The sequence below is a fragment of the Pokkaliibacter sp. MBI-7 genome, assembly GCF_029846635.1.
Classification (GTDB): Bacteria; Pseudomonadota; Gammaproteobacteria; order Pseudomonadales; family Balneatricaceae; genus Pokkaliibacter.
This window is the reverse complement of sequence record NZ_JARVTG010000001.1, coordinates 3015172-3340000: the sequence shown is the minus strand read 5'-3', so window position 1 is coordinate 3340000 and position 324829 is coordinate 3015172. Positions and strand designations below refer to the sequence as shown.

The window sequence follows — 324829 nt, the reverse complement described above, 5'->3', positions numbered from 1 at the left end:
CCAAGCGCCATCGACATGCATCTGTCTTACTGAGGGCTGATAGGGCAATGGGTCCACTATTGGTGTTCGCTCACAAAGAATATCTGCCAGCAATCGGCACGAAGCAGGCGCCAAAACCAGGCCATTGCGGAAATGACCTGCATTTATGTACAAACCTTTGACATTCTCAAGAGCGCCAATCCAGGGAATTCCTGCGGGTGAGCCGGGACGCAAGCCCGCCCAGTGATGTTCTGGCTCTAGCGTCTGTAGTGCTGGCAGCAGCTTATTCGCAAAATGACGCAAGGCGATCGCTGCATCTGCTGTAGTTTCTTTAATGAAGTCACTGTATTCCAGTGTTGAACCCACCAGGATACGCCCGTCCGCTCGTGGGATAAGGTATTTACCACCATTCAGCACGGTTCTGTTTAGCAGCCCTGGGTTGGCTTTAAATACCATCATCTGACCTCTGACAGGCTGGATAGGTACGTTAACACCTAACTCACTCAAAACGCGCTGACTCCAAGCCCCCGCACTGACCACTACTTTATAGGTATGTACCCATCCACGATCCGTCCGGCACCCCACAATACAGTCGTTCTGTATCTGAACCTCTTCGACCAGGGTATTTTCCAGCAGCGTGATATTCGGATGCTGAATAGCATACTGGCGTAAAGCCTGCCCCAGACGCGGGTTGCGTATACTCGCCACTTCCGGCATCCACAAGCCCCGCTCCACCTCTATATTGATAGCAGGCTCATAGCGCAGAATTTCATCGCGCAAGATCGTCTGCACCGGGCGATAGTGCCGCCGCGCCCAGGCAAGAGCATCTTCCTCGTCCTCCACGCCCAGCATCAGAAGTCCTTTCTGGCGCAACTCAGGATCAATGTCCGTCATCTCTCGCAACTCTTGCGCCAAGTGAACATAAGCACTTTGAGACCAGCTCGCGAGGGCAGTGACCGGGTCACTGTAGCGCCAGGGATAAAGTGGGGAGACAATACCGCCTCCTGCCCAGGAAGCTTCCCGGGCAGCCATTCCCCGCTCAAGCAGCACTACTCGCAAGCCCGCCTCTGCCAATTCCTTGGCGCTGAGCAAACCAATCACACCTGCACCAATCAGAGCGACATCCGCCTGCACCTTTGGGGTACCTCCTCAACCTGAACTGACACTGGTAATAAAGCCGTATCAGACTACAATCCGGCAAAGGACTAAATCACGGATGATTCAGGAGAACAAGCATGTTCTGTAAGCCTACAACCTCACAGGGATTTACCCTGACAGAGGCGATGGTAACATTGGCAATCTTTGCAACTATTGCCACCTTCGCAGCCCCTTCCTTCTCTGACTTGATGATCAAGTACCGTATCAATGCCCAGACGGATCAGCTATACAGCGCCCTCTACACTGCCAGAATTCACGCTGTAGACAGTCGTCATCAGACGGTACTGTGCCCCAGCACCGATGGTTTCAGCTGTAACACCAGCTGGGAGCATGACTGGATTCTGTTTGAGGATCGCAATGAAAATAAACAGCGAGATACCGATGAGCCGCTAATCAGCACGCTGTCAGGCTCTCATCCATCAATCTCCACAAGCTACCATGTTCGCCATGTAGCTTTCTCCCGTGCAGGCTCCACCAGCAACTTCGGCACATTTACCATATGCCCACCGGATCACAGTGCTGACAAAGCCAACGCTGTGATTCTCAGTATCAGCGGACGCCCCCGCTACGCGGTTGATAGCAATAACGATGGTATTAAGGAAAGCGGAAAAAACAGCAACATCAGTTGCGCTCAGGCTTCAGCAACCCAATCCAGTTAAGCAACACGACCAGCAGCAGTCCTATGCCGGCGCCAAGACTATTGGCCACCGCATCCAGCACATCCGGGGTGCGAGTGGTCAGGTTCTGCGCCAGCTCAATCAGTACACCGTAACAGGCAGCCGCAATAGCCCAGCGCCACGGGGCAATATTCCGCCAGCCCAACGAATACAGCAGAGTGATACTAGCGTAAGCAATAAAGTGCTCCTGCTTATCTGACAACGATGTCGCAGGCAGATCTTCTCCGGGCAGCAAGCTCAGCACGGTGACACTTACCCAGCACAGTAATGCAGCGGCCTGCCATGCGCTGACCGACAAGCCCGATTGCGGCATCTTGATTTCCATTCCAGTGATCCTTTAGATTGATGGGCGTTCAGTACGCCTGCGTACCGTTAGACTTATCTGCAAAGCGGGTATCGTATAGTGGTTATTACCCGAGCTTCCCAAGCTCGTGAGGCGGGTTCGATTCCCGCTACCCGCTCCACTTCTCTTGGCCTGTACAGTCTCTGCAACATATCAATTTAGTGAATGCGTCTGGTACCTCTTTGAACCTAGGCACAGCGCTCAGCCGCAATACGTCAAGATATGGCTATTTTTGTCAACCAAACTGCAGTTTATTGTCATTGCCACTACTGCCAGCATTGCTGACCATCAGTCCAGTCCAGGACGAAACTCTCCGCACTCTGGACGTCATTGCGCTTATCAACAATAACAACATCCAGAGGCTGCTATGCGTTTGTTTAAACTGTCGATGCTTTGCGCATCTCTGCTATCGGTGCCTGTGGCCGAAGCAGCAAACTACTCCAACACTATTTTCTTTGGCGACAGCCTGACCGACTCCGGCTACTACGATGCCATTATTCAGGCCATCAATCCCGATGCAGGAAAATTCACCAGCAACCCCGGCAATGTATGGAGCGAGGACTTTGCCAGCCGTTTCGGCTACAGCGCAACACCCTCCAACCAGGGTGGAACGAACTACGCAGCCGGTGGGGCACGTGTCAGCGGCACCCCCGGAGTGGGTTCCTATCCGGCGACCACTGCCCCTCCTGTTACCACCCAGATCACCACTTACCTGAGCAGTACAGGAGGAAAAGCAGATCCCAATGCGCTTTATACCGTGTGGGCAGGCGCCAATGATCTGTTTGTTGCGGCAACAATGGATCTGGCCAGTGCTACCAGTTATCTGCAGACGACTATCGCAGAACAGGTCACCGCGATTGCCACACTGAAAGCAGCAGGTGCCCGCTACATTATCGTTCCTACCATTCCCGATATAGGCAAGACGCCATTCGGTCTCAGCAGCGGCACCACGGCGTCAGCGCAGTTGTCATTGCTATCCAGCACCTACACCAGCACCCTGCTGTCAGGCCTTAAATCCGCAGGCATCGCGGTCATCCCGGTTGATGTCACCACGCTGGTCGCTGAAGTCACCGCCAATCCGGGCCTGTATGGTTTTACTAATGTCACCGATCCACTCTGCGGTAGCACGTCCTCGCTGATCTGCTCGGCGGGCGTCAACTACACCGCCGGTGATGAACTGAACTATCTCTATGCCGATAGCGTTCATCCCACTTCTGCAGCTCATCAGATCCTCAGTGATTACGCTTACAGTATTATCGTCGCTCCCGAGTTTGTCGCCGAAGTCGGTAAGCAGAGCATCGAACAAAACCGGCAGTGGCAACAGACGCTGCTGAGTCAGGCGCGTACAGCATCACTGGGCACCATCGGCAGCAGCCAGTGGTGGCTGAATGCCACTGGCGGACATAGCAACGATGAGGGGGAGTTTGCCGGAGATCAGTCGCCTTACAGCATCAGCACAGGCGTCGATAAACGGCTTGATGATCAGCGCACACTCGGTTTTGCCCTGCACTATGCCCTCGCCGACAGCGATCTTGCACAAGGTGATGCCCAGCGCGACACACTTGGCTTTGCCCTGTATGGCGGCTATCAACGTGGAAACTGGTATCTGAATGGACAAGTTGCGGTGAGTCACAGTGACTACGATCTGTCACGCAAAATTGATCTGGGCATTGCCAAACGGACCATGGACGCCAATACCAAAAGCATTTCCTTTATGGCGGGTGCCGAAACGGGGTATGACTTCCATTACGGTCGTCTGCATTATGGCCCTGTCGCCAGTCTGACCTTACAACGCATCAATCTCGACGGTTATCAGGAACACTCTGCGGACGGTGAAGCCGCCTCGCTCAAGTTTGATGAGCAGCAGTTTGACTCCGGTCTTGGCAGTGTTGGCTTGCAGTTCAACTGGCAGGGTGATCGCTGGCAACCCTATGCAAGAGTCAGCTGGTTCAAGGAGTTTGCTCAGGGCGATGATGATGTGACCGCCGCACTGGTGACCTTGCCTGCCTATAAATTCACTCTTCCCATCAGTGAGCGAGATGACAGCTTTGGTCAGGTCATGGCAGGCACTCAGGCCAGACTGGGTGACAAACTCAATCTGGACCTGCAGGCCAGCCGCCTTGTTTCCTACACCAACACCTCGGCCACTTCCATCAGTGCAACCCTGCGTTACGCTTTCTGAGCACCTGACAGCACATTGAAACAAACCCTGCTCACCGTTGCGGTGAGCAGCGGTCCCCTTCCCCGACAAAGCGCGTTAAACTGCCAGCTCTGTTCCATTTCAGGATGCACCGCCATGGCGCTGGCCCGTCTCTACTATATCCATGATCCGATGTGCAGCTGGTGCTGGGCATTTGCTCCTACCTGGGCGGCACTACGTGCAGCACTTCCCGAGGGAGTAAGCAGCGAGAGATTACTGGGAGGGCTGGCTCCCGACAGCACAACCCCTATGCCACCTCAACAGCGCCAGCAGATTCAGCAGACCTGGCGCCACATCGAACATAATCTGGGCACGCCTTTCAATCATGCCTTCTGGACCGAATGTACACCGGTCCGCAGTACCTATCCGGCCTGCCGTGCCGTGATTGCTGCACGCTTCTGGGACGCCGAAGACGCCATGATCCGTGCCATTCAGGAAGCCTATTACCTCAACGCGCAAAATCCTGCTGAGCCCTCCACCCTGGTCAGCTGCGCTCATGCCCTGGGCTTGCCGGTAGAGGCGTTTGCCGAACGACTATACAGTGAACAGACCGAAATCCGCTTGCAGGAAGAGATTCAGCGATGCGTGGAGTGGGGCGTGCGGGGTTTCCCCAGTTTGGTTCTGACCTTTCGTGACAAGCGCTATAACCTGACAGTGGACTATAATCATCCGCAACATATGGCTGACGAAATTTACACATTGCTAGGAATGCACTGACACATGGCAGCAAGCAGCGCTGCCGGATGAGTAACAGGCAGGTACAGCAGTGTTTCTCAGCTACAGGAACCACTGGATAGAAACGGAGTATCTATAGCCCATGTTACGTAGTGCTTTCACCCTCTGCCTGCTGGCCACTCTGGCAGGTTGCAGCACCTCTCCTTTAGGCCGGCAGCAGCTCAAACTGATGCCCGATGCCGAAGTTCAACAGATGGGACTGCAGTCCTTCAATCAGATGAAAAAGGACACTCCCATCAGCAATGACAAAAAGCAGAATACCTATGTCAGCTGCGTGGCACAGAAAGTCGTCGCCGAGATTCCCTCCCAATATGGCAAGCAGGCCTGGGAAATCGTCGTATTCAAATCAGACGATGCCAACGCCTTTGCCCTGCCCGGCGGCAAGATAGGCGTCTACACGGGTCTGCTGAAGGTAGCCAAGAATCAGGACCAGCTGGCCGCCGTCATCGGACACGAGGTCGGCCACGTCCTGGCTGGTCACTCCAACGAGCGCCTTTCCACCCAGTACGTCACACAGGCCGGACTGTCGATTGCCAGTGCCGCTGCGGGCACTAACCAGAACAGCCAGCAGATGCTGCAACTACTGGGCGTCGGTGCCCAGTACGGAGTCATTCTGCCGTTCAGTCGCACACAGGAAAGTGAAGCGGATCTGATTGGCCTGGATCTCATGGCCAGTGCCGGTTTCAACCCGGAGCAGAGCATCAATCTGTGGCAGAACATGAGTAAAGAAGGCGGTGCGACACCACCGGAGCTGCTGTCGACTCACCCAGCGCCTGCACACCGTATTGATAACCTGCGAGCACGCCTTGGAGTGGCCACACCGCTCTATCAACAGGCCCGTGCTCAGGGCAAACAACCCAACTGTAAAATCTAAATCCAGTAGCGCTGTTGACGGACTGAACAGCGCTACTTGTGCGCCTTGCCGGCCCATCCACGCTGGCCGGGTCAGGGGTATCATCCCCTGGCAAAGGGAGTTACCATTGCCCGACATTCATAAACTGTAAAAAGGCCGTTCCATGCAAATCAGCAAACACTCAGTGGTTTCCATCCACTACACCCTGCGCAATGACGCTGGCGAGGAGCTGGACTCATCGGTTGGCGGACAACCACTGAATTACATTCAGGGCATGGGCAACCTGATCTCCGGTCTGGAAGAAGCACTGGAAGGTCGTCAGGCCGGTGAGAAACTGAATGTGACTGTTCCTGCCGAGAAGGCTTACGGCGAGCGTGAAGATCAGCTGGTACAGCAAGTTCCACTGACTGCTTTTGGCGGCGTTGAGAATATCGAGCCTGGCATGCGTTTCCATGCCGAAACCGATCACGGCCCCCATGTTGTAGTGGTACTGGAAGTGGATGACGAGCACGTTGTGGTCGACGGCAACCATCCACTGGCAGGCGAAACCCTGCACTTTGAAGTGGAAATCACCGAAGTGCGTGAAGCCAGCCAGGACGAGCTGTCACATGGCCATGTACACGGCCCGGATTGCGATCACTAAGAACACATTGACGTTCCTGACGTACACACCTGACGCTGCGTCCAAATGCAGCAACAACAAAAAACCGCGGTTGATCCGCGGTTTTTTGCTTTTTATCCCACCTTCTGGTCGCTATTAACCGGGGTCATCACAATGGCTATCTGAGGAGGCCCAGAGCTGATAAGGCGTGTTCCGATCCGCCCCATCACGTGGCAGCCAGCTGGCCAGTGGTGCACACTGACCACCACTGCACAGCTGCAATGCATTGGTAAAACCGGAGTCGGGCAGCGTCAGCTCAGGCACCGCCATATGACGCCGGCTCACCCACCAGCCCTGCCTGAGCACCGCATCGGCATCAGGCTCCATACCCGCTCCGCTGCCTTGCACCCGGTTTTCCGTCAGCACCAGCTTTGGCGGTTCTACTCGGTAACGCTCATGCCACTGTACGCGCTCTACCGAGTGCATCCAGTGCAGTTCAAACTCCTGCGTCTGCACCGCCATGGCAGCGTACCCGGCCACGGCCAGACATAACCAGCTCATCACTACCCCCGTATTGCCAGTGCGGCATGCTGACGTCGGCGCCACCAATGCCATGCAATAAAGGATGCCGACAGGGCGAAGCCTGCTTCATCGGTCGCGGGTAACGCCACCACCAGACTCAGGGCCGCCACCGCTGCCCAACAGCGCTCCCACCAGCCCAGCCGCTCAAACAGGAAACCAATGCTTGCCGCACCACCCAGGCCGATGGCTATCAGCGCTTTCACCACGACATAAGCCGTCGCCATGTAGGAATCCCCCTGCAGCATCAGCGCCGGGGAATACACCGCCATGTAGGGCACAACAAAACCTGCCATGGCAATACGCAGGCAGTTCAAACTGATCTTCAGCCCCGATGCGGATGCGATTGGTGCAGCAGCAAAGGCCGCCAGCGCCACCGGAGGAGTCAGGTCAGCCATGATGCCGAAGTAGAACACAAACATATGGGAGACAATCAGCGGCACTCCCAGTTCAAGCAGTACCGGCGCCACCAGCGACGAGGTAATGATGTAGTTGGGAATGGTAGGAATCCCCATGCCCAGCACCAGACTGGTCAGCATGGTCAGCACCAGACTGAGAAACAGACTCCCCGCCCCCAGCGACAGAATGGCCTGAGTCAGATTCCCGGCCAGCCCGGTCAGGGTCATGATGGCAATGATGGAGCCAACCAGTGCGCAGGCAATACCTACGGGCAAGGCATGCAGGGCACCCTGCACCATACCCTGCACGGTCAGATGCAATGCTTCGGCGCGGCCTTTACGCAGCAGATTGAACAGTACCAGCAGCGCAATCACCAGCAGAACCGGCACCATGCCGTATTTGAAGAACGTCGAGGCCAGTAGCCCCAGAGCGACCCAGAACAGTATCCGCTGCCACAACGCACTCATGCGCAGCGCCAAAGGCGAACCGAGGATCACCAGTACCGTCATGGCCAGCCCGACGCTGCCGGAAAACAGCGGGGTATAGCCAGAGAACAGCAGAAACACCAGCACTGCCAGCGGAATAATCAGATACCAGTCGCGTTTGAATGCCAGCCAGGCATTGGGACACTCTTCCTTGCTGAGGCCAAACAATCCCAGCCGCCCCGCCTCCAGATGCACCATCCACAGCACCGTCACGAAGTAGAGGATGGCCGGTACCAACGCTGCCTTGACGATATCGATGTAAGGCACATTGAGGGTTTCAGCCATTATAAAGGCCACCGCCCCCATCACTGGCGGCATGATCTGCCCCCCCATGGAGGACGTCGCCTCCACTGCACCGGCAAAAGCCGGCTGATAGCCGAAGCGCTTCATCAGGGGAATGGTGAACTGGCCCGTAGTGACCACATTGGCGACCCCGGAACCGTTGATGGTGCCCATCATCGCTGATGAAATCACCGACACCTTGGCAGGCCCACCCTGACTGGAGCCAACCAGCCCAAGAGCCACATCATTGAACAGGCGGATCATCCCTGCCTGCTCAAGAAAGCTGCCAAACAGGATGAACAGAAAGATATACGACGACGAGACGTAGGTCGGAATGCCAAAAATGCCTTCCGTACCCAGAAACAGCTGGTTGATAACCTGATCAACACCATAGCCCCGGCTCTCAAACAGCCCGGGCATATATTCACCAAACAGACCGTAGAGCACAAACAGCAGACAGATCAGCGGTAACGCCGGTCCCATTAGCCGATAGGCACCGACAAACACCAGACTGACCATCAGGGTGCCCACCACCATGTCGGTCATGGAAGGATCACCCGAACGCAGCACCAGATCAGCTTCAAATACCCAGTGGTATAACCCCAGTACAAAACTACCCACCGCCAGCAGCATGAACAGCGCCTTAAGCAGTGCCGGACGATACTGATCAGCGGCCATCCAGAAAATCAGCGCCAGCAGAAAACCGACATGGACCGAGCGCACCACCTGACTGGAAAGAGGACTGAAAATGGCGGTGATCAATTGAAAGGTGACAAAGGCCAGGGCAATCCAGAACACCCCGCGCGAGACAGATTCCGAGCCAGTGGCTCCGGACGTTTCTTTATCGACAGCTGACACTGCAGACCCTCTACTACCGACCCTGAGGTCTTACCAACAGGCAATCCCTGCTCACTACCGCAGCAGGGATAACAGATGGAGCGGCCCCCTAATAGAAGAGCCGCCTGGATCAGTAAACAGCGTTTGCTTACTTGATCAGACCTTTTTCCCGGAAGTAACGCTCAGCACCCGGATGCAGCGGCACAGGCATGCCCTGCAGCGCGTGCTCCAGTGAGATACCTTTGGCAGCAGAGTGTGAGGCGACCAGTTTGTCGAGGTTTTCAAAAATGCCCTTGGTCATGGCATAGGCCACGTCATCGGACACATCTGCACGAGTCACCAGATAGTTGTAGATGCTTGCCGTCTGCACGGGCTCAGTTTGGCCACTGTAGGTATCGGCAGGAATTTCGGCGACGTTGTACGCAGGATCATCGGTTTTCTTGATCACATCAGCAGGAATGGATACCACCACAATGTCGTGAGTGGAGGCAAGGTCACGAATGGAAGCAACCCCCAGCCCTGCTGACTGCAGGGTGGCGTCCAGCTGACGGTTTTTCATCAGTTCCACCGACTCGCCGAACGGCAGATACTGCACATCCATATCGTCATAGCTCAGACCTGCCGCAGCAAACAATGTCCGCGCATTCAGCTCGGTACCGGACTTGGGTGCGCCCACGGACACCCGCTTACCCTTGAGGTCTGCCAGGGTTTTGATACCCGACTCTTTACTGGCAACGATCTGTACAAAGTTGGGGTAGATAGCGGCAATGCCGCGCAGTTTGTTCAGCGGCGCCTTGAAACCGGCATCCGCATTGCCTTTCCAGGCGTTGCTGAGGGAATCACCGAGGGTGAAGGCCAGTTCACCACGGCCCTGTTGCAGCAGGTTGAGGTTTTCCACCGATGCCTTGGTGGACTGCACCGTCACCTTACTGTCGGGGATACTCTCGGCATAGATGGAAGACAGGGTATTGCCCAGAGGGTAATAGACCCCGCTGGTACCGCCGGTCAGCACATTCACAAATTCCTTGGCCTGTACTACCGGAGCAGCCAGACCAGACAACGTCAGGGTTAAAGCCAGGGTCTTGATTATTTTTTTCATGCCTTTCGCTCTATCAACGTAGGGGAGTGTAGAAATGGATCGGTGTGGCAGAAGTACAGCACGCTCTTCTGCCCACACACCCGAAATAACGTGCCAGTTGAATGTAGACGATAAATTCCGTCGACTCCAACCATCACGACATTTAATCGAACGCTCCCGCTCGCTGGTCGCGGGCTATGGCAGGACCATCAGTGCAACCGCAGGGAATCCTGAACGCCCTTGGTAGTTTCCGGAATCAGGTCAACAGGACGGAACACTTCCACCTGCCCCTGATGGCCGCGCAGCTGGACTCGCCCGACAGACTCCCAGTTGAGATCGGGCGCCAGCTTGTAGGTGGACTCCGCCACCAGCAGACGGCTGCCGTATTCCTTGTTGAGGTGCTCAAGCCGCGCCGCCATGTTCACTGCATCGCCATGCACCGTATAGTTGCGCCGGTCCGGCGCACCGACTGATCCGGCCACCACATCGCCGGTATTGATACCAATCCGGCACTGCAGCGCCTCGCCTTCAAAACGCATGTGCGACAACGCCGTCAGAATCGACCTGGCCGCCCGTAGCGCGCGCTGGGCGTGGTCAGGCTGCTCGTTGGGAACATTGAAGGTGGCCAGAATGGCATCCCCCTGGAACTGGGTGATGATGCCGCCTTCCTGTTCGATAATTTCCACCAGCAGAGAGAAATAGGCATTCAGCACGCTGACCAGACGGGTGGCCGGCATCCGCTGAGTGAGGCCGGTGAAGCCCTCCAGGTCACAGAACAGGATCGTTGCAGTGCACTGGCGAGGGGAGATTTCTCCGCCCTCTTTTACCAGCTGCATGGCAATGGCCTCCGGCACGTACTGACCCAACAGACGCTGTGCCAGCTGGTGCTGACGCATATCATCCAGCATCACGTTGTAAGCACGCGCGACCTGATTGACCTCACGGATGTAGCTGGAAGGCAGGTACTGGGCCTTTTCCAGCCGTGCACCGTGGATACCGTCCATACGTCGAGCCACCTGACGAATCTTGCCGCCGATACGGCGCCCCACCAGCCCTGTAATCATGAGTGCCAGCAGCATCGAACCTGCACCGAAGGCAGCATAGCGCTGCAGGCGGCTGATTACCGGTGGCAGCTGGCTTTCGGTGACATACATGCCCAGTGTCCAGGCACCCGGTCCGTAGCCACTGATGTCCTGATAGACATACAGCACACCCTGACCATCCCGCTGCAGATAATGGCTGTGTAACCCCGGCACCTGCATCCAGCCACGCTTGCCTTCATCGGCCTGATAAATGCCGCCGAGCAGGGGGTCTTTCAGCTGATCAATGGTGGGCAACGGATGATCGATGGTGGAACGGTAACCACCGATATCAAACAGCGCCGGATGAGCCAGCACCCGGTGCTGATCATCCAGAATAAAAATGGTGCGATTGATCTGCTCGGAAAGGGCAGCCAAGAACAACGAAATTTCACGGATGTCGACAGCGGCCAGCAAGGTGCCCAGATAACGGCGACCATCGTGCAGCGGCACCGCCACCGGGATGACCGTTCGCCCCAGACGCGGCTCCATCCAGGTGACGCCATACATCATCGGTGCCCGGTTCAGCCACTGGGTAACCCAGCCGCTGTGGCGCCAGTCTTCACTGACCACCAGATTGTCTTCACGCTGAGCAGAGATCAGGCTCTTGTCCGGACGAATCAGCACCATCCCTACCACCTGCGGGGTCGTGGCCATGGCGCCGTTGATCAGCGTGCCGATTTCAGTGTCGTTAGTCGCATCGACCTTGCCATCCTGAATGATGTCGGTCAGATAGGTCAGCTGGGTATTCACCGGGCTCAGATGGCCGTAGACCTGATTGACCACCGTGGTCATGGTCATCTGGGTCAGCTCACCGAGCATTTCCCGGCTGTTGTGGCTGGCGTTAGTGAGGCCGAGATACAACACGCTACCGATACCCACAACGACCACCAGACTGAAGCTGGAGATCAACAGGGTGGTGATGGAAATACAGCGCGTACGCAGTCGGCTCATATCAGGGTGAAACCTTGGTCAGAGTGGCATCCAGTTCGCGACGCAGCACATTGTCGCTCATGCTGACGTAGTGCAGCTGCATGCCCTGCGCCGTCAGGGTGCGCTCATAGGTCTGCAGTTCGTAGGTACCTTCTTCATCAATAATCAGTGCATAGACGCACAGCGTCTTGTCTTTAATCCGTGCCCACAGATAAGGCTCACCCTGCAGGGGATCATGAGGAATCTTGCGGCCAAAGACGTTGGTCTTCATGGCCGAGGCAAAGACATTGGGCTTATGAGTGGCGGTGAAGCTGGCCTCATTCTGGAAGTGACTGACGGCCCGGCCATTGCGGTATACCACAGTAGTCCAGCTCAGATTGAACGCCTGTGGGTTATCCGCCAGAGGATGGATGCTGACCCGCAGGTCACGAGTATTCTCTCCTGACTCCTCCACATGGCCCAGATAGTCACCATAAAAGCTGCTGATGGAATCGGCCCGCGCCCACCCTGCCAGTAAACACAGCACCCAGACCATACTCCAGCGTACCGCCTTGCTCATCAATCCTCCTTATGCGGCTCAACCGCTTATTGTCTGTCTCACAGGCCTGATTATGGGTTATCCCGCCCATCTGTAGCCAAAGTCGGCCATGTCGATGATAACCTTCGTTTTTGTGCTTGCATTTTAGCCTCAAGCTGACAAAGCTGTATTCACCTTGTTGCCAGATGAAGTCAATCACTTTGCACGCCCAGCCTTCCACTGCCCAGCCGCTTTCCCCTATGAGTGCGCGCCAGCCGCTGCTGGAAGTGCGTGATCTGGCGGTCAGCTTTCGTATCCATACCGCCGAGGTACCTGCTGTCAAACAGGTATCGTTCACACTGCTGCCGGGTAAGACACTGGCCCTGGTGGGGGAATCAGGTTCCGGCAAGTCGGTGACCGCTCAGGCCATCATGGGCATTCTGCCCAGCAATGCGCGGATTCAGACCGGGCAGATTCTGTATCGCCCGACCGCCGAAAGCCAGGCCATCGATCTGGCCCAGCTGCCCCGCGACTCCCGTGCGTTTCAGGCGATCCGCAGCAATCAGATCAGCATGATTTTTCAGGAGCCCATGGTTTCCCTGTCCAACATGCATACGCTGGCCAATCAGATTGGCGAAGCGCTGCGCCTGCATCGCAAGATTTCCCGCAAGGAAACCCGCCAGCGTGTACTGGATATGCTGGCGCTGGTGGGATTCCCCAATCCCGCCCAGGCACTGGATCGCTACCCGTTTGAGCTGTCGGGCGGTCTGCGCCAGCGGGCGATGATCGCCATGGCACTGATCTGTGGCCCCAGTCTGCTGATTGCCGACGAGCCCACCACCGCGCTGGATGTCACCATCCAGACGCAGATTCTCGGCCTGATCAAGCGCCTGCAGAAAGAACTGGGCATGGCCGTCCTGCTGATCACCCACGATCTCGGCGTAGTGGCCAACATGGCCGATGAGGTAGTGGTGATGTATCACGGCGAAGTCATGGAAAGTGGCGACATCAAGACCCTGTTCGACCACCCTGAGCACCCTTATCTGCATGCCTTGTTTAAGGCCATCCCGCACTTTGACATGCATCAGGGTGAGCGGCTGATCAGCCTGCGTGATATCCAGCCCGACCTTTCCACCTTTCAGACCCTGCGCCAGCCATGGCCAGCGGAAGCCCGTCAGGTGGCGCCGCACCTGCAGATTCGCGGCGTGAGCAAGCGTTACCAGATTCGACAGCGTCAGGGCTGGTTCCGTTCCCAGCAGCATGATCTGGTGGCCGTCAACAATCTCGATCTTGATATTCGCTGCGGTGAATCCTTCGGTCTGGTCGGTGAGTCTGGCTGTGGCAAGACCACGCTCAGTAAAATGATCATGGGTGCCCTGACCCCGGACAGCGGTGAAGTGCTGTATAACGACCGCGGCACCCAGCGCAATCTGCTGACCATGAGCGCGGAAGAGAAACGCTACTTCCGTCCGAAGATGCAGTTCATCTTTCAGGATCCTTACAGTGCCCTGAATCCACGCATGACCGTGCTGGACATACTGCGAGAGCCACTGCATATCCACCGTCTCGGCGATGCCAGGATGCAGCGTCAGCGGGCCAAAGCGTTAATGAAGCTGGTCGGCCTCGATCCACGCTTCCTCAATCGGTATCCCCACAGCTTCTCCGGCGGCCAGCGTCAGCGCATTGCCATTGCCCGTGCCCTGGCACTGGAGCCCGACTTGCTGATCTGTGATGAGCCCGTATCTGCGCTGGACGTCTCGGTGCAGGCGCAGATTCTCAACCTGCTCAAGGATCTGCATCAGGAACTGGGGATGACCTTTATCTTTATCTCCCACAATCTGGCGGTAGTGGATTACATCTGCGAGCGTATCGGCGTGATGTGTCACGGCCAGCTGGTCGAAGTGGCGCCACGTGAAGTGCTGTTCAGCAATCCGCGTCACCCCTATACCCGAGCCTTGCTGGCAGCAGTGCCCTACGCTGACCTCGACCGTCCGCTGGATTTCGCCTTGCTGGAAAAACGTTATCAGGATGCCAGTGCCTGGCCTGCCCCCTACACCCTGCGGGACGTGAACGCATCGGCACTGGTAGAAGAAGCACCGGAACACTGGGTGCGGCTGCCCACCGGAGGTAGCCTGTGAGCCACTCCCCATTAGCAAGCATTTCCCCGACCATGAGCGCACTGCCCTCTGCAGGCAGTCATCGCCTCCTCTGCGCTGCCCGGCCTGTGCGCCTGCGGCGGTTGCTGAGTGCACTGTTTGCTGTGCTGATCACGACGCTGCTGATGCTCAGTGCTCAGACCAGCCTTGCCGCCACCGGCCACTTTCAGGAAACACCTTCGCTGCAGGAGGCAGTCAGCAAAGGTGAACTGCCACCCGTCGCCCAGCGCCTGCCAGACCAGCCCCTGGTAGTGGATACCGAAGGGACACCCGGTGGACGCCTGACCACCCTGATGGCCAAGGCCAAAGATACCCGCATCATGACCGTGTTCGGCTACGCCCGTCTGGTCGGCTACAACAGGGATCTGGAACTGGTGCCTGATATTCTGCAGAAGGTAGATGTAGAGGAAGGCCGGATTTTCACCCTGCATCTGCGCCCGGGCATGCGCTGGTCAGATGGTGAACCCTTCACCACTGAAGACTTCCGCTTCTGGTGGGAAGATGTGGCCAACAATCAGGATCTCAGCCCCTTCGGCCTGCCTTCGGTACTGCTGGTCAACGGTAAAGGCCCGCAGTTCGAGGTACTCGATCAGTACACTGTGCGCTACAGCTGGGATGAGCCTAATCCCGACTTTCTGCCGGCACTGGCCGCTCCCAGCCCCACCTACATCTATTTGCCGTTTCACTATCTGAAGAAATTCCACCCGCGCTATCTGTCGGCGGAAAAGATGGAAGCGCTGATCAAGAAGAAAAAGAAACGCAACTGGATGGGGGTCTTCCTCAAGTATGGCCACCCCTACAAGCAGGACAACCCCGACCTGCCCAGTCTGCAGCCATGGGTACTGAGAACCGAAGCACCGGCCGAACGCTTCCTGTTTGTGCGTAACCCTTACTATCACCGGGTCGACAGCCAGGGTCATCAGCTGCCCTATATTGATGAAGTGATGCTTGATCTCGCCTCCAGCAGCCTGATCCCCGCCAAGACCGGGGCGGGTGAAAGTGATCTGCAGGCTCGCTATCTGCAAATGGACAACTACACCTTCCTCAAGGAAGCCGAGCACCGCAATAACAACCGCGTGCTGCTGTGGCACAGCGGTACCGGCTCGCAGGTCACGCTGTATCCGAACATGAACTGTCAGGATGAGGAATGGCGCAAGCTGCTGCAGAACCGCGACTTCCGCCGCGCCCTGTCGCTGGGCGTCAACCGCCACGAGATCAATCAGGCCATCTACTTTGGCCTCGGTATCGAGGGCGGCGACAGCCTGCTGCCTGACTCGCCGCTGTACCGGGCACGTTATCGCAACGCCTGGGCAGAGTACGACCCGGCACAGGCCAATCGTCTACTGGATGGCCTTGGGCTGACACACCGTGACAGTCGCAATCTGCGTTTGCTGCCTGATGGCCGGCCGATGGAGCTGATCGTCCACACCACCGGCGAGTTCACCGAAGAAACAGACGTGCTGGCACTGATCAAGGACACCTGGCAGCAGCTCGGCATCCTGATCCACGCCCGCCCCTCCGAGCGCGAGGTGTTCCGTAACCGGGTGTTTTCCGGCGAGGCCTGCATGTCCGTGTTCACCGGCCTGCCCAACGCCCTCGCTCATGCCGACATGAGCCCGGCGCAGTTTGCTCCGACAGCACAGGACCAGCTGCAGTGGCCCAACTGGGGCAAGTTCTACGAAACCAGTGGCGGCGGCGAGCCGCCCCGTCTGACCAGTGCCCAGCAACTGCTTGATCTGTTCCGCCAGTGGCGCCACACCGACGACGCCAGCGAGCAGATGCAGATCTGGCAGGAGATGCAGCAGATCTATTCCAACGAAGTGTTCAGCATCGGAACGGTGGCTGGCATCCTGCAACCCGTGGTGGTCAACCGTCACCTGCATAATGTGCCGGAGCACGGCTACTTCAACTGGGACCCTCAGGCCTTCTTTGGCGTCTACCGCATGGATCAGTTCTGGCTCGATCCGGACACTCCTGCCGTCGTCCCCGCCAGCACCGATCAGAACAGCAGCGCCGACAACAGTGACAGTAAGGCTGGAAAACCTGCCAGCAGCGAAGGAGAGCCATGATGTTGCAGTACATTCTCCGTCGCCTGCTGATCATGATCCCCACACTGGTGGTGATCAGCATGCTGGTATTCACCATTATCAAACTGCCGCCGGGCGACTATCTGGACAGCTATATCGCCGAACTGCAGAGCCAGGGTGAAACTGTCGATCCGAAGAAGATTGAATTCATGCGCCAGCAGTACGGCCTCGATCAACCGGCCTGGCAGCAGTATTTCACCTGGGCCAGCGGCATGCTGCAGGGTGATTTTGGCTACTCGTTCGAGTACGACCTGCCGGTCACCGAAGTCATGGGCGATCGCGTCACCCTGACCATCATGGTGTCGCTGTTCACCGTCATTTTTACCTGGCTACTGGCCTTCCCCATCGCCCTCTATTCGGCCACCCATCAGTACTCATGGGGGGATTATGGCCTGACTTTTGTCGGCTTTATCGGTCTGGCCACGCCCAACTTCCTGCTGGCGCTGGTCATGCTGTATATGGCCAATGTCCACTTTGGCACCAGCATTGGTGGCCTGATGGACCCCCGCTATCTGGATCAGCCGTGGAGCTGGGACAAATTTGTCTCGGTGCTGGAACACCTGTGGATACCGGTGGTGGTGATCGGCACCTCCGGCACCGCCGGAATGATCCGCCGTCTGCGCGCCAACCTGCTGGATGAGCTGCACAAACCCTATGTGGTGACCGCTCAGGCCAAGGGCGTGCCACCGCTGAAGCGGCTGCTCAAGTATCCGCTGCGGGTGGCCCTGAACTTCTTTATTGCAGACATCGGCAGCCTGCTGCCCAGCCTGATCTCCGGTGCGGAAATCGTTGCGGTCGTGTTATCGCTGCCGACCACCGGCCCGATTCTGATCAGCGCCCTGCAAAGCCAGGACATGTATCTGGCTGGCTCTTTCCTGATGTTTCTGGCCATGCTGACCATCGTTGGTGTACTGATCAGCGATCTGCTGCTGGCCTGGCTTGATCCCCGAATCCGTCTGACCGGAGGCGCACAGAAATGAGTAACGGTCAGCCCAACAGTGCGGCAGCCCCCCATTACGTCAACCCGGCACCGTTCAACCCTCACAGCATCGAGCAGCTGAGCGAGGAACAGGAGCGCTACTTCCTTGCCTCACAGTGGCAGCTGATGTACTGGAAATTCCGGCGCCATCGTCTGGCCGTCATCTCCGGCCTGTTTCTGGTGCTGCTGTACGCCTCTACACTGATTGCCGAGTTCCTTGCACCTTATGGCCTCGACAGTCGTGATTCAGACCATATCTATTCACCGCCACAGAGTGTGCACTTCTTCCATGAAGGCCAGTGGCAGGGGCCGTTCGTCTATGGCTGGGGCTACACCCTCAATATGGACAAGCTGCTGCGCGAATATAAAGAAGACCGCAGTCAGCGTTATCCCATTGAGTTTTTCTGTGACGGTGACCCCTATTACCTGCTGGGCATGGTCTACAGCCGCACCCACCTGTTCTGTGCCGCTGACAACAAGCCGCTGTATCTGCTGGGTACCGATCGACTTGGCCGCGACATGCTGTCACGCATCATCTACGGCGCGCGCATCTCCCTCACTATCGGCCTGATCGGTATCGCCCTGAGCTTCACTCTCGGCCTGCTGCTGGGCGGTCTGGCGGGATATTACGGCGGCTGGATCGATGCCACGGTACAACGCCTGATCGAAGTTATCCGCTCCTTCCCTGAGCTGCCGCTGTGGATGGCTCTGTCGGCGATACTGCCGGTGACCTGGAGCCCGCTGTGGGTGTTCTTCGGCATCACCCTGATCCTGGCGCTGCTGGACTGGACGGGCCTGGCCCGGGCGGTACGCTCGAAGATCATGGCGCTACGCGAGGAAGACTATTGCAGTGCGGCCATCCTGATGGGGGCCAAACCCACGCGCATTGTGCGTCGTCACCTGCTGCCCGGTTTCGCCAGCCACCTGATTGCCTCCGCCAGCCTGTCGATTCCGTCGATGATTCTGGGGGAAACCGCCCTCAGCTTCCTTGGCCTTGGCCTGCGCCCTCCCATTACCAGCTGGGGAGTGCTGCTGAATGAAGCCCAGAACATCAACGTGGTGGCCATCTATCCCTGGCTGATGCTGCCGGTACTGCCGGTGATTCTGGTGATCCTTGCCTTCAACTTCCTCGGTGATGGTCTGCGCGATGCCGCTGACCCCTACAAACACTGACCCTTCACGGCTGGCGCAGTACCCGCGGCACTGCGCCAGTGCGGCTTTGGCTATAACCATATTCAGCAGGATTGTTTCCCAGCCGGGCTGCTAACCGGCTAAAATCCGCCCCGCCGCGCCAGGCGCAATATCCTGAAACTGTCAGGCATTGACCGGCATGCGGCAGAAACCGCCCGACAGAAGGCGGTTACCTTCTATCGTCAACCTGCTCTGAATTCTGGAATACCTGCATGAAGAAGTTATTTTTGCTTGCCAGCCTGCTGTTCAGCACGCTGCTGTCCCAGGCTTATGCGGCCTCCACCCTTGATGACATCGTTCAGCGCGGCGAGCTGCGTATCGGTGTTGATGCGGGCTATGTGCCCTTCGCCATGCAGAACAAGAATGGCGACATCGTTGGTTTTGACATTGATCTGGCCCGCACCATGGCCAAAGCCATGGGCGTCAAGCTGACCGTCGTCAACACTGCCTGGGATGGCATCATCCCTGCCCTGCTGACCAACAAGATCGACCTGATCATGGATGGCATGACCATCACCAGCGAGCGCAACCTGCAGGTCAACTTCACCCAACCCTATATGGTGATCGGCCAGAGCCTGCTGCTGCGTCCTGATCTGGCAGACAAGATCCACTCCTACAAGGATCTCAATGACGGCAAATACAAGATTGCGACCAAGCTGGGTGCCACCTCGGAATATGCTGCCAAGCGTTACCTGCCCAACGCAGAGCTGCGTCTGTTCGATACCGAAGCCGAAGCGGTGCTGGAAGTGATCAATGGCAACGCCGATGCCTTTGTCTACGACCTGCCTTACAACGCCATCTATGTTCAGCAGAACAAGGGCAAGCTGGTGCATCTGGATCAGCCCTTCACCTACGAACCACTGGGTATTGCCCTGCGTCGTGGTGATGTGGATACCCTCAACTTCCTCGACAACTTCCTGTCGCAGATCAAGGGTGACGGCAGCTTTGACCGTCTGTACCAGAAGTGGTTTGAAAGCGATTCCTGGCTGAAACAGGTGCAGTAACCGGCTCATCCCGGGCGGAGAGCACCACGTGCTCTCCGCTCAGTTTCCCTTCCCCACACACAGTCACACCTACAACACAGCGACCCGTTCGCTGGACATTTCGCCCGCCCACGCCACACTGACTCCTCCCCTCTGCTGGCAGGAGCCCATGGTGAGCAAGATCAGTTTTTCCAAAGAAGAGCAGGATGTACTGGTACGGAAGATCAAGCTGTACTTTCGCGAGGAACTGCAACAGGACATCGGTCAGTTCGATGCCCAGTTTTTACTGACCTTCTTTGCCGAAGAGATTGGCCCGTTCTTTTACAACCGCGGCCTCTATGATGCGCAGGCACTGATCGCCGAGCGTATGGAAAATATTACCGATGCCCTGTACGAGCTGGAGAAACCTACCCGGAGCTGAGGCTTACAGCCTCTGTCCCGACTCAGCGCAGTGCACTGATCATCAGACTGACACCGGTCAGCATCAGCAGGATAAACGCCATCCGCCGCAGCGCCAGTTCAGGGACAGGCAGGCGGTAACGCCGCCCGAGCAGGGTAGCGACAAACACCACCGGCATCCCGAGCAGACTCAGGAGCAGCGTCTGGCTGTCCAGCTGCTGCACCCCTGAGGCCATGGCAATACGGGCAATGGCCGTGCTGATAAACAGCGCCTGCAGCGTGGCACGGATGGCCTCCAGCGGTTGCGGCTGGCGATACATGATATAGGCCACCGGCGGGCCGAAGGTGGCAAACAGCCCCCCCATCACCCCGGCCAGCATCCCCGACAGGGAAAACGCCCAGCCTGCCGACGGCGTCTGCCGGGGCTCCGGTTTCAGCATCATCAGTGCGCTGCACAGGATGATGATCAGCCCCAGCAGCCCCTCCAGCAGCCGTGCCTGAGCCTGTCCCAGATGGGACAAACCCCAGATGCCCAGCGCCATGGTCGGCACTGCAGCGAGGAACATGCGCGCCAGCCAGCCGCGCTGGATCTTCGCCCCGTGCCCCCATAGCGCTATGACACTGTTGAACAGACTGAGAAAGCTGACGACAAAGGCCGCCATGGCAATAGGTGCCAGACCCAACAGCGTCATCCCGCCGATCACGATGAGGCCGAAGGCAAACCCGGTCAGGGTTTGCATATAGCTGCCCAGGGCAATGATCAGCAGGGTCAGAAGACTGTCGGTCAGGCCCATGCTCAGCCCTCTGCCAGCTGGCGCAGCACAATGTCGGCCTGCTGCTGACTGTGCAGCTGGCCATCCTGCAGACGCAGCGCCTGCTGCCAGATACAGATCGGCGCAGTCACCTCACCAAAGCACACCAGCTCATTGATCAGCGCATCGGCTGAGATCTGTCCGGTATGAGACACTTCTGGCCCCAGTGGCAGGGCATGACCGCCACGACCGAACACCGGAATCTGCTCCAGATCAGCGCTCAGCTCCAGCAGCTGATTGCCCTGATAATGCTGACCACTCCACAGGTGATACCAGTCACCTTCCGGCAGCCAGACCTTCACCTTGCCACCAGCCTGCAGCACTGGAGCCACCAGCAGTGACGGGCCGCACATGAATTGCGTCTCGAACTGACGGGCGATCACATCGGCGGGGAACGCCATGGCCATGGCGCGCATCACCGGCTGAGACGTACGCACAGCCTCCTCCACCGCGCCCATCAGATAGGGAATCAGACGGTAGCGGAACTTGAACTGGGCACGCGCCAGTTGCTCGATCTCTGGCCCGAAGCACCAGGGCTCACGCATGCCGATGCCGTGAATACGGAAGTGGGAAGAGAAGATGCTGGCCTGCACCCAGCGCAGATACAGCTCACCACTGGGCTGCTCCTTGCCGTAGAAACCACCCACATCGGTGGAGTGATAAGGCGCACCGCTCATACCCCACGACAGCCCGCCGCGGATGCTACCCGCCAGACCTTCCCAGTCGCTCTGCGGATCACCGCCCCACTGCAGTGGATAGCGATGGCTGCCCGTCCAGCCCGCGCGGCCCCAGACACAGGCCTGATCACCATGGAAGCCGGCGCTGGCTTCATAGACGCACTGGTTGTAGAGCATCGGATAGACGTTATGCAGCAGACGGCCCGACTCGCCGTTGTAAGCAACAGCCTCAGCGGGCACCTGCTCGCCGAAGTCTACCTTCATCACATCGACACCCACGGCAAACAGCTCGTTGTGCTTGTCACGCCAGTAGGCGTAAGCATCCGGATGGGTAAAGTCGAGAATGCCCGACACCGGCAGCGGCGTCAGTACATTGCCAAAGGGGCTGGTCTTGGCCGAGGTATCCCAGGCATAACGCAGGGTGTCGCCGTGCTGATCCTTGAGGAACCAGCCTTTGGCAGACATCGCCTCGAAGTCCTTGTTGTTGACCGAAACCAGCGGGTATTCCCAGCAGCAGACCTTGAAGTCCAGTTCTTTCAGCTGACTGACCACACGCGCGGGGTCAGGATAGCGGCTAGGGTCCCACTCGAAGTTGTAACGGGTTGGTGTGTCCTGCCAGGCACGACCGTCGAAAGTGATGACGTCAGCCGGGAAATCCTTGTCGCGCAGCTCGTTGGCGGCGGCCATGATTTCCTCTTCGGTGCGGTAATAGGCACGGCTGACCCAGACGCCCAGTGACCACAGTGGCACCGCTGGAGCCTTACCGGTCAGATCGGTGTAGGCCCGCAGCAGTTCCGCCGGACTGTCTTCGGCAAACAGAAAGACATCCAGCACCTGCTCTTCCACCACCAGCCCGTAGCTGCGATGGCTCCACTGGCCATAGCCGACGCCGTGCTGCACGTTGGCCGTGGTATGCACATACAGGCCCCAGCCTTCAGGGCTCCAGGCAAAGGGGGTATTTTTGTAGGCCAGCTCGGTATTGACCCCCAGCGCGTCCTCCACATAGCTGGTGACCAGCTGACCGCGCTTGTTAAGGGCTGTAAATTTCTCACCCAGACCATAAACGGCGGTATCCGACTGCAGTGCCAGACTCAGCATCCAGTGGCCGCTGGTCTCATGACGGGCCAGATTAGGTATCCGCGCCCAGCCGCGGAAATGTTCATCAGTGACCGATTGCAGACGCAGCTGACCATGGCGATGCAGCTCCAGCCGGAACGTATCGGCATCCAGCTTCAGTACGCAGGCACCGGTATCCAGCTCGAAGCCGCCCTGTACTTCACGTACCGCCTGAAAGCGACCACTGGCCTGACTGGCCAGCAGACCGTAACCCGCCAGCCGCTGATCACGTCCCGCCACATCGCCACCGCTCAGGCAACGAAGACGCAGAGTGGTCGGCGTCCAGGCCGTCACTTCCAGCACATGTTCACCGCAGCTGAAGTACACCTGCTGGTGGTCCTGTCGGCTCAGGGTCAGACCCTGCAGGCGTTGAAACTCGGTAAAGTCCATCGTCATCGTCTCGAATCAGTCTTTCTCAGGGCAGCAGCTCCCCGTCACCTGCACCGGAGCGCAGATGAGACAGGGTAACTACTCATATCGGTACTACTGAATAGCGGCGGTAAGCGATGGCTTACCGCCTGCCGCGCACGCGGCTATGAAGGTGTTATCAGCCAGCAGGTTTCAGGCTGGCTTCACAGCTGTTGACCGCATTTTGTACGGTATCCAGCCACTTGCTGCCGTACTGGTCGGAAAACCACTTGTGAATCGGCTCGGCGGCTTTGACAAACTCGGCCTTCTCCTGCTCGGACGGGGTATAGACCGTGCCGCCGCCTTTCTTGAACGCCTCGTAAGCTTCAATCTGGCGACGCTTGGGCATCACGATGGTGGTCCAGCGCAGCGCGTCGAAGCCATCATCAACGACCTGCTTAAGATCATCCGGCAGCTCGGCAAAGGCCTCCTGATTCATCCACCACATGGAGCCCATGTAGCCGTGACCGTCCAGGGTGATGTACTTGATGTGCTCGTTCAGCTTGGCACTCATGATGTCGGTGATGCCGTTCTTGGTGCCTTCGATCACGCCGGTGGCCAGTGAGGTGTAGACCTCAGACCAGCCGATCGGTGTCGGGGTGCCACCCATGTTCTTCACCAGCTCCATCTGAATCGGGGAGTTGATGGTACGGATCTTCATGCCTTTGACGTCAGCCGGGCTCTTGATCTGTTTGCTGACGGTGGCGAAGTTGCGCCAGCCGCCGGTATTGCCGATGGTCATCAGACGCATGGAGCCGGTGCGCTTCAGCACTTCTTCACGCAGCTCGCCGACCAGTGGGCCACCCAGAGCACACTCGGCCACCCGGTCAGAGGGGAACATATAGGGCACGTCCAGCGCCTGAATTTCGGGGAATACGTTGGAAACGCCGCCGGTGGTGGCCTGGAAAATCTGAATCAGATTGGACTGCAGCGACTCGATACACTCCACCGGCGCACCACACAGCTGACCACCGGGATAGAGCTGCACCGCAATACGTCCGTTGGAGTGTGATTCCACGTAGTCTTTGAATACCAGCGCACCGTCGTAGTCTTCATCATCGGTGTTGGACAGATGAACCAGATTGAAGGTGAAATCGGCGGCACTGGCGGCCAGCGGATTCAGTGCGGCGCCACCCAGCAGGCCAGCCAGAGCCAGTGTTTTGACGGCTGCAGCAACAGGTTTGAGTGTGGAATGCTTCGGCATAACGGGTACTCCATAGTTGTTTTTATGCATCGTTACAGTAGCAGCAGGCCCGACCACGCCGGGCACGGCTGTTATCCGGCAAAACCGAACAGTCTTGGCAGCGTCAGGGTCAACGCCGGGATATAGGTGATCAGTGCAATCACCGCGATATGCACCGCCAGATAAGGCAACATCTCGCGGGCAATGGTTTCCACCCGGGTGTTGCTGATACTGGAGGCGACAAACAGCACCAGCCCCATCGGCGGCGTCGCCAGACCAATGGTCAGGTTCACGCACATAACGATGGCGAAGTGCAGTGGATCAATGCCGTTCTGCATCAGTACCGGCCCAAGAATCGGACCCAGAATCAGAATCGCCGGGCCGGCATCAAGGAACATGCCGACAATCAGCAGCACGATATTGATGATCAGTAACAGCAGCAGTGGGTTGTGAGTGACTTCCAGCACCAGCTGGGCGATCTTCTGCGGCGTGCCGGACAGGCTGACGACCGAGGAAAACGCCACCGCAGACCCCACCAGGAACAGGATGACCGCAGAGCTTTTGGCCGTGTCATAGAGCACCCCCGGCAGATCCTTCCAGGTCATCTCCCGGCTGAGCAGGCTGATCACCAGCGCATAGGCTGCCGATACCGCTGCCGCTTCCGTAGGGGTGAAAATGCCCGAAAGAATACCGCCGAGCAGAATCACCGGTGTCATCAGCGGCCAGAACGCTTCCTTGGTGGCTTTGCCGCGCTGTTTCCAGCTGGCCTTCTCGGCCGCGACCGGATAGTTACGGCGTTTGGCCAGCAGCCAGGTCATGGCCATCATGCCGCCACCGATCATTGCGCCGGGCACAATGCCTGCGGCGAATAAACCGCCGACCGACACGTTCATCACATAGGCATAGAGAATCATGATGCCGCTGGGCGGAATGATCGGCCCGATGATGGAGGACGCTGCCGTGACGGCCGCAGCAAACTTGCGGCTGTAGCCGTTCTGCTCCATGGCCGGAATCAGCATCTTGCCAAGGGTCGAACAGTCAGCCACGGCGGAGCCACTGAGGCCAGCAAACAGCATGGAAGAGAGAATATTGATCTGTGCCAGCCCGCCGCGCAGATGGCCGATAAACGCCTGACTGAAGTTCACCAGCCCCAGGGTGATACCGCTGCGGTTCATAATCTCGCCGGCCAGCATAAAGAACGGCACCGCCATCAGTGGGAAGCTGTCGATCCCGTTATACAGTCGCTGCGTCAGCATCAGGAAGAAGGCTTCCTTGCCTTCCAGCACCAGACTGATGCCCGGTGCCAGTAACATCGCAAACGCCACCGGCAGGCCAATCGCCATGGACGCCAGCAGTACCCAGAAAAATGCCAGAGACATGCTTAGGCCCTCCTTACAGCTGCTTCCACAGCGCCTGACCCGGCTGGGCCTGCAGCTGTGCCTGACGCCGCTCCGGTAACAATCCGGTGATGGCGTCAAGAATGAGTTCCACATACACCAGCATCGACAGGCCAAAACCGATAGGCATCGACAGGTAGACCCAGTACTTGGTGATAGGCAGCGAGGTGGCGAAAATGCGCGCGCCCTTGCTGGCAAACAGCCAGCTCTTCTCCAGTGCAAAGAACAGCACCACCATGATCAGCACATACAGCACGATCTCCAGTAAATAGCGGGTACGCCGCCAGAGCAGGTGGGAGAAGAAGTCCAGTGCGGCGTGCTGGCCCTTGTAGCAGACGATGGGCAGGGCGATGAAGGTCATCCACACCATCATGTAGCGCCCGGCTTCTTCGGTCCATGCCAGCGCATCATTGAACACATAGCGGCACACCACCTGCAGCAGGATCACCAGCGTCATCACCGCCACCAGTGTCAGTGACAGGTATTTGGCGATACTGAGCAGGCCGAGATTGAGCCGTCTCAGTCCGTTGCGCAGCAGATTGAGGCCGGTCATAGCGCCTCCCCGAGCCCCTGGCGGGCGTCGGCCAGATGTTCGCGACACTTGGTCAGCAGACTGGCCACATCATTAGCAATGGAGACGTAGCTGAAACCCACCCCGAACGCCCATACCGCATCAGCAGGTGCCGGCACGACGGTGCCCACAGCAATGCCGGCCTCGCGGCAGCGCGCTACGGTGTCAGCAGCCAGCTGACGCACTTCCGGGTGATTGACCTGACCGTGCAGGCCCAGCGCAGCCGACAGATCACCGGGGCCGATAAACACAGCACTGATGCCGGGCACCTTCCCAATCTCAACCGCCTGAGCCAGCGCTTCGGGCGTTTCCAGCTGCGCCATCAGGCAGATGGCATCGTTAGCGTCTTCGACATAGGTGGTACGGGTGCCGTAGCGACTGGCGCGGTGCATTTTGGCAAAACCACGACGCCCGGCGGGAGGATAGAAAGCCGCCTGCACGATGGCTTCGGCTTCGGCGACGTTTTCGACAAAGGGGAAGTACAGGTTCATGGCGCCCAGATCCAGTGCCTGCTTGATGGCAATAGGGTCATGGCTGGCCATACGCACTACCGGCTGGGTGGTCGTCTGCTCCACGGCGCGCAGTAACTGCAGTAAATCCTGAGTACTGCTGGGACCATGTTCCAGGTCCAGTACCAGATAGTCGTAATCCAGATGAGCCATGGCCTCGGCAATGGTTGCGCTGCCCGACAGGCTCCACCCACCCAATTGACGCTGACCAGCCAGGAGTTTGTTTTTAAAGGTATTGTTCAGGCTCATCAGAAAATCTCCGGTTCGGAAACGGGCGCATTGCCCTGCAGAAAATCAAAGTCACAGCCCTGATCAGCCTGCGTCACATGACGGCTGAACATGGCACCATAGCCGCGCTCGTAATGGGCTTGCGGCGGCTGCCAGGCCGCCTTGCGGCGCGCCAGCTCCTCATCATCGACGCACAGATGCAGACGACGGGCATCCACATCCAGCTCAATCCAGTCACCGGTCTGCACCAGTGCCAGCGGGCCACCGATATAGGATTCCGGGGTCACATGCAGTACACAGGTACCGAAGTGGGTGCCGCTCATGCGCGCATCGCTGATGCGCACCATGTCACGCACGCCCTGCTGCAGCAGCTTCTTCGGAATCGGCAGGCCCCCCCACTCCGGCATGCCCGGCCCGCCCTGCGGCCCGGCGTTTTTCAGCACCAGTACCGTAGAGGCATCCACCGCCAGCGCCGGATCATCAATACGGGCATTCATTTCGGCGTGGTTTTCAAACACCAGCGCCTGTCCACGATGTTTCAGCAGGGCCGGGGTTGCTGCGGAGGGTTTGAGCACGGCGCCGGTCGGGCTGAGGTTGCCTTTCAGCACAGCCAGCGTGCCCTGACTGGTAATCGGATTATCGAGCGTGCAGATCACGTCATCGTTATAGATCTCGGCGTCTTCCAGATTGCTACCGAGGGTACGGCCGTTGACGGTGCGCTGCTCCAGATTGAGATAGCCCGCCAGACGGCTCATCAGTGCTGGCAGACCACCGGCGTAGAACAGGTCTTCCATCAGATAACTGCCGGAAGGCATCAAGTTGGCAATCACCGGAATCCGCTGTGACCAGTAATCCAGCCGTTCCAGAGGCAGTCTGATCCCCAGCCTACCGGCCATCGCGGGCAGATGCACCGCGGCATTGGTCGAGCCGCCCATGGCCATATAGGTAATCAGGGCATTGTCGAAGGCCGCTTCATTGACGATATCGCTGGGTTTGAGGTCGTCCCACACCATCTGCACGATGCGCTCACCGGCCAGCGAGCACATCCGCGGGTGGGCAGAATCGGCCGCCGGAATAGTACAGGCGCCGGGCAGTGTCATGCCCAGTGCTTCGGCAATCGCGGTCATGGTCGAGGCGGTACCCATGGTGTTGCAGGTGCCGTGGGAACGGGTCATGGATGACTCCAGCCTGAGCCAGTCCTGCTCGCTCAGATTGCCGGCACGCTTCTCGTCCCAGAACTTACGGGTATGGGTGCCGGTGCCAATCTTCTGCCCTTTGAACCAGCCGCTCAGGGTCGCACCGGCAGGAATGTAGATAGCCGGCAGATTCATACTGAAAGCGCCCATCAACAGGCCGGGGGTGGTCTTGTCACAGCCGCCCATCAGAATCGCCCCGTCAATGGGGTGGCTGCGTAGCAGCTCTTCCACTTCCATGGCGAGGAAGTTGCGATACAGCATGGTGGTCGGTTTGACCATCACCTCGCCCAGCGACATGGCAGGCAGCTCCAGCGGAAAACCACCCGCCCGAATAATACCTTCGCGCACATTTTGCGCCCGCTCACGCAGGTGCTTGTGACAGGTACTGATATCGCTCCAGGTGTTGATGATGCCGATCACCGGCTTGCCCATGAACTCTTCACGGCGATAGCCCGTCTGCTGGGTACGCTGACGGTGGGCAAAGGCACGCATGTTGTCCGCGGCAAACCAGCGCTGGCTGCGCAGGTTCTCAAGTGTCTTGGTCATAGGCCCGTTCTTTATTCTTGTCCGGTGTCGGCCAAACAGGTTGAGGCTGATTTTGGCCTTACTTCAGCAAAGCCCTTGACGGGTGCTCTGCTATCATGTGTTATATGTCTTATATAAGACATGAAATTAAAACGACTGGCAACCCCCGAGCAAAAACTTCTCACTCAGAGGGTGCAAAAAAGGTGAAGCGACTGCGCAGCCTTGCAGCGAAATACCGCCAGTGATGCGCTTCCGGTAGCGAAAATTCGCTATCTGTGGAATAAAGCAGCATGTCCAAATCGAATTCAGACGCTGTTGAAGCGCCTCTTCAGCAGGGCGAAAAACACAGCGGTCTACAGGTGATAGAGCAGCATGATGGAAAGTTCAGCAGCCAGTCCTACACAATCTGCGTCGGGTAGCCCCAGCGGCGGCCCGCAGTATCAGCCCCTGTATAAACAGGTACAGCAGCTGATTACCCAGTACATTATTGAAGGCCGCTGGAAGGCCGGCGAGATGCTGCCCAGTGAGTTTCAGCTGGCTGATCTGTTTGGCGTCAGCCAGGGCACGGTACGCAAGGCCCTGAACGCCATGACCGATGAACATATCCTGTTCCGTCGTCAGGGAGTGGGCACCTTCGTGTCCGAGCACACCCTGCAGCAGACCCTGTTCCATTTCTTCCATATCGTCGCCGATGGCGGCACCCCCGAGCTGCCTAATGCCCAGCTGCGCGGTATGAGCAGAATCGCTGCCGACCAGCGCATCGCCGAAGCACTGAACCTGGCTGAAGGCAGCCCGGTGATCCGTATTGACCGCCTGCGTGCGATGCACGGCAAACCCTGTATCCGCGAAGAGATCCTGCTGCCGCACGCCCTGTTTGGTGATCTGCATCTGCTGCCTGAGCTGCCCCATTCGCTCTATCACTTTTATCAGCAGCAGTATCAGGTCAACGTGCACAAGGCCTGCGACCGTATCAAAGCCGATCTGGCCAACACTGACGATGCGGCTGCCTTGGATATCCCACCCGGGGCCCCAGTATTAGTAGTGGAGCGTATTGCCAAAGCGCTGGATGGCAAACCGGTGGAGTACCGTACCAGCCGGGTGCGCAGTGATGATTTCCACTATCTGGTGGAGCTGAACTGACTGCACCAGCGGACTGAGCTACCTGAAAGCCATCCCACCGGCCACCTGTGGTGATGTACTGATAACGATAAACTGTGCGATGAGGACCATTATGCTGACCCTGAACAACCCTGCCCTGCTGCTGTCCCAGTGTTACATCAACGGCGAGTGGTGCGATGCCGACAGTGGCGCCACCATCGACGTAACCAATCCTGCCAGCAATGCGCTGGTCGGCCGCGTACCGAAGATGGGCAGCACAGAAACTCAGGCCGCCATCGCTGCCGCCGACAAGGCGCTGCCTGCCTGGCGGGCGAAAACGGCGAAGGAGCGTTCAGCGTTACTGCGTAAATGGAATGACCTGCTGCTGGCCAATGCCGATGACCTGGCCCTGATCATGACCAGTGAGCAGGGCAAGTCTCTGACCGAAGCCCGCGGTGAAGTGGTCTACGCGGCGTCCTTTCTGGAATGGTTCGCGGAAGAAGCCAAACGTATCTACGGCGATGTGATTCCGACCATCGGCAACGATCGCCGTCTGCTGGTAATGAAAGAGCCTGTGGGTGTCTGCGCCGCCATTACCCCGTGGAACTTCCCCGCAGCAATGATTACCCGCAAGGTCGGCCCGGCACTGGCTGCTGGCTGTACAATGGTGATCAAGCCCGCGTCCCAGACTCCGCTGACGGCGCTGGCCATGGCCAGACTGGCGGAAATGGCCGGCATTCCTGCCGGTGTCGTCAACGTGGTTACCGGCTCTGCGGCCGATATCGCCAAGACCCTGACGGACTCCCCAGTCGTGCGCAAAATGACCTTCACTGGTTCCACCGAAATCGGCAAGAAGCTGATGCGTGACTGCGCCGAAACAGTGAAGAAGGTCTCCATGGAACTGGGCGGCAATGCGCCCTTTATCGTCTTTGATGACGCCGATCTTGATGCCGCCGTCGAAGGCGCCATGGTGTCCAAGTACCGCAACAGCGGCCAGACCTGTGTCTGCGCCAACCGCATGTATGTACAGGCCGGGGTGTACGACAGCTTCCTCGCCAAACTGAAAGAGCGGGTAGAAGCCCTGAAAGTCGGCAATGGCACCGAAGCAGGCGTGCAGCAAGGCCCGCTGATCGATATGAAAGCGGTAGAGAAAGTCGAAGAGCACATCAGCGATGCGCTGCAGAAAGGCGGCCGGGTAGTCACCGGCGGTAAACGCCACAGCCTCGGTTACAGCTTCTTCGAGCCCACCATCGTGGCCGATGCCACCACCGAGATGAAGTTTGCCCGCGAAGAAACCTTCGGCCCGCTGGCGCCGGTGTTCAGGTTCAATGATGAAGCCGAAGTGATTGCCATGGCCAACGACACCGAGTTTGGTCTGGCCGCTTACTTCTATTCCCGCGATATCGGCCGCGTCTGGCGCGTTGCCGAAGCCCTGCAGAGCGGACTGGTGGGCGTCAACAGCGGCCTGATTTCCACTGAAGTTGCTCCTTTTGGCGGCTATAAGGAGTCGGGTGTCGGACGTGAAGGCTCCAAGTACGGTATCGATGACTATCTCAACATCAAATACGTCTGCATGGGCGGGGTGGATAAATGAGCGAAGTCCAGGTCGCGCTGGATGTGCGCGCCCGGCTGGGTGAATGCCCGCGCTGGGATGAGAAGAGCCAGTGCCTGTACTGGATCGATATCGACAGCTTCCGGCTGCATCGTTTCGATCCGCGTACCCACACTGACGACATTCGTCAGTTCGATCAGGAAATCGGCTGCTTCAGCCTGCGCGACGATGGCGGTTTCGTGCTGGCCATGCGCAGTGGCTTCTACTTTATCGACAGCTGGGACGCACCCCTGCGCCCCATCTGCGATCCGGAAGCCGATCTGCCTGACAACCGCTTTAATGATGGCCGCTGCGATGCAGCCGGGCGTCTGCTGGCAGGCACCATGGATAAAAGCAAGACCGGGGGCGCCAGCCTCTACAGCCTGGATCCGGCACTGACGGTCAGGCGGCTGGAAGATGGCGTCAATACCGCTAACGGTCTGGCCTTCAGCCCCGATAATACGCGGATGTACTTCTCCGACACCCCGCGCCACGTGATCTATGTCTACGATTACGACATCAGCACGGGTGCCGCCAGCAACCGGCGGGTGTTCCATCAGTTCCCCCACGGCCATGGTCGCCCCGATGGCGCGGCCGTAGACAGCGAGGGTTACTACTGGAGCGCACTGTATGAGGGCGGGCGGGTAGTACGGCTTAATCCTGCGGGCGAGATCGTGCAGGAAATTGCCGTCCCCGCGCGCTGCCCGACCATGGTGGCATTCGGTGGTGCCGATCTGAAGACGCTGTATATCACCAGCGTTGGCCAGCGCCCGGAGGCAGAACTGGCCGACTATCCACTGAGCGGCGCGCTGTTCAGTGTCGCTGTCGAGGTGGCCGGGCAAGTGGAGCCACGCTTCCGCATCACCCCGCAATAACCGTCGACTTTCACATTCATCGCTATCTCCCCGGTGCAGCAGACGCTGCACCGGCAGGCAGCGTGCTGCCCGCATTCAGCGGCAGCGACGCAACAGCATTCTGTTTTTGGTATCACAGGGCGGACTTACAACGATGACAACCCTTACCAACCGTTACCCCAGCCTCAGCGGCCAGCAGGTCTTTATCAGTGGCGGTGCCTCTGGCATCGGCGAACATCTGGTGCTGGCATTCTGCGCTCAGGGCGCCCGCGTGGCCTTTATCGATATCGATGAGCTGAGCGCCGAGGCACTGGTCACCCGCGCAGCACAGCAAACCGGCATCACGCCCTGGTTTGCTCCCTGTGATGTACGTGATATTGCCCGTCTGCAGCAGTGCATCAGCGAGGCGTCCACCGCCATGGGCGGTCTCACCGTGCTGATCAACAATGCCGCCAAGGATGACCGCCACGAAGTGGATGAGGTCACCCCGGAATACTGGGACAACTGCCAGAACATCAACCTGCGTCACCACTTCTTCGCCATGCAGCAGGCGGCCCGACTGATGAAGGGCAAGGGCTCCATCATCAATATGGGCTCCATCGGCTGGCTGCGCGGCCGTCCCGGCATTGTCGGCTACACCACCGCCAAAGGCGCCATTCATGCCATGACCCGGACCATGGCCCGTGAACTGGGGCCGCAGGGGATTCGGGTGAATTCGGTTCTGCCCGGCGCGGTGGTGACCGAGCGGCAGAAGGCACTGTGGCTCAATCCGGATATCGACCAGCAGTTCCTTGATCTGCAGGCGCTGAAATTCCGCATTCAGCCAGACGACATCGCTGCCATGGTGCTGTTCCTCGCCTCAGACGACAGCCGGGCCTGTGCGGGTCAGAGCTTTGTGGTGGATTGCGGTATCGTCTGAGGAAAGCCGGAAGGTGGTCGGCATGTAGGCGGTACAGGGTCTGCAGAGCTTGCAGGCAGGCACTGGCAGCCACACATGCTAGGCTGACTGTCTGATAAACCTGCCAAGGACTCTGCGATGAACCATAACGACCTGCTGGACGCCCTGAAGATTGCCTTCTGCTATATGCCCAAGGCGATTGAAGTGACCCGTTACGAATACGGTGACCGCACTGACAAGGTACTGGAGCACATCAATACAGTGCGTGAAGCACTGCTGGAAGGCGGGATTGACCCGGAAGAGGTGTACGGCGACGTCAACCCGGAACTGACGCCCAACTCAACCTACTGACATGGACAGCTCAGAAACAAACAACGGCAGGGAGAGGCTGCCGTTGTTTGTATATGGGGTAACTATTGCCAGCGATTAACGTGGAGGCATCAGCAGATTGGTGACGATCAGGATGCTGTTCACGAAATCGTTACCCTGAATGATGATCTCATCATTGGGGCGCAGGCGGTGGCTGGCCATCACCCTGGTGGGAATGCGCACCTGCATCAGGCGGCCGTCGGCCCGCACTTCATAGATATCATCACGAATGTGACGCACTACCCGGCCCTGGGCCTTGGTGGGCTTGTGCTCTACCCTGGCGGTAACGGGCTTGGGTTTATGCTGTTCCTTGCTGGTCTCGTGACCTTGTTTGTTGTACGAAGGCGCGTTATTGGCTGCCTTGTTGTGATCGTTCTTGTGCTCATCACGGGACTGTTTGTGGTCCTGATGATCACGGTCCTGCTGTTGTTGCTGCTCCTGTGGCACCACTTTGGCCGTGATGGGAGGAGGATTGTCGGCCAGTGCAACACCCGCCATGCCGCCTGCCAGCAGCAGGACGCCGATTTTCAATGCTGTTTTCATAACGCGCTACTCTTCTGATCTTTCTGGTCTGAAAGAGCCGGTCATCAGGCTGACGACGGGCTCTTGCTCTGCGGGCAGGTTCAGTACTGCGAATGCGGTCGAATTATGGCGATTCAACCCTGCCGGACGATGGGATCAGCCTTCTGGCGTGACTTCAGGGGTAGTCTTGGCTGGCTGAACCTTTTTGACTACGGGTTTGGCTTCAGTCTTCTTGGTTTCTTTCTTGCTGGCTACTTTCTTGCTGTCCACTTTTTTGACAGCCGTCTTGTGCTCTTCGGTTTTCTTGGTAGCGGCCTGCTTATGCTGTTCGGTCGCTTTCTTCTCAGCGGTTTTCTTGCTTTCTACTTTCTTGGTCGCAGTGCTCTCAGCCTGATGCTGCTTGACCTGAGTCTGCACAGGAACCACCGGGTTGGTGTCCGGAGTTTGAGTCTGAGCGGCGGAAGCCACGCCCGCGAGGCTTCCTGCCACCAGCAACACGCCAACTTTCAACAGGTTTTTCATCATTTGCCACTCGACAGTTTGGGGGTTAAGACAGAGCTGATACTAGCACTGGGTATGGTGGCCTGCTGTTTCGGTCAGATTCCGTACTCATGCTGGATTTACACAGATCAAAACCAGTCCTTACATCATCTTTGCAAACGGCCTCCACAAAGCTAAACGTGTCTCCTTTAACAGGTCGTTGAAAATCTATCTGCGTTGCCGAATACCGCGTCAAAAACAGGCTCAAAATGCTCATTTAGTTCACTAAACTCCGCTTTTTCGCCTGTTTTTTCCTTGTCTCGGCTGCCTCGATGACGTTTTTCAACAGCCTGTTGAGTCAAATGTAACCTAACGCAACAGAAAGCCCTGACCGATCCGATCGCCTTCTTCCAGCCAGAAACTGGCCTTACCTGCGTAGTGGGCGCGCCCGGCAACCCGTACCTGCACGGCCTGACCGGTACCAATGCCGGTGCCTTCGCCGTATTCAAACTGACGGATTGCTTCAGCGCTGAAACGCGCCCCGGTGATGCTTTCAAACTCGGCAGTCTCTCCCAGCATGATCTGCCCCCTGGCTACCCGCGCAGCCGTGCGCGCCGTGACCCCGGACCCCGTCGGGCTGCGGTCTACCTCAGCATCGGCAAATACACAGATATTGTGCGACACCCCGTCTTCAGGGTGATTACGACCATCGGTCAGAATACTGCCATAGAGGAAAGCCAGATCGGCATGCTCAGGATGGGCAAGCGTTACCGCATTGCGCACGGCACCGGTGAGGGCTGTAGCCGCATCCACCAGATGGCGCACCGGGCTGTTATAAATGTCCACCCCCAGCGACATGGCATCGGCCAGCGCATAAAAAGCGCCACCGTAGGCCACATCCACGGTGATGGCACCGTATCCCGGCACCTGCACTTCCACATCGGCCGCCAGCAGAAAGGCCGGCACGCTGTCGAAGTACACCTTACCGGACTGGCCACCCTTCACTTCCACATAGGCACTGACCAGACCGCAGGGGCATTCAATATTGACCCGGGTCAGGGGCTCCACCTTCTCCACCAGACCGTAATCCACGGCATAGCGCCCAAGTGCAATCACCGCATGACCACACATGGTGCTGTAACCTTCGTTGTGGATAAACAGCACCGCCAGATCGGCCTCGGGCAAACTGGGTTGCACCGGCAGTACGCCGTACATGTCGTAATGACCGCGCGGCTCAAACATCAGAAACCGGCGCAGATGGTCCAGATGCTGCTGAGCATAGCGTCGCTTAGCCAGAATGCTGTCACCGGGAATGGGGGGATAGCCGCTCAGCACGATCCGGACAGCTTCACCGCCCGTATGCATCTCAAGAACATCAATCTGTGGGTAAGTAGAATTCAAGGCCAACACTCCCTGGCAGGCTATACCAGACGCCGGCACTGACATGGAAGAAGCTCTCGATCTGCGGCAGAGTGAGCATGGGTGGCCAGATCGGGAATGCCTTCGCGGCAGTGCAGCGCCTGCAAATCAACTTGGGTTCACTACGGAGATCAGGGTGTTCACTGCGATGTAAAAACAACAGGCTCAAGCATTAGCAGAAGATTGCATGCAATTTCCAGCCTTTTTACATTTATGCGAACGCGGGCAGTTCATTTTAATCACCGGGCTGGGACCGCAGATTAGCAGCCCCATCCGTCAGCGTACACACTGAACAGCGCTGTCTGATGCAGTGGCGATACCAGAAGGGAAGTACACTATGAACACACTTACCATTTATTACGATGGCCAGTGCGCCATCTGCAGCCGGGAGATGCGCTGGCTGAGCGGGCTTAACCGACACCAGCTGTTGCAGTTTGTCGATATCCAGCAGCCCGGTTTTGACCCTGCCCACCTCGGTGTGAGCTTTGCCGATCTGGACCGGGAAATACATGTCAGCCAGAGCGACGGGCCGCTGCTGCGCGGTGTCGATGCGTTTATCGCCATCTACCGTGCGGTGGATAAGAAGCTGCTGGCCGGGGTGCTGGCACTGCCGCTGATCAAACCGTTATGGCAGTGGCTGTATCTGCGCTTTGCCCGCAACCGTTATGGCATCAGCCGCCTGCTGGGCATGAGAGTGGGCGCAAAGTGCGATCTGCAGGGCAAGTGCCGCTAAGCCACACTTGCCCGCCGATGCACAGCAGGGGGCACTGCGCCCCCTGCGGGTAAGGCAGGTATGAAGGTATGAACGTACTCAGGCTTACTGCACAGACGCAGCGCCCTCTGCCCTCGTCATGACTGGCTCCACCTGTGCGGGAGCAATGTCGGCTTCCAGTGCCATTTCCCGCAGCTGTCCGTCTTCCATCTTCAACAGACGATCGGCCAGATGGAAATAACGGTCATCATGGCTGATCACCACCACGGTCTTGCCCTGTGCCTTCAGCTCGGGCAGCAACTCGCGATAGAACACATCCTTGAAGGCCGGATCCTGATCCGCCGCCCATTCATCAAACAGCAGGAACGGACGATCCTCCAGATAGGCCACCACCAGCGCCAGACGTTTGCGCTGCCCCTGTGACAGGGCACGGGTAGTAAAGGCGCCGTCCTTGATCTGCACCTTGTGCTGCAGATGCAGCTTGGTCAGCAGGCGGTTACCGGCTTCATCCAGATCACTGCGCGGGCTTTCCAGCAGGCGTTCAAACAGGTGGAAGTCAGAGAAGATAGCGGAGAACAGCTGGCGGTACTCATCCCGACTGGCGTGGCTGACAACCTTGTCATCCAGCTCGATCTGCCCGTCTTCCGGCACATACAGGCCAATCAACAACTTGGCCAGCGTGGTCTTGCCACTGCCGTTACCGCCGACCAGAAACACCAGCTCACCGGGGCGGAAACTGACGTTGACCGGCCCAAGGGTGAAGAACTCATCGCTCTGCTCATGGAAATAGCGGTGAATCACGCCGTGCATGGCGATCTTGTGAAAACCGGCCGGCGTGACACTGGCGCTGGCCTCTTCCATCTTCAGCTCATCGCAGATCGCTTCGATCTTGCCTGCAGCAATCTTGGCCATATTGGCGCGCGGAATGCTCAGCAGCAGCACTTCCAGCGGATTGATCATGAACAGAAACAGCAGGGCAATACCGGTCATCACCCGTTCCTGATCGTTATTGGCCGCCAGCAGGAACAGCACCAGACCGATAAAGGCGAAGATCAGGAAACGGCCCCAGCCCGAGGCCAGCGCAAACACCGACATACCGGTGGTTTTACCGCGGCGCACGGTCTCGATACTGTTGCCCAGCACCTGCTGGCTGAACAGCTCGCGTTTGTGACGATGCAGACGCAGCTCCTTGGCGCCGGCGGTGAGCGAGTCGAAGTGACCGAACAGCCGCTCCTGCTCCGTGGCAGCAACGTGCAGATGCTTGATGGCGCGCATGTGCACCAGATGATAGCCCGCCGACCCCAGCAGCAGGGTCAGGCAGGCCAGCAGAAAGATCGGCCACGACAGCGACAGCATGTACAGCATGCAGCCCACCACCACGATGCCGTTGGTAAGCATCACCGGCAGGCTGACAAAAAACTCGGCCACATCATGGCAGTAGTCGGTCAGCGCCGTGCGGATGCGCGCCTCACCGACCTTTTCCAGATGCTGATAACGGGCGTTGCTGGCATGCTCTGCTACCCGGGAACGAATGCTGGCCTGACTACCGTGGGTCAGGCGCTCGGACAGAATCCGCGTCCCCACCTGCAGCCCCAGCGCCACGACAGCAATGGCCGCAAATCCCCATAACCAGGGATAGCGCGCCGCGCCGTCAGCATTGAGAATCTCATTGATCAGGGACACCAGGCCCACATTGGCAACACCATTGAGGACGCTGAGCACCATGGCAGCGTAGAAGACCGGGCGGGTCTGTTGGATCAGACGGGCAAGCATGACGTGTGGCTCTCGCTTCGCGGGACAGTTTCCACTAGACGATTTATCCCACTGCCGATTTAGCCCGTTACCATCTATGCAAGCGGGGAGAAGTGGTTAGACTGAACGCCAACGCCACCCGGCAGTAAGGACTCACGATGCAACGATGGACAGCCCCGATCCACAATCAGAACCACCGCAAACTGATGGGCTTTCATATTCTGCTGGGCATGCTCTACTTCATCACTAACGGCATCTGTCTGCTGCTGGTTGGCCCCGATGCCAGCCCCTATCTGCCCGCCATGGCGCTGACCAGTTTCTGCCTGTTCCTGCTGCACGGTCTGCTGGCCGTTGGCTGCGGCTACCGTTTTGAGGCGGCCCGCAAGGCCTCGGAAGTGCTCGGTGCCTTTATGATGATTGGTTTTCCCATCGGCACCCTGCTGGGCTATTTCCTGCTACAGCGGACGTACTGGCTGGCGCCCCGCCCCTGAAACCGGTTCATGCTCTGCGTCACTGTCACCACAGCCACCCAGAAATAAATAAAAATCACTCTCATCCGTCACTTAGGGCAGCCAGTTTTTATACAGGGTGATCAGGACGACGGATGTATCTGCGCTCCGCTCCGTCACCCAAGGACGGATGCCCATGCCAACCACTACTCCCTCCACCGCCTTTATCAGCTACAGCAATCTGCACCTGGGCCCTCAGGCCGGTCAGTCTGAACAGTTGCAAGCCATCCATGTGCAGCGGGACGGCGCTGTCCTGCTGGTGCAGTTGCCCGCTGCGGCTGATCTGCAACGTTTTCGCTGGCGGGCAGAGCAGCTGCATGCCCCGGCCGACGCCAGCCTTGCCGCCACACTGGCCGCGCTCGACTATGTGTTTGCTCAGCCTGCGGCCCCCGGCGAGGTATTACTGCAGACCGCTCCTGAACTGGCAGCACAACTGCTGCGACAGGGGCTGGGCTGGCAGCAGCAGTCATCAGCGGAACAGGTACTGCTGATAGTGGAGGCGGAACGCTTCTGGCAGTCGCCGCTGCTATGGCTCAACCAGCCGCTGACACCGGCCTTCCCTCAGCGCTACGTCATGGATGCCAATGGCCGTCGCCATCCGCTGCGTCCGCTCAAACGCAGCGGCACCCTGTACCGCCGCTATATTCCCTGGCTCGGCCAGACCCTGAGCCTGCGTACACTGGAGCTGGATGCCGACCTGCCCTGTTTCAACCGCTGGATGAACGATCCGCGGGTTGCGCATTTCTGGCAGGAACAGGGGGATATGCAGCAGCACCGCGAGTATCTGCAAAAGCAGGCAGCCGATCCGCACAGCCAGACCCTGATCGCCTGTTTCGATGAACAGCCCTTTGCCTATTTCGAGGTCTACTGGGCGCGGGAAGACCGCATCGCCCCCTTCTATCAGGTAGAAGATTACGACCGTGGCTGGCATCTGCTGGTCGGAGAAGACGCCTATCGTGGTCGCCCCTGGTTCAGCGCCTGGTTCCCGTCCCTGCAGCATTTCCTGCTGCTGGATGACCCACGCACCCAGCGTATCGTCGCCGAACCCCGGCACGACAACGCCCGGCTGATCGGCCATGCCCAGCAGCTGGGTTTTGCCAACCTCAAGGGTTTTGACTTCCCGCACAAGCGCGCCCGGCTGCTGATGCTGTCGCGGGAAACCTTCTTCAGTGAACAGCGCTGGCAGCCTTTGCCACCCCGTTGATGCCGCCCCACCCATGACGCACAGGACTACCACAATGCATATCCATGATCTGATCGGCGTGGGCTTCGGCCCTTCCAACCTGTCACTGGCGATTGCGCTGGCCGAGCAGCCGGGCACCGGCAAAGCACTGGACAGCTGCTTTATCGAACGTCAGGACGATTTCGTCTGGCACGGCAATATGCTGCTGGATGGCACCACCATGCAGGTGTCGTTCCTCAAGGATCTGGCCACCCTGCGCAACCCCGCCAGTGCCTTTACCTTTATCAACTACCTGCACCAGCACCAGCGGCTGGAAGACTTTATCAACCTCAAGACCTTTTTCCCCAGCCGTCAGGAATTCAATCAGTACCTGACCTGGGCCGCCGACCATTTCGATCAGGATGTGCACTATGGCGAAGAGGTAGTGGAAGTCCTGCCGCAGCAGGAAGGTCGGGAAGTGGTCTGCCTGCGGGTACGCAGTCGCAGCAGTGATGGCCGCACACACGAGCGCCTGACCCGCAATCTGGCGCTGGGCATTGGCGGCAGCCCGCGTATTCCCGAAGCGTTCAAAGGGCTGGCTGGCCATCCGCAGGTGTTCCACTCTTCCCGCTACCTGCAGCAGGCGGCTGCCCTGCCATCACAACCGCTGCGTATTGCCGTAGTAGGTGCCGGCCAGAGCGCGGCAGAAATTTTTATGGATCTGCACAGTCGCCATCCGGGGTATCAGGTCGATCTGATCAGCCGTTCGCGTGCCCTCAAGCCCGCCGATGACAGCCCTTTCGTCAATGAAGTGTTCAACCCCAGCTACACCGACTTTATCTACGCCAGCGCCGAGGAGGATCGCAGCCAGCTGCTGACCGAGTTCAGCAACACCAACTATGCGGTGGTCGATCTGCCACTGATCGAGCAGATCTATCAGACCCTGTATCTGCAGAAGGTCAGCGGCCAGCAGCGTCATCGTTACCTGCGCTGCCATGGCATTGCACAGGCAGAAGCCAATGGCGATCAGCTGGCCCTGACCCTGCATGATCAGGACAGCGGCACCTTCTTCCGTCAGGACTACGATGCAGTGATTCTCGCCACCGGCTTCCAGCGTCAGGCCCATCATCAGCTGCTGGCACCACTGGCCGACTGGCTCGACAGCAACCAGACCGATCGTTACTACCGTGTGGCCACCCGCCCGCACTTCCTGCCGCAGATCTTCCTGCAGGGCTGCAGCGAAAACACCCACGGCCTGAGTGACACCCTGCTGTCGGTGCTGGCCATTCGCTCAGCGGAAATCCGCGATGCGTTACTGCCCGAGCTGCAGCGCCCCAGCCGCAAGGCGTATGCCTGACCCCCTTACTATCCGCCGTTCGCACGTGCTCACCCCCTCGTGAGCGCGTTCGCAGAGACAGGAGCATCGTGGCCCATGGCCCTTCACCCTGAAATAGAAGCCTTTCTCGAACTGATTGAGCTTGGCACCCTCAACGGTATGCGCAAGCCACTGGAACAGCAGACACCAGAGCGTGCGCGGCAGGAGTTCGACAACGCCTCGGCGCTGCTTGACCAGCCGCCCAAAACCATGGCCAGCGTCGACAATCTGAATATTCGCAGCCGTGATGGCGCCCCGTTACCCCTGCGTCTTTACCGGCCTGTGGCCACCACTAGCAGCAGCCCAGTGCTGCTGTATCTGCACGGTGGCGGCTACTGCGTCGGCAGCCTCGACTCCCACGATATTCTCTGCCGTGCACTGGCCAGCTATTCCGGTTTTGTCGTGCTGGCGGTGGGCTATCGCCTGGCACCGGAGCAGCGCTTCCCGACGGCATTCAATGATGCGGTGGATGTGTACGACTGGCTGCAACAGCAAGGCCACGAGCTTGGCCTTAACCCGGCACAGGTCGCGGTAGCCGGTGACAGCGCCGGTGGCACCCTGGCCACCGCACTGTGCCTTGAGGCCCGTCAGCACAGTGACTGGCAGGCTCCCGTCACCCAGGTACTGATCTATCCGGTGACTGCCGCCGAGATGCACAGCGCCTCGCACCAGCGCTATGCCGAGGGCCACCTGCTGGAGGCCAGCACCCTGCGCTGGTTCTACAGCAACTATCTGAACGACCCTGCCGAGCGCTACGACTGGCGCTTTGCACCGTCACAGGCCCGCGACCACAGCCTGCTGCCACCGGCACTGGTGATCGTCGCTGAATGTGATCCGCTGGCCGACGAAGCACAGGACTACGCCCGCCAGCTGCAGCAGGCAGGTAACAAGGTCGAGTGTCGGGTCTATGCGGGCATGACCCATGACTTTATTCGCATGGGCAATATGGTCGAGGAGGCCGAGCAGGTGCAGCGTTTGATTGGCGAGTGGGTAAGGCAATCAATGCAATAATCAGCCACCCGCACTACCGGTAGGGTGGAGGGCATCTGTGGGATGCCCTTCTAGCAGGCTGTTGAAAAACGTTATCGAGGCAGCCGAGACAAGGAAATACCCCGAGGGCACAAGAAACAGGCGAAAAAGCGGAGTTTAGTGGACTAAATGAGCATTTTGAGCCTGTTTTTGACGCGGTATTCGGCAACGCAGATAGATTTTCAACAGCCTGCTAGGATGAGAACGTTTTCACTTCTTCAATAGTGCAAGGACCGCAGAGAAATCCACATCGGGGCGGTTACGCTGACTGATCTCTACCAGCATCAGTGCAGTGCGCCCCTGCGCATCCGTCAGCAGCGGATCGGCCCCCAGTGCCAGCAGCTGCTTTACCCCCTCTGCATCATTACCAATAGCGACCGCCTGCAACGCCGTCAGTCCCGTTCCCGTTTGCTGATCCTGTGCATTGAGGTCCAACCCCTTCTGCTGGTACTCACGCAACAGCATGCTGGCCTCAGCCTGATCGGCTAACGTGGCCAGATAACGGGCACCTGCCTGCTGATTGAGGTCGGCTATTTCTTCTGCCGAGGGATGGAGATAGCGCAGCGACGTGATCGCCAGCCATTTCATCGGTGATGGTGTCTGCTCAAGGGATGCCTCTGCGACCAACGCTAATGGAGGAGTCTCAGCATACCGGTACACCACCATCGCGGTGGATAAGACGAGTAACGCCAGTAAGGCGATCAGAACTTTTGTGATGGGTTTCATCGGCCTGCTCACACCCATGCAGCAGTGCAGGAGGACTTGTTCAGCACCACAAGATTTCTCGTGCGGTCAGACACCTGAGCCAGTCCGTTTAGGTACATATCCAGCTGGGTTTTCTGTTTGAGGGCAATGGTGGCGCGCACCGTCTCATAGATTTTTGCATCCAGCAGGTCTTTCTGTTGTGCATGTTTCCACCAGTGTTTGACGTTTTTCTTCACCAGTTTGGTCACCAGACTTTTGATGCTGCTCCCCGGCTTACGCTTAATCAGTACATTGACCAGAATGTCGATATAGCCCATCGCATAGGAGGCATCAACGGCCACAATAAGCAGCCCCTGAGCAAACTCTCTTACGGAATCGGTAATGGCAAGACTGGCGATGGTGGTCTGGTGAGGCCAGAAGAAGGCGAGAATTTCCCGTGTTTCGGCTGCGTCGAAGACAAGATCAGCAGCCGCAATTTTTGGCAGAACAAAGGTAACAGAACCCATTTCATCACTCCCTTGCATCATTGAGACAACTTGCGACCACATCCCTGCAAGCAGGCCGTAGGGTAATCAACGTTATGGATGAGTTCAACCGGGCAGGCAGTCAGTGTGCAAACAGGTAATGGCAGGGAAGTCTGAACGATGTGAACCAGTGAGCGTAACGCCAGGGGATGCCGCACACCTTCACACACTGTGCATCACCAGATAGTGCTGGCGAATATAGTCCAGGGCCACGGTCACCGGGTCCTGGTCGTGCCAGTCGCCAATCTCGGTATGACTCTGCGTGTCCCAGATGCAGATCAGCTCAACATCGCCATCGAGCTGGATGGCGAACTCCGTCTGCAGGCCTTTACAGATGGCAAAAGCATCCAGCGTGTAGGGGCTGTTGGTGCGGTAATAGAAACGTAAACCGGCAAAGACACCCGGCATGCGCAGCCGTAACTGCTCAAACAGCCCGACGCCAAAGCCCGCATAGCGCCGGCGCATGGCATCGTAACTTTCCTGCTCGTACTCACCCTGCACATCACCCTGCAATAAAGAGGTCATGGATCACTCCTCTCTCCTACTTCACCCGGCAACGCTAAACCAGCTTGATTTCTTCCGCTCTGGTAACCCGGGCAATTCGGGGGAACACATGCTCAATCACCATGGTATGCAGCTCCACATTGCTGCTGGTGCAGCCATCCTCGACAATCACCACGTTGTAACCCAGCTCCCACCCATGCCGCGCGGTGGACTCCACCCCGAAGTTAGTGGCAATCCCCGCCAGCACAATGGTTTTGATCCCCCGGCGGCGCAGCTGCAGGTCCAGCTCAGTGCCGGTAAAGGCGCCCCACTGATGCTTGGTGATGAGCAGGTCACCCGGCTCTGCCAGCCCGTCGGCCAGCTCACTCCACTCCGGCGGCAACCCGCCCTCAGGCCGCGGCGCCGGCCGATCTGTCAGGCCGGTGGGCATATCGGCAAAGTCTTCTGCCCAGGCCACATTCACCAGCACCACCGACGACCCGGCACCCCGAAACTGGGTAGCCAGATCGCGGCCGGTAACGAACACATCCATGGCCTCGTGAGGCTCCGTCTGCATGGCCAGAATGCCTTTCTGCAGATCAATCAGTACCAGTGCCGTCGAAGGGGCGTCGAGATAAGTCATGGCGTACTCCTGCCAGTCAGCAACATAAACCGCTGGAAAAGGTTTTAGCGGTATCTGTTAGCGCAAACAAGAGGTAAATCGGCGGCTCAGCCACGACAGAACCGCTTCTGTCTGCCTGCAGCGGCAAAATATGCTCTAATACCGCCCGCCCTGGCTGCCCCGCTGCAGCAGGCATTGAGAAATGACTCTCACCATCACAGCAAAAGGATATCGCTATGCGTCGCCATCTACTGGCTATGACCGCTGCCGCTGCACTGCTGGCCGGTTGCTCCGAACATGATCTCCCCTACTATCAGTCTCATCTGGATGAAGCCCAGACCAAGGTCAGCGAGTGTAAGGATGCGCTCAAGTCGGCCTTTGTTACCAGAGACAAGGATGCCCTGCAAAACGTCGCCGAGGATGCCGAATGCAGGGCAGCCGAACAGGCTCAGCACGACTACCAGCGCCAGCTGGCCGAGCAGGAACGTGCCCTGCGCGAAGAGGAAGCGAAAAAGCAGAAAGCGGAGCAGGAACGGCAGTACACGGCTGATTACGAGCAGGCCAAAACCGATCTGCCCAAACTCAGCGACGACGACTTCTTTGCCTATCGCAAGCAATGCGGCAACGTCATCTTTGCTCAGCCCAGTGCGCAGTGCAAAGCCTTCGCAGAACTGGAGCCCGCTCGCACCGAGGCGGCGGTGGTGGCGCTGATCACCCGGTTCCCCAAAGATCAACTGATCACCTACAAGAAAGACCACTGTCAGGGCATCAACTTCAGCGAAAGCCAGTGCCAGCTGTCAGAAAAGGCGGTGGATAAACAGCATGACGATCAGATTGCGCTCTATCTGAATAACCGCGACCAGCTCAAAACAGACTTCAACAGCTGTAACGAGCAGATCACCCAGCTCAAAAAAGAGCGCAAATACGATGAGTCTTCCGAGCTCGCCCACACCTACCAGTGCAGGCTGGCCATGGAAGCGGCACAGCATCTGAAGGTATATGGCTACGGCAAGCCGCTGTAAGGACTGCACTTCCTCACTGCAGGAACAGCCTGAAGTGAGGACAAGAATCACATCAGGGAACAGATGTCAGGAACACAACATGAAGACTCGCTTACTTTCACTGATCACCACGCTTGCAATGACAATGCTGCTGTCAGGCTGCTGGATACCTGAAGATTTCGACGCCAACATTACCGTCAACAAAGATGGAAGCTACACCTTTGCCTACGAAGGCACCTTAACCTATGCCCTGGCACTGATGGCTGCCAAAGATGGCGTTTTCTCCGAGAAAGATGAGGCCAATCTGAAAAAGGAAGCTGGAAAGATCAGCAAACAGCCAGGCGTTAAGGAAGTCGAATATAAGGGCGAAGGGCGTTATCGAGTGGTGGTCGAGAAATCCGGCAAGGCTGGCGAGAAATACATCTTTCTGTCGGGCAATTCAAAAATATTCGCCATCACCCCTAAACAGGACGGTGCCATCGAAATCAAAGCTGTGCACATAAGCGACAAAGACCTTAACAAGCTCAAATCCATGGGTGCCAAAATTAATGGCGCTCTGACGGTATCAGTGGCGCAGGGTGTCACGGTGCTTAAGCACAATGCGCAAAGTGAACCCAAAATGTTTGGGATGCTGGGTGGGTACCAGTGGAATATTGAGTCGTTTGAGAATCCGCCGCTCATCGAGGTACAGCCTTCTAAATAACCTGACCGCCCTGCTGCATCACCAGCAGGGCAGCATGCCGACTAAATCCTCTTCCATCTCGTTCGTCATAGCTCTCTGTAGACTACCTCCCCCTATCGTCAAAGCTGGCTATGTCTGACAAAACCACTTCCTTTACGGCGCGCCTGATCAGCCGCCGACGGCTGCTGTGCGCGCTGGCGACCGCCCCCGGCTGGCCGCTGCTGGCGCATGCAGCCACTTCCACGCCAGCCATGCAGCGCATTGCCGCGCTTGACTGGGCCAGCGCCGAAAATCTGCTGGCACTGGGCATTACTCCCCTGACCCTGCCGGAAATCGACCGTTACCGGCAACTGGTGATGGCACCGCCGGTGCCCGACAGTGTGCATGAGCTGGGCCTGCGCTCTGAGCCCAATATGGAGCTGCTGCAGGCGCTGCGGCCTGAGGTGATGGTGATGAACCCGGAGCTGGCGTCATTGCAGCCGCAACTGGAGCAGATTGCCCCTGTGCTGCAGTTTGAAGCACAGGGCTTTGCCGGCGATCTGCGGCTGGCCGGGCAGCAGTCTATTGATCAGGTAGCCCACGGTACGCAGGCACTGCAGCAGCTGGCCGGCCAGCTCGGCTACAGCGAGCAGGCCGCAGCCTATGTCACCGCGGCAGACCGCCAGTTTGCCGACGCCAGAACCGCACTGGCTGACTACACAGGGCGTCCGCTGTATCTGATCAGCCTGATCGATGCGCGACGCACGCTGGTGTTCTGCAGCAATAGCCTGTTTCAGGACGTATTCAACCGGCTGGGGTTACAGAACGCCTGGCGTACCCCCGGCTCAGCCTTTGGTCACCTGACCGTCACGCTGGATCAGCTGGCCGCCGACAAGGATGCCGTGCTGGTCAATATCGGTAATGAGCGTCTGGTGCAGGGTGCGCTGGCGATGAAGATCCCGGTACTCAACAGCCTGCCCGCCGTACAGCAAAAACGCGTGGTGCTGCTGCCGCAAACCCTGTTCTACGGTGGCCTGCCTTCTGCCCTGCGTCTGACTGAATTACTGGCAACCCGTTTACCGCTGGCTGAAGGAGCTCTCCATGGTTGATCACGCTGTTGCCAGCCCGGCTCCGCAGCGCGCAGCACCTGTGCGCCTGTTGCCTGTTGTGCTGGGTGTCGGTGCCCTGTTGCTCTGCGTGCTGCTGATCTGGGCCAACGTTCAGCGCCAGCTGCCGGGCACGCTCTGGTGGCAGGCCATCACCGAGCCGGACATCACCCGGACTGATCAGGTCATGCTGCACTTTACCTATCTGCCAAGGCTGGTGGTGGCCCTGCTGGCCGGTGCGGCACTGGCGCTGGCCGGCGCCATCTTTCAGCATCTGCTGCGTAACCCGCTGGCGGAGCCCGCTACCCTCGGCATCTCTGCCGGAGCGCAGCTGGCCCTGAGCATCGCCACGGTGTGGTTCCCCGCTGCGCTGTATATCGGCAAGCTCTGGATCGCCATGGCCGGAGCGGGCGTGGCGCTGTTTGCGGTGATGGGACTGGCCTGGCGGCAGGGGCTGTCGCCGGTCACGGTGACGCTGACCGGGCTGATCGTCAGCCTCTACTGCAGCACCCTCAGTGCAGTGATTGCGCTGTTCAACCATGACATGCTGATCGGGCTGTTTCTGTGGGGCGCGGGTTATCTGGATCAGAACGACTGGAGCAACGCGCTCTACCTGCTGCCGCGTCTGAGCCTGCTGGCCGTGCTGGCACTGGTGCTGCTGCGACCGCTAACCATTCTCGGGCTGGATGACAGCAGCGCCCGCTCACTGGGTGTCCCTGTCAGTGGTTTCCGCTTTGCCGCCCTTGCCCTGTCGGTGGTGCTCACCGCCATGACGGTTTCTGTCGTCGGGGTGATCAGCTTTATCGGGCTGGCCGCGCCCGCTGTCGCCCGTCTGCTGGGTGCCCGCCGGCTCGGTCAGCAGCTGCTGTGGTCGCCCGTCTGTGGCGCACTGTTGCTGCTGACCACTGATCAGCTGGTGCAACTGCTGCCCACCACCTACCGCGCCTTCCCGACCGGTGCCATGACCGCCCTGCTCGGCGCGCCGCTGCTGCTGGTGCTGTTACCGCGGCTGAAAGAAGCCCAGCCGCTGCTGCACAGCGCCGGTCAGGCGGTGCGCCGGGCTCAGCGCCCGCTGCTGATTATCCTCAGCCTGTTGCTGCTCATCCCCATCCTGCTATGGGTCGCCCTCTGCGCAGGTCATGACGCCAGCGGCTGGCACTGGTTAAGCCAACTGGATGAGCACCGTCAGGGGCTGCTGGAGCTGCGTTATCCCCGCGCTGTCGCGGCCTTCTGTGGCGGCGCCATGCTGGCACTGGCTGGTGGCATCCTGCAGCGCATGACCGGCAACCCGATGGCGGCACCGGAAGTGCTGGGGATTGCCTCCGGCGCCATGCTGGGGGTGATTGTGCTGATGTTTACCGTAGTAGCGCCAACGCGCGCCATGCAGATCGGCGCCGGTGCCGCTGGTGCTCTGCTGGTGCTGGCCGGCATGTTGCTGCTGTCACGCCGCGAGCATTTCTCTGGCTCACGCCTGCTGCTGGCCGGGGTCGCCATCAGCTCGGTGTCCGGCCTGATCATGGCGGTACTGAAATCCGCGCAGGACCCGCGCCTCGGCCAGTTACTGTCATGGCTGGCAGGCTCGACCTATCACGTTGTAGCGGGTGAAGCCCTGTGGTCAGCGCTGGTGCTGCTGGCAGGGCTGGCACTGATCCCGCTGACAGCCCGCTGGCTGACCCTGCTGCCGCTGGGCGTACAGACCGCCGCCAGCCTTGGCCTCAACCGCCGGGTGGCCAGTCTCAGCCTGCTGTTGCTGACGGCCATCCTGACGGCAGCCGCCACCATCAGCGTCGGACCGCTCAGTTTTGTTGGCCTGATGGGGCCCCATTTTGCCCGTATGGCGGGCTTTCAGCGGGCCGGTAGCCAGCTGCTGGTCGCCACCCTGTTCGGGGGGCTGGTGCTGCTGGTGTCTGACTGGCTGGGCCGCACCCTGATCTTCCCTTTCCAGATTCCTGCCGGGTTGCTGGCGGCCATTATCGGTGGCCCCTTCCTGCTGCATCTGATCGCCCGCCGCACCTGACGCCCGAGGATGTGCCATGACTAGCCAAACCGCTGTTTCCCAGACTGCTGCCGTGCAGGCCGATACCCCGGCCAGCGCTGATGTGCCACAAAATCTCTACCGCCCACTGACCGTACTGCGCAGTGAAGTGCTGTCACCGGAGATGCTGCGTCTGACCCTGCAGGGAGAAGACCTGTCGCCCTTCGATACCCTCGATAACCTGCACGTTCGCTTTTATGTGCCGGTGGATCTGTCACTCCCCTGCCAGTGGCCCGGCACCGATGCAGAAGGCCGCCCGCAGATGGGCTCTCCCTCTGTCAAAAACGTCACCATGCGCTACTACACCATCCGCCGTATCGATGTGGCCCGCGGTGAAGTGGATATCGATTTTGTGACCCATGGCCACGCCGGCCCGGCCTCCAACTTTGCCCGCGCCGCCCGGCCCGGCGACCGTTGCGCCATGTCCGGCCCCTGTGGTTTCAGCGTCAAAGCGGCCGACTGGTACCTGCTGGCCGGTGATGAAACCGCCCTGCCTGCCATCGCCCGCCTGCTCGACAGCCTGCCGCACCACTGCCACGGCAGTGTGCATATCGAAGTCTCACGGCCCGGTTGTGAAGTGGTGATGCCCAGCCATCCCGGCCTGCCGGTGCACTGGTATTACCGCATGGAGCAGGGCCAGTCTGACCTGCCGCAGGCGCTGGCCGGCGTCCCCTTTGCCGCGATACCGGAGCAGGGCTTTATCTGGGTGGCCGGCGAATACGAACTGCTGCGCCGCTGTCAGGCAGCCGCACTGGCTGATCGCCTCTGGCCCAAAGAGCGCCTGCTCGGCGTGCCTTACTGGCGCCGCAAGGCCGATAACTAGTCGCCACTCTGTTCCCCTTTGCCGCTTCCCATACGGATGATGCTATGAACTCAGCCGAGACTTCTTCCGGTAGCAGCCGCCCGCTGCACCTTTTTACCCTCGACAAGGTCAGCTTCGAGGTCCCCGGCCGTCAGCTGCTGGCGCCGCTGACGCTGGCACTGCCCGCCCGCAGGATCATCGGCCTGATCGGCCACAACGGCTCAGGGAAATCCACCCTGCTGAAAATTCTGGCCCGTCAGCAACAGGCCAGCAGCGGCACCGCACGTTTTGAAGAAAAACCCCTGCAACGCTGGAGCGAGCGCGATTTTGCCCGCAAGGTCGCCTATCTGCCGCAGTACACCCCGGCGGCTACCGGCCTGTCGGTGCGCGAGCTGATCGCCCTGGGGCGCTACCCCTGGCACGGTGCACTCGGCCGTTTTGGCCAGCAGGATGCTGACAAGGTGGACGAGGCCATGGCGCTGACGGATGTCACCGCACTGGCCGATCAGCTGGTCGATACCCTGTCCGGTGGTGAGCGTCAGCGGGTGTGGCTGGCCATGCTGGTGGCGCAGGATACCGAATGCCTGCTGCTGGATGAGCCAATCTCGGCGCTGGACATCGCCCATCAGATCGACGTGCTGTCACTGGTACAGCGGCTGTCGCAGGAAAAGGGGCTGGGGGTGATCGTGGTGCTGCATGACGTCAATCTCGCCGCCCGCTACTGCGATGAAATCATCGCCCTGCATTCCGGCCAGATGATCGCGCGCGGCAGCGCAGACAAGATCATGACGCCGGAGCAGTTACAGGCCATCTACGGCCTGAAAATGGAAGTGATTCGCCAGCCCGGCAACGGCCATACCGTGGCACTGGCCTGTTAGCAGGTCGTTGAAAATCTATCTGCGTTGCCGAATACCGCGTCAAAAACAGGCTCAAAATGCTCATTTAGTTCACTAAACTCCGCTTTTTCGCCTGTTTCTTGTGCCCTCGGGGTATTTCCTTGTCTCGGCTGCCTCGATGACGTTTTTCAACAGCCTGCTAGACAGCAGCGACGATTCAGGCTGATGACCCTTCTCCCGTCAGGGGAGGGTCAGCTCTCTCAACAATGCGTCATCAAAATCCTAAATAATAACGATTTGTATTCGTCTCCTAATCTGTGGCGCCTTAACCGCTTTGCCGAACCCAGGCAGCAAGGGTTCAATTTCCCCAAAAATACAGTAACGACAGACCTGTTTTGGCGCCCCCCGACATGTTGAGCAACGTGATAACGCCTTATAGGACCTGACTCCATGAAATCAGCTGTACCCTTCACCGCCCTGAGGAAGACCCCTCTCAGTCTGGCCGTCACCCAAGCCCTGCTATTAAGCCTCGGCGTTACTGGCCATGCACTGGCTGCCAGCACTGGCGAAACCACGCTGGAGCTGCCGACGCTGGATGTCAGCTCGGAGGCACTGAAAGCACAGGGCGCTGCAGAGGACGGTTATAAAGTCGAGACAGCTACAGATATTGGCTTTTTAAAGAGTCGCGATATTAAAGACACGCCATACGCTGTTCATGTGATTTCAAAGGAAGTTATACAAAATACACAAGCATCTTCCACTGACGAGATTCTAGCCAAACAACCATCGGTCAATACTGTTGCACCAGATACCTCAAACTTTATCCAAAACTACAATGTCCGCGGTTTTGCACTGAACCCAGTATCTGGATCTTTTGCAATTGATGGATTAAGAACCATATTTTTCAAACGCGTCCCTACGCAAGACCTTGAAAGCATTGAATTGCTGAATGGCCTTTCTGGCTTTCTTTATGGCGCAGCTTTACCGGGCGGCTTTATTAATTTCCAGACAAAAAAACCCGTATACGATCCCATTGCCAATGTCACCGTAGGTAATTATGGCGGCAGTAATTACTATGCTCATACAGATCTTGGAGGGTCATTAAATCAATCAGATACGCTTGCCTATCGATTGAATATACTCACCCGAGATGGTGAGACGGCTATCGATGACAACAAGATTTCTGAAACTGATGTGAGTGGTGCACTTGAATGGAAAGTGACCGACAAAGTTAAACTGGAATTAGATGCCAGCCACTACAATAACCGTACTCAGGCAGGCACCGTCTTCTGGACGTATTATCCCGGGCTGGGCGCTACTGCACCCAATGCACCTGATACCAGTAAAAATTACGCACAGAAATGGATGACAGATAAAGTGGTCACAGATCGTGTTGCCAGTAAGGTAACCTGGGATTTGAATGACCACTTCACTATTCGTGGAGCAGTGTCTCATAAAGAAAGTGACCGTGATGAAGTATTAAATGTATATAACTACATCACCAGCAGCTCCGGCAGTTACTATCCTGTTCTTTCTTATGCTGGCCCTAGCACTGTTAAAGAAGATGCCTATTACCTCTATTTAGATTCAAAGTTTAATACTGGGGATATTGCACACACTATTACAACGGGTGTGTCAGGTGTAGAAAGTAAATGGTATCGCTCAAACAGTGGCAGTGTCATTCTCGGCACCTCCAGCACATCAAACCCAAGCTACTATTCGCTGCCATCTCTAAGCTACGACAATTCTCAGTATTTAGGGAACAAGTACAAATACGACAATATCTCGATTGGTGATCAGATTGAAATTAATGACCAATGGGAAGTACTCGCTGGCCTGACTCATACAACCATTGATACACAAACCTTTACCAGAACAGCCTCTAACCCTGGTTATGACAAAGAAGAAACCACACCCAGCATATCTGTGCTGTACAAGCCTGTTCCATGGTTAACAACCTATGCTAGCTACATGGAAGGTGTAGAAGCAGGCACAACCGTATCTGCTGCATACACTAACTATGGTGAAATCACGCCACCGATTGTCAGCGAACAATACGAAGTTGGAGTGAAAGCTGAACTAGGTGGCAGCTTAGTGTCATTGGCACTATTCAATATTGATAAACCCTATGAATATGGTCAGGCCGATACCGACAGCAGTGGCAACGCGACGGGCACCAGCACCTATAAACAGGATGGCCGTGAAGTACACAGAGGGATAGAGTTGACCACCGAGGGTAAAGTCACAGACAAACTGACCCTGATGGGTGGAATTACCTTACTGGATGCGAAAGTCAAAGAAGGCAGCGAGTCTCTCGAAGGTAAGAAACCTATAGCCGTGCCCGAAGTGATGGCCAAGCTTTACGGTGAATACGCTATCAGCGCCGTGCCCGGCCTGACAGCTACCGCCGGGGTCTACTACACCGGCACTCAATATGTCGATACCGCCAACAGCAATAAGCTGCCGTCTTACACCATCGGCGATATCGGTGCCCGTTATGAACTGACGCAGTTCAAAACGCCGGTCACCCTTCGTGTGAATGTGAAGAATGTCACCGACAAAGATTACTGGCTGAGCCCCTACTATCTGGGATCACCCCGTACTGTCGCCTTCTCCGCAGAAACCAAATTCTGATCGCGGTGATCTGATACAGACATCACGCTCAGTGGAAATAAAGAAAGGGCCGAACTGGCCCTTTCTTTTTATCGCGCGAATTGTAATACCTGTTGGTGTTTTTCAATTCTGATTCACGCTGAGAACCCATTCCCTAACGCTATATTTGATGGCAAATATATAGCGTCTTAACCTTCCGCTACCTGTAATTTTCGGGCAAGACATCAACAGCAAAGTTGGTATAGGTCTTTCTCAAAATCAGGGAATTCGCTCTTAGCTCTATTGATAATTTCACTTACACTCGCTTTATTTTCTGGAGCGTAACACTGCGCAAATTCAAGAAACTCTGGATTTTGCGGGCGCGCAATATCAGGGTAGCCTACCGCTTCACATGGACCGACGCCATTGGCAAAGAGCCAGACATAATCTTTGAAGCTCTGAGCTATAATGCCAAGCTCACCTTCAGACCCCATAAATACAATGGGCTGCTGAAGGATGTCACTGGTATTTCTCACACACCAAAATGCAGCGTAGCCACCCGTACCATCTTGTCCAAAGATGAGATATTCACGACCATCCAATGACTCATTTGCAGTCCAGGCTTTAATCCAATGGGCAGTTTCTTCTTCTGAGAAAAATGTGTCGAAAGGCTCAAAATCAATTCCTTCACCATTCGCATAATCTATCTCAATAGCGTGCATTTTCGCTAAAATATCAGGAAAAACTCTATCCATTTTTGACTCTCCGGCGATTTCAGGGACTTGGTTCAGACTATAAGATATTACTGTAAATCCATTCTTTTTTTAGGTTAGCGAACAATTCATCAGACGAGCAAATAATATCGATACCCCATGCTTCATCCAGGTTTATCTCTACGACGCCATGTTTCAGCCGGTAAGTAATATTCACATCAGCCAATGTGGCAGGCGAAGAAAGCCTTTCCTTACTTTCAATTAACCCATCAAACACCTATTCAATGATCTCACAGCACTTTGAAAAGGTACTCCAGTCATTTTCATGGAGTCTCAGACTCTTCTCAGATTTGTTTTCTATCAGCCTAATTTTGATTGTCCCCTGATTAGAATGGGTAGATGCCATGGGTACAAACACTGCTATTCCACCGAGGCAATCAGATCAATCTCAACAGTGGCATTTTTCGGCAGCTGAAACACACCAACCGAAGTGCGAGTATGCGCACCGGCCTGTCCCAGAATGGAAAACAGCAGTTCTGATGCGGCATCCGCTACCTCACTCTGCTGGGTAAAGTGCTCAGACGACTGGACATAGACATTGATTCGAAGAACAGACTTCACTTTCTCCAAAGAACCAAGCGAGTTCTTCAGAAGAGCGAGTGCTCGCATTGCACAAACTCTCGCCGCCAATTGTGCCTGAGCAAGCGAGACATCACCTCCAGCACGGCCTACAACCATCACGTGGTCACCAACACGGGGAATCTGGCCACTGACATATATCTGGTGCCCGTCGCGCACAACTGGCACGTAGTTACCCCCGATCTTGATCTCTCCATCAAACGAATAGCCAAGAGATGCTGCAGCATTCAAGAAATTAGCGTCACGTGTCATTTGTGCATTCCATACAAATCGAACGGCCCCCCAACGTTCAGCTAAAGGGGTACTAAAGCAGTAGCGCTGTTTTGGGGTAACACAGTGAAACTACCCCAAAATGGACCAGAGTAAATCTGAGCAACGTGTTATTTTTTCTTATCGCTTTGATTTTTCTTTAATTCCTGAATTTTCGGGCCCAAAAACTTTCTTTTGTTTCCGCATAAAAAACAAAAACATACACACGGTGTTTTTACACAAACACCTAACCTATTTGCAGAATCGCTGGCTGAGCCTGCCCAATATTTCTTACGTTTTTAAGCAATATTTCTCTATGATGGCGACGAACATCTCTTGCATACTTTTTCATTGAAATTGTCCCGAACAGACAGTGTTATTCGGGCGATCCCTCCTTCGAAGGGCCGCCTGAGCCTGTATCGGGAAACTTTTCTATAGCCCATAAAACTTATCCTTTTCCAACATAACGTCCACTCACCTGTGCATGCTGCCGAGACCATTTTTGTATAAACACGAAGTGCAGCAGTGTGTCAGAGTACTGTGACTTGTCATGTATTTAATAGTTTCTCGCCGTACCACACACCTTTGTATTCACTAACATCTATAAGAAAGCGATCGCCAGGAGGCAGCATTAAATATGCTTGAACTTTAGACAAATATTCAACTATGTGCTCGACATGTAATGGAGAAAAGAAATCGTCTTCTTTTCCAATTTCCTCTCCACACCAGATATACCAACCGCATGTACCTTTTTCTGGTTTGTGCCTGAGCCCATTTATCGGCCGTTTGCCAATGGTGCCAAGAACAATACCGGTCTTTGATCCACATTCGGGTTTATCCAGCGCTACACCCGCCCACTCACAGATGGTTTGTTCACGTTCAATTTTCATAGTGTATTAGTACATAACGTTCGTATTTGGGGCCATAGTGAAAATGAACAGAGGTGGATCGACAAGTATGTCGAGCTGTGAATATTGGCTGACACAGCACTATGGACAGCCTCACCAACGGAAGCGATTGCTGCGTCTCGTCAAACGATTGGCTCAGGCGCACCGCAGTATCTTGCTGAGTCATAGCCGTCACGTATTTGGTTTATTACGTTTTGTACTTGCCACTCAAGTTTATCTTGATTGCAACGATACTCATTTATTTTCCCAAACTCCGAAAATGTAGATCGATTGAAACCGTCTTCAATATCATTAAACCAGATGACTGTATTTCCTATTAATGCAACAACCCAGAAGCCATCACCTTCATTCCCGTAGGGTTCTTGACTCCATTTTTGAGGGCAAAGCTTTATCACTTCCCAAACTCTGCGTTGCTCTAAAGTCATTTGATCATATGACTCATTAATAGCATCCCAGATTTCGCCTTCGCTTGTTGGTTTCCAGTCCATATTTCTTCCACCTAACACCGCGATTAAAGGGCCGAAAAAGCGTAGCTTTTGCAGGCTCAGTGAGAAAAACGAGTATCTTTCAATACGTTGTTATGCATGCTCGTACTCCGACATTAATAACTCACGTTTAATATTCATGGTGCTCCTGATGTATAAAGTCTACAGCAGGGTTGGCACCGCGCAACGTGTGGTGATCCTGTGGCTTGTGATTGTTAACGATATATCTCGGACCATGCTATGGCCTCGTTTAATTGTTCTTCGATTTCTGTTTCGTCACTGTAGCTGATTAAGGCACCTAGCTTCAGAGCGCCTTTTGCAATTGCCAGTGCCCCGAGAATGGCGTGGACAGAGAGTTGATCTCTCGCTTCTCGAACGTCTTTTAAGGCTAAATCCAAAATAATGCACCAAGCGGAAAAATATGAAGGCTCCAGCCATTCAGGAAGTAACGGATTACTTTTCCGGTGCCTTTCTATTTCTATGGTTGAGGCAAGGGAATAAAAGTTCGATGCGGGAAACTGAACTTCCTGGTGAATGCGGACCAATTCTGGAATGGCTGCGTAAGATGCGCTGCCGACGTCGCCCTGATGGTGAAGCTCATTCCAAAGCTCATCCCAAGCTTTCTTTGAAGCAGGGTCTCGTTCGAGCATTTTTAATGCCGATACCGGGTTGTACAGCGTCTTATACCCACCGATAAGCTCATTCCATTTTTTATCTTCGTAACTGAGCATGGCTTTACCGTTAATACCTCAACAGACAGCGGAGAGTGAAGCGAACCCACTGCTTGGCCATTTAAAATGTGGACTGCGTGACCAAACAGGAACCCAGCTTGATGAATAGCAATACCGCACAGCGAATACAACTCCATAGCTTTGAGGCTTGGCTCATGCGCCGCTTTGGTCATTTTTGGGGAAGAAAAATGAATACGAATAGCGGAACAATAAGTACGCAAAGTCGCCCCCAAAGCCCAGCGTAACTAGTTCGACTGCACAATACTGTTAGAACATTAACCACTTTGTTAACCATGACCTTTTCTTATCTTTTTTTTCTTCAGTCCCTCGGAATAGTCGTGGAGGTTGTTCTAACCAGTCTATATACCAGTCTGAAAACGTCATTTTTTGATCATTTTTTACTAAGAACAAACTAGATACCCATTTCTTTTTAGCCTCCGGGTGTTCCTCCTGTGGCAGATTATTGAGAGAGGAGAGCTTAGGCATATTCTTTGATAAGGGGATATGATGCCCAACCCAATCAATATACTCCCAGACAAAACCACGCTCAGTCCCATTAAGTATTAGAAAGTCATCATTGGCACACCCATGCTGACATAATATCAACATCCCACATTCTTTTAGATGATCATCCTGTTCTTCATTTATTTCATCAGGACGGATAAATAACTCTTTAATCTCATCACCATTCCTCGCTAAGGCCTCTTCGATGGAATACAATCCATAGCCCGGTCCGGCTCCACCATTACTGATATTAAGAATAAAGTTTCGATAATCTTCGGGAAGAGTTATTCCATATTCCTCTTCAAGCTTTTCGAGTCTTGATTCGTTAATGGGAAGCCGTAGCTCATAGCGATGCCGTTGAACTCCGAAACCGATCAGTCCCGGGTCAAGCTTCTGCTTTTTTTGCAGTTTTTCTAGTACGAAGTTCTTATCCATATTCTGTACTAACGCTCCAGGTACAGGCGGGCAGAGCAGCGCGTAGCGAGTTCTGCCAGCAGCATTCTCCCCACAACCTACTCAGGGAATCTCAAACCGCTGCCGGTGACGATAAATTTTCACCAGACGATCATCAGCAAAGTCGAGTTTTATTGAATTACTAAAGGCAGCATTGCCTTCCAGCAGTACATCCCAATCATCATAGGATTGTATTTGTGGGAGGTTATCGGCACGGGCCTCAACGGCAAAGTGATCACCGGCCTTGCTGCCGGTGGTGACATAGACATAAGCGCTTTCATAGTCATGAGTAAGCGCCGTAAAGCGTTCCGCCGTCTGCTGTTTGCTTTCACCAATAACAAACCCATAGCCGGAGCCAGAAGTAATCTCTTTGTCGAGATAGGTCACCCAGAAGTACCCGAGTATCGCGGCCACACCTAACGCCATGGCCAATAACGCCCCACCAATCCATTTAAATCCTGCACGCATTGAATGTTCCTTTCCAAATCAGCGGCATGGCGCCGCCATTATCCGTTGTGATGCTGCGACTGGCGCAGGCGGATCGCAGGCTCTAGAGAAAGCCACAGGGCTGAGTAGGTCACTCACCCCGTTGTGGCCGATAAAAGTAGCCAATCTGCGGCTGCAAATAAATAGGGCACGGGAACGCCTCAACGCAAAGAGAGGCAGTGCGCCTCCCTTCGCCGTCACAGGCGTACAACGGTTATGCCAGCATTTCCTCCTCAGCCGACTCAGCCAGCAGCCCGGCAACGGTGGGCTTCTGCATCAGGTCACGCAGCTTGATGCTGACACTGATCGCCTCATTGCTGCGAATCTTGCTGATGACCTTCAGGCTCAGCAGCGAATCGCCCCCCAGCTCATAAAAGTTGTCGTGGCGGCCAACCCGCTCCACCCCCAGCACCTCGGCCCAGATCGCGGCCAGTGCCTGCTCGGCTGCACTGCGCGGCGCTTCGTAGGCTGTGCTGGCCGTCACCGTTGACGCCAGCACTGGCAGGGCATTGCGATCTACCTTGCCATTGGGCGTCAGGGGCAATGCTGCCAGCGCGATGATAGCCGCAGGCAGCATGTAATCCGGCAGGGTGCGCGCCAGCTGGGTTTTCAACCCGGCTTCACTGAACGCATGTTCTTCCCGCAGGACCACATAGGCCAGCAGACGCGGGCCACTGGTGGCCTGCTCGACGGTGACTACGGCATTGGCGATCTGTGGTTGTGCCAGCAGACAGGCTTCTATTTCACCCAGCTCGATACGGAAACCGCGGATTTTCACCTGATGATCCAGACGACCGAGATAATCCACCGCGCCATCCTCACGCCAGCGCACCAGATCACCGGTGCGGTACAGCCGCCCACCCTGTGCAGAGAACGGATCAGGCACAAAGCGCTCGGCGCTCAGGCCGGGGCGCTGGAAGTAGCCACGGGCCAGCTCACCGCCCAGATACAACTCCCCCGCCACGCCGATGGGCACTGGTTGCAGCTGCCCGTCCAGCACATAGGCCTGACGGTCCCCCACCGGCGAACCGATGGGCGCATAGGCGGTATCCATTTCCGTGCTGACATCGACCTTCCACAGTAATGGCGTGACCACGGTTTCGGTTGGCCCGTAACCGTTGATCAGGGTGCGTGGCCGGAGCGCCCGGCGCACCAGATCATAGCTGTCACGGGGTACCGCCTCACCGCCAAAGCAGTAGGTGGCTACCCCCGGCGCCTCACCCGTCGCCTCAGCCACTTCCGCCAGCTGGCGTAAATAAGCGGGCGGGAAGGCCACCGAGGTGACCCGCTGCTGTTTGAGCACAGCCAGCGTCTGCTCCGCAGTCCACAGCTGAGCATCACGAATCACCAGCTTGCCACCGCAGCTCAGGGTGGTCAGCCAGCGCTCATGGGCACCATCAAAGGCGAAAGACATAAAGTGCAGCTCGCAGGAGTGGGTATCCATACCATACAGGTCAGCAATGGCGGCACAGTGCCGGGCAATGCCGCCCTGCGTCACCGCCACGCCCTTGGGCTGGCCGGTAGAGCCGGAGGTATAGATCAGATACGCCAGCTGCTCGGGGTGAATCCTCAGCACGGGTTCTGTTTCCGCGGCGTTTCGCCAGTGTGGCTCATCCAGCCACAGCACCGCCTGTTGCCGGGACGGCTCCTCAGGCAGCAGGTGCGCCAGCGACGACTGACTGATCAGCAGACGGCAGCCACTGTCAGCCAGCATATAGGCCAGTCGCTCCGGCGGATGCGACGGGTCCAGCGGCACGTAGGCAGCGCCTGTTTTCATCACCGCCAGCAGCGCCACTGGTACTTGCAAACCGCGCTCCAGCAGCACCGCTACCCGCTGTTCTGCACCGATACCACGGGCCAGCAGGGTGTTAGCCAGCTGATTGGCCTGCCGGTTCAGCTCGGCATAACTGAGGCTGTCACGACCATCAGCGCTGCTTAAGGCAATAGCCTGCGGCTGGCGCTCTGCCCATGCCGCCAGTGTGTGCTGCAGCAACGGCGTCTGCCCATAGCGTGGCGGATTGATGCCGTAACGCTGCAACTGCCCGGCTTCCTGCTCCGGCAACAGTGTCACGTCTGCCACACAGGCCTCTGGACGGCTCAGCAGACCGTCGGCGATCTGCTCAATCAGGTGCCGCAGCTGCGCCTGCAGGCGGCGGACCACCGGCTCGGCAAAACACTCACGCTGCCAGATCATCTTGATGGTCAGCTGCTCGGCCAGATGCACCTCGATATCCATCGGATAGTGGGTGACGTCCACCGTGCTATGCAGGCTGAAACGCAGATCACCGGCGCTGCCCTGACGCAGGGCGGCATCCACCGGGTAGTTTTCAAATACCACGATGGAGTCGAACAGCGCCTGACCCGACTGCCCTGCCCAGCGCTGCACGTCGGCCAGCGGCGTGGTTTCATGCTCACGCAGGGCCAGATTGGTTGACTGCAACTGCTGCAGCCAGACCTGCAGCGGCTGCTGTGGCGCGCTGCCCGCCACCACCGGCAGGGTATTGATATACAGCCCCAGTGCCTGCTCGGCACCCGGCACCGCTGCCGGGCGCCCGGCTACTACCGAGCCAAATACCACCTGTGCCTTGCCGCTGTAGCTTTGCAGCAGGCGCACCCAGGCTGCCTGAATCAGGGTGTTGAGGGTGACACGACCGGCCCGCGCCGCCTGGCTGAACCTCTCCGTCTGCGCCCGGCTCCAGCTGTGCAGCAGCACACCATGGCCTGTCGCTGCGCTGTCAGGTGCAATGCTCTTCAGGGTGCTGGCCAGCAGGGTCGGGCCATCGAGCCGGGCCAGCTGAGCGCGCCACCATTGTTCACGCTGTGCCCGCACCGCAGGCTGATCGGCTTCTGCCAGCCAGCCCAGATAGTCGCCATACTGCGCCGCGACCGGGGCCAGCGGCTGACCACGGTAATGACGCAGCACTTCGCCGATCAGCAGGGCATTACTCCAGCCATCGGTAATCAGATGGTGCTGAGTCAGGATCATCTGATAGCGGCCCTGCCCCATCCCCACCAGCATCACTTTCACCAGCGGCGGGCAGCGCAGATCAAAGCCACGCTGCAGTTCCGCGGCAGCCAGATGCTCCAGCGCTTCGGCACTGGCATGCTCCTGCTCCACCACCGTCAGCGGCATGGTGACCTGCCGGGCAATCCATTGCAGCGGCTGGCCGTCCACCTCGATAAAGCCTGCACGCAGTGCCTCGTGGCGGTCCAGCACCGCCTGCCACGCCGCACGGAAACGCTCCACCTCCAGCCCGTCGATATTTACCCGGGTCTGAATCAGATAGGCCTGTTGCCCGGCATCACCGCTGTGCAGGCTGTGATAGCGCATGCCCTGCTGCATCGGTGACAGGGGGTACAGCTGCGTCAGCTGTACTGGCGTCAGTGGCAACTGATCCAGCTGCGCCTGACTGAGCCCGGCCAGCGGCACATCGCAGGGGGTCAGGCCGCGATGCGGCTCACGGCAATGTTCGATCAGCGTCAGTAACTCGCTACGGTAGGCCTCCATCACTGCTTCCATGGTGGCGCGCTGATGGCAGTCGGCGCTGAAGCTCCAGCTGCAGCGCAACTCGCCCTGATACACCTGTGCATTGATGGTCAGGCCGTGCAGCAGCGGCGAGTCAGCGGCCACTACCGCGCCGCTGGATTCGGCAGCCACCTGCCACAGGCTGTCATCTCCGAAGCTGTTGTCGAACTGGCCCAGATAGTTGAACACCACCTCGGCCCGTACAGCAGGCAGCAGCGGATTGAGCCGGGTCAGCAGCCCATAGCCGATACCGTTATGGGGAATACCGCGCAGCTGCTCCTTGGTCTGTTTGATGCGCTGGCTCAGCTCACCCTTCTGCAGCACCAGCGGATAGAGGCTGGTGAACCAGCCGACGGTACGGCTAAGATCCAGCGCCTCCAGGCCGGGCAGGGCTTCACGGCCATGGCCTTCCAGCTCGATACGCAGCTGGGGCTGACCGCTCCAGTCGCACAGCACCTGTGCCAGTGCGGCCAGCAGTAACTCATGGATGCGGGTGCGGTAAGCAGCACCGGCTTCCTTCAGCAGGCGCTGAGTCTGGGTCTGCTCCAGCGTAAAGCTGAGGCTCAGGCGCTGTGCCTCGGTGCGCTGCCCTGCGGGGTTATCCAGCGGGATAGCTGCACTGACCGCCTGCACCTGCTGCCAGTACGGCAGCTCGTTCATCACCCACGGGGAGCGGGCCAGCTCATGCAGTACACTCGCCCAGTGCTGCACACTGCAGGTCTTGTCTGGCAGTGACGGCTGCGTCGCCTGCTGCAGTGCCAGATAGCTGCGCTGCAGGTCTTCCAGCAGTACCCGCCACGACACGCCATCCACCACCAGATGGTGAATCACCAGCAGCAGCCGGCAGGGCTGTTCAGCCACGTCAAACAGTACCGCCCGCAGCAACGGCCCCTGCTGCAGGCTGAGGCTTTGCTGCGCCTCGGCACAGCGTTGCTCGATCTGCTGTTTGACCTCGGCCTCGCTGCCGTTGATCGCCACCCGCTGCAGCACGGGTTGCGCACTGACTGGCGCGTAATGCTGCTGCCAGCGGCCCTGCTCATCCTGCAGATACACCATGCGCAGCGCATCGTGATGACGCAGCAGTTGCTGCAACGCCAGCTCCAGCAGCGCCGCATCACAGGGCATCCGGCTTTGTAGCAGCAGCGCCTGATTCCAGTGCTGGCGCTGTGCCATCGGCAGACTGAAGAACAGCTGCTGGAACGGCAACAGCGGCACCTCATCAGCACTGATCACCGACGGGGCGGACGGCACAGCCGTCACCGCATGCAGTCGTTGTGTCACGGCGGCCACCGCCTGCAGGGTTTGCCGCTCGAACAGATCACGGGCACTCAGCTGCCAGCCTGCGCGCGCCGCCCGGGAGACAATCTGCAGACTGAGAATGGAATCGCCGCCCAGCTCGAAGAAGTTATCCAGCTGACCGACCCGCTCCACTTTCAGCACCTCACACCAGATCGCTGCCAGCTGCTGCCCGGCCTCGCTGTCTGCCGCCCGGAATTCTGCCTGTTGCAGGGTCGGGGCAGGCAACGCCTTGCGGTCGACCTTGCCGTTAGCACTCAGGGGCAGTTGCGCCAGCGCTACCCAGGCGGCCGGCAACATGTAGTCGGGCAGCTGCGCCGCCAGTGCCTGTTGCAGCTGTGCCTGTTCAGCCGTACCGGCCCAGTAGGCCACCAGCTGATCACCGGCAGGGCCGCGCAGGGCGACCACCACCGCATCACGGACGCCCGGCTGCGCCCGCAGCAGGCTGTCGATCTCGCCCAGTTCAATACGCAAACCACGCATTTTCACCTGATGATCAAGGCGGCCGAGGTATTCCAGCACCCCGTCCTCGCGCCAGCGCACCAGATCGCCGGTACGATACAGCCGCTCACCACGGGCCAGCGGATGCGGCACAAAGCGTTCGGCACTGAGATCAGGGCGCTGCACATACCCCCGGGCCAGCCCCGCGCCGCCCAGATACAGCTCACCGGCAATACCAACCGGCAGCGGGTTGAGGTCCGTATCCAGCACCCAGCAGCTGACGTTGGCAATGGGCGCACCGATGGGCACGCTGCCACGCCCGCTTTCCGCCCGGCACTGCCAGAAGGTGACATCAATGGCCGCTTCGGTCGGGCCATAGAGGTTATGCAGTTCGGCCTGCGGCAGGCGGCTCAGCACCTGCTGCTGGGTTTCCAGCGCCAGTGCCTCACCACTGCAGATAATGCGCTGCAGCGACGAGCACTGGCTGGCCGCCTCAAAGCCGATAAAGGCATTCAGCATGGACGGCACAAAATGCAGGGTGGTGATGTGCGCGGCGTTGATCACCGCCACCAGCTGCGCCGGATCACGATGGGCACCGGGTGCCGCCATCACCAGCCGGGCCCCGCTCAGCAGCGGCCAGAAGAATTCCCACACCGACACGTCAAAGCTGAACGGGGTCTTTTGCAGCACCGCATCCTCTGCACCCAGCTGATAGGCCTGCTGCATCCACCACAGGCGGTTGAACAGCGCCGCGTGGCTGTTACCCACGCCCTTGGGCCGTCCGGTGGAGCCGGAGGTATAGATCACATAGGCCAGCTGCTCAGGATGCACCGGCAGCGCCAGATTGCTGTCAGGCTCATCGCTAAGGCTCAGCTGATCCAGCGCCAGCAGTTCACAGCCCTGCAACGGCTCAGTCAGTGCCGCCAGCAGTTGCGACTGGCATAGCACCAGCTGCACACCGCTCTGCGTCGCCATATAACTCAGGCGCTCGGCGGGATAATCCGGGTCCAGTGGCACATAGGCCGCCCCGGCTTTTTGGATGGCCAGCAGGGCCACCACCAGCTCGATGGAACGCTCTGCCGCTACCCCCACCAGCGTATCGGCGGTGACGCCACGGCGGCGCAGATAATGAGCCAGCCGGTTGGCCTGCTGGTTCAGCCCGGCATAGCTCAGGCTGATCTCACCGGCCTGCAGGGCGATGCGCTGTGGCTGGGCAGCGGCCTGCTGTTCAAACAGCTGAAATACCGGCTGTGCGGCGGGGTAAGGTTGCGGATTCGTGCTCCACTGCTGCAGCTGGCTCTGCTCACCGGCGGCCAGCAGTGACAGACAACCCAGTGGCTGCCCTGCGGCCTGCTGTTGTGGCAACTGCTGCAGAATGGTCAGCAGATGGTCTGCCAGACGGGCTATCTGCACCTCGCTGAACTGGCTGCGCTGGTAACTGAAGGCCAGTTGCAGACAGTCGCTGCCCTGCACGATCAGCGTCAGTGGATAGTTGGTCTGTTCATGGATGGCGACCCGCTGCAGTTGCAGGCCATCCTGCCGGATCTGCCCCAGCGCCTGATCCACCGGGTAGTTCTCGAACACCACCAGGGTATCGAACAACGCCTGTCGCGCCGCACTGAACAACCGCTGCAACTGATACAGCGGCAGGTACTCATGCTCACGGGCGTCAAGGTTGTGCTGCTGCAGCTGGCGCAGCCAGTCACCGGCCTGCTGCTGCGGCTCAATGCGGCTGATCAGGGGCAGGGTATTGATGAACAGCCCCACCTGCTGCTCGATGCCGGGCAGCTGCGCCGGGCGTCCGGCCACGGTGGCACCGGCGCAGACACTGTGCTGACCACTGTAGCCCCTGAGCAAAAGCAGCCACGCACCCTGCACCAGCGTATTCAGGGTAATTTTCTGCTGCCGGGCAAACTGTTGCAGCGCCTCGGTTTGCCCGCTGTCGAGCTGCAGTTCATGCAGGCCATAGCCGCTCTCAGGCGTCACCGGACGGGCCAGAGCGGAGGCCAGCAGCGTCGGTTCTTGCAGCTGTGCCAGTTGCTGCTGCCACCACTGCAGGCTGCGCTGCGGATCCTGTTGCTGCAGCCAGCCGATATAGTCACGGTACTGTCCCTGCAGCACCGGCAGCTCGGCGCCCTCATAGGCCCGCAGCACTTCGGCCAGCAGCTGGCTGGTGCTCCAGCCGTCCAGCAGCAGGTGATGTACGGTCCAGATAAAGTGGTAATGCCCCTCGCCCAGTTGCAGCAGCGTCAGGCGCATCAGCGGCGGCGCAGTCAGATCAAAGCCCTGCTGCAGGATGGCAGCAGCTAACCCTTCTACCTCAGCAGCAGCGCACGGACGCACCTCAAACGGCAGCTCAACCGCACCAGCCACCCACTGCAACGCCTGCTCGCCCTCGGCACTGTCGAGACTGATAAAGCCGGTACGCAGTATGGCATGGCGCTCCATCACCTGCTGCCAGGCGGCACGGAAGGCATCCACATCGAGACCGCGCATCGCTACCTGCAGCTGATTGATATAAGCCGACGAGGCCGGGTCGTAGAGGCTGTGGAACAGCATGCCCTGCTGCATCGGCGACAGCGGATAGACATCCGTCAGCGCCGGGTAGCGTTGCCGCGCCTGCTCGTGCAAGGCAGCACTGACCAGCAGCCCCTGCTCACTGACGCGACTGTCTGCCACCTCCTGATCCGCAGGCCGGGCGACAGCCGCCAGTGCCATCAGGGTCTGGCTGGCAAACAGCTGTTTCGGGGTCAGCAGCCAGCCTGCCTGCCGGGCACGGGCGACAATCTGCAGACTGAGAATGGAGTCGCCGCCCAGCTCGAAGAAGTTATCGTCACGGCTGACCTGCTCCACCTTGAGCACCCCGGCCCAGATAGCCGCCAGTGCCTGCTCGGCATCGCCCTGCGGCGCGGCGAAATCGGCCCGCTGCAGTTCGGGGGCGGGCAGTGCCTTGCGGTCCACCTTACCGTTGGCGTTCAGCGGCAGCTGCGGCAGACACACCCAGGCGGCAGGCAGCATGTATTCCGGCAGCAACTCTGCCAGTGCATGCTGCAGCTGCGCCGCCGTTGCCTGCCCTGCCCAATAAGCCACCAGCTGATAACCTGCCGGGCCCCGGTGGGCTACCACCACGGCATCCTCCACGCCGGGCTGGGCACGCAGCTGGCTGTCGATCTCGCCCAGCTCAATGCGCAGACCGCGGATTTTCACCTGATGGTCGATACGGCCGAGGTATTCAATCACGCCATCATCGCGCCAGCGCACCAGATCACCGGTGCGGTACAGCCGCCCGCCGTCCACCGCAAAGGGATGCGGCACAAAGCGTTCAGCGGTCAGCCCCGGCTGCGCGGTATAGCCTTCCGCCAGACAGACGCCACCCAGATACAGCTCACCGGCGATACCCTGAGGCACTGCCCGCAGTTGCGGGTCAAGAATCCAGGTGTGGACGTTGGCGATGGGTGCACCGATGGGCACGCTGTGCTGGCCCGCCTCCTCCCGGCACTGCCACCAGCTCACTTCGATGGCGGCTTCGGTGGGCCCGTACAGGTTGAGCAGCTGCACCTGCGGCAAGCGGTTCAGCACCTGCTGCTGGGTTTCCAGTGCCAGCGCCTCGCCACTGCAGATAATTTTTTGCAGCGTGGCGCATTCACTCGCCTCGCGGTAGGCCATAAAGGCATTCAGCATGGAGGGCACAAAATGCACATGGCTGATCTGCTCGCGGCGGATCACATCGGCAATCTGTGCCGGGTCGCGATGAGCACCGGGCGCCGCCATCACCAGACGGGCGCCGGTCATCAGCGGCCAGAAGAACTCCCACACCGACACGTCAAAACTGTAGGGCGTTTTCTGCAGCAGGCTGTCGCCCGCCTGCAGTGGCCACTGCTGCTGAATCCAGTACAACCGGTTGTACAGCGAACGATGGCGGTTGCCCACGCCCTTGGGCCGCCCGGTGGAGCCGGAGGTGTAAATCACATAGGCCAGCTGATCGCCATGTAGCGGCAGGTCCGGGTTATGCTCGGGTGCACCATCGACCGCGGCCAGTGCTTCGGGCAGCAGACTGATCACTTCACCCTCAAAATCCGGCAGCTGCTGGCACAGGTGTGGCTGGCATAACACCAGCTGCACTCCGCTCTGGCCGATCATGTAGGCCAGTCGTTCGGCGGGGAAATCCGGGTCAAGCGGCACGTAGGCGGCACCGGCTTTCTGAATCGCCAGCAGACTGACCACCAGCTCCACGGAACGTTCGGCGGTAATCCCCACCACCCCGTGCTGACGGGCACCACGCTGCAACAGCTGATGGGCCAGCCGGTTAGCCTGCCGGTTCAGCTCGCCGTAACTGAGGTGCTGATCACCCACGGTCAGGGCAATGTGCTGTGGCTGGCGTGCCGCCTGCTGCTCGAACAGCCGGAATACCGGCACCGCCTCCGGGTAAGGCTGAGGGTCAGTGCTCCATTGCTGCAGACGGCTGAACTCTTCAGTCGCCAGCAGGCTGATCCGGGCCAGCGGCTGCTCTGCCTGCTGCAGTTGTTGCAGCAAGGTCAGCAGATGCGCGCCGATACGCTCAATCTGCACCTGACTGAAATGCTGGCACTGGTAGCCCAGCTCCAGACTCAGGCTCTCCTGCTGTGCATCCCCCACCAGCTGCACGATCAGGCTGAGGGCGTAGTGGGTACGTTCATGGCTGACCAGTCGCTGCAGTTGCAGGCCGTCTGGCTGCTGTGACAGCGCCTGCTCTGCCGGATAGTTCTCAAACACCACCAGGGTATCGAACAGCGCCTGCCCGGACTGACTGAACAGCCGCTGCAACCGCGACAGCGGCAGGTATTCATGCTCGCGCGCCTGCAGCTGCTGGTCTTGCAGACTGCGCAGCCAGTCGGCAGCACGCTGTTGCGGCAGCGGCACACTGACCAGCGGCAGGGTATTAATAAACAGACCAATCTGCTGTTCGATGCCGGTCAGTTCTGGGGGGCGACCGGCCACTGTTACGCCGGTACAGACACAGGACTGACCACAGTAACCCTGCAGCAACAGCAGCCAGGCGCCCTGCACCAGGGTATTGAGGGTAACTTTCTGCTGCCGGGCATAGTCCTGCAGCAGGCGGGTATCAGCAGCACTCAGCGCCAGCCGGTGCAGCCCATGGGACTCGCCCTGCGCCTCCGGCTGTGGCCGGGCCACGGCGCTGGCCAGATAGGTCGGCTCCTGCAGCTGCGCCAGCTGCTGGCGCCACCAGTCGAGGCTGCGCTGTTCGTCCTGCTGTTGCAGCCAGCGGATATAGTCGCGGAACTGCCCCTGCACCGGCGCCAGCGGCTGGCCCTGATAGCAGCGCAGCACTTCGGCCAGCAGCAGGCTGGTGCTCCAGCCATCCAGCAGCAGATGGTGCACGGTCCAGATCATGCGCCAGCGCTGCCCGTCACCCGCCGCAGGCTCTTCCACCAGCGACACCCGCATCAGTGGCGGGCAGGCCAGATCAAAGCCCTGCTGCAAATCTTCCGCGGCGACCTGTTCGGCATCACCACGTACCGAGCGGAACGGTACGTCCACCTGTTGAGCCAGCCATTGCAGCGGCTGCCCGGCCACCGTGATAAAACCGGCGCGCAGCCCGCCATGACGGGCCGCAACCTGATTCCAGGCCGCCTGAAAACGCGCCATATCGAGTGGCTGCTGCGTGCTGCTGCCGATCAGAATCTGCAGCTGGTTGATATAGGCCTGCCCGGCCTGCTGCTGATCACTCTGCTCAAAGCGGCTGTGGAACAGCAGCCCCTGCTGCATCGGTGACAACGGATACAGATCCGCCACCGCCGCCAGCGGCTGGCCGGTCAGCGCCGGTAGCTGCTGCAACTGGGCGGTGCTCAGCCCGGCCAGCGGTACATCGCTGGGGGTCAGCCCGGCAGCGCCGCTGCAGCAGTGATCGATCAGCTGGCGCAGCTCACCGGCGAAACCTTCAATCAGCCTGCTGATAGTGGCATCGTGATAGCGCTCGCGGCTGTAGCTCCAGTTCAGGGTCAGACAGCCCTGATAAATCTGGCCGTTGATGCTCAGCTCATGGGCCAGTGGCGAGTCAGGTGCCACACTGCGCCCGGCCCCTTCACGGGCCTGAGTCCACTGGCTCTGCACACTGACCTGATCTGCATCGCTGAACTGGCCTGAGTCACTGAACTGGCCTGAGTCACTGAACTGGCCTGAGTCACTGAACTGGCCTAAATAGTTGAACAGCACGCCGGCCTGCGGCAGGGCCGCCAGCACCTGCTGCTGTTCGGTGCTGCCGAGGTAACGCAATACGCCATAACCCAGCCCCTGCTGCGGTACCGCCCGCAGCTGCTCTTTAACCCGGCACAGCGCCTCACCCGGCTCACCCAGCGGCTGCAGCGCCTGTGGATAAAGACTGGTAAACCAGCCCAGACTGCGGCTCAGGTCCAGCTCCGCCGTGCCGGTCAGTTCGGCAACGGTAGCTGCTTCCCGGCCATGACCTTCCAGATCAATCAGCACGGTGTCGCTGCCCTGCCACTGACAGAGGGCACGGCCCAGCGCGGTCAGCAGCAGATCATTGATGCGGGTACGGTAGGCGGCTGGCGCCTCACTGAGCAGGCGCCGGGTATCGGACTCACCCAGCACAAAGCGTTGCTGCTGTTGCTGGGCCTGAGTAGCACGGCCATCGGCATGATCACAGGGCAGCGGCATGGCCGCAGCCGCCTGCTGCTGCCAGTAAGGCAGTTCGGCAGCCAGTGCGGACGACTGCACCAGCGTCTGCAGTGCCCGTCCCCATGCCTGCACACTGCTGCTGCGAGCCGGCAGCGACGGCGTGCGCTGCGGCTGTGCTTGCAGGGCCAGATAGAGTGACTGCAGGTCTTCCAGCAGCACCCGCCACGACACCCCGTCCACCAGCAGGTGATGAGCCACCAGCAACAGCCGCCAGCTGCAGTCTTCCACCGCAATCAGCACGGCCCGCCACAGCGGCCCCTGCTCAATATGCAGGCTGCGCTGGGCTTCATCGCAGATAGCGGCAATTTCCGCCTCGCTGCCCGCCCGGCACTGCCACAACGCGTCGCGGTCGGGCACGTCTTCCACTGCCTGATAGCGCTGCTGCCAGCCGCTGCCCTGCCGCTGATACCGCAGGCGCAGGGTGTCGTGATGCTGTTGCAGCAGGTCCAGCGCGCGGTTCAGCGTCCCGGCATCTATCGGCTCATCGCTGTGCAGCAGTACCGCCTGGTTCCAGTGATTAAAATGCGCCATCGGCAGGCTGAAGAACCACTGCTGTAACGGCAGAAGCGGTGTCTCGCCGGCATCCGGCATGCCGGCCTCCGCGGCCTGCTGTTCGCGGCGCCGGGCCACCTGTGCCAGCTCAGCCAGCGTCTGATGTTCGAACAGTTGACGCGGCGTCAGCTGCCAGCCCGCGCGGGCGGCACGGGAGACAATCTGCAAACTGAGGATGGAATCGCCCCCCAGCTCAAAAAAGTTCTGCTGGCGGCCAATGTCAGGCCGCTGCAATACCTGCTGCCAGATCAGTGCCAGCGTCTGCTCCGCCTCGCCCTGTGGCTGCTGCGCCTGCAGCAGCGGCTCTGCAGCAGGCAGCGTGATGACCGGCAGGGCATTGCGATCGACCTTGCCGTTGGCATTCAGTGGCAGTTGTGGCAGCGGCTGCCACAGGCTCGGCACCATATAATCCGGCAGCTGCGCGGCCAGCCGCGCTTTCAGCAGGGCCTGCGTGGTCTCATCACCCTGCTCGCCTCTGGCCACCCAGTACACGGCCAGACGCTTACCCTGAGTGCCCTGCTCTACCGCCACGACAACGGCCTGTTCGACTTCCGGCTGGGCGCGCAGCAGGGTTTCGATTTCCCCCAGCTCGATGCGGAAGCCGCGAATCTTCACCTGATGATCGACCCGGCCGAGGTAGTCGATATGGCCGTCACGACGCCAGCGCACCAGATCGCCACTGCGATACAGGCGCTCACCGCGGGTACTGAACGGGTTAGGGATGAAACGCTCGGCACTGATATCAGGACGGTGCAGATAACCGCGTGCCAGCCCGTGCTCGCCACCCAGATACAGTTCACCGGCCATGCCGACCGGCAGCGGATTCAGCTCGGCATCCAGCACATAGGCCTGACGCTCGCCCACCACCGATCCGATCGGCACATAGCTGGCATCGCATGGCTGCTGCGGCGTTACCCGCCACAACAGGGGGGTGACCACGGTTTCGGTGGGGCCATAGCCGTTGACCAGAAACTGCGGACGCAGTGCCCGTCGCACCTTATCAAAACTCTCCCGTGGCATGGCATCGCCACCGAAGCAGTAGGTGCGCACCGGCGGCGGGTTGCCGTCACGCTCGGCCCAGTCAGCCAGCTCACGGATAAACACCGGCGGGAAGGTGGCCTCGGTAATGCCGTACTGCCACAGCGCCTGATAGGTCTGCTCCACTGACCACAGCTCATCACCGCGCAGCACCACCTGACCGCCGTGGGTCAGGGCAGTCAGCCAGCGCTCATGGGCGCCGTCAAAGGAGAACGACATAAAGATCAGCTCGCGGCTGCTGTCGCTCATGCCATAGCGCTCACCGATGGCAGCACAGTGCATGGCAATACCGCCATGACTGACCAGCACGCCCTTGGGCTGACCGGTGGAGCCGGAGGTATAGATCACATAGGCCGCCTGCTCAGGGTGCCATGCCAGTGCGGGTGCCTGTTGCAGGCCATTGAGCCGGGCTTCGCTTTCCAGCTGGTGCAGATCCAGCCGCTGTACACCCGCCACCTCCGGCAGTGCGGCCTGCCGCTCACTCAGCACCCAGCCCATAGCGCTGTCGCTGATCATGTAACGCAGGCGCTCGGCGGGATAATGCAGATCCAGCGGCACATAGGCCGCCCCCGCACGCAGGATACCGAGGAAGGCCACCAGCAGATCGACACTGCGCGGCAGCGCCACGCCCACCCGTGTTTCCGGCCCGACGCCCTGAGTGGCCAGCACGGCGGCCAGGGCATCGGCACGGCGGTTCAGTTCACTGAAACTCAGCTGCCGCTGCCCGTCACGCACGGCAATAGCCTCGCCATTACGCTCGCCCCAGCGGGCAATGCGCTGCGGCACCAGCTCATCGTCGGGCTGCTGCAGCTGACCTGTACCCCACTTTTGCAACTGTTGCCACTGCGCATCCGTCAGCAGCGGCACCGTGGCCAGACGGCGGCGACCGTCACCCACCAGCGCCTGCAACAACTGCAGATAGTGGCCGGCCATATCGGCGATGGTCTCGGCGGCAAACAGCTCGCGGGCGTAGATCAGCGCCACCCGCAGGCTGCCGTCAGCACCTTCTTCACTGCTGCAGACCAGCTCGAACTGCGCCGCCCCGCGTTCTCCCTGCTCTGGCTGCAACTGCAGACCGGGCAGCTGCCAGCTGTGCTGGTTGCTCACGTCATGGCTGCGCAGATGGTTGAACATCACCTGAAACAGCGGGTTATGGCTTAGGCTGCGCGGCAGTTGCAGGCCATCCACCAGCGCCTCGAAGGGCAATTCCTGATGGGCCTGCGCCGCCAGTACAAACTGACGGCACTGACTGAGCAGATCATCGACCTTCATACCACTGTGAAACTGTGCAGGCATTACCTGCGAATTGACGAAGAAGCCGATCAGCTGCTGGGTTTCCGGGCGCTGGCGATTGGCTACCGGCACCCCGACCCGTACCTGCGACTGGCCGCTGTAGCGCTGCAGCAACCACTGGAAACCGGCCAGCAACAGCATAAAGGGCGTCATCCCCCGTTGCCGGGCGGTCTCCTGCAGCTGCTGCGCCAGGGCATCCGGCACCGCCACGCTCAGGGTATCCGCCTGATACTGCCCCTGCGGATGACGCGGATAGTCAGTGGGCAGTGCCAGCAGCGGATGCTCCTGCCCCAGCTGCTCGCGCCACCACTGCAGATGGCGCTCAGCCTCACCGGCCTCCAGCCAGAGCCGCTGCCAGCGGCTGTAATCGGCGTAGTCCACCTCAGGCGGTGTCAGCTCGTGATCCCGCCCTGTCGCCGGACCACAGCGACGGCGGTAACTGTCGCTGAAAGCAGCAATCAGCAGCGGCATGGAGGCATCGTCAGCGATGATATGGTGCATCACCAGCTGCAACAGATGGCGCTGCTCGCCGGTGCGATACAGACCGATGCGCAGCAAAGGCCCCTGCTGCAGGTCAAACGGTTCGGCCACCAGCGCGGCAGCCCGCTGTCTGGCCTGCTGCACAGCCTGCTCGGCATCTGCGGCGGCAGACAGGCAATCCACCTCTTCGTAGCGCGGGGCCAGCTCCGGCAGTACATACTGCAGCACCTGCCCCTCGTCATCGGCGCGAAACAGGGTGCGCAGCGACGGCTGCTGCTGGATCAGCTCGGCAAAGCTGTCCTGCAGCGCGGCCACATCCAGCTGCCCTTCCAGCGTAATACCTGCCTGCAGGTGATAGGCGTTGCTGTCTGGCTGCAACTGCCAGAGAAACCATTGCTGCTGCTGGGCAAACGACAGCGGCGTGCTGTCTTCCCCTTCCTCCTGCCGCGGGCGGGCCGGAATCGGCAACTGCTCAGGGCGAATCCCCTGCTCGGCCATCTTCTGCAGAAATACCCGACGCTGCTCCGGATTCAGTTCGGCAAAACGCTCAGCCAGACGACGCAGTTTGTTCAAATCCATGGATCACAGCCTCGGTATTTCTCGTCAGAAAAGGGGAAAAAGCCGCACAAAACGTACGGACAGCGCCGGCCCGCATACAGCAGACGCACCCAGAGAGGACGATGGATCAGGAGGGAAATTTAATGTTGGGCGGGGGTATGAAAGGGGCTGAACAGACGGTTCACCGCAGGCAGCAGATACATTTCTCGCCTTGCCGCGACAGGATTTACCACTAGAATCGGGCGGCGGTTTGAGCGGCGGGAAGCCGTGGAGATGTATCTTGCCTCACACCTGAGACATCCATGCAGCCAAAAGGAGATAAGGATAGATGGCACGCATTCTCGAATACTTTGTCGGCGGAGGCGCGGATAAAGGGGATTTACTTTCAAAGGTGGTTGGATCGACCAATAACATAAGAGATGGAGCCCTTTATCATCGCAGTGTTGAGCTATCAACACCTGTGCAAACGGAATACGCTGGCCACGAAGATGAAGCACAGATATTGGTCAGCATCCAGAGCGCATTGAAGCGTGGAGATACGGTCAATCTGACGGGTCATAGCTGGGGTGGCGGTGCCGCTATTCGCATCGCCCAGAAACTTAAACAGCAGGGGCAAAGCGTCAATATTCTGATCACCCTTGACCCAGTTTCCCTGCTGCCCCTGACCAGCCCGGTGGGTGCCCGTATCTGGGTCAATGTGTACCAGCAACAAACATTGGTCGATGCTATCGCTACCGTACCCGTGGTGGGCAACGCCGTGGCTGGTATTGCCTCTGCCTTTAGCGCGCCTTTTGCCGACGATGCTTCTGATACCGTTGCAACACTTGGCGGTCAGCTGGGATACCAGAACAAAGCCAATATCAACAAGGAAACCTCACTGGGCCATTCCGACAGTCGTTCGATGTACAAGTTAGCCCTTGCTGCGCTACAAGCAAAAGGGGAGCGAAGCTATTGAAAACCTTATCAGCCCTTTTCTTAGGAATAACGTTAGGCGGTTGCGCAGAAAGTGTAAAAGTCACACCACTATCACTCACCCCTACAACGTTGGTCAGATATTCTGACTGTGGTGAGTATCGCGATGACTATTTAAGGCTCCACTTCCGCTTTGATTCACCCATGAGAACTTCAGATGGCTCATTCGCCGCTAAAGTACTCGTTGACGTGGATAAAACGAAACCTGAAGAGAATGCATATCCTATAGCCCAGATGCTCTATAAGAGCGGTGGTCAATACTTAAGCGACTTTAACGGCAAAACCTTTCAGGCAGGCGATGAAGCCGATGTACTTATGTTTGCCGACTATATTGCTGAGACATCGTATCAATACCTCCCACACGGAGAACCAAGGACAGGAATTAAATTGCTCAATGATCAATTTGATCAGATACGGGTACAAATACGACTAGCCAATATTATTGGCGGTGCCGACAGCAATACCATGACCTTTAGCCGTGATGAGGTCATAACAGCGTTAACCCATCAGCCTAAAACAGAAATCAGGGTGCCGCTTAGTCCTCTGGCAGAGTGTCCCAAAAGCTCGAATTAAAGCGCTACGGAGATAAAACACTGCTTCGGCCGTGTTTTATCTTTCTATTCTTTGCGAACTAAAAACAGCCATAGGATTACTGGCGCATGAACAGGGAAGTCACTTATTCCATGAAAGCTTTGCTTATGGCCTTCTTCGGAATAGCCCTAAACGGTTGTGCAGGAAGTGTAAAAGTCACACCACTATCAATCACCCCCGTCACTCTGGTTCGCTATGCAGACTGCGGTGAGTATCGGGAGGACTATCTGAGAGTCCATTTTCGTTTTGATTCAACGGTCAGACCTGTTGATGGATCTTTTGCCTCCTGGGCCTATCTGGATACTGACAAAAGTCAGCCCACCTCGTCTGAAGATTCAGGCAGCAGGCTGCTATATGAGCAGCAAGGGCAATTTGTTAGCCGCTATAACGGAAAAACATTCCAGCCCGGCGAAGAAGCGGATGCGCTGGTGTTTCAGGGACTGACTGCCAAAGTGCCTGATGAACATGACACCTTTGATCCCGAACATCCGAGGGAAGGTATTAACCTGCTCAGCGATAATTATGATCAGGTGCGTATTCAGATTCGCCTGACTAATATCGCCGAGAGAGCCGACAGCAATACCATGACCTTTAGCCGTGATGAGGTCATAACAGCGTTAACCCATCAGCCAAAAACAGAAATCAGGGGGCCCCTTAGCCCTCATGCTGAGTGTCCTGATGGTAAAAAATAGGGTAGTGCTTGCCGCCTCAATGGGTTTCAGCGGCAGTGCACTGGGCGGGCTGTTGCGCAAAGCAGGGAATATCGCGGTGGGCGTCTATGAAGAAATTGAATAGGCCCCCCGTGCCAGCCAGTGACCTGCCACTGGCGCCGCCCCATGGCTGGATCATCGCCCTGACGCCAGTGCTGATGGCCATCAGCCTGACCTTCCTGTTTGGCTCGATCTGGACAGCGTTGCAGCCACAGCTGGCAGATCATCTGCTGCTGCCTTCGCTGGGTATCGCAGCACTGCTCTGCTTCATCCTTCTGGTCCATTCCACTTTCATGCTGACTCGTGCCAGAAGCTGGTGTATTCCCACACTGACAGGCCTGGCCAGCCTCACTGTTGTGTTGTATCCCGTGACCATTATTTATCTCTTTCTGCACGATGCCCTGAATGCAGGAGGGATTGAGATAACGGGTTTGAGCGCTGCACTACTGGCGCTGGTGATCTACCGCTCACGCCGTATGCAGGCGTTTTACCAGTATTATCAGCGCGCATGGGAAATTCTCCGTCAGACCGGGAAAACAATAAGCGGGCCCGGTCATTAGGCTGATTTAAAAATCGTTGCAATAAAACACCACTGCTGTGGTGTTTTATTTTTTATATGCCAGCAAACAGCCAAAAGGATCCTTGGCTATGCGTAATTTCAGCCATATCAGTCGGGCTAAACGGGAATTACTGCTCAAACGCAGGATGCATCGCAGACGGCTGGCCAAACCTGTTTTTCAGTCTCCCATTACTGTGCTGACATCACTGGCAATGCTGAGCGTCTTTGCCAATACCTTTGTGCCGCATCACTTTAAACCCGGTGACATGGTCAACGACTACGCCCTGCCCGTCGTCATTACGGCACTGCTGGCCATATATATGCTGGGTTCCTGGATACTGGAGAAAGGCAACCGCGTGCTGTTTATCAGCAGCTCAGTAAAAATGCTGCTCGGGAGCTACCTGTTCCTGAAGCCGCTGGTGACCTATTCCATTCCGTCACTGATCAATATGCGGACAGGAATAACGCTAACCGTCGGTGACAGCGCGCAAAAGCACAAGGTGAGTTCGAAGTATTGCCACTATGAGCTGAACCCCGAATCACTGAAATCCGTCCATTTTCAGAACTGTATAGAATGGAAAACCTATGCGGCCCTGCCAGAGGGCGAGCTGGCGATTGATATGGAAATTGTATCGTCGGTGTGGGGTACAACACTGTCAGGCATAACACGCATAAACCATCAGCCATTCCCCCCTTAATGCCCGCTCAGCAGGCTGTTTCCGTCTGCCCCGGAGCCCGACACTATCCTGTATTACCTGCCTTGCGATCTGCTCCAATACGACTACGCTTCCTGTAATCATGCCAGTGGCATCTCCTGCCACCCTCCCGAATGTCAGGGCAGGCTGACGTCAGCTTTGTAGCGGAGCCATTTACCATGCTCAGTTTGTTTAGCAGTAAGGCAGGCAACCCGGCCATTCCGGCCGGCGTGTATCAGGCCGCCAGGGAAAACGCACACAAGTTTGCTGCTATCTGGCGCCATGTCGGCATGATCGAGTTCAGCCCTGACGGAACCATCCTCGATGCCAATGATCACTTCCTGAACGTCGTGAAATACCAGAAGCAGGATATTGTCGGCCGCCACCACAAACTGTTCTGTGACGAGGCCTTTGCCCGTTCTGAGACATACCGTCAGTTCTGGCAGACACTGGCCAGCGGTCAAAGCCAGCAGGGCACCTTCAGGCGACTGGATAAACACGGCCACAGCGTTTTTCTGGAAGCCACCTATTTCCCCGTTGCCGATGATGACGGCAAGATCTGCAAGGTGCTGAAGATTGCCAGCGATATCACCGCACAGCGGCGCCGGCTGGATGACAATGAGGCGATCCTTCAGGCACTGCACCGCTCGCTGGCGGTGATCGAATTTACCCCGGATGGCCAGATCACCAATATCAACGACAACTTCAGTGAGGTGATGGGCTGCCGCCGTGAGCAGGTGGTCAGCAAACATCACTCCATGTTCTGCTATCCCGACTTCTACAAGCAAAACCCCCACTTCTGGCAGCAGCTGGCGGCCGGTCAGGTATTCTCCGGGCGTTTTGAGCGTGTCAGCGCCAGCGGTCAGCGTGTCTGGCTGGAAGCCACCTATAACCCCATCCGCAATGAGCGGGGGGAGGTTTACAAGGTGATCAAGTTCGCCTCGGACATCACCGAACGGGTGAATAAGGCCGCCGAAGCGGTAGCGGCCGCCAGCCACACGGTGGAAGAAACCTCCTCTATCGCCCATACCGCCACCACCACCCTGAACGGTGCGGTCAGCACCTCGGCGCAGATCAGCACCATGGTCAGAGAAGCAGGCAGCATCGGCAAAGACCTGCAGCAACAGGCGGGGAATATTATTGCCATTGTCAGCACAATCCGCGGCATTGCTGATCAGACCAATCTGCTGGCCCTCAATGCCGCTATCGAAGCCGCACGCGCAGGAGATACCGGTCGCGGCTTTGCTGTCGTCGCCGACGAAGTGCGTAAACTGGCCAGCCGCACCGCGGAAGCGACCACCGAGATTGATCAGGTCGTCAGAACCAACGCCTCCCTGATCAATAACATCGACAGTGCGCTGCACAGCGTGTCAACCATGGCCAGTGAAGGCGAAGCGCGAATGCAGGACATCTTCGGCAGCATCAACGAGCTGCTGCAGGGCATCAATGCGCTGAACAACGTGGTGCAGCGCCTCAAACCCTGATCACGGTAACAGCCGGCACAGTATGCAAAAGGGCCGTGCGCAGTGATGCAGCACGGCCCCTGAACAACAACGGGGGATAACGCCGGAGCAGCCCGAGTTTATTTGGACTCGATCCGAATACCTTTGGGCTCGGTCTTGTCGATATACAGCTCGTAGCCCTTGTCCTTGTTCAGCACCACGGTGCCGTTGTCTTCGACCCGCTCCACCTTGTAGCCGGCCTTTTCCATCTGCTGCCGGGCAAAGTCCAGTGCGCTGTCCGGGGTGCCTTCCTTAAAGATCAGCTTTTCTGTCACGCTGTCCTCATGGAAGCCGTATTCATAGCCGGAGAAACGGTCTTTGCCGACCATGGCTTCGATATTGACCACATCGGGGCCAGACAGAATCCAGTAAGCCAGGGTATCCGGCGTGGTTTCATAGTGCTCGCGGGAGCTGAGGCTGACAGCGTAAGCGCCAAACAAACCTAGCACCATGATCAGAATAATGTTGCCTAGTACAAAGGCCTTCATTGGGTTTTTCATTGATCTTTAAGACTCTGAACCTTGTAAGCAGGGCTGGATTTTATCGGCCCTCCCCCACGGATGAAACCTTGATGCACGGTTTCCACACGACAAAAGGCCGCACAACGGCGGCCATTTAAAAAAACATCTTTATAAACAACGCATTAAAACGGCTCCGTAGAGATGACTGTTCAATCCATAAAACTGTCCATCAAGGCCTCCAGCTCATCCAGCTTACCTGCAGTGAGGCCCTGCCCCTGCTGGTGGTCGATCGCCGCCGCCAGCTCTGCCAGCCGTGGCTGTTCGTACACCAGCCGTACCGGCAGCGACAGCTGATGCGCCTCGTTGATGCGGCTGATCAGGCTGACGGCCAGCAGTGAATGGCCACCGAGATCGAAGAAGTGATCCTGCCGCCCGACCTGTTCCCGCTGCAGCAAACTGCCCCACCACTGCGCCAGCTGCTGCTCCGTGACGGTGGCAGGCGGCTCATAGTGGCACTGCGCCTGCTCAGGCTGCGGCAGGGCTTTGCGGTCTACCTTGCCATTGGGAGTCAGCGGCAGTACGGGCAATAACGTCAGGGTGGCAGGCAGCATATAGTCAGGCAGCTGACTGGCCAGATACTGACGCAGCTCAGCCAGAGTCAGCACCGCCTCCACACTTGCGGCGTGAGGCTGGATATAGGCGGCGAGGAATGCCCCCTGCGCACCGTCACGCACGCTGACCACCGCCTGATGCACGGCGGGATGGCGCTCCAGCCGGCTTTCGATTTCCCCCAGCTCGATGCGGAACCCCCGTACCTTGACCTGATGATCGATACGGCCCAGATACTCAAGCTCACCGTCGGCCCAGCGCACCAGATCGCCAGTACGATACAGTCGCTCACCGCACTCACTGAACGGGCTGGCGACAAAGCGCTCAGCGGTCAGTGCCGGATGGCGGAAGTAGCCCCGTGCCAGCCCCTCGCCGCCGATCAGCAGCTCTCCGGCCACACCGTCCGGCACCAGCTGCCACTGCCGGTCGACCACATACAGCGATGTCGCCGCCAGCGGCTGACCCAGCGTGATGGAACCGGGCTGCACGGCAGACAGACTGGACCAGATAGTGGTCTCCGTCGGCCCGTACATATTCCATAGCTGCACACCCTGCGCCAGCAGGCTGTCGGCCAGCTCCTGCGGCAGTGCCTCACCGCCACAGAGGGCACGGAAGCCCGTGGGTGCCTGCCAGCCGCTGTCCAGCAGCAGGCGCCAGCTGGCCGGTGTAGCCTGCATCAGCGTGATCTGCTGCTGATCAATCAGCCGCGCCAGCTGACGGCCATCGCGTCGCTGTTCGGCATCGGCCAGCACCAGCGTGGCACCACAGATCAACGGCAGATACAGCTCCAGCGCCGCAATATCAAACGACAGCGAGGTGACCGCCAGCAGCCGGTCGCGAGCATTCAGCCCCGGCTGAGCCGCCATGCTGTGGAGGAAGTTACCGAGCGCGCCGTGGCGCACCATCACCCCCTTGGGTAAGCCGGTGGAGCCGGAGGTGTAGATCACATAGGCCAGCTGACCGGGGTGAATAGCCACGGCCGGATCCGTGCCGGGCTGGTCGGCCAGCGGCAGCTGATCCAGCGCCAGCGCCTGTACCCCGGCAGGCAGAAAATCGACCTGCGCCAGTAACGCCGACTGGCTCAGCAGCCAGCGCATACCGCTGTGCTCTGCCATATAGCGCAGGCGCTCGGCGGGGTATTCCGGGTCGAGCGGCACATAGGTGGCTCCGGCCTTCAGCACCGCCAGCACGCTGATCAGCATCTCCGGGCCGCGCGCGCAGGCCACACCAATGGCCTGCTCCGGTCCAACACCGGCATGCAGCAGAGCGTGTGCCAGCTGACTGGCGCGGCGATTCAGTTCGGCATAGCTCAGCGACTGCTGGCCAGAGACCAGCGCGATTCGCTCCGGCTGCTGCCGTGCCTGCGCCTCAAACAGTCGGTGGATCAGCCCCTGCTCAGCACAGTCCGCCAGTGGCTGCTGGTCATTACGGCCACGCTGCTGCCATGCCTGCTGCTGCGCCGGTGTCAGTAACTGCAGGGTAGCCAGCGGCAGACGGGCCTGCTGCGGCCGGGTCATCTGCACCAGCAGGCTCTGCCAGTGCTGGCCCAGCTGCTCAATCTGTGCCGCAGTGAAGCAGTCCAGACGGTAACGCCAGTCAAAGGTCAGCCCCTCACCGGTATAGACCGTCAGGGTCAGCGGATAGTGGGTCTGCTCGTGGCTGGCCACCTTCTGCATGCGTAAGGCACCGCTGGCTGAGGGCAGCACAATATCCCGCAGTGCGTGGTCAACCGGGTAGTTCTCCACCACCAGCAGGGTATCGAACAGGGCCTGATTGCCGCTGCTGGCCGCCAGCCGCTGCAGCTGGGCCAGCGGGATATGCTGATGTTCACGCAGCCGCAGTTGTTGTTGCTGCAGCTCCTGCAACCAGTCGCCCAGCAGCTGCGCCGGTGCCGGGGTCGCCACTACCGGCAGGGTATTGATAAACAGGCCGAGCACCTGATCGATGCCGTTCACTTCCACCGGCCGCCCTGCCACGGTCGCCCCCATACACACCGTCGCCTGTCCGCTGTAGCGCTGCAACAGCAACAGCCATGCGCCCTGCAACAGGGTGTTGAGGGTCATGTGCTGAGCACGGGCATACTGCTGCCAGTGCGCGGTCTGGGCCGGAGTCAGTTGCCACTGGTGCTGACCATAACCGTCTGCTGCCACCGGTCGCGGCAGGCAGTTGGCCAGATAGGTCGGCTCGCTCAGCGGCTGCAGCGCCTGCTGCCACTGATCGAGGCTGGCATCGTTATCCTGCCGCTGCAGCCAGCCGATATAGTCGCGGAAACGGGCGGGCGGCAGTGGCAACGCCTCACCGTGATACAGACGCAGCACCTCAGCCAGCAGCTGCGCCGTGCTCCAGCCATCCAGCAGCAGGTGGTGGACCGTCCAGATCAGCTCATAGCGGTGCGCTGCCGTCGCCACCAGACACAGGCGCATCAGCGGTGGCTGCTGCAAGTCGAAGGGCCGGGCCAGTTCGTCACCGGCAATGACATCTGCATCGCCTTCGCTCAGGCGCAACGGCAGCTCCACCGCCGCCGCCAGCCATTGCAGTGGCTGCTGTTCATGCTCGATAAAGCCGCTGCGCAGTGCGCCATGACGGGCCACCACCTGTTGCCAGGCAAAGCGGAAACGGTCCAGATCGAAGCCTTCCCCCGTGATCGCCACCCGCAGCTGGTTGACGTAGGCCCCACTGTCATCAAAGCGGCTGTGGAACAGCATGCCCTGCTGCATGGGTGACAGCGGATAGACATCTTCCAGCGGATAGCGTGCGGCCACCGCCGTGCGCACTTCCTCACTCAGCAGTTCCTGCATCGTCAGCGGCTGTGCCGTCGGCTGCAGCGGTTCCACTACGCTGGCCAGCGCCTGCAGGGTCTGGTGTTCAAACAGCTGCCGTGGCACCAGTTTCCAGCCCTGCTGGCGGGCACGGGAGACAATTTGCAGGCTGAGAATGGAGTCGCCGCCGAGGGCGAAGAAGTTATCCTGCCGCCCGACCTGATCACGCTGCAGCACCTGCTGCCAGATAGTCGCCAGCTGCTGCTCCATATCCCCCTGCGGCGGCTGATAGCCCTGCGCTGCGGCAGGGTCAACCTCGGCCCTCGCCGCCAGTGCCTTACGATCCACCTTGCCATTGGGCGTCAGCGGCAGCTGCGACAACAGCGTCAGGGTGGCAGGCAACATGTAATCGGGCAGATGCTGGCTGAGATAGTGACGCAGCTCCGCCAGCTCCAGCGTGTGCTGCGCTTCCACACAGGCCGCCAGATAGCCGCCACGCGGGTTGTCGCGCACCAGCACCACGCCCTGACGTACCGCCGGATGACGGTTGAGGTGCGCTTCGATCTCGCCCAGCTCAATGCGGAAACCGCGCACCTTGACCTGACTGTCGATGCGCCCCAGATATTCCAGCCGCCCGTCATGGCACCAGCGCACCAGATCACCGGTGCGGTACAGGCGCTGGCCCTGCCCACGGAAAGGGTCCGGCAGGAAACGTTCTGCGGTCAGTGCCGCGCGGCCAAAATAGCCACGCGCCAGCGCATCGCCGCCAATCAGCAGCTCTCCGGCAATACCGGCAGGCAGCAGGTTCAGTTCAGCATCCACCACCCGCAGATCCGTCGCCGCCAGTGGCTGGCCAAGATGGATGCTGTCCAGCCCGACACGGGCGCAGGCTGACCAGATGGTGGTTTCGGTCGGCCCGTACATATTCCAAAGCTCAATGCCCTGCTGCAGCAGGCTGTCGGCCAGATCGCGGGGCAGTGCCTCGCCGCCGCAAAGCGCACGAAAACCGCGTGGCGCACGCCAGTGCTGGTCCAGCAACAATCTCCAGCTGGCCGGGGTAGCCTGCATCACGCTGATACCTTCCTGCTGCAGTAATGCCACCAGCGCGGTGCCATCCTGTCGCTGTGCCTGACTGGCCAGCACCACGGTGCCGCCGCAGATCAGCGGCAGATACAGCTCCAGCGCGGCAATATCGAATGACAGCGACGTCACCGCCAGCAGTCGTTCGCCCGCCTCAAAACCGGGCTGCTGCGCCATGCTCAGCAGGAAGTTGCTCAGCGCCTGCTGGCGTACCATCACCCCTTTGGGCAGGCCGGTGGAGCCGGAGGTATAGATCATATAGGCCAGCTGTTCTGCATGGACCGGCAGCGCCAGCCGCTGTGCGCTGTAGCAGTGCAGGTCGAGCTGATCCAGCAGCAGTGCCTGTTCTGGCTGCAGCGGCAGCTGATCCAGCAGCGAGGACTGGCTCAGTACCGTCGCCACCCCGCTCTGCTCCACCATGTACGCCAGCCGCTCACGGGGATAGTCCGGGTCCAGCGGAATATAGGCGGCACCGCACTTGAGCACGGCCAGCACGGCGGTCAGCAGATCGACCTGCCGGTCGAGAGCGACACCGACCCGGCTTTCGCTGCCGATACCCCGGGCCTGCAGGGCATGGGCAAGCTGATTGGCACGCTGATCCAGCTGACGATAGCTCAGCCGCTGCCAATGCGCGGAGCCGTCACCTGACATCGCCGCTCCACTCAGCGCCGCTCCACTCAGCGCCAACGGTGTTTCAGTGCTGAGCGCCACCAGTGCTTCAGCGTCAGGAGTGCGATCTGCCTGTGCCTCAAACAGTTCGATCAGGGTCAGCAACGCCTGCACCTCAGGGTCACGGCAACCCTGTTGCTGCCACGCCGCCGGGGTCGCCAGCGCCAGCTGTTGCAGCGGCAACGCCTGCTGCTGTTCATCCACCAGCGTATGCAGCAACTGCAGATAGTGCTCCGCCAGCCGGACAATGGTGGCCTCTTCAAACAGCTCGGCGGCATAGCTGAACGTCAGCTGCATCTCGCCGTGGTTATCCTGCAAAGCGCTGCGGCTGTCCTGACAGGTCAGGCTCAGCTCGAACTGGGCCGCATTCTTGTGGCTGGCCAGCGGCGTGATGGTCACACCGGGCAGGCTCAGGGCAGCAGCCGCCGGTTGATGCAGATAGTTGAACAGACTCTGGAACAGCGGCGGATGGCTAAGGCTGCGCTCCACTTCCAGACCATCGACCAGCATGTCGAAGGGAATATCCTGATAGTTCTGTGCCTGCTGCACCTGCTGTCGCAGCTGCTCAGTCAGCTCCGCCACCGTCATCCCCTCACTGAAATGCAGTGGCAGCACCTGCGTATTGACGAAGAAGCCCACCAGCCCCTGAGTTTCACCGCGCTGGCGGTTGGCCACCGGCACCCCGACCCGAATCTGCGTCTGCCCGCTGTAACGCTGGAGCAGCCAGTGCCAGGCCGCCAGCAGCGGCACAAACAGGGTCATGCCCTGCTGCTGCCGGGCCTGCTGCCAGTGCTGCAGTGCCTGGCGCAGCGGTGCAGGAATGCTGAGCACATAGTCGGCGCCCTGATATTCGGCCTCGCTGCGCCGGGGATGATCCACCGGCAAGGCCAGCAGCGGATGCGGTGCTGGCAGCTGCTGACGCCAGTACGCCAGCTGCCGGGTCTGCTCACCGGCTTCCAGCCAGTTGCGCTGCCACAGGGCGTAGTCGGCATAGTCGATGGGCAAGGGCGGCAACGGGCTGTCGGGTTGCGCATACAACCGGGTGAATTCTTCCATCAGAATCTGCAGCGACCAGCCATCGGCGATGCTGTGATGTAACACCAGCAGCAGCTGATGTTCCGTTGCACTCAGGCGCAGCAGAGCGACACGCAGCAACGGGCCGTGCTGCAGATCGAAAGGTGTACTGATCAGCTGTTGTTGCAGGCGCTGGCGCTGTGACGTTCTTTGCTCCGCGGCCAGCAGGCTCAAGTCCTCATAGCGCCACCACTGCTGGCGCGGCCAGTCGGGCTGCTGGTACTGCCGCAGCTGACCGTCGTCGTCTTCAGCAAACACCGTACGCAGGGCGCCGTGACGCAGGATCAGGCTATGGAATACCGCCGCAATGCGCTCGGCCTGCACCCCGTCAGGCCCCTCGGCCTGCAACTGTACCCCGCCATGAATATGGTAAGCGGCGCTGTCGGGCTGCCACTGCCACAGGAACCACTGCCGCTGCTGGGCGTAGGAAGGCAACACCCCCTGCGTCCAGTCATGGGGCTGGGCAATGATGGGCAGACGGGCAAAATCCAGCCCCTGTTTAGCCAGCGCCTGCAGAAACTGGGCGCGCTTGTCCGCAGGCAGAGCCGCAAAGCGACGGGCGATCAGCTGGCTGTCAGGCAGTGCGGCTGCAGCGGCATGTTGGGCATTCATCAGTCGTTCTCCAGGGCATCCAGCAGGGCACTCATGGCGTCCAGCTCGTCATGCTGTTGTTGCGGCTGCTGCTCAGCCAGACGGTCAAGCTCGGCGGCCAGTGCGGCCAGTTCGCCGAGCTGATACAGCGACTGCAGGCTGATCTCCAGCCCCAGCTGCTGACGGATACGGCTTTGCACCTGAATCAGCGCCAGCGAATGGCCACCCAGCGCAAAAAACTGGTCATGACGGCCAATCTGCGGTTGCTGCAGCACCTCGCGCCAGATCTGCGCCAGTGCTATTTCACTGGCACTCTGTGGCGGTTCGGCACGGGCCGTGCTGAGCTGAGGTGCAGGCAGGGCACGGCGGTCCACCTTGCCGTTGGCATTGAGCGGCAGGCGCGGCAGCGTTACCCAGGCGGTGGGCAGCATATAGTCCGGCAGCTGAGCGGCCAGGGCGCTGCGCAGCTGTTCGCTGTCGAGCTGGCTGCCACTCCAGTACGCCACCAGCTGCACACCGGCGCCGCTGTCACGGGCACAGACCACCGCTTCGCGTACACCGGCCACGGCACGCAGGCGGGCTTCGATCTCACCCAGCTCGATCCGCTGACCACGCAGCTTGAGCTGATGATCCAGCCGCCCGAGGTAGTCGAGTACGCCATCTTCACGCCAGCGCACCAGATCACCCGTGCGGTACAGCCGCCCACCTACAGAGAAAGGATCGGGGATAAAACGCTCGGCACTAAGATCGGCCCGGCCGATATAGCCACGGGCCAGCCCCACGCCGCCGAGATACAGCTCACCGGGCACGCCCGGCGGCAGCGGATTGAGATCGGCATCCAGCACCCAGCAACTGACGTTGGCGATAGGCGCACCGATGGGCACCTGAGTGCGGCCCGGCTCGTCGCGGCACTGCCAGGCAGTGACATCAATGGCGGCCTCGGTCGGGCCATAGAGGTTATGCAGCTCCAGCTGCGGCAGCAGGTTCAGCAGCTGCTGCTGGGTCGACAGCGCCAGTGCCTCGCCACTGCAGATCAGCCGTCGCAGGCGGCTGCAGTCGGCGGCCAGCTCAGCAGGCTGGTCGTGCTGCTGAGCAAGGAAGGCATCCAGCATCGAGGGGACGAAATGCAGGGTAGTCACGCCCTGCTCACGGATCAGCTGGCGTAACCGCGCCGGATCAGCCTGCACCCCGGGTTCAGCCAGCAACAGCCGGGCTCCGCTCAGCAGCGGCCAGAAGAATTCCCACACTGACACATCGAAGCTGTACGGGGTTTTCTGCAGCACCACATCATCGGCCTGCAGGGCGTAACGCTGCTGCATCCAGAACAGCCGGTTGAACAGCGCACCGTGCTGGTTGCCCACTCCCTTGGGCGTGCCGGTGGAACCGGAGGTGAAAATCACATAGGCCAGCTGTTGCGGCTGTACCGGCAGGTCGGGGTTAAAGACCGGCATGGCACTGACATCGGCCTGCTGCAGATCAAGACACATTACCGCAGCGCCTGAGTGCTGCTGCAGTGCCTGCGCCTGTGGCACAAAGGCCGTCAGGCTGAGGACCAGCCGCACGCCGCTCTGCGCCACCATCGACTGCAACCGTTCCGCCGGATAGGCCGGGTCCAGCGGCACGTAAGCGGCCCCGGCCTTCTGCACGGCCAGCAGAGCCAGCACCATTTCCAGCGAACGCTCAGCCATCACCCCGACACAGTCATCAGGCTGCACCCCCGCCGCCAGCAGGGCATGGGCCAGACGGTTGGCGCGCTGGTTCAGCTCGGCATAACTGAGCGACCGATAGCCGCTCTCCGCCTCGCCGCAGACCAGTGTCAGCGCCTCGCGCTGCGGATGCTGCGCCGCCTGCTGCTCAAACAGCTGGAATACCGGCCGCGCAGCGGGATAGTCCGCTGGCGCCAGTGCCAGCCTGTCGCGCGGCTGGGTGCTGATGTGCTGCACCTGCTGTCGCTCTGCGGCGGGCAGCAGTTCGATCTGCGCCAGTGGCCGCGCTGGCTGCTGCAACTCATCCAGCAGTTGCAGCAGATGCTGGCCGATACGCTCCACCACATCAGGCCGGAACACGCCGGGCTGATAACTCAGCTCGCACAGCAATCCCTCCGGCTGCTGATGCACCACCAGCAGCAATGGATAGTTGGTCTGCTCGCGACGGCTGAGGTTGCTGATGGCCAGCTCACCGGCCAGCCGCTGCAATGCCTTGTCGACCGGGTAGTTTTCAAACACCAGCAGGGTATCGAACAGCCCCTGACGGTTGTGCTCATGCTGCTGCCCCCATGCCGCCTGCAGATCAAACAGCGGCGTATGCTCATGTTCACGGGCGGCCAGATTGTGCTGTTGCAGCTGGCGCAGCCAGTCGCCGACCGGCTGCTCAGGGCGAATCTCAGCCAGCAGCGGCAGGGTATTGATAAACAGCCCGGGCATGGCTTCCACCCCGGCCAGTTCCGCCGGGCGCCCCGCCACCGTCACGCCGGTACACACCTGACGCTGGCCACAGTAACGCTGCAACAGCAGCAGCCATGCGCCTTGCAGCAGCGTATTCAGCGTCACCTGCTGGCTGCGGGCAAACTGCACCAGCGCCTCGGAGCGCGTCGCCGTGACCGGCACCGTCAGGGTGACAGGCGCCTGTTCATTGCCCGCGGCCGGGTTGCCGACCGCGCTGGCCAGATAGGCAGGCTGCTCCAGCACACTCAGCTGCTGCTGCCACCAGTCGAGGCTGAGGGTGCGATCCTGTGCCTGCAGCCAGCCGATATAGTCGCGGTAGCTGGCGGTTTCGGCAGGCTGATAGTCAGCGCCCTGCTGATAACGGCGCAGCACTTCGGCAAATAACAGCGAGGTGCTCCAGCCATCGGTGATCAGGTGATGCAGGGTGACGATCAGGTGATAGTCTCCGCTTACCTCGCGAGCCACCAGCGCCAGCTTAAGCAGCGGTGGCCGGGGTATATCGATACCCTGCTGCAGCTCCTCGGCAGCCAGCTGTGTCAGTGCCTGCTTACCCCAGCGCTGCTGTAATACGTTTAGCTGCTCGTAACGCAGCGGCAGCGGTAGCTGCTTTGCCACCCACTGCAGCGGCGTACCGTCCGGGCCCTGTACCACCGCCGAACGCAGCACCGGGTGCTGATCCACCGTGGCCTGCCAGGCGGCAATAAAGCGCTCAGCGTCCAGCCCCTGCAGATCAAAGCGAATCTGATTGAGATAGGCACTGCCGTCCGGCTGATACAGGCTGTGGAAGACCATGCCCTGCTGCATCGGCGACAGCGGATAGATATCCGCCAGATTGCCCAGCGGCTTGCCCTCCCGATGCACCGCCGCGGGCCAGTCGAGCTGCTGCAGTTGCGCGGTGGTCAGCCCGGCCAGGGTCAGATCCAGCGGGCCAGGCTGCTGAGCCTCCGCCACCAGTGCCAGCAGCGCCTGCTGCAGGACGGCGGCAAAGCCAGCCATCTGGTCTGCCGGATAGAGATCGGGCTGGTAGCGCAGGCTGAAACTGAACTGCCCGTCCACCACCTGAGCGTCAATGATCAGCCCATGGCTGGCTCGTGCCGCCGGATCACGGCTGTCACCGCTGCCTTCGCAGGCCAGCTGCCAGCCCGGCTCACCCTGCTCTGCGCCGGACTGGCCAAAATGGAACTGACCTAAATAGTTAAACAGCAGCGCTGCCTGTGGCAGTGCGGCGAGCGCCTGCTGCTGCTCTGCCGTTCCCAGCCAGCGCAGCAGGCCAAAGCCCAGCCCCTGTGCCGGGACGGCCTGTCGCTGCTGCTGCACTGTCCGAATACGCTGATGCCAGCTGGCATCGGCCCGCCCGTCATCACCAAGCAGCAACGGATAAATGGCGGTAAACCAGCCGACGCTGCGCGACAGATCAGGCACTGTCACTGCGGGCAGCGGCCAGTCGGCGGGCCACTCGCGGCCATGACTTTCCACTTCCACCAGCAGTGCCTGCCCCTGCCACTGCTGCCACGCACGGGCTACGGCAGCCAGCAGCAGATCATTGATCTGCGCGGCGAAATGACTGACGCAGCGGGTCAGCAGCTGACGGCTGCTGTGCTGATCAAGCGTCAGCTGCAAATGCCGCTGCCCGGCCAGCGTGGAGGCCACGGCGGCCGGCCTGAGCTGCTGGCTTGCAACACTGTCTGCCAGCTGCTGCCAGTAACGCAGCTCAGCCTGCAATGCTTCACCCGTCAGCTGTTGGTGCAGCAGGTCGGCGTACTGCCAGGGTGTGCTGGCCGCAGGCAAGGCAACGGTCTGGCCCTGTGCCAGCACTTGATAAGCTTGCTGTAAATCCTCCAGCAGGATGCGCCATGACACCCCGTCCACCAGCAGATGATGAATCACCAGCAACAGCCGCTGCTCACCCTCGGGCAGGTCAATCAACACCGCGCGCCATAGCGGCCCGTGCTGCAGATCGAGGCTGCGCTGGGCTTGATCACAGAGCGGGGTCAGCTCCTCACTGCTGCAGGCTTCGCGCTGCCACAGCAGACCCTGACTGGCACTGGCCAGCGGTGCCAGATGCTGCTGCCACTGACCGGCACGGTCCCGTTTGAAGCGCGTGGCCAGCACCGGGTGAAGGGTCACCAGCGCCACCAGTGCCTGTTGCAGCAGCTCGGCATCCAGCCCCTGCGCCGTGACGGGCCGCAGCAACAGCGCCTGATTCCAGTGCTGACGCTGACTGACAGGCAGGGTGAAAAAGCGTGCCTGTAACGGCAGCAATGGCAGGCTGTCCACCACAGGCTGACTGGCCACAGACTGACTGACTGCAGTGGCTGCCACCGCCGGTGCGCTCGCCTTACGGGCAAAGGGGCTGCCCCTGCCTGTCTTGCCGGCAAAGGGTGAAGCGGTGCGGGCAGGTGCAGCACCGGCCTCCGTCAGAGGCGCGAGCAGGGGCGCCAGCGTGGCAATATCACCACTGTCGAATAACTGTTTGGGTGTCAGTTTCCAGCCCGCCTTACGGCAGCGGGCAACAATCTGCAGACTGAGAATGGAGTCGCCACCGAGGGCAAAGAAATTATCCCGACGCCCGACGCGAGGCTGGTTCAGCACCTCGCCCCAGATCATCGCCAGCAGGCATTCCACCTCGCCCTGTGGCTGCTCAGCAGCGTCAGCGCTGGCGGCCGGGGCCACCGACGGTGCAGGTAACTGGCGGAAATAATTCAGCAGCCCCTGCCGGTCGACCTTGCCATTGGCGGTTAGCGGCAAGGCGGGTAACAACAGCAACTGCGACGGCAGCATATAGTCGGGCAGTATGGCGGCCAGTTGCGACAACAGCGCCGCAGGCTGCAGGGTACGGCCACGGTCTGCGACCACAAAGGCCAGCAGCTGGGTACGGCCTTCGTCCTGCAGGGCCAGTACTTCGGCCTGCCGGACACCGTCCAGGCTCATCAGCTGAGCCGCCACTTCAGCCAGCTCCAGCCGGTAACCACGCACCTTGACCTGATCATCCGCACGACCGAGGTAGTGCAGGCTGCCATCCTCCGTCAGCCGGGCACGATCACCACTGCGATAAAGGCGCTGGCCTGCATGCCAGGGGTCGGGAATAAAACGCTCGGCAGTCAGCGCCGGGCGCTGCAGATAACCGCGGGCGACGCCGGCACCGCCCAGATAGAGCTCTCCGGCACAGCCCAGCGGCAGGGGCTGCAGGTCGGCATCGAGGATACAGGCAAAGCAGCCTTGCAACGGGCTGCCGATGGCCGGCTCACTGCCGGGCGTCATGCCGGCAGGCAGAATGTGGGTCAGCACACCGACGGTGGTTTCGGTCGGGCCATAGTGATTCACCAGCTGACACTGTGGCGCCAGCGCGCGGACCTGCGCTGCCAGTGCCGCACTCAGGCTTTCGCCACCACTGATCAGGCTGTGGCGCGGCAGTAACTGTGCCGCGTCCTGCTCGGCAGCATGCAGCAAAGCCGCCAGATGACTGGGGACAATTTTCAGTACATCCGCCGGGTGACGCTGCAGGTACGCCAGCAGCGCATGGGTATCCGTCACCACCGGCTGTGGCGGCAGACTCAGCGTACGACCACTGCACAGGGCGCCAAACAGCACGGTGTGGCCCAGGTCGGCTGCCGGGGTGGACACCATCATCATGGTAGTGGCGTCATTCGGCAGTGCCAGCCGTGCCAGCACCGCCTGCACATAGTTGGCCAGCGCACCGTGGGTAATCACCACCCCCTTGGGCTGGCCGGTGGAGCCGGAGGTATAGATCACATAGGCCGCCTGCTGCGGGTGCAGTGTACCCCTGGTCAGCGCGGGCACATTGCCGGTGTCACCGCTCACCGTCAGGGCTAAACGCGGCACCGCAGCGGCCCAGTCAGCCTGCCCTGTATCTTCTTCTGTCTCTGCCACCAGTAGCAGCACCGCACCGCAGTCCTGCAGTTGATAAGCCAGACGCGCCGCCGGCAGCGCCGGATCAAGCGGCACCCACACCGCGCCCACCTGCAGGATCGCCAGCATGGCCATCACCGCCTGCGGTGAGCGCCCGGCCAGCACCGCAACCCGTTGCTCCGGCTGCACACCGTGCTGTAATAGTCGCTGACTGAGCACCGCCACCTGTTGCTGTACCCCGGCCAGCGACCAGCAGCATTCGCCATCAAGCAATACCGGGCGCCCGTCGTCTATCTGCGCCCAGGCCTGCTGCCAGCGCTCCGTCACGGGCACAAAGCCGCCCTCCTGCGGGGGTAATTCGCTGCCGGGCCCGGACTGCAGGCTCAGTGGTTCAGCCAGTTGCAGCTGCGCCAGTGGCTGGTCCTGACGGAGGGCAAGCTGTTCCAGCAGCGCCTCAAGCTGACGCCCCAGCAGGGCGATGGTCGCCGGGCGGAACAGGTCACTGGCATAGGTAAACGTCAGCTCAATACCATTGCGCTGCTGACAGATATCCAGACTGAGATCAAAGTGCACCAGCCCGGTGAAATGCTCCTGCAGGGCAAACTGGACACCGCCGAAGCCAGCGCGGGGCAGCGGCTGCTGTTCAGTCATTTTGATCTGGAATAACGGGTTGACCCCGGCCTGACGCTCCGGCGCCACCGCCTCGACCATCTGCTCAAAGCTGAGATCAAGATGCTGCTGCGCCTGTCGCAGCTCATCACTCACCTGTTGCAGCCAGCTGGCCACACACTGTCCGGGACGCGGCTGCTGCCGTACCACCGCCACATGGGTGAGATAGCCCACCAGTTCGGTACTGTGGGGGTAATGGCGCAAAGCACTGGGCACGCCAAGACGAATATCACACTGACCACTGAGACGACTGAGCAGCAAGGTAAAAGCGGCCTGCAGCAGCACAAATACCGAGCTCTGCTGCTGTCTGGCCAGCGCCTGCAGCGTCGCTGACAGCCCGGCAGGCAGCAGATGGTGATAGCGCAGCCCCTGTTCACTGCGCTGTGACGGAACGGAAAAGTCAGCGGCCAGTGGCCGTGCCGGTTGCGGTCCGGCCAGCCGCTGCTGCCAGTAAGCCGCCTGCCGCTGCGCCAGACTGCGGCCCTCGCTATCACACCCGGCCAGCTGTTGCTGCTGCCACTGCACCAGATCGGCGAACTGCACCGTCAGTGCGGGCTGGGCAGGCGTCTGGCCCTGTGCATAACACTGATAGGCCAGACCGAGATCGTTGAACAGCGCCTGCACCGAGGCGCCATCGGCAAGAATATGATGGATCACCAGCACCAGCTGATGGTGATCCTCGGCCAGCTGCAGCAGACCGGTACGCACCGCAGGCGCCTGATCCAGCGCCAGTGGCTGACGGCCCCATTGCTGCACCTGTGCGGCAGCGGCTGCGGTAACATCCGCCTGCCCCAGCAGCGACAGCCGTTGTGGCTGCCACAATGCTCTGACCTGTTCGTCTTCGAGGCTCAGCAGCTGTTGACGCAGCGGCCCCTGTTCTTCCCTAAACACCGAGCGCAACGGCTCATGGCGGCTGCACAGGTAACGCAGCGCCTGCTGCAGAGCAAAGCCATCCAGCACGCCCTGCAGGTCAATCACCCCGACCATGTTGTAGGCGGCACTGTCCGGGTCAAGTTTCCAGGTCAGCCACAGGCTCTGTTGCGCCGCCGAGGTGGGCAGTGGCTGCTGACGGTCGACCAGCGCTACGGGCTGCAGCGCCGGTTCGGCCTGCTGGCGCTGTTCGATCTGCGCCGCCATCTGATCCAGCCGGTGGAACTCGAAGACTTCACGGGCACTCAGCGATACCTGCCAGCGCTCGGCAATCTGGCTGCACAGGGCGACGGCTTTGAGGGAGTTGCCGCCGAGGGCGAAGAAGGAAGCATCGCGAGTCAGCAGCAAGGGACGGTGCTCATCGTCCTGCAGCACGTTTTCCCACAGCTGGGCCAGCGCCATCTCCACCTCTCCACGGGGGCTGATGCCGCCCTGCGTCTGCCCTTCACTGCGGCTCGGGCTGTCCGTGGTGACGCTATGGTTCAGGTGGCGCAGCTGCCCCTGCTGATAAATGGCGTAAGCATCAAGGCTGCTTTCCTGCCAGCCGTGACGACAGGCGGAACGCTGCAGTTTGCCGCTGGAGGTTTTCGGCAGCGCACCGGGCTGCAGCAACACGACCACGGCCAGCGGCTCCATCCAGATGCGACTGACCACTTCATCCAGCGCCTGTACCAGCGCACCGGGCGCGGTGAGCTTCTGCACGCTGCGGGAGACTTCCAGCGCCAGACCAATGCCTTCACGGCGCTGGCCGTGTTCATCAAGGGTGACGGCAAAGGCCGCCACCCGGCCCTTGCGTACCCAGTCCAGTTCGGCCTCAATGGCGGCTTCGATGTCCTGTGGATAAAGGTTCTGACCACGGACGATGATCAGATCCTTGCAGCGGCCAGAGATATACAGCTGCTGGTTGTGGATAAACCCCAGATCGCCGGTACGCAACCAGCGGCGCCCCTGCCAGTCGACAAAACTGGCGGCGGTCGCCTCGGCATTGCGCCAGTAGCCCTCGGCAACACTGGGGCCGCTGAACCAGATTTCGCCTACCTGATCCGGCTCGCGCTCAGCGAGGGTGGACGGGTCAACAATGGCCAGCTGGTGATCGGCCACCACGGTGCCGCAACTGACCTGCACACTGGCATTGACCTGCGTGGGCACTGCCTGCGCCTGCCCGCGGGCCAGCGCCTCTGTGGCAAAGGGCAACGTCAGCAGCCCCTGCCGGGCGGCCCGGGTGCTGACCATCAGGGTGGCTTCCGCCAGCCCGTAGCTGGGCATCAGGGACTGTGGGTTAAAACCGGTGCCGTCCAGATGGCTGACAAAATCCTGCAGTGTCGCCGCCCGCACCGGCTCAGCACCGGAGAACGCCACCCGCCAGTGGCTGAGGTCCAGCCCCTGCAGCTGGCTACGGCGCACCCGATCCACGCAAAGGCGATAGGCAAAATCCGGCCCGCCCGATACCGTACCGCGGTGTCTGGCCACGGCTTCCAGCCAGCGACTGGGGCGCTCAAGAAAGAATTTAGGTGACATCAGTACCAGCGGCCGGCCACTGAACACCGGCAGCAGCAACCCGCCAATCAGGCCCATGTCGTGATAGAGCGGCAGCCAGCTGACGAAGACGTCATCGTCCTGCACCTGCAGCTGGCGATACATCGCCACTTCATTGGCCAGCAGGTTGTCGTGGCTGACCATCACCCCTTTGGGCGCCGAGGTGGAGCCGGAGGTGTACTGCAAAAACGCCAGATCGCCCTGTTGTGGCTGCCAGTGCTGATAGCGCCCGGCCTGCTGCACATCGGCCTGATCGACCGCCACCACCTTGGCGGCGGACAGACGGACTCCTGCCTGCTGCAGCGTCGTTGCCACCTCGCTGCTGGTGAGAATCCATTTCGCTTCGGCGTCTTCGGCGATACCGCGCAAACGCTGCAGATGCTGCTCGCGTACCGACTCCGGCGGAAATACCGGCACCGCTACCACGCCGCTGTAAAGGCAGGCGAAAAAGGCGGTAACGTAATCCACCCCGGAATCCATCAGCAGCAAGGCCCGCTCGCCCACACCGCCACTGCGCTGTAACCGTGCCGCCAGCGCCTGCGCCCGCTGCTGCAGATCAAGATAGCTGTAGGTGGTATCACCGCGGGCATCCACGGTAATCAGCGCCGTGGCCTGAGGACGAATGTGGGCAAAATGACTCAGGCTCTCGGCCAGAGAAGCAGCAACAAAGGGGGTGGCAGACATGGTGGACTCTCGTTCAGGCAGGGCAGAAATGCCGGTCACAGGCACTCGGTCACAGGCAATGCAGTAGCAGGCGCCCGGTATCAGCAGGGGCAGCAGAACGGCGCTGGGAGAGAAATAGCAGCAGACAGCATGACGACTCCTTGGCAATCGTGAGGCGCTCACAGTGGTGAGAACGTTTCTTATTTGTGATTGACGATGGAGTGACGGGGGAATTTAGCGGGGGGTGATGGTAGCAAATAAAGAGAACGCCCCCTTCGCTGCCGAGCAATCCCTTGAGTAATAGAGAGATTTGTAGCGATAGAGCGTTTCTAGTAGTAGCGAGTCTTTGGGAATAGTAGTAGCGCCTGTCACTCACCGCTGACAGCTTGCAATGGATCGCCAGCACGCAGGCCAGCAAAAAAATCATCGATATGCTGCTCTATCTGGATACAGTCATCGGGTTCCGGAGGGATGACATGCTGGCGCCGCTGTGATCGAATCAGCGCGTCGCTTAACAGCATCTTTTCCTGTTGTTTCATTACCTCCAGTGCTTCTCTGGTCATCGGTGATAACAAAGCCGATACATCGTATCCCAGCAGAAAGGCACCAAGGCGACTATCCTTATATTCCAACTGTTCCAGTGGCAGAAAGGACTCCCACAGCCGATCCTTTTGCAGATGCGGGTATTGATCAAGCAGGGTCAGAAAGTCACTGGCGTCTTTGTTGCTTTGTTGCCGTCGCTCCCGCCAGGCCACCAGCTTCAGTAATGCCAGCCCTGCCATTGAACATACTTTCAGTTCCGTCGAAGCATCCAGTTTAACGGTGATGGCGGCAGCGAATGCTTCCTCAAATCCAGCAACCGACATAACGGTTTCAAACTCTGGAGGCCAGGCTATTTCCCCTTCAGCAGAAGCAATGCCACCAAAGGGGATGATGTCTACCGGCAAACCACTGGATTGATGATGCAGACGGTGTGTCTCTCGGGTCTCTGTCAGCCCTGCCGCCACCAGTGCAGAGCGGATCGACTGATATTCTGACCAGTCTGCAACCATAATCGCGGTATCAATATCTTTGGTCTGTCGGCCCGGGTCACGGCCAAATACGTGGAACAGTACAATATCCCGCGCCGTCGCCCCTGCCACAAAATAAGCACACCCCACCGTCCCGCAGACATCAATGAGCAGCCGTAATACCGGCTCAAACCCAGGGCGTAGGGAGTGTTTTAAGGTGTAGGAAGTGCTCATTAATCTTCTCCGCAGCCTCAATATTGCGACTATCGCCAGAAGCCAGTAATTCAGCGATGGCTAACAGCGCCTGACCTCGTTTACCTACAGTGAGGCGTTGGCCCCAGAAAGCAGGCACCAACCATAACCGTCCGGCAGCATCCGGCTTACAGCGCAGTTGCCTGATTCGCTCAGCGAGCGGTACTTCGGTAAACAGCATCAACTGTTCAGCCTGCAAGTACTCCGTCAGTAACTCTGCGGCTACTTCGCCACCCCAGAGGTCTCCCGCTACCAGTACGATGTCATGCCAGTTCAGGGGAGCACTGAGGCGTACTCCGCCCAGTTTGGCTCGCAACTGACTGCGATAATGGCTAAGCCATTCATGAATCAGAGGCTGCTGGCGCACGAAACTCTGCCCTTCGCATTGCCAGGACAATCCTTCTGCCTTGAGTAAAGCCAGAGTATTGCTGACCACGCCCACAGAGACGCCTGCACAGTCCGCCATCGTACGAATGGAGGCATTCTGCAGGGCAGGATCAACTAACAAGGCAAACACGCAGCGTACTGTCGCCGCCGTCCAGCCTGCTCGCGCAGGTTGCTTAACCGCCGCAGCCGTGCGACCACTTATCCACAGATATAAACCTTCTGACTGAACACGGGCATTCCCCGCAGCGTCAATAAAGTTGATCCCTTGTGCACTGCACTGTTCAGCCAGAAAATCCGACAACGGGTTGCAGATCAGCACTCTATCAGGCCGCTTTTCCAATTGTTGCAGACTTTCCTTACGATGAATCTGCCTGATGACTATGGCTAACCGCGCCTGCTGGTTGCCTGCAGTAATAATCAGCTCATCCCCCTCAGCATAAGCACTGACGGAGGGGGGCAGATGAGCAAGTGTCTGAACCAGAAGTTCGTGACCGTTCATATTTTATTCCCGTTCATGATTCATGAACAAAAAAGAATTATGAACAGGCTCAATGAAAAATCAAGGACGGACGAGGGCTAATTAAAGCTGCTGAGAGGCAGCAGCTTCAGCAAAGGAAAACCAGCGGATTACTCCGCTGGTACGTCAATATCAAAACCGGAAATAGCCGGGCGCACGATGATCTTCTCTACCTGCCACTTGCCAGCCTGCTGCGACATATTGGCGTAGACGTCAGCATCCTGTCTGGGGCCGACCACGGTGAAATGCAGACTGGCCTGTCCGCTACTGGTATCGGTGGAGATCTGGCCGGAGGTCTGCCCCTCTGCCCTGACCGGTTCCCCCAGCTCCGCGATAACGGCCTGACTGCTCTGCACTTTGCTCAGTGCCAGTTGATAGGCATCGCCTTCCAGCAGCCGGGGAATACCGAGGAAGGCACCTGCCAGTACCAGCACCAGAACAATCGGCCCAATAATCGCCCAGCGGCGCTGCACCGTGCGAAAGTGCTCTATATCGCGCCACTGGCGGTTTTGCCAGGCCCATTCATTACCTCTGGCTCCCAGCACAAAGGGCATGATGATGTTGACCACAGGGACAAACATCAGCAGAGCAATAAAGGTGTTGTTGCACACGCCCCACAGCCAGTTAAGACAGAAGGCACCCCAGCTCCAGCCACGAATTTCTGGTGGTATCGGTGTGCCTTTGCCCATCCCTGACGGGTATTTCTGTTCGGATGATTCCATGATGATCTCCTTGTCCTCAGCATCCTGGCAGACTATGCATACCGCCGATCAGTGACAAAGCCCAGCGCCAATCCGTTACCGGATTATTCACTGTGACAGGAGATCCTTCCGCAGGAATGAGCATGGCCATCCGGTGAAGGCATCAGGGTTGCCAGCCATACCCTTCCGCCATCGCCACCACCACCTTGCGTGGCCCCTGAAAGGGCGTGCGGGCATGGGCAGCGAGCATATTATCCAGCATCAGCACATCGCCGGACTGCCAGGGGAATATCACGGTTTCTGCCGCCAGCACCTGCCGGATCAGAGCAAAGGTGTCATCGCCAATTTCACTGCCGTCGGCGTACAGCACATTGCGCGGCAGATTTTCCACACCGACGCTGTCGATCAGGGTGTCCCGCACATCCGCTGCCAGATTGGAGGCATGAAACAGATGAGCCTGATTCATCCAGACCCAGTCGCCGCTGCGTGGATGCTGGGCCACGCCCTGACAGTATTGCCAGGTACGCAGCTCACCATCGTCTTTCCATTCCCATTCGATCCCCAGACGCTGGCAGGCAGCCTCTACCTCGGCTTCCTCTTCGGTGTTGAACACCGCCTGCCAGGGCAGATCAAGGCCATTGCCATAGTTGCGCACATAGACCAGCCCGTCGCTGAAGCGCTGGCGAATCTCCGCAGGCATACGCCGGTAGATCGCCCGGCTGTCGGCAATGGGCGTCTCGCCCCCCTGCCCGGCGGCCAGCACACAGTGGAACCAGATCTTCATCGGCCACTGGGTGGTGTAAGCCTGTTCGTTATGTAGGGGGATATGCTGGTGCGCGGGATATTCGGTGGAGGTATAGACACCACCCGAGACCGCACTGCGCGGGGTCGAGCCAAACTCGTAATTCAGCAGCGGATGGCCAAACGAGGCCGCATAGGCGCGAAAGTCGCTGACGTCCGGCACGTTGAAGCCGCGCAGCAGCACTCCGCCGACCCGTTCGACCACGGTTTCGATCTCCCGCTGCATCGGCAGCAGGCTACTCAGCGGCGTGTCAGCTTCAGGGGCGGTGATCAGTGCCGGCAGCTCTGACCCGTAGGGGCGCTGGCTGGTGGCAAGACGGGATGAGGAAGTGTGATTTGTGCCCACAGGCACCTCCTGTTGGCGCCCGCACCGGTTCAGCCAGTGGCGGAACAGGTACAGGCGCTGATTAACAGCACGTTGTGGCAGGTGGTTGAAATCGGTCTGGCTTGACCCTGTCAGGCACTGAGCCGATGCAGTGCATCCGGTAGCAGCTGCTGCCGGATCAGCGCCAGCACGGCCTGTTCTTCGCCTTTGAGATAGAAATGGCCACCGTCAAACCAGTTCAGCTGCATGGGCCCGCTCGACTCCGCCGCCCAGGCCTGCAGCTCGGCTTCGGTGATCTCATCCTCCCGCCCGGCCAGCACATGCAGCGGGCAGTTCAGACCGGCACTGCCGGCATAGGCAAAGCTGCCACAGACCTGATAGTCGGCCGCCAGGGTATCCACCGCCATCTGCAGCAGTTCCGGCTCGTCAAACAGAGCCGCCGGTGTGCCGCCCTGACGCTGCAGATCAGCGATTAATTCGGCATCACTCTGCAGGTGCAGGAAGCGGTCAGTATCGCGCTTACGTGGCGCCTTACCGGCCGACATCAGTAATGCCTGAGGGGCGGGCAGACCGCGTTGCTGCAGCTCACGACAGAGGCCGTAAGCCAGAAGCGTGCCCATGCTGTGGCCGAAAAAGGCGTAGCGGGCAGGCAGCCCGGCTGCCAGCTCATCCGCCAGCTGACTGACCAGCGTCTCGAAGTGACGCACGAAATCTTCACCGATGCGGCTCCCTCGCCCCGGCAGCTCCACCGGCACCAGTTCAATGTGCGGCGCCAGCGCCCGCCGCCAGCGGAAATACATGGCAGCACTGCCACCCGCACAGGGCAGGCAGTAGAGCGTCAGGGGGACAGAGGTGGGGATGACGGCAGGCTGCTGCATCAGCTGGCAGCCTGTTCAGCCATAAACTGGCGCAGGCTGAGGGGACGCATATCGGTCCAGACCTGTTCGATATGAGCCAGACATTCGGCTTTTTTACCGGACACGCCGGTATCACGCCAGCCACCGGGAATGGCTTTGTAGTCTGGCCAGATGGAGTACTGTTCCTCGTGGTTGACCACCACACGGAATACGGTGTCTTCGCTGTCAAAACTCATGGCAGTTCCTCAATCAGCAGCGGCTGCCAGTGGGTGACAACCGCCAGAAGCACAAAGGTATGCGCCTCTTTCCTATCGGATTGACGAAACAGTACGGGGGGAATTTAGGTGTCGGGTTTGCCCTTACGTCATCATCGGGTGTATAAAAAATGCCCTCTGGGTTTCTGTTCAGAGTTCGTTGGCCCCGTCACACTCCTCCCGGGACTTTTCACAGGTTGACTCGTCAGCTACGCCATAACGCAAGGAATGCGCTATGTTCAGACCTCGCTTTACCTCATCGCTTATTGCCAGCTGCCTGCTGGCCAGTATCAGTGCCTGCTCTACGGCGGCTACTTCTTCAGCCTGCCAGCCCGCTGCTGACTTTGCCCACATTGATGTGGTGCTGGCAACGGATGTAACCCCGTTGTCTTCTTTCCCACCCGCTAGCGCCGGCTCCCAGAATCAATATTCCAATGAGCTGGGAGGCGCAACGATCGCCATCACCCTGTCTGCTGATCATCACAGCCTGAAGCGCAGCTGGACAGAGCCAGGGCAGCCTCCTGCAGAACAAACCTACGCCATTGACTGCGCAGACCCGCACTACCTGCTCGGTCAGGGAGTTACCGCAAAGTTTGTCAAAGATGGGCTGATTGTTCAGGAAACACATCCCAACACCGAGGGCATCCCTGCCGATATGGGGATGTTCTACGCCATCCAGCACTAACTGCCCAACAAGGACGTTTCAGATGATTAACAAAAGTTCTCTGCGCCCCGGAATGAAAGGCGCTCAGGTCAAAGAAATACAGCAGCTGCTTAATGCACTGCTATCCCCCTCGCCTGCCCTTACCGTTGACGGGGACTTTGGCCAGAAAACAAAAGACGCCGTCGTGAGGTTTCAGCAGCAAGCCGAATTGAAGGCAGATGGCGTGGTAGGTCCTGCCACGTGGAAGGCACTGACTCAGTCGACAGCAAGCCAGAGCGCGCGGCCCCTGCCGCAATACAGACTGGCGGACATTGCCCGTGACTATCTTGGAGTCAAAGAAACCGGCAACAACCGTGCGGGAAACAGCATCAAGTTACAGGAAATTTTTGCAGCAGATGATCTGCTGGTGGGTGGCAAAACCGATGGTTATCCTTGGTGCGCTGCTTTTGTATCTTTGTGCGTGCAGAAACTTTGTCAGCAGTCAGGCTATTTCGGCACACTCAATCCTCCCCGAGAGGCATCCGTCAGCAACTTCCTCAACGTCTGGGCCAAGAATCAGGGCTGTATGATCTTCTCACCGACGAGCACGGTAGATCAGCCGATCAAAGGCGATATAGCTGTCTTCACCTTCTCTCACATCGGTATTGTTGAATCCAATGCAGGCAACTCACTGACGACTATCGAAGGCAATACGAATGCCGCTGGCAGCCGTGAAGGCCAGTATGTGGCCAGAAAGCATCGCTCCTTTGGCGCTGTCAGAAAGTTCATCAGGCTGCCAATGACAACCTCTGCGCTGGGGCAGCAACTGAGCGAGTTTCTGCGTTATTGCTAATGGAGATTTACGTTCGGTGACCGATAGTTTCTAGTCATCGGCCGCCCTCAGGCCACCTGAATCGGTTTCTCCAGCCACTGCTCGAAGTCGGCGGCACGGATCGGCCGGCTGAAGTAATAGCCCTGCACCACATCGCAGCCCAGTTGTTTTAGGGTGGCGACACCGTCGGCAGTTTCCACCCCTTCGGCGGTGATCTTCATATTCATCGCATGGCCAAGCTGAATGGCCGCCGAGACGATCATGGCATCCTTGGCATCGTTGTTGACGTTCTGTACGAAGGCCTTGTCGATCTTCAGTTCATCCACCGGCAGGCGCTTCAGGTAGGCCAGACTGGAATGACCGGTGCCGAAGTCATCAATGGCAAGGGAGAAGCCCATGTCGCGTAGCTGCTGCAACGCCCTGATCACCTGCTCGGCATCGCTCATCACCATGCTTTCGGTGACCTCAAAGGACAGATACTGTGCCGCCTCAGGGTGCTCGCGCAGGGTATCTGCCAGCTCACGCATAAAAGCAGGCTCACTGAGATCGTGAATCGACAGGTTGACCGCGACCCGCATCTGGATGCCCTGCTGCCACCACACTCCGGCCTGCGCCAGCGCGGTACGCACCACCCAGCGCGAGATCAGGCTGATGTTGCCGGAGTGCTCCGCCAGACGGATAAACTCATCCGGCGGCACAAAGCCCAGCTCGGCATGCTGCCAGCGGATCAGCGCTTCGGCGTGCTGGCAGTTACCCGCCGCCAGACTGACCTTGGGCTGATACACCAGGAAGATGTCACCGTTCTCCAGTGCCGGACGCAGATCCTGAATCAGCTGCAGCTCACGGCGGTGAGACTCATCCAGCCCCTGATGGTAGATAAACAGCGGCAGGTTATCGTGCTTGGCAAGGTTGAGAGCAATATCACTGCGTCGCCCCAGTACATTGACGTTGGTGCCCTGGGTGGGGAAATACACCACCCCCGCCGCCGTGCGCAGACTGATGCGGGTGCCGTCGATATCCAGTGACTGGCTGAGCGGCGCCAGCAGCTGGCAGATCTGTTCCTCACCCTGCTCGCCTTCGGCAATCAGCATGAACTCATCACCACCGATACGGGCCACGGTGTGCAGGGGCAGTGAACTGAGGCGTTCAGCAAAGCACTGCAGTACACGGTCGCCATTGTGGTACCCGAGTACGTTGTTGATCTGTTTGAAATCGCGGATGCACAGCTGCAGCAGGGTGCCGCTGGCAATGCTGGGTTGCTGCAGCAGCGTTCCCAGTTCGCGCACCATGGCGGCACGGTTGAGCAGACCGGTCAGGTCGTCATGACTGCTCTGGAAGGTCAGCTGCTGCTCACGGCTACGGATGTTGTCCTGCATCTGTTGCAGGGTACGGTTGAGCATGGCCAGTTCACCCTTGCCCTCCGCAGGCGGCAGGGCCGAGTCGCCACGGCCGATGGCTTCGGCATAGGCAGCCAGCTCCTGCACCGGCCCGGATACCGAGCGCGACACCGGCCAGGCCACCCCGATACCCACCAGCACGGTGAGGAAAAACACCAGCAGCAGCTTGTTGCGCAGCTGGTCGTATTCAGCCTGCAGTGGCTTACCATCCATATGCAGCAGGGCAAACACCGGCTCATTGCCTGCGGTGGCCAGGGGCAGCATCAGCGAGGAATAACGCCCGTTGGCGACAGCAAAAATCTTGTTGATGGGCGGACGCTGCGCATCAATCTCCTGCTCCACCTCCCTGACCATGTCGCCGGGCAGGGTGGAGGCCATCAGCAGCTGCTTGCCGTCGTCATAACCAACAAAACTGATATCGACGTTGGCGATACCACTGATCTGATCAGCCAGCAGGTTATTGAGGGGGAAGCCCATGCCTACCCAGGCGATCCGCTGGGGGGCCTGCAGCGGGACCACCACCACTTCATAGACCTTGCTGTTGACCACCAGTACATCGATGGTCTGGCCCTTGTCACGGGCGTGTTCAATCACATCACTGATGGGAAAGGGCTGACCCACTTCGAGCTGCTGGTCATTGGAGGCGGTGACCTTGCCGTCGAGGTCCATCAGGAACACCAGATCAGCGCCGATGCGGCCTGCATGATTACGCAGCACCGACTCGGTGGTCTCGCGCTCATGCATCATCACGGTCTGTTTGAAGGCAAAGTCAGCGGTGAGAATCCGCATCGCCTTGAGCAGCTGTTCGCCGTTGGAGCGAATGGCATTGTCGAACACCCGGTTGCCGACCAGCAGGTGCTGCTGACCTTCATCCTGAATACGATGACTCATGGCACTGAGGGTGTAGGCCGCGGTCAGCACCTGAGTCAGGGTCAGAATAAGCAGGATCAGAATGATCAGGCGGCTACGAAAACTGGCAAACATCCGCACTCCTCAGGGCGTCAGGCAGGAATGGATAAACGCAGTGGCTGCACTGCTTGGCATCACCCACTGTGATGCGGTTGCTGGCCCTCATGGTCAGCATGATCTTTCATCCCTGCTGGCAAACGCCGTGCGCTTTGCTCAGTAACTGTAATCCATCGTGGTCACCGGTTTGGCTGCGGTCACCGGCAGGCTGATGGTCTGCACGGTGGCATCACGGCTGACCTCAATGCTCTGTTCCGGCAACGGCTTTTGCTGGCGCGGGTGCCAGAGCTTCAGCCGGTACTGACCTGCGGGCAGGTCAAACTTCACCACACCGCTGGCATCGGTGACCGCCTGCCAGGGTGCATCACTGACCACAATGTAGGCCAGCATACTGTCATGAATGTTACAACCCAATACCACAACTCCTTGTTTGTCAAAGACAACAGGAATGGAGTCACCGTGATAGAGCGGAATTTCAAAGGTTTTGGCTGCCGAAAAGGAATAGACGTGATGACGTACCGTGTCCTCATTGGGGAACATCACCGTACTGCCTGTCGGCACTACGGTGACAAAGGGGACGAAGGTTTTGTTACGCTGCACAACCGCGGTTTGACGCGGGGTTCCTGTCGCCTCACCGGGCTGGGTCAACTCGACCACCACATCACTCAGAGCCAGACCCGTTCCGTCCTGCACCCTGAGTTGCCAGCTGACCGTCGCCGCCGGCACCGGTAAGCTCGCGCTGCCCAGCAGCACCAGCACGGCCAGCGCCCTGATCTTCCCCCCAAGCTGTTTCATTCATACCTCGACTTTGCATGCCTGCTTCCGCGCTAAGTGTAGAAGTCTGGCCGCCGGCTGTCATGAGCCATGGGCATGAGGCAGGGGTTTGGGCAGACGCTCCTGCCCCAGTCGTACACGCATGGCCTCGGCCTCCAGCGGCCGGGCATAGTGATAGCCCTGGCCTTCATCACAGCCGAGCTTGTGGGCCATCCGCTCCTCTGCTTCCGTTTCGATCCCTTCGGCCACTACGCGGACGTCGAGATAGTGCGACAGCCGCACAATATGACGAACGAACATGCGCTGTTTACTGTCGGCATGCAGCTGGCGGATAAAACTCTTGTCGATCTTCAGCTTGTCGACCTGTAATTCACGCAGGTAGGACAGCGATGAGTAACCGGTACCGAAGTCATCCAGCGCCACAGTGATGCCCAGTTTATGCAGCTCGTTGATGATGAACTGGCTGCGCTTGAACTCCACCATGGCGATGGTTTCGGTGATTTCCACCAGCAGCTGCGCGGCAGGCAGGCCGATCTGCGTCAGCCGGCTGTCGAGCCATTGCGGCAGTTGAGTGGTGAAAATCGAGGGCGAGAGGTTAATGGCAATGCGCAGATGCGATGGCCAGGGCAGTTCATCCAGCTGCAGATCGTGGCGAATGCGCTCCAGCAGCCAGTTGGCATAGGTCTGGCCAAGGCCGCTGTTTTCCACCAGCTCGATGATTTCCAGCGGCGCGATGGCACCGAACTCAGGATGCTGCCAGCGCACCAGCACTTCCATACCCGTCATTTCCCGGCAGTCCAGTGCGTACAGCGGCTGATACACCAGCCGCAAAGGGTTGCTGATGGAGACATCCATCAAGCCCATACTGATGGACTCCAGCAAGGCACGCCGTCGGCTGGCGGCCACCGCCATGGCATCGGCAAACAGTACCGGAGTGCTGCTGTGGCTGCGCTTGGCCTGATCCAGCGCCATGCTGGCCTGAGCCAGCAGGGTGTCAGCATCAAAGCCCCCCTTACTCAGCGCCAGGCCGATACTGGCACGCACCTGAAACACCCGGTCCGGCAGGAAGTACTCAAACACCAGTGCCTGCTGTAACTGCTGCAGCTGGCAGAGCACCACACTCTGGTCAGCCATATCGGTCAGCAGCACGGCAAAGTCATCACTTTCCAGCCGGGCGATCACCGCCGTGGCTGGCAGATTGCTGCGCAGACGGCGCCCGGTACGCTGCAGCATGGCATCTCCCTGAGCCTGACCGAGGGTCAGGTTGACCTCCCTGAACTGATTGAGATCGATCAGGCACAGCAGGGCATCGCCCGGCTGATGTGCAGCCTGTTGCAACTGCATCTGAAAGGCACTGCGATTGGCCAGCGAGGTCAGCGGATCATGCAGGGCCAGCAGGGTATAGCGGCGGTACTGACGCAGCAGGTACAGCGCCAGCAACAGGCCGCTGATCACCAGACCGATCAGGCTGAAGGCCAGCTGCTGCTGCGCCCGCTCCACTGTGCGTAATGACTGCAGTGATTCTGAACTGGTGAGGGTATCCACCATGATGGTGTTGATCACCTCCTGAAAGGGGTTAAACACACCGCCCAGCACCATGCTGCCGGTACTTTCTCCGTCTGGCAGGGCGCTGATGGTATCGGCGTTGGCGCGCAGCAGAGCCGCCAGCTGGGAGATCTGCTCGGTCACTCCCGGCTGCCGCCGCAAGGCCTCGCTGTCACGACCCTGCAGAAAGATATCGACCCGGCTCCACAGCAGGTCGTAGCTGAGCTGCAGTTGTTCCTTGTCGCGCCTGCCCGCCTCGTACAACTGCAACGACAGGCAGAAGCGCTGCAGTTGCAGCTGCAGTTGTGACAGTGACCAGGCGCTGGATTGCTGCTGCACTGACACCAGGTGCACGTTGGTGAAATAACCGGCGATGGAGAACCCCGACAGCAGCACAAACACCAGCACCATGAGGTACAGCAGCCAGGGGCGCAACCGGGCCATGGCTCAGGGTTCCAGCTGCAGGTGATTGAGTTGCCAGACCATCTGATTAGCCACAGCGGGCGTATCCAGCTGGGGTGCATCTGACAAAGGGAAGATCAGCCACAGCGGGCCTTTGCTACGCACCGTCAGTGCGTGACCATCGGCAAACAGGGCGATGATGGCTCCATGTTGGCTGGCCAGCGACAGATCGACCCGGGCATGAAAGTCATCCAGACCGTAGGCGATGGCCCAGTCACCTTTGGCGCCCACCCGCGCCAGCAGCTCGCTGAGCCGGACACCACGGTAGCGGTGCAGACCTTCGGTCCAGGGGGTGACAGTGACGATGTCGTATTGCTTCATGGCCTGCAGCATGGCCAGATCAAACTGCGCCTCATTACCACGATTACGCTGTTGCAGCGCACCACTGATGGTCAGGACGACCTTACCCTGAGGTTCAGGCAGGCTGTCTGCGTCAGCGGCAAAGGCGGCCTGCCCCACCAGCAACAGTACCGCACACAGCCAGCAAAGCATGGCCGCGCCCTGCCCTGCTGGCATCGAGTTGAATGCCCGGCTTGTCATCTGCCCTCTCTTGCCCAGCCTGCCGATGGATCGCGAGCTGCCCAGACTGGCTCACATTAGGTATAGCGGCTGCGGCCAGTGGCAGGGCGTCACCTTTTACCACTTTGACGCCGAATGCCGCCGTGTGACCGATGCACTCAGGGCAGGAAGAGAATGCGGGGCTGACGGCAGAGTGAAGTGTAGCGTTCTGGCCTGAGCCCAGCGGGCCAATACACTCAGCGTCGTTGCCAGTGCCCCTCGCCCGCGGCTTATATCAGTTCCTTATCCATGGCCTGCTGTAGCCATTCACTAAACGTCCGCATGGCCGCGGTTTCATCACGATTGCGCAGTCGCGTCAGCCAGTAGCGGCCCATCGCCACCTGTGCAGCAAAAGGCTGACATACCCAGCCAGCTTCCACCCAGCTGCGGAACATCGCCACCGGCGCCAGCGCCACGCCGTGACCCTGTCGAGCGGCCTCCATCATGGTGAGGGAAGAGTCAAACTGAATGGGACTTCGCAGCGGCAAGGCACCGGGCAAACCGGCTGCGGTAAACCACTCGCTCCATTCCTCTTCCCGATAGGAACGCAGCAGCTGGCAGCGCAGCAAGCCCTCAACATCCGTGAGTTGCGCGGCCATCTGAGGTGTGCACAGAGGAGTGAGCGGCGAGGCCATCAGGGGTTCTGCCAGCGTGCCGTGCCAGGCGCCGTCACCAAAACGCACGGCGAGATCCAGCCCTTCTTCCGCCAGATTGACCCGGTTGTTATGGGTCGACAGCCGCAGATCGATCCACGGAAACTGCTGATAAAAGTCCACCAGCCGAGGCAATAGCCAGCCCGTTGCGAAAGTGCCCACGACACCGATGGTCAATGGCTGCTTGCCCTGACTTTCACTGACTTGCCGCAGGGAGTGCGCCATCGTGTCAAACGAGCGCCGAAGGCTTGGCAGCAGGGCCTCACCTTCAGGCGTCAGGGCCAGCCCGCGGGAAAGCCTGCGAAACAGCGTCACGCCCAGACGTTCTTCCAGCGCCTTTACCTGATGGCTCACGGCCGCCTGTGTCACATTCATTTCCTGCGCCGCCAGAGTAAAACTTAAATGGCGGGCGGCAGCTTCAAAAGCTAACAGCGCTTTTAACGGCAAATGCGGACGCTGCATGCAAAGCTCCTTATCAGGCGTCGTGGCTTAACATTCCAAAAACATTCGACCCTAAAAAAACTAATACCAGAGGCAAAATAAGATACTTTGCCTGAGCCATCCGTACATCTCTAGAATCCTTTTACTCCCTGGCCAGGGCAGAAAATATCAGGGAAGTGCCATTGTATTTGTGCCATACACCCGGCACTCCCTGCTCTCTTCTTTCACTGAAACCCTAGATTAACTATCAGGAGACACCCCATGCCATCGAGTCGCCGACAGTTTCTTAGCCACAGCAGTGTGCTGGCACTTGCTGCACTATGCGGTGCAGCGCTTTCCCCGCTCACACTGGCCGCGGAGCACCCGGGCCTTGCTGAGGCCGTGCGCAACGGAGAAAGAAAACTGCAGGGAAAAATTGGCGTGAGCCTGCTGGATACCGATACGGGCATGGGCTGGAGCCATCGTGGCAACGAGCGCTTTGCCATGTGCAGCACCTTCAAGGTGCTGGCCTGCAGCGCCATTCTGAAGCAGGTGGATGAAGGCAGGCTGTCGCTGACACAGCGCCTGACCTTTAACCAGCAGGATGTAGTGAGTTACTCACCGATTTCCAAAGCGTTTGCCGGTAAACCGGAAGGCATGAGCCTTGGCGAGATTTGCCATGCGGCCATGACCTACAGCGACAATACTGCCGCCAATCTGATTATCAGCCAGTTGGGTGGGCCGCAGGCGGTGACGGATTTTGCCCGCAGCATGGGTGATGGCGTATCGCGACTGGACCGTTGGGAAACCGCCCTGAACACGGCCATCGACAATGATCCGCGAGACACCACAACACCAGAGGCAATGACCTCCAATTTGCAGCGCTTGCTCCTCGGTGACGTACTCTCGACAGCAAGCCAGCAACAGCTTGGCCAGTGGCTGCGGGATAACACCACCGGTGGCAGCCGTATTCGCAAAGGTGTACCAAAGACATGGCAAGTGGGTGACAAGACCGGCAGCGGCGATAACGGCACGGCCAACGATGTCGCTATCCTCTGGCCGCCGGGCCAGAAGCCGCTGCTGCTGAGTATTTACATCACTCAGGCGAAAGCTGACTGGGATGCCTGCAGTGCCGTTATTGCCGGGATCAGTGCGGCCATCGCTGCCGAGTACGCGGCCAGTCACAAGCCGCTGATATCTGCCTGAATAACCTGATATCTGCCTGAATAACAGAGTAGTCAGCCGGTTGCGCAGGCTCTCAGTGCAGAGCCTGCTGATGACCCACCAGCCACATACCGGGCAGATGGCTGGCTTCCAGTGGTCGGGCATAGAGATAACCCTGCCCTTCATCGCAGCCCAGCTCCGTCGCCAGCAGCTCTTCGGGGCGGCACTCGATGCCTTCTGCGACCACCTGCACCTGCAGATGATGGGCCAGCTGGACGATGCTCATAACGAACATGCGCTGGTTCTGATCTTCATGCAGGTTATGGACGAAACTGCGGTCAATCTTCAGCTTGTCGACCTTCAGCTCGCGCAGGTAGGACAGTGAAGAGTAGCCGGTGCCGAAATCATCCAGTGCCACCTTGATGCCCATCTGTTTGAGGGCTTCGAGAATCTGTTTGGAACGCTGGAAGTCAACCATGGTGATGTTCTCAGTAATCTCCAGCACCAGCTGTTCCGCGCGGAAACCCGTGCGCTGCAACTGACCCGCTACCCAGTCGGGCAGACCCGCATGAAACAGGCTGGGTGACAGGTTAAGCGCCACCGTCATCCCGTCTGGCCATATCACCCGGTTGACATCACGGTCAAACTGCAGACGGCTGAACAGCCATTCCCCCAGGGCACGACCAAGACCGTTGTTTTCCGCCAGCTCGATCAGTTCGGGTGGCGGAATATTGCCATAGTGCGGATGTGCCCAGCGGATCAGCGCCTCAGCACCCAGCATGGCCTGATCGCTGAGACGGTAGACCGGCTGATATACCAGACGCAGCGCACCATCCACCACGCCCCCCTCCAGCAGACGGCGAAGCGATGACAGCAGCTCACGGCGGCGATGCTCCTGCTCACTCATCCACGGCTCAAACAGGGCAACCGAATGCTCCTTGCTGCGTTTGGCTTCGCTGAGGGCAAGGCTGGCTTCCAGCATGATGTCATCGGCGGAAACGACATCGTGCATAAAGGCCACGCCGATACCGACATCCACCTGAAATACCTTGTCCTGTGCCAGATACTCGAACACCAGCACCCGTTGCAGATAACGCATCAGACCGAGGCCTTCCTCACGGCTGTCGAGGTCTCTGAGGATGATGGCAAAGTCATCGCTGTCCAGACGCGCCACCATATCCTGCTGACGCAGATGCGCCCGGATACGCTGGGCCACGCGCTTGAGCATATCGTCACCCTGCGCCTGTCCCAGGGTCAGGTTCACCTCACGGAAGTTGTTCAGATCGATCAGACATAACGCCGAAAGACCGCGCTGGCGGCGGCTGAAGGTCAGATTTAACTGCTGCTGAAAGGCACTGCGATTGGCCAGCCCGGTCAGGGAATCACTGAGCGCCAGCTGGTTGTAACGCCGTGACTGACGTAACAGGTAAAACACCAGCAGGCAGCCACTGAGGACCAGTCCGGAAATATTGAATGCGAGAATGCGCTGCGACTGGCGTATGCCGTCCAGCTGCTTGGAGGCTTCCGGGCCGGTGAAATTGAGCACCATCAGCTCACGAATCCGTGACTGATAGCCTGCAACGTCCTGCACCAGCTGACTGATGGGCTCTGAACTCTGCTTCAGGTGCAGCATGGTCGGTTCCAGCTTCCTGAGCAGATCGAAGAACTCACCGACGGTTTTATCAGCATGGAAGCGGCTGCGAATGTCGCGGTTCTCGTCGCCCTCAAGGAAGATGGTCAGCCGGTTCCACAGCATGTCGTAGGACAACATCAGCTCTTTATGGCTGATGGCGCCTGCCTGAAACAGACGCAGATTATTGAAGAATTTTTGCTGTTCCAGCTCCAGCTGGGCCAGTGACCAGGCACTCAGCTGGATATGCGAGGAAATGATCTGCGCGTTGTGAAAGTATTCATTCAGAGAAATAGCTGACAAACCCAGGAACACCAGAGCGACGCCGTACAGCACCAGAGAGTTCAGCCACTTCTTCATGATCACTACAACATCCGACGTCCTTAAGGATTAACGACAATGGCGCGCAGCTGCCAGATCATCGCGCTGTGAATACTGGGCACATTCAGCTCGGGGTGGTCGGTCAGCGGGAAAATCACCCACAGCGGCCCCTTGTTGCGCACGGTCAGCGCCTGACCGTCTTCTTCCATGGCGACCAGTGCGCCATCCTTGTCCACATGCTGGGTGGTCAGGGTGGTCTGGTAGTCATTGAGCGCGCGGGCAATGATTTCCTTGCCCTGACTGTCGACTGCCTTCAGCAGATCTTTCAGCAGTACGCCCTTGTAGTTGTGAACCCCTTCGGTCCAGGGGGTACCGGTGTTGATTTCCGATTGTGGCAGCGCGGCCAGCATGGCGCGGTCGAAGTCGACATCCTTGCCACTGTTGGCCTTAATGTCGCCGCTGACGGTGAGAATCACGTCATCCATTGGTGCCGGAAAGTCACTGGCCCTGGCCATATAACTGAACACCATCAATGCTGCCAGCACTGTGGTGCCGACAGCTAAACCCAGTCGCCGCATGATCTTCTCTCCCGAGTGGATATCCCAAATTTATACAACGTGACTATAGTGACATTACATGCAAAATGAACGTCAGCTTTTCACACTATCGTGACGCGATAAGATGACAGACGAAATTGCTGCAAATGCACAATTGGCGGGTTGCGAGAGCAAGTATAGCGGAGCCGGGCAGCGCCGCCCGACGACGCGCATAGGCAGCCACAATTGCCCCATGCTATCCTCCCTCGTCATCACTGGCTGCCCAGGCAATGGAAATCGTAAATGAGCACACCACCACTGGACCCTAAGTCTTTCCACAATGCCTTTCTGGATACCGCCAAGCGCGATGAAGATGTCCTGACGTACTACGTCAATCGGGCACCTGATCAGGCCCATGATTGCGTTGCTGAAATGAAACAGGCAATCGAATGGGAAGACAGCCCTGGCTGCTATCTGTTCTCTGGCCTGCGTGGCGCTGGGAAAACCACCGAACTGCAACGCCTGATGGGTGAGCTAAACCAAGGCAGTATTCCTGCTTTTTATTGCAGTGCTGATGCCTATCTGGATCTCAATGATCCGAAAATTGGCCAAACCGAGCTGATTTTTACTGTGCTGGCGGGCTTGTGCGAAGCCGTGCAAAAGCGCTACGGCAACAAATTTCTTACAGACAGTATCTGGGATCGCTTTAAGCGTGTAATGAACTCTAATGTCGAACTTAAACCCAAGTTCGTCACTCCGGGGGCAGAGGTGGAGTTCTCATTGCATGAAAACGTCACCTTCAGGCAGGAGTTGATCCAATTTGCTCAGCAGTCCAGTCAGTTCTTTCAGGAAGCGAACAAATTTGCAGCAGAGGTCGCTGCTGCTATCCAACAACAGAGTAGACAAGAAAAGGTGGTGCTCGTTGTCGATTCACTGGAGCGCCTGTCTGCCCCCAGTGGTTTGGAACACGTACTGTTCGACTCACTAAAAGAACTATTTTTTAATAACCCGGCACGGCTTGCTATGCCCGATATTTCCGTGATTTACACCGTGCCACCCTACCTGCATGCGTTACTGCCCAATATCGACCAGTTCTACTCCGGCACCTTCTCATTGCCCAACTTCAAAATTATGCATAAGCCTAGTAATGATGAAGAGCCACAGCGCAATGCAGAGGGTATTGGCAAGATGGTGGAAGTCATCAACAGACGTTTCGCCGACTGGCAACGCTATGTCAGCCAAGAAGTGATTGAAGAATTTGCCTGGTTATCCGGTGGTAACGTGCGCCGTATGTTTTCACTGATTCGACTGGCCACACGTAAAGCTTCTCTTGGCAGGGTCGATTTCCCCATAGCGCAAACCAACAGCACACCAGTGCAGCAGGCCATTACTGAGGAAACCAAGAACTTCCACTGGCTGAATGCCAAAGACCGTCAATGGCTGGAACACTGCAAGAACCACAGCGGCGATCTGGCCAGCCAAATCACTAATCTGGACAGTGATTTACCGCCCATTATTCGCCTGTTCGACCACTCTCTGGTGCTGAACTACCAGAACGGCAGTATCTGGTATCAGGTACCCCCTATTATTCATAACCATGTCTGATACCCGCTACACGCCCAGCAACTTTGAGGCGCTCTGGGCCGAAACCCGGTTGATACTGGAGTGGCACCAGGGCTTTGCCCTGTTTTTCGTGCTGGTGGAAGACACGCGTGCCGCCATCCAGCTACGCCAGCGGGTGCAGGACTATATGCGCACCCACGCCAAAGCACTACGCTGGATTAAGCCTGAGCAGTTGCAGAATGCTCCACTGTGGGTAACAGAGACTATCTTCAATTCTGGGCATCAGCAGGGCACGCCTATCTGGCTGGAATTGTCAGCACTGGATGCAGAGCAGCAGTGGGACAGCGTGCGAGAGCAGACCCTATCTCTGCTGAATAAACGCCGATGGCAGCTGGAAAACCAGATCAATAGCCCCCTATTTTTTCAACTGCCCTACTCATTTGGTGCCCATATTGTGGAATACGCCCCGGATTTATGGAGCGTGCGCCAGCAGCTTATTATTCTGCCTGCCATGAGCGTAATGGAGCGCTCAGAGAGCGAGGCTTTAGCTGCCAGCAACAATGATACACAGGATAAGGATGTCTATTCGGCAGACCAATTGCAGGAGGCTATTACCGCAGCCCGACACAAACTCACGGCAGCCAGAAAGCGTTACACGGAAAAGCCAAGCAATCTGCATTTACGTACTGTAGCTGTCTGCCTGGGCGAACTGGCAACACTACTGACAAAGATCAGTGCGCTACAGGATGCCCAAGCTCTGGCAACCGAAAGCGCAGAGTTGTTTCAGCAACTTCAGCAAAGCCTGAATAATGCACCACAGACACTAAGGGATTTGTCGGTTACCTATAGCCATCTGGGCGATATTGAGCGCGAACTAGGCGATCTTGCTGAAGCTAAAGATGCCTATCAGCAAGGTTTGAAGCTGTGCCAGCAACTTCAGCAAAGCCTGGGCGATACACCGCAAGTACTTAGAAATTTGTCGGCTCTCTATTCCAGGTTGGGCAATGTTGAACACGCATTAGGTCATCTTGCTGAAGCTAAAGATGCCTATCAGCATAGTTTGAAGCTGCGTCAGCAACTTCAGCAAAGCCTGGGCAATACACCGCAAGTACTAAGGGATTTGTCGGTTTCCTATAGCAAGCAGGGCGATATTGAGCACGAACTAGGCGATCTTGCTGAAGCTAAAGATGCCTATCAGCATAGTTTGAAGCTGCGTCAGCAACTTCAGCAAAGCCTGGGCGATACGCCGCAAATACTTAGGGATTTGTCGGTTTCTTATAACAAGCAGGGCGATATTGAGTGCGAACTAGGCGATCTTGCTGAAGCTAAAGATGCCTATCAGCATAGTTTGAAGCTGCGTCAGCAACTTCAACAAAGCCTGGGCAATACACCGCAAGTACTAAGAGACCTGTCGGTTTCCTATGAACGGCTGGGGGAAATTGAGTGCGAACTAGGCGATCTTGCTGAAGCTAAAGATGCCTATCAGCATAGTTTGAAGCTGCGTCAGCAACTTCAGCAAAGCCTGGGCAATACACCGCAAGTACTAAGGGACTTGTCGGTTTCTTATAACAAGCAGGGCGATATTGAGCGCAAACTAGGCGACTCCACTGTTGCCCAGCATAACTATCAACTGAGTTTGCAACTGTGCCAGCAACTACATCAGACTCTGGGAGATATACCGCCGGTGCTGAAAGACCTGCTTATTGCGTACCACAACATAGCTTTAATTGAAGAACAGCTAGGCAATAGCGAAGCGGCGGCGGAGGCACGGGCACAGCGAGATACAATCCAGCAGCAACTGGATGCCTTACAACCGCCAACAGCCACACCAAGCAGTGATTAGCCGGGCAGCATACGGTACATCACGCTGGTGGCTTCCGGCACACCGTGAATCGACTGGGCGTAGCCCGGCACCTGACCGGCCAGCTCATACCCCAGCGAGCGATACAGTCCTTCCGCCGTGCTGCCACTGCAGGTATCGAGAATCAGCAGGCTGCGCTGCTGACGGCGGGCCAGCCATTCCACCTCTTCCATCAGCCGACGGGCAATGCCCAGACGGCGCGCTGCAGGATGCACCAGCAGCTTGGTGACTTCAGCACGGTGTGAGCCGTTCGGCGGCGTATCGATCCCCAACTGCACCACTGCTACCAGCCGCTGGCCCTGTCGCGCCACCAGCAGCAGACGCCCGCCACTGCGCCAGCTCTGGCTTTGGCCGAGCCAGAACCGTTTGGCCTGCTCGATGCTGAACGGCAGCACAAAGCCGACACTGGCACCGTCCAGCACACAGGCATGGAGAATGTCGGCCAGTTCATCCAGTCGTGCCAGCCCCTGTTCGGCGGTCAGCTCTTCAATGACAACGGCCTCTGCCGCAGCGGCTAGTTCCTTCATTTTTCACCTCAGATAGCGTGACACGCTGTCGCGATGACAGCCCTCGCAGATACCCGTCAGGGACGGCAGATAACGATGTGATACCGCACCGGCTGCGCTGCCGGGCAGACAAAACGGGAGCGGCCATAGAGCCGGAAACGCAGGCAGTCACCGGCCTGCAGGCGGAATAGCTGATCATCAATGTGGTATTCCAGCACCCCTTCCCTGACCCAGATATGCTGCTCCAGCCCGGCCACGGGCGGCGCGTCATAACGGATATCCGCGCCGGGCTGCAGATAGCCTTCAATCAGCTCGGCCTTCATGCCACTGGAGGGCGGCGAAATCATCCGCCGCTCGAAGCCGAGCGCCGCATCAACCCAGACCTGCTGCTCGTCATGGCGCAGCAACTGCGGTGGCTCGACCTCCGCCTCAGCAATCAGGTGGGACATCGGTAAGCCATACGCCGTGCACAGCCGCCCGAGCTGCACGGTGGTTGGGCTGCTCTGGCCGCGTTCCAGCCGTGCCAGAGTAGCGCGGCTGATACCGGTCTGCTCGGCCAGCACATCCAGCGACCAGCCACGCTCACTGCGCAGGCTGGCCAGACGCTGAGCGAGACGAATCTCGACCGCCGACAGGCTGGCGTCATCGGCTACCGGCTGCGGCACAGAAGGGCTCTCAAAGGCATCAGAAAAGGGGGAATCACTCATGCTCAGCGCTCGTCAAATCTTATTTTTGAGAAAATATATCAAAAATAAGAAATAGAAAAGCCCGATGTATCACTCAAATGGCTGCGGCCCCTCTACTGGCCGCCACTGAAGGCTCCCATACTTCTGACCAGATGCTGCAGCAGACGCTGAGCACCGGGCGGCAACTGCCGGCCAAGACGGGTAATCAGCTGAGCTTCTGCCTCCTGCAACACCTTCGATGCCACCGGCAGGGCCAGCAACTCGCCGCTGCTCAGTTCACTGGCGATGGAAAAGGCGGGCAGAAACGCCAGCCCCATGCCTTCCAGCACAAAGCGCCGCAGCACGGAAATGCTGTTGGTAGTCAGACAGGGCTGGAAGTGTATCTGCGCCTCCTGCTCCGCCCGTTGCAACAGGTGGCGGGTGCCATAGGCATCTTCCATCACCGCCAGCGCATAGCTTTGCAACTGCGCCATGGTTAACGGCGGTGGCGCATCACAGAGCGGATGTCCGGCGGGTACGATCACACACAGCGGCTGCGGCACCCGCGCATGCACGCGGATATGCGGGTCGGCAGGCGGGTAATAGACCAGCCCGATATGGGCACTATCGTCGAGAATCTCGCGCAGCACCTCGTTGGTGCCCGCCAGCCGCACACTGAAACTGAGCCCCGGATAACGCTGGCGAAACGACGTCAGTGGCGCACTCATCAGATCACTGACAAAGCCTTCCCCCACCACCAGCCGCACCTGCCCCTGATGCAGACCATTGAGGCTCTGCAGCTCGCTGAACAGGGCCTCCTCCTGCGCCAGCTGCTCCTGCTGGAACTGCAGCACCCGCAGCCCCGCTTCGGTTACTTTGACGCCCCGCCGATGGCGCTCCATCAGCGCCATCCCCAGCTCCTTCTCCAGCTGCGCAATATGGCGGCTGACCACCGACGGTGCCACGTTGAGGATATCCGCTGCCGCCCGCACGCTGCCCTGACGCACGGTTTCGCAGAATACCGCCACCCGCTGCAAGTTGATCCCCGAACGCATTGCACCTCCCATTCTGCGTTGCTCTGAAAGCAACAAAACTCCCATTTATTGTGATTGTTCGCAACTCTGCCGCCTTCCATGCTGAGACGACCCCTCTGCTCCCGCCTTGCGACTTCATTCGAGCTATATGGAGATGTCCACGATGACGCTTTCCCCTTCTTCCGACCGCCTGCACATCGGCGTGATTGGCCTTGGCAACATGGGCGGGCCGATGGCCCTGACCCTGCTGAGCAAAGGCATGCAGGTCAGCGGTTTTGATTTATCCAGCGGCCGCTGCAGTGAGCTGGCCAGCCAGGGTCTGGCCATCGCGGATGACCTGACCAGCCTCTGTCAGCAGGCCGACATCCTGCTGCTGTCGCTGCCGACCGCACAAATTGTCGAAGCCGTGGTCATCAACCACATCCTGCCGCAGGCCCGCAGCGGCAGCCTGGTGATCGACACCTCCACCTCACACCCGGATACCAGCCGGGCACTGGCCAAAGCACTGGCAGAACGCCAGATCGGCTTTGTCGATGCGCCGGTCAGCGGTGGCCCCAAAGGCGCGGCCAGCGGCACCCTCTCCATGGTACTCGGCGGCAGTGATGCGGATATCGAGCGGGCACAACCAGTGCTGGAAGCCGTCTCCGCCAAACGCACCTGCATCGGCCCGGTCGGTGCCGGGCATATCACCAAGATCGCCAACAACCTGCTGTGTGCCGCTCATCTGCTGACCAATGCCGAGATCGTCCGGCTGGCACAACAGGCCGGTGTTGATCCGGTCAGGGTGCTGGAAGGCGTCAGTGCCGGTTCCGGTCGCAGCGGTATCAGCGAGGTGAATTTCCCACTGTGGGTGTTCAGCGGCCAGTTCGATTCCGGCTTCACCATGCAGCTGATGCGCAAGGATGTGCGTCTGGGCAAGCAGCTGGCTGATGAGCTGGGGCTTGATCTGGCCCTGCTCAATCAGGTGGCCGCCACCTGGGCAGCCAGTGCCGGCACCCTGGCCGACGGTGAAGACTTTAACGCCATCGTCAAACCCATCATTGCGCCTGAGCACCCCTGACACACCGAGGTCTAGCCATGACAACTCCTTCTGAAACCACCACTCTGCTGTCTGCCATGCTGCAGCACTTCTTTGCCGACGCCGCCATTGGCAGCTGGATCAATGGTCAGCTGGTCAGCGGCGAAGGCGCCAGCATCACCCTGTTCGACCCGGCCACCTCGGCACCACTGCTGGAATACGCCGATGCCAGTGCTGCGCAGGTGGCCATGGCCGCCGACGCCGCCACCTGTGCCCAGCGCCAGTGGTGGCAGCTCAGCCATGCCCAGCGTGGCCGTCTGCTGCAGCGACTGGCACGCAGGATTGAAGACAATGCTGAACAACTGGCACTGCTGGAAGCCATCAGCGCAGGCAAACCCCTGCGCGATGCCCGGGTGGAAGTCGCCAAAGTCGTGGAAATGTTCGAGTACTACAGCGGCTGGTGTGACAAGTTCTACGGCGATGTGATCCCGGTCCCCAGCAGCCATCTCAACTACACCCGGCGCGAGCCGATAGGCACCGTGCTGCAGATCACCCCGTGGAACGCGCCGGTGTTCACCGCTGGCTGGCAGCTGGCCCCGGCGCTGGCCATGGGCAACAGCGTGCTGCTGAAGCCGTCGGAACTGACCCCGCTCAGCTCACTGGCACTGGGTGTGCTGGCGCAGCAGGCCGGGCTGCCTGACGGTCTGATCAATGTGATCGCCGGCTATGGCCACACAGCCGGACAGGCGGCCATCGCTCATCCGGCCATCAGCAAGGTGGTGTTTGTCGGCTCCCCGGCCACCGGCAGCCTGATTGCCCAGAGTGCGGCCAGACGCACTCTGCCCTGTGTACTGGAACTGGGCGGCAAGTCGGCCAATATCGTGTTTGCCGATGCTGATCTGGAACGGGCGCTGAAAGGCGCACAGGCGGCCATTTTTTCCACCGCCGGGCAAAGCTGTGTGGCCGGTTCGCGGCTGCTGATTCAGGCCGACATCTATGACGACTTCGTTGACCGTCTGAGCAAGGCCGCAGCCCGCATTCAGGTAGGCGCACCGCTCGACAGCAGCACTGAGGTAGGCCCGATCCAGAACGCCAGACAGTTTGCCCATGTACAGAAGATGATCGCCGATGCCCGGGCCGAAGGGGCCGAGCTGGTTGATCCGGACTGCCTGAACACCCTGCACTGCGGCAGCGGCTATTTTGTGCGTCCCACCGTTTTCAGGGCCACCAACCAGATGCACATCGCGCAGGAAGAAGTCTTTGGTCCGGTGGTGGTCGCGATTCCCTTCCGTGATGAAGCCGACGCCATTGCCCTGGCCAACGACAGCCGTTTCGGTCTGGCCGGTGCAGTCTGGACCGGCGATGTGGGCCGCGCTCATCGGGTCGCCGCCAGCGTGCGGGCAGGCACGTTCTGGATCAATGGCTATAAAACCATCCACGTCAGCTCGCCGTTTGGTGGCTACGGCGCCAGTGGCCACGGCCGCTCCAGCGGGGTAGAAGCACTGTACGAATACACGCAGGTGAAGAGCGTCTGGGTGGAAACCGCCGCCGAGCCAGTGCAGGCGTTTGGTTACGGCAGTGAGTAATTTATGCTGACCTGCTGACAACAGGCAGGTGAATGGCGGCCTGCCGCTGTTCACCTTGCCGCCTTATGCCTGTGCTTTTACAGGCATAACCGAACAAAGCAAAAAGCGCTGAGGAAGCGGAGTTTAGTCAGCTAAATGAGCATTCCGAAGCTCTTTTTAACGCCGTATGACCGACGCGCAGCAAAGCGACAGAGAGACTCCGAGAGGCTGCCAGCGCTTTCGCGAGCCAGGGTCAGACAAGGCAAAAAGAACTGAGGAAGCGGAGTTTAGTCAGCTAAATGAGCATTCCGAGGCTCTTTTTAACGCCGTATGGCCGACGCGCAGCAAAGCGTGTAAAGACTCAGCTGAACGCCTCCATGGTACGACTTATATAGTCCCGCATGGTCTGCATCGCCGCGGTGGTCTGCCGCCCTTTGCGCATCACCAGATGCACCGAGGTATTGGTCAGCACTTCATCGACCAGATCAATGGCATGAAGGGTGCCATCCCGAATCTCGCTGGAGGCGGAAAAGCGTGGCAGCACCGTCACCGCCAGCCCGGTACGGACATAGAGTTTGAGCGCATCGAAGGAGTTGCAGGTCAGCTGGGCACGCAGATGGATACGTGACTTATTTTCCCACAGGGTCAGCAGCTGCCGGATATGGAAGGCTTCGGTCAGCACCGCAAAGGTTTCACCGGCGACTTCCTGCAGGCTCAGTTCGGTGCAGGTGGCCAGCCGGTGCTCCGGGCTGACCATCAGCACCAGCGGCTGACGGCAGGTCAGCAGTGATTCCACACAGGCGTTGTTGTGCTGGTGGAAGACAATCCCCAGCTCGGCCTCGTCATCCTGCACCAGCCGGATCACTTCATCACCGCCGCAGATATTCAGATCAATACGGACACCGGGATAGGTGCGGGCAAAGTCGGCAATGGCATTGCCAATCAGATCGGAAATAAAGCCGCCGCCGGTCGCCAGCCGCAGAGTGCCGGTTTTCAGCGCTTCGGCATCGGCCAGATGGGAAAGGAAATAGTCTTCACGCTGACGCATATCGCGGATAAAGCGCAGCAGCTGATCACCCGCCGTAGTCAGCAGCATGCCCTGCTTGTGGCGCTGCATCAGGGTGACACTGAGCTGCTCTTCGAGTTTCTGCACCTGTCGGCTGATGGCTGAAGGGGCCACATGCAATACATCGGCAGCCCGGCGGATGCTGCCCTCCTGCGCCACGACTTCAAAATACCTCAGGGCACGGGTACGCACGTTTTCACCTCGCTGTCTGCCTATGCCAGCAACATCCGGGCAGGCGTCATACCTGCCCAGACTCGTGCTGAGAACCGTTTATCGCTCTTGCAACAGCGCTTACCCCTGGCCAAGGCGACGATAGACCAGCCCCGCCCAGAAACTGGCGCCAAGCGGCAGGATATCATCATTGAAGTCGTAGTGGGGGCTGTGCAGGCCGTGGCTGTGGTTGCTGGAACCATTGCCCATCCAGATATAGCAGCCGGGCACCCGCTCCAGCATAAAGGCGAAATCTTCTGCGCCCATGCTGGCCGGAGCATTCCAGTGCACCTGCTCGATCCCCTGCTGCTCACTGAGTACCGCGCGGCACAGTTCGGCATCTGCTGCAGTATTGATGGTGGCCGGATAGCGCCGGGTGTATTTCAGAATGCCGGTACAGCCCAGTGCCGCGCACAGCTGCGTCACCATCTCGCCCATGCGCTGCTCCAGCAGATCACGCACGGCAGGGTCGAAAGACCGGGTGGTGCCGAGCATGTGGCAACTTTCCGGGATCACATTGAAGGTATGGCCGCTTTCAATCCTGGTCACGCTGATCACAGCGGACTTCTGCGGATCGACATTGCGGCTGACAATGCTCTGCAACGCGGTCACCAGCTGCGCCGCCACCTGGATCGGGTCAACCCCCATGTGCGGCATGGCACCGTGACAGCCGTGCCCCTTCACTTCAATTTCAAAGGTATCGAACGCCGCCATCACCGGCCCGGCATGGACGGCGGCCTGCCCGGCAGGCAACGCCGGCCAGTTGTGCATACCGTAGACCGCACTGACCGGAAAGCGCTCGAACAGGCCATCATCAATCATCGCTTTGGCACCGGCCTCATTCTCTTCCGCAGGCTGAAAAATAAAGTGCAGGGTGCCATAAAAATCGGGGTTGGCGGCCAGATGAGCGGCCGCTCCCAGCAGCATGGTGGTATGGCCATCATGACCACAGGCGTGCATCTTGCCCTTGACGGTCGAGCAGTGGGCAAACTGGTTCATTTCCTCGACATCCAGCGCGTCCATATCGGCACGCAGGGCAATGGCCTCGCCGACGCCAAGACGGCCCTGCAGGGTCGCCACCACACCGGTGCCTCCCAGCCCCACTTCTACTGCCAGACCCAGATCACGCAGGATGCCAGCGACCATCGCCGAGGTCCTGACCTCTTCATAAGCGGTTTCGGGGTGGCTGTGCAGGGTATGGCGCCACGCTTTCATCTGCTGGTGCAGGGAAGAGTTGAGAGGGATAAGTGAACTCATGCAACGTTCTCTTCAGTAGAAACGACAGCCCGAGCCGCTCAGTAGCTGCGGCTCGGGCTCGATTAATCAGTTAAGCGTAGCGGGTTGCAGGCAACATGCAGGTGTTATCTCCGGCACGCTGCCGACCAGGGCGTTTACAGCATCAGCTGGGCAATCACCGCCGACCCCAGATAGGTGCCGGCAAACACCAGCAGCGACACCAGCACGATCTTGATACCGGAGGCCTTGAAGATGCTGACTTCCTGCCGGCTGATGGCCAGACCGGCATAGGCCAGTACCGGCGTCACCATGGACAGGAAATTAATCGCTTTCAGGTGCCCCAGCAGCCACTCGGAACCGGGCGTAACAGGCAGCGTGACGGCCATGCTGACCAGTGAGACCCAGGCGACCGAGGGCAGATAGAAAGGCATGACTTTGGTCAGCAGCAAACCCGCCATGACGATGGCATAGATAATCAGCATGCCGGGCAAAGCGGTCAGCAGCGCGGTGCCCTGTCCAGCCCAGTTGGCAATCAGGGCGATGGCACAGACGATCACCAGTACCACAGCGTGCTCTGCCAGAGACAGTTTCTGCTCCTGCGCAGCAGGATCGGCTACCGCACCGGTGGAAGAAGGATTCATCGAAGACATGGCGTTATACCTCCTTGCCTGCGGTTTTGACCGCAGTAACAGCAACATTGGCCTGATCATGGGGGCGCAGCAGGGTATAGAGCTTTTCAGCCAGCGGCAGCGAGACAAACAGGCACATGTACAGCCCGGTGGCGTTGGTCAGCAGGTTGCTGGCACCGGACAGCGCCAGAATCTGGTCTTTCATCTCCGGCACGGCGGCCGCCAGTGAGCCGGAACAGGCGGCAGTCATCGAGCCACTGCCCACGCCGCAGGCCATGGCCAGCGCGCGCACATCAAAGGTGCCGCTGGTCGCCAGAAAAGAAGCCAGAATGGAGAAGAACAGCGTGCCGAACATGGTGCCCATCACATACACCCCCATGACGCCGATCCCTTCCGGATTCTTCAGGCCATAGCGGTCGGAAATCAGGGCGATATTGGGCTCACGGGCGATGGAAAACGTCGCGCCAATGGATTCACGCCCCATGCGGAACACCAGTACCGCCACCGGCATCGCCAGCAGCAGGGTGCCGACATTGCCCAGCTCCTGCAGCATCATCGCTGGCCCCAGTGACAGGATGCTGTTGAGTGACGGTCCGATCAGGGTGCCAAACTTGGCCAGAAACGGCAGGACGGAAATCAGGATAATGGGTGTGGCTTTGGCCGCCTGTTTTTCTGTCAGCCAGCCAGCGGCTTTTTTCACCACATTGGGATTCAGGAATAACGCCAGAATAAAGGAATAGAAAAGGGGTAATAACAGCACACTGCCAATTCCCAGTGGAATTTTCAGTACGCCAATTAATTCGGCAATCACGGACAATACAACTACGGTCAGATGCAACCGCCAATCAGAAAAGTGTGACCTGATATTGCTCATCAGATTCTCCTCACCGCTCAACCCATTAATTATTTACCCACCCTGCCCTCAAGGCTTGCCAATTTAGTAAAACACAGAAACATAGATGCCTCTATCAGTATTAATTCATGCCTTTGTTCTAAAAAAGGCAACGGCAAATAAACCGATAAATTATTTAAAAACAGATAGTTAAGTTAATTTTCAAACTTCACTCCAATTACCAGCGCACCATTTAAGCGCAATTACTTTGCCATTTATCAGTCAGGCACCATATTGGGCATTTTTCATTTTCTGCCGCTGAATCGTTTCGTCTTTTCGCATCCAGTACCAAAGTAGCAGAAAAAACAGCGTGAATTGCGACCATAGAGCGGTGTACCGCCCAACTGAGCAAACAGATCATTGGCAATCAGCCGGGTGCAGAAAATTTTTCCAGATAAACCCATTTTTACCGAATCAGCTTGCACATCATCATCAATCACACCGGCATAACGCAGAGTATTACCGCCGGCCTCCCCTTATTCTGTTTTCAGATTTCACCAGCAGAATTGAGGCACAAAAATGCAGAAAACCATTGGTCTGATTGGCGGTATGAGTTGGGAAAGTACGGCGGTCTATTACAAGGAAATCAATGAGCTGATTCGACAACGCTACGGCCTGCTGCGCTCCGCCGATGTGCTGATGCACTCGGTGAACTTTGAAACCGTGATCGAATTTCAGAAATCCGGCCGCTGGGACAAAGCCGCCGACTATCTGGCCGGTATCGGCCGTGGTCTGGCAGGTGCCGGGGCAGACTGCATCCTGATCTGCACCAACACCATGCATCTGGTGGCCGGGCAGGTGGCCGCTGCAGTCGACGTGCCGCTGATTCATATCGTCGATGTTACGGCAGAGGCACTGCTCAAGGCGGGGGTACGCCGCCCGCTGCTGCTGGCCACCCGTTATACCATGGAGCAGGACTTCTATCTGGGCCGCATGCGCGAGCGCTATGGCCTTAACCCGATGGTGCCGGAGGCAGCCGACCGCGAAGTCGTGCATGAGGTGATCTTCGATGAACTCTGTGGCGGCATCGTCAGCGAGTCCTCCCGTCAGGCCTATCTCGACATTATCGAGCGTGGCCGCCAGCAGGGTGCTGATGCCGTCATTCTTGGCTGTACCGAAATAGGTTTGCTGATTGAACCGCAGCACACCCGCCTGCCGCAGTTCGACTCCACCAAACTGCATGCGCAGGCGGCGGTGGATTTTGCCTGCGGTACAGCACTGGCACTGACTGCCTGACCACGACGTGCCATGGGTGGCACATCCGCTGGCTGACGAAGGAGCTTTACCATGACTGTTTCGCCCTACGCCCCTTACCCTCCCTCCCTGTGGGCCAATGGCCTGACTGCACTGGATTTACCGCCGCTGCAGGAACACGGGCTGCAGACGCAAGTGCTGGTCATCGGTGCCGGTTTGTCAGGGCTGTCCACGGCCCTGCATCTGGCCCGTCAGGGCATGCAGGTCACTGTGCTGGAAGCGGCCTGTGTGGGCTGGGGCGCCTCCGGTCGCAACAATGGTCAGGTCATCCCGACCCTTACCAGTGCCGAACCCGATGCCATTGAAGCGCGCTTCGGCGAGCAGGGGGAATATCTGGTGCAGCTGGTTCGCGACAGCGCGGCACAGCTGTTTGAGCTGATCCGCAGTGAACAGATTGACTGCGCTGCCGAGCAGAGCGGCTGGTTTCAGCCCGCCCACTCTCCCGGCCGTATGGCACTGAGTGAGGCGCGGGTGCGTGCCTGGGAAAGGCGCGGTGCACCCGTCACCCTGCTGCACAAGGCAGAGTGCGATACCCTGCTGGGCAGTACGGCATGGCACGGCGGCATGCTCAACCGCTCCGGCGGGCATCTCAACCCCCTGGCACTGGCGAAAGGGCTGGCGCTGCGCTGTCTGCGTCTGGGGGTGCGGATCTATCAGCGCAGCCCGGCCACAGCCATGCGCTTCAGTGATGACCAGTGGCAGGTCAAAACCCCTTACGGGCAGATTCGCGCTGACAATCTGGTGATCACCACCCATGCCTACAGCGACTTTTTCGACAAACCGCTGCATCCGCCACTGGCACAGAGCATTGTGCCGGTGCGGATCTGGCAGCTGGCGACCGCGCCGCTGAGCGAGGATGTCCGCGCCAGCCTGTTACCGGGACGGCAGGCGGTGTCCGATACCCACGGCGATCTGCGCTTTTTCCGCTACGACGCCCAGCACCGGCTGGTCAGCGGTGGCGGGCTGATTTTTCCCTATAACAGTGATACCCGCCTGCAGACACTGGTGGGACAACGCCTGCAACAGGCGTTTCCGCAGCTGCCGCCAGTACGCTTCGACTATGTCTGGGATGGCCATATCGCCATGACCAGCGACCGGATGCCCCATCTGCATCAGCTGGGTCCGCGCTGCTGGACCTGGGTCGGCTGCAACGGCCGTGGTGTGGCGCTGTCTGTGGCGCTGGGCAAGGAACTGGCAGAGCAGATTGCGACGCCACAGCAAGCACCAAGGCTGCCCTGCACGACGCTGAAGCCTATCCGCTTTCAACGCCTTGGCAGACAGATTGCACCGGCCTTTCTGGCGCTGTATCGCTGGAAGGATGGCCGCGAGCCTGCCGTGGCCGCCCGCTAACCCGAGTATTGCCGAGACTGAGATCATGACTACCGAGCCCGCTCCCCTACCCATCATCGAACAGCGTCGTATCGAGGCGCGCATTCTCAAACATGTCTATGACGTGGCGCTGGCTGAGCATGGCCAGCAGGCCGCGCGGGCACTGCTGCGTGAAGCCGTCACCCGCTCGGCCATTGCCCAGGGCGAACACTTTCGCCAGCTGCTGGGGCGCATACCCGATCTGCAGGACTTTGCCGAGGCGTTGCAGCACTGGACCCGGGAGGATGCCCTGCGTATCGAGGTGAAGCAGCTGTCAAGCACTCAGCTGGACTTCGATGTGACCCGCTGCCGCTACGCCGAGATGTACCGGGAGATGGGGCTGGCAGAGATCGGCGATCTGCTGTCCTGCAATCGCGACGGCGCCTTCTGTATCGGCTATAACCCGGCCATGGAGTTTCAGCGCAGCCAGACCATCATGTCCGGCGCCAGTCATTGTGATTTTCGTTACCGGCTGGCCGCTACCGCCAGCAGCGACGGCACCGCGCCAGCCACCGGCAGTGCGGTTCAGATATAACTGACCGGTACGGCGGTGGTGAACTTCAGCTCTTCCATGCTGATAAAGGAAGTCACATCGGTGAAGTCCAGCTTGGAAATCAGCCGTTTGTAGACGCGGTCATAGGCATCGATATCCGGCACCACCAGCCGCAGCAGGTAGTCGATGTTCCCGGTCAGACGGTAGGCCTCGACGATTTCCGGGATGGTGGCGATGGTATCCTGAAATGCCTCAAACCATTCCATCGAGTGGCGCGAGGTTTTCACGCCGACAAACACCGTCATCGGCAGGTTGGCCTTCTTGCGGTCAACCAGCGCCACCCGCTTCAGAATCAGCCCGCTTTCTTCCAGCGCCTTGATCCGCCGCCAGCAGGCAGACACCGACAGATCGACCTTTTCAGCCAGCTCTGCCACCGGCATTGAGGCATCCTGCTGCAGGTATTCGAGAATACGTTTGTCACGTTTATCCAGCACAATGGCCATTCCTGTCGCCCGAGTGGCCGTCATTCTACTGCATGTCAGGGTAGCAAACCCCTCGATTGACGACGGTGTTGTGCCCGATGCCGAACCGCCGACAGATCGCCTGATCAGCTCTGCGACAACGTGCTGATCCCCTGCGGCAAGGCGCTGGCCGATCCTGTGGCTATTAGCAAATATAAAGACGAACAGCATTCGGCCAGTTTCCAAATATTTCAGCTCTTCTATACTTGGCCGAAACGATAAAGCACCTTTCTCCTGCCAGGACTACAACATGGCTCTCAACCAGCTATCTCTGAAAGCACGACTACTGATCGCCGTCGCGATTCCCTGCCTTGCCCTGATTTTTGTCGGCCTGACCAGTCTGGGCAGCATGTCGTCAATGCAGGACAAGGCCAATGAGCTCTACCTCAACACGGCTGCGCCACTGCGAGCCATGGCCGAAGTCAATTCGCGCATTCCGCGCATGCGGGTCGGTATCGACGTGACCCTGCTGCAGCAGGTGGAAGGCATGAAGGATGAAAAAGGCATCAAGACCCGGGTCAAGGAAGCCCGTCAGGAAGATATTCCGGAAATGCGTCAGGCCATGCAGGCCGCTGTGGCAGCTCAGGTTGACCCGGCGCTGAAAGCCCAGGCTCAGCAGTTGCTGGATACCTTCGAGAAGGTGGTGCGTGATGAGCTGAACCCGATGCTGGATGCCTTCGAGCGTGAAGACATGGCCGCCGCCCAGCAGATTTACCGCGACAAATACGCCAAGACCTACGGTGAGATGCGCAAGGCCACCAACGTGCTGCTGGATGCCCTGCTGCAACAGGCCGAGCATCAGAATCAGCTGAGCCTCGACAGCTACGACTCAGGCCGCACCCAGCAGATTACGATTATCGCTGTGGCCCTGCTGATCAGTGTGCTCACCGCCCTGCTGATCATCAGCAATCTGCGTCGTCGTGTCAGCCTGCTGCAGGACGTGGTGGGCAATGCTGCCGATACCCTGGCACTCAATACCCGCATCCAGCTGGATGGCAATGATGAGCTGACCGCCATTTCCCGCAGCTTCAACCGCTTTATCGAGAAGATTCATCAGGCCATGGACCGGCTGGCAGCGGACTCCCGCACACTGGCCGGAATGGCCGGCGAAGTGGCCGAGCGTGCCCATCTGACCCAGCGTAACTGCACCTCGCAGCGCGACCGCACCGTGCAGGTGGCCACCGCTATCCACGAGCTGGGTTCGACCGTCAGTGAAATTGCCCACAACGCCGAACAGGCCGCCACCGTTGCCCGTGAGGCCACCCATCATTCAGCCGATGGTCGTGAAGTGGTCGGGCAGGCCAGCCGCCAGATTGGTGAGCTGACCCGCGAGCTGGAACAGGCTACACAGGTGGTGGAATCGCTGGCCGGACAGATCAATGCCATCAGCTCGACGCTGGATACCATCCGCAGCATTTCCGATCAGACCAACCTGCTGGCACTCAACGCCGCCATCGAAGCAGCGCGCGCCGGTGAACAGGGCCGTGGTTTTGCCGTGGTCGCCGATGAGGTACGCACGCTGGCCAGCCGTTCAGGCGCCTCTACTGAAGAAATCCAGCAGGTTATCGACCGCCTGCAGGCCGAAGCCCGGCGTGCCGTGGACGCCATGTCCAAGGGACGGAATCAGAGTGGTCTGGTAGTGGAATATGCCAACAGGGCCAACAACTCGCTGGAACAGATCAACGGCCATATCAGCCAGATCAGTGACCAGAACATTCAGGTCGCGACGGCTACCGAAGAGCAGTCCAGCGTGGTGGAAGAGATCAGCCGCAACGTCGAACAGATCAACCAGTTCACGGTGGAAACGGCCGAGATTGCCGAGCAGCTCAATCAGGCCAGCGCCAACCTGCAGGGCCTGTCTTCTGAGCTGGATAAACTGGTGGGGACATTCAAGCTGTAAGAAGGTGACCGTCGGTGCGATTCACTGCGTTCATCACACCCTACCGGGAGACGTAGCAGGCGCTGGCGACCCGTGTAGCGGTAGGGGCGACCGTGTTAACGGGTGGAGGCACTCACGCTGCAAGAGGTGACAACCGGTGCGATTCACCGCGTTCATAACACCCTACCGGGATACGTGGCAGGCGCTGGCGACCGGTGTAACGGTAGGGGCGGTGAGGGACGAACCGCACCGTGTTAGCGGGTGGAGGCATTCACACTGCAAGAGGTGACAACCGGTGCGATTCACTGCGTGAATCACACCCTACCGGGATACGTAGCAGGCGCTGCTACCGGTACATCGTAGGGGGGCGGTGAGGGACGAACCACACCGTGTTATTGAAAGGGACATTCACGCAGCTTCTCGGTCTAACAGGCTGTTGAAAAACGTTATCGAGGCAGTCGAGACAAGGAAAAAACAGGCGAAAAAGCGGAGTTTAGTGAACTAAATGAGCATTTTGAGCCTGTTTTTGACGCGGTATTCGGCAACGCAGATAGATTTTCAACGACCTGCTAAGCAATAGCGACGACTGACGTCAGCCAAATGGCTGACGTCAGTTGCTCGGTTGTCAGATCATTCCCAGACTGGCCAGCAGCGCCAGCCCGGCTTCCTGCCCACCGGCGTTATAGGCTTCCAGCAAGGCCGAGCCAACAATGGCGATATCCGCCTGCCCCACCAGCGCTTCCACCTGCTCCCGGCGACGAATGCCGAACCCCACCGCCAGTGGCGCGTCGGTATGCTGGCGAATGGTGGACAGATACTCGGCCAGTGCCTGCTGTGCTCCGTCCTTTTGCCCGGTCACTCCGGAGCGGCTGACGCAATAGAGCATGCCCGTGGCCTGACGGGCGATGCTGGCCAGTCGCTCAGCGGGTGTAGCCGGTGTGACCAGCCAGATGGGCTCCACGCCATGCCCGGCACAATCCCGTCGGAACTGACCCGCCCGCTCCATCGGCAGATCAGGAATGATCAGCCCGGCAATGCCCTGAGCTGCTGCATCCTGTACCAGCCGGGTCAACCCGAAGCGGTAAAACGGGTTGAGATAGCCCATCAGCAGGATGCGCGAGCGGGGAAAGTCGCGCTGCAGCTGCCCAAGCTGCTGCAGGCAGTCGCCCATCTGCGGCTGGTTCTCCACGGCCCGGTGACAGGCGGCAACAATGGTCGGGCCGTCCGCTACCGGATCAGAAAAGGGAAACTGCACTTCCAGCAGCTCGATACCCTGCTCCAGCAGGCGGCGCATCCATGCCAGACTGGCTTCCACCGTCGGGTAGCCGTAGATCACATGGGTCATGGCCAGCAGAGGCAGACGCTCGGACGTCTGCTGCGCCTGTGACCGTGCCCGGATAAATTCGCTGAGTGTCGACATCACACTGCCCTCCCCTGCCCGGCATCACTGGCCAGTTGCAGATTGTCCGGATATTCGCTCAGGTAACTGCGCAGGAACTGCGGAAACTCGGCATCCTGTACCGCCCGGGCAACGTTGAAGATGTCCTTGTCACCGCGCCCGGACAGGTTGATAACGATACGCTGCTGCGGTGACAGCGTGCCTGCCTCGCGGAATGCGGCGGCCAGCGCATGGGACGACTCCAGTGCGGGAATGATGCCTTCCTTCTTCAGCAGCAGGGTGCAGGCGTCCACCACTTCCTGATCGCTGGCATAGGTCATGCGCAGCTGCCCCTGCTCCGCCAGATGGGCGATGATCGGAGAGACCCCGACATAGTCCAGACCGGCAGCGATGGAGTGGGTCTCCTGTAGCTGACCCTGATCATCCTGCAGGAAGATGCTGGCAAAACCCTGGGCGATCCCCGGCTGGCCCAGATCATGGGACAGGCGAATGGAGTGCTCACCGAGCGCCATGCCTTTGCCACCCGCTTCAACACCGACTTTTTCCACCTGTGCCTCATCCATAAAGGGCAGGAACAGTCCACAGGCATTGGAGCCACCACCGACGCAGGCATACAGCCGGTCCGGCAGCGCGCCGAACTGGGCCAGACTCTGCTGCCTGACTTCGCGGCCGATCACTGACTGGAAGAACGACACCATCTCCGGGAACGGCGCGCAGCCACAGGAGGTACCGATCAGATAGTGACTGTCGGCATAGCTGCCGGACCAGTCACGCAGCGCCTCATCCAGCGCATCGCGCAGCGTCTGCGAACCAGTGGTTACCGGAATCACCGTGGCGCCCAGCTGACGCATCCAGAACACATTGGGATATTGCCGCGCCACGTCTTTGGCGCCCATGTAAATGGTGCATTCCAGCCCCAGTCGCGCTGCCACCAGTGCGGTGGCAATGCCATGCTGACCGGCGCCGGTTTCGGCAATCACCCGCTTCTTGCCCATGCGTTTGACCAGCAACCCCTGCCCGATGACGTTATTCATCTTATGGGCGCCGCTGTGATTGAGATCCTCGCGCTTGAGGTAAATCTGCGCACCACCAAAATGCTCAGTAAGGTTGGCACAGAAGGTTAACGGGGTCGGCCGGCCAGAGTATTGCTGCCACTGCTGCTCCAGCGCCTGAATAAAGGCCGGATCGTTGCGGGCCTCGTCAAAGGCCTGCTGCACCTGCTGCTGGCTGGTATACAGGATTTCCGGGATATAGCTGCCGCCATATTGACCGTAGTAGCCGTTGTCACTCATCATGACCTGATCCCCGCTAATTATTTAACTACACCGTTTAGTTAAAATAATTAGCCCGTGGCTGGCCGTCAAGCCTCTCCTCGGCTAATTTTTGCTCAGGATGGCAACAGCGCCGTGCTCCAGCCGTCACTCAGCACATTTAGGTAAGCCATGGCCCGCGGACGTCCCTCCAAACGACAACACATTATTGATACGGCGCAGAGCCTGTTCGCCGAGCTGGGCTATCAGGGCACCAGTATTGATCTGGTGGTACAGACCGCTGCCGTGTCGAAACCGACGGTGTACAGCAACTTTCCCACCAAGCAGGTGCTGTGGGCATCGGTGCTGGAACAGGTCAGCGAACACAGCCGCGACGCCCTGCAGGAACATGCCCTGAGCGGGAACAACTGGCTGGAAACCTGGCTGGCCCTGTGGCAATGGTGGGCGGACAGCGCCGAGCGGCTGGCCATTTATCGCATCATGCTGGGCGAGCAGCACAAAATGGAGGACACCGCGCGCGAGCTGTTCGTGCAGTTTGAGGCGGTACTGCAACAGGCGCTGGATACCCTGCTGCTGCAACAGGCCGTCACACTCACCGACACCCAGCGTTTTGTGCTGGATGCCTGCAGCCGCGCAGGGCTGCTACAGCCTGCACTGTTTGGCCGCACGCCACTGTCCGTCACCGCGCTCTATCACCATCTGACGTCTAACAATGCAGCACTGCCAGCACGCTGAGCAGCCCGCTGAAAGATGGATAAAATGTGAAAAACCTTATTACAAACAGTATTCTGGCGACACAATAAGTATTTATAACGCCACTGGATTGGCTATGATGGCCAGACAGCCTCATAACTAAAAAGCTTGCTTGATGCCACATGCGGGACGCTGCCACTGAAATCGATTCAGAAACTGGCTGTACTTTGGGTTGCTGATCTTCTATTAGTTAATAACGCCTCGCAGCCGCACTGTTTCCTATGCCCGGACCGTGTGCTGAGGGGTTGTCAACGCTGATAAAAGGCGTCGCCCGGGATAAAACCGTCCTCATATAACAATGTAAAAAGGAGAGACGCAGGTGCTGTTGTCCTTGTCCTGGAAGCAGAAATTCTGGCTTCTGATTTCCGTTACTCTGGTAGGCCTGGCATTGATGGCGATTTCCGCTTTCTGGGGCCTTAACAAAGTTTCCTCCTCCTTCCAGTCCCGACAGGAAGCAACCCTTTACGAAAGTGCTTCGCTGCAATTGCTCAATGAGTGGCTGCAGATTGAAACACAGAGCGATACCCTGACTCCCGACAATGCCAGCGCCTATCAGGATCAGCTGCAAAGTCTGGTCAACTCCGCCAGCAATCTGGTCAACAAAGCCTCTGACCTGCATGACGATGGCATTCAGAGTGCCGCCAGCACGATCAAGCAGGGTGTCGACAGCTATGCTGCTCTGCGCGGACAGTGGCTGCAGACCAAACAGACCCTGGGTATGACGCCTTTTGACGGGCAGCGCAAAACCCTGGCTACCGCCTCTGAAGGCCTGAATAAAATTTCCCTCAGTCTGATCAAGGACGACATCGAAGCGGCCATCAACAACCAGCGCGACTACCTTTCGACACTCAACCAGACCTTTGCCGAACAGACCAAAAAGGCTGTTGCAGAACTGAACAAGAAGGTCAAGGACCTGCAGTGGGAAGATACCCTGATCGGCAAGGCAGTGAAGGAATACGAAGGGGTATTTAATCAGGTTGATCAGACCATTGGTCAGCTGCGCGACATGGAAAGCCAGCTGCAAAGCTCTGGTGAAGCGCTGAAGCAAGCTATCGAGCAGCAGAATGAATCGGTGCGCACCGGCATCATCGCCACTACCACCCAACAGGCTGAATCAGCCAAGCAGTCCTCCACCTGGCTGATGCTGGGGATGTCCATCGCCGTTGCCGTGTTCCTGCTGTTCACCCTCAATCAGGTTTCCAGCACGCTGGTGCGTCAGCTGAATAAAGTCATGCAGCTGCTGTCGAAAGTGGCTGAAGGTGATCTGACCGGCTCACTGAGCCTGACCAGCAACCGCCGCGATGAATTCAACCAGCTGGGCGAAGCCGCCAACCGCATGATTCGTGACATGTCTGGCCTGATCCAGCAGGTGGTCAATGGCAACAAAAATCTGATGCAGCTGCACCAGCATCTGAGCACCGCCATGAGCCATCTGGGTGACAACAGCCAGCAGGTGGAAATGCAGACCGAACAGGCCGCCTCTGCCGCCCAGCAGATTTCTGCCACGGTCAATGAAGTGGCACGCCGCACCTCCGATGTCAGCAATGCCACCCAGGAAGCCAATGAGTCGGCACTGGCCGGATCACAGGTTATCGCCAACAGCGTTGACTCGATGAAGCAACTGTCGCAGCTGATACAGAACACCCACAATCAGGTGGAACTGCTGAGCCAGTCCAGTGGCAAGGTCACCAGCATTATTGATGTGATCAACAGTCTGGCAGACCAGACCAACCTGCTGGCACTCAACGCTGCCATCGAAGCAGCCCGTGCCGGCGATGCAGGGCGCGGTTTCTCGGTGGTGGCTGACGAAGTCCGCTCTCTGGCGCAGAAAACCGTCTCGGCCACGGCCAATATCGGTAACATCATCGGCGAGTTCAACCAGCAGACGCGGGAAATGGGCAAACTGATGGAAAGCGGCCTGAGCATGGCCGCCGAAGGCGAACACAATGCCAGTCAGGTGGCCGATGCCATCAGCGGCATTACCCACGCCATCGGCACCCTGACCGCAGAGATGGATCAGGTAGTGGTTGCGGTCGAGCAGATTTCGGCTACCACCGAAGATATCGCCAGCAAGATGGAACACATCAATATCCACACCAGCGAGACCAAGACCCTGCGTCATACGCTGGACGAACAGACCCATATGCTGGCCGATCAGGTGGACTCCCTCAACAGCACATCGCAGCGCTTCCGCGTCAGCGCCTGATAACCCTATTCGCCACCCGGCTAACGCTCACCTCCAGACCCCGCATCAGCGGGGTCTGCCTTTTCTGGCTCCTGTAGCCATTCTGTCGCAGGCACCGCCGCTGACTTTTCACACCGCAGCGATTGCTGCATCATGGGCGCCCCCTTTACCGCCGCACCCTATGCCTTTATGTATCTGACCTACACCCCACCACTAACACCCTGGCTGGACACGCTCTATGCCGATGAGCATCTGCTGGTCATTAACAAACCCAGCGGCCTGCTGTCGGTGCCCGGTCGCCTGCCCAGCCATCAGGACAGTGTGATGACCCGGGTGTGGCAGGAGCATGCCGAGGCGCAGGCCGTGCACCGGCTGGATATGTCCACCAGCGGTATCATGCTGATTGCCCTGCACAAGGAAGCGGAGCGCGCCCTCAAGCGCCAGTTTGAGCTGCGTCGCACCCGCAAGCATTATGTCGCCCGGGTATGGGGGGCACTGCGACAGCCACAAGGTAGGGTGGATTTGCCGCTGATCTGCGACTGGCCACGGCGCCCACGGCAGAAAGTCTGCTTTGTCTTAGGCAAGCCTTCGCAGACCCACTATGAGCTGCTGCAACAGGATGCTGACAGCAGCCTGCTCAGGCTCACCCCCATTACCGGTCGTTCCCATCAGCTGCGGGTGCACCTGCAGTCGCTGGGTAATCCGATCCTCGGTGATGAGTTCTATGCCCATCCGCAGGCCTTTGCAGCCGCCCCACGGCTATTGCTTCATGCCGCAGGACTGGGTTTCCAGCACCCTGCCAGCGGTGAAGCCATGGATATCCTCTGCCCTGCCGACTTTGCCTGAATACCCTTTCAGGATCAGACAGAACGAAAAAAGCAGCACCGCGGTGCTGCTTAAAGGGAAGGAATCAAACGAAGTCGTCAGTTTACCGCCGCGTCGGCTGTGCGACCGGTGCAACGGCCGTGACACCGTGCCTCAGAGCGCGCAGAAATTGCGGTGTCCCTGACGCACCGTCGCCACTACGTGGGCACAAGCGCTCAGAACCAAAGCTCCATTTGTGTTCCGACCAGCCACTTGCTGCTGCCGGTAAAGCCGGTATTACCGAAATCGGTACTGCGGCTGCCATCGTAGGTAAAGCGGTTGAGATCCTTATCCCAGCCCATATAGGTGCCGAACAGACGGATCTCTGGCCGGGCAAAGAAGCCTGCCTGAGTATCCAGCTTGAAGGTCGGCGCCACGGTCAGCTTGTAGAAATCGCCCTTGGCCTTGGCGAAGGTGCTGTCCAGATTCATGTACTGGTAGGTGCCTTCATACTGCATCTCGAAGTTCTCGCTGAGGGCATCCGTCAGACGCAGGTTGAGGGACGCCCACTTATAGCTGTCGCCCTCATTCACGCGATTCTTGCTGGTTTCCGCCAGCAGCGCCGGCGCAATTTTCCAGTTGTCGTTGATGTCGGTGGTGCCATAGGTGAAAACACGCACGGCTTCAGCATCATGCTGCAGGGTGTCGACCGCGCCCAGACGTTTGACTTCGGCGCCGAGACCATGACCATAAAGCACGCCAGTTTTGGCAAAACCGTCACTCAGGCCGTAGAAGCTAGGCGCATGGTAGGCCAGTAAACCGTGATAGCCGGAAGTTGCACGACCATTATCGCCATCATCATTGTGTTTGGCGCGCATGGCATTGAGCATGACCTGCCAGTTGCCGATGAAGTTGTTGCTGGTGGCGATATAGCTCTTGATGTCATTACCTTCCTCATCGTTGCTGTCGAGGAAGTCGCGGCCATACACCGAGAAACTGGTTTTCCAGTCCGGCATGACCTGTGCGTCGTAGAAACCGGCGCCGGTGCCGGAGAGGAAGACGATATCGCTGTCATAGAAGTGGATATCGAAATTTTTCTTGTCAAAGCGCTTACCGGCCCACAGCGTCGCGTCCTGAAAGGCGGTCCCTTTAAGGCTGGGTAAATTGCCCATTTCTACATTTGCCTGACGCACGTTGATGCCGTTGTCACCACCGGTCCAGTCGTTATTACTGTTGACCCCGTCGGCGATCATTACCGTGTAACGAGCCCAGCCGCCACTATCACTGGTGAAATTTTTCACCAGCTGCGTTTCCACATAGGTATCAGTCTCCAGACCCAGGCGGCCCACTGCCCCGCCCAAACTACCCGCCGGAGTGATATAGGGGCCAGACCCTTCGATCGTTTTCATATCACCATTGGTAGAGGTACCAGAACGAGCCGAAGCATGAAATTCCAGGGAATTAGCCGTATCCACCACTTCCTTTCTGGTCGAAGTCAGCGCTGACGCACTGACCTGCGAGGCCGTCGCGCTGGCCTGTGAAGCAGTAGAACTGGCCTGTTCGGCCGTCGTTGATGCTGCATTGGCGGTGGTCTTGGCCTGCACCGCCAGTGCAGTGACCTGCTGCAGCTGCTGTTCCAGCTTGGCGATACGCGCTTCCAGATCCCTGACCTGCTCGGCATTGCTCTGGGCCTGAGCCCCCGTACCAAACAGCGCAGTGCTGACGGCCAGTGCCAGCGCAGAATGTTTCAGGCGTCCCTGGGCACAGCCCCTGTCTCTCAATACTCGACTCAACATAAAGGGTAACTCCTTGATCTCATTATTAGATTTATTGGTAATCCACACTGCAGTCAGAGCTGACCAGCGTATTGGTTAGCCGACGCGAAACGTCAGTCTGGTAAACCGCAGGCAATAGCAGTCCCTGCTAACGGCACAACGCCGTAGCCGTACTTCGGAAAAGACTCAGCCTGAGTGAAAAGGATCAGCGGCTATGACCGCCCTGCATCAGGGCTGCCATCACCGTCAATAGACTGTATCGATATAGACAAAAAGTCAGAGCAAGCCAGCTCAGCGGGCTCCTCCAATGGCTTCAAATAACGATGAATCAACGTCGCAGATAGCCTTAAGCAGGGACAACACATCCGTCCGTCTCCTTAGAATTTATTATTGTTAATCGATTAAGAAGATCAGCAAATATTGCCGCCGCCAAGCATAACGACAGTTCAGTACGAAAAACAATCACTATTTTTGCAGGCAGGATGGCTTAGGGAACGTTAAAACATCTGCTCAGGCACACATATGTAAAATTTAATGATCGTAAGAAAAAATAAATTCAACAAAAATGATGTATGGCTGATGTATATGAACCTGACGCCTGCTCTCACACAGATAAATTTTCTCAAATATCCAACTTAATCATTTAAGAAAATAGATAAACAACAACCCACAGACAGCAGCCATGACGCATTTTTCTTCACCTTGTCGCTAGTCAGCACACTTGCTGAAATGCGCTGTCTAGCGGGCATCCAAGTCGTTACGGGCATCTGCCAACTCCGGACAAAAAGGGCTACAGCACTGACTGCCTAACGCCAAACTTAATCAATACAGAATCATTCTGACCTCCAGACAGAAAGTGACTTGCGCCTGAGGTCAACTCTGTCTAGGATTACTTCGTCGTTCTGAATCGTTACAGAAAACACGACCTACCGGATTCAGGCGTACGCTCCGCATAAGAAATACAACAACGGGTAACCAACACGATGAAAACCAAGTACCTCCCTTTGCTGGGTCTGGTGATGCTCGCCCCTGTGGCGCACAGCGAAACCCTGTCCATCTCCTGCGGCGCCGTGGGTGCCGAGCTGCAACTGTGCAAGGAAGGCGTGGATGCCTGGGCCGCGAAGACCGGCAACACCGTCAAACTGGTCTCGACCCCCAACTCCTCCACCGAACGGTTGTCGCTGTATCAGCAGATCCTGTCAGCAGGCTCGACGGATCTGGATGTGCTGCAGATCGATGTGATCTGGCCCGGCATGCTGGCCAGCCAGCTGCTGGATTTGACCCCTTACATCAAGGATCAGGCCGAATTCTTCCCCAGTATGATCAGCAACGACACCATCAACGGCAAACTGGTGGCCATGCCCTGGTTCACCGATGCCGGGCTGCTGTTCTACCGCAAGGATCTGCTGGAAAAGTACAAGCTGCCGGTCCCCGCCACCTGGAGTGAACTGAGCCAGAGCGCCAAAGTCATTCAGGACGGTGAACGACAGGCGGGCAACAGCCAGATGTGGGGCTACGTGTGGCAGGGCCGGGCCTACGAGGGGCTGACCTGTGACGCACTGGAGTGGGTCTACAGCCATAATGGCGGCACCCTGATCAATGCCAAAGGTGAGGTGGATGTCACCAACCCGGGCGTCATCACTGCACTCAATCAGGCCAAATCCTGGGTCAATACCATCTCTCCCGAGGGCGTACTGAACTACGCCGAAGAGGAAGCGCGCGGCGTCTTCCAGACCGGCAACGCCGCCTTCATGCGTAACTGGCCCTACGCCTGGTCACTGGCACAAGCCAGCGACAGCCCGATAAAGGACAAAGTCGGTGTCGCACCATTGCCCAAAGGTGGGGAAGACGGGAAACATGCGGCTACGCTGGGTGGCTGGCAGCTGGCGGTATCGAAATACAGCCAGCATCCGCAACTGGCCGCTGATCTGGTCAGCTACCTGACCAGCTATGAAGAACAGAAACGCCGGGCCATCAAGGGCACCTACAACCCGACCCGTCCGGCACTGTATCAGGATGCCGAGGTCACCACTGCTGTGCCCTTCTTCAAGGATCTGTACGACGTCTTCGTCAACGGCGTACCGCGCCCCAGCTCCATCAGCGGCGACAAGTACGGTCAGGTCAGCAACGCCTTCTTCAATACCGTGCATGAGGTGCTGGCCGGTTCGCAACCGGCGGACAAGGCCACCAAAGACCTGCAGCACAAACTCAAGCGCCTGTTGCGCTGATCATCCGCTTTGCTATTCGACTGAGGAAAAGCCCCATGTCCACCTCCGCGACCGACAAGCTGCGGACGGCGGCCCCGGCAGCCAGTGCGCCCCCCAAGGGGCGCCTGAGCCGCACGCGGGTGCGTGCCGCCTGGCTGTTTCTGCTGCCGATGCTGGTGGTGCTGTTACTGGTGGCCGGCTGGCCACTGCTGCGCACCATCTGGTTCAGCTTTACCGACGCCAGTTTCAGCACGCTGCATGAGGCGCACTTTATTGGCCTGGAAAACTATCTGAGCTACGACGATGGCGAATGGTACGGCGTACTGGCTGATCCGCAGTGGTGGGGAGCAGTGCGCAATACCCTGTTCTTTACCCTGGTATCAGTGTCGCTGGAGCTGGTGCTGGGCATGGTGTTTGCGCTGGTGCTCAACGCCCAGTTTCCCGGCCGGGCACTGGTACGCGCAGCGGTGCTGATCCCCTGGGCTATCCCGACCATCGTCTCGGCCAAGATGTGGAGCTGGATGCTGCATGACCAGTTCGGCATCCTCAACCACCTGCTGATCAGCCTCGGCATTCTGGATGCGCCACTGGCCTGGACCGCCAACTCCAGTCTGTCGCTGTGGGCAGTGGTGATCGTCGATGTGTGGAAAACCACCCCCTTTATGGCGCTGCTGATTCTCGCCGCGCTGCAGATGCTGCCCTCCGACTGCTACGAGGCCGCCCGTGTCGATGGCATTCATCCGGTCAGAGTGTTCTTCCGCGTCACCCTGCCGCTGATCACACCGGCCCTGCTGGTGGCGGTGACCTTCCGCGTGCTGGATGCACTGCGGGTGTTCGATGTCATCTATGTGCTGACTTCCAACAGCGCCGACACCATGTCGATGTCGGTGTTCGCCCGCCAGCAACTGGTGGAGTTTCAGGAAGTCGGTTACGGCTCCGCTGCCTCCACCCTGCTGTTCCTGTTTATTGCCCTGCTGACCCTGGCCTGGCTCTACCTTGGCCGCAAGCGCCTGCAAGGAGATCTGTGATGAGAGCATTTTCCTGGCCGCGCCTGCTGGGTCGCATCGGCTTTGCGATGCTGGTGCTGTGCATCGTGCTGTTCTGCGTGTTCCCGTTCTACTACGCGGTGCTGACCTCGCTCAAAAGCAGCGGTGAGTTGTTTCAGGTCAGCTACTGGATTGATCATCTTAACGTCAGCAACTACCAGACCATTCTGGGCCGCCCGTCCTTCCTGCGCAGCCTGTTCAACTCGGTACTGGTCTCGACCCTGGTAGTGGCGGTATCGCTGCTGCTCGGTCTGACCGCCGCCTATGCCCTTGGCCGCTTTGACTTCAAAGGTCGGGGCAGCGTACTGACGCTGGTGCTGGGGGTATCGATGTTCCCGCAGGTGGCGGTGCTGTCCGGGCTGTTTGAAGTGATCCGCGGTCTGGGCCTGTACAACAACCCGCTGGGGCTGGTGTTTTCCTACACCCTGTTCACCCTGCCCTTTACCGTCTGGGTGCTGACCACCTTTATGCGCCAGCTACCCAAAGAGCTGGAAGAGGCCGCCATTGTCGACGGTGCCAGCCCCTGGCTGACGCTGACCAGGGTACTGATGCCGCTGCTGTGGCCCGCCATGGTCACCACCGGCATGCTGGCCTTTATTGCCGCCTGGAATGAATTCCTCTTCGCCCTGACCTTCACCCTCACCGACAGCCAGCGCACTGTGCCGGTCGCAATCGCCCTGATCAGTGGCGGCAGCCAGTACGAACTGCCCTGGGGCATCATCATGGCCGCCTCGGTGGTGGTGACGATACCGCTGATCCTGCTGGTGCTGGTGTTCCAGCGGCGCATTGTTTCCGGCCTGACCGCCGGGGCCGTCAAGGGCTGATGCCCGTGCCCCGGTCTGTTGTCTGTCAATGAACCTCTACCGTTACCGAGTACGACCATGACTGATGTATCCAAAACTGCACCCAATCCCGACTGGTGGCGCGGTGCGCTGATCTATCAGATCTACCCCCGCTCCTATCAGGATTCCAACCATGACGGCATCGGCGACCTGCCCGGCATCACCGCCCGTCTGGAATATATCGCCAGCCTCGGTGTCGATGCGGTGTGGCTGTCGCCCATCTTCACCTCACCGATGAAAGACTTCGGCTACGACGTGGCTGACTACACCGACGTAGACCCCATGTTCGGCAGTCTCGATGATTTCCGCGCCATGCTGGACAAGGCCCACGGGCTGGGTCTGAAGGTGATGATCGATCAGGTCATCAGCCATTCTTCCGACCAGCACCCGTGGTTTGCGGAAAGCCGCCAGAGCCGCGACAACGCCAAAGCCGACTGGTACGTGTGGGCCGACGCCAAAGCCGATGGCAGCCCGCCCAACAACTGGCTGTCACTGTTCGGTGGCAGTGCCTGGGCCTGGGACAGCCGTCGTCGCCAGTATTACCTGCACAACTTCCTCGCCAGCCAGCCCGACCTCAACCTGCACAACCCGGAGGTGCAGGCGGCGCTGCTGGGCGCCATCCGCTTCTGGCTGGCGCTGGGCGTGGATGGTTTCCGGCTGGATACCGTCAACTTCTACTTCCACGACCCGCTGCTGCGCGACAACCCGCCGCTGCCTGCTGATCAGCCGAAAAGCCTCGGCGTGAAGGATGACAACCCCTACTCCTTCCAGCGCCATCTGTATGACATCAGCCGCCCGGAAAACCTGGTCTTTCTGCAGCAGCTGCGCACTCTGCTGGATGAATTCCCCGACCGCACCATGGTCGGCGAGATCGGCGATGACTTCCCGCTGCAGCGGATGGCCGAGTACACCAGTGGCGGTGACAAGCTGCACATGGCCTACACCTTTGACCTGCTTAACCAGCCCCATGACCCGACCTATATCCGCACCGTCATTCGCCGTCTGGAAGACGCGGTGGGCGATGGCTGGCCGTGCTGGGCACTGAGCAACCACGATGTGGTGCGCTGTGTCAGCCGCTGGAACGATGATCCGCAGCAAAGCCGTCAGCAGCGTGAAGACTTTGCCGTGGCGGCGATGGCGATGCTGATCAGCATGCGCGGCAGCGTCTGTATCTATCAGGGCGAAGAGCTGGCGCTGCCGGAGGCCGAGGTGCCGTTCGAGCGTCTGCAGGACCCTTACGCCCTGCCGTTCTGGCCACAGTACAAGGGCCGTGATGGCTGCCGTACGCCGATGGTCTGGCGCAATGCCGTGCAGGGTGAGTTCTCCACCGTCGAGCCATGGTTACCCGTGGATGAACGCCATCTGCCACTGGCCGTAGCCGAGCAGGAAGCCCTGACAGGCAGCGTACTGCAGCGGATGCGTCAACTACTGCGCTGGCGCCAGCAACAGCCGGCGCTGATCAAAGGCAGTATCGAGGTGCTCGACCATACCGGCGAGCTGCTGTGCTGGATTCGCCGCTGTGAAGAGCAGTCACTACTGGTGGTGATCAACCTCAGCGACCAGCCACATCGCCAGCCGTTGCCCTGTGCTATCCGGCAGCTGCTGGAAGGCCATGGCCTGCGCGGCGAAATCGACGGTGACGAGATGGTTGTGGCGCCTTATCAGGGGCTGTTCGCCAGCCTCTGACCGCTGCATCCCCAGTAACACAGCAGGAGGCAAGGCCTCCTGCAGGAGACGAGATCATGGCCAGCCTGACTCTGAAAAAAATAAATAAGCACTATGGTGCGGCGCATATCCTGCGGGACGTCAATCTCAGCATTGGCGACGGTGAGTTCGTGGTGTTTGTCGGCCCGTCCGGCTGTGGCAAGTCCACCCTGCTGCGGGTGATTGCCGGGCTGGAGGACATTAACTCCGGCGAGCTCTATATCGACACACAGGAAGTCAGCGCCCTGCCGCCCAAAGAGCGCGGCATCGGCATGGTATTCCAGTCCTACGCCCTGTACCCGCACATGACGGTGTACGACAACATCGCCTTTGGCCTGCAGCTGGCCAAAGCCAGCCGCGAGACTGTCGCCGAACGGGTAGAAAACACCGCCAGAATTCTGCAGCTGGATACCCTGTTGCAGCGCAAACCCCGTGCCCTGTCCGGCGGCCAGCGCCAGCGGGTGGCCATGGGTCGCGCCATCGCCCGTGAGCCACGGGTGATGCTGTTCGATGAGCCGCTGTCGAACCTGGACGCCTCGCTACGGGTACAGATGCGCATGGAAATTGCCAAGCTGCATCGTCGCCTCGGCTCCACCATGATTTATGTCACCCATGATCAGGTAGAAGCCATGACGCTGGCTGACAAGATCGTGGTGCTCAGCGGCGGTCGGGTGGAGCAGGTAGGCACACCCTATGAACTGTACGAACATCCGGCGACGACCTTTGTCGCGGGCTTTATCGGCTCGCCGAAGATGAATCTGATCAGCGGCACAGTGACCCGCGTCACCAAAGACAGCGTCAGCCTGCAGCTGGATCGATTCGGCGACCTAGACTTAAGTCCTATACCCGTTCATGGCCTGGAGAATGGGGCTAGAATAACCCTCGGTATCCGCCCTGAGCATCTGCAACTGGCGGCCCCGACCCATGGCCCGAAGGGCGAAGTGATCAATATCGAGTATCTGGGCAACGAGCGTTTTATCTACGTTGCCTGTCAGGACGATACCGAGCCGCTGCTGATTCGTGACAGTGGCCCGCGCTCCCCACGCCTCGGCGATCAGGTGGGGCTGGTGATTGCGCCGCAACAGTGTCACCTGTTTGACCAGCAGGGACGGAGTTATCCACGGGTGTTGATCCAGCAGCAGGGGCTGCTGGACGAAGCCAATCAACCGGTCCGAACAGCCAACAGCACATGAGTCCACAAACCACAGCGAAGAAACTGACCCTGAAAGACGTGGCCAGAGCCCTCAAGGTCTCCACTGCCACGATTTCCAACGCCTTCAATCGTCCGGATCAGCTCTCCGCTGAGTTGCGCCGGCACATCCTCAGCGAGTGCCAGCGCATGGGCTATCACGGCCCCAACGCCACCGCACGCAGCCTGCGTACCGGACGCTCCGGTATTGTAGGCATCGTGCTGTCGGATAACCTCAGCTACAGCGTCACCGACCCGGTAGCCAGCGAGTTTCTGCACGGCGTGGCGGAAGTGTTCGACGAGCAGCAGACCCACATGCTGCTGCTCTCCAGCGCCCCGCACGGCAGCGGCTATACCCAGCTGCCGGACAGCATGGTCGATGGCTTCATCGTCTACGGCGCGCCGATTCAGAGCACCATTCTTTCCCGCCTGCTACAGCAGCACAAACCCATCGTCACCGTTGATTTCAACTGGCAGGACTTCCCCGCCGTCAATGTCACCAATCAGGAAGGCGCACTCGACAGCGCCCGCCATGCCCTGCGTCAACGCCCCCAACAGGTGGCAGTACTGGGCCTGCGACTGGTGGACACGGACCGGGTCTGCCGGGTCACCCAGGAAGAACTGCTGGATGCCAGCGCCTCGGTATCGATTCAGCGCCTGCGCGGCTATCAGCAGGCACTGGCGGAAGTGGACGTCCCCCTGACCACCGACTGGATCTGGAATATTCCCAGCAACAGCCTGAAGTTTGCCCAGCAGGCCGCGCGTGAAGCACTGATGAGCTTCCCCCGCCCTGACCTGCTGCTGTGTATGAGTGACCGTATTGCCCAGGCCGCGACCCAGTGCGCCCAGCATCTGGGGCTACGGGTGCCGGAGGACGTACGGATTATCGGTTTTGATGATATCCCCGAAGCACAGATCATGAGCCCGAGCCTGACCACAGTGCATCAGCAGAATGTGGAAAAGGGCCGACAGGCAGCCCGTCTGTTTCTGGGCCTGACCGACGACACTCAGGTGGTGATTCCCACCGAACTGGTGATACGGGCAAGCTGCCCCTGAGCCCCCCATTCGCCTTCTGTCTTTACGGACGTCGCCCTGCAGTCGTTTCGTGGTTGGCCCGGAACGGCTGCAGCAACAGCGCTCTCACTCCCAGCACCCGCCGATACTGTGGCAGCCCCAGTGCCATGGCTTCATGGCCGTCTTGCGGCTGCGCACGATAGGTGGCGAACAGCCTGTCCCAGCACGACAGCATAAAGCCGAAGTTGCTGTGGGTTTCCTCGGCATGTACGGAGTGATGCACGCGGTGCATGGCCGGTGTCACCACTAACCAGCGTAAAGGCCGCTCCAGCCTGACCGGCAGGCGGATATTGGCATGATTGAACAGCGCCGCGCTGTTCAGCAGCACCTCAAACCACAACACCACCGCGGGCGATACGCCCAGCAGCATGACCACCAGCACCTTGTAGAGCAGCGACAGCAGAATCTCCAGCGGATGAAAACGCAGCGCCGTGGAAGCATCCAGATCAAGGTCACTGTGATGCACCCGGTGCAGGCGCCACAACCAGCCCAGCCGATGGCTCAGCACATGCTGCCCGTAGATGGCCAGATCCAGCAGGATGATCCCGACCACCGTCAGCAGCGACGCCGGTAATGGCAGTAAAGGCATCAGCCCCCAGCCCTGCTGCCGGGCATAGACCGCCGCCACGATAGCAGCAGCACCGAGAGTAAAGCGCTGCACCAGCACGTCCACCAGCAGCAGGCCGAAATTGGTCAGCAGATGGCGTCCACGCGGTTGCTGCCAGGGCCGCTGTGGTCGCAGACTTTCCCAGCTCAGCAGGAGCAGCAACACCGCCATGAAGATTGTCAGACGCAGCAACGGCTCGCTCATGGTGTCAGGTTCTCTGTGTTCGCAGCAGTGGCCTGCCCTCGTCAGTTCCTGCTGTACATGGGGTGATCTTCATTGAGCTGCAACAGATCCCAGCGGTTACCGTACAGGTCTTCAAACACTGCCACGGTGCCGTAGGGTTGCTGCTGGGGCGGGCGGATAAAGCGGATGCCCAGCGTCTCCATGCGCTGGTAGTCACGCCAGAAATCATCGGACTTGAGGAACAGGAATACCCGGCCACCAGCCTGATTGCCGATAAAGGCCTGCTGTTCTTCATCGGAGGCCCGTGCCAGCAGCAGCGTCACGCCGCTGGAGCCGGGCGGTGACACCACCACCCAGCGCTTGTCCTGTTCGGGCTGATAGCTGTCTTCAATCAGCTCAAAGCCCAGCTTGGTGACGTAGAAATCGATGGCCTCGTCGTAATCCCTGACCACCAGAGCAATGTGCACTATGGCTTGTCGCATTCGCTTACTCTCCTCTTGCATTGCCATTTCCAGCGCCCCGCAGCAGGGGCCAATAGCCAGCTCAAGCCAATATCCAGCAGAAATAAAAAGGGCCACCTGATACTCAGGCAGCCCCTGTTTGATTCAGAACGTATTCACGATCTGCGGCGTGTCGCGACTTAACGGAAAATCACCGTCTTGTTGCCGTCCAGAAACACGCGGTGATCAATATGGTATTTAACCGCCCGCGCCAGTGCCTGGGTCTCGGTTTCACGGCCAATGGCCACCAGATCATCGGGACGGCTGGAGTGATCCACACGCTGCACCACCTGCTCGATGATCGGGCCTTCGTCCAGATCCGCAGTGACGTAATGCGCCGTGGCGCCAATCAGCTTCACCCCGCGCTCGTGGGCCTGATGATAAGGCTTGGCGCCCTTGAAACCGGGCAGAAAGGAATGGTGGATATTGATGGCACGCCCCTGCAGCTGGGCGCACAGGCTGTTGGACAGAATCTGCATGTAGCGCGCCAGCACCACCAGATCGGTACCGGTTTCGTGGACAATCTGCAGCAGCTGCTCTTCCTGACTAGCTTTGTTGTCCTTGGTGATCGGCAGGTAGATAAAGCGGATACCTTCACGCTCCACCATGGGGCGCAGATCCAGATGGTTCGACACCACCGCGGTGACTTCCATAAACAGTTCGCCTTTCTGCAGGCGATAGAGCAGGTCACCCAGACAGTGGTCAAATTTGGAAACCATGATCAGCACCTTGCTGGGCTTATTGCCGTCATAGATGTTCCAGTCCATCTCGAAGCCTTCGGCCACCGCCTGAAAACCGGCACGAATGCTGTCGACGGTATGGTCGACTTCACCCTCGATACGGAACACCGCACGCATGAAGAACTTGCCGTTGTCTTCGTCATCAAACTGCGCCAGTTCACTGATATAGCAACCGCAATTGGCCAGATAAGACGACACGCCAGCAACGATGCCGGAACGGGCAGGACAGGTAGCGGTGAGAATTAAGCGATTGCTTTCCTTGATAACGTTTTTCATGGCGAGGCCTTGTGACATAAAGCGAAGATGCCCGCTTGGGGCACATAACCAGCTGACTACCGACGATGCTGTCCATCACCTGCAACAGGTGCTGCAGCGACAGGCAACCGTGGAGAAGCGGAAGTTATACCCCTTTCAACGCAGCAGGAAAACCGTCTTCCCGGTAAAAAAACCCTTCGCGGCCCAGACCGCAGGCAAAAGCCGCTGTCTGTTATCTCAACCGCTCAGCCCTTACACTTACCCCTTCAGCCAGACCCGCCAGCCAACGGAGAACTATGAGCGAGCCGTCCCGCCCCCTGAGCCGCAGCGAAGAGAAACGCCAGCGTATTCTGGAAACCGCCATGGAGCTGTTTTGCAGCCAGGGCTTCGTCAATACCAGTATGGATGCCATCGCCAGGGAAGCGGACGTCTCCAAGCAGACTATCTACAGCCACTTTGGCAGCAAGGACGACCTGTTTGTCGCCGCTATTCGCGCCAAGTGTCAGCAGGCTAATCTGTCGGAAGACATGTTCAATCAGCAGGAAAGCGTTGAAGTGCAGCTGCAGCGCTTTGCCCGCTCGTTCAGCGAACTGGTGCTGTCAGACGATGCCATACGGGTGCTGCGTACCTGTATCAGCAGCGCCGACCAGCAGCCCCATCTGGGTCATCTGCTGTTCAATGAAGGGCCGCTGAACGTCATCCGGCTGCTGACGCAGTATCTGCAGCTGGTCGCCGGACGTGGTGAACTGGCCATCAGCGATCCCTATGAAGCTGCCGTGCAGCTGCTGATGATGCTGATGGGGGAAGGCCATCTGCGGCGCAAACTGGGCCTGCCCTATGACGCCCAGTCCGCCGCTCATCACGCCTATCTGCGTAACAGCGTGGCACTGTTTCTGCGCGGCTACCGGGCCTGATCGCCACAGCATCACCGCTCTGCCACGGAAAATCGGCTTCATACACGGTGCGGTTCGTACCCCACCGCTCCCTACCGTCACACCGGCATCAGGCACCTGGCAGACGTCCCAAGTAGGGTGTGATGAGCGCAGTGAATCGCACCGGCTTTTGTGCGGTAAATCGCACCGGCAGTCCGTGACGACCCTTTCAACGCTGGTTGTAGAAACCCAGCACATCCCTGACCAACTGACCGCCTTCGGCGAAGAAGTAATCCAGCACGCCAAAGTGATCGACTTCCGGCAACGGCAGGTAATCGGCGTCGATACCACGCTCCAGCAGCACCGTCAGATAATCTTTCGACTGGCGGTGAAACTCACTGCTCTCCAGCGCCCCTACCCGCAGCCGTACCGGTGCCCGGTTCAGCACCGGCAGAAACTGCGGGCTATAGCGCTCGACATCACGACTGGTCAGGTACAGTGACGGCTGCAGCCAGGAATGCGGGAACGGGCGCAGATCAAACAGCCCGCTGATCGCCACGATGCCTTTGACCAGATCGGCAGGCAGGCCATAGTCACCGGCCCAGTCAGTGGCCAGCATCATGGCGCTAAGATGACCACCGGCGGAATGCCCCGATACCGTGATGCGCTCAGGGTCGCCACCAAAGCTGTCCGCCTGCTGGTACACCCAGGCCAGTGCCGCGCGGCACTGGCGGACGATTTCCCCCAGCGCCACCACCGGACACAGGGCATAGTTGACCACCACCACAGTAATGCCATGCCCGACCAGCTGCCGCGCCACCAGCGCATAGTCAGCACTGGACCCCGCGCGCCAGTAGCCGCCATGCAGAAACACATGCACCGGCGCCTGTGGCTGCGCCGCCGGGAAGATATCCAGATATTCCGCCCGGGTGGGGCCGAATCGCTCCGTGCGTGGCAGCCCCAGTGCCACCAGCGTGGCGGCGCTCTGGTCGGCGTAGTGACTCATGATAGCCTGACGGTCCAGACCAATGGTGGGGTCATACTGGGCGTTGATTTCCACCTCGGTGCGGAAGGTACGATACAAACTCATAGGTAGCGTTACTCTCGACGGTACGAAGAATCAGATGCCCAGATAACGGTGCTGCACCTGAGGTTCCTGCTGCAGCTGGGCCGAATTACCCTGCCATACCACCCTGCCCTTCTCCAAGACAAAATGGTGATCGGCAATGCGCAACAGTGCGTCCAGATTTTTATCGATGACCAGAATCGACTGCCCCTGAGATTTGAGGTACGTCAGGCAGGCCCAGATTTCATCGCGGATGATCGGTGCCAGCCCTTCGGTGGCTTCATCCAGAATCAGCAGGCGCGGGTTGATCATCAGCGCCCGGCCAATGGCCAGCATCTGCTGTTCACCGCCGGACAGCTGATTGCCCATATTGAACTGCCGCTCCTGCAGCCGCGGGAACAGTTCATAGACCCGTTGCAGCGTCCACGGTGAGGCATTGCCCTGACGTTGACTGGCCGCCGCCAGCAGGTTCTCGCGGACATTGAGGTTGGGGAAGACCCGGCGCCCCTCCGGCACCAGCCCGATCCCCAGCCGCGCCACCTTATAGGATTCCAGATGCGAGACTTTGCGCCCGTCCAGCGTCACCTCGCCGCGTTTGGGCGAGCGCATGCCCATGATGGAACTGACAGTGGTGGTCTTGCCCATGCCGTTGCGGCCGAGCATGGTCACCACCTGCCCCTCTTCCACCTGCAGATCCACACCGAACAGCGCCTGACTGCTGCCGTAGTAGGTTTCGATCCCTTTGACTTGCAGCATCAGGCCGCCTCCTCGCCCAGATAGGCTTCACGTACCCGTTGATCGTTGCGGATTTCCGCCGCCGTGCCAGTCACCAGCGGCTTGCCGTAGACCAGCACCGTCAGGCGGTCGGACAGCGAGAACACCGCATCCATATCGTGTTCCACCAGCAGGATGCTGTGCTCGCCCTTCAGTGCCTGCAGCAACTCCACCATTTGCCCCGATTCCTCCGGGCTCATGCCGGCCATCGGCTCATCCAGCAGCAGCATGCTGGGCTCCGCCGCCAGCGTCATGGCGATTTCCAGCTGACGCTTCTCGCCATGGGCCAGATTACCGGCCAGCACCGCGGCACGATGGCCCAGCCTGACTCGCTCCAGACAGTGCATGGCCGGATCACGCAGACGCCGGTCGGTCGCCGCCGGCCGCCAGAAACGGAAGCTGTGGCCCTGCAGCGCCTGTACTGCCAGCGCCACGTTATCGGCCACTGTCATTTCTTCAAAGATCGAGGTGATCTGGTACGAGCGCACCAGCCCCCGATGGGCACGCTGATGGATGGGCATGCGGGTAATATCTTCACCGTTGAAGTGCAGCTGTCCCTTGTCGGAGAAGATTTCCCCCGACAGCTGCTTGATCAGCGTGGTCTTACCTGCCCCGTTGGGGCCGATCAGCGCATGCAGCTCACCTTTGGCGACACAGAGGTCAGCATGGTCCGTGGCCACCAGCTGGCCATAACGCTTGACCAGTCCGCGCGCTTCCAGCGCCCATACCGGCGTATCGGTCGTGCTCATGGCTGCTCCTTACGAATCAGATAGCCGTAGATGCCGCCTTTGGCAAACAGCACCACCAGCACCAGGAAGGGACCGAAAAACAGCATCCAGTGTTCGGTAATACCGGACAGCACATCCTCCACCAGCAGGAATACAAAGGCTCCCCACAAAGGCCCGAGCAGAGTGCCGAGACCGCCCAGCAACACCATCACCATCAGTTCACCGGACATTTTCCAGTGCAACAGGTTGGGGCTGACGTATTCCATCTGGTTGCCAATCAGCGCCCCGGCCAGCCCGGCACCGGCACCGGCCAGAGCAAAGGCCATCAACCGGTAGCGATAGGTGGGGAAGCCCATGGCCTGCATGCGCTGCTCGTTCTGCTTGCAGCCACGCAGCACCATGCCGAACCGTGCCGCAATCAGGCGCTGCACCAGCAGATAGATCAGCAGCAGACAGCCGAAGCAGACGTAATAGAAAGTCAGGTCGTTATCCAGATCAAAGCCCAGCAGGGTATTGCGGCTCATCAGGTTCATGCCGTCGTCCCCGCCGTACTGATCCAGCGAAACAAAGATGAAGTAGATCATCTGCGCAAAGGCCAGGGTCAGCATCAGGAAGTACACCCCGCTGGTACGCAGGCTGATGGCACCGATCAGCAGCGCTGCCAGCGCTGACAGCAGGATCGCCACGGGCCACACGACGATGGCATCGTTACTGGCTGCCAGCTCGAACGGCCATTCCATCAGTGCCGTACCGTACATGAAATTCTGCGCGGTGATGCCTACCACGTAGGCACCGATACCGAAGAAGGCGGCATGACCAAGGCTGAGCATGCCACCGTAGCCAAGAATCAGATTGAGGCTGATGGCGGCAATGCCGTAGATCATGCAGCGGCTGACCAGCGTCAGCAGGAAGGTGTTGTCCAGCACGCTGAGCAGCAGCGGCAGGCTCAGCAGCAGGGCAAAGGTCAGCCATGTCAGCTGACGTGACAGCGGCCAGCGCCGCTCAGCACGGGCGGGAGCCGACGCACCCGGCAGCGGTGCCGCAAGTGTTGTCGTTTTAGTGGTTTGCATTAAACAGCCCTCTTGGCCGGAAGATCAGTACCACCGCCATCAGCAGATAAATCAGGATCGACGACAGTGTGGCACCCATGCTGTCGGCAGCACCGCCAGACAGCGCCATGCGCATCAGTTCAGGCATAAAAGCCCGGCCCAGGGTGTCCACCACCCCGACCAGCACCGCTCCGGCCAGCGCCCCCTTGATGGAGCCGATGCCACCGATGACGATCACCACAAAGGTCAGAATGAGGATGCTTTCACCCATGCCGCTTTCCACCGACAGAATCGGCCCAGCCATCACTCCTGCCAGCGCAGCCAGCAGTGCCCCCAGCCCAAACACCAGCGAATACAGCAGTTTGATGTTGACGCCGAGGGCAGCAATCATCTCGCGATCGGAGGAACCGGCACGGATCGCCATGCCCAGACGGGTGCGGTTGATCAGCAGATAGAGGAACACCGCCACGACGATACCGACGCCAATCACACCAATACGGAACAGCGGATAATTCAGCCCCGGCAGCAACTCCACCGAGCCGGACAGCGCGGCGGGAATATCGAAGAACAGCGGGGTCTTACCCCAGATCACCTGCACTGCTTCGTTGCAGAACAGGATGATGCCGAAGGTGGCGAGAATCTGTTCGAGGTGATCACGCTTGTACAGCACGCGGAATATCAGCATTTCCACGGCAATACCGAGAATCGCCGTGGCCAGCAGTGCGCCCAGCAGGCCCAGTACAAAGCTGCCACTGCTGGCGACAATGGCCGCCGCCACGAAGGCACCGATCATATAAAAGGAACCGTGGGCCAGATTGACCAGGTTCATGATACCGAACACCAGTGTCAGCCCGGACGCCATCAAAAACAGCATGACGCCGAACTGCAGGCCGTTCAGCAGTTGTTCGAGAAACAAAATCATAATGCTCCGTCTCCACCCTGCGACGACAGCTCCTGACCCATTCAACCCGTCAGGCGCTGCCGGCAGCGGACGTGGTTACCGCCCGCTGCACTACGTTCAGAACAGGCTGCGGACCGGCGTACAGCCGGTCGCAGACAGGTTCTCAGATCTTGCATTCGCCGACGTAGGCATCCTGATGCTGCTCAAACACCTTGCTGACGGTCTTGTTGGCATAGCTGCCATCGTCCAGCTTGATGACCTGACGCACGTAGATGTCCTGAATCGGATGGTGGTTGGTATTGAAACGGAAGCTGCCCCGCACCGAACTGAAGTCAGCGGCCATCAGCGCCTTGCGCACCGCATCCTTGTCATCCAGCTTGCCATCGACCTGCTTCAGCGCACTGCCGATCAGGTTGGCCGCATCGTAGGCCTGAGCCGCATAAAGGGTCGGGTAACGGCCATAGGCGGTGTGGAATGCCTGCACAAACTCGGCATTGCCCGCCGCGGGCAGATCGTCATTCCATTCGGAACTGTTCATCACACCTTCGGCGGCCGCACCGACCGCGCCCAGCAGACGGCGGTCAAAGGAGAAGCCGGGGCCAAAGATCTTCACTTCGCTCTTCATGCCAGCCTGATCGTACTGCTTGAGGAAGTTGACTCCGAGTCCGCCGGGCAGGAAGTAGAACACCGCATCGGGCTTGTCAGCACGAATCTGCGAAATCAGCGCAGCATAGTCAGACTGGTCCAGCTTGGTGTAGACCTCCTGCTTGATCTCGCCCTTGTAGAACCGCTTGAAGCCGGTCAGCGCATCCTTACCTGCCGGATAGTTGGGCGCGATCAGGAATACGCTTTTGTAGCCCTGCTGGGTCAGGTATTCGCCCATGGCTTCGTGCATGTTGTCGTTCTGATAGGCGACGTTGAAATAGTTGGGGTTACACATCTTGCCCGCGAAAGGTGCCGGGGCCGCGTTGGCACCGACGAAGAACAGGCCGTCCTTGAGCACGCTCGGCACCACGGCCATGGCCACGTTGGAGAACATGATGCCGGTCATCATGTCGACCTTGTCGCTCTTGATCATGCGCTCGGCAATCTGCTTACCCTTCTGCGGATCACCGGCATCGTCATCCACCAGCAGCTCCACCGGTATTCCACCGAGGCTGCCCTTGCCCTGCTCGACGGCCAGCTTGAAGCCATCACGCATGTCTTCACCCAGATAACCGCCCTTGGTCGACAGGGTGGTGATCATTCCCAGCTTGACGGGTTCAGCCGCCACGGCGGTACTCAGCAGGCTGCTGCCTGCCATTAGCAGTGCGGCACTACAGAGGCCTGGCAACAGGCGCTGAGATACGGTGGAAAAACGCGAAGGATTGGATACATAGGACTGTTTTGGCATTCAAATCACCCTGGCTCTTTGCAATCAAGATCTCGCTATCTGCCCCGCTGCACTCAGGCCTACGGTGACAGACAACAGCGCTCTGCCGACAGCTCGCACAGGCGGCGCCGGTCGTTGTGTTGAAACTCAATTGTGACTACTGCGGGTACTGCATACTGCTCAGTTGCGGGTACTGCGTGGTGCGAATGTGAAGCCTGCTTGTGCACGGGCATGATCACCGGCCTTCTCCCCACAAGCCGGGTAGAGGCGGTCTGTTGTGTCAGGCAGCGGCCTGCTGGATGTCCATTTGTAACCCAGCTAATGCACTGTGGCTATCCTGAAATTGCACTTTTGCTATCCGTTTTATTGCGCAGTGCGTGCACTTTTTATTCGCACCCGGCGAGGACAATGGACAGCCATCGCCGGGTGCTTCCGTAAACATTCAGTAGTGAAAACCTGCTCAGTCCTTGCTGTTGCTTTCGACAAATTTCTCGAAGTACAGCTGGCCGCCTGTGATCTCCTGCTGGCTCAGCCACTGGCGTACCGCTTCCACCATCGGTGGCGGGCCGCACATGTACATGTCGAACGGTTGCCCCTGCAGCAGCGACACATCCAGATGGTCAGGGATGACGCCGCATTTGCCCTGCCACGTCTCCGCCGGTTTCATCACCACCGCATGCCAGCTGAAGCCGGGGATACGCGTCACATACCTCTGCAGCCGCTCCAGTTCACACAGGTCAGCCTCGGTGGTGACACCGTAATACAGCGTCACCGGCTGGCCACAGCCGCCCTGTTCGGCCAGTTCATCGAGCATGCCGAGAAAGGCCGACAAGCCGGTGCCTCCCGCCAGCATGTACAGGGGTTTGCTGACATGGCGGCGATAGAAAGCGCCGAACGGGGCTTCCAGTGTCAGCTGCTGACCGGGCTGGCAACGATGGCGAATGTAGTCGCTCATGGCGCCGCCTGGCAGCAGGCGGATCAGAAACTGCAGCTGATTGCGGTCATTGGGACAGGTGGCAAAGGAATAGGAGCGCCATACCTCCCCTTCCAGATCAGGAATACGGATACGGGCATACTGACCGGGCAGATAATCCAGCCTACTGCTGGCGCTGGCATCCAGATGCAGAATGGCGGTCGTCGGTGACACCTGCTGCACCGAGGTCACCGTGGCCTGCAGGGTCTGGGTGCCTTCCTGACTGCACAGGCTGGAGTCAAAGTCGTAGTAGAACGACGCCGCCGAGTGCACCCGGGTCTGACAGGTCAGAATGGCACGCTCGGCCAGTTCCTGTTCGGTCAGGGCCTCTTCATCCACATAGTCCTGCTCATAACGGCCCGATTCACAGCGGCCCTTGCAGGTGCCGCATACCCCTTCACGGCAATCCAGCGGAATGGTGATGCCATTGCGCAAAGCCGCATCCAGCAGCAGCTCATTGTGCTTGGCCTTGAAGAACAGGGTTTTGCCGTCGGCAAAACTGAACGCCACGTTATGTTGCATAGGACTGTCTCTGTGCTGCGCCACGCCGGGCTGAACGCCCGGGTGGATTGATCTTGTTGGAGTAGATGAAGCATCGTGCCGCCCGTCTGGTGGGCGACCCGGTGCGGCTCGTGCCTCACCGCCACCCTACCTCCTGCACTATCGCCTGAGGTGGGGCACTGCGGGCGAACGCAGTGACTGCCTCGCGGGGCGCCCCGGTGCGGTTCGTACCTCTCCGCCACCCTACCTCCTGCACTATCGCCTGAGGTGGGGCACTGCGGGCGAACGCAGTGACTGCCTCGCGGACGCCCCGGTGCGGTTCGTACCTCACCGCCACCCTACCCCCTGCGCTAATGCCGGAGGTGGAAAACGGCAGGTGAACGCCGTGACCGCGTACTACAGGTGATAAAAGTCCAGCACGGAATTGATCACGTCATTGAACAGCACCACGTGCTTGCGGCGGATCTTCCAGCTGTCACCGGCGGGTACCAGGGTGTAAGTCACCTGACCGTAGAACTGCTCCGACAGGCCCAGACGGGTATACAGCGTGTGCCAGCCTGCCTTCACTTCCAGCTGTCCGTCGCCCTCTTCGCTGATGCGCACATTGCTGACCTGATGCAGGGTACGTGGCAGCGGGTTGGACGCCGCTGACTTGCCGGTACGCAGGCGGAATACCCTGTCTTCCAGCCCTGAACGGTTGCTGTAATAGATCAGCGACATGCCACGCCTGGGATCGGTGGTGTACTCGTATTCCGAATCCCACTGCGGGACATGAAATTCGCTGTCTTCGGTAAACAGCTCCAGATAGGCGTCCCAGTCACGGGCGTCGCACAGTGCGGCCTTGTGGTAGAGAAACTGTTCAATATCGTGCTGCAACTGACTCATTTCACACCTCCTTCAGGCTCAGTGACTTGCGCTCCAGACCTTTCAGCAGCAGTTGCTGCCAGGCGCCGTGCTGGTTGACGTACAGACCCTCGTGGGTGAATTCGGTACCGGTAATGGTGGGCTGAATCCCCAGCACATCGGAGTTGAAGGTCGGGCCATACTGCCAGCGGTCATTGCCACGGCTGATGTCGTTCCAACGCTCCAGACGTGCCTGAAAACCACGCTGGGCCTCGCGGAACTCCACCAGATCATCGGGGGTACCGAGACCGGATACATTGAAGAAATCCTCGAACTGACGGATGCGGCTTTCGCGATCCTTGTCCGACTCGCCCTTGACGCCGATGCACTGGCTGATGATTTCGGTCTTGTTCCACGCCACCGGGCGGACAATACGCAGCTGCGAGCTGATCTGATCCATAAAGAACAGGCTGGGATAGATATTGAGGTTACGCAGGCGGTGCATCATCCACTCCGCCTTCTGCTGGCCATATTCCTCCACCAGACGCGGCATCACCGTGGCATAACCGGGGCGCACAGCCGGGTTGGGCATATCGCTGAACAGCACGGTGTGGCCATTGCGGAAGCCAAACCAGCCATCGTCGGTTTCGCTGTCACCGGCGCCCAGCTTGGAGTAGTCGAGGGTGCTGCTGGCTCCGCCCTTCTCGGCATTGACCTGCTGACGGTGCTGCACGGTGGCCACGTAGTTGTAGTGCACGGTACTGACGTGATAACCGTCGAGGCCGTTCTCGTTCTGCAGTTTCCAGTTGCCATCGAAGGTATAGGTAGACTTGCCGGGCAGTACTTCCAGCTCACCGGTGGGCGACTGCGCCACCATCATGTCGAAGAAGATGCGGGCATCGCCCAGATAGTCTTCGAGGCTGTCGCTGCCTTCGGTATCCAGACTGATAAAGACAAAGCCCTTGTAGGAGGCGATACGGCCTTTTTTCAGACCACGGGTGGCCTTGTCGAAACCGTCAGGGTATTCGCCCGGCGCCTTGACCTTCACCAGCCGGCCATCGCTCTTGTAGCACCAGGCATGGAACGGACAGGTAAAGGTCGACTGGTTACCACGCCCCATGCGGGTCAGGGTGGTGCCACGATGCTGGCAGGCGTTGACCAGCGCGTGCAGCTCGCCACTGCCATCACGGGTGATGATCATCGGCTGACGCCCGGCACGCATGGTCAGGTAATCGTTGGGGTTGGGAATCTCGCTTTCGTGGCAGGCATAGATCCAGGTCTTCTCGAAGATGAGTTCCATCTCCAGATCAAACAGCTCAGGCTCGGTAAACATGTCACGAGCAATGCGGTAAATCCCTTCAGCGGGGCGGAAATCGAGGCAGCCCTGAATATAGTCCTGCCACTGTGGGACAGATTTGGAAGTCGTCATCGGTCATCCCCTTGCAGAGTCGTTGGACGAAGCAGATGACACTGATTAGACGAGGTTCTGTGCGGAGGGACTATCCGCTTAGTGGACGAAGGCTATCCGGAAAGTTGGGGAAGTGATGCGGGCGGCTAACGCGTGGCCAGCAGTGATCGTCGCAGGCAGCGCAACCGGAAACGGCGCTGGCCAGCATTTTTGTGCCAGCCGCGCGCAAAGTTGCCGGGGTAGACCATACTTTCACCGACAGTGAGCAGCAGGCCTGCTCACCACCTCCGGAATTTATCGTTACCGTCAGTGCTGGATACCCAAAATGACAACACATATCCGCTTTCTGTTCGTCGTTATCCTTGCGTCCACCCTGCTCGGTGGCTGTGCCGTTCAGGTTGGTAAACAGCCCAGTGACACCCCACCCAGACTGATAACTGACCCCAAAGACGGCACCAGCCAGATCTGGGACCGGCCAACGGCCTTTGGCCCCGTGCCCGCAGAGCTGATGATGGATGCCAAAGCAGAATGTGCCACGCTGAACACCGATAAAGTGCACTACAAAGCTATCGGCTATCATCCACATGCCATGGATGCCAAAGGTCAGGAGTTCCCCGGCGGCGGCTATTTCTGTGTGCGTAAATAACCACAGTGGCTGCATCAAGCGGGCATGACAGACAGAACAAACCGGGCAGTGTGCTGCCCGGTTTGTCAGTCCATCAGGCGCGATAGACCAGCATCACGCCCAGCAGAATGGCGACCATCCCCGCCATCGCACTCCAGGGCAGCAGATTACCGAGGAAGATAAAGTCCATCAGTGTTGTCACCACCGGCACCAGATAGAACAGGCTGGTGACATTGACCAGATTGCCCCGCCGGATCAGCCGGTACAGCAACAGCTGAGCGCAGACGGAAATCACCAGCCCCAGCCAGATCCAGGGGATCACAAATCCCCAGTCCCATTGCAGCGTTAACGGCTGCAGGGGGCTGATCAGCAGGCACAGCAGCAGGCTCAGGCCATACTGCAGCGGCAGCACCTGCAGGGGTGACTGACTGATCCCTTTCTGCAGAATGGCACCGGCCGTCATGCTCAGCAGCGCACCCAGCGCAAACAGGATCCCCGCCAGTGAGAAATGAGCCTGTGTGATGCTTTGCCAGACCACCAGCACCAGCCCGGCAATGGCCAGCAGCAGCCCGAGCAGACGCACTGGCTGGAAGCGACGCTCCAGCAAGGCCAGCGTCAGCACCGGCTGGGCACCCAGCACCGTGGCCAGCACGCCGGGGGTGATCCCCTGATCCAGCGCCAGAAAATAGCAGACCGAATAACTGCCAATCAGCAGTGCTCCGGCCATCGCCACCCGCCGGCAGGTTCCCGGCTGTGGTCGCCACTGCCGCACACGCCAGCCCAGCAGCAACAGCACTGCGGCCGCCAGTACAAAACGCAGCATCAGAAAGGCAAAGGGTGAGGCGTAATGCAGCCCCCACTTGGAGAAAATCGCCCCACTGCTCCACAGCAGCACAAATAACGTCGTCGAGCCAAGGGCGGCCCAGTTGATGGAACGCAAAGACATGATGTATCGCCTGTAAGAATAGCCGTACAGATCTCCAGCCAGCGGACGCACGCAGCTAACGCGAACGTTCAGCCGTCACGCGGTTTGAAGAGAACCAGTAAAAACAGAGGCTTAGTGGACTACTACGATCAACACAGGAGGAGCCACACTATGAGGTGCGCCGGGGGGCGGCGCGACAGACGACACAACAGAGTCACGGCTAACAGGCAGGGTCACGCCAGCAGGCTGAGCAGCGCAGGCGGCTTTCGCAATAAGGCGTGAGTGGCTGAACATGGTATGGGCTCTGTTGGATGAGAGGTGACGGGTAATGTAGATGAGATAACGCGCTTATGCAAAACTGAATTGGCCGCTGCACAGAACAGGGAGTCCATTTTGACCAGTGATACTCGCTCCAATCTGGAAACGGATCTGAAAACCTTCATCCATGATCTCTTCATAGACAAAGATTTCCGCCCCTGGCTGCTCGAACTGCCACAGAAAAGGCCCAGCCACTGGTACTCACTGATCGCAGATCTGGACCGCTCAGGCTGCCCGGTCAGTACACTGCAACAGCTAGGGGAGGAGGTGTACAAACCGCTGGTCTATCAATGCATCAAATCGCCCGCTTTCAGCGGTAATGGTCAGTATTTGGTGCTGTTTCATCTGTCAGACAGCATGTATAGCCAGATCGTATTCATGACACCGGCGCCCTCGGCATGATGACAGTCCGGAGCCTGGCTGCCGCACTGGTAGCAGGTTCCGTTCTGGCAATGCCATGAGCCTGATGAGCTGTTAACCCGAACTTATCGAGTACAGCTTTTTTCCTTACCGTCAGACTCATCAATATAGGTGAACTCATGCTCGTTCAGGGCAACCACTTTCAACGAGTTGGACATGCCTGCGGGCAGCATCTCACTGAGTTTCAGCGTTTTCTCAATATCAGGATGAGTCACATTAACCAGCTTTATATCCACCGATTTGGTAAACACATACTGACCCTTTACCTCCCAGGTAAAGGTTGCTGCCAGTGAATAGATCATTTCTGGAATACCGGCCAGATTTTTTATTTTCATCGTCCCTGTAGCATTTCCTGCACCTCCTCGTACATACATGTCCTGCGTATCAAACGAGGTAGTAACGCCCCTGGAGGTCGCTGAAGACGTACAATTCCAGATCGGACCGATCAGCGCGGAAGCGATGCCATCACTGTCCAGCGGCTGTGCTGACTGCGGTTTCTCTGACTGGCTGACGCACCCTGCCAAAACCAGTGGCAACATGTAACACAGCCTCAATCCCATTTTTCTCATTGGTATTCCTTGTTTGCAGAAAATACTCACCTGACACTTTCTCGCCATCCGGAATACAGGCAACGGACGGGGGTGTCAGCCACTATCGTGCCCTCCCTTACCTATGTAAAGACAGCAATGGGAATGACGCCTGACGGACATAAGCCAACATTTAAATGCGCCATAAACGTCCAGTTTCACGATCAGACAGATGCATTAACAAGGGGCCGCAGCCTAATGCCAGTCAGTTAAGCCCAACAGCTTGACCTTTTGCGCCCTGAAACGAAAATCCGATGCTTGTTTTGAGCATCGGATTTTTTATGCGACTGTCCCGCGCCTTGGCACTGACTCACGAAGCCGCTTCTACTACTCACGCCCTTGATGAACTGGGGGCGCTGCTTGATCCAGACCTGGTCAGCACCGCACTGGAAACGGCGGGAGTGGCGACCATACGTAAGCGACGCCTCCCTCTTGAGTCCATGATCTGGTGCGTGATCGCCATGGCGTTGTTTCGCCGGATGTCGGCCTGGGATGCTGCGAGTCGTATGGACATCATGCTGCCTGGGCAGAGGCCACTGGTGGCACCCAGTGCCATCGTGCAAGGTCGGCAGCGCCTGGGCAGTGCGGCGGTGCGAGAAGTCTTTTCCCTGACGCAACAACGCTGGCATGCCAGCGCCAATCACCCCACCTGGGCGGGTTTGCGCCTGCTCAGTGTCGATGGCGTGGTCTGGCGCACACCGGATACGGACGACAACCGCAAGCACTATGGCAGTGCCAGTAACCAGCATGGCGATACCGGCTTTCCTCAAGTGCGCATGGTCTGCCAGATGGAACTGACCAGTCACATGCTGGTGAGCAGTGCTTTTGCCGGCTACCACAGCAACGAGATGAAGCTGGCCGAACAACTGATCGACAGCACACCCGATCACTCGCTGACCTTGTTCGACCGTGGCTTCTATTCGCTGGGGCTTCTTCATCGCTGGCAACAAACAGGCACTCAGCGCCATTGGCTACTGCCGCTGCGCAAGGATGCTCAATATGAGGTGCTATACAAGCTGGGACGCCAGGATGCCATCGTCTCGCTAAAGACCTCGCCGCAGGCGCGTAAGCAATGGCCCGAGCTGCCCGACACGCTACAGGCCAGGTTATTAAGCAAGACCATCAAGGGCAAAGTCCGGCAAGTACTGACTTCGATGATCGATCCTCTGCGCTTTCCGCCAGATGACATCGTGGATCTGTACAGCCAGCGTTGGGAAATCGAATTGGGCTATCGAGAAATGAAGCAAGGCATGCTCGCGGGTCACTACACACTGCGCAGTAAAACGCCGGAGATGATTGAACAAGAGCTGTGGGGCGTACTGCTGGGGTACAATCTGCTGCGTTATCAAATGCTGGAAATGAGTCGCCACTGCCCTGGCATCTCCCCCTGCGAAATGAGTTTCACCGCCTGCACCTGGGCGATCCTGGGCTTCTTGAACGGGGTCTCTTTGAATCATCCAGGCAACATCCCTCGCTACCTGGCTGAACTACAGGCTTCGGCCATGCACTACGTCCTGCCTCATCGACGTGAGGAGCGCAGTTACCCGCGGGTGGTCAAGCCCAAGCCGTCCAAGTATCCGACCAGAAATAAAAATGCCAGTCAGCTTAACTGACTGGCATTAGGCCGCAGCCCCTTATCTAACCCCCTGCTCCACCATCACTCAATCACCACCAGCACCTGCCCGGCATTGACCCGGCCGCCGGGTTTGACCAGTAACTGCGTTACCGTGCCGGCAGTGGTGGCAAATACCGGGATTTCCATTTTCATCGACTCCAGAATCAGCAATGGCTGACCAACGGTCACCTTGTCCCCCACCGCTACCTCCGCCTGCCAGACGCTGCCGGATACCGGGCTGTCGACCACCGTGGCGTGCTCCGGCCAGCTGGCCTGCCCCACCTCGGCCTCGACGGACTCCGCCTCGTAATTGAACTGGCCGGTGGCATGCCAGCGTTGCAGCTCTTCGGCAAACGCCGCTTCGCGCTGCTGAGTGAACTGCGTAATGCTGTGCTGCTGCTCGTCGATAAACGCCTGATAGCTGGCCAGACTGAACTGGCCTTCCTCGATGCGCAGCGGATAACGGCCACGGGGGAAGTCTTCACGAATCTGCAGCAGCTCGTCGGCACTGACCTCATAGAAGCGAATCTGGTCGAAAAAGCGCAGCAGCCAGGGCTGACTGAATTCGCGGGTCTGGCGGTAACGGTTCCACATCTGCAGGGTACGGCCGACAAACTGATACCCCCCCGGCCCTTCCATACCGTAGACACAGAGGTAGGAGCCGCCGATACCGACGGAGTTTTCGGCTGTCCAGGTGCGTGCCGGATTGTATTTGGTGGTAACCAGCCGGTGACGCGGATCTACCGGTGTCGCCACCGGCGCGCCGAGATAGACATCGCCCAGCCCCATCACCAGATAGGACGCCTCGAACACAATGCGTTTGACGTCATCAACACTGTCGAGGCCATTGATGCGACGAATAAACTCCAGATTACTCGGGCACCAGGGCGCATTGGCGCGCACCGACTGCATGTACTTCTCGATAGCCTGCTGGCAGGCGGCATCATTCCAGCTCAGCGGCAGATAGACGATGCGCGACGGCACGGTCAGCGCGTCCAGCTGACTGGCCAGGGTCTGCTCGGCCTGCTGCAGATGGGCCAGCAGCTGCTGACGGCTGAGCTGCTGGCTGTCGTAATGCACCTGCAGCGAACGAATGCCGGGGGTCAGCTCACGCAGACCGGGCAGCGGATGGGCCTGCAGCCACTGCATCAGCGCATGAGCGCGAAAACGCAGACGAATATCCAGTTGCTGCGGGCCGTACTCCACCAGCAGGAAGTGATCACCGGCCGCCCGATACACCACCTCTTCGCCGTATTGGCTGGCTGGCAGTGTGAGCAGTACCGGGCTGTCCGGCGTGCAGGGCTGCCACTGCGCCTGCGTTTGCGGCACCGGGGTCAGGGTGGCCAGGCTGTGCAGCTGCTGGTGCTCCAGTAGCACGGCGGTATCGAGGCTGACCGGCACAAAACGCACCTTATCACCGGCACGCAGCTGGCCCAGCTTCCATAAGTCCGCCTGAATCACTGTCGCCGGACAGACAAAGCCGCCGAGCGACGGTCCGTCAGGCCCGAGGATAACCGGCATATCGCCGGTAAAGTCGACGGTGCCCCAGGCATAGGCGTTGTCATGGATATTCGACGGGTGCATCCCGGCTTCACCGCCATCCGGCCGTGCCCATTGTGGTTTCGGGCCAATCAGGCGCACGCCAGTGCGGCTGGAGTTGTAATGCACTTCCCAGTCCGTGCTGAAAAAACTGTCGATATCCGCGGCCGTGAAAAAGTCCGGCGCGCCATGGGGGCCATAAATCACCCGCAGTTGCCAGTCACGCCCCATGGTCGGGAGCAGACCGGCGGGCAGGCAGGCACCACTGAGCGCGGCCTGCGGCACGGCAGACGGCAACGCCAAAGTGTCGCCAGTACGTAACGCACGGCCATTGTGCCCGCCGAACTGCCCCAGGGTGAAGGTCGAACGTGACCCCAGATAGGCAGGACACTGAATGCCGCCAGCGACGGCCAGATAGGCCCGCGCCCCGGCGTCGCTGATGCGCCCGAGCTGCAACACCTGACCAGCCTCCACCGCAATGACCTGCCACAGCGCTACGGGCTCGCCCTCCAGACTGGCGGCAATGGCAGCACCACCGAGCACAATACGGGTAGCGTGGGTGAATTTCAGGGTTGGCCCCTGCAAGGTGATTTCCAGCCCGGCCGCCTCATCGGGGTTGCCCAGCAGGCGGTTGGCGAGACGGAACGACAGTGAATCGAACGGCCCCGACGGTGGCACCCCCACATCCCAGTACCCACGGCGACCGGGATAGTCCTGCACGGTGGTCTGAGTGCCGCCCTGCAGCACCTCGATCCGTGCTGGCTGCCAGCGGAACTGATTGAGATAGCGGGTCGTCACCCGCCCCTGCCGCAGGGTGTCATCTTCGAGCAGGGCCTGCAGATAGCCGAGGTTGGTTTCGATACCGTACAGCTCAATGTCGGCCAGTGTCTGCTGCAGCTGCTGCAGGGCCGCATCGCGGTCATCGCCGTGCACAATCACCTTGGCCAGCATCGGGTCGAAATAAGGGGGCACTTCAATACCGCTTTCCAGCCAGTGATCGATACGCACCTGTTCCCCCACGGGGAAGCTCACCCGGCTCAGTAACCCGGCGCAGGGCTGGAAGTCGCGGCTGGGGTCTTCGGCGTAGATACGTACCTGCATGGCATGGCCACGGGGGCGCAACGCAGAGCGCTGGTCATCCAGTGCCAGCGCTTCCCCACTGGCCAGACGCAGCATCCACTCCACCAGATCGACACCGTAGACCTGCTCGGTCACCCCGTGCTCCACCTGCAGCCGGGTATTCACTTCAAGGAAGTAGAACGCGTCGGTATCGGCATCACAGATAAACTCCACCGTCCCGGCATTGCGATAGCTGACCTGGGCCAGTAGCCGCTCGGCGGTGCGATGCAGTTCCTCACGCACAGCGTCACTGAGGTGCGGCGCCGGGCATTCCTCCACCACTTTCTGATTTCGTCGCTGGCTGGAACAGTCGCGCTCCCCCAGCGCCAGCGCCTTGCCCTGACCATCCCCAAACACCTGCACCTCGATATGCCGGGCACGGGCGATAAACTTCTCCAGAAAGACGCCGTCGTTGGCAAAGTTGTTAGCGCCCAGACGTTTGACGCTGGCATAGGCCGCCTCCAGCTGCTGGCTGTCCTGACACAGCTGCATCCCGATACCGCCTCCCCCGGCAGTGCTTTTCAGCATCACCGGATAGCCAATCTCAGCCGCCGCCTGCTGTGCCTCTGCCAGAGACTGCAACAGGCCCGAGCCGGGCGACATCGGCACCTCGGCCAGCTGCGCCAGCTCACGGGCACGATGCTTGAGGCCGAAGTCTTCCATCTGTTCCGGGGTGGGGCCGACAAAGGCAATCCCCGCCTGCTCGCAGCGCCTGACAAAATCGGCATTCTCCGACAGAAAGCCATAACCGGGGTGGATGGCTTCCGCTCCGCATTGAAGGGCGATGTCGATCAGCCTGGTGGCATCCAGATAGGTGGTGGCCGCGCCCCCTTCGCCCAGACAGTAGGCTTCATCGGCCTGACGGACATGCAGGGAATGAGCGTCACTCTCGGCATACACCGCCACCGACGTCACCCCCAGACGGCGCAGGGTACGGATGATGCGGGTCGCAATGGCCCCGCGGTTGGCAATCAGAACCTTATTGAACATGGCAGTGACCTAGACGGGCCGTCCCGTTGCGCTTTACGACAGTGGTCGTCCACTGAAGAGGTGAAACCGTTATTGAGTTACGTTCATCTGGCTGGAGGCCACACCGTTGCAGTCAGCCCTGCCCCGCTATTTCTCCCAGGTCAGTACCTCAATGGGCGTCGGGTTGTAACCGTTGCAGGGGTTGTTCAGCTGCGGACAGTTGGAGATCAGCACGATCACATCCATCAGCGCTTTCAGCTCTACGTACTTGCCGGCCGCGGAAATGCCGTCTTCAAAAGTCAGCCCACCGGCGGCGGTCACCGGCACATTCATAAAGAAATTGATGTTGTGGGTGATGTCGGTCTTACCCAGCCCGAACTCCGGGTGCTCGGCAATGGCCAGCATCCAGTTGTCGCGGCAGGAGTGCATGCAGCGCTTCTCCAGGTCATAGCGCACGGTATTGCTTTCGCTGGCACAGGCACCGCCGAGGGTGTCGTGGCGGCCACAGGTATCAGCCAGCATTTCCAGCATCGGCCGGCCTTCGTTGGAGCGCAGCACGCTGCCCGCCGTCAGGTACAGGTTGCCCTGTTCGCGGATGGTGTCGGTGAAGCTGTAATGTTCGCTGGGGTCAGCGGCGTTATAGAACAGAGTGTCGGCAGCCTGATTGCCTTGCAGATCAAGGATGCGGAAGACCTGTCCGGCCTTGATCACATCGAAGTAATAATCCCCGGCACCCACCACCTGCCGGTGCAGGGCCAGTTCAGGCTGACGTTCGCTGTGTTTGATCATGAGCCTGTCTCCTTACTGAGCGCTGGGCGAGGTGGAATAGCCGGGATTGGCGAAGTGATAGAGGGCGTTGTTGTGAAAGCCACGGCGGTTTTCAGGGCGGAAATTGAGGCAGTAATCATCGGCCGTCAGCGCCGCAGCCCGGCTTATGTCAATCTGCACACTGGCGCTGGGATAGTGCTCGCTGCAGTCGAGCGGATGCGGGCAGGTATGCAGCAGCACCAGGGTGTCCATCTCAAAGCGCAGGGTCACCTGACAGCCGCGGCTGTCGACACTGCGGTCCAGAGTCAGATTGCCGTCATCATCACTGCTGACCTTGCTGAACAGATTGAGGTTGGCGGCCAGATCGGCACGACTCAGGCCGTACTTGGCCAGCTCCACCAGAAAGGCGTCGTAGCCGTTCTGATGCCAGTCGTTGCGCACCTTCTGATAATCACGGCGGCCCCACTGCGCCGCCACCTGCTCGGCATGGCTGTTACCACAGACACTGTCGTGCCAGCCAAAGCTGTCGGCGGTGATGGAGCAGAAAATCCGCCCCATGTCGGAATACAGGCAGTTACCGCGGGTCAGCTTGAAGGTGTGCTGGCATTTCAGCGTATCCGGGGCGTTGTAGCGCTCCAGCAGGTTGAACGGGTTATGCATCAGCAGGGCGACATTAGCGCCGCCGGTCAGATCGGTCAGGGTCATCTGGGTGCCACGGCGCATGGTCAGCGACCAGTGCTGACCGGTGCGCAGCTCGGTACGGTAGTGGTCCAGACTGAGCACATCGGCATGGGTGGAGGAGCAGACGGCATTCATAACATATCTCCGAATCAGTGATCAGCCCGCCAGCGCCACGGCGGGGGCGGTGCGGGCCTGAATATCCTTGAGCAGCGCGGCGCCCTGCAGGTCGCTGCCACGCTTGCGGTTAATGTCGAGGTCGTAGGTCAGGCTGGCGCCATAACGATGGGGGGCCTGCGGATCGTGGCGTACCTTGTCGAACACCCACAGACGGGTGCCCAGATAGAAGGCTTCCTTGAGATCGTGGGTGACCATAAACACCGTCAGCTGGTGCTCACGCCACAACCCCAGCACCAGCTCGTGCATGTCGGCACGGATACCGGGGTCGAGGGCACCGAAGGGTTCGTCCAGCAGCAGGATGCGTGGCTTCAGCATCAGTGCCTGAGCAATGGCCAGACGCTGCTTCATGCCGCCCGACAGTTCATGAGGGTAGCGCTGCAGGGCATGGCTTAAGCCCACCTTGTCGAGCATCGCCTCCGCCGCCTGACGTGCTGCCGCCTTGCGGGTGCGACCCAGCCAGCCAGTCCATGGGCTTTGCGAAAAGGCACAGGCAATGATGACGTTGTCGAGCACGCTCAGATGGGGAAACACCGAGTACTGCTGGAACACGATGCCACGGTCTGCATCCGGCTCGGCGGCCAGCGGCTGGCCATCCAGCAGAATCTGGCCCTTGCTCGGCACTTCGGTGCCCAGCAGCATTTTCAGGAAGGTACTTTTGCCACAGCCGGAGGCACCCACCATGGTGACAAAGTCACCGGCCTGCACCTCGGTATGGATGCGCTCCAGCACAATCTGATCGCCATAGGACTTCCACAGGTTATTGATCTGCAGCATCACAGGCCTCCTTGGTGATACCAGGGATAAAGACGGCGATTAGCCCAGGCCAGCAGCCAGTCCACCAGAAAGGCCAGCAGGGTGATCCAGGCCACATAGGGCAGAATCACATCCATCGACAGATAGCGCCGCACCAGAAAGATGCGGTAGCCCAGCCCGTCGGTGGAGGCGATGGCCTCGGCCGCAATCAGGAACAGCCAGCCAGCGCCCAGCGACAGCCGCACCGCGTCGATCAGCCGCGGCATCAGCTGTGGCAGCAGCACACGCAGCAGAATGGCCGGTGTCGCGGCACCGAGGGTCTGCGCCTTGACCAGCTGTTCGGCGGGGATTTCCTGCGCACGTTTCTGAATATCGCGGGCGATAAAGGGGAAGATGCCGATCACGATCAGCACCACTTTCGACAGTTCACCCAGGCCAAACACAATAAACAGGATCGGCAGCAGCGCCATCGGCGGGATCAGCGACACTACCGTCAGCAACGGTGAAAAGGCCGCACTTACCAGCGGCAGCGCACCGGTCAGCAGACCGATCACCAGCCCCAGTGTGGCGGCAATCAGTATCCCCAGCCCCAGACGCTGCAGACTGCTGAAGGTGTCCTGCCAGAACAGCAGCTCACCGGTGCGTTTGCTCGGCTCGAACACCATCTGCTGCATGGTGCCGGCAAACTGGGCAAAGCTGGGCAGCAGCTTGTCATTGGGGTTGAGCGCCAGCCGCGCATCGGAACTGAGGATGTAGACCAGCAGCAGCAAGGCAAAGGGCAGCAGGGTCAGCATCATCCGCCAGGACCGGTCCGGCCGCAGGTTGATCATACGTTTCATGGAATATCTCCACTTGGCTTCAGGCGGCAGGCAAAGGCCGGAGCCGCTGTACTGGCCGCCTGAAACCCACTGCTTACAGCTGCTTATCAGCCGCCATCTGCATATAGGTCGGATCGAAGCGCAGTTTGACGTTGCTGTCGCTGCCGTAGATGCCGCTGGGTGTTTCCACGCCGATAAAACCGGCATTGGGCGCGCCATCACCAAGCAGGCCATGTTCAAAGGAGAACTCCGCCACATGCTGCATGGTGGCCTTCAGCTCGGCGTCTCTGGTCAGCCCCAGAGCGGACTGCGGGGTATAGAACATGCGGGTGGTTTCCAGCTGGCCTTCAAAGCCAAACAGGTCGGTGCCGGAGGCCGTGGCCATGGCTTCGCGGGCTGCCTGTCCGTCAGGGCCGGGGTCACTCATCAGCGCCATGGTTTCATACCAGGCACCGGTCAGCGCCTTACCGAAAGCGGGGTTGTCCTTGAGGGTCTGGGTATTGGCGACCATCAGGTCGATGATTTCGCCGGGGATTTTGGAAGAGTCAAACACCAGATGGCTGTCAGGCATCGCGGTGACAGTGCTCAGCAGCGGGTTCCAGGTGACGGTCGCAGTGACGTCCGGGGTACTGTAGGCGGCCACCATGTCGGCATCCGAGGTGTTGACCACGGTGACGTCCGACTCCTTCATGCCTACCGTTTCCAGCGCCCGCGCCAGCAGATAGTGCGACACGCTCAGCTCAACCAGATTGACGTTCTGGCCCTTGATGTCAGTGAGCTTGCCCTTGCCCTTCAGCACCACACCGTCATTGCCGTTGGAGAAGTCACCGACGATCAGGGCGGTGCTGTCAACGCCTCCGGCGGCGGGAATGGTCAGGGCGTCCATGTTGGTCATGGCACAGGCATCAAACCCACCGGCGGTGTACTGGTTAATGGATTCGACATAGTCGTTGATCTGGGTGACATCAATACTGATGCCGTACTTGTCGGCCCATTTCTTAATGATGCCGTGGTCCTTCATATAGCCCCAGGGCATCCAGCCCACATAGATGGACCAGCAGACATTGAAGTCTTTCTTGGTGTCGGCCTGAGCAGATGAGGATAACAAGGGCGCGCTGCAAACAGCGGCAAGGGCGGTGGAAACAAGCAGTGCTGTGAGTCGCTTCATGGCTGACCTCCCGTTGGGATTACACATGGAATATCCGGAGTACTCTTGGCTTCACCGCCAATCGAACCTCCCGGGCTTTTCTCCCGCCGTGTAACCTTCTGCGAAGGTCGACCGCTCTCGGACCAGACGTCTTCTCCCGAAGACCGGAACCCTAGCGATCCATTGCTGAATCAAATTGTCAGGCAGTTCCATCTGCCAAGAGTACTGCCCGTCAGGCTGGCATCCAGCCGTCAGGGTTAATCGGTACTGCGTTTACTACACAAACTTGAATACAAGATCCGGGCCACAGTGGCTAAGCCTCTGTATTTTCAGGATTTACCTCTGTTTTTCGCACACAGCTCAAGGCGATTGTGCACCGCAACTGACTGCCCCCGGTGATACCACGCACGATCAGAGTGCAAGTAGCCATGCAGGAAAAGCAGCGCATATACGTCGCTAACTGCCGTCTATCTGCAGCGAAAATGCTGCCTGGCAACAGAAACTATTTTTATCGCCGGGGATTGCCGCCAGCGCTGACCTCGCTTTCAATAGAGGGCTTCTTCACTTTCAGGTTGCCAGGAAAATGGATTTCCCACGCTTACATACCACTCCCACTGCACGCCGCAGCAAACGGCTGGGTGCCTTGCTATCAGGCGGACTGCTGGCCGCAGGCTGCACGCTGGTGCAGGCAGACGATGGCACGGCAGCACAATGTCAGGCACAGATCACCACCCTGATGTCGCTGCCGGTGCTGGATGGCACCGAGACCTTCGAGCCACGGCTCTACCACCCCAGCCCCGATCTGGTGTATGCCCAGTATTCGGTGGAGCTGGGCGATACCCTGCTGGAAGTCAGCATTGATCCGCAGAACAACACCCTGACCCGCTGGACACTGGCAGCCGGTGAAGAGGAAGACGTCAGGCACTACCAGCTGAGTTGCGATGAAAACGGCCGCTTCAGCGGTGATGGCGTGGAAGGCATGGCAGTGGATGGCGGTCTGCTGCTGTACGAAGCCAAAGCCGGTGATGACAGCATTCCTGATGATCTGGCCCTGTTTTATGCCAAAGATCACTGAGGCAACGATCACAGGCAGGGTCGCCTGAGGCCAGCACCAGTCTGCAGCTGGCCGGTACGGTGCTGAACAGGTTAAACTTTGTACACATCGCCATCGGCCAGCTTCCCGCCGTGCAGATAGCGACTCCTTCGCTCTTCAGGGTTGAGCTGATATGCAGTTAAAAAGCTTTACCGACCTGTCACTGCGCACCTTGCTGTATGTAGGGATGCAGGGTGAAAAACTGAGCACCATCGGCGAAATTGCCGACTTCTTTCATATCTCCAAAGAACATCTGCGCAAAGTCGTCCATCGTCTTTCTTCTCTGGGTTATCTGCACACCAGCCGCGGCATCCACGGTGGCATGCAACTGGCCATGGCAGCCGGGCAGATTCGTCTGGGCAAGGTAGTGGCACTGATGGAAGAAGACATGTCGATCATCGACTGTGAAGGCAGGCAGTGCACCCTGACCGGCCGCTGCAGGCTGAAGGGAGTGCTGATGCAGGCACAGCAGGCCTTTCTGGCGGTGCTCGATCAGTACACCCTGGCCGATGTGCTCAGTGACCCGCTGCTGCAACAACAGTTACGCATCGAGCTGCACGCCGTCAGCTGACCGGCCGTCAGGACAGCACACAGACAGGGCACCGCAGAGAATCCCTATTCTCAGCGGTGCTGCTGGTCAGCCTCACTGCAGCGGGCTGCCCTCGATGGTCTGCCTGAGGCCGGCGAGAATATTGACGCCGCTTTCCTGAGCCAGCTCGTCATACCATTCCTGCGTCTTGTCCGGATCGGTACCGTGCGTCGTATCACAGCGTTTGCGTGCCCGCAGCACAATACCGGCCACCCGCTCCAGCCGTTCTGCCTCATACTGCTGCAGCGCCGCCGCTACATCCCCGTCAAACTGCTCCAGACAGTTCATCAGCACCCAGGCATCCTCCATGGCCTGACAACCGCCCTGCCCCAGATCCGGCGTCATCGAATGGGCCGCATCGCCCAGCAGCACCAGCCGCCCCTTGACCAGCCTGTCGAGCGGGTCCACATCATGAATCTCCACCCGTGCGACCCGCTCCGGGTCGATACGCTCAATCAGCGTCTGCACCGGTTCCGCCCAGCCGGCAAAGTGCTGACGCAGTTCATCGCGATAGTGGCTGCGCTGGTTGGCCGTGCCCTTGGGCAGCGGCACATCGAAGAAGAAATAGAATTCGTCATTACCCATGGGCATCAGCGATACCCGCTTGTGTTCACCAACAAACTGCTTCCATTCATGAGCATCGGCCAGATCCGCCGACACCGGCACCCGGCCATTCCAGTTCACATAACCACGGTATTCCCGTTCGCTGTCGAACCCGGCCACCTCGGTGCGCAAACGTGAATGAGTGCCATCGGCCGCCACCAGCAGATCAGCGCGCACGGTGTCACCCGTGCTCAGGGTGACATCGATACCCGTGGCATCCTGCGCCACCTGCTCACAACTGACACCGAGGGTGATGTGCTCCCTGCCGACGGCCTCCAGCAGCAGTTCCTGCAGCACGGCACGGGCAATCGGCCGGGCTGGCTGCTGCACCTGCTGATACAGCGGCTCCAGACTGAAGCGGGTCAGGGTCTGCCCATGCAGGTCCTGATAACTCATGCTGCGCATATCACCGCTGACCGCTTCGATCTGCTCCTTCAGCCCCAGCGCATTGAGAATCTTCACACCGTTTGACCAGATAGAGATGGCAGCGCCCACCGGCGCCAGTTCCGCCACCCGCTCATAGACATGGACCCGGTGACCGGCTTTCTGCAGGGCAAGGGCGGCGGTTAATCCACCCATGCCCGCGCCTGCGACAACAATGTTGAGTGCTTGCATAGGGAGCATTCCTGACAGTTAAGTAATCTCTGCCCCCTCTCAAGCAAAAAACTAACCAAGTAGTCAGAAATCATAAAATTGACCAGAAGCCCCGTAATATCAGGCATCTGGCGTTCTTTATAAGGAGGATTAGGAGAGACACGGGCAATAGCCTATGCCCCGAATTGGGGAATAATGCCCGGCACGGGGCCGTAATGGGGCAGCCGTGCTGCGGTGATCACCACAACACGGCGCGGAATAAAGAGAGGAAAAATGGGTGCCGTCAGAGCAGACGGCACACCGGCTCAGCGCACCTGCCCTTTGATGCAGATGCCACCCACCCAGCGCTCACCGTAGAACAGCTCACGAAAATCACGTTTGCCTCGCAGTACGGCCACTCCGGTCTCGGTCAGAAAGATGGGATAACTGGGCCAGCCCCGCTCAGGGTCGCCCTTACCCGGCTCCAGCACAAACAGCGGCTCGCGGGTCTGCTGCAGCTGACGAATGACATACCAGAACATCAGATCACCCAGAAACGGCAGTGGTTCAAGCTGCCGCATCAGCACCGAAAATACCCGGCCCACGGTATCGGCACCGTAGTCGGCCATGGCCTGCAGGGCCAGATGCTCGGTCAGCCCAAGGCCATTGAAGCCGGAGGGTAACTCACGCAGATGGCGCTGCAGGGCACGTTGCATCGGCAGGACCGGCGACGTTTCCGCCGCAGCGAGGGCCTGCAGCGCGGCCGGTTCAGGCTGACACAGCGCCCGCCATACCTGCCGCCCCAGCTGCAGATGAGTACGCCCCAGCGGCACCCGCTGGTTATGCCACAGCCAGGTCAGCAGTTCAGGTGTCAGCTGCCCCAGCCCGATAAAATCCGGCACCCCCGGCACCTGCTCAACACAGATCAGCTCCAGCTGCACCTTCGGTTGCAGCCGCAGCAGCTGGTCCAGCAAAAAGGCCAGAATCAGCTGGTCGTAACTGTCGTGTTCAAACCACAGCACCACCTGCTGATAGTCTTCCAGCCGCTGCAGCACGGCATATTCGCCCTGCAGACGCGCGAGGGCATCCGCCGGCTCCAGCTCATAGGCACGGGCGATGAAGTCGGCGCGGTTGTGGATAAATTCAGGTAGCGGCAGATCGGCCAGCGGCCCCTGACAGAAGGGGTCGGCAAACTGCTGGAAATCACCGATAAAACCCGCCAGCTGCAGGCTCTGGCGAATGTCCTCGCCACAGCGCAGATGCAGGGTATGGCGACCATCAGGCGCAGTATCAGGCTGATGGGCCAGCTGCCCGATATGCGCTTTCATCCGTGCCCAGCTGGCAAAGCCATTCTCGCGGGCAATCACCCACTGGGCATCCGCCAGCTGTGGATAAAAGCCATGATCGTAGCGCGGGTGATGCTGTTGAAAACGCTGCACCGCAGGTGCCTGATCCTGGTGATAGGCCCGCAGCAACTCTCTGGCGCGCTTCTTCTGCTGCTCAAGATTCAGCCGCCCGTTGAACCAGGTGCGCTGGTAAGGCGATGGTGCCGCTGTATCACTCACAGACGGACGCTCGGTATCCGGCATACGACTCCTCCTGCAGCCTTGCTGCATTATGCCTGTGTCCGCCCTTCAGGCCAGAAATCGTATGGAAGTGAAGAGGTTATCCAACCGGGCGCAGCCCTTTTCGCGAACGTGAACGCTGGTAAGCGCCGGTCAAGGATAGCGACCTGCCGCCGTGCTGCCAACCCGCCCGGCCAGCAACGAGTGCCTCAGCCTGCGCATTCCGCCAAAGCTCGCCATGCCTGACCCAGATCAACATGCTGGTAATAAGGGCAACATAGTCTCTTCCGCAGTTGCACAATAACTGCCTGATATTCGTCTAAGCTCAAACACAGCAACCGTTCAGCAGGCGGCTGTCCCGGCACTTCCCAGAAGCTGTTCACTATCCCGCGACCCGCTCATACCCGGCATAATCCCTGCCAGGCGTGTACAGCAAGTCAGGGCGAGGGGGAACAGGGGAAACCTGTCAAGTCAGTGAGGATCCCATGGATACCATCAGCAAACCCCGCCCCCGGGCAGGCACTACCGCCGCCCCGCCACCGCTTAACACTGCCAGCGGCCAGCCGCTCTGGCACGCGCTGGATGCCGACACGGCGCTACAGCAGCTGCACAGCCAGCGCAGTGGGCTGGGCCACAGCGATGCCGCCGAACGGTTACAGCAATACGGCGCCAACGTGCTGACGCCACCTGCTACCGACTCCATGCTCAAACGCTTCCTGCTGCAGTTTCACAACGTGCTGATCTACGTGCTGCTGGTCGCTGCGGTGGTCAGTGTCGGCCTCGGCCACTGGATCGATGGCTCGGTGATCTTTGCCGTAGTGCTGATCAATGCGCTGTTCGGCCTGCTGCAGGAAGGCAAGGCCGAGAAGGCACTGGCGTCAATCCGCACCCTGCTGCATATCACCACGGCGGTCATGCGCGGCGGGCAGCGCGAATCCGTCGACGCCGAACAGCTGGTACCCGGCGATATCGTGCTGCTGGAGTCAGGCGACAAGGTGCCGGCTGACATCCGCCTGTTCGAGGCTATCAATCTGCGCGCGCAGGAAAGCGCCCTGACCGGCGAGGCCAACAGCGTCAGCAAACAGGCACACGCAGTAGAGCCTCTGGCGCCACTGGCCGAGCGCAGCTCCATGTTGTTCGCCGGTACGCTGATTACGCAGGGCCGCGCCCGCGGAGTGGTAGTCAGCACCGGCGACCACACTGAGCTTGGGCAGATCGGCACCCTGCTGCGTGACGTGGAAACCCTGTCCACGCCCCTGACCCGGCAGATGGCTGCACTGGGCCAGACCCTGACCATCGCCATTCTGGCCATCACCGCGCTGGTGTTCCTGTTCGGCTGGCTGTGGCGTGACTACCCGCTGAGCGAACTGTTCATGTCCAGCGTCGGTCTGGCGGTGGCCGCGATTCCTGAAGGTCTGCCGGCCATCATCACCATTACCCTGGCCATCGGCGTGCAGCGTATGGCCCTGCGCAACGCGATCATCCGCCGCTTACCGGCGGTGGAAACCCTCGGTGCCGTCTCGGTGATCTGCTCCGACAAGACCGGTACCCTCACCCGCAATGAAATGACCGTGCAGAGCCTCTGCCTGCAGGAAGGCCTGATCGACGTTTCCGGTTTGGGTTATCAGAGCGAGGGAGAATTCAGCCTGCACGGTCAGCCGCTGACGCCTGTGCAGCAGCAGGAAGTGCAGCATCTGGCGCTGGCCGCCCTGCTCTGTAACGATGCCCGCTTTGATACCCGTGCTGATCCCTGGCGCCTGCACGGTGATCCTACAGAAGGCGCCCTGCTGGCACTGGCGGCTAAGGCAGGCTGGCAGCACGGCGATTGCATGGCGCGGCATCCACGTACCAGCGAAATCCCCTTTGAGTCCGAGCACCGCTACATGGCGACGCTGCATCACCCGCGCAGCGCCGATGACGAGCTGAGTGAGGCGGTGCTGCTACCGCGGCTGCTGGTCAAGGGCGCGCCCGAGCGGGTGCTGGCCATGTGCTCACAGGTGCGCAGCCACAGCGGCCATCAGGCACTGGATATGGACAGCTGGAAGCGCGCAGTGGAGCGGCTGGCGGCGCGGGGTCAGCGGGTGCTGGCCATCGCGGAAAAGCCTCTGCCGGAAAATCACCCCCGTGCCGGGCTGGAGCATGACCACCTGACCGGACTGACCCTGCTGGGGCTGGTCGGTATTGCCGATCCGCTGCGTGAAGAAGTACGTAAAGCGGTGGCGGATTGCCATGCCGCGGGCATCCGTGTGGTGATGATTACCGGTGACCATGCCAGCACCGCCCTGGCGATCGGCAGTGAACTGCAGCTGGGTGATGAACATCAGCTACTGACCGGCAGCATGCTGGACCAGCTCAGCGATGCCGAGCTGGAAAAGCTGATCGACGATACCCGGGTAGTGGCCCGCGCCAGTCCGGAACACAAGCTGCGCCTGATTCAGGCCCTGCAGGCCAGAGGACGGATCGTGGCCATGACCGGCGATGGGGTCAATGATGCTCCGGCGCTGAAACGGGCCGATGTCGGCGTGGCGATGGGTATGAAAGGTACTGAAGCGGCCAAGGAAGCGGCAGAGATGGTGCTGGCTGACGACAACTTCAGCTCCATCCGCGATGCGGTGGTGGAAGGTCGTACCGTTTATGACAACCTGCGCAAGGCACTGGTTTTTATCCTGCCGACCAACGGGGGTGAAGCACTGGTGCTGATTGCCGCCATCCTGCTCGGCATCACCCTGCCCATGACACCGGTGCAGATTCTGTGGGTCAACATGATCACCGCCGTTACCCTGTCACTGGCACTGGCCTTCGAGCAAAGCGAAACAGGGATTATGCAGCGGCCACCGCGCCCGGCCACAGAGCCGCTGCTCAGTCGCTTTCTGATCTGGCGGGTGGTGCTGGTGTCGGTGCTGCTGGCCTGCGCCAGCCTGCTGCTGTTCCAGCTGGCCCTGAGCCAGTATCACGATCTGGCGCTGGCCCGCACCGTCGCGGTCAATGCACTGGTCGCCGGTGAAGCGCTGTATCTGCTCAACTGCCGCTCACTGCGCCGCTCTACGCTGTCGTGGCAAAGCTGGACCGGCAACCCCTACGTACTGCTGAGCATTGGTGTGCTGGTCATCGTGCAGCTGCTGTTCACCTATCTGCCGCTGATGCAAACCCTGTTCGGCACGGTGGCCATGCCCCTCGCTCTGTGGCCGGAAACCCTGCTGGCCGGGCTGGCGGTCTATCTGCTGGTGGAAGCGGAAAAGTGGCTGAGCCGGCGTCTGGCGGGGTGAGCTGCCAAGCCACAGCCAGTACAACGTACTGGCTGTTTTTCTGACTATGCCAGGGCTGACCAGCGGTGGTGCATGATCATCTGTGCTCAGTGCAGCGAGCGATCGAAGAAGGCCGTGATCGCATCAAAAGGAATCTTGTCGACTCGATCATACAAATCCGTATGAATGGCATCGCCGACGATCAGCAATTGCTTCGGCTCAGCCGCCGCCTTGTAGGCATCCTCACTGAAATACCGCGAATGGGCCTTAGCACCGGCGATGAACAGCACAGGTCGGGGCGAAATCTCATCAATATGGGTCAGCATTGGCATATTCATAAATGACAGCGGCATAGTGGCAGTAAAGGCACCGCGGGAGTTCACAGAGCGCGGATGGTAGCCACGAGGAGTGCGATAGTAATCGAAATACATCTTCACTACCGGATCGGTCACCCCTTCCAGTGTGTCTGGCAGGAAGGGCGGACCGTCGGCGAATCGTCCCTGCTCCGCATCCCGCCAGCGCTGTTCACTCAGTTGCTGCACCATGCCGGCACGCGCTTCGTGACTCATGGCATCGTAGTAGCCCCTGGCCATGAGCCGGGAAATATCGTACATGCTGGCGGTTACTACGGCTCTGATGCGGGTGTCGATTGCGGCGGCATTGAGGCTCATGCCACCGCCACCACAGATACCGATGACCCCGATACGCTGACGGTCAACGCTGTCCAGCAACCCCAGATAATCAACAGCGGCACTGACATCGTCCGTATTGATCTCAGCAGATGCCAGATTGCGCGGCTCACCGCCACTCTCACCGGTATAGGACGGGTCAAAGGCAAGGGTAAGGTAGCCACGTTCCGCCATTTTCTGCGCATACAGTCCGGATACTTGCTCCTTCACTGAACCAAAGGGTCCGGCCACCACCAGTGCGGCAAGGAGTTTTTTGTCCGTCCCTTTCGGCATATACAGATCAGCGACCAGACGAATCCCGTAGCGGTTCTCGAAAGAGACTTTCTGGTGATCAACCTGTGGACTTTGTGGAAACACCTTGTCCCACGTCTGGGTCACCGACACAGGCATAGCCTGCGCCCCGGGTAGCGCCGTCTGCGCCATAACGGCATTTGCCAGCAGTAGCATTAACACCCCTGCCCGCACGACTTGCCTTCCCCAACCTTTGCTGCGGCCGGGTGGCGGGCAGAACAGATGCGGCAGACCATTATTGACACCTCGTCCGGGCGCACAGGCAGCCCGGACGATGCAGGAGAGTGAGAACATGAGGCGCTCCACTGTGAAAGACGAGAGGGTAATGGTTAATGTCGGGAGAACAGGGGCTGACTGAACGTCACCCCCGGGCGGCGATGGCCAGCGCCTGCCACTGCTCCCAGTCGTGCAGCCGCTGTCCGTACTCGGCCTGCATCATGCCGAGCATGTCACCGAAGAACACCCGCAGCGGTGGCTGTTCAGCATCCACCAGCGCCAGCACGGCAGCAGCAGAGGCTTCAGGCTGGCCCGGCGTCTGCCCGCTCCACATGCCAAGCACCTGCTGACGGACACCGTCGTACTCGGTACGAGGCGTGGCATGCACTGCCGAATTCCCGGCCCACTCCGTGGCAAATGCCGTCGGCTCAATCAGGGTGACCTTGATGCCAAATTCGCGCACTTCGGCCGCCAGTGCCTGACTCATCCCCTCCAGCGCCCACTTCGATGCGTTATACAGGCCAAACAGTGGGAAAGCGGTGACGCCGCCAATGGTTGATACCTGCAGGATGTGCCCGCTGCGCTGCATGCGCATCAGCGGCAACACCGCCTGCGTGACCCACAGCGCGCCAAAAAAGTTGGTCTCGAACTGCGCGCGAGCCTGTTGCTCAGAAACCTCCTCCACCATGCCAAATAAGCCGTAGCCGGCATTGTTGATGACAACGTCCAGCCGTCCGAAGTGCTCATAGGCCGCAGCCACGGTACGAAACACCGCCTTGCGGTCACACACGTCCAGCGGTAACGGCAACACCCGGTCACCGTATTGATCCACCAGTGCCTGCAGGGCATCCGTGTTGCGGGCAGTGGCCACGACACAGTCGCCCCGGGCGAGGGCCGCTTCAGCCCAGATGCGGCCGAAACCTCTGGACGTCCCGGTGATAAACCAGATTTTTTGGTCAGTCGTCATGATGTGGCTATCCAATCAGAGAGAAACAAAGAACAGGCACGCTTACAGCAGCGCCGCAATGGCTTCGTCGATGGTGATCTGGCCACGGCGGCGGGTCTCAGGCGCACCTTCAAAAGCCAGCCAGCCCTCATTGGTACCATCCAGCGACTGCATCCAGGGTTCAGGGTTTTTGATACCGATCTGCTGAAAGCCCTGCTCCCAGTGATCGCGTGGCACCGCTTCTGCCCGCACCTTTTTATCCAGTGCACGGGCAAAGGCTTCCGCCAGACGCTGAGGAGACACCGGCGCCGGCCCTTCAAACTCCACCACGCGGTGGCCGCTCCAGGTTTCCATCAGCAGGTGTGCCGCCATACGGCCCACATCCCGGGTCGATACCATCGGCAGCGGTTGATCCAGTGGCTGCAGATGGGAATAGATGACGCCCTGTGAGCGGGCAGTCGCGACATCCCACTCGTGGTTTTCCATGTACCAGGCAGCACGCAGAATGGTGACGGGGATCTCCAGATCCGCCAGCACCTGCTCCAGATAACCCAGCTCGTTGAACAGATTGGCACGAGTGACCTGCGCCCCGTAGGTGGACAGTGCCACCACTTTCGATGGCCGCGCCTGCAGCAGCGCCTGGCGGATGGCATCTGCGCGGCGGTGCCCCTGTTCAAGACCAGCGGCCTGATCATAAGCCGGTGGCAGCAGGACGAAGGCGCCCTCACAGCCGCTGAATGCCGCGGCCAGTGCCGCGCTGTCTGCCGCATCCGCCTCTTTCACCTCACAGCCACGCGCCTGCCAGGCGGCCGCTCTGGCGGCGTTACGCACCACCGCGCTGACGGCCTGTCCGGCGTCCAGCAGATTGTTTACGACGGCCCCACCGACGCGGCCTGACGCTCCCATAATGGCGTACATATCACTTCTCCCGTTGTATGTTCAGGTTGTACCTGAGTTCAGTCGGAGTGATCTTCACACTATGGGTCTATTGATTGAAGGGCCGTAATGTCACTATAGTTTTGACTTTTAGTCCGTAATAAAACATGTCCAATCCACATCCATACGACAGCCGCCTGCTCTCCGGGGTGAGTATTCTCATCGCCGTGGTCGAGGCAGGCACCATGACGCGCGCAGCCGAAGGGCTGGGCCTGACACCCTCTGGGGTAGGAAGGGCGATTGCCCGGCTGGAAAGCAAAGTGGGGGTGCGTCTGCTGCACCGCACGACGCGCTCCCTGCGTCTGACAGACGAAGGGCGCCGTTTCTACGAGCAGGTGGCCATCCATCTGGAAGGTATCCAGCAGGCAGCACTGGAAGTGGCGGGAGCTGCCCAGCAGGTCCGGGGACGGCTGCGCGTCAACGTCGCGCCGATTTTTTCGCAGACCGTGCTGGCCCACCACATCGGCGACTTTCTGACACGCTATCCCGAGTTACGTATTGAACTCATCATGCGCGATGCCATCGGTGATCTGGTAGCGGATGGTTTTGATATGGCCCTGCGTTTTGGCCCGCCGCCGGAAGGGGCACTGATCATCCGCAAGCTGGCGGAGATGAGGGTCATCACCACCGCCACTGCCGGCTATCTGCAGCGCTGCGGACGGCCTGCGCACCCCAGCGAACTCACTGAGCACAGCACCATCGACTTCTGGGACCCGGTCAGCTGTCGTCCTTATGACTGGATATTCAAGCGGGCCAATGAAGAATTACCGGTCAAGGTCAATGCCCGGCTGATGACCTCCGACGCCGTGACCATGCTCAGTGCCTGCCGGGCCGGAGCAGGCATCTGCCAGATTCTGCCTATCGGCGCACAACACCTGTTTGATCGGGGCGAACTGGTCGATCTCTTCCCGGACTGGCCGGGCGAAGTGTTTCCGCTCTATGCCATTTATCCTTCGCGCCGGCAGCGGGCCGCCAAGGTGCATGCCTTTGTCCAGTTCGTTGAAGAATTACTGGGTACAGCCACGGATCAGGAGGCAGGGTGGGAATTACCGCTTCCCTAGCACGGCATCTTCGCTGCCCTGCACCTCGATCACACCGCGCAGATAGCGCACCGCCTGACCGGAAACAAACACCCGGTCTTCCGCCACCCGGCAGTGCAGCACGCCACCCCGGTGCGACGCCTGATACGCCTTCAGTTCCGTTTTGTTGAGGACTGCGGCCCAGTAGGGTGCCAGCCCGGCATAGATCGAGCCGGTGACCGGATCTTCACCGGTATCCGGCCAGAAGTAACGGCAGACGAAGTCATAGTCGGTGCCGGGCGCCGTCACCACCACATCGTAAGGTGCCAGTGCCGCCAGCTGCTGACGGTCATAGTTCAGGCTACGAATCGCGGCCTCATCGTCATAGATGGCAAAGTAGGCCTGCTCACTGCGCATAACCGCAGTGGGCGCTACCGACAACATGGCCAGCAGTGCGGCAGGGACAGCGTCCAGCGTGACAGGCAGGCGCTGAGGGAAAGACATCTGCAGATAGCCGTTATCCTGACGGCTGACGATCAGCTCACCGACGGCGGCGGCATACACCCGGATACAGCTCAGCTGTGGCTGCTCGCTGAAAATCACAAAGGCCGAGGCCAGCGTGGCATGGCCACAGAAGGCCACCTCATCCACCGGCGAAAACCAGCGGATATGAAAATGATCATCAGCCAGCCGTTTGACGAAGGCGGTTTCTGACAGGTTGTTTTCGGCGGCAATCGCCTGCATCAGCGCTTCATCCAGCCATTCATCCAGCAGCAGCACGGCCGCGGGATTGCCTTTGAACAGGCGATCGGTAAAGGCATCAACAACGGTAATGTTCAGTTCCATGGCATCCTCTGCTGGCATACTGACGGGAGGAACACTATCGGCGAAGGCAGCCGCTCATCGCAATAGCGGCGCCGGGAAGAAGGCAGGTAGGGGACAAATACCGCGTGACCGACGCATACGGGCCGCATCCGCAGACACACCGCGAGTTAAGGCGCGGCAGTGCGCCCCGCCAGACGACCGCAGAGCCCGCACAGCAGGGCCGACAGCATCAGCAGCAGAGCACTCAGCACGAAGGTGCTGCGGTAGCCGTGCAGATCAAACAGCAGCCCGCCCAGGGTTGAGCCCAGCGCAATCGACAGCTGTACCACCGCCACCATCAGTCCGCCTCCGGCTTCGGCATTGTCCGGCAGAGTACGCGCCACCCAGGTCCACCAGCCTGCCGGTGCGGCCGTCGCCACCAGTCCCCACAGCGCCAGCAGGGATACCACCAGACCGGCAGAGCTGCCGAAAACCGTCAGCAGTACCGCGATGACGGCCATCAGCACCGGAATCAGGGTGAGCAGCAGATACAGACCATGATGCAGCCAGCGACCTACCAGCAGGGTGCCGACAAAGCCCGCTACACCGATCACCAGCAGGGTCAGAGACAGCAGCGCATCCGGCAACCGGGTAACGCTCTCCAGAAAAGGCCGCACATAGGTGTAGAGCGCAAACTGCCCCATAAAGAACAGCCCCACTGCCAGCAGGCCGATCAGCACCTGTGGCGTGCGCAGGCTGCTGAACAGACCGCCTTTGCGGTGATGGCCGCTAGCAGGCAGGCTGGGCAGACTGTATGCCTGCCAGAGCAAGGCCAGCAGCGACACCGGCAGCAGGCAGAAGAAGGCCCCCCGCCAGCCCACCAGCGTGCCCAGATAACTGCCGAGCGGAGCAACAATCACCATCGCCAGTGCATTGCCACCGTTAAAAATGGCCAGTGCCCGGGGCACCTGCCCGACGGGTACCAGCCGGATGGCCGTCGCCGCCGACAGCGACCAGAAGCCACCTACGGCAATACCAATCAGGGCACGGCCCAGCAGATAAACAGGGTAACTTGGTGCCAGTGCGATCACAGCGCTGGACAGCACCATCAGTGCAGTCATCCCCAGCAGCAGGGCCTTGCGGTTGATCTGCCCGGCCAGGGTGGAAACCGACAGACTGGTCAGCACCGCCAGTGCTCCGGACAGGGCAATCCCCTGCCCGACCAGCCCTTCACTGACCTGCAGATCCACGGCCAGCGGTGTCAGCAGACTGACCGGCATAAATTCGGCCGCCACCAGCGCAAACACGCACAGGGTCATGGCCAGTACGCCGCTCCAGGCAGCAGCGGAAGCGGTGTGAGGTGAGGTTTGATGAAAAGTATTCAGCGACGATTCGCCCGTCTGATCGGTCATGGTATGTCCGGCTATCAATAATCAGGATGCCAGCTCAGCCAGAAAGCATGATTGACAGGGCAATGAAGTAATACAGGTTGGTTTATCACGCTGCCGTTGCTTTGAGCGATACCTCTGTACCACCATCGGCAATGATTACATTCCCGACAGGTTCGCGTTCTGCGCTGAGCTGTTTCAACATCCCTATTATTGAAGGCCACCGCCATCCGCCGGTATCACGATCAGATAAGTTGATTGCCTGATTCTACAGAGCGTTTACTGGACGGATTCTCCTGCCCGGCGCAGGCTCTCGATATCCTTTTTCGGTGGCAGGCCAAACAGCCGGCGATATTCCCGGCTGAATTGCGACGGGCTTTCATACCCCACCTGAAATGCTGAGCTGGCGGCGTCGGAGTGTTCGCTGAGCATCAGGCGCCGGGCCTCGTTGAGCCGCAGCCATTTCTGGTACTGCAACGGGCTCATTCCCGTCAGCTGACGAAAATGCTGATAAAACGACGACGGGCTCATCTGCACACTGTCGGCCAGTGCTTCAATCGGGAGCATCTGCCGGTAGTTGACCTTGAGCCAGTCGATGGCCCGCGCCACCCGGAAGCTCTGACTGCCACTGGACGCCGCCTGACGCAGGCGCCAGCCCTGCTCGCTGCCCAGCACACGAAACAAAATTTCGCGCTGAATCAGCGGGGCAATCACAGCAATGGCCTGCGGTTCAGAGGCCAGTTCCAGCAAACGATGAAAGGGACGGGTCAGCTGCGGCGTGACGGCACCGAGGCCTACCCCCACCTCGGAGTCGGCGGCTTCCTGCGCGGGCATGTCCAGCGTCCCCTGCGCCAGCAGCTCGGTGACCACCCCCAGATCCAGTTTGTAGTTGAAACCCAGACAGGGCTGCTCGGGGCTGGCACTGACCACTTCCGAGTAGGCCGGAATATCCAGTGAGGTCAGCAGAAAACGGTGACGGTCATAAGGATAGGCACGCCCTTCGACCCACATTTTCTTCTCGCCCTGTACGACGAACACAATGCTCTGCTCCACCAGACAGACCTTGGGTGCCGCTGGCGCTTCACGGCGGAACAGAGAGAGATTGGGCACGGCGGTGGGGCAGTCTTCCTGCCCACGGGTCAGCTCATCCAGCATGCTGATCAGTGAGCGGTGTACCTGCTGATGGAAATCTTGGGATGGCATCGTACACACCCTGGCAACGGCAATGGTCGGTCGAATATCAAGCATACAACAGCCCGTTGCACGGTGACGGAGGGCTGGTGAATCAGGCAAGAAATTTGGAGCATTGTGTCAGGGCAGACGTCGCGGCAGGCAACACCCGCTGCGACGCCGGGCAGCTCCCTGAGGCAGGGGCCGCTGTATGATCAGGCAAGCAGGCGGCCTGCCCCGGAGCGCGCGGGCAGGCTGGTACCGGCGGGTTATTCCGCTACCCCGCCCAGGGTCAGCTGGTGAGGATCGAGTAGCTTCTGCAGCTCCTCGCGGGACAAATCGGTTTCCTCTTCGGCTACATCAATGATGGCACGGCCCTGTTTATAGGCCTTCTTCGCCACGTCTGCCGCTTTCATATAGCCGATGATGGGGTTCAGTGCCGTCACCAGAATCGGGTTCTTATCCAGCGCTTCCTTCAGCTTGTCGTCGCGCACCACAAAACTGGTGATGGCTTTATCGGCCAGCAGCGGGCTGATATTGGCCAGCAGCGCCAGACTTTGCAGCAGGTTCTGCGCCACCAGCGGCAGCATCACGTTCAGCTCGAAGTTGCCGGACTGGCCGGCAATGGTGATGGCGGTATCGTTGCCGATCACCTGCGCCGCGACCATGGCCGCCGCTTCAGGAATCACCGGGTTGACCTTGCCGGGCATGATCGATGAGCCGGGCTGCAACGCTTCCAGCTCAATCTCACCCAGTCCGGCCAGCGGCCCGGAGTTCATCCAGCGCAGGTCATTGGCAATTTTCATCAGCGAGACGGCGGTGGTTTTCAGCTGGCCGGAGACCGCGACGGCAGTGTCCTGCGTGCTGAGGGCGGTAAAAAAGTTGGGGTGCGGGGTAAAGTGCACACCGGTGTCTTCGCTCAGCTGACGGGCAAACGCAGCAGCAAAGCCCGGGTCGGTGTTGATGCCGGTGCCGACTGCCGTGCCGCCCTGTGCCAGCGCCTGCAGCTGCGGCTGCAGGGCCTTGAGATTGGTGATGTTCTGGGCGATCTGGGTAGCCCATGCTGACAGGCACTGGCTCATGCGTACCGGCATGGCATCCATCAGATGGGTACGGCCGGTTTTGGTATAACCGTCCACCGCTCTGGCCTTGGCTTCGATGGCTTCCTGCAGATAGGCCAGTGCCGGCAGTAACTGCTGTTCCAGCAGCAGCGCGGCACTGACGTGCAGGGTGGTGGGGATCACGTCGTTACTGCTCTGGCCATAATTGACGTGATCATTGGCGCCAATCGTCAGCCCGCTCTGCTGGCTGGCCAGCCGGGCAATCACCTCGTTGGCGTTCATGTTGGAGCTGGTGCCGGAGCCGGTCTGGAAAATATCCACCGGAAAGTGGCGCATATAGTCGCCTGCCAGCAGATGGTTACAGGCATCGACAATGGCCACGCCCATCTCCGCTGGCAGCAGGTTCATCTTCACATTGGCCCGCGCCGCGGCACGCTTGACCACAATCAGCGCGTGCACAAAGGCTTTCGGCATCGGCATGCCACTGACCGGAAAGTTGTTAATGGCCCGCTGGGTCTGAGCACCATAGAGCGCCTCGGCCGGCACCTGCAGTTCGCCCATGCTGTCTTTTTCGATACGTGTAGACATAGTGGATTCCTTGATGTTTGCCATCCTCCGCCGGGGGAACGCAGCGGAAGCATGATGAACAGGCGTACAGCAGTCTTTGCTGGCCCGGGCTGCTGATCACAACCCGGTCAGCCTGTCAGTGGGTATTCAGGCAATACCGGCTGGTGATCGCCAGCTCATAGCAGAGTGCATTGATTTTCTGCTGGCCCTGCGGACGGTGACGGTAGAAGCGCTTGAGCGCGAACAGCGGCTGGTAAAGATGATCCAGGCAGCAGCCGCGCCAGTGGGATGGCGTCAGGCTGTCGATGATGGTTTCAAACAGGGTGTCGTAGGTGCGCCGCAGCCAGCATTCCTGCAGCAGATTGAGATTCAGCTCAGCGGCCTCTTCCGCCAGACTCTGGCCCAGCTTGAGATAGTGATGCAGCAGCCGCGGATCCGGCTGATCGTGGCTGAAACAGCGAATCTGTTCTTCCATCTCCGCCATGCACTGCATGGCATCGTTGGTAATTGGCCACGGACGGTAAGGGACAGCACCCGCTTGCATCATCAAAAAGCCCTCTTCGCGGTGTAAGGCGATACCAGACTGCTGCCTTGCCGTCACGGCGGGGTAAGAGGCAGCGATACAAAACGCCCTTAGTTATATTGATAATTATTCTCATTTGCAAATAAAAATATGACCACGCCGACGACACTGCTTTTCAGAACGTTACGACGGTTTGAGATTGGAGCTACTGACCTGCATAGGTTGCAATGACAATAACGCCGTCGCAGCCCACCCCTGCTGACGACGGCGGTGCCGCCCGAGCGCACACCTCTGCGACCTGGATCGCCCTCTGCAGTCTCTGTCAGAACGTGCACACGTTCTCAGGCGTTTCTGGTCCATCCACATCCACCTGCTGGCTGCTGGTATCTGCCCGCGCGGACAACCGGCACGCTGCCAAGGAACCGGGAGCAACCATGACTAACAGCTTTGATGCCCTCTCCACACTGGAAGTCGACGGCAAGACCTATCACTACTACCGGCTGGCCGCCCTGACCACTCATCACGACATCCACCGCCTGCCCTACTCACTGAAAATCCTGCTGGAAAACCTGCTGCGCAAGGAGGATGGGCAGAACGTCACCCCGGCCGATATCGACGCCATGTGCCACTGGCAGGCCGATGCCGAACCCTCGGTGCAGATTGCCTTCACCCCGGCGCGGGTGGTGCTGCAGGACTTCACCGGTGTACCGGCGGTGGTCGATCTGGCCGCCATGCGCGACGCCATGAAACAGCTGGGCGGCAACCCGGAGCGGATCAACCCGCTGGAGCCGGTCGATCTGGTTATCGACCACTCGGTGATGGTGGACTACTACGCCCGCAAGGACGCGCTGGACCTCAACACCAAAGTGGAATTCCAGCGCAACGAGGAGCGTTACCAGTTTCTGCGCTGGGGCCAGAAAGCCTTTTCCAACTTCCGCGTCGTGCCACCCGGCACCGGTATCGTCCATCAGGTTAATCTGGAGTATCTGGCCCACGGCGTGATGACCAGGCAGGTCGACGGCCGGACCCTCGCCTATCCTGACACGCTGGTCGGCACCGACTCCCACACCACCATGATCAACGGCCTGGGCGTGCTGGGCTGGGGCGTTGGCGGCATCGAGGCCGAAGCCGCCATGCTCGGCCAGCCGATTACCATGCTGATCCCCGAAGTGATTGGCTTCAAACTGTCAGGCAGCCTGCCCGAAGGCGCTACCGCCACCGATCTGGTGCTGACCGTCACCCAGATGCTGCGCAAGAAAGGGGTAGTGGGTAAGTTCGTCGAATTTTACGGTGATGGCCTCGACAACCTGCCGCTGGCGGATCGCGCCACCATTGCCAATATGGCCCCGGAATACGGCGCCACCTGCGGCATCTTCCCCATCGACAAGGAAACCCTGCGCTATCTGCACCTGTCCGGCCGTGATGAGCACACCATCAGGCTGGTGGAAGCCTACGCCCGTGCTCAGGGGCTGTGGCGGGAAACCGGCAGCCGCGAGGCGGAATACAGCGACAGCCTGAGTCTTGATCTCAGTACCGTGGTGCCCAGTCTGGCCGGGCCAAAACGCCCGCAGGACCGTATCGCCCTGAGCGAGGCCAAACAGGCCTTTGTCGAGATGCTGGGCAAAGAAAAACCCGACAGTGCCAACGATGGTGTGGCATTTGAACTGGACGGGGAAACGTGGACGCTGCATGACGGCGATGTCGTCATTGCCGCCATCACCTCCTGTACCAACACCTCCAACCCGGCGGTGCTGCTCGCCGCCGGTCTGGTGGCACAGAAGGCCAACGCCCTCGGCCTGAAGCGTAAACCCTGGGTGAAAACCTCGCTGGCACCGGGCTCGCAGGTGGTGCCTGCCTATCTGCAGAAGGCCGGAGTGATGAGCGATCTGCAGGCGCTGGGTTTTGACGTGGTAGGTTTTGGCTGTACCACCTGCATCGGCAACTCCGGCCCGCTGGCCGAGCCCATCACGCAGGCCATTCGCTCCGGCAAACTGATTGCCGCCGGGGTGCTGTCAGGTAACCGTAACTTTGAAGGCCGTATCCACCCCGATGTGCGCGCCAACTATCTGGCCTCACCGCCACTGGTGGTGGCCTACGCCCTCGCCGGCACCATGAATATCGACCTCTACAACGAGCCGCTGGGCACCAGCAAAGAGGGTAAGGCGGTCTATCTCAAAGACATCTGGCCGACCCAGCAGGAGATTGCCGAACTGCAGGCGGCCTCCATCAGCTCGGCGATGTTCCGCGAGAAATATGCCGATGTTTTTGCCGGCACCGCGGCGTGGCAGCAGCTGCCCGCCCCCGAAGGCGAGACCTATGCCTGGCCGGACTCCACCTACGTCAAGCACCCGCCCTACTTCGAAGGCATGGGCAAACAGCCTGTTGCCCTGCCAGAGATCAAACAGGCCCGCTGTCTGGTCAAGGTGGGCGACTCCATCACCACCGACCATATCTCGCCGGCCGGCTCCATCAAGGCCGACAGTCCGGCGGGCAAGTACCTGCAGGAGCACGGTGTGCAGCCTGCCGACTTCAACAGTCTGGGCTCGCGCCGCGGTAACCATGAGGTGATGATGCGCGGCACCTTCGCCAACGTCCGCCTGCGCAATCAGCTGGCACCGGGCACCGAAGGCGGCTTCACCACCTATCTGCCCACGGGCGGGGTGACCAGTATTTTTGATGCCTCCATGCAGTATCAGCAGGATGGCGTGCCGCTGATCGTTATTGCCGGTAAGGAATACGGCACCGGCTCCAGCCGGGACTGGGCGGCTAAAGGCACCAATCTGCTCGGCATCAGAGTAGTCATTGCCGAGAGTTTCGAGCGTATTCACCGCTCCAATCTGGTCGGTTTTGGCGTGCTGCCGCTGCAGTTCCGGGCCGGTGAGTCAGCCGAAAGCCTGGGCCTCAGTGGTAAGGAAACCTTCAGTTTTGCCACGCTGGAAGACGAGCCCGACACCCTGACCGTCGAGGTCACCCGGGAAGATGGCTCAACCTTCACTTTCGAGGCCGAGGTGCGGATCGACACCAGCACGGAATGGGACTACTACCGCCACGGCGGCATCCTGCACTACGTGCTGCGCGATCTGGCCAGCAAGGGCTGAACCACACCAGTGCAGCCGCCACACTGAGGGGGCCAGCTGGCCCCCTCACTCGTCAGGGTGGGCAGATAGTAAGGGCAGGCAGATAGTCAGCCAAAAGCCGCCCGGACGGCGTCGACAAAGCTGTTGATCTTCACTGTTGAGCGCCGCCGGTCAGGTATCAGAATATGCATCGGCCGCGCCGGGCCCTGATAGTCGGGTAACACCTGCAGCAGATTGCCCCGGCGTATCTCTTCACGCAGCACCTCTTCCGGCCCCAGAGTAATGCCATAGCCGGCCAGCGCGGCGTGCAGCAGCGCTTTCCAGTCGTTGGCACGTAACCTGCCCTGTGGCCGCACTTCCTCGGTTTTGCCCTCTCTGCTGAAGCGCCAGCGGCAAGGCATGGACGGTGACCAGATGCCATAGATCAGGCAGGAATGCTGCGCCAGATCCGCAGGTGTGGCAGGCATGCCCTGTCTGGCAATGTACTCAGGGGAGGCGCAGGCGATCAGCCGGTAGGGTTGTAGCGGATAGGCCACCAGCGCACTGTCACTCAGTTCGCCAATGCGGATCAGCACCTCATAACCTTCCTCCAGCGGATCGGTCAGCCGGTCACTCAGGGTCAGCTCGACCTGCACCTGCGGGTACTGGCCGAGGTAGTCGCTGATAAAGGGAGCCAGAGAGAAGGAGCCAAAGGTGACCGGAGCATTGACCCGAATCACCCCTGCAGGCGTGCGCTTCATATCCATCGCCAGCAGATCGGCGTTCTCTGCCTCAGCCACCACCACCTTGCAGCTCTCGTAATAGCGATGACCAATGTCGGTCAGGCTCTGGCGACGGGTGGTGCGATTGATCAGCGCCGTGCCCAGACGCGCCTCCAGCCGGGCGACGTGTTTGGCCACCATCTGCGGTGAAAGGTGCAACGCTTCTGCGGCGGCAGCAAAGGAGCCCAGCTCCGCCGCCTTGATAAACACCGTCATACTGGTCAGCCGATCCATCATTCCCTCCTTTTTGTTGTTTATTTCGCATCCGATGCGCGATTTATCAACCAACCTGCAAGCAATACCTTGTCTCTCTAGCGCTGCGGGAAGGGGTTCACCCTCTTCCCAGCGCAGGCCAGACAGGAGACAGCCATGAATCAAGAGACAAGCATGAAGCAGGAGACAAGCATGAAGATCGGTATTATCGGCGCAGGTTTTGTCGGCCGGGCGATCGCCAAGCTCGGTATCAGTGCAGGCCATCAGGTGATGCTCAGCAATTCCCGTGGCGTACAGACGCTGTTCAGTCTGCGCCCCATGCTCGGTTGTGAGATCGGCAGTGTGGAGGAGGCCATTGCCTTCGGCGACATGGTGGTGATCGCCGTACCCCTCAGCGCCATTCACCAGCTGCCTGCCGCATTACTGGCGGGTAAAGCCGTGATCGATGCGGTGAATTACTATGCCGAACGCGATGGTCATATTGCCGAGCTGGATAGCCACCAGATCACCACCAGTGAAATGCTGGCGCGACTGTTACCAGAAGCCAGAATCACCAAGGCCTTCAATGCCATCCCTATGACCGATCTGGAAACCGACGGACTGCCTGCGGGCAGCGTTCATCGCCGTGCCCTGCCGCTGGCAGGTGATGACAGCCACAGTAAACAGCGCATCATCCGGCTGTATGATCAGTTCGGCTTCGACAGTGTCGATGCCGGTGCGCTGGCCGAAGGCTGGCGTTTTGAACGCGGTATGCCCGCTTACTGTGTGCGCATGACCGCCGCCGAACTGAAGCAGACCCTGGCAGCGGCCGTACCGCCCACATAAGCTGCTGCACAAACAGGAGGCGGCACTCTGCCCCCTCTGGTTTGCGCTACTCCAGCACCGGCATCCCATGGCGCTTAGCCGTATCCAGGCGGATATAGGATTTGGTGCTGACCACCTCACTGCGGGCATACAGCCGTTTGATCACCAGTTCGGTAAAGGCCGCCATGTCGCGGGTGCGCACCTCCAGCATCAGATCCACATCGCCCGTCACCCCATAGACCGACTGCACGCTGTCATCGTTTTGCAGGTAGCGCATGACGCTGTCGCGCGCACCGGCGATTTCCTTGCTGACCGTCACCAGCACCCAGGCGACTAGCCCAAAACCCAGCTTTTCGTAGTTGATATCAGCGCGATAACCGGCAATCACGCCGCATTCTTCCAGTCGTCTGACCCGGCGCAGGCACTGCGATGGCGACAGGTTGACCTGCTCTGCCAGCTGCACATTGCTGATGCGTCCGTCTTCACGCAATGCCAGGATTATTTTGTGATCAAGACGATCTAACTCCAAACTCACCATTTCTGACCATCTCCATGCAATATTATTGCATCACTCTCTCTTTCCACCCCCATCTTCGCAATCTCCGTTCACCGGCGACGCGCTACACTGCAGCTCTAACTCAGGCCCGTGACGGAACCCATCATGACCTCAACTGTGGATATTCAGTTCGTTCGTCAGCACTTCCCTGCCTTTGCTGAGCCCAGCCTCAGCGGTCAGGCTTTTTTCGATAACGCCGGTGGCTCCTATGCCTGCCAGCAGGTCATCCACCGTCTGCAGCAGTACTACTGCCAGACCAAGGTGCAGCCCTACGGCTTTCACCCGGCCTCCGTCACCGCTGGCCAGCTGATGGACAGTTCGCACCAGCGGCTGGCGGCCTATCTCAATGTCGATGCCGAAGAAGTGCATCTCGGCCCGTCCACCTCGCAGAACACCTATGTGCTGGCGCAGGCATTTGGCAAAAAACTGCAGCCCGGTGATGAGATCATCGTCACCAATCAGGATCATGAGGCCAACAGCGGAGTATGGCGTCGTCTGGCGGAACGCGGGGGGGTGGTGAAGGAATGGCAGGTCGACTCCCACAGTGGGGCGCTGGATATCACCGCGTTGAGCTCTTTGCTGAACGATAAGACACGGCTGCTGACCTTCCCCCACTGCTCCAATATTCTCGGCCAGATCAACCCGGTCGCTGACATCTGTGCGCTGGCCAGACAGGCCGGTGTGACCACTGTGGTCGATGGGGTGTCTTATGCCGGGCACGGGCTGCCCGATGTGGCGGCGCTGGGCGCCGATATTTACCTGTTCTCCCTGTACAAGACCTTTGGCCCGCATCTGGGCGCCATGGTGATTCGTCACGCAACCGCGCAGTATCTGGGCAATCAGGCGCATTACTTCAACGCCGGCTACATCCACAAATGGTTTGTACCGGCAGGCCCGGACCATGCTCAGGTGGCCGCCAGTCAGGGCATCGCCGACTATTTCGACCAGCTGCACGCTCACCACTTCAGCGCGGATGTGCTGCCAGCACAACGTGCAGCCGAGGTACGCCAGCTGCTGAAGAGCGCCGAGCAGCCGTTGCTGGGCCAGCTGCTGGACTTTATTCAGCAGCGCCCTAACCTGCGCCTGCTGGGGCCACAGGACAGCCATGAACGGGTCTCCACCCTGTCGCTGCTGACCGGTGAGCAAAGCCCGCAGCAGGTGGCCCGCGCGCTGGCTGAACACGGCATCATGGCCGGTGCCGGGCACTTTTATGCGGTCAGGCTGCTGGAAGCCATGGGCGTCCCGGCGCAGCAGGGCGTCTTGCGTCTGTCTTTCGTGCACTACACCGACCAGCAGGATATGGATCAGCTGCTGCGTGCGCTGGATCAGCTGCTGTAACACTCCACCAGCAAGCACAGAGGGCACGCGCCCTCCGGAAACACCAGGGGGGCCTGCTGGCCCCCCTGGTGGTTTTACCTGTTTTCGCAGCGTTCGCCGCCTGCCGTCACTTACTGACCGAGTGCGACAGCTTGGCCACCGCCTCTTCCGCTGCCAGCAGCTCCGGATCAATGGGTTCGCGCCCGGCTTCGATACTGGCCTGAATCATCGGCGCAATAGTGGAGCCCTGCACCACGATAGAGAAGATCACCACCACGTAGGTCATCATCAGCACCAGCGTATGGAAGTCGACACCCTCGATCTTCACCGCATGTTCAGGAATGGATGCCGCCATGGCCAGTGCCAGACCGCCACGCAAACCGCCCCAGGTCAGGATCTTCACCGAGTGGGCATCGTACTGACGGAACTTGCGGAAGCCGACATAGGGCAAGGCCACGCTGATAAAGCGTGCCGCCAGCACCAGCGGGATCATCAGCAGGCCAAGACCCACTTCCGCCCAGGTCACCGGCATCACCACCAGCAGCAGACCGATCAGCAGGAACAGCAGAGCGTTGAGGAAGGCATCGACGGTATGCCAGAAATGCGACAGGGTTTCCTGACTGTGCTTGGAGAAGCCTACGCCACGGGTCACATTACCGATCACGATACCGGCCACTACCATCGCCAGCGGGCCGGAAATATCCAGCATGTTGGCCAGCGCATAGCCCGCGGTGGGAATACACAGGGTAATCAGCAGCTCGATGCTCGGGTCATTGCTGCGACAGATCAGCCAGTGGGCCACGGCAGCCAGTACCGCGCCAAACAGGATGCCGCCAACGGCATCGACCAGAAACAGCTCAGCCACGCCACCAAAGGTCGGCGCTTCACCGGAGAAGGCCACGGCAAACACCGTGGTGAACACCACCAGACCGACGCCGTCGTTAAACAGGGATTCCCCTTCCACCTGCACCGAAATGCGGTCCGGCGCATGCATTTTCTTGATGATGGCCAGCACCGCAATAGGGTCGGTGGGGCTGATCAGGGCGCCGAACAGCATGCAGTACACCAGCGGCAGCGGATAGCCGAGCAGATCCAGCACGAAGTAGCAGCCGTAGCCGATCAGCACCGTCGACAGCAGGGTCGACCCCAGTGCCATGATGGTGATTTCCCAGCGCTGATGGCGCAGCAGATGCAGGTCGATCTCCAGCGCCCCGGCAAACAGCAGGAAGCCGAGCATGCCCTTGAGCAGCAGCAGGTTGAAGTTGAGACCACCAATGGCCTGGGTGATGTACTCGGCCACATCGTTACCGGCAAACTTGACCAGCACCATCAGTAATACCGACATCGCCACCGAGCCGGTGGTGATGGCAATGGTAGTCTGCAGGCGTAGCAGATACTGGTTGGCAAAGGCAATGAAGATGGCCACTGCCGACAGAAAGCAGAGGAAATACCAGGCATTCATGGTTGGGTTTCTCCGTAAGTTTTATAAGGGGTTGAAGGTTGAAAACGGTTTTCGAAATGGCCGCCGGGCGGCGATTTGGAAAACAGCACTCATCAGCAACACACCTCTGTTACGAGGCTGAAATACCAGGGTCTTGTAGTTGTTCTCTGGTGATTTCCCAAACGGAGAAGTCGGTTTTTTCATGATCCCGAACAGATCAGGAAAAAAACCGCAACATTTTATCATCTATCGCAGCAAAGCCGCCGGATATTTTCTAGGCTTGAAAGAATGTCAACGCAGTGCAACCCACCTGACGTAACAATCCTTATTTGCAGTCGTGCAGAACCGATGATCGTCATCGCTTTCTGTCAGACTGAACAGCATGCCCCCACATCAAAGGACGATCACGATGAACACAACCTCAACCCCACTCAAAGCCACTGACCGTTTCGGCGGTTTTGCCCAGCTGCTGCACTGGCTGACTGCCATTCTGGTACTGGCCGCCTTCAGCACTGGTCTGGGTGGCCCGGAACAGCGCGTCTATGCCGCCAGTCGCGACTTTGACCGGCAACTGCATGAAACCCTGGGCATGGCGGTCTTTGTGCTGGCCATTATCCGGGTGATCTGGATGCGTCTGGACAGCCGCCCTGCGCAACAGGCCGTCTCACGTCTGCTGCATATCGGCGCCAAGTCCGTGCAGGGGCTGCTTTACCTGTTGCTGTTCGCGGTGCCGATGACGGCCATCGCCGGCGCCTGGCTGGGCAACCATCCGATCATTCTGCTGGGAGGCGTGGAGCTGCCCGCGCTGTTTGGCGACGCCCACGAGCTGGGTCAGAGCATTGCGGAGATTCATACCTGGCTGGGGGATGCCATTCTGTGGCTGGCCGGGCTGCACGCCGTGGCGGCTATCTATCACCATGTGATCCTGCAGGATCAGGTGCTGGAAACCATGCTACCCCGCTGGCTGAAAGTATGGCGCCCGGGCAACCGTCAGTAGTGGGGGTATGCAGAAGAAACTGACGCCGGATGGGGCAGCGTCAGCGGGTTAACAGGCAGACGGCAGCGTCCTGCTGCCGCGTTACACAGGGTGAGCAGACTGAGCCACTCACCACGATCAGGTGAAAACGGTGTTAACCGACATGCTTCACCAGCGTTGGTTTTGCGGCTGACCGAGGCGCCTCACTGCGGGAAATAGCCGCCATGATGCCCTGCATATCGACCATGCCCAGCCTGCTGCCGTTGTCATCGACCACTGCCAGCTCATAGCTCTGCGCCGCTGACAGCAGGCTCATGGCCTCTTCCAGTGTGGTCCCTGCGGCGGCGGTGACGTTCGGCGTCACACCGGCAGACAGCGGCTGCATGATGGCCTCCACCTGCACCACCCGGCCCCGGTTCACTTCTTTAACAAAGTTGGCGATGTATTCATCGGCGGGATTGAGCACGATCTCCTGACTGCTGCCCTGCTGGATCACTTCACCGTCGCGCAGAATGGCAATGCGATCCCCCAGACGCAGGGCTTCATCCAGATCGTGGGTGATAAAGACGATGGTCTTGCGGATTTCCTTCTGCAGATCCAGCAACACCGTCTGCATGTCCACCCGAATCAGCGGATCCAGTGCCGAGTAGGCTTCGTCCATCAGCAGGATAGGTGCATCGTTGGCCAGCGCCCGCGCCAGCCCGACACGCTGCTGCATGCCGCCGGACAGCTGATTGGGATAGCTGTCTTCAAAGCCCTTGAGGCCAACCCGCTCAATCCAGTAGCGTGCGGCCTGTTCCTGCGCACTGCGCGGCTTGCCCTGAATCTCCAGACCAAACACCGTGTTCTCCAGTACCGTGCGGTGAGGCAGCAGAGCAAATTTCTGGAACACCATGGCGGTCTGATGGCGACGGAACTCGCGCAGCGCCTGTTCATCCATCTTCACCACGTCCTGACCGCCGATCAGCACCTCACCGGCGGTCGGCTCGATCAGCCGGTTGATATGACGGATCAGTGTCGACTTGCCGGAGCCGGACAGCCCCATGATCACCTGAATACCTCCGGCCGGCATGCTGATGCTGATGTCGCGCAGGCCCAGCACATGGCCGTACTTTTCGTTCAGTTCGGTTTTGCTGATGCCCTGTTTGGCCAGCTCGACATGGCCAACCGGGTCCCTGCCGAACACCTTGTACAGATGGCGGATTTCAATACCCAGCCCCGGTGTTGCTTCAGCCATGGACGACCTCCAGATGTTTCTGCAGCCGCTTGCCATAGGCCTGACTGACACGATCAAAGATGATAGCGATACCGACAATAGCCAGCCCGTTAAAGATACCGAGAGTGAAATACTGGTTGGCGATGGCCTTCAGCACCGGCTGGCCGAGGCCCTGCACGCCGATCATCGACGCAATTACCACCATCGCCAGCGCCATCATGATGGTCTGGTTAATACCGGCCATGATGGTCGGCAGCGCCAGCGGCATCTGTACCTTGGTCAGACGCTGCCAGGGCGAAGCACCAAAGGCATCGGCGGCTTCCAGCACGTCTTTGTCGACCAGCCGGATGCCCAGATTGGTCAGGCGGATGACCGGCGGGATGGCATAAATCACCACGGCAATCAGCCCCGGCACCTTGCCAATCCCCAGCAGCATCACCACCGGGATGAGATAGACGAAGCTCGGCATGGTCTGCATCACGTCGAGAATCGGATTGACGATCTTCTGCATGCGACTGGAACGGGCCATAGCAATACCGATGGGTATGCCGACCAGAATCGACAGCACGGTACAGACGAAGATCATCGAAATGGTCTTCATGGTGTCTTCCCACATATCGAGGAAGCCGATCGCCAGCAGGATAGCCACTGCACTGACAACAATCTTCCAGTTGCGACTGGCCAGCCACGACACCAGTGCCACCAGACAGAGAATGATGGGCCAGGGGGTTTCGGTCATAAAGCGTTCGGCATGCACCAGAAAGAAGTGCAGCGGATCAAAGAAAGACTCGATGGCATCACCATAGGCGCGGGTAAACGCCCTAAATCCTTCATCGATGGTTTTTTTAAGTGCTCTCAGCAGCTCTGAATCAAGATGCGGAAAGTCAGCTAACCAATTGGCCATGGTGAGGTACTCCACCCAAGCGTTCCGGGTTGGTCGGCAGGCCACGCAGGCCCACCGGCTATGCAGCAAAGGCCGTCAGCCATAACAGGGTGACGGCAGGATCGGGTCCGCGTCAGACCCGAGTCCACTGGCAGAGAAATCAGAGTGCTGACTTCACCTTCTCGGCCACTTCGGGAGAGACCCATTTGCTCCAGATGTCCGGATTGTTCTTGAGGAAGTATTCAGCGCCTTCCTCACCGGTGGCCTGATTGTCACTCATCCAGGCCAGCAGCTTGTTGACCGTGCTGCTCGGCCAGCTTCGGGCCTGCAGATAGACCATGGCATCGCCTGCGCGGTCAGCAAAGCCTTTGGTGACCAGGGTTTCGACACTGTCCACCGGCCAGTCATTAGGCTTGGGATCAGCACAGTCGGCTACCGTGTTGCAGCGTTTCCATTCGGCTTTGTCGAGCGGCACGCCATGGCCCAGCTTGACCATTTCGTATTTACCCAGCAGCGCTGTGGGCGCCCAGTAGTAGCCAACCCAGCCTTCCTTGCGTTCGTAAGCCTTGGCGATGGAACCATCAAGACCCGCGGCAGAACCGGTATCAATCAGATCAAAACCGGCTTTTTCAGCACCGTAGGCCTTGTACAGCTGCGACGTGACTACCGTGCCACCCCAGCCCTGTGGGCCATTGTAGATAGCACCGTGTTTGGGATTTTCAGGCGAAGGGAACAGTTCAGGATGCTTCAGCATGTCCTGAATGGTTTTGATATCGGGATGGGCATCGGCAATGTACTTAGGAATCCACCAGCCCTGATTACCGCCATCGGACAACGCTTTGGAGGTAACGACCAGCTTGCCCTCATCAAGGCCACGTTTTACCACATCAGGAATCAGATCGACCCAGCCTTCCGGAGCGATATCCGGCTGGCCCTTTTCGGTCATGGAAGTAATGGTGGGAACGGTGTCACCCACAATCAGCTCGGCATGGCAGCCATAGCCTTTATTGAGGATGAACTTATCGATATTGGCGAGTACTTCAGCGGACTGCCAGTTCATGTTGGCGATGGTCACATCACCACACTCAGCCGCCTGGGATACGGCCGAAGCCCCCATCAGTGCCATGGCCAGGCAAGTAGGGACGACAAACTGCTTCTTAACCAGTTGCTTCATATCCTGTTCCTTCGTGGCGCGGTGCGTAGCGAGGGTCAGGAAGTCAGCGGCACCGCCTCAGCTGTCTCCCGGGGTACGGGGCGCTCCCTCGGGAACGCTGTCAGGTGTTCTGCTGTTCATTTCTTCTGGGTGCATGTTGAAAGCGGCCTGTTCTGCCGCCTGCAGGCCGTGATGGATGGCCTGCTCGAATCCTTCATGGATCATTGTTATCAGTGCTGCGGCTGTCGTCCCCCGGTAGTCGAGGAAACGCTGCACAACCTCAGCTGGTCTTTCATTCTGCCCCCCCAGCAGCCCTGATGCGCCGGTCAAAACGCCCTCCACTGCTCTGTTTACGACATGCTCTGGCAGTCCTCTTGACAGTGCATGCTCACACATAGCCCGTCCGAGCAACGCCGGAAAAGCCGGTCCGCTGCCACAAAGGCCGGTCAGATAATCGAAATGAGCCTCCTCCTCCAGCTCGTCCTCCGTGCCCCAGCACGACAACAATTCCTGCACCCAACCCTTTTGCTCAGTGGATACCTCTGCCGTTGCCCGCCAGGGGCTGTAGGAACGCCTGATGGCAATGGCCGCGTTGGGCATACAGCGCACTACCGTTTTGCACGCCGTGCGGGCGCTCAGTTCGGCGGTAGAAATAGCGGCCATAACGGAAATCAGCAGGGTGTTTTCAGCACGCAGCGAGAGGGCCAGAAAATCCTGCGGGCGCAGTGCCAGAATGACGGCATCGCAGTGTGCCAGCAGATGCGCGTTATCAGTCGTCCAGTACACCGCCTGACCGTCCACCTGCGGCTGTGCCGGCAGCGTTCTGGCCGACAGCCACAGCTGTTCCGCCCGCACCTTGCCACTGCTCAGCATGGCACTGGCCATCGCTCTGCCCAGCCAGCCATTGCCACCAATAATGCCCACCCGCGCCGGTTGCCAGCTCATACGCCCTGCCCTGCGTCCGCCGCTGGCTGAAAGCCATGGCGGGCGTAAAAACGCTGCAGCTCTCGGGCTTCGGCACGACTGCCAGTGAAAATCTGCACATAGTCGGCAATACGCTGCATACGGATCGCCAGCGCTTCGCTGGTCTTCATCGAGATATAGCCAATCTGCGTCAGGTAGACGGTGCGGGCGCGCACATCGGCGGCCAGCGCATCCATACCGAAGCGTTCAAACATCTGCCGCAGGGCGGCCAGCCGAGCTTCATCGGCAGCCGCCACCTGCGCCGCCACCTCAGGTGACTGCAGCGCCCAGGAGCGCACGGCAAACTCAAACTGGGCATCAAACAGCTGCTGGTCGAGCCAGCAGTCGAACACATTGAGGACGGCCTCGGCGACACTCTCGGCATAGGCCTGGGTCTGGCCGATCAGATTGTCGGTATTACGCTGCCGCCACTGCGCCAGCAGGCCGGTCAGCAGGGCATCCCGGTCCTTGAAAAACCAGTAGAAGCTGGTGCGTGACAGGTTGAGTTTCTTGGCCAGCGGCATGATGCGTACCGCTTCGATACCGGCCTCGATCAGGCTGTCATAGGCCGCCTGCAACCACAGCTCTGCCGAGCCACGCCAGCCACTGTCAGGCAGTGCGCTGGCCGTCGCAGTGGCGCTACTGGCGGCGGCAGTATCGGGGTTATCCAGTTCAGGCATGAAGGTCGTTCTCGTTGTGGTGTCAGCATCGCCAGAGGCGTGCTCACTCTTTCTGGGGTCATGTTGACATGAGGGAAATGTACATGGGTGCTTTTATCAAGTACACCCATGAACATAAAATTGACACATGTGTACATAGTGCTCTAGCGTTAATCACCACCCCATTCTGGTTATCGCGGAACAGTGACATTGAGGAGCGCCGACGATGTCCAACGATCCCCTGCTGCAGCCCTATCAGCTCAAGCACCTGCGCTTGCGCAACCGCATCATGATTACCTCCCATGAACCGGCTTACCCCGATGACGGCATGCCGAAGGAGCGTTACCGCGCCTACCATGTGGAGCGCGCCAAAGCCGGGGTCGCCCTGACCATGACGGCAGGTTCGGCAGCTATCTCCCGCGACAGCCCACCGGCCTTCAACAACATCCTCGCTTACAAGGATGAGGTCGTTCCCTGGCTCAGGGCACTGACCGATGAATGCCATGAGCACGGTGCCGCGGTCATGATCCAGCTGACCCATCTGGGTCGCCGCACCCGCTGGGACAAAGGTGACTGGCTGCCGGTGGTATCACCCTCACACAAACGCGAACCGGCTCACCGTGCCTTTCCCAAACGGCTGGAAGACTGGGACATTCAGCGCATCATCAGCGACTACGCCGATGCCGCCGAACGGATGCAGGCCGCCGGGCTGGACGGCATTGAGCTGGAAGCCTATGGCCACCTGATGGATCAGTTCTGGTCGCCGCTGACCAATACCCTCGACGCGCCGTACGGCGGCGATCTCGACAACCGCCTGCGCTTCACCTTTGACGTGCTCAGGGCGATCCGCCAGCGGGTGGGCAGCGAATTTATTGTCGGCGTACGCTACGTGGCCGATGAAATGCTGGCAGGCGGGCTGAACCGTGACGACGGGATGGCCATCTCCCGGCGCCTGAAAGACAGCGGCATGGTCGACTTTCTCAATGTGATTCGTGGGCATATCGACACCGATGCCGGGCTGACGGATGTGATCCCCATTCAGGGCATGCGCAACTCGCCCCATCTGGACTTTGCCGGGGACATCCGCAGTGCGACTGACTTCCCCACCTTTCATGCGGCCAAGATTCCTGATGTCGCCACCGCCCGTTATGCCATCGCCAGCGGCAAGGTGGATATAGTCGGTATGACCCGTGCGCACATGACCGACCCCCACATCGTGCGCAAGATCATCGCCGGACAGGAAGACAGCATTCGCCCCTGTGTCGGCGCCAACTACTGCCTTGACCGCATCTATCAGGGCGGCGCGGCCTACTGCATTCACAACCCCGCCACCGGCCGTGAGCTGACCATGCCCCACGACATTGCCAAAGCTGCCACGCGCAAGCGGGTGGTGGTGGTCGGTGCCGGCCCCGGCGGGCTGGAAGCGGCGCGGGTAGCGGCCGAGCGGGGCCATGAGGTGATCGTGTTTGAAGCCGCCAGCGATGCCGGTGGGCAGGTCCGGCTGACCGCCCAAAGCCCGCGCCGACATGAAATGATCAGTCTGATCGACTGGCGCCAGAGCCAGTGCGAGGCGCTCGGCGTACGCTTCCACTTCAATACCTGGGCCGAAGCAGACACCGTACTGGCGGAGCAACCCGATGTGGTGATCATCGCCACGGGCGGCTACCCCAATACCGAAGTGGTGGAGCGTGGCAGCGAACTGGTGGTATCGGCATGGGATATTATTTCCGGCGACGTCAAACCCGGCCGCAATGTGCTGCTGTTCGACGATGCCGGTGACCATGCCGCGCTGCAGGCCGCCGAGGTCATTGCCAGCAGCGGGGCCCGGCTGGAAATCATGACCCCCGACCGCAGCTTTGCGCCGGAAGTGATGGGGATGAATCTGGTGCCTTATCTGCGCACCCTGCAGCAACAGCAGGTGACCTTCACCGTCACCTATCGCCTGCAGCAGGTATACCGCGAAGGCAACCAGCTGGCCGCCCTGATTGACAGTGATTACAACGATGGCCAGCGTGACTTCAGCCAGACCCGGCTGGTGGATCAGGTGGTGGTCAACCACGGCACCCTGCCGCTGGACGAGCTGTATTTCGAGCTGCGGCCGCTATCGGGTAATCGTGGCGAAGTCGACTACGGCCAGCTGATTGCCGGTCAGCCACAGACCCTGCGCAGCAACGGTGACGGCCAGTTCCAGCTGTTCCGCATCGGTGATGCGGTGGCGGCACGCAATACCCACGCCGCGATCTACGATGCCCTGCGCCTGGTCAAAGACCTGTAGCTCATGCAGTGGGAGCCTGCCTCGTCAGGCTCCTGCCCCTTTCTCCTGACCTCATTCGGCTGATCTTCATCTGCCAGTACGCATTAGCCCTTGCCAAAGCCGGGATTTCCTTGAAAATTGACACTTTCGCGCCAAAAGAAGTCGTGCAGCCCGATGGCTGCGACAAAGTGCACAGGACCTGACACTCAATCGGGGTACCAACAGGATGTTAGTCGCGACCCATTCATCTTTGGTAAGACCAGCGTATTGGTCTATAACCTCATACTAGTCAGACAGTCACAGGGGCACGGGCCATGTTTGGTTCCAAACTGAAGCAAGAAAACCAGGCGCTGCGGGAGGAACTGCACGCGCTCAAGCAAGCCCGCGACGGCCTGTATGACGAGATGATGTCGATGAATATCGACCCCAGCGGCAAGATCATCTTTGCCAATCACCACTTTGAGAAAGAGCTGGGGGTCAGTCAGGCCGAACTGCTCGGTCGCAAGCTGTCCGATCTGGTACCGCAGGAACATCGCCAGACCGATCACTTCAAACGCATGAATGCCGCCATCAGCGCTCGCCAGCATTGGGTCGGTGCACTGCAGGTGGCCAACCGCCACGGCGAGCAGTTCTGGTTACGGGTGATTATCCATCCGGTAGCGAGGCGTCAGGGTGATCTCGACTTTTTTGTACTGTTTGCCAATAACCTGACCCGCACCATTGAAGCCTCGCAGCAGTATGAAAACCTGATCAAGGCGCTGCAGCGCTCCACTGCCGTCATCGAATTTGACATGCAGGGCCATGTACTGGATGCCAATCAGCTGTTCCTCGGCGCCATGGGCTACCGTCTGGAAGAGATCAAGGGCAAACATCACCGCATGTTCTGCGAACCGGCCATTGCCCAGTCTGCCGACTATGAGAAATTCTGGGACCGGCTGCGCCAGGGACACTTCAGTGCCGGTCGCTTCCGTCGCGCTGACAAGCATGGCCGCGAAGTCTGGCTGGAGGCCTCCTACAACCCCATCGCCGATACCCGTGGTCGCCTCTACAAGGTGGTGAAGTTTGCCTCGGTCATCACCGATCAGGTTCACCGTGAGCAGGCCGTCGCGGATGCTGCCAACGTCGCTTATGAAACCTCTCACGCCACCGACACCAGCGCCCGCAGTGGCAAGCAGGTGATGGAAGAAACCGCCGTGGTGATGCATAAACTGGTGGAGCAGATGGCCTCAGCCGCCAAAGGCATTGCCGATCTGGATCAGCAGTCACAACAGATCAGCGCCATTATCCAGAGCATCAGCAGCATCGCCGATCAGACCAATCTGCTGGCACTCAATGCCGCCATCGAAGCCGCCCGCGCCGGTGAGCAGGGCCGGGGCTTTGCCGTGGTCGCGGATGAGGTGCGCTCACTGGCATCACGCACCAGCGCCGCGACCGAAGAAATTGTCGGCGTAGTCAGCCAGAACCAGGCGCTGACCTCCAGTGCCGTCGCCATCATCGAAGGCAGCAAGCAGCAGGCCGAACAGGTACTGGAGCTGGTCAATCAGGCCGGGCATGTGATTGAAGAAATTCAGGAAGGGGCGCAGAAAGTGGTCGCAGCGGTCTCACAGTTCTCCAATCAGCTGACGAAATAGCCGTCACAGAACAGCACTTTTGCCTCATAAAAAACCGGACCTCAGCGTCCGGTTTTTTCTTGCCTGATACACCGCGCGGGTTATCGTGCCGCTGCGGGCGGTTCAGCACACGAATGAAAAATGTGTCCGTGCAAACATTTTCGGCCAGTAGCCCTTCATGGGGTAAGCAGCTACCGTGTCATTACAGAATGACTGCGTGAGTCTGGGGATTAACCGCCCGTGACATGGGTTATGTTTGAACAGGTAAGCACTTGTGGATGCTGGCAACTACCGCAGCGCTTCGATTGAGAAAGGTATGTGGGCATGGACCGTATTGAAGCAATGCAGATTTTTGTGCAGGTCGTCGAGAAAGGGAGCTTCACGGCGGCAGCAGAGCATCTGCAATTGCATCGCCCCGTGGCCACACGCGCCATTCAGCATCTTGAGCAGACGCTGGGCGTGCGCCTGCTGAATCGTACGACACGCAAGCTGAATGTGACCGATGAGGGGGAAGACTTTTACCAGCGCGCCGTGCAACTGCTGGCGGGGATTGAAGACACCTTTGCCAGCTATCCGGATGCCGCAACCATGGCAAAAGGCCGGCTCAAGGTGAGTCTGGCGGCCACTGTAGCCAATGCCATCGTCATTCCCGCGCTGCCTGATTTTCAGCGTCGCTACCCGCAGATTGAAATTCATCTGGGAGTGAGTGACCAGCCGGTAGATATTTTTGAAGATAATATCGACTGTGTCGTCCGCCTGGGGCCGCTGGATGATTCCAGTGCCGTCGCTAAGCGCGTGGGGCACATGGCTCTGGTAACCTGCACGTCGCGCCAGTATGTCGACCAGCATGGCCTGCCCGAATCCATCGAGCAGCTGCGCAGTCATCATGCCATCAACTTTGTCAGTGGCCGGAACCGGCGTCTGGTTGACTGGACCTTCAATGACGGCAAAGAAGAACTGCGTCTGAAGCTGTCGAGCACCATTGTCACCGACAACTCAGACTCTCTGCTGGCCTGCGCCCTGGCCGGTATGGGCATCGTCCAGGGGGTACGTGCGGTATTAAGGCCCTATCTCGACTCTGGCCGTCTGGTGGAAGTGTTACCCACCCTGCCACCCTCCCCCAAGGCTATCTCTGTCCTTTACCCTCACCGCGTTCACCTGCCAGCCAAGACATCTGCCTTTGTGCGCTGGCTGGAGGAGATTGTGCCACACGTGTAATACCGCCGATTGTTATTGAATTCATACTAATCCATTACGGACTGGCGGCTTTTTCACCTCCTGCTCACCTCTTAAAGTGCAGCCATCGCACTGTGTTGCTGCGTAAACAGAGAAGAGGTGAGTATGTCAAAGGTCGTCCGTTTCCATCGTACAGGTGGTGCTGAAGTGCTGGAATTCATTGATGTGGAGGTAGAGGCTCCGGCGGCTGATGAGGTACAGATCAGCGTCAGGGCACTGGGTCTCAATCGTGCTGAAATCATGTATCGCAATGGCCAGTATGTGATTGACCCGGTGTTCCCCGCCCGCCTTGGGTATGAGGCGGCCGGTGATGTGACTGCGGTTGGTGCCAATGTGTCCGACTTCCGTGTGGGTGACCGTGTCAGCGTGATTCCAGCCTTCTCATTCGCTGATTACGGCATGTATGGGGAGCTGGTGAATGCACCGGCCCATGCTGTGGTCAAGATACCCGACAATATCTCCTATGAGCAGTCGGCTGCCACCTGGATGAAGTTTGTCACCGCTTATGGCGCGTTAATTTGCATGGGTGACATGAAGGCGGGTGATACCGTGGTTCTGGGCGCATCGTCCAGCAGTGTCGGTCTGGCGGCGATCCAGCTGGCCAATATGGTCGGTGCCGTGCCCGTTGCCCTGACCCGCTCCCTCACCATTGAAAAACAGCTGAAAGAGGCAGGAGCTGCACATGTATTCCAGAGTAATGACCCGGAGCTGACGCAAAAAATTCGCACCATCACGGAGGGTAAAGGTACGCGTCTGGTATTCGACCCGGTAGGTGGAGCGGGTGCAAAAGCCCTGCTTCGGGCCATGCATTTAATGGCATTTACTACCAGTACGGAGCGCTGAGTACGGATGATCTGCCGGTGCCGGTAATGGATGTGCTGTCACAGCACCTGACCCTGCGTGGCTATGAACTGTTTGAAATCACCACGGTGCCAGAACGACTTGCCGCAGCTAAACACTTCATTACCCGGGGGCTGGCTTCCGGAGCACTCAAGCCGGTCATCGACAAGACTTTCGACTTTGCCGATATCGCCGATGCCCAGCGTTACATGGAAGCGGGTAATCAGATTGGCAAGATCGTCGTCACGGTTTAAGCCAGCTCAGCCATCAGCCCCTACCGGGGCTGCTGGCCGTGCAGACACCGCGCTGGCCGTCAGCCTGCCAGCAGATGAGCGTGATGAAAGCGCAGATGCGCTTCGATAAAGGTAGAAATGAAGTAATAGGAGTGGTCGTAGCCTTCGCACAGCTGATAGTCCACTTCCACTTCGACCCTCCTGGCGGCCGCCAGCAGGGCTTCGGGCTTGAGCTGCTCCTTGAGGAAACTGTCTTCCGAGCCCTGCGAAATCTTGATGGGTAGTGCCACACCCAGTTTTTCCAGCAACAGCGTGGCATCGTACTGCTCCCAGTCCTGCCGCGCTTCACCGAGATAGGCAGCGAACGCCTTTTCACCCCAGGGGCAGCTGCAGGGATTGCAGATAGGGGAGAAGGCCGAAATGGAGGTGTAGCGCTCAGGGTTCTTCAGACCGATGGTCAGCGCACCGTGCCCACCCATGGAGTGACCACTGATGGCCCGCTGCTCCGTCACCGGGAAGTGTGCCTCGATCAGCTCCGGCAGCTCTTTGACGATGTAGTCGTACATGCGAAAGTGCGCACGCCAGGGCTCCTGTGTGGCGTTCAGGTAGAAACCTGCGCCTTTACCCAGATCGTAGGCGGCATCATCAGCGACATCATCACCGCGCGGGCTGGTGTCGGGGATGACCAGTGCCATCCCCAGTTCTGCCGCCACCCGCTGGGCACCGGCTTTAGTGGAGAAGTTCTCATCGCTGCAGGTCAGCCCGGACAGCCAGTACAGCACCGGTACTTTCTTGCCCTGCGCAGTCTGTGGTGGCAGGTAGATGGAGAAGGTCATGTCGCAGGCAGTGCTCTGCGCCTGATGGCTGTAGCGTTTCTGCCAGCCTTCAAAAAGACGCTGGCTGGAGACCAGAGTGAGGGGCATGAGAATATCCTCAGGGCGATTCCCTGCCGGCGTGCCCCGGCAGGGAAGAGTCAGATCAGAACAGGATGACGGAACGGATGCTCTTGCCTTCGTGCATCAGATCGAAGGCATGGTTGATGTCGTCCAGACCCATGGTGTGGGTGACGAACACATCCAGATCGAAATCGCCGTTCATATAGCGATCGACATAACCGGGCAGCTCGCTGCGGCCCTTGACGCCACCGAAGGCGGTGCCTTTCCAGGTACGGCCAGTGACCAGCTGGAACGGACGGGTGCTGATTTCCTGACCGGCACCGGCAACACCGATGATGACCGAGGTGCCCCAGCCCTTGTGGCAGCATTCCAGCGCAGAACGCATCACGTTGACGTTACCGATACACTCGAAGGAGTAATCCACACCACCGTCGGTCAGATCAACGATCACTTCCTGCACAGGGCGGTCGTAATCCTTGGGATTGACCACATCCGTCGCGCCCAGCTGCCGGGCGATCTCGAACTTCTCGGGGTTGATATCGACGGCGATGATACGACCGGCTTTAGCCTGTACCGCGCCGATAATGGCAGCCAGACCGATACCACCCAGACCGAACACGGCCACGGTTGAACCGGGCTCTACCTTGGCGGTATTGCGCACTGCGCCCATACCGGTGGTAACGCCACAGCCCAGCAGGCAGACTTTATCCAGCGGGGCGGCCTTGTTGATTTTGGCCACGGCAATTTCCGGCACCACGGTGTATTCGCTGAAGGTAGAGGTGCCCATGTAATGCAGCAGCTGCTTGCCGTTCTGGGAGAAGCGGCTGGTGCCATCAGGCATCAGGCCTTTACCCTGAGTGGCACGGATGGCCTGACACAGGTTGGTTTTGCCGCTCAGGCAGAATTTGCACTTGCCACATTCGGGGGTATACAGGGGAATAACGTGATCACCCACCGCCACACTGGTCACGCCCTCACCGATGGCTTCAACGATGGCACCGCCTTCGTGGCCCAGAATCACCGGGAACAGACCTTCAGGGTCCGCACCTGACAGCGTGTAGGCATCGGTATGGCAGACACCGGTCGCGACCATCTTCAGCAGCACTTCACCGGCCTTGGGCGGTGCGACCTGCACTTGTTCGATACTCAGGGGCTTGCCCGCTTCCCAGGCTACGGCTGCACGACAGGTAATCATCTATCACTCCTTCTTTATCTACGTTGTATGCCCGCTTGCTTCCGTAACAACTTACGCCGGGCCAGCAGGCTGCATGGATAAACAGAACTTCCATCCATAAAAAGCAGGGGCTCATTGTAGGCCAGCGTTCTGCTGTGATAATCATGGCAAAATGCAAAGCATCATTACGCTGATGTAATAATCATCCGATAAAACTGAGTAAGAGCGACAGCAATGGAAAAGTGGTTTGGTCTGAATGAATTTATTGCACTGGCAGAAACCGGCAGCTTTACCGCCGCTGCAGAGCGCCTCAGCACCTCTACTGCCAACGTCAGCCGCCGCCTTCACGCACTGGAGAAGCACCTCGGCCTGCGTCTGGTAGAACGCACCACCCGCCATGTCGCCCTGACCGAACTGGGCCGCATTTACTATCAGCGTTGCCGCCCGTTGCTCGACAGTCTCGATGAAGCCCAGCGCACTCTGATCGACCTGCAGCACTCACCCAGTGGCAAACTGCGTCTGACCTGTGCGGTGGCCTATGGCGAACGCCATATCGCACCGCTGGTCAACGACTTTGCCCAGCGCTACCCCGAGCTGCAGATCGAACTGCACCTGAGTAACCGGGTGGTGGACATCATTGATGAGGGATATGACCTGGCTATCCGCCTTGGCCACCTGCCGGAGTCGTCACTGGTGGCACGGCGGCTGGCACCACGGGATATGTACGTCTGTGCTTCGCCGGATTATCTGGCCCGCTATGGCGCGCCGCACAGTCTGGATGAACTGCTGCAGCATCACTGTCTGGTCGGCACCCAGGACACCTGGGCCTTTGAAGAGCAGAAACGCACCCGCCTGCTGCGGGTCGAGGGCCGCCTGCACTGCAACAACGGCCACGCCATTCTGGATGCGGCACTGAAGGGCCTCGGTATCTGCCAGCTGCCCGACTTCTATGTCATGCCCTACCTTGCCTCCGGCCAGCTGTGCGAGCTGCTGCCACAGTTTCGCCAGCGCGATACTGCCGTGTGGGCGGTGATGAGTTCCAACCGCTATACCTCACGCAAGGTCAGGCTGCTGGTGGACTTTCTGGATGAGGGACTAAAAGCACGACTGCCGATGGCCTACCGGCAGATCAGCCCGCCCTGAGCTGCCGGCCGCAATGCCCTGCCTGCCCGCCTTTCAGCCCTGCCCTTTTCACGCCAGCCAGCATACAAACCGCGCCGTCAGCAGCGTGACAGCAAGTGAAATTTATTCTCATCTGCTTTAAGAAAAATGTAACAAAGCAGTGCGACCATCTCGCTCGGCGAAGGTCAGTGAACCCCCTCGCCAGTCCCTTCTGACGCCTTCGCGGCGTTAACCCACTGGAGAAAAGAATGTTTGCGCTCTCCTGGCGTCATAAATTCATCCTGCTGATTCTGGTCACGCTGGCCGGGCTCGCACTGATGACTGTCAGTTCCCTGAGTGGACTGATCCAGGTTCGCGCCTCGTACAAGGATATGTTGCAGGCAACGGCCTATGAGACTACTTCCCAGCGTCTGTTGAGCGACTGGATGCGAATTGAAAACCTCAGCATCACCCTGTCGGAAGACAACCAGATCGAACTGCAGAACAACCTCAACACCCTGACCACCTCCGCCGAGCAGATGGCCGCCGCGGCCGATACCCTGCAGGACAAAGACGTCAGTGACGCCGCCCAGGACATTCTGAAGAACGTAAATCGCTATGCCGATCTGCGTGGCAAATGGCTGGATAACCGTAAGCAGCTGGGTCTCGACACCGACCTGCGTCAGGTTGGCCCCGAACAGAAGAAACTTAAAGACACCATCGACGATCAGGCCACGGTGCTGGAAGCGGTCGGTGAAATGCTGGCCTCTCAGATCGAAATGCAGAGCGCGTCGATCCGTAACGGCATCCTGCTGGAAGATTCCGAACATGCCGAGCAGGTCCATCAGTTTTCCATCTATCTGATGCTCGGCACGTCAGTTGCCGTTGCCCTGTTCCTGCTGCTGACCCTCGGCCGTATCTCCATGACCCTTAACCGGCAGTTGAAGGCCATCCGCCATCTGCTGTCACGGGTTGCAGAAGGTGACCTGACCTCCTCAGTGACCCTGAACAAAAATCGTCGTGACGAGTTCAATCAGCTGGGTGATGCCGCCAACAAGATGGTGGAAGAAGTCGCCTCGCTGATTCACCGGTTGGTGGAGGGCAACCGCGAACTGACCGAGCTGCATGACCGCCTCGATCACACCATGCACGAGCTGGGTGAAAACAGCTCACAGGTGGAGCAGCAGACCGAGCAGGCGGCCTCCGCCACCCAGCAGATTTCCGTTACGGTGGGGGATGTGGCACGCCGCACGTCCGATGTCAGCCAGGCCTCACAGGTCGCTACCGACGCTGCCCGCACCGGATCTGATGTCATCGCCAGCAGTGTCGAGGCCATGCGCCATCTGTCTCAGCTGATCCAGAGCACCCATGAACAGGTCGGCCGCCTCAGCCAGTCCAGCTCTCGGGTCAACGGCATTATCGACATGATCAACGGTCTGGCCGATCAGACCAACCTGCTGGCCCTGAATGCCGCCATTGAGGCCGCCCGCGCCGGTGATGCTGGCCGCGGCTTCTCGGTGGTGGCTGATGAAGTGCGCTCACTGGCGCAGAAAACCATGTCAGCCACCACCGGCATCAGCACCATCATCGGCGAATTTACCCAGCAGACGCAGCAGATGAGCCGGCTGATGGAAGATGGCCTGCGGCTGGCCGCCGACGGTGAGCGCAGTGCCGGTAACGTGGCAGGGGCCATTGGCGACATCACCATGGCCATCAACACGCTCAGTCAGGAGATGGAGCAGGTGGTGGTCGCGGTGGAGCAGATTTCCGCCACCACCGACGATATTGCCGCCAAGATGGAACATATCAATCATCACACCAACGCCACCAAGTCCCTGCGCCTGAGTCTGGACCAGCATACCCGCCGTCTGGCCGAACAGACCGAAGTGCTCAACCACGCCTCGGACCACTTCCAGATCGCCATGTAACGGCAGCGGAAACGGCAATAAAAAACGGCAGGGGATAACCTCTGCCGTTTTTTTATTTGTCCGCGGTGATGGGGTGAAGCGCGGTCTTCGCTAAAGAAGTGTTGTCTATGCTGCAAAGCTTCAGCGTCAGAGCTGTTGCCGTACCCGCTCCAAGACCCGGTTGATTACCTCGATACTGCCGGGTGGCAGCATCCCGGTGGCTTCCCATACGGTCAGTGCCTGATTGAACATCTGCTGCTGGCCGCTGCCCTGACGCAGCCAGGCACCCAGCGCGGCCAGTAGCACCTGATCACTGACCTCGCCCTCGGCGTCAGTCTGTTCATGGAGTTTAAGTAACCAGTCGAGGGCTTCCTGCCAGAGCTGTTCATCGCTAGGAGGGTGTTCGTTGGCCATAGAGGTTCCGGCATCTTTGTTACTGCAACCGCCGTATTTCAGCGGAATCAGGTCCGGAAGGCCAGCCCCAACGACGTCTATTCCTGATTGAATAACGCCTGCCTGCAGGCGGTCAGGGCATCCTTGACCATAAAATTCACCAGCGTGGGCGAGACCTCCATCTGCTGGGCAATTTCCTTCTGGGTGAAGTCGCCCAGACGGTACATTTCAAAGGCGCGGCGGGTGCGCTCGGGCAGGCTGGACAGGGCACGGTCCAGTGCCAGCAGGGTTTGCCCCTGAATGGCCAGATGCTCGGGCGTGCTCAGGCCATCGCTGATCTCATGCAGGGAGGCATCGGCCTCGTTGACGAAGTGACACTGCTCGAACTGCAGACGGCGACGGCGATCAATGGACAGATTGCGCACCACCTGGAAGGCGTAGCTGACAGGCTGACGCACTGAGCCTCGCAGCTCGGTCATTTCGGTAATCTTGATATAGGCATCCTGCACCACGTCTTCGGCCCGGCGTCGACACCCGACAATGCGATTTGAGGTATCAATCAACGCATCGCGATAGTCGAGGAAAACCGCTGACCAATCCAACTCTGTGGACACTGGCTGTTCACACATGCCTCTGCTCCCTGAAAATCTGACCCAACCACCAAACAAATGAGAATCATACTCATTTAGAATATCAAATCAACGTAAACATCATGAATGTATTGTGTCGTGGCGTGAATCAGACTAATACGAACCGTAGACGTGCATAAATGTCAGGTCAGACAGCATGAAATCAGGCATACGGCTTAGCAGGATTAAGGAAAAACCTTAATCCACGCAGAGCGCTGAGAGGCCTTTCTGCAGGTGAGATGGCTGCGGTTGCCGGGGAAGGGAGAAAAGCAGCGGAGCCCGAACCATAACCGGCCCGGGCTCTGTCTGAATATAAGCAGTGGTTTACTCGCCGCGCAGGAACTGCACGATCCAGCGCAGCACCAGACGGTCATCCAGCGCGGCATTGAGTGATGCCATGCCTTCACGCACACGATTTTCAGGGATGATGCCCTTGCGCATCTGCATCAGGTCAGCCGAATACGCCTTGCTGAATTCCGGATGCCCCTGAATGCTCATCAGGTGGTCGCCGTACTGCACCATGTAATAGGGACAGAAACTGCTGCTGGCCAGCACCTGCGCATTGTCGGGCAGGCCCACCACCTGATCCTGATGGCTGACGATCAGATCCATGGCCTGCTGCCAGGGTGACATCCAGGGTTGCTCAGTATGCAGCTGGTTGAAGGACACGCCCACACCCCAGCCCTTCTCCGATTTGATCACCCGCCCTCCCAGCGCCTTAGCCATCAGCTGGTGGCCGAAGCAGATGCCGACCAGCCGCTTGTTGGCTTCATACAGCTGCCGCACCAGATGCTCCAGATCAGCGATCCAGTCAAACCCGTCATTGACGCCATGACGGCTGCCGGTAGTGATATAGGCATCGCACTCATCGGGATGAGCGGGCAGTTCGCCCTCCATCGCCCGATAGGTCTGAAACGTCAGAGAAGGGTCCTGTTCACGCAGCAAGGCCATGAACATCTCTGGATAATTACCGTGACGTGGCTGCAACTTTTCGTTGACGTCATCACATTGCAGAATGCCGACTTTCATCGGTATACCTCCCATTTCGGGCACGGCAGCAGCGCCTGGCCCTGCTGCCCTGTACTTTTTTAATGGCGCGGTGGGCTACAGTTCGCCGCGAACCGCCCTGCGACAGATATCACTGTACTGCGCCGCACTGAAAGCAATGGGGTTGGAGCCTGCCGAGGGATCCACCGCTGCCATTTCCCCGACCTTTTCCAGTCTCGACTCATCGATACCGATCTCGGCCAGGGTATGGGGAATACCCAGACTCTGACGCAGTTCCAGCACCCACTCCAGCACACCGGCAAAACCAGCGGTGGGCAGGTTCAGATAACGGGCCATGCGCTCCATGCGCTCTTCGATCACTTCGCGGTTGGCCACCAGCACGTAGGGCATCAGTACCGCGTTCAGCAGGCCGTGGTGGGCGTCGTACAGCGCCCCCAGCGGATGGGCCAGCGCATGCATGGCCCCCAGCCCACGCTGGAAAGCAGTAGCGCCCATGCTGGAAGACACCAGCATCTGCAGACGTGCCTCCACATCCTGACCATCGGCCACGGCGCGCGGCAGGTATTCCTTGACCAGACGCATGCCTTCCAGCGCGATGCCTTCTGCCATCGGGTGGAAATACGGCGAACAGTACGCCTCCAGACTGTGCGACAGCGCATCCATACCGGTGGCCGCCGTAATCTTCGCCGGCAGGCCCAGCGTCAGCTGCGGGTCAAGAATGACAATCGACGGCAGCATACGGGCGTGGAATATGATCTTCTTCACATGCTGTTCACTGTCGGTAATCACCGAGGCACGACCGACTTCTGAACCGGTGCCGGCCGTGGTCGGCACGGCGACTACCGGTGCCATGCCCGCCACGTTGACGCGCAGATAGTTGTCACCGACATCTTCAAAGTCCCACAGCGGGCGCTCCTGCCCCACCATCAGGGCAATCGCCTTGGCGGCATCCAGTGCCGAGCCACCGCCCAGTGCAATCACACCGTCATAGCCACCCTGTTTGAATACGGCGACACCGGCGCTGACGTTTTCGCCGGTGGGGTTGCCTCGGACCTCACTGAACAGCCCGGCAGGCAGGCCATCCTGCTGCAGCATGGTCTGAATCTCTGCCAGCATCGGCAGTGCCGCAAGGCCCGGGTCGGTGACCAGCAGGGGCTTGCTCATACCGAGCTGACGGCAGGCGCCAGCCAGCTCTTTGATACGCCCTACCCCGACTTTCACCGCGGTGGGGTAATTCCAGTTCATGGTGTACTGGGACAGATCTGTACTCATCACTGACACCTCAGATGGCAGTCTTGATATGGAAGGATTTGGGACGGGTCAGTGACTCGTAACCGACTTTCGACAGGCTACAGCCACGACCGGAATTCTTGACGCCCGTCCAGGCCAGCGCCGGGTCCAGATAGTCACAACGGTTCAGGAAGAAGGTGCCGGTGTTGACCTGCTCACCGAGGGCAATTCCGGCCTCGATATCGCGGGTAAAAATGACTGCCGTGAGGCCCAGATCGCTGTCATTCATCAGCGCCAGCGCTTCCTCGTCACTGCTGACTTTCTGTATACCGACCACCGGGCCGAATGACTCTTCGGTCATCACCCGCATGCTGTGGTTGACATCAGTCAGTACCTGCGGCGCCAGATAGGGCGTGCCGGGCTGATCCAGTGGAAACAGGGCCGGGTCGATCTGCGCCACGGCACCCTGAGCCACCGCCTCACGAATCTGCTCGCGGACAAACTCCGCGGCACTGGCCTTGACCACCGGCCCCAGCGTGGTCGCCGGATCATCCGAGCGACCGAGGGTGTAGGTGTTAACCATAGCCACGGCTTTCTCAACAAACTCGTCGTATACCGCTTCGTGCACGTAGATACGCTCGATACCGCAGCACGACTGGCCGGAGTTGAAGAAGGCGCCATCGATGGCCGTATCCACCGCATGGGCAATATCGGCATCCGCGCGGACATAGGCCGGGTCTTTGCCCCCCAGCTCCAGCCCGACCGGAATAAATCGACCCGCCGCGGCCTGTTCGACCATGGCTCCGCCGGGCACCGAGCCGGTGAAGGCCACGTAGTTAACCTCAGGCGCTTTGATCAGTGCTTCGGTATCGGCGTGATTCAGATGCAGATACTGGAACACCCCTGGCGGCAGGCCCGCTTCGGTGAACGCCGCCACCAGCCGTTCTGCACACAACGGCGTCTGCGCCGAATGTTTGATGATGACGCTGTTACCGGCAAGGATCGCCGGCACCACCGAGTTGATGGCGGTCAGATAGGGGTAATTCCAGGGCGCGATGATCAGCGCCACGCCCAGTGGTTCACGCTTGATATAGCGGATAAAGCCGGGCTTATCGCCCACTTCGACGGGCTTCAGCGCCTCATCGGCAATGCTGATCATGTAGCTGGCGCGCTCAACCACGCCGTTGACCTCACCCGCGCCATAGCGAATGGGGCGCCCCATCATCCAGCTCAGCTCTTCGGCGATCTTGTCCTTGTGGGCAGCAAAGCACTCGATGGCCGCAGCACAGAGTGCCTTGCGTTCGCTGAGCGGTACCTTTTTCCAGCTGGCCTGAGCAGCGACAGCGGCTGCCAGTGTGGCCTGCACCTCGGCAGCGCTGGCATAGGGCCGCTCCACATAGACGCTGCCGTCAATCGGACTAATGGTCTTCAGAGTGGTCATACATCCTCCACGGTAGCCTGTCTGACAGGCGGATTGGGTAATACCGAAATCGAGCAATGGCCTGCTTGCAAAGCGCTGAGCAGCAACACCGGAGCCGGTGGTCAGGCCACCCGGCGCTGCTGCTCAGCCGCCTGTAATAAGCCCAGCAACGGCGGCGGCAACACGCCCTGCAAGGCCAGCCGCTCAGGCTGGAACAGCGTCATACAAAAGAATGGCTGGTCAGTCAGCTCCAGCGCCCGTACTTCACCGGCACTGTCGCGGGCTGCTACCTGCATCCCGGCTGCCAGCAGCGCGTCCAGACAGTCCGGGTTAAGACCAAAGCGGCAGTGATAACCCGCCTCGGCAAGATCACTGCCATACAGTTCAGCCAGCCGGCTGCCGGGTTGCAGGCTGACCTGCTCATTCACGCCCACCAGCGAGCAGCTCAGCGGCGTGACCAGTAACTGTTCCGCATCCGGTGCGGTTTCAGCATGATCCGCCTGCTGCCAGCCCAGCACATTGCGGGCAAACTCGATCACCGCATGCTGAAAGCCACCGCAGGTGCCAAGAAAAGGCTTGCCCTGCTCACGGGCAAAGCGGATGGCCAGCAATGCGCCATCCATACTGCGATAAGGGCTGCCCGGTACACACCAGATGGCGTCGAAGGCACGCAGTGGTTCCTCATCGGTCAGGCTGTCGGTAGACAGCCACCGTGCCTCAATGGCGATGTGCAGTGCGCTCTCCGCCAGTTCAATGGCTTTGACGATGCCCTGATGGGCGGTGATGCCGGGATCAAAATCCCCTACCAGCGCCAGCCTGATCTTATTCACTGTCTGTTTTCTCCCCTTGAGTGCGCTCAAAACCATAGTCACGCTCAACCAGCGCGATGCGGGTCCTGAAGGCGCTGTACCAGTCCTGTCGGCCACGGCGCTGGGCTTCGCGGTGATCTACCTGCTGCTTCCAGTGGCGAATCGCCTCCAGATCACGCCAGTAGGACACCGTGATCCCCAGCCCCTCGCGGGCCGATTCCACCCCCAGAAATCCCGGCTGCTGTTCGGCCAGCGCCACCATGGCATCCGCCGTCTCGCCGTAGCCATCGTCCACATCGGTACGCAGCGAGGTGAAAATCACCGCGTAGTAGGGAGGTCTGGGGGTAGCCGCAATGGTCATCATGTTCTCTCGGTGAATAAGACCGTTTGTACGATCTGACAGGGAATAAAAATCCATCTGCGTTACCGCGGATAAGGCGCGGCCACTAGATGATTTCGAAATAGCGATCCAGCTCCCAGTCGCTGATATGTTTGCGGAACTCGCGCTCCTCCCACTCACGACTGGCGGAAAAATGATCGACAAACTCGTTGCCGAACAGCTCGCGGGCGGCCTCTGAGGTTTTCAGGCGCTGGGCGGCGTCCCACAGGGTACGCGGCAGGGCCAGCTCAGGTGCGTGACGCACGGCATAGCCGTTACCGGTCACCTCAGGCTCGGGCTCCCATTCGTGCATGATGCCGTACAGCCCGGATGCCAGGGCGGCTGACAGCGCCAGATAGGGGTTGCCATCGGCGGAGCCGAGGCGGTACTCGGTACGCTGCGATTTGTCGGAACCGGGAATCACCCGCAGAGCGGTGGTGCGGTTTTCCACACCCCAGGTTGCATCGGTCGGTGCCCAGTAGCCGGGAATCAGACGGCGGTAGGAGTTCAGGGTCGGTGCCACCATGCACAGGAACTCAGGCATCAGCCGCTGCTGACCCGCGAGGAAATGGCGCTGCAGCTTGCTCATATTGTGTTTCTGGCTGGGGTCATAAAAGGCTGATTTACCCTGCTGGGTGCCCTCCCGGTGGCGCAGGGAAATATGGATATGACCGCTCTGACCGGGTACATCGGCTGACCACTTGGCCATAAAGGTGGCCATCAGGTTATTGCGCTGGGCCAGCACTTTCATAAAGGTTTTGAACAGCGCCCCCTTGTCGGCGGCGGCTTCGGCGTTGTCCACGGCAATGGCGGCTTCCAGCACACCGGGACCGGTTTCGGTATGCAGCCCCTCGATAGGGAAGTCCATGTCTTCCGCCATTTTCAGAATCTGATGGTAGAGATCGGCATGGACGGTATTGCGGATGATGGAATAGCCCATCCAGTCAGGAGTGAAGGGTTTGAGATTGCGAAAGCCTTTTTCACGGATGGACTGCGGCGTTTCATCAAACATAAAGAATTCGTATTCCAGCGCAGCAAACGCATCGAAGCCCAGATCACGCGCCTTGTTCAGCACCCGGCGCAGGGTGCCACGCGGGCAGACCGCTTCGGCAGCCTGATCGAACTCAGCCATGAACAGCAGCATGCCGCCCTCTTCAAAAGGCAGCTCACGACAGCTCGACGGGATCACCCGCACCGGCGCATCGGGGTAGCCGGTATGCCAGCCGGTGTACTTGCCGTTGTCGTACAGCTGATCTTTCACATCCCAGCCCAGCACCACATCGCAGAAGGCAAAGCCGCTTTCCAGCGCGGAGAAGAATTTCGACCGGCTCATGTATTTGCCGAGCATCACCCCGTCATTGTCGAAGATGCCCACCTTCACATGGGACAGACCGCGCTCTTCAACGATACGTTTGGCATCCTCTACCGTCTTTACATCTCTCGGGTTCATCATCTCTCGCCCCTGTCTTTATTCTGCTGTTTTGCTGGATGGCCGGTTTACTCATAGTCAGAGGCAATCTGGGTCTGCGTCTGACTGAGTTCACGTTCCACAAGTGCCTAGGGTTATAGAAGGTCCGGCACAAGGCGCGCAACCAGTTTCGTTTTGGGCAAAAAGATACTATTAGCGAAATTTATAGTGCTCGCCGGAGGGGCAGCGTGATGCCCCTTCCAGGTATCCGGGCAACGGCCTTGTGCAACGCATGACAGGTCATGGATGAAAGCAACAAATGCATATAAAGGATACCTGCATCATTAATTCATCTGTGATTAAGCAACAACTTATATATCTGACAAGAATTAAAAACCGCAGATAATTGATCTCGTCTTTTAAAAAAGTCTCAGTACAGGTTCAGGTAAAAATTGAGAATTGCTTTTTTTCAAATTTAGACAATCATTAGTCATATAAAAGAAAACCGTCATGTACAAAGCAACTGGCGCCAAAAAAGCCAGAATGGCCGCGCCTTGGCTGGATTAACTCAATCCTCATCACGACTACGACTTGGCCGTGATCACTGAGCGGAAAACCATAAAAACAGCCAGCTAATTGAAAAACAAATAAAAAAACAGAAAAGCAAACCGTGCATTCCAATTTCGACAAATTCTAAAAAACAAAGCTAAAACATTGAATAAAAAGAATAAGGCACGGCAATAGCGATGTTCTCATTTCGCTATTAACCGCATGCTTTACGCCATAAACAGACAGGCAGTATTGAACCGTGATTGAGCCGAAAGGGAGGCTGGCCAGCCTGTTACCCGACGCAGGCCAGCTCTCCCGCAGAGGGAGTGAACATGAAACGTATTTCCAGCCCGCTGGCAGAGATAAAAGAACACTACGAGGTCATTGTGATTGGCTCCGGCTATGGCGGCGGTATCGCCGCATCACGGATGGCCCGTGCCGGGCGGCAGGTCTGTCTGCTGGAGCGGGGCCGGGAGATCGTCCCCGGCGAATACCCCGACACCGAGCTTGAAGCCACGGCCGAGTTCCAGATTCATCACCCTGATGGCCATATCGGCTCGCGCACCGGGCTCTATGATCTGCACGTCAACGCCCAGCAGAACGTGGTGGTCGGTTGCGGTCTTGGCGGCACCTCCCTGATCAACGCCAATGTCGCCCTCGAAGCCAAACCCGAAGTGTTTGAAGACCCGCGCTGGCCAGCAGGTATCCGTGCCCACACCGATACCCTGCTGCAGGAAGGTTATCGCCGGGCACGGGAGATGCTCAAACCCAATCCCTACCCCACCACCAAGACCACGCCCGACAAACTGCAGGCGCATCAGCAGTCCGCCGCCTTTATGCAGCAGAGCCAGAACTTCTACCGCCCGCCCATCAACGTCACGTTCGAGCCGCTGCCCGGCAACACCAACCATGTCGGCGTCGAGCAGCTGCCGTGTAACAACTGCGGTGACTGCGTGTCCGGCTGCAATAACAAGGCGAAGAACACCACCCTGATGAACTATCTGCCCGATGCCTGGAATCACGGCGCAGAGATTTTCTGTCAGGCGGAAGTGCGTTATCTCAAGCGCGATGGCGACCAGTGGTTGGTGTACTACCAGTACGTCGGCACCGGGCGGGAGAAATTCGATGCACCGCTGCTATTCGTCAGGGCGAACATCGTCATCGTTTCTGCCGGCACTCTCGGCACCACAGAAATTCTGCTGCGCTCACGGCAACAGGGGCTGGCCCTGTCGGATCAGCTTGGTCAGCACATGAGCGGCAACGGTGACATTCTCGGCTTTGGCTATAACAACGATGTGCCTATCAACGGCATCGGCTTTGGCACCCACAGCGCGGAGCAGGCCGGTGAAGTCGGCCCCTGCATCACGTCCGTCATCGACATGCGCAATGAAGCCGAGTACGACAAGCGCATGGTGATCGAGGAAGGCTCGATCCCCGGGGCGCTGGGCAAACTGATGGTACCGGCCATGGCGCTGGCCGCTGACGATATTGGTATCCGCACTGAAACCGGGGTCATGGCATTGGCGCGGCAGGCGGCACGCAAGCTGGACAGCACCCTTCGCGGCCCCTACCACGGCGCCATCAACCATCTGCAAACCTACCTGATCATGAGCCATGACGACGGTGCCGGGCAGATGGTGCTGGATGACAAAGATCAGCTGCGCATCGACTGGCCGGACGTAGGTACCCAGCCGAACTTCGAGATCGGCAACGCCCGCCTGCTGGAGGCCACCCGCGCTCTGGGCGGCACCTATGTGCCCAACCCCGTATGGACCAAACTGTTCAAACACAGCCTGATCTCAGTGCATCCGCTCGGCGGCTGCGTGATGGGGGAAGATGCCCGGCAGGGCGTGGTCAACCATAAAAATCAGGTGTTCTGCGGCAACAGCAGCGATGCCGTGTATGACAGCCTGTACGTCACCGATGGGGCAGTAATCCCCACCTCGCTGGCGGTCAATCCGCTACTCACTATTTCTGCCATCAGCGAGCGCGCCATGACCCTGCTGGCCGCCGACCGCGGCTGGGCGGTGGACTACAGCCTTCCCTCCGCCCCACGCCGGCAACCGGTGGCCAGTACCCTCGGCATCGAGTTTACCGAAACCATGCAGGGCTATTTCTCCACTTCCTTCACCCAGCCTGCCGATGAAGACCTGCCACGCTACCGGCAGGCCAGCGACGCCGGGCAGCAGGCTGGCTCCACCATGGCCTTCACCCTCACCATCGCCGCGGCTGATATGGAGAAAATGCTCGCCGAGCCCAGCCATAGCGCCACCATTGTCGGCACCCTGATGGCCCCGGCGTTGTCGCCCACCGCCATGGTGGTCAGCCACGGTACCTTCAATCTGTTTGAAAAGGACAACAACGATGTCGGTGAGCGGCACATGAACTACAACATGCGCCTGACCACCACCGACGGGACGGAATACTTTTTCAGTGGCTTCAAGTCGATTCCCTTCGACCACGGCGCCCTGCATATCTGGCCCGACACCAGCACACTCTATGTGACGGTCTATCAGGGCAGTGACAATCAGGGAGCAGTGGTCGGCAGCGGTGTGCTGCACATCGCCGTCACCGACTTTGCCAGGCAGATGACCACCATGAAGGTGCTCAACGCCCCCGACGAGAAAGCCCGGCTGGCCGCCATGGCCCGCTTCGGCAAGTTCTTTGCCGGGGTGCTGTGGGACAGCTATGGCGGCGTGTTCGCCGGTGACACCTACTTCAACAAGGATCTGCCCCCACGTAAAAAGCGCCTGCTCAATACTGCCCCGCCTGCGGTTCATCACTTTCTGACGGAAGACGGCGTGACGCTGCGCCTGAGCCGTTATCAGGGCGGCAGCAAAGGGCCGGTGATGCTGGTACACGGCCTGGGTGTCAGCTCGGCGATCTTCTCCACCGACACCATTGGCACCAATCTGCTGGAGTACCTCTACAACAACGGCTATGACGTCTGGCTGCTGGATTTTCGCGTCAGTATCCTGCTGGAAGCGGCCAAACAGCAGTGGGATGGCGACCAGATTGCCCGTTATGACTACGCCGCCGCCATCCGTCAGATCCAGCAGCTGACGGGCGCCGCGGATGTGCAGTGCGTGGTGCACTGCTACGGTGCCACCACTTTCTTCATGTCGTTGCTGAGTGGTTTGCAGGGTGTGCGCTCGGTGGTCTGCTCGCAGATTGCCTGCGATATCGTGGTGCCCACCGCCACCAGGGTGAAAGTGGGGCTGCATCTGCCTTCGGTGCTGGATGCCTTCGGTATCAAATCACTGACCGCCTATGCCGAAGAGCATGAGCACTGGTACGAAAAGCTCTATGACACCGCCCTCAACGGCTATGCCCGGCTTGAGGCGCAGGGTTACTGCGATAACCCGGTATGCCATCGCATCACTTTCATGTATGCCCCGCTGTACTGCCATGCGCAGCTCAACAACACCCTGCACGACAACCTGCACGAGCTGTTCGCCGAGTCCAACATGCGCACCTTCGAGCATCTGGCACTGATGTGCCGCAAGGGCCGTCTGCTGAGTTTTGACGGTGAAGATATCTACATGCCGCACATGGACCGGCTGAGCATGCCGATGCTGTTTATCAGCGGTGGCGAGAACGAGTGCTACCTGCCGGAAAGCACCGCCAGAACCTATCAGCGTCTGGTCGAGCGCTTCGGGCCGGACAACTACTCACGGGTAGTGGTGCCTGACTATGGCCACATCGACTGCATTTTCGGTCGCAATGCCATCACCGATGTTTACCCGCACATCCTCAGCCATCTGGAGAAGAGCGCGGCAGGCTGACAGGCCTGTCGTTCTTTCCCCGGGAGCCTGCTCACGATCCCGCCCGCCTGCGACCGGGATCGTGACCGCGCTCATCATGCCTGCAGCAAGGAGCACACCATGGATACCGTCATTCAACATCCGCTGCCCATACGCTGGTACCGGATCCTGATAGGGATCGGCGTCGTCATCAATATGACCTTTGCCATCCCCGCCCTGCTGTTTCCCAACGAGCTGAACACCCTGCTGGGGTTGCCGCTGCAAGCCTTTTATCCGTGGCTGGAAAACACCGGCATGCTGCTGATCGGGATCAGCCTGTTCTATCTGCCTTCAGGCTTCCAGGCGGGTCGTTACCCGCTGTATGACTGGCTGTGTGTGCTGTCGCGGCTGATCGCGGTGCTGTTCTGGCTGTATCTGATCAAAAGCTCACCCTACCCGGAAGCCTTCGTCCCGTTACTCTGCTCCGACCTGTTTATGTTTGTGGCCCTTGGCCTGCTGCTCTATCTGGGAGTCAGCCCGGCCTACCGGCCACAGGCGCTGTTATGGCGTGGTCTGTGCGCGCTGCTGGCGGGGCTGCGCCACCTGTTCAGTGGTCGCTGCCGCAAGTACAGCATCATCGCCTTACTGGTGGTCGGTTTTGTCGGGTTTGAGGCGTGGTACAACCTGCTGCGGGTCGTGCCGCAACCCGGCTTCAGCTCTGATGAGGAGCACTTCAAGTACGCCCCCATCGGCCTCGGCATGGAGGCGCGCATTCCGCTGTATATTTTCTCGGTACTGCCGAAAGTCTGCCCGCAGCAAATGCCCACTGCGTCCGCGGCAGAGGGCTGGAAAGCCTTCGGTTTTATCTTTGAGCCCGGCCACAGCCTGCCGGTTGGGCTGGCCCAGCGCCAGATCGGTTACCCGTCGGTAGAGCCCAACTGCGCCCTGTGCCACACCGGCCGTTACCGCCAGAGCAGCGATGATGTAGCCACGGCGGTGCCGACCGCCCCCGCTACCTTCCTCAATCTGGAACGTTTTCAGTGGTTCCTCTACGACTGTGCGGCGAGCAGCGACTTTGTCAGCAATACCCTGCAGCAGATCAATGCCCAGTATGATCTGGGGCCGATTGAAAGCCTGTTCTACCGTTTCCTGATCGTGCCGATGACCCGCACCTCGCTGATCAAGCAAGGCAAGGAATACGGCTGGCAAAAGATTCGCCCTGAACAGGGACCGGGGCGCACCGATACCTTTAACCCCACCAAGATGGTGATCTTCGGCTTCCCCGATGATTCCACCATCGGCACCGTCGACCTGCCACAGATCTGGAACCAGCAACCGCGTGAATCCATGTATCTGCACTGGGACGGCAACAACAACGATATTCGTGAACGCAACTACGCGGCCGCCATGGCGGTCGGCGCTACGCCCAACTCCGTGTTGCCTGACGAGTTCAAGCGCGTCACCGACTGGCTGCTGACCCATAAACCACCCAGCTGGCCCTATGCGCTGGATAACCAACAGCAAGCGCGTGGCAAGGCCATCTGGCAGGGCCAGTGCGCCAGCTGCCATGAGTTCGGCAAGGTCAATACCGGGCAGGTCACCACCCGCCTCAGCGAGCTGGGTACCGACCCGTACCGGGTCAACTCCTTCACCGTCGGGCTGGTGCAGCGTTTCCATCAGTTCAAGACACCGCCCTTCGACTTTGGCGCCTATCGCAAGACCTACAGCTACAGCAACACCCCCACCGACGGTATCTGGCTGCGCGCACCCTATTTACACAACGGCTCCGTGCCCAGCCTGTGGGATTTGCTGCAGAAACCGGAGCAGCGGCCCGTCACCTTCTATCGCGGCAATGATGTGATCGATACCCGCAAGGTCGGCTACGTCAGTGACCAGCCCGGCACCGACAGTGATCACTACTTTCTGTTCGACACCCGCCTGCCGGGGAACAGCAATGCCGGTCACCTGTACGGTACGGACCTGTCCGACAGCGAGAAGTGGGATCTGATCGAATACATGAAGTCTCTTTAGGAGGTGTGCGATGCAACTGCAAGAATGGCAAAACCGCATCCAGTCCGCCCTTGGCACCATCAAGGATGATGCCCATCGTACCCGGGTGCTGGAACTGATCCGCCAGTCTCATCAGCAGGCGCTGGACATCGTCCAGTCCGGCTCCACCCGGGCCAACTCTATTCCGTGGGAGTTCGTCCACGGGCTGGCACTGCTGGATAAAAGCGCCGGTCAGGATCTGCTGCCCACCGACAGCAGTCAGTTCCCGACCCGCCTGATGGATGACGGCACCCTGCTGGGCTGCCGCAAGTGGGAGCTGCTCGACCCCAAATGGGCCGAAGCGCTGGTGCAGTGGCTGGAACATATCTGGCATCGCCATGACTTCATCACCACCCCGGCCAGCATTGCCCTGCCCGCGCAGGTCAATATCGCCATCGCCGGTGACTGGGGCACCGGCGACTATATTGCCCAGCGGGTCGCCACGGCCATGAACCAGCTCGGTGCGGATGTGACCATCCACCTTGGTGACGTGTACTACGCCGGCGTCGGCTCCGATGAAGACAACGACTTCAGCCGCTGGCCTGCCGGGCATCTGGGGCAGTTCACCCTCAACTCCAATCATGAAATGTACAACGGCGCCTTTGGCTACTTTGCCGAGCTCAGCCAGCGCTTCCCCCTGCAAAAAGGCTGCAGCTATTTCAGCCTGTACAACGACCACTGGCTGATTATCGGCCTCGACAGTGCCTACGACGCCAAAACCGACAACCTCTATATGGACGGCGCCCTCAATGACAGCCAGTGCCAGTGGCTCAGCCAGCTGGCCGCCAGCCATGCGGGCAAGCGGTTGTTACTGCTGTCTCACCATCAGGGTTTCAGCATGGACGGCAGCCAGCAAACCGGCCTGTACAAGCAGGTGGTCAAGGCCCTCGGGCGTGTGCCGGACTACTGGTACTGGGGCCATCTGCACAATGTCATCTGCTATGCCGAGCAGCAGGGTCTCAAGGCCCGCTGCATCGGCCACGGCGCCATTCCCTATGGCCGCGCCAGCCTGCTGGACAACAAACCGACCGTGCTCTGGCAGGAGACCGAATCGGCCAGCGATGACGGTTATCCGCTACGGATACTGAACGGTTATCTGCAACTGCAGCTCGATGGTGAGCATATTGCCGAGCGGCTGTATGACGAACGGGGCCGCCTGCGCTGGGGTGCTGCGGACTAGCAACTGCTCTACAAATGCCTTTAACAGCCTGTTAAACGCGAAGGCGCACTTTGAGGAGAATAAAAATATGACCAGCATGCTTCACCCCGTCAGTGTCGGCCCCATCGTCGGCCACACCACCGCCAGCAGCGCACGCATCTGGGCACGCGCCCACGACAACGCCGATGCCGCCCGCACCATTGGCGTGGCGGCCCTGTTCAATGGCGATAGCGGCATCTCAGGCAGTGCGCGCTATTTCCGCCTGCAACGGGAGTACGACCGCACCGGCACCACCGACTTTACCGGCCTGCAGCCCGGCACTCGTTATACCGTCAGGCTGGCATCGCTGGCGCTGGACCATGTAGACCCGATGGAAACCAGCAGCCTTGATGAGATTGCCAAAAAGCTGCCCGCCGCCGATGCCTGGCTGGACGAGCTGGGCAGCATGCCGGACGAACACTGTCTGGCCAGCTTTACCACCTTCCCGGAGCAAAGCGGCGACTTTTCCTTTATTTTCGGCTCCTGCCGCTACCCGGAGACCCTGTGGGGCAAGAAGCTGTCGGATGCCATCTTCGCTGCCATTCATGATCGCTGCCACAGCGACACGCTGGCGGAAGCCGACAAGGCCCGTTTTACCCTGATGATCGGCGACCAGATCTATGCCGATCTGCTTAACCGCCATGTGCCCATTGGCCGTGCGGATACCGAAGAGGAGTTCCGCTCACGTTATGTCGATGCCTTTACCACCCGTAATATGAGCACGCTGCTGAGCAGCACCCCGACCTATATGATTCTGGATGACCATGAGGTGGAAGATAACTGGTCCCTCAGTCGCATCAAGAAAGACCCGGACAAGCGCAAGCTGTTCTTCACCGCCATGATGTTCTATCGCAGCTACCAGTGGCTGCACAGTCCCACCACCGAATACGGCAGTGATGCCCTGTATTACCACTTCAACTATGGCCAGTATCCGTTCTTCGTGCTGGATGCCCGCAGCAAGCGCCTGCGCCATGAAGAAAGCTCGCTCAGTCAGCTGCTGTCCATCGGCCGTTACAAGGATTGCCGGGAGCTGATGGAGAACGAACACCACCTGCTCGGGCGGCCGAAAAAGAACCCAGACGAAGACTACCGCAGCCAGCTGGACGACTTCTGCCAGTGGCTGATTGATACCCAGCAGGCAGTGGGCGACCTGCCCAAGTTTGTGGTCAGCTCCAGCGTCTTCAGCCCCAATACCATGGAGTCGGCCAAAGATGACTATGGCAAATTCAAGGACGATGCCTGGGCGGCCTTCCCCACCACCCGCGCTCAGGTACTGCAGACCATCGTTGAGAACAACGTGCAGAATGTGGTGTTTCTGACCGGTGACGTACACTGCTCCAACTGCGCCGGTATGACCCTGGAACGTGCAGACGGCAGCCCGCTGCCATTGCGGCTATACGACATCACCTCATCGGCATTCTACTGGCCCTTCCCCTTTGCCGATGGCGAGCCGGAGGAGTTTGTCCATAACTCCCGACAGGAGAACGACCCCTTCACCTTCACGACCTCACAGGGGCCGATCACCCTGCACTACAAGGCAGGCTATTTCTGTCAGGAGGATAACTTCACGCAGGTCAACGTCACAGCCAGCAGCCTGCAGGTGCGCTATTTCGACAAGAAGGGTAAGCCACTGAGTGATATTGCCTTGCCTCTTAACTAGGTGTGTAGCCACGTCGTTGCGGGCCACAACACGGTGTGAAGGCCCGCTCACGGCATTTCCCGGCTTCTGCGCAGACAACGCCCGCGAATCAGTCTAGGCTAGGGGCTCCCTGTCGATTCTGGATGCCAGCGTCATGAAGAAAAAATCCAGCCTCAAGAAGCTGCTGCAGACTCATAGCCAACTGATCCATTCAGAAGAGCAAAAAGTGCTGTCCCATGTGCAGCGGATTGACGGCGAGTGGGTCATCAACACCCTGATGGTGGAAGGCTGCGACGTACCGTTCAGATACCGCCGCGCCAGACAATATCGCAACCTCAAGGGCGCACGGGTCAACCTGACCTACTACCCGGAAACTGAGACGGTGGCGGGGCTGGAGTTTGAGTTTATGAAGGTGGTACGAATCAGGCAGAGCTAAGGGCTATCGGAGTACCATGCCGCATTCGCTGCCGCACCTCGTATCACTGGCACACCGCTCTGTGCACTTTCCAGAAGCCTCAAACTGCCGGGGTGTATGACAACACACACCGCGTCAGTATCAATAAAAACCTCCCACCCCTTCACAAATAAGAATCATTATCACTATAATTGTTATGTCATAACATTTTATAGAGAATACTTTCGTGAAAAAACAACTCCATCCACGCTACGACTATGTGATCTTCCGCGACACCAGTTGCAACCGCATGTTCCGTATCCGTTCAACTTGCACCTCCAAGGAGAGCATTGTCTGGGAAGACGGCAACACCTATCCGCTGATCAATGTTGATGTATCCAGCGCCTCCCATCCCATGTACACCGGTAAACAGCGTGAAGTGAATTCTGAAGGACGCATCGCCCGCTTCAACAAACGCTTTGGCTTTGCTGCGCACAAAGGAGAGAAATAATGCAGGTGCTGTCATCACTGAAGTCGGCGAAAAACCGACATCCTGACTGTCAGGTGGTCAAACGTCGTGGACGCTACTATGTAATCTGCAAGAGCAATCCGCGCTTCAAGGCACGTCAGGGTTCCGCCAAGAGCAGACGTTGATGCCATATCAGAGCCGCAGCCACTTCCCCGCGGGCTGCGGCGGCGGCAAGCACGTGTTCACGATCTCGCGAGTCAGAGCCAGGCGAAAAGAGCTGAGGAAGCGGAGTTCAGGCGGGTAAATACGTCAGTTGTTCTGAATCAGCATTGCGAAGGTCTACTCAACGCTGAGTGGCCGACACGCAGCAGATCGTCAGCACCTTGCTACCGGTAACACGGGTGGCGACAAATACCCTACCGCCACACCATGATCACTCAGTAACCCCACTCAGGAGGCTTTAGCCGCAGGCGCGAAAGGCACCTTATCCCAGGTCGTCACAGGATAGGCACTGTCCGGCGTCGAGCGCGCATCCAGCTCCAGATAAGCGTTGCCGGGAATTTCGATATAGAGCTGATAGACCCCGTCGGCGCGGCGCACCGGGCCAAGAAAAGGCACACTGTTTTTAGTCAGCTGCTGCAGATAGGGGTTGAGATCCTCTACCAGCACGGCGCCGTGGTTATCCATAAAGGTGGTAAACACCGTCATGTTCTGATCGAGCTCATCCATATAGCGGTAGAACTCTTCAGTCTTCTCGTAGCCATAACGGGCACGGGCATCGACAAAATGCAGCTCCAGCCCCGAGTCCGGGAAACGCACCCAGGCACGCCCTTTGGCCAGCGTCGGATCGGGGATGGCGATACGCTCCATGCCGAGAATAGTGGTGCAGAATTCTGCCGCCTGTTCGGGATCGAGGGAGCTGTAGGTCATCTTCCAGACCGAGGTTTTCTGCGTTTCTGCCAGAGTGGGAGCGGCAGTGACAAGCAGGCTGGAGGCCAGCAGCAGCGTTGAAGCAATCTTGTTCATAGGCAGGGTGTCTTAAACCTGAGAGTGAATGGATACAGGTGCAATTCACCAGAGGTACAGGAGGCAGCAGCCAGCACAGCGCAGTCATGAATCCTGAAGGGGAAGGATGCGGGCCGGAACCGCCGTCCTTTTTGCTTGCACCTTTGGCTGCGCTATTGGAGCACAGCCAGACATACCGCTCAGTGTCAGTTCAGGCTCAACGGCGATCCGACAGGCTGTCGCCATGGGGGAACGAGGGACCCGTTCAGCCGCTACACGCCACTGAGCTGATGAGGCGCGGTAAAATCCAGCAGCGGCCCGACCGGTACCACCGCTGTCGGGTTGATGGTGCTATGGCTCTCATAATAGTGGCGCTTGATATGCTGCATATCGACCGTCTCAGCCACGCCCGGCTGCTGATAAATATCACGGGTATAGGCCCACAATGCCGGATAATCCACCAGCCGGCGCAGATTACATTTGAAGTGGCCAACATAGACCGCATCAAAGCGCACCAGCGTGGTAAACAGGCGAATATCCGCCTCGGTCAGCTGGCTACCGGTAAGGAAGCGCTGACCCTGCAGCCGTTCTTCCAGCCAGTCGAGGGTGGCGAACAGCGGCACCAGCGCTTCTTCGTAGGCTGACTGAGTGGTAGCAAAGCCGGCTTTGTACACGCCGTTATTGAGGGTGTCGTATACCCGCGTGTTGATCTCATCAATCTCGCTGCGCAGCGCCTCGGGGTAGTAATCACCCGGCAGGGCGCCAATGCCATCGAAGGCACTGTTGAGCATGCGGATAATCTCCGATGACTCATTGCTGACGATGGTGTTCTGCTGTTTGTCCCACAGGATGGGCACCGTGACCCGCCCGCTGTAATGGGCATCGGCGCGCTGATACACCTGATACAGCCGCTGCGCACCATTGATCGGGTCTTCCACCACACCGGGGCCGGGCTGGAACGTCCAGCCTTCGTCACGCATCAGCCAGTGCACCACCGACACGGAAATCATCTCCTGCAGACCTTTGAGGCTGCGCATGATCAGGGTGCGATGGGCCCACGGACAGGCCAGACTGACATACAGATGATAGCGGCCGGGCTCCGCCCTGAAGCCACCAACACCGGTTGGGCCGGGCTGACCATCAGCGGTCACCCAGTTGCGAAAGGCAGAATCCTTGCGAATAAAGCGACCACCGCTCTTACTGGTGTCATACCAGGTGTCGTGCCATTGGCCGTCGATCAGTAATCCCATTGTCTTGTCTCCACATGCTGCCAGCCCAGAGTGGCGCCGGTATCAGTTTGGCCACCGGAGGATCTGAACAGCAGACCGGTGACGAGGAATGGGCCTATCTTTGGTCAATTAACGTTCATATTCCATCACATATATCCGACCGTCTCGGCCAGAGAATTTGAACGACTACCCAATATCAGGCCATCGGCTGACTTTGCATTTGCCTGACTATCGGGCTGGTGCGGGACACAGTGCAGGCGATATTTCCTGCGGCAGGCCCTTCCCCCGCTGCTATACTGTGCGCCCTTTTTGCCTGCCCGAGCCGGATGCCATGTCCACCAATGCCCTCTATACCGATCTGTCTGGCTACTACGATCTGATGTGCGCCGATATTGACTATCAGGCGCAAAGCCACAGTGCCCGGCGCCTGCATCAGCTGTTTGGTAATCAGGGCAGGCAGCATCTGGATCTGGCCTGCGGCACCGGCCCTCACGTGCGTCACTTTCTTGATTTTGGCTACCACAGCAGCGGGCTGGACCTGAATCAGCCGATGCTGGACCGCGCTCAGCAGCGCTGCCCGGAAGCGCAGTTCAGCTGCCAGAACATGTGCGACTTCCGTGTTGATGAACCGCTGGATCTGATCACCTGCTTTCTCTATTCCCTGCATTACAGCGGCAATACTGCCAGCCTCACGGCCAGTCTGGCCTGCGTCCAGCGGGCACTGCGCGACGGCGGTGTGTTTATCTTCAATGCCGTGGATAAAGACCAGATCGACAACACCTCCTTTGCCCGCCACAGCGTTGACTATCAGGGCAGCCACTTCACCTTTCAGTCCGGCTGGCACTACAGCGGCTCAGGTGACGGCCAGACCCTGCAGCTGAGCATCGACAAAACCACCGACGGCGTCACTGAATCCTGGCAGGATGCCCATCCCATGGTGGCGGTGAACTTTGCTGAGCTGGCGTCATTGCTGGCCCGCTATTTTGAAGTCCATATTTTCGAGCATGACTACGACACCATCACCCCCTGGCAAGGTAAGTCGGGCAATGCGTTGTTTGTCTGTGTGAAGGCAGAGGCAGTCTGACAGTCCGCTGAGCCAGACGGCTGCCAAGGTGTCTGTGGATAACGGCAGATGGAGGCAGAAAGCAGAGGCTGTGGACAACAACCATAAACGTGCAGGCAGCACGGCGGTGGAGAGATCAGGGCCGCATCAAGCAGCCCTGTAACAGCGGAATCAGCCAGCGAAGTCTTCGCCAGCGGCCGCTTCAAAGGCCATTTCCACACACCACTCGGGGTTGGACAACTCGACCTTCACACAGGCACGGCTGGGTGCGGTGCCTTCGGCAAACCAGGCATCCCACACTTCGTTCAGGCCGTTGATATTGGCAAAGTCAGTGATGTAGATGGTCACCGACAGCAGGCGGGACTTATCACTGCCGACCTTGGCCAGCGACTTCTCAGCCTGAGCCAGCACCTGTGCCACCTGGCTTTTCACACCGCCGGACAGATCGCCCTCGGGGATTTCCACAAACTTGGCAATGCCGTTGCAGACAACGATGTCGGACCAGCGCTGACCGGCGTTAATACGATGAATTTTCATAGGGTTACCTCAAATTAACGACCCCGGCATGGTAGCAGAGTTACCGCCAGTCTACCTGCCCGGAGGTGACGTCTAGCCGGTACGGCCTTCACCGTGCTGCGGCAGCGTATCGCTGATGTCATACCAGCAGGCTTTGTAGTCGGTATAGATATGGGCATCGACCTTCACCGGCAGCGCGTCATCAAAGGCCCCCAGTGCGATCTCCAGCTGCTCGAAGGCCGCCCCCTTCACCCGAAACCCGAGGCTGGAACCACATTCGCGGCAAAAGGTACGCACCGTGCCATTGTGGCCCACATAGTCCTGCAGCAGCGCCTGCCCCGACAACCAGCGCAACCCCTCGGCCCGCACCAGCGTACCAAAGGCCGCACCGTGAAACTTGCGGCACATGGTGCAGTGGCAGTTGGCAATACGCGGCGCAAAGCCCTCGGCGGCAAAACGGATACCACCGCAGAGGCAACTGCCTTTATAGGTCTGACTCATCTGTTGGCTCTCTCGTTGAGTAAGGGCTGACGTGACCGTCGCGACATGTGACGTTCGCTTAATATCAGAGTCTGGGAAGAGTAACAGAATGGGTAATGATGAAGCTGCCTGAAAGTATCCACTACGTTAGCTGAAGCATACCGATAATGTTGATAGCGCTATTCACCTAATGCTCGCTGATTTTTAACCGGGAGACAGGTGGATCTTTTTAATATTGATATGTGGAACTATGCTTTCTCAGGACCCACTTCACTACGGACTATCTCTTTTTTTTCATTTCTATAAGCAACAACATTTAGAATGATCGACCAGTCGTTACTTAGTGTCAAAGAAAGGCATATTGCTTGTGATAGCGCCGTTTATAAACCAAAAAATATCACTTTAAATCATTCAGTTAGCTCAGCGTCATCTTGACCGGAGGAAGAAATGCCTGACACAGAACTATGAACAGTCTCCATCCAGAGAGCTAAATTCGGGAAAAGAGTTTGGCACAGTCAAGATTGAATGCTGGGTAGATGACCGCTGTTCGGAATTTATCTGCGATGCAGCTTTATCAATATAAAGGCAAATCGCATCTTCACTCATCTTATAGAATTATTATTTTCTCTATTTTTAAATACAGCTATTTCAACACTTCATCCTGAGTATTGAGGAACTTTTCAAAGCGGGCAACAAAAATTAAACTAATTGATAGTAGAACAGAAAAATAAATATCAGATCAACTAAGATATTCAAACAACGAACTACAAAAAATTCACAACTGAGAAAAATGCTTTAATATGAAATCACAATACAAAGAATGCCTATATTCTCCATTAAATTCCTGAACAGCAAGATAATATTTATTTTATCCTTATTGATAGAACCTTTCTGATCAATGTAGAGATTGATAGATACGCTATATCCATACCATTTTATTTTTAAAAAATGGAGATACGTGATTATCTGTATGGGCTTAAGCAAAACGAATCGTTTTCGTCTCGCTATAGCACAGACGTTCACAGCGACTTAGAGATCAGATATTACTGCATCCGGCATCATGACTCGTAGATGGTTACATACCAGTTTTTCTCAGTTAAAGACTTGATAGAAACCCCAAGACTCTTAAGCCATCTCAGCGAATCGTCATCCACAATATACGAGACACTGACTGCATAACCGCTGATAGCCAGGCCGGCACTACTCGTTATGTAGTCAATAAATAGGACGGGGCTACTGCTACTTTCTTTGGAAACAATGGCAGTTTGTATGTCGAGAGTGGAGCATATTCTCTGTACTTCACGATAAGCTTTTTCGTCATCTGCATCAAAAGCACCATACTTCTCGCTATTTCGATAGTTTGTGTTTATATCCATTCTATAGATACTTGGATGAGCCAGAAGAATTGCATTCATTTCCATAAATAAATTTTTCTTCTCATAGAAAACTTTTTCTGCATGCTGGCTATCTCTTTCTGAACTAAAACATCCAGCCAGCACTATGCACAGGACATACACTACCCATTTTGTATTTAACCACCACGCTTTATGGCTTCTGCTCACGATAACATCCCTGATTATTGAACGGTTCACTGCCCGGCACTGAAAAGACTGCTGCCTTCCGCTGCCCACCACCACTGATCCCCGGCCGGAGAACAATACCAGCACGCTGACTCACCCTTCCGGCGTATCGGCAAAATAGCGCTTTCTGACAAACTTTTCCGTTTCTTCTTTCAGCACGTCGACGAACAACTGCCGGGCGCGGCCCAGCTCAGTCTGGGTGGATGTGACCAGATGAATATCAATGGTGGGCAGCTCACTGAACGGCGGTAACTGCCACAACTGACCCCGCGCCAGCAGCGGCGTAGCGGTATCAAGGGTCAGGGCACCGTAACCGACACCTGCCAGAATCAGCCGCAACACTTCCTCTTCGTTGGGCGAAACCGCAATCAGATTGCCGGAGATTTCCCGCGCGGCACGCAGGCGGGCAATGCCATGCAACCCTTCCTTGGGCTGATCACTCTCAAAAGCCACGTAATCCAGGCCACGCAGATCGGCAGAGCTGAGATTGTCGCGACCAAACAGCGGATGGGTCGGGCCACAGAAGAACCCCATCAGCTCATGGCTCAGCAGGTGATAGGCGAGGCTGGGATGCGGCTTCTGCATGGTGGCCACGCCAATGCTGACCCGCCCTTCGGCCACGTTGTGCAGGATCTCCACACTCGGCACCACCTGAATATCGTAGGTCACCTGAGGATACAGCCGGTGAAACTGACTGAGGGCGGCATCCAGTGGCGGGCAATGCACATGGCTGGCCACCTGCAGGTCAATTTCGCCCTTGATCTGCTGATCCTCGTCGGCGTACTGGCTCAGCATCCGCTGCAGAATACGGCAGGCAGCAGCGGACTCCTCATACACCCGCCGCCCCTGATAGGTGAGGGAAAAACTGCCCTTACGCCGCTCGATCAGGCGCTCTCCCAGATGGGCCTCCAGCCGCTTCAGCGCATTGCTGATACTCGGCTGCGCCAGATGCAGGCGCCGTGCGGCGCCGGTAATGCTGCCTTCATCGACGATGGTGACGAAGGTGTGAATCAGGTTCCAGTCGAGATTGCGTAGCAGCTGTTCGGTGGTGGCCAATGCTCTTCTCCATACTGTGACAGAGCCGTCGGTCAGGCAGCGCCCCATCTGTGATCTGTTATCGCCCAATACATAGCCATGAGCTATACATAATATACATACAATACATTTGTTAAATGAATGCTTAAAAAACACACTGCGGGAGTACCTGAACAGCACTGCAGAGGAATTCCCGATGATGTCGTACCCCGCTTTCAAACAGCTGCTTTTGACGTCCGCCCTGACTATCGGAGCCCTGACCAGCCTTGACGCTGCTGCCACCACCCTGCGCATCGGCACCGAAGGCGCTTACCCACCCTTCAATTACGTCACCCCGGACGGCCAGCTGGCAGGTTTTGATGTGGAGATCGGCAAGGCCCTGTGCCAGCAGATGCAGGCCAACTGCAGCTTTGTCGCTCAGGACTGGGACGGCATCATCCCGGCACTGCAGGCCGGCAAGTACGACGTGATTCTGGCCTCTATGTTTATCACCGAGCAGCGCAAGCAACAGGTGTCTTTCACCGAGCCCTACTACAAGGCGGCAATGACCTTTGTTACCCATAAGGATGCCGCCATCAGCGACTTCAGCCCCTCGGCACTGGCAGGCAAGGTAATCGGCGCACAAAGCTCCACCACTCAGGCGGACTATATCGCCAGGGTGTATCCCGACGCCGAGCTGCGCCTCTACCCCACTCAGGACGAAGCCAATCTGGATATGGTCAACGGCCGCCTTGATCTGATGGTGGGTGACCTGCTGCCGATGATGGAGTGGACTGGCAAAACCAAAGATGGCGACTGCTGTACCCTGGCAGGCCAGCTGATTACCGACCCCGCTTACGTCGGTGAAGGCGTCGGTATGGCCGTGCGCAAAACCGATGATGCCCTGCGCCAGCAGCTCAATCAGGCGCTGGATACCATCGTCGCCAATGGCACCTACAAAGCGATTAACGACAAGTATTTCCCCATCAACATTCTCACCCTCAAGTAAGCCGCAGACGATCAGCTGGCGCCCACGGAGAACGTGATGGAACTGTTGAGCTACCTGAGCTGGGGCCCGCATGGCTGGGGCGATGAACTGGTCAGAGGGCTGGGCGTGACCCTGTCGCTGGCCCTCACCACCCTGCCCCTCGGCCTGCTGCTGGGGCTGCTGGTGGCGCTGGCCTCAGTCAGTGGCAGGCCCGTGCTGCAACGGCTGGCCCAGCTCTATACCGCCACCCTGCGCGGCATCCCCGAGCTGCTGACGTTATTTGTGGTCTACAACGGTGCGGCCATGCTGCTCAATCAGCTGGCCAGACACCTTGACCCCAACGCCGGTTTTGTTGAACTCAGCCCCTTTGTTGCCGGTGTGGTAGCACTGGGTCTGGTGTTCTCTGCCTTTGCTGCTGAAGTGCTGCGTGGGGCCTGGCTGGCGCTCGATAAGGGCCAGCGTGAGGCCGCACGGGCTCTGGGCTTTACCCCCTGGCTCGGGTTCTGGCTGGTGGAGTTTCCGCCCCTGTTGCGACTGGCCCTGCCGGGGCTGGGCAACCTGTGGCTGAATCTGCTGAAAGATACCGCGCTGGTGTCGGTGATCGCCCTCAATGACCTGATGCGCATGGCGTCGGTGGCGGTTGGCGTGACCAAGCAGCCGTTTCTGTTTTACCTCTCCGTCAGCCTGCTGTACTGGCTGCTGTGCGTGCTGTCGGAGGCGGCGATAGCACGTCTGGAACATCATCTGTCCCGCGGACAGCGCCGCCCGGCACTGTAATCGCAGCAAGGAGGCACGCACATGAATACGCTCCTGACCAGCCTGACCGCCCTGCATCCCTGGCTGGGCAAACTGCTCACCGGGATGGCGATGACCCTGCAACTGACCGCCACGGCGGTGCTGATTGCCGCAACCCTGGCCCTGCCACTGGCGATTCTGCGTGCCCGTGGCAAGGCGTGGCTGCAGGCACCGCTGCGCCTCTATGTGTCGTTCTTTCGCGGCACGCCGCTGCTGGTTCAGCTGTTTCTGGTCTATTACGGCAGCGGTCAGTTTCGCCAGGAGTTGCAGCAGCTGGGGTTGTGGTGGTTCTTTCGCGATCCGTTCTACTGCGCGGTGACGGCCTTCACCCTCAACTCGGTGGCCTATCAGATGGAAATTCTGCGTGGTGGTCTGCTGGCCGTGTCACGAGGTGAAGTCGAAGCCGGGCTGGCCTTTGGCATGAACCGACGGCTGCTCTATCGCCGCATTATCCTGCCCAATGCCTACCGCATCGCCTGGCCCGCCCTCGGCAATGAAATCATCCTGCTGCTGAAAGCCAGTGCCATTGCCAGTGTGGTCACCCTGCTGGATCTGATGGGCCAGACCCGCAGGCTGTTCGCCAGCAGTTTCGATATCAGCGTTTATCTGTGGGCGGCCGTGGCCTACCTGCTGATCACCTATGTCTTTATCACCCTGTGGCGGCGCATGGAGCACCGCCTCAGTCGCCACCGACAACGAAGCTGAGTTCCAAACCCAGCGCTTAACCACTCCCAACCACTGAGTCACCCCGCACGGGCCGCATCCGACGGCGCTGTGGGGCTCCTTACGAGGACACATCATGAACCTGATCGAACTGAAAGCGCCCTACCTGCTGTTTGTTGGCGATGCCGAAGACCTGCTGATGGCCAAGACGGCCAAAGGGGTAGCGCACTGGCGCCCTGAACGCTGCCTCGGCCAGCTGCGCTTCCCCGAAGCCAAAGCCGATCTGGGCATTGCCGATCTGGACGTGGAAGAAGCAGCACGTCTGGGTGCTAAAACCCTGATCATTGGCCTGGCGCCCATTGGCAACAGCCTGCCCGCCAGCTGGATCGACACCTGCATCCGCGCACTGGAAGCCGGTATGGACGTGGCCAGTGGCCTGCACTTGCGCCTGACCGATGTGCCCGATATCGTCGCCACCGCCGCCCGTACCGGACAGAAAGTCCATGATGTGCGCACGCCACCGGCCAATCTGCCCTGTGGCACCGGCCTGCCCCGTCAGGGTAAGCGTCTGCTGACCGTCGGCACCGACTGCTGTGTCGGCAAGATGTTTACCGCGCTGGCCATTCACCGGGCAATGGAGCAGCAGGGTGTGGATGCCAGCTTCCGCCCCACCGGCCAGACCGGCATCCTGATTGAAGGCTACGGCATCTCCGTTGATGCGGTGGTGGCTGACTTTATCTCCGGCTCAGTGGAAGTGCTGGCTCCTGCCGCAGCGCACGCGGAGCACTGGGACATTATCGAAGGTCAGGGATCACTGCTGCACCCGGCCTACGCCGGGGTCAGCCTCGGCCTGCTGCACGGCGCCCAGGCCGATGTGCTGGTGGTCTGCCATGAGGCTGGCCGCGAACAGATGGACCTGATGGAGGGCTATGCCGTGCCGTCACTGGAAGAAACCATCGACATCAATCTGCGTATGGCCCGCCGTACCAACCCCAATGCCCGCCTTGGCGGTATTGCCCTCAACACCTCACGTTATGATCAGCAGCAGGCACTGGCGCTGATCGCCGAGGTGCAGCAGCGTTTTAGCGTGCCAGTGGTCGACCCGGTCCGCACCGGCGTCGCCAGCATCGTCGCCGAGGTGCTGAAGGATGCGTAAGGTCAGCTTCCGCGCTGAACAGTGGCCGCTGCACGAGCCGTTCATTATCGCTAGTCTGCCGGTGATGCACTTCGGTGAAGTTGTGGTGGTGGAAATCAGCGAAAACGGCGTCTGCGGCCGTGGCGAGTGCGAACACACCAATGTCTATGATGTCGGCTATGCCGACGTCATGGCCCAACTGGAAAGCGTGCGCAGCGCACTGGAACAGGGTGCGGATCGCACTGCCCTGCAACAGCTGCTGCCACCCGGCAGTGCGCGCAATGCGGTGGACTGCGCCCTGTGGGATCTGCAGGCCAGACAACTGCAGCAGCCGGTGTGGCAGCTGGCCGGGCTGACAGCCGCACCGCAGCCGCTGACCACGGTGTTTACCCTGTCACTGCATACTCCGCAGCATATGGCCGCGGTCGCCGCAGCCAATGCCCATCGCCCGCTGCTCAAACTCAAGCTGGGACAGGCCGGTGACGTGGAACGGGTGGCAGCGGTACGCGCTGCCGCACCCGGCTGCCGTCTGGTCATCGATGCCAATATGAGCTGGAGTGCCGCGCAGTATCTGGCCTATCAGCCACAGCTGGCCGCCCTGGGGGTGGAGATGATCGAGCAGCCGTTTGCTCCCGGTCAGGATCAGCTGCTGGCGGAGGTGGAGCGGCTGATACCGGTCACTGCTGATGAGTCCTGTCAGGACCGGCGGGATTTAGCGGGGCTGGTGGGACGTTACGATCTGGTCAATATCAAGCTGGACAAGGCCGGCGGCCTCACCGAAGCACTGTCACTTGCCCGGCAGGCCAGAGCACTGGGCTTCGACATCATGGTCGGCTGCAATGTCGGCACCTCGCTGGCCATGGCGCCTGCGTTACTGCTGGCTCAGGGCGCCCGCTTTGTCGATATCGACGGCCCGTTACTGCTCAGCGAAGACCGCCCCGATGCCATGCGCTATCAGGACAGTCAGGCTTACCCGGCTGACCGGGCACTGTGGGGCTGACAACCTGCCTCTGCCCCCACGGAGAGCCGCAAGGCTCTCTGCTTGAAAGGGCGGAGGTGAGGGGTAAGCGTTGCGGTTATCAGGTACGCCAGGCTGACTATTGGGTATTACCAAGCGGCCCGGTTCCCGGCGCAGCTTGCAACACACATCCCCAGCCATCGTAATCAAGGCCGAACAGGGCCGACAAACAGGCCATCAGCCCGGATACCGAGCACAGCACGCTCTGGGTCGTCGGCATATTCACCGTGACCACCAGCCGTACCCGCCCCTCTTCTGTTGGTGTGATCAGGGTACTGCCGTAGCGGTTGTCCTGTACAAAGCTTGCCACCGTTTCAGCTTTGCCCTGCTCGCTGGCATAGAACACAAAATCCACATCCCGCGGGATGCTGAACTGATCGCCCTTCTGATCATTACTGATCAGCAGCTCGGTATCGTGGTAAGCCGTTTCCAGCAGTTTGTCGATAACACTCATCGCGTTCTCCATGGCAGCGAGGAAGGAATAACTGCGCTCCTCACCCGGCCTCCGCAGGATGCCGGGCAGGCGCGACCTGCGGGGGCATAACAATAAAATGGATTATTTCCATTTCGAACAATAATAAACGCCCATCGTTTACTTATTTATTGACGCTCATATCTGATTGCGACCTTCGAACGAAAGTGGTTTGACGGAACTCATATCGGTGTATATGCATTAAGTAGTTCGTCAAAACAGCTTCAGGGTTCGTCTATGTTGTATCCGCACTATCCGCTTTCCTGCAACAGGCAGGAACAGCGATACCGCTGCTTAATCGTTTCCTGTGCTGCGATCTGCTCTGCCCGTCAGCTTTCCGGTTCAGAGAACTCAGGTCACCTAAGATTGCGCTCAGTTAGTAGCCATTGAGCAGGAAAATATATTGTGAAAGTAAAGACAAAGTTTTTTCTGGCCACATCACTCACTGTTATTTCGATGGCCATCTCAGTATCTCTCGGTCAGTACTCCACCCGGCAGGTGGTCACTTACAACGGCGTGACTCTGGCAGTCGATCAGGTGCGCCTGCAGATGCTGGAGCTGCGCAAGGACGAGAAGGATTTTCTGTCCCTCCATGATGCTACTCAGGCGCAGAGCTTCGAGACCCATTTCACAGCGCTCAACGAGACCCTGCAGCAATTGCAGCGGGCTCTCGGACAGGCCAGTCTGAATACCGCCATCGTCACTGACCTGAGTAACGCCTTCGAGGATTACCATACTGGCTTCAAAGAGGTTGCGGCCTTGCAGACCACGATTGGCCTGACCCCCGAGAGCGGGCTTTACGGCGAATTGCGCGATGCCGTCCATGGCGCGGAAAAGGAAGTCTCAGCCCTGTCGGACAAACAGCTGCTGATCGATATCCTGCAGTTAAGGCGCAATGAAAAAGACTTTATGCTGCGCTCGGAAGAGGAATACCTGAAAAAGTTCAGCCAGAACATCGACGCTTTCCACAAGGACCTGCAGGCAAGTACGATCAGCGACGCCGACAAGAAGCGTATCGGTGATGCCATCCAGACCTATCAGCAGGCCTTCACCACGCTAAGCAATGAGTACAAGGCACGCGGCCTGTCGCCGCAGGATGGCCTGCTCGGCAAGATACGTGCACAGGTCCATACCGCCGAGTCGCTGCTGGATCAGGTCGCTGCTGAGCTGGACCACACCGTGCAGGAAAAGGTCGGCAGTATCGACAAGCTGATCATGGTCACCCTGCTGCTCAGCATCACCTGCGGCATTGCAATACTGCTGATCATGCTGGCACTGGCCCGCAGCATTCTGCTGCCGTTACGCGCCTCCACCCGCCACGTCACCCAGCTGGCCGCCGATCACGACCTGTCCAACCCGCTGCCGATCCAGCGGGAAGATGAAATCAGCGAACCGTTCAAGGCCGTCAACACCCTGCTCGGCGAGTTCCGCCAGATCATTGCTCAGGTCATCTCTGCTGCCGGTCAGGTGGCCGCCGCTACGGAAGAACTCTCCACCATCGCCGCACAGAATCTGCAGGGTGTAGAGCGCCAGCAGAATCAGACCAGCCAGCTGGCGACCGCCATTCATCAGATTGCTGCCACCGTTCAGGAAGTCGCCCGACATGCGCTGGATGCGGCACAGGCTGCCAGCAGTGCAGGCAGAGAATGCAGCACAGGCCGCAGCGTGGTAGCCGACGTCCGGCAAACCGTGCAGGGGTTATCGAGCTATCTGCAGAATGCGTCTGACACCATTGCGCAGGTCGAGGCCGACAGCCAGCAGATCGGTGGCGTGCTGGATGTGATTCGTTCCATTGCCGAGCAGACCAACCTGCTGGCTCTGAATGCGGCCATTGAGGCGGCCCGGGCCGGTGAACACGGGCGCGGGTTTGCCGTGGTTGCCGATGAGGTGCGTAATCTGGCCAGCAAGACGCAGGACTCTACTGCGGAAATCCAGCAGATGATCACCAATCTGCAGAGCCGCTCCAAAACGGCAGTGGCACTGATGCGCGACAGTACCCTGCGCTCCGAGGAAGGGGTCAGCCACATGGAAACCGCCATGCAGTCCATTGATGCGATTGTGTCGGCGGTGACCAGCATGAGTGATATGAACACCCAAATCGCCAGCGCCACCGAACAGCAGCATGCGGTGATTGAAGAGATCAACCGCAACGTGACCGTCATCAACGAGACTGCCGACGATACGGCACGCGCCACCCGGGAAACCGAGGAAGCCAGCCAGAGTCTGGCGAAACTGGCGATTGATATGAACACCCTGGCCAGCCGCTTCAGGGTCTAGCGATACGTTTTGATCACCATGGAAGCACAGGGCGGATTTACACTCGCCCTGCCTGCCGCCACACTCTGTCCATCACGGATGGAGGAACGCAACATGCGCTTGATACTGAATCTGATCTGGTTTGTGCTGGGTGGCATTGTCATGGGGCTGGCATGGTGGCTGTTCGGCCTGCTGGCCTTTATCAGCATTATCGGCATCCCTTGGGGACGGGCCTGTCTGGTGATGGGTACCTTCTCCTTCTTCCCTTTCGGTCAGGAGCCCATTGCCCGCGATGAGCTGAGTGGCCGCGAAGACATCGGCACCAGCGCAGCGGGAATGCTGGGCAATATCATCTGGTTCGTGCTGGCGGGTATCTGGCTGGCGATAGGTCATGTGATGGCCGCCATTGCCTGCGCCATTACCATCATCGGCATTCCCTTTGCCCTGCAGCACCTGAAGCTTGCCTACATTTCCCTCGCCCCCATCGGCAAGACGGTAGTGCCCAAAGAAGTGGCTGCCGCAGCGCGCACCCGCAATGCCCAGAGCGAGGTGGAGCGCCTGCGCTCACGTTAACCAGCACGCCACTCTGCCAGACAGAGTGGCTGCCTTCTGCAACAGACTCTTCAGGGCATTCCGGATGCTCTGTGATATACGGTCGGCAGGCGCACTGCTATGGTTTGCCTTTGACGCCACCCCTTAGCCGATGAACTGAAGTTTCCCGCCATGACGCTCAACATGCTGCTGCCCCTGCTCTACCTCCTGTTTGGATTCACCCTCGCCCGACTGCGCATAGACGTACGCAAAGTGGCTTCGACCGTGCTGATGCGGGTGGCGATTCCCTATGTGGTGATACACAACATGGTATTCAGCCAGCAGGGCACCTTTGTCATCATGGCCGCTATCGTCGCGATCATGGCCATCATGCTGGGGATTGGCTGGCTGCTGCGCCGTGATGCCGTCGAGGCGCTGAACTTTTCCTATCTGAATATCGGCTGGATGGGTCTGCCCATTGCCGTCTCCCTGTTTGGTAACGATGCGGCGGCAGTGATGATTGCCGCCTATGTCGGCAGCTCGCTGTTTGGTAATACCGTCAGTGCTGCCTTGCTGGCGCCGCCGGGTAGCACCTCCTGGCCACAGCGCCTGCGTACCCTGCTGCTGTCGCCTGCGTTTCTGGCGATGATCACCGGCCTGCTGCTGTCACCGTTCGCTGCTCAGCTGCGCCTGCTGGATCAGTGGCTGTATGAACCGGCCAAGGTGCTGATGTCATTGCTGGGTATGGGCGTGCTGGGGATGTGGCTGGCGCACGCCAGAATCAGCCGGGCTGAGGTGTACAGCGCGGTGCTGCTCACGCTGCAGCGGGTGGTGGCACTGCTGCTGGTGATGTGGAGTGCCATCCAGCTCGGTACGCTGGCCGGACTGGACTGGGTGCAACAATACACCCAGGTGCTGTATCTGATCTGCCTGCTGCCACCGGCAGCCATCATTGTGATACTGGAAACCCACTATCTGCGCACCGGCCGTTCCGCCAGCAGCATCGCCGTCGGCACCTGCATCAGTGTGGTGCTGATCACCCTCTATGCGGTGGGGTTACGGCTGCTGGGCTGAGAGGTGGCTAGAGCGTTTCCCCGATACGAATCTGCGGCTCCAGCCATGGCAGGTTGGCCACGATATCTTTCTGAAAGCGCTCGCGCAGGATCTGGCAGCTGTCTTCGGCAATCACCTTGGGCAAGTCCCACAGCTCATTGCGGCGCGCTACCAGTGACAGTTCACGGTAAACCGGCTCGCCCGGCAGTGGCACGCAGCGCACCTGATGCTGCATCAGGCCGGTCTGATACAGGCACAGCGGCGTGGTGATGGTCCAGCCGATGCCGGAGGCGACCATCGACATAATCGCGTAGGTGTTATCCAGATGCAGGCGCGGCGGCAGATTGATCTGCACCCGGCGCAGATAGCGCTCCACCGACTGACCAATCAGTGAATGCGGCTGATAGCGCACGAACTCCAGCCGCTTCTGGATGGCCGACAGACTGGCAATATCACCGGTGTAATGGGGTGGCAGGGCGATCACCATCGGTTCGCGCAGAATGGTAAAGCGGGTCAGGTCGTCATAGTCATCCAGACCATCATCGGAAATGACGATATCCACCTGCCGCGACAGCAGGGACTGGGCATGCATGTGCGACAACCCAGTGCTGACTGACCAGTCCTCGGTTCGCTTGCGAACCATTTCAATCAGCGGCCGGCCGATGGCCGTGGCCAGCGAATCGACCAGCGCAATACGCACATGGCGCAGCTTGAAGTGCCCGCGCTGCATATCCTGACTGGTCTTACGCGCCTCCAGCAGCATCTGCACCGCACGGTCGTAGAAGAACCGCCCGGCGGTGGTGACATGCAGTGGTCGCACCGAGCGGTCGAGCAGCTGCGCATCGAGGTTGCGTTCAAGGTTGGACAGGGTCTGGGAGATGGACGACTGCGTCAGCCCCAGACGCTCGGCAGCGTAAGTCAGGTTGCCGGTTTCCACCACCTGCACGAAAACTTCCAGCGCTTTAAGATCAAATCCGAATGATGAGGCGGCCACGCTGCCAGTACTCCTTGCTGCTGCCAAAAGGCCATCAGCCGGCAGCGATGCTACCCGGCTGAAAAACGGGACTACAGTTCACTGTATCTCTGCGGTGTTGTCCAGCCACAGACACTCAGCGCCGTGTTGAACAATCCACCCTCCTCATGCATTTTTGGAATACCCCTATACGCACTTGTCGTTTGCCGGTTTTTGCCTGAAACGTTTAGATACCTCTGCCGGTTCGCAGTCACTCCTGCAAAGAGTGGTACCGGCGGGATTGACTCCAACTCCGGGCGGCACAGGTTACATATCAGGTCGCTGAAGGCGTTATTGAGGCAGTCGAGACAAGGAAATACTCCTGGAGCACAAAAGGCAGGCGAAAAAGCGGCGTTTAGTTCGCTAAATGAGCATTTTTAGTCTGTCTTTGACGCCGTACTCGGCCACTCAGATCGCTTTCAACATCCTGTAAAGCACCGGCCTGTGCCGCCCACCCCGTCCCTGCCTTTCAGGCTTTACGCCTGTTGTACGGGTGCGGACGTAGCGAATAAGAACGATTCCCTGCTGCCCTAAAAAAATAATATCCCGGCATTCCGGCTCCTCATGGATCCGGTTCCGTACATGCTCCTGAGTCCCCCAATCATCCTGTGAATGAACCGGAGAATTGCATGTGGCGTTCGATTAGACCCTGGGTGTTCTGGCCCACCTTTACCGTACTGATGGCCGCCGTGCTATGCAGCTACGTTAATCTGCCCCTGTTGCTGAGCACCACCAAACAGCTCAACACGTTGATCCTTAATACCTTTTCCTGGCTGTTCAGCCTTGGCAGTCTGTATCTGCTGGTGCTGGCGGTGGCCGTCTATTTCTCGCCGCTGGGCAAGATTCGTATTGGTGGTGAAAACGCCACACCGCTGCTGAGCAAATGGCGCTGGTTCTCCATTACCCTGTGCACCACTCTGGCAGTCGGCGTACTGTTCTGGACCACGGCAGAGCCGCTCTACCACCTGTATTCACCGCCCGAAAGCCTCGGCCTCACCGCCAACAGCAGCGATGCCCGGCTGTTCGCCATGTCGACCATGTTCCTGCACTGGAGCTTCACCCCTTATGCCATCTATACCGTACCGGCTCTGGTGTTCGCGCTGGCGTTCTACAACCGCCGGCTGACCTTCTCCATCAGCAGCATGCTGCGACCGTTATTCCGTAATGACATGCCTGCCTGGCTGATCAACCTGGTCGATGCCATTGCGCTGTTTGCGCTGGTGGCCGGTATGGCTTCCAGTCTGGGGACCGGTGCCCTGACCCTGTCCGGAGGGGCCAGCCAGTATATCGGTGGTGATACCTCGCCCCTGCGTCTGGCCATCATCATTGCCATCATCGTCGCCACCTTTGTGCTGTCAGCCGCCTCCGGCCTGCATAAAGGTATCAGCCGCCTGTCGGCCATCAATGCCTGGCTGCTGGCGATCGTTGGCATCTTCGTGTTCGTCTGTGGCCCGACCCTGTACATGCTGAACCTTGGCACCGAAGCCTTTGGCCAGTATCTCGACCACTTCTTTACCCGCAGCCTGTTTACCGGTGCGGCCGGTCATGACGAATGGCCACACTGGTGGAGCATCTTCTACTGGGCCATCTGGTTTGCCTGGGCACCGATCAGCGCGCTGTTCCTCGGCAAGATTGCCCGTGGCTACACCGTGCGTGAGTTCATCATGATCAACCTGGTGTTGCCCGCCCTGTTTGCCACCGTGTGGATCTGCGTCTTCTCATCCGCCAGCCTGTACTTTGACGAGTTGCTGCACGGTGCCCTGAATACCATCCTCAACGACAAAGGCGTGGAACACGTGCTGTATTCACTGTTCGAGCAGATGCCTGCCAGCAGCCTGATGATTGCCCTGCTGCTGTTCGTCGCTTACATCTCCTACGTTACCGCCGCGGACTCCAACACCGATGCTATCGGCAATCTGTGCACCCACGGTCTGGATGCCAGCAGCGACCTGAATGCCGGTATGCCGATGAAAGTCCTGTGGGGCACCATCGTCGGTATCGTCTCCTGGGTGATGGTGTCCTTCGTCGGTATCGACGGGGTGAAGATGCTGTCAAACCTCGGTGGGCTGCCTGCCATGTTCATCATCCTGCTGACCAGCCTGTCGCTGTGGAAGTGGCTGAAAGAGCCGGAATCCCTGCGTCATGCCACGCCACTGCAGGGTGACAAACCTACTAACGCGATGGCGGCGTCTTCCCTGCACGCCAGAGCAACCGTATCCAACCAGCCCGCCGGTTGAGGCTGGAGCAACAGAGTAGTGCCATGCAAATCAAGACTGACTTCCCCTTTGCCGTGCGCGAAATCGAGAACCTGTGGATCCCGCTGGCCGACGGTACCCGTCTGGCCGCACGGGTCTGGTTACCGGAGGCGTGCCTGAGCGATGCCGGTGCACCGCTCCAGGTCCCGGCGATTCTCGAATATCTGCCTTATCGCAAGCGTGACGGAACCACCGTACGCGACGAGCTGACCCACCCCTACACCGCTGGCCACGGCTATGCCTGTGTGCGGGTGGACATGCGCGGCAACGGCGAGTCAGAAGGGCTGATGCACGATGAGTACCTGCCACAGGAACAGGCAGACTGCCTCGAAGTCATCGACTGGCTGACGCAGCAGCCCTGGTGCAGTGGCAAGGTCGGCATGATGGGCATTTCCTGGGGTGGTTTTAACAGCCTGCAGGTTGCTGCCCTCAAGCCCAAAGCGCTGAAAGCCATCATTACGCTGTGCTCCACCGATGACCGTTACGCGGATGACATCCATTACAAGGGCGGCAGCCTGCTGATGGAAAACCAGAGCTGGGCTGCGACCATGCTCAGCTTCTCTTCCGCCATTGCCGATCCGGCACTGGTGGGCGAGGCCTGGCTGCCGATATGGAAACAACGGCTGGAGAACATGCCACTGCTGGCGGAAACCTGGCTCCAGCACCAGACCCGTGATGCCTACTGGCAGCATGCCTCGATCTGTGAAGACTACAGCGCTATCGAGGCGGCCACTTACTGCATCGCCGGCTGGGCCGATTCCTATATCAACACCATCCCGCGCATGATGGAAAAACTCAGCTGTCCGAAAAAGGCGCTGATCGGCCCGTGGATGCACAAATACCCGCACTTCGCCAAGCCCGAGCCTGCCATTGGCTTCCTGCAGGAAGCGCTGCGCTGGTGGGATTACTGGCTGAAGGATATCGACACCGGCATCATGGACGAGCCGGAATGCACCTTCTATCTGCAGGACGGCCTGCCACCCAAACCCTTCCACCCGGTGCGCCCCGGCGTCTGGGTACAGACCAGTGGCTGGCCGGATGAGGCGAAAGTCAGCCGTCAGCGCTGGTACCTGACCCGCAGCGGTCTGCAGCCGCAGGCAGAAGCCCTGGCGGAAGTCCGTTCGGTCTGCTCGCCACTGCACACCGGCCTGCATCATGGCGAATACATCCCGCTGTGGTTCGGCCCGGACTTCTCAACCGACCAGCGTCGTGACGATGCCAACTCTCTGTGTTTCGACTCGGCCCCGGTCAGCGAGACGCTGCAGATTCTCGGTGATGCCCGGCTGAAGCTGAAAGTCAGCGTTGACCAGCCCTGCGGGCAGATCTGTGTGCGCCTGAATGACGTCGCTCCTGACGGCAAGGTCAGCATGATCACCTACGGGGTGCTCAATCTGGCCCTGCGCAACGACCCGGCCGTACTGGAAACCCCGGTCCCCGGTGAAACCATGGACGCCGAGGTGGTACTGGATCATATCGGCTATCGCCTGCCTGTCGGACACCGCCTGCGGGTCGCCATTGCCAGTGCCAGCTTCCCGCTGCTGTGGCCCAGCCCGCAGCTGACCACCCTGAGTCTGCGTGCCGCGCTGCAGGAGCTGGATCTGCCGGTCTATATCGGTGAGCCCATCGACAACCCGTTTGCTGCGCCTGAAGCCGCCACACCCTGCGATCTGACCATGCTGGAACCGGCAGGCAACCGCCGCACCCTGAGTGAAGACGTCGCCACCGGCACCGTCACCGTGCATATCGATGACAACTTCGGCCTAACCCGCTTCAACGATCACGGCCTGTGGGTGCGCCAGCGCGCCATCAAGGACTACAGCGTGCAGCCCTACGACCCCGGCAGCACCCGTGCCGAGTTCAACTGGCTGTACGAGGCCGGCAGGGATGACTGGTCGGTGCAGGTACAAAGCTGGATGCAGGTCAGCTGTGACAGCGAACAGTTCCACATCGAGGCCACTCAGGTTGCCAGCCACAACGGCGAAGTGGTAAGCAACAAGACCTGGAGCACCTCGGTCCCGCGTCTGGCGGTGTAACCGGCCCCTGATGCACCAATGCACCAGCCTGTCAGGCTGGTGCAGACCCAGTTCTGCCCCGCTCATGCCTTCTGCCTGTGCGGGCCAACACCTTTCCCCATGACAGCAAACTAAGATCCCCATGCTATGCTGAGCTCCCCTTTTCGGGCGCTGGTTGCCAGCAAAACCGGTCGCCTCTGCAAGGAGCCATCGATGTCTGGCCGTAACCAACACCTGCCCCCGCTGAAATGTCTGGCGACCTTCGAGGCCGCTGCCCGTCATCGTAGTTTTACTCAGGCCGCCACCGAACTGAACCTGACCCAGAGTGCCGTCAGCCGGCAGATCAAGCGCTTGGAACACGATCTTGGCCGCCCGCTGTTTGAGCGCGATGCCCAGGGCGTCTCCCTGACACCGGCTGGCGAGCAGTATTCACAACTGGTGCAGCGGCTACTGCGTGAGCTGGCGCAGGAAACCGCCCTGCTACGGCGCCGTGGCGAAGGCAATCAGCTGACCATCGCCAGCAGCCCGACCATCGCCTCGCTGTGGCTGGCCCCCCGTCTGGTACAGCTGCAAAATCAGCAGCCGCAGCTGGAGATCCGCATCCTCACGGTGGAAGACCCGTCACGTCTGGATGCCAGCGAGTACGATCTGGGCCTGTTCTATCACCTGCCGGGTGAAATCCCGCTGAACGGCGTGGAATCACGACCGCTGTTCAGCGAAGAGGCAGTGATTGCCATCTGTAGCCCGGGCTATCTGCATCAGCACGGTCAAGTAACCGATGCCAATGCCCTGCTGCACGAGCATGTGCTGCTGGTACTGGAAGATCATCATTACGACTGGCTGACCTGGGAGGACTGGTTTCATGGTTTGGGCATGGACTGGCAACTACCGGAACGCAGCCTGCGCGCCAACTCCTATCAGCTGCTGATGAATGCGGCACTGGCCGGTCAGGGGGTGATTCTGGGCTGGGAGCGCCTGCTCGACTGGGAGCTGTCTTCCGGCCGTCTGGTCAGGGTATTACCGCAGCAGCTGAACAGCCGTGGCAGCCTGTGCCTGTTGCAGCCCAGACATCGCCATCCCAGTCAGGCCACCCGCCTGTTTATCGACTGGCTGTATCAGCAGTAACGACCAGTGCTCCTGCTATGGCAGCGTTGCCAGCCACCCAGAAAAAAAGGGAGTCGATTCACTCGACTCCCTTTTCGTTTACCGCCGGCAGCGGTTAATGCTCAGTCACCTGTCAGGCCTGAGCAGCGCCGCGCTCGTTCAGGGAGACGCTGACCACAGCGGGCTGGCGCACCAGCGCGACGTAATAGGCGATCCCGACAAACATCGCGCCGCCTGCCGCATTACCCAGAAATACCGGCACAAAGTTGCTGACATACTGCGTCCAGCTCACCTCACCGACAAAGATCGCCAGCGGGATAACGAACATGTTGGCAACCACATGCTGAAAGCCAATAGCCACAAACGCCATGATCGGGAACCACATGGCGATAATTTTGCCCATCACATCCTTACTCGCCAGGCCCAGCCAGATCGCCAGACAGACCAGCCAGTTACAACCAATGCCGGAGATAAAGGTGTGCAGGAAGTCCTCGTTCACCTTGGCTTTGGCAATGGCCACGCTCTTGGCCAGAAAAGCCCCCTCTGCCAGCCCCAGATAATGACCAAAGAAAAAGGCGATAAATACCCCGCCGAAAAAGTTGGCCACCGTGACGACCAGCCAGTTACGCAGCAAGGCGGGCAGGCCGATCTTGCCGGAAAACAGGGCGGTGGCCATGAACATCATATTACCGGTCAGCAACTCACCACCGGCCAGTACGGTGAGGATCAGCCCGACCGGGAACACTGCCGCACCAAGAAACAGTGACAATGAGGCCCAGTCATGTGGCAACTGCGCCGTCACCCGGATATCCAGCAGAAAACCGAAAGCAATAAAGGCACCTGCCATAAAACCGAGAATTAACAGAGGAAGCAGCGCGAGAGAACTTTTACGCACGCCGGTCTGAACAACAGCATCGGCGATTTCTTTAGCAGGCTGTTGAAAAACGTTATCGAGGCAGCCGAGACAAGGAAAAAACAGGCGAAAAAGCGGAGTTTAGTGAGCTAAATGAGCATTTTGAGCCTGTTTTTGACGCGGTATTCGGCAACGCAGATAGATTTTCAACAGCCTGTTAGGGGTAGCGAGGGACATAGTTGGATCCATAATGACAAGAATGACTGCCAGCCAGCGTGGCTGAGTGACAATCCGATCGGCACGGCGGAGCACCGCACACAGAAGCTGCGCCACTCTATCCCCTGATCTGCATCAGCTCAATCGCAAAAAGCCTGGTTTTAGCGGTCTGGACAGGATCACAGCGTTGCCTCCTGCCAACAGTGCACAATCTGCATAATTGCCGCATTTGTTTTAGCTGAAACTATTCAGCAAGCATCATTTGACGACGTTATCCAGTGCAGGAAGCTTCCTGAGAGTGACTGAGCGAAGAGGCATAAAAAAGCCCCCGCTGACGACCTGAACGGCGCGCTGCGGAGGCAAGATGTCGCCCCCTGACGGGTTGGAGAAGCCGCTACGCATGGCGTATTGGCCGGGTGACAGTGCCATGGGGATAGCACCATCGATGGATCCATTTAGCCAGTCAGGCATGATCTCCCGGAGGTCAACAACGGGTATCGCTGGCTCCCAGTTCCTGTTTGGCTTTTTCACAGCTGTCTTCCACCGCATTCCCTGCGCTGGTGGCCGCGTTATCGATCTTTTCACCCAGCTGCTCGGCCGGGCCATCATCGGAGTCACAGGCAGCCAGACCCAAGGTCATGAGGCTGCTCAGGGCAATAACGGTAAAAGTGCGTCGTAAACCTGCCATGGTGAATATCCTTTTCTGATGTTCCTGTGGATCACTGCAGAGCCACAGCGGCTGTCCTGCCGCCGTGGCCTGCCGTTCGGTGACGTGAATTGCGTTGGTTGTTACTGACTGGCAGAGCCAGAGGTGCCACTGTCAGGCATCGTCGTGGATGATGAGGTATCAGGGGTGCTGCCAGTACCATCGGTGGTGGCGCCAGCGGAACCGCTCATGCTGCCCGTATTAGTGCCGGTGTCAGCCCCTGCGCCATTGCCGGAGTCGGTCGACCCGGGGGTGACCATGGAGGAAGAGGAAGAGTCTGTACCTGCTGCAGGCTGACTTTCCTGTTGCTGGGTAGTGTTACTCTGGCTGCCAGCACTGCTGGTTTCGTCATCCTTGTTGCAACCGGCCAGACCCAGCGCCAACACACTGCCCAGAACCACAACAGACGCTACACGATTGATTGCTTTCATGGATATTTCCTTTTACTTAACAACATTCACAAAGGCCGGGACCGGGGTCTTCGCCTTTGACTGGAATCAGGTTTTCAGCCACCCCTGATCAATGTTGTGCCCTCACCCTGAGGGTCTCCCTGTTAACAGGCCGCGAAGACCTGGCGGCTGTCACGGTCATAACGACTCACGTTTGCCCACCAGGAAATACACCAGCATTCCCAGCACCGGCAGGGCCAGTACGGCAAGAATCCAGATGAACTTGCCTACGCCGCCGTAAGAACTCTTGAGGATGCTGGCTATGGCAAGAATATCCAGTGCGAGGATAACCAGACCGAAAAAACCACCATAAACACCTACATCCATAACCTTTCTCCTTTCTGTCTGTGCCGTCAGCACATGGCTTGATCCCTGCCGCCTGCCAATCAATAACAGGCGGAGTTCGGCGGTGAGTCTGTCCGGCACCGACTGCCATCAGCCCGCACTGTTCACCGCAGCGTCAGCGATCACTTTTCGCTAACAGTGCTTGCTATATAGGGGCGCAAATGTTTCAGCCACAGGGGCTGACTGTTTCAGAGCTTAAGCAAGTCCTGCTGAGGCGTTTCCAGAGCGTTTCTGCGCCGTCCGGTAACAGGGGGGAAATCAGAGCTGGTCGATATGCTCCAGCAGCCACTGCGCCCGCTGCAGAATGGCCTGCTGTTGCTCGCCCTCCATACGCTGCCAGCTGCGATAGATCACCGCCATACGCGGATGCCCGGCAAAACGTGACTGATGACGATGGAGGAAATGCCAGTAGAGACTGTTGAACGGGCAGCTGTCCGGCTCAGTCACGGTTTTCACCTGATAGGCACATTCGGCACAGTAGTCGCCCTGACGCTGTATATATTTGCCACTGGCCGCGTAAGGTTTGGACGCCAGTAAGCCACCATCGCCATGCAGAGCCATACCGAGCGTGTTGGGCAACTCCACCCACTCGAACGCATCCACAAAGACCGCCAGATACCACTCACACACGGCTTTGGGCTGCACACCCAGCAGCAGCGCCCAGTTACCGGTCACCATCAGCCGCTGAATATGATGGGCATAGCCATATTGCCGCACCGCGCTCACTACCTCGCGGATGCAGGCCATACCAGTAGGCGCCCCCCAGTAGGCGGCAGGCAGTGGGCGGTGGGCGGCCAGCTCATTACTCTCTGCGTAGTCAGGCATGGTCAGCCAGTACACCCCCCGCACATATTCGCGCCAGCCGATGATCTGACGGATAAACCCCTCGACCGCATTCAGCGGCGCCTGACCAGCATGGTAGGCCGCTTCGGCCTGCTGACAGACTTCCAGCGGATCCAGCAGACCGATGTTGATACTGGACGACAGCAGGGAGTGAAACAGAAACGGCGACTGACTGCTCAAAGCATCCTGATAGTCACCAAAGCCAGGCAGCCCCTGCTCAATAAAGACCGCCAGCAACTGCAAAGCCTGAGCGCGGTTCACAGGCCAGTGGAAAGGCTGCACGTCACCAAAGTGTGTGGCAAAGCGCTCAGCGATCATCGCAGCCAGCGCCTGTCCCTCGGCATCCAGTGTGGTGGCCGGTAGCAGCGGCAGAGGGCGTTTACCGTCGTAGGCTCGACGGTTGTCGGCATCATAGTTCCACTTGCCACCCTCAGGCTTACCCTCTGCGGTCATCAGCAAACCAGTACGACGACGCATCAGCCGGTAGAAATACTCCATGCGCCATTCCTTACGCCCATCCGCCCATTCGCGAAATACCCGCAACGGGCAGAGGAAGCGATGATCCGGCAGGATATCCACTGCGACTGACCACTGCTGTGGCCACTCAGCCTGCCACTGGCGCATCTGCCGGTGCAGCCGATACTCACCGCAGTGGGTCATGATCACTCTGGCGTAGTTGCCACGCGCCAGTTCACGCTCCAGTACCTGCCGCAGATCGTTCCGGGCATCGGCGTCATCCAGCCGCTGATAGCTGACCTGCCAGCCCTGCTGTTCCAAATGCCGGGCAAACTGGCGCATGGCGGCAAAAATCAGCAGGATTTTCTGTGGATGGTGAGGTACGTAACTGGCTTCACTCAGCACCTCGGCCAGCACCACCCGGTCTTCCGCCGGATTACCGGCCTGCAGGGCACTCATATGTTCGCTGAGCTGATCACCCAGCAGCAGAATCAGACTGGCCATAACTTATACAGATCTCAGAACTCACAGCCGGAAGTCATTTCTATACAGCAGCGGTGACCGGCCGGATCATCCGGAGCACGGTAACTTATTCCAAAATCGTTCAAATATTGATCACCACTCCAACAAAACGCTCTAATGCACCCGCTGTCGGGCTACTAGACTGCCTTTATTGCCAAAGCTACTTAACATGACGCTGTACTTTTAACTCGCTGTACGGATACAGAGAGGGCTTCCATGCGACTGACTCTGACCCAGAAAGTCACCCTGCTCAGCGCCCTGTGCGTTGTGGTGACCAGCCTGCTGGTGGGTGCCGGTTTCCTGCATCAGGCCAGCACCCTGGTACAGGAGCGCACCACCACCGCATTGCACACCAGCCTGCTGCAACGGGCCGATGAGATGAGCCGCAGCCTGCAGCAGTACCAGAGTGATATTCGTTTTCTGGCCTTGCTGCCGGCACTGGATGGCTATCTGCTGTCGATGCAGGCGGGGGGAAAATCGCCTCGAACCGGCCTGGATACCCATGTGCTGCACAATGCCCTGAGCGCCATCCTGCGTGCCCGGCTGCAGGCCATACCGGAATATTTCCAGCTGCGGGTGATCGATAATGCCGACCACCCCGGCATGGAGCTGTTGCGGGTCGAACGCAACGGCAGGAATATCCGCGAAGTGCCCGCCGCCTTTTTGCAGGACAAGTCCGATCGCTATTACTTCAAGGCTACGCAGCAGCTCAAACAGGGAGAAATCTACGCCTCCCCCATCGATCTCAATCAGGAACACGGCGAGATCGAGACAGAACAGGTACGCACCCTGCGACTGGCTATGCCGGTAGGCTGGAGCAATGGCAGGGCGCTGGGGCTGCTGGTCATCAATATCAACGTCGCCACCCTGCTGGATCGCAGCGTAGTGGTGCATGACCCGTTCTTTATTACCAATGCCGACGGCGAGTACCTCTATCACCCCAATCCGGCCTACCGCTTTGCTTTTGAGAAGGGCGAGAGCCATCGCCTGCAGGATGAGATGCCAGCCTACGCCGGGTGGTTTGCAGGCCCGCAATACAGTCAGCTGAATCAGGAAGTGCAGTATCAGGGCAACGATTACTATGCCTCACTGGTCAAGGTCTACCTGCCCGGCAGTGACCGCAGCAGCTTTCTGACCCTGACCCAGCTGGTACCTTTCGTCTCCATGACCGGTGCCCTGATACAGCTGCTGCTCAACGCAGGGCTGTGGTTTTTCGCAGTTCTGCTGCTCGGCACCACTGCCTGCATCCTGCTGATGCGCCGCTCGCTGCAACCTCTGGTGGCCATGTCCAGCTGGGTACAGCGCTATGCGGAAGGCGAGTACAACCTGCCCCATCAGCCGATGCCTCATGATGAAATCGGCACGCTCTACACTGGCCTGCGCCGGCTGGGGCAAACCCTGCGCAAACGGGAAAGAGCCCTGCACGCCAATGAGGTGAAGCTGCAGACGGTGCTGGACACAGTGATCAGCGGCATCCTCACGATCAACGAACAGGGCACCATTGAGTCGGCTAACGCTGCCGCCGAGCAGCTGTTTGGCTACAGGAACAAGGCGATGGTCGGTCTGCACATCAAGATACTGATGCCACAGTCCAGTGCCGACCGGCATGATGAACTGTTCCAGCGTTACCTGACTGAAGGCCACTCCGATATCATCGGCCTGCTGCGCCACGTCACCGCCCGTCATCGTGATGGTCATGAGTTTCCGGTTTGCCTGTCAATCAATGATACCTGGCACAATAACCGCCGCCTGTTTGTCGTCGGCATTCAGGATCTCAGCGCCCTGCAGGAAGCCGAGAAGATGAATGCCCGCCTCGGACGCCTGATTCAGGCCTCCTCCAATGAGATTCTGATTCTCGACAGCGACTTCAACCTGCTCGAACTCAATCACAGTGCCATGGCCAATCTCGGCTACAGCTCCAGCCATGTAATCAATGACCTGTACGCCATCGTCGCCCCTCATGCCCTTGACCAGACCCTGCAGAGCCTGCGCAGCCTGTTGCAGCGCCGTGGCCTCGATACCCAGTTCGAGAGCTATTTCAAACGCGCCGATGGCACCAACTATCCGGTGGAGATCCGGGCCTTCCTGCTGCACGACAAGGAACAGACCCGCTGGGCGTTACTGGCACAGGATATTTCCGAACGCCAGCAGCAGCACCGCACCCTCAACCACTACGTACAGCAGCTGGAAGTCAGCAACCGCGAGCTGGTGGAGTTCACCAGCCTGGCGACCACCAATCTGCAGCAGCCGGTGCAGCAGGCCATGCGCCTGTTACAACAGCTGCTCGAGACCAGTCCGACACTGCAGCAGCATCAGCCGCAGTCAGCGCAGCAACTGCGCAATCTGCTGCAAGGGATGGACTTCACCCTGCGTGAACTGCTGCTGCTCAACCGCATGCACATTCGCCCCACCAACCCGGTGAGACTGGACCTCAATCAGCTGGTCGATGAGGTACTGCATGAACTGCAGGAACGTCTGCAGCTGGCCCGGCTGCGGGTGCATCTGCAACCGCTGCCCACCCTGCAGGCCGACCGCGAGCAGATGATGCAGTTACTGCGTGAACTGCTGCATGCAGCACTGCTGGCCTGTCGCCCTGAGCTGCCCAATGAGGTCTGGCTGCATGCCCTTGGCAGCGATGTCTGCGCCACTACGGAGACAGGCTTCGCCCTGCGCGGGGCATTCGCGCCGGTAATGGAAAGCATCGGCATGGTGCTGTGCCGCCGTATTGTCGCCCGCCATCAGGGTCATCTGCGGTTACAGCTGAATGACAGTGACAGTGAAATTCGTATCTGCCTGCCCAATCATCACAGCCTGGGACCGGCAACCAGCGAGCCACCGGCCAGTCATACCCAGCCCGGCCACAACCCTATCGCCCCCGCTGATCCGGACAGGTAGGATAAGGCCTTCCTCTGTCAGCACCGGCTAACTGCAAGGGCTACCATGCATCTATTACGCTCTCTGTTTTACCTGTTGTTGGGTACTGCACCGCTCGTGGTGCAGGCGGCTGATGAATACAAGCTCAGCATCAACCCTGCCGCCTTCGTCGAGTTCAACCGTCAGGACCCGCTGGATAACATCCAGCAATGGCAGCAGCATGTTCGCAACTGGCTGCGTCACGATGACGGCGGCCTGCAGCTGGACGGTGAACTCAAACCCCTGCCGGGCCGTCAGGTGCGCTTCTGGGATGACGCAGACGGCAGTCTGCACCAGCAGGGCTGGCTGCTGCGCGAACGCAGCCCCCTCGATGGCGGCAAAAGTGACTGGCGTCTGAAAACCCGCCAGCATGACGACAAGGCCATGAAGGATTTCGACAGCGAACGCGAGTACAGCCGTGCAGGCTGGGATGTCAGCCAGAGCCGTGATTTCAGGCAGCGCCCAACCGACAGACAACTGCAGCAACTGGCGATAACCCCCAGCGCACACTGGCAGTCTTGGCCCGACAAGGGGCTGATCGAAGAGAACTGGCAGCTCGGCAAAGTGCTGCAGGCAGGCAAGGAGGTAAAAATGACGCTGGAAGCCAGCCTGTGGCGTTGCCCTGACGGGCGTCCACTGGCGGCGGAGCTAAGCTATCGTGCCGGTAAACATGAAGATGAGGCCGCCATGATGCTGTTCAATCTGCTCAAGCGGGAAATCCCTGTACCGGCCACCTTACCCTCCACCAAAACCGCCCGCCTGTTCAGTCTGGGGATGGGCGCCTGCAACTGAGCCGCTCCCGGCACGCGGCAGCGCATAGGAAGATCAGCAGGCGTCTGGAACCACACTCTCAGAATGCATACTCAGAACCTGCTCACGGCTGAGGACACGCCTGCTGCTCAACCCTGATCAGATCATCCGTCACAAAGCCTGCGGCAGCAGCCCGCTGCAATAGCTGCTGATAGATCTCCGCAGGCAGGCTGGGCTGTCGGGCGAGTATCCACAGGTAATCATGATCCGGGCCGGCCACCAGGCTGTAACCCTGCTGCAGATCGACGGCCATCACATTGTAGGCGCCGTAAAACGGGCCGAAGAACGACACCTTCAGCCGTCCTTCCTCACCTTCACCATTGCGGTAGGCCTTGCCTTCAGCCACGCGCCACTTTGCTGTTTTCGGGTCATAACCACGATTGATCACCCGCACCCCGCCGTCATCACGCAGGCTGTAGTCGGCAGTCACGCAACTCAGCCCGCGCTCGAAGGAATGATCAAGGCGGGCGATTTCATACCAGCGGCCAAGATAGGGTTGCAGCGGCAACTGCTCCACTACCGTCACCCCGCCGGGTACGGCCGTGCAGCCTGCCAGAGCGGCGGCAGCCACCAGCAACAGGCTGAGCCTGTGATGCAGTGAATGCCAAAGCGCATGGAATCGATGATGTGCAGCAACCACGACAAGACTCTCCTCAATGATCGATAGCAGCCCGGGCATAGCACGCCGTTGTCGGAACGAGGGCATTCCGCACGGCCACTCAGCACTGGCCTTTCAGGGTCAGCAAATGTCACTTGCCGCTGTTTTTACCGTCCGGGCAGCCGCTTGGATCACTTGGCGAAACAGGGTTGACTGAGCACCGGCCAGTCACCCTCGTGCAGAAGCCGCTGTGCAAGGCACGTTATAACCGGGGTGAGTCGGGGGGAATGAGGTGGTATGCTTAAGCCCGCTGTTACCAACTGAAACCCGAATCACTGTATCAGTAACAGAATGGCCGTGATGGCCTGTCTGCCGTTGAGGTAAAACACGAAGATGGATCTTACTTGCATGAATCGCTTTAGCTGCCGTCTGGCGCTGGCCATCAGCCTGATGCTGACGGCCATGACTGCCTGGGCCGATGCGCTGCCAGCACCCACTGGCGACATCATCCTCAGCGTCGACGGCAAGATCAGCCGGAGCAATCACGACACCAGCGCCGACTTCGATCTGGCCATGCTCGATGCCCTGCCCCAGTCCCATTACCAGACCACCCACCCGTGGAGTGAAACACCTCACGATTACAGCGGTGTGCTGTTGCGTGATCTGCTCAGCAGTCTGGGCGCCACGGGCGATACTGTGACTGCCAAGGCACTGAATGACTATCAGGCCGACATTCCCGTCGCCGATGCCCAGAACTACGACATCCTGCTGGCCACCCATGTGGATGGTGAAGTCATGGACGTGCGCCACAAGGGGCCGGTCTGGGTCATGTATCCACTGGATCAGCATCCTGAGCTGAAAAAAGCGGCCACCTATAGCGTGATGGTCTGGCATCTGCGCCAGCTGTCGGTTAACTGACGTCCTGCCATGAAGCGAATCCGGCTCCTGTTTCTCTATCTGCTGGCCGCCGTCTTCCTGACGGCGTCTGTGTTCTCCATGGTCAATCACTTCCGCACCGCCCGGCTGGTCTCCAACCATATTCAGTACTCCGCCTGGTCACTGGCACAGCTGGAACTGGAGCTGCAGAAGTTCTACACCAACATTGCCCTGTATGGCGCCAACGCCATCGATCACAACCAGCTGATGTTCTCCTATGACCTGCTATGGAACCGCCTCAACGTGTTTCTGGTGGGCAAGGAGAACCGCACCCTGCGTGCGCGTTTCAATGCCGAAATCAAGATTCGCAATCTCTACAACACCCTGCAGGACAACGAACAGCGTATTACTGACCTGACAGCGGGTGACAAAGCGCAGCAGCAACAGCTGACCCAACAGTTCTACCCCTACGTGCAGCAGGTGCGGGAGCTGGTGATGCTCAACTTCACCGGCAAGGAATCGACCAAGATGTACGAGGGGGTGCTGGAGTCACAGAAGCATCTGGCCTGGCTGCTGGCAGGGCTGTTTGCGGTAGGGCTGACGCTGATCATCACCCTGCTGCGGCAGGCCAGACGTTTCAACCGTCTGGCCCATCAGGACCCGCTGACCGGGCTGGCCAATCGCGGCCTGTTCAATGACAGTCTGGAAGCCAGCTGCACGAACTCACGTCAGCCCGACAGCCACTTTGCCCTGTGCCTGATCAAGCTCAATCACTTCAAGGAAATCAATCACTACCTCGGCCACCGGCAGGGCGATGAGCTGCTGCAGAAAGTCGCCCAGCGTCTGCGTGAGCATGTGCGCCGGCAGGATCTGGTCGCGCGGCTGGATGGCGACAATTTCGCGGTGATTCTCAACAATCTGCAGAACGACAGCGAGGCGCTGGATCTGGCCCGCTACTTCCGTCAGTCGCTGGTGTTTGACTTCTTTATCAAGGGCCGGGCCACCCAGATCGATACCAGCGTGGGCGTCAGCATCTTCCCGTTGCACGGTCTGCAACCGGCCGAACTGCTGCAGGCGGCGTCACTGGCGCTGTATCAGGCCAAGAGCGCGGGCTCCACCACCCGTGTTGAACTGTTCCGTAGCGAAATGGCCGAGCATCAGAATCGCCAGACCACGCTGCTGCTGGATCTCAAGCGCCAGCTGCAGTTCTGCGACGCCACCTCCGAGCTGCAGCTGCATTACCTGCCACTCTACCGCGCCGCCGACCGTCAGCTCACGGGCATCGAAGCCCTGCTGCGCTGGCAGCACCCCCACTATGACGCCATTCACCCTATCGAGATCTTTGAGCTGGCGGAGAACCATGGTCTGGGGATGGCGCTGGGCAACTGGCTGTTTGAGCGCCTGGAGTACGACTACCACCACAGCGAAGTGCGCTGGCCGGATGACATCAAGGTGGCACTGAACCTGTCTATCTCTATGTTCAACCCGGCACTGCCGAGCTGGATCAATCAGGTCCTGCAGCGCCATGTCCTGCGGCCACGACAGCTGGTACTGGAGCTCAATGAGGCGACTCTGACCCAGGATCTGCAGCGTAGCGCCGGTATACTCAAAGCGCTGCAGGATCAGGGTATCCGTGTTGCGCTGGATAACTTCGGCAGTGGCGTCTCCTCGCTGACAACGCTGAAAGCTCTGGCGATCGACATCCTCAAGCTGGATCGCAGTCTGGTACAGCAACTGAGCCAGCAGCAGCGCCAGCAGCAGTTCGTCGACAGCATCATTGCACTGTGCCACCGTCTGCAGATGCAGGTGGTGGCCGAGGGCGTGGAAAGTGAAGAGGATGCCCGCTGCCTGCAAGCCATGCGCTGTGATGAGATACAGGGATTCCTGCACAGTCTGCCACTGCCGACCAGTGAGCTTGCACCCTACCTGCAGCAGAGCAGCCTGCCCGCCATATAACCCCCTTCGCTAGCCGTGGTGACGCTCGCGGATAACGTCATCAATCAGGTTCAGCAGGCGCTCGCTCTGGCGCTCGGCATCACCCATCAGGCTAATAATCTGCCTGCGGATTTCGGGCTGGTATTTCCAGTCTTCATTACGCAGTGCAATGGCTTTCTGCACCGCCTGATGAACCGCCGCATGGGGGGCTTCGATGGCCTTGTACGAGTGTACATGGGAGAAGAACTGCGCTCCCACGCCCTGGTAGTACCACTGCCCCAGACGGCATTCGGTGTGATGTTTGGATACTGCGGCCACTTCCTCGCTGTGGTCGTGGTGCTCATCAAAGGTCAGATAGCCGTTTTGCTTGAAGATAATGTGGTCGACCTTGGCCAGCACACCGAAGGTGCGGCTCTTGGCATAACTGATGCGGCCCTTGGTCTGTTCGGCAGAGGTCGCCATACGGCTGAACTCGACATCAAACTGGCTGACCATGGCAGAAATTTCTCCCGCCTCGCGGGCCGAGTTAGCGGCCTGAGTCACCATCTGATCCACCCGCTGGCTGAAACTGCTGATGGTGCCGGTGACGTCCACCGCCGCATCCTTGGTGCGTTTCGACAGCGCCTTGACCTCATCAGCCACCACCGCAAAACCGCGTCCCTGCTCACCGGCACGGGCAGCTTCAATCGCCGCGTTAAGGGCCAGCAGGTTGGTCTGGTCGGCAATCTCGGTGATGATCGACAGTGACTGCTCCACCTGATGGCTGTCCTGACCGAGCTGGTTGACCACCGAGGACACCGCCTCAATGGTGTTGTTGATGTTGTGCAGTGCCTGCACCATCTGCCGCACGGTTTTCTGGTTCTGACTGGCGGCTTCACCACTCTCAACAGCGATCTGCTCCACCAGCTCCATGTCTTCGCTGATACCGTTGAGATCGGCCTGATTCTGTCGCAGGTTCTGGATCAGATTGGTGATATTGAGCTTGTGCAGGTCGGAGTTCAGCTCGTTGCTGGCCACCAGTTCGGAGCCACGCTTCATCTTGTCGATGGACTCGTTGATGCGCTGCAGGGACTCCCGCAGCTGTCCGGGCAGGCCGCGATAGAGCGCGTAGCGGTTGAACCGGCCATTGGCGACGTGACGGAAACAGGTGTCCACTTCCTTGAAATAGGTCTCGATCTTATCGAGGAAATCATTCAGCTCCCAGGCAACAAAACCCACTTCCCCCAGACGCTCGGTCTGGTTGATGCGCATCCCGAAGGTGCCCTTGTTGCCGGCCACCAGCGCCCGCTGCATCTGTTCGATGGCACTCAGAGCCCGGTTGGACTGGCCATAGTGCAGCACCGACAGCACCATGATCAGCACAGCGGGGATCAGCATCCAGCCCGCCAGCGTCCATTGACCGGTGGCGGCCAGCACGATGGCAGGCACCAGCCCCAGCAGCGAAAACAGCCAGCAGGCCAGCTGCAGGCGATGCTTGAGATACAGACTACCGAAACTACGTCCACGTTTTTTCGGTTTGGAATCCTGAGACATGGCTCCCTCGACTTCCTGAGGTTCAGACAAAAGAAGACAAACAGCGGCTTATCGGGTACTAGCGATCCAGCGCGAGCACCAGCTCGTCATAGGGCACGCCTTGCTGGCGGCACTGTTCCAGCAGATAGGCCATGGACTTTTCTGCGCCATCCTTCTTGCCGTAGCTGGCTTCGATGCGCAGCATTTCCTGATACAGGGGCAGAATGGCCTTGAGCGCCCGGGCCTGCGGTTTGCGGCGTGCCGAATAGTAACCTTGCAGCTTGCCGTCGGAGTTGTAATCCAGCGTGATATTGGCCAGCACCCAGTAGTAGCTGCCGTCCTTGCACAGGTTTTTGACGTACCCGACAAACTCCTGCTTGCTCTCCAGAGTTTTCCACAACAGCCGGAATACCCCGCGCGGCATCTCGGGATGACGAATCACATTGTGCGGCTGGCCAAGCATTTCCGGCTCGGAGAAACCGGAGACACGCATGAAGGTCCGATTGACATAGGTAATCACACCACGTGTATCGGTCTTGCTGACGATAAATTCGTCTTCCTGCAGTTTGATCTCATTGTTGATCGGGGATATCGCCTGCTTCATGCAATAAACCTATGTGTGTGGAGGCTATCGGAACAGATCGTAGAGGGCAGCGGTTGCGATCCAGTGACACCCTGAGGCGCGATGGCGGCGAATTTTCCCGACTCCCATTCCACCTCGCATTGACCTTAATCAATTATTTTTTTGCCCGGTTATGCAAGGCGCATTAATACGCCAGATTAGCCAAGGATGATGAAAAAGATAGCAAAACGTGAAAATAATTATATTTTTTCACGTTGGCCGAAGCGCCACACTTGGCGATTCGTCTTCATTTTTCAGCTGGCAACGGGTGATAACACTGGAGGTATAACGGCGCGGATTATTCACTGAATCCACCCTCTAATTCAGGCAGAAAGGATTGAGATAAAAATGTGATTTTATAACATCACCTCTACATCCCTCACGGAGGTCAGGCTATCGTCAGCGCAGTTTTGTGTTTCACCCTGTCCGATACCTGACCATGGCTGCCACCGACACTCATTCAGATCTTCCCCGTTATCCGCAGGCTCCTGCGCAGGCACGTTACCTGCTGCTGGCGCTGCTCGGCCTTGGCTGCGTGACGCTGCTGCTGTGGCTGACGGCCGTGGTCATGTTGCTGCTGGCCCCGACATCACTGTGGTTGCCACCGCTGTGCCAGCTCAGTGCCAGTCTGCTGTTGCTGTTTGCCAGCCTGCTGCTGGCCTGGCAACGCAGCCGTCAGCGCTGTGCGGCGACGGATCAGACCCCACTGCCCCTACCCGCCAGTTTGCACCGGCTACTGACCGCGCTGCTGCAAGACCCTTACGTCAGCAACGATGCTACCGATCAGGAAGGTTTCCGGCTGCTGCCCCACGCCCTCCGGCGCCTGCTGCGCCAGCCCTTGCTGCATCTGGCCCTGCTGGCATTACTGAGTCTGGTACTGGTGGCGCGGGGTTGGCAGCTGGCCGGGCTGATCGCCGCTGGTTTGGCGCAACCGGCTATGGTGCCACCCTTGCTCCAGGCTCTGTCGGTCGCCGTACTGCTGCTGCCCGCCGCGGCTCTGCTGGTGCTGGAACGAGATTTGATCAGCCGCCCTGCTGCAGACTGGCCGGAGGCATCTGCACTGGCCATGACCGTGCGCAGTGTATTGCTGGTATTGCTGCTGTGCTGCCTCAACCTGCCGCTGGCCGCCTGGAGCCCTACACTCTGGTACGGGCTGCAGCACCTGCTGGGCTTACTGCCCGTAGTGATCGCGGTGGAACTACTACTGCGGGTGCTGTGGCAGTGTTTTCAGCCCCCTTTGCCGCTGGCCGAACAGCGCTTTGCTGCGCACAGTCTGCTGGCCCACTGCCTTGACTGGCCGCCGCTGCCCATGGCCCGGCTGGAGAAGGAAATCAAACAGACGCTGGGCGTCGATCTGCAGCAGTCCTGGGCGCTCGGCTATATCCGCCGGCGTCTGCTGCCGGTCAGCCTGCTGATGCTGTTGTGCGGCTGGCTATTGAGCGGCCTGCACAGCCTCAGTCTTGATCAGCGCGGCGTCTACGAGCGCCTTGGCCAGCCAGTGGCGGTGCTGCAGCCCGGTCTGCATCTGCTGTTGCCCTGGCCACTGGGCAAACTGATTACCGTCGACAACGGCAGCGTGCATGAACTGGGTGCCGTGATCAGCAGCCAGCCGTCGGGCAGTATCAGCAGTGCTGATGGCGCTGCGCCCGCCCGCGCCAACCGCCTGTGGGACGCCGCTCATGACGGCGAGAAGACCCAGCTGATTGCCAGCGGTCATGATCAGCAGCAGAGCTTTCAGGTGATGGATATGGATATCCGCTTCCTCTACCAGATCGGTGCCAGTGACGCCGATGCTCTGGCCAGCGTCTACCACTGCCTCGATCTGCCTCAGCTGGTCCGCAACAGCGCCAATCAGGTGCTGATTCAGGTATTTGCTTACCGCACGCTGGATGATGTGCTGGGCCTGCAGCGCAGCCAGCTCGATCAGGACATCAGCCGTGCCATGCAGCGCCAGCTGGATGCCATGTCGTGCGGCGTGCATATCGTCGCCACCGAGCTGGAAGCTATCCATCCACCCGCCGGAGCGGCGGCCGCCTACCACGCCGTGCAGGCGGCACAGATCAATGCCCAATCGCTGATTTCACTGGCCGAGGGACACAAGGCCGAGCTGCTGAATCTGGCCCGGACGGAGGCCGGCAGCATCACCGATCAGGCCAGTGCCCAGGCCCATGAAGGAGTGGCGCAGGCCAATGCCGACAGCATTGGCTTCAGCGCCGAGAAGCAGGCCAGTGACAGCGCCCCCCATACCTTTGTGCAGGAGCGCTATCTGCATCAGCTGGCCAGCGCCCTGCCCAATGCCCAGCAGGTACTGATCATCGATAGCCGCATCAGCGCCGCGCACACACCGATGATTGATCTGCGCAACCTGAGCCCGGAGCTGTCGTCAGGGTTTGGCAGTGAAGCACCGGCCAGTCACAGCACATCAGGCCCTGCTGATGACAGCACGACCACAACCGACAGCAACGACACCAGCAGCGAGCCAGGTGACGATAGCAGCGGCGATACCAGCCCCTGAGTGGCTACTGACCCGCTATCTGCGTTGCCGAACAGTATCAGTACGACGAGGACTATTCCGTGGGACTGCCACCCAATCACCGTCACGACGATCACAGCCATGACCATGAACACAACCATGAGCACAGCGAAGGCCTTGCTCATCCGGCACATACCCCCTCACCGGCCGGGCATCATCACCACGCGGTAAGTCAGGGCTTACCCTGGCGCATGCCACTGGCCCTGCTGCTGTTACTGCTGGCCGTCGCTGCGGCCTGTCTGGTGCAGGTCCGTGCGGGTGAAGCTACGGTCATCACCCGCTTTGGCAAGCCGGTCAGGGTGCTGCTGGAACCCGGTCTGGCGTGGAAACTGCCACTGCCCATTGATGCGGTGCAACCGGTCGATCTGCGTCTGCGCACCACCTCCAGCGGTCTGCAGGATGTCGGCACCCGTGATGGCCTGCGCATCGTGATTCAGGCCTATGTGAACTGGCATGTGGCCACCGGGCCGACGCTGGTGCAGCGCTACCTGCGCGCGGTGCAGAATCAGCCCGATGAGGCAGCAGAACAGATTCGCACCTTTGTTGCCTCGGCACTGGAGACCACCACCAGCGCCTACGATCTGGCCAGCCTGATCAACACCGATGCCAAGCAGGTGCAGCTGGACAATTTCGAGCGTAACCTGCAGCAGCAACTGGCACCGCAGCTGCTGGCGATCTATGGCATTCAGGTGGAGCAGGTGGGTATCGAGACCCTCACCCTGCCCGCCGTCACCCTGTCGGCCACCGTCGACCGCATGCGGGCGGAACGCGAGACCATCGCCACCCAGCGCACGGCCGAAGGCAAACGTCAGGCAGCGCTGATTCGCGCCGATGCGGACAAGCAGTCGCGCATTATTCAGGCCGATGCCCGCGTCGACGCCGCCCACATTGAAGCTCAGGCGCAGCTGCAGGCCGCCCGCATTTACGGTGATGCCTATGCCGCGGCACCGGCGCTGTACCAGCAGCTACGCTCACTGGATACCCTCGAACAGGTGATCAGCCCCAATACCCGTCTGGTGCTGCGCACCGATGCAGCGCCCTTCAATGTACTGACCCAGCCCGTGCCCACCCAGAGTGGCACAGCCAGTACCACCGCCCCCAACTCGCAGGGTAAACACCCATGAGCCAGCTGCCACACGCCCAGCGTCGTAGCCCCTGGCTGCAGGCCGGTACGGTGCTGTTCTGGTTGCTGTACGGTGCCACCCTGCTGGCGGCAGGCGGCTGGCTGATCAGCAATATCCGCCAGATCGATCCGCAGCATCGTGCCGTAGTCATGCGGCTGGGGGCTATCGAGCGGGTGCAGGATTCCGGCCTGCTGCTGGCCTGGCCCAACCCCATCGAACAGGTGGTCATGGTCCCGTCGGCACAACAGGTGCTGAGTTATCACGTCAGCGCTCTGCTGCGCTCCGATCAGGCCCGCGCTGCCGATCAACGGGCCAGCAGTTACGAGGAGGATGGCGATGCCCTGGCAGGTTCCGGCTATCTGCTGACCGGTGATGCCGGAGTGGTGCAGCTCGACCTGACCCTGTCGTATCAGATCAGCCAGCCCCGCGCTTTCGTCACCCAGGCCGAACATGTGCTGCCCGCCCTGTCACGGCTGGCCGAGCGCAGTGCCGTAGCCGTGGCCGCCTCACGGGATCTGGATACCATTCTGGTGGCTCGTCCGGAGCTGGTGAGCGCAGGCAGCAATGCCGCCGAACGGCGCGAACAGTTGCGGGGCGATCTGGTGCAGGCGATTAATCAGCGCCTCGCCCGCCTGCAGCAACAGGGTGCTGGGCTGGGGATTGAAATCACCCGTGTGGATGTGCAGGCCAGCCTGCCGGATAACGCCGTCAGTGCCTTCAATGCGGTACTGACCGCCCGTCAGCAGGCTGACAAACGGGTGGCCGATGCTCACACTGCGGCGGAAAAACGTCTGCAACAGGCCAATCAGACCGCAGACTCCATCCGCCAGCAGGCCACCGCCCGTGCCAACGAGGAGGTTGCCAGTGCCAGTGTAGACACCGCCGATATCATCGCGCTGGCCAAAGCACTGGATAACGGCAGCGACCCCGACATGTTGCAACGTATCTACCGCACCCGCATGCCCGCCCTGCTGTCACGCGCCGATGCCGTCACCACGGTCACGCCCTCGGCCGAGGCTCACCTGTTACTGCAAGGAAGCAATCCATGAGCCCTGCCCATCACACCCATGGCCACGATCATCATCACACCCACCTGCACTTCGGACCCGGCGAACTGCTGTCTGCGGCAGAAAAACGTCAGGCCGGACGCCAGCTGCTACTGGCCATGCTGGCCGTCGGCCTGCTGTGTCTGGCACTGATCTGGCGCTGGTGGCTGCCACAACAGCAGGTCGTCAGCCAGCTGCTGCTTGGTTGCGCCTCGTTACTGGTGGCCGTGCCGGTATTGCGCGAGTGCTGGCACAGTCTGCGCCATCCCAGCCTGCACGGCGTCACTGATCAGCTGATCGCGCTGGCCATGCTGGCGGCCTGGGCCAGCGGCGATATGCTGACCGCCACCCTGCTGCCGGTGATCATGATCTTCGGCCATCTGCTGGAGGAGCGCAGCGTCATCGGCACTCAGGAAGCCATTGCCGCGTTGCAGCAGCTGACCCACAGCCGGGCCCGACGCATCGACCGTCAGGGCCAGATCAGCGAAGTGGATAACAGCGAATTGCAGCCGGGCGACCAGATCGAAGTGCGTGCCGGTGATCGTATTGCCGCCGATGGCCGGGTACTGCGTGGTCAGGCCAGCGTTGACTGCGCGCCCCTGACTGGTGAATCCGTACCCCAGGAAGTGCAGGCAGGCAGCGACGTTTATGGCGGCGCCATCAATCTGGACGGCCTGCTGCTGGTAGAAGTGACCCGTACCGGCGATGCCTCCACCCTCGGCCGGGTGATTGCGCTAATGCAGGATGCCGAGCACAGCAAACCACCCATCACCCGCCTGCTGGAACGCTATGCCGGGCGCTATCTGACGCTGGTACTGCTACTGGCGGCGCTGACCTGGTTCCTCAGCAACGATGTGCAGGCCATGCTCGCCGTACTGGTGGCCGCCTGCCCCTGCGCACTGGTGCTGTCCGCCCCGGCCACCGCCATTGCCGGTGTGGTCGTGGCAGCCCGCCACGGCATGCTGATCCGCAATGCGGCGTTTCTGGAGGAGCTGGCCGACGTCAACTCGGTGATCCTCGACAAGACCGGCACCCTGACACTGGGTACTCTGTATCTGCAGGATATGCAGTTATTCAGTGGTGAACGGCAGAGCATTCTACGCCTTGCTGCCACCCTCGGTGCCAGCAGCAGCCACCCGGTCAGCCGTGCCTGCCGTCAGCTGGCCGTCAGTGACGACAGCGCGCTGTTGCACTGCCGGGAGCTGCAGGGGCTGGGGGTGGTAGCCGACTATCAAGGCCAGCCTGCGGCACTGGGGCGGCCAGAGCTGTTTGCACAGCTGGGCATCACCACTCCGGCAGTGCCTGAGCATGATGGCCCGGTTGCCGGGCTGGCACTGGATGGCGTGTTTCTGGCCTGGCTGCTGCTGGCCGATCAGGTCAGACCTGAAGCGGCCAGCGCGCTGCAGGAACTGCGACGGCTGGGGCTGCAACACCAGACCCTGCTGACCGGCGACCGTCAGAGTGTCGCCACCACCGTCGCCCATGAGGTGGGGATCGACCGCATTCAGGCGCAGGCCCTGCCCCACGACAAGTTGCACTGCGTACAGCAGGAAGTGCAGCGGGGGCTGCGACCACTGGTAGTGGGGGATGGTATCAATGACTCGCTGGCACTGAAGGCCGGGGTGGTGGGCGTGGCCATGGGCTCGCAGGCGGCCGGGATTGCGCTGGCATCGGCCGACATTGTGCTGATCGGCAATGATCTGCGCCGACTGGCCAGCTGTATTCGCCTCAGCCGTCGCTGCCGTCATACCCTGCTGATCAATGTCATAGTCGGTCTGGGCTGGACGCTGGCGATCGTCGCCTGTGCCGCCATGGGCTGGCTGGGCGCCTCAGGCGCACTGCTGGCCGCTGTGCTGCACAACCTCAGCACCCTGTTTGTACTGGGGAATGCCGGACGACTATTGCGGATTCATGAACCTCTACACGACTCAGAGCAGACGATCCGTAGCCCCTGAAATAAAAACGGCCCGGGTATCTCAGTCATCCCGGGCCGTTTGGATTGCTCAGCGTTTAGGGGCTCTTCGGTTATAAGGGCACTCAGATCACCTCTGCCGCCGCCACATAGCCATACCCCAGTGCCCGCGCTACCGCCTGATGAGTCACCTGTCCACGGTGGATATTCAGACCATTGCGGAAGTGCACATCATCCTGCAACGCCTGCCGATAGCCCTTGCTGGCCAGTGCCAGTACATAGGGCAGAGTGGCGTTGGTCAGGGCAAAGGTGGAGGTCCGGGCCACACCGCCGGGCATATTGGCCACGCAGTAATGGATCACGCCTTCCTCAACATAGGTAGGTTGCTGATGGGTCGTGGCCCGTGAAGTTTCAAAGCAGCCGCCCTGATCTATCGCTACATCCACCAGTACCGCTCCTTTTTTCATCCTGCCCAGCATGGCGCGGGTGACCAGCTTGGGCGCCGCAGCGCCGGGAATCAGCACCGCACCGATCACCAGATCTGCTGCGGTGACTTCCTGCTCCAGCGTTTCTGTGGTCGAGTACAGGGTCTTGAGCGATGGGCCGTACAGCGCGTCCAGCTCCTTCAGACGGGTCAGGGAACGATCGAGGATGGTCACATCTGCTCCCAGCCCCAGCGCCATCCGCGCTGCGTTAGTGCCGACCACGCCACCGCCGATGACCACGACTTTGGCAGGCGCCACACCGGGCACCCCACCCAGTAACATGCCCAGCCCACCCTGCGCTTTTTCCAGACAGTGGGCCCCGGCCTGTATCGCCATACGGCCCGCCACCTCACTCATGGGTGCCAGCAGGGGCAGGCCATGCTGGCTGTCGGTGACGGTTTCATAGGCGATGGCGATGGCCTGGGACTCGATCAGCAGCCGGGCCTGCTCGGGATCAGGCGCCAGATGCAGGTAGGTAAACAGCACCTGTCCCGGACTGAGCATGCGGCATTCGATGGGCTGTGGTTCCTTGACCTTGACGATCAGCTCGGCACGGGAAAACACTTCCTGCGCGGTGGCGACGATACTGGCACCGGCGGCTTCGTACATTGCATCGGTCAAACCGATAGCAGCGCCGCCGTTATGTTCGATCAGCACCTGGTGGCCGGCAGCCACCAGTTCACGCACCCCTGCCGGGGTCATGCCGATACGGTATTCATGGTTTTTGATTTCTTTGGGTATGCCGACAAGCATGGCTGGCCTCCTGGTGATTATTTTTTTAGGGGACATCACCAGAGTAATTGCTTTTATGTCGAGTTTTATCCCGATTATCTTCTTTATATATGTGGAAATAACTTAATCACGCGGCGATTTTTAGCTTTTTTCTGGAACGCAATATACATGCCTGAACATATGAACTAAGCATTAGCGTCGCCGTGATATAAAACAAAAAACCCTCCGGCCTGAAGGCGGGAGGGTCGTTTGTGTCACACAGGTGTTACCTGCGCGACAGTGCCAGAAACGGGGCGTCAGACTTCGAGGAAATCCATGATGCCTTCCGCCGCCTTGCGGCCTTCGGCAATGGCTGTCACCACCAGATCAGAACCACGCACCATATCGCCACCGGCGAATATTTTCGGGTTGCTGGTCTGGAAGTAATGCTGACCAGCACTGGGGGCTTCAGGTGCAACTACACGGCCACGGTTGTCCAGGCCGATGTTGAAGTCATCAAACCAGGCAGCCGGGCTGGGACGGAAACCGAAGGCGATCAGAACGGCATCAGCCTCAAGGATTTCCTCACTGCCGGGCACCACTACCGGGCTGCGACGACCATGGGCATCCGGCTCGCCGAGCTCGGTCAGCACCACTTTCACCCCCGTGACGCGACCGTTGTCGCCCACCAGTTCCACAGGCTGTACGTTGTACTTGAACTTCACACCTTCTTCTTTGGCGTTAGCCACTTCACGGCGTGAACCGGGCATATTCTTGGCATCGCGACGATAAGCACAGGTCACAGTAGATGCGCCCTGGCGGATAGCGGTACGGGTACAGTCCATGGCGGTATCACCACCACCCAGCACCACAACCTTCTTGCCCTTCATATCAATGAAGTCAGCAGCATCCTTCTCGAAGCCCAGGCAGCGGTTCACATTGGAGATCAGATAAGGCAACGCCTCATAAACGCCACCCAACTCTTCACCGGGGAAGCCGCCTTTCATATAGGTGTAGGTACCCATACCGAGGAACACCGCATCATAGCTGTCCATCAACTCCTGGAAGCTGATGTCCTTGCCAATCTCGGTGTTCAGACGGAACTCGACGCCCATGGATTCGAAAATCTCACGGCGACGGGACATCACGTTCTTTTCCAGCTTGAACTCAGGAATACCAAAGGTCAGCAGGCCACCGATTTCAGGGTTGCGGTCGAACACCACCGGTTTGACACCGTTGCGCACCAGAATGTCAGCACAGCCCAGACCCGCCGGGCCAGCACCGACGATGGCGACCTTTTTGTCGGTCCAGACCACACGGGACATGTCAGGGCGCCAGCCCATGGCAAAGGCGGTATCGGTTGCGTACTTTTCTACCGAGCCGATAGTCACCGCACCAAAGCCATCATTCAGCGTACAGGCACCTTCACACAGGCGATCCTGTGGGCACACCCGGCCACACACTTCCGGCAAGGAGTTGGTCTGGTGCATCAGCTCAGCCGCTTTCAGCACGTTGCCTTCACTGACCAGTTTCAGCCAGTCGGGAATATGGTTATGAACCGGGCACTTCCATGAGCAATAGGGGTTACCGCAACTCAGGCAGCGATGAGCCTGAGGCGACGCCTCTTCCGGTTTGAACAGTTCGTAGATTTCTGTGAATTCTTTCTTGCGCTTGCGGGCCAGCTTCTTGTTGGGGTCCTGGCGGCCTACATCGACGAACTGGAAAACGTTATCCAAACGTTCTGCCATGTTACTTTCACCTCATTACTGCGGAACGGGCGCACAGGCCAGTCCCTTTTAATCACGTCGATTCTGTACCCTGCGGTGGCCGGAGCACACTCCGGCCACCTACTGACAGGGCGTATTATTCAGGACGGCTGCGGACCTGGGTCAGCAGCTGTCCAAGGCCGGCCGCCTTGGGTTTGACCAGCCAGAAACGTTCGATAAAGGTGTCGAACTCGTCGAGGATATGCTGACCCCAGGCACTCTGGGTTTCCGCTACATACTCTTCCAGTACGCTACGCAGGTGGCCGCGATACTGTTCCATGCTTTCGTTGGCAATACGGTGAATATCCACCAGCTCATGGTTGTACTTGTCGACGAAACTGCGGTCCTGATCCAGTACATAGGCAAAACCACCGGTCATACCCGCACCGAAGTTGAACCCGGTTTCACCCAGCACTACTACCAGACCACCTGTCATGTATTCACAGCAGTGATCACCGGCACCTTCGATAACAGCATGCGCACCGGAGTTACGCACCGCGAAACGCTCACCAGCACCACCTGCAGCAAACAGCTTACCGCCGGTCGCACCGTACAGACAGGTATTACCTACAATGGAGGTTTCCTGCGAGGCGAAGGTGCTCTCTCTGGGCGGGCGAATCACCAGCTTACCGCCGGTCATCCCTTTGCCCACGTAGTCGTTAGCATCACCTTCGAGATACAACTCCTGACCACCGGCGTTCCATACCCCGAAGGACTGGCCAGCCACCCCTTTGAAGTTGAAACGGATAGGCGCAGCGGCCATGCCCTGGTTGCCGTGATGACGGGCGATATAACCGGAGGTACGGGCACCCAGTGAACGATCGCAGTTGGTGGTGATAAAGTCGAACTCACCACCCAGCTTACCTTCGATGGCCGCTTTGGCTGCTTCCAGCATCTGGCTGTTCAGCACACCCGCATCAAACGGTTCGTTACGCTCCAGCTGACAGGTATGAGGCTTATCAGCTGGCACGCCACCGTCCGAGAGGATGGGCGACAGATCCAGTGCGGCATGCTTGTCGGTCAGTCCGGCATGGGCTTCCAGCAGATCAACACGACCCACCAGCTCTTCCAGCGTACGCACGCCGACCCTGGCCATCCACTCACGGGTTTCCATGGCAACAAAGCGGAAGAAGTGCTTCACCATTTCCACGGTGCCGCGGAAATGCTTGTCACGCAGTGACTGGTTCTGGGTGGCCACACCGGTCGCACAGTTGTTGAGGTGGCAGATTTTCAGGTATTTACAGCCCATCGCCACCATCGGCGTGGTACCGAAGCCAAAGCTCTCGGCACCCAGCATGGCAGCCTTGACCACGTCCAGACCGGTCTTGAGACCACCGTCTGTCTGTACCCGCACCTTGCCACGCAGGTCGTTGCCACGCAGGGTCTGATGGGTTTCCGCCAACCCCAGCTCCCACGGTGAACCGGCATAGCGAATAGAGGTGATGGGGCTGGCTGCGGTACCTCCGTCATAACCGGAAATAGTGATCAGATCGGCGTAGGTTTTGGCCACACCGGCAGCGATAGTACCCACGCCAGGACGCGATACCAGCTTCACCGATACCAGCGCTTCGGGATTGACCTGCTTGAGATCAAAAATCAGCTGCGCCAGATCTTCGATAGAGTAGATGTCATGGTGCGGTGGTGGCGAAATCAGCGTCACACCGGGTACGGAATAGCGCAGGCGTGCAATCAGGTCATTAACCTTGCCACCGGGTAACTGGCCACCTTCACCGGGTTTGGCACCCTGTGCCACCTTGATCTGCAAGACTTCAGCATTCACCAGATACTCCGGGGTCACGCCAAAACGGCCCGAAGCAATCTGCTTGATTTTGGAGCGGCGGATAGTACCGTGACGTGCGGGATCTTCGCCGCCCTCACCGGAGTTACTGCGGCAACCCAGTTCGTTCATGGCCTGAGCCAGCGCTTCGTGAGCCTCTGGTGACAACGCCCCGAGGGACATACCGGCAGAGTCAAAACGACGCAGAATGGCTTCGATCGGCTCCACTTCTTCCAGAGGAATCGGGGTGACATCTGCTTTGAGTTTCAGCAAATCACGGATCGTCGCCACGCCACGACCATTGACCAGACCGGCGTAGTCGCGATAAACGCTGTAGTCACCAGACTCCACAGCCTGCTGCAGGTATTTGACTACATCAGGGTTGAAGGCATGGTATTCGCCTTCGTGGTGATGCTTGAGCAGACCGCCATGAGCAATCGGCTTACGCAGGGTCCAGGCCACATCGTGCAGCTGCTGGGTTTCCTGCTGGAAGTGTTCAAAACGCGCACCTTCGATACGGCTCGGCACCCCTTTGAAGCACATTCCCACTACATCACTACCGACACCCACCGCTTCAAACAGCTGCGCGCCACGGTAGGAGGCGATGCTGGAGATCCCCATCTTGGACATGATTTTCATCAGGCCCTTGTTGATACCCTTGCGATAGTTGCGATGGCAGTCCACCGGATTGCCCAGCACGGTCCCCTGGCTGATCATGTCATTGATCACCCGGTAGCTCAGGTAGGGATAAACCGCTGACGCGCCAAAGCCGATCAAGCAGGCAAAGTGATGGGTATCACGTGCAGTGGCAGTGTCGATGATCAGGTTGCAGTCACAGCGCAGGCCTTTCTCGGTCAGATAATGATGCACAGCACCGGTCGCCATCAGCGCATGAATCGGCAGCTTGCCTTTCTCGATGTCACGATCTGACAGAATCAGCAGCACAGTGCCTTCATCACGGACGGTCACTTCAGCATCTTTGCACAGCTGCTCGACCGCGGCCTGCAGCGAAGTCTGGGCAGGATCGAAGTGCAGCATCAGTTTCTTCACGCCGTAGCCTGGACGATCCATATGCAGCAACCGTGAAAACTTCTTCGCCGACAGGATCGGTGAGGACAGTTTGATACGGTTGGCATGGTCGGGCAGCTCAACGAAAACGTTCTTTTCCGGGCCAAGGCAGGTATCCAGCGACATCACCACCGCTTCACGCAGCGGATCGATGGGCGGGTTGGTGACCTGGGCAAACTGCTGCCGGAAGAAGTCATAGAGCACACGGGTCTTCGACGACAGTACTGCCATCGGCGTGTCATCACCCATGGAGCCTACGGCTTCCATACCGGTTTCAGCCAGCGGTCGCAGAATCTGGTCACGCTCTTCGAAGGTGACATGGAACTGCTTCATGTAGGTCTTCAGTTCATCAACGTCGAAGTCTTCAAAAGACTGATCGGCATCAGTCAACAGGCCTTCAATACGCAGCGCGTTCTCACGCAGCCATTTGCGATAGGGCTGACGTACCTTAAGACGGTTGTCGATATCCTCGGACTCGAGAATCTCGCCAGTGCTGGTGTCCACCGCAACGATGCGGCCCGGCCCGACACGGCCTTTGGCCACGACATCTTCAGGATTGTAATCATATACGCCGATCTCGGAGGCACAGCAGAACAGGTCGTTCTTGGTCAGTACCCAGCGCGACGGGCGCAGGCCGTTACGGTCAAGCATACAGATCGCATGACGACCAGTGTTCAGCACGATCCCCGCAGGACCGTCCCAGGGCTCCATGTGCATGGAGTTGTATTCATAGAAAGCACGCAGATCGGGATCCATGGTCTCCCAGTTCTGCCATGCTGGCGGAATCAGCATGCGTACGGCACGGAAGATATCCATGCCACCGATCATGAGGATTTCCAGCATGTTATCCAGCGTGGAAGAGTCTGAACCGTGGGTATTGACCACCGGTTCGATCTCGCTGAAGTCAGGAATAGCTTCGCAGGTGAACTTGGATACGCGCGCACGGGCCCAGTTACGGTTGCCCTCGATGGTGTTGATTTCACCGTTGTGCGCCATCACACGGAAAGGCTGCGCCAGCGGCCAGCGTGGCAGCGTGTTGGTGGAGAAGCGCTGGTGGAAAGTACAGATGGAGGTTTCCAGTCGCTCATCGCCCAGGTCTTTATAGAACACGGGCAAATCTGCCGGCATCATCAGCCCTTTATAGGACAGCACGCTGGCAGACATGGAGCAGCAGTAGTAGTCAGGATCCTTGCCCAGCAGCTGGCTGGCGGTCTGACGACGGGCCAGGAACAGACGGATGTTCAGCTCCTGCTCACTGCGGCAGTCGGAGTCGACAAATACCTGCTCGATACGGGGCAGACAGGATTGCGCAATAGTACCCAGGCAAGAGGGATCAATAGGCACCTGACGCCAGCCAATCAGACGCAAGCCATGCTTTCTGATATTGGCATTCATTGTGTCGCGGGCGATCTCGGCCTTGGCCGGATCCTGCGAGAGAAACACCATGCCCACGCCATACTGAGCAGACAAGCTGACCCCGAATTGCTCTTTGGCTACTGCACGCAGAAAGCCATCTGGCTTCTGCAACAGCAGACCGCAACCGTCACCAGTCTTGCCATCAGCTGCAATACCACCACGGTGGGTCATGCAGGCCAATGCCTCGATGGAACGTTGCAGCACTTCGTGGCTGGGCTTTCCTTTCAGATGAGCCATGAGACCAAAGCCGCAGTTATCTTTAAACTCTGCTGCGTTGTACAAACCTGTCTTCATAAGCCAATCTCACTGAGTATCGTTCTGTATATCAGATATCGTTCTAGTTATTGCGCCCTGAGGATTTCATCGACTGTCTTATTAACTGACGGTTCTGATGATAGGTGCTGCCTGCGTTGAGATGTGTCTCTCGATTTTTAGCACAGACAATGGGCAAAAGGATAAACATCCTAGCAAGGATTTTTTTGCAGGAGCAAGTGAGAAGACTGAAAAATTTCAGCAAGTTGAATGCCAATTGGCCATTAGTCTAAGAAGCAAAGCAAAATTACGGTCGCATATATGAAATATTTAACGCCTGTTGAATTAAGCGCGAAATATTTACCTTCGATATCTGTCATAAGCCACCACAGCATGCGCCAGATTGGTTCAACCTGCACCATGAAGACGCCTGTACACACCAGTGCCACAGTGGCGATCAGTCACTTTTATTCACCCGAACGGTTAATTCCTTCAGCAAATAATAAAAAGGAATACTATCGGCATTTACGATCATTGCTCTAATAACATTTATCTCTGCAGATGCAGCAAAAAGAGCAGCTACAGAAAGAGCAACTATTAATATATTTATAATTCCCCAAGAACTATTTTTCGGAATACGGATATAACAAACAAGCCAGCTAAAGAGCACCTCAAAAACCGGGTTGCACCAGACCAGTAATTGCATCAATACAGAAACAAAAAAGGTTGCTCCTTTGGCAACCTTTTTTTGTTTTATCTGATTTCCTGCTGCACACCACGAATGGAGCGGGGCCAGGGCTTTTGCTTCTGCAGACTGGCCGGTAAACGGTTGGCAGCAGTCTGAGCGGCATCCCGCGAGGCATACTCACCGTATACAACAACATACCAGGGCTGCCCTTTGTATTCTGTCTGGAAGTAGGAGAACTCATTCGCTCCGCCATTCTGACGAATAAAATCGATAGCCCCCTGCTCACTGCGAGACCCCAGCATTTGCAGGGTATAGCCCCCGGGATTCCATCCCTTGACCATGGCGTCCCGGCGATAGGCGCTGCCACCTGACGCAGGTTTAGCCGCTACGGTCGGCGTCGCCTGACGTACAGGCTGGGCCACTGGCTGCTCAACCTTCGGTGGAGCCGCAACCACGGGCTTACTTGGCTGTACTGGCCTGGCCACCTGAGCAGGTTGTACAGGCGTGCTCTGTACCTGCGCCGGCGCAACAGGAACCGGAATCTGATCAACAGCACTGTCCGGCGGAGGCATGGTGTCATCCTGACCATTGTTGATACCCAGCTTCGCTTCCTGCAATGCCAGTCGTTCAGAAAGACTCAGGGGAGACTCCGGGGTGGGTGGTGCAGCAGGCATAGGGGCCACGGGAGCTGCGCCCGCCTGCGTCGGCTCAGCGGTCGTCGTTGCGGGTGCGATACCGTTGGGCAAGGGAATTTGCACTTGCTGATTCAGCGCGACCTGCTGCTCGTCAGCACTTTTGCCATCACTCAGCAGGAACGCCCCACCAATGGTCAGCACCAGAATGGCTACGGCAGCAATGTGCATCCATGGCAACTGCAGACGGCTCAAAGAGCTGACTGCCGCAGCAGCGGGGTTGACGGTAGCACGACTGCGTCCCGTGGCCTGTGCAGCGGCACCGCCCAGCTCCATCAGCATGGCCTGCGCAATACGGTTAATCTGTGCAGGATTGCCACCTGACAACTGGTGAATACGACTGTAGTTCGCCATGGTGAAAGGCACCTCACCATGCAAACCCGCCAGCTCCATACGGTGACGAATATAGGCCTCGGTCTCATCCAGACTCAGAGCATCAAGCGCCGCATGATGGCTTCGACCTGCCAGTACCGACTGTAATCGTGGGCTACCCAGCCGACCAAGCATGTCTGGCTGGCCGAGCAGGATAATATGAGGGCTGGCAGCCGGGTCAGGCGTCTGCATCAGGCGGGTGAACAATACGTCGAGCGCGGCATCGGTCAACAGCTCAGCATCATCGATCAGAATCAGCATCATGCGATTCAGCTCACGCAGCATCAATGCATGCTGTTGCAAGGCCTGAACCTGTGCCTCGAAATGCACCTCACCATCGAGATCGACGCGCGCCGCCTGAACCAGACTGGTCACCATCTGCGCCGGTCCGGTTTCATGCTGCAAGCGCAACACAACCGGGCGCATCACTGGATCACTGCCGGGCAGCAACTGATTGAGGAAAGTACTTTTACCGATGCCGTGCGCACCGGACACTACCAGTACAAACTGGCTGTAGCGACTAAGATGGCTGAGTTTATCCAGTAACTGACTGCGTTGATCAGTCAGAAAGGCATCCTCGGGCATGATCTCATCCACGAAGGGATTGAATCTCAGCCCAAAGCGATGCAGCACGTCCGTTTGATGGCTCATATCGTTTGCCCCGTATACGCTTGCATGTAGCGCCTGACTTACGCCGACTCAGCCAGGGTAGCGCTCAAAGCCTCCACCGGATAATCGCCAGTGATTACAGCCTCTCCCAATGCTTTTAACAAAATCAGCCGCAGCTGACCATGCATAACCTTTTTATCCACCGCCATACGGCGCATGAAATCGTCTTCATTCATATCCGCCGGTGCCTTGACTGGTAATCCGGCAGCCAGCAAGACCTGTTCGGTGCGGGTCAGATCAGCAGCACTGATCCAGCCCAATTTAGCTGACATGCGAGCGGCCATCATGGTGCCTGCCGCCACAGCCTCACCGTGCAACCAGGCGCCATAACCCTGATGAGCTTCGATGGCATGACCAAAGGTGTGGCCCAGATTGAGCAGGGCACGCACCCCACCTTCCCGCTCATCCTGTGCCACGATATCGGCTTTGATCTCGCAGGACCGGTGAATGGCATAAGCCAACGCAGTGGTATCTCGCTGCAACAGCGCAGACATGTTGTCTTCCAGCCACTGCAGGAAGGGGGCGTCGATAATCAGGCCGTATTTGATCACCTCAGCAAGGCCTGCAGAGAGCTCACGCTCAGGTAACGTATCCAGAGTAGTCAGATCAGCCAACACCGCACGCGGCTGGTGAAAAGCGCCGATCATATTTTTACCCAGATGATGATTAACGCCCGTCTTGCCGCCAACAGAGGAATCCACCTGCGATAACAAAGTAGTAGGAATCTGGATAAAGTCGACACCGCGCTGGTAGCTGGCGGCAGCGAAGCCAGTCATGTCACCTACTACGCCTCCGCCCAGCGCGATCAGCGTAGTGGTACGGTTGTGCCCTTTCGCCAGCAGCACATCGAAAATTTTGTTGACGTACTCAAGTGTCTTATAGCCCTCACCGTCCGGCAGAATGACCTCATCGACCTGCTTGCCTGCGAGCTGTGCCTTGACCCGATCCAGATAGAGCGGCGCGATTGTGGCGTTGGTGACGATCAGCACCTGGTGACTGCGGATGTAGGGCAACCACAGCTCCGCCTGTTCGATCACATTCCGACCCACAAAAATCGGATAACTACGCTCTTCCAAAGCGACACTCAGGGTCAACATAGACTTACCATTACTCTATCGGGGCCTACAAAGCCAGACGCACTGCGCCTTGCAGACCAGTAGGTTGATCAGCTACACGACAGCCATCAGTCACACCAATGGGCAGCCTTCAGCTTTCTGACAATCTCGTTCACAACTGCACGTGGACTGCGCTTGTCCGTATTGATGATGAGAGAGGCCACTTCCCGGTACAACGGATCGCGCATGGCGAACAGTCGAGAAAGCACAGCGGATGGGTCTTCAGTCTGCAACAGCGGGCGGTTTTTATCCTTGGCAGTACGTTCCAGTTGCTGGGCCACCGTAGTATGCAGATAAACCACAAAGCCCCGCTGTTTCAATACATTACGGTTGCGGTCGCGAATCACTGCACCGCCACCGGTAGCCAGCACCATACCCGGACGCTGTACCAGATCCTCGATGACCTGTTCCTCACGACGACGGAACCCTTCCTCCCCCTCAACATCAAAGATCCAGGGAATGTTGGCACCGGCACGCTCTTCAATTTCCCGGTCGGAGTCAATGAACTCCAGCGATAGTGTCTGAGATAACAAACGGCCGATGGTGGTTTTACCCGCCCCCATCGGCCCTACAAGCACAAGATTTTTCTGCGGGTGCATAGGACGCCCGATGATTAAGGAATATTTACGTCTGAGACCAGTTTAGGCGTGATGAATATTAACAACTCCGCTTTGTCTTCGCTATTGACGGTTTTCCGGAACAGACGTCCGATGTAGGGAATATCGCCGAAGAACGGTGTCTTGATCACGCTGTTTTCGGTATTGACCTCAAACACACCACCCAGCACCAGCGTTTCACCGTTATTGACCAATACCTGAGTCTGCAGGTGGTTGGTATCTATTGCAAAGTTGCCATCGCTCAGCGTTTCTCCTTTGGAGTCCTTGCTGATATCCAGATCCATGATCAGACGGTTATCCGGGGTAATCTGTGGCGTGACTGCCATCGACAGCACCGCTTTCTTGAATTCAATGCTCACCTCATCATTCTGTACAGTCTGGTAAGGAATCTCAGTGCCTGACTCGATCAGCGCCTTCTTGCCGTCGGTGGTAATCAACTTGGGCTGCGAAACAATTTCGATCTTGCTGTCACTCTGGTAGGCCGACAGTTCCAGAGACAGCAGGTTGGAGCCATTGTAGAAACCCAGCGCCAGCGAAGTAGCACTGTCAACATCATCAAGACCCATATCCACTGCCAGTGCACCGGGGAACTCAACATCATCATCGTTACCTGCCAGCTGGTTAGCTCGCTGAACGATCGTGTCCGTCGAACCACCGAGGATCAGGCTGTTGCTGCCGCTTGTCTTGGTACTGGTCCCACCCCAGGCCACGCCCAGCTGCTTACTGAAACCATCTTTGGCAATGACAACTCGTGCCTCAATCTGCACCTGCCGTACGGGTCGATCCAGTTTGGCAACAATCTCACGAATCTTGTTCAGGCGATCCGAAGTTTCCTGTACCAGTAGAATATTGGTGCGTGGATCTGCAGTCACGCTGCCACGGGCCGACAGGAATCGACTCTTGTTAGTGTCAGTCCCTTCGGTTTCCAGCACTTTGACCAGATCAGATGCTTTTGCATAGTTGATCTGGATATAGTCAATCTCCAGCGGCGCCAGATCTTCCAGCTGCTTTTTCTGCTCCAGATCCTGACGTTCATAATCAGCCAGTTCTGCGGCTGGCCCAATCAGCCAGATATCTCCCTGTTCACGCTTGGACAGTTTGCGTGAACGCAGCACCATGTCCAGTGCCTCATCCCAGCGCACTTTCTGGAAGTTGACACTGATTTCGCCTTGCACACCATCACTGATCAGTACGTTCTTGTTCTGTGACTCGGCAATCAACTGCAGCACGCGCCGCACATCAACGTTCTGCAAGGTCAGACTGATGCGCTCTCCATCATAGGTTGCCACTTTGCGCTGCAACGGCTCTTTGGGGCGTGCTTCAACAACTAGTTCCAGACCATCCTGATAGGTTACAAACTCAAGACGTTTGCCTTTTACCGGGTGAATGGCAATCACCCCACGTGAAGACGATACACGGCGCGCATCAATGGCACTGACCGTCGTGCCGTAATCAGCCACGTCGTAGTGTTTCTGCCATACTTCCGGCAGCACATCACCGTCCAGCTCAACACGAATGTCCGCACCCTCTTCCTGCACACTGACATGCACATTGGGGTCAGGCAGCATGATTCGCAGCTTACCTTCACCGCTGTCACCACGTTCAAATACCAACCCGGCATTATCATCGTTGCTGACATCAGGTAACGCCGTCGCATCGGTCTCCGCCTCAGCAGGCACCACTTCGATGGTGTTGCCATTAATACGGGTTTGCATCGCAGAGGCTTCGCGCAGTTCGACATTGACTTTCAGACCGCCGCTGTCGTTATCAACCGTAATATCGCGCAACGCCGGGTTGAGATTCTTCCAGCTGGTCTGTCCCGTCCCATTACTTGCCTGATCCACGGTCAGGCGGGTCAGGGGAGGATCCTCACTGCGCGTCACTCTGACCCGCTCGGGTTTGCTATCAAAATCGAGGCTGATCATCAGCGGCTTTCCTGCTGGAGAAACCCGAACATCCTTCAATTGCAGTGCAGCAGCACGCTGACTAAGCAGGCCCAGACACATGACCAGCACCAAGAACAACAGGCTATGTTCCGATCTCCGTATCACCTCAACCCCCTTACCTTATCGACTGCTTAGTTATTTTCGAACTGCATTGATATTACGCGGGGGCGACTGCGCCACCGGTTATCACTGGTCGAGATAATTTCTTCCAACTCAAGCTGCCCCTGCAGGGGAGGCTTGGTACCTAACTGATCATTCATGGCCTTGCCCTGCTCAACCCGGATAGCCACTACGCGGCCAAAGTTCTTGCCCATGTAGTTGCCCTCAGCCACCAGATGCAATGCTCCCTGAGGATCACGAACGAGAGCGAACTCCTTGCCACCTTTGTTCATTAATCCAACGAAGCTCAATGAGTCGAGATCATAGGCTTCAAGCGCCTCTTTGGGCCGGTTGGTATCAGGATGAATATCAGACTCTTCAATATCTGCCTTTTGCACCACCTTGATATCCGGGTTAGTGAAAGGCTCGCGCAGAGTCGTGACGTCGTACTGGGCAGGTTTGTACTCAGGCAACGGCGGCAACGGCGGCAACGGCTTGGGCTGCGTTTTTCCAGCCTTGTCGACAAAGGCTTTCAGATCATCCAGTGGCACTTGCGGCGTACAGCCCTGCACCAACAGTACACTGGCAACCATCATCGTACCGAGCATCAGTCTGATCATGGTTTGGCTGCCTTTTTGCTGGTATTGCTGCCGTTTGCAGGCTTGCTTGCTGCCTGCTCATCCTCTTCCTCGAAGCGATATGTGCGTGCCTGCAATACCAACTGCAACGAGCCATCAGCCTGAGGCGTCAGGTCAAAGTCATGCAGGGTCACCACACGTGGCAGAGCAGCCAGACCATAGATGAACTCACCAATGGCGTGGTAGGCGCCGAATACGGTGATCTTGATCGGCAATATCTGATAGAAGGACGACTTTTGCTCTGGCTGCAGGTCAATTTGGCGGAAAGTTAATCCCGCGTTCTGGCCAAGCTTGGTCATTTGATCCAGTAAGCCAGGCACTTCCTGCTTGAGTGGCAGCTGCTGCAGCAATACCTTGAACCGCGCCTCGATTTCCTCCAGACGCGCCTTATACATTGGCAAACCAACCACCATCTCACTTTTCTTGGTGACCTGTTCTTTCAGCCGCGGCTCTTCTCGGACCATGGCGTCATACTGGTCATCCAGATCACTGAGCACGAGGAAGTACCCTGCAGCCAGGGTCAGTACAAAAATCAGTACAACAACAATGACCTTGGGCCCTACAGGCCAGCTACCCGCCTGACTGAAGTCCAGATTGTTGGCATCAAAGCCATGGAAAGCACGCTTGAATGCCCGTCCGAGGTTATTGCTTTTTGCCATTGCTCACCCCCTCAGTTGGCTCAGCGGCTTTGGGTTTCTGCAGGTCGACCTTGAGATCAAAGTCCATCCAGCCTGCCGGGCTATCAGCCTTGGCCACTCTCGACAGATTGGGTAAATGGAAGCGCTCACCCTGATCCAGCGTTCGCAGGAAGCTGGAAACCTGCAGGTTGTTCTGCGCTTTACCCTGAATAGCCACCTGATCATTACTGCGCTTCATCGCTGTCAGGAAGACTTTCTCCGGTACATCCCGCACCACATCGGCGAGCAGATTCACCATCACCGGCCGCTCAGCCTGCAGTCCGTTGATAACATCAATGCGGTCCAGCAACAGCTGCTGGCGATCCTGAATACTGCGCAACTCACCTGCCTGTTTATCCAGTCGGGCAATCTGCGCCTTCAGGTACTGGTTTCGGCCCTGCTGAATATCAATCTGCATATTGCGCCACTGCCAGTAGCCAGCCAGGCAAAGTGCGGCGACGATAAGACCTCCCAGCATTGCCTGATTGAAATATTTTTTGCGTAGTTCTTCACGTTCCTGACGCCAGGGGAGCAGGTTGATTCTCATGTTCAGCTCCCCCATTCCTGGCCGACCCGCATTGCCAGTCCACACGCCGTCATTAGCGAGGGTGCGCGCTGCTGCAGCTCAGCATCCAGTTTTCCGGGGCGTTTCACTCCGGCCAAGGGATTGGCCTGCACGACTTTCAGTTGCAGATGCTTGGACAAGGCAGGGGTTAATCCTTTTTGACAGGCGCCGCCGCCAGCCAGCACCAGGCACCCGATCAGGCTTTCCGGCTGCGCTTCAGCGAACAGCTCCAGTGCTCGTTCCAGCTGATGCCCCAGCAGTTGCTGATAGCGCTCGGCTTCGTTCATGGCACCAGATGCAGCGGACGAACTCTCGCCGTACTCTTCGTATTCAAATGGATTGGTCACTGGGGGCTGACGTAGCTGGTGATCGCCGAAATCGTGTTCGCGGGAGTACACCACCCGCTCACCGTCAAAGGCATAGAGAACCGAGCGCATGGCACCGATATCGAGCAGCATGATCAGGCCTTCCGCTGGGCGCTGTTGCTGAGCAGCCAGACTGTATTGAAGGGAGCGGCCAATCGCGAAGGTATCCACATCAATCAGACGGCATTCCAGCCCTGCCGCCAGCAGCAACCGCTCCTGTGTCTCCACCTGATCACGGCGGGCAGCCACCAGAAACATCGACTGCAGGCCATTCCTGGGCTCCTGGTCCAGCGCGCTGTAATCAAGAATGACATCATCAAGAGAGTAGGGAATGATCTGGTCTGCCTGATCGCGAATGCTTTGCTCAACCTCATCGTCTGCCGCGTCGACCGGCACTTCCACCACCCGACTGATTACGGATGCACTGTTGACAGCGATGGCACCACGCCGGCTTTGGCATCCAGCGATCTTCACCGCCTCCTGCAGAGTGGTACTGACGATCTCCTCCTCAGGCAGCATGGGATCGATCATCTGGCCATTGGTATAAGGCACCACAGCAAAACTCAGCAGTTCATACTGTTTGCCTTTGCGAGCCAGCTCTACCAGTTTGATACCGGTGGTACCTATATCGATTCCGAGCAGCGACTGTTGTCTGAAACCTTTGAACCACGACGGCACATGCAATTCCTTATGCTGGAATTAGCTGGAATTCACTCTAAATATAGACACTTAAAGTGATACGAAGAAGTTACACATACACATAAACTGCATGGTATAGAAAAAATTTTCTTTTTGTCTAGGTCACACCCCATGCCTCTGTGTAAAATTTGGTCACTCGCGACATGTCTGCACAATATTTGTCTGACTATCGACCATGACTTGTACAGTTGGCCTGTTAGAATAGGGCCTCCTCCGCATACGCTCAAATACTTACCAGGACTCGTTACTCATGCTGAGAGCTTTGTTCCGCTGGCTCATCTGGCTGACTCTTGCCGGAATTATTCTAGGTGCCCTCACCACTTTCGCCATTTACAAGCACCTGGAGCCCACACTTCCCGATGTAGAGACCCTGCGTACAGTTCAACTGCAGACACCGCTGCGCATTTACAGTGCAGACGGCAAGCTGATTGGCGAGTTTGGCGAAAAACGCCGTACCCCTGTGGATTATGACGTTATTCCTCCAACCTTCGTCAAAGCCTTTTACGCCGCAGAAGACGCCAACTTCGAAACTCATCACGGTATTGATGTCAAAGGCCTGCTGCGCGCCTTCGTCCAGCTGGCCAAGACTGGTCATATCCAGGGCGGTGGTTCCACCATCACCATGCAGGTGGCACGCAACTTCTTTCTGACACGCCAGCAGACCTTTACCCGCAAGTTCTCCGAGATTTTGCTGTCACTGCAGATGGAGCAGGAGCTCAGCAAGGACGAAATCTTCGAGCTGTATGTCAACAAAATCTATCTGGGCAACCGCGCCTATGGCATCGAAGCGGCGGCACAGGTGTACTACGGCAAGTCCATCAGCGACCTGAGTCTGGCAGAAATGGCTATGATTGCCGGGTTACCCAAGGCGCCGTCCGCCTATAACCCAATAGCCAACCCGGACCGTGCCATGGAGCGTCGCAACTGGATTCTTGGTCGCATGCTGGACCTCGGCTACATTGATGACGTGGCTTATGAACAGGCCATCAAAGAACCAAACACCGCCCGCTATCATGGTCTCCAGCCTGAGCTGGATGCGCCCTATGTCGCCGAGATGGCGCGAGCCGAACTGCTCGACAAGTTCCCCGACCTGTACGAAGGCGGTTACCGCGTGTTCACCACCGTGGACAGCCATCTGCAGGAAACTGCTCAGCAGGCGCTCGCCAATGCACTGCTCGAATATGAAACCCGACACGGTTTCCGTGGCCCTGAGCAGCACTGGGACCTGAGCACACTGGACAGTGCCACCGTACAAAAGCAGTTGAAATCCATTCCAAGCTACAGTGGCCTGATGCCCGCAGTGGTTACCCAGGTGCAGGACAAGCAGATTCAGGTACGCCTGGCCGATGATAGCGAAGTCACCGTCGACTGGTCCGGTCTGAAATGGGCGCGCAAGAACATTAATGTTAACAGCCTTGGTCCGGTTCCCAAGCAAGCTGCTGACATAGTTACTGTAGGAGACGTTGTCCGGGTGCGCCAGCAACAGGCGTTTGCCGACAATGCGGAAGACAACCCGCAGGGCGATGTGATCTGGACCTTGTCACAGCTTCCCGTGGTGCAGGGTGCACTGGTCAGCCTCAATCCTAAAGATGGTGCCATCATGGCACTGAGTGGTGGCTTCAACTTCTATTACTCCAATTTCAACCGTGCCACTCAGGCTCGCCGCCAGCCCGGCTCGAATATCAAACCCTTTATCTATGCGGCTGCACTGGAAAATGGTTTTTCTCCCGGCTCAATCATTAACGATGCCCCGATTGTCTATAACGACCCCAGTCTGGCGAGCGGCGCGTGGCGCCCGGAAAACTCGGGCGGCAAGTTCTATGGCCCGACACGCATGCGTGAAGCGCTATACATGTCACGTAATCTGGTGTCTATACGGCTGCTGCGTGCCATTGGCATTGAAACTGGCATCGACTATCTGAGCCGTTTCGGCTTTGATCCCGCCAACCTTCCGCGCGGCCTGTCGCTGGCACTGGGTACCGCCTCTCTGACACCGATGGAAGTGGCTACCGGCTATGCGTCCATCGCCAACGGAGGCTACAAGGTATCGTCCTATCTGATTAACCGGGTAGAGAATGTCGACGGCAAGGTACTGGTGGAGAATACCGCCACCGAGGCCTGTCCCAGCTGCATTACCAGCAGCCAGGAGGTCACCCCTGATGGTCACCCGGTCGCCAAGCAGATCATGGACCCCAGAGTGAACTACCTGCTGACGGATATGCTGATGGACGTGATCCGTCGTGGTACTGGCCACCGCGCTGCTGCGCTGAAGCGCAGTGATCTGGCAGGGAAAACCGGCACCACCAATGATCAGGTTGATGCCTGGTTCTCTGGCTATAACAGCCGTATTGCCACCAGCGTCTGGGTCGGTTTTGATCAGCCCAGCACCCTGGGCCGTCGCGAGTTCGGTGCCGTGGCGGCTCTGCCGGCATGGATGGACTATATGGCTGTTGCCCTCAAAGGCATGCCAGAGGAACCTCGCCAGCAGCCAGATGGCATTGTCAGTGTGCGCATTGACCCCAAGACCGGTGAGCGCGCGGCTCCCGGCAGCGATGGCATCTTCGAACTGTTCCAGTCAGAACTGGCACCACCAGAGCTGCACCTTAATGCTCAGGGGCAGGTACAGAAAGAGATCCGGCCTGAAGACCTGTTCTGATGCGCTGATCTGCACAGGGTGCGAAGCACCTACAAACCAGCAAGTTTTTAGTCAATAAAAAGGCCGCCCTGATCACGCAGGGCGGCCTTTTCACAAGTACTACCGGGAACTTACTTGACGTCTGCGACGCTGTTCAGCGGATAGTTCTCGGGGAAGGGCAAACGGGCAACACCGGTATCGACCGCCGCTTTAGCCACAGCACCTGCCACCGCACCCAGCAGACGACTGTCCATGGGCTTGGGAATGATGTATTCCTTACCAAAACTCAGACTCTGCAGACCGTAGGCAGCCAGCACATCCTGAGGCACTTCTTCACGCGCCAGATCCTTCAGTGCATTTACCGCGGCCAGCTTCATTTCTTCGTTGATACGTGTTGCACGTACGTCCAGCGCACCACGGAAGATGAAGGGGAAGCCCAGCACGTTGTTGACCTGGTTCGGGTAATCAGAGCGGCCAGTGGCCATGATCACGTCGTCACGCACAGAGTGCGCCAGCTCAGGCTTGATTTCTGGGTCAGGGTTGGAGCAGGCGAAGACAATAGGGTTAGGCGCCATCGCCTTCAGCTGTGCAGGCGACAGCAGGTCAGGGCCTGACAGGCCGACAAACACATCCGCGCCTGCAATCGCGTCATCCATGGTGCGCTTGTCAGTGACAGTCGCAAACATGGCTTTGTACTGGTTCAGATCATCACGCTCGCTGTGAATCACACCCTTGCGGTCGAGCATGTAGATGTTTTCCAGCCTGGCACCGCAGCTGACCAGCAGCTTCATACAGGCCACGGCAGCAGCGCCAGCGCCCAGGCAGACGATCTTGGCCTCACCAATAGTCTTACCTTGCAGCTCCAGAGCGTTCAGCATGCCCGCAGCGGTCACGATAGCAGTACCGTGCTGGTCATCATGGAACACAGGAATAGAGCATTTTTCGATCAGGGCGCGCTCGATTTCGAAGCACTCTGGCGCCTTGATGTCCTCAAGGTTGATGCCGCCCCAGGTGTCAGCGATACGGGCAACGGTATCAATAAAAGCCTGAGGGCTTTCAGCATTCACTTCGATATCGACGCCATCGATACCGGCGAAGCGTTTGAACAGCAGGCATTTGCCTTCCATTACCGGCTTACTGGCCAGTGGACCCAGGTTACCCAGACCCAGAATAGCGGTACCGTCAGAAATAACTGCGACCAGATTGCCTTTACCGGTATAGCGGTAAGCGTTTTCGGCATCCTTGGCGATTTCACGTACTGGCTCTGCAACACCGGGGCTGTAGGCCAGCGCCAGATCACGTGCAGTGGCAGTGGGCTTGGTTACCTCAGTCGCCAATTTACCGGGACGGGGAAACTCATGGTAGTCAAGCGCAGCTTGTTTGAGATCAGACATGTTCAAGTTCCGATGCTTTTGTTCGTTGAGTCGGACGAAAAATCTTAAATTAAAACATCGTTGCAAACCACCAGCCTCTGGCAATAAAGCCGGAATAAAGTCGTTGCCAAATATGACCTATGTCTACACCTTGAACGCTGGACAGCTCAAAACTACTCAATAAATCAGAATTAAATTCTGCAAAGACATCAACATTCAGCAATAAAAACTAAAACAGACCGACAGACAGCCACGACCTGTCTGAGAGGCAAGGAATCGGCAGAAGAACAAGGTAGCGAAGAGAAGCAGCCCACTATTAGCTGACCAACGGATGGTTAACATGATCGAAACAGCTTCTGATCTTTCCTGGCATTGCGCAACAGAGAACTCTTCCTGACCAGCATGCAGAAACAACAAAGGCGCCCTGAGGCGCCTTTGTTGTTGATCGTTCCGCGGCCAATTAGGCTTTGCGAGAACCCATAGCGCCAAAGCGCTTGTTGAAACGGTCGATACGACCGCCAACGTCCAGCACTTTCTGCTTACCGGTATAGAACGGGTGGCAGGCGCTGCAAACGTCAACGTGCAGATCTTTACCTACAGTGGAACGAGTCTGGAATTCGTTACCGCAAGAGCAGGATACTTTGATTTCAACGTACTTAGGGTGAATGCCCTGTTTCATGACCATAGCCTCATTAACTGTGCCGCTACCCGTATAACCACGTATGGCCGGGCACCGCACTGATAGTCAGGGCTGTAACAGCCCAGCGGACGCTCCCACACCGAAACAGCGCAGGAACAAGGGCGCGAATTCTAGCAGAACAGCAATGCAGCGACAATCATCGTTTAAAAATTAGCCAGCACTTCCTTCATCACTAAGCGTTGCTGGCATGAGGTGCGACATTCCCCTATCCTGCCCAGTCTGCAGGTGCTCCGGTGACTGACCAACCCGCGCCGCACAAGCCTGCAGCACTACCCACATGGCGAGCATACTGCACGCCCGTATTCAGCTTCCGCTCGGGGACCATAACGTGCCAGCCGCCACCTCTGCCATCATCCTTAAGGTTGCGCTGCCCGTACCGCTATTTCGCCTGTTTGACTATTACCCCCCGGATAGCGTCACTGCTGACGAGCTGCAGCCAGGACAACGCATACAGGTCAATTTCGGCCACCGCCAACTACTTGGCATTATCGTGACGATCAGTGATGAGGCCAGCATAGAGCGGGACAAGATCCGTCCTGCCCTGACACTTCTGGACCAAGAGCCAGTCCTGTCCGCCACCATACTGAAGCTGCTGCACTGGGCGGCCAGCTATTACTGCCATCCGCTGGGCGAAGTCCTGTACCACGCCCTGCCCGTTGCTCTGCGACAGGGAAAGCCGGCCCACTTCCCGACTCAAACCCTGTGGCAACTGACCGAACTCGGTGGCAGCACTCGCCCCTCCAGCCTGTCCGGCAGCCGCCAACAACAGTTGTTGGAAGAACTGCAACGAGTGCCACAGGGCCTGAGTCAGGAGGCGTTACGCACACTGGAATACAGCAGCCAAACTCTAAGTTCATTGCAGAAGCGTGGCCTAATTCACTCATTCAGCCGCGAACAGCGCCCTCATGCCCCCGATGGCAATCTGTTAAATGAAGTACACCTGAGCCTTAATACCCAACAACAGAATGCGCTGGATACGCTGCTACAGCATGATCAGGGATTCAGTGTCACGTTACTGGAGGGCGTCACCGGCAGCGGCAAGACCGAAGTCTACCTGCAGCTGATCGAACATCATCTGCTGCAAAAGCAACAGGTGCTGGTGCTGGTGCCCGAAATTGGCCTGACACCACAAACCCTGCGCCGCTTCAAGCACCGCTTCAATGTCAACGTGGTGATTCTGCATTCCGGCATGAATGATAACGAGCGTCTGCATGCCTGGCTGGAGGCACGGGAAGGTATTGCCCAGATCCTGATCGGTACCCGCTCTGCACTGATGGTACCGTTGCCACGATTAGGGCTGATCGTCATTGATGAAGAACATGACGCCTCCTTCAAACAGCATGAAGGCTTCCGTTACCACGCCCGCGATCTGGCCATAGTGCGCGCCAAGCAGGCTGGTGTACCGGTATTGCTGGGTTCCGCCACGCCCTCACTGGAAAGCCTGCACAACGTTGAGCGCGGTAGCTATTACCATCTGCGCATGCTGCAACGGGCTGGCAATGCCGAGGCACCGCGCCTGCATTGTCTGGATATCCGCAAGAGACCACTGACGCAAGGCTTTAGTGCTCCCCTGCTGGAAAGTATCCGCCGCCATATCGAGCAGGGGCAGCAGGTCATGGTTTTTCTCAACCGGCGAGGATTTGCCCCTACACTGCACTGCTCCGACTGTGGCTGGCTGGCGGAATGCGCGTCCTGCGACGCCCGTATGACCCTGCACAAACAGAGTCGTCGTCTGGTCTGCCACCACTGTGATCATCAGGCGGCTATTCCATTACGTTGTCCCAGTTGCGGCAGTGCCGCTCTGGAGCCTATAGGCCAGGGGACCGAGCGCAGCGAAGATGCCCTGAGTAACATCTTCCCCGATGTCCCGGTCATTCGCATCGACCGTGACAGCGTGCGTGGCAAGCAACGCATGGAAACCTTGCTGGAGCCGGTCCACAAAGGCCATCCCTGCATCCTGCTGGGTACACAGATGCTGGCCAAAGGCCACCACTTTCCCGACGTCACTCTGGTGGCCATCATCGATGCCGACCAGGGACTGTTCAGTGCCGATTTTCGCGGCATGGAGCGCATGGCCCAGCTGCTTGTTCAGGTTGCCGGACGGGCCGGGCGGGCACAGAAACCCGGTGAAGTCATTCTGCAAACCGAGCATGCCGACCATCCCATGCTCGCCACCCTTTGTGAGCAGGGTTACGATGCGTTTGCTCGCGAAGAACTGCGCAGCCGTCAGCATGTCGGCCTGCCCCCCTGGCAGCCGATGGCGCTGCTGCGGGCTGACCACCGTCGCCCGGCCATTGCCCTGGAATGGCTGAGCAGCATCCGTCAGGCACTGCAGGACTATATCTTGCAGCAGCACTGGGGACATGAAATCCAGCTGGCTGGCCCGCTCCCCGCCAGCATGGAAAAGCGTCACGACCGTTACCGTGCACTGCTGCATCTCTATGGCAGCCAGCGTCGGGAACTGCACCACCTGTTGCAGTGGCTGTGTGCCTTTATCGAACTGAATCCACCGCCGGGAGACCTGCGCTGGTCAGTCGATGTCGACCCCGCCGACACCTTCTGAGCCGCTGCCAAGCCGCTTGGTTGGCGGCATTGAGTGCCGATACGCGGTTGCGTCACCTGAGGCTAATCGCGATAATGGCGCCTTTGATCCTCCCTGATCTGACTCCTGTACCTTATTACACACGTGTAAAAACACGCTTGGGCCGCAATGAAAGAGCTGATAGCCAATCTTATTCACACTGCGCTGGACTCCCTCAAAGCTGCAGGCACCCTGCCTGTTGAGCTGGATGTACAGGCGCAAGTCGACGCCACCCGTGACAAGACCCACGGTGACTTTGCTTCCAACATTGCTATGGTGCTGTCAAAGCAGGCGCGACGAAATCCCCGTGAACTGGCACAGGCCATCATTGCCGCCCTGCCTGCGGACGCCGCCATCACCAAAGTAGAAATTGCCGGCCCGGGCTTCATCAACTTCTTTGTCAGCAGCGCCAGTACTGCAGAAGTCATCCCCAGCATTGTTGCGGCTGGCTCCGCGTTTGGCCTGAGTCAGCTGGGCAAAGGCGAAAAAGTTCAGGTTGAGTTTGTCTCAGCCAACCCGACCGGCCCGCTGCACGTTGGCCACGGTCGTGGGGCTGCCTATGGTGCTACCCTGTCCAACCTGATGGCGGCTGTCGGCTACGATATTCAGCGCGAATACTACGTCAACGACGCAGGCCGACAGATGAACATCCTGGCAGCCAGTGTCTGGCTGCGCTATCTGGAGCTGTGTGGCGAAGAGTTCACCTTCCCCAGTAACGGCTACAAAGGCGACTATATCCGCGACTATGCCGCCGAGCTGCTGCAACGTGTGGAACAGGCCTACCGTCATCCCGCCACCACCGTGTTCGAAGGCGTACCTGCCGATGAGCCTGCAGGCGGCGACAAGGAAATCCATATCGATGCGCTGATCGACAAGGCCCGCGAGCTGCTGGGTGAAGACGCCTACGAAGTGGTGTTCCAGCTGGGTCTGACCCGTATTCTGGATGACATCCGTGATGATCTTGGCGAGTTCGGAGTCACCTTCAATGAGTGGTTCTCCGAGCGCAGCCTGACCGAAAACGTTGAGCGTGCCATCCAGACGCTGATCGACAACGGTCACATCTATGAGCAGGAAGGGGCACTGTGGTTCCGCTCCACCACCTTTGGCGACGACAAAGACCGTGTCGTCAAACGTGATAATGGCCAGACCACCTACTTTGCCTCTGATATCGCCTATCTGCAGAACAAGTTTGAACGTGGCTTTGACCGGGTCATCTATGTCTGGGGTGCCGATCACCACGGTTACATCCCGCGCATGAAGGCAGCGTGTGAAGCGCTGGGCTTTGATCCTGAGCGTATCCAGATTCGTCTGGTGCAGTTCGCCATCCTGTATCGCGGTGGTGAGCGCGTACAGATGTCTACCCGTTCAGGTTCATTCGTTACCCTGCGTGAACTGCGTGATGAAGTAGGCAACGATGCGGCACGTTTCTTCTACGTGAGCCGCAAAGCTGAACAACACATGGATTTCGACCTTGATCTGGCCAAGTCAGAAAGCAAGGACAACCCGGTGTACTACATCCAGTACGCCCATGCCCGTATCTGTACGCTGCTGCAGAAAGTAGCCGCTGAAGAAACCGCCTTTGATCAGGCTCGCGGCCTGAACAACCTGTCCCTGCTGGAACAGGAAGCGGAAAAAGACCTGATGCAGAAGCTGGCACGTTATCCGGAAGCACTGGAAAATGCCGCAGTAAATGGTGACCCGCATATTCTGGCCCACTATTTGCGTGAACTGGCAGGTGATTTTCACACCTATTACAACGCCCACCGCATGCTGTTGGAAGACGTCAATCTGAGAGATGCCCGTCTGGTGCTGTCTCAGGCAGTGCGTCAAGTGGTGGCCAATGGTCTGTCCCTTTTGGGAGTAAGCGCACCGGAAAGCATGTAACCCATGGCTACCCAGGACTTTGCCAAAAGCCAATCCAGAGCGCGCAGCGGTTCGTCTTCGCGCAAGAAAGCCCCGGCTAAAAAGTCGGGATTTTCCTGGCGTATTGCCTCTGTATTGGTGCTGGTGGGCGTATTCGGTTTTATTCTGGTGCAACTGGCACGAGTAAAAACCGATCCGGCCGCCACGCAGGCAGCGCTGGCCGTCAAGCCTGCGCCGGAAGAAAAGGAAAAACCCAAAGCCAAGGTCAAGGCACCACCGCCTGCGCAAGCACCGGACAGCGCCTCGAAGAGCTGGGACTTCTACAAACTGTTGCCGGAGTCGGAAGTCCCCTTGCCGCCCGATGTGCAACCTTTGGCCACTCAACCTCCGCCCCCCCCAAAACCGGAAGAGGCCAAGCCTTCCAGTAGCGCTGAACTGGCCAAAGCCACCGAAGCGGTGAAGCTGGAGGCAGCCAAAACCGAAGCACCAAAGGTGGTCGACAAGTCAACAGCGACAGCAGCACCTGCCGCAGGACGCTTCCTGCTACAGGTAGGCGCCTTCAAGACGGAAGATGAAGCCGAAAAAATGCGGGTGAAAATGTTCCTGCAAGGGTTTCAGGAAGTGGGCGTGTCACCTGGCCCTGACAGTAAAGGTCAGACATGGTGGCGCGTGCGCCTCGGTCCTTTCAGTGGTGACGGCCTGAGTAAAGCCGAAGGCAAACTGAGCGCCATGGGCAGTTCACCCATACGTGTTCCCGTTCGCTGAGTGCTTTTCATCTGCAAAGTGTCAGGGGCTGTCGCAAGGCGGCCCTTGGTCTTTATGAAGTGTTCATCTGGCTCAACCACAGCACAAGACATCCCTCCTTCCGCTCCTGCATGCCAGGAGCAGATGTTTCCATCTGTCACCAGACCGCACTGTACGGCCCGTGATCACGCCGCCGGCCCAAACTCGCCCTTGAAATAACCGCACACCGTCACCACTTCCCCCCAATACTAATTCACACTGTCATCCCGCAGCTGGCTGCGCGGACGATATTGCCAGCGTGCGCATTCCAGACAATCTCAGTGGATTGCTTCCCAGGACTGCAGGCGCCTTATTGGAGAGTTTGATGACCACTATCGTGTGTGTGCGTCGCGATGATCAGGTAGTTGTTGGTGGCGATGGTCAGGTATCCCTTGGCCAGAGCGTGATGAAAGGCAATGCACGCAAGGTGCGCCGCCTGTATCACGGCAAGGTGCTGGCAGGTTTCGCCGGCTCGACCGCCGACGCCTTTACCCTGTTCGAGCGTTTCGAGGGCCACCTGGAAAAGCACAATGGTCAGCTGACCCGCGCCGCAGTAGAAATGGCTAAAGAATGGCGCAGTGATCGTGCCCTGCGTCGCCTCGAGGCCATGCTGATTGTCGCCGACCAGACTGCCTCTCTGCTGATCAGTGGCACGGGGGATGTGGTCGAGCCTGAGCATGGCATTCTCACCATTGGGTCTGGCGGCAACTTCGCCATGGCCGCAGGCCGTGCTCTGCTGGAAAATACCAGCCTCAGCGCGCTGGACATCGTCGAAAAGTCACTGAACATGGCCGCCGATATCTGCGTCTACACCAATCACCAGCTGACCATCGAAAAGCTCGATATCAACCAGCCCGCGGCCTGAAGGAAGTCAAGTCATGTCCATGACCCCACGTGAAATCGTCCATGAGCTGGACAAGCACATTATCGGCCAGCACGAAGCCAAACGTGCCGTAGCGATTGCGCTGCGCAACCGCTGGCGCCGTATGCAGCTGCCGGTCGAGCAGCGGGCAGAAATCACCCCGAAGAATATTCTGATGATCGGCCCCACCGGTGTCGGCAAGACCGAAATTGCCCGCCGCCTGGCAAAGCTGGCCAATGCGCCTTTCCTCAAGGTAGAAGCCACTAAGTTCACCGAAGTCGGTTACGTCGGTCGCGATGTGGAATCCATCATCCGTGATCTGGCTGATGCCGCGATCAAGATGCTGCGTGAACAGGAAATGCAGAAGGTGCAGGATCGTGCACTGGATGCCGCTGAAGATCGCATTCTGGATGCCCTGCTGCCTGCGGCGCGTAACGATAATCCGTTTGAGCAGGGCAGTGCTAAGCCTGCCGATAACCATACCCGTCAGGTGTTTCGCAAGAAGCTGCGTGAAGGGGAGCTGGATGACAAGGAAATCGACATTCAGGTGGCTGACAGCCCCATGGGCGTCGAAATCATGGCTCCGCCCGGCATGGAAGAAATGACCAGCCAGTTGCAGAACCTGTTCTCCAACATGGGCAATCAGCGCAGTAAAAGCCGTCGCATGAAGGTCAAGGATGCCCTGAAAAAAGTACAGGAAGAAGAAGCAGCCAGTCTGATCAAGGAAGATGACATCAAAGCTCGCGCGGTGGAGATGGTCGAGCAGAACGGCATCGTCTTTATCGACGAAATCGATAAGGTCGCCAAGCGCGGTGAAACCAGCGGTGCGGACGTGTCACGTGAAGGTGTCCAGCGTGATCTGCTGCCACTGATCGAAGGCTGCACAGTGAACACCAAACAGGGCATGATCAAGACTGACCATATCCTGTTTATCGCCTCCGGTGCCTTCCACCTGTCCAAGCCATCAGATCTGATCCCGGAGCTGCAGGGTCGTCTGCCTATTCGCGTTGAGCTGAATGCCCTTACCCCTGAAGACTTCGCCCGTATCCTGACCGAGCCCAGTTTCTCACTAACCGAGCAGTATCAGGCACTGCTGGGCACGGAGGGCGTCCAGCTGCGTTTTGAGGACAGCGGTATCCAGCGCATGGCTGAACTGGCCTTCCAGGTCAACGAGCAAACCGAAAACATCGGTGCCCGCCGCCTGCACACACTGATGGAACGACTGCTGGAAGAGGTGTCCTACACGTCCGGTGATAATCAGGACGAAGTGGTAGTGGATGCTGCCTATGTCGACCGCTATCTGGGCAGTCTGGCCAAGAACCAGGATCTGAGCCAGTACATCCTGTAACTGCTACGCCGCCCAGTGTGCTGGGCGGCCAACCCAAGCCGAGGTGGCCATGGCGGCACGTCCTGTCGAAATCAAACTGCACAAACGTTCCAAGACGCTTGAACTGGTCTATGCCGGTAATCAGCGCTATGTGCTGAGTGCCGAATACCTGCGGATACATTCGCCGTCAGCAGAAGTACGGGGGCACGGGCGCGGGCAGGAAAAGCTGCAGACCGGCAAGATCAATGTGGGTATCAATGGCATGGAGCCCAGTGGCCAGTATGCAGTGAAGATCGTGTTTGATGACGGCCATGATTCTGGCCTGTTCACCTGGGACTATCTGCATGAGCTCTGCACCCATCAGGCCGAATACTGGCAGCAGTATCTGCACAGGCTGGAGCAGGCCAAGGCCTCGCGTGACCCTCATGAAAGTGTGGTCAAGCTGATGGGTTAACCCGGATGCGGGTATGCTACTTTTCTTTCAACAGGTGCAGCAGCACCTGTTTTTATTAGTGAAGCCCTTACCGTCGTCTGACGGAAGAATGACATCGAACGGCCCGGTTGTTGCGGAGTAACCCTTGATCTGGACAGGCTGTTTTAACCCGACCGCTGTCACAGAGGTAGGCCCGCGCCGCACAAGGCTCTACAATAGGCCGCAATTTTCCCTTTGTTGATAAGGCCACAGCTATGAGCGAGAAGGATCAAGCCTCTCTTTCCGACCACGCCGCCAAGCAGTCCCAGGAAGGTACCACCCACTTTGGTTATCAGCAGGTCGCGGTGGAAGACAAGGTGCGCAAGGTTGCCGACGTATTCCACTCCGTCGCCGGCAAGTACGATCTGATGAACGACCTCATGTCAGGTGGCATCCACCGCCTGTGGAAACGCTACACCATCAATCGCAGCAGCGTGCGCCGTGGCCACAAGGTACTGGATATCGCCGGTGGCACAGGCGATCTGACCCTCAAGTTCAGCCAGCTGGTGGGCCCCAGTGGCAAGGTGGTACTGGCCGATATCAACGACTCCATGCTCAATGTCGGCCGTGACAAGCTGACCAACCGCGGCGCTGTTGGCAACATCGAGTATGTACAGGCCAACGCCGAATACCTGCCCTTCCCCGATAACACCTTCGACGTCATTACCATTGCCTTTGGCCTGCGCAACGTCACCGACAAGGACAAGGCACTGGCCTCCATGGCCCGAGTCCTGAAACCCGGCGGCCGCCTGCTGGTTCTGGAGTTCTCCAAGACCACCAATCCGCTGATGAGCAAAGCGTACGACACCTACTCCTTCACCCTGCTGCCGCTGATGGGTCAGCTTGTCGCTGGCGATGCCGAATCCTATCGCTATCTGGCCGAGTCGATTCGTATGCACCCCGATCAGGAAACCCTGAAAGGCATGATGGAGAACGCCGGTCTGGTGCGGGTTGAATATGAAAACCTGACCAGCGGTATCGTCGCCCTGCACACCGGCATCAAACCCTGAGGTGACCCATGTTTCGCCCTTTGCATGAAGCTTTGCTGGCTGCCTTCGAAGGGCGTCTGAACGCCTTGCTGCAGCGTGATGAGAGCAGTCTTGAACGCATCCGACGCCACGCCGGACAAACCCTGGCCCTGCATATCCAGGGATTACCGAGCGCCTACATTACCCTGACCAGCGTAGGCCTGCGTCTGCAACAGGAATTCACCGGTCAGGCCGACACCGAGGTGCACACCAGCTTGGCCACCCTGATGGCTAATCTGGCCGAGCAACGCCCCGCCGCCGCCAGTGGTATGCGTATTGACGGTAATCTGGCCCTGCCGGAAACCCTGCAGCAGGTCGCCCTGCAGCTGGATCCTGACTGGGAAGGCTGGGCCGCCGAGTTTATCGGTGATGTCCCGGCTCATGCGCTGGGGACTACGCTGGCTAAAGGCTGGCAGTGGCTGCAGCGCAGCCGCGGTGATCTGCATCTGGATGTGCAGGAATACCTGCAGGAAGAAATTCGTCTGCTGCCCAGTCGTCTGGAGATTGATGACTGGATCGACGATCTGCATCACACCCAGCTGCAACTGGACCGGCTGGAAGCCCGTCTGGCCAGACTGACTTGAAGCCTGCGGCCGGGTGGCCGAAGATAGCCCACTCTGTTCTGCTACGAGAACCTGCCCATGCTGCGTTATCGCATTATTCCGGTTACTCCCTTCCAACAGAACTGCACCCTGGTGTGGTGCGATGACTCTATGGAAGGTGCGCTGATTGACCCTGGTGGCGACAGCCAGCGCCTGCTGGCAGCCGTCAGGGAAGAAGGCGTTACCCTGACCAAAATTCTGCTGACACATGGTCACCTTGACCATGTGGGCGCTACCGGCGAGCTGGCTGGCAGCCAGTCGCTGCCCATTGAAGGCCCACATCAGGCGGATCGCTTCTGGATTGATGCCCTGCCACAGCAGGCTCAGATGTTTGGCTTCCCGCCCAGTCAGCCGTTCCAGCCTGACCGCTGGCTGGAGCAGGGCGATACCGTCAGCGTCGGTAAGGAGAGCCTGCAGGTACTGCACTGCCCCGGCCATACTCCCGGCCACGTGGTGTTCTATCATCAGCCCAGCCGCTGGGCACAGGTAGGGGATGTACTGTTCAAAGGCTCCATCGGCCGCACCGATTTTCCCGGTGGCGATCACCAGACCCTGCTGGATGCCATCCGCAATAACCTGTTCCTGCTCGGTGATGATGTCAGCTTCGTCCCGGGCCATGGCCCCATGTCGACACTGGGCGAAGAACGCCGCAGCAATCCTTTCGTTTCCGGGCGCATGGGTTGAGAGCGAATTTACCTTCTGTGATGGGTCGGCCATCCGGCGTTGATGACGATGGCATCAACGCCGCTCAGGCAGTGGCTTCGGCAATATAGAAGTTCAGCTTCTTCGCCTGCACGATGTCGATACCGCCGCGATGCAGCAGTAACCAGCCCCGCTGCTCGAACTCTTTCAACAAACGCAGGATGACTTCCTCACTGGAATCCAATGCCAATGCCAGCTGCTGATGACTGAGCAACAGACGGTTGGCATGCTGATGATCGAGCAGATAACGCGCCAGACGCACATCCACCCGCTCAAAGGTCAGCTCCTGGATCAGCCCCACCAGACTGGCCAGCCGCTCACCGTAACTGGCAAACACCATCATGCGAAAGTCATCCGACTCGGCCAGACCTTTCATAAAAGCCGGACGAGGGATGGCGAGGGTCTGCACCAGAGTTTCAGTGCGGGCATGGGCCGGGTAATGGCGATCGCCGAGCAGGCAGCTGGTGGTCAGCACACAGCTTTCACCCGCACCAATGTGATAGAGCACCACCTCCCGACCGGCAGGCGTCTCACCGTAGACTTTGACTGAGCCTGCTACGACCAGCAGGAACTGGGTACAGCGCTCGCCTTTTTGAAACAGACTTTTGCCGGGTGGCACCTCAATCAATGCCGAGGTCTGCAACACCTCGCGCCCGACCAGGTCCTGAATCTGCTGCTGAAAGAGTTGAACTTGCTTGGCCATGGCTATCCGCCTTGCTACACGTGCTCTTTTGCTTAGAATAGCCCTTTATCGATGATCGGCAACCGACCCGTTCCATCCGTGCAGCTGACTCAACAGCGAAGCTGGAACAGGTTCTCGGGCATGCGGCCCAGCCCACAAGGTGTAAGTCTTCAAGGTACCACCCCCTCACAGCGGCTACGCTGAGAACCTTGCTTGTCGCCCGCCCCGTTCATCGAATGGAAACTGTTGGATTTCGACTCCTGCCAGTCCGCACCCTGAATCCCGGCAACACCCCTGCCCCGATTTAATGCCACCAGGGTTTCCTGATTTTGCCGAGCAGAGGCAAAAGGATGATCGCGTCATCATCCGCCTGCCCTCTCATCACAACGACATACAAACCGGGTTCACCGCGTAACCCGCCTGTGAGGAATAACCATGCCCGCCTATCGTTCCAAAACGTCTACCGCCGGCCGCAATATGGCCGGTGCTCGTGCCCTGTGGCGTGCCACCGGCATGAAAGATGACGACTTCCAGAAGCCCATCATCGCCGTGGTCAACTCCTTCACTCAGTTCGTGCCTGGCCATGTGCATCTGAAAGATCTGGGTCAGCTGGTTGCACGGGAAATCGAAAAAGCTGGTGGGGTAGCTAAGGAATTCAATACCATCGCTATCGATGACGGTATCGCCATGGGTCACGACGGCATGCTGTACTCGCTGCCCTCACGCGACATCATCGCCGACTCGGTGGAATACATGGTCAACGGCCACTGTGCCGATGCCATGGTCTGTATCTCCAACTGCGACAAGATCACCCCCGGAATGCTGATGGCGGCCATGCGCCTTAACATCCCGGTCATCTTCGTCTCCGGTGGTCCGATGGAAGCTGGCAAAACCAAACTGTCTGAACACAAGCTGGATCTGGTCGATGCCATGGTCATTGCCGCTGACCCCAATGCCGATGATGAAAAGGTCAATGAATACGAGCGTTCCGCCTGCCCTACCTGCGGCTCCTGCTCAGGCATGTTCACAGCCAACTCGATGAACTGTCTGGCTGAAGCACTGGGTCTGGCCCTGCCCGGTAACGGCACCGTGGTCGCTACTCATGCCGATCGCCGTCGCCTGTTTGAAGAAGCAGGACAACGCATTGTCGAGCTGGCCAAGCGCTACTACGAGAAGGAAGAAAAGGTCCTGCCACGCGACATCTGTACCTTTGAAACCTTTGAAAATGCGATGACCCTCGATATCGCCATGGGCGGTTCCACCAACACCATCCTGCACATTCTGGCCATCGCCCGTGAAGCTGAAGTGGAGTTCAACCTGAGCCACATCGATAAGCTGTCACACAAGGTACCACAGCTGTGTAAAGTCGCGCCTAACACCCAGAAATACCACATCGAAGACGTCCACCGTGCCGGTGGCATCATGGGTATTCTCGGCGAACTGGACCGTGCCGGTCTGCTGCACACCCAGCAGCCCACTGTGCACAGTGCCAGCATGAAAGACGCTCTCGATGCCTGGGACATCATGCGTAACCCCAGCCCTGAAGTGAAAGAGTTCTACCGCGCTGGCCCTGCAGGGATCCCCACGCAGGTGGCTTTCAGCCAGAACACCCGCTGGAACAGTCTGGACGGCGACCGTGCTCAGGGCTGCATCCGTTCACTCGAACACGCCTTCTCCAGAGAAGGTGGTCTGGCCGTGTTGTTCGGTAACATTGCGCTGGACGGCTGTGTGGTCAAAACCGCTGGTGTGGATGAGTCCATTCTGGTCTTTGAAGGCCCGGCTCACATCACTGAGTCGCAGGATGAAGCAGTACGTAATATCCTCGATGACAAGGTCAAATCCGGTGACGTGGTCATCGTCCGCTACGAAGGCCCGAAAGGCGGCCCGGGTATGCAGGAAATGCTCTACCCCACCTCCTACATCAAGTCCAAAGGGCTGGGCAAGCATTGCGCGCTGCTGACTGATGGTCGCTTCTCTGGCGGCACCTCTGGTCTGTCCATCGGCCACGTGTCTCCTGAAGCCGCTGCCGGTGGTGCCATTGGTCTGGTGCAGAACGGCGACATGATCCGTATCGACATCCCCAACCGTCGCATTGATGTACTGCTGAGCGATGAAGAGCTGGCCAGCCGCCGTGCAGCCATGGATGCCAAGGGCAAGGACGGCTGGAAACCCGCTGCCCCTCGCCCACGTAAGGTAACGCCCGCGCTGAAGGCCTACGCCCTGCTGGCGACCAGTGCTGACAAGGGCGCTGTGCGCGACCTGTCACAGCTGGACTGATCTTCCGGTTACCGCTTTGCATCAGTAGCTTCACCCACAACGGCGCCTCGGCGCCGTTGTTATTTTTGTAACGCGTTCTGTACTGAATGGCTGGCAATCGTCATTCAGTACCCACTTACTGTTCTTATAACGACAGCTTTGTCACTATCTCGTAAACCGGCTTGCACAGTGCGCCAGCCTGAGCCATACCTGTAAGGTGCTGCACTGTCTGAGAGTCCTTTACTAATGCCTAAGGCATCCCCTCCCTATCGTTCCGCCCTGACCATCGCCATCAGCTATGCGCTACTCAGTACCCTGTGGATCTTGTTTTCTGACACTCTGGTGCAGCAGTGGAGCAGCGATACCGAAGTCGTCATGACACTGCAGCGCTACAAGGGGCTGCTGTTTGTACTGATCTCGGCACTGTATTTGTTTTACCTCAGCCTGCGCTTTCTGCAGGATCTCGATCACAGCCGCAAGCGCCTCGGCAGTTACGCCATCAAACTGGATAATCTGCTGCAGCGCTTGCCCGAGGGTCTGTTTGAAGTCAGTAGCGAGGGGAAGGTGCTGCTGCATAACCGCCACCTCAGCACCTTGCTGGCACTGGGCGAAGAGGATCTGCATGGTCACAGCATCTGGCCACTGCTGCCTGAATGCGACGCCACCGACTATCTGCGTGATAAAGTCAGCCATCTGCTGAGTGGCGCCCCCACCTTACCCCGGCCTGTGCTGCTGCCGATGCCTGACCAGCGTATTCTGGAACTGACCTGGGGGCCACTGCAGGATGCCAGTCAGCAGCTCAGTGGCTGGTTTGGTGTGATCGTCGATATCAGCGCCAGAGTGCGCCAGCAGGATCAACTGACTCTGCATGCCAGCGTTTTTGACAATGCCAGCGAAGGGCACCTGATCTGTACCGAAGAGGGCCGGATTCTGGCCGCCAACAGCGCCTGCCAGACCCTGCTGGAAGCTGAAGAGCCCTTACTTGGTCAGGCGGTTTCCCCTCTGATTGCTGCCAGCTGGCCTTCGTTCTCAGCACTGTTAAAGGAAGTAGGCGGTGTCGGCGAATGGCAGGGCGAATGTGAACTGGAGCCACTCAATCATCAGCGTCTGCCGGTCAATCTGCGCCTGCGCCAGATCGAACTGAGCCAGATCAGTGGCTACTGCTATCTGCTGACCTTCAGCGACCTGCGCACACTCAAGCAGTCAGAGCAACGCATCAGCCGGCTGACCCAGTACGACCCCCTGACGGGCCTGCCCAATCGCCAGCAGCTGGAACAGTTCATGGCTACCTATCTGCGGGCGGAAACCGGTACCTGCTGTACTCTGTGTTATCTGGATATCGATCGCTATCGCCAGCTGCGTGACAACCTTGGCCCACAGGCCGGCAACCAGCTGGTACGGATCATGGCACGCCGCCTCTCCAACGCGCTCAGCGATGACGACCTGCTGTTTCGCTACGGTGATGATGACTTTATCGTGCTGCTGCGGTTTGTCGGTGACAGCGAGGAGCAGGTGATCAAGCGCGCAGAAGCCTTGCGCCTGTGCAGCCTGCACCCCATTTCCCTGCAGGGTATGGACGTCCATCTCAGCCTGAGTCAGGGCCTGAGCCGTTTTCCACAGGATGGCGACAGCCTCGACAGCCTGCTGCAGAAAGCCATGCTGGCGCAGTCGCAGGTCCGGGTGGAAGGAGGCAACGGCTACTATCTGTACAACCTCAGCCGCAGTCATGAGGCCATGACGCCGATCCGGCTGGAAAACGATCTGCGCCAGAGTATCGGCACCGATGAACTCTATCCGGTATTCCAGCCGCAGGTGGATTTGTGCACAGGCGCGGTGACCGGTATGGAGCTGCTGGCACGCTGGCGCCATCCACAGGATGGTCCGGTTCCCCCGCTGCGCTTCATTCCGCTGGCGGAGGAAAGCGAGCTGATCGACCAGATCAGCATCCATCTGCTACGCAAGGCCATTGAATACTGGCCCGCCTGGCAGGCCATCAGCCCGACCCCTATGACCCTCAGTTTCAATCTGGCACCCGCATTGCTGCTGCGCGATGCCTTTCTGCACTTTCTCAATGAGGAACAGGAAAACGGCCGCATCAGTCCGCAGTGGCTGCGTTTTGAGATCACCGAGAATCGCTTTATCGACGACAGTGCGGTACTTGCCCGCCTGTATCACCTTAACCGGCAGGGCTACGCCATCATCATGGATGATTTCGGCACCGGCTACTCGTCGCTTGGCCGTCTGAAAGACCTGCCACTGCAGGCGCTGAAGATAGATCGCACCTTCGTGCATGATGCCCTGCAGAGCACTAACGATCAGGCCATCATCATTTCCACCCTGTCGCTGGCCACCCATCTGGGCCTCGACGTGATCGCTGAAGGGGTGGAAACCACCGAGCAGGCGCAGTGGCTGCGTCAGCAGGGCTGCCCCAAAGCACAGGGCTACCTGTTCTCCGCACCGCTACCGGCGGACCAGCTGGGCAGTTATCTGCAGCAGCAACTGCGTCTCGACCCGAGCTGTGCGCCAGAGTAGCGGCGTAAAACCCCTCAGCTCGCCAGAATCTCACTGCCCATGCCGAAGATCATCGCCCCCCAATGGCGATTGTTGACGTAGATGGGCAGCGACAGGTCATTCATCACTTCCCCGGTGTCACGGATAAACGTCTGCAGCAGGAAGGGCTGGGTATTGCCTGCCCGTCGCCGCTCTTCCTCACTGCCATTGAAGATGCGCTGATGACGGCTCTTGAGGTTGTCCTGCTGGGCATCGCCTGTCAGCGGTTGCGACACATGGGCATGATGCGCAGGGGCATAGCCCTTACTGTCGACGGCAATGCTATAGATAAAGCCGGGATGCGCCTTGAGATAAGCGTCATACAGAGGGGGCAGCACGCTGGCAAGCTGGTCGCTGTAGCGGGTGCGATACTTGCGGGGCTCGCTCTGATTGATGGCCTGATATTGCTGATCAAACAACTCCACTCCCTGACTGGCCAGCTGTTGCAGCTGTGCCTGTACCTGATCGCGGAAATGACGGGACTCCTGTAGCACCTTCTCGAAGCCGCCGCGGCCGATCTGATAGCGGGACAGATATTGCTGAGTTTCCTCGGTCGTTCCGGTGAGCTGCTGGGTAAAGCCTCTGGCCTGCTGCATGGCGTCCGAGGTGTGATCAGCCAGACTCTGAATCTCCGTCACCCGCTGGAACAGCACCTCGTTGACCGCTGAGACAGATTCCACCGCCTGATTGATCTCGATGATTTCCTGATGGGTACGGCGAAAATCCTCCTGCATCACCGCAAAGTCGTCACAGGTATGCACCACCACACCGCGTGCACTGCCAATTCGGCGCTGAATGTCATCACACTCCTCCCGGGTGTGTTCCACCAGCTCGCCCATGTGCGTGATATAGCCATGAATATCCTGCGTCGCCTTGCCTACCTGCTGTGACAGGCTGCGGACCTCATCGGCCACCACGGCAAAACCACGCCCATGCTCACCAGCCCGTGCTGCCTCAATGGCCGCATTCAGGGCCAGCAGATTGGTCTGGTCAGCAAACTCATTGACCATGGCCAGAATGCGCTTGATCTGTTCGGAGTTGTCCTGCAACTGCAGGACCGTCTGCTGGAAACGGTCGATCAGACTATGGGCCTGCTCGATCTCGGCACTGGTGCGGGACAGTTCACTGGCTGCTACGCCGACCTTACTGATGGTCTCGGTGGTCTTGCTGGAAATACTGCCGGTGTGCACGGCGATCTCCTGCACCGCCCGGGTCGACTTCTCGCTTTCCTGATAGAGCACGCCCGCCGCGTGCTGCAGGCTGGCCATCGCCTCGCCACTGCTCAGCACCACCTTGCGCACCCGGGTTGCCTCCTGCGACAGGGTGACACTGCGGCTGCGCACCTTGTCGATGACTTCCTTGAGGTTGTCGGAGAAATGGTTGTAACGCTCAGCCATCAGGCTGATTTCGTCGTAGGTGAACGATGGCAGGCTGGCCGATATATCTCCGTTCTTCTCCTCAATGGCCGACAGCACATCAATCATGTGCTGGATGGGATGCAGAAACAGATGACGCATGTACAGGCCAATGCCGACACAAACCAGCAGATTGAGCCCGATCAGGGCGCCAAAGCGCTGATCCTGCCAGGTTCTGATCAGCTGTTGCTGCTCGCTGCTGATGCCTTGCAGATCAAGGCTGCCCCACAGCAGCCAGTACGCCAGTGGCAGGCTGGTGACCAGAAAGATGAAACCAAGATTCCCGACCAGTTTGCGGGTAAGGGTGAAGAACAGCGCTTTTTCTACGGTCTTATAGATATGTGTCAACGTCTGGATCACAGATCTACCCCCTGTCAGCAGGCATGACCTGCCGGTATCGGCGGCCCTGGCACACCAGGCAACCTGTCCCGGACAGCTTGTTATTGGTTGTTATCGGGCCTAAGCATAGCCTGCTTTTACACAAAGTGTGTTGATCCAGCACGGGTACTTTAGTCCAACAAAAGCAAGCTGTTGGCCAACGACTTGCCACCCTTGAGGACGCATAAGCCAGTCTGGTTTTTAGCCATCTTTTATAGCGACACATTGTCTGCACAATTGTGGCTTCTGCGCGGCGGGCAAATAGGCTAGCCTTGCAGCCGTCAATGGACCCTGCTGTTATCGGCTTAACGACGGATCACGATATATGGATCATTTTCTCCTCAGTACCATCATCTTTCTGCTGGCCGCGGTACTGATCGTACCTTTGGCCAAACATAACGGCCTGGGAGCCGTGCTGGGTTATCTCGGTGCGGGCCTGCTGATCGGCCCCAACAGCCTTGGGCTGATCAGTGAAGTGGAAGCCATCCTGCACTTCTCTGAACTGGGCGTGGTGTTACTGCTGTTCCTGATCGGTCTGGAGCTGAAGCCTCGCCGCCTGTGGGTGATGCGCAAGGCAGTATTCGGTCTGGGTCTGGCGCAGGTATTGCTGTCAGGGGCGTTACTGGGTGGCGTTGCGCTGTTGTTCGGCCTGACCTGGAAGACCGCGCTGATCGCCGGTTTTGGTCTGGCACTGTCATCCACCGCCTTTGCACTGCAGCTGATGTCCGAACGCGGCGACCTGTCGAGCCAGTATGGCCGTGGCGCGTTCGCCATCCTGCTGTTTCAGGATCTCGCTGTTGTCCCCCTGCTCGCTCTGGTCGCGGCCCTGGCGGACTCCAAGGTACATGACTCCAATGCCCTGCTGAATCTGGCCAAAGGGCTGGGCATGATCATTGCTGTCATTGTGATCGGTCGCTTCGCCGTCAAGCCTGCCTTCCATCTGGTCGCCAGAGCTCACAGCCGCGAGCTGTTTACCGCTGCTGCGCTGCTGGTGGTCATGGGTACCGCCTGGCTGATGGAACAGGTGGGGCTGTCGATGGCGCTGGGCGCGTTTCTGGCCGGTATGCTGCTGTCGGATTCGGAGTTCCGCCATCAGCTGGAAGCCGACATCGAACCCTTCCGCGGCCTGCTGCTGGGGCTGTTCTTTATGGCGGTGGGTATGCAGATGGACCTGCATCTGCTGCTGGAACACATCGGCACTATTCTCGCCGCCGTGGTGCTGTTAATGCTGATCAAGACCGGGCTGATCTATGCCATGGCGCGGGGCTTTGGCAATAACAATGCCGACAGCCTGCGCATGGGCGTGACCCTGTCACAAGGCGGCGAGTTCGCCTTTGTGCTGTTCAGTACAGCGGCCCAGTCCAAACTGATGAGCACCGAGCTGACCGGCATCATGACGCTGGTGGTCAGCATTTCCATGGCCTTTACACCGCTCGTGGTGAAGGTGGCCGACAGCTACCTTGGCCGTCAGCAAAAACGTCAGAGTGCTGACGATGATACCCAGGCCCTGGAACATGAGACCTTTCCTGAACACAACCCGGAAGTACTGATCATCGGCTTTGGTCGTATCGGTCTGACCATCGCCCGTGTGCTGCAGGCGCGCAATATTGCCTTCACCGCCATTGACGCCAACCCGGCGCACATCCGGTTTGCCCGGCGTCTGGGTTACGAGGTGTATTACGGTGATGCCCTGCGCAATGACGTGCTGGAGGCGGCGGGTGCCGAAAAGGCTAAGCTGATCATCCTGGCAATCAATAACCCGGACATTTCCGAGAAGGCGGCACTGCAGATACGTGAACACTTCCCCCGGGCCAAACTGTTTGCCCGTGCCCGCAACAGTGAGAATGCCCTGCATCTGCTGGAGCTGGATCTCGATCACGTGTTTCTGGAAACCTATGACACCAGTCTGGGCGTGAGTCTGGAGGCGCTGCAGGCACTGGGTGTACCGGCAGACAAGGCGCGGCAATGGATTCTCGAATTCCGCGAAACCGATCTGGCCCAGCTGGAAGCCAAACGCCTTAGCAAAGCCACATCACCGCAGGCGGAAAGCTGGCAGCACGAACACTGAGCGCTGCCTGCAGACCTCACCGGCCCGGTTTATCCGGCCGGTGAGCACGTGCTTACAAACGGAAGCGCCCCACTTCCTGCTCCACCTCACGGGCCAGCTGATGCAGCACCCTGGCCTGTGCCGCTGCCTGCTCACTTTCTTCCGCCATGTCGCTGGCCACACCGCGGATGGCTTCGGTATTGCGATTAATTTCATTGGTGACGGAGGTTTGCTCCTCCGCTGCCGACGCAATCTGGGTGGCCATGTCGGCAATACTGGAGATAGCTGCAGTGATCTGCCCCAGGCTCTGATGCGCCGCATCGGCATCACCCACGCTGGTACGGGCCAGTCGATGTCCACGCTCCATGATCGTCACCGCCCGGGCAGTGGTCTGCTGCAGGGTCTCGATCATGGTTTGGATCTCCGCGGTGGAGGCATGGGTTCGCTGCGATAGCACGCGCACTTCATCGGCCACCACAGCAAAGCCCCGGCCCTGCTCACCGGCACGGGCCGCTTCAATGGCCGCATTCAGCGCCAGCAGATTGGTCTGCTCGGCAATACCACTGATAGTCGCCAGAATGCCGCTGATCTGCTGCGCGTGCTGGTTCAGTTCGGCAATGGTGCTGGTGGCCTGCTCCACTTCATCCGCCAGACTGCGAATTGAGCCCTGGCTTTTTTCCACCTGCACCCGGCCTTCATGACTGAGGCTGACCGAGTCCTGCGCCGCAGAGGCAGTGCGCTCGGCATTGCCGGCGATTTCCTGAGTCGCCATGGCCATCTCGGTAACCGCCGTGGCTACCATATGAATTTCATCCTGCTGCAGCTGCACCCGCTGGCTGCGGTTGTGGGCAGCACCGGCGACCCCATCGGCTTCGCCGGTCAGCTGCACCGAGGTGCCATGCAGACGGCTGATAATGCCCTGCATCCGTTCGACAAAGCGGTTGAACCCACCGGCCAGACGGCCAATCTCATCCTTGCTGCTGACCTGAATGCGTACGGTCAGATCACCTTCGCCTTCGGCAATATCTTCCAGTGCGACCGCGACACGCTCCAGATTACGGAACAGCACCTTAAACAGATAGATCAGCGCCAGCGTAAACAGCGCCAGCAGCACCACGGCAATCCCGATCTGGGTGATCAGCAGGTCATAAATCGGTGCCATCAGGGTGGCTTTGTCCATCACGAAAATCAGCGCCCAGTTGGTCTGCGGAATCGCCTGGGCGTAGACGAAGCGCTCCCGCTCATCCAGCGATGTTTCAAACAGGCGGTTATCACTGATCAGTTGCGGCAGGTGATTACTGTCAAACAGCGGGCTCAGCTCACCGGCGGACCTGGTCTGCAGATCAGTGTGCGGATGGGTAATGATCTGGTCGCTGCGATCCACCAGAATGGCGTAGCCTTTGCCCGGCACATCCAGCGCGTTGGTACGTTTGGTCAGCTGATCCAGCGTCAGGTTGGCGCCCACTGCGCCGATCACCGCACCATTGGCTTTGACCGGCTCCGCCAGTGTCACCACCAGCTGTTTGAGGGTGGCGCTGATGTATGGCGCGGTGACGATGGCACGGTTCTCTTTCAGCGCCTGCTGATACCAGTCTCGCTTGCGCGGATCATAGCTGGCGTTGTTCTTATCCAGTGCCGGATCCTGGCGGAACATTTGTCCTTGTTCATTGCCGTAGTACGTCAGGGCAAACCCTGCGGCATTGTGGGTCTGCAGGATGGCCGCGTAGGGGCTGTCCTGCGGATGGTCTTCAATCTGCTGACTGAGGGCTGTCATGGCCTGCTGACGGTCATGCAGCCATTGACCCACGCCCTCTCCGTAGGCACCGGCGAAATGCTGAGCATCTTTCAGCAGCTGGTTCAGCATCTGCTGGCGCATGGTGATATTGGTTTCCCATACCAGCGCCAGCACGATTACGCACACGGCAACAATACTGACGCCCAGCAGACGGGCACGCAGTGACAGATTCATACGACATCCTCTTGGGGTATTCCCAGTGCAGCAACGACGAACAGAATACGGGAACGGCTAATGCCAGCACCGACCGACAGTCAGGCAGTTCGCCTGCGCTATGTCGGCAGCCTGTGCAGGAAGCTTAGTACAAGATCGGCAGAGTAAGCGTCTGCCTGCTCTGCCAGAAGGGAGAAATGCGTTTTAGCGGACGGGACTTATTCCTGGCGATCCAGCACCAGAAAGCTGTAGGCATGGGGGTTACGTTCGGTAGGAGGATGATCGATGCGCCCCTGCTCCTGCCAGTCGGCATCATTCAGCACGGGGAAACAGGCATCGCCCTCGATATCCGCCCACACCCGGGTCAGATACAGCCGCTGGCAGTATGGCAGCGCCTCGCTGTAAAGCTGCGCACCACCGATGATCATGCACTCTTCACTGCCACTGATCAGGCATTCTGCCTCTGCCAGCGCAATAGCCTGCGGCAGGCTGTGCACGACCTTGACGCCATCATGCTGCCAGTCAGTCTGACGGGTAATAACGATATTGGTGCGCCCGGGTAACGGCCGGCCGATGGAGTCGAAGGTCTTGCGGCCCATCAGGATGGGCTTGCCCATGGTTACCTGCTTGAAGTACTTGAGATCCTCCGGCAGATACCACGGCAGTTTATTGTCGATACCGATGACATTGTTCTGACTGGCGGCGACGATGGCAGCAAGTTTCATGTGCGTAATTCCGGTTACAGGGCAGATCTGAGGCGGTGCAGGCATGACCTACACCGAGAACGGATACTGAATGGGATCGTGACAGCGGTAGCCTTCCACCTCGAAGTCATCCAGCGTCACCCAGGTCTCCAGGTCTTCCAGACTGCGAATCGACGGGTTGATACGCAGCTGCGGTGCCGGGAAAGGTTCCCGCTTGAGCTGCACATCGCGCATTAGCGCCAGCTGATCCTCATAGATATGGGCATTGACGATCTTGTGATAGGCCATCCCGGCCTTATGACCGGTGATCTGCGCCATCAGGGCCAGGAAGGTGAACACCTGCACCTGATTGAAGTTCAGCCCGAGTGGCACATCACAGGAACGCTGATAGGAAGTCAGATGCAGGGTATCGCCCAGCAGCGAGAAGGTATGAGTGTGCATGCACGGCCGCAGGCAACCCATGTGGAACTCGCCGGGGTTATAGAAGGTGATGATTTCGCCACGGTCATCGACACCACGGCTCAGATTGTCCACCACCTTGCGCACCTGATCCAGATGGCCACCGTCAGGTTTGGCCCAGCTGCGTCCCTGCACACCGTAGACCCGGCCCATGTCATCCTCACCGGTACGGTAGGGGTTGTTCAGCCAGGCGCCGTTGTCGTTGGCATTGGCATCCCAGGTTCGGGTCCCCAGTGCCCGGAAATCAGCAGCGCTGCTATAGCCCCGCAGATAGCCCAGCAGTTCGGCAATGGCAGCCTTCCAGTAGCTCTTGCGGGTGGTGATCAGCGGAAACTCATTGGCGCCGACACGGTAGTTGAGGTCAGCGTTGATCACCGTCAGGCAGCGCTTGCCGGTACGCTCATTCTCAACCCATACACCCTCATCAATGATGCGCTGGCAGAGTTGCAGATATTGCTTCATAGATACACCTTGTCTTCGCGCCGCCAGCTGCCTCAGTGACGGCGCCTGCGCCATCAGTGGATGGCGCGTTTGCTCTGATATGCGTAGACAATAAAACCGGCGCCGACAGCCAGCATCGGCAGGCTCAGCAGTTGCCCTTGCGTCAGCCAGCCCCAGGCAATGTAGCCCAGCTGCTCATCCGGCTGACGGAAGAACTCGACGATAATACGGCTGATACCGTAGCCGATCAGGAATAGTCCTGACACCGATCCTGCCGGGCGCGGCTTACGGGAAAACAGCCAGAGTACGGTAAAGAGAATGATGCCTTCCAGTACAAATTCGTACAGCTGGGACGGATGGCGTGGCAGGTTGTCAGCACGGGGAAACACCATGGCCCAGGGCACATCCGTCGGCCGCCCCCACAGCTCGCCACCAATAAAATTGCCAATACGCCCGGCCCCCAGACCAATCGGCACCAGCGGTGCCACAAAGTCACCGAGACTGAGCAGCGACAGACCCAGCTTACGCGACTGCCACAGTGTCACCGCGGTCACCCCGAGCAGGCCACCATGGAAAGACATGCCACCTTCCCAGACGTAGAACAGCCATTTGGGGTCGGCCAGAAAGCGGTCAAAGTTGTAGAACAGTACATAGCCGATGCGCCCGCCCAGCACCACGCCGAGCGCGCCATAAAAGATCAGGTCAGATAACTGCTCCTTGCTGATACCAAAGCGTTCACGGCGTTGCTGGCCCAGTAACCAGGCGGCAGAAAAGCCGACCAGATACATCAGTCCGTACCAGTGAACCTTGAGGGGCCCCAGCTCGATGGCAATGGGGTCAATCTGAGGATAGGTAAGCATAGTTTTTCCGTGGCACCCTTAACATGGCGGCTGGCCAAGAACCCTGGCTGCGGTTACGCACTCGATCATCAAAGCAGGAACCGTATGCCGACAATCACCAACAATAAAGCAAAGGCCCGTTTCAAAATATGACCGGGCAGACGATGCGCCAGTCTGGCGCCCACGCGGGCGAATGGCGTGCTGGTGATCGCGATACCCAGTACCGCCGGCAGGTAGACGTAGCCAAGGCTCCACTGTGGCAGACCGGGCGCATGCCAGCCGGCGACGATGTTAGTCAGCGCGCCGACGATGGCGATCGGCAACCCCAACGCCGCTGAGGTGCCCACAGCCTGCTGCATACTGACATTGCACCAGGTGAGAAACGGTACGGTCAGGGTGCCGCCACCAATACCAAAGATCGCCGATGCCCAGCCAATAACCCCGCCCGCGCCCACCAGCCCGGGCTTGCCGGGCAGTCCACGGCTGGCTTTGGGCTTGAGATTGAGCGCCATTTGCAGAGCCACACAGATGGCAAAGATACCAATCAGCTTTTGCAGCAGGGCCCCCGGCAGCATGACCGCGGTTTTCACTCCCAGTGCCGCGCCGAGCAGAATACCCAGCGTACAGCTGGTAAAAATCGGCCACAGCACCCCGCCCTTCTGATGATGGGCGATGATGGAACTGATCGCAGTGCCGATAATGCACGCCAGCGAGGTCCCCACGGCCAGATGGGTCAGGACATCCACCGGCAGATGCTGGGCACCGAAAGCAAAGATCAGTGCCGGTACGACCACCATGCCACCGCCGATGCCAAACAACCCGGCCAGTACTCCCGCCACCGCTCCCAACAACAGATACAGCAAAAAAATAGACATCAAATTCGCTCACTCGGCATACTGGCCTCCCATCCATTCCTCCGCGTTATGGTGTACGCACGGCATGACGCGGCAGACAAGGAGGCCACCATGTGTTTGCTGGTTCTGGCCTGGCAGCATGATCCTGACTATCCATTGCTGCTGGCCGCCAATCGCGACGAATTCTATCAGCGTCCGACCCGCAGTGGGCGCTGGTGGCCGGAATTTCCTCAATGTTGGGGCGGACAGGACCTGCAGGCAGGCGGGAGCTGGTTCGTCATCAGTCGCGCCGGTTACTGGGCAGCACTGACCAACGTCCGCGAAGGCAGCGGTAAGGCCGATAACCTGCGCAGCCGTGGTGAACTGGTGACTGGCTATCTGCGTCAGCTGCAGATAGGTGCAGAGCATCAGGACACCCCCTCCCCTTACAGTCTGTCTGCCTTCGACTATGCGCTGCAGGTACTGGAACAAGGCCATCACTACGCTGGTTTCAATCTGCTGCTCGGCAGCCCGGATGAAGTGATCTATTGCAGTAACCGTCTGCCCTGGCCAGAGCGCCTGCAACCCGGTGTGTACGCCCTGTCCAACGCCCAGCTGCACAGCCACTGGCCAAAAACACAGCAGGCCCGTCAGGCCATGCAACACTGGCTCACAGCCGGACGCGACCTGCCCTCGTTGCCACGCTTGCTTGGCAGCCGCCAGCAGGCGCCCACTGCAGATTTGCCCGACACGGGTGTCAGCCTGGAGTGGGAACAGCGTCTGTCTTCCTGTTTTATTGCCAGCCCCGGTTACGGTACCCGCTCCAGCCTCGGTCTCAGCCGCGATCAGGACGGGCTGATCAGCGTGCGGGAGTGCAGTTTTTCTCCCGGAGGCTATGCTTTTCAGCAAACCTGTGAAAGCTGGCACGTTCGGGGCTGAAATGGATTTGCCGCTTAGTCGCAAATGTCTTAAAAGACATATTATGACCTGCCGTTATTTCACTCACGTCAGGTAGAAATGTGCTCTGCCACACCCGCCTCCATGTCATCCAGCAGTTTTCTATGGTGGTCAGGCAGATTGTCTGTTGCATGCCTATTGGATCACAGTCATGACTACACCCCGCTCACAGTCCTTCTTCAGTCTGGTGTGGCGCTCCTATCTGCGCAGCGCCCTGCTGCCGATCATTCTGATCGAACTGGCACTGGTGGTAGCCTACTTGCTGACCAATGCCATCATCCGCGACGAGAACATTCAGACCATGCAGCGGCTGGCCAAAGACCAGCTGCAAGGCGTGGCTAATCTGGAGGCAGGGCGCATTTCCGATCAGCTCGACAGCGTGGCACATATGACCCGGCTGCTGCAGCGGCAGACCGAGGTGGCTTACCAGACCCCGTATCAGGCCAGCAGCGACGAGCAGCAGCGCTATTCAGTCACCGACGGTGTACTGCACACCACCCACGATCTGCCGGGGCGGGCCGCACTGTTCTATTCCAACATCAACACCATTGGTCAGACACAGCGTGACAAGGCGCTGCAACTGGGTCAGCTCGACGGGGTGATGCGCGATATGGTCGATGCCCAGCCTCTCGTTACGCAGGCCTACATCAATACCCAGGACTCGATGAATCGCATTTATCCTTATTTCGATGTCATCGACCAGTATCCCCATGACATGAAAATCACCGAGTTCAACTTCTTCTACGATGCCGACATCAAGCACAACCCCGGTAAAGGGCCGGTCTGGACGGATGTTTACATCGATCCGGCCGGACAGGGCTGGATGACCTCCTGCATTGCACCGGTTTACCTGCCCGGCGCTGATCCGGCCAGCGGCCCGGAGGCGGTGGTGGGGCTGGACATCACACTGGCACAGCTGATCACGCAGGTGCTCCATCTGGATGTGCCCTGGCAGGGCTACGGCATTCTGGTGGACAAGAGCGGCACCATCATGGCCCTGCCGCCGGAAGGCGAAGAAGCCTGGGGCCTGAAAGAGCTGACCAATCAGTCGTACGCCGATGCTATCCGGCAGGACACCTTCAAGCCCGATGAGTTCAACCTCAACAAACGCGCCGATACTCAGACACTCAGTCGGGCAATGCAACAGGCCGACAGCGGCATGACCGAACTGAATCTCAACAATGATCTGATGCTGGTCAGCTGGCATACCATTGCCGGCACCAACTGGACGCTGTTGCTGCTGGTCGACGATGACAAAATCTACACCGATGCCATGGCCCTCAACGCCCGCTTCAACCGCATCGGCTATCTGATGATTGGTGCTCTGGTGCTGTTCTATCTGTGTTTCTTTATCTATCTCTACCGGAAAGCATTCACCCTCAGCCAGTCGGTCGCCATGCCCCTGCAGGCACTGTCGGCCACCATGAAACGGATCGGGGAAGGCGACTACTACCAGAATCTGGAACCCTTTGAAGTACGCGAGGCACAGG

General features: G+C 58.8%; 258 protein-coding genes, 1 tRNA gene, 1 pseudogene and 1 riboswitch (2 of these 261 running past the window's edge). Of the genes and pseudogenes, 116 read left to right on the top strand and 144 right to left on the bottom strand.

Annotated features, from left to right (window positions below):
* A protein-coding gene (thiO, locus tag QCD60_RS14815; RefSeq protein ID WP_279786582.1) for a glycine oxidase ThiO crosses the window boundary here: on the bottom strand, positions 1-1113 show its 5' portion. It extends 6 nt beyond the left edge of the window; only the first 1113 of its 1119 coding nucleotides appear in the window; it begins with the start codon at positions 1111-1113; its stop codon lies beyond the left edge, outside the window.
* Between the two features lie 101 nt (positions 1114-1214).
* On the opposite strand from thiO, the gene QCD60_RS14810 reads away from it, so the two are divergent.
* Positions 1215-1796 (top strand): GspH/FimT family pseudopilin, encoded by a 582-nt coding sequence (locus QCD60_RS14810; RefSeq protein WP_279786580.1) that lies wholly within the window; start codon positions 1215-1217, stop codon positions 1794-1796.
* Here the strand turns inward: QCD60_RS14810 and QCD60_RS14805 are convergent.
* Positions 1759-2139, bottom strand: a complete 381-nt coding sequence (locus QCD60_RS14805) for a VanZ family protein (protein ID WP_279786577.1) — start codon at positions 2137-2139, stop codon at positions 1759-1761. The genes QCD60_RS14810 and QCD60_RS14805 overlap by 38 nt on opposite strands.
* A gap of 64 nt (positions 2140-2203) precedes the next feature.
* On the opposite strand from QCD60_RS14805, the gene QCD60_RS14800 reads away from it, so the two are divergent.
* The 5 genes from QCD60_RS14800 to slyD all read left to right on the top strand — a co-directional run bounded on the left by QCD60_RS14800 (position 2204) and on the right by slyD (position 6588).
* A tRNA-Gly gene (locus QCD60_RS14800) sits at positions 2204-2278 on the top strand.
* Positions 2279-2524: 246 nt separating this feature from the next.
* Positions 2525-4339, top strand: coding sequence for an autotransporter domain-containing protein (locus QCD60_RS14795; protein WP_279786575.1), 1815 nt, complete (start codon positions 2525-2527; stop codon positions 4337-4339).
* A gap of 114 nt (positions 4340-4453) precedes the next feature.
* A complete protein-coding gene (locus QCD60_RS14790) occupies positions 4454-5074 on the top strand; it encodes a DsbA family protein (RefSeq protein ID WP_110189444.1) in 621 nt (206 codons plus the stop codon).
* 100 nt (positions 5075-5174) lie between these two features.
* A complete protein-coding gene (locus QCD60_RS14785) occupies positions 5175-5966 on the top strand; it encodes a M48 family metallopeptidase (protein ID WP_279786572.1) in 792 nt (263 codons plus the stop codon).
* A gap of 142 nt (positions 5967-6108) precedes the next feature.
* Positions 6109-6588, top strand: a complete 480-nt coding sequence (gene slyD / locus QCD60_RS14780) for a peptidylprolyl isomerase (RefSeq protein WP_279786570.1) — start codon at positions 6109-6111, stop codon at positions 6586-6588.
* Positions 6589-6702: 114 nt separating this feature from the next.
* On the opposite strand, the gene QCD60_RS14775 is transcribed toward slyD, so the two are convergent.
* The 5 genes from QCD60_RS14775 to QCD60_RS14755 all read right to left on the bottom strand — a co-directional run bounded on the left by QCD60_RS14775 (position 6703) and on the right by QCD60_RS14755 (position 12777).
* Positions 6703-7107, bottom strand: a complete 405-nt coding sequence (locus QCD60_RS14775) for a DUF1850 domain-containing protein (protein WP_279786568.1) — start codon at positions 7105-7107, stop codon at positions 6703-6705.
* Between the two features lie 2 nt (positions 7108-7109).
* The gene (locus QCD60_RS14770) at positions 7110-9149 is read right to left on the bottom strand and encodes a TRAP transporter permease (RefSeq protein WP_279786566.1); all 2040 of its coding nucleotides are present in this window, start codon (positions 9147-9149) and stop codon (positions 7110-7112) included.
* A gap of 127 nt (positions 9150-9276) precedes the next feature.
* On the bottom strand, positions 9277-10227 hold the full coding sequence (locus QCD60_RS14765) for a TAXI family TRAP transporter solute-binding subunit (RefSeq protein ID WP_110189440.1): 951 nt from the start codon (positions 10225-10227) through the stop codon (positions 9277-9279).
* A 188-nt stretch (positions 10228-10415) separates the two neighbouring features.
* Positions 10416-12239: an adenylate/guanylate cyclase domain-containing protein gene (locus QCD60_RS14760; protein ID WP_279786562.1), complete on the bottom strand. Its 1824-nt coding sequence runs from the start codon at positions 12237-12239 to the stop codon at positions 10416-10418.
* A 1-nt stretch (position 12240) separates the two neighbouring features.
* Positions 12241-12777, bottom strand: coding sequence for a hypothetical protein (locus QCD60_RS14755; protein ID WP_146074329.1), 537 nt, complete (start codon positions 12775-12777; stop codon positions 12241-12243).
* A gap of 164 nt (positions 12778-12941) precedes the next feature.
* Here QCD60_RS14755 and QCD60_RS14750 point away from each other — a divergent pair, with 164 nt between their 5' ends.
* The 6 genes from QCD60_RS14750 (at position 12942) to QCD60_RS14725 (ending at position 20552) form a co-directional block, all read left to right on the top strand.
* The gene (locus QCD60_RS14750) at positions 12942-14873 is read left to right on the top strand and encodes an ABC transporter ATP-binding protein (RefSeq protein WP_279786558.1); all 1932 of its coding nucleotides are present in this window, start codon (positions 12942-12944) and stop codon (positions 14871-14873) included.
* Entirely contained in the window at positions 14870-16960 is a 2091-nt protein-coding gene (locus QCD60_RS14745) for an ABC transporter substrate-binding protein (protein WP_279786556.1), read from the top strand. The genes QCD60_RS14750 and QCD60_RS14745 overlap by 4 nt, the downstream gene beginning before the upstream one ends.
* Positions 16957-17958 carry an ABC transporter permease gene (locus tag QCD60_RS14740; RefSeq protein WP_279786553.1) on the top strand — a complete coding sequence of 334 codons (1002 nt, stop codon included), beginning with the start codon at positions 16957-16959 and terminating at the stop codon, positions 17956-17958. The genes QCD60_RS14745 and QCD60_RS14740 overlap by 4 nt, the downstream gene beginning before the upstream one ends.
* Entirely contained in the window at positions 17955-19130 is a 1176-nt protein-coding gene (locus tag QCD60_RS14735) for an ABC transporter permease (RefSeq protein ID WP_279786551.1), read from the top strand. The genes QCD60_RS14740 and QCD60_RS14735 overlap by 4 nt, the downstream gene beginning before the upstream one ends.
* 230 nt (positions 19131-19360) lie before the next feature.
* Positions 19361-20152, top strand: a complete 792-nt coding sequence (locus tag QCD60_RS14730) for a transporter substrate-binding domain-containing protein (RefSeq protein ID WP_279786549.1) — start codon at positions 19361-19363, stop codon at positions 20150-20152.
* Between the two features lie 28 nt (positions 20153-20180).
* Positions 20181-20552 carry a DUF2164 domain-containing protein gene (locus tag QCD60_RS14725; RefSeq protein ID WP_347950207.1) on the top strand — a complete coding sequence of 124 codons (372 nt, stop codon included), beginning with the start codon at positions 20181-20183 and terminating at the stop codon, positions 20550-20552.
* Positions 20553-20574: 22 nt separating this feature from the next.
* Here QCD60_RS14725 and QCD60_RS14720 read toward each other — a convergent pair whose 3' ends face one another.
* From QCD60_RS14720 to araD, 7 genes are all read right to left on the bottom strand, one after another.
* Entirely contained in the window at positions 20575-21324 is a 750-nt protein-coding gene (locus QCD60_RS14720; RefSeq protein ID WP_279786547.1) for a sulfite exporter TauE/SafE family protein, read from the bottom strand.
* A 2-nt stretch (positions 21325-21326) separates the two neighbouring features.
* Complete coding sequence (locus QCD60_RS14715) at positions 21327-23531, bottom strand: TIM-barrel domain-containing protein (RefSeq protein WP_279786545.1); 2205 nt, start codon at positions 23529-23531, stop codon at positions 21327-21329.
* A 151-nt stretch (positions 23532-23682) separates the two neighbouring features.
* Positions 23683-24747, bottom strand: coding sequence for a TRAP transporter substrate-binding protein DctP (gene dctP / locus QCD60_RS14710; RefSeq protein WP_279786543.1), 1065 nt, complete (start codon positions 24745-24747; stop codon positions 23683-23685).
* Positions 24748-24818: 71 nt separating this feature from the next.
* A complete protein-coding gene (locus tag QCD60_RS14705; RefSeq protein WP_279786541.1) occupies positions 24819-26105 on the bottom strand; it encodes a TRAP transporter large permease in 1287 nt (428 codons plus the stop codon).
* A 13-nt stretch (positions 26106-26118) separates the two neighbouring features.
* The gene (locus QCD60_RS14700; RefSeq protein WP_279786539.1) at positions 26119-26676 is read right to left on the bottom strand and encodes a TRAP transporter small permease; all 558 of its coding nucleotides are present in this window, start codon (positions 26674-26676) and stop codon (positions 26119-26121) included.
* The gene (locus QCD60_RS14695; RefSeq protein ID WP_279786537.1) at positions 26673-27452 is read right to left on the bottom strand and encodes an aldolase/citrate lyase family protein; all 780 of its coding nucleotides are present in this window, start codon (positions 27450-27452) and stop codon (positions 26673-26675) included. The genes QCD60_RS14700 and QCD60_RS14695 overlap by 4 nt, the downstream gene beginning before the upstream one ends.
* On the bottom strand, positions 27452-29173 hold the full coding sequence (gene araD, locus QCD60_RS14690) for an L-arabinonate dehydratase (RefSeq protein ID WP_279786535.1): 1722 nt from the start codon (positions 29171-29173) through the stop codon (positions 27452-27454). The genes QCD60_RS14695 and araD overlap by 1 nt, the downstream gene beginning before the upstream one ends.
* Positions 29174-29524: 351 nt before the next feature.
* On the opposite strand from araD, the gene QCD60_RS14685 reads away from it, so the two are divergent.
* The 5 genes from QCD60_RS14685 (at position 29525) to QCD60_RS14665 (ending at position 33944) form a co-directional block, all read left to right on the top strand.
* Entirely contained in the window at positions 29525-30292 is a 768-nt protein-coding gene (locus QCD60_RS14685) for a GntR family transcriptional regulator (protein ID WP_279786533.1), read from the top strand.
* A 91-nt stretch (positions 30293-30383) separates the two neighbouring features.
* Complete coding sequence (locus QCD60_RS14680) at positions 30384-31844, top strand: NAD-dependent succinate-semialdehyde dehydrogenase (RefSeq protein ID WP_279786531.1); 1461 nt, start codon at positions 30384-30386, stop codon at positions 31842-31844.
* On the top strand, positions 31841-32716 hold the full coding sequence (locus QCD60_RS14675; RefSeq protein WP_279786529.1) for an SMP-30/gluconolactonase/LRE family protein: 876 nt from the start codon (positions 31841-31843) through the stop codon (positions 32714-32716). The genes QCD60_RS14680 and QCD60_RS14675 overlap by 4 nt, the downstream gene beginning before the upstream one ends.
* Positions 32717-32849: 133 nt before the next feature.
* Positions 32850-33614 (top strand): SDR family NAD(P)-dependent oxidoreductase, encoded by a 765-nt coding sequence (locus QCD60_RS14670; protein ID WP_279786527.1) that lies wholly within the window; start codon positions 32850-32852, stop codon positions 33612-33614.
* A 117-nt stretch (positions 33615-33731) separates the two neighbouring features.
* Positions 33732-33944, top strand: coding sequence for a hypothetical protein (locus QCD60_RS14665; RefSeq protein ID WP_279786525.1), 213 nt, complete (start codon positions 33732-33734; stop codon positions 33942-33944).
* 75 nt (positions 33945-34019) lie between these two features.
* On the opposite strand, the gene QCD60_RS14660 is transcribed toward QCD60_RS14665, so the two are convergent.
* The 3 genes from QCD60_RS14660 to QCD60_RS14650 form a co-directional block, all read right to left on the bottom strand.
* Complete coding sequence (locus QCD60_RS14660) at positions 34020-34505, bottom strand: hypothetical protein (RefSeq protein WP_279786523.1); 486 nt, start codon at positions 34503-34505, stop codon at positions 34020-34022.
* Positions 34506-34640: 135 nt separating this feature from the next.
* Positions 34641-35009, bottom strand: a complete 369-nt coding sequence (locus QCD60_RS14655; protein WP_279786520.1) for a hypothetical protein — start codon at positions 35007-35009, stop codon at positions 34641-34643.
* A gap of 324 nt (positions 35010-35333) precedes the next feature.
* Entirely contained in the window at positions 35334-36365 is a 1032-nt protein-coding gene (locus tag QCD60_RS14650) for a proline racemase family protein (protein WP_279786518.1), read from the bottom strand.
* A 355-nt stretch (positions 36366-36720) separates the two neighbouring features.
* Here QCD60_RS14650 and QCD60_RS14645 point away from each other — a divergent pair, with 355 nt between their 5' ends.
* Positions 36721-37116 carry a DUF393 domain-containing protein gene (locus QCD60_RS14645; protein ID WP_279786516.1) on the top strand — a complete coding sequence of 132 codons (396 nt, stop codon included), beginning with the start codon at positions 36721-36723 and terminating at the stop codon, positions 37114-37116.
* Between the two features lie 84 nt (positions 37117-37200).
* On the opposite strand, the gene QCD60_RS14640 is transcribed toward QCD60_RS14645, so the two are convergent.
* A complete protein-coding gene (locus QCD60_RS14640) occupies positions 37201-38868 on the bottom strand; it encodes a cyclic peptide export ABC transporter (RefSeq protein ID WP_279786514.1) in 1668 nt (555 codons plus the stop codon).
* Positions 38869-39005: 137 nt separating this feature from the next.
* Between QCD60_RS14640 and QCD60_RS14635 the strand changes: the two genes are divergently transcribed.
* From QCD60_RS14635 to QCD60_RS14620, 4 genes are all read left to right on the top strand, one after another.
* Positions 39006-39338: a hypothetical protein gene (locus QCD60_RS14635; RefSeq protein WP_110189419.1), complete on the top strand. Its 333-nt coding sequence runs from the start codon at positions 39006-39008 to the stop codon at positions 39336-39338.
* Positions 39339-39492: 154 nt separating this feature from the next.
* Positions 39493-40560 carry a GNAT family N-acetyltransferase gene (locus tag QCD60_RS14630; protein WP_279786510.1) on the top strand — a complete coding sequence of 356 codons (1068 nt, stop codon included), beginning with the start codon at positions 39493-39495 and terminating at the stop codon, positions 40558-40560.
* 34 nt (positions 40561-40594) lie between these two features.
* Positions 40595-41875: a lysine N(6)-hydroxylase/L-ornithine N(5)-oxygenase family protein gene (locus QCD60_RS14625; RefSeq protein ID WP_279786508.1), complete on the top strand. Its 1281-nt coding sequence runs from the start codon at positions 40595-40597 to the stop codon at positions 41873-41875.
* Positions 41876-41950: 75 nt separating this feature from the next.
* The gene (locus QCD60_RS14620; RefSeq protein WP_279786506.1) at positions 41951-42904 is read left to right on the top strand and encodes an alpha/beta hydrolase; all 954 of its coding nucleotides are present in this window, start codon (positions 41951-41953) and stop codon (positions 42902-42904) included.
* Positions 42905-43132: 228 nt separating this feature from the next.
* Here QCD60_RS14620 and QCD60_RS14615 read toward each other — a convergent pair whose 3' ends face one another.
* From QCD60_RS14615 to QCD60_RS14600, 4 genes are all read right to left on the bottom strand, one after another.
* Positions 43133-43648 carry a hypothetical protein gene (locus tag QCD60_RS14615; RefSeq protein ID WP_279786504.1) on the bottom strand — a complete coding sequence of 172 codons (516 nt, stop codon included), beginning with the start codon at positions 43646-43648 and terminating at the stop codon, positions 43133-43135.
* 8 nt (positions 43649-43656) lie between these two features.
* Positions 43657-44133 (bottom strand): hypothetical protein, encoded by a 477-nt coding sequence (locus tag QCD60_RS14610; RefSeq protein WP_279786502.1) that lies wholly within the window; start codon positions 44131-44133, stop codon positions 43657-43659.
* A 180-nt stretch (positions 44134-44313) separates the two neighbouring features.
* On the bottom strand, positions 44314-44676 hold the full coding sequence (locus tag QCD60_RS14605) for a hypothetical protein (RefSeq protein WP_279786500.1): 363 nt from the start codon (positions 44674-44676) through the stop codon (positions 44314-44316).
* Positions 44677-44710: 34 nt separating this feature from the next.
* Positions 44711-45277 carry a hydrolase gene (locus QCD60_RS14600; protein ID WP_279786498.1) on the bottom strand — a complete coding sequence of 189 codons (567 nt, stop codon included), beginning with the start codon at positions 45275-45277 and terminating at the stop codon, positions 44711-44713.
* 215 nt (positions 45278-45492) lie between these two features.
* Between QCD60_RS14600 and QCD60_RS14595 the strand changes: the two genes are divergently transcribed.
* The 7 genes from QCD60_RS14595 to QCD60_RS14565 all read left to right on the top strand — a co-directional run bounded on the left by QCD60_RS14595 (position 45493) and on the right by QCD60_RS14565 (position 54331).
* A complete protein-coding gene (locus QCD60_RS14595; protein WP_279786496.1) occupies positions 45493-46278 on the top strand; it encodes a hypothetical protein in 786 nt (261 codons plus the stop codon).
* Between the two features lie 79 nt (positions 46279-46357).
* On the top strand, positions 46358-46960 hold the full coding sequence (locus tag QCD60_RS14590) for a hypothetical protein (protein ID WP_279786494.1): 603 nt from the start codon (positions 46358-46360) through the stop codon (positions 46958-46960).
* A gap of 110 nt (positions 46961-47070) precedes the next feature.
* On the top strand, positions 47071-48027 hold the full coding sequence (locus QCD60_RS14585) for an ABC transporter substrate-binding protein (protein WP_279786492.1): 957 nt from the start codon (positions 47071-47073) through the stop codon (positions 48025-48027).
* Positions 48020-50041, top strand: a complete 2022-nt coding sequence (gene fhuB, locus QCD60_RS14580; protein ID WP_279786490.1) for a Fe(3+)-hydroxamate ABC transporter permease FhuB — start codon at positions 48020-48022, stop codon at positions 50039-50041. Before QCD60_RS14585 ends, fhuB begins: the two co-directional genes overlap by 8 nt.
* A gap of 16 nt (positions 50042-50057) precedes the next feature.
* Positions 50058-50882, top strand: a complete 825-nt coding sequence (locus QCD60_RS14575) for a siderophore-interacting protein (protein WP_279786488.1) — start codon at positions 50058-50060, stop codon at positions 50880-50882.
* A gap of 44 nt (positions 50883-50926) precedes the next feature.
* Positions 50927-51739, top strand: coding sequence for an ATP-binding cassette domain-containing protein (locus QCD60_RS14570; RefSeq protein WP_279786486.1), 813 nt, complete (start codon positions 50927-50929; stop codon positions 51737-51739).
* Positions 51740-52147: 408 nt separating this feature from the next.
* Positions 52148-54331 carry a TonB-dependent siderophore receptor gene (locus QCD60_RS14565; protein WP_279786484.1) on the top strand — a complete coding sequence of 728 codons (2184 nt, stop codon included), beginning with the start codon at positions 52148-52150 and terminating at the stop codon, positions 54329-54331.
* Between the two features lie 203 nt (positions 54332-54534).
* On the opposite strand, the gene QCD60_RS14560 is transcribed toward QCD60_RS14565, so the two are convergent.
* The 8 genes from QCD60_RS14560 to QCD60_RS14525 all read right to left on the bottom strand — a co-directional run bounded on the left by QCD60_RS14560 (position 54535) and on the right by QCD60_RS14525 (position 75358).
* Positions 54535-55044 (bottom strand): hypothetical protein, encoded by a 510-nt coding sequence (locus QCD60_RS14560; RefSeq protein WP_279786482.1) that lies wholly within the window; start codon positions 55042-55044, stop codon positions 54535-54537.
* Positions 55045-55422: 378 nt separating this feature from the next.
* Positions 55423-55893: a RidA family protein gene (locus QCD60_RS14555; protein WP_279786480.1), complete on the bottom strand. Its 471-nt coding sequence runs from the start codon at positions 55891-55893 to the stop codon at positions 55423-55425.
* 545 nt (positions 55894-56438) lie between these two features.
* On the bottom strand, positions 56439-56780 hold the full coding sequence (locus QCD60_RS14550) for a hypothetical protein (protein ID WP_279786478.1): 342 nt from the start codon (positions 56778-56780) through the stop codon (positions 56439-56441).
* A 140-nt stretch (positions 56781-56920) separates the two neighbouring features.
* Positions 56921-57286, bottom strand: coding sequence for a hypothetical protein (locus QCD60_RS14545; RefSeq protein WP_279786476.1), 366 nt, complete (start codon positions 57284-57286; stop codon positions 56921-56923).
* Positions 57287-57498: 212 nt separating this feature from the next.
* Entirely contained in the window at positions 57499-58014 is a 516-nt protein-coding gene (locus QCD60_RS14540) for a hypothetical protein (protein ID WP_279786474.1), read from the bottom strand.
* A gap of 267 nt (positions 58015-58281) precedes the next feature.
* Positions 58282-58953 carry an SMI1/KNR4 family protein gene (locus QCD60_RS14535; protein WP_279786472.1) on the bottom strand — a complete coding sequence of 224 codons (672 nt, stop codon included), beginning with the start codon at positions 58951-58953 and terminating at the stop codon, positions 58282-58284.
* An 81-nt stretch (positions 58954-59034) separates the two neighbouring features.
* Entirely contained in the window at positions 59035-59439 is a 405-nt protein-coding gene (locus QCD60_RS14530) for a hypothetical protein (protein WP_279786469.1), read from the bottom strand.
* 232 nt (positions 59440-59671) lie between these two features.
* Positions 59672-75358: a non-ribosomal peptide synthase/polyketide synthase gene (locus QCD60_RS14525; protein ID WP_279786467.1), complete on the bottom strand. Its 15687-nt coding sequence runs from the start codon at positions 75356-75358 to the stop codon at positions 59672-59674.
* A 307-nt stretch (positions 75359-75665) separates the two neighbouring features.
* Here QCD60_RS14525 and QCD60_RS14520 point away from each other — a divergent pair, with 307 nt between their 5' ends.
* The 6 genes from QCD60_RS14520 to QCD60_RS14495 all read left to right on the top strand — a co-directional run bounded on the left by QCD60_RS14520 (position 75666) and on the right by QCD60_RS14495 (position 80348).
* Positions 75666-76292 carry a hypothetical protein gene (locus QCD60_RS14520; protein ID WP_279786465.1) on the top strand — a complete coding sequence of 209 codons (627 nt, stop codon included), beginning with the start codon at positions 75666-75668 and terminating at the stop codon, positions 76290-76292.
* A complete protein-coding gene (locus tag QCD60_RS14515) occupies positions 76289-76882 on the top strand; it encodes a hypothetical protein (RefSeq protein ID WP_279786463.1) in 594 nt (197 codons plus the stop codon). Before QCD60_RS14520 ends, QCD60_RS14515 begins: the two co-directional genes overlap by 4 nt.
* Before the next feature lie 86 nt (positions 76883-76968).
* Positions 76969-77592, top strand: a complete 624-nt coding sequence (locus tag QCD60_RS14510; protein ID WP_279786461.1) for a hypothetical protein — start codon at positions 76969-76971, stop codon at positions 77590-77592.
* A gap of 86 nt (positions 77593-77678) precedes the next feature.
* A complete protein-coding gene (locus QCD60_RS14505) occupies positions 77679-78170 on the top strand; it encodes a hypothetical protein (RefSeq protein WP_279786459.1) in 492 nt (163 codons plus the stop codon).
* Between the two features lie 88 nt (positions 78171-78258).
* Positions 78259-78867 (top strand): hypothetical protein, encoded by a 609-nt coding sequence (locus QCD60_RS14500; protein WP_279786456.1) that lies wholly within the window; start codon positions 78259-78261, stop codon positions 78865-78867.
* Positions 78868-79043: 176 nt separating this feature from the next.
* On the top strand, positions 79044-80348 hold the full coding sequence (locus QCD60_RS14495; RefSeq protein ID WP_279786454.1) for a PAS domain-containing methyl-accepting chemotaxis protein: 1305 nt from the start codon (positions 79044-79046) through the stop codon (positions 80346-80348).
* Positions 80349-80446: 98 nt separating this feature from the next.
* Here QCD60_RS14495 and QCD60_RS14490 read toward each other — a convergent pair whose 3' ends face one another.
* The 9 genes from QCD60_RS14490 to QCD60_RS14450 form a co-directional block, all read right to left on the bottom strand.
* Entirely contained in the window at positions 80447-80854 is a 408-nt protein-coding gene (locus tag QCD60_RS14490) for a hypothetical protein (RefSeq protein ID WP_279786452.1), read from the bottom strand.
* 182 nt (positions 80855-81036) lie between these two features.
* Positions 81037-87630 (bottom strand): non-ribosomal peptide synthetase, encoded by a 6594-nt coding sequence (locus QCD60_RS14485; protein ID WP_279786450.1) that lies wholly within the window; start codon positions 87628-87630, stop codon positions 81037-81039.
* The gene (locus QCD60_RS14480; protein WP_279786448.1) at positions 87630-97742 is read right to left on the bottom strand and encodes a non-ribosomal peptide synthetase; all 10113 of its coding nucleotides are present in this window, start codon (positions 97740-97742) and stop codon (positions 87630-87632) included. The genes QCD60_RS14485 and QCD60_RS14480 overlap by 1 nt, the downstream gene beginning before the upstream one ends.
* 347 nt (positions 97743-98089) lie before the next feature.
* Positions 98090-98965, bottom strand: coding sequence for a nucleotidyl transferase AbiEii/AbiGii toxin family protein (locus QCD60_RS14475; RefSeq protein WP_279786445.1), 876 nt, complete (start codon positions 98963-98965; stop codon positions 98090-98092).
* Complete coding sequence (locus QCD60_RS14470; RefSeq protein WP_279786443.1) at positions 98919-99869, bottom strand: type IV toxin-antitoxin system AbiEi family antitoxin; 951 nt, start codon at positions 99867-99869, stop codon at positions 98919-98921. The genes QCD60_RS14475 and QCD60_RS14470 overlap by 47 nt, the downstream gene beginning before the upstream one ends.
* Positions 99870-99997: 128 nt before the next feature.
* Positions 99998-100609: a cytochrome c oxidase assembly factor Coa1 family protein gene (locus QCD60_RS14465; RefSeq protein WP_279786441.1), complete on the bottom strand. Its 612-nt coding sequence runs from the start codon at positions 100607-100609 to the stop codon at positions 99998-100000.
* A gap of 142 nt (positions 100610-100751) precedes the next feature.
* Positions 100752-101735, bottom strand: coding sequence for a TauD/TfdA family dioxygenase (locus QCD60_RS14460; protein ID WP_279786439.1), 984 nt, complete (start codon positions 101733-101735; stop codon positions 100752-100754).
* Positions 101736-101845: 110 nt separating this feature from the next.
* Entirely contained in the window at positions 101846-102592 is a 747-nt protein-coding gene (locus tag QCD60_RS14455) for an alpha/beta fold hydrolase (protein WP_279786437.1), read from the bottom strand.
* Positions 102592-102807 (bottom strand): MbtH family NRPS accessory protein, encoded by a 216-nt coding sequence (locus QCD60_RS14450; protein ID WP_279786435.1) that lies wholly within the window; start codon positions 102805-102807, stop codon positions 102592-102594. Before QCD60_RS14450 ends, QCD60_RS14455 begins: the two co-directional genes overlap by 1 nt.
* A 253-nt stretch (positions 102808-103060) precedes the next feature.
* On the opposite strand from QCD60_RS14450, the gene QCD60_RS14445 reads away from it, so the two are divergent.
* Positions 103061-103510 carry a hypothetical protein gene (locus tag QCD60_RS14445; RefSeq protein ID WP_279786433.1) on the top strand — a complete coding sequence of 150 codons (450 nt, stop codon included), beginning with the start codon at positions 103061-103063 and terminating at the stop codon, positions 103508-103510.
* Positions 103511-103532: 22 nt separating this feature from the next.
* The gene (locus QCD60_RS14440) at positions 103533-104321 is read left to right on the top strand and encodes a peptidoglycan-binding protein (RefSeq protein ID WP_279786431.1); all 789 of its coding nucleotides are present in this window, start codon (positions 103533-103535) and stop codon (positions 104319-104321) included.
* Between the two features lie 47 nt (positions 104322-104368).
* Here the strand turns inward: QCD60_RS14440 and QCD60_RS14435 are convergent, their stop codons facing one another.
* The 5 genes from QCD60_RS14435 to QCD60_RS14415 form a co-directional block, all read right to left on the bottom strand.
* Positions 104369-106681, bottom strand: coding sequence for an EAL domain-containing protein (locus QCD60_RS14435; protein WP_279786428.1), 2313 nt, complete (start codon positions 106679-106681; stop codon positions 104369-104371).
* Between the two features lie 138 nt (positions 106682-106819).
* The gene (locus QCD60_RS14430; protein ID WP_279786426.1) at positions 106820-107458 is read right to left on the bottom strand and encodes a methylamine utilization protein; all 639 of its coding nucleotides are present in this window, start codon (positions 107456-107458) and stop codon (positions 106820-106822) included.
* A gap of 60 nt (positions 107459-107518) precedes the next feature.
* Positions 107519-109426, bottom strand: a complete 1908-nt coding sequence (locus QCD60_RS14425; protein WP_279786425.1) for a GGDEF and EAL domain-containing protein — start codon at positions 109424-109426, stop codon at positions 107519-107521.
* Between the two features lie 3 nt (positions 109427-109429).
* The gene (locus QCD60_RS14420) at positions 109430-109984 is read right to left on the bottom strand and encodes a molybdopterin-dependent oxidoreductase (RefSeq protein WP_279786423.1); all 555 of its coding nucleotides are present in this window, start codon (positions 109982-109984) and stop codon (positions 109430-109432) included.
* A gap of 248 nt (positions 109985-110232) precedes the next feature.
* Positions 110233-111117, bottom strand: coding sequence for a LysR family transcriptional regulator (locus QCD60_RS14415; protein ID WP_279786421.1), 885 nt, complete (start codon positions 111115-111117; stop codon positions 110233-110235).
* 240 nt (positions 111118-111357) lie between these two features.
* Between QCD60_RS14415 and bla the strand changes: the two genes are divergently transcribed.
* On the top strand, positions 111358-112281 hold the full coding sequence (gene bla, locus QCD60_RS14410) for a class A beta-lactamase (protein WP_279786419.1): 924 nt from the start codon (positions 111358-111360) through the stop codon (positions 112279-112281).
* Positions 112282-112333: 52 nt separating this feature from the next.
* Here bla and QCD60_RS14405 read toward each other — a convergent pair whose 3' ends face one another.
* Together QCD60_RS14405 and QCD60_RS14400 are read right to left on the bottom strand one after the other, a co-directional pair.
* Positions 112334-114229, bottom strand: coding sequence for a bifunctional diguanylate cyclase/phosphodiesterase (locus QCD60_RS14405; RefSeq protein WP_279786417.1), 1896 nt, complete (start codon positions 114227-114229; stop codon positions 112334-112336).
* 23 nt (positions 114230-114252) lie between these two features.
* On the bottom strand, positions 114253-114768 hold the full coding sequence (locus tag QCD60_RS14400; protein ID WP_279786415.1) for a molybdopterin-dependent oxidoreductase: 516 nt from the start codon (positions 114766-114768) through the stop codon (positions 114253-114255).
* 261 nt (positions 114769-115029) lie between these two features.
* On the opposite strand from QCD60_RS14400, the gene QCD60_RS14395 reads away from it, so the two are divergent.
* Positions 115030-116331, top strand: a complete 1302-nt coding sequence (locus QCD60_RS14395) for a hypothetical protein (protein WP_279786413.1) — start codon at positions 115030-115032, stop codon at positions 116329-116331.
* Positions 116324-118132 (top strand): tetratricopeptide repeat protein, encoded by a 1809-nt coding sequence (locus QCD60_RS14390; RefSeq protein WP_279786411.1) that lies wholly within the window; start codon positions 116324-116326, stop codon positions 118130-118132. Before QCD60_RS14395 ends, QCD60_RS14390 begins: the two co-directional genes overlap by 8 nt.
* On the opposite strand, the gene QCD60_RS14385 is transcribed toward QCD60_RS14390, so the two are convergent.
* The 3 genes from QCD60_RS14385 to QCD60_RS14375 all read right to left on the bottom strand — a co-directional run bounded on the left by QCD60_RS14385 (position 118129) and on the right by QCD60_RS14375 (position 120376).
* Entirely contained in the window at positions 118129-118677 is a 549-nt protein-coding gene (locus QCD60_RS14385) for an N-acetyltransferase (protein WP_279786409.1), read from the bottom strand. The two genes, QCD60_RS14390 and QCD60_RS14385, sit on opposite strands and share 4 nt — an antisense overlap.
* A 56-nt stretch (positions 118678-118733) precedes the next feature.
* Entirely contained in the window at positions 118734-119363 is a 630-nt protein-coding gene (locus QCD60_RS14380; protein ID WP_279786407.1) for an XRE family transcriptional regulator, read from the bottom strand.
* Positions 119364-119455: 92 nt separating this feature from the next.
* Positions 119456-120376 (bottom strand): LysR family transcriptional regulator, encoded by a 921-nt coding sequence (locus QCD60_RS14375; protein ID WP_279786405.1) that lies wholly within the window; start codon positions 120374-120376, stop codon positions 119456-119458.
* A gap of 142 nt (positions 120377-120518) precedes the next feature.
* On the opposite strand from QCD60_RS14375, the gene QCD60_RS14370 reads away from it, so the two are divergent.
* Both QCD60_RS14370 and QCD60_RS14365 read left to right on the top strand, forming a co-directional pair.
* The gene (locus QCD60_RS14370) at positions 120519-121415 is read left to right on the top strand and encodes an NAD(P)-dependent oxidoreductase (RefSeq protein WP_279786403.1); all 897 of its coding nucleotides are present in this window, start codon (positions 120519-120521) and stop codon (positions 121413-121415) included.
* A gap of 17 nt (positions 121416-121432) precedes the next feature.
* Complete coding sequence (locus QCD60_RS14365; RefSeq protein ID WP_279786401.1) at positions 121433-122959, top strand: aldehyde dehydrogenase family protein; 1527 nt, start codon at positions 121433-121435, stop codon at positions 122957-122959.
* Between the two features lie 340 nt (positions 122960-123299).
* Here QCD60_RS14365 and QCD60_RS14360 read toward each other — a convergent pair whose 3' ends face one another.
* The 4 genes from QCD60_RS14360 to QCD60_RS14345 all read right to left on the bottom strand — a co-directional run bounded on the left by QCD60_RS14360 (position 123300) and on the right by QCD60_RS14345 (position 126953).
* Entirely contained in the window at positions 123300-124196 is an 897-nt protein-coding gene (locus tag QCD60_RS14360; RefSeq protein ID WP_279786399.1) for a LysR family transcriptional regulator, read from the bottom strand.
* Positions 124197-124295: 99 nt separating this feature from the next.
* Positions 124296-125471 (bottom strand): M20 family metallopeptidase, encoded by a 1176-nt coding sequence (locus tag QCD60_RS14355; RefSeq protein WP_279786396.1) that lies wholly within the window; start codon positions 125469-125471, stop codon positions 124296-124298.
* Positions 125472-125605: 134 nt separating this feature from the next.
* Positions 125606-126100 (bottom strand): hypothetical protein, encoded by a 495-nt coding sequence (locus QCD60_RS14350; protein ID WP_279786394.1) that lies wholly within the window; start codon positions 126098-126100, stop codon positions 125606-125608.
* A 4-nt stretch (positions 126101-126104) separates the two neighbouring features.
* Complete coding sequence (locus tag QCD60_RS14345; protein ID WP_279786392.1) at positions 126105-126953, bottom strand: DUF3100 domain-containing protein; 849 nt, start codon at positions 126951-126953, stop codon at positions 126105-126107.
* Positions 126954-127490: 537 nt separating this feature from the next.
* Between QCD60_RS14345 and QCD60_RS14340 the strand changes: the two genes are divergently transcribed.
* From QCD60_RS14340 to QCD60_RS14330, 3 genes are read left to right on the top strand one after another with little or no spacing between them, the layout of a single operon-like run.
* A complete protein-coding gene (locus QCD60_RS14340) occupies positions 127491-128207 on the top strand; it encodes an aspartate/glutamate racemase family protein (RefSeq protein WP_279786390.1) in 717 nt (238 codons plus the stop codon).
* 51 nt (positions 128208-128258) lie between these two features.
* Positions 128259-129575, top strand: coding sequence for an FAD-binding oxidoreductase (locus QCD60_RS14335; protein WP_279786388.1), 1317 nt, complete (start codon positions 128259-128261; stop codon positions 129573-129575).
* A gap of 25 nt (positions 129576-129600) precedes the next feature.
* Positions 129601-130128, top strand: a complete 528-nt coding sequence (locus tag QCD60_RS14330) for an L-2-amino-thiazoline-4-carboxylic acid hydrolase (RefSeq protein ID WP_279786386.1) — start codon at positions 129601-129603, stop codon at positions 130126-130128.
* Here QCD60_RS14330 and QCD60_RS14325 read toward each other — a convergent pair.
* Positions 130119-130613 carry an Lrp/AsnC family transcriptional regulator gene (locus QCD60_RS14325; RefSeq protein ID WP_279786384.1) on the bottom strand — a complete coding sequence of 165 codons (495 nt, stop codon included), beginning with the start codon at positions 130611-130613 and terminating at the stop codon, positions 130119-130121. The genes QCD60_RS14330 and QCD60_RS14325 overlap by 10 nt on opposite strands.
* Before the next feature lie 244 nt (positions 130614-130857).
* On the opposite strand from QCD60_RS14325, the gene QCD60_RS14320 reads away from it, so the two are divergent.
* Positions 130858-132507 carry a methyl-accepting chemotaxis protein gene (locus QCD60_RS14320; RefSeq protein WP_279786383.1) on the top strand — a complete coding sequence of 550 codons (1650 nt, stop codon included), beginning with the start codon at positions 130858-130860 and terminating at the stop codon, positions 132505-132507.
* Positions 132508-133111: 604 nt separating this feature from the next.
* Here the strand turns inward: QCD60_RS14320 and trpA are convergent.
* On the bottom strand, positions 133112-133906 hold the full coding sequence (gene trpA / locus QCD60_RS14315; RefSeq protein WP_279786382.1) for a tryptophan synthase subunit alpha: 795 nt from the start codon (positions 133904-133906) through the stop codon (positions 133112-133114).
* Positions 133906-135180: a tryptophan synthase subunit beta gene (trpB, locus tag QCD60_RS14310; protein WP_279786381.1), complete on the bottom strand. Its 1275-nt coding sequence runs from the start codon at positions 135178-135180 to the stop codon at positions 133906-133908. The genes trpA and trpB overlap by 1 nt, the downstream gene beginning before the upstream one ends.
* Positions 135181-135327: 147 nt before the next feature.
* Here trpB and QCD60_RS14305 point away from each other — a divergent pair, with 147 nt between their 5' ends.
* The 3 genes from QCD60_RS14305 (at position 135328) to rluA (ending at position 138940) form a co-directional block, all read left to right on the top strand.
* Entirely contained in the window at positions 135328-135891 is a 564-nt protein-coding gene (locus tag QCD60_RS14305; RefSeq protein ID WP_279786380.1) for a TetR/AcrR family transcriptional regulator, read from the top strand.
* Between the two features lie 337 nt (positions 135892-136228).
* Positions 136229-138115, top strand: a complete 1887-nt coding sequence (locus QCD60_RS14300) for a methyl-accepting chemotaxis protein (protein WP_279786379.1) — start codon at positions 136229-136231, stop codon at positions 138113-138115.
* 132 nt (positions 138116-138247) lie between these two features.
* Complete coding sequence (gene rluA, locus QCD60_RS14295; RefSeq protein WP_347950206.1) at positions 138248-138940, top strand: bifunctional tRNA pseudouridine(32) synthase/23S rRNA pseudouridine(746) synthase RluA; 693 nt, start codon at positions 138248-138250, stop codon at positions 138938-138940.
* Positions 138941-139134: 194 nt separating this feature from the next.
* On the opposite strand, the gene QCD60_RS14290 is transcribed toward rluA, so the two are convergent.
* Positions 139135-140694: a carbohydrate porin gene (locus QCD60_RS14290; protein ID WP_279786378.1), complete on the bottom strand. Its 1560-nt coding sequence runs from the start codon at positions 140692-140694 to the stop codon at positions 139135-139137.
* A gap of 962 nt (positions 140695-141656) precedes the next feature.
* Here QCD60_RS14290 and QCD60_RS14285 point away from each other — a divergent pair.
* From QCD60_RS14285 to QCD60_RS14260, 6 genes are read left to right on the top strand one after another with little or no spacing between them, the layout of a single operon-like run.
* A complete protein-coding gene (locus QCD60_RS14285; RefSeq protein WP_279786377.1) occupies positions 141657-142901 on the top strand; it encodes an ABC transporter substrate-binding protein in 1245 nt (414 codons plus the stop codon).
* Between the two features lie 35 nt (positions 142902-142936).
* The gene (locus QCD60_RS14280; RefSeq protein ID WP_279786376.1) at positions 142937-143908 is read left to right on the top strand and encodes a sugar ABC transporter permease; all 972 of its coding nucleotides are present in this window, start codon (positions 142937-142939) and stop codon (positions 143906-143908) included.
* Entirely contained in the window at positions 143908-144750 is an 843-nt protein-coding gene (locus tag QCD60_RS14275) for a carbohydrate ABC transporter permease (RefSeq protein WP_279786375.1), read from the top strand. Before QCD60_RS14280 ends, QCD60_RS14275 begins: the two co-directional genes overlap by 1 nt.
* Positions 144751-144807: 57 nt before the next feature.
* Positions 144808-146454 (top strand): alpha glucosidase, encoded by a 1647-nt coding sequence (locus QCD60_RS14270; RefSeq protein WP_279786374.1) that lies wholly within the window; start codon positions 144808-144810, stop codon positions 146452-146454.
* A gap of 56 nt (positions 146455-146510) precedes the next feature.
* Entirely contained in the window at positions 146511-147665 is a 1155-nt protein-coding gene (gene ugpC, locus QCD60_RS14265) for a sn-glycerol-3-phosphate ABC transporter ATP-binding protein UgpC (RefSeq protein WP_279786373.1), read from the top strand.
* Entirely contained in the window at positions 147662-148717 is a 1056-nt protein-coding gene (locus tag QCD60_RS14260) for a LacI family DNA-binding transcriptional regulator (protein ID WP_279786372.1), read from the top strand. Before ugpC ends, QCD60_RS14260 begins: the two co-directional genes overlap by 4 nt.
* Before the next feature lie 22 nt (positions 148718-148739).
* On the opposite strand, the gene QCD60_RS14255 is transcribed toward QCD60_RS14260, so the two are convergent.
* From QCD60_RS14255 to purU, 3 genes are all read right to left on the bottom strand, one after another.
* Positions 148740-149546 carry a sterol desaturase family protein gene (locus QCD60_RS14255; RefSeq protein ID WP_279786371.1) on the bottom strand — a complete coding sequence of 269 codons (807 nt, stop codon included), beginning with the start codon at positions 149544-149546 and terminating at the stop codon, positions 148740-148742.
* A gap of 41 nt (positions 149547-149587) precedes the next feature.
* Positions 149588-150007 (bottom strand): VOC family protein, encoded by a 420-nt coding sequence (locus tag QCD60_RS14250; protein ID WP_279786369.1) that lies wholly within the window; start codon positions 150005-150007, stop codon positions 149588-149590.
* A gap of 158 nt (positions 150008-150165) precedes the next feature.
* A complete protein-coding gene (purU, locus tag QCD60_RS14245; protein ID WP_279786367.1) occupies positions 150166-151041 on the bottom strand; it encodes a formyltetrahydrofolate deformylase in 876 nt (291 codons plus the stop codon).
* A 275-nt stretch (positions 151042-151316) separates the two neighbouring features.
* On the opposite strand from purU, the gene QCD60_RS14240 reads away from it, so the two are divergent.
* Entirely contained in the window at positions 151317-151934 is a 618-nt protein-coding gene (locus QCD60_RS14240; RefSeq protein ID WP_279786365.1) for a TetR/AcrR family transcriptional regulator, read from the top strand.
* A 187-nt stretch (positions 151935-152121) separates the two neighbouring features.
* Here the strand turns inward: QCD60_RS14240 and QCD60_RS14235 are convergent, their stop codons facing one another.
* From QCD60_RS14235 to antA, 9 genes are all read right to left on the bottom strand, one after another.
* Complete coding sequence (locus tag QCD60_RS14235; protein WP_279786363.1) at positions 152122-152982, bottom strand: alpha/beta hydrolase; 861 nt, start codon at positions 152980-152982, stop codon at positions 152122-152124.
* A 30-nt stretch (positions 152983-153012) separates the two neighbouring features.
* On the bottom strand, positions 153013-153714 hold the full coding sequence (locus QCD60_RS14230) for an ABC transporter ATP-binding protein (protein ID WP_279786361.1): 702 nt from the start codon (positions 153712-153714) through the stop codon (positions 153013-153015).
* The gene (locus QCD60_RS14225) at positions 153714-154481 is read right to left on the bottom strand and encodes an ABC transporter ATP-binding protein (protein ID WP_279786359.1); all 768 of its coding nucleotides are present in this window, start codon (positions 154479-154481) and stop codon (positions 153714-153716) included. Before QCD60_RS14225 ends, QCD60_RS14230 begins: the two co-directional genes overlap by 1 nt.
* Entirely contained in the window at positions 154478-155530 is a 1053-nt protein-coding gene (locus tag QCD60_RS14220; RefSeq protein WP_279786358.1) for a branched-chain amino acid ABC transporter permease, read from the bottom strand. Before QCD60_RS14220 ends, QCD60_RS14225 begins: the two co-directional genes overlap by 4 nt.
* Positions 155517-156431, bottom strand: a complete 915-nt coding sequence (locus tag QCD60_RS14215) for a branched-chain amino acid ABC transporter permease (protein ID WP_279786356.1) — start codon at positions 156429-156431, stop codon at positions 155517-155519. Before QCD60_RS14215 ends, QCD60_RS14220 begins: the two co-directional genes overlap by 14 nt.
* A 142-nt stretch (positions 156432-156573) precedes the next feature.
* Positions 156574-157803, bottom strand: coding sequence for an ABC transporter substrate-binding protein (locus tag QCD60_RS14210; protein WP_279786354.1), 1230 nt, complete (start codon positions 157801-157803; stop codon positions 156574-156576).
* A 439-nt stretch (positions 157804-158242) separates the two neighbouring features.
* Positions 158243-159277 (bottom strand): anthranilate 1,2-dioxygenase electron transfer component AntC, encoded by a 1035-nt coding sequence (gene antC, locus QCD60_RS14205; protein ID WP_279786352.1) that lies wholly within the window; start codon positions 159275-159277, stop codon positions 158243-158245.
* Between the two features lie 375 nt (positions 159278-159652).
* Positions 159653-160141 (bottom strand): anthranilate 1,2-dioxygenase small subunit, encoded by a 489-nt coding sequence (gene antB, locus QCD60_RS14200; protein ID WP_279786349.1) that lies wholly within the window; start codon positions 160139-160141, stop codon positions 159653-159655.
* A 1-nt stretch (position 160142) separates the two neighbouring features.
* Positions 160143-161528, bottom strand: a complete 1386-nt coding sequence (gene antA, locus QCD60_RS14195) for an anthranilate 1,2-dioxygenase large subunit (protein WP_279786347.1) — start codon at positions 161526-161528, stop codon at positions 160143-160145.
* Positions 161529-161832: 304 nt separating this feature from the next.
* Between antA and QCD60_RS14190 the strand changes: the two genes are divergently transcribed.
* On the top strand, positions 161833-162153 hold the full coding sequence (locus QCD60_RS14190; RefSeq protein WP_279786345.1) for a hypothetical protein: 321 nt from the start codon (positions 161833-161835) through the stop codon (positions 162151-162153).
* 73 nt (positions 162154-162226) lie between these two features.
* Here QCD60_RS14190 and QCD60_RS14185 read toward each other — a convergent pair whose 3' ends face one another.
* Positions 162227-163078 (bottom strand): DMT family transporter, encoded by an 852-nt coding sequence (locus QCD60_RS14185; protein ID WP_279786343.1) that lies wholly within the window; start codon positions 163076-163078, stop codon positions 162227-162229.
* 372 nt (positions 163079-163450) lie between these two features.
* On the opposite strand from QCD60_RS14185, the gene QCD60_RS14180 reads away from it, so the two are divergent.
* Entirely contained in the window at positions 163451-163777 is a 327-nt protein-coding gene (locus QCD60_RS14180) for a hypothetical protein (protein WP_279786341.1), read from the top strand.
* A gap of 83 nt (positions 163778-163860) precedes the next feature.
* On the opposite strand, the gene QCD60_RS14175 is transcribed toward QCD60_RS14180, so the two are convergent.
* Positions 163861-164394, bottom strand: coding sequence for a hypothetical protein (locus tag QCD60_RS14175; protein ID WP_279786339.1), 534 nt, complete (start codon positions 164392-164394; stop codon positions 163861-163863).
* Positions 164395-164663: 269 nt separating this feature from the next.
* Here QCD60_RS14175 and QCD60_RS14170 point away from each other — a divergent pair, with 269 nt between their 5' ends.
* Positions 164664-165995 (top strand): IS4 family transposase, encoded by a 1332-nt coding sequence (locus QCD60_RS14170; protein ID WP_279786338.1) that lies wholly within the window; start codon positions 164664-164666, stop codon positions 165993-165995.
* Positions 165996-166039: 44 nt separating this feature from the next.
* Here the strand turns inward: QCD60_RS14170 and uca are convergent, their stop codons facing one another.
* The 6 genes from uca to QCD60_RS14140 all read right to left on the bottom strand — a co-directional run bounded on the left by uca (position 166040) and on the right by QCD60_RS14140 (position 173989).
* Positions 166040-169645: an urea carboxylase gene (gene uca / locus QCD60_RS14165; RefSeq protein ID WP_279786337.1), complete on the bottom strand. Its 3606-nt coding sequence runs from the start codon at positions 169643-169645 to the stop codon at positions 166040-166042.
* Between the two features lie 126 nt (positions 169646-169771).
* Complete coding sequence (locus tag QCD60_RS14160) at positions 169772-170413, bottom strand: urea amidolyase associated protein UAAP2 (protein WP_279786336.1); 642 nt, start codon at positions 170411-170413, stop codon at positions 169772-169774.
* 12 nt (positions 170414-170425) lie between these two features.
* The gene (locus QCD60_RS14155) at positions 170426-171208 is read right to left on the bottom strand and encodes an urea amidolyase associated protein UAAP1 (RefSeq protein WP_279786335.1); all 783 of its coding nucleotides are present in this window, start codon (positions 171206-171208) and stop codon (positions 170426-170428) included.
* A gap of 21 nt (positions 171209-171229) precedes the next feature.
* Positions 171230-172024: an ATP-binding cassette domain-containing protein gene (locus QCD60_RS14150; RefSeq protein ID WP_279786334.1), complete on the bottom strand. Its 795-nt coding sequence runs from the start codon at positions 172022-172024 to the stop codon at positions 171230-171232.
* Positions 172024-172842: an ABC transporter permease gene (locus tag QCD60_RS14145; RefSeq protein WP_279786333.1), complete on the bottom strand. Its 819-nt coding sequence runs from the start codon at positions 172840-172842 to the stop codon at positions 172024-172026. The genes QCD60_RS14150 and QCD60_RS14145 overlap by 1 nt, the downstream gene beginning before the upstream one ends.
* Before the next feature lie 73 nt (positions 172843-172915).
* Positions 172916-173989: a putative urea ABC transporter substrate-binding protein gene (locus tag QCD60_RS14140; protein ID WP_279786332.1), complete on the bottom strand. Its 1074-nt coding sequence runs from the start codon at positions 173987-173989 to the stop codon at positions 172916-172918.
* A 65-nt stretch (positions 173990-174054) separates the two neighbouring features.
* Positions 174055-174155: riboswitch (guanidine-I (ykkC/yxkD leader) on the bottom strand.
* Between the two features lie 396 nt (positions 174156-174551).
* Between QCD60_RS14140 and QCD60_RS14135 the strand changes: the two genes are divergently transcribed.
* The gene (locus QCD60_RS14135) at positions 174552-175043 is read left to right on the top strand and encodes a hypothetical protein (protein ID WP_279786331.1); all 492 of its coding nucleotides are present in this window, start codon (positions 174552-174554) and stop codon (positions 175041-175043) included.
* Positions 175044-175194: 151 nt separating this feature from the next.
* Positions 175195-175632: an Rrf2 family transcriptional regulator gene (locus tag QCD60_RS14130; RefSeq protein WP_279786330.1), complete on the top strand. Its 438-nt coding sequence runs from the start codon at positions 175195-175197 to the stop codon at positions 175630-175632.
* Positions 175633-175704: 72 nt separating this feature from the next.
* Here QCD60_RS14130 and hpxO read toward each other — a convergent pair whose 3' ends face one another.
* The gene (gene hpxO / locus QCD60_RS14125; protein ID WP_279786329.1) at positions 175705-176868 is read right to left on the bottom strand and encodes an FAD-dependent urate hydroxylase HpxO; all 1164 of its coding nucleotides are present in this window, start codon (positions 176866-176868) and stop codon (positions 175705-175707) included.
* A 284-nt stretch (positions 176869-177152) separates the two neighbouring features.
* Positions 177153-178415 (bottom strand): DUF1835 domain-containing protein, encoded by a 1263-nt coding sequence (locus tag QCD60_RS14120; RefSeq protein ID WP_279786328.1) that lies wholly within the window; start codon positions 178413-178415, stop codon positions 177153-177155.
* Between the two features lie 461 nt (positions 178416-178876).
* Between QCD60_RS14120 and QCD60_RS14115 the strand changes: the two genes are divergently transcribed.
* Positions 178877-181657: an HAD-IC family P-type ATPase gene (locus QCD60_RS14115; protein WP_279786327.1), complete on the top strand. Its 2781-nt coding sequence runs from the start codon at positions 178877-178879 to the stop codon at positions 181655-181657.
* 86 nt (positions 181658-181743) lie between these two features.
* Here QCD60_RS14115 and QCD60_RS14110 read toward each other — a convergent pair whose 3' ends face one another.
* The 3 genes from QCD60_RS14110 to QCD60_RS14100 all read right to left on the bottom strand — a co-directional run bounded on the left by QCD60_RS14110 (position 181744) and on the right by QCD60_RS14100 (position 184696).
* Positions 181744-182910: an alpha/beta hydrolase gene (locus QCD60_RS14110; protein ID WP_279786326.1), complete on the bottom strand. Its 1167-nt coding sequence runs from the start codon at positions 182908-182910 to the stop codon at positions 181744-181746.
* A gap of 67 nt (positions 182911-182977) precedes the next feature.
* Positions 182978-183799 carry an SDR family NAD(P)-dependent oxidoreductase gene (locus QCD60_RS14105; protein WP_279786325.1) on the bottom strand — a complete coding sequence of 274 codons (822 nt, stop codon included), beginning with the start codon at positions 183797-183799 and terminating at the stop codon, positions 182978-182980.
* Between the two features lie 42 nt (positions 183800-183841).
* On the bottom strand, positions 183842-184696 hold the full coding sequence (locus QCD60_RS14100; protein WP_279786324.1) for an NmrA family NAD(P)-binding protein: 855 nt from the start codon (positions 184694-184696) through the stop codon (positions 183842-183844).
* Between the two features lie 125 nt (positions 184697-184821).
* Between QCD60_RS14100 and QCD60_RS14095 the strand changes: the two genes are divergently transcribed.
* Positions 184822-185775, top strand: a complete 954-nt coding sequence (locus tag QCD60_RS14095) for a LysR family transcriptional regulator (RefSeq protein WP_279786323.1) — start codon at positions 184822-184824, stop codon at positions 185773-185775.
* Here the strand turns inward: QCD60_RS14095 and QCD60_RS14090 are convergent.
* The 5 genes from QCD60_RS14090 to QCD60_RS14070 all read right to left on the bottom strand — a co-directional run bounded on the left by QCD60_RS14090 (position 185761) and on the right by QCD60_RS14070 (position 191270).
* Positions 185761-186579 (bottom strand): PhzF family phenazine biosynthesis protein, encoded by an 819-nt coding sequence (locus QCD60_RS14090; protein WP_279786322.1) that lies wholly within the window; start codon positions 186577-186579, stop codon positions 185761-185763. The two genes, QCD60_RS14095 and QCD60_RS14090, sit on opposite strands and share 15 nt — an antisense overlap.
* Before the next feature lie 146 nt (positions 186580-186725).
* On the bottom strand, positions 186726-187949 hold the full coding sequence (locus QCD60_RS14085) for an MFS transporter (RefSeq protein ID WP_279786321.1): 1224 nt from the start codon (positions 187947-187949) through the stop codon (positions 186726-186728).
* 255 nt (positions 187950-188204) lie between these two features.
* Positions 188205-189128, bottom strand: coding sequence for an AraC family transcriptional regulator (locus tag QCD60_RS14080; RefSeq protein WP_279786320.1), 924 nt, complete (start codon positions 189126-189128; stop codon positions 188205-188207).
* 236 nt (positions 189129-189364) lie between these two features.
* Complete coding sequence (locus QCD60_RS14075; RefSeq protein ID WP_279786319.1) at positions 189365-190744, bottom strand: class II fumarate hydratase; 1380 nt, start codon at positions 190742-190744, stop codon at positions 189365-189367.
* 115 nt (positions 190745-190859) lie between these two features.
* Positions 190860-191270, bottom strand: a complete 411-nt coding sequence (locus QCD60_RS14070; RefSeq protein WP_279786318.1) for a hypothetical protein — start codon at positions 191268-191270, stop codon at positions 190860-190862.
* A 410-nt stretch (positions 191271-191680) separates the two neighbouring features.
* Here QCD60_RS14070 and acnA point away from each other — a divergent pair, with 410 nt between their 5' ends.
* Entirely contained in the window at positions 191681-194344 is a 2664-nt protein-coding gene (acnA, locus tag QCD60_RS14065; protein ID WP_279786317.1) for an aconitate hydratase AcnA, read from the top strand.
* An 86-nt stretch (positions 194345-194430) separates the two neighbouring features.
* On the opposite strand, the gene QCD60_RS14060 is transcribed toward acnA, so the two are convergent.
* Positions 194431-195321, bottom strand: coding sequence for a LysR family transcriptional regulator (locus QCD60_RS14060; RefSeq protein WP_279786316.1), 891 nt, complete (start codon positions 195319-195321; stop codon positions 194431-194433).
* Between the two features lie 123 nt (positions 195322-195444).
* Between QCD60_RS14060 and QCD60_RS14055 the strand changes: the two are divergent.
* Positions 195445-196122, top strand: a pseudogene (locus tag QCD60_RS14055) (NAD(P)-binding domain-containing protein); the annotation flags it as partial.
* Positions 196123-196168: 46 nt separating this feature from the next.
* Here QCD60_RS14055 and QCD60_RS14050 read toward each other — a convergent pair.
* Positions 196169-196639: an Lrp/AsnC family transcriptional regulator gene (locus QCD60_RS14050; RefSeq protein WP_279786315.1), complete on the bottom strand. Its 471-nt coding sequence runs from the start codon at positions 196637-196639 to the stop codon at positions 196169-196171.
* A 123-nt stretch (positions 196640-196762) separates the two neighbouring features.
* On the opposite strand from QCD60_RS14050, the gene QCD60_RS14045 reads away from it, so the two are divergent.
* A complete protein-coding gene (locus QCD60_RS14045; RefSeq protein WP_279786314.1) occupies positions 196763-197995 on the top strand; it encodes an aminotransferase class V-fold PLP-dependent enzyme in 1233 nt (410 codons plus the stop codon).
* A gap of 106 nt (positions 197996-198101) precedes the next feature.
* On the opposite strand, the gene QCD60_RS14040 is transcribed toward QCD60_RS14045, so the two are convergent.
* A complete protein-coding gene (locus QCD60_RS14040; RefSeq protein ID WP_279786312.1) occupies positions 198102-199436 on the bottom strand; it encodes a sodium:proton antiporter in 1335 nt (444 codons plus the stop codon).
* A gap of 388 nt (positions 199437-199824) precedes the next feature.
* Between QCD60_RS14040 and QCD60_RS14035 the strand changes: the two genes are divergently transcribed.
* Positions 199825-200412 (top strand): cytochrome b, encoded by a 588-nt coding sequence (locus QCD60_RS14035; RefSeq protein ID WP_279786310.1) that lies wholly within the window; start codon positions 199825-199827, stop codon positions 200410-200412.
* Positions 200413-200545: 133 nt separating this feature from the next.
* Here QCD60_RS14035 and QCD60_RS14030 read toward each other — a convergent pair whose 3' ends face one another.
* From QCD60_RS14030 to QCD60_RS14010, 5 genes are all read right to left on the bottom strand, one after another.
* Positions 200546-201628, bottom strand: a complete 1083-nt coding sequence (locus QCD60_RS14030) for a glycine betaine/L-proline ABC transporter ATP-binding protein (protein WP_279786309.1) — start codon at positions 201626-201628, stop codon at positions 200546-200548.
* Positions 201621-202511: a proline/glycine betaine ABC transporter permease gene (locus tag QCD60_RS14025; protein ID WP_279786308.1), complete on the bottom strand. Its 891-nt coding sequence runs from the start codon at positions 202509-202511 to the stop codon at positions 201621-201623. Before QCD60_RS14025 ends, QCD60_RS14030 begins: the two co-directional genes overlap by 8 nt.
* 139 nt (positions 202512-202650) lie before the next feature.
* A complete protein-coding gene (locus tag QCD60_RS14020; RefSeq protein ID WP_279786306.1) occupies positions 202651-203664 on the bottom strand; it encodes an ABC transporter substrate-binding protein in 1014 nt (337 codons plus the stop codon).
* 57 nt (positions 203665-203721) lie between these two features.
* Complete coding sequence (locus tag QCD60_RS14015) at positions 203722-204588, bottom strand: pyrroline-5-carboxylate reductase dimerization domain-containing protein (protein ID WP_279786305.1); 867 nt, start codon at positions 204586-204588, stop codon at positions 203722-203724.
* Entirely contained in the window at positions 204585-205286 is a 702-nt protein-coding gene (locus QCD60_RS14010) for a TetR/AcrR family transcriptional regulator (RefSeq protein WP_279786303.1), read from the bottom strand. Before QCD60_RS14010 ends, QCD60_RS14015 begins: the two co-directional genes overlap by 4 nt.
* 205 nt (positions 205287-205491) lie before the next feature.
* Between QCD60_RS14010 and QCD60_RS14005 the strand changes: the two genes are divergently transcribed.
* From QCD60_RS14005 to QCD60_RS13985, 5 genes are all read left to right on the top strand, one after another.
* Entirely contained in the window at positions 205492-207540 is a 2049-nt protein-coding gene (locus tag QCD60_RS14005) for an NADH:flavin oxidoreductase (RefSeq protein ID WP_279786301.1), read from the top strand.
* A 293-nt stretch (positions 207541-207833) separates the two neighbouring features.
* Positions 207834-209150: a methyl-accepting chemotaxis protein gene (locus QCD60_RS14000; RefSeq protein ID WP_279786299.1), complete on the top strand. Its 1317-nt coding sequence runs from the start codon at positions 207834-207836 to the stop codon at positions 209148-209150.
* 303 nt (positions 209151-209453) lie between these two features.
* Positions 209454-210347 (top strand): LysR family transcriptional regulator, encoded by an 894-nt coding sequence (locus tag QCD60_RS13995; protein ID WP_279786296.1) that lies wholly within the window; start codon positions 209454-209456, stop codon positions 210345-210347.
* Between the two features lie 123 nt (positions 210348-210470).
* Positions 210471-211208 carry a zinc-dependent alcohol dehydrogenase family protein gene (locus tag QCD60_RS13990; RefSeq protein WP_279786295.1) on the top strand — a complete coding sequence of 246 codons (738 nt, stop codon included), beginning with the start codon at positions 210471-210473 and terminating at the stop codon, positions 211206-211208.
* A gap of 26 nt (positions 211209-211234) precedes the next feature.
* Positions 211235-211459: a zinc-binding dehydrogenase gene (locus QCD60_RS13985; RefSeq protein ID WP_279786293.1), complete on the top strand. Its 225-nt coding sequence runs from the start codon at positions 211235-211237 to the stop codon at positions 211457-211459.
* 59 nt (positions 211460-211518) lie between these two features.
* On the opposite strand, the gene fghA is transcribed toward QCD60_RS13985, so the two are convergent.
* Together fghA and QCD60_RS13975 are read right to left on the bottom strand one after the other, a co-directional pair.
* Positions 211519-212361 (bottom strand): S-formylglutathione hydrolase, encoded by an 843-nt coding sequence (gene fghA / locus QCD60_RS13980; protein WP_279786291.1) that lies wholly within the window; start codon positions 212359-212361, stop codon positions 211519-211521.
* A 55-nt stretch (positions 212362-212416) separates the two neighbouring features.
* Entirely contained in the window at positions 212417-213529 is a 1113-nt protein-coding gene (locus QCD60_RS13975) for an S-(hydroxymethyl)glutathione dehydrogenase/class III alcohol dehydrogenase (protein WP_279786289.1), read from the bottom strand.
* Positions 213530-213742: 213 nt separating this feature from the next.
* Between QCD60_RS13975 and QCD60_RS13970 the strand changes: the two genes are divergently transcribed.
* Complete coding sequence (locus QCD60_RS13970; RefSeq protein ID WP_279786287.1) at positions 213743-214651, top strand: LysR family transcriptional regulator; 909 nt, start codon at positions 213743-213745, stop codon at positions 214649-214651.
* Positions 214652-214878: 227 nt separating this feature from the next.
* A complete protein-coding gene (locus QCD60_RS13965; RefSeq protein WP_279786285.1) occupies positions 214879-216537 on the top strand; it encodes a methyl-accepting chemotaxis protein in 1659 nt (552 codons plus the stop codon).
* A 126-nt stretch (positions 216538-216663) separates the two neighbouring features.
* On the opposite strand, the gene QCD60_RS13960 is transcribed toward QCD60_RS13965, so the two are convergent.
* The 8 genes from QCD60_RS13960 to QCD60_RS13925 form a co-directional block, all read right to left on the bottom strand.
* Positions 216664-216930, bottom strand: a complete 267-nt coding sequence (locus QCD60_RS13960) for a hypothetical protein (protein WP_279786283.1) — start codon at positions 216928-216930, stop codon at positions 216664-216666.
* Between the two features lie 77 nt (positions 216931-217007).
* A complete protein-coding gene (locus QCD60_RS13955; RefSeq protein ID WP_104155910.1) occupies positions 217008-217538 on the bottom strand; it encodes a sigma-70 family RNA polymerase sigma factor in 531 nt (176 codons plus the stop codon).
* Between the two features lie 324 nt (positions 217539-217862).
* Positions 217863-218567 (bottom strand): GMP synthase, encoded by a 705-nt coding sequence (locus QCD60_RS13950; protein ID WP_279786280.1) that lies wholly within the window; start codon positions 218565-218567, stop codon positions 217863-217865.
* A 75-nt stretch (positions 218568-218642) separates the two neighbouring features.
* A complete protein-coding gene (locus tag QCD60_RS13945; protein WP_279786278.1) occupies positions 218643-219818 on the bottom strand; it encodes an iron-containing alcohol dehydrogenase in 1176 nt (391 codons plus the stop codon).
* Positions 219819-219828: 10 nt separating this feature from the next.
* Entirely contained in the window at positions 219829-221217 is a 1389-nt protein-coding gene (locus tag QCD60_RS13940; RefSeq protein ID WP_279786276.1) for an aldehyde dehydrogenase family protein, read from the bottom strand.
* Positions 221218-221318: 101 nt separating this feature from the next.
* Complete coding sequence (locus tag QCD60_RS13935) at positions 221319-222026, bottom strand: CTP synthase (RefSeq protein WP_279786274.1); 708 nt, start codon at positions 222024-222026, stop codon at positions 221319-221321.
* Positions 222019-222369, bottom strand: a complete 351-nt coding sequence (locus tag QCD60_RS13930) for an antibiotic biosynthesis monooxygenase (RefSeq protein ID WP_279786272.1) — start codon at positions 222367-222369, stop codon at positions 222019-222021. The genes QCD60_RS13935 and QCD60_RS13930 overlap by 8 nt, the downstream gene beginning before the upstream one ends.
* Before the next feature lie 82 nt (positions 222370-222451).
* The gene (locus QCD60_RS13925; protein ID WP_279786270.1) at positions 222452-223837 is read right to left on the bottom strand and encodes a glutamine synthetase; all 1386 of its coding nucleotides are present in this window, start codon (positions 223835-223837) and stop codon (positions 222452-222454) included.
* A gap of 836 nt (positions 223838-224673) precedes the next feature.
* Between QCD60_RS13925 and QCD60_RS13920 the strand changes: the two genes are divergently transcribed.
* The 7 genes from QCD60_RS13920 to ykgO all read left to right on the top strand — a co-directional run bounded on the left by QCD60_RS13920 (position 224674) and on the right by ykgO (position 234018).
* Positions 224674-228126: an alpha/beta fold hydrolase gene (locus tag QCD60_RS13920; protein ID WP_279786268.1), complete on the top strand. Its 3453-nt coding sequence runs from the start codon at positions 224674-224676 to the stop codon at positions 228124-228126.
* 99 nt (positions 228127-228225) lie between these two features.
* A complete protein-coding gene (locus QCD60_RS13915) occupies positions 228226-230115 on the top strand; it encodes a hypothetical protein (protein WP_279786266.1) in 1890 nt (629 codons plus the stop codon).
* A gap of 10 nt (positions 230116-230125) precedes the next feature.
* On the top strand, positions 230126-231313 hold the full coding sequence (locus QCD60_RS13910) for a metallophosphoesterase (RefSeq protein WP_279786264.1): 1188 nt from the start codon (positions 230126-230128) through the stop codon (positions 231311-231313).
* 67 nt (positions 231314-231380) lie between these two features.
* Entirely contained in the window at positions 231381-232991 is a 1611-nt protein-coding gene (locus QCD60_RS13905; protein WP_279786262.1) for an alkaline phosphatase D family protein, read from the top strand.
* 133 nt (positions 232992-233124) lie between these two features.
* Positions 233125-233406: a hypothetical protein gene (locus tag QCD60_RS13900; protein ID WP_279786261.1), complete on the top strand. Its 282-nt coding sequence runs from the start codon at positions 233125-233127 to the stop codon at positions 233404-233406.
* A 205-nt stretch (positions 233407-233611) separates the two neighbouring features.
* Positions 233612-233875: a type B 50S ribosomal protein L31 gene (locus QCD60_RS13895; RefSeq protein ID WP_279786258.1), complete on the top strand. Its 264-nt coding sequence runs from the start codon at positions 233612-233614 to the stop codon at positions 233873-233875.
* Positions 233875-234018: a type B 50S ribosomal protein L36 gene (ykgO, locus tag QCD60_RS13890; RefSeq protein WP_279786257.1), complete on the top strand. Its 144-nt coding sequence runs from the start codon at positions 233875-233877 to the stop codon at positions 234016-234018. Before QCD60_RS13895 ends, ykgO begins: the two co-directional genes overlap by 1 nt.
* 265 nt (positions 234019-234283) lie before the next feature.
* On the opposite strand, the gene QCD60_RS13885 is transcribed toward ykgO, so the two are convergent.
* Together QCD60_RS13885 and QCD60_RS13880 are read right to left on the bottom strand one after the other, a co-directional pair.
* Complete coding sequence (locus QCD60_RS13885; protein WP_279786255.1) at positions 234284-234859, bottom strand: hypothetical protein; 576 nt, start codon at positions 234857-234859, stop codon at positions 234284-234286.
* Positions 234860-235110: 251 nt separating this feature from the next.
* Complete coding sequence (locus QCD60_RS13880; protein WP_279786252.1) at positions 235111-236088, bottom strand: glutathione S-transferase family protein; 978 nt, start codon at positions 236086-236088, stop codon at positions 235111-235113.
* 310 nt (positions 236089-236398) lie between these two features.
* Here QCD60_RS13880 and QCD60_RS13875 point away from each other — a divergent pair, with 310 nt between their 5' ends.
* Positions 236399-237151 carry a class I SAM-dependent methyltransferase gene (locus tag QCD60_RS13875; protein WP_279786250.1) on the top strand — a complete coding sequence of 251 codons (753 nt, stop codon included), beginning with the start codon at positions 236399-236401 and terminating at the stop codon, positions 237149-237151.
* Between the two features lie 150 nt (positions 237152-237301).
* On the opposite strand, the gene QCD60_RS13870 is transcribed toward QCD60_RS13875, so the two are convergent.
* The 4 genes from QCD60_RS13870 to QCD60_RS13855 form a co-directional block, all read right to left on the bottom strand.
* Complete coding sequence (locus tag QCD60_RS13870) at positions 237302-237667, bottom strand: RidA family protein (protein ID WP_279786248.1); 366 nt, start codon at positions 237665-237667, stop codon at positions 237302-237304.
* A gap of 72 nt (positions 237668-237739) precedes the next feature.
* Positions 237740-238147, bottom strand: a complete 408-nt coding sequence (locus QCD60_RS13865; protein WP_279786246.1) for a GFA family protein — start codon at positions 238145-238147, stop codon at positions 237740-237742.
* A gap of 1037 nt (positions 238148-239184) precedes the next feature.
* Complete coding sequence (locus QCD60_RS13860; protein WP_279786244.1) at positions 239185-239688, bottom strand: hypothetical protein; 504 nt, start codon at positions 239686-239688, stop codon at positions 239185-239187.
* Between the two features lie 111 nt (positions 239689-239799).
* Positions 239800-240762, bottom strand: coding sequence for a LysR family transcriptional regulator (locus QCD60_RS13855; RefSeq protein WP_279786242.1), 963 nt, complete (start codon positions 240760-240762; stop codon positions 239800-239802).
* A gap of 175 nt (positions 240763-240937) precedes the next feature.
* Here QCD60_RS13855 and QCD60_RS13850 point away from each other — a divergent pair, with 175 nt between their 5' ends.
* The 5 genes from QCD60_RS13850 to dgcA all read left to right on the top strand — a co-directional run bounded on the left by QCD60_RS13850 (position 240938) and on the right by dgcA (position 245301).
* Entirely contained in the window at positions 240938-241729 is a 792-nt protein-coding gene (locus tag QCD60_RS13850; protein WP_279786240.1) for an ABC transporter substrate-binding protein, read from the top strand.
* Positions 241730-241765: 36 nt separating this feature from the next.
* On the top strand, positions 241766-242485 hold the full coding sequence (locus QCD60_RS13845) for an ABC transporter permease subunit (RefSeq protein ID WP_279786238.1): 720 nt from the start codon (positions 241766-241768) through the stop codon (positions 242483-242485).
* A gap of 21 nt (positions 242486-242506) precedes the next feature.
* Positions 242507-243208, top strand: coding sequence for an ABC transporter permease subunit (locus QCD60_RS13840; RefSeq protein WP_279786236.1), 702 nt, complete (start codon positions 242507-242509; stop codon positions 243206-243208).
* 94 nt (positions 243209-243302) lie between these two features.
* Positions 243303-244322: a DUF1611 domain-containing protein gene (locus QCD60_RS13835; RefSeq protein WP_279786234.1), complete on the top strand. Its 1020-nt coding sequence runs from the start codon at positions 243303-243305 to the stop codon at positions 244320-244322.
* Positions 244315-245301, top strand: coding sequence for an N-acetyl-D-Glu racemase DgcA (dgcA, locus tag QCD60_RS13830; protein ID WP_279786232.1), 987 nt, complete (start codon positions 244315-244317; stop codon positions 245299-245301). Before QCD60_RS13835 ends, dgcA begins: the two co-directional genes overlap by 8 nt.
* A 97-nt stretch (positions 245302-245398) precedes the next feature.
* On the opposite strand, the gene QCD60_RS13825 is transcribed toward dgcA, so the two are convergent.
* Complete coding sequence (locus QCD60_RS13825) at positions 245399-245773, bottom strand: ribonuclease E inhibitor RraB (RefSeq protein WP_279786230.1); 375 nt, start codon at positions 245771-245773, stop codon at positions 245399-245401.
* A 423-nt stretch (positions 245774-246196) separates the two neighbouring features.
* Between QCD60_RS13825 and QCD60_RS13820 the strand changes: the two genes are divergently transcribed.
* The 3 genes from QCD60_RS13820 (at position 246197) to QCD60_RS13810 (ending at position 249652) form a co-directional block, all read left to right on the top strand.
* Positions 246197-248068 carry a methyl-accepting chemotaxis protein gene (locus tag QCD60_RS13820; RefSeq protein WP_279786228.1) on the top strand — a complete coding sequence of 624 codons (1872 nt, stop codon included), beginning with the start codon at positions 246197-246199 and terminating at the stop codon, positions 248066-248068.
* A gap of 93 nt (positions 248069-248161) precedes the next feature.
* Positions 248162-248620 (top strand): YccF domain-containing protein, encoded by a 459-nt coding sequence (locus QCD60_RS13815; protein ID WP_279786227.1) that lies wholly within the window; start codon positions 248162-248164, stop codon positions 248618-248620.
* Between the two features lie 150 nt (positions 248621-248770).
* Positions 248771-249652: a hypothetical protein gene (locus QCD60_RS13810; protein WP_279786225.1), complete on the top strand. Its 882-nt coding sequence runs from the start codon at positions 248771-248773 to the stop codon at positions 249650-249652.
* Positions 249653-249659: 7 nt separating this feature from the next.
* Here the strand turns inward: QCD60_RS13810 and QCD60_RS13805 are convergent, their stop codons facing one another.
* On the bottom strand, positions 249660-250625 hold the full coding sequence (locus QCD60_RS13805; protein WP_279786223.1) for a LysR family transcriptional regulator: 966 nt from the start codon (positions 250623-250625) through the stop codon (positions 249660-249662).
* A gap of 647 nt (positions 250626-251272) precedes the next feature.
* Here QCD60_RS13805 and QCD60_RS13800 point away from each other — a divergent pair.
* The 3 genes from QCD60_RS13800 to QCD60_RS13790 all read left to right on the top strand — a co-directional run bounded on the left by QCD60_RS13800 (position 251273) and on the right by QCD60_RS13790 (position 256035).
* Complete coding sequence (locus tag QCD60_RS13800; protein WP_279786221.1) at positions 251273-252880, top strand: BCCT family transporter; 1608 nt, start codon at positions 251273-251275, stop codon at positions 252878-252880.
* A gap of 23 nt (positions 252881-252903) precedes the next feature.
* Entirely contained in the window at positions 252904-254931 is a 2028-nt protein-coding gene (locus tag QCD60_RS13795; protein WP_279786219.1) for a CocE/NonD family hydrolase, read from the top strand.
* Positions 254932-255123: 192 nt separating this feature from the next.
* Positions 255124-256035 carry a LysR substrate-binding domain-containing protein gene (locus QCD60_RS13790; protein ID WP_279786217.1) on the top strand — a complete coding sequence of 304 codons (912 nt, stop codon included), beginning with the start codon at positions 255124-255126 and terminating at the stop codon, positions 256033-256035.
* A 112-nt stretch (positions 256036-256147) separates the two neighbouring features.
* Here the strand turns inward: QCD60_RS13790 and QCD60_RS13785 are convergent, their stop codons facing one another.
* The 6 genes from QCD60_RS13785 to QCD60_RS13760 all read right to left on the bottom strand — a co-directional run bounded on the left by QCD60_RS13785 (position 256148) and on the right by QCD60_RS13760 (position 260386).
* Positions 256148-256936, bottom strand: coding sequence for a formate/nitrite transporter family protein (locus QCD60_RS13785; protein WP_279787924.1), 789 nt, complete (start codon positions 256934-256936; stop codon positions 256148-256150).
* Between the two features lie 405 nt (positions 256937-257341).
* Positions 257342-257554 (bottom strand): hypothetical protein, encoded by a 213-nt coding sequence (locus QCD60_RS13780; protein WP_279786215.1) that lies wholly within the window; start codon positions 257552-257554, stop codon positions 257342-257344.
* A 13-nt stretch (positions 257555-257567) separates the two neighbouring features.
* A complete protein-coding gene (locus tag QCD60_RS13775) occupies positions 257568-257771 on the bottom strand; it encodes a hypothetical protein (RefSeq protein ID WP_104153146.1) in 204 nt (67 codons plus the stop codon).
* Between the two features lie 101 nt (positions 257772-257872).
* The gene (locus tag QCD60_RS13770) at positions 257873-258220 is read right to left on the bottom strand and encodes a hypothetical protein (RefSeq protein ID WP_279786210.1); all 348 of its coding nucleotides are present in this window, start codon (positions 258218-258220) and stop codon (positions 257873-257875) included.
* 156 nt (positions 258221-258376) lie between these two features.
* Positions 258377-258565 carry a PLD nuclease N-terminal domain-containing protein gene (locus tag QCD60_RS13765; protein ID WP_110189247.1) on the bottom strand — a complete coding sequence of 63 codons (189 nt, stop codon included), beginning with the start codon at positions 258563-258565 and terminating at the stop codon, positions 258377-258379.
* A 276-nt stretch (positions 258566-258841) separates the two neighbouring features.
* Positions 258842-260386, bottom strand: a complete 1545-nt coding sequence (locus QCD60_RS13760) for a cryptochrome/photolyase family protein (protein ID WP_279786207.1) — start codon at positions 260384-260386, stop codon at positions 258842-258844.
* A 234-nt stretch (positions 260387-260620) separates the two neighbouring features.
* On the opposite strand from QCD60_RS13760, the gene QCD60_RS13755 reads away from it, so the two are divergent.
* Both QCD60_RS13755 and QCD60_RS13750 read left to right on the top strand, forming a co-directional pair.
* A complete protein-coding gene (locus QCD60_RS13755) occupies positions 260621-263299 on the top strand; it encodes a PAS domain S-box protein (RefSeq protein ID WP_279786205.1) in 2679 nt (892 codons plus the stop codon).
* 45 nt (positions 263300-263344) lie between these two features.
* Complete coding sequence (locus QCD60_RS13750) at positions 263345-264109, top strand: hypothetical protein (protein WP_279786203.1); 765 nt, start codon at positions 263345-263347, stop codon at positions 264107-264109.
* Between the two features lie 82 nt (positions 264110-264191).
* Here the strand turns inward: QCD60_RS13750 and QCD60_RS13745 are convergent, their stop codons facing one another.
* Positions 264192-264767: a lipocalin family protein gene (locus tag QCD60_RS13745; RefSeq protein WP_279786201.1), complete on the bottom strand. Its 576-nt coding sequence runs from the start codon at positions 264765-264767 to the stop codon at positions 264192-264194.
* A 366-nt stretch (positions 264768-265133) separates the two neighbouring features.
* On the opposite strand from QCD60_RS13745, the gene QCD60_RS13740 reads away from it, so the two are divergent.
* Entirely contained in the window at positions 265134-265643 is a 510-nt protein-coding gene (locus QCD60_RS13740) for a molybdopterin-dependent oxidoreductase (RefSeq protein ID WP_279786199.1), read from the top strand.
* A 9-nt stretch (positions 265644-265652) separates the two neighbouring features.
* The gene (locus QCD60_RS13735) at positions 265653-267557 is read left to right on the top strand and encodes an EAL domain-containing protein (protein WP_279786197.1); all 1905 of its coding nucleotides are present in this window, start codon (positions 265653-265655) and stop codon (positions 267555-267557) included.
* Positions 267558-267566: 9 nt separating this feature from the next.
* On the opposite strand, the gene QCD60_RS13730 is transcribed toward QCD60_RS13735, so the two are convergent.
* Both QCD60_RS13730 and QCD60_RS13725 read right to left on the bottom strand, forming a co-directional pair.
* Positions 267567-269069, bottom strand: coding sequence for a methyl-accepting chemotaxis protein (locus QCD60_RS13730; protein WP_279786195.1), 1503 nt, complete (start codon positions 269067-269069; stop codon positions 267567-267569).
* 58 nt (positions 269070-269127) lie between these two features.
* A complete protein-coding gene (locus QCD60_RS13725; protein WP_279786193.1) occupies positions 269128-269652 on the bottom strand; it encodes a PAS domain-containing protein in 525 nt (174 codons plus the stop codon).
* A gap of 457 nt (positions 269653-270109) precedes the next feature.
* Between QCD60_RS13725 and QCD60_RS13720 the strand changes: the two genes are divergently transcribed.
* From QCD60_RS13720 to QCD60_RS13705, 4 genes are read left to right on the top strand one after another with little or no spacing between them, the layout of a single operon-like run.
* The gene (locus tag QCD60_RS13720; RefSeq protein WP_279786192.1) at positions 270110-272185 is read left to right on the top strand and encodes an SPFH domain-containing protein; all 2076 of its coding nucleotides are present in this window, start codon (positions 270110-270112) and stop codon (positions 272183-272185) included.
* A 59-nt stretch (positions 272186-272244) separates the two neighbouring features.
* Complete coding sequence (locus QCD60_RS13715) at positions 272245-273327, top strand: protease modulator HflC (protein ID WP_279786191.1); 1083 nt, start codon at positions 272245-272247, stop codon at positions 273325-273327.
* The gene (locus QCD60_RS13710; RefSeq protein ID WP_279786190.1) at positions 273324-274376 is read left to right on the top strand and encodes a protease modulator HflK; all 1053 of its coding nucleotides are present in this window, start codon (positions 273324-273326) and stop codon (positions 274374-274376) included. The genes QCD60_RS13715 and QCD60_RS13710 overlap by 4 nt, the downstream gene beginning before the upstream one ends.
* Positions 274373-276328 (top strand): cation-translocating P-type ATPase, encoded by a 1956-nt coding sequence (locus QCD60_RS13705; RefSeq protein ID WP_279786189.1) that lies wholly within the window; start codon positions 274373-274375, stop codon positions 276326-276328. The genes QCD60_RS13710 and QCD60_RS13705 overlap by 4 nt, the downstream gene beginning before the upstream one ends.
* Before the next feature lie 82 nt (positions 276329-276410).
* Here the strand turns inward: QCD60_RS13705 and ald are convergent, their stop codons facing one another.
* The 12 genes from ald to pilM all read right to left on the bottom strand — a co-directional run bounded on the left by ald (position 276411) and on the right by pilM (position 292881).
* Positions 276411-277523, bottom strand: a complete 1113-nt coding sequence (gene ald / locus QCD60_RS13700) for an alanine dehydrogenase (RefSeq protein ID WP_279786188.1) — start codon at positions 277521-277523, stop codon at positions 276411-276413.
* Between the two features lie 275 nt (positions 277524-277798).
* Positions 277799-279229, bottom strand: a complete 1431-nt coding sequence (locus QCD60_RS13695; RefSeq protein ID WP_279786187.1) for a glutamate synthase subunit beta — start codon at positions 279227-279229, stop codon at positions 277799-277801.
* Positions 279230-279344: 115 nt separating this feature from the next.
* The gene (gene gltB, locus QCD60_RS13690; RefSeq protein WP_279786186.1) at positions 279345-283802 is read right to left on the bottom strand and encodes a glutamate synthase large subunit; all 4458 of its coding nucleotides are present in this window, start codon (positions 283800-283802) and stop codon (positions 279345-279347) included.
* Positions 283803-284217: 415 nt separating this feature from the next.
* A complete protein-coding gene (locus QCD60_RS13685; protein ID WP_279786185.1) occupies positions 284218-284466 on the bottom strand; it encodes a hypothetical protein in 249 nt (82 codons plus the stop codon).
* Between the two features lie 47 nt (positions 284467-284513).
* The gene (locus QCD60_RS13680) at positions 284514-286163 is read right to left on the bottom strand and encodes an SPOR domain-containing protein (protein WP_279786183.1); all 1650 of its coding nucleotides are present in this window, start codon (positions 286161-286163) and stop codon (positions 284514-284516) included.
* A gap of 38 nt (positions 286164-286201) precedes the next feature.
* Positions 286202-287278 (bottom strand): 3-dehydroquinate synthase, encoded by a 1077-nt coding sequence (aroB, locus tag QCD60_RS13675; protein ID WP_279786181.1) that lies wholly within the window; start codon positions 287276-287278, stop codon positions 286202-286204.
* 86 nt (positions 287279-287364) lie between these two features.
* Entirely contained in the window at positions 287365-287895 is a 531-nt protein-coding gene (gene aroK / locus QCD60_RS13670) for a shikimate kinase AroK (protein WP_104155880.1), read from the bottom strand.
* Between the two features lie 14 nt (positions 287896-287909).
* Positions 287910-289838 carry a type IV pilus secretin PilQ gene (pilQ, locus tag QCD60_RS13665; RefSeq protein WP_279786178.1) on the bottom strand — a complete coding sequence of 643 codons (1929 nt, stop codon included), beginning with the start codon at positions 289836-289838 and terminating at the stop codon, positions 287910-287912.
* Positions 289839-289990: 152 nt separating this feature from the next.
* Entirely contained in the window at positions 289991-290578 is a 588-nt protein-coding gene (locus tag QCD60_RS13660) for a pilus assembly protein PilP (protein ID WP_279786176.1), read from the bottom strand.
* Positions 290575-291255 (bottom strand): type 4a pilus biogenesis protein PilO, encoded by a 681-nt coding sequence (gene pilO / locus QCD60_RS13655; protein ID WP_279786174.1) that lies wholly within the window; start codon positions 291253-291255, stop codon positions 290575-290577. Before pilO ends, QCD60_RS13660 begins: the two co-directional genes overlap by 4 nt.
* Positions 291239-291820, bottom strand: coding sequence for a PilN domain-containing protein (locus tag QCD60_RS13650; RefSeq protein WP_279786172.1), 582 nt, complete (start codon positions 291818-291820; stop codon positions 291239-291241). The genes pilO and QCD60_RS13650 overlap by 17 nt, the downstream gene beginning before the upstream one ends.
* A gap of 2 nt (positions 291821-291822) precedes the next feature.
* Positions 291823-292881 (bottom strand): type IV pilus assembly protein PilM, encoded by a 1059-nt coding sequence (gene pilM, locus QCD60_RS13645; protein ID WP_279786170.1) that lies wholly within the window; start codon positions 292879-292881, stop codon positions 291823-291825.
* A gap of 271 nt (positions 292882-293152) precedes the next feature.
* Here pilM and QCD60_RS13640 point away from each other — a divergent pair, with 271 nt between their 5' ends.
* Positions 293153-295558 carry a penicillin-binding protein 1A gene (locus tag QCD60_RS13640; protein WP_279786168.1) on the top strand — a complete coding sequence of 802 codons (2406 nt, stop codon included), beginning with the start codon at positions 293153-293155 and terminating at the stop codon, positions 295556-295558.
* Positions 295559-295668: 110 nt separating this feature from the next.
* Here the strand turns inward: QCD60_RS13640 and QCD60_RS13635 are convergent, their stop codons facing one another.
* Together QCD60_RS13635 and rpmE are read right to left on the bottom strand one after the other, a co-directional pair.
* Complete coding sequence (locus QCD60_RS13635; protein WP_279786166.1) at positions 295669-296931, bottom strand: malic enzyme-like NAD(P)-binding protein; 1263 nt, start codon at positions 296929-296931, stop codon at positions 295669-295671.
* Positions 296932-297370: 439 nt separating this feature from the next.
* Positions 297371-297589 carry a 50S ribosomal protein L31 gene (gene rpmE, locus QCD60_RS13630; protein WP_104155888.1) on the bottom strand — a complete coding sequence of 73 codons (219 nt, stop codon included), beginning with the start codon at positions 297587-297589 and terminating at the stop codon, positions 297371-297373.
* Positions 297590-297887: 298 nt separating this feature from the next.
* On the opposite strand from rpmE, the gene QCD60_RS13625 reads away from it, so the two are divergent.
* The 9 genes from QCD60_RS13625 (at position 297888) to QCD60_RS13585 (ending at position 307812) form a co-directional block, all read left to right on the top strand.
* Positions 297888-300173 carry a primosomal protein N' gene (locus tag QCD60_RS13625; protein ID WP_279786163.1) on the top strand — a complete coding sequence of 762 codons (2286 nt, stop codon included), beginning with the start codon at positions 297888-297890 and terminating at the stop codon, positions 300171-300173.
* 147 nt (positions 300174-300320) lie between these two features.
* Complete coding sequence (argS, locus tag QCD60_RS13620) at positions 300321-302075, top strand: arginine--tRNA ligase (RefSeq protein WP_279786161.1); 1755 nt, start codon at positions 300321-300323, stop codon at positions 302073-302075.
* 3 nt (positions 302076-302078) lie between these two features.
* Complete coding sequence (locus QCD60_RS13615) at positions 302079-302819, top strand: SPOR domain-containing protein (protein ID WP_279786159.1); 741 nt, start codon at positions 302079-302081, stop codon at positions 302817-302819.
* A 343-nt stretch (positions 302820-303162) separates the two neighbouring features.
* Positions 303163-303702 (top strand): ATP-dependent protease subunit HslV, encoded by a 540-nt coding sequence (gene hslV, locus QCD60_RS13610; protein ID WP_104153359.1) that lies wholly within the window; start codon positions 303163-303165, stop codon positions 303700-303702.
* Between the two features lie 13 nt (positions 303703-303715).
* Positions 303716-305047 (top strand): ATP-dependent protease ATPase subunit HslU, encoded by a 1332-nt coding sequence (gene hslU / locus QCD60_RS13605; protein ID WP_279786157.1) that lies wholly within the window; start codon positions 303716-303718, stop codon positions 305045-305047.
* A 49-nt stretch (positions 305048-305096) separates the two neighbouring features.
* Positions 305097-305480: a DUF971 domain-containing protein gene (locus QCD60_RS13600; protein WP_279786154.1), complete on the top strand. Its 384-nt coding sequence runs from the start codon at positions 305097-305099 to the stop codon at positions 305478-305480.
* 233 nt (positions 305481-305713) lie between these two features.
* Positions 305714-306508 carry a bifunctional demethylmenaquinone methyltransferase/2-methoxy-6-polyprenyl-1,4-benzoquinol methylase UbiE gene (gene ubiE / locus QCD60_RS13595; RefSeq protein WP_104153367.1) on the top strand — a complete coding sequence of 265 codons (795 nt, stop codon included), beginning with the start codon at positions 305714-305716 and terminating at the stop codon, positions 306506-306508.
* An 8-nt stretch (positions 306509-306516) separates the two neighbouring features.
* Positions 306517-307110: an SCP2 sterol-binding domain-containing protein gene (locus tag QCD60_RS13590; protein ID WP_279786151.1), complete on the top strand. Its 594-nt coding sequence runs from the start codon at positions 306517-306519 to the stop codon at positions 307108-307110.
* A gap of 60 nt (positions 307111-307170) precedes the next feature.
* Positions 307171-307812, top strand: coding sequence for an MBL fold metallo-hydrolase (locus QCD60_RS13585; RefSeq protein WP_279787923.1), 642 nt, complete (start codon positions 307171-307173; stop codon positions 307810-307812).
* 64 nt (positions 307813-307876) lie between these two features.
* Here QCD60_RS13585 and QCD60_RS13580 read toward each other — a convergent pair whose 3' ends face one another.
* Both QCD60_RS13580 and QCD60_RS13575 read right to left on the bottom strand, forming a co-directional pair.
* A complete protein-coding gene (locus QCD60_RS13580; RefSeq protein ID WP_279786149.1) occupies positions 307877-308533 on the bottom strand; it encodes a Crp/Fnr family transcriptional regulator in 657 nt (218 codons plus the stop codon).
* A 149-nt stretch (positions 308534-308682) separates the two neighbouring features.
* Positions 308683-308826, bottom strand: a complete 144-nt coding sequence (locus tag QCD60_RS13575; RefSeq protein WP_279786147.1) for a hypothetical protein — start codon at positions 308824-308826, stop codon at positions 308683-308685.
* Between the two features lie 121 nt (positions 308827-308947).
* On the opposite strand from QCD60_RS13575, the gene ilvD reads away from it, so the two are divergent.
* Together ilvD and QCD60_RS13565 are read left to right on the top strand one after the other, a co-directional pair.
* Positions 308948-310789 carry a dihydroxy-acid dehydratase gene (gene ilvD, locus QCD60_RS13570; protein ID WP_279786145.1) on the top strand — a complete coding sequence of 614 codons (1842 nt, stop codon included), beginning with the start codon at positions 308948-308950 and terminating at the stop codon, positions 310787-310789.
* Between the two features lie 225 nt (positions 310790-311014).
* Complete coding sequence (locus tag QCD60_RS13565) at positions 311015-313300, top strand: EAL domain-containing protein (protein ID WP_279786143.1); 2286 nt, start codon at positions 311015-311017, stop codon at positions 313298-313300.
* Positions 313301-313314: 14 nt separating this feature from the next.
* Here the strand turns inward: QCD60_RS13565 and QCD60_RS13560 are convergent, their stop codons facing one another.
* Positions 313315-315093, bottom strand: a complete 1779-nt coding sequence (locus tag QCD60_RS13560) for a methyl-accepting chemotaxis protein (protein ID WP_279786141.1) — start codon at positions 315091-315093, stop codon at positions 313315-313317.
* Between the two features lie 343 nt (positions 315094-315436).
* Here QCD60_RS13560 and QCD60_RS13555 point away from each other — a divergent pair, with 343 nt between their 5' ends.
* The gene (locus QCD60_RS13555; RefSeq protein ID WP_279786139.1) at positions 315437-317179 is read left to right on the top strand and encodes a monovalent cation:proton antiporter-2 (CPA2) family protein; all 1743 of its coding nucleotides are present in this window, start codon (positions 315437-315439) and stop codon (positions 317177-317179) included.
* Between the two features lie 52 nt (positions 317180-317231).
* On the opposite strand, the gene QCD60_RS13550 is transcribed toward QCD60_RS13555, so the two are convergent.
* The 5 genes from QCD60_RS13550 to QCD60_RS13530 all read right to left on the bottom strand — a co-directional run bounded on the left by QCD60_RS13550 (position 317232) and on the right by QCD60_RS13530 (position 322424).
* The gene (locus QCD60_RS13550; RefSeq protein ID WP_279786137.1) at positions 317232-319127 is read right to left on the bottom strand and encodes a methyl-accepting chemotaxis protein; all 1896 of its coding nucleotides are present in this window, start codon (positions 319125-319127) and stop codon (positions 317232-317234) included.
* 197 nt (positions 319128-319324) lie between these two features.
* On the bottom strand, positions 319325-319831 hold the full coding sequence (locus QCD60_RS13545; RefSeq protein ID WP_279786135.1) for a dihydrofolate reductase: 507 nt from the start codon (positions 319829-319831) through the stop codon (positions 319325-319327).
* 48 nt (positions 319832-319879) lie between these two features.
* The gene (locus QCD60_RS13540) at positions 319880-320731 is read right to left on the bottom strand and encodes a thymidylate synthase (protein WP_279786133.1); all 852 of its coding nucleotides are present in this window, start codon (positions 320729-320731) and stop codon (positions 319880-319882) included.
* Between the two features lie 53 nt (positions 320732-320784).
* Positions 320785-321570, bottom strand: coding sequence for a prolipoprotein diacylglyceryl transferase (lgt, locus tag QCD60_RS13535; RefSeq protein ID WP_279786130.1), 786 nt, complete (start codon positions 321568-321570; stop codon positions 320785-320787).
* 68 nt (positions 321571-321638) lie between these two features.
* Entirely contained in the window at positions 321639-322424 is a 786-nt protein-coding gene (locus QCD60_RS13530; RefSeq protein WP_279786128.1) for a sulfite exporter TauE/SafE family protein, read from the bottom strand.
* A gap of 90 nt (positions 322425-322514) precedes the next feature.
* Between QCD60_RS13530 and QCD60_RS13525 the strand changes: the two genes are divergently transcribed.
* Both QCD60_RS13525 and QCD60_RS13520 read left to right on the top strand, forming a co-directional pair.
* On the top strand, positions 322515-323321 hold the full coding sequence (locus QCD60_RS13525) for an NRDE family protein (protein ID WP_279786126.1): 807 nt from the start codon (positions 322515-322517) through the stop codon (positions 323319-323321).
* A 169-nt stretch (positions 323322-323490) separates the two neighbouring features.
* On the top strand, positions 323491-324829 hold the 5' portion of the coding sequence (locus tag QCD60_RS13520) for an ATP-binding protein (RefSeq protein ID WP_279786124.1). The gene runs 1022 nt beyond the window's last position; 1339 of the gene's 2361 nt are visible here — the first part of the coding sequence; the start codon lies at positions 323491-323493; its stop codon lies beyond the right edge, outside the window.

What these genes read in the sequence shown, in the direction of transcription:
- QCD60_RS14350 (WP_279786394.1), bottom strand. Translation starts at nt 126,100, where the DNA reads ATGTCTTCGATGAATCCTTCTTCCACCGGTGCGGTAGCCGATCCTGCT.
- QCD60_RS13955 (WP_104155910.1), bottom strand. Translation starts at nt 217,538, where the DNA reads ATGTGTGAACAGCCAGTGTCCACAGAGTTGGATTGGTCAGCGGTTTTC.
- QCD60_RS13835 (WP_279786234.1), top strand. Translation starts at nt 243,303, where the DNA reads ATGAACCTGATCGAACTGAAAGCGCCCTACCTGCTGTTTGTTGGCGAT.
- rpmE (WP_104155888.1), bottom strand. Translation starts at nt 297,589, where the DNA reads ATGAAACAGGGCATTCACCCTAAGTACGTTGAAATCAAAGTATCCTGC.
- QCD60_RS13725 (WP_279786193.1), bottom strand. Translation starts at nt 269,652, where the DNA reads ATGAAGCAGGCGATATCCCCGATCAACAATGAGATCAAACTGCAGGAA.
- QCD60_RS13695 (WP_279786187.1), bottom strand. Translation starts at nt 279,229, where the DNA reads ATGGCAGAACGTTTGGATAACGTTTTCCAGTTCGTCGATGTAGGCCGC.
- QCD60_RS13800 (WP_279786221.1), top strand. Translation starts at nt 251,273, where the DNA reads ATGTGGCGTTCGATTAGACCCTGGGTGTTCTGGCCCACCTTTACCGTA.
- QCD60_RS14345 (WP_279786392.1), bottom strand. Translation starts at nt 126,953, where the DNA reads ATGAGCAATATCAGGTCACACTTTTCTGATTGGCGGTTGCATCTGACC.
- QCD60_RS14730 (WP_279786549.1), top strand. Translation starts at nt 19,361, where the DNA reads ATGAAGAAGTTATTTTTGCTTGCCAGCCTGCTGTTCAGCACGCTGCTG.
- QCD60_RS14260 (WP_279786372.1), top strand. Translation starts at nt 147,662, where the DNA reads ATGAGTCCACAAACCACAGCGAAGAAACTGACCCTGAAAGACGTGGCC.
- QCD60_RS14720 (WP_279786547.1), bottom strand. Translation starts at nt 21,324, where the DNA reads ATGGGCCTGACCGACAGTCTTCTGACCCTGCTGATCATTGCCCTGGGC.
- QCD60_RS14215 (WP_279786356.1), bottom strand. Translation starts at nt 156,431, where the DNA reads ATGATTTTGTTTCTCGAACAACTGCTGAACGGCCTGCAGTTCGGCGTC.
- lgt (WP_279786130.1), bottom strand. Translation starts at nt 321,570, where the DNA reads ATGCTTACCTATCCTCAGATTGACCCCATTGCCATCGAGCTGGGGCCC.
- QCD60_RS13650 (WP_279786172.1), bottom strand. Translation starts at nt 291,820, where the DNA reads ATGAGAATCAACCTGCTCCCCTGGCGTCAGGAACGTGAAGAACTACGC.
- QCD60_RS14450 (WP_279786435.1), bottom strand. Translation starts at nt 102,807, where the DNA reads ATGAGTTTTGACAGCGAAGACACCGTATTCCGTGTGGTGGTCAACCAC.
- QCD60_RS14110 (WP_279786326.1), bottom strand. Translation starts at nt 182,910, where the DNA reads ATGTTCTCACTCTCCTGCATCGTCCGGGCTGCCTGTGCGCCCGGACGA.
- QCD60_RS14525 (WP_279786467.1), bottom strand. Translation starts at nt 75,358, where the DNA reads ATGGATTTGAACAAACTGCGTCGTCTGGCTGAGCGTTTTGCCGAACTG.
- QCD60_RS13555 (WP_279786139.1), top strand. Translation starts at nt 315,437, where the DNA reads ATGGATCATTTTCTCCTCAGTACCATCATCTTTCTGCTGGCCGCGGTA.
- QCD60_RS14285 (WP_279786377.1), top strand. Translation starts at nt 141,657, where the DNA reads ATGAAAACCAAGTACCTCCCTTTGCTGGGTCTGGTGATGCTCGCCCCT.
- QCD60_RS14390 (WP_279786411.1), top strand. Translation starts at nt 116,324, where the DNA reads ATGTCTGATACCCGCTACACGCCCAGCAACTTTGAGGCGCTCTGGGCC.
- QCD60_RS13975 (WP_279786289.1), bottom strand. Translation starts at nt 213,529, where the DNA reads ATGATTACCTGTCGTGCAGCCGTAGCCTGGGAAGCGGGCAAGCCCCTG.
- dgcA (WP_279786232.1), top strand. Translation starts at nt 244,315, where the DNA reads ATGCGTAAGGTCAGCTTCCGCGCTGAACAGTGGCCGCTGCACGAGCCG.
- QCD60_RS14805 (WP_279786577.1), bottom strand. Translation starts at nt 2,139, where the DNA reads ATGGAAATCAAGATGCCGCAATCGGGCTTGTCGGTCAGCGCATGGCAG.
- QCD60_RS14540 (WP_279786474.1), bottom strand. Translation starts at nt 58,014, where the DNA reads ATGCTCAGTTACGAAGATAAAAAATGGAATGAGCTTATCGGTGGGTAT.
- QCD60_RS13945 (WP_279786278.1), bottom strand. Translation starts at nt 219,818, where the DNA reads ATGAGTACAGATCTGTCCCAGTACACCATGAACTGGAATTACCCCACC.
- QCD60_RS13625 (WP_279786163.1), top strand. Translation starts at nt 297,888, where the DNA reads ATGGCGAGCATACTGCACGCCCGTATTCAGCTTCCGCTCGGGGACCAT.
- QCD60_RS14590 (WP_279786494.1), top strand. Translation starts at nt 46,358, where the DNA reads ATGAAGACTCGCTTACTTTCACTGATCACCACGCTTGCAATGACAATG.
- QCD60_RS14475 (WP_279786445.1), bottom strand. Translation starts at nt 98,965, where the DNA reads ATGAGCACTTCCTACACCTTAAAACACTCCCTACGCCCTGGGTTTGAG.
- QCD60_RS13950 (WP_279786280.1), bottom strand. Translation starts at nt 218,567, where the DNA reads ATGAAAGTCGGCATTCTGCAATGTGATGACGTCAACGAAAAGTTGCAG.
- QCD60_RS14735 (WP_279786551.1), top strand. Translation starts at nt 17,955, where the DNA reads ATGAGTAACGGTCAGCCCAACAGTGCGGCAGCCCCCCATTACGTCAAC.
- QCD60_RS14325 (WP_279786384.1), bottom strand. Translation starts at nt 130,613, where the DNA reads ATGACGGCCACTCGGGCGACAGGAATGGCCATTGTGCTGGATAAACGT.
- QCD60_RS14420 (WP_279786423.1), bottom strand. Translation starts at nt 109,984, where the DNA reads ATGACAAGCCGGGCATTCAACTCGATGCCAGCAGGGCAGGGCGCGGCC.
- QCD60_RS14135 (WP_279786331.1), top strand. Translation starts at nt 174,552, where the DNA reads ATGGATTTCCCACGCTTACATACCACTCCCACTGCACGCCGCAGCAAA.
- acnA (WP_279786317.1), top strand. Translation starts at nt 191,681, where the DNA reads ATGACTAACAGCTTTGATGCCCTCTCCACACTGGAAGTCGACGGCAAG.
- QCD60_RS13750 (WP_279786203.1), top strand. Translation starts at nt 263,345, where the DNA reads ATGCATCTATTACGCTCTCTGTTTTACCTGTTGTTGGGTACTGCACCG.
- QCD60_RS14470 (WP_279786443.1), bottom strand. Translation starts at nt 99,869, where the DNA reads ATGAACGGTCACGAACTTCTGGTTCAGACACTTGCTCATCTGCCCCCC.
- QCD60_RS13840 (WP_279786236.1), top strand. Translation starts at nt 242,507, where the DNA reads ATGAATACGCTCCTGACCAGCCTGACCGCCCTGCATCCCTGGCTGGGC.
- ilvD (WP_279786145.1), top strand. Translation starts at nt 308,948, where the DNA reads ATGCCCGCCTATCGTTCCAAAACGTCTACCGCCGGCCGCAATATGGCC.
- QCD60_RS14700 (WP_279786539.1), bottom strand. Translation starts at nt 26,676, where the DNA reads ATGACCGGCCTCAATCTGCTGCGCAACGGACTGAGACGGCTCAATCTC.
- pilQ (WP_279786178.1), bottom strand. Translation starts at nt 289,838, where the DNA reads ATGATCAGCCTCGATTTTGATAGCAAACCCGAGCGGGTCAGAGTGACG.
- QCD60_RS14550 (WP_279786478.1), bottom strand. Translation starts at nt 56,780, where the DNA reads ATGAAAATTGAACGTGAACAAACCATCTGTGAGTGGGCGGGTGTAGCG.
- QCD60_RS14240 (WP_279786365.1), top strand. Translation starts at nt 151,317, where the DNA reads ATGAGCGAGCCGTCCCGCCCCCTGAGCCGCAGCGAAGAGAAACGCCAG.
- QCD60_RS13635 (WP_279786166.1), bottom strand. Translation starts at nt 296,931, where the DNA reads ATGTCTGATCTCAAACAAGCTGCGCTTGACTACCATGAGTTTCCCCGT.
- QCD60_RS14795 (WP_279786575.1), top strand. Translation starts at nt 2,525, where the DNA reads ATGCGTTTGTTTAAACTGTCGATGCTTTGCGCATCTCTGCTATCGGTG.
- QCD60_RS14510 (WP_279786461.1), top strand. Translation starts at nt 76,969, where the DNA reads ATGAACAGGGAAGTCACTTATTCCATGAAAGCTTTGCTTATGGCCTTC.
- QCD60_RS14080 (WP_279786320.1), bottom strand. Translation starts at nt 189,128, where the DNA reads ATGCCATCCCAAGATTTCCATCAGCAGGTACACCGCTCACTGATCAGC.
- QCD60_RS13865 (WP_279786246.1), bottom strand. Translation starts at nt 238,147, where the DNA reads ATGAGTCAGACCTATAAAGGCAGTTGCCTCTGCGGTGGTATCCGTTTT.
- QCD60_RS14230 (WP_279786361.1), bottom strand. Translation starts at nt 153,714, where the DNA reads ATGCTGCAAGTCAAAGGGATCGAAACCTACTACGGCAGCAGTCAGGCG.
- QCD60_RS14535 (WP_279786472.1), bottom strand. Translation starts at nt 58,953, where the DNA reads ATGGATAAGAACTTCGTACTAGAAAAACTGCAAAAAAAGCAGAAGCTT.
- QCD60_RS13930 (WP_279786272.1), bottom strand. Translation starts at nt 222,369, where the DNA reads ATGATGACCATTGCGGCTACCCCCAGACCTCCCTACTACGCGGTGATT.
- QCD60_RS13940 (WP_279786276.1), bottom strand. Translation starts at nt 221,217, where the DNA reads ATGACCACTCTGAAGACCATTAGTCCGATTGACGGCAGCGTCTATGTG.
- QCD60_RS14600 (WP_279786498.1), bottom strand. Translation starts at nt 45,277, where the DNA reads ATGACTTATCTCGACGCCCCTTCGACGGCACTGGTACTGATTGATCTG.
- QCD60_RS13815 (WP_279786227.1), top strand. Translation starts at nt 248,162, where the DNA reads ATGCGCTTGATACTGAATCTGATCTGGTTTGTGCTGGGTGGCATTGTC.
- QCD60_RS14060 (WP_279786316.1), bottom strand. Translation starts at nt 195,321, where the DNA reads ATGATGGATCGGCTGACCAGTATGACGGTGTTTATCAAGGCGGCGGAG.
- QCD60_RS14375 (WP_279786405.1), bottom strand. Translation starts at nt 120,376, where the DNA reads ATGCGTTCGGGGATCAACTTGCAGCGGGTGGCGGTATTCTGCGAAACC.
- QCD60_RS13590 (WP_279786151.1), top strand. Translation starts at nt 306,517, where the DNA reads ATGTTTCGCCCTTTGCATGAAGCTTTGCTGGCTGCCTTCGAAGGGCGT.
- QCD60_RS14395 (WP_279786413.1), top strand. Translation starts at nt 115,030, where the DNA reads ATGAGCACACCACCACTGGACCCTAAGTCTTTCCACAATGCCTTTCTG.
- QCD60_RS13730 (WP_279786195.1), bottom strand. Translation starts at nt 269,069, where the DNA reads ATGTCTCAGGATTCCAAACCGAAAAAACGTGGACGTAGTTTCGGTAGT.
- QCD60_RS14490 (WP_279786452.1), bottom strand. Translation starts at nt 80,854, where the DNA reads ATGAAGGCCTTTGTACTAGGCAACATTATTCTGATCATGGTGCTAGGT.
- QCD60_RS14250 (WP_279786369.1), bottom strand. Translation starts at nt 150,007, where the DNA reads ATGCGACAAGCCATAGTGCACATTGCTCTGGTGGTCAGGGATTACGAC.
- QCD60_RS14105 (WP_279786325.1), bottom strand. Translation starts at nt 183,799, where the DNA reads ATGACGACTGACCAAAAAATCTGGTTTATCACCGGGACGTCCAGAGGT.
- hslV (WP_104153359.1), top strand. Translation starts at nt 303,163, where the DNA reads ATGACCACTATCGTGTGTGTGCGTCGCGATGATCAGGTAGTTGTTGGT.
- QCD60_RS13985 (WP_279786293.1), top strand. Translation starts at nt 211,235, where the DNA reads ATGGATGTGCTGTCACAGCACCTGACCCTGCGTGGCTATGAACTGTTT.
- QCD60_RS13530 (WP_279786128.1), bottom strand. Translation starts at nt 322,424, where the DNA reads ATGTCTATTTTTTTGCTGTATCTGTTGTTGGGAGCGGTGGCGGGAGTA.
- purU (WP_279786367.1), bottom strand. Translation starts at nt 151,041, where the DNA reads ATGAAAAACGTTATCAAGGAAAGCAATCGCTTAATTCTCACCGCTACC.
- QCD60_RS13740 (WP_279786199.1), top strand. Translation starts at nt 265,134, where the DNA reads ATGAATCGCTTTAGCTGCCGTCTGGCGCTGGCCATCAGCCTGATGCTG.
- QCD60_RS14575 (WP_279786488.1), top strand. Translation starts at nt 50,058, where the DNA reads ATGACTAGCCAAACCGCTGTTTCCCAGACTGCTGCCGTGCAGGCCGAT.
- QCD60_RS14500 (WP_279786456.1), top strand. Translation starts at nt 78,259, where the DNA reads ATGCGTAATTTCAGCCATATCAGTCGGGCTAAACGGGAATTACTGCTC.
- QCD60_RS14115 (WP_279786327.1), top strand. Translation starts at nt 178,877, where the DNA reads ATGGATACCATCAGCAAACCCCGCCCCCGGGCAGGCACTACCGCCGCC.
- QCD60_RS14305 (WP_279786380.1), top strand. Translation starts at nt 135,328, where the DNA reads ATGGCCCGCGGACGTCCCTCCAAACGACAACACATTATTGATACGGCG.
- antB (WP_279786349.1), bottom strand. Translation starts at nt 160,141, where the DNA reads ATGAGTCAGTTGCAGCACGATATTGAACAGTTTCTCTACCACAAGGCC.
- QCD60_RS14445 (WP_279786433.1), top strand. Translation starts at nt 103,061, where the DNA reads ATGTTCAGACCTCGCTTTACCTCATCGCTTATTGCCAGCTGCCTGCTG.
- QCD60_RS13795 (WP_279786219.1), top strand. Translation starts at nt 252,904, where the DNA reads ATGCAAATCAAGACTGACTTCCCCTTTGCCGTGCGCGAAATCGAGAAC.
- QCD60_RS14290 (WP_279786378.1), bottom strand. Translation starts at nt 140,694, where the DNA reads ATGTTGAGTCGAGTATTGAGAGACAGGGGCTGTGCCCAGGGACGCCTG.
- QCD60_RS13615 (WP_279786159.1), top strand. Translation starts at nt 302,079, where the DNA reads ATGGCTACCCAGGACTTTGCCAAAAGCCAATCCAGAGCGCGCAGCGGT.
- QCD60_RS14750 (WP_279786558.1), top strand. Translation starts at nt 12,942, where the DNA reads ATGAAGTCAATCACTTTGCACGCCCAGCCTTCCACTGCCCAGCCGCTT.
- QCD60_RS14455 (WP_279786437.1), bottom strand. Translation starts at nt 102,592, where the DNA reads ATGCAGCAGCCTGCCGTCATCCCCACCTCTGTCCCCCTGACGCTCTAC.
- QCD60_RS14140 (WP_279786332.1), bottom strand. Translation starts at nt 173,989, where the DNA reads ATGAAGCGACTCACAGCACTGCTTGTTTCCACCGCCCTTGCCGCTGTT.
- QCD60_RS14320 (WP_279786383.1), top strand. Translation starts at nt 130,858, where the DNA reads ATGGCTCTCAACCAGCTATCTCTGAAAGCACGACTACTGATCGCCGTC.
- QCD60_RS13765 (WP_110189247.1), bottom strand. Translation starts at nt 258,565, where the DNA reads ATGGATGTAGGTGTTTATGGTGGTTTTTTCGGTCTGGTTATCCTCGCA.
- QCD60_RS14000 (WP_279786299.1), top strand. Translation starts at nt 207,834, where the DNA reads ATGTTTGGTTCCAAACTGAAGCAAGAAAACCAGGCGCTGCGGGAGGAA.
- QCD60_RS14565 (WP_279786484.1), top strand. Translation starts at nt 52,148, where the DNA reads ATGAAATCAGCTGTACCCTTCACCGCCCTGAGGAAGACCCCTCTCAGT.
- QCD60_RS14235 (WP_279786363.1), bottom strand. Translation starts at nt 152,982, where the DNA reads ATGAGTTTGTATCGTACCTTCCGCACCGAGGTGGAAATCAACGCCCAG.
- QCD60_RS13680 (WP_279786183.1), bottom strand. Translation starts at nt 286,163, where the DNA reads ATGAGCCATCAAACGGACGTGCTGCATCGCTTTGGGCTGAGATTCAAT.
- QCD60_RS13755 (WP_279786205.1), top strand. Translation starts at nt 260,621, where the DNA reads ATGCGACTGACTCTGACCCAGAAAGTCACCCTGCTCAGCGCCCTGTGC.
- QCD60_RS13965 (WP_279786285.1), top strand. Translation starts at nt 214,879, where the DNA reads ATGTTTGCGCTCTCCTGGCGTCATAAATTCATCCTGCTGATTCTGGTC.
- bla (WP_279786419.1), top strand. Translation starts at nt 111,358, where the DNA reads ATGCCATCGAGTCGCCGACAGTTTCTTAGCCACAGCAGTGTGCTGGCA.
- QCD60_RS14705 (WP_279786541.1), bottom strand. Translation starts at nt 26,105, where the DNA reads ATGTCTCTGGCATTTTTCTGGGTACTGCTGGCGTCCATGGCGATTGGC.
- QCD60_RS14790 (WP_110189444.1), top strand. Translation starts at nt 4,454, where the DNA reads ATGGCGCTGGCCCGTCTCTACTATATCCATGATCCGATGTGCAGCTGG.
- QCD60_RS13850 (WP_279786240.1), top strand. Translation starts at nt 240,938, where the DNA reads ATGATGTCGTACCCCGCTTTCAAACAGCTGCTTTTGACGTCCGCCCTG.
- QCD60_RS14545 (WP_279786476.1), bottom strand. Translation starts at nt 57,286, where the DNA reads ATGGACTGGAAACCAACAAGCGAAGGCGAAATCTGGGATGCTATTAAT.
- QCD60_RS14605 (WP_279786500.1), bottom strand. Translation starts at nt 44,676, where the DNA reads ATGACCTCTTTATTGCAGGGTGATGTGCAGGGTGAGTACGAGCAGGAA.
- QCD60_RS13920 (WP_279786268.1), top strand. Translation starts at nt 224,674, where the DNA reads ATGAAACGTATTTCCAGCCCGCTGGCAGAGATAAAAGAACACTACGAG.
- QCD60_RS14255 (WP_279786371.1), bottom strand. Translation starts at nt 149,546, where the DNA reads ATGAGCGAGCCGTTGCTGCGTCTGACAATCTTCATGGCGGTGTTGCTG.
- QCD60_RS13925 (WP_279786270.1), bottom strand. Translation starts at nt 223,837, where the DNA reads ATGATGAACCCGAGAGATGTAAAGACGGTAGAGGATGCCAAACGTATC.
- QCD60_RS14635 (WP_110189419.1), top strand. Translation starts at nt 39,006, where the DNA reads ATGCAACGATGGACAGCCCCGATCCACAATCAGAACCACCGCAAACTG.
- QCD60_RS14655 (WP_279786520.1), bottom strand. Translation starts at nt 35,009, where the DNA reads ATGATGAAAAACCTGTTGAAAGTTGGCGTGTTGCTGGTGGCAGGAAGC.
- QCD60_RS14640 (WP_279786514.1), bottom strand. Translation starts at nt 38,868, where the DNA reads ATGCTTGCCCGTCTGATCCAACAGACCCGCCCGGTCTTCTACGCTGCC.
- QCD60_RS14130 (WP_279786330.1), top strand. Translation starts at nt 175,195, where the DNA reads ATGCAGTTAAAAAGCTTTACCGACCTGTCACTGCGCACCTTGCTGTAT.
- QCD60_RS13775 (WP_104153146.1), bottom strand. Translation starts at nt 257,771, where the DNA reads ATGGCAGGTTTACGACGCACTTTTACCGTTATTGCCCTGAGCAGCCTC.
- aroB (WP_279786181.1), bottom strand. Translation starts at nt 287,278, where the DNA reads ATGTTGACCCTGAGTGTCGCTTTGGAAGAGCGTAGTTATCCGATTTTT.
- QCD60_RS14760 (WP_279786562.1), bottom strand. Translation starts at nt 12,239, where the DNA reads ATGAGCCGACTGCGTACGCGCTGTATTTCCATCACCACCCTGTTGATC.
- QCD60_RS14485 (WP_279786450.1), bottom strand. Translation starts at nt 87,630, where the DNA reads ATGAATGCCCAACATGCCGCTGCAGCCGCACTGCCTGACAGCCAGCTG.
- ykgO (WP_279786257.1), top strand. Translation starts at nt 233,875, where the DNA reads ATGCAGGTGCTGTCATCACTGAAGTCGGCGAAAAACCGACATCCTGAC.
- QCD60_RS13550 (WP_279786137.1), bottom strand. Translation starts at nt 319,127, where the DNA reads ATGAATCTGTCACTGCGTGCCCGTCTGCTGGGCGTCAGTATTGTTGCC.
- QCD60_RS13710 (WP_279786190.1), top strand. Translation starts at nt 273,324, where the DNA reads ATGAGCCAGCTGCCACACGCCCAGCGTCGTAGCCCCTGGCTGCAGGCC.
- QCD60_RS14170 (WP_279786338.1), top strand. Translation starts at nt 164,664, where the DNA reads ATGCGACTGTCCCGCGCCTTGGCACTGACTCACGAAGCCGCTTCTACT.
- QCD60_RS14040 (WP_279786312.1), bottom strand. Translation starts at nt 199,436, where the DNA reads ATGAATGCCTGGTATTTCCTCTGCTTTCTGTCGGCAGTGGCCATCTTC.
- gltB (WP_279786186.1), bottom strand. Translation starts at nt 283,802, where the DNA reads ATGAAGACAGGTTTGTACAACGCAGCAGAGTTTAAAGATAACTGCGGC.
- QCD60_RS13905 (WP_279786262.1), top strand. Translation starts at nt 231,381, where the DNA reads ATGACCAGCATGCTTCACCCCGTCAGTGTCGGCCCCATCGTCGGCCAC.
- QCD60_RS14330 (WP_279786386.1), top strand. Translation starts at nt 129,601, where the DNA reads ATGACTACCGAGCCCGCTCCCCTACCCATCATCGAACAGCGTCGTATC.
- QCD60_RS14370 (WP_279786403.1), top strand. Translation starts at nt 120,519, where the DNA reads ATGACGCTTTCCCCTTCTTCCGACCGCCTGCACATCGGCGTGATTGGC.
- QCD60_RS14185 (WP_279786343.1), bottom strand. Translation starts at nt 163,078, where the DNA reads ATGTCTTTGCGTTCCATCAACTGGGCCGCCCTTGGCTCGACGACGTTA.
- QCD60_RS14090 (WP_279786322.1), bottom strand. Translation starts at nt 186,579, where the DNA reads ATGGAACTGAACATTACCGTTGTTGATGCCTTTACCGATCGCCTGTTC.
- QCD60_RS14755 (WP_146074329.1), bottom strand. Translation starts at nt 12,777, where the DNA reads ATGAGCAAGGCGGTACGCTGGAGTATGGTCTGGGTGCTGTGTTTACTG.
- QCD60_RS14555 (WP_279786480.1), bottom strand. Translation starts at nt 55,893, where the DNA reads ATGACACGTGACGCTAATTTCTTGAATGCTGCAGCATCTCTTGGCTAT.
- antA (WP_279786347.1), bottom strand. Translation starts at nt 161,528, where the DNA reads ATGACGACTTCCAAATCTGTCCCACAGTGGCAGGACTATATTCAGGGC.
- QCD60_RS13565 (WP_279786143.1), top strand. Translation starts at nt 311,015, where the DNA reads ATGCCTAAGGCATCCCCTCCCTATCGTTCCGCCCTGACCATCGCCATC.
- QCD60_RS13870 (WP_279786248.1), bottom strand. Translation starts at nt 237,667, where the DNA reads ATGAAAATTCATCGTATTAACGCCGGTCAGCGCTGGTCCGACATCGTT.
- QCD60_RS14740 (WP_279786553.1), top strand. Translation starts at nt 16,957, where the DNA reads ATGATGTTGCAGTACATTCTCCGTCGCCTGCTGATCATGATCCCCACA.
- QCD60_RS14610 (WP_279786502.1), bottom strand. Translation starts at nt 44,133, where the DNA reads ATGGGTTCTGTTACCTTTGTTCTGCCAAAAATTGCGGCTGCTGATCTT.
- trpB (WP_279786381.1), bottom strand. Translation starts at nt 135,180, where the DNA reads ATGATGAGTGACAACGGCTACTACGGTCAATATGGCGGCAGCTATATC.
- QCD60_RS14280 (WP_279786376.1), top strand. Translation starts at nt 142,937, where the DNA reads ATGTCCACCTCCGCGACCGACAAGCTGCGGACGGCGGCCCCGGCAGCC.
- QCD60_RS14070 (WP_279786318.1), bottom strand. Translation starts at nt 191,270, where the DNA reads ATGATGCAAGCGGGTGCTGTCCCTTACCGTCCGTGGCCAATTACCAAC.
- QCD60_RS14010 (WP_279786303.1), bottom strand. Translation starts at nt 205,286, where the DNA reads ATGCCTGAACTGGATAACCCCGATACTGCCGCCGCCAGTAGCGCCACT.
- QCD60_RS13760 (WP_279786207.1), bottom strand. Translation starts at nt 260,386, where the DNA reads ATGGCCAGTCTGATTCTGCTGCTGGGTGATCAGCTCAGCGAACATATG.
- pilO (WP_279786174.1), bottom strand. Translation starts at nt 291,255, where the DNA reads ATGGCAAAAAGCAATAACCTCGGACGGGCATTCAAGCGTGCTTTCCAT.
- QCD60_RS13545 (WP_279786135.1), bottom strand. Translation starts at nt 319,831, where the DNA reads ATGAAACTTGCTGCCATCGTCGCCGCCAGTCAGAACAATGTCATCGGT.
- QCD60_RS14220 (WP_279786358.1), bottom strand. Translation starts at nt 155,530, where the DNA reads ATGCAAACCACTAAAACGACAACACTTGCGGCACCGCTGCCGGGTGCG.
- QCD60_RS13770 (WP_279786210.1), bottom strand. Translation starts at nt 258,220, where the DNA reads ATGAAAGCAATCAATCGTGTAGCGTCTGTTGTGGTTCTGGGCAGTGTG.
- rluA (WP_347950206.1), top strand. Translation starts at nt 138,248, where the DNA reads ATGGGCGCCCCCTTTACCGCCGCACCCTATGCCTTTATGTATCTGACC.
- QCD60_RS13885 (WP_279786255.1), bottom strand. Translation starts at nt 234,859, where the DNA reads ATGAACAAGATTGCTTCAACGCTGCTGCTGGCCTCCAGCCTGCTTGTC.
- QCD60_RS14810 (WP_279786580.1), top strand. Translation starts at nt 1,215, where the DNA reads ATGTTCTGTAAGCCTACAACCTCACAGGGATTTACCCTGACAGAGGCG.
- QCD60_RS13580 (WP_279786149.1), bottom strand. Translation starts at nt 308,533, where the DNA reads ATGGCCAAGCAAGTTCAACTCTTTCAGCAGCAGATTCAGGACCTGGTC.
- QCD60_RS14530 (WP_279786469.1), bottom strand. Translation starts at nt 59,439, where the DNA reads ATGCGTGCAGGATTTAAATGGATTGGTGGGGCGTTATTGGCCATGGCG.
- QCD60_RS13810 (WP_279786225.1), top strand. Translation starts at nt 248,771, where the DNA reads ATGACGCTCAACATGCTGCTGCCCCTGCTCTACCTCCTGTTTGGATTC.
- QCD60_RS14210 (WP_279786354.1), bottom strand. Translation starts at nt 157,803, where the DNA reads ATGCCAAAACAGTCCTATGTATCCAATCCTTCGCGTTTTTCCACCGTA.
- QCD60_RS13970 (WP_279786287.1), top strand. Translation starts at nt 213,743, where the DNA reads ATGGAAAAGTGGTTTGGTCTGAATGAATTTATTGCACTGGCAGAAACC.
- QCD60_RS14365 (WP_279786401.1), top strand. Translation starts at nt 121,433, where the DNA reads ATGACAACTCCTTCTGAAACCACCACTCTGCTGTCTGCCATGCTGCAG.
- QCD60_RS14270 (WP_279786374.1), top strand. Translation starts at nt 144,808, where the DNA reads ATGACTGATGTATCCAAAACTGCACCCAATCCCGACTGGTGGCGCGGT.
- QCD60_RS13720 (WP_279786192.1), top strand. Translation starts at nt 270,110, where the DNA reads ATGGCTGCCACCGACACTCATTCAGATCTTCCCCGTTATCCGCAGGCT.
- QCD60_RS14145 (WP_279786333.1), bottom strand. Translation starts at nt 172,842, where the DNA reads ATGAAACGTATGATCAACCTGCGGCCGGACCGGTCCTGGCGGATGATG.
- QCD60_RS13540 (WP_279786133.1), bottom strand. Translation starts at nt 320,731, where the DNA reads ATGAAGCAATATCTGCAACTCTGCCAGCGCATCATTGATGAGGGTGTA.
- QCD60_RS14405 (WP_279786417.1), bottom strand. Translation starts at nt 114,229, where the DNA reads ATGAAGAAGTGGCTGAACTCTCTGGTGCTGTACGGCGTCGCTCTGGTG.
- araD (WP_279786535.1), bottom strand. Translation starts at nt 29,173, where the DNA reads ATGACCAAGACACTTGAGAACCTGCGCAGCCAGCGCTGGTTTGCCGCG.
- QCD60_RS14380 (WP_279786407.1), bottom strand. Translation starts at nt 119,363, where the DNA reads ATGAGTGATTCCCCCTTTTCTGATGCCTTTGAGAGCCCTTCTGTGCCG.
- uca (WP_279786337.1), bottom strand. Translation starts at nt 169,645, where the DNA reads ATGTTCAATAAGGTTCTGATTGCCAACCGCGGGGCCATTGCGACCCGC.
- QCD60_RS14615 (WP_279786504.1), bottom strand. Translation starts at nt 43,648, where the DNA reads ATGAAACCCATCACAAAAGTTCTGATCGCCTTACTGGCGTTACTCGTC.
- QCD60_RS14015 (WP_279786305.1), bottom strand. Translation starts at nt 204,588, where the DNA reads ATGAGCTGGCAACCGGCGCGGGTGGGCATTATTGGTGGCAATGGCTGG.
- QCD60_RS14400 (WP_279786415.1), bottom strand. Translation starts at nt 114,768, where the DNA reads ATGCGGCGACTGGGTTTAGCTGTCGGCACCACAGTGCTGGCAGCATTG.
- QCD60_RS14095 (WP_279786323.1), top strand. Translation starts at nt 184,822, where the DNA reads ATGTCCAATCCACATCCATACGACAGCCGCCTGCTCTCCGGGGTGAGT.
- QCD60_RS13525 (WP_279786126.1), top strand. Translation starts at nt 322,515, where the DNA reads ATGTGTTTGCTGGTTCTGGCCTGGCAGCATGATCCTGACTATCCATTG.
- dctP (WP_279786543.1), bottom strand. Translation starts at nt 24,747, where the DNA reads ATGCCGAAGCATTCCACACTCAAACCTGTTGCTGCAGCCGTCAAAACA.
- fghA (WP_279786291.1), bottom strand. Translation starts at nt 212,361, where the DNA reads ATGCCCCTCACTCTGGTCTCCAGCCAGCGTCTTTTTGAAGGCTGGCAG.
- QCD60_RS14570 (WP_279786486.1), top strand. Translation starts at nt 50,927, where the DNA reads ATGAACTCAGCCGAGACTTCTTCCGGTAGCAGCCGCCCGCTGCACCTT.
- QCD60_RS14415 (WP_279786421.1), bottom strand. Translation starts at nt 111,117, where the DNA reads ATGCAGCGTCCGCATTTGCCGTTAAAAGCGCTGTTAGCTTTTGAAGCT.
- QCD60_RS14075 (WP_279786319.1), bottom strand. Translation starts at nt 190,744, where the DNA reads ATGTCTACACGTATCGAAAAAGACAGCATGGGCGAACTGCAGGTGCCG.
- QCD60_RS14585 (WP_279786492.1), top strand. Translation starts at nt 47,071, where the DNA reads ATGTCTGACAAAACCACTTCCTTTACGGCGCGCCTGATCAGCCGCCGA.
- QCD60_RS14520 (WP_279786465.1), top strand. Translation starts at nt 75,666, where the DNA reads ATGGCACGCATTCTCGAATACTTTGTCGGCGGAGGCGCGGATAAAGGG.
- QCD60_RS14675 (WP_279786529.1), top strand. Translation starts at nt 31,841, where the DNA reads ATGAGCGAAGTCCAGGTCGCGCTGGATGTGCGCGCCCGGCTGGGTGAA.
- QCD60_RS14425 (WP_279786425.1), bottom strand. Translation starts at nt 109,426, where the DNA reads ATGGCCCGGTTGCGCCCCTGGCTGCTGTACCTCATGGTGCTGGTGTTT.
- QCD60_RS14035 (WP_279786310.1), top strand. Translation starts at nt 199,825, where the DNA reads ATGAACACAACCTCAACCCCACTCAAAGCCACTGACCGTTTCGGCGGT.
- QCD60_RS14645 (WP_279786516.1), top strand. Translation starts at nt 36,721, where the DNA reads ATGAACACACTTACCATTTATTACGATGGCCAGTGCGCCATCTGCAGC.
- QCD60_RS13880 (WP_279786252.1), bottom strand. Translation starts at nt 236,088, where the DNA reads ATGGGATTACTGATCGACGGCCAATGGCACGACACCTGGTATGACACC.
- QCD60_RS14480 (WP_279786448.1), bottom strand. Translation starts at nt 97,742, where the DNA reads ATGTCTGCCACCCCCTTTGTTGCTGCTTCTCTGGCCGAGAGCCTGAGT.
- QCD60_RS14335 (WP_279786388.1), top strand. Translation starts at nt 128,259, where the DNA reads ATGACTGTTTCGCCCTACGCCCCTTACCCTCCCTCCCTGTGGGCCAAT.
- slyD (WP_279786570.1), top strand. Translation starts at nt 6,109, where the DNA reads ATGCAAATCAGCAAACACTCAGTGGTTTCCATCCACTACACCCTGCGC.
- QCD60_RS14025 (WP_279786308.1), bottom strand. Translation starts at nt 202,511, where the DNA reads ATGGCCAATTGGTTAGCTGACTTTCCGCATCTTGATTCAGAGCTGCTG.
- QCD60_RS13910 (WP_279786264.1), top strand. Translation starts at nt 230,126, where the DNA reads ATGCAACTGCAAGAATGGCAAAACCGCATCCAGTCCGCCCTTGGCACC.
- QCD60_RS14785 (WP_279786572.1), top strand. Translation starts at nt 5,175, where the DNA reads ATGTTACGTAGTGCTTTCACCCTCTGCCTGCTGGCCACTCTGGCAGGT.
- QCD60_RS14050 (WP_279786315.1), bottom strand. Translation starts at nt 196,639, where the DNA reads ATGGTGAGTTTGGAGTTAGATCGTCTTGATCACAAAATAATCCTGGCA.
- QCD60_RS14155 (WP_279786335.1), bottom strand. Translation starts at nt 171,208, where the DNA reads ATGAATGCCGTCTGCTCCTCCACCCATGCCGATGTGCTCAGTCTGGAC.
- QCD60_RS14660 (WP_279786523.1), bottom strand. Translation starts at nt 34,505, where the DNA reads ATGAAAACAGCATTGAAAATCGGCGTCCTGCTGCTGGCAGGCGGCATG.
- QCD60_RS14440 (WP_279786431.1), top strand. Translation starts at nt 103,533, where the DNA reads ATGATTAACAAAAGTTCTCTGCGCCCCGGAATGAAAGGCGCTCAGGTC.
- QCD60_RS13640 (WP_279786168.1), top strand. Translation starts at nt 293,153, where the DNA reads ATGCTGAGAGCTTTGTTCCGCTGGCTCATCTGGCTGACTCTTGCCGGA.
- QCD60_RS14775 (WP_279786568.1), bottom strand. Translation starts at nt 7,107, where the DNA reads ATGAGCTGGTTATGTCTGGCCGTGGCCGGGTACGCTGCCATGGCGGTG.
- QCD60_RS14430 (WP_279786426.1), bottom strand. Translation starts at nt 107,458, where the DNA reads ATGAAACAGCTTGGGGGGAAGATCAGGGCGCTGGCCGTGCTGGTGCTG.
- QCD60_RS13875 (WP_279786250.1), top strand. Translation starts at nt 236,399, where the DNA reads ATGTCCACCAATGCCCTCTATACCGATCTGTCTGGCTACTACGATCTG.
- QCD60_RS14190 (WP_279786345.1), top strand. Translation starts at nt 161,833, where the DNA reads ATGACAACACATATCCGCTTTCTGTTCGTCGTTATCCTTGCGTCCACC.
- QCD60_RS13790 (WP_279786217.1), top strand. Translation starts at nt 255,124, where the DNA reads ATGTCTGGCCGTAACCAACACCTGCCCCCGCTGAAATGTCTGGCGACC.
- QCD60_RS13735 (WP_279786197.1), top strand. Translation starts at nt 265,653, where the DNA reads ATGAAGCGAATCCGGCTCCTGTTTCTCTATCTGCTGGCCGCCGTCTTC.
- ald (WP_279786188.1), bottom strand. Translation starts at nt 277,523, where the DNA reads ATGCTTGTCGGCATACCCAAAGAAATCAAAAACCATGAATACCGTATC.
- QCD60_RS14225 (WP_279786359.1), bottom strand. Translation starts at nt 154,481, where the DNA reads ATGAGCACGACCGATACGCCGGTATGGGCGCTGGAAGCGCGCGGACTG.
- QCD60_RS14495 (WP_279786454.1), top strand. Translation starts at nt 79,044, where the DNA reads ATGCTCAGTTTGTTTAGCAGTAAGGCAGGCAACCCGGCCATTCCGGCC.
- QCD60_RS14160 (WP_279786336.1), bottom strand. Translation starts at nt 170,413, where the DNA reads ATGATCAAACACAGCGAACGTCAGCCTGAACTGGCCCTGCACCGGCAG.
- QCD60_RS14505 (WP_279786459.1), top strand. Translation starts at nt 77,679, where the DNA reads ATGAAGAAATTGAATAGGCCCCCCGTGCCAGCCAGTGACCTGCCACTG.
- QCD60_RS14030 (WP_279786309.1), bottom strand. Translation starts at nt 201,628, where the DNA reads ATGGCTGAAGCAACACCGGGGCTGGGTATTGAAATCCGCCATCTGTAC.
- QCD60_RS13780 (WP_279786215.1), bottom strand. Translation starts at nt 257,554, where the DNA reads ATGCCTGACTGGCTAAATGGATCCATCGATGGTGCTATCCCCATGGCA.
- ubiE (WP_104153367.1), top strand. Translation starts at nt 305,714, where the DNA reads ATGAGCGAGAAGGATCAAGCCTCTCTTTCCGACCACGCCGCCAAGCAG.
- antC (WP_279786352.1), bottom strand. Translation starts at nt 159,277, where the DNA reads ATGCAACATAACGTGGCGTTCAGTTTTGCCGACGGCAAAACCCTGTTC.
- QCD60_RS14715 (WP_279786545.1), bottom strand. Translation starts at nt 23,531, where the DNA reads ATGACGATGGACTTTACCGAGTTTCAACGCCTGCAGGGTCTGACCCTG.
- QCD60_RS14625 (WP_279786508.1), top strand. Translation starts at nt 40,595, where the DNA reads ATGCATATCCATGATCTGATCGGCGTGGGCTTCGGCCCTTCCAACCTG.
- hslU (WP_279786157.1), top strand. Translation starts at nt 303,716, where the DNA reads ATGTCCATGACCCCACGTGAAATCGTCCATGAGCTGGACAAGCACATT.
- QCD60_RS14005 (WP_279786301.1), top strand. Translation starts at nt 205,492, where the DNA reads ATGTCCAACGATCCCCTGCTGCAGCCCTATCAGCTCAAGCACCTGCGC.
- QCD60_RS14385 (WP_279786409.1), bottom strand. Translation starts at nt 118,677, where the DNA reads ATGAAGGAACTAGCCGCTGCGGCAGAGGCCGTTGTCATTGAAGAGCTG.
- QCD60_RS13600 (WP_279786154.1), top strand. Translation starts at nt 305,097, where the DNA reads ATGGCGGCACGTCCTGTCGAAATCAAACTGCACAAACGTTCCAAGACG.
- QCD60_RS14100 (WP_279786324.1), bottom strand. Translation starts at nt 184,696, where the DNA reads ATGTACGCCATTATGGGAGCGTCAGGCCGCGTCGGTGGGGCCGTCGTA.
- QCD60_RS14665 (WP_279786525.1), top strand. Translation starts at nt 33,732, where the DNA reads ATGAACCATAACGACCTGCTGGACGCCCTGAAGATTGCCTTCTGCTAT.
- QCD60_RS14630 (WP_279786510.1), top strand. Translation starts at nt 39,493, where the DNA reads ATGCCAACCACTACTCCCTCCACCGCCTTTATCAGCTACAGCAATCTG.
- QCD60_RS14435 (WP_279786428.1), bottom strand. Translation starts at nt 106,681, where the DNA reads ATGTTTGCCAGTTTTCGTAGCCGCCTGATCATTCTGATCCTGCTTATT.
- aroK (WP_104155880.1), bottom strand. Translation starts at nt 287,895, where the DNA reads ATGCACCCGCAGAAAAATCTTGTGCTTGTAGGGCCGATGGGGGCGGGT.
- QCD60_RS14765 (WP_110189440.1), bottom strand. Translation starts at nt 10,227, where the DNA reads ATGAAAAAAATAATCAAGACCCTGGCTTTAACCCTGACGTTGTCTGGT.
- QCD60_RS14150 (WP_279786334.1), bottom strand. Translation starts at nt 172,024, where the DNA reads ATGCTGCAGATCAATAACCTGTGGAAGTCCTATGGCGATCAGATTGTG.
- QCD60_RS14355 (WP_279786396.1), bottom strand. Translation starts at nt 125,471, where the DNA reads ATGAGTTCACTTATCCCTCTCAACTCTTCCCTGCACCAGCAGATGAAA.
- QCD60_RS14120 (WP_279786328.1), bottom strand. Translation starts at nt 178,415, where the DNA reads ATGCCGGATACCGAGCGTCCGTCTGTGAGTGATACAGCGGCACCATCG.
- QCD60_RS14695 (WP_279786537.1), bottom strand. Translation starts at nt 27,452, where the DNA reads ATGAGCCTGAACAATACCTTTAAAAACAAACTCCTGGCTGGTCAGCGT.
- QCD60_RS14620 (WP_279786506.1), top strand. Translation starts at nt 41,951, where the DNA reads ATGGCCCTTCACCCTGAAATAGAAGCCTTTCTCGAACTGATTGAGCTT.
- hpxO (WP_279786329.1), bottom strand. Translation starts at nt 176,868, where the DNA reads ATGCAAGCACTCAACATTGTTGTCGCAGGCGCGGGCATGGGTGGATTA.
- QCD60_RS13825 (WP_279786230.1), bottom strand. Translation starts at nt 245,773, where the DNA reads ATGAGTGTTATCGACAAACTGCTGGAAACGGCTTACCACGATACCGAG.
- QCD60_RS14465 (WP_279786441.1), bottom strand. Translation starts at nt 100,609, where the DNA reads ATGGAATCATCCGAACAGAAATACCCGTCAGGGATGGGCAAAGGCACA.
- QCD60_RS14085 (WP_279786321.1), bottom strand. Translation starts at nt 187,949, where the DNA reads ATGACCGATCAGACGGGCGAATCGTCGCTGAATACTTTTCATCAAACC.
- QCD60_RS13845 (WP_279786238.1), top strand. Translation starts at nt 241,766, where the DNA reads ATGGAACTGTTGAGCTACCTGAGCTGGGGCCCGCATGGCTGGGGCGAT.
- QCD60_RS13990 (WP_279786295.1), top strand. Translation starts at nt 210,471, where the DNA reads ATGTCAAAGGTCGTCCGTTTCCATCGTACAGGTGGTGCTGAAGTGCTG.
- QCD60_RS14680 (WP_279786531.1), top strand. Translation starts at nt 30,384, where the DNA reads ATGCTGACCCTGAACAACCCTGCCCTGCTGCTGTCCCAGTGTTACATC.
- QCD60_RS14340 (WP_279786390.1), top strand. Translation starts at nt 127,491, where the DNA reads ATGCAGAAAACCATTGGTCTGATTGGCGGTATGAGTTGGGAAAGTACG.
- QCD60_RS14595 (WP_279786496.1), top strand. Translation starts at nt 45,493, where the DNA reads ATGCGTCGCCATCTACTGGCTATGACCGCTGCCGCTGCACTGCTGGCC.
- argS (WP_279786161.1), top strand. Translation starts at nt 300,321, where the DNA reads ATGAAAGAGCTGATAGCCAATCTTATTCACACTGCGCTGGACTCCCTC.
- QCD60_RS13995 (WP_279786296.1), top strand. Translation starts at nt 209,454, where the DNA reads ATGGACCGTATTGAAGCAATGCAGATTTTTGTGCAGGTCGTCGAGAAA.
- QCD60_RS14670 (WP_279786527.1), top strand. Translation starts at nt 32,850, where the DNA reads ATGACAACCCTTACCAACCGTTACCCCAGCCTCAGCGGCCAGCAGGTC.
- QCD60_RS13685 (WP_279786185.1), bottom strand. Translation starts at nt 284,466, where the DNA reads ATGCAATTACTGGTCTGGTGCAACCCGGTTTTTGAGGTGCTCTTTAGC.
- QCD60_RS13705 (WP_279786189.1), top strand. Translation starts at nt 274,373, where the DNA reads ATGAGCCCTGCCCATCACACCCATGGCCACGATCATCATCACACCCAC.
- QCD60_RS14560 (WP_279786482.1), bottom strand. Translation starts at nt 55,044, where the DNA reads ATGGATAGAGTTTTTCCTGATATTTTAGCGAAAATGCACGCTATTGAG.
- QCD60_RS14045 (WP_279786314.1), top strand. Translation starts at nt 196,763, where the DNA reads ATGACCTCAACTGTGGATATTCAGTTCGTTCGTCAGCACTTCCCTGCC.
- fhuB (WP_279786490.1), top strand. Translation starts at nt 48,020, where the DNA reads ATGGTTGATCACGCTGTTGCCAGCCCGGCTCCGCAGCGCGCAGCACCT.
- QCD60_RS13915 (WP_279786266.1), top strand. Translation starts at nt 228,226, where the DNA reads ATGGATACCGTCATTCAACATCCGCTGCCCATACGCTGGTACCGGATC.
- QCD60_RS14020 (WP_279786306.1), bottom strand. Translation starts at nt 203,664, where the DNA reads ATGAAGCAACTGGTTAAGAAGCAGTTTGTCGTCCCTACTTGCCTGGCC.
- QCD60_RS13900 (WP_279786261.1), top strand. Translation starts at nt 233,125, where the DNA reads ATGAAGAAAAAATCCAGCCTCAAGAAGCTGCTGCAGACTCATAGCCAA.
- QCD60_RS14685 (WP_279786533.1), top strand. Translation starts at nt 29,525, where the DNA reads ATGATGGAAAGTTCAGCAGCCAGTCCTACACAATCTGCGTCGGGTAGC.
- QCD60_RS13660 (WP_279786176.1), bottom strand. Translation starts at nt 290,578, where the DNA reads ATGATCAGACTGATGCTCGGTACGATGATGGTTGCCAGTGTACTGTTG.
- ugpC (WP_279786373.1), top strand. Translation starts at nt 146,511, where the DNA reads ATGGCCAGCCTGACTCTGAAAAAAATAAATAAGCACTATGGTGCGGCG.
- QCD60_RS13960 (WP_279786283.1), bottom strand. Translation starts at nt 216,930, where the DNA reads ATGGCCAACGAACACCCTCCTAGCGATGAACAGCTCTGGCAGGAAGCC.
- trpA (WP_279786382.1), bottom strand. Translation starts at nt 133,906, where the DNA reads ATGTCGACACTCAGCGAATTTATCCGGGCACGGTCACAGGCGCAGCAG.
- QCD60_RS14275 (WP_279786375.1), top strand. Translation starts at nt 143,908, where the DNA reads ATGAGAGCATTTTCCTGGCCGCGCCTGCTGGGTCGCATCGGCTTTGCG.